The 448,021-nt window shown below is 70.7% G+C and carries 445 protein-coding genes, 1 tRNA gene and 3 pseudogenes (2 of these 449 cut by a window edge); 218 read left to right on the forward strand and 231 right to left on the reverse strand.

Features of this window, described 5'->3' with window-relative positions:
* Together AS850_RS13195 and AS850_RS13200 are read left to right on the forward strand one after the other, a co-directional pair.
* Nucleotides 1-400: the end of a DUF58 domain-containing protein gene (locus AS850_RS13195; protein ID WP_119869531.1), read on the forward strand. Its footprint begins 953 nt before the window's first position; the window shows 400 of its 1,353 coding nt (coding positions 954-1,353); the start codon falls outside the window, past its left edge; it ends in the stop codon at nt 398-400.
* Complete coding sequence (locus tag AS850_RS13200; protein WP_119869532.1) at nt 397-921, forward strand: hypothetical protein; 525 nt, start codon at nt 397-399, stop codon at nt 919-921. The genes AS850_RS13195 and AS850_RS13200 overlap by 4 nt, the downstream gene beginning before the upstream one ends.
* Before the next feature lie 94 nt (nt 922-1,015).
* Here AS850_RS13200 and AS850_RS13205 read toward each other — a convergent pair whose 3' ends face one another.
* Both AS850_RS13205 and AS850_RS13210 read right to left on the reverse strand, forming a co-directional pair.
* Nucleotides 1,016-1,900: an amidase domain-containing protein gene (locus AS850_RS13205; RefSeq protein ID WP_164088460.1), complete on the reverse strand. Its 885-nt coding sequence runs from the start codon at nt 1,898-1,900 to the stop codon at nt 1,016-1,018.
* Between the two features lie 161 nt (nt 1,901-2,061).
* The gene (locus AS850_RS13210) at nt 2,062-2,829 is read right to left on the reverse strand and encodes an SDR family NAD(P)-dependent oxidoreductase (RefSeq protein WP_119869534.1); all 768 of its coding nucleotides are present in this window, start codon (nt 2,827-2,829) and stop codon (nt 2,062-2,064) included.
* Nucleotides 2,830-3,110: 281 nt separating this feature from the next.
* On the opposite strand from AS850_RS13210, the gene AS850_RS13215 reads away from it, so the two are divergent.
* Both AS850_RS13215 and AS850_RS13220 read left to right on the forward strand, forming a co-directional pair.
* Nucleotides 3,111-4,988 carry an MDR family MFS transporter gene (locus tag AS850_RS13215; protein WP_119869535.1) on the forward strand — a complete coding sequence of 626 codons (1,878 nt, stop codon included), beginning with the start codon at nt 3,111-3,113 and terminating at the stop codon, nt 4,986-4,988.
* Between the two features lie 202 nt (nt 4,989-5,190).
* The gene (locus AS850_RS13220; protein ID WP_119869536.1) at nt 5,191-5,694 is read left to right on the forward strand and encodes a flavin reductase family protein; all 504 of its coding nucleotides are present in this window, start codon (nt 5,191-5,193) and stop codon (nt 5,692-5,694) included.
* A 148-nt stretch (nt 5,695-5,842) separates the two neighbouring features.
* Here the strand turns inward: AS850_RS13220 and AS850_RS13225 are convergent, their stop codons facing one another.
* Complete coding sequence (locus tag AS850_RS13225; RefSeq protein WP_119869537.1) at nt 5,843-6,691, reverse strand: DNA-methyltransferase; 849 nt, start codon at nt 6,689-6,691, stop codon at nt 5,843-5,845.
* A 59-nt stretch (nt 6,692-6,750) separates the two neighbouring features.
* On the opposite strand from AS850_RS13225, the gene AS850_RS13230 reads away from it, so the two are divergent.
* Nucleotides 6,751-7,035 carry a GNAT family N-acetyltransferase gene (locus AS850_RS13230; protein WP_119869538.1) on the forward strand — a complete coding sequence of 95 codons (285 nt, stop codon included), beginning with the start codon at nt 6,751-6,753 and terminating at the stop codon, nt 7,033-7,035.
* A 13-nt stretch (nt 7,036-7,048) separates the two neighbouring features.
* On the opposite strand, the gene AS850_RS13235 is transcribed toward AS850_RS13230, so the two are convergent.
* From AS850_RS13235 to AS850_RS13260, 6 genes are all read right to left on the reverse strand, one after another.
* Nucleotides 7,049-8,098: a lipoate--protein ligase family protein gene (locus tag AS850_RS13235; RefSeq protein WP_119869539.1), complete on the reverse strand. Its 1,050-nt coding sequence runs from the start codon at nt 8,096-8,098 to the stop codon at nt 7,049-7,051.
* A 31-nt stretch (nt 8,099-8,129) separates the two neighbouring features.
* A complete protein-coding gene (locus tag AS850_RS13240) occupies nt 8,130-9,002 on the reverse strand; it encodes an alpha/beta fold hydrolase (protein WP_236940721.1) in 873 nt (290 codons plus the stop codon).
* A gap of 236 nt (nt 9,003-9,238) precedes the next feature.
* Nucleotides 9,239-9,910 carry a hypothetical protein gene (locus AS850_RS13245; protein ID WP_119869540.1) on the reverse strand — a complete coding sequence of 224 codons (672 nt, stop codon included), beginning with the start codon at nt 9,908-9,910 and terminating at the stop codon, nt 9,239-9,241.
* Between the two features lie 75 nt (nt 9,911-9,985).
* A complete protein-coding gene (locus AS850_RS16835) occupies nt 9,986-11,812 on the reverse strand; it encodes a sensor histidine kinase (RefSeq protein ID WP_236940722.1) in 1,827 nt (608 codons plus the stop codon).
* Nucleotides 11,805-12,482 (reverse strand): response regulator transcription factor, encoded by a 678-nt coding sequence (locus AS850_RS13255; protein ID WP_119869541.1) that lies wholly within the window; start codon nt 12,480-12,482, stop codon nt 11,805-11,807. The genes AS850_RS16835 and AS850_RS13255 overlap by 8 nt, the downstream gene beginning before the upstream one ends.
* A gap of 116 nt (nt 12,483-12,598) precedes the next feature.
* On the reverse strand, nt 12,599-13,348 hold the full coding sequence (locus AS850_RS13260) for an SDR family NAD(P)-dependent oxidoreductase (RefSeq protein WP_119869542.1): 750 nt from the start codon (nt 13,346-13,348) through the stop codon (nt 12,599-12,601).
* A 105-nt stretch (nt 13,349-13,453) separates the two neighbouring features.
* Between AS850_RS13260 and AS850_RS13265 the strand changes: the two genes are divergently transcribed.
* The 4 genes from AS850_RS13265 to AS850_RS13280 all read left to right on the forward strand — a co-directional run bounded on the left by AS850_RS13265 (nt 13,454) and on the right by AS850_RS13280 (nt 16,612).
* A complete protein-coding gene (locus AS850_RS13265; protein ID WP_119869543.1) occupies nt 13,454-13,912 on the forward strand; it encodes a MarR family winged helix-turn-helix transcriptional regulator in 459 nt (152 codons plus the stop codon).
* Complete coding sequence (locus AS850_RS13270; RefSeq protein ID WP_119869544.1) at nt 13,909-15,219, forward strand: MFS transporter; 1,311 nt, start codon at nt 13,909-13,911, stop codon at nt 15,217-15,219. Before AS850_RS13265 ends, AS850_RS13270 begins: the two co-directional genes overlap by 4 nt.
* Before the next feature lie 65 nt (nt 15,220-15,284).
* The gene (locus tag AS850_RS13275) at nt 15,285-16,121 is read left to right on the forward strand and encodes an endo alpha-1,4 polygalactosaminidase (protein WP_119869545.1); all 837 of its coding nucleotides are present in this window, start codon (nt 15,285-15,287) and stop codon (nt 16,119-16,121) included.
* Nucleotides 16,122-16,183: 62 nt separating this feature from the next.
* Entirely contained in the window at nt 16,184-16,612 is a 429-nt protein-coding gene (locus AS850_RS13280) for a hypothetical protein (RefSeq protein WP_119869546.1), read from the forward strand.
* A 27-nt stretch (nt 16,613-16,639) separates the two neighbouring features.
* Here the strand turns inward: AS850_RS13280 and AS850_RS13285 are convergent, their stop codons facing one another.
* Genes AS850_RS13285 through AS850_RS13295 form a run of 3 tightly spaced genes read right to left on the reverse strand, consistent with a single transcriptional unit; the run spans nt 16,640 to nt 20,153 of the window.
* Nucleotides 16,640-17,485: a transglutaminase family protein gene (locus AS850_RS13285; protein WP_119869547.1), complete on the reverse strand. Its 846-nt coding sequence runs from the start codon at nt 17,483-17,485 to the stop codon at nt 16,640-16,642.
* Nucleotides 17,482-18,411 (reverse strand): alpha-E domain-containing protein, encoded by a 930-nt coding sequence (locus tag AS850_RS13290; RefSeq protein ID WP_119869548.1) that lies wholly within the window; start codon nt 18,409-18,411, stop codon nt 17,482-17,484. Before AS850_RS13290 ends, AS850_RS13285 begins: the two co-directional genes overlap by 4 nt.
* The gene (locus tag AS850_RS13295) at nt 18,405-20,153 is read right to left on the reverse strand and encodes a circularly permuted type 2 ATP-grasp protein (RefSeq protein WP_119869549.1); all 1,749 of its coding nucleotides are present in this window, start codon (nt 20,151-20,153) and stop codon (nt 18,405-18,407) included. The genes AS850_RS13290 and AS850_RS13295 overlap by 7 nt, the downstream gene beginning before the upstream one ends.
* 187 nt (nt 20,154-20,340) lie before the next feature.
* On the opposite strand from AS850_RS13295, the gene AS850_RS13300 reads away from it, so the two are divergent.
* Nucleotides 20,341-20,553, forward strand: coding sequence for a hypothetical protein (locus AS850_RS13300; RefSeq protein ID WP_119869550.1), 213 nt, complete (start codon nt 20,341-20,343; stop codon nt 20,551-20,553).
* Between the two features lie 50 nt (nt 20,554-20,603).
* Entirely contained in the window at nt 20,604-20,867 is a 264-nt protein-coding gene (locus tag AS850_RS13305) for a GlsB/YeaQ/YmgE family stress response membrane protein (RefSeq protein WP_119869551.1), read from the forward strand.
* A 102-nt stretch (nt 20,868-20,969) separates the two neighbouring features.
* On the opposite strand, the gene AS850_RS13310 is transcribed toward AS850_RS13305, so the two are convergent.
* From AS850_RS13310 to AS850_RS13335, 6 genes are read right to left on the reverse strand one after another with little or no spacing between them, the layout of a single operon-like run.
* On the reverse strand, nt 20,970-21,911 hold the full coding sequence (locus AS850_RS13310) for an SDR family NAD(P)-dependent oxidoreductase (RefSeq protein ID WP_119869552.1): 942 nt from the start codon (nt 21,909-21,911) through the stop codon (nt 20,970-20,972).
* A gap of 35 nt (nt 21,912-21,946) precedes the next feature.
* Nucleotides 21,947-22,213 carry a ferredoxin gene (locus tag AS850_RS13315; RefSeq protein ID WP_119869553.1) on the reverse strand — a complete coding sequence of 89 codons (267 nt, stop codon included), beginning with the start codon at nt 22,211-22,213 and terminating at the stop codon, nt 21,947-21,949.
* Nucleotides 22,210-23,478: an NADH-ubiquinone oxidoreductase-F iron-sulfur binding region domain-containing protein gene (locus AS850_RS13320; RefSeq protein ID WP_216819764.1), complete on the reverse strand. Its 1,269-nt coding sequence runs from the start codon at nt 23,476-23,478 to the stop codon at nt 22,210-22,212. Before AS850_RS13320 ends, AS850_RS13315 begins: the two co-directional genes overlap by 4 nt.
* Nucleotides 23,475-24,032 carry a ferric reductase-like transmembrane domain-containing protein gene (locus AS850_RS13325; RefSeq protein WP_119869555.1) on the reverse strand — a complete coding sequence of 186 codons (558 nt, stop codon included), beginning with the start codon at nt 24,030-24,032 and terminating at the stop codon, nt 23,475-23,477. Before AS850_RS13325 ends, AS850_RS13320 begins: the two co-directional genes overlap by 4 nt.
* Complete coding sequence (locus AS850_RS13330; protein ID WP_119869556.1) at nt 24,032-25,048, reverse strand: FAD:protein FMN transferase; 1,017 nt, start codon at nt 25,046-25,048, stop codon at nt 24,032-24,034. The genes AS850_RS13325 and AS850_RS13330 overlap by 1 nt, the downstream gene beginning before the upstream one ends.
* 36 nt (nt 25,049-25,084) lie before the next feature.
* A complete protein-coding gene (locus tag AS850_RS13335; protein ID WP_119869557.1) occupies nt 25,085-25,420 on the reverse strand; it encodes a hypothetical protein in 336 nt (111 codons plus the stop codon).
* A 209-nt stretch (nt 25,421-25,629) separates the two neighbouring features.
* Between AS850_RS13335 and AS850_RS13340 the strand changes: the two genes are divergently transcribed.
* Nucleotides 25,630-26,034: a tautomerase family protein gene (locus tag AS850_RS13340; RefSeq protein ID WP_119869558.1), complete on the forward strand. Its 405-nt coding sequence runs from the start codon at nt 25,630-25,632 to the stop codon at nt 26,032-26,034.
* A gap of 20 nt (nt 26,035-26,054) precedes the next feature.
* Here AS850_RS13340 and AS850_RS13345 read toward each other — a convergent pair whose 3' ends face one another.
* Nucleotides 26,055-27,317 carry a CDP-alcohol phosphatidyltransferase family protein gene (locus AS850_RS13345; RefSeq protein ID WP_164088461.1) on the reverse strand — a complete coding sequence of 421 codons (1,263 nt, stop codon included), beginning with the start codon at nt 27,315-27,317 and terminating at the stop codon, nt 26,055-26,057.
* Nucleotides 27,318-27,466: 149 nt separating this feature from the next.
* Here AS850_RS13345 and AS850_RS13350 point away from each other — a divergent pair, with 149 nt between their 5' ends.
* Nucleotides 27,467-28,564, forward strand: a complete 1,098-nt coding sequence (locus tag AS850_RS13350) for an FAD-dependent oxidoreductase (RefSeq protein WP_236940933.1) — start codon at nt 27,467-27,469, stop codon at nt 28,562-28,564.
* An 83-nt stretch (nt 28,565-28,647) separates the two neighbouring features.
* Here the strand turns inward: AS850_RS13350 and AS850_RS13355 are convergent, their stop codons facing one another.
* The 7 genes from AS850_RS13355 to AS850_RS13385 form a co-directional block, all read right to left on the reverse strand.
* The gene (locus AS850_RS13355; RefSeq protein WP_236940723.1) at nt 28,648-29,439 is read right to left on the reverse strand and encodes a pyrimidine reductase family protein; all 792 of its coding nucleotides are present in this window, start codon (nt 29,437-29,439) and stop codon (nt 28,648-28,650) included.
* Nucleotides 29,440-29,447: 8 nt separating this feature from the next.
* Nucleotides 29,448-30,365, reverse strand: coding sequence for a dihydropteroate synthase (folP, locus tag AS850_RS13360; RefSeq protein WP_236940724.1), 918 nt, complete (start codon nt 30,363-30,365; stop codon nt 29,448-29,450).
* Nucleotides 30,358-31,014: a GTP cyclohydrolase I gene (gene folE, locus AS850_RS13365; protein ID WP_119869560.1), complete on the reverse strand. Its 657-nt coding sequence runs from the start codon at nt 31,012-31,014 to the stop codon at nt 30,358-30,360. The genes folP and folE overlap by 8 nt, the downstream gene beginning before the upstream one ends.
* A gap of 368 nt (nt 31,015-31,382) precedes the next feature.
* Nucleotides 31,383-32,651 carry an FAD-binding protein gene (locus AS850_RS13370; protein WP_119869561.1) on the reverse strand — a complete coding sequence of 423 codons (1,269 nt, stop codon included), beginning with the start codon at nt 32,649-32,651 and terminating at the stop codon, nt 31,383-31,385.
* Nucleotides 32,652-32,812: 161 nt separating this feature from the next.
* Nucleotides 32,813-33,505, reverse strand: a complete 693-nt coding sequence (locus AS850_RS13375) for a PhzF family phenazine biosynthesis protein (RefSeq protein WP_119869562.1) — start codon at nt 33,503-33,505, stop codon at nt 32,813-32,815.
* Nucleotides 33,506-33,570: 65 nt separating this feature from the next.
* A complete protein-coding gene (locus AS850_RS13380; RefSeq protein ID WP_119869563.1) occupies nt 33,571-34,434 on the reverse strand; it encodes an NAD(P)-dependent oxidoreductase in 864 nt (287 codons plus the stop codon).
* Nucleotides 34,435-34,501: 67 nt separating this feature from the next.
* A complete protein-coding gene (locus tag AS850_RS13385) occupies nt 34,502-34,840 on the reverse strand; it encodes a hypothetical protein (RefSeq protein ID WP_119869564.1) in 339 nt (112 codons plus the stop codon).
* Between the two features lie 91 nt (nt 34,841-34,931).
* Between AS850_RS13385 and AS850_RS13390 the strand changes: the two genes are divergently transcribed.
* The 4 genes from AS850_RS13390 (at nt 34,932) to AS850_RS13405 (ending at nt 38,453) form a co-directional block, all read left to right on the forward strand.
* Entirely contained in the window at nt 34,932-35,741 is an 810-nt protein-coding gene (locus tag AS850_RS13390; RefSeq protein ID WP_119869565.1) for an SDR family NAD(P)-dependent oxidoreductase, read from the forward strand.
* 85 nt (nt 35,742-35,826) lie between these two features.
* Entirely contained in the window at nt 35,827-36,714 is an 888-nt protein-coding gene (locus tag AS850_RS13395; protein ID WP_119869566.1) for an SDR family oxidoreductase, read from the forward strand.
* 60 nt (nt 36,715-36,774) lie between these two features.
* Nucleotides 36,775-37,149: a tRNA-dihydrouridine synthase gene (locus AS850_RS13400; protein ID WP_119869567.1), complete on the forward strand. Its 375-nt coding sequence runs from the start codon at nt 36,775-36,777 to the stop codon at nt 37,147-37,149.
* Complete coding sequence (locus tag AS850_RS13405) at nt 37,149-38,453, forward strand: glutathionylspermidine synthase family protein (protein WP_119869568.1); 1,305 nt, start codon at nt 37,149-37,151, stop codon at nt 38,451-38,453. Before AS850_RS13400 ends, AS850_RS13405 begins: the two co-directional genes overlap by 1 nt.
* Nucleotides 38,454-38,483: 30 nt before the next feature.
* Here AS850_RS13405 and AS850_RS13410 read toward each other — a convergent pair whose 3' ends face one another.
* The 10 genes from AS850_RS13410 to AS850_RS13455 form a co-directional block, all read right to left on the reverse strand.
* Nucleotides 38,484-39,122: a LysE family translocator gene (locus AS850_RS13410; protein WP_119869569.1), complete on the reverse strand. Its 639-nt coding sequence runs from the start codon at nt 39,120-39,122 to the stop codon at nt 38,484-38,486.
* A gap of 31 nt (nt 39,123-39,153) precedes the next feature.
* Nucleotides 39,154-39,399, reverse strand: a complete 246-nt coding sequence (locus AS850_RS13415; RefSeq protein ID WP_119869570.1) for a PLD nuclease N-terminal domain-containing protein — start codon at nt 39,397-39,399, stop codon at nt 39,154-39,156.
* Nucleotides 39,400-39,455: 56 nt separating this feature from the next.
* Nucleotides 39,456-40,226: a class I SAM-dependent methyltransferase gene (locus AS850_RS13420; RefSeq protein ID WP_119869571.1), complete on the reverse strand. Its 771-nt coding sequence runs from the start codon at nt 40,224-40,226 to the stop codon at nt 39,456-39,458.
* 64 nt (nt 40,227-40,290) lie between these two features.
* Nucleotides 40,291-40,797 (reverse strand): GNAT family N-acetyltransferase, encoded by a 507-nt coding sequence (locus tag AS850_RS13425; protein ID WP_119869572.1) that lies wholly within the window; start codon nt 40,795-40,797, stop codon nt 40,291-40,293.
* An 11-nt stretch (nt 40,798-40,808) separates the two neighbouring features.
* A complete protein-coding gene (recQ, locus tag AS850_RS13430; protein ID WP_119869573.1) occupies nt 40,809-42,902 on the reverse strand; it encodes a DNA helicase RecQ in 2,094 nt (697 codons plus the stop codon).
* A gap of 9 nt (nt 42,903-42,911) precedes the next feature.
* Nucleotides 42,912-43,889, reverse strand: a complete 978-nt coding sequence (locus AS850_RS13435) for a CPBP family intramembrane glutamic endopeptidase (RefSeq protein WP_119869574.1) — start codon at nt 43,887-43,889, stop codon at nt 42,912-42,914.
* Between the two features lie 79 nt (nt 43,890-43,968).
* Nucleotides 43,969-48,291, reverse strand: coding sequence for an ExeM/NucH family extracellular endonuclease (locus AS850_RS13440; RefSeq protein WP_119869575.1), 4,323 nt, complete (start codon nt 48,289-48,291; stop codon nt 43,969-43,971).
* Between the two features lie 176 nt (nt 48,292-48,467).
* A complete protein-coding gene (locus AS850_RS13445) occupies nt 48,468-48,893 on the reverse strand; it encodes a GNAT family acetyltransferase (protein ID WP_119869576.1) in 426 nt (141 codons plus the stop codon).
* 34 nt (nt 48,894-48,927) lie between these two features.
* Nucleotides 48,928-51,915 carry an AAA family ATPase gene (locus tag AS850_RS13450; protein WP_119869577.1) on the reverse strand — a complete coding sequence of 996 codons (2,988 nt, stop codon included), beginning with the start codon at nt 51,913-51,915 and terminating at the stop codon, nt 48,928-48,930.
* Nucleotides 51,915-53,072 (reverse strand): exonuclease SbcCD subunit D, encoded by a 1,158-nt coding sequence (locus AS850_RS13455; protein WP_119869578.1) that lies wholly within the window; start codon nt 53,070-53,072, stop codon nt 51,915-51,917. Before AS850_RS13455 ends, AS850_RS13450 begins: the two co-directional genes overlap by 1 nt.
* Nucleotides 53,073-53,205: 133 nt before the next feature.
* On the opposite strand from AS850_RS13455, the gene AS850_RS13460 reads away from it, so the two are divergent.
* Complete coding sequence (locus AS850_RS13460; protein WP_119869579.1) at nt 53,206-53,958, forward strand: copper homeostasis protein CutC; 753 nt, start codon at nt 53,206-53,208, stop codon at nt 53,956-53,958.
* Between the two features lie 103 nt (nt 53,959-54,061).
* The gene (locus AS850_RS13465) at nt 54,062-54,568 is read left to right on the forward strand and encodes a mycothiol transferase (RefSeq protein WP_119869580.1); all 507 of its coding nucleotides are present in this window, start codon (nt 54,062-54,064) and stop codon (nt 54,566-54,568) included.
* Between the two features lie 65 nt (nt 54,569-54,633).
* On the opposite strand, the gene AS850_RS13470 is transcribed toward AS850_RS13465, so the two are convergent.
* The 4 genes from AS850_RS13470 to AS850_RS13485 all read right to left on the reverse strand — a co-directional run bounded on the left by AS850_RS13470 (nt 54,634) and on the right by AS850_RS13485 (nt 62,551).
* Complete coding sequence (locus AS850_RS13470; protein WP_119869581.1) at nt 54,634-56,805, reverse strand: DEAD/DEAH box helicase; 2,172 nt, start codon at nt 56,803-56,805, stop codon at nt 54,634-54,636.
* Nucleotides 56,806-57,007: 202 nt separating this feature from the next.
* Complete coding sequence (locus AS850_RS13475) at nt 57,008-60,160, reverse strand: efflux RND transporter permease subunit (RefSeq protein ID WP_119869582.1); 3,153 nt, start codon at nt 60,158-60,160, stop codon at nt 57,008-57,010.
* Between the two features lie 46 nt (nt 60,161-60,206).
* Nucleotides 60,207-61,556 (reverse strand): hypothetical protein, encoded by a 1,350-nt coding sequence (locus AS850_RS13480; RefSeq protein WP_119869583.1) that lies wholly within the window; start codon nt 61,554-61,556, stop codon nt 60,207-60,209.
* A gap of 266 nt (nt 61,557-61,822) precedes the next feature.
* Nucleotides 61,823-62,551: an SGNH/GDSL hydrolase family protein gene (locus tag AS850_RS13485; protein ID WP_119869584.1), complete on the reverse strand. Its 729-nt coding sequence runs from the start codon at nt 62,549-62,551 to the stop codon at nt 61,823-61,825.
* Nucleotides 62,552-62,760: 209 nt separating this feature from the next.
* Between AS850_RS13485 and AS850_RS13490 the strand changes: the two genes are divergently transcribed.
* From AS850_RS13490 to AS850_RS13505, 3 genes and pseudogenes are all read left to right on the forward strand, one after another.
* Nucleotides 62,761-64,131: an alpha/beta hydrolase gene (locus AS850_RS13490; protein ID WP_119869585.1), complete on the forward strand. Its 1,371-nt coding sequence runs from the start codon at nt 62,761-62,763 to the stop codon at nt 64,129-64,131.
* 448 nt (nt 64,132-64,579) lie between these two features.
* Nucleotides 64,580-66,658, forward strand: a pseudogene (locus AS850_RS16945) (bifunctional lysylphosphatidylglycerol flippase/synthetase MprF).
* A gap of 104 nt (nt 66,659-66,762) precedes the next feature.
* Complete coding sequence (locus tag AS850_RS13505; protein WP_236940725.1) at nt 66,763-69,015, forward strand: APC family permease; 2,253 nt, start codon at nt 66,763-66,765, stop codon at nt 69,013-69,015.
* Nucleotides 69,016-69,495: 480 nt separating this feature from the next.
* On the opposite strand, the gene AS850_RS13510 is transcribed toward AS850_RS13505, so the two are convergent.
* A complete protein-coding gene (locus AS850_RS13510; RefSeq protein ID WP_119869588.1) occupies nt 69,496-70,521 on the reverse strand; it encodes a LacI family DNA-binding transcriptional regulator in 1,026 nt (341 codons plus the stop codon).
* A gap of 240 nt (nt 70,522-70,761) precedes the next feature.
* On the opposite strand from AS850_RS13510, the gene AS850_RS13515 reads away from it, so the two are divergent.
* Genes AS850_RS13515 through AS850_RS13530 form a run of 4 tightly spaced genes read left to right on the forward strand, consistent with a single transcriptional unit; the run spans nt 70,762 to nt 76,095 of the window.
* Nucleotides 70,762-72,033: a sugar ABC transporter substrate-binding protein gene (locus tag AS850_RS13515; protein ID WP_119869589.1), complete on the forward strand. Its 1,272-nt coding sequence runs from the start codon at nt 70,762-70,764 to the stop codon at nt 72,031-72,033.
* Between the two features lie 30 nt (nt 72,034-72,063).
* Nucleotides 72,064-73,203 carry a carbohydrate ABC transporter permease gene (locus tag AS850_RS13520; RefSeq protein ID WP_119869590.1) on the forward strand — a complete coding sequence of 380 codons (1,140 nt, stop codon included), beginning with the start codon at nt 72,064-72,066 and terminating at the stop codon, nt 73,201-73,203.
* Nucleotides 73,200-74,123, forward strand: coding sequence for a carbohydrate ABC transporter permease (locus AS850_RS13525; RefSeq protein ID WP_119869591.1), 924 nt, complete (start codon nt 73,200-73,202; stop codon nt 74,121-74,123). The genes AS850_RS13520 and AS850_RS13525 overlap by 4 nt, the downstream gene beginning before the upstream one ends.
* Before the next feature lie 55 nt (nt 74,124-74,178).
* Entirely contained in the window at nt 74,179-76,095 is a 1,917-nt protein-coding gene (locus AS850_RS13530; protein WP_119869592.1) for a glycogen debranching N-terminal domain-containing protein, read from the forward strand.
* Nucleotides 76,096-76,155: 60 nt separating this feature from the next.
* Here AS850_RS13530 and AS850_RS13535 read toward each other — a convergent pair whose 3' ends face one another.
* Nucleotides 76,156-76,683 (reverse strand): DUF4188 domain-containing protein, encoded by a 528-nt coding sequence (locus AS850_RS13535; protein WP_119869593.1) that lies wholly within the window; start codon nt 76,681-76,683, stop codon nt 76,156-76,158.
* An 83-nt stretch (nt 76,684-76,766) separates the two neighbouring features.
* On the opposite strand from AS850_RS13535, the gene AS850_RS13540 reads away from it, so the two are divergent.
* Nucleotides 76,767-77,429 carry a MerR family transcriptional regulator gene (locus tag AS850_RS13540; RefSeq protein ID WP_119869594.1) on the forward strand — a complete coding sequence of 221 codons (663 nt, stop codon included), beginning with the start codon at nt 76,767-76,769 and terminating at the stop codon, nt 77,427-77,429.
* On the opposite strand, the gene AS850_RS13545 is transcribed toward AS850_RS13540, so the two are convergent.
* Nucleotides 77,426-77,818 carry a hypothetical protein gene (locus AS850_RS13545; protein ID WP_119869595.1) on the reverse strand — a complete coding sequence of 131 codons (393 nt, stop codon included), beginning with the start codon at nt 77,816-77,818 and terminating at the stop codon, nt 77,426-77,428. The two genes, AS850_RS13540 and AS850_RS13545, sit on opposite strands and share 4 nt — an antisense overlap.
* A 69-nt stretch (nt 77,819-77,887) precedes the next feature.
* On the opposite strand from AS850_RS13545, the gene AS850_RS13550 reads away from it, so the two are divergent.
* The 6 genes from AS850_RS13550 to AS850_RS13575 are packed head-to-tail and all read left to right on the forward strand — an operon-like array spanning nt 77,888 to nt 83,305.
* Complete coding sequence (locus AS850_RS13550) at nt 77,888-78,196, forward strand: hypothetical protein (RefSeq protein WP_119869596.1); 309 nt, start codon at nt 77,888-77,890, stop codon at nt 78,194-78,196.
* Nucleotides 78,193-78,825 carry a NeuD/PglB/VioB family sugar acetyltransferase gene (locus tag AS850_RS13555; RefSeq protein ID WP_119869597.1) on the forward strand — a complete coding sequence of 211 codons (633 nt, stop codon included), beginning with the start codon at nt 78,193-78,195 and terminating at the stop codon, nt 78,823-78,825. The genes AS850_RS13550 and AS850_RS13555 overlap by 4 nt, the downstream gene beginning before the upstream one ends.
* A gap of 10 nt (nt 78,826-78,835) precedes the next feature.
* A complete protein-coding gene (locus AS850_RS13560; protein ID WP_119869598.1) occupies nt 78,836-79,939 on the forward strand; it encodes a DegT/DnrJ/EryC1/StrS family aminotransferase in 1,104 nt (367 codons plus the stop codon).
* 5 nt (nt 79,940-79,944) lie between these two features.
* Nucleotides 79,945-80,985 carry a glycosyltransferase family 4 protein gene (locus AS850_RS13565; protein WP_119869599.1) on the forward strand — a complete coding sequence of 347 codons (1,041 nt, stop codon included), beginning with the start codon at nt 79,945-79,947 and terminating at the stop codon, nt 80,983-80,985.
* Nucleotides 80,982-82,019 (forward strand): glycosyltransferase family 4 protein, encoded by a 1,038-nt coding sequence (locus tag AS850_RS13570; RefSeq protein WP_119869600.1) that lies wholly within the window; start codon nt 80,982-80,984, stop codon nt 82,017-82,019. The genes AS850_RS13565 and AS850_RS13570 overlap by 4 nt, the downstream gene beginning before the upstream one ends.
* Nucleotides 82,016-83,305, forward strand: coding sequence for a glycosyltransferase (locus AS850_RS13575; RefSeq protein WP_119869601.1), 1,290 nt, complete (start codon nt 82,016-82,018; stop codon nt 83,303-83,305). The genes AS850_RS13570 and AS850_RS13575 overlap by 4 nt, the downstream gene beginning before the upstream one ends.
* Here AS850_RS13575 and AS850_RS13580 read toward each other — a convergent pair.
* Complete coding sequence (locus AS850_RS13580; RefSeq protein ID WP_119869602.1) at nt 83,302-84,444, reverse strand: FAD-dependent oxidoreductase; 1,143 nt, start codon at nt 84,442-84,444, stop codon at nt 83,302-83,304. The two genes, AS850_RS13575 and AS850_RS13580, sit on opposite strands and share 4 nt — an antisense overlap.
* 201 nt (nt 84,445-84,645) lie before the next feature.
* Here AS850_RS13580 and AS850_RS13585 point away from each other — a divergent pair, with 201 nt between their 5' ends.
* On the forward strand, nt 84,646-84,876 hold the full coding sequence (locus tag AS850_RS13585; protein WP_119869603.1) for a DUF3073 domain-containing protein: 231 nt from the start codon (nt 84,646-84,648) through the stop codon (nt 84,874-84,876).
* 116 nt (nt 84,877-84,992) lie between these two features.
* Here AS850_RS13585 and AS850_RS13590 read toward each other — a convergent pair whose 3' ends face one another.
* Nucleotides 84,993-85,187, reverse strand: coding sequence for a hypothetical protein (locus AS850_RS13590; RefSeq protein ID WP_119869604.1), 195 nt, complete (start codon nt 85,185-85,187; stop codon nt 84,993-84,995).
* A 197-nt stretch (nt 85,188-85,384) separates the two neighbouring features.
* Complete coding sequence (gene purM, locus AS850_RS13595) at nt 85,385-86,512, reverse strand: phosphoribosylformylglycinamidine cyclo-ligase (RefSeq protein ID WP_119869605.1); 1,128 nt, start codon at nt 86,510-86,512, stop codon at nt 85,385-85,387.
* 71 nt (nt 86,513-86,583) lie between these two features.
* Between purM and purF the strand changes: the two genes are divergently transcribed.
* Nucleotides 86,584-88,047 (forward strand): amidophosphoribosyltransferase, encoded by a 1,464-nt coding sequence (gene purF / locus AS850_RS13600; protein WP_119869606.1) that lies wholly within the window; start codon nt 86,584-86,586, stop codon nt 88,045-88,047.
* A 43-nt stretch (nt 88,048-88,090) separates the two neighbouring features.
* On the opposite strand, the gene AS850_RS13605 is transcribed toward purF, so the two are convergent.
* Nucleotides 88,091-88,864, reverse strand: coding sequence for an IclR family transcriptional regulator (locus AS850_RS13605; protein WP_119869607.1), 774 nt, complete (start codon nt 88,862-88,864; stop codon nt 88,091-88,093).
* Nucleotides 88,865-88,977: 113 nt separating this feature from the next.
* Here AS850_RS13605 and hutH point away from each other — a divergent pair, with 113 nt between their 5' ends.
* The 3 genes from hutH to AS850_RS13620 are packed head-to-tail and all read left to right on the forward strand — an operon-like array spanning nt 88,978 to nt 93,003.
* Nucleotides 88,978-90,582, forward strand: a complete 1,605-nt coding sequence (gene hutH, locus AS850_RS13610) for a histidine ammonia-lyase (protein ID WP_119869608.1) — start codon at nt 88,978-88,980, stop codon at nt 90,580-90,582.
* A 22-nt stretch (nt 90,583-90,604) separates the two neighbouring features.
* The gene (locus tag AS850_RS13615) at nt 90,605-91,450 is read left to right on the forward strand and encodes an ABC transporter ATP-binding protein (protein ID WP_119870331.1); all 846 of its coding nucleotides are present in this window, start codon (nt 90,605-90,607) and stop codon (nt 91,448-91,450) included.
* The gene (locus tag AS850_RS13620; protein ID WP_119869609.1) at nt 91,432-93,003 is read left to right on the forward strand and encodes a transporter; all 1,572 of its coding nucleotides are present in this window, start codon (nt 91,432-91,434) and stop codon (nt 93,001-93,003) included. Before AS850_RS13615 ends, AS850_RS13620 begins: the two co-directional genes overlap by 19 nt.
* An 18-nt stretch (nt 93,004-93,021) precedes the next feature.
* Here the strand turns inward: AS850_RS13620 and AS850_RS13625 are convergent, their stop codons facing one another.
* Both AS850_RS13625 and AS850_RS13630 read right to left on the reverse strand, forming a co-directional pair.
* Entirely contained in the window at nt 93,022-93,378 is a 357-nt protein-coding gene (locus AS850_RS13625) for a hypothetical protein (RefSeq protein WP_123955518.1), read from the reverse strand.
* Between the two features lie 109 nt (nt 93,379-93,487).
* Nucleotides 93,488-93,868: a sterol carrier family protein gene (locus tag AS850_RS13630; RefSeq protein WP_119870332.1), complete on the reverse strand. Its 381-nt coding sequence runs from the start codon at nt 93,866-93,868 to the stop codon at nt 93,488-93,490.
* A 50-nt stretch (nt 93,869-93,918) separates the two neighbouring features.
* Here AS850_RS13630 and purD point away from each other — a divergent pair, with 50 nt between their 5' ends.
* The 4 genes from purD to AS850_RS13650 all read left to right on the forward strand — a co-directional run bounded on the left by purD (nt 93,919) and on the right by AS850_RS13650 (nt 97,307).
* Complete coding sequence (purD, locus tag AS850_RS13635) at nt 93,919-95,187, forward strand: phosphoribosylamine--glycine ligase (protein WP_119869611.1); 1,269 nt, start codon at nt 93,919-93,921, stop codon at nt 95,185-95,187.
* Complete coding sequence (locus AS850_RS13640; RefSeq protein WP_119869612.1) at nt 95,184-96,074, forward strand: phosphoribosylaminoimidazolesuccinocarboxamide synthase; 891 nt, start codon at nt 95,184-95,186, stop codon at nt 96,072-96,074. The genes purD and AS850_RS13640 overlap by 4 nt, the downstream gene beginning before the upstream one ends.
* A gap of 86 nt (nt 96,075-96,160) precedes the next feature.
* Nucleotides 96,161-96,652 (forward strand): GNAT family N-acetyltransferase, encoded by a 492-nt coding sequence (locus AS850_RS13645; RefSeq protein WP_236940726.1) that lies wholly within the window; start codon nt 96,161-96,163, stop codon nt 96,650-96,652.
* A gap of 73 nt (nt 96,653-96,725) precedes the next feature.
* On the forward strand, nt 96,726-97,307 hold the full coding sequence (locus AS850_RS13650) for a GNAT family N-acetyltransferase (protein WP_119870334.1): 582 nt from the start codon (nt 96,726-96,728) through the stop codon (nt 97,305-97,307).
* A 74-nt stretch (nt 97,308-97,381) separates the two neighbouring features.
* Here the strand turns inward: AS850_RS13650 and AS850_RS13655 are convergent, their stop codons facing one another.
* The gene (locus AS850_RS13655) at nt 97,382-98,881 is read right to left on the reverse strand and encodes a catalase (protein WP_119869613.1); all 1,500 of its coding nucleotides are present in this window, start codon (nt 98,879-98,881) and stop codon (nt 97,382-97,384) included.
* A 69-nt stretch (nt 98,882-98,950) separates the two neighbouring features.
* Complete coding sequence (locus AS850_RS13660; protein ID WP_119869614.1) at nt 98,951-99,397, reverse strand: Fur family transcriptional regulator; 447 nt, start codon at nt 99,395-99,397, stop codon at nt 98,951-98,953.
* Nucleotides 99,398-99,624: 227 nt separating this feature from the next.
* Here AS850_RS13660 and AS850_RS13665 point away from each other — a divergent pair, with 227 nt between their 5' ends.
* From AS850_RS13665 to AS850_RS13685, 5 genes are all read left to right on the forward strand, one after another.
* Nucleotides 99,625-100,407: a cytochrome c oxidase assembly protein gene (locus tag AS850_RS13665; protein ID WP_236940727.1), complete on the forward strand. Its 783-nt coding sequence runs from the start codon at nt 99,625-99,627 to the stop codon at nt 100,405-100,407.
* 312 nt (nt 100,408-100,719) lie between these two features.
* Nucleotides 100,720-100,962 carry a phosphoribosylformylglycinamidine synthase subunit PurS gene (purS, locus tag AS850_RS13670; protein ID WP_119870335.1) on the forward strand — a complete coding sequence of 81 codons (243 nt, stop codon included), beginning with the start codon at nt 100,720-100,722 and terminating at the stop codon, nt 100,960-100,962.
* The gene (purQ, locus tag AS850_RS13675; protein ID WP_119869616.1) at nt 100,962-101,657 is read left to right on the forward strand and encodes a phosphoribosylformylglycinamidine synthase subunit PurQ; all 696 of its coding nucleotides are present in this window, start codon (nt 100,962-100,964) and stop codon (nt 101,655-101,657) included. Before purS ends, purQ begins: the two co-directional genes overlap by 1 nt.
* 23 nt (nt 101,658-101,680) lie before the next feature.
* Nucleotides 101,681-104,014 carry a phosphoribosylformylglycinamidine synthase subunit PurL gene (gene purL, locus AS850_RS13680; RefSeq protein WP_119870336.1) on the forward strand — a complete coding sequence of 778 codons (2,334 nt, stop codon included), beginning with the start codon at nt 101,681-101,683 and terminating at the stop codon, nt 104,012-104,014.
* Nucleotides 104,015-104,191: 177 nt separating this feature from the next.
* Nucleotides 104,192-105,097, forward strand: coding sequence for an endonuclease domain-containing protein (locus AS850_RS13685; RefSeq protein WP_119869617.1), 906 nt, complete (start codon nt 104,192-104,194; stop codon nt 105,095-105,097).
* A 285-nt stretch (nt 105,098-105,382) separates the two neighbouring features.
* Here the strand turns inward: AS850_RS13685 and AS850_RS13690 are convergent, their stop codons facing one another.
* Complete coding sequence (locus AS850_RS13690) at nt 105,383-106,408, reverse strand: lactonase family protein (RefSeq protein WP_119869618.1); 1,026 nt, start codon at nt 106,406-106,408, stop codon at nt 105,383-105,385.
* Entirely contained in the window at nt 106,405-106,752 is a 348-nt protein-coding gene (locus AS850_RS13695) for a chorismate mutase (protein ID WP_119869619.1), read from the reverse strand. The genes AS850_RS13690 and AS850_RS13695 overlap by 4 nt, the downstream gene beginning before the upstream one ends.
* Before the next feature lie 168 nt (nt 106,753-106,920).
* On the opposite strand from AS850_RS13695, the gene AS850_RS13700 reads away from it, so the two are divergent.
* The gene (locus AS850_RS13700; RefSeq protein WP_119869620.1) at nt 106,921-108,015 is read left to right on the forward strand and encodes a hypothetical protein; all 1,095 of its coding nucleotides are present in this window, start codon (nt 106,921-106,923) and stop codon (nt 108,013-108,015) included.
* A 76-nt stretch (nt 108,016-108,091) separates the two neighbouring features.
* On the opposite strand, the gene AS850_RS13705 is transcribed toward AS850_RS13700, so the two are convergent.
* Complete coding sequence (locus AS850_RS13705) at nt 108,092-108,511, reverse strand: organic hydroperoxide resistance protein (RefSeq protein ID WP_119870337.1); 420 nt, start codon at nt 108,509-108,511, stop codon at nt 108,092-108,094.
* Nucleotides 108,512-108,633: 122 nt separating this feature from the next.
* On the opposite strand from AS850_RS13705, the gene AS850_RS13710 reads away from it, so the two are divergent.
* Nucleotides 108,634-109,239: a maleylpyruvate isomerase family mycothiol-dependent enzyme gene (locus AS850_RS13710; protein ID WP_119869621.1), complete on the forward strand. Its 606-nt coding sequence runs from the start codon at nt 108,634-108,636 to the stop codon at nt 109,237-109,239.
* Nucleotides 109,240-109,341: 102 nt separating this feature from the next.
* Here AS850_RS13710 and AS850_RS13715 read toward each other — a convergent pair whose 3' ends face one another.
* From AS850_RS13715 to AS850_RS13745, 7 genes are all read right to left on the reverse strand, one after another.
* Nucleotides 109,342-110,628 carry an adenylosuccinate synthase gene (locus AS850_RS13715; RefSeq protein ID WP_119869622.1) on the reverse strand — a complete coding sequence of 429 codons (1,287 nt, stop codon included), beginning with the start codon at nt 110,626-110,628 and terminating at the stop codon, nt 109,342-109,344.
* Between the two features lie 112 nt (nt 110,629-110,740).
* Nucleotides 110,741-111,973, reverse strand: a complete 1,233-nt coding sequence (locus tag AS850_RS13720) for an ROK family protein (protein ID WP_119869623.1) — start codon at nt 111,971-111,973, stop codon at nt 110,741-110,743.
* 119 nt (nt 111,974-112,092) lie between these two features.
* Entirely contained in the window at nt 112,093-113,226 is a 1,134-nt protein-coding gene (locus AS850_RS13725) for a Gfo/Idh/MocA family protein (RefSeq protein WP_119869624.1), read from the reverse strand.
* On the reverse strand, nt 113,223-114,029 hold the full coding sequence (locus tag AS850_RS13730; protein ID WP_119869625.1) for a ThuA domain-containing protein: 807 nt from the start codon (nt 114,027-114,029) through the stop codon (nt 113,223-113,225). Before AS850_RS13730 ends, AS850_RS13725 begins: the two co-directional genes overlap by 4 nt.
* A gap of 74 nt (nt 114,030-114,103) precedes the next feature.
* Nucleotides 114,104-114,997 carry a carbohydrate ABC transporter permease gene (locus AS850_RS13735; protein ID WP_119869626.1) on the reverse strand — a complete coding sequence of 298 codons (894 nt, stop codon included), beginning with the start codon at nt 114,995-114,997 and terminating at the stop codon, nt 114,104-114,106.
* On the reverse strand, nt 114,994-115,944 hold the full coding sequence (locus AS850_RS13740) for a carbohydrate ABC transporter permease (protein ID WP_119869627.1): 951 nt from the start codon (nt 115,942-115,944) through the stop codon (nt 114,994-114,996). The genes AS850_RS13735 and AS850_RS13740 overlap by 4 nt, the downstream gene beginning before the upstream one ends.
* Before the next feature lie 60 nt (nt 115,945-116,004).
* Nucleotides 116,005-117,243 carry a sugar ABC transporter substrate-binding protein gene (locus AS850_RS13745; protein WP_119869628.1) on the reverse strand — a complete coding sequence of 413 codons (1,239 nt, stop codon included), beginning with the start codon at nt 117,241-117,243 and terminating at the stop codon, nt 116,005-116,007.
* Nucleotides 117,244-117,438: 195 nt separating this feature from the next.
* Here AS850_RS13745 and AS850_RS13750 point away from each other — a divergent pair, with 195 nt between their 5' ends.
* Nucleotides 117,439-118,464 (forward strand): LacI family DNA-binding transcriptional regulator, encoded by a 1,026-nt coding sequence (locus tag AS850_RS13750; RefSeq protein ID WP_236940728.1) that lies wholly within the window; start codon nt 117,439-117,441, stop codon nt 118,462-118,464.
* 10 nt (nt 118,465-118,474) lie between these two features.
* On the opposite strand, the gene AS850_RS13755 is transcribed toward AS850_RS13750, so the two are convergent.
* Together AS850_RS13755 and AS850_RS13760 are read right to left on the reverse strand one after the other, a co-directional pair.
* Nucleotides 118,475-119,479 (reverse strand): sugar phosphate isomerase/epimerase family protein, encoded by a 1,005-nt coding sequence (locus tag AS850_RS13755; RefSeq protein ID WP_119870339.1) that lies wholly within the window; start codon nt 119,477-119,479, stop codon nt 118,475-118,477.
* A gap of 5 nt (nt 119,480-119,484) precedes the next feature.
* Nucleotides 119,485-120,720 (reverse strand): Gfo/Idh/MocA family protein, encoded by a 1,236-nt coding sequence (locus AS850_RS13760; RefSeq protein ID WP_236940729.1) that lies wholly within the window; start codon nt 120,718-120,720, stop codon nt 119,485-119,487.
* A 134-nt stretch (nt 120,721-120,854) separates the two neighbouring features.
* Between AS850_RS13760 and xylA the strand changes: the two genes are divergently transcribed.
* Together xylA and AS850_RS13770 are read left to right on the forward strand one after the other, a co-directional pair.
* Nucleotides 120,855-122,048, forward strand: a complete 1,194-nt coding sequence (gene xylA, locus AS850_RS13765) for a xylose isomerase (RefSeq protein ID WP_119869629.1) — start codon at nt 120,855-120,857, stop codon at nt 122,046-122,048.
* A gap of 25 nt (nt 122,049-122,073) precedes the next feature.
* Nucleotides 122,074-123,558 (forward strand): xylulokinase, encoded by a 1,485-nt coding sequence (locus AS850_RS13770; protein ID WP_119869630.1) that lies wholly within the window; start codon nt 122,074-122,076, stop codon nt 123,556-123,558.
* A 124-nt stretch (nt 123,559-123,682) separates the two neighbouring features.
* Here AS850_RS13770 and AS850_RS13775 read toward each other — a convergent pair whose 3' ends face one another.
* From AS850_RS13775 to AS850_RS13790, 4 genes are all read right to left on the reverse strand, one after another.
* Nucleotides 123,683-124,396, reverse strand: coding sequence for a copper resistance CopC family protein (locus AS850_RS13775; protein WP_236940730.1), 714 nt, complete (start codon nt 124,394-124,396; stop codon nt 123,683-123,685).
* Nucleotides 124,397-124,399: 3 nt separating this feature from the next.
* Entirely contained in the window at nt 124,400-125,146 is a 747-nt protein-coding gene (locus AS850_RS13780; RefSeq protein WP_119869631.1) for a YcnI family copper-binding membrane protein, read from the reverse strand.
* A gap of 93 nt (nt 125,147-125,239) precedes the next feature.
* The gene (locus AS850_RS13785) at nt 125,240-125,896 is read right to left on the reverse strand and encodes a hypothetical protein (RefSeq protein ID WP_119869632.1); all 657 of its coding nucleotides are present in this window, start codon (nt 125,894-125,896) and stop codon (nt 125,240-125,242) included.
* A 7-nt stretch (nt 125,897-125,903) separates the two neighbouring features.
* Nucleotides 125,904-128,009 carry a cytochrome c oxidase assembly protein gene (locus AS850_RS13790; protein WP_123955519.1) on the reverse strand — a complete coding sequence of 702 codons (2,106 nt, stop codon included), beginning with the start codon at nt 128,007-128,009 and terminating at the stop codon, nt 125,904-125,906.
* Between the two features lie 102 nt (nt 128,010-128,111).
* Here AS850_RS13790 and AS850_RS13795 point away from each other — a divergent pair, with 102 nt between their 5' ends.
* The 4 genes from AS850_RS13795 to AS850_RS13810 all read left to right on the forward strand — a co-directional run bounded on the left by AS850_RS13795 (nt 128,112) and on the right by AS850_RS13810 (nt 132,447).
* Nucleotides 128,112-128,954, forward strand: coding sequence for an alkaline phosphatase family protein (locus AS850_RS13795; RefSeq protein WP_119869634.1), 843 nt, complete (start codon nt 128,112-128,114; stop codon nt 128,952-128,954).
* A gap of 79 nt (nt 128,955-129,033) precedes the next feature.
* The gene (locus AS850_RS13800) at nt 129,034-131,049 is read left to right on the forward strand and encodes a glycosyltransferase family 39 protein (protein ID WP_119869635.1); all 2,016 of its coding nucleotides are present in this window, start codon (nt 129,034-129,036) and stop codon (nt 131,047-131,049) included.
* Nucleotides 131,050-131,127: 78 nt separating this feature from the next.
* Nucleotides 131,128-131,616: a DUF1003 domain-containing protein gene (locus AS850_RS16845; RefSeq protein ID WP_236940731.1), complete on the forward strand. Its 489-nt coding sequence runs from the start codon at nt 131,128-131,130 to the stop codon at nt 131,614-131,616.
* Between the two features lie 72 nt (nt 131,617-131,688).
* The gene (locus AS850_RS13810; protein WP_236940732.1) at nt 131,689-132,447 is read left to right on the forward strand and encodes an endonuclease/exonuclease/phosphatase family protein; all 759 of its coding nucleotides are present in this window, start codon (nt 131,689-131,691) and stop codon (nt 132,445-132,447) included.
* On the opposite strand, the gene AS850_RS13815 is transcribed toward AS850_RS13810, so the two are convergent.
* On the reverse strand, nt 132,428-133,594 hold the full coding sequence (locus AS850_RS13815; RefSeq protein ID WP_119869636.1) for an RtcB family protein: 1,167 nt from the start codon (nt 133,592-133,594) through the stop codon (nt 132,428-132,430). The two genes, AS850_RS13810 and AS850_RS13815, sit on opposite strands and share 20 nt — an antisense overlap.
* Nucleotides 133,595-134,473: 879 nt before the next feature.
* Between AS850_RS13815 and AS850_RS16315 the strand changes: the two genes are divergently transcribed.
* Complete coding sequence (locus AS850_RS16315; protein WP_123955520.1) at nt 134,474-134,866, forward strand: hypothetical protein; 393 nt, start codon at nt 134,474-134,476, stop codon at nt 134,864-134,866.
* Nucleotides 134,867-135,118: 252 nt separating this feature from the next.
* Here the strand turns inward: AS850_RS16315 and AS850_RS16565 are convergent, their stop codons facing one another.
* The gene (locus tag AS850_RS16565) at nt 135,119-135,268 is read right to left on the reverse strand and encodes a hypothetical protein (RefSeq protein ID WP_164088462.1); all 150 of its coding nucleotides are present in this window, start codon (nt 135,266-135,268) and stop codon (nt 135,119-135,121) included.
* 80 nt (nt 135,269-135,348) lie between these two features.
* On the opposite strand from AS850_RS16565, the gene AS850_RS13820 reads away from it, so the two are divergent.
* Together AS850_RS13820 and AS850_RS13825 are read left to right on the forward strand one after the other, a co-directional pair.
* Complete coding sequence (locus AS850_RS13820; protein WP_119869637.1) at nt 135,349-136,782, forward strand: 3' terminal RNA ribose 2'-O-methyltransferase Hen1; 1,434 nt, start codon at nt 135,349-135,351, stop codon at nt 136,780-136,782.
* The gene (locus AS850_RS13825; RefSeq protein ID WP_119869638.1) at nt 136,779-139,334 is read left to right on the forward strand and encodes a polynucleotide kinase-phosphatase; all 2,556 of its coding nucleotides are present in this window, start codon (nt 136,779-136,781) and stop codon (nt 139,332-139,334) included. Before AS850_RS13820 ends, AS850_RS13825 begins: the two co-directional genes overlap by 4 nt.
* Nucleotides 139,335-139,363: 29 nt before the next feature.
* Here AS850_RS13825 and AS850_RS13830 read toward each other — a convergent pair whose 3' ends face one another.
* The 5 genes from AS850_RS13830 to AS850_RS13850 form a co-directional block, all read right to left on the reverse strand.
* Nucleotides 139,364-140,374: a LacI family DNA-binding transcriptional regulator gene (locus AS850_RS13830; RefSeq protein WP_236940733.1), complete on the reverse strand. Its 1,011-nt coding sequence runs from the start codon at nt 140,372-140,374 to the stop codon at nt 139,364-139,366.
* 28 nt (nt 140,375-140,402) lie between these two features.
* On the reverse strand, nt 140,403-141,254 hold the full coding sequence (locus AS850_RS13835) for a carbohydrate ABC transporter permease (protein WP_236940734.1): 852 nt from the start codon (nt 141,252-141,254) through the stop codon (nt 140,403-140,405).
* Complete coding sequence (locus AS850_RS13840) at nt 141,251-142,186, reverse strand: carbohydrate ABC transporter permease (protein WP_173795202.1); 936 nt, start codon at nt 142,184-142,186, stop codon at nt 141,251-141,253. The genes AS850_RS13835 and AS850_RS13840 overlap by 4 nt, the downstream gene beginning before the upstream one ends.
* Before the next feature lie 63 nt (nt 142,187-142,249).
* Nucleotides 142,250-143,566: an ABC transporter substrate-binding protein gene (locus AS850_RS13845; protein WP_119869640.1), complete on the reverse strand. Its 1,317-nt coding sequence runs from the start codon at nt 143,564-143,566 to the stop codon at nt 142,250-142,252.
* Between the two features lie 41 nt (nt 143,567-143,607).
* Nucleotides 143,608-145,734, reverse strand: coding sequence for a glycoside hydrolase family 36 protein (locus tag AS850_RS13850; protein ID WP_119869641.1), 2,127 nt, complete (start codon nt 145,732-145,734; stop codon nt 143,608-143,610).
* Nucleotides 145,735-145,949: 215 nt separating this feature from the next.
* Here AS850_RS13850 and AS850_RS13855 point away from each other — a divergent pair, with 215 nt between their 5' ends.
* The 3 genes from AS850_RS13855 to AS850_RS13865 all read left to right on the forward strand — a co-directional run bounded on the left by AS850_RS13855 (nt 145,950) and on the right by AS850_RS13865 (nt 149,987).
* Nucleotides 145,950-148,568: a CBM35 domain-containing protein gene (locus AS850_RS13855; protein ID WP_119869642.1), complete on the forward strand. Its 2,619-nt coding sequence runs from the start codon at nt 145,950-145,952 to the stop codon at nt 148,566-148,568.
* Between the two features lie 162 nt (nt 148,569-148,730).
* Entirely contained in the window at nt 148,731-149,255 is a 525-nt protein-coding gene (locus AS850_RS13860; RefSeq protein ID WP_119869643.1) for a hypothetical protein, read from the forward strand.
* A 168-nt stretch (nt 149,256-149,423) separates the two neighbouring features.
* Nucleotides 149,424-149,987 (forward strand): hypothetical protein, encoded by a 564-nt coding sequence (locus AS850_RS13865; protein WP_119869644.1) that lies wholly within the window; start codon nt 149,424-149,426, stop codon nt 149,985-149,987.
* Between the two features lie 42 nt (nt 149,988-150,029).
* Here AS850_RS13865 and AS850_RS13870 read toward each other — a convergent pair whose 3' ends face one another.
* From AS850_RS13870 to AS850_RS13885, 4 genes are all read right to left on the reverse strand, one after another.
* Nucleotides 150,030-150,479 carry an RNA polymerase sigma factor gene (locus AS850_RS13870; RefSeq protein ID WP_236940735.1) on the reverse strand — a complete coding sequence of 150 codons (450 nt, stop codon included), beginning with the start codon at nt 150,477-150,479 and terminating at the stop codon, nt 150,030-150,032.
* 122 nt (nt 150,480-150,601) lie between these two features.
* Entirely contained in the window at nt 150,602-151,234 is a 633-nt protein-coding gene (locus AS850_RS13875; protein WP_119869646.1) for a hypothetical protein, read from the reverse strand.
* 166 nt (nt 151,235-151,400) lie between these two features.
* Nucleotides 151,401-151,949, reverse strand: a complete 549-nt coding sequence (locus AS850_RS13880) for a hypothetical protein (RefSeq protein ID WP_123955521.1) — start codon at nt 151,947-151,949, stop codon at nt 151,401-151,403.
* Nucleotides 151,950-152,156: 207 nt separating this feature from the next.
* The gene (locus AS850_RS13885) at nt 152,157-153,032 is read right to left on the reverse strand and encodes an Imm8 family immunity protein (protein WP_216819765.1); all 876 of its coding nucleotides are present in this window, start codon (nt 153,030-153,032) and stop codon (nt 152,157-152,159) included.
* 183 nt (nt 153,033-153,215) lie between these two features.
* Here AS850_RS13885 and AS850_RS13890 point away from each other — a divergent pair, with 183 nt between their 5' ends.
* Both AS850_RS13890 and AS850_RS13895 read left to right on the forward strand, forming a co-directional pair.
* Nucleotides 153,216-153,803, forward strand: a complete 588-nt coding sequence (locus tag AS850_RS13890; protein WP_119869649.1) for a GNAT family N-acetyltransferase — start codon at nt 153,216-153,218, stop codon at nt 153,801-153,803.
* A gap of 48 nt (nt 153,804-153,851) precedes the next feature.
* Complete coding sequence (locus tag AS850_RS13895) at nt 153,852-154,172, forward strand: hypothetical protein (protein WP_119869650.1); 321 nt, start codon at nt 153,852-153,854, stop codon at nt 154,170-154,172.
* Nucleotides 154,173-154,243: 71 nt separating this feature from the next.
* Here AS850_RS13895 and AS850_RS13900 read toward each other — a convergent pair whose 3' ends face one another.
* Both AS850_RS13900 and AS850_RS13905 read right to left on the reverse strand, forming a co-directional pair.
* The gene (locus tag AS850_RS13900; RefSeq protein WP_119869651.1) at nt 154,244-155,266 is read right to left on the reverse strand and encodes an LLM class flavin-dependent oxidoreductase; all 1,023 of its coding nucleotides are present in this window, start codon (nt 155,264-155,266) and stop codon (nt 154,244-154,246) included.
* Nucleotides 155,267-155,381: 115 nt separating this feature from the next.
* Nucleotides 155,382-155,969: a DUF1349 domain-containing protein gene (locus AS850_RS13905; protein WP_119869652.1), complete on the reverse strand. Its 588-nt coding sequence runs from the start codon at nt 155,967-155,969 to the stop codon at nt 155,382-155,384.
* 250 nt (nt 155,970-156,219) lie between these two features.
* On the opposite strand from AS850_RS13905, the gene AS850_RS13910 reads away from it, so the two are divergent.
* Nucleotides 156,220-156,411, forward strand: coding sequence for a hypothetical protein (locus AS850_RS13910; RefSeq protein ID WP_123955522.1), 192 nt, complete (start codon nt 156,220-156,222; stop codon nt 156,409-156,411).
* Nucleotides 156,412-156,585: 174 nt separating this feature from the next.
* A complete protein-coding gene (locus tag AS850_RS13915) occupies nt 156,586-157,071 on the forward strand; it encodes a hypothetical protein (RefSeq protein WP_119869654.1) in 486 nt (161 codons plus the stop codon).
* Between the two features lie 50 nt (nt 157,072-157,121).
* On the opposite strand, the gene AS850_RS13920 is transcribed toward AS850_RS13915, so the two are convergent.
* The gene (locus AS850_RS13920) at nt 157,122-158,147 is read right to left on the reverse strand and encodes a helix-turn-helix transcriptional regulator (RefSeq protein WP_119869655.1); all 1,026 of its coding nucleotides are present in this window, start codon (nt 158,145-158,147) and stop codon (nt 157,122-157,124) included.
* A 99-nt stretch (nt 158,148-158,246) separates the two neighbouring features.
* Here AS850_RS13920 and AS850_RS13925 point away from each other — a divergent pair, with 99 nt between their 5' ends.
* The gene (locus AS850_RS13925) at nt 158,247-158,699 is read left to right on the forward strand and encodes a VOC family protein (RefSeq protein ID WP_119869656.1); all 453 of its coding nucleotides are present in this window, start codon (nt 158,247-158,249) and stop codon (nt 158,697-158,699) included.
* A gap of 311 nt (nt 158,700-159,010) precedes the next feature.
* Here AS850_RS13925 and AS850_RS13930 read toward each other — a convergent pair whose 3' ends face one another.
* On the reverse strand, nt 159,011-159,580 hold the full coding sequence (locus AS850_RS13930) for a hypothetical protein (RefSeq protein ID WP_119869657.1): 570 nt from the start codon (nt 159,578-159,580) through the stop codon (nt 159,011-159,013).
* Nucleotides 159,581-159,709: 129 nt separating this feature from the next.
* On the opposite strand from AS850_RS13930, the gene AS850_RS13935 reads away from it, so the two are divergent.
* From AS850_RS13935 to AS850_RS13960, 7 genes are all read left to right on the forward strand, one after another.
* Entirely contained in the window at nt 159,710-160,084 is a 375-nt protein-coding gene (locus AS850_RS13935; protein WP_123955523.1) for a hypothetical protein, read from the forward strand.
* 429 nt (nt 160,085-160,513) lie between these two features.
* A complete protein-coding gene (locus tag AS850_RS16320) occupies nt 160,514-161,005 on the forward strand; it encodes a hypothetical protein (RefSeq protein ID WP_123955524.1) in 492 nt (163 codons plus the stop codon).
* A gap of 234 nt (nt 161,006-161,239) precedes the next feature.
* On the forward strand, nt 161,240-161,956 hold the full coding sequence (locus AS850_RS13940; protein WP_119869659.1) for a TetR/AcrR family transcriptional regulator: 717 nt from the start codon (nt 161,240-161,242) through the stop codon (nt 161,954-161,956).
* A complete protein-coding gene (locus AS850_RS13945; protein ID WP_123955525.1) occupies nt 161,953-162,621 on the forward strand; it encodes a hypothetical protein in 669 nt (222 codons plus the stop codon). The genes AS850_RS13940 and AS850_RS13945 overlap by 4 nt, the downstream gene beginning before the upstream one ends.
* The gene (locus AS850_RS13950; RefSeq protein WP_119869661.1) at nt 162,618-164,768 is read left to right on the forward strand and encodes a YhgE/Pip domain-containing protein; all 2,151 of its coding nucleotides are present in this window, start codon (nt 162,618-162,620) and stop codon (nt 164,766-164,768) included. Before AS850_RS13945 ends, AS850_RS13950 begins: the two co-directional genes overlap by 4 nt.
* A gap of 71 nt (nt 164,769-164,839) precedes the next feature.
* Nucleotides 164,840-166,342, forward strand: coding sequence for a hypothetical protein (locus AS850_RS13955; protein ID WP_123955526.1), 1,503 nt, complete (start codon nt 164,840-164,842; stop codon nt 166,340-166,342).
* Between the two features lie 89 nt (nt 166,343-166,431).
* A complete protein-coding gene (locus tag AS850_RS13960; protein ID WP_119869663.1) occupies nt 166,432-167,883 on the forward strand; it encodes a polysaccharide biosynthesis tyrosine autokinase in 1,452 nt (483 codons plus the stop codon).
* A 66-nt stretch (nt 167,884-167,949) separates the two neighbouring features.
* On the opposite strand, the gene AS850_RS13965 is transcribed toward AS850_RS13960, so the two are convergent.
* Nucleotides 167,950-169,104: a glycosyltransferase gene (locus AS850_RS13965; RefSeq protein WP_119869664.1), complete on the reverse strand. Its 1,155-nt coding sequence runs from the start codon at nt 169,102-169,104 to the stop codon at nt 167,950-167,952.
* A 256-nt stretch (nt 169,105-169,360) separates the two neighbouring features.
* On the opposite strand from AS850_RS13965, the gene AS850_RS13970 reads away from it, so the two are divergent.
* Entirely contained in the window at nt 169,361-170,086 is a 726-nt protein-coding gene (locus AS850_RS13970) for a hypothetical protein (RefSeq protein WP_123955527.1), read from the forward strand.
* A 23-nt stretch (nt 170,087-170,109) separates the two neighbouring features.
* Here the strand turns inward: AS850_RS13970 and AS850_RS13975 are convergent, their stop codons facing one another.
* Genes AS850_RS13975 through AS850_RS13985 form a run of 3 tightly spaced genes read right to left on the reverse strand, consistent with a single transcriptional unit; the run spans nt 170,110 to nt 173,515 of the window.
* On the reverse strand, nt 170,110-171,183 hold the full coding sequence (locus tag AS850_RS13975) for a glycosyltransferase (protein ID WP_119869666.1): 1,074 nt from the start codon (nt 171,181-171,183) through the stop codon (nt 170,110-170,112).
* Entirely contained in the window at nt 171,180-172,340 is a 1,161-nt protein-coding gene (locus AS850_RS13980; RefSeq protein ID WP_119869667.1) for a glycosyltransferase, read from the reverse strand. Before AS850_RS13980 ends, AS850_RS13975 begins: the two co-directional genes overlap by 4 nt.
* A 32-nt stretch (nt 172,341-172,372) precedes the next feature.
* Nucleotides 172,373-173,515, reverse strand: coding sequence for a glycosyltransferase family 4 protein (locus AS850_RS13985; RefSeq protein WP_164088463.1), 1,143 nt, complete (start codon nt 173,513-173,515; stop codon nt 172,373-172,375).
* Between the two features lie 94 nt (nt 173,516-173,609).
* Here AS850_RS13985 and AS850_RS13990 point away from each other — a divergent pair, with 94 nt between their 5' ends.
* Nucleotides 173,610-174,176: an arsenate reductase/protein-tyrosine-phosphatase family protein gene (locus AS850_RS13990; RefSeq protein WP_216819767.1), complete on the forward strand. Its 567-nt coding sequence runs from the start codon at nt 173,610-173,612 to the stop codon at nt 174,174-174,176.
* 22 nt (nt 174,177-174,198) lie between these two features.
* On the opposite strand, the gene AS850_RS13995 is transcribed toward AS850_RS13990, so the two are convergent.
* Nucleotides 174,199-174,612 carry a DUF3151 domain-containing protein gene (locus AS850_RS13995; RefSeq protein ID WP_119869670.1) on the reverse strand — a complete coding sequence of 138 codons (414 nt, stop codon included), beginning with the start codon at nt 174,610-174,612 and terminating at the stop codon, nt 174,199-174,201.
* 32 nt (nt 174,613-174,644) lie between these two features.
* On the reverse strand, nt 174,645-175,298 hold the full coding sequence (locus AS850_RS14000) for a TrmH family RNA methyltransferase (RefSeq protein ID WP_119869671.1): 654 nt from the start codon (nt 175,296-175,298) through the stop codon (nt 174,645-174,647).
* A 58-nt stretch (nt 175,299-175,356) separates the two neighbouring features.
* Here AS850_RS14000 and AS850_RS14005 point away from each other — a divergent pair, with 58 nt between their 5' ends.
* The gene (locus AS850_RS14005) at nt 175,357-176,175 is read left to right on the forward strand and encodes an HAD-IIA family hydrolase (RefSeq protein ID WP_119869672.1); all 819 of its coding nucleotides are present in this window, start codon (nt 175,357-175,359) and stop codon (nt 176,173-176,175) included.
* A 46-nt stretch (nt 176,176-176,221) separates the two neighbouring features.
* On the opposite strand, the gene AS850_RS14010 is transcribed toward AS850_RS14005, so the two are convergent.
* Both AS850_RS14010 and pyrE read right to left on the reverse strand, forming a co-directional pair.
* Nucleotides 176,222-178,819, reverse strand: coding sequence for a septum formation family protein (locus AS850_RS14010; RefSeq protein ID WP_119869673.1), 2,598 nt, complete (start codon nt 178,817-178,819; stop codon nt 176,222-176,224).
* Nucleotides 178,816-179,376 carry an orotate phosphoribosyltransferase gene (gene pyrE, locus AS850_RS14015; RefSeq protein ID WP_119869674.1) on the reverse strand — a complete coding sequence of 187 codons (561 nt, stop codon included), beginning with the start codon at nt 179,374-179,376 and terminating at the stop codon, nt 178,816-178,818. Before pyrE ends, AS850_RS14010 begins: the two co-directional genes overlap by 4 nt.
* Nucleotides 179,377-179,463: 87 nt before the next feature.
* On the opposite strand from pyrE, the gene AS850_RS14020 reads away from it, so the two are divergent.
* The gene (locus AS850_RS14020; protein WP_119869675.1) at nt 179,464-180,300 is read left to right on the forward strand and encodes an exodeoxyribonuclease III; all 837 of its coding nucleotides are present in this window, start codon (nt 179,464-179,466) and stop codon (nt 180,298-180,300) included.
* A gap of 18 nt (nt 180,301-180,318) precedes the next feature.
* Here AS850_RS14020 and AS850_RS14025 read toward each other — a convergent pair whose 3' ends face one another.
* Nucleotides 180,319-181,245, reverse strand: coding sequence for an AEC family transporter (locus AS850_RS14025; RefSeq protein ID WP_119869676.1), 927 nt, complete (start codon nt 181,243-181,245; stop codon nt 180,319-180,321).
* 74 nt (nt 181,246-181,319) lie between these two features.
* On the opposite strand from AS850_RS14025, the gene AS850_RS14030 reads away from it, so the two are divergent.
* The 4 genes from AS850_RS14030 to AS850_RS14045 all read left to right on the forward strand — a co-directional run bounded on the left by AS850_RS14030 (nt 181,320) and on the right by AS850_RS14045 (nt 186,014).
* Nucleotides 181,320-182,135, forward strand: a complete 816-nt coding sequence (locus AS850_RS14030) for an alpha/beta fold hydrolase (protein WP_119869677.1) — start codon at nt 181,320-181,322, stop codon at nt 182,133-182,135.
* A 134-nt stretch (nt 182,136-182,269) separates the two neighbouring features.
* On the forward strand, nt 182,270-184,492 hold the full coding sequence (locus tag AS850_RS14035) for a transglycosylase domain-containing protein (RefSeq protein ID WP_119869678.1): 2,223 nt from the start codon (nt 182,270-182,272) through the stop codon (nt 184,490-184,492).
* 61 nt (nt 184,493-184,553) lie between these two features.
* Complete coding sequence (locus AS850_RS14040) at nt 184,554-185,204, forward strand: hypothetical protein (protein WP_123955528.1); 651 nt, start codon at nt 184,554-184,556, stop codon at nt 185,202-185,204.
* A 210-nt stretch (nt 185,205-185,414) separates the two neighbouring features.
* Entirely contained in the window at nt 185,415-186,014 is a 600-nt protein-coding gene (locus AS850_RS14045; RefSeq protein WP_119869680.1) for a nitroreductase family protein, read from the forward strand.
* Between the two features lie 95 nt (nt 186,015-186,109).
* Here AS850_RS14045 and AS850_RS14050 read toward each other — a convergent pair whose 3' ends face one another.
* The gene (locus AS850_RS14050) at nt 186,110-186,730 is read right to left on the reverse strand and encodes a phosphoribosylanthranilate isomerase (protein WP_119869681.1); all 621 of its coding nucleotides are present in this window, start codon (nt 186,728-186,730) and stop codon (nt 186,110-186,112) included.
* A gap of 100 nt (nt 186,731-186,830) precedes the next feature.
* Between AS850_RS14050 and AS850_RS14055 the strand changes: the two genes are divergently transcribed.
* Nucleotides 186,831-188,081 (forward strand): hypothetical protein, encoded by a 1,251-nt coding sequence (locus AS850_RS14055; protein WP_119869682.1) that lies wholly within the window; start codon nt 186,831-186,833, stop codon nt 188,079-188,081.
* A gap of 24 nt (nt 188,082-188,105) precedes the next feature.
* On the opposite strand, the gene AS850_RS14060 is transcribed toward AS850_RS14055, so the two are convergent.
* Nucleotides 188,106-190,271, reverse strand: coding sequence for an ATP-dependent Clp protease ATP-binding subunit (locus AS850_RS14060; protein WP_119869683.1), 2,166 nt, complete (start codon nt 190,269-190,271; stop codon nt 188,106-188,108).
* A 176-nt stretch (nt 190,272-190,447) separates the two neighbouring features.
* On the opposite strand from AS850_RS14060, the gene AS850_RS14065 reads away from it, so the two are divergent.
* From AS850_RS14065 to AS850_RS14080, 4 genes are all read left to right on the forward strand, one after another.
* Entirely contained in the window at nt 190,448-192,373 is a 1,926-nt protein-coding gene (locus AS850_RS14065) for an Ig-like domain-containing protein (RefSeq protein WP_123955529.1), read from the forward strand.
* Between the two features lie 90 nt (nt 192,374-192,463).
* Entirely contained in the window at nt 192,464-192,913 is a 450-nt protein-coding gene (locus AS850_RS16325) for a DUF3060 domain-containing protein (protein ID WP_123955530.1), read from the forward strand.
* A gap of 89 nt (nt 192,914-193,002) precedes the next feature.
* On the forward strand, nt 193,003-193,434 hold the full coding sequence (locus AS850_RS14075; protein ID WP_119869686.1) for a pilus assembly protein CpaE: 432 nt from the start codon (nt 193,003-193,005) through the stop codon (nt 193,432-193,434).
* A gap of 79 nt (nt 193,435-193,513) precedes the next feature.
* Nucleotides 193,514-193,717, forward strand: coding sequence for a hypothetical protein (locus AS850_RS14080; RefSeq protein WP_119869687.1), 204 nt, complete (start codon nt 193,514-193,516; stop codon nt 193,715-193,717).
* Between the two features lie 145 nt (nt 193,718-193,862).
* On the opposite strand, the gene AS850_RS14085 is transcribed toward AS850_RS14080, so the two are convergent.
* The 6 genes from AS850_RS14085 to dnaK form a co-directional block, all read right to left on the reverse strand.
* Complete coding sequence (locus AS850_RS14085; RefSeq protein ID WP_123955531.1) at nt 193,863-195,101, reverse strand: Ig-like domain repeat protein; 1,239 nt, start codon at nt 195,099-195,101, stop codon at nt 193,863-193,865.
* Between the two features lie 498 nt (nt 195,102-195,599).
* Nucleotides 195,600-196,784, reverse strand: a complete 1,185-nt coding sequence (locus AS850_RS14090) for a class I SAM-dependent methyltransferase (protein WP_119869689.1) — start codon at nt 196,782-196,784, stop codon at nt 195,600-195,602.
* Nucleotides 196,785-196,844: 60 nt separating this feature from the next.
* On the reverse strand, nt 196,845-197,261 hold the full coding sequence (locus AS850_RS14095; protein WP_119869690.1) for a heat shock protein transcriptional repressor HspR: 417 nt from the start codon (nt 197,259-197,261) through the stop codon (nt 196,845-196,847).
* Between the two features lie 50 nt (nt 197,262-197,311).
* Complete coding sequence (locus AS850_RS14100) at nt 197,312-198,304, reverse strand: DnaJ C-terminal domain-containing protein (protein WP_119869691.1); 993 nt, start codon at nt 198,302-198,304, stop codon at nt 197,312-197,314.
* A gap of 101 nt (nt 198,305-198,405) precedes the next feature.
* Nucleotides 198,406-199,008 carry a nucleotide exchange factor GrpE gene (locus tag AS850_RS14105; RefSeq protein ID WP_236940737.1) on the reverse strand — a complete coding sequence of 201 codons (603 nt, stop codon included), beginning with the start codon at nt 199,006-199,008 and terminating at the stop codon, nt 198,406-198,408.
* A gap of 3 nt (nt 199,009-199,011) precedes the next feature.
* Nucleotides 199,012-200,883: a molecular chaperone DnaK gene (gene dnaK / locus AS850_RS14110; RefSeq protein WP_119869692.1), complete on the reverse strand. Its 1,872-nt coding sequence runs from the start codon at nt 200,881-200,883 to the stop codon at nt 199,012-199,014.
* Between the two features lie 476 nt (nt 200,884-201,359).
* On the opposite strand from dnaK, the gene AS850_RS14115 reads away from it, so the two are divergent.
* The 4 genes from AS850_RS14115 to AS850_RS14130 are packed head-to-tail and all read left to right on the forward strand — an operon-like array spanning nt 201,360 to nt 205,616.
* Nucleotides 201,360-202,025: a response regulator transcription factor gene (locus AS850_RS14115; protein WP_119869693.1), complete on the forward strand. Its 666-nt coding sequence runs from the start codon at nt 201,360-201,362 to the stop codon at nt 202,023-202,025.
* Nucleotides 202,022-203,224: a sensor histidine kinase gene (locus AS850_RS14120; protein ID WP_119869694.1), complete on the forward strand. Its 1,203-nt coding sequence runs from the start codon at nt 202,022-202,024 to the stop codon at nt 203,222-203,224. Before AS850_RS14115 ends, AS850_RS14120 begins: the two co-directional genes overlap by 4 nt.
* Nucleotides 203,221-204,237 carry a hypothetical protein gene (locus AS850_RS14125; protein ID WP_119869695.1) on the forward strand — a complete coding sequence of 339 codons (1,017 nt, stop codon included), beginning with the start codon at nt 203,221-203,223 and terminating at the stop codon, nt 204,235-204,237. The genes AS850_RS14120 and AS850_RS14125 overlap by 4 nt, the downstream gene beginning before the upstream one ends.
* Nucleotides 204,234-205,616 carry an MFS transporter gene (locus AS850_RS14130; RefSeq protein WP_119869696.1) on the forward strand — a complete coding sequence of 461 codons (1,383 nt, stop codon included), beginning with the start codon at nt 204,234-204,236 and terminating at the stop codon, nt 205,614-205,616. The genes AS850_RS14125 and AS850_RS14130 overlap by 4 nt, the downstream gene beginning before the upstream one ends.
* A gap of 18 nt (nt 205,617-205,634) precedes the next feature.
* Here the strand turns inward: AS850_RS14130 and AS850_RS14135 are convergent, their stop codons facing one another.
* Entirely contained in the window at nt 205,635-206,477 is an 843-nt protein-coding gene (locus AS850_RS14135; RefSeq protein WP_123955532.1) for a hypothetical protein, read from the reverse strand.
* A 26-nt stretch (nt 206,478-206,503) separates the two neighbouring features.
* The gene (locus AS850_RS14140) at nt 206,504-207,877 is read right to left on the reverse strand and encodes an oligosaccharide flippase family protein (protein WP_164088464.1); all 1,374 of its coding nucleotides are present in this window, start codon (nt 207,875-207,877) and stop codon (nt 206,504-206,506) included.
* 136 nt (nt 207,878-208,013) lie between these two features.
* Between AS850_RS14140 and AS850_RS14145 the strand changes: the two genes are divergently transcribed.
* The 3 genes from AS850_RS14145 (at nt 208,014) to AS850_RS14155 (ending at nt 211,060) form a co-directional block, all read left to right on the forward strand.
* Complete coding sequence (locus AS850_RS14145; protein ID WP_119869699.1) at nt 208,014-209,312, forward strand: GNAT family N-acetyltransferase; 1,299 nt, start codon at nt 208,014-208,016, stop codon at nt 209,310-209,312.
* A 109-nt stretch (nt 209,313-209,421) separates the two neighbouring features.
* Nucleotides 209,422-210,219, forward strand: coding sequence for an isocitrate lyase/PEP mutase family protein (locus tag AS850_RS14150; protein WP_119869700.1), 798 nt, complete (start codon nt 209,422-209,424; stop codon nt 210,217-210,219).
* 76 nt (nt 210,220-210,295) lie between these two features.
* Nucleotides 210,296-211,060, forward strand: coding sequence for a VOC family protein (locus tag AS850_RS14155; protein WP_119869701.1), 765 nt, complete (start codon nt 210,296-210,298; stop codon nt 211,058-211,060).
* A gap of 25 nt (nt 211,061-211,085) precedes the next feature.
* Here the strand turns inward: AS850_RS14155 and AS850_RS14160 are convergent, their stop codons facing one another.
* The 10 genes from AS850_RS14160 to AS850_RS14205 form a co-directional block, all read right to left on the reverse strand.
* Nucleotides 211,086-212,201 (reverse strand): YihY/virulence factor BrkB family protein, encoded by a 1,116-nt coding sequence (locus AS850_RS14160; RefSeq protein ID WP_216819770.1) that lies wholly within the window; start codon nt 212,199-212,201, stop codon nt 211,086-211,088.
* Nucleotides 212,202-212,214: 13 nt separating this feature from the next.
* Complete coding sequence (locus AS850_RS14165; RefSeq protein ID WP_119869702.1) at nt 212,215-212,460, reverse strand: DUF3618 domain-containing protein; 246 nt, start codon at nt 212,458-212,460, stop codon at nt 212,215-212,217.
* On the reverse strand, nt 212,441-212,875 hold the full coding sequence (locus AS850_RS14170; protein ID WP_119869703.1) for a phage holin family protein: 435 nt from the start codon (nt 212,873-212,875) through the stop codon (nt 212,441-212,443). The genes AS850_RS14165 and AS850_RS14170 overlap by 20 nt, the downstream gene beginning before the upstream one ends.
* A 19-nt stretch (nt 212,876-212,894) precedes the next feature.
* Nucleotides 212,895-213,176 carry a hypothetical protein gene (locus AS850_RS14175; RefSeq protein WP_119869704.1) on the reverse strand — a complete coding sequence of 94 codons (282 nt, stop codon included), beginning with the start codon at nt 213,174-213,176 and terminating at the stop codon, nt 212,895-212,897.
* 119 nt (nt 213,177-213,295) lie between these two features.
* The gene (locus AS850_RS14180) at nt 213,296-214,309 is read right to left on the reverse strand and encodes a prenyltransferase (RefSeq protein WP_236940738.1); all 1,014 of its coding nucleotides are present in this window, start codon (nt 214,307-214,309) and stop codon (nt 213,296-213,298) included.
* Nucleotides 214,309-214,635 (reverse strand): lycopene cyclase domain-containing protein, encoded by a 327-nt coding sequence (locus AS850_RS14190; RefSeq protein ID WP_119869705.1) that lies wholly within the window; start codon nt 214,633-214,635, stop codon nt 214,309-214,311. The genes AS850_RS14180 and AS850_RS14190 overlap by 1 nt, the downstream gene beginning before the upstream one ends.
* Nucleotides 214,632-214,973: a lycopene cyclase domain-containing protein gene (locus AS850_RS14195; protein ID WP_119869706.1), complete on the reverse strand. Its 342-nt coding sequence runs from the start codon at nt 214,971-214,973 to the stop codon at nt 214,632-214,634. The genes AS850_RS14190 and AS850_RS14195 overlap by 4 nt, the downstream gene beginning before the upstream one ends.
* Before the next feature lie 10 nt (nt 214,974-214,983).
* Nucleotides 214,984-216,591: a phytoene desaturase family protein gene (gene crtI, locus AS850_RS16570; protein WP_164088465.1), complete on the reverse strand. Its 1,608-nt coding sequence runs from the start codon at nt 216,589-216,591 to the stop codon at nt 214,984-214,986.
* Nucleotides 216,588-217,481, reverse strand: coding sequence for a phytoene/squalene synthase family protein (locus AS850_RS16575; protein ID WP_164088466.1), 894 nt, complete (start codon nt 217,479-217,481; stop codon nt 216,588-216,590). The genes crtI and AS850_RS16575 overlap by 4 nt, the downstream gene beginning before the upstream one ends.
* The gene (locus AS850_RS14205) at nt 217,478-218,707 is read right to left on the reverse strand and encodes a polyprenyl synthetase family protein (protein ID WP_236940739.1); all 1,230 of its coding nucleotides are present in this window, start codon (nt 218,705-218,707) and stop codon (nt 217,478-217,480) included. The genes AS850_RS16575 and AS850_RS14205 overlap by 4 nt, the downstream gene beginning before the upstream one ends.
* A 19-nt stretch (nt 218,708-218,726) precedes the next feature.
* Here AS850_RS14205 and idi point away from each other — a divergent pair, with 19 nt between their 5' ends.
* Nucleotides 218,727-219,296, forward strand: a complete 570-nt coding sequence (gene idi, locus AS850_RS14210; protein ID WP_119869707.1) for an isopentenyl-diphosphate Delta-isomerase — start codon at nt 218,727-218,729, stop codon at nt 219,294-219,296.
* A gap of 54 nt (nt 219,297-219,350) precedes the next feature.
* Here idi and dcd read toward each other — a convergent pair whose 3' ends face one another.
* Both dcd and AS850_RS14220 read right to left on the reverse strand, forming a co-directional pair.
* Nucleotides 219,351-219,962, reverse strand: a complete 612-nt coding sequence (gene dcd / locus AS850_RS14215) for a dCTP deaminase (protein ID WP_119869708.1) — start codon at nt 219,960-219,962, stop codon at nt 219,351-219,353.
* 62 nt (nt 219,963-220,024) lie between these two features.
* On the reverse strand, nt 220,025-220,441 hold the full coding sequence (locus AS850_RS14220; protein WP_164088467.1) for a DMP19 family protein: 417 nt from the start codon (nt 220,439-220,441) through the stop codon (nt 220,025-220,027).
* A 102-nt stretch (nt 220,442-220,543) separates the two neighbouring features.
* On the opposite strand from AS850_RS14220, the gene AS850_RS14225 reads away from it, so the two are divergent.
* Complete coding sequence (locus tag AS850_RS14225) at nt 220,544-221,611, forward strand: NAD(P)H-quinone oxidoreductase (protein ID WP_119869710.1); 1,068 nt, start codon at nt 220,544-220,546, stop codon at nt 221,609-221,611.
* An 81-nt stretch (nt 221,612-221,692) separates the two neighbouring features.
* Here AS850_RS14225 and AS850_RS14230 read toward each other — a convergent pair whose 3' ends face one another.
* The 5 genes from AS850_RS14230 to AS850_RS14250 are packed head-to-tail and all read right to left on the reverse strand — an operon-like array spanning nt 221,693 to nt 223,959.
* The gene (locus AS850_RS14230; RefSeq protein ID WP_119869711.1) at nt 221,693-222,301 is read right to left on the reverse strand and encodes a hypothetical protein; all 609 of its coding nucleotides are present in this window, start codon (nt 222,299-222,301) and stop codon (nt 221,693-221,695) included.
* On the reverse strand, nt 222,298-222,939 hold the full coding sequence (locus AS850_RS14235) for a DUF6286 domain-containing protein (RefSeq protein WP_119869712.1): 642 nt from the start codon (nt 222,937-222,939) through the stop codon (nt 222,298-222,300). Before AS850_RS14235 ends, AS850_RS14230 begins: the two co-directional genes overlap by 4 nt.
* Nucleotides 222,936-223,292, reverse strand: a complete 357-nt coding sequence (locus AS850_RS14240; RefSeq protein WP_119869713.1) for a hypothetical protein — start codon at nt 223,290-223,292, stop codon at nt 222,936-222,938. The genes AS850_RS14235 and AS850_RS14240 overlap by 4 nt, the downstream gene beginning before the upstream one ends.
* Nucleotides 223,289-223,480, reverse strand: coding sequence for a DUF2273 domain-containing protein (locus AS850_RS14245; RefSeq protein WP_119869714.1), 192 nt, complete (start codon nt 223,478-223,480; stop codon nt 223,289-223,291). The genes AS850_RS14240 and AS850_RS14245 overlap by 4 nt, the downstream gene beginning before the upstream one ends.
* Nucleotides 223,477-223,959 (reverse strand): Asp23/Gls24 family envelope stress response protein, encoded by a 483-nt coding sequence (locus AS850_RS14250; RefSeq protein ID WP_119869715.1) that lies wholly within the window; start codon nt 223,957-223,959, stop codon nt 223,477-223,479. The genes AS850_RS14245 and AS850_RS14250 overlap by 4 nt, the downstream gene beginning before the upstream one ends.
* 151 nt (nt 223,960-224,110) lie before the next feature.
* Between AS850_RS14250 and AS850_RS14255 the strand changes: the two genes are divergently transcribed.
* The 7 genes from AS850_RS14255 to AS850_RS14280 all read left to right on the forward strand — a co-directional run bounded on the left by AS850_RS14255 (nt 224,111) and on the right by AS850_RS14280 (nt 231,097).
* Nucleotides 224,111-224,722, forward strand: coding sequence for an RNA polymerase sigma factor (locus AS850_RS14255; protein WP_236940741.1), 612 nt, complete (start codon nt 224,111-224,113; stop codon nt 224,720-224,722).
* Nucleotides 224,719-225,288 carry an Asp23/Gls24 family envelope stress response protein gene (locus AS850_RS14260; RefSeq protein ID WP_119869717.1) on the forward strand — a complete coding sequence of 190 codons (570 nt, stop codon included), beginning with the start codon at nt 224,719-224,721 and terminating at the stop codon, nt 225,286-225,288. The genes AS850_RS14255 and AS850_RS14260 overlap by 4 nt, the downstream gene beginning before the upstream one ends.
* Complete coding sequence (locus AS850_RS14265) at nt 225,285-225,680, forward strand: hypothetical protein (RefSeq protein WP_119869718.1); 396 nt, start codon at nt 225,285-225,287, stop codon at nt 225,678-225,680. Before AS850_RS14260 ends, AS850_RS14265 begins: the two co-directional genes overlap by 4 nt.
* Before the next feature lie 42 nt (nt 225,681-225,722).
* A tRNA-Gly gene (locus AS850_RS14270) sits at nt 225,723-225,796 on the forward strand.
* Nucleotides 225,797-226,972: 1,176 nt separating this feature from the next.
* Nucleotides 226,973-227,413 (forward strand): toll/interleukin-1 receptor domain-containing protein, encoded by a 441-nt coding sequence (locus tag AS850_RS16850; protein WP_236940742.1) that lies wholly within the window; start codon nt 226,973-226,975, stop codon nt 227,411-227,413.
* 1,060 nt (nt 227,414-228,473) lie between these two features.
* Entirely contained in the window at nt 228,474-229,688 is a 1,215-nt protein-coding gene (locus tag AS850_RS16330; RefSeq protein ID WP_123955533.1) for a hypothetical protein, read from the forward strand.
* A gap of 44 nt (nt 229,689-229,732) precedes the next feature.
* Entirely contained in the window at nt 229,733-231,097 is a 1,365-nt protein-coding gene (locus AS850_RS14280; RefSeq protein ID WP_123955534.1) for a hypothetical protein, read from the forward strand.
* Between the two features lie 97 nt (nt 231,098-231,194).
* Here AS850_RS14280 and AS850_RS16855 read toward each other — a convergent pair whose 3' ends face one another.
* The 4 genes and pseudogenes from AS850_RS16855 to AS850_RS14295 all read right to left on the reverse strand — a co-directional run bounded on the left by AS850_RS16855 (nt 231,195) and on the right by AS850_RS14295 (nt 233,473).
* Nucleotides 231,195-231,785 (reverse strand): hypothetical protein, encoded by a 591-nt coding sequence (locus AS850_RS16855; RefSeq protein WP_236940743.1) that lies wholly within the window; start codon nt 231,783-231,785, stop codon nt 231,195-231,197.
* A gap of 310 nt (nt 231,786-232,095) precedes the next feature.
* Nucleotides 232,096-232,212: pseudogene (locus AS850_RS17075) on the reverse strand (ImmA/IrrE family metallo-endopeptidase); the annotation flags it as partial.
* Nucleotides 232,169-232,762: an ArdC family protein gene (locus AS850_RS17080; protein WP_442856890.1), complete on the reverse strand. Its 594-nt coding sequence runs from the start codon at nt 232,760-232,762 to the stop codon at nt 232,169-232,171. The pseudogene AS850_RS17075 and the gene AS850_RS17080, both read right to left, overlap by 44 nt.
* A gap of 522 nt (nt 232,763-233,284) precedes the next feature.
* Complete coding sequence (locus AS850_RS14295; RefSeq protein WP_123955536.1) at nt 233,285-233,473, reverse strand: hypothetical protein; 189 nt, start codon at nt 233,471-233,473, stop codon at nt 233,285-233,287.
* Between the two features lie 846 nt (nt 233,474-234,319).
* On the opposite strand from AS850_RS14295, the gene AS850_RS16335 reads away from it, so the two are divergent.
* Nucleotides 234,320-234,520, forward strand: a complete 201-nt coding sequence (locus AS850_RS16335) for a hypothetical protein (protein ID WP_123955537.1) — start codon at nt 234,320-234,322, stop codon at nt 234,518-234,520.
* On the opposite strand, the gene AS850_RS14300 is transcribed toward AS850_RS16335, so the two are convergent.
* Nucleotides 234,517-234,846, reverse strand: coding sequence for a hypothetical protein (locus AS850_RS14300; RefSeq protein ID WP_123955538.1), 330 nt, complete (start codon nt 234,844-234,846; stop codon nt 234,517-234,519). The genes AS850_RS16335 and AS850_RS14300 overlap by 4 nt on opposite strands.
* 724 nt (nt 234,847-235,570) lie before the next feature.
* Between AS850_RS14300 and AS850_RS16340 the strand changes: the two genes are divergently transcribed.
* From AS850_RS16340 to AS850_RS14310, 3 genes and pseudogenes are all read left to right on the forward strand, one after another.
* Nucleotides 235,571-236,704 (forward strand): hypothetical protein, encoded by a 1,134-nt coding sequence (locus AS850_RS16340; protein ID WP_123955539.1) that lies wholly within the window; start codon nt 235,571-235,573, stop codon nt 236,702-236,704.
* Nucleotides 236,705-237,113: 409 nt separating this feature from the next.
* Nucleotides 237,114-237,441: pseudogene (locus tag AS850_RS14305) on the forward strand (recombinase family protein); the annotation flags it as partial.
* A 468-nt stretch (nt 237,442-237,909) separates the two neighbouring features.
* Nucleotides 237,910-238,275 (forward strand): hypothetical protein, encoded by a 366-nt coding sequence (locus AS850_RS14310; RefSeq protein WP_123955540.1) that lies wholly within the window; start codon nt 237,910-237,912, stop codon nt 238,273-238,275.
* On the opposite strand, the gene AS850_RS17085 is transcribed toward AS850_RS14310, so the two are convergent.
* From AS850_RS17085 to AS850_RS14350, 8 genes are all read right to left on the reverse strand, one after another.
* Nucleotides 238,239-238,619 carry a helix-turn-helix domain-containing protein gene (locus AS850_RS17085; protein WP_119869725.1) on the reverse strand — a complete coding sequence of 127 codons (381 nt, stop codon included), beginning with the start codon at nt 238,617-238,619 and terminating at the stop codon, nt 238,239-238,241. The genes AS850_RS14310 and AS850_RS17085 overlap by 37 nt on opposite strands.
* Nucleotides 238,558-238,785: a hypothetical protein gene (locus AS850_RS14320; protein WP_119869726.1), complete on the reverse strand. Its 228-nt coding sequence runs from the start codon at nt 238,783-238,785 to the stop codon at nt 238,558-238,560. Before AS850_RS14320 ends, AS850_RS17085 begins: the two co-directional genes overlap by 62 nt.
* Nucleotides 238,786-238,823: 38 nt before the next feature.
* Nucleotides 238,824-239,207, reverse strand: a complete 384-nt coding sequence (gene rbsD / locus AS850_RS14325; protein ID WP_119869727.1) for a D-ribose pyranase — start codon at nt 239,205-239,207, stop codon at nt 238,824-238,826.
* Nucleotides 239,204-240,199 carry a ribokinase gene (locus AS850_RS14330; protein ID WP_119869728.1) on the reverse strand — a complete coding sequence of 332 codons (996 nt, stop codon included), beginning with the start codon at nt 240,197-240,199 and terminating at the stop codon, nt 239,204-239,206. The genes rbsD (AS850_RS14325) and AS850_RS14330 overlap by 4 nt, the downstream gene beginning before the upstream one ends.
* Nucleotides 240,196-241,140 (reverse strand): substrate-binding domain-containing protein, encoded by a 945-nt coding sequence (locus tag AS850_RS14335; protein ID WP_119869729.1) that lies wholly within the window; start codon nt 241,138-241,140, stop codon nt 240,196-240,198. The genes AS850_RS14330 and AS850_RS14335 overlap by 4 nt, the downstream gene beginning before the upstream one ends.
* Before the next feature lie 59 nt (nt 241,141-241,199).
* The gene (locus tag AS850_RS14340) at nt 241,200-242,171 is read right to left on the reverse strand and encodes an ABC transporter permease (protein WP_119869730.1); all 972 of its coding nucleotides are present in this window, start codon (nt 242,169-242,171) and stop codon (nt 241,200-241,202) included.
* Between the two features lie 65 nt (nt 242,172-242,236).
* Nucleotides 242,237-243,748, reverse strand: a complete 1,512-nt coding sequence (locus tag AS850_RS14345) for a sugar ABC transporter ATP-binding protein (protein WP_119869731.1) — start codon at nt 243,746-243,748, stop codon at nt 242,237-242,239.
* On the reverse strand, nt 243,745-244,815 hold the full coding sequence (locus AS850_RS14350; protein WP_119869732.1) for a LacI family DNA-binding transcriptional regulator: 1,071 nt from the start codon (nt 244,813-244,815) through the stop codon (nt 243,745-243,747). The genes AS850_RS14345 and AS850_RS14350 overlap by 4 nt, the downstream gene beginning before the upstream one ends.
* 154 nt (nt 244,816-244,969) lie before the next feature.
* Here AS850_RS14350 and AS850_RS14355 point away from each other — a divergent pair, with 154 nt between their 5' ends.
* The 5 genes from AS850_RS14355 (at nt 244,970) to AS850_RS14370 (ending at nt 248,589) form a co-directional block, all read left to right on the forward strand.
* Nucleotides 244,970-246,043, forward strand: a complete 1,074-nt coding sequence (locus AS850_RS14355) for a DUF559 domain-containing protein (RefSeq protein WP_164088469.1) — start codon at nt 244,970-244,972, stop codon at nt 246,041-246,043.
* A 122-nt stretch (nt 246,044-246,165) separates the two neighbouring features.
* On the forward strand, nt 246,166-246,810 hold the full coding sequence (locus AS850_RS16865) for a hypothetical protein (protein WP_236940745.1): 645 nt from the start codon (nt 246,166-246,168) through the stop codon (nt 246,808-246,810).
* A 53-nt stretch (nt 246,811-246,863) separates the two neighbouring features.
* On the forward strand, nt 246,864-247,286 hold the full coding sequence (gene arr / locus AS850_RS16870; protein ID WP_236940746.1) for an NAD(+)--rifampin ADP-ribosyltransferase: 423 nt from the start codon (nt 246,864-246,866) through the stop codon (nt 247,284-247,286).
* An 86-nt stretch (nt 247,287-247,372) separates the two neighbouring features.
* Nucleotides 247,373-247,999, forward strand: a complete 627-nt coding sequence (locus AS850_RS14365; protein ID WP_164088470.1) for an acyltransferase family protein — start codon at nt 247,373-247,375, stop codon at nt 247,997-247,999.
* A complete protein-coding gene (locus AS850_RS14370; protein ID WP_216819772.1) occupies nt 247,948-248,589 on the forward strand; it encodes an acyltransferase family protein in 642 nt (213 codons plus the stop codon). Before AS850_RS14365 ends, AS850_RS14370 begins: the two co-directional genes overlap by 52 nt.
* A gap of 40 nt (nt 248,590-248,629) precedes the next feature.
* Here the strand turns inward: AS850_RS14370 and AS850_RS14375 are convergent, their stop codons facing one another.
* Nucleotides 248,630-249,952 (reverse strand): L-lactate MFS transporter, encoded by a 1,323-nt coding sequence (locus AS850_RS14375; protein WP_119869736.1) that lies wholly within the window; start codon nt 249,950-249,952, stop codon nt 248,630-248,632.
* A gap of 163 nt (nt 249,953-250,115) precedes the next feature.
* Between AS850_RS14375 and AS850_RS14380 the strand changes: the two genes are divergently transcribed.
* Together AS850_RS14380 and AS850_RS14385 are read left to right on the forward strand one after the other, a co-directional pair.
* Complete coding sequence (locus tag AS850_RS14380) at nt 250,116-251,075, forward strand: sugar phosphate isomerase/epimerase family protein (RefSeq protein WP_236940747.1); 960 nt, start codon at nt 250,116-250,118, stop codon at nt 251,073-251,075.
* A gap of 22 nt (nt 251,076-251,097) precedes the next feature.
* Nucleotides 251,098-252,051, forward strand: coding sequence for a 3-hydroxyacyl-CoA dehydrogenase family protein (locus AS850_RS14385; RefSeq protein WP_119869738.1), 954 nt, complete (start codon nt 251,098-251,100; stop codon nt 252,049-252,051).
* A gap of 17 nt (nt 252,052-252,068) precedes the next feature.
* Here AS850_RS14385 and AS850_RS14390 read toward each other — a convergent pair whose 3' ends face one another.
* From AS850_RS14390 to AS850_RS14440, 11 genes are all read right to left on the reverse strand, one after another.
* Nucleotides 252,069-252,782, reverse strand: coding sequence for a GntR family transcriptional regulator (locus tag AS850_RS14390; protein WP_119869739.1), 714 nt, complete (start codon nt 252,780-252,782; stop codon nt 252,069-252,071).
* Nucleotides 252,779-253,540: a triose-phosphate isomerase family protein gene (locus tag AS850_RS14395; protein ID WP_119869740.1), complete on the reverse strand. Its 762-nt coding sequence runs from the start codon at nt 253,538-253,540 to the stop codon at nt 252,779-252,781. Before AS850_RS14395 ends, AS850_RS14390 begins: the two co-directional genes overlap by 4 nt.
* Before the next feature lie 10 nt (nt 253,541-253,550).
* Complete coding sequence (locus tag AS850_RS14400; RefSeq protein ID WP_119869741.1) at nt 253,551-254,009, reverse strand: ribose-5-phosphate isomerase; 459 nt, start codon at nt 254,007-254,009, stop codon at nt 253,551-253,553.
* Nucleotides 254,006-255,763, reverse strand: a complete 1,758-nt coding sequence (locus AS850_RS14405) for a dihydroxyacetone kinase family protein (RefSeq protein WP_119869742.1) — start codon at nt 255,761-255,763, stop codon at nt 254,006-254,008. Before AS850_RS14405 ends, AS850_RS14400 begins: the two co-directional genes overlap by 4 nt.
* 287 nt (nt 255,764-256,050) lie before the next feature.
* Nucleotides 256,051-256,398 carry a sigma factor gene (locus AS850_RS14410; protein WP_119870350.1) on the reverse strand — a complete coding sequence of 116 codons (348 nt, stop codon included), beginning with the start codon at nt 256,396-256,398 and terminating at the stop codon, nt 256,051-256,053.
* A gap of 84 nt (nt 256,399-256,482) precedes the next feature.
* A complete protein-coding gene (locus AS850_RS14415; protein WP_119870351.1) occupies nt 256,483-257,364 on the reverse strand; it encodes a carbon-nitrogen hydrolase family protein in 882 nt (293 codons plus the stop codon).
* 10 nt (nt 257,365-257,374) lie between these two features.
* Nucleotides 257,375-258,832, reverse strand: coding sequence for an AMP-binding protein (locus tag AS850_RS14420; RefSeq protein ID WP_119869743.1), 1,458 nt, complete (start codon nt 258,830-258,832; stop codon nt 257,375-257,377).
* Nucleotides 258,789-259,892, reverse strand: a complete 1,104-nt coding sequence (locus AS850_RS14425; RefSeq protein WP_119869744.1) for an MSMEG_0565 family glycosyltransferase — start codon at nt 259,890-259,892, stop codon at nt 258,789-258,791. The genes AS850_RS14420 and AS850_RS14425 overlap by 44 nt, the downstream gene beginning before the upstream one ends.
* 8 nt (nt 259,893-259,900) lie before the next feature.
* On the reverse strand, nt 259,901-261,214 hold the full coding sequence (locus AS850_RS14430; protein WP_119869745.1) for an MSMEG_0569 family flavin-dependent oxidoreductase: 1,314 nt from the start codon (nt 261,212-261,214) through the stop codon (nt 259,901-259,903).
* The gene (locus AS850_RS14435; RefSeq protein ID WP_119869746.1) at nt 261,211-261,501 is read right to left on the reverse strand and encodes an MSMEG_0570 family nitrogen starvation response protein; all 291 of its coding nucleotides are present in this window, start codon (nt 261,499-261,501) and stop codon (nt 261,211-261,213) included. Before AS850_RS14435 ends, AS850_RS14430 begins: the two co-directional genes overlap by 4 nt.
* Nucleotides 261,494-262,399, reverse strand: a complete 906-nt coding sequence (locus AS850_RS14440; RefSeq protein ID WP_119869747.1) for a carbon-nitrogen hydrolase family protein — start codon at nt 262,397-262,399, stop codon at nt 261,494-261,496. Before AS850_RS14440 ends, AS850_RS14435 begins: the two co-directional genes overlap by 8 nt.
* A gap of 220 nt (nt 262,400-262,619) precedes the next feature.
* Here AS850_RS14440 and AS850_RS14445 point away from each other — a divergent pair, with 220 nt between their 5' ends.
* The 16 genes from AS850_RS14445 (at nt 262,620) to AS850_RS14520 (ending at nt 281,423) form a co-directional block, all read left to right on the forward strand.
* Nucleotides 262,620-263,150: an MSMEG_0572/Sll0783 family nitrogen starvation response protein gene (locus tag AS850_RS14445; RefSeq protein ID WP_119869748.1), complete on the forward strand. Its 531-nt coding sequence runs from the start codon at nt 262,620-262,622 to the stop codon at nt 263,148-263,150.
* A gap of 13 nt (nt 263,151-263,163) precedes the next feature.
* Nucleotides 263,164-264,237: an MSMEG_0568 family radical SAM protein gene (locus tag AS850_RS14450; protein ID WP_119869749.1), complete on the forward strand. Its 1,074-nt coding sequence runs from the start codon at nt 263,164-263,166 to the stop codon at nt 264,235-264,237.
* A gap of 1 nt (nt 264,238) precedes the next feature.
* Nucleotides 264,239-265,672, forward strand: coding sequence for an MSMEG_0567/sll0787 family protein (locus AS850_RS14455; protein ID WP_216819774.1), 1,434 nt, complete (start codon nt 264,239-264,241; stop codon nt 265,670-265,672).
* Between the two features lie 93 nt (nt 265,673-265,765).
* A complete protein-coding gene (lgt, locus tag AS850_RS14460; protein WP_119869750.1) occupies nt 265,766-266,623 on the forward strand; it encodes a prolipoprotein diacylglyceryl transferase in 858 nt (285 codons plus the stop codon).
* Nucleotides 266,620-267,525, forward strand: coding sequence for a LysR family transcriptional regulator (locus tag AS850_RS16345; RefSeq protein WP_164088471.1), 906 nt, complete (start codon nt 266,620-266,622; stop codon nt 267,523-267,525). Before lgt ends, AS850_RS16345 begins: the two co-directional genes overlap by 4 nt.
* 87 nt (nt 267,526-267,612) lie before the next feature.
* Complete coding sequence (locus AS850_RS14470) at nt 267,613-268,689, forward strand: YeiH family protein (protein ID WP_119869751.1); 1,077 nt, start codon at nt 267,613-267,615, stop codon at nt 268,687-268,689.
* Between the two features lie 76 nt (nt 268,690-268,765).
* The gene (locus AS850_RS14475) at nt 268,766-269,995 is read left to right on the forward strand and encodes a glycoside hydrolase family 27 protein (protein ID WP_119869752.1); all 1,230 of its coding nucleotides are present in this window, start codon (nt 268,766-268,768) and stop codon (nt 269,993-269,995) included.
* A gap of 695 nt (nt 269,996-270,690) precedes the next feature.
* On the forward strand, nt 270,691-272,163 hold the full coding sequence (locus tag AS850_RS14480) for a sugar porter family MFS transporter (protein ID WP_164088472.1): 1,473 nt from the start codon (nt 270,691-270,693) through the stop codon (nt 272,161-272,163).
* Nucleotides 272,160-273,128, forward strand: coding sequence for a 5-dehydro-2-deoxygluconokinase (gene iolC / locus AS850_RS14485; protein WP_119869754.1), 969 nt, complete (start codon nt 272,160-272,162; stop codon nt 273,126-273,128). Before AS850_RS14480 ends, iolC begins: the two co-directional genes overlap by 4 nt.
* The gene (locus tag AS850_RS14490; protein ID WP_119869755.1) at nt 273,121-274,032 is read left to right on the forward strand and encodes a Cgl0159 family (beta/alpha)8-fold protein; all 912 of its coding nucleotides are present in this window, start codon (nt 273,121-273,123) and stop codon (nt 274,030-274,032) included. Before iolC ends, AS850_RS14490 begins: the two co-directional genes overlap by 8 nt.
* A 71-nt stretch (nt 274,033-274,103) precedes the next feature.
* Entirely contained in the window at nt 274,104-275,633 is a 1,530-nt protein-coding gene (locus tag AS850_RS14495) for a CoA-acylating methylmalonate-semialdehyde dehydrogenase (protein ID WP_119869756.1), read from the forward strand.
* A gap of 11 nt (nt 275,634-275,644) precedes the next feature.
* Entirely contained in the window at nt 275,645-276,571 is a 927-nt protein-coding gene (gene iolB / locus AS850_RS14500) for a 5-deoxy-glucuronate isomerase (RefSeq protein WP_119869757.1), read from the forward strand.
* A complete protein-coding gene (iolD, locus tag AS850_RS14505; protein WP_119869758.1) occupies nt 276,568-278,466 on the forward strand; it encodes a 3D-(3,5/4)-trihydroxycyclohexane-1,2-dione acylhydrolase (decyclizing) in 1,899 nt (632 codons plus the stop codon). The genes iolB and iolD overlap by 4 nt, the downstream gene beginning before the upstream one ends.
* A gap of 36 nt (nt 278,467-278,502) precedes the next feature.
* Nucleotides 278,503-279,438: a sugar phosphate isomerase/epimerase family protein gene (locus AS850_RS14510; RefSeq protein ID WP_119869759.1), complete on the forward strand. Its 936-nt coding sequence runs from the start codon at nt 278,503-278,505 to the stop codon at nt 279,436-279,438.
* A gap of 36 nt (nt 279,439-279,474) precedes the next feature.
* On the forward strand, nt 279,475-280,539 hold the full coding sequence (locus tag AS850_RS14515) for a Gfo/Idh/MocA family protein (RefSeq protein WP_119869760.1): 1,065 nt from the start codon (nt 279,475-279,477) through the stop codon (nt 280,537-280,539).
* Between the two features lie 2 nt (nt 280,540-280,541).
* Entirely contained in the window at nt 280,542-281,423 is an 882-nt protein-coding gene (locus AS850_RS14520) for a sugar phosphate isomerase/epimerase family protein (protein ID WP_119869761.1), read from the forward strand.
* A 15-nt stretch (nt 281,424-281,438) separates the two neighbouring features.
* On the opposite strand, the gene AS850_RS14525 is transcribed toward AS850_RS14520, so the two are convergent.
* Nucleotides 281,439-282,194, reverse strand: a complete 756-nt coding sequence (locus AS850_RS14525; RefSeq protein ID WP_119869762.1) for a GntR family transcriptional regulator — start codon at nt 282,192-282,194, stop codon at nt 281,439-281,441.
* Between the two features lie 109 nt (nt 282,195-282,303).
* On the opposite strand from AS850_RS14525, the gene AS850_RS14530 reads away from it, so the two are divergent.
* Complete coding sequence (locus AS850_RS14530; protein WP_119869763.1) at nt 282,304-282,768, forward strand: heme-binding protein; 465 nt, start codon at nt 282,304-282,306, stop codon at nt 282,766-282,768.
* Between the two features lie 79 nt (nt 282,769-282,847).
* Nucleotides 282,848-283,168, forward strand: coding sequence for a hypothetical protein (locus AS850_RS14535; protein WP_123955543.1), 321 nt, complete (start codon nt 282,848-282,850; stop codon nt 283,166-283,168).
* On the opposite strand, the gene AS850_RS14540 is transcribed toward AS850_RS14535, so the two are convergent.
* Nucleotides 283,165-284,166 (reverse strand): alcohol dehydrogenase, encoded by a 1,002-nt coding sequence (locus AS850_RS14540; protein WP_119869765.1) that lies wholly within the window; start codon nt 284,164-284,166, stop codon nt 283,165-283,167. The two genes, AS850_RS14535 and AS850_RS14540, sit on opposite strands and share 4 nt — an antisense overlap.
* Before the next feature lie 172 nt (nt 284,167-284,338).
* Between AS850_RS14540 and pcp the strand changes: the two genes are divergently transcribed.
* A complete protein-coding gene (pcp, locus tag AS850_RS14545) occupies nt 284,339-284,992 on the forward strand; it encodes a pyroglutamyl-peptidase I (protein ID WP_119869766.1) in 654 nt (217 codons plus the stop codon).
* A gap of 214 nt (nt 284,993-285,206) precedes the next feature.
* Nucleotides 285,207-287,054 carry a dienelactone hydrolase family protein gene (locus AS850_RS14550; protein WP_236940748.1) on the forward strand — a complete coding sequence of 616 codons (1,848 nt, stop codon included), beginning with the start codon at nt 285,207-285,209 and terminating at the stop codon, nt 287,052-287,054.
* Nucleotides 287,055-287,142: 88 nt separating this feature from the next.
* On the opposite strand, the gene AS850_RS14555 is transcribed toward AS850_RS14550, so the two are convergent.
* The gene (locus AS850_RS14555) at nt 287,143-287,793 is read right to left on the reverse strand and encodes an NAD(P)-dependent oxidoreductase (RefSeq protein WP_119869767.1); all 651 of its coding nucleotides are present in this window, start codon (nt 287,791-287,793) and stop codon (nt 287,143-287,145) included.
* 84 nt (nt 287,794-287,877) lie between these two features.
* Here AS850_RS14555 and AS850_RS14560 point away from each other — a divergent pair, with 84 nt between their 5' ends.
* The gene (locus AS850_RS14560; RefSeq protein ID WP_119870355.1) at nt 287,878-288,285 is read left to right on the forward strand and encodes a winged helix-turn-helix transcriptional regulator; all 408 of its coding nucleotides are present in this window, start codon (nt 287,878-287,880) and stop codon (nt 288,283-288,285) included.
* An 82-nt stretch (nt 288,286-288,367) separates the two neighbouring features.
* Here AS850_RS14560 and AS850_RS14565 read toward each other — a convergent pair whose 3' ends face one another.
* Complete coding sequence (locus AS850_RS14565; protein WP_119869768.1) at nt 288,368-289,204, reverse strand: alpha/beta fold hydrolase; 837 nt, start codon at nt 289,202-289,204, stop codon at nt 288,368-288,370.
* Between the two features lie 204 nt (nt 289,205-289,408).
* Here AS850_RS14565 and AS850_RS14570 point away from each other — a divergent pair, with 204 nt between their 5' ends.
* Nucleotides 289,409-290,941 carry an MFS transporter gene (locus AS850_RS14570; RefSeq protein ID WP_216819775.1) on the forward strand — a complete coding sequence of 511 codons (1,533 nt, stop codon included), beginning with the start codon at nt 289,409-289,411 and terminating at the stop codon, nt 290,939-290,941.
* Nucleotides 290,942-290,947: 6 nt separating this feature from the next.
* Here AS850_RS14570 and AS850_RS14575 read toward each other — a convergent pair whose 3' ends face one another.
* Complete coding sequence (locus tag AS850_RS14575; protein ID WP_164088473.1) at nt 290,948-291,718, reverse strand: SGNH/GDSL hydrolase family protein; 771 nt, start codon at nt 291,716-291,718, stop codon at nt 290,948-290,950.
* Nucleotides 291,719-291,859: 141 nt separating this feature from the next.
* Between AS850_RS14575 and AS850_RS16585 the strand changes: the two genes are divergently transcribed.
* From AS850_RS16585 to AS850_RS14590, 6 genes are all read left to right on the forward strand, one after another.
* Nucleotides 291,860-292,111, forward strand: a complete 252-nt coding sequence (locus AS850_RS16585) for a hypothetical protein (protein ID WP_164088474.1) — start codon at nt 291,860-291,862, stop codon at nt 292,109-292,111.
* Between the two features lie 87 nt (nt 292,112-292,198).
* Nucleotides 292,199-292,705, forward strand: a complete 507-nt coding sequence (locus AS850_RS14580; protein WP_164088475.1) for a MarR family winged helix-turn-helix transcriptional regulator — start codon at nt 292,199-292,201, stop codon at nt 292,703-292,705.
* Between the two features lie 207 nt (nt 292,706-292,912).
* Nucleotides 292,913-293,101 carry a hypothetical protein gene (locus tag AS850_RS14585; protein ID WP_119869771.1) on the forward strand — a complete coding sequence of 63 codons (189 nt, stop codon included), beginning with the start codon at nt 292,913-292,915 and terminating at the stop codon, nt 293,099-293,101.
* The gene (locus AS850_RS16950) at nt 293,098-293,223 is read left to right on the forward strand and encodes a hypothetical protein (protein ID WP_257788664.1); all 126 of its coding nucleotides are present in this window, start codon (nt 293,098-293,100) and stop codon (nt 293,221-293,223) included. The genes AS850_RS14585 and AS850_RS16950 overlap by 4 nt, the downstream gene beginning before the upstream one ends.
* Nucleotides 293,224-293,411: 188 nt before the next feature.
* Nucleotides 293,412-293,573, forward strand: a complete 162-nt coding sequence (locus tag AS850_RS16590) for a hypothetical protein (RefSeq protein ID WP_164088476.1) — start codon at nt 293,412-293,414, stop codon at nt 293,571-293,573.
* On the forward strand, nt 293,570-293,770 hold the full coding sequence (locus AS850_RS14590; protein WP_119869772.1) for a hypothetical protein: 201 nt from the start codon (nt 293,570-293,572) through the stop codon (nt 293,768-293,770). Before AS850_RS16590 ends, AS850_RS14590 begins: the two co-directional genes overlap by 4 nt.
* 42 nt (nt 293,771-293,812) lie before the next feature.
* Here AS850_RS14590 and AS850_RS14595 read toward each other — a convergent pair whose 3' ends face one another.
* Nucleotides 293,813-294,352: a MarR family winged helix-turn-helix transcriptional regulator gene (locus AS850_RS14595; protein WP_119869773.1), complete on the reverse strand. Its 540-nt coding sequence runs from the start codon at nt 294,350-294,352 to the stop codon at nt 293,813-293,815.
* Between the two features lie 499 nt (nt 294,353-294,851).
* On the opposite strand from AS850_RS14595, the gene AS850_RS14600 reads away from it, so the two are divergent.
* The gene (locus tag AS850_RS14600; protein WP_119869774.1) at nt 294,852-296,135 is read left to right on the forward strand and encodes an ATP-binding protein; all 1,284 of its coding nucleotides are present in this window, start codon (nt 294,852-294,854) and stop codon (nt 296,133-296,135) included.
* 30 nt (nt 296,136-296,165) lie between these two features.
* Here the strand turns inward: AS850_RS14600 and AS850_RS14605 are convergent, their stop codons facing one another.
* Nucleotides 296,166-297,728 carry a SulP family inorganic anion transporter gene (locus AS850_RS14605; RefSeq protein WP_119869775.1) on the reverse strand — a complete coding sequence of 521 codons (1,563 nt, stop codon included), beginning with the start codon at nt 297,726-297,728 and terminating at the stop codon, nt 296,166-296,168.
* Between AS850_RS14605 and AS850_RS14610 the strand changes: the two genes are divergently transcribed.
* On the forward strand, nt 297,727-298,128 hold the full coding sequence (locus AS850_RS14610) for a MerR family transcriptional regulator (protein WP_119869776.1): 402 nt from the start codon (nt 297,727-297,729) through the stop codon (nt 298,126-298,128). The genes AS850_RS14605 and AS850_RS14610 overlap by 2 nt on opposite strands.
* A gap of 51 nt (nt 298,129-298,179) precedes the next feature.
* On the opposite strand, the gene AS850_RS14615 is transcribed toward AS850_RS14610, so the two are convergent.
* The 9 genes from AS850_RS14615 to AS850_RS14655 form a co-directional block, all read right to left on the reverse strand.
* Nucleotides 298,180-298,581 carry a hypothetical protein gene (locus tag AS850_RS14615; protein WP_119870357.1) on the reverse strand — a complete coding sequence of 134 codons (402 nt, stop codon included), beginning with the start codon at nt 298,579-298,581 and terminating at the stop codon, nt 298,180-298,182.
* A 17-nt stretch (nt 298,582-298,598) separates the two neighbouring features.
* Nucleotides 298,599-299,648 carry an Asp23/Gls24 family envelope stress response protein gene (locus AS850_RS14620; protein ID WP_119869777.1) on the reverse strand — a complete coding sequence of 350 codons (1,050 nt, stop codon included), beginning with the start codon at nt 299,646-299,648 and terminating at the stop codon, nt 298,599-298,601.
* Nucleotides 299,649-299,680: 32 nt separating this feature from the next.
* A complete protein-coding gene (gene aqpZ / locus AS850_RS14625) occupies nt 299,681-300,463 on the reverse strand; it encodes an aquaporin Z (protein WP_236940750.1) in 783 nt (260 codons plus the stop codon).
* Nucleotides 300,464-300,587: 124 nt separating this feature from the next.
* Complete coding sequence (locus AS850_RS14630) at nt 300,588-301,193, reverse strand: hypothetical protein (RefSeq protein ID WP_119869779.1); 606 nt, start codon at nt 301,191-301,193, stop codon at nt 300,588-300,590.
* The gene (locus tag AS850_RS14635; RefSeq protein ID WP_119869780.1) at nt 301,193-301,768 is read right to left on the reverse strand and encodes a DUF6286 domain-containing protein; all 576 of its coding nucleotides are present in this window, start codon (nt 301,766-301,768) and stop codon (nt 301,193-301,195) included. Before AS850_RS14635 ends, AS850_RS14630 begins: the two co-directional genes overlap by 1 nt.
* Nucleotides 301,765-302,136, reverse strand: coding sequence for a hypothetical protein (locus tag AS850_RS14640; protein ID WP_119869781.1), 372 nt, complete (start codon nt 302,134-302,136; stop codon nt 301,765-301,767). The genes AS850_RS14635 and AS850_RS14640 overlap by 4 nt, the downstream gene beginning before the upstream one ends.
* Nucleotides 302,133-302,321 (reverse strand): DUF2273 domain-containing protein, encoded by a 189-nt coding sequence (locus AS850_RS14645; RefSeq protein ID WP_119869782.1) that lies wholly within the window; start codon nt 302,319-302,321, stop codon nt 302,133-302,135. The genes AS850_RS14640 and AS850_RS14645 overlap by 4 nt, the downstream gene beginning before the upstream one ends.
* Entirely contained in the window at nt 302,318-302,761 is a 444-nt protein-coding gene (locus AS850_RS14650; RefSeq protein WP_119869783.1) for an Asp23/Gls24 family envelope stress response protein, read from the reverse strand. Before AS850_RS14650 ends, AS850_RS14645 begins: the two co-directional genes overlap by 4 nt.
* A gap of 182 nt (nt 302,762-302,943) precedes the next feature.
* Nucleotides 302,944-303,906, reverse strand: a complete 963-nt coding sequence (locus tag AS850_RS14655) for a helix-turn-helix transcriptional regulator (protein ID WP_119869784.1) — start codon at nt 303,904-303,906, stop codon at nt 302,944-302,946.
* Between the two features lie 321 nt (nt 303,907-304,227).
* On the opposite strand from AS850_RS14655, the gene AS850_RS14660 reads away from it, so the two are divergent.
* From AS850_RS14660 to AS850_RS14675, 4 genes are read left to right on the forward strand one after another with little or no spacing between them, the layout of a single operon-like run.
* On the forward strand, nt 304,228-304,674 hold the full coding sequence (locus AS850_RS14660; RefSeq protein WP_442856891.1) for an RNA polymerase sigma factor: 447 nt from the start codon (nt 304,228-304,230) through the stop codon (nt 304,672-304,674).
* The gene (locus tag AS850_RS14665; protein WP_119869786.1) at nt 304,665-305,267 is read left to right on the forward strand and encodes an Asp23/Gls24 family envelope stress response protein; all 603 of its coding nucleotides are present in this window, start codon (nt 304,665-304,667) and stop codon (nt 305,265-305,267) included. Before AS850_RS14660 ends, AS850_RS14665 begins: the two co-directional genes overlap by 10 nt.
* A complete protein-coding gene (locus AS850_RS14670; protein WP_119869787.1) occupies nt 305,260-305,622 on the forward strand; it encodes a hypothetical protein in 363 nt (120 codons plus the stop codon). Before AS850_RS14665 ends, AS850_RS14670 begins: the two co-directional genes overlap by 8 nt.
* Nucleotides 305,623-305,654: 32 nt before the next feature.
* Nucleotides 305,655-306,806 (forward strand): cation:proton antiporter, encoded by a 1,152-nt coding sequence (locus AS850_RS14675; RefSeq protein WP_119869788.1) that lies wholly within the window; start codon nt 305,655-305,657, stop codon nt 306,804-306,806.
* A 44-nt stretch (nt 306,807-306,850) separates the two neighbouring features.
* Here AS850_RS14675 and AS850_RS14680 read toward each other — a convergent pair whose 3' ends face one another.
* Nucleotides 306,851-307,831, reverse strand: coding sequence for an HD domain-containing protein (locus AS850_RS14680; RefSeq protein WP_164088477.1), 981 nt, complete (start codon nt 307,829-307,831; stop codon nt 306,851-306,853).
* 247 nt (nt 307,832-308,078) lie between these two features.
* Between AS850_RS14680 and AS850_RS14685 the strand changes: the two genes are divergently transcribed.
* The 10 genes from AS850_RS14685 (at nt 308,079) to AS850_RS14730 (ending at nt 317,148) form a co-directional block, all read left to right on the forward strand.
* Nucleotides 308,079-308,756 (forward strand): hypothetical protein, encoded by a 678-nt coding sequence (locus tag AS850_RS14685; protein WP_119869790.1) that lies wholly within the window; start codon nt 308,079-308,081, stop codon nt 308,754-308,756.
* Between the two features lie 284 nt (nt 308,757-309,040).
* On the forward strand, nt 309,041-309,391 hold the full coding sequence (locus AS850_RS14690; RefSeq protein ID WP_119869791.1) for a hypothetical protein: 351 nt from the start codon (nt 309,041-309,043) through the stop codon (nt 309,389-309,391).
* Nucleotides 309,392-309,452: 61 nt separating this feature from the next.
* Nucleotides 309,453-310,409 carry an AraC family transcriptional regulator gene (locus AS850_RS16875; protein ID WP_119869792.1) on the forward strand — a complete coding sequence of 319 codons (957 nt, stop codon included), beginning with the start codon at nt 309,453-309,455 and terminating at the stop codon, nt 310,407-310,409.
* An 87-nt stretch (nt 310,410-310,496) separates the two neighbouring features.
* A complete protein-coding gene (locus tag AS850_RS14700) occupies nt 310,497-311,576 on the forward strand; it encodes a septum formation family protein (protein ID WP_119869793.1) in 1,080 nt (359 codons plus the stop codon).
* A gap of 43 nt (nt 311,577-311,619) precedes the next feature.
* On the forward strand, nt 311,620-312,672 hold the full coding sequence (locus tag AS850_RS14705) for an MBL fold metallo-hydrolase (protein WP_236940751.1): 1,053 nt from the start codon (nt 311,620-311,622) through the stop codon (nt 312,670-312,672).
* Between the two features lie 215 nt (nt 312,673-312,887).
* Nucleotides 312,888-313,601, forward strand: a complete 714-nt coding sequence (locus tag AS850_RS14710; protein ID WP_123955544.1) for a phosphatase PAP2 family protein — start codon at nt 312,888-312,890, stop codon at nt 313,599-313,601.
* A gap of 203 nt (nt 313,602-313,804) precedes the next feature.
* The gene (locus AS850_RS14715) at nt 313,805-314,470 is read left to right on the forward strand and encodes a L,D-transpeptidase (RefSeq protein ID WP_164088478.1); all 666 of its coding nucleotides are present in this window, start codon (nt 313,805-313,807) and stop codon (nt 314,468-314,470) included.
* Between the two features lie 81 nt (nt 314,471-314,551).
* Complete coding sequence (locus AS850_RS16705) at nt 314,552-315,505, forward strand: helix-turn-helix transcriptional regulator (RefSeq protein ID WP_216819780.1); 954 nt, start codon at nt 314,552-314,554, stop codon at nt 315,503-315,505.
* Nucleotides 315,506-315,670: 165 nt separating this feature from the next.
* Nucleotides 315,671-316,099 (forward strand): Asp23/Gls24 family envelope stress response protein, encoded by a 429-nt coding sequence (locus AS850_RS14725; RefSeq protein WP_119869796.1) that lies wholly within the window; start codon nt 315,671-315,673, stop codon nt 316,097-316,099.
* Nucleotides 316,100-316,206: 107 nt separating this feature from the next.
* Nucleotides 316,207-317,148 (forward strand): hypothetical protein, encoded by a 942-nt coding sequence (locus AS850_RS14730; protein WP_119869797.1) that lies wholly within the window; start codon nt 316,207-316,209, stop codon nt 317,146-317,148.
* Nucleotides 317,149-317,217: 69 nt separating this feature from the next.
* On the opposite strand, the gene AS850_RS14735 is transcribed toward AS850_RS14730, so the two are convergent.
* Nucleotides 317,218-317,802 (reverse strand): GIY-YIG nuclease family protein, encoded by a 585-nt coding sequence (locus tag AS850_RS14735; protein WP_442856892.1) that lies wholly within the window; start codon nt 317,800-317,802, stop codon nt 317,218-317,220.
* A 48-nt stretch (nt 317,803-317,850) separates the two neighbouring features.
* On the reverse strand, nt 317,851-319,512 hold the full coding sequence (locus AS850_RS14740; RefSeq protein WP_119869799.1) for a glycoside hydrolase family 13 protein: 1,662 nt from the start codon (nt 319,510-319,512) through the stop codon (nt 317,851-317,853).
* 195 nt (nt 319,513-319,707) lie between these two features.
* On the opposite strand from AS850_RS14740, the gene AS850_RS14745 reads away from it, so the two are divergent.
* From AS850_RS14745 to AS850_RS14765, 5 genes are all read left to right on the forward strand, one after another.
* Nucleotides 319,708-321,117 (forward strand): outer membrane protein assembly factor BamB family protein, encoded by a 1,410-nt coding sequence (locus tag AS850_RS14745; protein ID WP_119869800.1) that lies wholly within the window; start codon nt 319,708-319,710, stop codon nt 321,115-321,117.
* A 136-nt stretch (nt 321,118-321,253) separates the two neighbouring features.
* Nucleotides 321,254-322,291, forward strand: a complete 1,038-nt coding sequence (locus AS850_RS14750) for an iron ABC transporter substrate-binding protein (RefSeq protein ID WP_119869801.1) — start codon at nt 321,254-321,256, stop codon at nt 322,289-322,291.
* Nucleotides 322,292-322,293: 2 nt separating this feature from the next.
* A complete protein-coding gene (locus AS850_RS14755) occupies nt 322,294-323,829 on the forward strand; it encodes an ABC transporter permease (RefSeq protein ID WP_119869802.1) in 1,536 nt (511 codons plus the stop codon).
* On the forward strand, nt 323,826-324,899 hold the full coding sequence (locus AS850_RS14760; RefSeq protein WP_119869803.1) for an ABC transporter ATP-binding protein: 1,074 nt from the start codon (nt 323,826-323,828) through the stop codon (nt 324,897-324,899). Before AS850_RS14755 ends, AS850_RS14760 begins: the two co-directional genes overlap by 4 nt.
* Nucleotides 324,900-324,984: 85 nt before the next feature.
* The gene (locus AS850_RS14765) at nt 324,985-325,704 is read left to right on the forward strand and encodes a hypothetical protein (protein ID WP_119869804.1); all 720 of its coding nucleotides are present in this window, start codon (nt 324,985-324,987) and stop codon (nt 325,702-325,704) included.
* 51 nt (nt 325,705-325,755) lie between these two features.
* Here AS850_RS14765 and AS850_RS14770 read toward each other — a convergent pair whose 3' ends face one another.
* The 9 genes from AS850_RS14770 to AS850_RS14805 form a co-directional block, all read right to left on the reverse strand.
* A complete protein-coding gene (locus tag AS850_RS14770; RefSeq protein ID WP_119869805.1) occupies nt 325,756-325,989 on the reverse strand; it encodes a hypothetical protein in 234 nt (77 codons plus the stop codon).
* A gap of 451 nt (nt 325,990-326,440) precedes the next feature.
* Nucleotides 326,441-326,950, reverse strand: coding sequence for a Pycsar system effector family protein (locus tag AS850_RS14775; protein ID WP_119869806.1), 510 nt, complete (start codon nt 326,948-326,950; stop codon nt 326,441-326,443).
* 6 nt (nt 326,951-326,956) lie between these two features.
* The gene (locus AS850_RS14780; RefSeq protein ID WP_119869807.1) at nt 326,957-327,676 is read right to left on the reverse strand and encodes an adenylate/guanylate cyclase domain-containing protein; all 720 of its coding nucleotides are present in this window, start codon (nt 327,674-327,676) and stop codon (nt 326,957-326,959) included.
* Nucleotides 327,673-328,437, reverse strand: a complete 765-nt coding sequence (locus AS850_RS14785) for an adenylate/guanylate cyclase domain-containing protein (RefSeq protein WP_123955545.1) — start codon at nt 328,435-328,437, stop codon at nt 327,673-327,675. The genes AS850_RS14780 and AS850_RS14785 overlap by 4 nt, the downstream gene beginning before the upstream one ends.
* Nucleotides 328,438-328,596: 159 nt before the next feature.
* The gene (locus AS850_RS14790) at nt 328,597-329,220 is read right to left on the reverse strand and encodes a recombinase family protein (protein WP_119869809.1); all 624 of its coding nucleotides are present in this window, start codon (nt 329,218-329,220) and stop codon (nt 328,597-328,599) included.
* Between the two features lie 886 nt (nt 329,221-330,106).
* On the reverse strand, nt 330,107-330,394 hold the full coding sequence (locus AS850_RS14795) for a transposase (RefSeq protein ID WP_164088479.1): 288 nt from the start codon (nt 330,392-330,394) through the stop codon (nt 330,107-330,109).
* A gap of 125 nt (nt 330,395-330,519) precedes the next feature.
* Nucleotides 330,520-330,711, reverse strand: coding sequence for a hypothetical protein (locus tag AS850_RS16350; RefSeq protein ID WP_123955546.1), 192 nt, complete (start codon nt 330,709-330,711; stop codon nt 330,520-330,522).
* 14 nt (nt 330,712-330,725) lie between these two features.
* Nucleotides 330,726-335,258, reverse strand: a complete 4,533-nt coding sequence (locus tag AS850_RS14800; RefSeq protein WP_123955547.1) for an RHS repeat-associated core domain-containing protein — start codon at nt 335,256-335,258, stop codon at nt 330,726-330,728.
* A gap of 405 nt (nt 335,259-335,663) precedes the next feature.
* On the reverse strand, nt 335,664-336,110 hold the full coding sequence (locus tag AS850_RS14805; protein WP_119869812.1) for a hypothetical protein: 447 nt from the start codon (nt 336,108-336,110) through the stop codon (nt 335,664-335,666).
* A 347-nt stretch (nt 336,111-336,457) separates the two neighbouring features.
* On the opposite strand from AS850_RS14805, the gene AS850_RS16355 reads away from it, so the two are divergent.
* Entirely contained in the window at nt 336,458-336,877 is a 420-nt protein-coding gene (locus tag AS850_RS16355) for a hypothetical protein (RefSeq protein ID WP_123955548.1), read from the forward strand.
* A 320-nt stretch (nt 336,878-337,197) separates the two neighbouring features.
* On the opposite strand, the gene rbsD (AS850_RS14815) is transcribed toward AS850_RS16355, so the two are convergent.
* From rbsD (AS850_RS14815) to AS850_RS14850, 8 genes are all read right to left on the reverse strand, one after another.
* Nucleotides 337,198-337,602: a D-ribose pyranase gene (gene rbsD / locus AS850_RS14815; protein WP_119869814.1), complete on the reverse strand. Its 405-nt coding sequence runs from the start codon at nt 337,600-337,602 to the stop codon at nt 337,198-337,200.
* Entirely contained in the window at nt 337,599-338,477 is an 879-nt protein-coding gene (locus AS850_RS14820; protein WP_119869815.1) for an NAD-dependent epimerase/dehydratase family protein, read from the reverse strand. Before AS850_RS14820 ends, rbsD (AS850_RS14815) begins: the two co-directional genes overlap by 4 nt.
* A 52-nt stretch (nt 338,478-338,529) precedes the next feature.
* On the reverse strand, nt 338,530-339,603 hold the full coding sequence (locus tag AS850_RS14825; protein WP_119869816.1) for an ABC transporter permease: 1,074 nt from the start codon (nt 339,601-339,603) through the stop codon (nt 338,530-338,532).
* Complete coding sequence (locus AS850_RS14830; RefSeq protein ID WP_119869817.1) at nt 339,600-341,114, reverse strand: sugar ABC transporter ATP-binding protein; 1,515 nt, start codon at nt 341,112-341,114, stop codon at nt 339,600-339,602. Before AS850_RS14830 ends, AS850_RS14825 begins: the two co-directional genes overlap by 4 nt.
* 60 nt (nt 341,115-341,174) lie before the next feature.
* The gene (locus AS850_RS14835) at nt 341,175-342,143 is read right to left on the reverse strand and encodes a sugar-binding protein (RefSeq protein ID WP_119869818.1); all 969 of its coding nucleotides are present in this window, start codon (nt 342,141-342,143) and stop codon (nt 341,175-341,177) included.
* Between the two features lie 84 nt (nt 342,144-342,227).
* Nucleotides 342,228-343,691 carry a four-carbon acid sugar kinase family protein gene (locus AS850_RS14840; protein WP_216819783.1) on the reverse strand — a complete coding sequence of 488 codons (1,464 nt, stop codon included), beginning with the start codon at nt 343,689-343,691 and terminating at the stop codon, nt 342,228-342,230.
* A gap of 7 nt (nt 343,692-343,698) precedes the next feature.
* Nucleotides 343,699-344,376, reverse strand: a complete 678-nt coding sequence (locus AS850_RS14845) for an aspartate/glutamate racemase family protein (RefSeq protein ID WP_119869819.1) — start codon at nt 344,374-344,376, stop codon at nt 343,699-343,701.
* A gap of 101 nt (nt 344,377-344,477) precedes the next feature.
* On the reverse strand, nt 344,478-345,431 hold the full coding sequence (locus AS850_RS14850; protein WP_119869820.1) for an NAD(P)-dependent oxidoreductase: 954 nt from the start codon (nt 345,429-345,431) through the stop codon (nt 344,478-344,480).
* A 119-nt stretch (nt 345,432-345,550) separates the two neighbouring features.
* Here AS850_RS14850 and AS850_RS14855 point away from each other — a divergent pair, with 119 nt between their 5' ends.
* The 10 genes from AS850_RS14855 to AS850_RS14900 all read left to right on the forward strand — a co-directional run bounded on the left by AS850_RS14855 (nt 345,551) and on the right by AS850_RS14900 (nt 354,657).
* Nucleotides 345,551-346,252, forward strand: a complete 702-nt coding sequence (locus AS850_RS14855; protein WP_119869821.1) for a FadR/GntR family transcriptional regulator — start codon at nt 345,551-345,553, stop codon at nt 346,250-346,252.
* 4 nt (nt 346,253-346,256) lie between these two features.
* The gene (gene mobA, locus AS850_RS14860) at nt 346,257-346,913 is read left to right on the forward strand and encodes a molybdenum cofactor guanylyltransferase (RefSeq protein ID WP_119869822.1); all 657 of its coding nucleotides are present in this window, start codon (nt 346,257-346,259) and stop codon (nt 346,911-346,913) included.
* Between the two features lie 4 nt (nt 346,914-346,917).
* Nucleotides 346,918-347,220, forward strand: a complete 303-nt coding sequence (locus AS850_RS16710; RefSeq protein WP_236940753.1) for a DUF6457 domain-containing protein — start codon at nt 346,918-346,920, stop codon at nt 347,218-347,220.
* On the forward strand, nt 347,217-348,395 hold the full coding sequence (locus AS850_RS14870) for a molybdopterin molybdotransferase MoeA (protein WP_119869823.1): 1,179 nt from the start codon (nt 347,217-347,219) through the stop codon (nt 348,393-348,395). The genes AS850_RS16710 and AS850_RS14870 overlap by 4 nt, the downstream gene beginning before the upstream one ends.
* Before the next feature lie 10 nt (nt 348,396-348,405).
* The gene (gene fdhD / locus AS850_RS14875; protein ID WP_119869824.1) at nt 348,406-349,275 is read left to right on the forward strand and encodes a formate dehydrogenase accessory sulfurtransferase FdhD; all 870 of its coding nucleotides are present in this window, start codon (nt 348,406-348,408) and stop codon (nt 349,273-349,275) included.
* Entirely contained in the window at nt 349,272-351,578 is a 2,307-nt protein-coding gene (locus AS850_RS14880; RefSeq protein WP_119869825.1) for an FdhF/YdeP family oxidoreductase, read from the forward strand. Before fdhD ends, AS850_RS14880 begins: the two co-directional genes overlap by 4 nt.
* Before the next feature lie 94 nt (nt 351,579-351,672).
* Nucleotides 351,673-352,368 carry an AzlC family ABC transporter permease gene (locus AS850_RS14885; protein ID WP_119870361.1) on the forward strand — a complete coding sequence of 232 codons (696 nt, stop codon included), beginning with the start codon at nt 351,673-351,675 and terminating at the stop codon, nt 352,366-352,368.
* Nucleotides 352,365-352,676, forward strand: coding sequence for an AzlD domain-containing protein (locus AS850_RS14890; protein ID WP_119869826.1), 312 nt, complete (start codon nt 352,365-352,367; stop codon nt 352,674-352,676). The genes AS850_RS14885 and AS850_RS14890 overlap by 4 nt, the downstream gene beginning before the upstream one ends.
* A gap of 49 nt (nt 352,677-352,725) precedes the next feature.
* Nucleotides 352,726-353,475, forward strand: a complete 750-nt coding sequence (locus tag AS850_RS14895) for an MBL fold metallo-hydrolase (protein ID WP_119869827.1) — start codon at nt 352,726-352,728, stop codon at nt 353,473-353,475.
* Between the two features lie 87 nt (nt 353,476-353,562).
* Nucleotides 353,563-354,657: a calcium:proton antiporter gene (locus AS850_RS14900; protein ID WP_119869828.1), complete on the forward strand. Its 1,095-nt coding sequence runs from the start codon at nt 353,563-353,565 to the stop codon at nt 354,655-354,657.
* Nucleotides 354,658-354,681: 24 nt separating this feature from the next.
* On the opposite strand, the gene AS850_RS14905 is transcribed toward AS850_RS14900, so the two are convergent.
* Nucleotides 354,682-355,017 carry a DUF1294 domain-containing protein gene (locus AS850_RS14905; RefSeq protein WP_119869829.1) on the reverse strand — a complete coding sequence of 112 codons (336 nt, stop codon included), beginning with the start codon at nt 355,015-355,017 and terminating at the stop codon, nt 354,682-354,684.
* Nucleotides 355,018-355,067: 50 nt separating this feature from the next.
* On the opposite strand from AS850_RS14905, the gene AS850_RS14910 reads away from it, so the two are divergent.
* Nucleotides 355,068-356,087 (forward strand): ketopantoate reductase family protein, encoded by a 1,020-nt coding sequence (locus tag AS850_RS14910; RefSeq protein ID WP_119869830.1) that lies wholly within the window; start codon nt 355,068-355,070, stop codon nt 356,085-356,087.
* A gap of 371 nt (nt 356,088-356,458) precedes the next feature.
* On the opposite strand, the gene AS850_RS14915 is transcribed toward AS850_RS14910, so the two are convergent.
* Complete coding sequence (locus tag AS850_RS14915; RefSeq protein ID WP_119869831.1) at nt 356,459-357,250, reverse strand: oxygenase MpaB family protein; 792 nt, start codon at nt 357,248-357,250, stop codon at nt 356,459-356,461.
* Between the two features lie 254 nt (nt 357,251-357,504).
* A complete protein-coding gene (locus AS850_RS14920; RefSeq protein WP_119869832.1) occupies nt 357,505-357,984 on the reverse strand; it encodes a hypothetical protein in 480 nt (159 codons plus the stop codon).
* 688 nt (nt 357,985-358,672) lie between these two features.
* Here AS850_RS14920 and AS850_RS14925 point away from each other — a divergent pair.
* The 3 genes from AS850_RS14925 to AS850_RS14935 all read left to right on the forward strand — a co-directional run bounded on the left by AS850_RS14925 (nt 358,673) and on the right by AS850_RS14935 (nt 361,217).
* The gene (locus tag AS850_RS14925) at nt 358,673-359,923 is read left to right on the forward strand and encodes a chloride channel protein (protein ID WP_236940754.1); all 1,251 of its coding nucleotides are present in this window, start codon (nt 358,673-358,675) and stop codon (nt 359,921-359,923) included.
* Between the two features lie 74 nt (nt 359,924-359,997).
* The gene (locus AS850_RS14930) at nt 359,998-360,426 is read left to right on the forward strand and encodes a DUF4383 domain-containing protein (protein WP_119869833.1); all 429 of its coding nucleotides are present in this window, start codon (nt 359,998-360,000) and stop codon (nt 360,424-360,426) included.
* 134 nt (nt 360,427-360,560) lie between these two features.
* Entirely contained in the window at nt 360,561-361,217 is a 657-nt protein-coding gene (locus AS850_RS14935; protein WP_119869834.1) for a biliverdin-producing heme oxygenase, read from the forward strand.
* A 61-nt stretch (nt 361,218-361,278) separates the two neighbouring features.
* Here the strand turns inward: AS850_RS14935 and AS850_RS14940 are convergent, their stop codons facing one another.
* Nucleotides 361,279-362,583: an ATP-dependent DNA helicase gene (locus AS850_RS14940; RefSeq protein ID WP_119869835.1), complete on the reverse strand. Its 1,305-nt coding sequence runs from the start codon at nt 362,581-362,583 to the stop codon at nt 361,279-361,281.
* Between the two features lie 90 nt (nt 362,584-362,673).
* Between AS850_RS14940 and AS850_RS14945 the strand changes: the two genes are divergently transcribed.
* The 4 genes from AS850_RS14945 (at nt 362,674) to AS850_RS14960 (ending at nt 366,418) form a co-directional block, all read left to right on the forward strand.
* Entirely contained in the window at nt 362,674-363,663 is a 990-nt protein-coding gene (locus AS850_RS14945; RefSeq protein ID WP_119869836.1) for a hypothetical protein, read from the forward strand.
* Nucleotides 363,664-363,745: 82 nt separating this feature from the next.
* Nucleotides 363,746-364,684, forward strand: coding sequence for an ABC transporter ATP-binding protein (locus tag AS850_RS14950; RefSeq protein WP_236940755.1), 939 nt, complete (start codon nt 363,746-363,748; stop codon nt 364,682-364,684).
* A gap of 1 nt (nt 364,685) precedes the next feature.
* Complete coding sequence (locus AS850_RS14955; RefSeq protein WP_119869837.1) at nt 364,686-365,930, forward strand: ABC transporter permease; 1,245 nt, start codon at nt 364,686-364,688, stop codon at nt 365,928-365,930.
* A gap of 44 nt (nt 365,931-365,974) precedes the next feature.
* On the forward strand, nt 365,975-366,418 hold the full coding sequence (locus tag AS850_RS14960; RefSeq protein WP_119869838.1) for a DUF6314 family protein: 444 nt from the start codon (nt 365,975-365,977) through the stop codon (nt 366,416-366,418).
* 153 nt (nt 366,419-366,571) lie between these two features.
* Here the strand turns inward: AS850_RS14960 and AS850_RS14965 are convergent, their stop codons facing one another.
* Nucleotides 366,572-367,798 (reverse strand): saccharopine dehydrogenase family protein, encoded by a 1,227-nt coding sequence (locus AS850_RS14965; protein WP_119869839.1) that lies wholly within the window; start codon nt 367,796-367,798, stop codon nt 366,572-366,574.
* A gap of 7 nt (nt 367,799-367,805) precedes the next feature.
* Nucleotides 367,806-369,572, reverse strand: coding sequence for an APC family permease (locus AS850_RS14970; RefSeq protein ID WP_119869840.1), 1,767 nt, complete (start codon nt 369,570-369,572; stop codon nt 367,806-367,808).
* Nucleotides 369,573-369,741: 169 nt separating this feature from the next.
* Here AS850_RS14970 and AS850_RS14975 point away from each other — a divergent pair, with 169 nt between their 5' ends.
* Complete coding sequence (locus AS850_RS14975) at nt 369,742-370,770, forward strand: hypothetical protein (protein WP_123955549.1); 1,029 nt, start codon at nt 369,742-369,744, stop codon at nt 370,768-370,770.
* A 51-nt stretch (nt 370,771-370,821) separates the two neighbouring features.
* The gene (locus AS850_RS14980) at nt 370,822-371,919 is read left to right on the forward strand and encodes an LLM class flavin-dependent oxidoreductase (protein ID WP_119869842.1); all 1,098 of its coding nucleotides are present in this window, start codon (nt 370,822-370,824) and stop codon (nt 371,917-371,919) included.
* Here AS850_RS14980 and AS850_RS14985 read toward each other — a convergent pair.
* The 9 genes from AS850_RS14985 to AS850_RS15025 form a co-directional block, all read right to left on the reverse strand.
* Complete coding sequence (locus AS850_RS14985) at nt 371,909-373,831, reverse strand: cytochrome c oxidase assembly protein (RefSeq protein WP_119869843.1); 1,923 nt, start codon at nt 373,829-373,831, stop codon at nt 371,909-371,911. The two genes, AS850_RS14980 and AS850_RS14985, sit on opposite strands and share 11 nt — an antisense overlap.
* Before the next feature lie 90 nt (nt 373,832-373,921).
* Nucleotides 373,922-374,209 (reverse strand): HU family DNA-binding protein, encoded by a 288-nt coding sequence (locus AS850_RS14990; protein WP_119869844.1) that lies wholly within the window; start codon nt 374,207-374,209, stop codon nt 373,922-373,924.
* 191 nt (nt 374,210-374,400) lie between these two features.
* On the reverse strand, nt 374,401-374,706 hold the full coding sequence (gene rpsN, locus AS850_RS14995; RefSeq protein ID WP_119869845.1) for a 30S ribosomal protein S14: 306 nt from the start codon (nt 374,704-374,706) through the stop codon (nt 374,401-374,403).
* A 2-nt stretch (nt 374,707-374,708) separates the two neighbouring features.
* Nucleotides 374,709-374,876 carry a 50S ribosomal protein L33 gene (gene rpmG / locus AS850_RS15000; protein WP_119869846.1) on the reverse strand — a complete coding sequence of 56 codons (168 nt, stop codon included), beginning with the start codon at nt 374,874-374,876 and terminating at the stop codon, nt 374,709-374,711.
* Nucleotides 374,876-375,112 (reverse strand): 50S ribosomal protein L28, encoded by a 237-nt coding sequence (rpmB, locus tag AS850_RS15005; protein ID WP_119869847.1) that lies wholly within the window; start codon nt 375,110-375,112, stop codon nt 374,876-374,878. Before rpmB ends, rpmG begins: the two co-directional genes overlap by 1 nt.
* Nucleotides 375,113-375,374: 262 nt before the next feature.
* Nucleotides 375,375-375,764 carry a Fur family transcriptional regulator gene (locus AS850_RS15010; RefSeq protein ID WP_119869848.1) on the reverse strand — a complete coding sequence of 130 codons (390 nt, stop codon included), beginning with the start codon at nt 375,762-375,764 and terminating at the stop codon, nt 375,375-375,377.
* Nucleotides 375,761-376,699, reverse strand: a complete 939-nt coding sequence (locus tag AS850_RS15015) for a metal ABC transporter permease (RefSeq protein WP_119869849.1) — start codon at nt 376,697-376,699, stop codon at nt 375,761-375,763. The genes AS850_RS15010 and AS850_RS15015 overlap by 4 nt, the downstream gene beginning before the upstream one ends.
* On the reverse strand, nt 376,696-377,559 hold the full coding sequence (locus AS850_RS15020; protein ID WP_119869850.1) for a metal ABC transporter ATP-binding protein: 864 nt from the start codon (nt 377,557-377,559) through the stop codon (nt 376,696-376,698). Before AS850_RS15020 ends, AS850_RS15015 begins: the two co-directional genes overlap by 4 nt.
* On the reverse strand, nt 377,556-378,467 hold the full coding sequence (locus tag AS850_RS15025; protein ID WP_119869851.1) for a metal ABC transporter solute-binding protein, Zn/Mn family: 912 nt from the start codon (nt 378,465-378,467) through the stop codon (nt 377,556-377,558). Before AS850_RS15025 ends, AS850_RS15020 begins: the two co-directional genes overlap by 4 nt.
* 169 nt (nt 378,468-378,636) lie before the next feature.
* On the opposite strand from AS850_RS15025, the gene AS850_RS15030 reads away from it, so the two are divergent.
* Together AS850_RS15030 and AS850_RS15035 are read left to right on the forward strand one after the other, a co-directional pair.
* Entirely contained in the window at nt 378,637-379,911 is a 1,275-nt protein-coding gene (locus AS850_RS15030) for a sensor histidine kinase (RefSeq protein WP_164088480.1), read from the forward strand.
* Nucleotides 379,908-380,558: a response regulator gene (locus AS850_RS15035; RefSeq protein ID WP_119869853.1), complete on the forward strand. Its 651-nt coding sequence runs from the start codon at nt 379,908-379,910 to the stop codon at nt 380,556-380,558. The genes AS850_RS15030 and AS850_RS15035 overlap by 4 nt, the downstream gene beginning before the upstream one ends.
* Nucleotides 380,559-380,868: 310 nt before the next feature.
* On the opposite strand, the gene AS850_RS15040 is transcribed toward AS850_RS15035, so the two are convergent.
* The 4 genes from AS850_RS15040 to AS850_RS15055 are packed head-to-tail and all read right to left on the reverse strand — an operon-like array spanning nt 380,869 to nt 385,536.
* Complete coding sequence (locus AS850_RS15040; protein ID WP_119869854.1) at nt 380,869-382,203, reverse strand: dihydrolipoamide acetyltransferase family protein; 1,335 nt, start codon at nt 382,201-382,203, stop codon at nt 380,869-380,871.
* An 8-nt stretch (nt 382,204-382,211) separates the two neighbouring features.
* Nucleotides 382,212-383,237 (reverse strand): alpha-ketoacid dehydrogenase subunit beta, encoded by a 1,026-nt coding sequence (locus AS850_RS15045; protein ID WP_119869855.1) that lies wholly within the window; start codon nt 383,235-383,237, stop codon nt 382,212-382,214.
* Complete coding sequence (locus tag AS850_RS15050) at nt 383,234-384,436, reverse strand: thiamine pyrophosphate-dependent dehydrogenase E1 component subunit alpha (protein WP_119869856.1); 1,203 nt, start codon at nt 384,434-384,436, stop codon at nt 383,234-383,236. The genes AS850_RS15045 and AS850_RS15050 overlap by 4 nt, the downstream gene beginning before the upstream one ends.
* A gap of 20 nt (nt 384,437-384,456) precedes the next feature.
* The gene (locus AS850_RS15055; protein WP_236940758.1) at nt 384,457-385,536 is read right to left on the reverse strand and encodes a histidinol-phosphate transaminase; all 1,080 of its coding nucleotides are present in this window, start codon (nt 385,534-385,536) and stop codon (nt 384,457-384,459) included.
* 53 nt (nt 385,537-385,589) lie between these two features.
* Here AS850_RS15055 and AS850_RS15060 point away from each other — a divergent pair, with 53 nt between their 5' ends.
* Genes AS850_RS15060 through purB form a run of 3 tightly spaced genes read left to right on the forward strand, consistent with a single transcriptional unit; the run spans nt 385,590 to nt 387,987 of the window.
* Entirely contained in the window at nt 385,590-385,994 is a 405-nt protein-coding gene (locus AS850_RS15060; RefSeq protein ID WP_119870365.1) for a phage holin family protein, read from the forward strand.
* A gap of 53 nt (nt 385,995-386,047) precedes the next feature.
* Nucleotides 386,048-386,605 (forward strand): low molecular weight protein-tyrosine-phosphatase, encoded by a 558-nt coding sequence (locus AS850_RS15065; RefSeq protein ID WP_119869857.1) that lies wholly within the window; start codon nt 386,048-386,050, stop codon nt 386,603-386,605.
* Complete coding sequence (purB, locus tag AS850_RS15070; protein ID WP_119869858.1) at nt 386,602-387,987, forward strand: adenylosuccinate lyase; 1,386 nt, start codon at nt 386,602-386,604, stop codon at nt 387,985-387,987. The genes AS850_RS15065 and purB overlap by 4 nt, the downstream gene beginning before the upstream one ends.
* 39 nt (nt 387,988-388,026) lie before the next feature.
* Here purB and AS850_RS15075 read toward each other — a convergent pair whose 3' ends face one another.
* The 7 genes from AS850_RS15075 to AS850_RS15110 all read right to left on the reverse strand — a co-directional run bounded on the left by AS850_RS15075 (nt 388,027) and on the right by AS850_RS15110 (nt 395,709).
* Complete coding sequence (locus AS850_RS15075) at nt 388,027-388,308, reverse strand: hypothetical protein (RefSeq protein WP_216819785.1); 282 nt, start codon at nt 388,306-388,308, stop codon at nt 388,027-388,029.
* Nucleotides 388,305-388,964: a hypothetical protein gene (locus AS850_RS15080; RefSeq protein ID WP_119869859.1), complete on the reverse strand. Its 660-nt coding sequence runs from the start codon at nt 388,962-388,964 to the stop codon at nt 388,305-388,307. The genes AS850_RS15075 and AS850_RS15080 overlap by 4 nt, the downstream gene beginning before the upstream one ends.
* A gap of 107 nt (nt 388,965-389,071) precedes the next feature.
* Nucleotides 389,072-389,713 carry a hypothetical protein gene (locus AS850_RS15085; protein ID WP_123955550.1) on the reverse strand — a complete coding sequence of 214 codons (642 nt, stop codon included), beginning with the start codon at nt 389,711-389,713 and terminating at the stop codon, nt 389,072-389,074.
* Entirely contained in the window at nt 389,710-390,726 is a 1,017-nt protein-coding gene (locus tag AS850_RS15090; RefSeq protein WP_119869861.1) for an alpha/beta hydrolase, read from the reverse strand. The genes AS850_RS15085 and AS850_RS15090 overlap by 4 nt, the downstream gene beginning before the upstream one ends.
* Nucleotides 390,723-392,483, reverse strand: a complete 1,761-nt coding sequence (locus AS850_RS15095) for a GMC oxidoreductase (RefSeq protein WP_119869862.1) — start codon at nt 392,481-392,483, stop codon at nt 390,723-390,725. Before AS850_RS15095 ends, AS850_RS15090 begins: the two co-directional genes overlap by 4 nt.
* A complete protein-coding gene (locus AS850_RS16595; RefSeq protein ID WP_164088481.1) occupies nt 392,480-394,531 on the reverse strand; it encodes a GMC family oxidoreductase in 2,052 nt (683 codons plus the stop codon). Before AS850_RS16595 ends, AS850_RS15095 begins: the two co-directional genes overlap by 4 nt.
* A complete protein-coding gene (locus AS850_RS15110; protein ID WP_119869864.1) occupies nt 394,528-395,709 on the reverse strand; it encodes a hypothetical protein in 1,182 nt (393 codons plus the stop codon). Before AS850_RS15110 ends, AS850_RS16595 begins: the two co-directional genes overlap by 4 nt.
* 178 nt (nt 395,710-395,887) lie before the next feature.
* Between AS850_RS15110 and AS850_RS15115 the strand changes: the two genes are divergently transcribed.
* The 5 genes from AS850_RS15115 (at nt 395,888) to AS850_RS15135 (ending at nt 401,116) form a co-directional block, all read left to right on the forward strand.
* Complete coding sequence (locus tag AS850_RS15115; RefSeq protein WP_442856893.1) at nt 395,888-397,033, forward strand: fatty acid desaturase family protein; 1,146 nt, start codon at nt 395,888-395,890, stop codon at nt 397,031-397,033.
* A gap of 72 nt (nt 397,034-397,105) precedes the next feature.
* Nucleotides 397,106-397,495, forward strand: coding sequence for a hypothetical protein (locus AS850_RS15120; RefSeq protein WP_119869865.1), 390 nt, complete (start codon nt 397,106-397,108; stop codon nt 397,493-397,495).
* 99 nt (nt 397,496-397,594) lie between these two features.
* Nucleotides 397,595-398,626, forward strand: coding sequence for an aldo/keto reductase (locus AS850_RS15125; RefSeq protein WP_119869866.1), 1,032 nt, complete (start codon nt 397,595-397,597; stop codon nt 398,624-398,626).
* A gap of 103 nt (nt 398,627-398,729) precedes the next feature.
* Complete coding sequence (locus AS850_RS15130) at nt 398,730-399,971, forward strand: mannosyltransferase family protein (RefSeq protein ID WP_119869867.1); 1,242 nt, start codon at nt 398,730-398,732, stop codon at nt 399,969-399,971.
* A 137-nt stretch (nt 399,972-400,108) separates the two neighbouring features.
* On the forward strand, nt 400,109-401,116 hold the full coding sequence (locus tag AS850_RS15135) for a glycoside hydrolase family 6 protein (protein ID WP_119869868.1): 1,008 nt from the start codon (nt 400,109-400,111) through the stop codon (nt 401,114-401,116).
* A 24-nt stretch (nt 401,117-401,140) separates the two neighbouring features.
* Here AS850_RS15135 and AS850_RS15140 read toward each other — a convergent pair whose 3' ends face one another.
* The gene (locus AS850_RS15140) at nt 401,141-402,628 is read right to left on the reverse strand and encodes a cryptochrome/photolyase family protein (protein ID WP_119869869.1); all 1,488 of its coding nucleotides are present in this window, start codon (nt 402,626-402,628) and stop codon (nt 401,141-401,143) included.
* Nucleotides 402,629-402,697: 69 nt separating this feature from the next.
* Between AS850_RS15140 and AS850_RS15145 the strand changes: the two genes are divergently transcribed.
* The 3 genes from AS850_RS15145 to AS850_RS15155 all read left to right on the forward strand — a co-directional run bounded on the left by AS850_RS15145 (nt 402,698) and on the right by AS850_RS15155 (nt 405,501).
* Complete coding sequence (locus AS850_RS15145; RefSeq protein WP_119869870.1) at nt 402,698-403,027, forward strand: SdpI family protein; 330 nt, start codon at nt 402,698-402,700, stop codon at nt 403,025-403,027.
* 79 nt (nt 403,028-403,106) lie between these two features.
* Nucleotides 403,107-403,670: a PadR family transcriptional regulator gene (locus AS850_RS15150; protein WP_119869871.1), complete on the forward strand. Its 564-nt coding sequence runs from the start codon at nt 403,107-403,109 to the stop codon at nt 403,668-403,670.
* A 58-nt stretch (nt 403,671-403,728) separates the two neighbouring features.
* Nucleotides 403,729-405,501, forward strand: coding sequence for a DHA2 family efflux MFS transporter permease subunit (locus AS850_RS15155; protein WP_119869872.1), 1,773 nt, complete (start codon nt 403,729-403,731; stop codon nt 405,499-405,501).
* Between the two features lie 437 nt (nt 405,502-405,938).
* Here AS850_RS15155 and AS850_RS15160 read toward each other — a convergent pair whose 3' ends face one another.
* Together AS850_RS15160 and AS850_RS15165 are read right to left on the reverse strand one after the other, a co-directional pair.
* Nucleotides 405,939-407,195 carry a C40 family peptidase gene (locus tag AS850_RS15160; protein ID WP_119869873.1) on the reverse strand — a complete coding sequence of 419 codons (1,257 nt, stop codon included), beginning with the start codon at nt 407,193-407,195 and terminating at the stop codon, nt 405,939-405,941.
* A 93-nt stretch (nt 407,196-407,288) separates the two neighbouring features.
* Entirely contained in the window at nt 407,289-407,636 is a 348-nt protein-coding gene (locus tag AS850_RS15165; RefSeq protein ID WP_119869874.1) for a LysR family transcriptional regulator, read from the reverse strand.
* Nucleotides 407,637-407,713: 77 nt separating this feature from the next.
* Here AS850_RS15165 and AS850_RS15170 point away from each other — a divergent pair, with 77 nt between their 5' ends.
* The gene (locus AS850_RS15170; protein WP_119869875.1) at nt 407,714-408,061 is read left to right on the forward strand and encodes an MmcQ/YjbR family DNA-binding protein; all 348 of its coding nucleotides are present in this window, start codon (nt 407,714-407,716) and stop codon (nt 408,059-408,061) included.
* 40 nt (nt 408,062-408,101) lie between these two features.
* Here AS850_RS15170 and AS850_RS15175 read toward each other — a convergent pair whose 3' ends face one another.
* Entirely contained in the window at nt 408,102-408,965 is an 864-nt protein-coding gene (locus AS850_RS15175) for a DUF3105 domain-containing protein (protein WP_119869876.1), read from the reverse strand.
* Between the two features lie 167 nt (nt 408,966-409,132).
* Between AS850_RS15175 and AS850_RS15180 the strand changes: the two genes are divergently transcribed.
* The 4 genes from AS850_RS15180 (at nt 409,133) to AS850_RS15195 (ending at nt 411,380) form a co-directional block, all read left to right on the forward strand.
* Nucleotides 409,133-409,558, forward strand: a complete 426-nt coding sequence (locus tag AS850_RS15180; protein WP_119869877.1) for a fluoride efflux transporter FluC — start codon at nt 409,133-409,135, stop codon at nt 409,556-409,558.
* Nucleotides 409,555-409,935: a fluoride efflux transporter CrcB gene (gene crcB / locus AS850_RS15185; RefSeq protein WP_119869878.1), complete on the forward strand. Its 381-nt coding sequence runs from the start codon at nt 409,555-409,557 to the stop codon at nt 409,933-409,935. Before AS850_RS15180 ends, crcB begins: the two co-directional genes overlap by 4 nt.
* A gap of 75 nt (nt 409,936-410,010) precedes the next feature.
* Nucleotides 410,011-410,904, forward strand: coding sequence for a factor-independent urate hydroxylase (gene pucL / locus AS850_RS15190; protein ID WP_119869879.1), 894 nt, complete (start codon nt 410,011-410,013; stop codon nt 410,902-410,904).
* Nucleotides 410,905-410,912: 8 nt separating this feature from the next.
* Complete coding sequence (locus tag AS850_RS15195) at nt 410,913-411,380, forward strand: nucleoside deaminase (RefSeq protein WP_164088482.1); 468 nt, start codon at nt 410,913-410,915, stop codon at nt 411,378-411,380.
* 147 nt (nt 411,381-411,527) lie between these two features.
* On the opposite strand, the gene uraH is transcribed toward AS850_RS15195, so the two are convergent.
* Both uraH and uraD read right to left on the reverse strand, forming a co-directional pair.
* On the reverse strand, nt 411,528-411,854 hold the full coding sequence (uraH, locus tag AS850_RS15200; RefSeq protein ID WP_119869880.1) for a hydroxyisourate hydrolase: 327 nt from the start codon (nt 411,852-411,854) through the stop codon (nt 411,528-411,530).
* Complete coding sequence (gene uraD / locus AS850_RS15205; protein ID WP_216819791.1) at nt 411,851-412,339, reverse strand: 2-oxo-4-hydroxy-4-carboxy-5-ureidoimidazoline decarboxylase; 489 nt, start codon at nt 412,337-412,339, stop codon at nt 411,851-411,853. Before uraD ends, uraH begins: the two co-directional genes overlap by 4 nt.
* 19 nt (nt 412,340-412,358) lie before the next feature.
* On the opposite strand from uraD, the gene AS850_RS15210 reads away from it, so the two are divergent.
* On the forward strand, nt 412,359-412,940 hold the full coding sequence (locus AS850_RS15210) for a nucleotidyltransferase family protein (RefSeq protein WP_119869882.1): 582 nt from the start codon (nt 412,359-412,361) through the stop codon (nt 412,938-412,940).
* Between the two features lie 91 nt (nt 412,941-413,031).
* Here AS850_RS15210 and AS850_RS15215 read toward each other — a convergent pair whose 3' ends face one another.
* From AS850_RS15215 to AS850_RS15230, 4 genes are read right to left on the reverse strand one after another with little or no spacing between them, the layout of a single operon-like run.
* Nucleotides 413,032-414,417 carry a serine hydrolase domain-containing protein gene (locus AS850_RS15215; RefSeq protein ID WP_119869883.1) on the reverse strand — a complete coding sequence of 462 codons (1,386 nt, stop codon included), beginning with the start codon at nt 414,415-414,417 and terminating at the stop codon, nt 413,032-413,034.
* Between the two features lie 34 nt (nt 414,418-414,451).
* Nucleotides 414,452-415,336: a patatin-like phospholipase family protein gene (locus AS850_RS15220; protein ID WP_119869884.1), complete on the reverse strand. Its 885-nt coding sequence runs from the start codon at nt 415,334-415,336 to the stop codon at nt 414,452-414,454.
* A 54-nt stretch (nt 415,337-415,390) separates the two neighbouring features.
* Nucleotides 415,391-415,948, reverse strand: a complete 558-nt coding sequence (locus AS850_RS15225; RefSeq protein ID WP_119869885.1) for a hypothetical protein — start codon at nt 415,946-415,948, stop codon at nt 415,391-415,393.
* Between the two features lie 10 nt (nt 415,949-415,958).
* Nucleotides 415,959-416,531 carry a TetR/AcrR family transcriptional regulator gene (locus AS850_RS15230; RefSeq protein WP_119869886.1) on the reverse strand — a complete coding sequence of 191 codons (573 nt, stop codon included), beginning with the start codon at nt 416,529-416,531 and terminating at the stop codon, nt 415,959-415,961.
* Between the two features lie 113 nt (nt 416,532-416,644).
* On the opposite strand from AS850_RS15230, the gene AS850_RS15235 reads away from it, so the two are divergent.
* The gene (locus tag AS850_RS15235) at nt 416,645-417,565 is read left to right on the forward strand and encodes an SDR family oxidoreductase (RefSeq protein WP_164088483.1); all 921 of its coding nucleotides are present in this window, start codon (nt 416,645-416,647) and stop codon (nt 417,563-417,565) included.
* A gap of 77 nt (nt 417,566-417,642) precedes the next feature.
* Nucleotides 417,643-418,692, forward strand: a complete 1,050-nt coding sequence (locus tag AS850_RS15240; RefSeq protein WP_164088484.1) for a zinc-binding alcohol dehydrogenase family protein — start codon at nt 417,643-417,645, stop codon at nt 418,690-418,692.
* Here the strand turns inward: AS850_RS15240 and AS850_RS15245 are convergent.
* Nucleotides 418,682-418,939: a hypothetical protein gene (locus AS850_RS15245; RefSeq protein ID WP_119869889.1), complete on the reverse strand. Its 258-nt coding sequence runs from the start codon at nt 418,937-418,939 to the stop codon at nt 418,682-418,684. The two genes, AS850_RS15240 and AS850_RS15245, sit on opposite strands and share 11 nt — an antisense overlap.
* A gap of 31 nt (nt 418,940-418,970) precedes the next feature.
* Here AS850_RS15245 and AS850_RS15250 point away from each other — a divergent pair, with 31 nt between their 5' ends.
* The 3 genes from AS850_RS15250 (at nt 418,971) to AS850_RS15260 (ending at nt 423,206) form a co-directional block, all read left to right on the forward strand.
* Nucleotides 418,971-419,411: a MarR family winged helix-turn-helix transcriptional regulator gene (locus AS850_RS15250; RefSeq protein WP_119869890.1), complete on the forward strand. Its 441-nt coding sequence runs from the start codon at nt 418,971-418,973 to the stop codon at nt 419,409-419,411.
* Between the two features lie 208 nt (nt 419,412-419,619).
* Nucleotides 419,620-420,420 (forward strand): FAD binding domain-containing protein, encoded by an 801-nt coding sequence (locus AS850_RS15255; RefSeq protein ID WP_119869891.1) that lies wholly within the window; start codon nt 419,620-419,622, stop codon nt 420,418-420,420.
* Nucleotides 420,417-423,206, forward strand: a complete 2,790-nt coding sequence (locus AS850_RS15260; RefSeq protein WP_119869892.1) for a molybdopterin-dependent oxidoreductase — start codon at nt 420,417-420,419, stop codon at nt 423,204-423,206. The genes AS850_RS15255 and AS850_RS15260 overlap by 4 nt, the downstream gene beginning before the upstream one ends.
* 36 nt (nt 423,207-423,242) lie before the next feature.
* Here the strand turns inward: AS850_RS15260 and AS850_RS15265 are convergent, their stop codons facing one another.
* Both AS850_RS15265 and AS850_RS15270 read right to left on the reverse strand, forming a co-directional pair.
* Nucleotides 423,243-424,628, reverse strand: coding sequence for an aldehyde dehydrogenase family protein (locus AS850_RS15265; RefSeq protein ID WP_119869893.1), 1,386 nt, complete (start codon nt 424,626-424,628; stop codon nt 423,243-423,245).
* Between the two features lie 32 nt (nt 424,629-424,660).
* Entirely contained in the window at nt 424,661-425,716 is a 1,056-nt protein-coding gene (locus AS850_RS15270) for an XdhC family protein (protein WP_119870369.1), read from the reverse strand.
* An 89-nt stretch (nt 425,717-425,805) separates the two neighbouring features.
* Between AS850_RS15270 and allB the strand changes: the two genes are divergently transcribed.
* From allB to AS850_RS15290, 4 genes are all read left to right on the forward strand, one after another.
* A complete protein-coding gene (allB, locus tag AS850_RS15275; RefSeq protein WP_119869894.1) occupies nt 425,806-427,143 on the forward strand; it encodes an allantoinase AllB in 1,338 nt (445 codons plus the stop codon).
* Between the two features lie 180 nt (nt 427,144-427,323).
* Nucleotides 427,324-427,545 carry a hypothetical protein gene (locus AS850_RS15280; protein WP_119869895.1) on the forward strand — a complete coding sequence of 74 codons (222 nt, stop codon included), beginning with the start codon at nt 427,324-427,326 and terminating at the stop codon, nt 427,543-427,545.
* Nucleotides 427,546-427,577: 32 nt separating this feature from the next.
* Nucleotides 427,578-427,985 carry a hypothetical protein gene (locus AS850_RS15285; protein ID WP_119869896.1) on the forward strand — a complete coding sequence of 136 codons (408 nt, stop codon included), beginning with the start codon at nt 427,578-427,580 and terminating at the stop codon, nt 427,983-427,985.
* A gap of 74 nt (nt 427,986-428,059) precedes the next feature.
* The gene (locus tag AS850_RS15290) at nt 428,060-428,221 is read left to right on the forward strand and encodes a YqaE/Pmp3 family membrane protein (protein WP_119869897.1); all 162 of its coding nucleotides are present in this window, start codon (nt 428,060-428,062) and stop codon (nt 428,219-428,221) included.
* Nucleotides 428,222-428,233: 12 nt separating this feature from the next.
* Here the strand turns inward: AS850_RS15290 and AS850_RS15295 are convergent, their stop codons facing one another.
* From AS850_RS15295 to AS850_RS15315, 5 genes are all read right to left on the reverse strand, one after another.
* Complete coding sequence (locus AS850_RS15295) at nt 428,234-429,076, reverse strand: MurR/RpiR family transcriptional regulator (protein WP_236940759.1); 843 nt, start codon at nt 429,074-429,076, stop codon at nt 428,234-428,236.
* Nucleotides 429,073-430,311, reverse strand: coding sequence for an allantoate amidohydrolase (locus AS850_RS15300; RefSeq protein ID WP_119869898.1), 1,239 nt, complete (start codon nt 430,309-430,311; stop codon nt 429,073-429,075). Before AS850_RS15300 ends, AS850_RS15295 begins: the two co-directional genes overlap by 4 nt.
* Nucleotides 430,308-431,498 carry a pyridoxal-phosphate-dependent aminotransferase family protein gene (locus AS850_RS15305; RefSeq protein WP_119870371.1) on the reverse strand — a complete coding sequence of 397 codons (1,191 nt, stop codon included), beginning with the start codon at nt 431,496-431,498 and terminating at the stop codon, nt 430,308-430,310. The genes AS850_RS15300 and AS850_RS15305 overlap by 4 nt, the downstream gene beginning before the upstream one ends.
* A 111-nt stretch (nt 431,499-431,609) precedes the next feature.
* Nucleotides 431,610-433,232 (reverse strand): AtzH-like domain-containing protein, encoded by a 1,623-nt coding sequence (locus AS850_RS15310; protein ID WP_119869899.1) that lies wholly within the window; start codon nt 433,230-433,232, stop codon nt 431,610-431,612.
* Entirely contained in the window at nt 433,225-434,319 is a 1,095-nt protein-coding gene (locus AS850_RS15315) for an acetamidase/formamidase family protein (protein ID WP_119869900.1), read from the reverse strand. Before AS850_RS15315 ends, AS850_RS15310 begins: the two co-directional genes overlap by 8 nt.
* Before the next feature lie 132 nt (nt 434,320-434,451).
* Between AS850_RS15315 and AS850_RS15320 the strand changes: the two genes are divergently transcribed.
* Both AS850_RS15320 and AS850_RS15325 read left to right on the forward strand, forming a co-directional pair.
* The gene (locus AS850_RS15320; protein WP_119869901.1) at nt 434,452-435,615 is read left to right on the forward strand and encodes an AI-2E family transporter; all 1,164 of its coding nucleotides are present in this window, start codon (nt 434,452-434,454) and stop codon (nt 435,613-435,615) included.
* A gap of 137 nt (nt 435,616-435,752) precedes the next feature.
* On the forward strand, nt 435,753-436,844 hold the full coding sequence (locus AS850_RS15325; protein WP_164088485.1) for an NADP-dependent oxidoreductase: 1,092 nt from the start codon (nt 435,753-435,755) through the stop codon (nt 436,842-436,844).
* Here the strand turns inward: AS850_RS15325 and AS850_RS15330 are convergent.
* The 4 genes from AS850_RS15330 to AS850_RS15345 all read right to left on the reverse strand — a co-directional run bounded on the left by AS850_RS15330 (nt 436,841) and on the right by AS850_RS15345 (nt 440,522).
* Nucleotides 436,841-437,491 (reverse strand): J-domain-containing protein, encoded by a 651-nt coding sequence (locus tag AS850_RS15330; protein ID WP_236940760.1) that lies wholly within the window; start codon nt 437,489-437,491, stop codon nt 436,841-436,843. The genes AS850_RS15325 and AS850_RS15330 overlap by 4 nt on opposite strands.
* A gap of 63 nt (nt 437,492-437,554) precedes the next feature.
* Nucleotides 437,555-438,070 carry a methylated-DNA--[protein]-cysteine S-methyltransferase gene (locus tag AS850_RS15335; RefSeq protein WP_119869904.1) on the reverse strand — a complete coding sequence of 172 codons (516 nt, stop codon included), beginning with the start codon at nt 438,068-438,070 and terminating at the stop codon, nt 437,555-437,557.
* Nucleotides 438,067-439,629 carry an AlkA N-terminal domain-containing protein gene (locus tag AS850_RS15340; protein WP_119869905.1) on the reverse strand — a complete coding sequence of 521 codons (1,563 nt, stop codon included), beginning with the start codon at nt 439,627-439,629 and terminating at the stop codon, nt 438,067-438,069. Before AS850_RS15340 ends, AS850_RS15335 begins: the two co-directional genes overlap by 4 nt.
* 32 nt (nt 439,630-439,661) lie before the next feature.
* Nucleotides 439,662-440,522: an alpha/beta fold hydrolase gene (locus AS850_RS15345; protein WP_119869906.1), complete on the reverse strand. Its 861-nt coding sequence runs from the start codon at nt 440,520-440,522 to the stop codon at nt 439,662-439,664.
* Nucleotides 440,523-440,580: 58 nt separating this feature from the next.
* Between AS850_RS15345 and AS850_RS15350 the strand changes: the two genes are divergently transcribed.
* Nucleotides 440,581-441,093 (forward strand): PaaI family thioesterase, encoded by a 513-nt coding sequence (locus AS850_RS15350; RefSeq protein ID WP_119869907.1) that lies wholly within the window; start codon nt 440,581-440,583, stop codon nt 441,091-441,093.
* A gap of 59 nt (nt 441,094-441,152) precedes the next feature.
* On the opposite strand, the gene AS850_RS15355 is transcribed toward AS850_RS15350, so the two are convergent.
* Nucleotides 441,153-442,637, reverse strand: coding sequence for an MFS transporter (locus AS850_RS15355; RefSeq protein WP_119869908.1), 1,485 nt, complete (start codon nt 442,635-442,637; stop codon nt 441,153-441,155).
* A 306-nt stretch (nt 442,638-442,943) separates the two neighbouring features.
* On the opposite strand from AS850_RS15355, the gene AS850_RS15360 reads away from it, so the two are divergent.
* From AS850_RS15360 to AS850_RS15370, 3 genes are all read left to right on the forward strand, one after another.
* Nucleotides 442,944-443,411 (forward strand): S-ribosylhomocysteine lyase, encoded by a 468-nt coding sequence (locus AS850_RS15360; RefSeq protein ID WP_119869909.1) that lies wholly within the window; start codon nt 442,944-442,946, stop codon nt 443,409-443,411.
* The gene (gene mtnN, locus AS850_RS15365; protein ID WP_236940761.1) at nt 443,408-444,121 is read left to right on the forward strand and encodes a 5'-methylthioadenosine/S-adenosylhomocysteine nucleosidase; all 714 of its coding nucleotides are present in this window, start codon (nt 443,408-443,410) and stop codon (nt 444,119-444,121) included. Before AS850_RS15360 ends, mtnN begins: the two co-directional genes overlap by 4 nt.
* A gap of 251 nt (nt 444,122-444,372) precedes the next feature.
* Nucleotides 444,373-445,551, forward strand: a complete 1,179-nt coding sequence (locus tag AS850_RS15370; RefSeq protein WP_119869910.1) for a toxic anion resistance protein — start codon at nt 444,373-444,375, stop codon at nt 445,549-445,551.
* Nucleotides 445,552-445,726: 175 nt separating this feature from the next.
* Here the strand turns inward: AS850_RS15370 and AS850_RS15375 are convergent, their stop codons facing one another.
* The 3 genes in view from AS850_RS15375 to AS850_RS15385 are tightly spaced (each overlapping or abutting the next) and all read right to left on the reverse strand, a layout consistent with a single transcriptional unit that may run on beyond the window.
* Entirely contained in the window at nt 445,727-446,644 is a 918-nt protein-coding gene (locus AS850_RS15375; protein WP_119869911.1) for a hypothetical protein, read from the reverse strand.
* Entirely contained in the window at nt 446,641-447,480 is an 840-nt protein-coding gene (locus AS850_RS15380; protein WP_119869912.1) for a heavy metal-binding domain-containing protein, read from the reverse strand. The genes AS850_RS15375 and AS850_RS15380 overlap by 4 nt, the downstream gene beginning before the upstream one ends.
* A protein-coding gene (locus AS850_RS15385) for a heavy metal-binding domain-containing protein (RefSeq protein WP_119869913.1) crosses the window boundary here: on the reverse strand, nt 447,477-448,021 show its 3' portion. The gene runs 526 nt beyond the window's last position; 545 of the gene's 1,071 nt are visible here — the last part of the coding sequence; its start codon lies beyond the right edge, outside the window; its stop codon occupies nt 447,477-447,479. Before AS850_RS15385 ends, AS850_RS15380 begins: the two co-directional genes overlap by 4 nt.

The following is a 448,021-nucleotide window of genomic DNA, read 5'->3' on the forward strand; positions in this document are numbered from 1 at the left end:
GGGCGGGGGGACACGGCACCTGGAGCGGCTGCAGTCGACGATCGCGACGGCCGCCCCGAGCGGCGAGCCGGTGACCTCGGTCCGCACCCCGATCCTGCCGTCGTCCTCGCTCGTCGTCGTGCTCTCGACCTTCCTCGACGACCAGGCCGCCACGATGGCGATCACCTGGGCCGCGACGGGGCACCGCGTCGTCGCCGTCGACGTCCTGCCGGAGCCCGCGACCGACAAGACGTCGCGCGAGCAGAAGGCCGCCTTCCGCCTGCTGATGCTCGAGCGCAACCAGCGTCTCGACGGGATGACCGCCGCAGGAGTCGAGCGGGTGCGCTGGCAGGCCGCCGACGGCGAGAACGTGCCCGCCGTCCAGCTCCGCCTGCTGAGCCGCCCCCGGAGGATGCGATGAGCAGAGCCGGCTTCCCCGACATCGGCCGGACCCTCCCGTCGGAGGCGGTGACGGCGCTCGGCGTCGTCGCGGGCGGCCTCGCCATCTGGCTCGTCGTCGGGATCAGCGGCTGGCTGGCGATCGCGCTCGCGCTCCTCGTCGCCGCGGCTGCCGTGCCGCGCGGGCCCTTCGCGGCGCTCCTCGTGCTGCAGCTCGCCGTGGCCCAGACGCTGACCGGCCTGCCCGGATACTCCGGGCGGCTGGCGCTCGTGCTCCTCGCCACGCACCTCGTGTTCGCCACGGGGCTGCTGTCGGCGTGGCTGCCCCGGCGCTCGCGCGTGCAGCTGGCGGTGCTGCGCCGGCCGCTCCTGCGCTTCGTCGCGATCCAGGTCGTCGCGCAGGCGGCCGCCTTCGTGGTCCTGGGGCTGCTGCGCCGCCCCGAGGCCGTGTCGATCGCCTGGCTCGGCATCGTGGGCGCGGGAGCGGCGCTCGTCGTCGCGCTCGCGTTCGTCGTGCCCGCGCTCCTGCGCCCCACGCGGTAGCCGCCCGGCGCCTGACGCCTGACGCCTGACGCCTGCCGCTGGCCGCTGGCCGCTGGCCGCTGGCCGCTAGCCGCTGGCCGCTGGCCGCTGGCCGCTAGCGCAGCGAAGCGGGCAGCGTGTAGAACCACACGGTGGAACCCGGGTGGTCCTTCGTGATGGCGACGTCGAGATCGCGGTAGTCGGCGTCGAGGTTGTGCCCGACGAGTTTCACGGTCGTCTTCCCGTCGACCGTGGAGACGCCCGAGACGATCATGACGTGGTCGGGGACGCCGTTGTGATTCCAGTCGAAGTAGGCGAGGTCGCCGATGCGGAGCTGGGATCGCTGGGCGTCGGTCCGCTTCGTGAAGCCGAGCGAGGGGGTGTCCTCCAGGTGGTCGTCGAACGTGGGCGCGTAACCCCACGACTCGCTGTGCGCACTCTGCGACCGATAGAACCAGTCGTCGGTCTGAGGCAGGCCCGCGGCCGCGAGCGACTGGCTCACGAAGTTCTGGCAGTCGCCGCCGACCGCGTTGAAGTCGTAATAGGCGGGGTTGTAGCTCGCGGTCCTCCAGTGCGCGAAGGCGTACTGCATCTCGCGATCGACCCCGGTCGTCACCGTCCACCCGTAGGAGAGACCGTCGGCCGACGCAGCCCGGACCTCGGTCGAGCCCCGGAACACCTTGACGACCGCCGTCGCCGGCTGGAAGTCGACCGCCTGCGGCACGACCGCCGTGACCCGCGTGCTCCCGGCGACCGTCACCCGCGAGGCGGCGACCCCGTCGAACGTGACCCGGTCGACACCGGTCAACCCGGTCCCGGTCAGCGTGACGCTCTGCCCCCCGACGACGGAGCCCGACGCCGGGGCGATGGCGACGACGCCGCTCGTCGCGGCGGAGGGCCGGGGCGTGCCCTGCCCGATGCTGGTCTCGCCGAGCGAGCCCGTCCCCGATCCGCCGGCCGAGCATCCTGCCACGAGGGTCATCGCCGCGAGCGTCGCCACGACCACCCCGACCCGCTTGCTTCCGCCACGCCGCATCCGGCCACACCCCTGTCGTCCGCCGACGGCCCGGCAGTCGGCCGGGCCGATTCCGGCGGGCGTCAGACTAACATTCGAGCCTTCACACGATTCTCACGAACCCCCGAGCGAGCAGGAGACGCGGGTCAGAAGACGCTGTACCCGCCGTCGATCGTCAGCACCGACCCCGTCATGAAGCTCGACGCGTCGCTCGCCAGGAAGACCATGGCCGGGCCGAGCTCGCGCGGTTCGCCGGCGCGCTGCTGCGGGGCGTCCTCGATCCAGTGGCGCTGGAAGCGCTCCTCGTGGATGGGTGCCATGTCGGTGTGCATGTAGCCCGGCGCGATCGCGTTCACGCGGACGTTCAGCGGCGCCCACTCGGCGGCGAGGCTCCTGGTCAGGTGGTGGACGGCTGCCTTCGACGCGTTGTAGGCGGGCTGCCACTGGGGGCGGTTGACGATCGCCCCCGACATGGATCCGACGTTCACGATCGTCCCGCCGCCGGCGTCGATCATGTGCCGGCCGAAGACCTGGCTGGCGATGAAGAGGCCGTCGAGGTTCACCCCCATGACGCTGCGCCACTCCTCGTCGGTGACCTCGAGGGTCGGCTTGTGGATGCACGCGCCGGCGTTGTTCACGAGGATGTCGACCCGCCCGAACGCCTCGACCGACTCGCGCAGGAGCCGCTCCACGTCCGCTCGCACCGTCACGTCGGCCGGCACCACGGCGACCCGGGCTCCCAGGGCGGTGAGTTCCGCCTCGACCTCGCTCGCCGCCTCCCGGTCGCGACCGACGATCACGACGGCGGCGCCCGCCTCGGCGAGGGCACGGGCGAAGGCCCTCCCGAGGCCTCGGGTGGACCCGGTGACGACGGCGGTCTTGCCGGTGAGGACGAACGAGTCGAGGACGGTCACGGATCTCCCTTGATCACTGCGGACGGACGTCCGATCATGGTCCCACACCGCTTCGAGATCCGAGGTCGCGAAAATCGTGGCAGTCGTGTAAATTTGCACCGCACGCAACTTTGGTGTGCGCTTTCCAGCCACCGCTCCCAGGCCACGACGGCCGAGCACGGTGGCTCGCTCTTTTTCGGCCGCAGCCGCACGAGCTCTTCCATCCACAGACGAGAGAGAACCAGATGTCCCGGGTTGCTACCGCCGCTCCCACAGCGGCTCCCGCCGAGAGGCAGGGCCTCATGACGCACAGGCAGATCCTGTTCGTCATCTTCGGCCTGATGGCGGGCATGTTCCTGTCCGCCCTCGACCAGACGATCGTCGGCACGGCGATCCGCACGATCGGCGACGACCTGAAGGGCCTCGACCAGCAGGCCTGGGTCACGACCGCCTACCTGATCTGCTCCACGATCGCGACGCCGATCTACGGGAAGCTCTCCGACCTCTTCGGCCGGCGTCCGCTCTTCCTCATCGCGATCGTCATCTTCCTCGTCGGCTCCGCGGCCGCGTCGTTCTCGACCTCGATGTACATGCTGGCGGCCTTCCGCGGCCTCCAGGGCCTCGGTGCCGGTGGCCTGATGGCCCTGCCGCTGACGATCATGGGCGACATCCTCGCCCCCCGCGAGCGCGCGAAGTACCAGGGCTACTTCCTGGCCGTGTTCGGCGTCTCGAGCGTCATCGGCCCGCTGATCGGCGGACTGTTCGCCGGTGCGAACCAGATCCTCTTCATCACCGGCTGGCGCTGGGTGTTCCTCCTCAACGTCCCGATCGGCGTCATCGCCCTCGTCATCGTCGCGGCGTTCCTCCACATCCCCGGGCAGACCCGCAAGGCCAACGTCGTCATCGACTGGTGGGGCGCGATCTTCGTCATCGTCTCCGCCGCTCCGCTGCTCCTCGTGGCCGAGCAGGGCCGCACCTGGGGCTGGGGTTCGTTCAACGCGTGGCTCTGCTACGTCATCGGCGGACTCGGCATCGTCGCGTTCATCGTGACCGAGCGCATGATGGGCGACGCCGCTCTCATCCCCCTCAAGCTGTTCCGCTCGCGCACCTTCTCGATGGCGACCGTCCTGGGCGTCCTCGTCGGCTTCGGCATGTTCGGCGCGCTCCTCACCGTGCCGCTCTACCTGCAGCTCGTGAACGGCTCCACGCCGACGCAGTCGGGCTTCCAGATGCTGCCGATGATCCTCGGCCTGATGATCTCCTCGATCGTCTCGGGTCAGATCATCTCCCGAACCGGCAAGTACAAGATGTTCCCGCCGATCGGGACCGCGTTCATGATCGCCGGCTTCGCCTGGTTCACGACCCTCACCTACGACAAGCCGTGGTGGTACCTCTCCGTCGGCATGATCCTCGTCGGCCTCGGCCTCGGCCAGCTCATGCAGACGCTGACCCTCGCCTCGCAGAATGCCGTCGGACCCCGCGACATCGGTGTGGCCACGTCGTCCTCGACGTTCTTCCGCCAGATCGGTGGCACGCTGGGCACCGCGGTGCTCTTCTCGGTGCTGTTCTCGCGCCTCGGCACCACCATCCCGAACGCCTTCAAGGACCCGACGCTGGCCGCGGCGCAGCAGAAGGCCCTCGCCGATCAGTCCGTCCTGCAGGATCCGAACAACGCCACCCTCCTGGGCTACCTCAAGCAGGCGGCGGGCGGCGACTTCAGCGCCCTGGGCAACGCCCTCAACGGCAACACGTCGTTCCTGAACAACGCCACCGAGGCCCTCAAGGCCCCGTTCCTCGCCGGCTTCGCGAACGCGAGCGTCACCGTCTTCACGATCGCCCTCGCGGTCGTCGCGGTGGCCTTCGTCCTGAGCTTCTTCCTCCGTCCCGCTCCGCTCCGCACGCGGTCCGCGATGGACGAGGCCGCGCACCAGGACGCCACGGCGGCAGCGGCGAAGGCCGACGCCGAGGCCGACAGCGCCCTGGTCGGTGCCGTGGCAGCGACCGGGACGACCTCCCCGCAGATCACGGGATCGCCCGTCTCGCCCGTGACCCCGGAACCGACCCACCACGCGGCCGACGCGCCGGTCGACGCGGTTCCCGACGCGAAGCACCACCGCCACGCCGCCGACGGACCGGAGCACGGTCGGCACGCCGCCGGCGACTCCCCCGTCACCGACTGACGATGCCCCGGCCGATGGCCCGGCTCTCCCCCGCGGGAGGGAGCCGGGCCATCGGCGTCCCGGCACGGGGCAGCCCCGACACCGGGCACCGCCGAGCGGCCGCGGGTCGGCCGCAACAGAGAGTCATCTGGCGCCTCCCTGGGAGCCCTCATCGGGCCCGGAGTGGAACGATGGACGTGACACCCCGATGAAGGAACCCCCCATGGCCCTGACCCCCTACTCGCCCGACCCGCAGCTCCTGCGCACGACGTTCTCGTACTTCCCGTCGGGCGTCGTCGCGCTGGCGGCTGAGGTCGACGGCGCTCCCGAGGGGCTCATCGCGTCGTCGTTCACCGTGGGCGTCTCCCTGGAGCCTCCCCTGGTCGTGTTCTCCGTGCAGAACACGTCGACCACGTGGCCCGTGCTCAAACGGGCTGAGCGCATCGGGATCTCGGTGCTCGGCGAGACGCACGGCCAGACGGCGCGGCAGATCGCCGCCAAAGACAAGTCGACCCGCTTCGAGAACCTCGATCTCGAGACGACCGCGTCGGGGGCCCTCTTCGTGCACGGCTCCCCCGTGTGGCTGGAGACGAAGGCGTACGCCGAGTACCCGGCCGGAGACCATACCCTCATCCTGCTCGAGGTGACGGCGCTCTACGCCGACGACGCGATCGCGCCGCTCGTCTTCCACGGCTCGGCGTTCAAGCAGCTGCTCAAGTCCGCCTAGCGGGCCTCCCCTCCCCCTCCCCCCTCCCAGCCCAGCCCGGGCCGCGAGTGGACAGTTGGCGACGCGTTTCCGCGCGAAACCGTCGAGGAGCGTCCACTCGGCGCCGGAGGCGGGGGGGGCTCGGGCGCGGGGCGCTCGAGCGCGGGCGTCAGACGAAGGTGGCCGCGGGGAGGCGCTTGCGCATGACGGCGACGGCGTCGGGGTTGCTGTCGACGAGCACGAAGCGTCGACCGAGAGCCGAGGCGACCGCCCCCGTGGTGCCGCTGCCCGCGAAGAAGTCGAGGATCCAGTCGCCCTCGCGGCTCGACGCCTGGACGATGCGGCGCAGGATGCCCTCCGGCTTCTGCGTCGGATAACCGGTCTTCTCCCGCCCGGTCGGCGACACGATCGTGTGCCACCAGACGTCGGTCGGCAGCTTGCCGCGCTCCGCTTTCTCGGGCGTGACGAGCCCGGGCGCCATGTACGGCTCGCGGTCGACGGCGGACGAATCGAAGTGGTACCCCTGCGGGTTCTTCACGTAGACCAGGATCGTGTCGTGCTTCGTCGGCCAGTGGCTCCTGCTCTTCGCCCCGTAGTCGTAGGCCCAGATGATCTCGTTCAGGAACGACGCCCGCCCGAAGAGCGCGTCGAGCAGGACCTTCGCGTAGTGCGCCTCGCGGTAGTCGAGGTGGAGGTAGAGCGTGCCGTCGTCGGCCAGGAGCCGCCACGCCTCGGCGAGACGCGGCTCGAGGAACGACCAGTAGTCGTCGAACCGGTCGTCGTACTTCATCAGATCACCGCGGATCCGCTCGTACTGGACGCCCTTGAACCCCGTGACCGCACCCGCGCGGGAGCCTCGGACGGAGGTCGTCTCGTGGCGGGTCTGACTCCGACCCGTGTTGAACGGCGGATCGAGGTACACCACCGTGAACGCGCCGTCGGGCAGCGTCGCGACGACCTCGAGGTTCTCCCCCAGGGCGACGATGTCGCCGGAGTCGGGGGTCCAGTCGAGGGGCATCCCCCTATTCTGTCGGTCGTTCAGGTTTCTCCCGACCAGGCCCGGCGTAGGGTGCTGGGATGACCGTCGAAGTCCGCAATGACGAAGCCCAGGCCCAGTACACGATCCTCGACGACGGGGCCACCGTCGGGTTCGCCGCCTACGAGATCACAGGCGACAGCATCGCCTTCACGCACACCGAGGTCGACCCGTCGCGACAGGGCAAGGGGTACGCGGGCACGCTCGTCCAGCACGCGCTCGACGACGTCCGCGCCTCGTCCACCCGGAGGGTGATCCCGGCCTGCTCGTACGTCGCCACCTGGATCGAGCGGCACCCCGACTACCAGGAGCTCACGCAACGCTGACGCGCCGGCCCGCTCAGGGGACGCGCGCCAGCCACTCCGGCGTCGCGAACTTCGTGCGGACGAGCTCTTCGGCCTGGGCCATCTCCTCGGGTGTCACGTGCCCGACCGTCGCCCCGTAGAGCCCGGTGAAGGTCTGCTTGAGCCGCTCGATCACCTCGGCCCTCGGGAGTCCCGTCTGCGACCGCAGCGGATCGACGCGCTTGGCGGCGCTCGTCGTGCCCTTGTCGCTCATCTTCTCGCGGCCGATCCGGAGCACCTGCACCATCTTCTCGCCGTCCATGTCGTAGCTCATGGTCGCGTGGTGGAGGAGCGCGCCGTTGCCGAGGCGCTTCTGCGCCGCCCCGCCGATCTTGCCCTTGGCGCTCGTGATGTCGTTGAGCGGCTGATAGAACGCGTCGATCCCCATGGCCTTGAGCCCGGTGATCACCCACTCGTCCAGGTAGGCGTACGAGTCGGCGAAGCTCATCCCCTGCACCAGGTCTCCGGGTGCGTAGAGCGAGTAGGTGACGATCGACTCGGCGTCCATGAACATGGCACCGCCGCCCGAGATCCGGCGCACCACCTGGAAGCCGAACTTCTCGGCGTTCTCCGGGTCGACCTCGTTCTTGAGCGACTGGAAGCTGCCGATGACGACGGCGGGCTCCTTCCACTCCCAGAAGCGGAGGGTGGGCCCGCGCCGACCGGCGCCGACCTCCTCGGTGAGCACCTGGTCGAGGGCGAGGTGGAGGTTCGGCGAGACCGGGGCGTCGTGGATGATCTCCCACGGGTAATCGCGCCAGTCGGTCGCTCGGCTCAGGGAGCGGCGGATCGCGACGGCGATGGCCTCCGGCGTGACGCCGAGCATCGTGGTGCCCTCGGGCAGCCCCGCCCGGATCGCGGCGACGATGGCGGCGGAGTCGGAGGCCGCGTCGAGGCCGTTGATCGAGCGATCGATGGCCTCCAGGGCGTCGTCGGGCTCCAGGAAGAAGTCGCCCGCCAGGCGGAACGACGCGATGCGGCCGTCTCGGACGTCGAGGTCGACCACGACGAGCTTGCCGCCGGGGACCTTGTATTCACCGTGCATGGGGCGAGCCTACGCCGCGCCGGCGCCGAGCCTAAGCCGCGCCGAAACGGGCATCGAGCCAGCCGACGAGGTCGCTCATGACCTCGTCGCGGTTGGTCTCGTTGAAGACCTCGTGACGGGCGCCGTCGTAGACGATCAGCTCGACGTCGCTCAGGTGGCTGCGGTTGAGATAGGCGTGGGCTAGCTTCTCGGCGCTGGCCGTGCCACCCAGGGTGTCGTCGCTGCCCACCTGGATGAGGAGCGGGAGGTCGCGGGCGAGGTGCTTCGCGGGGCGGCCGAAGAGCTTCAGGGCATCCTGCAGGCCGAAGAGCTTGAGGACGGTCGCCTCCACGGCCCGCGGGTCGGAGGCCATCGCCTCGGCCACGGCCGGGTCGCGGCTGAGCCACTCGAACCCGGTCGTACCGAGGTGCGCGTGGCGCTTGTTGAGGTCGCCGCCGTTCATGGAGCGCGGGGTCCGGTACGCGGTTCCGGTCAGGACCGCGGCGTCGAAGTCGTCGGCGTGGTCGTTGATGGCGATCTGCATCATCAGCGAGCCGAGCGAGTGCCCGAGCCCGATGACGGGCACGCCGGGGTTCTCGTCGCGCAGGATGCCCGTCAGCTGCCGCACCGCCGCCATCGCCGCGTCGAACCCGCCCTCCCCCAGGCGCCCGAGCCGACCGCTGCCCTCGCCCCACTGGCCGATACCGGTGCGCCCGTGCCCGCGGTGGTCGTTCGCGTACACGGAGTAGCCCGCGTTGACGAGGACCTGCGCGAGCGGTTCGTAGCGGAGAGCCCACTCGCCCACACCGTGGACGATCTGGACGACGCCGCGGGGCTTGCCGACCTTCCAGGCGTAGTAGGCGATCGTGACGCCGAAGGAATCGACGAACTCGTAGTCGCCGCGGGCTGCTTCGAAGGTGGGCACGGCGTCATCTTCCCACCTGCGTCGGCCTCCGCTCCACTTCCGCTCCGCTGCGTCGCCCGCCTGCGAAGCGGTCGCGTCGACGCCGACGCCCATCCGGCCGCCGGTCGCGTCGACGAGCCGGACCCGATGGTTCACGCGCATCGAACGCGTGCACGACGGACGCGCGCACGACGACGCCGCCGGTGGGAGCCGGCGGCGTCGTCTTCGTGGAGCAGGTGCACGGGGAGGGGCGACGGCTAGTCGTCGGAGCCGTGGCCGCCGGAACCGTTGTCGTCGACACCGGTGTCGTCGCCGCCGTGGCGCCCGGAGCCGGAGTGGGCGGCGGTGTCGTCGCTGCCGTGACCGCTCGATGTCGACGCGCCGGAATCGCCGTGGTGACCGCTGTCGTCGGCTGCGGGAGCCGACGTCGGGCCTGCCGAGGGAGCCGCGACGGGCGCGGGAGCCGCGACGGCCGTGCCGTCGTCGCCGTGGTCGTCGGTGCCGGTCGTGTGAACACCGTGGTCGTCGGTGCCCGGTGCGTCGACACTGTGGTCGTCGGTGCCTGGCGCGTCGACACCGTGGTCGTCGACCGTGGCGGCCGCGTCGTCGCCCGAGGGAGCGACGGTCGCGGCGGCCACGCCTGCGGAGCGGTGCGAGCGATCGTCGGCCGATCGCGACCCGGACCCACCGCGGCGCCCGCCGTGGTCGTCGGTGCCGGTCGTGTGAACACCGTGGTCGTCGACGCGGGGAGCGGCGGAAGCGGACGGCGTCGCCGAGGACGAGACGTGCGGGACGACGTCGTCAGCGCCCTGCGAGGCGAATGCGACGCCCGTCCCGCCGAGGACGAGGGCGGCGACGGCGGTGCCACCGATGATCCACGTCGAAGGACGGGAGAGGGTCGGACGGGTGAAGCTGCGGAGCTTGTTCATGGTGACCTCCTGGTTGGGTGAGGTCAGAGTCACAGGGTGGCGCTGAAGCGATCCTGAAGCGTTCTGAAGATCTGTTCAGGTGGCGTCGACGGGCGCGTCGGGCTCCGCGGCGCGAGGGAGCACCACCTCGAAGCGGGCGCCTCCGAGCTCGCCGGAGGTGACGCGCACCGACCCTCCTTGCCCTGCGACGATGCCGCGGACGATGGCGAGGCCGAGGCCGCTGCCGCCGGATTCGCGAGCCCGCGCCTCATCGAGCCGGACGAAGCGTTCGAACACGCGCTCGCGCTCGTCGGGTTCGATGCCGGACCCGTCGTCTTCCACGGCCAGCCGGACCGAACCGCCGTCGTCGTCGAGAAGCTCGAGCCGCACGGTGCCGGCCGCGTGTCGAGCAGCGTTGTCGGCGAGGTTGCGCACCACCTGCGAGAGAAGCCCCGCGTCGCCCTGCAATCGGGCGGCCTGCACGCGCGACGAGTCGACGACGAGTCGGCCCGTGGCTCGCAGACGGGACGCTTCGGCCAGGACGACGTCGTCGAGATCGACGGTGTGCACCGTTCGCGCCAGCGCCCCCTCGTCGGCACGCGCCAGCAGGAGCATCGCGCTGACGAGATCGGCGAGGCGGTCTCCCTCGGCGAGGACGGTCTCGGCGAGCTGGCCGGGCGGCAGCGATTCGGGGTACGACTTCGCCACCTCCGCGTGCTGCCGCATGACCGCGAGCGGCGAACGCAGTTCGTGCGACGCGTCGGACACGAAACGACGTTGAGCCGCGGCCGCCGAATCGAGGCGGTCGAGCATGTCGTTCAGGGTGGAGGCGAGGCGAGAGATCTCGTCGGCACCGCCGGGATCGGGGAGTCGCCTCGACAGCTGGGACGCCGTGATGCCGGCGACCTCGCGGCGCATCCTCTCGACGGGCCGCAGCGCGCGGCCGACGACGAACCACGTGGTCGCGGCCATGACGAGCAGCAGGATCGGGATCAGCACCGCCAGGGTCGACACCGTCGCGCGCTCGGTCGCCTCCGCCGCCGCGGTGGACCGCGCCGCCAGCACGAGGTACTGCGCCGCAGGGCCGCTGCCCGCGGCCGTCGAACCCGCGGCGGACGGGCCCGCGGCCGACGAGGACGCCGCCGTCCCCGACGACGAGAGCCAGCCGGGCGTCAGCGCCGAGAGCGCGTCGTCGGCGCCGCCGCCCGTGCTCGAGCCACCGGACGACCCGGAGCCGCCGGACCCGGAGCCTCCGGACCCGGAGCCGCCCGAGCTCCCGGACCCGCCCGAACCGGAGCCCCCGGATGTCGAACCGCTCGAACCACCCGAGCTCCCCGAGCCGCCCGAAGACCGGCCGGACCCGCCGCTCGATCCCGAGGTCGAGTCGTCCGGCACCGCCGACGCGGCGCCCGTCGACGCGCCATCCGACCCGGACCTGCCCCCGCGGTCGTCGGCCGGCGGCGTGATCGTCACCGTCGGCGCGGGCGTCGACCGATCGGTGGCGTCGGTCGACGAGACGAGATACCGCTGCCCGCCGAGCACGAGGGTGCCGCTCTGGACGGCGGGCGCCGACTCCCGGTAGAGCCGCATCGAGTCGGGATCGCCACCCGTCGCGAGGACGACCCCGGACGAGGCGGAGGCCACGGCCACGAAGCCGCTCTCGACCGACGAGTCGACCTCCACCGCGGCGTCGGGAGTCGCCCCGGTCTCGAGTCGAGCGAGCACGCGCTCCGCGTCGGCGGTCGCCGACGAACGGATGCCCTGCTCGAGGACGGCTCGCTGGACCACGGCGAAGACCGCCGAAGCGCCGACCAGCGTGACACCGACGATCGCGATGGCCGCGAGCGTGATCCGCAGCCGCAGGGAACCGCGGCGCGGCCTGGACCCGCCGGACCGCCCCGACGGGCCGCCGGGCTCACCCACCGTCTGCCGCCAACCGGTAGCCGGCGCCCCGGACCGTCTCGATGGCATCGCGCCCGAACGGTCGGTCGAGCTTGTTGCGGAGGTGCCGGACGTAGACCTCCACGATGTTGGGGTCACCCTCGAAATCGTCGTTCCAGATGTCGTCGAGCATCTGCCGCTTGGTCACGACGACGCCGGCGTTGCGCAGCAGGAACTCGAGGACCGTGTACTCGCGCGTGGTCAGCTCGATCGGCGACTCGCCCCGCCAGACCTTCCGAGACGCGGGATCGAGTCGCAGGTCGCCCGCGGTCAGCACCGTGGGCCGCTCGCGCGCACCCCTCCGCACCAGCGCGCGAAGCCGAGCGAGCAGCACCGCGAACGAGAACGGCTTCGTCAGGTAGTCGTCGGCGCCGGTGTCGAGCCCCTCGACTTCGTCCCACTCGCCGTCCTTGGCCGTGAGCATGACGACCGGGGTCCAGTTGCCGGCCTCGCGCATCGACCGGCAGACGCTGTAGCCCGAGAGTTCGGGCAGCATGATGTCGAGGATGACGGCGTCGTAGGCGACCTCCTGCGTGCGCCAGAGCCCGTCGGTCCCGGTGGCGGCGTGGTCGACGGCGATGCCCTCGGCCTCGAGACCGAGCCGGAGCCCTTCCGCGAACGCGGCGTTGTCTTCGACCACCAGTACTCGCACGCCGCCCCTCCTCCGCTGTCGTGAGCCCATCCTGGCGGCTCCGCGCTGAAGCTGGGCTGAAGCGCCTGAAAATGGTCTCGCGGCGTCGCGGACACGGCGGCCGGACGGCGACGACGTCAGTGCGCCGTGTAGCCCCCGTCGACGAGGTGGTACGACCCGGAGATGAACGACGCCTCGTCGCTCAGGAGGTAGAGGACCAGGCTCGCGACCTCGACGTCGGTGCCGAGCCGCTTCGCCGCGTGCTCGTTCTCGAGGGCCTCACGCTGCTCCGCCGGAAGGGATCGCAGGAGCGGCGTATCGATGTACCCGGGACCGACGGCGTTCGTCCGCACCCCCTGGGCCGTGTACTCGAGGGCCGCGACCTTGGTGAGGCCGACGAGCGCGTGCTTCGAGGCCACATAGGCCGCGTTGTTGGCCGCGCCGACCGAGCCGAGGATGCTGCTGACGTTCACGATCGCGCCGCCCCCGGAGGCGAGGAGGGCCGGGATCTGGTGGCGGAGGCCGTAGAAGACGCCGTCGAGGTCGACCGCTCGGACGCGATCCCACGCCTCGATGTCGTACTCGCCGATCGGGGCGGGGGCGGCGGCGATGCCGGCGTTGTTGACGGCGAGGTGCAGCCCACCGAACGTCTCCGTGGCGAACGCGACGGCCGCCTCCGACTGCCCGGCGATCGCGGTGTTCTGCTCGAACGCCGCGGCTCGACCGGAGGCGTCCCGGATGGCCGCGGCCACGCGCTCGGCCTGGTCGAGTCGGATGTCGGTGACGACGACCGCCGCCCCCTCGCCGGCCAGCCGCTTCGCGATCGCCTCGCCGATGCCGCTGCCGGCCCCGGTCACCAGTGCCACTCGTCCGTCGAACCTCGCCACGGGGATCCTGCCTCTCGTCGTTCTCGTCTGTCGTCGCCCCGGATGCTACGCCCGACCGGACGAAGTGGTTTAGTTAGCATGACTAATTTGTTAGGCTAAGGATCGATGACAGACTCGACCACCACGACCGGCCCGGTGCGGACGGTCCCCCACGCCCAGCTCGCCACCGACGTCCGCCAGGGCGTCCTCCGTCTCTCGCGGCGGCTCCGTCAGCAGAAGGCCGACACGGGCGTGAGCGACACCCAGATGGCGGCGCTCGGCTTCCTCCTCCAGAACGAACCGCTCACGATCGGCGTGCTCAGCGAGCACGAGGGCGTCACGCCCCCGTCGATGAACCGCACCATCAACGCCCTCGTCGACCTGGGCTACGTCGAGCGCGGCACCGACGCCGACGACCGCCGCAAGGTGATCCTCCGCACGACGACCGAGGGCGCGAGCTTCGTGCTCGAGACGCGGCGCCGCCGGGACGAGTGGCTCGTCCCGCGGCTGGCCCGGCTGACGGCCGACGAGAGGCGCACGCTCGCCGAGGCGACGCGGATCCTGCGAGAGCTGGCGCGCTCGTGAGCGCGACGTTCCGCAGCCTCGGCGTCTTCAACTACCGGCTCTGGTTCGGCGGCGCGCTCGTCTCGAACACCGGCACCTGGATGCAGTCGACGGCTCAGGACTGGGTCGTGCTGACCCAGCTGACCGACCACGACGCCACCGCCCTCGGCATCACGATGGCGCTGCAGTTCCTGCCGCCGATCCTGATGATCCCAATCACGGGCCTCATCGCCGATCGCTACGACCGGCGGAAGATGCTGATGCTGACGCAGGGCGCCCTCGGCACCCTCGGCCTCGCGCTGGGCATCCTGGTCGTCACGGGACTCGTGCAGCTCTGGATGGTGTGGGGCTTCGCGCTCCTTCTCGGGATCGTCCAGGCGATCGACGCCCCCATCCGGCAGAGCTTCGTCTCGGAGCTCGTCACCCCCGAGAACCTCTCCAATGCGGTCTCGCTCAACTCGGCGTCGTTCAACGGGGCCCGACTGATCGGGCCCGCCGTGGCCGGCGTGCTCATCGCGACGGTCGGTTCGGGCTGGGTGTTCCTCATCAACGCGGCGTCGTTCGGCGCCGTCCTCGCGTCGCTCCGCTTCATCCGGGTCGACCAGCTCCAGTTCAAGCCCACCGTGAAGCGTGCCAAGGGGCAGATCAAGGAGGGCTTCCGCTACGTGCGCGGGCGCCCCGACCTCGTCGTGGTGTTCGTGATGATCTTCATCATCGGCACGTTCGGCATGAACTTCCCCATCTTCACGTCGACGATGGCGACGCAGGAGTTCGGCGTCGGTGCCAGCGGCTTCGGCCTCCTCACCTCGGCGGTGGCGGTCGGCTCCCTCTCCGGCGCGCTGCTCTCGGCCCGGCGCGAGCGACCGCGGATGCGCGTGCTCGTGCTGGCCTCGATCTCGTTCGGGGTGACCTGCGCGATCGCCGCCGTGATGCCGACGTACTGGACCTTCGCCCTCGTGCTCGTCGCGGTCGGCCTGTCGTCGATCACCCTCATGACGACCGCCAACGGCACCGTCCAGCTCGGCGCCGCCCCGCAGATGCGCGGCCGGGTGATGGCCCTGTACATGGCGATCTTCACCGGCGGCACCCCGATCGGCGCCCCCATCGTCGGCTGGATCGCCAACACGTTCGGCCCGCGTGCGGCCATGGGCGTGGGCGCAGGAGCCGGCTTCGCGGCCGCCGCCGTCGCGATCGTCTGGCTCGTGCGCGCTCAGCACCTGCGGCTCCGCCACCGCGACGGTCTGCACTTCGCCGTGCGGCACGACGGCGACGGGCTCCCGGCGACGGAGTCGATCCGGCTGCCCGCCCCGCAGTCGACGTCGCGCTAGAAGCCGCCGAGCGCGAGCGGAGCAGGCCGGTCGAGCGGAGCGGGCAGGGCGCCTAGGCTGACCGGATGGGGACGAGACACTGGTCGGCAGCGGTCGCCGCGGTCGTCGCGCTGACGCTGGCGGCCGCAGGATGCACGGCCACCGCCGCCACGACGACGACGCCCAGCACGCCCTCCGCCCGCGCCGTCACCCTGCCCCCGACCACCGGCGCCGCCGACTACCAGCTCGGGGGCGCCTACGCACCGCCGTCCGGCGTCACCGTGGTCACCCGCGACAGCACCGAGAAGCCCGCCCGCGGCATCTACTCGATCTGCTACGTGAACGGCTTCCAGACGCAGCCCGGTGCCTCCTGGCCGGACGACCTCATCCTGCACACGCCGTCCGGCGCCCCGCTGGTCGACCCCGGCTGGCCCGACGAGCACCTCCTCGACATCTCGACGGCGGCCAAGCGGTCGACGATCGCGGCCCGGCTCGCTCCGACCATCGACTCCTGCGCCCGCGCCGGGTTCCGGGGCGTGGAGTTCGACAACCTCGACTCCTACTCGCGGTCGAAGGGGGCCCTGACCCTCGACGACGCCGTCGCCTTCGCCGGCCTCCTCACGACCCGGGCCCACCGCGACCACCTCGCCGCCGGCCAGAAGAACACCGCGGAACTCGGACGCCGCGGGCGCGACGCGGCGCGGTTCGACTTCGCCGTGACGGAGGAGTGCGACCGGTTCTCCGAGTGCCGAGCGTTCACGGGCGTGTACGGCGCGCACGTCCTGGACATCGAGTACACCGACGACCTCCGCGGCACGTTCGCCGAGGTCTGCGCGCGCAAGGCGACGCCGCGCCTGACGATCCTGCGCGACCGCGACCTGGTCGCGCGCGGGCAGTCCGGGTACGTCTACCGTCGCTGCTGAAAAGGTGCGCCCCGTGCAGGATTAGGCTGGTCCTTTCTGCCCGTCTCCATCGCGAAGGTTCCATGTTCCACCTCAGCAAAACCTCGTCCGTGTCCCTCGGCGTCATCGCCCTCCTCTCCGCCGGAGTCTTGACCGGCTGCTCCGCCGGCTCGGGCGGCGCTTCGGCTCCGGCCTCGTCGTCGGCAACCGCCTCCGCCTCGAGCGAGGCGTCGAGCGCCTCCGTCGCCCTCCCCACCGACTTCCCGAAGTCGGTCCCGCTGGTCGACGGCGACGTCGCCGCAGCCAACGGCGACGCCAACGACGGCTGGACCGCGACCGTCTCCCCGAAGGCCTCGAACGGGTTCGCCGGAGCCGTCGCCGCCCTGAAGAAGGCCGGCTTCACCGAGCAGCCGGGCGCGACCGAGCGTCAGGCGACCTTCCAGGACGCCGACTACTCCGTCAGCGTGAGCACGCCCGGCCAGTCGGTCACGTACATCGTCTCCACCCGCTGAGGGGCGGCGCCGCCGTGACCGGCGGCGCTACGCCTCGCGCGTGATCTCGACGGTCACGAACAGCTTCGACGTCCGGCTGCCGCCGTAGACACCGCGCAGCGGCGGCACGTCGTTGTAGTCGCGACCGTGACCGACGACGACGTGCCGCTCACCGATGTCGATGAGGTTCGTCGGGTCGAAACCGGTCCAGTTCCCGCAGAAGTACTCCACCCACGCGTGCGACTCTCCGACGATCGTCTCGCGCAGTTCCGCGGAGGGTTTCGGGTGGAGGTAGCCGGAGACGTACCGGGCGGGGATCCCCGCCGACCGCAGCGCTCCGAGGGTGATGTGGGCGATGTCCTGGCAGACGCCGGCCTTCGCCTCCCACGCCTCGGACGCCGTCGACTTCACGTTGGTGACGCCTCGGAGGTACTGCACGCGGTCGCCGATGACCTCGCAGATGGCGAGGGCGGCGTCGCACGGCCTGGAGGTCGCGGCCACGGCATCCTGCGCGATCGCCCTGACCTCGGCCGGGGGTTCCGTGAGCGGCGTCTGCTCGAGCTGCTCGACGAACTCGGCTCGGCGCGACGCCGCGTCGGCGAGCTGGTCCCAGGTCAGATCGTGGGCGGGATGCCCGACCGACCGCACCTCGATGAGCGACGTCGCCGTCAGCGAGAGCTGCCGATGCGGCTGGAGCACCTCGAACGACGACACCCGCGTGCCCCAGTAGTCGAGGTAGTCGTGGGCGCCGGAGTTCGGCTCGATTCGGAGGTTCGACGACAGCACGAACTGGTTCTCGGTCGAGGCGGGCAGCATGCGGGCCTCGTTGTAGCTCGCCTTCGCCTCGCCCTCGTACTGGAAGCCCGTGACGTGCCGGATCCGGAGACGGCTCACGAGCGTTCCCCCACCCAGGTCGGGGCGGCGGAGGTCGGGAAGTAGCGCTGGCGGATCGCCTCCGACGCGGCGGAGGTGGCCGACTGGACCGCGTCCATGTGGCCGGGCAGGTCGTCGAGGATCTCGGTGATCGGCTTGTACTCCAGCTCGCTCCGCATCTGGCCGAGGATACGCACCCCGGCGTCGCTCGACGCGGTCCGCGCCGTGTTCGGGTCGACCTCGCGGAGGCAGGTCTCCGCCCGCGAGATCGCGAAGAGCACGCTCCGCGGGAAGAGCCGGTCGAGCAGGAGGAACTCGGCGGCGTTGCGGGCGCTCGGCACCCCGCGGTAGGTGCGGAGGTACGCCTCGTACGCGCCGACGGACCGCAGAATCGTCGTCCACGACGGCCCCGACGCCTCCGTCAGCGTCCTGGTCGCGAGCAGCCTCGCGGTCATGTCGGCCCGCTCGATGCTGCGGCCCAGGGTGAAGAACTGCCAGACCTCGTCGCGGCTCGTCGCCGACTCGATGATCCCGACGGCGAGCGCGCTCCGCTCCCGGACCCAGGCGAAGAACTCGTGGACCTTGTCGCTCGACACCTTCCTGGGCATCCGGGCCCGCGTGGTGTTGAGGCACTCCCAGAGCTCGGTCGAGACGATCTCGCGGGCCCGCCGGGCGTTCTCCCGCGCGGCTCCGAGCGAGAACGCGATGGAGGCCGAGTTGTGGCGGTCGACGGCGAGCATCGAGAGGACGTCGCTCCGGGTGATCTCCACCCCCTCGGGGGCGTCGGAGCCCATGACGCTGAGGAGGCTCCGACAGGCGGCGTCCTCCTCGACCCACGGGTCCTCGAGGAGGAGCTGGAGGTGGACGTCGAGGATGCGGGCGGTCCCGTCGGCGCGCTCGATGTAGCGGCCGATCCAGAACAGGCTCTCGGCGATGCGGCTCAGCATGATTCCCTCTCCCCGTGCGAGATCGACGCGCTCGGGCTCTCCTCCGGCCCCTCGGGGCCCCGTCGCTGGTGCTGCTGTTGTTGCTGTTCCTGTTCGCTCCGCCACTGGTGCGGCCCCGGGAGCTGCGCCTGCTGCTGCTGCGACTGCTGATCCTGCTGGGGGTCGTCCTGCGGGGACTGGTCGGGCACGTGGTCCGCGGCGATGATCGGGATGGACGCGGTCGGAGTCGCCTGCTCGCCCACGAGCATCCCGACCCCCTGCGTCGCGACCCAGGTGCCGGCGTCGACGCCGACGACCCAGGTGTCCTTCGATCCGCCGCCCTGGCTGGAGTTGACGACGAGCTGCCCCTCGGGAAGCGCCACGCGGGTGAGACCGCCGGGCAGCACCCAGATGTCGTCGCCGTCGTTCACGGCGAAGGGGCGGAGATCGGCGTGCCGAGGGCGGAGCCCGTCGTCGACGAGGGTCGGGATCGTGGAGAGCTGGACCACGGGCTGCGCGATCCAGCCGCGCGGGTCCTCCCGGAGGCGGCTGCGCAGGTCGTCGAGCTCCCGCTTCGAGGCGGCCGGTCCGACGACCAGCCCCTTGCCCCCGGAGCCGTCGACGGGCTTCACGACGAGCTCGTCGAGGCGGTCGAGCACCTCCTCGAGCGCGCCCGGATCCTCGAGCCGCCAGGTGTCGACGTTGGGCAGGAGCGCCTCCTCCCCGAGGTAGTAGCGGATCAGGTCGGGGAGATACGTGTAGACGAGCTTGTCGTCGGCGACGCCGTTCCCGACCGCATTCGCGATCGTGACCGTGCCGAGCCGGGCGGCCATCAGGAGCCCCGGGGAGCCGAGCACGGAGTCGGCGCGGAACTGCAGCGGGTCGAGGAACTCGTCGTCGACGCGCCGGTAGATGACGTCGACCCGCTGGGGTCCCGCCGTGGTGCGCATCCAGACGCGGCCGCCCGAGCAGTAGAGGTCGCGGCCTTCGACGAGCTCCACGCCCATCAGGCGCGCCAGCAGCGTGTGCTCGTAGTAGGCGGAGTTGAACACGCCCGGGGTGAGGACGACGACGGTGGGATCCTCGACGCCGACGGGTGCGCTCTTGCGGAGCGCGTGCAGGAGCCGGTTCGGGTAGTCGCCCACCGGCCGCACCCGCATCGAGACGAAGAGCTCGGGTAGCGTCTGGGCCATGACGCGCCGGTTCGAGATCACGTAGCTGACGCCGCTCGGCACGCGCACGTTGTCCTCGAGCACGCGCCACGCGCCGACCTCGTCCCGGATGAGGTCGATGCCGGACACCTGGATCCGGACCCCGTTGGCCGGGTCGATGCCCGCGGCCTGACGGTGGAAGTGGTTCGACGAGGTGATGAGGGACGCGGGGATCACCCCGTCGGCGACGGCCCGCTGCGGACCGTAGATGTCGGCGAGGAACGCCTCCAGCGCCCGGACCCGCTGCTTGACGCCGGCCTCGACGTCGACCCACTCGGCCTGCGCGATCACGCGCGGCACGGCGTCGAGGGGGAACGGGCGCTCCTCGCCGGCGAAGTCGAACGTCACCCCCTGCGCCAGGTAGGAGTTGGCCAGCGCCTCGGTCCGGCCCCGGAGCTCGTCCTGGGTCATCGTGTCGAGTGCGGCGTGGATCTCGCGGTACATGTCGCGCGGTCGGCCCTGGGCCTGGAACATCTCGTCCCACGCCTCCGGCCCGCGCCGCCGGACACTGCTGTTCGAGACGCCCGCGTATCCGTCGAAGAGGTCACCCATGTGACGAACCTAGGCCCGCGGTGTTGCGGCGGTGTTTCGGGCGGTGGGCCGGGATGTGACGGAGTGCGCTGCGCGACCGCAGGATGCCCGGCCTCTGTACCCCGAATGGCGTCCCCCTGGGAGACTCCCGCCCGCCTGTGGGTACTGTTCCCTGAGTATTAGCCGCAGTCCGACTGGGAGGACCTCAATGCGACCGAAATTCTTCATCATCCTGCTGATCGCCTTCATCGCCTATCTTCTGGGCGCGAAGGCCGGCACCTCTCGCTACAAGGAGATCACGAGCGCGTTCTCGTCGGTCTGGAACGACCCCAAGGTCAAGAAGGCCCGCAAGCAGGCCAAGAAGGACGTGGCCAAGGGCCGCAAGCTCGCCGCCAAGCAGGCCAAGCGCCGCTTCTCCTGACCATCCATCGCTCCATCACCACTTACTAACACTTCAGAACGGAACTCATCATGGGCATCATCTCCTTCCTCATCTTCGGCCTCATCGCCGGCGTCGTCGCCAAGCTCATCCTCCCCGGCAAGCAGGTCGGCGGCTGGTTCCTGACGCTGATCTTCGGCGTCATCGGCGCCTTCCTCGGCGGCTTCATCGGCAGCCTGATCTTCAAGCAGGACTTCGCCACGTGGAGCATCGCGAACTTCCTGCTCAGCGTCGTCGGCGCCATCATCGTCCTGCTCATCGTCGGCGCCCTCACGCGCCGCGGGAGCCGCGCGTAGCACCAGCGCCTCGCGCGACGGAGAGGCCCCGCACACCGATCGGTGTGCGGGGCCTCTCCGTCTGCTGCGGGCCGGGCGCCCGTCGGAGCCCGGTGGAACCCGTCAGACGAGCAGGTCGAGCGAGACCTGCCAGAGCCGCTCGGCCGACTCCTGGTCGAGCGCGTACTCCTTCACACCGCGCATCGGCGTCTCGGGGTCGAAGGGCAGTGCTTCGTTCGCGTCCTCGAAGTAGCGACCCGTGACTCCTGCGGTCAGCGGCGAGGCCGCCACGACGACCGATGTCGACGCGCCCTGCTCCGGCGTCTTGAACGCCGGGTTGGGCTTGCCCTCGGCGTCGACCCAGCCCCGGTCGCGGATCTCCTGCTCGGGCATGTGCCGCTGCAGGTTGGTCATGATGCCGCCCGGGTGGACGGCGTTGGCCGTGATGCCGTCCGCCGCCCAGAGCCGTGCCGCCTCGACCGCGAACAGGACGTTGGCGGTCTTCGACTGGCCGTAGGCCACCCACGGGTCGTACTCGCGCCGCTCGAACATCAGGTCGTCGTAGTCGACGTCGGAGCGGAGGTGCCCGGTCGACGAGAGCGCCACGATGCGAGCCCCGTCGGCCGCCGCGAGCGCGTCGTGCAGGGCGATGGCGAGGGCGAGGTGGCCGAGGTGGTTGTTGGCGAACTGGAGCTCGTAGCCCCCGGGCGTCCTGGTGAGCGGCGTCGCCATGATCCCGGCGTTGTTGATCAGCATGTCGAGCGGACCCGACCAGCGCTCCCCGAAGGCCCTCAGGGTCGGCCGGTCGGAGAGGTCGAGGTAGGAGACGAGGACCCGGTCGGAGCCCGTGGTCGCGCGGATGTCCGCCGCGGCCCGCTCGCCCTGCTCGAGGGTGCGGACGCCCAGCGTGACCTCGGCTCCGGCCCCGGCGAGCGCCCGGGCCGTCTCGAGGCCGATGCCGGAGGCGCCGCCCGTGACGACGGCGCGCTTGCCCGTCAGGTCGACGCCCTCGAGAACCTCTCGGGCGGTGGTGGTCGCCCCGAAGGGCGTGGTCAGACGTGTCATGCAGCCGAGGTTAGCCCTCGGCGGGGCGTCAGGGGTCAGGAGCCGCCCCGGAGGCGGAGCGCCGCCCGGGGGCAGAGCGCCACGGCGTCGCGGGCGGCTTCCGTCAGGCGCGCCGGGACGGCGACGTCGGACCGCGAGGACGCGTCGCCGCGCCGCGCCAGCGGGTACCCCCACTCGTCCCGCTCGAGGAGTTCCGGGAGGAGTTCGGTGCAGAGCCCTCGCCCGTCGCAGAGGGTCCAGTCGATGTGGAGGGTCGCGGTGCCCGTCTCCGCAGCGCGGCGGCCGGCGCTCGGGGCGCTCATCGTCCCGACCCGATCCGTCGACCCGGGTGGGCCTCGCAGCGGCCGGCGAGGTGCGCCTGCACGTCGGAGGAGAAGACGGTGAGCGAGCTGAGCACGAGTCTCGCCGTCCCGTCGGGATGGTGGCAGGAGCCGCGGCCGGCGACGAGCGCCGCCAGCCGCCGCACCTCCCCCGGAAGCCAGGTCGATCGGTCGCCGGCGGCGAGGCGCGTGAGCACGTCCGCGAGCCGCGGGAGGCCGTTGGCGCAGGGTCCGCACTGGCGGGCCGACTGCGAGGCGAGGTACGTCGCGATCTCCGCTGACGCCTCCAGCCCGCACCGATCCGAGCCCAGTGCCATCAGGATGCCCGCACCGGGCGCCGCACCGAACGGGGCGAGTCCCTCGACCGACAGCGCCGTGTCGAGGCGCTCGGCCGGGAGCCAGGCGCCGTGGTAGCCGCCGACGAGCACGGCGCGGAGGCTGCGCGGAGGGGCTCCGGCCGCCGCGAGCGCCGACCCGACGCTCGCTCCGCCCGGGACCTCGAAGACCTGCGGGGTGGCGACGTCGCCGCTGACGGAGACGAGACGGGTCCCCGCCTCGTCGTCGGTGCCCTGCGAGCGGAACCAGGCCGCTCCGAAGCGGACGATGAGGGCGATGTGGGCCAGCGTCTCGACGTTCTGGACGAGGGTGGGACGCCCGCCGAGGCCGCTCTCCGCCATCCGGCGCACGTGGTCGCGCGGGATGGCCGGACCGCCTCCGACGGCGTTGACGACGGCCGTGGCCTCACCGGACAGGAAGGTCTCGGGGGCCTCGACGAGGCGGACGCCCCGGGCATCCTGCCGTTCGTCGACGGCACGGGCCACGGCGGCCAGCGAGGTCGAGGGCGCGTAGAGGACGGCGTCCTTCGTGCCGATCGACGCGGCGACGAGGAGGAGACCGTCGAGGATCAGGTGCGGGGCGGCACGGAGGAGGGTCTCGTCCTTGCGGCTCAGGGGCTCGCCCTCGGCGCCGTTGGCGATGACGACCGCTCTCCTGCGGAGTCGGCGCGCCGGGTCGTGCGCCGCCGACTCGGTGGCCGCGAGCTTCCGCCAGGTCGGGAACCCGGCGCCGCCCCGTCCGGCGAGGCCGGAGCGCTCGAGCTCGGCGAGGAGCACGGGCGTGTCGACGGAGCGCGGCGCCGGACCGAAGGCCGCGAGATGGGAGCCGAGGTGCGGGCCGTCGGCCGCGAAGAGGCGGCGGACGCCCTCGGGGCCGGCGACGACCGGGGGGACGGACTGGGTCATGGTCATGTGATCTCTCCGAGTCGGACGGTGCGGTACTCGATGAAGCGGGCGGACAGGCGCCAGCCGACAGCGGCGACCACCGCGACGACGCTCGCGGCGGCCAGGAGGAGGAACCAGCCCTCGCGCCCGTTGGTGCCGTTGCCGATGGCGTGGGCCAGGGCGATGGGCCAGAGCGCGTAGGTCGCCCAGTGGACGGCGCGGAACACCCGCGTCCCGATCCGGTTGCGCAGGAGGCTCGTGGCCACGATTACGAGGATCAGGTCGAACCCGAGCGTCCCGAGCCCCTGCCAGAACGGCTTGAACGCGCCGAAGAAGGGCACGACCGCGTCGAGGAGCGTGAGCTGCGCGTAGGGATCGAAGAGCAGGCTGACGATGTGGACGACGAGGAACAGCGTCGCCACGAGCGTGACGTTCCGGTGCACCAGGGTGACCGAGAACCGCGGCAGCCCGGGGAGGGGCCGGCCGGAGCGCGTGATGATGCCGAGAACGATCGACGCCGTGAAGAGCACGAGCGACGCGATGCCGGTGCCGCGGCCGAGGGCCCAGAGCGCCTCCTGCATCAACTCGCCTCTCGGAGGGACGACGCGGTCGCGTCGGAGTGCTGTCGACCGCGCGGTCTCTCGTCCGGCACGTCATCGGGCCAGCCGTTCAGGTGGATCACGTTGCCCCGGGCGTCGACGAGCCGGGCGGGCTCGCCCTGGCGGGTGAGCCAGTCGACCGCCCGGCGCCCCCGGACGACGGCCGCGGTCGAGAGGGTGTTCGCGCGGAAGCAGCTCGACGCCGCGACCGTGACGCTCCGCCAGACCGCCGGGGCCGCGAGGCCGAGGCGAGGGTCGAGGATGTGGTGCACCTGGCGGCCGTCGTGGATCCACCGGCGCTTCTGCGTGCTCGACGTCGCGACGGCGAAACCATCGGCCAGGGTGATGTCGGTCCGCGGATCCTGCGGGAGGTCCTGGACCGCGATCGACCAGCCCCCGTCGGGCGAGGTCCCGGCGGTCGCGATGTCCCCGCCCAGACTCATCAGGACGCCGCAGTGCAGCTCGTCGGCGATCGCCGTCGCGCAGAGGTCCGCGGCCACGGCCTTGGCCGTGGCGCCGAGGTCGAGCCGGATATCGTCGGGGACGGTCAGGATGCGGTCGCGGAGGGCGATGCGCGTCCAGCCCGGCTCGCGCGGGGTCGCGACCGACACCGAGAAGCCCGCCTCGTCGCCATGCTGCGCGCGCGGCAGCATCGTCAGGTCGCGGTCGTAGCCGAGTCCGTCGAGGACCGCCCCGAGCGTCGGGTCGACGTCGCCGTCCGTCTCGCGCGCGGCGACGAGAGAGCGCTCCACGAGGGTCGCCATCATCTCGCCGACCTCGACGCCGTGCGCGGCACGGCCGGCGAGGCGCCGGACCTCGGAGTCGTCGCGGAAACGGCTGGCGGCGAGTTCGACGTCGCGCAGGATGCGGTCGGCGATCCGGCGCGCACGGTCGATGCCGGCCGCGTCGGTGACGACGAGTCGGGCCGTCGTGCTCCACAGCGACCACTCCCGGGTGGCGCCTCGGGTCGTCGCACGGGTGGGGCGGGGGGAGGTCATGGGGTCTCCGGTCGGGTGCTGGATCGGTGCTGCTGGTCAGGAACCGGTGGTGGTCGCCTGCGACCCGCCGGAGGAGGAGCCGCCCGTGACGGGGCTCGTGGAGGTGCCGGAGTTCGTGCTCGAGCCGGTGCTGCCGGTGCTGCTCGACCCGTCGTCGCCGCTCGTACCGGTGCCGCTCGACCCGTCGTCTCCCGAGGTGCTGCTCGTCCCCGTCGAGGACGACGTCCCACCCGTGGTGGACGCGTTCGCCTTGTCGACGACCGACTCGTGCCAGACGACGACGCCGCTCACCGAGGCGATGGCCACGCCGAGGGCGCCGATGGCCGTGGTGACGGCCCGCGCCCTCTTCTTGCCGGTCTCTCTGATGTCCATGGGGTCCGCCTCTCGATTGCGATGGGTTCACTCTCCGTTCGCTCCCTTTCGGCCTCCTGTGCCCTTCCTATGCGCCCCATGACAGTTCGTTCGAGAACGTCCATGGGGCACAGGAAGTGCTCGGGAGGGAGGCGGGTGCCAAGGCGACCCGAGTAGGAATGGTGTGCGCCGCGACTCCTGCGCGCCCTCCCCCATCAGCGAAGGACCCCATGCCTCTCATCCGAATCGACCTCGTCGAGGGTCGCTCCGAAGACCAGATCACCGCCATCGGCGACACCCTCCAGAAGACGCTCGTCGAGGTCTACGGCCTGCCCGAGCGCGACCGGTTCCAGATCATCACCGAGCACCCGGCGAACCGCATCAACGCCCTCGACGTGGGTCTCGGGATCGAGCGCTCCGAGCACGTCGTCATCATCCAGATCTTCACGCAGGCCGGTCGCAGCGTCGACGAGAAGCAGGCGTTCTTCAAGGCCCTCGCCGACGGGCTCGAGACAGTCGGCGTCGCGGGGAGCGACCTCGTCATCGGTTTCGTGGAGAACACCGCGAACGACTGGTCGTTCGGCTACGGCCGCGCCCAGTACGTCACCGGCGAGCTGGCCAAGCCCGGAAGCTGAGCCCTAGCCGGCACGACGCGTCAGGCCCGCTGCCAGAGCGTGATCAGGCCACGGGCGTTGCGCGTCATGGCGAGGTAGTGCCCCACCACTCCGAGCACGAAGAGCGCGAAGCCGACTCCGACGAGCCCGGCCCGGAACGGCGGCACCGCCTCGCCGAACAGGATCATGAAGAGGCCGACGAAGGTCAGCGCGGTGCGGACCTTGCCCACCTTCGAGACCTTGACGTCGGGCGCCCCGTGGAAGGCCGCCACCGCCCAGGCGCCCGACAGCAAGTCGGGGATGAGCAGGATCACGACGAGCTGCCACGGCACGATCCCCGAGGCGGCGAACGCGGCCACGACGAAGACCACGGTCAGCCGGTCGGCGATCGGGTCGAGCCAGGCGCCGAGCGCCGACATCTGGTCGAAGCGGCGGGCGATGAACCCGTCGACGAAGTCGGTGAGGAACACCACGAGGAGCACGACGATCGCGGTCCGGTAATGCTCGACGACCAGCAGGATCCCGAACACCGGCAGCAGGAGGATGCGCACGGCCGACACGAGGTTCGGGATCGTCCGCCAGTCGTCCTCCTCGAACAGCCGGTGGCGGAGGCTGGTCGACGCCCCCTCCTGCTGCGGGGTCATCCCGGCGCGGGAGGTGTCGCCCAGCACGCGGCGCGGGCTTCCCGCGGGGAGCCGGAAGAGGAGCGCGCGACCGACGAGGTACACGATGCCGAGGGCCACGAGCAGGGCGACGACGGCCGCCCCCGTGATGCCCAGGTAGAGCGGCGCGACGTGGAACGAGGCGCGCGTCAGCACGCCGACCGCGACCCACAGCGCCGACCACGCGACGGCGGCGACGGCGCTGCCACGGAGGAAGGCGGAGAGAGGTGCGCCCGAGGCTCCTGCGGCCCACGGCGAGAGCTGCCGGGCCGTCGGGACGAGGCGGGTCAGCAGCACGGGGCCGCTGCCCCGGCGCGCGAGGACGTCGACGACGGCGTCCCAGTTGCCGGTGCCGAGACGGGCGACCGCCGCCGACGAGCGGAGGTGGGCGCCGCGAGTGCGGCCCGCCCGGTAGGCGAGACCGTCGCCCGCGAACCGCCCGACCGCGGCCGCGACGAAGAGCAGCAGGATGCCCGGGACCGTGTCGAGCGACGCCGCCCCGACGAGCACGACCGGCCCCGCGGGCACGAACACCGCCAGACCCAGCACCGTCTCGAGGAGCGCCACGACCAGCCCGATCACGACGACCAGCGCCACGGGGAGGGTCGCGGAGCCGTCACTCAGCCACTCGACGATGCTCACCCGACCATTCTCCCTGTGTCGGAGCGCGACCGGCGCCACCGCCCCGGACCGGGGCCAGCGTGTCGGTCACCGGTTCGGTACCGTGGGAGGGTCGAACCGGGAGGCGCATCATCGAGAACGTCGGCATCCTCGTCGTCGGGGGCGGGGCCATGGGCTCGGCCGCGACCTGGGCGCTCGCCCGCCGCGGGCGCGACGTCACCCTGGTCGAGCGCTTCGAGCCGGGCCACGTGCAGGGCGCCTCGCACGGCGAGTACCGCAACTTCAACGTCGCCTACGCCGAATCCGACTACGTCGACCTCCTCGTGGAGTCCCGGCGTCTCTGGGGCGAGCTCGAGGACGAGTCGGGATCGCGGCTCCTCGAGCTGGTGGGGCTCGTCAACCACGGACTGCCCTCGACGGCGCAGGGCCGCTTCCGGGCGGTCCACGCGGAGCTGGCGTCGCGGGGCATCCGGAGCGAGTTCCTCTCGGCCGCGGACGCCGCGGACCGCTGGCCCGGGTTCCGTTTCGACACCCCCGTCCTGTTCTCCCCCGAGTCGGGTCGCGTGAAGGCCGACGACTCGGTCGCCGCGCTCCAGCGCGCCGCCGTCGCGCGCGGAGCCGTCGTCCGGCACTCCACGCGGGCGCTGGGCCTCCGCACCCGCGACGACGACCTGGTCGAGGTCGACCTCGAGACGAGCGAGGGCCGCATCGAGACGGTCAGGGCGACGGGCGTCGTCGTCACCGTCGGCGCCTGGACCGAGAAGTTCGTCGGCCGGAGAGTCAGCCTGCCCCGGCTGGTCGTCACGCAGGAGCAGCCCGCCCACTTCGCACCGGCCGACTGGTCGGAGGCGGTCTGGCCGTCGTTCAACCACCTCCGACGCCCGTTCCCCTCGGACGACTACTGGTACAGCGACGTCTACGGCATGCTGACTCCCGGCGTCGGCATCAAGGTCGGCTGGCACGGCACCGGAGTGCCGATCGACCCCGACTCGCGCACCTTCCGCTCGGAGCCCGTGCAGCTGGCGGCGCTCCGCCGGTACGCCTCGGAGTGGCTCCCCGGAGTCGACGCCGACCGCTTCGACGAGATCAGCTGCACCTACACGTCGACCGACACGACCGACTTCGTCCTCGACCGCGTCGGGCCGATCACGGTGGGGGCAGGATTCTCGGGGCACGGGTTCAAGTTCACGCCGGCCGTCGGGCGGATCCTCGCCGACCTGGCCACGTCCGGTCAGCGGCCCGCGGCGCGCTTCGCGCTGGCACGGTAGCGCCGCTAGGCTGCCCCCGCTAGACCCTCGCGCTCGGCTGCCGCGGTGGTCCTAGGCGGGGTGCGGTGGCCGTGCGCGCGGGTTTAGCGGGCGTGCGGCCGCGAGTACTGCGTCAGGAGCATGTCGCCCGCGAGGAGCACGTGGTCGAGGCGGAGCTCCTGCAGGTCGACCGGGGGCACCCCCTCGGGGGCACGGTCGATCCGGGGACCCGCCCCGCCCTCGAGCGCCGGGCTGATCGTCAGGCAGAGCGCGTCGACGAGGTCGGCGGCCACGAGCGCCCCGAGGAGTCCCGGCCCGCCCTCGCAGTGGATCTGCGGCAGGCCGCGCGCGACCAGGGCGGCGACCAGCGACTCCTGATCGATCGTCGTCGCCCCGCAGGAGACGACGTCCGCGACCTCGGAGAGCGCGGCGCGACGCGCCGGATCGGCCGCGTCGTGGGTCAGCACGATCGGCCGCACCGGTGCCTTCGCGAACACGTCGCTCGCAGGATCGAGATCGAGACTCCCCGAGACGACGGCGAAGACGGGGTGCGGCGGGAGACCCCGCTCGACCCGCCACCGGGCGGCCTCGTCGGGCAGGCGCATCGCCCCGTAGCCCTCGGAGCGGACGGTGCCGGCGGCCACGAGCACGACGTCCGCGAGTCGGCGCAGCAGATCGAAGACGCGGAGGTCGGCCGGGCCGCCGAGCGCCGCCGTCAGCCCCTCGGCCGTGGCGGAGCCGTCGACGCTCGCCACGAAGTTGACGCGCAGGAACGGGGTGCGGCGGTCGGGACGGGCGTACAGGTCGAGGAGGTCGGCGTCGGTCAGGGCATCCTGCGGGCCGGAAGCCCCGCCGTCGCCGACCGGGCGCGCAGGATGCAGCTGCGCGATCGGCACCGGGGCGCTCACAGGTTGTGCACCGGGTCGACGGGCTCCCGCCAGCCGAGGATCGCCTCCACCATGCGCATCGCGTCGACCGCCTCCCGGACCTGGTGCATGCGGACGATCCGAGCCCCCAGCATCGCGCTGACGGTGGCCGCCGCGAGGGATCCGGCGAGGCGCTCGGGCTTGTCGCGCTGGAGGGACTCGCCGATGAAGTCCTTGTTCGACACGGCCGCGAGCGTCGGCAGGCCGATCGACGTGATCTCGTCCAGGCGCCGGGTGAGCTCCAGCGTCTGCACCGTGTTCTTGTTGAGGTCATGGCCCGGGTCGATGACGAGTCGCTCCTCCGGGATGCCGCGCGACAGGGCGAAGTCGACGCGCTCGCGCAGGAACGCCGCGATCTCCCCCGCGACGTCGTCGTAGTGCGGCCGCGGCGCGACCTGGCGGGGGGCGGCGAGGGAGTGCGTGATCACGAGGGTCGCGTCGCTCGCCGCCACGACGTCGGCGAGCCGGGGATCGTGGATTCCGGTGGTGTCGTTGATGACGGAGGCGCCCGCCTCGATGGCGGCCTCGGCCACCTCCGGGCGGAACGTGTCGACGGAGATCACGACGTCGGACTCCGCGGCGAGGGCCGCGACGACGGGCACCACGCGGTCGGCCTCCTCCGCAGCCGGCACCTCGGGGCCGGGCGCGAACTTCACGCCGCCGATGTCCACCCAGTCGGCGCCCTCGGCCGCGGCACGGACGGCCGCCTCGACGGCGCGGTCGAGCGCGAAGGTGGCGCCCTGGTCGAAGAACGAGTCGGGGGTGCGGTTGATGATCGCCATGACGGCGATCCGACGGTCGAAGTCGAAGGTCCGGCGTCCGATCGTGCGCACGGGGCTGCGGAGCTCCGGCAGGAGGAAGCCCGAGGGCCGCGACCCGACGGCGCCGTCAGCCACGCTCGGCTCCGGTCTCGGCGCGGGCTGCGTCGCCGCCTCGGGAGGCGGCGCCTCGCCCCGCACCGATGAGGGCGATCGCCTCGGCGCGGCCCGCCGGTTCGGCGAGGGATCCGCGGCTGGCGACCGTGACGGTGGTGCTGTGCGACTGGCGGGATCCCCGGGACGTCACGCAGCCGTGGGCGGCGTCCAGCACGACGAGCACGCCGCGCGGTTCGACGCCCTGCTGGAGGGCGTCGGCGATCTCCTCGCCGAGGCGCTCCTGCAGCTGGGGACGCGAGGCGAGCGCATCGACGAGGCCCGGGATGCGCCCGAGGCCGACGATCTTCTCCCCCGGGACGTAGGCCACGTGCGCGACGCCGAGGAACGGCAGGAGGTGGTGCTCGCAGACGGAGCGGAACTCGACGTCGCGGACGATCACGAGCTCCCCGAGCTCGCCGGGCTCGGCCGGAACGACCGCTCCGCGCAGGAGATCGAGGGGGTCGGTCGCCAGGCCGCCGAAGAACTCCGCGTAGGCGTCGGCGACGCGGCGGGGCGTGTCGACCAGACCCGACCGCGACGGATCGTCGCCGATGGCTCGCAGGATCTCGGCCACGGCCGCCTCGACACGGGGCCGATCGAACGCGGCTGGCTTCTCGACTGGGTCTGACATGGTCTCGCGTGTACCCTTTCGTGTACCCCGGGAGGGCGGGGCACTCGTCGGGAAGGGTACCCCCCGGAGCCGACCGTGGTCGTGGCGGTCGCTCGGTTCCGTGCCACTCGGCCCCGCCGGCGTCGCCGGCTCGCGCTCCACCGGGCGAGACTCCACAACACGCCGCTCACCTTCCGCGAAACGCGCCAAACGTGGAGTCTCGCGCCCACGCCGCACGCAGGCCTCGCGCTCCACCGGGCGAGACTCCACAACACGCCGCTCACCTTCGCCACAGGTGGCAAAACGTGGAGTCTCGCGCGCCGGGCGGCCCCGGGCCGAGCCGGGCGGCAGCGAACGCGCGGCGACGCCGGCCCGGGGCTCCTGCGCTGCTAGCGCCCCAGGACGAGGCGGTCGACGAACCCGCCGCCGAACTTGCCGTCGGGGTCGTGCTTCGCCACGAGGGCGCGGAAGTCACCGAGTCGCGGGTAGCGCGCCTCGACGTCGGCCGCCGAGATCGCGGAGACCTTGCCCCAGTGCGGCCGCGGTGTGAAGGGACGGAGCGCCTCCTCGATGTCGGGCAGGAGCGCGGTCACCTCCTCGACGTGCTTGGCCCAGGTGAAGTGGATCGCGAGCGAGTCGCGCCCCTGCGTCTCGCTGAGCCAGAAGTCGTCGGCCGCGATGGCGCGCAGCTCCGTCACCAGGAGGTGCGGCTGGATGCGGTCGCTCAGCGCGCGCACGGCGGCCAGCGCCTCCGACCCCTCGTCGAGCGAGACGAAGTACTCCGTCTGGATCTCGTCGCCGTTCGACGGCGTCCGATCGAGCCGGAAGTGCGGCAGGCGCTCGGCCCAGGATCCGACCGAGCCGTCCATGGGGGTCGTGTTGTCGTCTTCGCTGACGAAGGCGACGCGGTTCGCGTGCCGCTTGGCGCCACGGATCTCGTCGGGCACGTCGATGTCGGCCTGCCCCTCGGGGATCCGCGACTTCACCCACATCTGCGTGATGTCGTCGCCGTAGACCGTGAAGAGGCTGGTGCTGTAGCCGAGGCTCATCAGCTCGCGGACGCCGGCGCCCTCGAGGGCCGACCACGGGACGCCGAGGTAGACGTCCTGGCGGACGCGGTAGCTGGGCTGCACGTCGAGCGTGACCCGGGTCACGACGCCGAGGGCACCGAGGTGGACGACGCTGCCGGCGAACTCGGCGTCGCCCCGGGAGACCGTGCGCAGGGAGCCGTCCGCTCCGACGAACTCGAGGGCGCGGATCGCCGTCGAGAGCGAGCCGTTCGCGGCGCCCGAGCCGTGGGTGCCCGTCGCCGTCGCGCCTCCCACCGAGATGTGCGGGAGCGAGCCCATGTTGTGGAGGGCGAGGCCCTCCTCCTCGAGCGCCAGGGCGAGGATGCCATAGCGCGTGCCGGCCCCGACGGTGACGGAGCTGCGGTCGGGCGCGATGACGATGTCGGCGGGGATCTCGGTGGTGCTCACGAGCACCCCGGGGCCGTCGGCCACGTCGTTGAAGGAGTGCCGGGTGCCGAGGGCGCGGATCTTCGGCTCGGTGGCCACCGCCTCCTGCAGTTCGGAAACGGATCGGGGCTGCAGGATGCGCGTGGCGCCGTACACGTGCGTGCCGGCCCAGTTCTGCTCGCGCTCAGCGGTGAACGTCATGACTCCACTGTGCCACGCACCACCGTCAGCGCGAAAGGGTAATTGTTGATTTGTCCAACAAATTAGGCCGGCAGGATGCTCGGGGCCGGGAGACTCCACGATTGGCCACGTTCCGCGAAAGTGAGCGGCGTGTCGTGGAGTCTCGCGCGGGCGCGGGCGCGTCAGAGCGCGACGAACACCGGCCCGGGCTCCTGCGCGACGCGCCCACCGACCTCGATGAAGCCCCCGTCGAGCACGCGGGTGCGGATCCGCGACCCTCGCCCCTGCTCGATGTCGAGGTCGCGCCCGAGCCTGTCGGTCAGGCGGACGGCCGCGGCTCCGGTCGCCTCGTCCTCGGCGATGCCGAACGCGGGCGCGAACATCCGCGAGCGCAGGATGCCCCGCCCCTCGTCCATCCACGCCCAGGCGTAGTGGTGCCCCGACGTGAAGTCGGCGGGCTCGAGCGCTTCGACGTCGACCGCCGATGCGAGGTCGTGCCACTCGAACTCCGGCGTCCAGGACGCCCGTCCCGTGACCCACGCCACGTCGCCGTCGAACCGCACCGCGACGTCGCCGGCCGGAACCCGCAGAACCTCGACGGGTGTCCCGCGTTGACGCAGCCACCAGGCCGTACCGACCGTCGGATGCCCGGCGAACGGCAGCTCGGCCGCGGGCGTGAAGATGCGGATGCGCGCGGCTCCGGTCCCGACCTCGTCGAGGAACACCGTCTCGCTGAACCCGAGCCGCGCGGCGATCTCCTGCTCGTGCCCGCGCGTCGCCCCCTCGGACTCGACGAGGCCGAGTTCGTTGCCGAGACGGCCGTCGTCGGTGGTGAAGACGCGGACGACGTGGACGGGGATGCTCGCTGCGGTCATCCCCTCAGCGTGGCACACGGCCCTCCCACCGAGGGGAGTCCCATGCCCTCCCGAGGCGTCACGACTCAGCTCGACGCCGGCCGGAACCCCTCGTAGACCGCGGCGATGTCGTCGCCGCCGAAGCCGTTCGACGACGCCCGCGCGTACACGGTGCGGAGAGCCTCGAGCACGGTCGCGTCGACGCCGGAGGAGTGCGCGGCCTCGGCGATCAGCCCGACGTCCTTCCGCAGGCCGTCGAGGGCGAACGAGGTCGGGTACTCGCGGGCCAGCATCGCCGCCCCCTTGACGTGGGCGTAGGGGGTGTCGGACGCACCGCCCTCGATGGCGTCGAGGAAGAGCGAGGCGTCGAGCCCGAGCGCGCCCGCGAGGGCGAGGGACTGCGCGGTCGCCGCGGTCACGCTCGCGACCCAGGCGTTGGCGGCGAGCTTCAGCGCCGTGGCGTTCCCGACCCGGTCGCCGGCGACGACCGTCTTGGAGCCCATCGCGTCGAGGACCGGCCGGGCCTTCTCGACGAGCGACGCGTCGCCGGAGACGAGCATCACGAGAGCGCCGGTCTCGGCGGGCTTCTTCGTGCCGAGCATCATGGCGTCGACGAGCCCGACACCCTGCGACTCGGCCAGATGGGCGACGCGCGCCGTCCCGTCGAGGCCGATCGTGCTGGCCTGCAGCCAGACGGCACCGCCCGCGACGCTGCCTGCGGCTTCGCCCAGCACACTGAGCACGGAGTCCGCGTCGAAGAGGATCGACAGCACGACCTCGGCACCGTCGACGGCCTCGCCGGGTGTCGAGGCGACGGTCGCCCCCTCGGCTGCCAGTGCGTCGGCCTTGCCCGAGGAGCGGTTCCAGACGGCGACCTCGAAGCCCTCGCGCAGGAGCACCCCCGCCACGCCCTGTCCCATGATTCCGAGTCCGAGGACTGCCACCTTCATCTGCGGTCTCCTTCCGCGGCCGGAGCCGCACGTCCGGGCCGGGAGAACTCGCCGGCCGTCCCCGACGCTACGCCCGCCGACCGGGACGCCGCCCGGGACGCCGCACCCCGCGACGAAGCCCCAGGGCGAGACCGACGGCGGCTCCGAGAAGCGGCACCAGGAGTGTCCCGACACCGACCTCGACGGAGAGCCCGTCGGCCAGCGACCAGGCGCCCCGCAGGATGCCCGGAACCTGCACCACCTCGGCCTCCCGCCCCCGGAGCAGCGCCGCGAGCACCCCGGCGAGGAGCACGTCGAGGCCGACCAGCAGCCCTGCCACCGCCCAGGCGGCCGCGGAGAGGATCGCGCGGAGCCGACCCGCGCTCATCGGCGAATGGGAGGTGGGAGCGGGAGGGAAGACGGTCATGGGATGCCTGTCGGTCGTGGAGGAGTCGTCGATATTTTACATTGTTCATTCGAGCATGGCCAGGGTCCGACCGACCGTCTAGGGTGAGCGCGTGACCCTCTCGCCATCGTCCGGAACCCGCCGAACCGCCCTCGTCACGGGAGCGGGGAGCCCCACCGGGATCGGCTTCGCCGCGGCCCGAGCACTGGGCGAGGCGGGACTGGCCGTGATCCTGACCTCCACGACCTCGCGGATCCAGGACCGCGTCGACGAGCTCCGAGCCGCGGGCATCACGGCCGAGGGGCACGTCGCTCGTCTCGACACCGAGACCGGCGTCGACGGGCTGTTCGCAGCCCTGACGTCCACGGACACCCCGAGCGCCGACCGCCCGATGCCGACCGTGCTCGTCAACAACGCCGGCATGGTCACCGTCGGCGACCCCGAGATGGAGAGCGGCGACATCCTCATCGATCCCGATCAGTGGAACCGCTCGCTCGCCTCCAACCTCACGAGCGCGTTCCTGGTGTCTCGCGCCGTCGTGCCCGCCATGCGGCGGGCGTCGTGGGGTCGCATCGTCACCGTCTCGAGCGTCACGGGGCCGGCCATGGCCTCCCGTTCGGACGTCGCCTACGCCGCCGCGAAGGCGGGGATGGTCGGGCTCACGCGCGCCCTCGCCGTCGACGAGGCCCCGCACGGGATCACGGCGAACGCCGTCGCGCCCGGCTGGATCGCCACCGGCTCGCAGACTCCCGGCGAGGCCGAGGAGGGACTCCTCGTCCCGGTCGGCCGGAGCGGCACCGCCGACGAGATCGCCTCCGCCATCGCCTGGCTGGCCTCCCCCGGCGCGTCGTACATCACCGGACAGGTGCTCGTCGTCGACGGCGGCAATAGCGTGGCCGAGGAGCGACGCTTCCGTCCCTGATCCTGCGGGCCCCGTCGCGGTGCCGCTTTGTCAACCCCGCGCGCCACTCTGCGCGGGGTCGCCGAGGGTGGCGCACGGTGGAGCGATGAGCCAATACGACAAGAAGGATCCGATCAGCCTCTACCCGGCGCCGCCGTTCCCGAAGCAGGAGCAGTCGCTCCCCGGTGCGGCCTGGAAGATGGACCCCAAGCCCGACCACGGGGAGACGAGCTACGTCGGTCTCGGGCGCCTCGAGGGCTTCCGCGGCGTGGTGACCGGCGCCGACTCCGGGATCGGCCGCGCCGCGGCGATCGCCCTGGCGCGCGAGGGCGCCGACCTCGTCCTCTCCTACCTCCCCGACGAGCAGACCGACGCCGAGGAGGTCCGCGATCTGCTCGTCTCAGAGGGCCGCAAAGCGGTCCTGGTCCCCGGCGACATCTCCGACGAGGCGTACTGCCGCGATCTCATCAGGAGGGCCGTCGAGGAGCTCGGCGGCCTCGACACGCTCGTGATGGTGGCGGGCAGGATGGAGAGCAACGACGACATCCTCACCCTGACCACCGAGGCGGTCGACTCCACCATCAAGACCAACGTCTACTCGCTCTTCTGGCTCTGCCAGGCCGCGATCCCGCACCTGGAACCCGGCTCCAGCATCGTGACGACGGGCTCGATCCAGGGCGCGCAGCCCTCCCCCGACAAGATCGACTACGCGCTGACGAAGGGCGCCATCGGCGTCTTCACCGCCGCTCTCGCGCAGCAGCTCGCCCCCAAGGGCATCCGCGTGAACTCGGTGGCTCCCGGACCGGTGTGGACGCCGCTCCAGCCGGGCTCCGACGACGCGGAGACGGTGTCGACCTTCGGCGAGCAGGCGCCGTTCAAGCGCCCGGGTCAGCCCGCGGAGCTCGCGGCCGCCTACGTGCACCTCGTCAGCCCCGAGTCGAGCTACACCTCGGGATCGACGATCACCATCGCCGGGGCCACCCCGGCCTTCTGATCGTCCGGGGGGCGGCGCCGCGTCAGCGTCGCCGCCCCCGTCATCTAGGCTTCTCTCTTCGTGAGCACTCGTCAACGTCGCGCCTCCACGGCCGTGTCCATCGGAGTCGTCGCCGCCCTGGCCGCGACCCTCACCGGCTGCGGGGAGGGCAGCGGCGTCAACTCCGACTACGCGCAGATCTGCCGCGACAACTCGACGGCGAAGAGGCTGCCCGACGACGACTGCAACAACCACGCCGGTGGCGCCGGCTGGTACTTCCTGCCCCTGGCGAACCGCGGGAACACCGCCGTCCCCGCCGTCGGCGAGCGGGCCTCCGGAGGCGTCACGAGTTTGCCCGCGGGGAAGACCGGAGCCACGGGAGTGTCCTCGAAGGGCGGGGCGGTCTCACGCGGAGGATTCGGCGGCTCCGGCTCCGAGGGCGGATTCGGCGGCTGATGCGACGTCTCGAACTGGCACCGCGCGTCGACTGGGAGCGGAAGATCCAGCAGACCGGCCTGATCTATTCGCGCTCGACCCGCGACGATGGCACGGTCAGCGACTACTGGAACGACGGAGCCGCCTACACGTTCACGCTCGCCGAGGTCGAGTCGCTGGAGCGGCAGACCGAGCGGCTGCACGGCATGTGCCTCGAGGCGGCTCGCTACCTGGCGTCCGGCGACCTCGGCACCCTGGGTCTCCGGCGCGAGGCCTTCGAACTCGCCGCGTGGTCGCTCCGGCGGGACGAGCCCGACCTCTACGGCCGGTTCGACCTCGCCTACGCCGGCGACGGCTCCCCCGCGAAGATGCTCGAGTACAACGGCGACACCCCCACCGGCCTGATCGAGGCGTCCGTCACGCAGTGGCACTGGCTCCGCGAGCGGGTGGCCGCGGGCGACCTCGACGAGGGGACCGACCAGTGGAACGGGATCCACGAGGCGCTCGTGCGGCGCTGGCGGGTGCTCCTGCACCGCTCGCTGTCCGAGGGGCAGGGCGGCAGGATCTTCGTGGCCCACTCCGACCTCGACACCCACGGAGAGGACTGGGACACCGTCGCGTATCTGCGCGACCTCGCCGGGGAGGCCGGCTGGGAGCACACCGGCATCGAGATGAAGGACATCGGCTGGCACGCCGGCGAGAGGTCGTTCGTCGGCATGCCGGAGCCGGTCGGCTCGTCGCGCAGCCTCTTCGCGGTCGCCGGCGACGAACCGGAAACGCAGTACCCGCTCATCCGCAGCATCTTCAAGCTCTATCCGTGGGAGGACCTCGTCGGGGGTGACGACCGCGCGTCCGGGGATCAGGAGTTCGGCGACTTCCTCGTCCGGGACCGCGATCGGGTCGGGCGCTGGTACGAGCCGGCGTGGAAGATGTTCCTGTCGAACAAGCTCCTCCTCGTCGCCCTGTGGCGCCTGTACCCGGGGCACGAGAACCTGCTGCCGTCGTTCGCGGACGGACCGAACGGCATGACCGACTACGTGGTGAAACCGGTCTTCGGCCGCGAGGGCGACGGGATCAGCGTCCACCGCGCGGACGGCAGCGTCGTCGCGAGCCCGCACGAGTACCGGCGGGCGGGGACCTCCGGCGAGCGCGTCTGGCAGCGGTACCACGAGCTTCCCGACTTCCCGGGCGGCGCGGGGAGCAACCACCCCGTCCTCGGCAGCTGGGTCGTCGACGGGACGGCGTTCGGGGTGGGTATCCGGGAGTCGGACGGCCCGATCACCGACTACTACTGCCGCTTCGTGCCGAACGTCATCGAGGGCTAGGGCGGCTCGCTCTCCGGCGTCCGGTCGGTGTCAGCTCTTGTGTCCGGTGAGAGCGAGCGCCCCGCCGAGCCCGATCATCACCACGCCGCCGCCCGCGGACATCCGCGAGAGGCGCTTCGGGCTGCGGGCGAACCACCCGCGGGCCGTCCCGGCGACGAGCGCCCAGGTGCCGTCGCTGAGGAGGGCGATGACGAAGAAGATCGCGCCGAGGGTCGCGAGCTGGAGCGGGATTGAGCCGGCGTCGTACCGGACGAACTGCGGCAGGACGGCCACGAAGAACACGATGGTCTTCGGGTTCGAGACGCCCACGAAGAACCCCTGGCGCAGGAGCCGCAGGGTCGACGGGCTCGCACCGCGCTCGGTCACGACCTCGGTGCGATCGGACCGGTGCTGGATGGTCTGCACCCCCAGGTAGACGAGGTACACGGCCCCGATGATCTTCACGACGGTGAAGACGACGAGCGACTCCGCCACGATCGCACCGACCCCGAGAGAGACCGCCGCGATCGCCGGGACCATGCCGAGCGCGTTCCCGAAGACGCTGAGGACACCTCCGCGGCGCCCGAGCGAGAGCGACCGGCCGATGACGAAGAGGACGCTCGGCCCGGGCAGGATGATGAGGGCGAAGGCCGCGAGCGCGAAGGCACCGGCGTTGGTCAGCGGTAGCACGAGGGCCTCCCCGCTCCGGGCGGCGTCGTCATCACGGGCGGAACGTCCGGAGTCGGTTCTCGATCGCCGACGTCCTGTCGCCGACGAGGTACCACGCGAGCGGCCCCAGGAAGGGCATCAGCACAATCCCGACGAGCCACACGAGCCGGGCCGTCTCGCTGATCCCCCGGTCTCGATAGGCACGCACGAACGCGATCACGACGAAGAGCGCGTAGGCGATCAGGACGATCGCGGTGACGACGACGGCCGCCACGGGGCCCCATATATCTGCGTTCACGGTCCGGCTCCTCCCTCGCGCCGTGCGGCCGTCGTGGCCGGGCGTGGCCCATCATTTCACATTCGACCGCTGGGTGGCGAGGTGAGACGGTAGACCGACACGTGGCTCCTGGAGTCCGCCGTGAAAGGGCTGCGGTCCCAATCCGCCCAGCGCGACTCCCGCTCGAAGCCGGCGAGACGAGCCATGAGGTCGAGCTCGCTCGGCCAGACGTAGCGGTGCGGCGTGCGCTCGATCCGGGCCTCGCGGCCGTCGGCCAGGTCGGGGCCGAATAGGACGTGGTGCGAGACGACGTGCTGATTCAGGGTGTCGTAGCTGTCGACCAGCAGGTAACCGGGCTCGGCGACCTCGACGGTGCCGCCGTGCCCCGGTGGGAGCGAACGCAGCTGAGGCACCCAGAGCTCGACCACGAAGCTCCCGCCGGGTCGGAGGTGGCGCGCTGCATTCTGGAAGCAGCGGACCTGGGCATCCTGGTCGAGGAGGTTCGCGATCGTGTTGAAGACGAGGACGACGAGGGCGAAGCCGGTGCCCGCGTCGGCGGTCGTCATGTCGCCCTGGACCACCGGCAGCCGGTCGGCGTCGACCTTGGTGCGGAGGCGGGCGATCATCGCGTGCGAGAGCTCGATTCCGGACACCGGGACGCCGGCATCGAGGAGGGGCACGGCGACGCGTCCCGTCCCGACGGCGAACTCCAGGGCCTGGCCTCCCGCGGCGAGGTCGGCCAGGACCTCCACCGTCGGCCCGAGGACCTCGGGAGAGAACATGCCGACGCCGGGGGTGTCGTAGTGCGCGGCCGCGTCGTCGTCCCAGAGCTGCTGTTGATCGACCATGCCAGCATCCTCTCGGAGCCGCTCGGTCGGCGCAACGCTCCGCTGGCCGGCGCACCCGCAGCCCTCAGGCCAGCGGCTTGGCGAATCTCAGGTAGCTGATCTCCTCCAGGTCGCCGTCGAGATCGAAGAGGGGCTCGTAGCCGAGGGCGAGGTAGAGGCCGAGGGCCTCGGGCTGCCGCGCCCCGGTGGTGAGGCGGGCCGTGCGGTAGCCGCGGCTCCGGGCCTCGGCCTCGAGTTCGTCCATGACGCGGCGCGCGAGGCCGCGACGGCGGTGGTCGGGGTGGGTCCAGACGCGCTTCATCTCGGCGGTGTCGGCGTCGAGCCGGAGGAACGCCCCGCCCGCCACGGCGCGGCCCGAGGCCCGCAGGATGAGGAAGGCCCCTCCGCTCGCGGGCGCGAACAGCTCGGCGGGGTAGCGGCCGAGCTCGGCCGACGAGGGGACGCCGTCGGTGGGTTCGTAGCGCTCGTCGTAATCGCGGGCGAGGTCGTCGACGAGGGGTCGGGCGAGAGCGGAGTCGGGAGTGGTCCAGACCGACTCGGGGTCGGCCCACGGCTCCGGAACGGCGGACACGGCGCGACCTCTCAGCGCCAGTCGTCGGGCGGCACCGACTCGTCGAAGGGATCGTCGGACGGCGCATCCGGCCACGCGAAGTCGTCGTCGCCCGGCTCGGGCACGAAGCTCCCCACGGGGCTCCCCGATGAGGATGCCGCGGCAGCGCCGTCGGACCTGCCCCGCGACGTGAACCGCGGACTGCTCGACGAGGCAGCAGGAGCAGCGGAGGCCGCACCGCCGCCCGCACCGGCCGAGGCCGCCACCTCCTCGGGCGAGACGCCCGCGACGAGATCGAGGAGCTGCTGACCGTAGGTGTCGAGCTTCTTCTGGCCGACGCCCGAGATGCCCGCGAGCTCGTCGAACGAGCCGGGACGGGACGCGGCGACGCCGCGCAGGGTGACGTCGCCGAACACGACGTAGGCGGGGACGCCCGCGGCCCGCGCCGTGAGCGCCCGCCACGACCGCAGGGTCTCGAAGAGCGGCTGCGCCTCGGCGGGGAGGTCGACGGGCGCCGCACCGGAGCGCCGCGACGAGCGCGCCGCCCGCTCGGGCCGCGCCTGCTCCTTGCGGAGGCGGACGGGTCGCGAACCGGCGAGGACGGCCGCGCTGCCCTCGGTTAGCAGCAGGGTGCCGTAGCCGTCGGGCGACACCGCGAGGAGGTCCTGCGCGAGGAGCTGCCGGACGACGCCGCGCCACTCGACGTCGCCGAGCTCCTTGCCGATGCCGAAGGTCGAGAGGCCCTCGTGGCGGTTCTGCGTCATCCGCGGGGTCTGCTTGCCGAGCAGGATGTCGATGAGGTGGCCGGCGCCGAACTGCTGGTTGCGCTCGCGCTTGAGGCGCACGATCGTCGACAGGAGCTTCTGCGCCGCGACGGTGCCGTCGATCGACACGGGCGGGGTGAGGCAGGTGTCGCAGTTGCCGCACGCCGTCGAGGTCTGGCCGAAATAGGCGAGGAGCTGAACACGTCGGCACTCGACGGTCTCGCACAGGGCGAGCATCGCGTCGAGGTGCGCCGTCAGCTTGCGGCGGTGGGCGGCGTCGCCCTCGGACTGGTCGATCATCCGCCGCTGCTGCATGACGTCCTGGAGGCCGTAGGCCAACCACGCGGTCGCCGGGAGGCCGTCGCGGCCCGCACGACCCGTCTCCTGGTAATAACCCTCGACCGACTTCGGGAGGTCGAGGTGGGCGACGAAGCGGACGTCGGGCTTGTCGATTCCCATGCCGAAGGCGACGGTGGCCACCATGACGATGCCGTCTTCGCGCAGGAACCGGGACTGGTTGCGCTGGCGCGTCGAGGCGTCGAGACCCGCGTGGTAGGGCAGGGCGGAGATGCCGTGGTCGACCAGCGACTGGGCCGTCTTCTCGACCGAGGCGCGGGAGAGGCAGTAGACGATGCCGGCGTCGCCCGGGTGCTCGGTCTGGATGAGGCGGAGCACCTGCTGGAGCGGGGCGTTCTTGGCCTCGATGCGGTACTGGATGTTGGGCCGGTCGAAGTCGGCGACGAAGTGCGCGGCCTGATCGAGCTCGAGGCGCGAGGAGATCTCGCGGTGCGTCGTCTCGGTGGCCGTGGCCGTCAGCGCCACCCGGGGGACGGCGGGCCAGCGCTCGTGGAGCACCGACAGCTCGAGGTAGTCGGGCCGGAAGTCGTGCCCCCACTGGGCGACGCAGTGCGCCTCGTCGATCGCGAAGAGCGAGATCGTGCCCTGGTCGAGGAGCTGCTTGGTCGACTCGAGCTTGAGTCGCTCGGGCGCGAGGTAGAGCATGTCGAGCTCGCCCGACCGGAACGCGGCCTCGACCTGCCGGCGCTGATCGGGATCCTGCGTGGAGTTGAGGAAGGCCGCTCGGACGCCGACCGCCTCGAGGGCGTCGACCTGGTCTTGCATCAGCGCGATGAGCGGGGAGACGACGATGCCGACGCCGTCGCGGACGAGCGCCGGGATCTGGTAGCAGAGGGACTTGCCGCCACCCGTGGGCATGAGCACGAGCGCGTCGCCGCCGGACACGATCTGGTCGATGATGGCGGCCTGGTTACCGCGGAACGCCTCGTAGCCGAAGACGCTGTGGAGGACGTCGAGGGCGCGACGATCGTCGGGGAGGACGGAGGCCTGCGGAGCGGAAGTCACCCGGGAAGTCTACGAGGCCCCACCGACGCCCGAAGCGGGAGGCCCGGACCTGTGGACAACTCCGAGCGGCTCGTCGACGACCGAGGCGGGAGCCACCCGCTCGGGCCTGTGTCGGCGTGCCAGCCCCACGACCATCAGCACGTACGCCCCCGACGCCACGAGCGTGATGGCGGCTCCGATCGGCGAGCCGTCCGACTGCGTCGAGGTCACGAAGGGCGCCGCCAGCACGAAGACGACGACGTTGTTGACGACGTGGGCCACGACCCCGGCCTCGAGCCCGCCGGTGCGCCAGGTGAGGTAGGCGAAGGCGACGCCGAGGACGGCGACGTCGAGCTTGCCCCAGGGGTTGTACGCGTGCGCGAACGCGAAACCGACGGTCGGCACCAGGATCGCGACGACCGGCCAGCGGACCCACGACCCGAGGGCCTGCATCCCGAACCCGCGGAACGCGAACTCCTCGCCCGCGGCCTGGAACGGCACGAGCAGCACGATGATCACGATCGACGCCGCGAGCGCCAGCGGCGGCGTGGACGCGGCCTGCTCCGACGAGGCGGCGCCCTGCCACGAGGCCGGCACGAGCGCTCCGAGACCGATCTGCAGGACCATGTAGACGACGCCGGGCAGGATGCAGCGCGCCAGCCACCGCCAGCGGACCCGGCCGCGCACGCTCATCAGTCGGCCGAACGAGCCGAGCCCCGTGATGCGCACGGCCAGCACGACGGCGGGCAGCATGGTGGCGAGCGACCCCAGCGTGTAGAGCATCACGAGCGGGTTGGAGGCGTTCTGCTGGTCTTTCGACACCGCTTTGGCCAGGTCGGTGGCGGCCGCGTTCCCGCCGATCGCGCGAACCGTCTCGAGGAGGCCGAGCTGCCAGATGAAGACCGACATGACGAGGTAGAGGACCAAGCCGAGCAGAGCCGCCAGGAGCGGCTTCCACCACCGATACGTCGGCAGGATGCGGAACATCCGGTGGTAGGCGTACGTCACGCCCTCGAGGTTACGGCAGAGAGCCGGGCCGCACCTGGGGCGTGCGGCCCGGCTCCGTGTCACCGGCTCCTGCGCGAGGTCAGAGGACCAGCAGGATGCCCGGCCACGTCTGCGACGACCCGGCGACGTGCGCGTCGCCCGAGTAGCCGGCCGTCAGGAGGTGCAGCCCACGCGAGAGGCGCGGCAGCGCGAGGGTCGCCGTCCCCGACTCGGAGAGGGTGGCGGTGCCGACGGCGCGGCCGTTGTCGTAGACGGTCACCGTGCCGGTCGGCCGGACGCCCTGGGATCCTGTGACCCGGACCGTGTACGTCACGGCCTGCTTGCCGAGGACGACCCAGCGGTCGGCCGAGCCCTGGACGGTCGAGGCGACCTTCGCCACCGTGACCGCCGCGGAGGTGGCCGTCGCCGCCGTGTAGCCGGTCTTCGTCGCCGTGACCGCCACGGTGACCGACGTGCCGGCGTCGGCGCCCGTCAGCGTGTACCGGGCCGACGTGGCGCCCGGGACGGCGACACCGTCGCGGAGCCACTGGAACGACTGGGTCGTCCCGGCCACGCTCCAGGTGCCCTCGGTCGCGGTGATCGTGCGGCCGACGGCCGCCCGACCCGAGATGGTCGGGGCGGTCACGGACGCGATCGGCTTCGCCGTCTCGGCGATCGTGATCGGCACCGGGATCGACGTGGCGGTCCCCGAGACGGTGACCACCAGCTCCTGCGAGCCCGCCGCAGCGGAGGCCGGGATCGTCACCGGGACGGTGGCGCGGCCCTGCTCGTCGGTGCCGTCGACGACGGTCGCGTCGATCGGCGCGCTGCCGAGGACCTTCCCTCCGAGCGAGACCGAGACGGTGCCGGAGGCCGGCCCGCCGCGGCTGAAGATCAGCGACGAGAGACCGAGCGAGACCGTGTCTCCGGCCCTGTAGCCGCCCTGCGGAGCGGTCGGAAGCGAGACGCCCACGGCGCGCTGCGCGAGGTCGGGAGCGGCGGCCTCCGGGTGGGCCGTGAAGTAGTCCACCTGGCTCTGCAGGTCGACCTTCCCGGTGTCGGCGCGGGTGGCCCCCTGGGCGAAGGCGGTGAAGTTGTCGCCGCCCGAGGCGAGGAACGAGTTGACCGTGACCTTGTAGGTCGCCGCGTCGTCGAGCGGCGTGCCGTCGAGCGTCACCCGCCCGATCCGCGATCCTGCCGCCTTCGAGGGGTCGTAGTCGTAGAGCAGACCCTTCGAGACGCCGAGCTTGAGGAACGGTCGTGACGACCCGGTGGGCTGCCACTGCTGCTCGAGCACGGAGCGGATCTGCGCCCCGGTCAGCCCGACCTGGACCAGCGTGTTGGCGAACGGCTGGACCGCCGCCGCCTCCTGGTAGGTCACGTTGCCGTCGGCGTCGCCCGACCCGCTGGAGGCGTATTTGAGGTCGGCGCGCAGGCCGCCCGGGTTCATGAACGCGATCTGTGAACCGATGCCCTTCGTCGCGTCGAGCTGCACGTCGGCGACGAAGTTGCCGAGCGTCGACTCCCCGCCGCGGTTCTCGGTGGTCCCGTCGGCCTGGCGCGCGCGGTCGAAGTCGCCCGTGATGGTCCCGACCGAGACCGAGCCCTTCACCTTCGCGACGGCCTCGGCGTCGGTGACGATCGTCGCGACCGCAGGATCGGGCGCGAACGCCCGGTAGAGCGGCTTCACCTCTCCCGTGGCCGTGATCAGCTCGTGCGTGACCGGGTCGATCTGGAGCGAGAGGTGGCTGAAGTTCTCCCCGTAGGAGCCCGTCTGGATGACTGGTCGAGGCGTCGTGCCGCCGGTCGGGACGATCGAGTGGGCGTACTTCTGGTGCGTGTGGGCCGAGAGGATGGCCTCGACCTTGGGCGAGACGTTCTTCGCGATCGTGCCGAAGTCGGAGTCGTCGGTGCTGTCCGTCAGGTCGCCCGACGCGGCCCCCTCGTGCACGAGGAGCACGAGGACGTCGGCCTCGCCGTTCGACGCGTCTCCGTCGGTGAGGTCGTCGGCCACGGTGTTCACGGAGTCGACGACCGAGCGGAAGTCGAGCCCCTGGATTCCCGACGGGCTGACGAGCTCGGGCATGTGCTCCGTGACGGCGCCGATGAAGCCCACCTTGACGCCGTCGACGGTCTTCACCGAGAAGGCGTCGTAGGCGTGCTCGTTCGTGCCGGATCGGAACACGTTGGCGGCCAGGTACGGGAAGGACGCGCTCGGGATGACCCGGTCGTTCAGGTCGGACTGCCCCTTGTCGAACTCGTGGTTGCCGAGGGCGGAGACGTCGAGCTTCATGGCGTTCAGCGCATCGAGCGTCGGCTTGTCGTCCTGGATGAACGACGTGAAGGTCGAGGCGCCGATGTTGTCGCCGGACGACACGAACAGCGTGTCGGGGTTCGCCTTCCGGTAGGAGTCGACCATCCCGCCGAGCACGGCGGCGCCGGCAGCGGGGCTCGACTCGGAGAGGCGGCCGTGGAAGTCGTTGATGCCGACCACGTCGATGCCGATCGGCTTCGGCGTCGTGTCGAATCCGACGACGACCGGGTCGTGGTCGCTCGAGCGGAACGGGCTGGTCGGGTCGGTCGCGGGGTACGCGTAGCCGCGGTCGCTCCACTCCGGCGAGTTGATGTTCCACACCGCGGCCTTGGTCAGCTTGGCGGCGAGCGACGGCGTCGCGATCGAGTGGTCGAGGGAGCCGAGCTCGCCGTCGAACGAGTAGGTGTATCCGGAGCCCTCGGAGGCGACGAGGTCGCGGTAACCCGCGTCCTGGAACACCTGGATCGGATCCTCCTGCGAGTAGGCGTTGAAGTCGCCCATGAGCAGGACGTCGTCGCTGCCCGAAGCCTGCTGGAGCTGCTTCGTGAAGGTCACGAGCGACTTCGCCTGGGCGACGCGGTCGGCGGTGAAGAGGCCCTGGCCGTCGGCGGGAGCCGGACCGGTGCCGCTCTTCGACTTGAGGTGGTTCGCGACGACGGTGAGGGTCTCGGGGCCCTTGGTGAACGTCTGCGCGATGGGCTCGCGGGCGTTGCCCCACACCGTCTCGTCGATCTGGGTGCGGCTGTCGCCCTTCGGCGTCACGCGGTCGGTGCGGTAGATCAGCGCGGTCGTGATCGCGTCGGTCGGCGTCGAGCCGTCGGTGAGCGCCGACGGGGTCCGGACACCGGCCCAGACCGTCGCGCCCTCCTTCGCGTTGAGACCGGCGACGAGGTCGGCGAGCGACGTGTCGGCGGGCTTGCCGAAGTTCACGTCGTTCTGGATCTCCATCAGGGCCACGACGTCCGCGTGGAGCCCGGTGATGGCCGAGACGATCTTGCTCCGCTGGACGGCGAACTGCTCGGCCGTCGAGGCGCCGCGCGCGTTCGCGTTCGCGCTCGTCAGGGTCGTGAAGTAGTTGTAGACGTTGAAGCTCGCGACCTCGATGTCGCCGCCCACGGCGGGAACCGTCGCGGGGCGCGGATTCGTCTGCTCGTACGTCGGGACGGTGGTCGCGGCGCCGGAGCCGGCGTTCGTCGTGCTGACGGGCACCGTCGGCTGGAGGCGCCAGTCGGCGAAGCCGTAGCCGAGGATGTAGGACGCGTGGAAGTCGACGACGTCGCCGTTCCGGACGACGGAGTCCTTCGTGAAGTACGGCTGATCGCCCGGGTGGGCGGCAGCGGTGACCTGGGCGTTGTAGCCGTCGTCGAGCAGGATGCGGCGCGCGACGTTGTCGGCCTGGCGCGCGGTCGACTCGGGCGTGCCCGGTCGGAACGCCTCCGTGTTCTTGACGGCAGGGGTGGCGCCGGCGGTCAGCCAGAGCGAGCCGTAGTTGGAGAGCTGGTGGCTCGACGCCACCTGGTAGGTGCCGGACGGGGCGACCAGCATGCCCTCGTACGCCTCGCGGGCGGACCCGGTGACGGTCGCGGGAAGCGGGACGGGGGCGGGGGTGCCGACGCCCGGGGTGGTGACCGTCAGTGCTCCTGCGGTCGTCGCGGAGATCTGGGTGAGACCGCTGTACTCGCTGACGGCCCCCGTGGCCGTGACGAGATCGCCGATCGCCAGGGCCGGCTTCTGGCTGCCGAGGTAGACGAAGACGGCGTCGGATTCGCCCGGCGTCGGGTCGGTCGTGCCGCCCACGCCCTGCTGCTGCACGTAGACGCCGTTGTAGCCGCCGGTGCGGTAGTCGGCGGTGACGACCCCCTGGACGGTGACGGTGGTGCCCGCGAGCGGGCTGACGTCGGTCGTGCCCTGAACGCCGGAGATGGGCGTGAGGGTCGCGGTGGCGGCGAACGCCGGAGTCGCGGTGAGGGTCCCGAAGCCGAGCGCCGCGATGGCGAGCGAGGCGAGGGCTCCCGTCCGCGCGCGACGGTGAAGGCCTGTCGCGGCGGGGTCGGGTCGTGAGGGGGCGGGTCGGTCGATCGGAGTGCGATCGTGCTGGCGTGTGCGCATCGTCGTGCGGGTCTCCCTGAGTGGCGGCCGTTCTACCCCCGGTTGAGGGGCAGCCCTCCTAACCTAAGAAACGTCTGGGATTCCGGCAAGAGACTCGTTCGAATCGTCACACGGCGTTAACCCCGTGGTCGGCCGCCCGTCGCGGGCGCGCGCCCCCTTCGCGTCGCCGCGGCGGATCAGTCCGCGATGAGGCGCTTGCCGAGCCCGACGGCTCCGTCGCGGGAGTATCCGTGACGCTCGTAGAACGCTTCGACGGCGGAGTTGCCCTCGCGCACCTGCAGGTTCACCTTGGGGCAGCCGAGAGCGAGCAGGAGCTCCTCCACGCGCGCCACGAGGAGGCTGCCCAGGCGCTCGCCCTGGCGCGACGGCGTCACCGCGACGTAGTAGATCCAGCCGCGGTGGCCGTCGTATCCGGCCATCGCCGTGGCGATCGGGGCGTCGTCGTCACCCTCGTCGACGGCGACGAGGAAGAGCTCGGGCTGCACGCCGAGCTTCCGCGCGATGTCCTTGCGCGGGTCGTTCCAGGGGCGCGTGAGGCCGCAGGCCTCCCAGAGGGCGACGACGGGCTCGGTGTCGGCAGGGCGGAAAGGGCGGATCGGCATGAGTCCATCGTGGCGCAGGAGCCCCGGCCCCGCGCTACACGGTCGTGGACAGCGTCGACGACCCGTCGGGCAGCCGCCGCACCTCTATCCGGTCGGCGATGCGCTGCTTGAGCTCCTCGACGTGGCTGACGATGCCGACGACACGGCCGTGCTCGGACAGCCTCCCGAGTTCGCTCATCACCGCGTCGAGCGTCTCCGGGTCGAGTGTGCCGAAGCCCTCGTCGACGAACAGGGTGCCGAGGTCGAGCCCGCCGGCCTCCGCCTGCACGACGTCCGCCAGGCCGAGGGCGAGGCTGAGCGACGCGTAGAAGGTCTCGCCACCCGAGAAGCTCTTCGGATCGCGCGTCGTGTCGGTCGTGTCGTCGCGGATCGCGAGGGCGAGCCCGGTCTTACGCGCCCGGGACGACGTCTCCCGTGCCTCCGACGCCTCCAACCGGTAGCGGCCGCTGGACATCACGGCGAGGCGGACGTTCGCGGCCGCGACGACGTCCTCGAAGCGACGCAGCAGAACGTAGGTGCCGAGGGTGACCCCGCGCGTGTTCGCCGAGCCCGACGCGCTGGCGACGTCGGCCATGCGGACGACGGCGCGCGCCTCCTCGGCGACGGACGCCCCCGCGGCGATCGCGTCCGCGAGTCCGGACGCCGCGGAGCGGGTACGGCGCAGACGGTCGTCGACCCGCGCGAAGGCCTCCTGCGCCTCGGCGAGGAGAGCCTCGGCCGCCGAGGCAGCCGCCTCGGCACCGTCGACGTCGACGCTCTCGTCGCCCGTCAGCCCCGCGATCCGGTCGTCGGCCAGGCCCGCCTCGACGACGGCGCGGTCGCGCTCGTCCCGGCCGACCGACTCGGCAAGTCCGTCGAGGGCCTTCCGGTCGAGGACGGCCCCCTCCGCGTCGTCCGCGGTCCGGAATCCGCTCTCGGCGACCGCGGCCGACAGGGCCTCCAGACGCTCCGTCTCGCGGGTGCGCGCCGCCTCCAGCGCGTCGGCGGCGGTGAGCAGGCCCTCGAGAGCGCCTCGTCTCTCGCGCAGCCGCTCGACGAGGTCGGCCACGGTCGAGGCCCGGGAGTCGAGAGCGTCGGCGACCTCCCGCTCGTTGCGCTCGATCTCGACCCGGGACGCCTCGAGCGTCGACGCTTCCCCGGCCCGGGCGACGCGCATCGCTTCGAGGTCGCGCCGGAACCGCTCGGTGTCGGCGTCGAACCCGGCGAGCGCGTCGGCGGCGGCCGACGCCGCGGCAGCCGTCGCGGTCGACGTCGCCACGGAGTCGCGCGCCTGAGCGACACGGGCCTCCGCCTGCGCGGCGTCGAGGCCGTCGAGCGCTTCGGCAGCGGCAGCGTGGCGGGCGGAGGCCGTGGCCGCCGCGGTCGCCGCCTCGGCGAGCGATGCCTCGGCGTCGGCGCGCCGGGTAGCGGCGGTCTCGACGGCCTCGTCGTCGGGGTGCTCCGCGGTGAGGACGGCGAGGGCAGGATGCTCGCGCGAACCGCACACCGGACACGCCTCTCCCTCCCCGAGCCCGCGCGCCAGCTCCCCGGCCATCCCCGCGATGCGTCGGCGACGCAGCCCCGCCTCGACGTCCACGGCCTGCGCGGCCCGGGCGGCCGCCCGGTCGCGCTCCCGCGCGGCGGCGTCGGCCGCCGCGGCCAGCTCGGCGGCTCGGGACACGGCCGCGCGCGCGGCCTCGGCGAGCTCGAGGCCCCGCTCGGCGTCCGCGACGTCGCGGACGGCCTCCGCGGTGGCGACCGCGCGCGCGGCGAGCGGCTCGCGCTCCGCGGGACGCGCGGCGAGCGCCTCCGCCGCGACCACGATGCGCTCGTCGACCTCGTCGAGGCGGGTCGCGTCGCGGACCAGCGCCGCTCGACGCCCGGGCAGGGCCGCCTCCACGGCGGCCGCCCCGGCCAGGGAGGCGAGTTCGGAGACGATCCCGTCGCGGGCGGAACGCAGGGCGTCGGGCGCGACGTCGGCGGCATCGGCGGCGTCGGCGTCGGCGTCGGCGCCGCTGACGGAAGGGGCGGCGGCGGCGACAGCCCAGGCCTCCTCGGCGGCCCGGAGCGCCGTCAGGGCGGTGCGATGCGCCGCGAGGGGACCTGCGACCGCGGCCGCGCGACGGCCGAGATCGAGCCGTGCCCGGTCGTGCGCCGCCTCGTCGGCCCGCGCCGCGAGCGCGTCGCGCCGGAGGAGCAGCGCGGATCGACTCGCGAGAGCGTCCCGCAGGGAGCGCTGGGCGGTGACGAGCGCTCGGTTCGCGACGGCCGCTGCGGAGGCGACGTCGCGGCTCCTGCGGGCCTCGTCGACCACGGGCTCGAACGCGGCGACGAGCGCCGGGACGGCCGCCGCCTCGACCTCCTCGTCGCCCGCGGCCTCGCGCACCCGGGCCAGGGCCAGGTCGACCGCGTGGTCGGCCGCCGAGACGCTCGCGTTCGCCTCCCGACGCAGGTCGACGAGCCGGGCCGTCGTCCGCTCGTAGACCTCGGTGCCGAAGAGCGACTGGAGCACGAGCCTCCGGTCTTCGCCGCTCGACGCGAGGAAGCGGGCGAACTCGCCCTGCGGCAACACCACGGTCTGCACGAACTGCTGGCGCGTGAGGCCGACGATGCGGGCGATCTCGCCCCCCACCTCCTGCGCGCTCGTCGAGAGGACCTCGCCGGCGGACGCGTCGGGCGTCGCCAGCCGGGTCAGCGTGGCGCTCGCGTTGGCCCGCGTGACGCCGGTGCCGCGCGCCTTCGGCCGCCACCACTGCGGGGTGCGGCGGACGCGGTGGATGCCGGCGGAGGTCTCGAAGACCAGCTCGACGAAGGGCTCGGTGGCCGGGTCGGCGTGATGGCTGTGCAGGCGGTCGACGCTGGACGACTCGGACGCGAGCGACCCGTAGAGCGCGAAGACGAGCGCGTCGATGATGGTCGACTTGCCGCTGCCGGTCGGCCCCTCGAGGAGGAACAGTCCGGACTGGCCGAGCGCCGCGAAATCGACGGTGTGCTCGCGCGCATAGGGGCCGATGGCGCGCAGGGTGAGGCGGTGGAGGTCCATCAGGCGCTCGTCTCGAGAGTCGCACGCGCGGCCTCGTAGGCGTCGGCGAGCACCCGCAGCTCGGCCTCGGACGCCGGGCCGCCCGTCGCGAACGCCACGAAGTCGGCGACGACCTCGAGCGGGTCGGTCTCGGCGGTGATGACCCGTCGCTCCCGCTCGACCACGGCGCCGACCGGCGTGTGCTGCAGCGAGAGCACGTGCGGGAACCGCTCGCTCACGCGCGCGTGGAGGTGCTCGGGGTGCACGGGGTCGGTGACGAAGACGCGCAGCCAGGCGTCGCGCCACTCGTCGAAGCGCCCGCTCAGGAGCTCGTCGAGCGTGCCGGTCAGCTCGCCGAGGCGGCGTGGCACCGGCGCGGCGATCAGCTGGACCTCGACCCCGCCCGTCGCGTCGAGGTCGACGAGCGCCGTGGACTTCCTCTGACGCTGCTCGCCGAACGAGAACGCCAGGGGCGACCCCGAGTAGCGGATCGCAGGATGCCCGGACCCCACCGCCTGCGCACCGTGGAGGTGCCCCAGAGCGACGTAGTCGAACCCCGCGAAGACCTCCGAGGGGACGGCGTCGACGCCTCCCACCCGGATGTCGCGCTCGCTCTCGCTGGCGGCCCCGCCGACGACGAAGGCGTGCGCGACGACGACGGATCGCGTGCCGGGGCGCCCGGCGAGGTCGGCCCGGACACGTGCGACCGCCGCGCCGACGACCGCCTCGTGCGAGCGGGCGAGCGGCTCCCCCTCCTCGCCGAGCGACCAGCGCACCGTGTCGGGGTCGAGGTAGGGCAGGCCGTAGAAGGCGACGGGCCCGTCGACGTCGTCGACGACGACCGGCTCCGAGAGGCGGTCGACGGACGCGAGGACGTGCAACCCGGGCCGCAGGAGCCGGGCCGCGAACCCGAGGCGGACCGCGGAGTCGTGGTTGCCCGGCGTCACGATGACCGTGGCGACGTCGCTGAGCCGCTCGAACGCCTCGGAGAGCAGGGTGACGGTCGGCACCGACGGCACGGCGCGGTCGTACACGTCGCCCGCGACGACGACCACGTCGACCTCGCGCTCCCGCACCGTCTCGACGAGGTGGTCGAGGAACGCGCGCTGGTGCTCCAGCAGGTCGACACCGTGCAGGGTGCGGCCCAGGTGCCAGTCGCTCGTGTGCAGGATGCGCACGCCTCCCCCTCTCCGCTGTCGATGCCCGCCGGTTTCCGCCACCCTACCGACGGCCGCCGACGCTCCCGAATCGGGTGGCGTCGCCCCGGGCATCCTGCGGGCGGAGGGGGTGTCGCCCTAGGCTTCCGACACCATGACTCCGCCCACTCCAGCCCTCGAGATCGCCGTCACCTCGCCCGCGGGCGCCCTCGTCGCGGCCCGCGGCGGCGCCGACCGGATCGAGCTGTGCACCGCGCTCGAGCTCGGCGGGGTGACGCCGTCGCAGGGCCTCGTCGAGGCGTGCACGGCCCTTCCCCTGCCCGTGCACGTCCTCGTGCGCCCGAGGCCGGGCGACTTCGTCTACGACGAGACCGAGGTGGCCCTCATGGAGCGAGAGGTGCGCGCGGTCGTCGCGTCGGGGGCCGCCGGAGTGGTCGTCGGCGCCCTCGACGCCCGGGGCGGGCTCGACCGCGAGACGGTGGCGCGGCTCGTGGCCGCTGCCCGCTCCGTGCGGTCGGACACCCGGGTCACGTTCCACCGGGCGATCGATCGGGCGCAGGATCCCCTGGCGGTGGTGGCGGGCCTCGGGGCGTTGGGCGTCGACCGGGTGCTGACGTCGGGCGGGGCATCCTGCGCTCTCGACGGGGTGGAGACGCTCGCGCGCCTCGTCGACGCGGCCGCCGACGTCGAGGTGATGGCCGGCGGCGGTGTCGCCCCGGAGCACATCGGGACGCTCGTCGACGCCGGGGTCGCCGCCGTGCATCTCTCCGCGAAGCGCCGCGTCGAGCCCCTGCCCGGCGAAGAAGTGCGCCTCGGAACGGCGGACGCGTCGTCGCACTCCGTGACCGACCCGCACGTGGTGGCCGCCGCGCGCGCCGCACTCCGCTCGGCCCCACCAGCCCGCTAGACCCTCGCGCTCGGCTGCCGCACCCCGCCTAGGACCACCGCCGCAGCCGAGCGCGAGGGTTCAGCGGGGGCGCGGCGGTGGAACGGCGGCGTAGCGTGGGCCCATGACCCCGGCCGAGCTGCTCATCGACTCCTTCCTCCGCGTCCCCCCGATCATCGCCCGAGCCGTCGACGACCTGAGCGCGCAGCAGCTCGCCTTCCGTCCGGCCCCGGGCACGAACACGATCGCCTGGCTCGCCTGGCACACCGGCCGCGGGCAGGACGTCCAGATCGCCGCCCTCGAGGGCCGCGAGGAGGTGTGGACGGCTTCGGGCTGGTACGACCGGTTCGCGCTGCCGTTCGGCCCGGGGGAGATGGGCTTCGGCATGAGCGCCGGAGACGTCACCCGCGTCGTCGCCACAGCCGAGCTCCTGACGGGTTACCTCGACGAGGTCACCGAGCGGTCGCGCGCCTACCTCGCGGGGCTCTCCTCCGACTCCCTCGACGACGTTGTCGACGAGAACTGGGACCCGCCCGTCACGCGCGGGGCGCGCCTCGTGAGCATCGTCAACGACTGCCTGCAGCACGCGGGCCAGGCCTCGTACGTCCGGGGCATCCTCGAGCGCGCCTGACCCGGAGACGCCGGACGGGCGCCCACCCCGAGGAGTGAGCGCCCGCCTGCGGTGCGTCGGTCCGACTAGCGGTTGGCGCCCGCGAGCTGGTCGATCAGCGCGTCGCCGGGGCGGGCGTCGATCATCTCGGCCTCGATCTCGGCGCGCTCGAGCAGCTCGGACATGCGGCGGCGGCGGGCGCGGGTGATCAGCGTCACGACGGTGCCCTCCTTGCCGGCGCGACCGGTGCGGCCGGAGCGGTGCATGTACGTCTTGTACTCGTCCGGGGCGTCGGCCTGGATGACGAGCTCGATGTCATCGACGTGGATGCCGCGCGCCGCGACGTCCGTGGCGACGAGCACGTTGACGCGGCCCGAGGTCAGGAGCTGCAGGTTGCGCGTGCGGCGCGCCTGGTTGAGGTCGCCGTGGAGGCTGGTGGTGGCGATGCCGGCGTCCTCGAGCTGGTCGGCGAGCTGCTCCGCGAAGGCGCGGGTGCGGGCGAAGACGAGGGTCTTGCCGCCGCCCTGCGCGAGCTGCTCGATGACGGCGCCCTTGTCGCGCTGCTCGATGAGGAGCACGCGGTGGTCGATCGTCGAGGAGGCCTGGTCCTCGCCGGCGACCTCGTGGACCGCAGGATCCACGAGGAACTCGTCCACGAGCTTGGCGACGCCCTTGTCCAGCGTGGCGCTGAAGAGGAGCTTCTGCGCGCGGGCCCCGGTCGGGGTGACGTCCGCGGTCTCACGGATGATGCGCTGCACCGGCTCGAGGAAGCCGAGGTCGCACATGTGGTCGGCCTCGTCGAGGACGGTGATGACGACCTCGCTGAGGTCGAGGCGTCCCTGGTCGATGAGGTCCTCGATCCGGCCGGGGGTGCCGATCACGATGTCGACGCCGCGGTTGAGCGCGCCCACCTGTCGCTGCTGGGGCACGCCGCCGTAGATCTGCGTGGTGAAGAGGCCGACGGAGCGGGCGATCGGCTGGACCGTCCTGTCGATCTGCATCGCGAGCTCGCGCGTCGGGGCCAGGATGAGGGCGCGGGGCTTGCGACCCATCTTGCGGTTCTTGCCGCCGCCGTTCTCCATCAGCTTCTCCACGAGGGGGGCGCCGAAGGCGATCGTCTTGCCGGATCCGGTGCGGCCGCGACCGAGGACGTCCTTGCCCGCGAGCACGTCGGGGATCGTCGCCGCCTGGATCGGGAACGGGCTCGGAGCGCCGAGCTCGGCGAGCTGACGGATGATGTTGGAGCCGAGACCGAGGTCCTCGAAGCTCATGCCGACGACCTCGGCCGCGGTCACGACCTCCGCCTTCAGCTTCTCGAGCTTGACGTCGTCCTCGGGAGAGAAGTGCTGGCCCTCGGCGCGGTCGCGCTTGGGGTAGAAGTCGCTGCCGCGTTCGTCGCGGTCGCGGCGGGGGGCGCGGTCGTCGCGGTCGAAGGAGCGGGCCGGACGGTCGCTGCGGTCGAACGAGCGAGCCGGACGGTCGCTGCGGTCGAACGAACGCGGGGCGCGGTCATCACGAGCCGGACGGTCGCTGCGGTCGAACGAGCGGGGTGCGCGGTCGTCGCGGGCCGGACGGTCGCTGCGGTCGAAGGAGCGAGGTGCGCGGTCGTCACGAGCCGGACGGTCGCTGCGGTCGTACGAGCGGGGTGCGCGGTCGTCACGAGCCGGGCGGTCGCTGCGGTCGTACGAGCGCGGCGCGCGGTCGTCGCGAGCCGGACGGTCCGAGCGGTCGTACGAACGCGGGGCGCGCTCGTCGCGAGCCGGACGGTCGCTGCGGTCGTAGGAGCGAGGTGCACGGTCGCTGCGGTCGTACGAACGCGGCGCCCGGTCGTCGCGAGCCGGACGATCCGAGCGGTCCCAGGTGCGGGGGCCGCGGTCGTCGCGCTGCGGGCGATCCCCGTAGGAGCGGTCGCCGGACGGACGCGACGAGCGGTCGTCGCGGTCGTAGGAGCGGCCGGGGCGCTGCTCGGCCCCGCGCGCGCCGTTGCGGGCGTCGCGGTCCTCGCGAGCGCCGCCGAAGCGCGGGTTGCTGCCGGCGGTCTTGCGGGGCTCCCAGTTCGGGCGACCACCGGTCGAGTCGGGGCGTCCGCCGGTGCGGGCGCTGCGCTCGGCGGCGTCCCAGCGCTGCTTCTTGGCAGGGCCGGCATCGGCGTCGGGGCGGTAGCCGCGGTGCTTCGGGCTCTTGGAGCCCTGCTTGCTTCCGTAGTTGGGGCGGTCGGCTTTGGCGCGCGAAGAGGCGCCCTTGTCGTAAGGGGACATGGTTCTTCCTGGGTTTTCAGATGACGCGAAGAATTCACCCGGGCAGTCATTGGCCAGGGACCGTTCACATTCGTGATTACGTCACAGCGCCATTCGCTGCGACTCCGGCCCCGGAGACATACAAACCCAACCGCAGCATCCTGCGGTGTCTCGAGCCGACCTACCTACGCTACTCGACGCGCGCCCGGAACACCAGCCCCGCTCAGGCGGCCGCCCTCTCGGCGCGGCGGTCGGCTCGACGCTCCCGCGCCCGCTCCACCAGGTAGTAGAGGACCGGGAGGACGAGGAGCGTCAGCACCGTGGACGACACCAGGCCGCCGATCACGACGAGGGCCAGCGGCTGCGAGATGAAGCTCCCGTGGCCGGTCAGGCCGACGGCGAGGGGCGTCAGCGCGAAGATCGTCGCGAGAGCCGTCATCAGGATGGGCCGGAGCCGCCGGGAGGTGCCCTCGATCAGTGCCTCCCGCACGCGGAGCCCGCGCCTCCGGTACTGGTTGACCAGGTCGACGAGCACGATCGCGTTGGTCACAACGATGCCGACGAGCATCACGAGGCCGATGATCGAGGGCACGCCGAGGGGGACGTTCGCGATGAGCTGGAGCGCGATGGCTCCCGTCGCCGCGAACGGGATCGAGAGCAGCAGGAGGAACGGCTGCAGGAGGCTCCGGAACGTCGCCACCATGACGATGTAGACGATCAGGATGGCGATGACGAGGGCGATGAACAGGTCGGTGAACGCCGTCCCCTGCTGGGCGGTGACACCGCCCAGGGCCGCACTGGACCCCTTCGGGAGGTCGACCTTCGCGAGCGCGCTCGTGACGGACGCGTTGGCGGCCGAGAGGTTGTCGGAGGCCGGCGTGACGGTGATGGTCGCGCTGCGGACGGCGTTGCTGGTCGTGATCGTCGTCGGCCCGTCGGCCTGGGTCACGGTGGCGACCGTCGACAGCGGGACGGAGCCCTGGTTGGTCGGGATCGAGACGTCCTTCAGGCCGTCGAGGGTCGTCGGAGCCTTCGTCGGCACGGTGTAGATGTTCACGGTCGAGCCGGAGATCTCGAGGGATCCCACCTGGAACGGCTGGACAGCCTGCGACACGAGACCGCCGACCTGGATCTCGGAGAGGCCGTAGGAGGCCGCCTTCGCGCGGTCGACGCTCACGCTGATGAGCGGTTGCGCGGCGGAGAGGTTGGTCGTGGCTCCTGCGGTCCCGGAGAGCCCCGTCATGGCCTTGAGCACGCGGTCGGACGCGGTCTGGAGGGTGGCCGCGTCGTTGGAGGTGACGTTGACCTCGATGTTGCTGCTGCCTCCGAACCCGGAGGAGGCCTCGACGGTGACGTCGCCCGCGTCTCGCAGCGCGTCGAGCTTCGTGCGGATGGTCTTGGTCAGGGCGTCCTGGTCGGCGTTGCCGTCGGTGGTGATCTGGTAGGTGACGGTGCTGCCGCTCGTCCCGCCGAAGAAGGAGGCCAGCGAGTTGCCGCTGGACCCGATGGTGAGCTGGACGGTCTTGACGGCCGGGATGCCCTGGAGCGCCTGCTCCACCTTCTTGGCCTGCTCGGACTGCACCGCGAGGCTCGACGCCGCCGGCAGCACCTGGCTCACCGTCAGCGTGTTCTGCCCGCTGGAGCCGAGGAAGTTCGTCTGCAGGAGCGGAATGGCCGCGGCCGAGCCCGCCAGGATGAGCAGCGCCGCGACGATGGTGAGGACGGGGTGGCGGAGCGTCGTCATGAGCACGGGCAGGTAGCCGCGGCGGAGGCGGTCCAGCTTCTCGTGGTGACCGCCGTCGACGTAGGCGACCGCGTGCGTCGGCAGCTCGAGTCCGTCGAGCTCGGCCTGGCTGACCTCCTCCTGCCCGTCGTGCTTGTGCGTCTTCGGGGGGCGCATGAACCAGTAGCCGAGGACGGGCACGATCGTGAGCGAGACGAACAGCGACGCGAGAAGGGCGATGACGACGGTGAGGGCGAAGGGGCGGAACAGCTCGCCCGTGACGTCCTGCACGAACGCGAGGGGCAGGAAGACGGCGACCGTGGTGATCGTCGACGCCGTCACGGCCCCGGAGACCTCGCGGACGGCCGCCGTGATGGCGCGCACGCGATCGGCGCCGGGCAGGAGATGGCGCTTGATGTTCTCCGTGACGACGATGGAGTCGTCGACCACGCGTCCGATAGCGATCGTCAGCGCGCCCAGGGTCAGGATGTTCAGCGTGTAGTTGCTCGCCAGCAGACCGATGAAGGTGATCAGGACGCTGGTGGGGATGCTGATCGCGGTGACGAGGGTCGACCGGATCGACAGCAGGAAGATCAGGATCACGATCACCGCGAACACGAGGCCGAGGAGGCCCTCGGTCGACAGGCTCTCGATGGACTGCTGGATGAAGGGGGCCTGGTCGAACACGACCGTCATGGAGACGCCGTCGCCGAGGTTCGCGACGAGCGACGGGATCTGGTCGCGCACGCTGGTGGAGACGTCGACCGTGTTGGAGTCGAGCGTCTTCGTGATCGCGATCGTCAGGGCGTCCTTACCGTCGACGCGCGAGATGGAGGTGATCGGGGCGCTCGTCAGCGTCACCGTGGCGACGTCGGCGATCCTGGTGGCCTGCGGCTGACCGGTCAGGGCGTTCTTCGCGCCGACGAGCGGGAGGTTCTGGATCTGGGCGACGCTCGTGAGCCGCTGCCCGGACTGGATCGAGAGCGTCTTGCCGTTCTGGGTGATCTGGCCGCCCGGCACGAGGGTGCCGTTGTCGTCGAGGGCCGTCTTGATCGCCGACGACGACAGGCCGACCTGAGCGAGTTTCGTCTGATCGGGCTCGATGGTGACGCGCTGACCGGCGTCGCCGTAGACCGACGCCTGGCGGACCCCGCTGATCTTCTGGAGCGCAGGGACGGTGATGTTGGTGAGGTCGTCGACGAGCTTCTGCTTGTTGGCCGTGCCGCCCGTGACCGCGAGCTGGATGACGGGCAGGTCGTTCAGGCTCCCGCTGATGACCTGGGTGTTGACCCCGTCGGGCAGGGAGACGGTGTTGATGGCCTGCTGGATCTTGTTCTCGGTCGAGGCCAGGTCGGTGCCGTAGTCGAACTCGGCGGCGATGTTGCTGGTGGAGGTCTGCGACGTCGCCGTCGTCGACTTCAGGCCCGGGATCACCTGGATCGCCTTCTCGATCGGTCCGGAGACGGAGTCGTTGACCACCTGCGGCGAGGCGCCCGGGTAGGTGCTGACGACGGCGATCTGCGGGAACGTGATGTCGGGGATCAGCTCCTGCTTGAGTGCCGTCAGCGCGTAGCCGCCGAAGATCGCCACGACGATGGTGACGAGGGCGATGAGAGCCCGGTTGCGAAGGCTGAAGACCGAGAGGAGGTGCACGGATGCTCCGAGACGACGAGGGAGGGACAGGTTTTCTCATGGAACCCTAAGCCGGCTGACAACAGGCTGAAGCGGTGTGGAGGCGAGGCCCCTTCCTGTCGATGTGAAGCGTTCCGCCCGCTGCGCTGAGCGTCCGTCCGCCCCGGAGGATATAGAGCTCGACGCCGTCGACGTCGACGTGGACGAGCCGGGCGGCATCTGCCCTGACGAATCGCGCGACGTCGTCTCGCTCCATCGGGAGCACCGCGATGGCGCCGAAGACGCCGCCGGCCGCCGCGTAGGAGAGATACAGCGGCGTGTGCCGGGTGATGACCCGACCGCCGAGGTAGGGCAGGAACTGCCAGCCCGGATAGCCGTCGTTCAGCACGCGCCGGGCCCCCTCGCCGTGCTGGCGGAGCACGCTCGCCACCAGCGCGAATCCGGTGGGCCGCTCGTCGCGGATGGCGCGCGTCGTCTGGAGACCCGAGACCGCGAGCGCCACCAGGGCGACGAGGACGAGACCGCGCGCGAGGACGCCCCTCCCCCTCCTGTCGCCCGGCCGGGAGCGCGTGCGAGCTCGCGACGCGAGTCGCCAGAGCGAGCTGAGGCCGATCGCGGCGAGGACGTAGACGGCCCAGGTCCAGGCGTAGTAGTAGTGCGGCAGGGCGTTTCCCGCGACGAGGCAGTAGAAGACGAGCAGGAGGGCGGTGCAGACCGCGACGTAGGCGGCGAGCGCCGTCGTGCGCGGGACGAACGCGAAGACGGCGGCGGCCAGCAGGAGCACCAGCAGCCACGGCCCGAATCCCTCCAGCGTGAAGTAGAGGTTGGCCCACCACGGCGGATGGGCCACCCGCGCCCCGAGGATCGTGACCGGATGGCCCTGGGCCCGCTGCGCGGCCTGGAACGCGACCATGTACCGGATGCCCGAGACCATGCCCGCGGGCAGGTAGACGGCGACGAACACCAGGGCGAAGGCGGCGACGTACGCGGCGGCCGCCACGAGACCCCGGGCGACCTCCCGTCGCAGGACGATCAGGAAGACGAACGAGAACGCGAGGAACGCGATCGACACCTTCGACGTGACCGACAGCGCCATGAAGGCGCCGGCGAGGGCCGCGAGCCACCAGTGCCCGCGCCGATACCACCACCAGCCGAGCGCGACGGCGGCCACCCCGAAGGTGACCATGCCGGGCTCGAGGTACACGAAGCGGTCGACCCGGATGCCCGCTCCTTCGACCGCGCGCGGCAGGACCCACCACATGCCGGCCGCGACGACCGCCCAGATCAGGCCGATCTCCCGGCGCAGCCAGAAGAAGAGGATCCAGCCCGTGGCGAAGACGAGCGGGGCGTTCGCCAGCCGCCCCGACAGCTTGCCGGGCCCGAGGACCGTCTCGCCCAGGCCCACGAGGAGCTTCACGAGCGGAGGGTGCTCGCGGTTGGACGTGAAGTCGCCGTGCGCGTAGGCCAGGCCCGCCCGGAGATACAGCGGCTCGTCGGCCGAGTAGTTGGCGCCGCCGAGGTTCGCGAACGCCTGGTAGGCGCCCCAGGCGGCCAGGATGGCGAGGAGCGCGTAGGCGCCGACCCGGAGCAGCTTCTGGGCTCGGATGAGCGGGTCCTCTGATCGATGCGGACGTGCGGTGGAGGCGAGGGGCAGACGAGATCGAGGACGAGGTCCCTCGGCGGTCAGTCGGCTCGCGGGGCGGCCTTGAGGTCGTCAGGCAGGCGATCGCCGATCGACGCCGCCAGGAGTCGCTGGCCCTCGGCGGTCGGATGGACGTCGTCGCTCTGCATGAGGTCCGGCCGCCCCGCCAGGGGCTGCCCGACGTCGAGGTAGGTGCCGGAGGAGCCGGAGACGGCCTGCTCGACGACCGCGTCGAAGTCGGCGAGCTGTGCGGGTGGGGCCGTGTCGCCCCAGAACGTGTTCACGGCGACGATGCGCGCGTTCGGCAGCTTCGTCGAGATCGTCCGGACGAGCGTCGACTCGGCCTTCTGCACGGCGGCGGTGTCCTCGCCGAGGTCGTTGCTGCTCCCGGCCACGATGACGATGTCGGGGTCGAGGGAGACCGCTTTCTCGGCCTGCGCCTGGAAGGTGTCGTCCTCGGCCCCGACCTGGACGTATCCCGTCCCGTCGCTCGCGAGGTCGGTGAGGTCCCAGCCCTGCTCGTCGGCGAGGACGCTCGGCCAGCTCTGGGCCTCGGTGAGACCGTGGCCGTCCATGATCGAGTCGCCGATCGCGACCGCGGTGAGCGGAGCCATGCGGGCGGTGGGCGCGGCGGGCGCCGTGGGGACGGTCGCTCGGGGGGAGGCGGCCGTCCGCGACGACGCCGCGTGAGCCACGGCTCCTGCCATCGCCGACGCGACGAGGAACGCGCCGACGACCCCGAGGATCCGGAGTGTTCGAGAAAAGGACATGCTCTCCAGGGTAGGCACGGACCTATGGACGGGCCGAGAGCCGGCGGGCCGGAGTCGTCCTCGAGGACCTCCCGAAGATCAACCCTTCGGCTGATCTTCTCGGCACCGTTCCTGCCGTACCGTGGTGGTGCACGGGGGATGCTCCTATCGGGGGGCCTTGTCGAGTTCGATTTCTTGAATCCTCCACGATCGACAGGAAGCAGCACGACATGGTCACGGCGGGCTCCGGTCTCCCCTCGGCCTTCGAGCACCTCCCCCTCATGGCGCTCCACGTCGTGGCACCGGTCTACGTCCTGGCGAGCGTGCTCGCCCTCGCCCTCCTCCTCCGGCCCCGTCGCGTCGTCCCCAGCCGGTGGTGGCCGCTCGTCGCCGTCGTCGCCTCGATCGGAGCCGCCATCGGAGGCCTCGCCGCCTGGTACGTCGGCGACGTCCAGAACGCCTTCGGTGTCTCCCCGACCTGGGTCGATCGCCTCTGGGCGGGCGGCGTGGTGGCCGGGCTCGGCGTGGTGGTGCTCAACCTCGTCCTGGGGCGAGCCGGCCGACGCGTCGTCGCCGGGGTCGCCGTCGTCGGCTTCGTCCTCGCCGGGGCGCTGGCGATCAACCAGGACGCCGGGGAGTTCGTGACCCCGGGGCAGCTCCTCGGCACCGACACCATCCCCCGCCTCGTGATCCCGGCCGCGTCGCCCTCCGCGGCCTCGCCGGGGTCCGCCCCCGCCGGAACCGTCGGCGGTCTCGCCTCGGCGTGGCGCACACCGCCCGGCCTCCCCGGCGCCGGTCGCCTCGGCACGGTCCACATCCCCGGGCTGGCCTCCCACTTCGCCGCGCGGGACGCCATCGTCTACCTGCCTCCGGCCGCCCTCGTGCCGAACGCGCCCGCCCTGCCGGTGGTCATCCTGCTCTCGGGCCAGCCGGCGTCGCCGACGACGGTCGTGACCTCGGGCCACCTGCCGGAGACCCTGGACGCCCTGGCGGCGAAGCACGGCGGTCTCGCGCCGATCGTCGTCGTCCCCGACCAGCTCGGCCCGCACTCGGCCAACCCGATGTGCGTCGACGGGCCGCTCGGGAACAGCGCGACCTACATCCTCGGCGACGTGACCACGTGGATCGGCACGCACCTCCACGTCGAGCGCGACCGCCGCGACTGGGCGATCGGGGGCTTCTCGCAGGGCGGCACCTGCGCCCTCCAGTTCGCGACGGCGCACCCGGAGACGTTCGGCTCGTTCATCGACGTCTCCGGCGAGCGCTACCCCACTCTCGCCAACGACCGGCTCGCCATCGAGAAGGGCTTCGGCGGGAGCACGGCCGCCTTCGACCGCGCCAAGCCCGCGGCGATCATGGCGGCGCACGGCCCCTACGACGACCTCTTCGGCTTCTTCGCGGTGGGAGCCGACGACGCGAAGTACACGCGCAACACCGAGATCATGACGAGGCTGTCCGTCGACGCCGGCATCACGGTGGAGCGATTCGCCGTCCCGCACGCCGGGCACGACTGGACCACCGCTACCCAGGGGTTCGCCCACGGGCTCGCGGCGATCTACCCGAGGCTCGGGCTGGGCGGAAAGGCGGCGACCGGTGAGTGACGCCGCCGCGGGCATCCTGCGGGCCGAGACCCGGCTCGCGCGAACCGCCGAGTGGGCGCGGGGCGTCGTCGCCCGGCAGCCCGCGAGCGTCGGGATCGCCGCCGTCCTCGTCGCGACGACGGTGATCATCGACCTCGCCGTGCCCGCGGGCTCTCCCCTGAGGCACGGGCACGGGAGGGCCGGCGCTCGAGCGACCCCGTCGCTCCTGCTCGCCCACCAGCCGATCGAGCTCCTTCTCGGCATCGTGGCGACCCTCCTCCTCCTGGGCTTCGCGGAGCGCAGGATCGGGACCCGCCGCGCCCTCGTCGCCTACGTCGCCACGGCCGCGGTCTCGTTCGGCGCCGCCGCCCTGATCCGCTTCGCCGTCATGGACGTCTTCGGCTCGGGGGCTCCCGCGGGCTACCGTGCGGCCACGATCCCCCTCTACGCGCCGGCCGTCGGCGCCCTGATGGCCGCGAGCGCTTTCACGGGACCGCTCTGGCGGCGCAGGATCCGGGTGCTCGGCTTCGCGGCGGCCGCCACCTTCGTCCTCTTCGAGGGCAGCTTCTCCGGCGTCGTGACCCTCGTCGCCGCTCTCGCCGGCTTCGCCGTCGGCATCGCCCTCCGCTCGGGCTCGGGCCGGCGGCAGACACGCCTCACCTGGGCCAGGAGCTCGCATCACGAGGCGCGCGTCCTCCTGTCGTCGCTCGTCACGATCTCCGCGGTCGGGCCCCTCCTCGCCGCGCTCAGCCCGACCCCGGTCGGGCCGCTCGCCCCGCTCGGCGCCCTCTTCCGCGACACGCTGCCGACGACCTCGCTGTCGATGGCCTGCCGCGTGACGAGCCAGGCGGTGGGCACCGACTTCGTCCTCAACCCCTACGGCGAGTGCACGCGCGCACTCGCCCTCGACGGTCTCCACACGCCGGGCACCGTGGCGCTCGGATTCCTGCCGCTCGTCGTCCTGTTCGTCACGGCCTTCTTCATCCGGCGCGGTCGCCGCCTCGCGGTCGTGGTGGCGATCGCCGTCAACACCCTGCTCGGGGCCGTGTCGGCCTCGACGTTTCTCGCGACGCCGGTGCCGGCGGGCGGTCCGGGAGCGCGCTTCGGCGCCCTTCACGCCCTCCTCTCCGGCATCTCGGCGCTCGTGCCCTGGGCGATCGCGGTCGTGCTCGTGCTGCTCCTGCCGCACTTCACCGTCCGCGCCGAGGCCCGCACGGTCCGCCGCCTCCTCGTCGCCGTCGCGGCGACCGCGGTCGGCCTCGGGGCCGCGTACGTCCTCGCGGGGTCCCTCGAGTCCGACGTGTTCGTCCCCTCGGTCTCCGGCGCCGGCCTCGTCGTCTCCGCCGTCGAGCGACTCGTGCCCGTCGGCTTCATCGGTCTCGACCGGCTCGGCCCGGTGCCGACGGGCGGCGTCTCCCGGGTGCTCTTCGAGAACATCGGCTGGCTCTTCTGGGCCGTCGTCGTGGTGGCGACGGGTCTCGCCTGCACCCACCGGGGCACCGCACCGGGGAGCCGTCAGCGGAGGGCGGCACTCGACCGGATCCTGCGGCGCGGCGTCGCGGGCAATCTCGCCTTCATGTCGACGTGGGAGGGCATGTCGCTCTGGTTCACCGCCGACGAGCGTGCCGCCGTCGCCTACCGCCAGGTCGGCACGATCGTCCTGACGACGGGCGATCCGCTCTGCTCCGACGAGGACGCCCCCGAGGTCGTCGCGGGATTCGCCCGCTGGTGCGACGACCAGGGGCTCGTCCCCGTCTTCTACAGCGTCCGGAGCGCACTCCGACCTCTCTTCCGGTCCCTGTCGTGGTACGACCTGCCCGTCGGCGAGGAGACGGTGCTCCGACCCCGCACGTTCTCCCTCCAGGGCAAGAAGTGGCAGGACGTCCGCTCGAGCATGAACCGCGCCGCCAAGGAGGGCGTCCGCGCCTAGTGGACCACCCACGCGTCGCTCACGCCGCACCTCGCCCGCCAGATCCAGGACATCTCCGAGCAGTGGGTCGCCGACAAGGGCCTGCCCGAGATGGGCTTCACCCTCGGCGGCCTCGAGGAGCTGACGGATCGCGAGGTCGCGCTCATGCTCGCGCTCGACGAGCAGGATCGGGTGCTCGCCGTCACGAGCTGGCTCCCGTCCTACCGCGACGGCGCCGTCGTCGGATGGACACTCGACTTCATGCGACGCCGCCCCGACTCCATGAACGGCGTCATGGAGTTCGTCATCGCGTCGACGGCGCTCCGCGCCCAGGAGGACGACCTGGAGTTCCTCAGCCTGTCGGCCGCGCCGCTCGCCTCCTCCGGGGCTCCCGACCCGGAGAGCAGGGCGGCTGCGACCGACCGCGTGCTCGGCTTCCTCGGCCGGACCCTCGAGCCGGCCTACGGCTTCCGCTCGCTCCTGGCCTTCAAGAAGAAGTTCCAGCCCGAATACGAGCAGCTGATCATGGCCTACGCCGACCCCCTCGACCTGCCCCGGATCGGGGCCGCGCTCGGGCGGGCGTACCTGCCGGACGTCCGGGCCGGTCAGATCCCGCGGCTCCTGCGGACCATGCGGTGACCACGGCATCGTGACGACGCCCGACACGCCCGGGTCACGGGCAGGGAATACACCGCCGACGTCCAGTGTTGACAGGCACTCCCCACGGAGTAGGCTCGCCGCTCGTGACTAACGACCTACGGTCTCCGAAGCGATGGCTGATCGGAGAGCCGCTGTCCTCCGAGAAGCTCGAAGGTCAGCTCCTCCCGAAGCACCTCGCCCTCCCCATCTTCGCCAGCGACCCCCTCAGCTCCGTGGCCTACGCGCCGCAGGAGCTGCTGATGATCCTGCTGATCGGCGGACTCGGATTCCTCACCCTCGCGCCGTGGGTCGCGACGGCCGTCGTCGTCCTCCTCATCGTGGTCGTGCTGTCGTACCGGCAGCTGATCAAGGCCTACCCGTCCGGCGGCGGCGACTACGAGGTCGCGCGCACCAACCTCGGCGAGAAGGCGGGCCTCGTCGTCGCCTCCGCGCTGCTCGTCGACTACGTCATGACGGTCGCCGTGTCGGTCGCGTCGGGCGTCGACAACATCATCTCGGCCGTGCCGGAGCTGAACGGCATCCGGGTCGAGATGGCGATCTTCTTCGTCGTCCTCCTCGCCGCCGTCAACCTCCGCGGCGTGCGGGAGTCGGGCAAGGCGTTCGCCGTGCCCACGTACCTCTTCATCACCAGCGTGTTCATCATGATCGTGACCGCGCTCGTCCGCACCGCGCTCGGCAACCCGCCCGTCGCCGAGAGCGCGAGCTTCACCGTGCAGGGCGACAACGTGGCTCACGCGGCGTTCGTGCTCCTGCTCCTGCGCGCCTTCGCCAGCGGCTGCTCGGCCCTCACCGGCGTCGAGGCGATCGCGAACGGCGTGCCGGCGTTCCGCTTCCCGAAGGTCAAGAACGCGCAGAAGACGCTGGTCCTCATGGGCGGCATCGCCATCGTGCTGTTCGCCGGGCTCGTCTCCGTGGCGCTCATCGCCCGGGTCCACTACGCCGAGAACTCCTGCGACCTCATCGGCCTCGCCAACTGCGCGAACACCCCGCAGCCGAGCCTGATCTCGCAGGTCGCGACGAGCGTGTTCGGCGCGGCGACGATCCCGTTCTACGTCATCCAGGCGGTGACGGCGGCCGTCCTGCTGCTCGCCGCGAACACGGCTTTCAACGGGTTCCCGCTGCTCGGCTCGATCCTCGCCCGCGACACCTACGCGCCCAAGGCCCTCAACAGCCGGGGCGACCGCCTCATCTACTCGAACGGCGTGATCGTCCTCGCGGTCATCGCCAGCGTGATCCTGCTCGTGTTCCGCGCCAATGTGACGCAGCTGATCCAGCTGTACATCATCGGCGTGTTCGTCTCGTTCACCCTGGGGCAGACGGGCATGGTGCGGCACTGGATCCGGCTCCTGCGCGAGGGCACGCCCGACCGCGGCCAGGTGAAGCGCTCGCTCGCCATCAACCTGGTCGGAGCGGTCATGACCGCCACCGTCCTCATCGTCGTGACGATCACGAAGTTCACGCACGGCGCGTGGATCGTGTTCGTGGTCATGCCGATCCTCTTCCTGCTGATGCTCGGCGTGAACCGCTACTACCGCGACGTCGACGCCGAGGTGGAGGTCGACGCGACCACGACGTTCGGGGCCACCGGCGACCACGCGATCGTCCTCGTCGGCAAGATGCAGAAGCCCGTGCTGAAGGCCCTCGACTACGCCATCGCGGCGCGGCACGACACCCTCGAGGCGATCCACGTGTCGGTCGACCAGGAGTCGACCGCGCTCCTGCAGCAGAAGTGGGACGAGCAGAACATCCAGGTGCCGCTCATCATCATCCCGTCGCCGTACCGCGACGTGGCGGTGCCCGTCATCAAGTACATCAAGGCGCACCGCGAGGAGTTCGGTGCCGAGGTCGTCACCGTCTACACGCCGATCTACATCGTCGGGCACTGGTGGGAGGGCCTCCTCCACAACCACCGGTCGCGCCGGATCCGCCAGCGCCTCATGCTCGCGCACGGCGTCACCGTCGCCCTGGTGCCGTGGCTCCTCGACTCGTCCGAGCTCCTCTACGGGCGGCGCTCGCGGGTGCTCCCCGGCCAGGACCGCCGCGGCGAGCCGATCCGCCCCCTGCCGCGCATGACGCACAAGAACGCCGCCGCCGCGGTGGCGCAGGAGGAAGCGAACGCGCAGGCCGTCGGCGCCCGCGACCAGGCGATGGCCGGGGTCGACGCCGGGCGCGGCTCGGGGGCCGGTGCGGGCAGCGGTACCGGTCCCGGTTCCGGCGGCGGCGGCGTGTCGGCGTCGAAGGCGCGGCGCAAGGCCGTTCAGGCGCGGTCCACGGCGCGTAACAGCGCGAGCGCTCCGACCCGGAAGCCGGACGACGGCGGGTCCGCGGGTCGCTGACACTCCGCGAAGTGCGCTTTTCGGCGAACGTGAGCGGCGTGTCGTGGAGTCTCGCCGAGTCACACGGGGTCGACCCTGCGGCAGCCCGCCGACACTCCACGAAGTGCGCGTTTCGGCGAACGTGAGCGGCGTGTCGTGGAGTCTCGCCGAGTCACACGGGGTCGACCCTGCGGCAGCCCGCCGACACTCCACGAAGCGCGCGTTTCCGCGAACGTGAGCGGCGTGTCGTGGAGTCTCGCCGAGTCACACGGGATCGACCCTGCGGCAGTCCGCCGACACTCCACGAAGTGCGCGTTTCGGCGAACGTGAGCGGCGTGTCGTGGAGTCTCGCCGGGCCGCACGGGGGCGACCCTGCGGCATCCCGCCGACACTCCACGAAGTGCGCGCTTCCGCGAACATGAGCGGCGAGTCGTGGAGTCTCGCCGGGCCACACGGCGGCGGGGCGATGGGGCGGCCGCGCCGTGCGCAGCCGCACCGGCGCTAGCGCCAGACGGTACGGGGGCGCAGGAGCCGGTGGCGCGGGTCGAGCGAGGACGCCGGCTCGCCGAGCACCACGTCCCCGGGCTCGTCGCCGAGCAGCAGGTCGAGGGCCGCCGCAGCGACCTCCTCGAGGGGCTGCTCCACACTCGACAGCCCGACGGCGGCCGAGACGGGCGTGTTGTCGTAGCCGACGATCGGCACGCTCGACCCGAGCACCATGAGCGCTCCGAGCGCCAGCGTGTCACTCGCGCAGACGATCCCGTCGACCGGTGTCCCGCTCGCCAGCAGCCCGCGCACGGCCTCCGAGGCGAGCCCCACGTCGTCCTCGCAGACGAGCTCCAGCGCCGCGATCTCGTCCCGCGAGAGCCCGGGGACGGCGGAGGTCATCGTCTGGAACCAGCCGCGGCGGCGCTCGTCGCCGGCGCCCGACGAGGGCGGCCAGCCGAGGTAGGCGATCCGCGTCGAGCCGAGCTCGAGCAGCGTGCGGGTGGCCTCGGCCAGGCCGTGCCGGCCGTCGACATCGACCCAGCGGTGACGCGGGTCGAGCATGTCGTCGATCCCCCACGGGCGCCCAAAGGTCACGAAGGGCGCCTCGTGGGCGATGAGCCACTCGGTGCGCGGGTCGTCGTAAATCGTGGAGGTGAGCACGAAGGCGTCGACGTCGGCCCCGTCGAGGAGGCGCTGGAACTGCGCGATCTCGTCGAGGGGATCGGCGGCCGTGAACAGCAGGATCCGCAGCCCCCGCGCATCCGCCCGCTCCGTCAGCGCGTGGAGGAACCGGTCGAGCACCGCCCCCGAGATCCCGTTGAGCACCGGGTCGAGCCGGACCCCGAGGGTCGAGCTCTTGCGCGTGCGGAGGCGCCTCGCGGAGGCGTGCGGCCGGTATCCGAGCTCGGCGATCGCCTTCTCGACGCGTTCCCGCGTCGCCCCCTTCACGATGTCGGGCGCGTTGAGGACGTTCGAGACGGTCTGCCGCGACACCCCCGCCGCTTCGGCCACGTCGTACACGGTCGGTTGTCGCGACATGGCACCTCCTCGTGTGTCGGACTCGTGCCCCGTACGTTACCGGAGCGCAGGATGCCCGCCACCGACGCCGCGAACCGACCCCGCTTGACAGGTGCCCGGCCCCCGACCTACAGTCTCACCCAGAAAGTTTGATCGTTCAAATTACCGGTCGCGGCTCGAGAGAGCGCCTCCCGACCGCAGCCCGATCCCGGACGATCGTTCGCAGAGCCGCGACAGCAGCACCTCACAAGGAGAACCCCCATGCAACGACGCAGAGTCCCCGCGCGGAAGTCCGCCCGCCTCCTCGCCTTCGGCGCCATCGCCGCCGCGACCGCCCTCGGCCTGACCGCCTGCGGTTCCGGCTTCTCGAGCTCCCCCTCGGGCAGCGGCTCGAGCGACGCGCCCCTCACCTCGAGCAACGACGCGCTCAGCGTGCTCATCGGATCCAGCAGCTCGGCGGAGAAGAACGCCGTCGACGGCGCCGTCGCCGACTGGTCGAAGTCGAGCGGCACCAAGGCCACCGTCAGCGTGGCCAGCGACCTCCCGCAGCAGCTCAGCCAGGGCTTCGCCTCGGGCAAGCCCGCCGACGTGTTCTACCTGTCGACCGACCAGCTCGCGGGCTACGCCAAGAACGGCAGCATCCTGGCCTACGGCGACCGTCTCAAGAACAAGGGCGACTTCTTCCCGACCCTCGTGCAGAGCTTCACCGTCGACAAGACCTTCTACTGCGCTCCGAAGGACTTCTCGACCCTCGGCCTCATCATCAACACCGACCAGTGGAAGCAGGCCGGTCTCACGGACGCCGACGTGCCGACGACCTGGGACCAGCTGGCCACCGTCGCGAAGAAGCTGACGACGAACGGCCACGTGGGCCTCGCCCTCAGCCCGCAGTACGCCCGCGTCGGAGCCTTCATGGCGGAGGCCGGCGGTTCGCTGACCAACGCCGCGGGCACCACCGCGACCGTCGACTCGAAGGAGAACGCGGCCGGCCTCACCTACCTCCAGTCGCTCCTGAAGAGCGGCGACGCGAAGTTCTCGACCGACCTCGGCACCGGCTGGGGCGGCGAGTCGTTCGGCAAGGGCCAGGCGGCCATGACCATCGAGGGCAACTGGATCACCGGTGCGCTGACGACCGACTACCCCTCGATCAAGTACACGGTCGCCGAGATGCCCGCCGGCAAGGGCACCCTGCAGTTCACCAACTGCTGGGGCATCGCCAAGGACAGCCCCAACCAGAAGGCCGCCCTCGCCCTGGTCGAGAAGCTGACCAGCACCTCCGACCAGCTCTCGTTCGCGAAGCAGTTCGGCGTCATGCCGTCCGTCAAGTCGGCGGCCGACACCTGGAAGAGCGACAACCCGAACCTCGCCGCGTTCCTCGACTCGGCGGACTTCGCCAAGGGCGTCCCGAACCAGGACGGCACCGCCCCCGTGATCGCCGACTTCGACTCGAAGATGGCCGGCCTGAAGACCGCCGACCCGGAGACGATCCTGCAGGCGACGCAGAAGAACCTCCAGGCCGTCCTCACCAAGTAGCCCGGCCGGAACGAGAAGGGAGAGCGCGACATGACCGCAGCGACAACGACGACGCCCACGCCGTCCCGCCCCGGCGGGGCACCCCGACCCCGCTCGGGGAGCCCCCGCCGACAGGGCCTGGCCGGCTGGCTGTTCGTCTCGCCGACGATCGTGATCCTCGGGCTCTTCCTTCTCGTCCCCGTGCTGATGGCCCTCTGGGTCAGCTTCTCCGACTGGTCCGGGGTCGGCTCGCCGTTCTCCGCGGGGGTCGCCTTCGTCGGCACGAAGAACTACCAGCAGATCCTGACGGGCGGCGGCCTGGCGGAGTCGAACTTCGGCACCTCGCTCCGCAACAACGCCTGGTACGTGCTCTTCGTCGTGCCGATCCAGACGGCGGTGTCGCTCTTCCTCGCAGTGCTCGTCAACCGCTCGATCCTCCGCGGACGCGGCTTCTTCCGCACTGCGTTCTACTTCCCGTCGGTGACGAGCTCGGTCGCGATCACGGTCCTCTGGCTCTTCCTCTTCTCCACGACCGGCGCGGTGAACAAGCTGCTCGGCTACATCGGCGTGAACGGCCCGAACTGGTTCAACGACCCCGACGGCATCGTCCACCTGCTCCTGCGCGTCGTCGGCGTGCAGAACGGGCCCGCCGCCCTCACGCAGCACACCGCCCTCGGGGTGTCGTGGTGGGACTGGTTCGCCGGCCCGTCCGTGGCGATGTCCGCCTTCATCCTGATGGCCGTCTTCACCACCAGCGGCACCTTCATGCTCCTCTTCATCGCGGCGCTCCAGAACCTCGGCGGCGACGTCCAGGAGGCGGCGATGATGGACGGCGCGAACGGCTGGCAGCGCTTCTGGCGGATCACCCTGCCCCAGCTCCGGCCCACCCTCTTCACCGTCCTGACCCTCGGCCTCATCGGCTGCTGGCAGGTCTTCGACCAGATCTACACCGGCACGAAGGGCGGCCCGGCGAGCACGACCACGACGCCGTCGTACCTCTCCTACACGACGGCCTTCCAGGACCAGCAGTGGGGCCAGGGCGCGGCCATCGCCTTCATCCTGTTCGTCATCATCGTCGTGCTGACGCTCGTCCAGCGCGCGATCCTCCGCGAACGGGCCGTCTCGAAGCGCAGGATGCGCCTCTACGACCCGTCGCTCCGTCCCGTCCCCGAGAATGGCGCCACCCGATGACCGCCACCGCCCCCGTCGCCGACAAGCTCGGCACCGGCGCCCCCCAGGGCCCCGCACCCCGCCCCGCGACTCCTGCCCGCCCCGGCCGGAGCGGCCGCCTGATCGCGGGCGGCGTCGTCCTCTACGCGGTGCTGATCGTGATCGCCGCGATCTACATCTTCCCGTTCCTCGTCAACGTCGCCACGGCGTTCAAGACCGACCCGGAGGCGACGGCGAACCCGCTCTCGCTCGTGCCCCAGACGTGGACGACGGCCGCGTTCCAGACCCTGTTCGGCAACAGCGACTTCCCGACCTGGTTGAAGAACTCGTTCATCGTGGCGCTCTTCGTCACGGCGGGGCGCGTCTTCTTCGACTCGCTCGCCGGCTACGCGTTGGCGCGGTTGCAGTTCCGCGGGCGGAACGTGATCTTCGCCCTGCTCATCGCCGTCATGGCCGTGCCCGGCGTCGTGCTGATGATCCCGAAGTTCCTGGTGCTCAACCAGCTCGGGATGTACGACTCCTACGCGGGCATGATCGTGCCGCTACTCGTCGACGCCGCGGGCGTCTTCATCATGCGGAACTTCTTCGAGTCGATCCCGAAGAGCGTCGAGGAGCAGGCCTCCATCGACGGCGCGGGCACCTTCCGCGTGTTCTGGTCGATCGTCCTGCCGATGGCGCGCCCGGCGCTCATCACGATCGTCATCCTGTCGTTCCAGGGCTCGTGGAACGAGCTCTCCCACTTCATCATCTCGACCCAGTCCCCCGGACTGACGACCCTGACCAAGGGCGTCGCCGGCCTCGCCGCCGGCGGACTCTCCGCCGGCAACCAGTTCCCGATCAAGCTCGCGGCCGCGGCCGTGATGACGATTCCCGTCGCGATCATGTTCTTCGTCTTCCAGAAGAAGATCATGAACACGAGCGACGGGGCCGTGAAGGAATGACCCGGCCGGAAAGCACCGGGACACCCCACCACCGACTCGAAGACGGAGCCGCCCCATGACCGACACCCTCCCCTACACCGCCCTCCAGCCGTTCCTCGATCAGCAGACCGTCGTGCTCCGGGCCCCCGCCCAGGCCTGGTCGGCCGACGACGGGGAGATGGGCGGAGCCGCCATCCACGGCATCTACCTCGGCGACGTCCGCCTCGTGTCCGCGCTCCGCCTCACGGTCGGCGGGGCCGAACCCGAGCACATCCAGACGGTCCCGCTCAGCGCGTCCTCGGTGCGCTTCGAGTCGCTCCTGCGCCGCCTCGACGCCCCCGGCGCCGACCCGGACGTGCGCGCGAGCCTCGTCCGCACCGTCGCGACGACCGGTGTCCACGAGCGCCTGACGCTCCGGTCGCGCCTCGATCGCGATGTCACGACCGAGGTGCGGATCGACCTGTATCCGGACGCCACGATCATGGAGACGGTCAAGGCCGGCCTCTCGAGCGGCAGTCTCCCGGAGACCGTCGTCACCCCGGACGGCGCCCGCTGGTCGGGCGAGAACGCCCTCGCGACCCTCGACGGGCGCGGAGCGGCCGTCGTCGGCGACGCGGGCGGGATCCGGCTCGCGTGGTCGGTCACCATCCCCGCGCGAGGAAGCGTCACCGTGGGGTTCGACGTGACCGCGGACGTCGCGACGGCCGTCGTGGCCGGGGTCGCGGATCCTGCGCGGTGGGCACCCCTCGACCCGCCGGCGAGCGACGACCGCCTCGCGCGCTGGCTCGACCGCGCCCTCGACGACCTCGAGGCCCTGCGCCTGACGACCGTCGAGAGCCCCGACGACGTCTTCCTGGCCGCAGGAGCACCGTGGTTCTTCACGCTCTTCGGCCGCGACTCGGTCTGGGCCGCGCGCTTCCTCCTCCCGGTCGACGACGGCCTCCGGCTCGCGCGCGGCACCCTCCGTGTCCTGGCCGGCCTGCAGGGGACCGAGCGCGTCGCCGAGACCGCGGAGCAGCCCGGCAAGATCATGCACGAGCTCCGCTCGCAGACGCTCACCATCCCGGGTGAGAACGTCAGCCTCCCTCCGCTCTACTTCGGGACCGTCGACGCGACGGCGCTCTGGGTCTGCCTCCTGCACGACGCGTGGCGGAACGGCCTGTCCGACGACGAGGTCCGCGCGCTGCTACCGCACCTCGAGGCGGCGCTCGCCTGGATGCGCGACTTCGGCGACAGCGACGGAGACGGGCTCCTCGAGTACGTCGACGAGACCGGGCACGGGCTCTCGAACCAGGGCTGGAAGGACTCCGGCGACAGCGTCCAGTGGAAGACCGGCGAGCTCGCCGAGGGGCCCATCGCCCTGGTCGAGGTGCAGGCCTACGCCTACGAGGCCGCCACGCACGGCGCCGACCTGCTCGAGCACTTCGGCTCGGGGGATCCTGCCGCCTGGCGCGCCTGGGCCGCGCGGCTCCGGTCCCGCGTGGCGGAGTCGTTCTGGATCGACGACCCGCAGGGCGCCTACCCGGCGATCGCGCTGGATGCGCGCAAGCGGCCGGTCGACACCGTCACCAGCAACATCGGCCACCTCCTCGGCACCGGGCTCCTGACCCCGGCCGAGGCGAGCCTCGTCGCCGATCGGCTCGTCTCCCCCGAGATGTCCTCGGGCTTCGGCCTCCGGACCATGTCGACCGACGCGACCGGGTACTGGCCGCTCAGCTACCACGGGGGCAGCGTCTGGACCCACGACACCGCCATCGCGGTGCTCGGCCTCGCTCGGGACGGCTTCGCGCAAGAGGCGGCGGTCCTGGCCGAGGGGCTGCTCGCGGCCGCGCCCGGCTTCGACTACCGGATGCCCGAGCTCCACTCCGGCGACGACGCCCGCGAGATCCCCCGCCCGGTGCCGTATCCCGCGGCCTGCCGCCCGCAGGCGTGGTCGGCGGCGGCGGCGGTCGCGGTGTGGTCGGCGCTGCACGCGCCTCTCCTCCCCCGCTAGACCCTCGCGCTCGGTCGTCGCGGTGGTCCTAGGACCACCGCCGCGGCCGACCGCGAGGGTCTAGGAGCCGCTCGGCGCGCCGCTCGGGGGCGCGCTCGGCGCAGCGCCCTGCGTGCGGCCCGCGTCGGAGCGGTCGCTGGCCCGGTCGGAGCGACGGGTCACGGCTACGGCCTCGGTCGCCTTGGCCAGGCCGGAGACCGGCACCCCGACGTACATCGTCTCCGCGCGATCGACGAGGTAGGTCTCGTGCCAGATGCCCACGGCTCCGGGCGCCGAGCGGGCACGCCGGTTGAACGCCGACCACGCGGGCCGATGGGTCGACTGCGGCTCGGACGCGTAGCGGTAGAGCTTCTCCTGCGAACTCCAGTACTGGACCAGCAGCGGGCCGCCGCCGGTGAGCGTGAACCGGTAGCCGAGGAGGCCCGAGTCGCGATCGCGGAAGAGCTCCGTCAGCATCGGCGTCATGGCCAGGAAGACCGGGAACCACTGGTCGACGCGCCAGGGCTTGTTGATGCGCATCCCGATGAGGAAGACGACGAGTTCACCGGAATACCGGTGCGTCATCCGGGCGGATTCGACGCGGGCCATGATCACTCCTTAGATTGGATACCTACACTCGCCAATATTGGAGAGTGGAACTATCCTTGTCAAGGGTCGAGAGGGAGAATCCCATGCGCCTCGCAGAACTGGCCCGCACCACGGGCGTCTCCGCCGCGACGATCAAGTACTACCTCCGCGAGGGGCTCCTGCACGACGGCGCGCTGACGAGCGCCACGCAGGCCGAGTACGACGTGTCGCACGCCACCCGCCTCCGACTGATCCGAGCCCTCGTCGGCACGGCCGGGCTCAGCCTGGCGCAGGCGCGGAACGTCCTCCACGCCGTCGACTCGCCACCGGAGTCGCTGCACGACCTCCTGGGGCGGGCCCACGAGGTCGTCACGCCGCCCGGCCACGCCGACGTCGACACCGGCGAGGCGGAGGCCCTCCTCGACCGCTGGGGCTGGCCGCTCGACCAGTGCGACCCGCGCGTCCTCGGAGGCTTGGCGGCCGCTCTCGACGGGGCGCGCTCGGCGGGCTTCGTCTTCCCCGAGACGGTCCTCGACGCCTACGGCGACGCGGCGCGCAGGATGGCCGGGGCCGAGCTCTCGAAGGTCCCCCTCGACTCCCTCGAGGCCGCCATCCGCTACGTCACCCTGGGGACGCTCCTCGCGGAGCCGGTCATCCTCGCCCTCCGCCGCATCGCCCAGCAGATCGCGTCGCAGGAGCGCTTCGAGGCGACCCGGGCGGGCGGGTCGTCCGCGGAGCCGGCGGGCGCGTCACCGCCCCCGAGCTAGCCGAGGTTCAGGGCCGAGGCCGCGATGCCGACCACCACGACGGCGGCGCAGCCGGCGAGCGGGACCCACCAGATGCGCTTCTCGCGACGGCTCCGCACGACGAGGCCGAAGACGGTGGCGGCGGCCGCCACCACGAGGCCGCCGTAGAGGAGGCCCTGCGACAGCGAGAAGTTCCAGGAGTCGCAGCGGAGCCGACCGGGGCCCTGACCGCAGGTCTCGTAGGCCATCGTCGAGATCACCCAGGCGAGGAACGCCGCGGCCGACAGGGCGAGCTGAAGCGCGCAGAGGAGCAGGACGGCCACGCGCTCGACGAAGAGCAGCAGGTCGCCCGACTGCCGTCCGCGCGGAGATCTGCGCGCCGGCGACTCGCTGGGATCGTGCCAGGTCATCCGCCGAAACTAGCAGCGGGACGGCGGCGCTCGACGGCCGACGCGGGAGTTCCGGTTATCGTCGAGACCATGAACCCCTTGCGCGGAGCCGCCTGGCGAACCCGGACCTTCCTGTCGCAGCCCGTCCACGACCTCGAGCGCAGCGCCTCCGAGCGCGAGCAGCGCGCGGCCGAGCGGGAGTCGACGGCGGCGCAGGAGACGCGCGCCCGCCTCGACACCGTCGTGGGCCTCCTGCGGGAGGCCCGGGAGCAGGCCGACCGCGCCGCCGCCGAGAACCGCCGCCTCATCGTGGCCCTCCGCACCCAGCTGGACGAGCAGTCGGCCGCCGTCGCGGAGCTCCGCGCCGAGGTCGACCGGCTCCGGCGCGACGACTCGTGACGCACGACGTCTTCCTCTTCGGCGCCGGCGGCCACGCGAAGGTCGTCGTCGACGTCCTCCGCCGCCAGGGCATCGGCGTCGTCGCCTGCCTGGAGCCGCACCCCGGGATCGACTTCCTCGACGGCATCCCCGTCCTGCCGGAGGAGGAGGGCCTCGCCCGGCTCCGCGAGCAGGGTCACGACCGGGCGTTCGTCGCCATCGGCGACAACGCCCTCCGACGCAGGATCGCGGTGCGGGCGCGCGCGGACGGCCTCACCCTGGTGAACGCCATCAGCCCGACGGCGATCGTGGCGCCCGACGTCGACCTGGGCTCGGGCATCCTGCTGGTGCACGGGGCCATCGTGAACGCCGCGAGCCGCCTCGGCGACGACGTGATCGTCAACACGGGCGCGACGGTCGACCACGACAACGTCGTCGGCGACGGCGCGCACGTCGCTCCCGGATGTCACCTCGCGGGCACCGTCACCGTAGGATCGAGGACGATGCTCGGGGTCGGGACCATCGTGATCCCGGGGATCGCCATCGGCGACGACGTCGTCGTCGGAGCCGGCTCCGTGGTCGTCCGCGATCTCCCGGCCGGCGTCAGGGCGTGGGGCAACCCGGCACGCGTCCGCGAAGAACGAGAGTGAGATCCACCCCATGACCGACAGCCCGATCGCACTCGCGCAGCCCGACCTCGGCGGCAACGAGCTGGCTTACGTCCAGGAGTGCCTCGAGACAGGCTGGATCTCCAGCATCGGCCACTTCATCACCGACTTCGAGAAGGCGTTCACCGCCATCTCCGGAACGCAGCACGCGGTCGCCTCCAACAACGGCACGACCGCCCTGCACCTCGCCCTCCTCGCCCTGGGCGTCGGCCCGGGCGACGAGGTGATCCTGCCGACCGTCACCTACGTCGCCACGGCCAACGCGGTGAAGTACTGCGGCGCGACGCCCGTGCTCGCCGACTCCCTGCCGGGCACCCTCAACATCGACCCGGCCGAGCTCGAGCGTCTCCGCACGCCGCGCACCAAGGGCGTCATCTCGGTCCACCTCTACGGCATCCCCGCCGACGTCCACGCCATCGGCGCGTTCTGCGAGGCGAACGGGCTCTTCCACCTCGAGGACGCCGCCGAGTCGCACGGCGCCACCGTGGGCGGCAAGCCCGTCGGCTCGTTCGGCGACGCCGCGATCTTCAGCTTCTTCGGCAACAAGATCGTCACCACGGGCGAGGGCGGGATGGTCGTCACCGACGACGCGGCGCTTGAGAAGCACCTGCGGCTCCTGCGCGGCCAGGGCATGGACCCGGAGCGTCGCTACTGGTTCCCCGAGGTCGGCTACAACTACCGCATGACCAACATCCAGGCGGCCATCGGCGTCGCGCAGCTGGAGCGCTTCGACGCCCTCCTCGCGAAGCGGCAGGAGCTGGCGCACCGGTACGTCTCGCACCTCGCGACCTTCGACGACGTCGACCTCGCGGTGGTCCCCGAGGGCACCGTCGCCGTGCCGTGGCTGCAGAACGTCTACCTGAGGGGCGCCGACGGCGAGCGCCGCGACGCGGTCATGGCGGCTCTCAAGGAGGAGGGCGTCGACAGCCGCCCCGTCTTCTACCCCATGCACGTGCTCCCGGCGTTCGAGAGCGCGCGGCCGTTCCCCGTGGCCGACGACTGGAGCGCGCGCGGCATCAGCCTGCCGCTCCACACCGGGCTCTCGCTCGACGACGTCGACCGGGTCTGCGAGACGCTCGCCCGCGTCACGGCCTGACCGCGATGAGGATCGCGCTGGTCACGTCGAGCGCCCCGTTCGTCCTCGGCGGCGCCCGGAACATCGTCGCGTGGCTCGACGAGGCTCTCCGGGCGGCGGGCCACGAGACCGAGACCGTCTCCGTGCCGTTCGACGAGGCGCCCGATGACCTCCTGGCGCAGACCGCGCTCTTCCGCATGATCGACCTGACCGACACGGCCGACCTCGTCGTCTGTTTCCGGCCTCCGTCGTTCTACGTGCGCCACCCGCGGAAGGTCGTCTGGTTCATCCACCACCTCCGTACCTACTACGACCTCTGGGACACCCCGCTGCGGGGCTTCCCCGACACCGCGGTGACGCGCGCCCGTCGCGACGTCCTCCGTCGGGCCGACGCGCGGGCGCTCGGTGAGGCGACGCGGCTGTTCACGAACTCCGGTGTCATGTCCGAGCGCCTGCGGCACTTCAACGACCTCGACAGCGAGGTGCTCTACCCGCCGCTCAGCGACACCGAGGGCTTCGTGAACCTCGGCTACGGCGACGAGGTCGTCGCGGTCTCGCGCCTCGAGAACCACAAGCGGCAGCGGCTCCTGGTCGAAGCGCTCGGCCTGACGACGACCGACGTCCGCCTCCGCCTCATCGGGCGCGGCAGCACGCCCGACGTCGCCGAGGGTCTCCGCACCCTGGCACGCGAGCTCGGCGTCGGCGACCGCCTCCACCTCGACGACTCGTGGATGGAGGAGGACGAGAAGCGCGAGCACATCGGCCGGTCGCTGGCCTGCGCCTACCTCCCCGTCGACGAGGACTCGTACGGCTATCCGACTCTGGAGGCCGCCCACTCGGCCAAGGCGATCCTGACGACCCGCGACTCCGGCGGCGTGCTCGAATTCGTGCAGGACGCCCGCAACGGCTTCGTCACGGAGCCCACCGCCCGGGCCCTCGCCGAGGCGATGGACCGCCTGTTCGCCGACCGGTCGCTCGCGGCCGAGCTCGGAGCGGCCGCCGAGCGGCGCGTGGCCGACCTCGACATCTCCTGGCAGCACGTCGTCGAGAGGATCGTCTCCGCATGAAGGTCGCCGTCCTCAACAACATGGTGCCCTTCGTGCACGGCGGGGCCGAGGAGCTGACCGCGCATCTCGCCCGTCACCTCGAGGAGAGCGGGCACCTGGTCGACCTCGTCCGGATCCCCTTCCGCTGGGATCCCCTGAGCACCCTCCCCGCTCAGATCGCCCGGGCCGAGCAGATGCGCCTCGACGCCGCCGACCGGGTCATCGCCCTGAAGTTCCCGGCGTACCTGGTGCCCCACGAGCACAAGACCCTGTGGCTCCTGCACCAGTTCCGCCAGGCCTACGACCTCCTCGACACCGAGCACTCGCACGTCACGGCGGGCGCCGACGACCTGGCGATCCGCGACCGCATCATCGAGGCCGACAACCGGGCCTTCGCCGGATCGCGCCGCATCTACACGAACGCGCAGACCGTCTCCGATCGACTCCTCGCCTCGAACGGCTTCGCCTCCGAGGTGCTCCAGCCCCCGATGTTCGACGCCGAGCTCTTCCGAGGGCAGGAGGCCCGGCCCTACGTCTTCGCCGGCGGACGCATCAACTCCATGAAGCGACAGTCCCTGCTGATCGAGGCCCTTGCGAAGACTCCCCCGTCGGTGCGCCTCGTCGTGATGGGCCCGCCCGACGACGAGGCCGCCGCCGACCGGATGCGCGCCCTCGCCACCTCCCTCGGCGTCGGGGACCGCCTCGAGCTCGACCAGCGCCTGACCTCCCGCGAGGAGATCGCCGAGCGCGTGAACCACGCCACGGCCTGCGCCTACATCCCCTTCGACGAGGACTCCATGGGCTACGTCACCCTCGAGGCCGCCGAGGCCGGCAAGCCCGTCATCACGACGACCGACAGCGGCGGCGTGCAGCGGATGGTCACGGACGGCGAGACGGGCTGGGTCGTCGAGCCCACCGCCGACGCCCTCGCCGAGGCCCTGACGGCCGCTCTCGCGCGCCCCGCCGTGAGCGCCGCGCGCGGCGCGGCCCTCCACGCCCAGTGGCGCGCGATGGACGCCACCTGGCCCACCACGATCGAACGGCTCCTCGCATGAAGATCGCGCTCTTCACCCCCGTCACCGCGACGTCCGCCATCGCCCGCGTCTCCGCGCTCGTCCGCGGCGCTCTCGAGGCGGAGTCGCACGAGGTCGTCGTCGTCGCGACCGAAGACGTGCGCGTGGCGGCAGGAGCCGCGCGCGACGACCTCGCCGACGCTCTCGACTGGCGCGACCAGACCGCCGTCCGCGATCTTCTCTGGACCGCCGACACCGTCGTGCACCAGGTCGGAAACCACTTCGGGTTCCACTCCGGCAGCGTGTTCTGGATCCCGCTGATCGGCGGCACCGTCGTGCTGCACGACTTCTTCCTCGGCGATCTGTTCCTCCTCTGGGCCGAGGAGAACTCGGACGCGGCCGACCGGATCCTGCGCCGTCTCCGCGGCACGACCATCGCCGACTTCCGCGCGATCGCGCACAGCGGCCGCTTCGCCGAGCTCGGCTGGCCCGATCTCGCCATGACCGACTGGCTGACCGAGAGCGCCGACGCGGTGGTGGCGCACTCCGACTTCGGCCTGGCGCCGGTCACGCGGGTGACGGACGCACCGGTGCGCGTCCTGCCGCTGCCCTACGCCCTGGCATCGGCGACGGCACCCGCGTCCGTCTCGGCAGGGGCCGCGGCGCCCGAGACGGGCGACCGCCTCCGGCTCCTCACCTTCGGCCACATCATCCCCAACAAGCTCTGCGAGGACGTCATCGCGGCCGTGTCGGCCAGCCCGCTCCTGCGCGGCCGGGTCGACTACCGGATCTGCGGCGAGATCTCCGACGACTACCGCGGGCGGCTCCAGTCGTTCGCCGACGACATCGGCGTGTCCGTGGCCATCACCGGGGCACTCAGCGACGCCGATCTGGCCGACGAGCTGCGCCTCGCGGACGTCATCGCCTGCGTCCGTCGGCCGACGCTCGAGTCGGGCTCCGCCACGGCCGTCGAATCGCTTCTGTCGGGCACCCCGCTGGTGGTGCTCGCCGAGGGCTTCTACGCGTCGCTCCCGGGCGACGTCGTGTTCTCCCTTCCGCCGGACGACTTCCAGGCGGCGCTCACCCGGACCCTCCGGAGCATCGTCCTCGGCGAGGTCAATCTGCCCGCCCGGGCCGAGGCCGGTCGGCGGTACGCCGAGCGGACGTTCCGCGCCGACGGCTACGCGACCGAGCTGGTCGCCCTCGCGCCTCTCGCGGCCGAGCACCGGATCCTGCGCGAGATGGACGCGACCTTCGTCGACCTGCGCACCGGGCCGCCGGCGGTGGCGGCCGAGTACGAGCGCGACACCGCGATCTTCCGCGCCTAGGCGCTCCCGGAGCCCGCTCCTCCCGGCCGGGTCGACGGCGCCAGGAGCACCTGGCGGGCGATGACGCGCCCCGCCCGGTTCGCTCCGATCGTGGACGCCTGCGGCCCGTAGCCGGCGAAGAAGAGCCTCGGGTCGGTCTGCGACGCCCCGCGGGCGACGACGACGCCGCCGTCCTTGGAGCGGAGCCCCAGCGAGGCGAGGTGCCGGAGCTCCGGCCGGAACCCGGTGGCCCACACGATGGCGTCGGCGGGCTCGAAGGATCCGTCGGCCCAGCGCACGCCGTCGGGCTCGATCGACGAGAACATCGGTCGCTCGACGAGCAGACCCCGCTCGATGCCGCCGCGGTGGCGTCGGGTGAGCGGGACACCCGTCCCGCTCACGATGCTGGGGAGGGCGCGGCCGAGGCGGGCCGCCTCGTCCTGTTCGGCGACCGCGGCGCGACCCATCTCGACCCCGAGCTCCTTCTGGTCGAACCACTCCACGGGTCGGCGGGTGACCCAGACGGTGCTCGCCGCGACGTGATCGAGCTCGAGGAGGAATCCGATGGCGCTCGTGCCGCCGCCGACGACCACGACCCGCTGACCCGCGAAGTCCTCGGCCGCCGTGTAGTCGGCGGTGGTGAGCTGGCGCCCACGGAACGTGTCGCTGCCGGCGTACCAGGGGCGGAACGGCGACCCCCAGGTGCCGGTGGCGTTGACGAGCAGCTCGGTCTCGAGCGAGCGCTCCTCGCCCGACGCGCCGACATAGCGCACCCGCAGCGGGCCGCCGAGGTCGTCGACCCCGCGGACGTCCGCGGGACGGCGCACCTTCAGCCCGAAGTAGCGCTCGTAGCGGTCGTAGTAGTCGGAGACGACGTCGCGGGCAGGAGCGGTCTTGTCGGCGGTGGCGAAACTCAGGCCGAGATCGCTCATCCCGGGCAGGTCGTTGACCTGGTGCGCCGTGCCCAGGCGCAGGGCCCGCCAGCGGAACTGCCAGGCTCCCCCGGTCGAGGGTCCGCGGTCGAGCACCACGACGTCGGCGCCCGGGACGAGGCCCAGCCGCTGCAGGTAGTAGGCCACCGAAAGTCCGGCCTGACCGGCTCCGATGACGACGACCCTGGTCTGCTCGGCCGGCGACTGCGGTCCCGGAGCGGTCGTCATGGATCCATTCTGGCGGGTGGGCGGCGTCAGGTCCGACCGCGGAGGCACATGCTAAGGTTGCGCGTAGTTTTGAACCACTTACCTGTCGGTAGTCCCCGATCGCACGACGGAGAGTCCACCTCGTAGAAGCTGTCTTCCAGACACCCTCTCGAAGGCGCTCACCGGGCGACGAGTCGGGCCAGAATCACGAGGGGGTCTCGCATGGGGCGCGGCCGTCAAAAAGCGAAGCACACCAAGGTTGCCCGCGAGCTGAAGTACTTCAGCCCGGACACCAATTACGGAGCGCTCGAAAAAGAGCTGTCCACTCCTCACGATGGCGACCAGTACGTCGACAAGTGGGCTGACGACGACGACGAGACCGACGACGAGTACGTCGACACGTACGCCGACGACTATGTCGAGCACGAGCACGAGCAGAACAAGTCGGCCTAGGCCGACCGGCCGGCACACGCTGACAGCGTGAGGCCGCGGGTGCACGAGAAGGGCGCAGGAGTCGCGACTCCTGCGCCCTTCTCAGCGTCTGCGTGTGCGGGGCCGCCGGGTCCGGCTCAGTGGAACAGCGCGGTCAGCGCTGGCATGAGTGCGACGGCCACGACGAGAGCACCGACGGCGACGGTCCAGGCCGCGGTGCGTCGCCCGCCGGTGATGGCGGTGTAGGGGGCGGCCTTCGGCTCGTCCGGCACCACGACGGTGCGGACGGAGACCTCGTGGTCGTGGACGGTGATGGTTCGGGTCGTCGTCATGCGGGCGTTCTCCCGGTAGGCCGGCGTCGTCGCCGGTGGCCGCTCCTCGTTGAGCAGCGGCTCGATCCTACGACCGGGAGACCTCGGAAGTCTCGTCTTTCCGGCAAAATTGTCCGCGCATGTGCGGACACGGCTGTCACCGCCGTGTGCCCCGGGTGTCCCCCTCCCGGCGGCGGATGCCCCGCGGGGCTGCGACGCTAGTCGCGGTACGAGCCGACGAGGCGGACGGCCCCGCCGTCGACGCCCTTGGCGCCCTGCTCGAAGCCGGTGAGGTCGCGCAAGGCGCTCGACACGGTGCCGACCTGCCAGGTGTCGATCCCGGCCGCCTCGAGGAGGGCCTCGACCCGCTCCGCCACACCCTCGTCGACGACGGCGATCATGCCGATGCCGAGGTTCCAGGTACCCTCGCTCGACTCGAGCGTGGATCCGGCGATGTCGCTCAGAACTCGGAAGACCGGCTGCGGCGACCACGACGACCGGTCGACCTCGGTCCAGGACCCGACGGGCAGGACGCGGGCGAGGTTGGCCGCGATGCCGCCGCCCGTGACGTGACTGAGGGCGTGCACGCCGCCCGCGACGGCCGGGTCGTCGAGCACCGTGAGGAGGGGGCTCGTGTAGAGGCGGGTGGGCTCCAGCAGCGCCTCGCCGAGGGGCCCGAGGTCGCCGTTGACGTCGGTGTAGCCCAGGTCGGCGGAGCGCAGGATGTGGCGCACCAGCGAGAACCCGTTCGAGTGCAGCCCGGAGGACGCGAGCGCGAGCACCACGTCGCCGTCGCGCACCAGGTGCGGGCCGAGCTGCGAGCCGGCCTCGACCGCGCCCACCGCGGCTCCGGCGACGTCGTAGTCGTCGGGCCCGAGGAGGCCCGGGTGCTCCGCGGTCTCGCCGCCGACGAGCGCCGTGCCCGTGGCGGAGCAGGCCAGGGCGATGCCCTTGACGATGTCGGCGATCCGGCTGGGGACGACCCGGCCGCAGGCGATGTAGTCGGTCATGAACAGCGGGCGCGCTCCGACCACGACGATGTCGTCGACGACCATGCCCACGAGGTCCTGACCGATGGTGTCGTGCTTGTCGAGGGCCTGGGCGATGGCGACCTTCGTGCCGACGCCGTCGGTCGAGGTCGCCAGGAGCGGCCGGTCGAACGACTTGAGGAACGACACGTCGAACAGCCCCGCGAAACCGCCGACCCCACCGAGGACGTTCGCCGTGTGCGTCGCCGAGACGGCCGAATTCATCAGCTCGACGGCGAGATCGCCCGCCGCCGTGTCGACGCCGGCCTCCGCGTAGGAGCGGGAGGCGTCGGTCGCGGCGCTCGAGGGGTTCGTCAATTCTTCATCCAATCGCAGGCGTGGCAGACTGTGTGGGTAAGCCCAACTCTACGGTCTGGAGCCAGCTGCGCATGTGCGGCATCGTCGGTCTCGTCGCGCACGAGCCAGCCAATCAACTCGTCTACGACTCGCTCCTCCTCCTGCAGCACCGGGGCCAGGACTCGACCGGAATCGCCACCGCCGAGGGCAGTGTCTTCCACATCCACAAGACCCGCGGTCAGGTCCGCGAGGCGTTCCGCACGCGCGACATGCGTGCCCTGCTCGGCAACATGGGCCTCGGCCACGTGCGCTACGCCACCAAGGGCGCCGCGTCGAACGAGCAGGAGGCGCAACCCTTCTACGTCAACGCGCCGTACGGCATCGTGCTCATCCACAACGGCAACCTGACCAACACGCGCGAGCTGACCAGCGAGCTCTTCCACATCGACCGCCGTCACCTCAACACGAACAGCGACACCGAGCTGCTCGTCAACGTGCTCGCGCACGAGCTGCAGGAACAGGTCAACGGTCACGACCTCGATCCCGAGCAGATCTTCGCCGCCGTGTCGCGCGTCCACGACCGCGTCCAGGGCTCCTACGCCGCGATCGCCATGATCGCCGGGCACGGGCTCCTCGCTTTCCGCGACCCGTTCGGCATCCGGCCGCTCGTCCTCGGCCGCCGGCTCGCCGAGAACGGCAGCGGCAAGCACGAGTGGATCGTCGCCTCGGAGAGCCTCGTGCTCGAGTCGGGCGGCTACGAGATCATCCGCGACGTCGCCCCCGGCGAGGCGGTCTTCATCGCGCTCGACGGCGAGATGGTGTCGAAGCAGTGCCACCCGAATCCGCGCCTCGTGCCGTGCTCCTTCGAGTACGTCTACCTCGCCCGCCCCGACTCCGTCATGAACGGCATCTCGGTCTACGACGCGCGCCTCCGCCTCGGCGACCGCCTCGCCGACACCATCGCGAAGTACGCGCCCGCCGGCGACATCGACGTCGTCATGCCGATCCCCGACTCCTCGCGCCCCGCCGCGTCTCAGGTGGCCCAGAAGCTCGGGATCGAGTACCGCGAGGGGTTCTACAAGAACCGCTACATCGGCCGGACCTTCATCATGCCCGGCCAGGCCGAGCGCAAGCGCTCCGTGCGCCAGAAGCTCAACGCCATGGGGTCGGAGTTCAAGGGCAAGAACATCCTCATCGTCGACGACTCCATCGTGCGCGGCACCACCTCGCGCGAGATCGTCGAGATGGCGAGGGCGGCCGGCGCCAACAAGGTCACCTTCACCTCCGCGGCCCCGCCCGTGCGCTTCCCCCACGTCTACGGCATCAACATGCCGACGCGGCAGGAGCTCATCGCCCACAACCGGAAGATCCCCGAGATCGCCCAGGTCCTCGGCGCCGATCACCTCATCTACCAGGAGGTCGAGGACATGCGCTCGGCCATCACCGAGGGGTCGAACGTCACCGACCTCGAGATGAGTTGCTTCACCGGCGACTACGTCACCGGCAGCGTCACGCCCGAGTACCTCGCCTGGGTCGAGGCCAACCAGCTGAGCTGACCCGTCCCAGTGCGGCCGGTGCACCGTCCGAGGGCGATCGACGTCAGCGGAGGGGCGCGCCGCGGATGCGGCGCGACAGCTCGGCGGCGTGCAGCTGCACCTCCGCGACGAGGCCGGTCAGGGCATCCTGCGTCGGGCCGTCGCTCGGGAAGGTGACCGCGACGCCCGCCGCCGGCCACCCGGAGGCGTCGCGCACCGCGACCGCCACGGAGGCGAGCCCGGTCGACACGTCGCCGTCCTCCGCCGCGTAGCCCCGCGCGCGCACCTCGGCGAGGAGCGTCCGGAGCTCCCGGAGCGACCTCGGACCGCGGGCGAGTCCGTGCACGAAGGCCGACCGGTCGGGGAACAGCGCCCTGACCTGGCTGTCGGGCAGCGTCGCCAGGAGCGCGCGCCCGCTCGCCGTCACGTGGCTCGGCAGCCGCACGCCGACGTCGGTCACGAGGGCGGGCCGCCTCGGGGCGCGCTCGTCGACGAGGTAGATCACGTCGCGCCCGTGCAGCACGGCCAGGTGCGCGCTCTCGCCGACGCGGTCGACGAGCGAGGCGAGGACGGGCGCCCCGAGCCGGGTCAGCGGCTCCTGCCGGGAGAATCCCGAGCTCATCTCGAAGGCGGCGAGCCCGATCCCGTAGCGGCGTGCCTCGGGGTAGTGGATGACGAAGCCGTGCTCGACGAGAACGCCGAGGAGGCGGTAGACCGTCGACCGGGGCAGCCCGAGCGCCGCGGCGACGGTCGCGGCGGCGACCGGCCCGCGCTGCGTCGACAGGTGGGTCAGGATGCGCAGCGTCTGGTGCGCGGCGGGCGACGCCTCGTCGGGCACGGCACTCCCCTCCGCCGCCCGTCCGGGCGGCCACGGACCCACTGTCTCACGGGTGGGACACCACTCGCCTCCCCGGCCCTCGTCGCGGGCCCGGAGTGCGGTCTCCTGGGAGCATGACCACCGCAGGAGCCACCACCGCCCCGTCCCCGAGCACCGACGCCGCGAACGCCGAGGCCGCCGCCGCACCCGTGACGCTGTCCGCGGCGGCGCCGACCCCGGACGAGGTCGTGGCGATCGCCCGACGCGAGGCCCGGATCCTGCTCGACCCCGCCTCGCTGCGCCGGGTCGCCGCGAGCCGCGCGATCATCACGGACCTCGCCGACGACAGCGAGCCGCACTACGGCATCAGCACCGGCTTCGGCGCGCTCGCGACGACCTTCATCGACCCGGAGCGGCGGGCGCAGCTCCAGCGGAGCCTGGTGCGATCGCACGCGGCCGGGTCCGGCCCCGAGGTCGAGCGGGAGGTGGTGCGGGCGCTTATGACACTGCGGCTGTCGACGCTGATGACGGGGCGGACGGGCATCCGGCCGGTCGTCGTCGAGACCTACGCCGACGTCCTGAACGCGGGGATCACGCCGATCGTGCACGAGTACGGCTCGCTCGGCTGCTCCGGCGACCTCGCGCCGCTGGCTCACTGCGCGCTGGCCGTCATGGGTGAAGGGCCGGTGCGACTCCGCGACGGCTCCCTCGTCGACGCGGCGACGGCGCTGGCCGACGCCGGCATCGAACCGGTCCGCCTCCAGGAGAAGGAGGGCCTCGCCCTCATCAACGGAACCGACGGGATGCTCGGGCAGCTGGCCCTCGCCGTCGACGACCTGCGACTCCTGCTCTCGACGGTCGACATCTCGGCCGCGATGAGCGTCGAGGCGCTCCTCGGCACCGACGCCGTCTTCGCCGCCGACCTGCAGGCGCTCCGCCCGCAGGCCGGCCAGGCGGTGTCGGCGGCGAACCTCCGAGCGATCCTCGACGGCTCGCCGATCATGGCCAGCCACCGCACGGCCGACTGCACCCGCGTGCAGGACGCCTACTCGCTCCGGTGCGCCCCGCAGGTGCACGGAGGCGCCCGCGACACCCTCGACCACGCGCTGCTCGTCGCCTCGCGCGAGCTCGCCTCCGCCGTCGACAACCCCGTCGTCACCCTCGACGGCCGCGTCGAGTCGAACGGGAACTTCCACGGGGCCCCCGTCGCCTACGTCCTCGACTTCCTCGCCATCGTCGTGGCCGACGTCGCCAGCATGTCGGAGCGGAGGATCGACCGGATGCTCGACCCGTCGCGCAACCACGGGCTCCCGCCGTTCCTGGCGCACGAGGTCGGCGTCGACTCCGGACTCATGATCGCGCAGTACACCGCCGCCGGCATCGTGAGCGAGCTGAAGCGCCTCGCCGCCCCCGCGAGCGTCGACTCGATCCCGTCGTCGGCCATGCAGGAGGACCACGTCTCGATGGGCTGGGCCTCGGCGCGGAAGCTGCGGCGGGCGATCGACGGGCTCACCCGCGTCGTGGCCGTCGAGGTGATGACGGCCGCGCGCGCCCTCGACCTCCGGGCGCCGCTCACGCCGGCGGAGGCGACGGGCGCCGTCGTCTCACTCCTGCGCGAGAGCGTCGAGGGCCCGGGGCCGGACCGCTTCCTCGCTCCGGAGATCGAGGCCGCGACGGAGGCCGTGCGGAGCGGCGCGGTCCTCCGTGCCGTGGAGAACGTGACCGGGCGGCTCCGCTAGCCGAGCACGTATGCTCGACGCCATGTTCGACGACAGGCCACCCGACCCTGCCAGCCGCCTCGTCGAGCCCGATCCGACGTCGCGCGCGCCGAAGAGCCGTGGGCTCACGGACCGCGAGCCGGCGCTCGACATTCACGGCCTCTGGAAGCACTTCGGCGACAAGGTCGCCGTGCAGGGCATCGACCTCGCCGTGCCCGCGGGCTCGTTCTACGGGCTGGTCGGGCCGAACGGCGCGGGCAAGACGACGACGCTGTCGATGGCCACGGGGCTCCTGCGGCCGGATGCCGGGACGCTGCGCATCCTGGGCACCGACGTCTGGGCCGACCCGAGCGCGGCCAAGCGCCTCGTCGGCGTGCTCAGCGACGGCGTGGCGCTCTTCGACCGCCTGAGCGGAGAGCAGCTGGTCACGTACCACGGGCTCCTCCACGGCATGGACCGCGCGACGGTCGCCGACCGCACCCGCGACCTGCTCGAACTGCTCGACATGACCGACGCCGCGGGCAAGCTCGTCGTCGACTACTCGGCGGGCATGACGAAGAAGATCGCGCTGGCCACGGCGCTGATCCACGCCCCGCGCCTGCTCGTGCTCGACGAGCCGTTCGAGTCGGTCGACCCCGTCTCGGCGGCGAACATCCGGGACATCCTGCACGGCTACGTCGACTCCGGCGGCACCGTCATCGTCTCCAGCCACGCGATGGACCTCGTGCAGCGCATGTGCGACCACGTCGCCGTGATCGCGGGGGGCCGCGTCCTCGCGGCGGGCACGATCGACGAGGTGCGGGCCGGGCAGGACCTCGAGGACCGCTTCGTCGACCTCGTCGGAGGCCGCCACCACTCGAGGGGGCCGGAGTGGTTGCGAACCTCCTGAAACTCCGCTTCCTGGTCCTCCGCAACACGCTCGCGCGGAACCCCTGGCAGCTCGTCGCCGTCATCTTCGGCGCCCTCTACGGCCTCGGCGTCCTCGGGCTGCTCTTCGCGGGCCTGTTCGCGCTCTCGTTCGCGCCCGCCGACCTCACGCGGACCATCCTCGTCCTCGCCGGATCCGCGACCGTGCTCGGCTGGATCGTCGTCCCCCTCCTCGCCGCCGGCATCGACCAGACGCTGAGCGTCGCCCGCCTCAAGATCTTCCCCCTGCCCCCGGGGCGGCTCGTCGTCGCCCTCGCCGCCTGCGGCCTGGCCGGGGTTCCCGGGGGCGTGACCCTGATCGCCGGACTGTTCACCGCCCTGCCCTTCATCCGGCAGCCGCTCGTCGCCGCGGTCGCCCTCGTCACCGCCGTGATCGCCGCCCTGACCTGCGTCTGCGGATCGCGGATGATCGAGTCGCTCAACTCGGGGCTCAGCTCGAGGCGCCGCTACCGGGAGATCTCGGGGGTGATCCTGCTGGTGCCGCTGCTCCTGCTCGGCCCGATCATCACCATCCTCAGCGACGGCCTGGCGAACGCCGCCGACTCCCTCCCGGCTCTCGCCGACGGTCTCTCGTGGTCGCCGCTCGGGGCCGCGTGGGCCGTCCCGGCCGACCTCGCCACGGGGCGACCGGTCCAGGCAGCGCTCAAGGCCCTCATCGCGCTCGCGACCCTCGCGGTCGTCGTCCTGGTCTGGCGCCGGAGCCTCGCCGTGGCCCTCGTGACGACGTCCCAGCCCGTGACGAAGGCCGCCGGGCGCGGCGACGTCGGCCTGTTCGCGCGCTTCCCCGCGACACCGACCGGAGCCGTGGCCGCCCGCGCGCTCACCTACTGGCTGCGCGACCCCCGCTACAGCCGGCAGCTCATCCTGATCCCGATCTTCCCGATCCTGCTCTTCGTCAACAGCCGCACGCTCGACAGCCCGTGGCTGGTCTCGGCCTCCGGGCCGATCGTCGCCGTGCTGCTGTCGCTGACGATCTTCACCGACCTGTCGTACGAGTCGACGGCGTTCGCCGCGCACGTCTCCGCAGGAGTCGCGGGTCGCGCCGACCGCGCGGGTCGCGTCCTCGCCGTGGCCCTCTTCGCGGTGCCGATCGTCGTCGCGATCACGGTGGCGTCGGCGGCCTTCGCGGGGGCCTGGCAGGAGCTACCCGCGCTGCTGGGGCTCGGCCTGGGCATCCTGCTCACCGGATTCGGGCTGTCGAGCGTGACGTCGGCGCGCATCATCCTGCCGGTGCCCGCGCCCGGCGACAGCCCGTTCGCCGCCAAGTCGGGCGCCTCGTTCACGACGGCGCTCACGACGTTCGCCACCTGGGGCGTCCTCGCGCTGGCGACGCTGCCGGAGGCGGTCCTCGCGATCGTCGCGTCGGCCACGCGGAGCACTCCGCTCGCCTGGGCGACGCTCGTCGTCGGCGTGGGCCTCGGTTCGTTCCTTCTGAGGATCGGGATCCGGACGGGCGGCCGGGAACTGGAGCAGCGCGCGCCCGAGCTGCTCACGCGCCTGCGCGCCGGACGCTGACCCGGTGGGGCGGAGCGGCTACTCGACCTCGCCGTCGAGGACGTCGTCGGCCTCGGGGGTCTCATAGGTCGTCTTCTCGGTCTCGACGCTGCGAGCGCGCCGCGACGACACGGCGTCGAGGACGACCGCGACCACCGAACCGACGGCCGCGCCGATCGCGATGCCGTAGAGCACGAAGTAGCCGAACGCCTGCGCGAAGGGCGTCGCGTCGCGCCCCGGGGCCACGAGGACGGCGATCAGCGTGACCACGACGCCGACGACGACACCGCCCAGGATGAAGACCGGGTACTTGGGCGCCCGCCGCACCCGCACCTCGTCGCGCGTCGTCGCCACCTGCGGCTCGGGCTGCTGGGGACTCTGGGGTGCGGAACTCACGACTCCATTGTCGCAGGAACGCCGGGATCGCCCCGCCGCACCGCCTCGACACCGAGAGAGGCTCGTTTCCGGGGCCGTCCGGCGCCGGCGTCCGACCGTCGGTGGGCCGTCAGGCTCCGGCTCGCGGCTCCCACCGGATGGGCAGGTAGTCGCTGATGTCGGCGCGGCTGCCGGACGCCGACAGCCGTGCGGCGTCGTGCGCCTCGGCGAACGTCAGGGTGCCGGTCGCGAGCTGCACGAAGGTCTGCGGGTCGGTCTCGACGACGTTCGGCGGCGTGCCGCGGGTGTGACTCAGACCCTCGCGGAACTGCACGGCGCCGAACGGGGGGACGCGCACCTCGACCGTGGCGCCGGGCTCGCGGTCGCCCAGGAGCTGCAGCAGGTAGCGCACGGCGGTCGCCGTCGTCGTCCGCGGGGCCTCGGCACCGAGCTCGACGGCGCCGCGCACGGCGGCGGCTCCCACGACGGGGTCGATCCTCACCTTGGCCATGAGCACACGCTACCCGGGCCCGGGAGGCGTCTCTCGATAGGCTGAGGCCCGTGCGCATTCTCGTCCTCGGCTCCGGTGCTCGCGAGCACGCCATCGTCACGGCCCTCCTCCGCGAAGACGCGGGCCACCACATCATCGCCGCTCCCGGCAACGCGGGCCTCGCCCACGACGTCGAGGTGGTGAGCCTCGACGCCACGAACGGCAAGGTCGTCACGGAGTACGCGCTCGAGAACGACATCGAGCTCGTCGTCGTCGGACCCGAGGCGCCCCTCGTGGCCGGCGTCGCCGACGTGCTGCGCAGCCACAGCATCCCGGTGTTCGGCCCTGGCAAGCGCGCCGCCGCGCTCGAGGGCAGCAAGACCTTCGCAAAGCGCATCATGGACGAGGCGCGCGTCCCCACGGGCCGCGCCGTGCGCGCGGGCACGCTGCAGGAGGCGACGGCCTCCCTCGACGAGTTCGGAGCCCCCTACGTCGTCAAGGCCGACGGTCTCGCCGCCGGCAAGGGCGTCCTCGTCACCGACTCCCGCGACGCCGCCCTCGAGCACGCGACCTACTGGCTCCAGCACGGCTCGGTCCTCATCGAGGAGTTCCTCGAGGGCCAGGAGGTCTCGCTCTTCCTCCTCTCCGACGGGCACACGGTGATGCCGCTCAGCCCGGCCCAGGACTTCAAGCGCCTCGGCGACGGCGACACGGGGCCCAACACCGGAGGCATGGGCGCCTACTCGCCGCTCCCGTGGCTGGCCGATCGCTTCGGCAGCGAGGCGGACTTCGTCGAAGAGGTCATCGAGACCATCGCGCTGCCGACCGTGCGGCAGCTCGCCAAGGAGGACACCCCGTTCATCGGGCTGCTCTACGCCGGCCTCATCCTGACCGAGCAGGGCATCCGGGTCATCGAGTTCAACGCCCGCTTCGGCGATCCCGAGACGCAGGTCGTCCTCCCCCGCCTCCGCACCCCCCTCAGCGAGCTGCTGCTCGCGAGCGCGAACGGGTCGCTCTCGAGTCACGCCGCCCCGGAGTTCTCCCCCGAGGTCGCCGTCACCGTCGTGCTGGCGAGCGAGGGCTACCCGGAGGCGCCGCTCACCGGCCGCGAGATCACCGGCCTCGACGAGGCGCTGAGCGTGCCCGGCGTCACCATCGCCCACGCCGCCACCGCCCGCCTCGACGGCCGATTGGTCGCGACGGGCGGCCGCGTCCTCAGCGTCGTCGCCACGGGCGACTCCTTCGCCGAGGCCCGGAGCCGCGCCTACGAGGCTCTCGGGGCCATCGAGCTCGAGGGCGCCCGGTACCGCCACGACATCGCCGAGAAGGTCGCCCGATGAGCGGGTCGCCCGTCCTCGACGGCTGGACGCACCTCTACTCCGGCAAGGTCCGCGACCTCTACGTCCCGAGCTCGTCGGAGGGTCTCGACGACGCCCCCGCCGTCCTCGTCGTGGCCAGCGACCGCGTCAGCGCCTTCGACCACGTCCTCGAACCCGGCATCACCGACAAGGGCTCCCTCCTCACGAGCCTCAGCCTGTGGTGGTTCGCCCGCCTCGACGGCGTGCCCAACCACCTCCTCGACCCCGCCGCGGCTCCCGCCGATCTGCCCGCCGTCCCGGCCTCGGTCGCCGACCGCGCGATGCTCGTGAAGCCGCTCGACATGTTCCCGATCGAGTGCGTGGTCCGCGGCTACCTCGTCGGAAGCGGCTGGCTCGAATACCAGGAGTCGCAGACGGTGTGCGGCCTGGCCCTCCCCTCGGGCCTGTCGTCGGGCGACCGCCTGCCCGAGCCGATCTACACCCCGGCGTTCAAGGCCGAGCTCGGCGAGCACGACGAGAACATCACGTTCGAGCGCACCGTCGAACTGGTGGGCACCGAGACGGCGACCGCGCTGCGCGACCTCTCCCTCGAGATCTACTCCCGCGCGGCCGCCGTCGCCGCGGAGCGCGGCGTCATCCTCGCCGACACGAAGTTCGAGTTCGGCGCGGACCGCGCGACCGGGGAGATCACCCTCGCCGACGAGGTCCTGACGAGCGACTCCAGCCGGTACTGGGACGCCGAGGTCTACGCCTCCGGCAACCGCACCGACAGCTTCGACAAGCAGATCGTCCGCAACTGGCTGGCCGCGCACTGGGACAGGACCGGCGCTCCCCCCGTCCTGCCGCCCGAGGTCGTCGAGCAGACGGCGGCGCGCTACCGGGAGCTCCTCGGCCGACTGACCGCCTAGGAGGCGCGCGGGAGCCCTCGCTCCCCGCCGGGAATCACCCCGACGGACGATTCTCGGATCGCCCGGGAATCGTGCACAATGTCGTGGTGACTGACGTGCAGGTTCTCGAGAAGCAGTGGGCGGACACCGACGGTGCCCAGCTGCGCTGCGAACAGCAGGCGGAGATCGCCATCCGCTACGGCACCGACGACTCCGAGCCGGGCGTGAAGCCGTCGGCGAACGACGTCGCCGTCTTCGTCGTGGCCTACGCCGACGGGAAGCCGATCGGCTGCGGTGCGCTCCGGCAGTTGCAGGTCGACCCCGACGACGCCGAGGCTCCGGCGGGCGACGCCGAGATCAAGCGGATGTTCGTGCGCTCCTCGAAGCGCGGCAGCGGTGCGGCGACGGCGATCCTGCGGGCCCTCGAGGCGAAGGCCCTCGAGAACGGCTGGACCAGGCTCGTCCTCGAGACGGGTCCCCAGCAGCCCGACGCCATCCGCTTCTACGAGCGCGAGGGCTACGCGCGCATCCCCAACTACGGCAGCTACCGCGGCCACAAGCTCTCCTGGTGCTTCGGCCGCACGCTCGTCGCGGCCTAGGCTGCCGCGCACTAGCCCCCGACGTCGGTCGGACGCCCGGGTTCCCCGCCGAACCGGCGGGTACGGTGAGATGATGACCGACCAGCAAGCCGCGCCCTACGAGCCGCTCTTCACCACCGTGGCCGAGGGCGACCTCTCCCTCGACGACCACGAGGGCATCGCCGCCATGCTCGCCCGCGCCTTCCCGAGCTACTCGCACTGGTATCAGGGCGCCCGCAGCTGGGCGGGCATGCAGCCGGAGCGACGGGTCGTCGCCCGCTCGGGCGACGTCGTCGTGGCGCACGCCGGCATCCGCAGGATGTTCGTGACCGTCGGCGAGACCGACCTGCCCGTGGCGGCGGTCGGCATGGTCGCCGTGTCGCCGATCCTGCAGGGCACCGGTCTCGGCGGCCGCCTCCTGGGCCTCGTGGACGAGGCCCTCCGCGACCTCGACGTCGGCTTCGGCGTGCTCGAGACGGGCGAGGAGACGAAGCCCTTCTACAGCAGGCACGGCTGGATCCCGCTCGACTCCGTCACGGGCCACTACAACGACTTCACCGCCGACGGCGCGTCGACCCTGGTCTCCTCCGACGGCGCGTGGCTGATCCGCCCGATCCGCGCCGCCCTTGACGAGTGGCCGGTCGGCGACATCCGCTGGAACGGCCAGATGGTCTGACGCGCCGCACGACGGACGAGCGCGCCGCCCACCCCGGAGGGCGGACGGCGCGCTCGTGCGTCAGGCGTGTCGGGTCAGGACTCGACGCCCACCGACTCCGGCTTCTCGTTCGCACCCGGGGCCGAGGTGGTGACACCCTGCTCGACGAGGCGGCCGAGCTCGGCGTCGACGTTCGACCAGTACCGGTAGATCCGGGGCAGGAGCTCCGGCACCGTCACCTTGGACACGTGGCCCACGATGTTCTGGACGAGGCGGTCACGCTGCTCCTGGTCCATCGTCTCGCGGTAGAGCGTGCCGGCCTGCCCGAAGTCGTCGTCCTCCGGGTGGAGGGTCGCGGCGGAGCGGACGAGCGAGCCGTCGCTCTCCCACCCGGAAGTGTCGCCCGCGCGCTCGGGGTCGGCGTGCGCGCCGCCGAACGAGTTGGGCGCGTAGACCGGCACGTCGGGCGCGTGGAACGAGTAGCGCGAGGCGCCGTCCTTCGAGTAGCTGTGCGTCGGCGACTTGGGCGCGTTGACGGGCAGCTGGTCGTGGTTCGTGCCCACCCGGTAGCGCGCGGCGTCCGCGTAGCTGAAGATGCGCGCGAGGAGCATCCTGTCCGGGCTCGTCGCGATGCCGGGAACGAAGTTCGACGGGGCGAACGAGGCCTGCTCGATCTGCGCGAAGTAGTTCTCCGGGTTGCGGTTCAGCGTCATGGTGCCGACCTCGATGAGCGGGTAGTCGCTGTGCGGCCACACCTTCGTGAGGTCGAACGGGTTGAAGCGGTACGACTCCGCGTCGGCGTAGGGCATGATCTGGACCGACAGGCTCCACGACGGGAAGTCGCCCCGGTCGATGGCCGAGGAGAGGTCGCGGAGGTGATAGTCGGCGTCCTCGCCCGCGATGCGGTCGGCGTCCTCCTGCTTGAGGATGTCGATGCCCTGGTCGGTCTTGAAGTGGTACTTGACCCAGAAGCGCTCGCCGGCGGCGTTGATCCACTGGTAGGTGTGCGATCCGAAGCCGTCCATGTGGCGCCAGCTGGCGGGGAGACCGCGGTCGCCCATCAGCCAGGTGACCTGGTGGGCCGACTCGGGCGAGAGGGTCCAGAAGTCCCACTGCATGTTGTGGTCGCGGAGGTGCGAGCCGGGGAGGCGCTTCTGCGAGCGGATGAAGTCGGGGAACTTGATGCCGTCGCGGATGAAGAACACCGGGGTGTTGTTGCCCACGAGGTCGTAGTTGCCCTCGGATGTGTAGAACTTCAGCGAGAACCCGCGGGGGTCGCGCCACGTGTCGGGGCTGCCCTGCTCACCGGCGACGGTGGAGAACCGCGCGAGCAGCTCGGTCTCGACGCCCGGCTGGAACAGCGCCGCGCGGGTGTACTGCGAGACGTCGCCGGTCGTGACGAAGGTGCCGAACGCTCCGCCGCCCTTCGCGTGGACGACGCGCTCCGGGATCCGCTCGCGGTTGAACTGCGCGAGCTTCTCGACCAGGTAGTGATCGTGGAGCACGACGGGACCGTCGGCCCCCACGGTCTGCGAGTGCTCGTCGCTGGCGACGGGTGCCCCCGACGTGGTGGTGGTGAATTTCTGGTCTGTCACTTGTTGTCTCCTTCGATTACGTGGCCGCACCGCCTGTCGGGCGTCCACCTCGGATGTGGCTCGGGTTGTCTAGGGGGCCGCGTCGACCTCGGCGGCGCGGCAGTCGGGGCACAGGCCCCAGAAGGTGACCTCGGCGCTCTGCACGAGGAAGCCGGACCCGGGGGACGGCACGAGGCACGGCGCCTCGCCGACCACGCAGTCGACGTCGTCAACGGCGCCGCAGAGGGTGCACACGACGTGGTGGTGGTTGTCGCCGATGCGGAGCTCGTAGCGTGCGGCCGAGCGGGCCGGCTCGATCCTGCGCAGGATGCCCGCCCCGGTCAGCGCCGAGAGGACGACGTACATCGCCTGCAGCGACGTGTCGGGGAGCGACGGTGAGACCCGCGCGAAGACCTCGTCGGCGGTGGCGTGGGACCGCTGGCGGAGCGCCTCGATGACCGCGATCCGCTGGGCCGTGACACGGAGACCCGCGGCGCGGAGGGTCTCCGCCGGGTCGGTCGTGGCGTGGAGGTCCATGCCCACCAGTCAAGCAGTTGTTTTGAATGATTCATAATTGACGGGAGGATCGGGCGGAAAGCGGATAATGGCGAGGCGGGCGAAAATCGTCCGCGCAGCCCCCGATCCTGTGAGAGGACACGGCCACGCCTCCCGTCTCCACCCTCCTGACGACCTTCCGGTTCGACCCCGTCGCGTTCGGCGCCATCGTCGTCGCCCTCGGCCTCTACCTCGCCGGCGTCCTCCTCGTGACGAGGGCGGGAGGCACGTGGCCCCGTCGCCGGACCGCGGCGTTCGTCCTGCTCGGCCTTGGCTCCTACTCCGTGATCTCGTTCGGATTCCTCGGCGCGTACAGCCACGATCTCCGATTCGCCTTCACGACGCGGATCGCGCTCCTCCTCTTCGCGGTGCCGGCGCTCCTGGCGCTCGGTCGCCCGGTCCGGCTCGCCCGTGCGGCCCTGCCGGCCGGGCCGCTCCGGTCCCTCGAGAACTTCCTCGCGTCGCGGTTCATGAGGGTCGTCGGCAGCGCCATCTTCTCGCCGCTATTCGCCCTGGCCGCGTTCGCGATCTTCCTCACGCCGCTCGCGTTCGCGCTCCGGGAGAGCGGGTGGGCGGAGTCGCTCCTGACGCTGGCCGTCCCGCTCGCCGGCCTCCTCATGATCCTGCCGGTGTTCGAGGGCTCGGAGATGCGGACGAGCCTCTTCATCACCGCGGAGTTCCTGCTCGCGTTCGTCGAGCTCATCCTCGACGCGATCCCCGGCATCGTGCTGCGGATCACGGGGCACGTGCTCGACGGCGGCCACGCGCTGGCGACCGTCGCACCGGGCTGGTTCCCGTCGCAGCTCCGCGACCAGCAGCTCTCCGGCGACCTGCTCTGGTTCATCGCCGAGGTGGCGGACATCCCCGTGCTGATCTTCCTGTTCGTCCGCTGGTCGCGGACCGATCGTCGCGAGGCGAACGAGCTCGACGAACTGAGCGACGACGAGATGGAGCGTCTGACGCGGGAGCACCTGCGCGGGGCGCGGGACTGAGTCGGGCATCCTGCCGCGGAATGAGGAGACGCCCGGCCGTCGGGGGAAACGGCCGGGCGTCTGCGAGCCCCAGGGAGGATCAGATACCCCGGGGCGCGGGCCGAAGCGTGGGCCAGACCCGGGATCCGATCACAAGATCCGTGCGCTTCAACACGGTCTACTCTGAAGCGCCTTCCGAAGAACGGGCTGAGAGCTTGCTTGGCGGGAGCCGGTAAACGCGGAACTTGTAGACTTGCCGCGTCTGCTCGCCCCCCACTCTTTTGGAGCTCACCGGTGCCGAACTCCCCGCGCAAGACCATCGTCGTCGAGGTCATGCCCAAGGCCGAACTACTCGACCCGCAGGGCAAGGCCGTCACGGGCGCCCTCGCCCGTCTCGGCAAGGTCGCCTATTCCGAGGTGCGCATCGGCAAGCGCTTCGAGCTCACCGTCGAGGGCGAGGTCACCGACGCCCTCCTCGACGACGTCCGGCAGCTCGCCGACGACGTGTTCTCCAACTCGGTCATCGAAGACGTCGTGTCGATCACGGTCGTCGACGCCGCTCCGGTCTCCGCCTGATGCGCATCGGCGTCGTCACCTTCCCCGGCTCGCTCGACGACCGCGACGCCCAGCGCGCGGTCCGTCTCGCAGGAGCCGAGCCCGTCGCCCTGTGGCACGGCACGCACGATCTCGACGGTGTCGAGGCGATCATCCTGCCGGGCGGATTCAGCTACGGCGACTACCTGCGCGCCGGCGCCATCGCCAGCCTCTCGCCGATCATGCGCGAGGTCGTCGACGCGGCGAACCGCGGGATGCCCGTGCTCGGCATCTGCAACGGCTTCCAGATGCTCGCCGAGGCACGGCTCATCCCCGGCGCTCACACGCGCAACGCGCACCAGCAGTTCATCCGGCGCGACCAGCGGCTCCGGGTCGAGAACGCCGGGACGGCGTGGACGAGCGGCTACACCGCCGGCCAGGAGATCACGATCCCGCTGAAGAACGCCGACGGCCGCTTCATCGCCGACGCCGAGACCATCAAGCGCATCGAGGGCGAGGGGCAGGTCGCCTTCCGCTACGTCGACGTCAACCCGAACGGCTCCGTCGACGACATCGCCGGGGTCAGCAACGTGCAGGGCAACGTCGTCGGCCTCATGCCGCACCCGGAGCACGCCGTCGAAGAGGGCTTCGGCCCCGACACCCCGCTCGCCATGTCGAGCGGCACCGACGGCCTCACCTTCTTCACCTCCGTCATCGAAAGGGCTCTGGTCAAGTGAGCACCGCACCCGCCGACAACCCGATCGAGCTCACGAAGGCCCCGGGGCCCGACGCCGCCGACGGCCACCGCCCCGACACGGTCACGAACGCCGCCGCCACCCCCGATCGCGAGCAGCCCTTCGCCGCCCTCGGCCTCAAGGAGGACGAGTACCTGAAGATCCGCGAGATCCTCGGCCGTCGCCCCACGAGCGGCGAGCTCGCCATGTACTCCGTCATGTGGAGCGAGCACTGCTCCTACAAGTCGAGCAAGATCTACCTCCGCCAGTTCGGCGAGAAGGTCTCGCCCACCATGAAGAAGAACCTCATGGTCGGCATGGGCGAGAACGCCGGAGTCGTCGACATCGGCGGCGGCTGGGCCGTCACCTTCAAGGGCGAGAGCCACAACCACCCGAGCTACATCGAGCCCTTCCAGGGCGCGGCGACCGGAGTCGGCGGCATCGTCCGCGACATCATCTCGATGGGTGCACGCCCCGTCGCCGTCATGGACCAGCTGCGCTTCGGCGACATCGACGCCCCCGACACCCGTCGCGTCGTCGACGGCGTCGTGGGCGGCATCAGCTTCTACGCGAACTGCCTCGGCCTGCCCAACATCGGCGGCGAGACCGTGTTCGACAAGGTCTACCAGGGCAACCCCCTCGTCAACGTGCTGAGCGTCGGCGTCCTGCGCCACGAAGACCTCCACCTGGCGAACGCCAAGGGCGCCGGCAACAAGGTCGTCCTCTTCGGTGCCCGCACCGGCGGCGACGGAATCGGCGGGGCCTCGATCCTGGCGTCCGACACCTTCTCGGCCGGCGGCCCGACCAAGCGCCCCGCCGTGCAGGTCGGCGACCCGTTCGCCGAGAAGGTCCTCATCGAGTGCTGCCTGGAGCTCTTCCGCGAGGAGCTCGTCGAGGGCATCCAAGACCTGGGGGCGGCCGGTATCAGCTGCGCGACGTCGGAGCTCGCCTCGAACGGCGACGGCGGCATGTTCATCGAGCTCGACAAGGTGCTGCTGCGCGACCCCTCGCTCACCGCCGAGGAGATCCTGATGAGCGAGAGCCAGGAGCGGATGATGGCGGTCGTCCAGCCGTCGAAGCTCGACGCGTTCCTCGCGGTCGTCGCGAAGTGGGACGTCGAGACGAGCGTCCTCGGGGAGGTCACCGACACCGGTCGCCTCGTCATCAACTGGCACGGCGAGGAGATCGTCAACGTCGAGCCGCGCACGGTCGCCGTCGACGGCCCCGTCTACGAGCGCCCCGTCGCCTACCCCGCCTGGATCGACGACCTCCAGGCCGACACGGCCGCGGGTCTCGACCGTCCGGCGACACCCGACGAGATCCGGGCGCAGTTCCTCCAGCTGCTCGGCTCGGCGAACCTGGCCGACCCGAGCTGGATCACCAACCAGTACGACACCTACGTCCTCGGCAACACGGCGCTCTCCTTCCCCGACGACGGCGGCATGATCCGCGTCGACGAGGAGAGCGGCCTCGGCTTCGCGATCGCGACCGACGCCAACGGGCGCTACTGCCAGCTCGATCCCGCCCAGGGCGCCCGCCTCGCCCTCGCCGAGGCCTACCGCAACGTCGCCGTCACGGGCGCGACCCCGGTCGCGATCACCGACTGCCTCAACTTCGGCAGCCCGGAGAATCCCGAGGTCATGTGGCAGTTCTCGCAGACCGTCTCGGCGCTGTCCGACGCGTGCCTCGAGATGGAGATCCCCGTCACGGGCGGCAACGTGTCGTTCTACAACCAGACCGGCACCGCGCCGATCCACCCGACGCCCGTCATCGGCGTGCTCGGCGTGATCGACGACGTCGCGAAGCGGATCCCCTCCGGCTGGCAGGACGACGGCGACAACATCTACCTCCTCGGCACGACCCGCCTGGAGCTCGACGGCTCGGCCTGGGCCGGCGTCGTGCACGACCACCTCGGCGGTCGCCCTCCCGGGGTGTCGCTCCAGGGCGAGCGTCAGCTCGCCGCGCTGCTGCGCGCCGGTGGCGACCAGTCGCTCATCGGATCCGCGCACGACCTCTCCGACGGCGGCCTCGGCCAGGCGCTGGCCGAGTGCGTGCTGCGCTTCGGCGTCGGTGCGCGCGTCTGGCTCGACGAGATCGTGGAGCGCGACGGCGTCGACGCCGCCACGGCGCTCTTCTCCGAGTCGACCGGCCGCGTGATCGTGTCGGTCCCGCGCGAGGACGACGTGAAGTTCCGCGGCCTCTGCGAGGGGCGCCGCTACCCCGTGGCCCGGATCGGCGTCACCGACAAGACGTCGTCGGCGCTCGAGGTCCAAGACCTCTTCACCGTGCCGGTCGAGGAGCTCCGGGCGACGCACCGCGCGACGCTGCCGGCGCGCTTCGGCGCGACGATCGGCGCGTAGCGGCGGCGCGCTCGCGCGCCGCGAGACTCCACAACACGCCACTCACTTTCGCCCAGCGACGTAAATCGTGGAGCCTCGCTCGCCCACCACTCCCCCACAGCGGAACGATCGCGAGGGCTCTCCACAGGTCGCCCGAACGTCGCCCCCGCGGCGCAGGATGCCCGGGGACGATGCCGTATGCGCGAAATCCTGCCGACCCGTCTCTCCTGCCGGCCGTTCACCGTCGCCGAGGCGCTCGACGCGGGCGTCACCCGCCAGCGGCTGCGGCGGTCCGACCTGCGCGCACCGTTCCACGGGGCGCGCGTGGCGGCGACGCCCGCGACGCTCCACGACCGGTGCCGGGCTCTCGCTCCTCTGCTCGAGACCGACCAGTTCGTCAGCCACATCACCAGCGCCGCGCTCTGGGGCCTCCCGCTCCCCCCTCGCTACGCGAGCACCGACGTGCCGCTCCACGTCACGTCGATCCGGCGGCGCGAGCCACGTCGCTCGGGAGTGACGGGGCACCGCGATCCCCGGGCCCCGGATCCTGCGCGCCTCGGCTCGATCCCCGTGAGCACACCCGTTCGCGCGTGGACCGAGTGCCGGACCCTCCTCGACCTCGACGATCTCGTCATCGTGGGCGATGCCCTAGTCGGCCGATGGTCGGAGACCGCAGGAGCCTCGGGCCTCCCTTTGCGAGACCTCGAGGCCGCCTCCGCCGCCTGCCTCGGGAAGGGCACGCGACGGCTGCAGGAGTCGCTGGCACTCGTCCGCGTCGGGTCGCGATCTCCGGCGGAGACTCGGCTGCGGCTCCTGCTGGCCCGGGGCGGCATCCCCGAGCCGGAGTTGAACTTCGAGGCGCGGACCCCGAGCGGGACGTGGCTCGGCATCGTCGACTTCGCCTTCCCCGACCAGCGGCTCGGCCTCGAGTACGAGGGCGAGCACCACTTCAGCGACATCGCCACGTTCCACGCCGACATCGAGCGCCGGGAACGGTTCGCCGAGGCCGGGTGGCGGACGATCCGGGTGACGTCCGAGCATCTCCGGCAGCCGGATGCGCTCGTCGCGCGGGTGCGTCGGCACCTGCTGCGGCTGTCGTCGTGACGTGTCTCGGCTGGCCCGGCGAGACTCCATGAATTGCCACGTTCCACGAAGGTGAGCGGCGAGTCGTGGAGTCTCGCCGCGCGGGCGACGCTCCCCGGCCGGCGAGACTCCATGAATTGCCACGTTCCACGAAGGTGAGCGGCGAGTCGTGGAGTCTCGCCGCGCGGGCGACGCTCCCCGGCCGGCGACACTCCCCGATTTGCCACGTTCCACGAAGGTGAGCGGCGAGTCGTGGAGTCTCGCGGCAGCGGAGGGAGCGGAAGCGGGAGGGGAGCGGCAGCGCCGCTACACCAGCACCACGCAGGCGGGGCTCCCCGACTCGATCTGCAGCGTCGCGGCTCCGGGCACGCCCGTCTCGGGCTCGAGCGGCAGCACCGACACGGTGCCGGACTCCTGGTTCGCGACGTAGATCGCGCCCGGCGTCAACGCGAAGTGCCGCGGCCAACGCCCACCCGAGGGGACCTCCGCCACGAGCGACAGACGCCCGGGAGCGGCGGCCGACTCCTCCAGCACCGAGATCGTGTCGCGCCCGCGGACCGCGACGTAGACCCGCGACCCCTGGACCTCCACGTGCGACAGCAGCGCGTCGGCCCCGGGGGTGGTCGTGTCGTACGCCGCGACGGAGTGGTCGACCCGGAACCCACGCTCCCCGTGCGTCATCACGTGCAGCCGCCCGTCGAGCTCGCCGGTGACGAGGAGGCGGTCGCCGAGCCAGGCGACGTGGCGCGGCCCGGAGCCGGACGGCATCGGGTGGGCGCCCAGGAGCTCCGGGTCGAGGGTGACCGGGTCGATCCGGTATTCGAGGAGGCGGTCCGTCCCGAGGTCGCTGATCAGCACGGTTCCCCACGGGGTCGGCGTGACCTGGTGCGCGTGCGGGCGCTCCTGCCGGTCGACCACGGGGCCGCGCCCGACGGGCAGCGCCACGACGCGGGCGACTCGCCCTGGGTCGGAGGCGTCGGCGGAGAGGACGGCGATCGTTCCGGCCGTGTAGTTCGCCACCACGAGGGCGCCGGACGCCGGATCGACGACCACGTGGCACGGAGCCGCGCCGCCCGATGCCGCCTGCGAGGCGGCGACGAGGGTTCCCGCGGACACCGTGAACGACAGCAGCCGACCCTCGTTCGTCTCGGAGACGGCGTGGAGCGCGCCGTCGGTCACGGCGAGGAACGACGGATCGTCGACCTCGACGATCTGGACGGCTCGCCACGGCGTCTCGACCGTGTCGCGGTCGAACACGGTGATGCCGGGGCCTGTTCCGCCGCTGGACGCGGTGTAGCCGCCGATGTAGAGGCGCGTCGCCGAGCCGCTCACAGGTCGTCGGCGTCGCCCGAGGCGATGCGCTCGTGGTGGTGGATGACCTCGGCGACGATGAAGTTCAAGAACTTCTCGGCGAACGCAGGATCGAGGTGCGACTCGGCCGCGAGAGCACGCAGGCGCTGGATCTGCACCTGCTCCCGATCGGGGTCGCTCGCGGGCATGCCCGACTCGGCCTTCAGATACCCCACCGTCTGCGTGAACTTGAACCGCTCGGCCAGGAGGTGGACGAGCGCCGCGTCAATGTTGTCGATGCTCTGACGGAGGCGCGTCAGCCGGTCGTAGGCCTTCTGCGCGTCCGCGGAGGTCGCGGCGTCGGCGGGGGTCGAGGAATCTGCCATGACACGACTGTATCGGCAGCCCCGCGAACGGGGAGTGGCCGACGGTGCCGGGCGCGCCTAGCCTTCGAAGACGGGGGAAGAGGCATCAGGGCCGACGCCGCCGTCGATCACCGGCTGGACCACCAGCCCTTCACCGCGCGCCGACGCCTTCACGAAGTCACGAGTCCCATGGATCACTCCCTCCCCGTCACGCCGCCCGTTCCCACGAGCGCGCCGGCGACTCCCCTCCCCCTCCGCTTCAACCTGCCGCAGGGCTGGCCCGCGCCGAGCGTCGACTGGTTGGCCGCCAACCAGGGCTGGGACCCGCCGTTCGGCTGGACTCCGGCGCCGGGCGTGGCTCCCGCTCCCGCCGGCTGGGTCTGGTGGTCGCGGGATCCGGTGGGCTGGAAGGCCATGGCCGGTCCGGTCACCGACTCGTTCCGCAACGGCATCGTGCTCGGCGCCGTCTTCTTCATCGTCGGCCTGGCGCTCACGGTCCTGCCGCTGACGCTGCACACGAGCTTCGGCTTCATCTTCTGGGGCGCCATCGTGTTCGGGCCCATCAACGTCGCGCGCAACATCGGCGCACTGCGTAAGTCGAACGCCGCGTTCGTGACGTTCATCCGCGCGAAGGCGGCCGAGATCCGGCAGACGCTCGACACGTCGAGCTACAGCGACTACCTCGCGACGTCTCCCGCGGATCCTGCCCCCTTCGACCGCTTCCTCGCCCGACGGGCCGACGAGGCCTGGTCGTCCACGGGGCTCTGGCCGGTCACGCAGAACCACCTCGGAGTCACCGAGCAGTTCCGCATCCCGGCTCCGGCGGGGGTCCGCGGGCGTCGGATCGGCACCCTCGTCTTCGCGGGCCTCGCGGCCGTCGCGCTCATCGCCGTGGTGGCCAGCAGCCTCAGCGCTCCGAGCGGAAGCGGCGCCCAGGGCCTCGTCGGCGCCGGAAGCTCGACGGGCTCGACCGGGACCTCCGGCACCTCGACCTCGTCGAAGTACGACGTCGCGTGGAGCTTCGTCCACGACGGCGCCGCGACGACGGCCACGTGCAGCACCGGCGACGACTGCTGGGTGGTGCGCCTTAGGGCCGATCCGTCGTGCACCAACGCCGCGCTGATGGTCGACTTCTTCACCACGGAGGCCGCGCAGGACCCCGAGCGCTCGAAGGACTTCTCGGTGACCCTGGTCGACGGGAAAGCCGACGTCGCCGTCCCCGCCACGAACTCGTCGGAGCAGTACGCCGACGTCTACCAGGCCCACTGCGTCCTCCGGAAGTGACCGCATCCGGACGACGGACGGCCCCGAGCCTGCGCTCGGGGCCGTCCGCGATCCGGTGGAGAACCGGGCGGGATCGTCAGTCGACGATGGTGATGGTCACCTCGACGTTGCCCCGCGTGGCGTTGGAGTACGGGCAGACGGTGTGCGCGGTGTCGGCGAGCTCCTGCCGGCGGTCGGCCGGGACGTTGGGCGTGTAGACGTCGAGCTCGACCGCGAGACCGAAGCCGCCCTCGCCGTTGCCGCCGATCGAGACGCTGGCCGAGACGGAGGCGTCTTTCGTGTCGACGCCGAGGCGCTTGCCGACGCCGTGCATGGCGCTGAGGAAGCACGCCGCGTAGCCCGCCGCGAAGAGCTGCTCCGGGTTCGTGCCCTCGCCGGAGCCGCCCATCTCCTTCGGCGGACGCGTGTCGAAGTCGAGGCGGTCGTCCTCGCTGCGGACGTGACCGTCGCGCCCTCCACCGGTGGCGTGGGCGATGGCGGTGTAAGCGATTTCCAGAGTCATGCTGGCAAGCAGACACCCTCGGTCTGAATGAATCCTGATGCATTCGTGAACACCGGGCGGACGCGTCTGGTAGGGCAGGATCCCCGCCGCACGTCCGCCCGTGCCACGATGTCCCCATGCCCAGCGCGATGTTCAGCCAAGCCGCCGAGACGTTCGTCACGCTCGTGCAGGCGATCCGTCCCGAGCAGTGGGACGATGAGGCGCTCGGCTCCTGGACGGTGCGCGATCTCACCGGTCACACGACGCGCGCGATCCTCACCGTCGTCACGTATCTGGGGCAGGACGAGCCCGGCGACGTCACCATCCCCACGGCCGAGCACTACTACACGGTCGCGCTGACGCAGTTCGGCGACGATGCCTCCGTCGCCAAGCGCGGCGTCGAAGCCGGAGTCTGGCTAGGGCAGGATCCGGTCGGCCGGATCAAGGAGTCCCTCGCCCGAGCGCGCGAGCTCCTGGCGGCGCAGCCCCGCAACCGCCTCGTCTCGATCGGCGGCATGGGCATCCCCCTGGCGGAGTACCTGCGCACCCGCACGTTCGAGCTCACGGTCCACACGATGGACCTCGCCCGGGCCACCGGGATCCCGCACGGGTTGTCGCCCGCCGTGCTGACGGGCGCCGCGAGGCTCGCGGCCAGCACCGCGGTGGCGCGGGGGCACGGCGAGGAGCTGCTGCTGGCGATGACGGGACGCGCGCCCCTCCCCGAGGCGTTCACGATCGTCTGACGCGCGCCGTCCCGCGGCTGTCGCTCGAGATCGCACCGGGCGTCGCCTCCGCGCCTCGCACCCGACCTGGATCGCGACCTCGCGCCGGCGGGCCCGGGCGGCTCAGCCGAGCAGGTCGTGCCGCGTGACGATCTCCTCGCGGCCCGGGCCGACGCCGATGGCCGAGATGCGCGCGCCGCTCATCGCCTCGATCGCGAGGACGTAGTTCTGGGCGTTGACGGGCAGGTCGTCGAAGGTGCGGGCGCCGGTGATGTCCTCGGTCCAGCCGGGGAATTCCTCGTAGATCGGCACGGCGTGGTGGAAGTCGCTCTGCGACACCGGCACCTCGTCGACGCGGACGCCGTCGACGTCGTAGGCGACGCAGGCGGGGATCTTCTGGAGGCCCGTGAGGACGTCGAGCTTCGTGAGGACGAAGTCGGTCACGCCGTTGATGCGGGCCGAGTAGCGGGCGATGGGCGCGTCGTACCAGCCGCAGCGACGGGGACGCCCCGTCGTGGTGCCGAACTCGAAGCCGTTCGCCCGCAGGAATTCGCCCCACTGGTCGAAGAGCTCCGTCGGGAACGGCCCCGCGCCCACGCGAGTCGTGTACGCCTTGACGATGCCGATGACGCGCTCGAGGCGCGCCGGGGCGATACCGGACCCGGTGGCCGCGCCTCCTGCGGTCGACGACGACGAGGTGACGAAGGGGTAGGTGCCGTGGTCGACGTCGAGCATGGTCGCCTGACCCGCCTCGAAGAGGACGGTCTTGCCGTCCTCGAGCGCGCGGTGCAGCTCGAGGGCGGTGTCGGTGACCATGGGGCGCAGCCGCTCGGAGTACGACAGCAGCGTCTCGACGACCTCGTCGACGCTGATGGCGCGGCGGTTGTAGATCTTGACCAGGAGGTGGTTCTTCTGGTCGAGGGCCGCCTCGACCTTCTGGCGCAGGATGTTCTCGTCGAAGAGGTCCTGCACGCGGATGCCCACGCGGTTGATCTTGTCGGCGTAGGTCGGGCCGATCCCCCGGCCGGTGGTGCCGATGGAGCGGCTGCCGAGGAAGCGCTCGGTGACCTTGTCGAGGGTGCGGTGGTAATGCGTGATCAGGTGCGCGTTGGCGGACACCTTGAGCTTCGAGACGTCCACGCCGCGGGCGATGAGCGCGTCGAGCTCGTCGAACAGCACCTCGATGTCGATGACGACGCCGTTGCCGATGACCGGCGTCACGCCCTCCGTGAGGATTCCCGACGGGAGCAGGTGGAGCGCGTACTTCTGGTTGCCGATCACGACCGTGTGGCCGGCGTTGTTGCCGCCGTTGAACTTCACGACGTAGTCGATGCGACTTCCGAGGAGGTCGGTGGCCTTGCCTTTGCCCTCGTCGCCCCACTGGGCTCCGATGATGACTACTGCGGGCATGGGTCGTCTCCTTTTCGAGTGCTGTCCCTCGCGAGCGCCGCGGGGCAGCGGGAGGAATGGACCCTGGGGGCGTCGACGCCGATGGTCCACCCGATTGTACCGGAGGCGCCGATCAGCGGGCCGCGAGCGACGACGGGTCGGCGAGGAGCTCCTCGAACGCGAGCTCCGCCGCGCCGATCATGAGCCGGCGCGGCCCGAGGGCCGCTCGCACGATCGAGACGTCCTGGCCCGGACCGCGGAGGGCGCTCTCGGTCGTGAGCGCCCGGATCCGGTCGCCGGCGACGCCGTGCAGCGCCCCGAGGAAGCCGCCCAGCACGATCACCTGCGGATTGAAGACGTTCACGGTGGTGCGGAGGGTCACCGACAGCCAGCCGACCTGCCGTTCGACCTCCGCCAGCACGCGCGGGTCGTCGCTCCCGGCGAGCAGCGCGTCGAGGTCGTCGTCGCTCCCGCGCTCGCGCCCGAGGGCGTGCAGGAGCTCCGCCTGCCCGACCTCCGTCTCCAGGCAGCCGACGGCGCCGCAGTGGCAGACGACGCCGCTCGAGTTGACGAGGGTGTGGCCGAGCTCGCCCGCGTAGCCCTCCACTCCGCCGAGCGGTCGCCCGTCGACGATCACGCCGCCGCCCACGCCGGAGGCGCCGCCGTTGAGGAAGACCATCGTCCCGACCCCGCGCCCCGAGCCGAAGATGCTCTCCGCCACCGCTCCGAGCCGTGCGTCGTTGGCCGCCCTCGTGACGAGTCCCGTCTCGGCGCGCAGCATCTCGGAGAACGGCTCGTCGATCCAGCCCAGGTGGGGGGCGAGGCGCACGACGCCGTCGCTCCGGCGCACGAGGCCGGGCACGGCGACGCCGATCCCCGTGGCGCGGACGTCGCCGGGGAGCTCGTCGAGCACGTCGCGGATGGTCGCGGCCGCCAGGTGGGCCGCCTCGGAGGCGCTGGGGACCGAGTCGGTCTCCCGCCGGATCCTGCGGTGCACGGTTCCGTCGAGGCCCACGATCCCGACCGTCACCGCGTCGATCTCGGGGTTGACGGCGATCGCCACGACCCGCGGGTCGGCGGTGACGACCGGACTCGGGCGGCCGACGCGGTTGCTCGCCGCGGGGACGGCCTCGCGGACGACGCCGATCTCGGCGAGCTCGCCGACGAGGGCGGCGATCGTCGAGCGGTTGAGGCCCGTCGACTGCGTGAGCTCGGAGCGCGAGGAGCCCTGGGCCCGGTGCACGAGGCGAAGGACGGTCGCGAGATTGCGCTGCCGGACACGATCGGGATTGGTGCCGCGCGCGCTCGCTGCGTTCTCGGCCGCCTGCTCGCCCGGCGGGGCGTCGGCGGGACGGGCTGGTTTCACGGCGCGACTCCCTCTCTCTCGAGACTAGCGGTGTCCCGCCCCGGCCCGACACGGGCGAGACTCCACGACTCGCCACTCACGTTTGTGAAACGGCGCACATCGTGGAGTCTCGACCCGGGTCAGACGGCCTGCCGCACCTCGCCGAGGGCGCGGCGCACGCTGCCCCAGTTGGCGAGCCGGTCCCGCACGTCGTCGCGGGCCTCGGCGGCGAGCGCCTCGGCGAGCGCGCGCTCCAGGACGTCGTCGAGCAGGATCCTGCGCCCCGCGTCCTTCGACTCGATGGCCGCCTCGACCATGGCCAGGCTCATGACGTTCCCGTGCACCTCGCCGTCGGGCGTCTCGCCCGTGCGGAGAGCGCGGACGAACGACGCGAGCGAGCCCGTGATGTCGGAGCCGACCGACTCGAACGCGCCGGCCTCCGCGGCGGGACCGTCCGGCACGTCGATCGTGGGGGCGTCGTCGCCGCTCCAGAGCGCCGTGCCCGCGGCACCGGACACGCGCCAGGAGCCGTTCCACGAGGTCTCGTGCCCGGGGGCGCACCAGCTGCCCGTGTAGACGTAGCGGGCTCCCCCGGTGAACTCGAACACGGCCGTCGCCGCCGCGTCGCCGCGGTACCACGACCAGCTCGGGTTGAACGACTCGCAGTAGACGGAGAGGGGCTCCCGGTCGAGGAGGTAGCGCACGGAGTCGAACGGGTGGATCGCCATGTCGAGCAGGAGCACGTTGTCCATCTGCTCCCGGAATCCGCCGAAGTGCGGCGCCTTCGCGAACTCGGTCGTGACGAGCCCGACGTCGCCGAGCTGCCCGGCCTGCTGCTTGAGGGCGACGAGCTGGTCGTTGTAGCGCCGCGACTGCGACACCATGAACAGCTCGCCGGTGACCTCCGCGGCCGCGGCGAGGGAGAGCGCCTCGGCCACCGTCTGCGCGGCCGGCTTCTCACCGAGCACGGGCAGGCCGCGGAAGAGCGCGTCCGTCGTCACCGGGTGGTGGGCGACCGGCACGGTGATGTCGAGGATCGCGTCGGCCTCGACCCGGGAGAGCAGCTCGCCCAGGTCGGTCGACGTGGGGATCGCAGGATCCCCGGCCACCGCGGCCCCGGCCTCGGCCGCCGCCGGGCTGAGGTCGACGATGCCGACCAGCTCGACGTCCGGGTTCTCGGCGACGTTCCGGAGCCAGGCCTGGCCCATGCCGCCGGCCCCCACCTGGACCACGCGCAGCGGCCGGTCGGGGTTCGCCACCCGTCGGAAGGTCATGACCCGACCGCCGCGGGAGCCTCGAGCGGGTGGTCGAACGGTCCGGCGTAGTGCTGGCCGTCGACGTACTCCCCCAGGTCGTAGCGACGGAGCGTCGGCATCTCGCGGGGCCGCTCCGGGCGGGCCCACTCGACGCCGTTCGCGAGGACGCGGCGGATGTCGGGGTGGTGGTAGACGGGGAAGTCCTGGTCGCCGGGGCTGAAGAAGAAGATCTTGCCGAAGCCGCGGCGGTAGGTCATGCCCGAGCGGAAGACCTCGCCGCCGGTGAAGCCGGAGATGAAGATCAGCTCGTCGGGGGTCGGCACGTCGAAGTACTCGCCGTACATCTCCTGCTCGGGGATGACGATCGGGTTCGGCACGCCGCGGGTGATGGGGTGCTGCGGGTTCACCGTCCAGACCAGTTCCTGGTCGTGCTCGCTCCGCCAGCGCAGGGTGCACGTGGTGCCCATGAGCTTGCCGAAGATCTTCGACCAGTGGCCGGAGTGGAGCACGAGCAGCCCCATGCCGGAGAGGACGTGGCGGTGCACGCGGTCGACCACGAGGTCGTCGACGTCGCCGTGCGCGGCGTGACCCCACCAGGTGAGGACGTCGGTCGCGGCGAGGACCTCCTCGGTGAGGCCGTGCTCGGGCTGGTCCATCGTCGCGATGCGCACCTCGGCGCCGGGCAGGTTCTCGCGGATCCCTGCCGCGATCGCGCCGTGCATTCCGTCGGGGTAGCGCTCGGCGACGTGCGCCTCGACCTTCTCGTGGACGTTCTCACCCCAGACGGTGACGCGGAGCGGGGTGTTGGGGGTGTCTGTCATGTCGTTCCTTCTTCTTTGCGTGTTCGAGTCGGTGGCTCCGGTCATGACCGGAGTCGGGCTTCAGGCGCCCGGCGTCACTTGACGGCCCCGCCGAGGGCGCCGGCCGCGATGTATTTCTGGGCGAAGATCAACAGGAGGGCGGCGGGAAGCGAGGCCAGGACCGAGGTCGCCATCACCGGGCCCCAGTTGGTCACGTTCGATCCGATGTAGTTGTAGATTCCCAGCGTGATCGGCCGGACGGCATCTGTCGAGGTGAGGGTCAGGGCGATCAGGAAGTCGCCCCACGCCCCGAGGAAGGTGAACAGGGCTGCCGTCACGATCGCGTTGCGGCTGATCGGGATCACGATGGAGATGAACGCCCGGAAGTCGCCGGCGCCATCCACCAGAGCCGCTTCGACCAGGCTCGGCGGCAGCGACTCCATGAACGCCCGCATCAAGAGGATGGCGAACGGGATCTGAACGGCGCTGTCGGCGAGGATCAGGCCCACGTAGGAGTTGAGCAGGCCGCTGTCGTTGAAGAGCGTGTACAGCGCGTTCGCGACGACGATGGTCGGAACCATCTGGGTGACGAGCAGGACGAGCAGGAGCACGCGAGTGCCCTTCATCCGGAACCGGGCGAGTCCGTAGGCCGCCGGAGTCGACACGAGCAGCGTCACGAGGACGGTGCCGAGACCGATCACGAGGCTCGTCAGGAAGTTCTGACTCTGGTCGGCGAGCGCCGCCCGGTAGGCGTCCAACGTCGGCGCGAGGGGGAACCAGGTGGCGGTCGCCGCCCCCGACGTGTTCTGAAGGCTCGTGTTGATCATCCAGTACACGGGGAAGATCATGATCGCGAGGAAGATGCACCCCAGGATCGTCATCGGGATGGTGCGACGCCGATTGTTCTTCGGCGAACGGGCTTGCTTGGCCACGACGCCGGAGGTCGCGCGACGGCGATCCTCGGCGCGGCCGACGACTCCGACGCTCATTCGTCGACCGCCTTCCTGGTGATTGCGAGGTAGACCATCGCGAAGACGAACGACACGACGATGAGGACGTTGCTGACGGCGGCTCCGACGCCGAACTGGAAGTTGACGAACGACTGGTGATAGGCGTTGGTGGCGAGCGTCTGGGTGGAGTTCGCCGGCCCGCCGCCGGTCAGGCCGAGGATGAGGTCGACGACCTTAAGGGTGTAGACCACCCCGAGCACGATGACCACGCTCACCACGGAGCGGATGCTCGGCCACGTGATGTTCCAGAACGCCTTCCACCCGGTGGCGCCGTCGAGCGACGCCGCCTCGTAGAGCTCCTCCGGCACGGCCTGGATCCCGCTGTAGAGGATGGTGGTGTTGAAGGGGATGCCCAGCCAGATGTTGACGCCGATCACGGCCACCAGCGCGAGGCTCGGGCTCACCAGCCACGGCACCGCGGGGATTCCGAAGAGACCGAGGAACTGGTTGAGCGCACCGCTCTCCTGGTCGAGCATCCATTTCCAGACCGCGCTCGAGGCGATGATCGGGAGGAGCCAGGGCAGCAGCAGCAACCCGCGCAGGAAGCCGGAGAGGGGGAAGTTGCGCTTGAAGAACAGCGCGAGACCCAGGCCGATGGCGAACTGCATCACGATCGAGCCGACCGTGAAGAGTCCGGTGTTGATGAGGCTCGTCGCGAAGATCGAGCTGCCGAAGACGTTGACGTAGTTGGCGAAACCGACCCAGGGGGCCTCACCCGTGAAGAAGGTCTTCGTCGAGTAGTCCTGGAACGACATGATGACGTTCTTGACGATCGGATAGCCGAAGAAGATCGCCACGAAGACCACGGCCGGGGTCACGAAGAGCCACCGGCTGGTCCCGGCCAGCATCCTCGCTCTCCGCTGTCCGGGGCGGACGGGCCTCACGGGCACGCCGGTCCGGATCCTTGCTTGTGCTGACACGCTCATATCTCTTCCTTCCCTGGCAGGAGCAGGGGAGCCGGCCCGCGGGGCCGGCTCCCCGCTCGCTTACTGGTTCTGCGACTGAGCCTGCTGGAGAGCGGCTTCGGGGCTGGCCTTGCCGGTGAGGGCGAGCTGGACGGCGGTGTAGATCTTGGTCGCCGCCTTGGGCCAGTCGGGTCCGAGCTCACCGGTGCGAGCGCGGGCCGTCTTGACGGTCGTGACGAACGAGGCGACCTGCGGGTGGGTCGTGGCCCAGGCGTCGGCAGCCGTGATGTTCGTCGGGACGTTCCCCGTGACTCCGGCGATCGTCGACTGCATCTTCTCGGCGTTCAGGCAGCCGACGAACTTGCCGGCGAGCTTCATCTTCGCCGTGTCCTTCGTCACCGGGACCGTGAAGGCCTCGCCGCCGAGCGGGGCGACGGTCGCTTCGCCGGCGCGGGTCGGGATCGGCACGCTGTCGAACTCGAGACCCTTCGCGGCGTTGAGCAGCGGCAGCTGCCACGGACCGTTGATCATCATGGCGGCCTTGCCGGCGATGAACTGGTTGTTCACGTCGGCCTGGGCCCAGTTGATCGAGCTCTTCGACATCGAGCCGTCGTTCTGCAGGTCGAGGTCGAACTGGAGCGCCTGCGTGGCACCGGTGGTGGCGATGTTCTTCTCGTCGCCGCCGTTCGACCAGAAGTAGGGCAGGAACTGCCAGGTGCCCTCGTAGGTGTTGATGTTGCTCATGGCGAAGCCGTAGGTCTTGCCCGTGGTCAGCTTCTTCGCCGCCGCGCGGAGCTCGTCCCAGGTCTTCGGCGGCGTCACGCCCGCCGCGGAGAGGAGCTTCTTGTTGTAGTAGAGGGCGATGGAGTTGGTGACCGGCTGGAGGCCGTAGAGGTCGCCCTTGTAGGTGTTGGCCGCCTCGACCGCGGGGACGAGGCCCTTGGCGCTGAGGCCGTAGTCGGACAGCGGCGAGAGCGCGCCCGAGGCGGCGATCTGCTGGACGTCGGGGTTGTCGAGCATCAGGACGTCGGGGAGGGTGCGCGAGGAGGCCTGCTGCAGCACCTTCGCGATGAGGCCGGCTCCCGCGACGTGGTTGATGGTGACCGTGGCGCCGACCTGGGTGGCGCAGGTCTTGTAGATGGGGTCGTAGCTCGCCTGGTAGTAGTCCTCGATGGTGAGGTTCTTCGCGGAGCCGGACGACGACGACCCGCCGCCGCCGGAGCAGCCGGTGAGGATCAGCGGGACGGTGGCCATCATCGCGACGGCACCGAGGAGGCCGCCGAACCGCGTGCGGCGCTGGATGGGGGATCTAGGCTTCATTGCTTAGCTCTTCTCTCGATGGGTGCAGGGGGTGGGCACGCATCGACGACTTCACGGACGTCATCGTCTCTGTGTTCCCGAGTTCGGAAAACGTAGCAGTAAAGCGCTTATCCGGTAAAGCGCTTTAAGCGAATTTTTCCGGACGACTTCCCGTTACTCTGATCCAGAGGAATCCCTAGTCGGCAGGAGGCGCGCATGGCGACCATGCAGGAGGTCGCCACCCACGCCGGCGTCTCCATCGCGACCGTCTCGTTCGTCGTCAACGGCACGAAGAAGGTCTCCCCCGCGACCCGGGAGCGCGTGCAGGCGTCGATGACCGCCCTCGGCTTCCGCAACAACGCCATCGCGAGGGCCCTCGCCTCGAAGCGCACCCGGATCATCGCGCTCCTCATCCCGGCGCTCGAGCACCGGATGGGCGCGACCACGCTCGAGTTCTTCACGAGCGCGGCGGCGCGAGCCTCCGAGCTCGGCTACCACCTCGTCCTCTGGCCCGACGAGCCGACGGGCGACGAGCTGACCGAGCTGCTCTCGAGCGGCCTCGTCGACGGCGTCATCCTCATGGAGGTCCGGATGGAGGACCCCCGCATCGAGAGGCTGACCGAGCTCCGGGTGCCGTTCACGTCGATCGGACGCACGCGCGATCCCTCCGGCCTCCCGTTCGTCGACATCGACTTCGAGACGACGGTGCGCAGGAGCCTCGACTACCTCGAGTCGCTCGGCCACCGCCGCTTCGGGCTCGTCATCGAGGATCTCACCGGCACCCCGATGGAGGGCTACGCACCCCTTCCGCGCACGGAGGAGACCTTCCGGTCCGAGTGCGCGGCCCGCGGCCTCGTCGGGACGGTCGTCAACTGCGGCTCCTCGGCTCCGGGTGGTCGCAAGGCCGCGAGCGACCTCCTGGCCGCGGATCCCGACGTGACCGCGGTCATGATCATGAAGGACGACTCGACCTTCGGCCTCGTGTCGGGCCTGACCTCCGCCGGGCGACGCGTGCCGGAGGACGTCTCCGTCCTGTCGGTCGCCTCGTCGACGGCCGCGGGGGCGCAGCACGATCCGCCCCTCACGACCATGAACTCCCCCGGTCGCGAACTGGGCCGTCTCGCGGCGGAGGAGCTGATCAACCAGCTCGACGGCCCCGTCGGAGACCTCCCGCACGTGCTGCTGCCGTGCGTGCTGCACGAGGCCGGATCGACCGGCCCCGCGCCGCACGCACACCCCTAGACCCTCGGCGCTAGCGCTCCTGCGCGAAGGCGGCGTCGAACGCGGCCGTCGGCTGCGGGAACGACAGCCCCTTGACGAACTGGAGCGCCTCGGGCGCCCCGACGAGACGGTCCATGCCGGCGTCCTCCCACTCGACCGAGAGCGGGCCCGTGTAGCCGATCGCGTTCAGCATGCGGATCGCGTTCTCCCACGGCACGTCGCCGTGGCCCGTCGAGATGAAGTCCCAGCCGCGGCGCGGGTCCGCCCAGGGCAGGTGCGACGACAGGCGTCCGTTGCGGCCGTTGAGCCGGAGCTTGGTGTCCTTGCAGTGGACGTTGAAGATGACGTCCTGGAAGTCCCAGAGGAAGCCGACCGCGTCGAGATCCTGCCAGACGAAGTGGCTCGGGTCCCAGTTGATGCCGAAGGACTTCCGGTGGCCGATGGCCTCGAGGGTCTTCTTGGTGGTCCAGTAGTCGTAGGCGATCTCGGAGGGGTGCGGCTCGAGCGCGAAGCGCACGCCGACCTCCTCGAAGACGTCGAGGATCGGGTTCCAGCGGTCGGCGAAGTCCTGGTAGCCGGCCTCGACGAGCTCGTCGCGGACGGGCGGGAACATCGCCACGTACTTCCAGATCGACGAGCCGGTGAATCCGGTCACCGTCGCGGCGCCGAGGCGCGCGGCCGTGCGCGCGGTGTTCTTGAGCTCCTCGGCGGCGCGCCGACGGACACCCTCGGGGTCGCCGTCGCCCCAGACGCTGTCGGGGAGCATGTCGCGGTGGCGCTGGTCGATCGGGTCGTCGCAGACGGCCTGGCCCTTGAGGTGGTTGGAGATCGCGAAGACCTTCAGGCCGTTCTTCTCGAGGATCGCCCTGCGGTCGGCGATGTAGGCGTCGTCCGTGGCGCCGCGGTTCGCGTCGAGGTGGTCGCCCCAGCACGCGATCTCGAGGCCGTCGTAGCCCCACTCGCCCGCGAGACGGCAGACCTCCTCGAAGGGCAGGTCGGCCCACTGGCCGGTGAACAGGGTGACTGGGCGCTGGATGCTGGTCATGCGGTCGCTCCTTCGTGGGTGGCTGAGGTGGTGGTGGCTGCGGTGGTGGCTGCGGTGGTGATCCAGGCGCTGCCGGCGTTGCTCGACCGCTCCACGGCGTCGAGGACGCGCTGCACCTGGAGACCTTCGGCGAACGACGGGGTCGGCTGGGTTCCGGCGGCGATCGCCCCGACGAGGTCGACGAGCTGGTGCGAGAAGCCGTGCTCGTAACCGATGGTGTGGCCGGTGGGCCACCAGGCGGCGAAGTAGGGGTGCTCGGGCTCGGTCACGAGGATCCGCTTGAAGCCGAGCTCGGTGGCCGGCGCCGTCGCGTCGTAGAACTCCAGCTCGTTCTCGCGCTCCAGGTCGAAGGCGAGGGCGCCCTCGGAGCCCGAGATCTCGATCCGGAAGGCGTTCTTCCGCCCCGTGGCGAACCGCGTCGCCTCGAACGAACCGAGAGCGCCGCCGGAGAGCTTCGCGGTGAAGAGTGCGGCGTCGTCGACCGTCACCTGCCCGCGCTCGGAGCTCGCGGCACCGCCGAGGCTGGTCTGCGCGACCGACTCGTCGAGCAGGGGCCGCTCCGTGACGAAGGTGTGCAGGATGCCCGACACGGCGTCGAGCGTCTGCCCGGTGATGAACTGCACCGCGTCGATGGCGTGCGCGCCGATGTCGCCGAGGGCGCCCGATCCTGCCTTCGCCTTGTCGAGGCGCCACGTCATCGGGCCCTCCTCGTCGACGAGCCAGTCCTGGAGGTACTGGGCCCGGACCTGGCGGATCTCGCCGAGGCGGCCGCTCGCGACGAGGTCGCGGGCGAAGGTGATGGCGGGGACGCGGCGGTAGGTGAACCCGACCATCGCGAAGACGCCGCGTTCAGCGGCGGCCGCCGCGGCTCTCGCCATGGTCTCGGCCTCCTCGACGGTGTTGCCGAGCGGCTTCTCGCAGAGGACGTGCTTGCCCGCCTCGAGGGCGGCGACCGCGATCTCGACGTGCGTCGATCCGGGCGAGCAGATGTCGACGAGGTCGATGTCGGGATCGGCGATCACGTCGCGCCAGTCGCTCGCCGTGGAGGCCCAGCCCCACTTCTCGGCGGCGGCCGTCGTGGCCTCGACGTTCCGCCCGACGATGGTCGACATGACCGGCTCGAACGGCAGGTCGAAGAACCTCGGAGCCACGCGGAAGGCCTGCGAGTGCGCGGCCCCCATGAAACCGTGGCCGACCATGGCGACACGGAGGGTGGGACGGGCTTCGGACATCGGCGACTCCTTCGTCGTGGTCTGCGCGGTCGTGGTCTGCGCGGTCGTGCTGGGCGCGTGTGCCCTTGCACTCTAGCGAGGGACCTAATATGTTCTTCGCAACAACAAATAACCATAGACGCTGAGGAAGAGCCATGGCAACGACGCCCACCCCCGAAGACAAGTTCTCGTTCGGTCTCTGGACCATCGGATACAACGGCAACGACCCGTTCGGCGGCCCGACGCGGCCTCAGCTAGACGTGGTCGAGGCCGTCACCAAGCTCAAGGAGCTGGGCGCCTACGGCCTCACCTTCCACGACGACGACCTCTTCGCGTTCGGCTCGACCGACGCCGAGCGTCAGAACCAGATCGACCGCCTCAAGGGCGCCCTGTCCGACACCGGCGTCATCGTGCCGATGATCACGACGAACCTCTTCTCCGCCCCCGTCTTCAAGGACGGCGGCTTCACCTCCAACGACCGCGACGTCCGCCGCTTCGCGCTCCGCAAGGTCCTCCGCAACCTCGACCTCGCCGCCGAGCTCGGTGCGAAGACGTTCGTCATGTGGGGTGGCCGCGAGGGCGCCGAGTACGACTCCGCGAAGGACATCCAGCAGGCGCTCCACCGCTACCGCGAGGCCGTGAACCTGCTCGGCGACTACGTCACCGACAAGGGCTACGACATCCGCTTCGCCATCGAGCCGAAGCCGAACGAGCCCCGCGGCGACATCCTGCTGCCGACCCTCGGCCACGCGCTGGCCTTCATCAACTCGCTCGAGCGCCCCGAGCTCGTCGGCGTCAACCCCGAGGTCGGGCACGAGCAGATGGCCGGCCTGAACTTCGCCGCCGGCATCGCCCAGGCGCTCTACCACGGGAAGCTCTACCACATCGATCTCAACGGCCAGCGGGGCATCAAGTACGACCAGGACCTCGTCTTCGGCCACGGCGACCTCCAGAACGCCTTCGCCCTCGTCGACCTGCTCGAGAACGGCGGCCCGCAGGGCGGCCCCTCGTACGACGGCCCGCGCCACTTCGACTACAAGCCCTCGCGCACCGACGGGATCGACGGCGTGTGGTCGTCGGCCGCCGCCAACATGCGCATGTACCTCCTCCTCAAGGAGCGCGCCGCGGCCTTCCGCGCCGACCCCGAGGTCCAGGAGGCTCTCGCGGCGTCGAAGGTCGCCGAGCTCGCGCAGCCGACCCTCAACCCGGGCGAGACCTACGACGACCTGCTCGCCGACCGCTCGGCCTACGAGGACTTCGACCCGGAGCCCTACTTCGGTGGCAAGTCGTTCGGGTTCGTCCGCCTGCAGCAGCTCGCCGTCGAGCACCTGATGGGCGCCCGGGGCTGATCCCCGGCCGCGAAGGAAGCCATCGATGACGCTGGTCGCAGGAGTCGACTCCTCCACTCAGAGCTGCAAGGTCGTGATCCGAGACGCCTCGACGGGCGAGCTGATCCGATCGGGCAGCGCCAGGCACCCGGACGGGACCTCGGTCGATCCCAACGCCTGGTGGTCCGCCCTCCTCGAGGCGATCGAGGCGGCGGGCGGACTCGACGACTGCGCCGCGATCTCGGTCGCCGGCCAGCAGCACGGCATGGTGGCACTCGATCCAGCGGGGCGCGTCGTCCGCGACGCGCTCCTCTGGAACGACACCCGCAGCGCGCAGGCCGCCGCGGACCTCCTCGCCGAGCTCGGCCCGGAGGCCATGGCGGAGCGGACGGGCTCCCTGCCCGTGGCCTCCTTCACGGCGACGAAGGTGCGCTGGCTGCGCCACGCCGAGCCCGAGAACGCCGAGCGGGTGGCGGCGGTCGCGCTGCCGCACGACTGGCTGACCTGGCGGCTCCTGGGGTACGGCCCCTCGGCGCCTCGCGGTGCCGATCTCGACGCCCTCGTCACCGATCGCTCGGATGCCAGCGGCACCTCCTACTGGACGCCCGCTCGGGGCGAATACGACCTCGACCTGTTCGAGACCGCGTTCGGCCGGGCCGCCCGCGAGGCGACCGGGGCGGGCGCGGGAGCGGCATCCGCCGGCGACTCGCGCGTGGTCCTGCCGCGGGTGCTCGGGCCGGCCGACACGGCGGGGACCACCGTCGCCGTCGAGTCGATCCCCGCGGGCCTCGTCGTCGGCGCCGGGATGGGCGACAACGCCGGGGCGGGCCTCGGCCTCGACGCCACCGTCGGCGACGTCGTCATCTCCATCGGCACGAGCGGCACGGCCTTCGCCGTGACCGATCACCCGACCACCGATCCCTCGGGAACGGTCGCGGGCTTCGCGGACGCCACGGGAGCCTTCCTCCCGCTCGTCGCGACGCTCAACGCCGCCCGCATCCTGACGGCCGTCGAGACACTGCTCGGGGTCGACCACGACGAGTTCGCCCGCCTCGCGCTCGCCGCGGAGCCCGGCTCCGGCGGGGTGGCGCTCGTGCCCTACTTCGAGGGCGAACGGACTCCCAACCTCCCCGACGCCACGGCGACCTTCGCGGGTCTGACCCTCGCGGCCAGCACCCGGGAGAACCTCGCGCGCGCCGCGGTCGAGGGGCTCGCCTGCTCGCTGGCCGACGGGGTCGACGCCGTGCGCGCCCTCGGGGTCACGGCCACGCGCATCCTGCTGGTCGGCGGCGCCGCCCTCAACCCCGCCGTCCAGGCGGTCGCGGCTCAGGTCTTCGACGTGCCCGTGGCCGTCCCCGTGCCGGGCGAGTACGTCGCCGACGGCGCCGCCCGGCAGGCGGCGTGGGTGCTCACGGGGGCTCGGCCCGCTTGGGAGCTGTCGCTCGAGGCGATCCTCGCCGTCGACGTGCGCCCCGAGATCCGCTCTCGCTACCGCGAGGCGCAGGCACTCGGCTCGGTCTCCCGCCCCTAGCCCGTCCAGCCCCGCGCCAGCTCGGCCCGTCCGGGCCGGCTAAACCCTCGCGCTCGGCTGCCGCGGTGGTCCTAGGACCACCGCCGCGACCGAGCGCGAGGGTTTAGCGGGGGTGGGGTGGGGGCTACTCCTCGCGAGCGGGAGCAGCGCCCTTCGGGCGACTGCGGACCAGCACGACGACGACCGCGACCAGGGCGAGGCCGACGATGCCGCCGCCGACGCCGAGCGCGATGCCGAGACCGCTGCCGGACGACGGCGCCGACGCCGACCCGGTCGCCTCGAGCGTCGACGTCACGGCAGGAGCCTCGGACGCCGCACCCGCCGACGCGGACGCGGACGGCACCGCCACCGGGGCCGACGACGCCGCAGGAGCCTGGTCGCCGCAGGTGGGGCGCGTCGCCGCCCCCGTCGCCACGGGAGCGCTCTGCGGCCGGTCGTACCGGAACCGGATCGAGTTCGCCACGGTGTGGCCGTCCGCCGACACGATCTGCCACTGGACCGTGTACCGCCCGGAGTCGCCGAGCGCCACCGGCACGGAGACGTCGGTGTCGGCGATCGTCGAGCAGGCCGTCTCGAAGTGCTTTCCGGCCGCGTCCGTCACGATGACGACGTTCGACGAACCGTCGCCCGACAGGTCGAGCACCCGGTCGTCGAAGGTCAGGACGACCTTCGACAGGGCCGTCGTCTGCGTCGAGTCGGCGGCCGGAGTCGACGACACGAGGTAGTCGTGAGCGCTCGCGCCGGTCGCGGGCAGCAGCGCGAGAGCACCGGCCAGGACCAGGAGCCCCGTGCCGACGGCGACGGATCGCAGACGCCCCGCTCGGATCGTTCTCGCCACGCTCTACTCCTTCACGGCCGGGACGGCCGCCGATCGACGACCCCGAGTGTAGGCGAGGAGGGCGACGACGAGGGCGATCGCGCCGAGCCCGAGCCCCCCGATCCCGAAGCCGAGTCCGAGAGCGGACGAGGTGCCCGAGGCTCCTGCGCTCGCATCCGTCGCGGCCGCCGCGGTCGTCGCGGAGATGCCCTGGTCGGCGTCCGCCGGAGGCGCCTCGTTGACGTAGAGGACGGGCGCAGGATGCTCGGGCTCCTCCACCGAGGCGGGCGTGGCCTCGTTCCACTTCACGACGCTGCCGTCGCTGTAGGTCTGGATCACGGGCAGCTCGACCTTGTCGACGTCGGGCACGGCTCCGGCCGAGACCGTGAACAGCTGGAACGCTCCGGGCTTGATGCCGGCGCCCTCCGAGGCAGTCCAGACGACCTTGGTCACGCCCTTGGTGATCGTGCCGTCGCTCGTGGTGACGGGCTTCGGGAGGGTCGAGGTGACGACCTCGGCCGTCCAGCCGACGAGCGGCTGGTAGGAGACCGACGTGAAGGGGTGATCGGTCGGGAAGTCGACCTCCAGCTTCACGGTCGACGCCGTCGCCGACTCGGTCGGCGCCTTGAACTGCAGCGTGGCGTAGTCGCCGGCGGGGGCGCTCTCGGGGACGACGTGGACGTGGGCGGATGCCGCCAACGGCGCGGCGAGGGCGAGGCCGACGGCGACCGGGAGGGTCGCCGCGGCGCGGACGATGGTGCTCTTCTTCATGGGGATTCTCATCTCGTCGTGGCACGCACGAAGGGCGCCCGACGCTGTCGTCGGTGCGCGCGTGGGTGCGGCCGGAAAGGGGTTGGCTCGGAGTCAGGCGACTCGGGGCGGCCCGCGACGGGGGCGAGAGGCGAGGAGGACGTCGGTGGGGGCTCGGAGGCCGCGGCGATCGGCCAGGGCCAGCCGCAGGAGGCGACGCCCGGGACGAAGGGCGCTCGGGAGGGCGAGCACGACGACGGCGAGGCGCACGAGCCGGGCGGACGCCAGGCGAACGAGGCTCCAGAACGACCGCTCGCCATGACGCAGGATCAGGATGGTCACCAGGGCCGCCACCGCGTGCCCGAGCCACATCCGCGAGTCGTCCATGCCCATGGAGTGCCCGCCGGAAACGGTCGCCACGTCGGGCAGCACGGAGTGCGCACCCCCGGACATGACCATGCCGAGCATGCCCACGGGTTCGGAACCGCTCGCGGCCGCCGAGGGCGTCGCGCCGAGGCTGAAGAGCACGTGGAAGACCACCTGGCTCAGGACGACCGAGACGACGAGCCGAGGGGTCGACAGCGTGCGACCCGCGAGGGCGACGCTGACCAGGACGGCGAAGGTCAGGGCGAGCGTCGTGCCGAGCAGACCGGGCGCCATGCCGCCGCCCGCCACGTGCGAGAAGGCCGCGACCACGACGGAGAGGACGGCGACGGCGAGGCCCCGGACCACGCGGACCCCGCGCGACCGGATCGCCTCGTCGGCCCCCATCAGCGACTCACTCCTGCGGACCGCGCTTCTCGTGCGACGCCATCGCCGTGAGCTGCTCGTTGTAGGCGCGCAGCTCCGCGTCGTCGTCGTTCTGGGCCTTGCGGTCGTAGCGCTTGGCGATGCGCTCCTCCGAGCGCACCCACTGCCGGACCACCATGAGCGCGACGAGCACCGTCGGGAACTCCCCCGCGCCCCAGGCGATCGCCCCGCCGGTGTGCTGGTCGTCGAGGAGCTGCTGGTAGTTCGTCTTGCCGAGCGCGTGCCACCAGTCGGCGGCGAGGATGTCGGTGCCCGACATGATCGCGAGGCCGAAGAAGGCGTGGAAGGCCAGGGTCGCGAGCAGGAGGATGATCCGCAGCGGGTAGGCAGGCCGCTTGGGCCCCGGGTCGACCCCGATGAGGACGAAGAAGAACACGTAGCCCGAGAGCAGGAAGTGGATCTCCATGATCAGGTGGCCCGGGTGGGTCTGGAGCGAGGCCTCGAACCAGCCCGTGTAGTAGAAGGCCACGAGGCTGCCCGAGAAGATGACGGCCGCGACGGCCGGCTTCGTGATGACGGTCGCGTACCGCGAGTGCGTGATGATCATGATCCACTCGCGAGCGCCGCGGCTGTTGTCGTGACGCTTCGGCAGGGTGCGCAGGGCGAGCAGGATGGGGGCGCCCAGCACGAGGAGCGGCGGCACGTACATCATCAGCACCATGTGCTGGATCATGTGCGTCGAGAAGTTGACGGCTCCGTAGACGCTCGGCCCGCCGCTCGTGGCGAACGCGACGCCGAAGCAGCCGACCAGCCACGGGATGGTGCGACCCCACGACCAGGCATCTCCGCGACGACGGAGCTTGGCGACGCCGACGAGGTAGAGCGCGGCCATGATCGCGGCCACGGCCAGGAAGGCCCAGTCGGGGTGGAAGCCGAAGAGGAAGCGCGGGAGCGTGATGGGCGCCGGGTACGGGAAGCCGATCAGCCCGGAGCGGGTGTCGCCCGGGGCCACCTGCGGAACCGGCGGGGCGCTCTTGGAGAGGGCGACGGACAGTCCCATGGCCACGGCCATGAAGACGACCTCGGCGACGGCGAGACGGACGAAGGCGCGCGTCCGTGTCGGCTCGCGCACGAGGCGCGGGATCACGTGACGCCGGTGCAGGAACCCCGCGACGCCCAGCCCGATGAGGATGAGCGACTTCGCGGTGATGAGGAGGCCGTAGGGCGTCGTGACGAGGTCGGCCGGGGAGCCGAGCCGGAGGCTCGCGTTGATGACGCCCGAGAAGGCGACGAACGCGAAGGCCCAGAGGGCCAGCGTCGAGTAGCGCGCCACGACGGTGGGGAGATGCTTGCCGACCTTGGAACGGAGCAGGACGACCGCGATCAGGCCGCCCATCCAGACCGTCACGCCGATGAGGTGCAGGGCCAGGCTGTTGACGGCGTTGACGTGCTCGTTCGAGCCGGACGCGTGCCCCGAGAGAGCGAGGGGCATCAGGGCGAAGAGGGCCAGGACCGTGGCCGTGGCGATCCAGGAGACGTTCTTCGTCGTGACGAGGATGACGAGCGAGACGAGGATCGCGCCGATCGTCACCAGCCAGGTCTGACCGATCGGGAGCTGGAATGCGACGAAGGCGAATTGCGACCGGAAGGTCGGTGAGGTGAACGGCACCTGCAGCACGTTCGCCACCGTGAACAGGAGGGTCGCGACGGCCGACAGGAGCCAGACGAGACCGGCCCAGGCCGCCCACTTCGTCGCGAACCAGACGCTGTAGCTCGCCGACAGCGGGTCTTTGCGCTGCCCCGGAAGCGCGAGCGTCGCCACGACGAGGAGGCCGATGGTTACGGCCGAGGCGCCGTCGAAGACGCCCGTCGCGAGGGGGAGGCCGTTGAGGACGAACTGGCCCGGGTCGACGAGGAGCGTGCCCCCGATCGCGCCGGTGAAGTACATGGCGCCGAGCGCCAGCGCGAGCCCGAGGGGGATGCAGAGACCCAGCACCAGCGGAACGCCGCGGGGAAGTCGGAGGGAGCCCGTCGGGACGGTCAACGACCGGGTCTCGAACGCGAGGTCGTCGATGACGGCTCCGGCACGCTCGCCGGAAGCCGCTCGCTCCTCGGTCGCGCGCTGGTCGGTCACGGGCCCCATGATACGGAAGGCGACGCGGCGGCTCCTGCGGTTGTCCACAACCCCGAGAGACCCGTTCACGCTCCGGCAACCCTCGCCGGGCATCCTGCGGCCGTGACCTCGCGCAAACTCCTCCTCGTCGGCATCGACGGCCTCCGCCTCGACGACGCCCTCCGCCCCGGCGTCGCACCCCGCTTCGCGTCCTTCGTCCACAACGGCACGCTGCACCCGATGACCATGGAGGTGCCGACGATCTCCGGCCCCGGCTGGTCGTCGATCCTCACCGGCTCGACGCACGCCGACCACTCCGTCGTCGACAACTCCTTCCACGGCCACACGCTCCACTGCAACGCGGACATCCTCAGCCGCGCCTTCTACGCCGACCAGTCGCGCACGACCTTCGCCGCGACCGGGTGGCCGCCGATCGCGGATCCCGCGGGCCCCGGACCGATCGTCTCGACCCGCCTCGACCAGCAGCGCGCCGGCCGCCACCGCCTCGTCGTCCGCGACGGCGAGACCTACGGCTATCGGTGGGCGGACGGCGAGATCGCCGCGTTCTCGAGGCTCGCGCTCCGCGAGGCGGGCCCGGACGCGTCGTTCGTGTACCTGGGCGAGGTCGACGAGGCGGGACACCTCCACGGGGGCGCGTCGCGCGAGTACGAGGAGGCCATCGCGCGGGTCGACGCGCACCTGGGCATCCTGCTCGATGCCGTCGGAGCGCGCGCGTCGCTCCACGACGAGGACTGGCTCGTCGGCATCACGACCGACCACGGGCACCTCGACGAGGGCGGCCACGGCGGTGGAGACGCGGTGCTGACGCGATCGTTCCTGGCGCTCTCCCGCTTCGGCGGTGCGCAGGAGGCGCAGCGATCGGGCCCGCAGGAGCCGCCGGCCCCGGCTCCGCGCGAGATCCGCCCCGACGAGGTGGCCGGCCTCCTCCTGGCGCACCTCGGCTGAGTGCCGCGCCGCGATTCTCAGCGGTTTCTGGGAGCGCCGTCGGGACCGTGAGGATCCCGTCGCGAAAGGAGTCGGCCGTTTGACCAGCCCGGGTGAGCTTCTCGTCGACGCCGATCGACGCCGCGAGCCCACCCGTCCCCTCGGGTCGACGCCGCACTTCGAGCGGGTCTCACGCCGGACCGCGCTGTCCGTCCTGACCGGCATCCTCATCCTCTTCGGAGCCCTCGCCTCCTGGAACGCCGCGACGACCGGCTACTCCGACTACTACGCGACGGCCGCGAGGAGCATGTCGTCGAACTGGCGGGCCTTCGCCTTCGGCGCCTTCGACCCGAACTCCACGATCACCCTCGACAAGCTGTCGGGCTTCCTCGTGCCGCAGGCTCTCGCGGCCCGCGTCTTCGGCTTCCACGCCTGGAGCCTGGCGCTCCCGCAGGTCGTCTTCGGCCTGGTGACGATCGCCGTCACGTACGCCATCGTCACGCGCCTGCTCGGCCGGTTCGGCGGCCTCGTCGCCGCTCTCGTGACCGCCGTCCTGCCGGTCAGCGTCACGACGTTCTCGCACCCGATGGAGGACGCCATGCTGACGGCCTTCGTCACGCTGGCCGTCTGGGCCTGGCTCCGGGCCCTCGACACCGGCCTGCGCCGCTACCTCCTCCTGGCCGCGCTGTTCGTCGGGATCGCGTTCCAGGCGAAGATGATGCAGGCCTGGCTCGTGGTGCCCGTCCTCGTCGGTCTCCTCCTCTGGCAGCACCGTCGGCGGCTTCGTCTCGGCGTCGCGAACGTCGCCCTGGCCATCGGCACGATCGCGGTGACCTCGCTGGCGTGGGCCGCGACGATCCAGCTGATCCCCGCCGCCGACCGGCCGTACATCGACGGCACGACCGACGACAGCCCGCTCACCATGGTGCTCGGCTACAACGGGCTCGACCGGTTCGTCGGCGGCGCCTACCCCGGGGCCCTCGGCGCCGGGGCGTCGCTGCCCGGATACGGCAACGTCGGCCTCGTCCCCCCGGGCTGGGCCCACCTCCCGGTCAAACTCCTCCTGCCGGTCTACGCGACGCAGGTGGGTTGGCTCTATCCCCTGGCCGCCGCGGGGATCGTGCTCGGGGTGGTCGCGCTGCGTCGTCGCCCCGAGTGGGTGCTGCGCGGCGGCTCCCTGCCCGGCCTCGCGCGCGCGACGGCGCTCGGGACGGGGCTCCTGCTGGTCCTCGGAGTCGTGCTCGGACTCATGGCGCTGCCGCACACGGCCTACCTCGAGGCGCTCGTCCTCCCCCTGAGCATCCTCTGCGCCGTCGGGGCGATCCTCCTGGGCAGGCTCGCCGCAGGATCCGTCGGCCGGCGGCGCCTGGCCGTCCCGATCGTCCTCACCGTCCAGACCACCTGGTCGCTCGTGCTCCTCGGCCACTACCCCGCCCTCGCCGGCCCGCTCCTCGTCCCGGTCGCCGTCGCGGGCTACGGCGCCGCCCTGTGGTTCCGAGCGGCAGGCAGGATGCCCGTGGCCGACTCCCTCCGGATCGCCGTCGCCGCGGTGGCCGCCGTCGCCTGCCTGACCGGCCCCGCGCTCTGGTCGCTGTCGACGCTCGACCCCGGCTACGCCGGCTCCGCCGACGACGCCTACGCGGGCCCGCCCGTCGCCGGCGTGCAGGCGCTCATCACGGCCCACGAGCAGACCCGCGGGATCGGGCTCGACTCCGACGCGGTGGCACCCGCGACGGCCGCCCGCGAGCGCGCGATGTACGCCTTCGCTCTCCGCGAGGCACCCGGATCCCGCTTCGCCCTGGCGACCGACTCGTGGCGGAGCGCCGGTCCGCTGCTCGCCGACGGAGCCCGGCGCATCCTGCCCATCGGAGGGTTCACGGGCAGGGTCGGCAGCCCCGACGTCGCCGAGCTGCGCCGCCTCGTCGATTCGGGGCAGCTCCGCTTCGTCCTGCTCACCCGGAACACGGCCGCGGTCGAGCCCGTCGGCCCCGCCGAGCGCCGGCTGGACGACTGGGTGACCGGGCGATGCGCCCTGGTGCCGGCGTACGACCACGAGACCGCGCCGCGACTCCCGGGCGTGGTCACGGCCGACGAGCTCTACCGGTGCGCGCGGTGACCCGAACGAGCCCGACCGCCCGCACTACGCTCGCGACAGCGGGCGAGAGGGTCCCGCCCCATTCGAAGGAGCACCGCCGTGCCTGACCCGTTCACCGTCTCCCGCCACCACCTACCGCACCTGACGCCCCGCAAGCTCCTCGCCCTGGCCCGCCGGGAGGAGCTGCACCCCGTCGTCCTGGCCGAGGCGGAGCACCGGGCCGCGAGCGTGCAGCTGCGCGTCGCGGACGCCATCACCGCATTCGCCGGATCGATGAGATTCGTGTACCTTCACGTGCTGCTGTTCGTCGTGTGGATGCTCGTGTTCGAGAGGACCCCCTGGCCCACTCTGACGCTGATCGTGTCGCTGGAGGCGATTTTCCTCTCCACCTTCGTCATGATCGGGCAGAATCGTCAGGCCGCCTTCCAGCAGGCCAAAGCGGACCGCGACTACACCTCCTCCGAGAAACTCCTCGAGGAGAACACCGACCTCACCCGCGTCATCCACGAGCTGTCGCAGCAGATCCACGAGATGGTCAAAGCCGAGGTCCAGGCGCAGGCTGCAGCGAAGACCGTGAAGGAGCCCTGAGCGACGCGATCCACGTCGATCCGGCCCGGGGCTCCGAACACCTCCCAGAACGAATCCGAAACGGAGTCCCACGTGAACCACCCCAGCGCCCCCGGCGCTTTCACGGTCATGAGCTACAACCTCTGGAAGAACCACGCCGTGAGCGAGCTCTCCCGCCTGGAGAGCGACCACCCGATCGACTTCCTCTGCCTGCAGGAGGCCCACACGAAGACTCTGCCCGAGACGCTCGGCGATCTGCGCCTCGCCGCGTCGACCGGCAACGACCGTCTCGGCCTCGCGGTCTACGCCCGGGCCGACCGGTTCCGCGTCGAGGAGACGAGGTCGTTCACGCTCGACCGATCGGTGCACGACATCGTCCTCGCCCCGACCCCGGAGCGCCTCGTGGGCGCGCGCCTCGTCGACGAGACGACCGGCGAGCGACTCGTCGTGGCGTCGTTCCACGCCGCGCCGCTGAGCGCCCTCAACCTGGTCCGCCGCCGGCAGATCCACGCGGCGCACGGGCTCCTGCGGTCCCTCGCCGGCGACGCCCCCGTCGTCATGATCGGCGACTTCAACTACCCGTTCTTCACCGAGAGCCTCCGCAGGCGACTCGCCGCGACGGACTTCGCCCTCACGCGCGGCACCGCCAAGACGTACCGGAAGTTCCCGATGTACCGCGGGACCTTCGACCTCGTGACCGCGGCCGGCTTCGACGTCTCGCCGATCACGACGCTGCCGCAGGGCCTCTCGGACCACTTCCCGATCCTCGCGACCGCCACGCCCACCGGCGGCGACGCGCGGGCGGACCTGCGCGTCTCCGCCGCCGGACGGGTCAGTCGCCCTTCACGTTGACGATCTGCCGGAGAGTGTGCCGGATCGACACGAGCTCCGACGCGTCGGCCATCACCTGGTCGATGGGCTTGTAGGCCTGCGGGATCTCGTCGAGGAACGCGTCCGTGTCGCGGAACTCGATCCCGGCCATCGCCTCTCGGAGCTGGTCGTGCGTGAACGTCTTCCGCGCCTTCGACCGTGAGAAGAGGCGCCCGGCGCCGTGCGGCGACGACTCCAGCGCCACGGGGTTCCCGAGCCCCTCGACGACGTAGGAGGCGGTGCCCATCGAGCCGGGGATCAACCCGTGCTCACCCTTCCGCGCGCTGATCGCGCCCTTCCGCGAGAGCCACACGCTCTTGCCGAAGTGCGTCTCCCGCTGCGTGAAGTTGTGGTGGCAGTTGATCCGCTCCTGCTCGGCGACGGGCTCGCCCACCCACTCCGAGACCTGACGGACCACGCGGTCCATCATCTCCTCGCGGTTGAGCAGGGCGAAGTGCTGCGCCCACCGGAGCTCGCCGATGTAGCGGTCGAACTCCCGCGTGCCCTCCACGAGGTAGGCGAGGTCGGGGTCGGGGAGGTCGATCCACCAACGCTTCATCTCGGCCTTGGCCACCGCGATGTGCCTCTGGGCGATCTTGTTGCCGACCCCGCGGCTCCCCGAGTGGAGGAACAGCCAGACCGCGTCCTGCTCGTCGACGCTGATCTCGATGAAGTGGTTGCCCGAGCCGAGCGTGCCGAGCTGCTCGCGCCACGAGCCGGTGTACGACGAGGGGTCGAACGACGCTTCGTCGGCGAGCTCCTCGAGCTGCAGGATCCGCGGCGCCGCCGTGGCGACGATCGTCCGGTTGGCAGCGCCCGCCGACAAGGGGATCGCCCGCTCGATCGCCTCGCGCACGGGCCGGCGCTCGGCGGGGAGGTCGGCCAGTGCGAACTGGGTCCTGACGGCGATCATGCCGCAGCCGATGTCGACCCCGACGGCCGCCGGCATGACCGCGCCGAGGGTCGGGATCACCGACCCGACGGTCGCGCCGAGGCCCAGGTGGGCGTCGGGCATGAGCGCCAGGTGCGGGTAGATGAAAGGCATCGTCGAGGTGGTGCGCGCCTGCGACTCCGTGGAGTCCTCCAGGAGGGTCGCCCAGCTGAGGAGCCGGTTGGTGATCTTCTTCATTGTCCTTTCGATTCTGAGTGGGGAGCGGATCGCACCCGGGGAGGCGCATCCTGCTCGACCCTGCAGAGGACGAGAAAGACGAGAAGCCCCGGGCCTCATCACGGGCCGGGGCTTCGACGGATCGAAAGCCCTAGCCCGAAACGGGTTCGCGGAAGGAGCGCTGGACGAGCTCGAGCTCGTAGAGCGGCATGCGATGCGTCGTGAGGGACACGGCATGACTCCTTCCGGGGGCGCGTGCCGGTTTCGGCACGGAACAGTCACCGTACCGGCAGGCCTCCCCGCCCACAAGAGTGTCTTCAGGCCGAGCGAACTCAGGGGCCGTTCCTGTCCCCCACACAGGAGCGAACAGGTACGTTCTTCCTCGGGGATCTTCTCCATCGGGTCGAGCTTGACCCGCGGCTCTGCAACACGGGCTGCGGATGATCACTCACCCGGCGGCAGGCCTGCTGGTGCAGCGCTGCACGAGCAGGCCTGTTCCCCGAAACCCGCCGAGTCCCGTCACCGAACGGGCCCGGCGGCCCTTCGCTTCCGGTCTGTCGTCGCCACGGGCGGCGACCTGTCTCGTACCCCGTTGGTGTCGGAATCTCTCTCGTGATGGTGTCTCGTCATTCGGTCGTGAACGAGCAGATCGCGAGCACCTCCGGTCCGCAGACAGCCTGGGGGTCGGCCGCCAGGAGGCGCCCCTCGACGGCCCAGGCGAGCCGCTCGAGGTGGGGGATCCCGATATTGCCCGTGCCCGTCTCGCCGTCGTGCTCATCGTGGACGAGCGAAACGGACCACGACTCCTACTCGCCGTTCCAAGCCCGGAGTCGCTCCCCGAGGGCAGTGTCGACGGGGATTCCCGTGGATTCGACGAGCCCAGACCACCCCTCCGGGACGATGGCCATTGACATCCGCGAACACTTCCGAAATCGGCCATCCGATATTCGAAAACAACTTCTGGGTGGGAGCGCCGTGGCCACTCCCTCTCCTGCTCAAGCTGCATCAAGTGACGTCGTCTACGCCTGCTACGGCGGCGGCAGCGCCCCGACGATCTATTCCTCGACCACCAGCCCGTCGCGGTGCAACGGCATCTACCGGATCCAGAAAAATGGTGTCACCGTGGTGCAGATTGACCGGCGACGCGTCAAGGACTGGAATGGTTTCGTGAAGAGCGTGAGAGCCCTTCACGGTGACGCCAACAGATGGTGCAGCACGCATGCCCTCGACTGCACGGTTCTCGCAGGAATCGGGATCACCCTGCTGGCACCCCTACTCGTCGCCAATAGCTGATGGAGAGAGCCGTGAAATCCCTTACCAAGAAAGACATCATCGGGGCCGGTGCCTACGTTCTCGTGGGGGCGATCCTGCTCGTGTGGGGTCTCGCTGAGAACCAGGTGCTCGTCCGTACGCTAGGCGCCGGATTCCTCATTGGCGCGGTCCCGGGATGGATAATGCTTCGCCCGGCACTCCGTTCACGTCGCCGCCGCTCTGGCCGCGTCTGACCGGCTCCGCGCGGGCCGAGCGGGACGCGTTCGCGGACCCCTAGAACCACTGCAGAACCCACCCGACCAGGTTGGCAGCGGGGACGACCACCCATCTGTAGAGCCAGCGCCACGGCTGGGTCGCCGGGAAGTCCTTCGTCGGTGGGCGCAGCGACCTCCGCGGGGCATCGACGGGGCGGCTGTCGGTCATCGTCAGAGGCTAGCGCCGCACCGGTCGACGGCGGCGGCCTTAGACTGATCGGCTACCGTCCGCCGGCCCGAAGGAGCTCAGTGCTCGTCACCCTCACCTCGACAGCGCCCTCCGCCTCCGACCTGAGCCACCTCCTCCGCAAGCACCCCGACCGCGCGCAGGCGTTCTCGCTGAGCGTGGGGACCGCGCACGTCTTCTACCCCGAGGTCTCCGACGACCGGTGCACCGTTGCGCTCCTGCTGGAGATCGACCCCGTCGGGCTCGTGCGCGACAAGCGCCTCCGCGGGGGCGACTCCGCCGCCCTCTCCCGGTACGTCAACGATCGGCCCTACGCCTCCTCGTCGATGGTCGCGGTCGCTCTTGGACAGGTCTTCCGCACGGCGATGACCGGGCGGAGCGAATCCTTCCCCGTTCTCGCCGCCGCCCCGCTTCCGCTCGAGATCACCGTCGCGGCGGTGCCCGCGCGCGGGCGCGACACCGAGGGCCTCGCCACGCGCCTCTTCGAGCCGCTCGGCTGGCAGGTGGAAGAGACCCCGATCCCCCTCGACCCGCAGTTCCCCGAGTGGGGCGACTCCCCCTACGTCGATCTCGTCCTCCGCGGGAATGTCCGCCTGAGCAACGCGCTCCGCCACCTCTACGTCCTCCTGCCCGCGCTCGACGACGCCAAGCACTACTGGGTGTCCGACGACGAGGTCGGGAAGCTCCTCCGCGCCGGTGAGGGCTGGTTGCCCGACCACCCGGAGCGTGACGTCATCACCCGCCGGTACCTCGCCCACCAGCGCTCCCTGGTCGCGGAGGCGACGGAGCTCCTCTCCGCCGAGTCGCATGTCCGCGCCCTCGACGACGAGCCCGGCGCCGCCGACGCGGAACGAGGCGGGCAGGAGGAGGCCCAGTCGCGGCCTGCGCCGCTCGCCCCGCAGCGCGCCGAGGCCGTTCTGACCGCGCTGCGCGACGTCGGCGCCCGATCGGTGGCGGACGTCGGCTGCGGAGAGGGCGCCCTCCTGACGAGGCTGCTCGCGGATCCTGCGTTCTCGACCATCGTCGGCACGGATGTCTCAGCGAGCGTTCTGACACGGGCGGAGAGAGCGCTCGATCTGCGCGAGGCGAGCGATCGCAAGCGTGAGCGCATCCGGCTGGTGCAGTCGTCCGTGACGTATCAGGACGACCGGCTCGCCGGGTTGGACGCGATCGTGCTCATGGAGGTGATCGAGCACGTCGACGAGGAGCGTCTGCCGGCGCTCGAGTCGTCGATCTTCGACGCCGCGGCGCCCGGTGCCGTCGTCGTGACCACACCGAACGCCGACTTCAACGGCCTGTTTGACACGCTCCCGGCCGGCGTCTTCCGGCACGCCGATCACCGATTCGAGTGGACGCGGGCCGAGTTCGCCGCGTGGGCGGACGCCGTCGCCGCTCGACATGCCTACTCGGTCGAGTACCGCACGGTCGGCGACGTCGACCGCGATCTCGGGTCGCCGACGCAGCTTGCCCTGTTCCGGAAGGGCACCGCGCGATGACCCGTCTCGCCCTCCCCGACATGTCCCTCGTCGTGCTCGTCGGCGCCTCCGGGTCGGGAAAGTCGACCTTCGCGGCCCGCCACTTCTCCCGCTTCGAGACCCTTTCCAGCGACTTCTTCCGCGGTCTCGTCTCCAATGACGAGAACGATCAGGCGGCTACCGCGGCGGCGTTCGAGGCACTCCGCTTCGTCGCGGCGAAGCGCCTCGACGCCGGGCTCCTGACCGTGATCGACGCGACCAACGTCCAGCCGGACGCCCGCCGGTCATTCGTCGCCCTGGCGCGGGAGCACGACGTCCTGCCGGTCGCCGTCGTCCTCGACGTACCGATGAGCGTCTGCGTCGAGCGCAACGCCGGCCGCTCGGATCGCACCTTCGGCGCGTCCGTCGTCAAGCGTCAGCACGACCAGCTCCGACGCTCGCTCCGCCACCTCGGCAAGGAGGGGTTTCGCCGCGTGCACGTTCTCTCCGGGCTCGAGGCCGTGGAGGAGGTGGAGTTCTACCGAGAGCCGCTTCTCAACGACCGCCGCGAGGAGACCGGTCCGTTCGACGCGATCGGCGACGTGCACGGCTGCCGCTCGGAGCTCGAGTCCCTGCTCGTGAAGCTCGGCTACGTGATCGCCCGCGACGACCTGGGGCGTCCCGTCGACGCTGCGCACCCGGAGGGGCGCCGTGCGGTCTTCCTCGGCGACCTCGTCGACCGCGGACCCGACGCCCCCGGCGTCCTCCGCCTGGCGATGGGGATGGTCGCGGCCGGCCACGCGCTGGCCGTACCGGGCAACCACGAGGCGAAGCTCGTCCGGGCACTCGAGGGCAAGAAGGTGCAGACGAGCCACGGACTCGCGGAGACCCTCGCGCAGCTCGCCGGAGAGAGCGACGAGTTCCGGGCGCAGGTGCTGGCGTTCTGCCGCGACCTCGTCTCCCACCTCGTCCTCGACGGCGGCCGCCTCGTCGTCGCCCACGCCGGCCTGATCGAGAAGTACCACGGCCGGGCCTCGGGTCGCGTGCGCGCGTTCTCCCTGTTCGGGGACACGACGGGCGAGACCGACGAGTTCGGCCTGCCCGTCCGACTGCCGTGGGCGGAGGACTACCGCGGCTCCGCGACAGTCCTCTACGGCCACGTCCCGACGCTCGAGACGGAGTGGGTCAACGGCACCATGTGCCTCGACACCGGCTGCGTGTTCGGCGGCAAGCTCAGCGCGCTGCGCTATCCGGAGAAGGAGGTCGTCGACGTCCCTGCCGAGCGCGTCTGGTACGAGCCGGCCGCACCCCTGGGGGGCGCAGGATCCGCGTCCACGGCGCCCGGCTCGACCTCCCGGCGCGATCCGAGCCTCCTGCGCATCGACGACGTCCTCGGCAAGCAGGTCGTCGAGACGCGGGCGTTCGGCAAGGTCGGGATCCGGGAGGACAACGCCGCCGGAGCCCTCGAGGTGATGAGCCGGTACGCCACCGACCCGCGCCGCCTCGTCTACCTCCCGCCGACCATGAGCCCGCCGTCCGTGGCGAGCCGTCCGGGTCTCCTCGAGCACCCGGCCGAGGCGTTCGCCGCCTACCGGAAGGAGGGCGTCGACCGGCTCATCTGCGAGGAGAAGCACATGGGCTCGCGAGCCGTGGTGCTGCTCACCCGCGACGCGGAGCGGTTCGGGGCTCCTACGGGCTGGCGCGGCACGATCCACACGCGCACCGGCCGGCCGTTCTTCGACGACGCCACCACCGACACGTTCCTCGCGCGCCTCGACCGCGCAGCCGCGGACGCCGGGCTCTGGGACGAGCTCGACACGTCGTGGCTCCTCTTCGACGCCGAGCTGCTGCCCTGGTCGCTCAAGGCCGGACCGTTGATCCGCGAGCAGTACGCGAGCGTCGCAGCGGCGGCGACTTCGGCGCTGCCCGCTGCGGCCGGGATCCTGCGGACCGCCGCCGACCGCGGTGTCGACGTCGCCGACCTGCTTGACCGCACGACGCGCCGCTCTGCGAACGCGGAGGCCTACCGCGATGCCTACCGTCGCTACGGCGCCCCGGTGTCGGGGTTGAACGGGGTGCAGCTCGCGCCGTTCCAGTTGCTCGCGTCCGAGGGGGCCAGCCACCTCGGCCAGGAGCACCTGTGGCACCTCGCCATCGCCGACCGCCTCGCCGATGCCGACGAGACTCTCATCCGGCGCACTCGGCGGATCGAGGTGGACCTCGCCGCGGCCGACTCGGAAGCCGCAGCGACGGCGTGGTGGGAAGAGTTGACGGCCGCCGGAGGCGAGGGGATGGTCGTCAAGCCGTCGGCCGGTCTCCTGCGCGGCACCCGGTCGCTCGCGCAGCCCGGCATCAAGGTGCGCGGGGCCGAGTACCTCCGGATCATCTACGGCCCCGACTACCTCGACCCGTCCCAGCTGGAGCGCCTCCGCGACCGCGACGTCGGGCACAAGCGTTCGATGGCGCTCCGCGAGTACGCGCTCGGGGTCGAGGCGGTCGAGCGCTTCGTCGCCGGCGAGCCCCTGTGGCGGGTGCATCAGGCGGTCTTCGGCGTGCTCGCGATGGAGTCGGAGCCGGTCGACCCTCGGTTGTGAGGCGGGAGGGTGCTCGACGTCTCGCCGGATCAGCCGCGCCGAGGCCGGTCGACGCTGTCCCGGACGACGAGCCGGGGAACGGTCGACGAGAACGCGGGAGCGCTCTCCCCGTTGATCTGCGTCAGGAGCAGGGCGAAGGCGCGCGTTCCGAGGCCCGCGAAATCCTGCCGGACCGTCGTCAGCGGTGGGTTCCAGAGTCGCGCGAGCGGGTGGTCGTCGAATCCCGCCACGCTCACGTCGCCCGGCACGGACTTGCCGCCGTCGACGAGGCCCTTCACGACACCCATGGCGATCTCGTCGTTTCCGCAGAAGACCGCGGTGACGTCGGGACTGTCCGCGAGCGCTCGGCCCAGGGGCTCCCCGCTCTCGGGGTCCCACGTCGCGTCGAGGATCCCGGGAACGCGACGACCGCGGGCAACGAGTGCGTCTCTCCACCCCGACGTGCGACCGTCCTCCTCCCGCGAGGGCGGGACGCGGACGTGGTGGACCGTCTCGTGGCCCAGATCCAGGAGATGGTCGACGAGCTCTCGGGCGGCGGCCCTCTCGTCGAGCACCGCTTGAGGAGGGCCGACCTCCTGGATGCCCGAGATGGACACCGCCGGGACCCCCGGGGGCAGACGGTGGACGACCTGGACCCCGCACGGGTCGAACTTCAGGACGACGATCCCCGCGATCGGCTGACTCAGGACGGTGCCGACGGCACCGTCGACTGTCTCAGGATCGGACGTCTCCACCACGGTGATGGAGACGAGGAACCCCGCCTCCCGCGCGGCCTGTTCGACCCCGCGGATGGTCTCGGCGTAGCCGAATCGCGAGGTGTTCCCGGCGATGATCGCGACCATCGTCGGCTGGCCCGCCACGAGGGCCCGAGCGGTGGCGGACGGGCGGTACTTGAGTTCGTCGATCGCGCGGAGCACGCGCTCGCGCTTGTCCTCGCTGACCTTGGCCGCCCCTGTGAGGACGCGCGACACGGTGGGGATCGAGACGCCGGCAGCGCGCGCGACGTCGCTGATCACCGGCCTCGACGTTGCATTCGACACGATGCTCCCCTCTCGTCCTGATCCTGCCCTACTTGACCGCGCCGCTCGTGATTCCCGAGATGATCTTCCGCTGCATCACCATGAACGTGATCAGCAGCGGCAGGCTCATGAGGATCACGTAGGCGAAGATGAGGTGCCAGTTGTTGAGGTACAGACTCGCGCTGGCGACCTGGTACAGGTTGAGGGGCAGTGTGTCGAGCCGTCCGCCGAGCACGAAGAGCGCGTAGAAGACGTCGTTCCAGATGTACAGGCAGATCAGGATCGTCGCCGTGGCCAGAGTCGGTCCGAGCAGGGGCAGGATGATCGTGACGAACACCCGGACCGGTCCCGCGCCGTCCATGCGCGCCGCCTCTTCCAGCTCGACGGGAATGGTGCGGACGAATCCGGTGACGAAGAAGATCACGGTGGACAGGTACATCCCCATGTAGACCCCGACCATGCCCACGACGGATCCGTCGAGGCCGATGTACCGCAGCGTGAGCACGATGGTCACGACCGCCGGTGGGAGGACGATACCGCTGATGGCGAGCGCGTAGATGAACGCGGTACCACGGCTCTTGCGCCGCGCCAGCACCCACGAGGCCATCGAACCGAGAACCAGCACGCCGACGACGGACGGCACCATGATCAGGAGACTGCCGAAGAAGGCGGGCACCATCCGGCCCTGGTCGAACACGGTCGCGAAGTTCTGGAAGAGCTGCCAGTGCGACGGGGCCGAGAGGTTGGGGCTCAGGGCTTCCGCCCTGGTCTTCCCCGCCGTGGCCACGACGAGCCAGAACGGGATCCCCAGGAGGACCACGGCCATGCCGATGGCCAGGATCGGCTGAGCGAGCCGGCGGCGGCGCTTCGGATTCGTGCGGTGTGCGGTGAGTGCGGTCACAGGACACGCTCCCTGCGTCGAAGGATGATGATGACCGGGAAGGCCAGGACGGTGACCATGATGAAGAGGGCGAGGCTCATTGTCGTCGCCTGAGCGAAGAGCCCCTGGCCGAACGTGCGGAAGATGAAGATGTTGAGCAGCTCCGTCGACCCTCCGGGTCCGCCCGCGGTCGTCGCCTGGACGATGTCGAACCCGTTCATCGATCCGAGGAGCGACGTGGCCACGTTGAAGGTGACGGCGGGTGCCAGGAGCGGGAAGCGGATCTGTCGGAACGTCTGCCACCAGGAGGCGCCGTCGATGCGGGCCGCCTCGAGGACATCGGTGCTGATCGTCTTCAGACCGGCCAGATAGATCAGCATGGCCAATCCCATCCACTTCCACGCGTGGATGAGGGTGACGAGCAGGAGCGTCCAGGTGGTGTTCCCCAGCCAGGCGATCGTGACCGGGTGACCCGTGATGAAACCCAGGATCTCGTTGAGCCCACCGGCCGGCTTGAGCAGGGCCTGGAAGATGTAGCCGACGGCGAGCGCCGACATGACGACGGGCACGAAGAACGCGACTCGGACGATCCGGTTGACTCGGGTGTCCCGCTCCAGGACGAGAGCGAGGACGAGCCCGAAGAGATTCTGGAAGAGCGCCACCAGGATGCCGTAGACCAGCGTGATGCGGAGGTCGCTCACGAGGCTGCCGCTGGTGAAGACGGTGGCGAAATTCTCGAAACCCACGAAGTTGATGGCCGACTTGAAGCTCGACCAGTCCGTCAGCGCGTACACGAAGTTGAAGAGCGTCGGGATGAAGAAGAACACGACGAGAACCACGAGGGCCGGCAGGAGGAACCAGAGCGGGTGGTTCCGTCGCGCGGCCGCCTGCCGGGCCTTGCTCAGAGGGGGGCGGGTCTCGGTGTCCGCCGACCGTTCGAGAGTTGCTGTCATGGGGTGCTTTCGGTTCGGAGGGGACGGGGCGGTCGCCATCGGCGACCGCCCCGTCGGAAGAGGTTAGAACCCTGACGCGCCCTGGGCCTTGGCCAGCTGGGCGAACTGGGTCTGCGTGGACTCGGTCACCTGCTTGGCCGTCATGGTTCCCTGGATCATGTTGTCGAGGTACAGGTAGAGGTCCGGGTTCGCGATCGCGAGGGCCTGCATGGAGCCGACCGACGTGTTCAGCGACGCGGCGACCTGCTTCAGGGCCTCCGGCACCGTGGAGGGCGTCTCGACGCCTTTCTCGAGCGAGACGGTGGACTGGTCCTTGACGAAGTCGGCGTAGCCGTCGCCCATCCAGTAGGACAGGAACTGCTTGGCGGCCGACTCCTTCTTGCTGTCGCCGGTCTTGAAGGCGACGAGCGCGTTGGACTGGTCGGGGATGAACGTGCCGACGTTGCCGGACGGGCTGACCGGGACGAAGCCGATCTTCTCGTCGAGCTCCTTCGTGGTCGACGTCGCCTGCATGGTCGTGAAGAAGGAGTTCACCTGGAGTGCCATCGCCGCTTTACCGGAGAGGATCGCGGCGGCCTGGTCCTGCAGGGTGCCGGTCTTGATGTCCGAGTTGAACAGCCCCTCGTCGATGTACGACTTGTAGTTGTCCACGGCGGTCTGGACCGTCGAGTCGGTGAAGGCGGTCTCGTTCTTGTTGATCTTGGTCCACAGGCCGTCCTTGGCCGCGTCGGCGAGCTGAGCCTGCACCCACCACTGCGTGGCCCACTTGTCTCCGCCCATCTCGTAGAACGGGTCGATCCCCTTGGCCTTCAGGGTCTTGGCGTCGGCGATCAGCTCCGACCAGTTCTTCGGAGTGTCCGTGATGCCACCCTTCGCGAGCGTCTGCTTGTTGTAGAAGACGCCGATGACGGCGGGGCTGGTGACGAGAGCGGCGTAGCGGGTCCCGTCGAGCTTGCCGGTGAAGTCGGCGAGATTGCCGGTGTACTTCGACAGCCAGGGTGCGCCCGTCAGGGGCAGGAGGTTGGTCTTGGCGTTGAGGGACGTCAGCTCCGACGCGGTCGGCTGCCAGAAGGCCAGGTCGGGCTTGTTGCCCGTGGCGACCTTGGTCTGGACGCCCTGCTCGTAGGGGTCGGGGATCGTCTGGACGGTGACCGTGGCTCCGGTGAGCTTCTCGAACCCCTTGATGACGCTGTCCGCCGTCTTGTTGGAGTTCGTGGCCGCCCAGATCGTGATGGTCGTCCCCTTGAGGCTCGCATCCTGCTTCGCCCATCCGCTGTCGGACGAACTCGTCCCGCCCGCGCCGGGGGCGCTGCAACCGGCGAGGACGAGAGCCGCCGAGACGCCGACGGCGACGACGGCCCCTTTCAAAGCTTTCTTCATTGAACTGCTCCTTGTGTGGTGGTGCTTCGTGGTGGTGGTGGTCAGGGGAGTCGGGTGATGCGGAACAGACGGGCACCGGGCTCCGTCGTTCCCTTCTCGACGTGGAGGACGCCGGTGTCGGCGTCCCAGGTCGTCGGCCAGTCCGGAAGATGCTTCGGGAAAAGGGTGACGACGTCGATTTCGTGTCCGACGAATTGAGGGAGGGAGACGCGAGCCGCGGTTGCGGCGTCCGTCCGGTTCCAGAGGGTGACGTGCGCGACGCCGTCGGCGAGGAGCCCCATGGCGACCCACTCCGCGTCCCAGCTCGGGAGCCCGAGGGGCCAGAAGGGCGTCGACGTGGAGACGGGGGCACGAAGTGTCCGGGCGATCGTGATCGCCTCGGAGACGATCCCTCGTTGCGCGTCCGTCATGTGGTCGAGGTGCCCGGAGAGGTAGAACCGCCCCAGGAGGCTCGTCGTCAGGGTCAGGGCACTGGTCTCCGGCGACATCTCCGGCTGCGGGTACGCCCAGTTCGCTGCCTGTTCCGGCAGCATCGCGACCGGGGCCGCCGCCGCGATGGGCGGGTAGAGCAGGGGATCCTGCTGGTCCGACGTCGACTGGAGATCCATCCGCGAGAGCATCGCGAAGTCCATCCGCATGGCGCCCGAGGCGCAGTTCTCCAGGACGATCTCGGGGTGCCGACGGTAGAGGCCGTCGATCCAGGCCAGGTGCGCCCGGTTGTGATCGAGCATCCCGGAGCCCGGGCTGACCGCGTCGCGGTCGGTGCCGACCCCGGGGTTGATGTTGTAGTCGAGTTTGAAGTAACCGATGCCGAACTCGTCGACGAGCCGGTCGACGACGGAGTCGAGGTGAGCGACGGCGGCCGGATGACGCAGATCCAGGTGGTAGCGCTCCTGCTCGATCACACGGACGCCGTGCCGACTGAAGAACGCCTCCTCCGGCAGATCGTCGGCCATGCGGCTCCTGACGCCGACGACCTCCGGTTCGAGCCACAGTCCCGGCACCATTCCGCGGTCGCGGATCCGCCTGATGATCGCGCCGAGTCCGTCTCGGAATCGCGTCGTCGAGGGCTGCCATTCGCCGACGGAATCCCACCAGTCGCTGGTGTCGTCGTACCAACCGGCATCGATGCAGAACACGTCGGCACCGACCGCCGCGGCAGCGTCGATCAGGGGCTCCAGCTTGTCCGAGGTCGGATCGCCGTTGAGCGTGTTCATGTAGTCGTTGAAGACGATGGGCATCGCTTCGCTGTCGGCGCTCCGACGCCGCGCGGATCGGCGGAACGAGGTGAGAGCGGCGATGGCGATGGTCGTGTCCGCCCCGACGGCGATCGTCGCCGGGACCGACGTGAAGGACTCGCCCGCTTCCAGGATCACGTTCCAGTGGTGATTGCTGTCGGTCGGACCGCTGACCGCGAAGTAGACGTCGGCGATGTCCCGACCGACCTCGAACCTCCAGCCGCCGTTGTGCTGGACCTCCCAGGCCCACGCGAAACCGTGGGATGCCGACGAGAGGATCGCGACGGGGATGTGTTTCCCGGTCGACCACGACCCCTCCGACGCGAAGACCTCGGCACCGCGCCCGTTGTGACCCGTGAGCCACGAGGCCGTGTCCGGCATCCGCAGCGCGTCGAGCGCTTCTCCCGTCCACCGCCCTTCGGCGAGCCAGTCGCTGTAGCCGCGAGTCAAGACCCAATCGCTCGCCTCGGAACCGCGCTCGGGCGAGCGGCCGGCGTACGCCGCCCAGGTCGCCACCTGCTGGAGGACGACGGACTTCTCGGAGCCCGTGTTCTCCACCCGGACGCGGGACGTGAACGCGGGAGCGCCCCAGGGGCTCGTGAGGGTCATCGTGACCCGGAGGTGCCGCGACGGATCGTCCGCGATGATCGCCAGCGTGACCCCTGACTCGTCGTCGCGGGTGTCGTGGGAGACGTAGACGAGGTCCTCGCCGACCGCCGTGTGGACGAGGCGGGTGTTGGCGAGCGCGTGACCGGCGTCGACGACGAGAACGTCCATCAGAGGCAGGCCGGCGGCGATCTCGTGGAGACCTGTGCTCTCCGACCACACGCTCGTGAGAGTCGGGGCCGCTCCGGCCCGGAGGTCGAAGGTCAGCGTGAGCCCCGGGTGGCCCCAGGTGGTGGTGGTCGTGGTTGCCAGCAGTTCAGACATGCGTTCCTCGCTCGATTCAGCGGGAGGGTCACACCGCTGTGATAGCGATATCAAAGCATAGCGCTTGGAAAATTGAAAGCGATTTCTTCTGAAACTTTTTTCACGGCCGATCGCCTTGTATTCGGCTTTGAAATCGGTATCGTCGGGCTTGCGGCAGTTCCGGTCCCAGGGGGTCGGCAGCCGCTTTCGCGTGTCAATCCTCAAAGGAGTGGATCATGATCTTCGCCCATCACCATCGTGCGCGGCGGTTCGGCGCCGGCATACTCGGGGTGGCCCTCGTGGCCGGACTGAGCGTCGTCGCGGCGCCCCCGGCGCAGGCGGCCACCGACGCCGTCTCCGTGAACTTCGCCTCGTCGACCGGCAGCTACCACGGCGGCGCGGCCGGTGCCCTCTACGGACTCAGCGACGACGGCGTTACCCCGTCCGCCGTGACAGCGGGGGCCAACCCGGTCACGCTCAGCCAGAAGGATCCGGGCGGCGCTCAGCACCCCAACGGCGACGCCCTCAAGGTCTCGAACGAGTTCTTCTCGACCGGTGGCAAATACCTGTTCATCTACACCCAGGACACCTACCCGGACTTCCCCTACAACGGCGGTGCGCGGCCCACCGACTTCTCGACCTACGTCACGGCCGTCACCGACGCGGTGAAGGCCGTGAAAGCGACCGATCCGAATCACTTCGCCCAGTACGTCTTCCTCCCCTTCAACGAGCCGGAGCAGGAGTGGTACGGCAACTACTCCGCCGCCAACTCTCAGCGACTCGTCTCGGACTGGGCCACGGTCTACGCCGCGATCAAGGGTGTCGACTCGCGCGCCCTGGTCGGCGGACCCGCCTTCGCCAACTATCAGCACGGCTTCGAGAGCGATCTCCTGACCTACGGCAAGGCGCACGGCTCCCTGCCGGACTTCACGCTGTGGCACGAGCTGAACCGCGGCTCCCTCGCCAACTACGCCGGGAACTACGCCGACTACCGCGCCCTCGAGACGTCGGTCGGCGTGAGCCCCATCCCGATCAACATCAACGAGTGGGGCGACCGGAGCGACCTCTCCGTCCCCGGTCAGATGATCCAGTGGTTGGCCATGTTCGAGAAGACCAAGGTCTACGCCGACACGGCCTACTGGTCGTATGCCGGCAACCTGAACGACAACTCCGCCGGCCCCAACAGCGCGAACGGCGGCTGGTGGATGGAGAAGTGGTACGCCGATCTCTCCGGCAACACGGTCGCCGTCACCCCACCCCAGGCTAATACGCCGCAGACCGTGCAGGGCATCGCGACGGTCGACGCCGGCAAGAAACAGGCAACCGTCCTCCTCGGGGGGAACGGCAACGCCGTCTCCGTCAGCCTGGCGGGACTCGACCAGAGCGTGTTCGGCACGACCGTGGACGTCACCGTCGCCCGTGACACCTGGTCGGGATACGAGGGCAGCGCCCTCCAGCCGAAACCGTTCCAGACGCAGCGGCTTTCGCTGACGAACGGCACGCCGTCGATCACGATCCCGAACTCCGATCGGATGAGCGCCTACCGAATCATTGTCACGCCGGCGGCCACCACGGCACCGGCGGTGGACACGACCTGGTCGACGAGCGTCGAAGCGGAGAACACCACCCTCACCGACGTCACCGCCTACGCGCAGGACACCGACGCGGACCCGATGACCTTCGCCACGAGCAACAAGAAGGACGTGGGGGACCTCAGCCACGTCGATTCCGCGCTCACCTGGAACGTCACCGTCCCGGCCACCGGCACCTATCGGCTCGGGATCTACGACGGGACCCAGGCGGCACCCGGCCAGAACGCCCTCTTCGTCGACAACGGGTTCAGTCAGATCGTCCAGTACACCGCGGACCTCAGCTACACGTACCGGAACCGCACGGACGTGCTCGTGAACCTCGCGGCGGGCACCCACGCCCTGTCGATCCGCACGAGTCGAGACGGGTCGACGCTCCTGCCCGGCAGCAACCTCGCCATCGACAAGTTCGACCTGACCCAGGTGGTCGGCGCCGAGAGCGCCTCCTACCCGGCGCGGTTCGGACGCGTGGCGGGAACGACACCGTTCGTCTCGGGCCAGGGACGCAACGGCGCACTGGTGTCCGTCACCGGCTCCGCGAGCGACACCTTCTTCATCGCCGCGGGTGACGACGGGTACTACGACCTGGCACTGGATTACCGGACGCCGAACGCGGCCGCGACGCTGGCCGTCACGGTCAACGGCCGGCCGCTCAGCGGGTTCGCGTCGACGTCGGCGGGTGGTTGGACCTCGACCGCACGCGTGCACCTCGCTGCGGGGATCTCGCAGGTCCAGGTCTCCGCCGCGTCGGGGACGGCGCAGCTCGACACCCTCCGCACCGTGCGGGCGACCGGCGGCGACAGCTCGACCAAGACGATCGAGGCCGAGAGCGGCACGATCTCCGGTGCGTCGCGGGTGTCGACCCTCGCCGCTGGCACCAACGCCTCGGGCGGGAAGGCCGTCACCTACGTCGGCAACGGTTCGGGGAACACCCTCACGATCGCGCGACCGACGGGCACACCCGCCGGCCTCTACGACCTGGGCGTCCACTACGCGAACGCCGAGCAGAACACGGCCAACCACTACAACACGGATGTCGTCAGTCGCACGATGACCATCGCCGAGAACGGTGGGGCGACTACGCAGGGGATCTTCCGTCACAACTACAGCTACGCCAGCTTCTGGTGGAAGACCGTCCCGCTCCAGCTGACCACGGCGAACGGTGCGCTCGTCCTCGGAAACCCGAGTTCGTACGCCCCCGACCTCGACCAGGTGACGCTCTCTCCGCTGCAGCTGTCGTCGTCCACTTCGACGTACACCGGATGACCGCTGGGCCGCCCGGGAGCCGCGACGTTCATCCGTCGGCGACTCCCGGACGGCCTTCCTGCTTCGCGTGGCGCCCCCGGGCTGACGCCGTCGACCGCGCGTGTCGTCGGGGTCGTTCGCCAGAGGGATGCCGCGAGCCCGCGCTGCCGGATACCGTGACCCATGGCCTTGTCGAGGATCATCCTCCGCGCCACCGCGATCGTCGCCGGTGTGCTCGGGGCGCTGCTCCTGCTGTCGTGGGTGGCGGTGACGTGGTTCTTCGGCGGGTTCCACATCAACATCGCGAAGCAGGCCCTCGCTCCCACCGCGCGGGCCCTCGACGAACTCGGCGTGCAGAAGATCTGCGACGACGGGGACGCGGGCTACGGCGCCAACAACGAGCCCTGGTACACGGTCTACTACCGGGTCGAGAAGGATGAGCCCGCTGCTCGCAAGGCGGTCTTCGAGAGTGCTGCCCAGGGCGGCTTTCTCCTCCACGAGATCGTTCCTTACGCCGGAGACACGGAATACATCAGCGCCGCCATGTCCAGGGCGGGCCAGACGAATGCGCCCGGTGCCTACCGCATCACCATCAACACCCGCGCCGAGACGGCGTTGCAGTGCAGGGGGTCCGCGGACTTGGTGAAGGCGCCCGCCGGCGGGGCCATCTACGAGATCCGGTTCAGTAGCTCGATGCACACGTCCTAGCGCGAGGGCGGTTCAGGGAGAGCGCGACGCCTCGCACTTGAGCCCCTCGCACGTGCGCTGGGCGGTAGCCCCGGGGCCGACGCTCACGACGGCCCTGCTCGCCGGATCCGCGGGGCTCGGATTTCGCCACGTCGATCAGGGCGCATCCGCTCGATCGTGGGGCCGATTGTGTCCATCGGGTGGCTGTGGTCGGCGCGGGTGCTGGTGGCGGTCGTCGCGGCCATGATCCTGCTCTGCCGGCTGACGGGAGCGTCGATCGACGATCTCACTGCCGATGGCGGCGGCCCGTTTCTCTCCCAGTTCGCCCTTGCCATCTCCCTGATCTTCGGCATCCTGTCGCCGACGATCCTTCTTCCCTTCAGCTACGCGGGGACGACCCGAAAAATCGGGTCCGTCATCACGGGGCAGACGGTTTTCGGCCCGCGAAGGATGGACATTCGCACCTCGCGATGCTTCACGTGGTCCCTCCCCGGCCTGAGCGGTGTCTCGGAATTCGTCAGCCTGATCGGTCGCTCCTCCGGGCTCTTGATCGTCTCCTCGACCGGCGACATCACAGGCGCGTCGGACCTCGCGCAAGGCGTCGACCGTGGCGCGGCGTCTGACAACAGCAGGACCAGTCCTCCACGTGAGTTCGTCAGGACGCTCGCCTCCTCGGCGATTCACGCCATCCTCTTCTTCTCCTTCGCCTGCGTCGTCACGGTTGCGACCGCGGGCGCTGCACTGGGAGGCTGACGCCGTACCCATTCGGCGTGCGCTCCGAGACGATCCTCGACGTCAGTCCTGGATCGGATGCAGGGCCGCCTTCAGCTTCATGCGTGCCCGGTGGTAGCGGCTTCGGACCGTGGCCGGTCGCTGACGCAGAAGCACCGCCGCCTCGACGAGAGAGAACCCGTCACTGTGCCCGAGGTGAATGATGTCGCGCTCGGCCGGTTTCAATTCGTCGATGGCCGTCGACAGCGATTCGGACAGGGAGCCGACGGCCGCGTTGTCGCGCGAACCGTCCGCGACCGTCACGTTCGGCTGCGAGGCCATCTCCTCACGAAGGCGATCCGCCAGAGCGATCCGCCGGGACAGGCCGCGATGATGCGTGGACAGGACTTTCCGAGCGACACCGTAGAGCCACATGCGGGCTTCGACGCCGTCTACGGGGATCGCCTCGCGGCGGCGCCAGGCCACCAGCATCGTGCCGCCGAGCAGGTCCGCTGCGTCCTCGGTCGGTGTCACCCGGCGAGCGAAGAACGACAGGAGACGCGGAGCCTCCGCCTGCAGCAGCTCTTCGAGTGACCCGGTCGGGGCTCCTGCGGAGGGCGACGTCCGGGATGCTTCGGGAACGGTCGACCTGCTCATCAGAAGTCGTTCTGCGGGCTGCAGGACATGCTGGATCCCGCCCAGAGGATGCTCGACGTCGAGGCGAGGTCGCCGTCCTTGAGAACTGCCGACGCTCGGGTCAACTGAGGCACCACGCTCTTCGCCTGTGCGAACAGGGCGTCGTCGATGTCACGAACGAATCGTGTCGCGATCGCGGCCTGTCCACCCCCGGTCCCGTGCGCATCGTTGTAGGCCTCTTGCCCGACTTTCACCCAGTCGTGACGCAGGATGCTGTCCATGAGACTCGACTCCGTCGCGTTGTCGACATTCCTCAATTCCATGAACGCCTTGCAGGTGACCTGCGTACCGGTCGACTCCGTGTAGGTGATGGGGACGGCCGTGGCTATCCTCACCGTGCCTGGGTCGGTCGTCTGGAAAGGGGGGATGCCGAGTTCCGCGGCGGTCACCCCGGCTCCGGCCGTGGCAAGGAGCCCACCGGCGAGCGCGACTCCGACGATCAGTTTGCGGCGGCGGGCGGGTCGGCTCTTCGTCTCGGCCGCGTCGACGTTGTCTTTCGTCGCGCGGACGAGTGCCGCCAGTGCCGTCGTGACGCCGGTGTCCCAGACGTGCTCGTCATGGTCGAGCACTTCGTCGAGTTGTTCGTCGTTCATGTTCTCTCCTGAGGTCTCGCGTACTCAGAACATGGCCGGTCGGGCCCGAAACGTTGCAGGCCCTCGGATCTCGTATCGCTGAGATCTGTTGCTCGCGGAACGCTCCACGATGGCCGCCCGCTCGATGCGTGCCCTGCAGGCCGGCAAGGCCGTGTCCGGCGCGCGATCACCGGTCGCAGTCGGCCGCGCTCTCACCGGTCCCGGAAGAGAAACCCATGACCAGTGCGGACGGATAAGCGTGCTCGACCCCGCTGCCACCGGTCAGGTGCAGGGTGAAGCCGCGGACGTATCCTGCCTCTCTCGAGGAGGCGAGACGGGGAACGACCGCGATCGTGAGGCGGGAATGCGCCGGAATGAGGGTCCCGGCGACTGGCCTGCGAGAGGACCAATCAGGGACGTCGTCGAGCGTCGCCGTCCCCAACAAGGGAGTTTCGTCGTCGAGGCGCCGAGGAGGCAGCGCTGCGTAGTCGATCGACGCGAGTCCGGACGTCGTGTTCGCCTCGATGGATCCGAGCGTCACGGGACCGTCACCGCGGTTCTCGACGCCCAGGCCGAACGCGACCGAACCGCTCGTGGCGCTCGGCATGCAGATGGTGCCACCACCGTCGACACGGAGGTCAGGTCGATTCGTCACAACCACCCCGAATCCGACGGCGGCGACGACGACGGCGAGCACTGCGGAGGAGGCGACGACGATGCGTCCGACATCGGGCATGGCCATACGGTATTGGACTCCGGCTCACGGTGGGAATCATGCGCGAATGTCGTTCATGCTCCGGCGCTCGTCTACGCCGATTCGAGAAGCCTCGGGCTCTCCCCGCACCGCGAGGGGCAGCACGTTCGAAGGCTGAGGAGCGCGCGGGAAGTCGCCCCTGCGCCACCGTCGAGTCGCACTCGCGAGACACTTCCGACAGCCGGCCAGCTATCCCCCGTGCAACCGCTTCGACCTTCCGGCCACCACGTCCCGGATCGGGCCTTCCAAGGATGCTGCGACGAGGACGGGGTGGACCCACCCACCGGAGCGAGCTACGCCTCCGCCCATGCCACCTGGGATCGATCCGCCCTCCTCGTGAGCCTCGAAAGCAAGGCGAGCCATCGTCTCGTCAGCCCAGAACAGAGCATCGATATCGGCCAGGAGCTGGCTCAGGTCACCTTCGGAACATTCGATGTCGCGGACTCGAAAGACTGCATAGATCTGACCACCGTCATCACCCTCGAACACGACCCAGCTCGAAGGCGTCTGCTCCGCGTCGGCAAGGCTGGCGAAGGAGCGGTAGGGCGTGTCCGTCGCGCGAGCCACCAGTTTGCGCAGGGGACTTCCGCCGGGTTCGTCACCGAGAGAATCCATGCTTCTCCATTCGCTGGTCGACGGGGTCAGATCATCGCGCGTGTCAACAAGAGCCCTTATGAGTCGTCTGAAAAGGCCACCGGGACCCCCCGAAGAACCATTCCCTTGGTCCTCGAACTGTCGGTAATCCTCGAACTCCCAGTGGCCGAGTCGGCCGAGTCGGGGGCCCAGATCCTGCCAATCGTCCGCCTCCTCGCCGGTGAAGAGATCGGTGACGACCGCTCTGACGCGAGCGGCGTCCCATCTCTCGATGATCAGATGGTGCCGCCCTACGATCGCCGGGCCACGCGAAAGTTCTTGGGCCAGCCAGGAGGGCGTGCAGACCAGCAGATCGAAGCTCTCCTCGCCGGGGCCGTCATCGGGCCCCGCCAGAACACGTATCCACTGGGCGATGTGGGTGAGCTGCTCCGGCGCGATCGAGTCGAGATCGTCGCCTTCGATCGTCCACACACTCACCCGCGCCCGCATGGCATCAACCTATCCGTAACGACGAGTCCCTCCCGCGGCCGTCCCGCGCACGGGTTCGGGACCGAGCAGCCGATCCGCCCTGCACTTCGGAGCGTGTGATCGTCTATCTGGACCCGATCCTGCGGCAGGATCCACGGCTCCGTCGTGCCATGCCAGGATCAAGGCGTGAGCGAACCGATCATCCTGCCCGCCCAGGCACCCGAGCGACAGGAGCTGCAACGGCAGGGCTGGGCCGTGGTCGCTCGCTCGTTCGGCGCTCAGCTCGATGCCGATGGCGCGGACCAGCAGCTATTGAGCGAGCTGATCGCCCGCATCGCCGACACCGGTCGGATCCGCGAACTTCGGACCAGCGATGTCGAGGCCGTGTTGGCCCTCGATGCGGCCACCGCAGGGGATTACCCCGGCAGCATCGCGACGCAGCACCAGCCACTCGACGCGTCCCGTGCCACGCCTTCGCCCTCGCGACGCGCCTTCGGCGCTCTGACGCCCGACGGAGACCTGGTCGCCATGACGTTCGTGGACATCGACGGAACCGACGCCGAGACGGACTTCACGGTCGTGCGTCGAGAATGGCGTGGACGCGGCCTCGGCACCGCCGTCAAGGCAGCCTCCCTGCTCGCTCTCCTCTCGGAGGGCGTCGGGCGATTCCGCACGGGCGGGTCCGCGGACAACGAGGCGATCCTCGCCTCGAACAGCGCCCTCGGCTACGTCCGCGACGAAGAGTGGGTGACGCTCGAACGCGTCGCTCCGTGACCGCTCCGGTCCGCGTCGAGCGGTGGCGATCATGAGTATGGTCTGACCATGCAGATCGAGGGGGAAGAACCGCGCCGGAGCGTCCGGATGTCACCCGGACCGTGGTGGGGCTTCAACGGCGTGGACAGGCTGGAGTTGCGCCCAGGCCTGCTCGTCCACTCGCACTTCATCCTCTTCCACGGATATCTCAGCCGAGTCCATGAGCTCGAACAGGTGGAAATCGTGTCGGTCGGCGAGGTACGGAGAGGCAGCAAGCGCGTCCTGAAGCTGCGCCTCCGCCTGAACGGCCGAGTGCGCCTCTTCACCGGCTGGGCTCACGACGCCGCACCATTCGTCGAGGCGCTGGTGACTCAGCTTCGACGGGTCTGACGCTGCTCACGCTCGGAACCGGTGCCGCACTGGGAGGTCAGCGCCAGCGGCGGCCAGCCGGCGCGGCGGCGCTACGCGGCGGCCGGTGCCCAGCCGAGCTCGGGACCGAGATGTTCGGCGAGGTCGGTGAGGATCTGCGCGTAGTCGTCGGGCTCGAACGAGAAGGGCAGCGCGAACGCGACCTCGTCGACGGCCTGGTAGGCGGGGTCGGCGTGCAGTGCGTCGGCGATCTCGGCGGAGGTGCCGACGAGGTCCGCCGCGAACAGCAGTTTGCCGGGCCCCTGGGGCACTCCGACGCGACCGGCCCGCGACTCGGCGTACGCGGTGTAGCGGGCCCGCTGCTCCGGCGTCGCCGTATCTGTCGGCACGACGACGAGGCCCTGTGAGACGCGGGCGGACGCGCCGTCCCGGTAAGCGTCGCGGTACGCGTCGATCTGGGCCCGCTGGTTGACGGCGAAGTCGGTGCCGGCGTCGGCCCGGGTCACGCTCGAGGCGAGCAGGTGGAATCCGTTCTCGCCCGCCCACACCGCCGAACGCAGGCTCCCCACGCCGCACCAGAGCCGGTCGGCGAGGCCGGGGCTGTGGGGCTGCACGATGTCGCTGAACTCCTCGATGCCGCGTCGGCCCGGGGACGCGCTGACGACGTCGCCCCGCACCAGGTCGCGCAGGCGCAGGAGGCGGTCGTAGCCGAGATCTTCCTGCTCGGCCGTGTCCGGGTAGATCGCGTCTCGATACAGGTCGAAATTCATCGGCGTTCCCGCCGAGAAGCCGGGATTGAGGCGTCCTCCGAGGAGCACGTCGACCGTGCCGAGGTCTTCGGCGAGGCGGAACGGGTTCTCCGCTCCGATCGGCGTGACGGCGGTGCCGAGCTCGATCCGGCTCGTCCGCTGCGACGCGGCCGCCATGATCGCGACGGGCGACGAGATGCCGGGCTGCAGGTGCCGGTGGCGCAGCCAGGCGCTGTCGAGGCCGAGCTGCTCGCCGCGCTCGATCACCCGCAGGGTGTCCTCGTGGCCGGCGGCCGGGGATGCGGGATCGAACGTCCCGATCGTGAGGAAACCGAGGCGCTGCAGCGGGGAACCGTAGACGGGCATGCCCCAAGTCTCGCAGGCACGCCCGCAGACCCGCACGCGCGGCCCGCCGTGTGCGACGAGGCATCCTCGTCGTCGTGCCCGCCGGATCCTGCCGCCCCTCCCGACCGTCGAGGAGTCAGTGGTCAGGATGCAGGCTCGCATCCGCCTCGCCGGTCCGCCAGGCCGTGAAGTGGACCGTGAGGCCGGCCCGCGAGGGGGCGCAGCACATCGGCCCCGCGGTGACGGCGGCAGCAGGATCCAGGGGTGCCACCCGCACGAGACGCCACGGTTCGTCGTCCACCCGGGCTCGGATGGTCAGGGCGTCGCCGGAACGGCTGGCACGGATGGTGACGATCCTGCCGTGCCAGCCCGGGACGGGCGACAGCGACCAGTCGGAGACGCCGCGGGTGACGACGGCGCCGAGGCTGTCCTCGCCGTCGCTGCGCTCCACTCCGGCCATGATCCAGGTGCTCTCGTCGACCTTGACGAAGATCCCGGCCTGATCGAACTGGGCCGAGAAATCGAGGTGGAACGACACCTCCATCGCGGTGCCCGGCGCGAGCGTCGCGAGCAGGCCGTGCTCCGTGTCGTGCACGAAGCCGTAGGACGTGATTCGCCAGGCATCGCTCCCCTCGACGGCGGTGACACGCATCCCGTCGTCGGCCAGCTCCACGCTGACGGGCTCGTTCGTCCAGGTCCCGGAGGCCCACTCGATGTCGGTCATGGCCTCGACTCTAGGGCGTGCCCGATCCTGGAGGCTCCGCTTCGAATGCGGGCCGAGACGCACGGTGAGGGTCCGGCCGGTGCGACATGATGGCGATGTGGATCACATCGTCGACCTTGATGAGCTGGCTATTCGACTGCGTCAGGACTCGGATGCATGAAGGGCGGTCGGCACCGTCACGGAGTTCACCTGGCGAGACGAACTCGGCACGTGGCCACACACGCTCACTTCGGATCGGACGATGGTGTCGGTGCCCGAGTCGCTCGGCTTCACGATCCTCCGCGACCCGTTCCTCGAGTTTCACTTCGTTGCCTGGGTCGGCGGCTGGGCCGACGTCAGCTACTTCAAGGGAGCCCACATCATCTCGGCAGCACCGACGTTCTCGAGCGTGGAAGAAGCGGCCGCCGTCACCCAACGCGAAATCGATCTCTTCGCCGAATAGGTCGTTCGCGCGTTCACCGTAAGCCCCTGTCGGCGGCGCCATGACACATTCCGCACCCAAGATGTCCTCGGCGGTCGACCGTTGGCAGGTTCGCCGGGTGTTCCCTCGTGGGGGCTGCCGGGCAGCGCGAGCCGATGCCAAGCTCGTCTCAAGACCACGACGGGAGGGCCAGCTGTGGCAACGCGCCGCCAATTCGTGGACGTCGTTCGTGGTGTCACCTCATCGTTCTGCAGTCGCAACAACGACTACCGGGGCGTATGGCTCCCCGGCGTCCTCTGCGCCCAGACGCTCCCCGACGATCGCGTCCTCATCGACCTCCTCGACACACGTGACGCGGGCCCACTGACGGCGACCGTCCAAGAGCGCTATCGCGAGCTCGCGTACTCGATCATGTACCGGTCAGGCCTTCCTGCGGCGATGCTGACCCACGCCACGATCGAGGTGAGATTCACCTCACGCCTGCCGAGCTGGACCCGAGAGGACTGGAAGAGTCCTCGGGAGCTCCTCCCACGGCCCACCTGGTGGTTCACAGCCACAGCGACCATCACGGATGACCGAGGGCGAAGCTACACGGCAGACGACACCGATTGGTGCTGGCCCGAGAGTCGAACGCTGCCGACCGTCTCCCTGTACGACCCGGCCGGGACGCTCCTCCTCTAGCCCTCTGATCACAGAGAGACACATCTTCGAAGGCGCACGCCATTGGTCCGTCACACGTGCTGCTCCTGCCAGGGGTGACTGGTAGCGGCATATCGCTCGGAGAGAGTGGCGAACGCTTCTGCGAGTTCCGGTGGGCTGAGGACTTCCATCGTCACGTCGAAGTGGCCGAATGCTGCTGCGAGTGATCCCCACGACCAGGATCCCGCCTCGAGTGTGCATCGGTGTTCGTCCAGGGCGGTCACTGTTCCGTCGCCGGCGAAGGGGAGGACTCGGCTCGCGGGGAGGTGGAGGATGACCGTTCCGCGGCAGGGCCACTCGTTCACCTCCGATCCCTTGAAGCGTCCGGAGACGAACTCGTCGACGTTCCCTCCCGGAACGGTCCTCGGGGTGAACTGCGGCCCGTTCGGCGTTCGCGGGCGAACGCGGTCGACGTTGTAAATTCGCCAGTCGTCCCGGTCGAGGTCCCATCCGACGAGATACCAGCGGCCATGGGATGTCACGAGATGATGCGGCTCGACCCGGCGAGGCGCGCGAAGCTCCCGACCCTCACCGCTCCCGGCGTCGGCATCGGCGTCGGCGTCCGCAGCGTTCCGGGCGAGGTAGTCGAAGCGAAGAGTCGCGTGGTCCCTGATGGCATTCGAGACTGCGACCAGCACGTCGAAGGAGATGGGCTTCAGGGGTGCGTCACCGGGGCGCCCGACGGTCGTGATGTGCAAAGCATCGAGGCGGTGGCGCAGCCGAGAGGGCATCACCTGCCGGATCGTCGCGAGAGCACGGATGGCAGCTTCTTCGATACCGACTCCGATCCCGGGCGCGGCCTGCAGAGCAACAGCCAGGGCGAGGGCCTGATCGTCATCGAACAGCAACGGGGGCAGTTCGCTGCCCGCGTCCAGTCGGTAGCCACCGTCGACGCCCATCGTGGTGTGGATGCTGTAGCCCAGCTCACGGAGCCGGTCGATGTCCCGACGCACCGTCCGGTCGCTGATGTCGAGCCGTTCCGCGAGCAGCGACCCCTTCCAGTCCCGGCGGGCCTGCAGGAGGGACAGCAGATTCAGCAGTCGGGAAGTCGTCGTCATGTTTCCGACTCTATGCGGGGTCTAGGCCAGATCCTGACCTAGATGCCCTGGAGGCTTGACCCATCGAGCCGCTCCGGCCCGATCGATCAAGGAGCAGAGATGACCATCCAGACGACCACCCACCTCAACTTCCGAGGCGACGCCCGCCAGGCGCTGGAGTTCTACCAGTCCGTGTTCGGCGGCCACACCGTCATCAACACCTACGCCGACTTCGGAATGCCGGCCGACGTACCCGGCTCCGACAAGGTCGTGTTCGGCCTCGTCGCCGCTGAGAACGGCTTCCGCGTCATGGGCTACGACATCCCCGGCGAGACCGAGGGAGCGATCGCCGGCGGCGGCTCGACCCGCCGAGAGAACGGCGTCACCATCACCGACCAGGCCCTGTTCGTCTCGCTCGGCTCGGACACCCTGGAGGAACTCCGGGGCTACTGGGACGCCCTCGCGGTCGACGCCGTCATCGTCGAGCCGTTGGCAGCGTCAGCGTGGAGCACAGGCTTCGGCATGCTGACGGATCGGTTCGGCGTGACCTGGAGCATCAGCGTCACTGCCTGACGCCTTCTCCTCAGCTTCACAGTTCGCGGCACGGGTGCTGCCGGCCCGTGCCGCGGAAGAAAGTCCGCGTCCGGGATGAGGCCGCGCAGCAACTCGTGGAAGGCCATGTCCACGCGGGTGGTGTCCCCGGTCGCGTCGAGATTGGCCTCCCCCGCGAGCGCTCCGAGCAATGGCGACAAGCCATCTCGGAGTAGCAGAGGCGACACGCCTCGTAGTGACATTTGATCAATCGAAGCCCTGAGCGTGAGGCCAGATTGCCACGTGGCGAAAACCCGACTCGATGGCAGAACGTGGTGCCGAGGCTGGGGAAATCAGGTCGTCGGTGCCAGTGCGCCGAGCGCGTCGAGGAGGGCCTTGCCATCGGAAACGTCGTAGAAGGCCACCGGAACTGCGGAACCGAATCCTTCCAGTCCCGAGTTGCCCGGCATGCCTCTTCGAGAATTGCCGAACATGCTCGTGCGGGTGTCGGTCCCGCCGCTCCATTGAACCGTCACATGCCGCCGGTCGCGGGACCACGTGATGGTCCTGTCTCCCTCTGACAACGGCCTCTCCCTGGTGCTGCGCCCGTTGGTGACGAAGACTCGACGGTCTGTCACGGCGTATGCGGTCGTCCGCTTCCGGTGCGCCTTCACGAAGAAGCGCCCGACGATGAAATAGAGGCCGACCAGGACGAACACGCTGCCGAACAGAGCCAAGAAAGGCCCGGCACCTGACGTGATGGCGTTCACCTCCCAGAAGATGGCAAAACCGCCCCACAGCAGGCTGAATGGGATGAGCCAGACGTCGGAGGAGGAGAACACAACCGAGGGGTCGCCCTGCCCAGACCAGCGGATGGTCTCGCCGGGCTGCAGTTCCTGCGTCACCAGGCCGGATGGAGTCATGAGCCGAGAATACCGCCACGCTTTCCAGAGCCTGCGACGTCGGAGGCTCCTGAGCGCGCGAATGACTGGCGGCCTGAGCAACCCGCCGCTGACTAGCGGGATGATCCCTGCGCGCGTAGCTTTCGATTCGTGGAACGCATCGGCGCCTGGCGGAGACGCCTTGTGGGGTTAGCCGTCGTCTTCGCCATCCCAGGGCTCCTGTTGGCGGTGGCTGCGTTCCGCTACGAGGTCTCGCCCTACGACCAGACCAGAGCCGACGTCGTGGGGCCCTTCGAAAACCTCCTGATCTTCTCAGGACCTCTCTTTCTGTCGATAGCTCTCTGTGCTCTGTCGCTCAGACGCGCGATTCCGCGGTTGGCTTCCGGAAGCCCGAGTAGCCGCCCGGCTGTCGTGACGGCACTGAGCATCTATCTGCTGGTGGCCGGGACGTGCAGTTTCGTTGCGTTGTCGGTTCTTCTCATCGTCTCCTACGTGATCGTGGGTTGCAGTACTCAAGGCTGCTGACGTCCTCGACCAGTAGGCCGAGTCGAAAACGTACAGACGGCGAGTTTCAGCGGCCGCTCCCGTTGGGTTTGCCGGGTTCGCTCTCGTGGCGGTCGGCTTCGTCCTTTCGGCCCGGGCCGTCCGGCTTGGGGCAGCTTTCGCACGGCCTGCCCTTGGGATATGCGTCGCAGCGAAAACCGCGGAGGTTCTCGGCTTCCCGATCGCGCTGTTCTCGTCCCACGACTGACCGACGAGGAGAACACGCGGTCGACTTCCCACGCCTGATCTGGCGCGCAGAGTTTCGTCTGAATGCGTGCTGACACTCGAAGAATCTTGGACCGGCCGCCCTGGTGCAATCGGTGCTCTGAGACGTTGCGTAGGGTCCGGCTGCAAACGGCCGCCGGTTCTGCGGATCACCGGTAGACGGCCCGAATCATGCAAAGATCTGCCATGCGTTGGGACGAAGGCGTACTCCCCACTCCCGTCGAGACGGTCGTTCTCCATGACTTTCTACTGATTCTGTCTGACGCCCTGCCGGACCTGGCAGCACGTTGGCTCGCGGCTGACGTAGCCGACTCCCCGGCAGTGCGAGCTCTGGCAGGTGCAGACCCGCGCGACCCTTGGAATGTCGAAGAACTGCTCTCGACATCCATCGACGAGCTTCACGCGACGGTTCCGGCCTCGATGGGTGAGCGAAGAGCGATCGCTGTCGAGTGGGTCGCCCGTACTTGGCTGCGGAGCCGCGATACACGGCAGGCGGTCAGCACCCTTTCGCGATTGGCCCTCACGAACCTCGATCTGCCTTTGCGGCTCGACGACTTCATCGGCCTTGACGATGAATGGACAGATCTCGGAACGTGGGGCCGAACGCGCGCTGAACTCGAAGCCCGTGCGACGCAGCTCCTGACCGGATTCCTTCGAGAGTTACCCACCGACCGTTAGAGGTTCCCTGATCGTCCTTCCGAGGAAACTGCCCTGACTAACGCCGAAGCCATGAGGACGAGCTCCTGACCAATTCCAGAGGCCTTTGGCGACCCGTCGACCGACCCCACCATAAAGTCGGGTGAAACGATTACAAAGTGCGGTGAGAACTCACAACAGACCGCGCACGAGATAGCGCGAAGAACCCCGCACTAAAGTGCACACACCCGTGCAACTTAGGCGTACACTCGACGCATGCCCACTTCCTCGCCGCAGCCGCCCGCCCCCGCGCGCACCCGCGGCCCGCGCCGCGACGCCGCTGAGAACCGTGCCGCGCTGATCCAGGCCGCGGCGACGCTCCTCAACCGCGACCCGAGCGCCTCGCTCGAGGCGATCGCCGCCGAGGCGGGCCTGTCCCGACGCTCCGTCTACGGGCACTTCGCCACGCGCGACGCCCTCCTCGGCGAACTCGCCGCCAGCGGGGCCGCCCGCGTCAACGCCGCCATGCTGAGCGTCGCCGCGACACTTGAGTCCCCCGATCCTGCGGTCCAGCTCGCCGCGGTCGGCGCCCGCCTTTGGCAGGAGGTCGACCCCATCCGCGTCATGGCCCTGCACACCCTCCGCGGCCCGCAGTCGCGCGTCGCGGGTGGGGCCCTCGAGCCGCTGCGGTCTCACGTCCGCGCGATCGTCGAGCGCGGCGTCGCTTCCGGCCGGTTCCGCTCCGACGTCGAGCCGGCTCGCCTCTCCCGCCTCATCGAGAGCGCGGCCATCTCGGTCCTCGACGAGGCGAACCGCCACGATCTCCCGAGCGACGAGGGGAGGCGCCTCGTCGTCCTCTCGGTCCTGGGCCTCGCGGGCTTCGGCCATGCGGACGCCGCGGCGCTCCTCGACGACCTCACCACGGCAGACGCCGCGAACACGGCAATCACCTCAGACACCGCACACCACACCCCCACGGAGGCCTCCCGATGAGACTCACCCTCGACGAGATCTGCATCGGCGACGGCCCGGGTGCCTCGCTGCCCCCCACCTCGGCGGTCGCGACTCCTGCGGCCCCCGGCGTCGCCGCGGTCGAGACCGAGGGCGCGCCGACCCTGGCCTCGCTGATCGCGGGCGGCCGGATGGCACCGGAGCACGGCCGCGTCCTGCTCGACGGCGTCGACGACCCGGCCGCGATCCGCGCCGCGTTCGCCCTCGTCGACACCCCCACGGTCGCCGAGCCGTTCGCCGATCTCAGCGTCCTCACCGTCGTCCGCGAAGACCTCGCCCTGGCCGGGCACCGCGGCAGCCGCGAGAACGCCCGCCGCTTCCTCGACGCCGTGGGGCTCGCAGACTTCGAGGACACCAGGATGAAGGCGCTCACCACCCGCGAGCGCGTGCGACTCCTCAGCGAGCTCGCCGTCCTCCGCCCGGGCATCCGGGGCCTCGTCATCACCTCGCCGGAGCGACACGGCGGCCACACCGACGACTGGTTCGACGTGGTGCGCGACCTCGGTGCCCGCGGCTACACCGTCCTCCTCGTCACCGGCGTCGCCGCCGGCCTCCACCTGCGGTCGCTTCTCCCCGCTTCCCTCCCTGTCGACGACGGCGTCGACGACTCCCCCTCCGCCCCCGCCGTCGAAAGCCGCGAATCGTGAAGATCATCGCCCTCATCCGCTCCGAGCTGAAGCGCCTCACCGCCACCTCGCTGGCACGGCTCGCCCTCGTCGCCCTCATGACCGTGCCGCTCCTGTACGGCGGCATGTACCTCTGGGCCAACCAGAACCCGTACGCCAAGCTCGACCACATCCCGGCGGCCATCGTCAACACCGATACCGGGGCGAAAGACGCCCAGGGCCACACCGTCAACTACGGCGACCGCGTCACGAAGCAGCTCGTCGACGGGAAGGACTTCGACTGGCACGTCGTCAGCGCCGCCCAGGCCTCCAAGGGGATCACCGACGAGACGTACAACTTCGTCTTCACGATCCCGTCCGGCTTCTCTGAAGACCTCACCTCGGCGTCGACGAACGACCCGTCCGCGGCCAAGATCGACCTGACCACCAACGACACGACGAGCTACCTCTCGTCGACCATCGCCGACCAGGCCGGAAAGACCATCCGGGCCACGGTGACGCAGGAGGTCAGCAAGCAGGCCGCGTCGACGCTCCTGGTCGGCCTCAGCACCGTCCGCGACGACCTCGGCACGGCCGCGATGGGTTCGCAGCAGCTCGTCGACGGCTCGACGAAGCTCGCCTCGGGGCTCGACACCGCGAAGGCAGGAGCCACGTCCCTCTTGTCCGGGGCCTCGCAGGTCTCCACGGGCGCCTCGACCCTCAACACGGGCCTCCAGACCCTGAAGTCGCAGACGTCCGCTCTCCCGTCGCAGACACGGGCCCTCGCCGACGGCGCCGACCAGCTCCGCTCGCAGACGACCGCCCTGCCCGGCCAGACGAAGGCTCTCGCGACGGGGCTCGACACCCTGCGCTCCGGAACGGCCACGCTGCCCGCCGATGCGCAGAGACTGTCCACGGGTGCGAACGACCTCGCCACGGGCACCGGCGCGTACGCGGCGGCCGTCCACAAGGCCGCCGTCGCGGCGGCCGCCACGCAGGCGACCCTGCCGCAGGATGCAGCGGCCCGCCTCACCGCCGCCGGCTTCACCCCCGCGCAGATCACCCTGTTCCTCGGCGGAAGCCCCACCCTCACCGCGCTCGACGGCCAGACCGGCAAGCTCGTCGCCGGTTCCGCCCAGGTGGCGGCCGGAGCCGCGACCCTGAACTCCAGCGCCCCGACACTCGCGGCCGGCATCTCGCAGGCTGCCGGCGGCGCCGACCAGCTCGCCGCGAAGACCCCCGCCCTCACCAGCGGCATCGCCCAGGTGGCGGCCGGGAACGACCTGCTCGCGGCGAAGACGCCAGCCCTCGCGAGCGGCATCGCCCAGGCCGCGGCGGGATCCGCGGCGCTCTCCTCGGGGGCGGCGCAGACCGCATCCGGCGCCTCGACCCTCGCGAGCGGCGTCTCGCAGCTCGACTCGGGCGCCCGGCAGCTCGTCACGGGCAGCACGAAGCTCACCACCGGCCTGAAGGACGGCGTGACGAAGATCCCAGCCACCACGTCCGCGACCCGCGACAAGCAGGCCGCCGCGATCGCCGACCCGGTGACCATCACGGATTCGTCCGTCGCGAGCGCCGGCTCCTACGGGGCGGGCCTGGCGCCCTTCTTCATCAGCCTCGCCGCCTGGATCGGCATGTACGCGCTCTTCCTCATCATCAAGCCGATCTCGAAGCGCGCCCTCACCGCCGTGCGGGCGCCCGGCAGGATCACGATGGCCGGCTGGCTGACACCGGCCGCCCTCGGCCTCGTCCAGATGCTCGCCCTGTTCGCCATCGTGAAGTTCGTCCTCGGATTCGACGTCGTCCACCCGGGCCCCATGATCGCCCTGATGGTCCTCGCCTCGATCACCTTCGCGGCCATCATCATGACGCTCAACGTGTGGCTCGGCAGCGTCGGGCAGTTCCTCGGCCTCGTGCTCATGCTGATCCAGCTCGTGACCGCCGGCGGCACCTTCCCCTGGCAGACGCTCCCCGGCCCGCTGGCAGCGCTCCACTTCGCGCTCCCCATGAGCTACGCCGTGGACGGGCTGCGTCAGCTCATGTACGGCGGCAGCCTCGGAGCGGCCTGGCAGGATGCGGGGATCCTGGCTCTCTGGCTGCTGGGTGCCCTCCTGCTGTCGTTCGTGGCTGCTGCTCGCATGACCCGTCGTCGCACCCTGCGCGACCTGAGGCCGTCGCTGATCGGCTGAGTCTCCTGAGTCTGGATGGAGAAATCAGAGTGTGATATTCTGAGTTCTACACAGACATTAAGGTGCTCCCGATGCATTCTGTCCCGATCCCACGCTCCGCACCGCTCGACCCGACGCCGATCCTCCTGCTGGCCGTCTTCGTCGGCGTGATCCTCACGTCGACGAACCTGCCGTCGAGTGTTCAGATCGCCGTCGTCGCAGGCGCGATGCTCTGCACCCTCGTCGTCCCGATCCTGCATCGCCTCGATGGAGGCGGCGACCTCAGTGTCTTCCTCCTCCTCCCCACGGTCCTGTCAGCGACGCAGAACGTCTACCTGCTTCTCGTCACCGGCTCACTCGACTCGGCGAATCTCCAGTTCCTCCTCATCGTGAACGTCCTCTTCACGCTCGTCCTCCTCGTCCTGCTGTCCGTCACCCGGCCGCAACCAACTCGGGAGGTTCGAGATCTCGCGTCGCGTCCGAGGCGCCGGCACGCGGGCGACGTCACCCTTCGCCGAACGGCTCTGGTCGGACTCGTCTTGACGGTTTACGGGTTCGCGACGATGGTCCTCTTCTCGGCCAACACGACGTCCGCGCTCGCGTCGTTCCGCAACCTGGCCACTCCCATCCTCTTCACGCTCGTCGGGCTCCTCGCGGCGAGGAGAGCCTCCCTCGGCACCTACCTCCGCGGCCTCTGCGCCCTGGCGGTGGCCGTGATCGCCTTCGGGTTCTTCGAGCTCTTCACGCCCGGATTCTGGCAGGCGGCGAATCTCTCGGCCCTCTGGGACGCCAAGGGGATCGGGACGGCCCAGGCGACGGGCCTTCCCGGCAACTTCTATTCGTCCGAGACGGTGGATGGCGACCAGCTCCGCCGCATGGTCTCCTCGTTCGCCGACCCGGTCAACTTCGGGACGTTCCTCTTCATCGCGTTCATGGGAGCGTGGTTCCTGAAGAGGCCGGTGGTCATGGCTCTCGTCGTCGTCGCGGCCTCGTTCGCGGTCAGCAAGGGAGCCCTCCTCGGATTTCTGATCTTCGCCATCCTCTGGACGCGCTACTACACGAATCGCGTCGTCCACGTCATCGCCATCGTCGTCACGGCGATCGTCGGCCTGCTCTTCTACGGATTCACTCAGTCGAGTTCGACGGGAAGCACCGCCGCTCACATCGGCGGCCTGCTCTCGTCCTTCTCGGAACTCCCCCAACACCCCCTCGGTCGCGGGATGGGCAACCTCGGAGTCCTCGCCGGGCTCTTCAGCGAGGGCTCGGAGACAGGCATCAACGAGACCGGTTTCGGGATGATCCTGGGCCAGCTGGGCATCGTCGGCTTGGGACTCTTCACGGTCCTCTTCGTCACACTGCTCGGCCGATCCAGACGTCTCCCCCTGCCCCGCGAACGCTTGTTCGCCCTCGGCACCCTGCTCGGATTCATGTCGAACGCCGCCTTCAACGAGGTCGCGATGAGCCCCAACTCCGCCGGCCCGTATTTCATCGCCCTCGGCCTCCTGCTGGCCCCCGTCCGACGTGGAGACGAAACCGCGTCGATCAGCGCGCAGCGAGCAAAAGGACCAAATATCTCTGCTTCGCTTAGTATTTAATATGCTAATCTGAGTTCGGCTGCCACAACCCCAAGTCTGCGAGCCAGCGCGTCACGCCCGTGCGCATCATCACCGAGTCAGGGAGAGTCATGGAAATCAGCGAGGTTCTCAGGGTCCTTCGAAAGGGCGTGTGGCTGATCGTCGCGCTGTCCATCGTCGGGCTCGCCGCCGGATACGCGGTCACCGCCAACACCCCGAAGTCGTACTCCTCGAAAGTCCGGCTCTTCGTGTCCGTCCAGACCTCCGGGGCGCAGAGCGCGTACGACGTCGGCCAGGGCAGCACGGCCGCTCAGTCCAAAGTGAAGTCCTACCTCGACCTCGTCACGAGCAGCAACGTCCTCGTCCCCGTCATCGAAGAACTCCATCTCCGCACGACACCGCGCGTGCTCGCTCAGTCCGTCAAGGCCACGACGCCCGCCAACTCGGTGTCCATCGAGATCTCCGTCACGAACACCAGCCCGCGCTTAGCGGCCGAAACGGCCAACGCCATCGGCAAGAGCTTCAGCAACTATGTGGTGAAGGACATCGAGACCCCGGACGACGGCAGTGCCACTCCGGTCAAGATCGTGCCGATCGAAGCTGCGATTCCGGCGACGACTCCCACCTCACCGGATCTCAAGATCGATCTCGCCTTCGGCCTGCTCGCCGGCCTGGCCGTGAGCATCGCGCTCGTCTTCCTCCGCGCGACTCTCGACACGCGACTCCAGTCCACCCAGGACCTCGCCTCGATCACCGAGGCCCCCGTCATCGGCGGGATCGGTTTCGACGCGACGGCGCGGAGCGCACCTCTCGTGGTGCACCTCGAGCCGCGGAGCCCGCGAGCGGAGGCCTTTCGCGACCTTCGCACGAACCTCCAGTTCCTCGATGTCGAGTCGACCCGACGCAGCTTCGTCGTCACGTCCGCGATGCCCTCCGAGGGGAAGACGACGACCACCGCGAATCTCGCCATCGCCCTGGCCGAAGGCGGAACCCGCGTCGCCGTCGTCGACGCCGATCTCCGCCGGCCTCGACTGGCCGCCACGTTCGGCATCGAGGGAGCCGTCGGCCTCACCGAGGCTCTCGTCGGCCGGGCAAGCGTGAGCGACGTGCTCCAGTCGTGGGGCCCGTCGGGGAATCTCGTGGTCCTGCCCGCCGGGCAGATTCCCCCGAACCCGAGCGAGCTCCTGGGATCCCGAACGATGCGGGAGCTCGTCGAGGCCCTCACGAACGATTTCGACGTCGTTCTCATCGACGCACCGCCGCTGCTGCCCGTCACGGACGCTGCTGTCGTCAGCAAGATGTGCAACGGAGTCGTCCTGGTAGCCGCCGCGAAGCGCAGCCGTCGTCCCCTCGTCAAGTCGGCCATCGCCCGGCTGGAGAAGATCGACAGCCGCCTTCTTGGCGTCATCGTCACCATGCTGCCTACGAAGGGCGGCAACGCCTACGCGTACGGCGCCTACGGCGACTACTACGGCTCGGATGCCGCGAGTCAGCCTGATCCGACGATGGCCGGTACACGGCGCGCCCACCTTCGCCGCACCGCGCGGCGAGCCCGCGCCTGATCGCCCAGACGAGTGCGAGCGGTGGCGCGCCCACGATCTGCAGTGCGCGACCGTCCGTCGAGAGCGTCAGTCGCGGACGAGTCCGGCGAGGTTCGCAAGCTCCCGCTCGTAGCTGGAGCAGACCGACGCCCAGGAGTAGTCGCTCTCGGCACGGGCGCGCGCCGCTCGGCCCAGGCGTTCCTGCTCCGCACGGTCACCCAGAAGTCGCTCGACCGCTGAGGCGATGAGCTGGGGTTCGGGCTCCACGAAAGCCGCCGCGTCGGCCAGCACCTCGCGACTGTAGGCGGTGTCGCGGGCGACGATGGGTGCGGAACACCACATCGCCTGAACGAGGGCGGGATTCGTGCCCCCGACGCTGTGCCCGTGGAAGTAGGCGCCTGCGTTCTGCCAGAGCGAGTACAGGCGACGATCGTCGCTCACGTGACCGAGCCAGGTCACGTTCGGCTCGCTCTCGGCGAGCCGACGGACGGCCTGGTCGAGAGGCCCCTCGTAACCGCTGGAGCCGACGATCACGACGTCGTGCCGGCGTGCGATGATCCGTGCGGCGTCCACGAACTCGGGAATCGTGTTCTCGGGGACGAACCGCGCGACGACCAGGGCGTAGCCTCCGCGGCTGAGCCCGGGCTCCACAGGCTCGAGCGGAGCGTCTTCGCCTCCGTAGGGGATGAAGACACCGCCCTTCCTGAAGGTGTTCGACCAGTAGCGGCCGATCTCATGAGCATCGAACACGAGCCGGGTGCCGAACCGAGCCGTCAGTTTCGCTCCGGTCTTGAAGACCGTCTTCGCAAGACGCCCCCACTTGGCGCGCTCCCACTCGATCCCGTCCACGTTGACCAGGGTGGGGATCCCGCGCAGGCGAAGCAGCGGCAGCCAGAACCCGTTCGCCACGTTCATGATCAGGACGACATCGGGGCGGCGAACCAGCGCGTCGATGACCGCGCTGAGACCGTACGTGAGCGTGCTCAGCGATTTCGTCTCCAGCCCTCGCGTCACCCTGACCCGAACTCGCGGATCACGCGTCGGATCGTCGACCTTGCTGGCACCGTCACGCCCGTAGACGGTGACATCCCATCCCGCGTCGGCGAGGAAGGGCGCGAGTTTGCGGACAGCAGTCTCGAAGCCGCCGTAATAGCTGGGATAACCGCGGGTTCCGATGATGCTGACGGTCGGCCTCGTGCCTGTCTGCCCGTTCGCGGGAGCCCTGAAGAGTCGTGACGGCATGGATTCTCTTTTCTCTCACCGGGCGGAATCTCGTCAGTATACTGAATACGAGCCTGACGCATCCGTGTCGGGCACATCGGAGGGGTACCACGTGTCGTCAGCTCTCAAGGCCTACTGGTGGTCGCCGCGTCGATCACCTCGCGTTCTGGCTGTGGAGATGAGAGATCGGGGCCGCGGCTGGGTTCACCTCCTCCGGCCGGCTTCGCGAGCTTTCACCAATCACGGTGACGAACTGAACGAATACGTCCTCCCGAACGTGCTCGAGAGAGAGGTGACCTGGGCGCCGATCGGGCAAGAGGACGTCCTGGCCATCGGCTCCGTCGTGGGCCTGTATGCCACGCAAGGGGGACGAGGGCTGATCTGGGGCAGCGGGGCCGCCGCCACGCAGATCGATCCCGCGCTGATGACGCCGATCCGGGATCGATTCCTCGCCATCCGAGGGCCGAACGCCAGGCGGGATCTCGGCCTACCTGCAGATCTCCCGCTGGGAGATCCTGGGCTCACCGTGCGAGCCTTCCATCCGGCCGCCCGTCGACGATCAGGAACCCTGGTCGTCCCCCATTTCAACGTCTACGCGTCAGCAACGGGGCGTCGGAAGCTCGCCGAGCTCCGGACGATGGGCTACACCATCATGAGCCCGACCACGGCTCCCCGCGAGATGGTTACCGCGATAGCCGGTGCCGAGCGGGTCATCAGTTCGGGCATGCACGGCATCATCCTCTCCCACGCTCTCCGGACTCCCGTGAGCGCCATCACGTTCTCGGACGGCGCTCCGACAGCGCTGCCCTACAAATACAGCGACTACAACGCCTCGGTGGGCCTGGACGATCGGCTCCACAGCTGGACCGTCGGGTTGTCGGAGACGGAGATGGCCGGGCTCACCGAGACCGCCGTCACGGAGAACGACGCCGTCGACGCCCGAATCGACGAGCTCGTGTCGGGTCTCTACAAGTCTGCCGCCCCTCTGCGATCCCGCTCGTAGTTCCGGTCGCGGTGACTTCCGGGCTAAGCCGCAGCGCTGGAGCAGCCCGTCTCACTGAGCCAGGCATTCCACGATGCCGACGACTGCCGTTGCGCGGATCGCGCCAAACCACTGAGTCGCTCAGGAGCGGAAACGACCGCTTCGAGAACTGCCTCCGCCCAGAGATCCAGTCGCGCGTCACGAGTCATGCCCTCGCAGTCTCCGACAAGGAGCGGCGACTCCACGCTGTAGAGAGAGGCCAAGCTGCTGTCGCGTGGCCCGACGAAAGGGGTGCCCGCTTCGAGGCTCCGCACGGCGATCCCGCTCTGGTAGAAGCGGGTATAGGGGATCACGACCGCGGCACTCGTGGCGATGAGCTCTGCGAGAGTCGCTTCGTCGACGAACCCCTCTCGAACGCTCCACCCTGAAATCGACGGCCATCCACGTCCGACGATCTCCAGCCGGACCCGCGACGACAGCCTTTCGGCGAGACCCGCGAGGAGGTCGAGATCTCTGTCCGCCTTGTACTGGCCGAGGACCCTGACCACCGGCCTCACGTCTCCCGCCATTCCACTCGCGCTCTGATCGATGTCTGGGAGGACCGGGTGCGGCAGGATCGGCGGGTTCCACGGGAGACCCTGTCGACGGACCTCCCGAAGCGCCGCACCGCAATGGAGAACGAACCCGTGCCTTCCGCGGACGAGGTTCCCCAGCGATCGGGAGAGTCGGGAGTAGCCGCGAGCGCTGACGAGCGGTCGCGGATCGTGCAGGATCACGTGCGCGGTCGCGTGGGCTCCGAGGAGGACACGGCAGAGGAGGAGATCCAGATGACCCAGGACGGGCCAGGTGATCAGGATCCGACTCGCGCTGGAGCCGCGCGCACGGTTGCGCGCGGATCGGAGGGCGCGAGCGTAGTCGACCACCCATCGCCAGGAAGACCGCCCGGACCGGGACGGTTCCAGGAACGACAGCGTCTCGGTCGCCCGCCCCGCCTCGCGGAGATTCGACTCGAGCGCCGACGTGTAGTGGGCCAGAGCGGCTCCGAGTGGATTGATGATCAGGACCAGTGAGGAGTCCGCCGGACCGGAGATGCTGCGGCCGCGTTCCGCGGCGATCACAGCGTTCGCCCAAGGGTGAAGTCGGCGTGGAGCCAGGAGTTGGCGCGCTTCCACCCTCCGACCTCCGGCAGGCTCGCCAGGATCGTCCCCGGGTCGAGTGGTGCTCTGAGAGCCTGGATGAGCGCCACCGTGAGCTGGCCCGTGAAGTGACGGTGGTCCGCCCTCGCATTCACGACGAGGTGTCCGTTCGCCGCCAGCCAGCCGGCGAGGCCGGTCTCTGCGGTCGAGACGACGGTGACTCCGTGGGCAAGAGCCTCCTGGACGGGAAGGCACACCTGCTCGCGAAAACGCCCGACGGGAACGGACGGCGACACGAGAACCCTGGTGGTCGATAACAGTTGCGCGGATTCCTCGTGCGACAGGTGACCCAGCGACACTCGAGACGACGGCCTCTGTGTGCACCAGGACTCGACCATCGGACCGAGTGGCCCAGGCCCCGCAACCCGCAGGGTGGCGTCCGGCACCCATCGTTCGACTTCTTCCCAGGCTTCCAGGAGAGCGGGAATCCCCTTGCGCTCCTCCAGGACACCGAGGAATGTGACCGACATCGACGAGGGAGTCTCTCGTGCGCGGACAGCGGGTGCCGGGAGGTCGATCAGCTCGTTCTGCGGGATCCGGTCGACGAACGGCATCGACCGGTAGGTCGCTGCGGAGCCCGGCGTGGCGAAACACAGGCGATCGATCGTCAGCAGGGACGCGAGCCCTACGCACCAGGCGAAGGTGCGCTCGACCCAGCCGGGCACACGCCTCGAACCACCGATGAGTCGGGCAACCGAATTGTTCTCCATGGCGTAGACAACGAGCCGGTGAGGCTCGTGACGGAGAATCCCGGAGAGCTTCCACCAGAACGCGAGGACGAGCCACTTCGGCAGGAATCGGACCCAGAGCGGTTCGGTGAGCTCCAGCACCGTCGCCGGCGTGCCCCAGAGTTCGCGCAGAAGGGAGACGAGAGTAACGCGTCTGACACCGTCGGGTTTGTCCGCGCCCCGGACGTCGTAGTTCTCCTCGAAGTAGAAGAAGTCCGCGGGCAGGAAATGATCTCGCTGCTCGAGATGAGTCGCCCTCAGCTCAGGAAGCACTCTGAGCGCCGACGGGTTGGCACCACGCGTGAGGGGCGACTCGGACGCAACAGAACGGGAACTGCACGGGCTCGGCATATTCCATAGTGTATTTTAGTGGAATATTTATTTCAAGAGTCGTCTCCTGAATGCAGCCAGGCGTCCGCCGCCTGCCACGCGTCGATCAGCGGCAGGGCGGCTCTCACGAGCTCCCGCGGAACCGGCTCCTTCAGCGCGCGGACCAGCGCGCGTCCGAGATCGGTCACGAACTCGGCCCCGAGATCTCCGGGGTCGACGACCTGATGACCGTGATTCTCGAGCCAGTCCGCCAGACCGGTCTGGCGCGTCGTCACGACGGTCACCCCCGCCGCGAGCGCCTCCTTGATCGGCAGGCAGACCTGCTCACGCGATCGCCCCCAGGGGATCGACGGAGATACGAGCACGCGAGCCTCCTCCATCGCCTCGTGGACGCGTTCGTGCGGAATCTGCCCCCGGCACTCGCGGGAGGCGGGGGAAAGAGCCACCCATTCGTCGATCCGTCTCCGGAGAGAGCCCGGACCGACGATGGTCAATCGTGCAGTCGGCAGCTCGGCTTCGACGGACCTCCAGGCATCCAACAGGAGGAGGAGGCCCTTTCTCTCCTCGAGGACACCGACGAACAGGACACTCAGTTCCTCAACGTGGACCGTCTTGACGTCCTGTCTCGATGCAGGAAGCTCGAGTTGAGTTCGACTGCACACCGCCGATGCGAAGAACAACCGCCCGTAAGCGGCCGCGGCGGCCGGCGTGGCGAAGCAGATCCGATCCACGAAGAGCCTCACGCTCGCCCCGACGACGAGCCGGAAGATGAAGACCAGCCACGCCGGAACTCCTGAGGCACCACCGATGAGGGTGGCGAGGTCGTTGTGCTCCATGGCGTAGAAGACCGCTCGACGCCGCCTGCGCCTGAGGAGGCCCGAGACCTTCCAGACGCCTGCGAGCAGGACCCACCTCGGCAGAAAGCGCACCCAGAGGGCTTCGGGCAGTTCGAGGAACGCCGCCTTGCTCGTCGCGAGTATCCGGACGGCGTCGACGAAACCGACACGGTCGATACCGGCCGGCACTGCCGTCATCGCGACGTCGTAGTTGCACGCGAAGTAAAGGATCCGCGCGGGTGCGAATACTTCGGCCTGCTCGACATGAATCGCGCGAAGCTCCGGCAAGAGCCTGATGGGTAGCGCATCCGTCGATGCCCGGCTTCCGGACATTCGACCGCGCTTGAAAAACGGAGGCATGAAGACATGATATGTCAAATACGAATGTCCGTCAATCGCTGACCGGTACGCTCTGGTCATGCAAGACGGAAACCGCCCCTTCGTCATCCTGACCGTGTGCACGGGCAATATCTGCCGCTCACCACTGGCCGAATTCGCGCTCCGCCAGCGCCTCGAGGAGCCGGAGACCGTGGTGGTGAAGAGCCGCGGCACTCACGCCATCTCCGGGACGGTTCCGCCACGGCTCGCGATCGAGTCCGGGGCCCACCTCGGGATCGACCTGTCCGCTCATCGTGCCGAACCTCTGACCGAAAGCGACATCACCGACGCGGATCTCGTCCTCGCACTGTCCGCCGAGCACCGAGCGGCTGTCGCACGCCTTGCACCGAAGGCCGTTCGAAAGACCCTGTCACTCGTGGAATTCGGGCACCTCTCGGAAGCCGTCAGCGACGACGACTATTCCGAGTTGGCTCTGCTCACCGCGAATCCGACGACACGACTCCGCGAGGTCGTCGCCCTCGTCATGTCCAAGCGTGGAACGCTCACGCCGAGCGTCGGGAACGACGATGTGGTCGATCCTTACGGCCACGGCGCCGCTACTTATCGCGCGAGCGCCGACCAGATCATGCCCGCGGTCGACGCCGTGGCGAGATGCATCAGCCGAGTACTCAGTCTACGGTGAGCGACTCCACGTCGGGCCCTCGTCAGGCGGACTCGATGGCCGCGACGGCCGCGGGATCTGCATCCTGCAGGAACGTCGTCAGCCGCTCGACCTCGGCGGTCTCGCCGATGGCGGCAGCACCGCGGCGCAGCGCGTAGAGGGAGCGCAGGACACCGCGATTGGGCTCGTGGGCCCACGGCACCGGACCCTGCCCGCGCCAACCGGCCTTGCGCAGCGAATCGAGCCCTCGGTGGTATCCCACCCGCGCGTAGGCGTACGCCTCGAGCTCGCGGCCGGGCTGCGCCGCGGCCTCGTCGGACAGGAGCGCCCAGGCGAGGGAGGACGTCGGATGCGCGGTCACGACGGCCACGAGCGGCTGCGTCTGGAGCGCGGACAGGACGCCGGGCTCAGCCGGGAGGTGCGTCTCGGGGACGCCGAGGAGGTTCGAGGAGGTCATGCAGCAACGGTAGCCGCATCCTGCGCTCCGCCTCAGACGCCTGTGGATAAGTCGGCGCGACGGACGACCCAGGAGTGCATCACGACGGCGGCGGCCGCCGACGCGTTGATGCTTCGCGTGGAGCCGAACTGGACGATCTCGAGGACGGCGTCGGCGGCAGTGATCGCCTCGTCCGACAGACCGGGACCCTCCTGCCCGAACAGGAACACGCAGCGCTCGGGGAGGTCGAACGTCTCGATGGGGACGGAGCCCTCCACGTTGTCGATCGCGAGGACGGGGATCCCGGCCTCCCGCGCCCAGGCCAGAAAGGCGGCCACGTCGGGATGATGGACGACGCGCTGGTACCGGTCCGTGACCATGGCCCCGCGCTTGTTCCAGCGTCGGCGACCGATGATGTGGACGGTGTCGGCGGCGAAGGCATTGGCGCTTCGCACGATGGATCCGATGTTGAGGTCGTGCTGCCAGTTCTCGATGGCGACGTGGAAGCCGTGGCGGTGGGAGTCGATGTCGGCCACGATCGCCTGCATCGTCCAGTAGCGGTAGCGATCGATCACGTTCCGGGTGTCGCCGTCGCGCAGGAGCTCCGCGTCGAACCGCTCGTCGTCGGGCCACGCGCTCTCGCCGCCCGGCCAGGGCCCGACGCCGTGGGTCGTCCACTCGGGCGTGGGCGACGTCTCCTCGGGCATCCTGCAAGGGTATCGACCGGGACGGGGATTCGCGGGTCGCGCCGCTAGGGTTCCTTCCATGGCCCCTCGCGACGAAGTCGAATGCTGGTTGACCGACATGGACGGCGTGCTCGTGCACGAGAACCAGGCGCTGCCCGGCGCCGCCGCCCTCATCGAGCAGTGGCAGGACGCGGGGACCCCCTACCTGGTCCTGACGAACAACTCGATCTTCACGCCGCGCGATCTCGCGGCCCGGCTCAAGGCGTCGGGTCTCAACGTCCCTGAGGAGCGGATCTGGACCTCCGCTCTGGCGACGGCCGACTTCTGCCGCTCGCAGATGCCCGGCGGATCCGCGTTCGTCATCGGCGAGGCCGGTATGACGACGGCTCTGCACGAGGCCGGCTTCATCATGACGGAGACCGCGCCCGACTACGTGGTCGTCGGCGAGACGCGCAACTACTCGTTCGAGGCCATCACCAAGGCGGCGCGCCTCATCATGGGCGGAGCCCGCTTCATCGTGACGAACCCGGACGCGACGGGGCCCAGTGCGGAGGGCATCCTGCCGGCGACCGGAGCGATCGCCGCCATGATCACGAAGGTCACCGGCAAGGAGCCGTACGTCGTCGGCAAGCCGAACCCGATGATGTTCCGGTCGGCCATGAACCGCATCGGCGCGCACTCCGAGAACACGGCGATGATCGGCGACCGGATGGACACCGACATCATCGCCGGGATCGAGGCGGGGCTGCACACGATCCTGGTGCTCACGGGGATCAGCGACCAGGCCGAGATCGACCGGTACCCGTTCCGACCGACCGAGGTGCTGAGCGGGGTCCACGAACTCGTGACGGCCGCGCCGGAGGCGTACGACCTCGGCGACGCGGACGGCAGGATCTGAGAGGCTCTGCCCGAGGAGACCGAAACCGGTCCGCAGCGGAGACGGCTCAGGCCGGCGCCGCCGCGAGGCTGGTCGTCATCGTCTGTCCGCCACCTCTGCTGACGAAGCAGTAGGCGGTGCGGTCGCCGGACGACCACTGCGTCGCCGTCGGGAAGCTCCCCGAGACCCGCACGTCGGTGTACGCCTTGGCCGCGTTGAGATTGACGACGGCCGCCGAGGAGCAGGCGAAGGCGATCTGGTTCTGGAGGGCCGCGTCGCCCGGGTACGCCGCGCCCGCCGCCCCGTCGAGGGTCTTCGTCGCGACCATCTGAGCGGGATGCGCGGTCGCGCAGTCGACCACGTCGTACGTCGTCTGCCACGCGTTCGGGAAGGACGACAGGCACTCGCCCCCGCGGAGGACGTTCCACGCGCGCGTGCCGGGGGCGGCGGGGCCCGAGGCCGTCGTCGGCGCCGCCGAGGCGGGAGCGCTCGGGGTGGGACTCGTACTCGGTCGAGCCGACGCCGACGTCGACGCGGATGCGGACGTCGTCGGCACGGTGGCCGGGGGCGTCTCGGCGGACGCCGTGCTCCCCCGGACGATGGCCTGCGCCGCGAAGAACAGCCCGAGCAGCACCACGACGAAGGCGACGCCGATGGCGACGATGAGCAGGATCCGGCGCTCACGCGGCCACGAGGCGAACCCGCCACCGCCCGCCCCGGGCCCGTCTCCGCTCGAGCGCGACGGGACGCGCTCGCTGTCTGCCCCTGCTGCGGCCGGCGCAGCCGACGCCCACGCCGCGGGCGCCGCCGCGGGATCGATCGGTCCGACGTCGGCACGAGGAGCAGCGAGGTTCCAGGAGGCGGAAGCGGGCGCCCCCGCGGCGTCGCCGAGCGCCCTCTCGGGGCGGGCGTCCTGGATGGGAAGTCGCGAGGTCGCCACCTCCGGGCGCTCGATCGCCTCGGTACGGGCAGGATCCGCGTCACGGGGCGGCGAGGCGGGCGCATCGACCGTCGGTTCGACGACAGGCAGGATGCTCGTGGCCGCGGGTTCCCGGTCGTCGACGGGGTCGCCGGACGGTCGTGAGTCGGCAGGATGCTCGACCGGGGTCAGCGCGGGCGGGATGGGATCGCGTGGGGCGTCCGCCCACGACGGATCGCGGTCGAGGGTGTCGTCGACGGTGGACTCCGGCTCGGCCGGGACGAAGGCCGACTCGGGCGCCGGCTCCGCCTCGGGCTCGGACTCAGTCCGCGGTGAGGCGTCGGCTGCCGCCTCGGCGTCGCGATCGGCGGCCTCCGCCTCGTGGCCGACGGTGGGCGTCTCGTGGTCGGCGGCCAACGTCTCGTCGGCGACCGGCGTCTCGTCGGCGACCGGCGTCTCGTCGGCGGCTGGCAGTTCGTCGGCCATCATCGCTTCGTAGAGCCTGTCCTCGTAGGACACCCCCGACATCGGCGGCGAGTCCGACGGAGGCACGGCTGCGGCATCGGCGGGCGCCGACGCGATGTCGATGAGCGGCGCCCCGAGAGGCGGCTCCGGCAGCACGACGGGCTCCGCTGCGACGCTCGGCGCCGGCAGGTCGTTCCAGTCGAATCGCGCTGGCTCGGCAGAGGGGTGAGAAGTGTCGCTCGGGACGGAGATGAGCTCCGTGAAGGAGACGTCTCGCGAGGGCTCTTCCGGCTCGAGGGGGCTGTCGTCGTGCGGGTCAGAGGCACCGACGCTCGGCCGTTCGTCGGAGGCGGGTGCCTCGCTCGACCCGGCGGTCGACTCGCTCGACCCGGCGGGCGACTCCGTCTCCGGCTGGTCGCCGAAGACGGCGCCGAAGGCCGCGGTCGGCGTCTCGCCGGGGCCGTCATGACGGGGAAGGTATTCAGTGTCGAGCACCGTCGGATCGGCCTCGACGACGGTCGCGGACTCGACGGCGGTCGTGGGCGCGGGGTCGGGCTCGACGTCGGGCGCAGTCGCAGGCGCAGGGTCGTGCACCTCCGACCGCAGAGCGGACAGGTCGAGGGCCATGGGGTGAGGAACCGCGCTCGGCAGCGCCGAGGCGGGCACGTCGGATGCCTGCGGCTCGTCCCCGGCAGGATCGGGCCCTTCCGGCTGGCCTGCAGCGGGTTCCCCCGCCACGGAGTCGGACGCGGCGCGATCGGGATCGATGACCTCGTCATCGGCCGGCGAACCGGAGGCCGTCGCGGCTTCGCCGGCCTGCTCCTCGGTCGTCTCGACCTTCGCCGAGTGACGGGGAGCCCGCGGTTCACCGAAGAACGAGGCCGCGCTGGGAAGCCGCCGCGGCACGATGGGTGCGGTCTCGCCGAGCGAGGTGTCCGGGACGCTCTCGTCGCGGGCATCATGGAGCTCCGGCGCCTGCGTCTCCAGGTCGGCGGAGGACACGGCCGAGCCGGAGGCCTCGCCGGCGGGCCGGGAGACCTCGTCGTCAGCCGACGTGGGCTCGGGGTCGGCGCGAGGCGCGACCGGCAGGAGCGAGGTGGGCTGCGCGTCGTCGACGTCGGTCTCGGTGCGGGGGGTGGGCGGCGTCACCGGTGCGGCAGGCGGCTCCTGCGCGACATCGTCGTCGGCGAACTGCGAGGCGAACCACGCCGCGGCGTCGTCGACCGTCTCGTCGGCGCTGCTCGGCTCGTCGTGGCTCGCCGGAGGACGCCCGTCGCTCACGGCTCCAGCCCGAGGTCCGTGAGATCGATCGCGGCGAAGTAGGGGTAGCCCGCCTCCTCGATCACTTCGCGCGCCCCCGTTGCGCGGTCCACGACGACGGCGACGCCGACGACTGTGGCTCCGACCTTCTCGAGCGCCTCGATGGCCTTGAGCGGCGACCCCCCGGTCGTGGATGTGTCTTCGAGCACGATGACGCGCTTGCCGTCGAGCTCCGGACCCTCGACCTGGCGACCACGGCCGTGGTCTTTGGGCTCCTTGCGCACCACGAAGGCGTCGTAGGTCTTGCCGAGAGCGACGCCCTGGTGCAGGACGGCGGCGGCGATCGGGTCGGCACCCATGGTGAGACCGCCCACGGCGAAGACGTCGGGCACACCTGCGATGAGGTCGACCATGACCTGTCCGATGAGCGGAGCGACCCGGTGGTCGAGGCTCACCTTCCGCAGGTCGACGTAGTACGTCGCCTTCTTGCCGCTGGTCAGCGTGAAGTCGCCGTGGAACACGGCGAGGTCGCTGATGTAGTCGATGAGCTGCTGGCGTGCGTCGGTCACAGCCCACATGGTACCCGGAGCCCCGCCGAGGGCCCCCGGTTGTCCACAGGGCGAGTGGCAACGGCCGACGTCGGGGGCGCCCGCTAGCGTTGTGCCATGCGTGTAGCGACCTGGAACGTCAACTCCATCCGTGCCCGAGCCGGCCGCGTCGTCGACTGGCTCGTGCGCGAGGACGTCGACGTGCTCGGCATGCAGGAGATCAAGTGCAAGCCCGAGCAGTTCCCCTTCGACGTCTTCCAGGAGGCGGGCTACGACATCGAGCTCCACGGTCTGAGCCAGTGGAACGGCGTCGCCTTCGCGAGCCGCCTCACGATGGAGGAGGTCGAGATCACCTTCCCGAGCCAGCCCGGCTTCGCCAAGGGCGTCGACCCGCAGGATGCCCCGAAGGAGGCCCGCGCGATCGGCGTGACGGTCGACGGGGTCCGCCTCTGGAGCCTCTACGTCCCGAACGGCCGCGAGCTCGACGACCCGCACTACGCCTACAAGCTCGACTGGCTGGCCCGCCTCCGCGACGAGACGGCGCAGTGGCTGAGAGATCGCCCCGACCAGCCCCTCGCCCTGATGGGCGACTGGAACGTCGCGCCCCTCGACACGGACGTCTGGGATCCTGCGGTGTTCGAGGGGCACACGCACACGAGCACGCCCGAGCGCGAGGCCTTCGCCGCCTTCGAGTCGGCGGGGCTGACGGACGTCGTCCGGCCCCGGATCCCCGAGGGCTACACCTACTGGGACTACAAGCAGCTGCGGTTCCCGCGGAACGAGGGGATGCGGATCGACTTCATCCTGGGCAGCGGGCCGTTCGCCGACCTGGTCACGAGCGCTCGGATCGACCGCGATGAGCGCAAGGGCGACGCCCCCAGCGATCACGTGCCCGTCGTGGTCGATCTGGCCCTCGAGGTCTCCGACGACGACGACAGACCGATGATCTTCTGACGCCGCCGCCAGGCGCCGTCAGGCCAGGAGCGCGGCGACCGCGACCAGCACGGGAACGGCCGCGATCGTCGTGACGAGCACGGTGTCGCGGGCGACGACCACGCCGGTTCCGTAGCGCTGGGCGTAGTTGAAGACGTTCTGCGCGCTCGGCAGGCCGGCGAGGACGACCGCGACGAACAGCTCCTGCCGTCCGAAATGGAAGACGAACTCACCCAGGAGCCAGGCCACGAGGGGCATCACCACGAGCTTGAGCACCGTCGCCAGGGCGACGTCGACGCGGCCCGTCCCCGCCTGCAGCGGCCGCTGCCCGTGGAGCGACATCCCGAACGAGATGAGCACGACCGGCACCGCCGCCGCTCCGACGATCTCGAACGGCTGGAGGACGGCGTCCGGCAGGCGGATCCCCAGCACCGAGCAGATCACTCCCAGCAGCGAGGCGATGAGGAGCGGGTTCCGGAACGGCGTCGTGACGGTGCGCCAGCGACTCCTGCCCCCCTCGCGATTCGTCGTCACGTCCATCACCGTCAGGATGATCGGGGTGGCGATCACGAGCTGGAAGAGCAGAACGGGCGCGACGAAGGTGGCGCTCCCGAGCACGTAGACGGCCACGGGGATGCCGATGTTGTTGGCGTTGACGTAGGCGCCGCCCATCGTCCCGATGGTGGTCTCGGGCACGGATCGGTGGAGCACGAAGCGCAGCACCACCACCGAGATCGCGGCCGCCACGAGAGCGGCTGCGCCCGAGACCAGCAGGATGCGCGAGAAGAGCACGTGCACATCGGCCCTCGAGATCGTCACGAACAGGAGGCACGGCGTCAGGACGAAGAAGACGAGCTGGCTGAGAGGGCGGTGTCCCTGATCGCCCAGCAGGTCGATCCGGCCGACCACGTAGCCGATCAGGATGATCGCGCCGATGATCCCGAACCCCACCAGCACTCCGCCCATCGCCCCAGTCTCGCAGCCGGAGCCGCGGAGACCGGCCGTGGTGGTCGGAGGGTCATCCCGGCTAGCCTCGGGTCATGGCTGAGGTGAAGTTCAAGGGCGCCGCTCTCCACTACGAACTGGAGGGCTCGCCCGCGGGCCCGCCGCTCGTGCTCATCCACGCGGGAGTGGCCACGCTGCGGATGTGGGATGCCGTCGTGCCCGCGCTGGGAGCCGACCACCGGATCCTGCGGTACGACACCCGCGGATTCGGCCTCACCTCGACGGAGGACGTCTCGTTCTCGGACGTCGACGACCTCCTCGCCGTGATGGACGCGGCGGGGATCGAGCGCGCGACGCTCATCGGGGCGTCGCGCGGCGGTCGGATCGCGATCGACGCCGCCGTCGAGCACCCCGATCGCGTCGCGGGGCTCGTGACCGTCGGCTCGAATCCCAGCGGGTTCCCCGACGTGGAGTTGACGGAGCGCGAGAACGACCTCTTCGACGTCCTCGACGACCTTCTGGCCGCGGGCGACCTCGAGCGGTTGAACCGCCTCGAGGCGGAGCTGTGGGCCGCCGGGCCGACGCGCGACGTCCTCGAGCTCGACCCCGCCTTCCTCGAGACGGCCTACGCGCTCAACGCGGCCAACGTCCGTCACGCCGGAGACGCTCCGAGGGCGGTGCCCATCGAGCCGCCGGCCTTCGAGCGGACCGTCGACATCGAGGTGCCGTCGCTCTTCATCGTGGGCGAGCACGATCTCTCGACGGAGCTCGCGGCCACGGAGTACCTCCTCTCGACCGTTCCCGACTCCTCGGGTGCGACCTTCCCCGACACGGCCCACCTGCCCAGCGTCGAGCGGCCCGCGGAGTTCGTGCGCGTCCTCGGCGGCTGGCTCGGAGCGCACGGCCTCTGACGTCCGGGCGACGATGTCGTCCGACAGGCCGATGTCGTCCGTCCGGCGTGGGAATCATCCCCTGGGGCGATCCCCGTCATCCACAGGGTGTAACTCTTTCGGAAACCATCCCACACGTAACATACGCTGGAGCCATGCGCTCCCCTCGTAAGACCCCGGCCGTCCTCGGCTTCCTCGCACTCAGCGTCGTGTCGGGGCTCCTCGTCGCCGCAGGAGTCACGCCGGTCGTCGCCGCCGTCGGCCTGGGCAGCCGAGCCGGCCTGCAGGCCCTCGACGAGATGCCGGAATTCCTCGAGGTCGGGAAGCTCTCGCAGCGCAACGTCCTCTACGCCAACCGAGGCGGCAAGCCCGTCCCGTTCGCGACGCTCTACGACCAGAACCGCGTCTCCCTGGCGAGCGGCAGGATCTCGCCGACCCTGAAAGACGCCGTCGTCGCCGGGGAGGACCGCCGGTTCTTCGATCACGGCGGCGTCGATGCCACGTCGCTGGTCCGCGCCGGGATCGGCAGCCTCCGCAAGAGCGAGCTCGGAGCCGCAGGCGGCGCTTCCACTCTCACCATGCAGCTCGTCCGCAACATCCTCGTGGCTCGCGCGGAAGCCCTCGACGACCCGAAGGCGCGCAAGCTGGCGTTCGCCAAGGCGACCGACCGGGGTCCGGCCCGGAAGATCGCCGAGATGAAGTACGCCCTGGGGCTCGAGAAGCAGTTCTCCAAAGACGAGATCCTGGCGGCCTACCTGAACATCGCCTACTTCGGCGACCAGGCCTACGGCGTCGAGGCGGCCGCTCAGCACTACTACGGCAAGAGCGCCGAGCGCCTGAGCGCCGCCGAGGCTGCGAGCCTCATCGCGATCGTCCAGTACCCCGACGAGCGCAATCTGGGTGCACCGTCACGCCACGCGGCCAACACCGCCCGCCGCGACGTCATCCTCGACAGCATGCTCTCCGAGAAGAAGATCGACGCCGCGGCCCACCGCGCCGCGAAGGCCAGCCGCGTCGCCGATTACGTGAGACTCACGCCCGCCACCCAGGGCTGCATGGCCGTGACCGAGCGAGGAGCCCAGCAGTGGTGCGACCTCATCCGCCGTTCCGTCACCTCGCTGCCCGCCCTGGGCAAGACGGCGGAGGAGCGGGCGCGCAACTGGCGGATCGGCGGCTACGACATCTACACGACCCTCGACCTCGACCTGACCGCGAACGCGAAGGAGCAGGTGACCCGCTTCGCCCCCAACGACGAGACGCGCTACAACCTCGGCGGCGTCGCCGTGTCGGTCGAGGCCAAGACCGGGCGCGTCATCGTGCTGACGCAGAACAAGGACTTCGACGACACCCGCGACGGCGGCGGCCCCACGACCTCGGCCGTCAACTACGCCGTCGACAAGAGCCTCGGCGAGTCGGGCGGCTTCCAACCGGGGTCGACCTACAAGCCCTTCACCCTCATCGACTGGCTGTCGAAGGGGCACCGCCTGACCGAGTGGGTCGACGCGAAGCCCCGGAACTTCAGCCCCATGACGGTGTGCGGCCGTCCCGAGTACACGAAGTTCACCCCGCAGAACGACAACGGTGGCAATCCCGGCCACGTGACGACACGTCAGGCGACCGCCTCCTCCATCAACACCGCCTTCGTCGCGATGGCGCAGCAGCTCGATCTCTGCGACATCCGCGACGTCGCTGAGTCCCTGGGCGTGCATCCTGCGGAGGGCGGCGAGCTCGCGGCGTATCCGTCATCGGTGATCGGCGCCGCCAACACCGTCGCGCCGCTGACGATGGCGTCCGCCTTCGCCGCCATCGGCAACGACGGCGTCTACTGCGCCCCCGTCTTCATCGACTCGGTCACCGACTCCGACGGCGTCAAGCTGCCCGGACAGGAGCGGAAGTGCTCGCAGGCGATCGATCCCGCGGTCGCCGCCCTCACCGTCTCGGCCATGCAGGGCGTCTTCACCGGCGGTACGGCGACGAGCGCTCGACCGGGCGACGGCGTCCCGGTGTTCGGCAAGACGGGAACGACCGACCGGGCCGAACAGACGTGGCTCGTGGGAGGCACGACCGAGGTCGTCACGGCCTCCTGGGTCGGCAACATCGACGGCCATCAGAACCAGTACCGCATCTACGGCGCGAACGGCGCCATGAACACCCAGCGGCTGACGATCTGGAAGAACGTGCAGACGGCGATCAACTCCGTCTACGGCGGGAGCGCCTTCGCGACACCGGTCTACACGGCACCCGAACCCGATCCGGCGGCGCCGAAGCCGAAACCGGCTCCCGACACCGACGCGGGCGGGGCCGACGCGGGCGGGGCGCCGGCCGGACCGGGTGCCGCCGTGCCGCCGACGACGGGCAGCGCGCGGGAGGACGACTGAGCGGGGCCGCGCGCCTCCCCACCCGCATCGGCCCATCAGGAGGATGGACGACACTGGACGTGTGAGCACTCCCCTCGATCCGCGAAATCAGCAGCCCGCCCCGAGGCCCGATCGTGCGGACGACGACGCTCCCGTGGTCTACGCCCCGGTCGTGCCGCGCAAGCCGCGGCGCGGTGCTGCCGCGAAAGCCGCGTCCGGCGTGAAGCAGAGTGCGCCCGCGGCTCCTGCGATCCCCCCGCCCCCACGCGGCGCAACGGCCAGCGGCCGAAGCCGCACCGCCGGTGTCGACGACGACCCGGCGGCGCGCATCCTCGCCGACGACGACGACGCGCGACCCGGCCTGCCCGACGACGCTTACAGGCCTCCCGCCAAGCACGTCCGGTACCCCGGACGGACCAACCCGAGGCGCGGCGACCTGGTGATGACGGCCCTGTTCACCCTCGCGCTCTACGTCATCGCGGTCGTCTACGTGGTCGACGCCGTGCAGCGCGACGCGAGCGCCGCACGTGTCCTCGAGGGGGTGCAGCTGTCGAGCATCCTGGCGATCGGGGCGCCCATCGTGCTGGCCGTCTTCTCGACGGTGTTCTCGGCCCTCTTCATCCTGCGGAGGGTCCCGGCCTTCTGGCTCCCCGTGATCGCGAGCCTCCTGATCGTCGCGCTGTACTCGGTCACGCAGCAGATGCTCGACACGGCCGTGATCCACAGCTTCTGAGAGCAGGATGCGAACGGAAGCGGTCCGGCGTACGCTATTCGGTGACGCGTCACCAACAGGGCCGTGTCACCAGGGTGCGACACCGTTGCCGATCCCGGCGCTCGCGGCTGGCCGTGTGCGCTCCGAGCCGCTCTCCTCGCTGCCCACCCCGTTCACCCGCTCTGGCGCGGCGTTTCGACGCCCCGCGCCGACACTCACGAAAAGGCAGTCATGACCACGACGAACCAGCACCCCTCGACCGTCCGGAACGCGGACACCAGCGTTCCCCTGGTCGACCTCCTCGACGAGCGCTGGAGCCCCCGCTCGTTCGACCCGCAGGCCACCATCTCCGACGAGCAGCTCGCGGCCCTTCTCGAGGCCGCCCGCTGGGCTCCGTCCGCGTCGAACATGCAGCCTCGGCGCTTCGTCGTCGGCCGACGCGGTACTGCGACGTTCGACACGATCCTCGCGAACCTCATGGGATTCAACACGGCCTGGGCCGGCTCGGCCGCTGCGCTCGTCGTCGCCATCGCCGAGACCGCCACCGAGGAGGGCGAGGCCCGCACCTGGGCGCAGTACGACCTGGGCCTCGCCGTGTCGGCGCTTACCGTTCAGGCTCACGCCGAGGGCCTCCACACCCACCAGATGGCCGGCATCGAAGTCGACGGCCTGCGCGCCGCGTTCGAGCTCCCCGAGCGATTCCTGCCCGTGACCGTGACCGCGATCGGTGTCGTGGCCGAGGCTCACCTCCTGCCCGAGCCGCTCGCGGAGCGCGAGACGCTCCCCCGCACCCGCCTGCCCCTCGACGAGCTCGTCCTCGCGCGCGACTGACCCGTCACCGCTCCGATCCGTTCCGCCGTCGACGGCGTCGCTCCTGCCGGGAGCGGCGCCGTTCGTCGTTCGCGGGACCCATCGATCGAGGAACGTCAGCCCCGCGCGGCCGCCACGAACCGCCGGATTGCGTCGACGTCTTTGACACCGCGCGACGACTCCACTCCGCTCGACACATCGACCCCCGCCGGCCGCAGCATCGCGACCAGCCGGGCCACGTTGTCGGGTCGCAGGCCGCCGGCCAGAACCCAGGGCCCGCGCGGTGGGGTCTCGAGCAGACCTGCGGAGTCGAACGTGGCTCCTGCCCCCGGATCGGGCGCGTCGAGCAGCAGGCGATGCGCACCGAACTCGTCGTGCTCGGCGTCGCTCTCACCGAGCCACCGCTCCGCCGTCGTCGCCCGGATCACTCCGAAGCCGGCCGCGCGGGCGCGCTCGAAGTCCGCAGGATGCTCGTGCCCGTGGAACTGGACGGTCGAGACCCCCGCGGCCGACGCCGTCCGCAGCACGACATCGACGGGCTGGTCGCGGAAGACCCCCACCGCCCCCACCCCGGCCGGCACCCGCTCGACGAGGGATCGTGCCACCTCCGGCGTGACCTCGCGGGGGCTTCCGGAGGCGAAGACGAAGCCGACAGCATCGGCACCGGCATCGACCGCAGCGTCGACGGATGCAGGCGTCGAGAGGCCGCAGATCTTGATCCAGAGTGGAGAAGGCACGCTCCATCATTCAGACATAACGACAGTGTTGTCAATCCCGACGAGATATGTCACATTGTTCGGACCGGCCGACGGAACCGTCGGTCGAGGAAGGAACCCTGTGAAGAAGAAGACTCTCGTGACCGCGGGTGCGCTGGCCCTGCTCGCGGCCCTGCCGGCGGCCGCGCTGCCATCCCGAGTCGCTGCGGATGCCGACCCCTTGTCCGCCTCCGTCTCCGCCGCCGATGCCGGCGACGCGGCCCGGGAGAACGTCCGCATCAGCGGGCACCTCGTCCTCGCCACGTCCTCGGCGACCACGTGGGTCGCCGTCCCGCTGCCGCTCGCCGACGGAACCGTCGCGCCGTCCTCGTGGCCCACGAAGGACGAGGCCGACGCCCGCGCGGCGACCTGGGCGGTGCCCGCCCCCGGCTCCACCGGCCCCGTCTCCCGGAGCATCTACTGCCTCAACGCCGGGCTTCCGGGAACGCGGGTCTTCGCCTCCTCCTGCACCGGCGCCCCGGAGCAACAGTTCCGGCTGGCCGAGGTGAGCACGGGCTGGGGCCTCCGTTCGCAGGCGTCCGACTCGTCGTTCGTCGCCTACGACGCCGCGACACGGACCCTCGTCACCCGCGGAGCCGAGTCCGCCGGCGGCGTGCAGCTCGACCTCCTCAAGCTCGCCGGCGAGAAATCCCTCAGCGTCGAGAACGTGACGCCCGGCGCCGTCGGCGAGGCGACCGTCTCGGGCCTCGCCACTCGAGGCGCCTCCGTGACGGTCGACGGGAGGGCGGGCATCGAGGAGGCGGATGCGGACGGACGCTGGACCACGACCCTCCGCGACCTCCCGCGCGCCGGCGAGACCATCACTGTGCGACAGACGATCGACGGCCTCGACAGGGGCTCGGTCGAGGCCGTGATCCCACCGTGGCCCGGACCGGACGCTCCGATGGCCACAGTCGTCTTCGACGACGACGTGCACCGGAACGCGCTGATCCAGGGCACGGCGGAGGACGGCGCCACCATCGTCATCCGTTCGGGCGACGAGGTCGTCGCCGAGACGCAGGCCACCGCAGGAGCCTGGTCGACCGAACTCCCGCCCCTCGGAGTCGGCGAGCACCCCGTGCTCGTGACGCAGGAGATCGACGGACTCGTCTCTCCCGCCACGACCGTCCCGATCGACTTCGGTGACGCCGTGAGCATCACGTCACCCGACGACGGGAGCGATGTCCCGAGCGACGGCCGTGTCGACGTCACCGGCCGGGGTGACCCCGGCTCGATCATCGAGCTGCGCGATAACGGAGAGGTGGTCGCGACGACGACCGTCGGCCCGGACGGCACCTGGTCGGTCCCCGCTGTCGAACTCGAAGGGCGCTGAGCCGGCTCAGGGCGCTGGCGCCCCTCAGGGCTCCGTCGTCAGGTCGGACTTCGAGACCGCGAGCTCCTGCCCGTCGGGCGCCACCTCCACGAGCACCGTGTCGCCGTCGACGATCTCGCCACCGAGGAGCGCTCGGGCGAGGTTGTCGTCGATCTGGCGCTGCATGAGCCGGCGGAGCGGACGCGCCCCGTAGATCGGGTCGTAGCCGCGTTCGGCGAGCCAGGCCCGGGCATCGGGCGTGACCGCGAGCTCGAGGCGACGATCGCTGAGCCGTCGGGCGAGGCGATCGACGTAGAGCGAGACGATCTGGCCGAGGTCGTCTTCGGTCAGAGAGGTGAAGAGGACGATGTCGTCGAGCCGGTTGATGAACTCGGGCTTGAAGGCCTGGCGGATCATCGTGTCGACCGCCTCCTGCTTCTGCGCCCTGGTGAGCGACCCATCGGTCAGGAACTGGCTGCCGAGATTCGACGTCAGGACGAGGATCGTGTTGCGGAAGTCGACCGTGCGGCCCTGACCGTCGGTCAGCCGGCCGTCGTCGAGAACCTGCAGCAGGATGTCGAAGACCTCCGGGTGCGCCTTCTCGACCTCGTCGAGCAGGACGACGCTGTAGGGCCGGCGCCGGACCGCCTCGGTCAGCTGGCCGCCGGACTCGTAGCCGACGTACCCGGGAGGCGCCCCGACGAGCCGCGAGACGGTGTGCTTCTCGCCGTACTCGGACATGTCGATCCGGATCATCGCCTTCTCGTCGTCGAAGAGGAAGTCGGCGAGGGCCTTGGCGAGCTCGGTCTTGCCGACGCCGGTCGGGCCGAGGAAGAGGAAGGAGCCGGTGGGCCGGTCGGGGTCGGAGATGCCCGCGCGGGTGCGGCGCACGGCCTCGCTCACGGCGGTGACCGCCTCGCGCTGGCCGATGATGCGCTTGCCGAGCTCCGCCTCCAGGTGCAGGAGCTTCTCCGTCTCCCCGGCCAGGAGCCGCCCGACGGGGATGCCCGTCCACGCCGCGACGACCTCGGCGATGTCGGCGTCGGTGACCTGGTCGTTGACCAGCCGGTCGCCCGACTCCTCGATGCGCTCGGCGTCGGCCAGGCTCTTCTCGATCTGCGGGATCGTCTCGTAGTTGATCTTCGAGGCGTCCTGGTAGCGGCCCTCGCGCATCGCGCGGTCGAGGTCGATGCGCGCCTGGTTCAGTTGCGACTTCAACTCGCCGACGCCCTGAAGCGCCGCCTTCTCGGCCTGCCAGCGAGCGTTCAGCGAATCGTAGGCGGCCTGCCGCTGGTCGATCTCCTCGCGGAGCTTCTCGAGGCGTGTCTGCGACGCGGCGTCCTTCTCGCGCTTGAGGGCGAGCTCCTCCACCTGCATGCGGACGAGGCCTCGATAGAGCTGATCGAGTTCGACGGGCGAGGAGTCGATCTCCATCTTGAGACGCGAGCCGGCCTCGTCGACGAGGTCGATAGCCTTGTCGGGCAGCTGCCGCCCCGTGATGTAGCGGTTGGACAGGGATGCGGCGGCCACGAGGGCGCTGTCCGCGATCGTGATCCCGTGATGCGCTTCGTACCGCTCCTTGAGCCCGCGCAGGATGGCCACGGTGTCCTCCACCGTCGGCTCACCCACGTAGACCTGCTGGAACCGACGCTCGAGCGCGGCGTCCTTCTCGATGAACTGGCGGTACTCGTCGAGGGTGGTGGCTCCGATGAGCCGGAGCTCGCCCCGCGCCAGCATCGGCTTGAGCATGTTGGCGGCGGCGACCGACCCCTCCCCGCCGCCCGCACCCATGAGCGTGTGCAGCTCGTCGATGAACGTGATGACCTGCCCCTCGGACTCGGTGATCTCCTTGAGGACCGCCTTGAGCCGCTCCTCGAACTGTCCGCGATACATGGCACCGGCCACGAGGGCGGAGATGTCGAGGCTGATGAGCCTCTTCCCCTTGAGGGAGTCGGCGACGTCGCCGGCCACGATCCGCTGGGCAAGACCCTCGACGACGGCCGTCTTCCCGACACCGGGCTCTCCGATGAGCACCGGGTTGTTCTTCGTGCGCCGCGTCAGCACCTGGCTGACCCGCCGGATCTCGGTGTCGCGACCGATGACCGGGTCGAGCTTGCCGCTCGCGGCGATCGCCGTCAGGTCGACCCCGTACTGCTCGAGAGCGCTCTTCTGCTTCTCATCGGTGGCGGGAGCGCCCTGCATGTTGGCCATGAGCCGGTCCTTTCGAAAAAACTTGAGTGGATCAGGCTCAAGTTTACGCCGAGGTCTCAAGAAGCGCCAGATGCGGGGCAGCAGCCAACTCTTGCTCATTTCGAATGTAGTCTGTAGTATTTCAGTATCAATGTGTTGCCCGCACCCGTCGGGCCCGTACAGGAAGAACCCACCACATGTCCAAGAAACGTTCCCTGAGCGCGCTCGGCGCGACTCTCCTCGCCGGCGTCACGCTGGCCACCATGGTCGCCCCGGCTGCCAACGCAGCTCCCGCGTCAACTCCCGCCGCATCGACGAGCGCGGCGCAACTCATCAAGCTGTACTCGAAAGTCGGCGATTTTCAGTGGGCGACCGGAACCCAGCAGCCGATTGGTGGAGCGAACAACCTCGAACTCACCACCGTCACTCTTCAGGCCGATGCAGAGAAGCGCGCAGCTCTTTTGGAGGTCGTTCCCCGCGAGGGAAACTTCTTCAACCTGAAGGTCGTGAAGGGTAGCCAGGAAGAATGTCTCGCCGCATACAGCCCTCCTGCCGCGGTGACCTACCTCGGCCAAGACAAATGCGACAAGACTTCAGCCCTCTGGTCGCAGCCCAGCAGCGGAGTCTTTCGCTCGGCCGACGGCTGGTATCTGACGAATCAGAGTGTCGTCTACGGCTCCAGTACTCGATTCAACATGTCGAAGGACTCTGCGGATGCCGCTGAGTTTATCGACGCCAATGTTGGAGAGTCTCTGTCCGCGACCGGATCGTTTGACGGGGACAACGCCCAGCGGGCGACGATCAAGGGGACGGGCGCCGCGAATGCGCCCATCACGATCAAGAACACCGCCGGTGAGGTCGTCGCGTCCGGCACCGCCGACGACAACGGCGCCTTCTCGATCCCCATCACGGCTCCGAACAAGGGCGGCGTCTATGCGCTGAACGTGACGCAGACCGTCGACGGCACCGAGTCTGCTGCCGTCAAGGTCGACCTCGACTACGGCAAGGCAGTCGCCATCTCCACCCCCGCGAACAACGCCGACCACACCGCCGGCGAGGTCGCCATGACCGGCACCGGCACCCCCGGCGGCACGATCACCGTGTTCGACAACGCCGGCAGCACGCCTATCGGTAACGCGACCGTCAACGCTTCCGGTGCCTGGGCTCTGAACACGTCCGCGCTGAACGCCGCCGAGCACAAGCTGGAGGTGAAGCAGCTGTCCAAGGGCAACAACACCACCACGTCGACGATCACCCTGAACCCCGGCGGCACCGTCACCCCGCCCGCACCCGGCATCGGATTCGAGGTCACCACCCCGAAGAACGACTCGACCATCGAAACCTCCGACAAGCAGGTCACCTTCACCGGCCGCGGCAACCCCGGCAGCAAGGTGACCATCATGAACGGCGCCCGCACCATCGGAAGCGTCGCCAGCGTCCCCGCCTCCGGAAACTGGTCGTTCACCGCGACGATGAACTACGCCGACTACAACCTCACCGCCTACAACAAGAAGGTCCCCACCGGCGCCGTCACCAGCCAGCAGCCGCTCCACATCACCGTCATCGACGCCACGGCCGCTCGCCCGTTCGTGATCTCCACCCCCGCCAACAACTCCACCGTGGAAACGACCGACAAGTCGGTCCGCTTCTCCGGCACCGGCAACGCGGGCGGCAAGGTCACCATCATGAACAGCTCCCGCAACATCGGCACGGCTGACGTCGACCAGAACGGCCAGTGGTCGTTCACCGCGACGATGAACTACGCCGACTACGATCTCACCGCCTACTACAAGAAGGTCCCCGCCGGCGCCGTCACCAGCCAGCAGGCACTCAAGATCACGGTCACCCCCGGCCAGCTCGGCTTCGCCATCGGCAGCCCTGCTACAGGCACCACGGTCGACAAGGGCAACATCAGCTTCACCGGTACCGGGAAGGCGGGTAGCACCGTCACCATCTTCCTTAATAGCTCCAAGCGCGGCTCCGCGATCACGGCTGCCGACGGAACCTGGACCGTGCCCGTGACCGTGAACACTCCCGGCCAGTACGACTTCACCGTCTACTACAAGGCCAACCCCACCGACGCCTCAGCACCCAGCGTCGAGCACTCCCTCACGGTCCGCTAACCCGGGCACCACGGCGACACCAGCACCACAACCGGTGGCGGGGAGTCACACCCCCGCCACCCCCTCACTTCAACCCACCCGGAGAACACCGTGCACAAGACCCCGATCCTGACCATCGCCCTCGGCGCATCTCTCATAGCAGCCCTGGCCGGATGCACCACCGCAGCGACCACGTCGAACCCGACGTCCCCCGCTAGCACCTCGACTCAGAGCCCGACCGCCGGCCCCACGATCACGAGCACGCCTGATGCCGACTACAAGGCACCATCCGGCATGTGCGAGAACGGGGAGGCGACCATCATTCAGGATGTCTCGGACATCGCACTCCCCGAAGGCTGCGACATCGTCAACGTCCTCACGAACGGCAGCACCGTCGACCTGGGCCCCGTGAAGCAGCTCAACATCGAGGGCGAGAACAACACCATCACCGTCGAGAAGGTCGAGCACATCGGGATCTTCGGAACCGGCAACGACATCACCCACGGTGGTGAAGCAGCCGTCGACGACCAGGGCAGCAGCAATAAGACGACTCAGAAGTAACGATCGCAGATACAGGAAGGGCGCCTCCACCAGGAGGCGCCCTTTCGTCGGCCTGGGCATCCTGCGGTCGCGAGAGCAATACTGGACCGATGATCGACGTCGCTCTCGCCCGCTCCCTCGCCGAAGCCGGACTCCGCTGGCACCCCGCCACAGGAGACCGGTTCCTCATCGACACTGACGCCTTCGACGCGGAGGTCTTCACGATCAGCGAAATGACGATCGAGGCTCACACCTATCCGACCGGCACCGAACTCGGGTTCAACGGGACGACCGAGTGGGCCCTCGACTCCGTCTCGACCGACGACTCCCTCTGGCTCCCCCGCGAGGATCAGATGCGCGAGCTCCTCGGCCCCATCTTCCACGCCCTGATCCGCGGCGAGAGCGGCGACTACGAGGTGACGGTCACGATCGACGACGAGATCCAGACGTTCGCTTCACCGGATGCGGAAAACGCCTACGGCAATGCGCTCCTGGCCTACATCGATGCCTCGCTCCGGATCGAGAACGTGGAGCGGAGCTGACAGCAGGACGAACCGTCCTCTTGCGCGGCGACCTGACCGGGGGCACACTGACTCCACCTCGACGAAGAGGCCGAGGCACGTGAAGACGAAACGCTATCGGGAGGCGTCCATGTCGAAATCCAGCCACGAGACCAAGCGCGACGAACTGCGACAGGCGCAGGACGAACAGGAAGTTCGAGACGCCCTGCTGGGCGACGGAACCGAGCGCAACACCGCCTGGCTCTTCGAGCAGATCGACGGCGGCCCGGCCACTACGAAGGCGAGCAAGCTCACCGACGTGTGAGGAGACGGCCACCGCTGGCGATGCCCTGAACGTCTGCCCGTGAGGGCGTCGCTGGTTCGAGGTCGTCCCCCGGCGTAATCGACGAAGGTGGCGGGGATGTGTCCCCGCCACCTCTGGTGGTGCTGGTGTTGCCGTCGAGTCCCGTCTAACGGACGGTGAGGGCGTGCTTGACGCTGGGAGCCGCGGCGTCGGCGGGGTTGGCCTTGTAGTAGACGGTGAAGTCGTACCGGCCGGGAGTGTTCACGGTCACGGGCACGGTCCAGGTCCCGTCAGCAGCCGTCGTGGCCGTGCCACGCTTGGAACTGCCGAGGAAGACCGTGACCGTGCTGCCCGCCTTGCCGGTGCCGGTGAAGGCGAAGGTGCCCCTGTCGACCGTGGTGCCGGCGGCGGGGCTACCGACCGCGAAACCGACCTGACCGGGCGCGACGGTGATGTGGAGCGGCTGCTGGCTGGTGACGGCGCCGGTTGGGACCTTCTTGTTGTAGGCGGTGAGGTTGTAGTCGGCGTAGTTCATCGTCGCGGTGAACGACCAGTTTCCGGAGGCGGGGACGCTGGCGACGCTTCCGATGGTGCGGGCGCCGTTCATGATGGTCACCTTGCTGCCGGGGTTGCCGCGGCCGGTGAAGGTGACCTGCTTGTCGGAGGTTTCGATGGTCGAGTCGTTCTTCGGGGTCGTGACCTCGAATCCGATGCCGGGTGCCGGCGGGGTGACGGTGCCGCCCGGGTTCAGGGTGACCGTCGACGTGGTGGTGTTGTTGCCCTTCGACAGCTGCTTCACCTCCAGCTTGTGCTCGGCACCGTCGAGGACCACGCCACGCGCCGTCCACGCACCCGTGGCGAGGACATCCGCGGTCGCGATGGCGGCGGGCTTGCCCGCCTCGCGGATCGTCACACGCCCCCCGGGCTCCCCACGACCCGAGAAGTCGAGGGCTCCGCCGGAATGCGCCGAGCCGTCGACAGGAGACGTGATGGTCACCTGGGCTCCGTAGTCGATGAAGACCCGAACCGGATCTGACACGGTTCCGCCCTGACCGAGGGTCTGAGTCACGTCGACGATGTACGGCTGAGCCCGATGAGGAGCCGGGACCGACACCTCGAAGGAGCCGTCGGAGGCGGCCTCCGTCGACGCGACCACGTCGCCCGCGCTATTCCGCAGGATAACCTCCTCGAACGGCGATCCGCTGCCGAGGACCTTGGCGTCGACACCCAGGTCGTCGTCGAAGATGACGACGGCGTTGAGACCGTCCGCCGCTCGAACGTCGGCGTACGAGAAGAGCGCGGCATCGTCGGCGCTCCTGGAGAGAGCCAGGACGCCGAAACTCGCGGAGTTCCCCGTCGACGGAGACACCACGTCAGCGGTGAGCCACCACCCTGCACTACTCACGAAGAACCCGTCGTCCGTCTGAGTCCACCGGGCAGCCGCGTCGCTGCAGGAGCCGAACCCCAGAAAGGCACTTCCGCTCGCTGTCGAGGGGACGAGGCACGAAGTCCAGTTCCGCGACTGCATCGTGAAAGCACCGCCGCCGACCGGCTTCACCGTGATTCGAGTCGCGAGGCGGACAGCCGTCTCAGCATCGCTGGGAACATGGCTGCTGAACGGTCCGTCGTACACCCGATCGGTCACGATCGTGTGATCGTTCAGGCTGTTCTCGTGAACGAGTTTGATCGTCTTCTGGACGGGAGCGCGAAGCTTCGGTGCGGCATCGAGTGCCGATGCCGGAGAGGCGGCAGCGCCGGCCACGAGAGTGAGCCCGGCGAGGGCGGCCACGCCGAGGGCGAGGCCGCGAGGGAGATGTGACACGGAGGGGTCCTTTCGAACGAAGCCGCGGTTCGGCTTACGACCCTCGAGTTTACATCTGAAATACTACGTGCTGGCTACGGCTCAGGTGTCGGCGTCGCGCCGGACCGACGCCGTGACCACGAACTTCGGCGACCGGGCCACCTGACGGGTCGGCCCGACCACGCGCTCGAGCACGGGTCGGTGGTGCAGGTGCGAGTTGAAGACCGTCCAGAGCTCCCCGCCCGGCTTGAGCACGCGCGCCGCCGCCTCGAAGAGCGCGGTCGCGATCTCAGGCTGGACGGCCGCATCGGCGTGGAACGGCGGGTTGAGCAGGACCAGGTCCACCGTCCCGGCCTGAATCGTCGACAGCGCGTCGTCCCGGACGACCGCCACGCGCTCCGAGAGGTCGTTCGCCTCGACAGTCGCGCGGGCGGACCGCACCGCCGCCTCCGAACGATCCGACGCGATCACCGCGGCCGACGGCCGGGTGCGTGCCGCCACGGCAGCCACGATGCCCGTGCCGCAGCCCAGGTCGACGATGGTCGCGGCCGTGGGAGCCGCTTCGGGCAGGTGCTCCAGGAGCATCCGCGTTCCGATGTCGAGGCGGGTGGAGGCGAAGGCACCTCCGTGCGCCTTCACCACGAGGTGGCCGCCGAGCACGGGGTCGTCGAGCGCCTCCGTGAGCGGGTAGGCGCGGGCATCCTGCGCCTCGTTCGGCTCGGAGGCGGTCAGCACGCGCGACTTCTGGCGGGAGAGACCGGCGTAGACCACGTCGAAGTGGTCGGCCAGGACCTCGTTCTGCGTGAGGGTCATGTGCTTGAGGCGACCGCCGGCGAAGATCACGACCTCCGGATGCGCGTGGCGGGCGACGAGGCTCGCGATCTCGTCGAGCGCGTCGAGGCTCCGGGGAAGCTGCAGGAGCACGACGCGCGCACCCGCGACCAGCGACTCGTCGAGCGCGTGCAGAGCGAAGGAGTCGGTGAGGCCGAGCGCGTCGGCGTTGAGCGCGATGGCCTTCTCCCCGGTCAGGGCGTCCTGGTGGGTGCGGATGCCCGTCAGCCCGAACAGGGTCGCCGCGGCGAGGGTCAGCGCGCCGTAATGGTCGCCGATGACGACCACGTCACCGGAGGCCGCCGTGCGCAGACTCGGCGCGGCCTCGTCGAGGATGAGCCGATCGGCGGCGTCGACGGCCACGAGGTTCGGCGCCTCGAGATCGGGACGACGCCGCAGGGCCGAGAAGTCGAAGGCGTCGGACGGGTTGTCGGCAGGAGCAGCGGGGGAGGACACCCGGCAAGCCTAGGCGGTGCGCTCCTCGCGGCGACCCGCCAGAGGGCGCGCGAGCGACTGCTAGCGGGTCGGCCGCCAGAGGACCACGGCGGTCTGCCGCTGCGGCCGGGTGCCGTGCCGGAGCGGCACGACGCCGCTCCCGGCCGACGACGACGCCGCGAAGACCCGCGACCCGGGGCGGTTGAGGAGCTCGTCGGCCAACGCCGACTCGAGCTCCCGCACGCGTTTGGAGAGGGACGCGACGGTGTTCTCCAGGTCGAGGATGCGCCGGATGCCCTCGAGGCTGACGCCCTCGCCGCTGAGTCGGGCGATCTCCCGCAGCTGATTCACGTCGCGCATCGAGTAACGCCGCGACTTCCCGGCGGTGCGCGTCGGCACGACGAGGTCGAGCCGGTCGTACTGGCGGAGGGTCTGCGGGTGCATGCCCGCGAGCTCGGCCGCGACCGCGATCGCGAAGATCGGTGAGAACTCGTCCATGTCGGCCTCCCAACCGGCTCGGTGTCGACGCGGGGACGCGCCGGGCGGTGCTACTGGCGGGCTCGGTCGAGGAGCTCCGCGCGCGGATTCTCGTTCGGCAGGGCCTCCTGCAGGGCCTCGACCGCGGCTCGGGCCTTGTCGCTGAGGTGGGACGGGACGGCGACCTGGACGGTGGCGAGCAGGTCGCCCTTGCCCTCCTTGGCGTCGACGCCGCGACCCTTGACGCGCAGGACGCGACCCGAGGGGGTGCCGGGAGCGACGCGGAGCCGCACCGGCTCGCCGGCGAGGGTCGGCACCTCGATGGTGGCCCCGAGGGTCGCCTCGGCGAAGGTCACGGGGACGTCGAGCCGGAGGTTCAGGCCGTCGCGCTCGAACACGGGGTGCGGACGGACCGCGACCGTGAGGACGATGTCTCCGGCCTCCCCGCCGTCCTGGCTGGGCTCGCCGCGTCCGCGGAGGCGGATCTTCTGGCCGTCCTGCACGCCGGCGGGGATGCGGACCTTGATCGGCTTGCCCTGCGACTGCGTGAGGGTGATGGTCTCGCCGGTGACGGCGGTCTGGAAGTCGAGCGTGGTGGAGGCGACGATGTCGCGCCCCTTGCTCGGCCCACCGTAGCCGCGGTAGCCGCCGGAGGTCTGGCCGAAGCCGCCACCGCCGAACATCCCGCTGAAGATGTCCTCGAAGCCGCCGCCCGACTGGTAGCCGGACCGGCGCTGACCGCCCTGGCCGAACATGCCGCCGAAGACGTCCTCGAAGCCGCCGCCGCCCTGGCCGGGGGCACCGGCGCCGGCGGTGAAGCGGGCTCCGGAGCCCATGGCGCGGATCTGGTCGTACTCCTTGCGCTGCTCCGGGTCGGCGAGGACCGAGTGAGCCTCGCTGATCTCTTTGAAGCGGGCCTCGGAGGAGGCGTCACCCGGGTTCGAGTCGGGGTGGTACTTCCGCGCGAGCTTGCGGTAGACCTTCTTGAGTTCGGCGGGCGTGACGTCTTTCGAGACGCCGAGCACGGCGTAGAAGTCTTTGTCGAACCAGTCCTGGCTTGCCAAGAGACCCGCCTTCCTTAGTGGTGCTGATGCTGAATCTTACGGGGGCGGCGGGCTCCCGAGGGAGCCCGCCGCCGGTACTGCCGATCGTGCTGGTGGTGTCGTTACGCGGGGACCGAGACGGCGACCTTGGCCGCTCGGAGAACGCGCTCGCCGAGCACGTAGCCCGGTTCGATGACGTCGGCCACGGTGTTGACGGTGACGTCGGGCGTCGGCAGCTGCACGATCGCGTCGTGGATCTTCGGGTCGAAGACGTCGCCCTTGGCACCCACCTGCGTCAGCCCGAACCGGTCGAAACCGCCGCGGAGCTTCTGCGCGATGACCACCATCGGGCCCTCAGCGAGGTCGCCGTGCGCCTCGGCGCGGCTGAGGTCGTCGAGTGCCGGCAGGACGGCCCGGATCACCTCGGCGATGACCGCGTCGCGGTTGGCCTCCCGGTCGCGCTCCACGCGCTTCCGGAAGTTGACGAGCTCGGCCTGCGCCCGGAGCATGTCCTGGCGCATCTCGGCGACGAGGTCGGTCGAGGCCTGGTCGAGCAGCGCCTCGTCCTCCGCGCTCAGCTCGACATCGGGACCTTCGGCCTGGATCAGGTCGTCGGCACCGTCGATGTCGGCCGTGCCGCCGTCCTCGGAGCCCGGCTCCGGCGAGGTGCGACCCTCGCCGGGGACGGTCGGCTCTTCTTCGGGGTTCTTCGCGTCGTCGCTCATCGACTACTTCTTGTCGTCTTCGTCGTCCACGACCTCGGCGTCGACGATGTCCTCGTCGTCCGCCTTGGCGTCGCCCTCGGCGGGGCCGTCCGCAGGAGCACCGGGGCCGGCGGCAGCATCGGCCTGGCTCGACGCGTAGAGCGCCTGCCCGATCTTCTGCTGGCTCTCGGTGAGCTTGTCGACGGCCGGCTTGATGGCCGCCTCGTCGTCACCCGCGAGTGCGGACTTGAGCGAGTCGACGTCCGCCTGGACCTCGCTCTTGACGTCGGCCGGGAGCTTCTCGTCGTTCTCCTTGAGGAGCTTCTCGATCGAGTAGACGAGCTGGTCGCCCGTGTTGCGGAGCTCCTGGGCCTCGCGGCGCGCCTTGTCTTCGGCGGCGTGCTCCTCGGCCTCGCGCACCATGCGCTCGATGTCCTCCTTCGCGAGCGAGGATCCGCCCGTGATGGTCATCGACTGCTCCTTGCCCGTCCCCTTGTCCTTCGCGGAGACGTGCACGATGCCGTTGGCGTCGATGTCGAACGTGACCTCGATCTGCGGGATGCCGCGGGGGGCCGGCGCGATGCCGGTCAGCTCGAAGGTGCCGAGGTTCTTGTTGTCTCGGGTGAACTCGCGCTCGCCCTGGAAGACCTGGATGGCGACCGACGGCTGGTTGTCGTCGGCGGTCGTGAAGGTCTCGCTGCGCTTGGTCGGGATCGCGGTGTTGCGCTCGATGAGCTTCGTCATCGCGCCACCCTTGGTCTCGATGCCGAGCGACAGCGGCGTGACGTCGATGAGGAGGACGTCCTTCCGCTCGCCCTTGAGGACACCGGCCTGCAGGGCGGCGCCGACGGCGACGACCTCGTCCGGGTTGACGCCCTTGTTGGGCTCCTTGCCACCAGTCAGCGAGCGCACGACGTCGGAGACGGCGGGCATGCGGGTCGAGCCGCCGACGAGCACCACGTGGGCGATGTCGCCGACCTTGACGCCGGCCTCGGCGATGACGTCGTTGAACGGCTTCTTGGTCCGGTCGAGGAGGTCGGAGGTCCACTGCTCGAACTGCGAGCGCGAGATCGTCTCGTCGAGGTTGAGCGGGCCCTCGGAGGTGAGGGTGAGGTAGGGCAGCTGGATGCTCGTGCTGCTGGAGGAGGAGAGCTCCTTCTTGGCCTGCTCCGCCGCCTCCTTCAGGCGCTGCTTCGCGATCTTGTCGCCGGAGAGGTCGACGCCGTGGTCGTCCTTGAACTTCTTGATGAGGTGCTCGACGATCCGGTTGTCCCAGTCGTCGCCGCCGAGGCGGTTGTCACCGGAGGTCGCGCGGACCTGGATCGTGGAGAAGTCGTCGTCCTTGCCCACTTCGAGCAGCGAGACGTCGAACGTGCCGCCACCGAGGTCGAAGACGAGGATGAGCTCGTCCTCCTTGCCCTTGTCGAGGCCGTACGCGAGGGCGGCGGCGGTGGGCTCGTTGATGATGCGGAGCACATTGAGGCCGGCGATCTCGCCGGCGTCCTTCGTGGCCTGACGCTCGGAGTCGTTGAAGTAGGCCGGGACCGTGATGACGGCGTCGGTCACGTCCTCGCCGAGGTACTGCTCGGCGTCGCGCTTGAGCTTGCCGAGGATGCGGGCCGAGATCTCCTGCGGGGTGTACTTCTTGTCGTCCACGCCCACGGTCCAGTCGGTGCCGATGTGGCGCTTGACGCTGGAGATGGTGCGGTCGACGTTCGTGACGGCCTGGCGCTTCGCGGTCTCACCGACGAGCACCTCGCCGTCCTTCGTGAACGCGACGACCGACGGGGTGGTGCGGAGGCCCTCCGCGTTGGCGATGACGGTGGGCTCGCCGCCCTCGAGGACCGCGACCACCGAGTTGGTGGTACCGAGGTCGATTCCTACTGCACGTGCCATGGGGCTTTTCTCCTTCGTCGTGCTTGGTGTTGCGAAGTCTGATCGCCGGGGTTGAGTCCGACAGGCTCAAGTTTAGCCATCGCTCGCGGAGAGTCAAGCGGGAAGCCTGAAAGTTGAGTGTGGTCGACTCAAGGAGAGGCCGTGGGGGCGGCGGGCGCGACGTGACCTCGGCCGGGCATCCTGCGGTGACGTCACGCGGATGCGGCGGAGGAGAGAGAAGAGAGGGGCGCCCGCAAGGGGTTCTGCCGCGCTGGAGCCGACCTGACCGTGGCCCCCCACCGGTCATGGCCTTCCCCCGCTCCGGCGCGGCAGTCCCTCTGGCACACTCGATGATTCGGGCATCGAGGTCGGATCTGGTCCAACGGAACCACCCTGGCAGCCGCCCGGGCCCGCCGACAGTAGTAGATGTGATGGCACCCGAACGGGGGGTACGGTGGCCGAACCTGCGCAACCCTAGACTTTCCTCGGGAGGATCGATGAGCGACCAGACGCCGCTGCCGGTTTTACGCGTGGCTCTGGTCGAGGACCACGAAATCGTGGCGGTCGGTTTCGCCCAGCTCCTCCGCGAGTTCGCGGACATCCAGGTGGTCGCCGTGACCCCGACCGTCCGCGATCTCGACCTCGACGCGACCCCGGTCGACCTCGTCGTCCTCGACCTCCGACTCGGCGACGGGTCGAGCGCGACCGACAACATCGGCACGCTCGTCGCGGCGGGGGCCGACGTCCTGATCCTGACCGCGGCGGAGGACCCGCAGGCGATCCGGGCCGCGGCGAAGGCGGGCGCCCTCGGCATCGTCCGCAAGTCGCAGCCGGTCGAGGAGCTCGTCGACGCCATCCGCGACGCCGCGAGGGGCACCACCGTCGCCGGGCTCGACTGGGCCGCGGCCATCGACGGCGACGAGGCCCTGGCCGACGCCGGCCTCAGCGCCCGCGAGCGCGAGATCCTGGCGCTCTACGCGTCCGGCGAGAAGGCCCAGTCGGTCGCGTACCTCACGAACCTCTCCAAGGCGACGGTGGCCAACTACGTCAGCAGGATCCGGGCCAAGTACGCCAACGCCGGCCGCCCCGCCCACACCAAGGTCGACCTCCACCGGCGCGCGGCCGAGGACGGCCTGCTCACCGACGACCGGCGGCTCGGGTGACCACGCGCCCGGCCCGGACGCCGGGCGACGCCGAGCTCCGCATCACGCGGATCCTGTACCTCTCCATCGGGGTCGGCGGCGTCGTCTACACGATCGTCGGCTCGCAGAAGGCCCTCGGCCAGTTCGCCGCCCTGACCCCGTGGTGGGCGCTGACGACCTGGCTGATCGCCGGGATCGGGCCCGCCGTCCTCGCCGTGCTGGCGATGTGGGCGCCGCTGCGCCTCCTGCGGGCCATCGCGACGACCTACGCCGGGATCTTCCTCGTGACGATGGCGACGTTCCCCCTCGCGATGACGGCCTCGTCCCTGCCGGACAGCGGCTCCCCCTGGACGAACGACCTCATGGCCGTGCCGGCGATCGTCGTGGCCATCAGCTGGCGGCGGCGCTGGGTCTGGACCTACGTGATCGTGACGGCCGTCCTCTCGGGCATCATCCGCTCTCTCGCGGATCCCGAGGTGGGGGCCTCGGTCGCCGTCCTCGACTTCGCCTACAACCTCCTCTTCGACTGCGTCTTCGTCGCCATCACGCTGATCAGCCGCTGGAGCACGCAGCGTCTCGACGATGCGGCGGCCGCCGCCCGGGCCAAGACGGCTCGCGAGGCGCAGGCGTCGGCGCGGGTGCAGCAGCGCGTCCGGGTCGACGCGCTCGTCCACGACCACGTCCTGTCGTCGCTCCTGATCGCCTCGCGCGCCGAAGGAGTCCCCACGGACGCCCTCCGCGAGCTGGCGGCCTCGACGCTCGCCACCCTGCGCGACGACACCCTCCTGTCCGCCGAACCGCTGGCACAGGAGGACTTCGTCAACCGCCTGCGCTCGTCGGTCACGACACAGAGCGACGGGATCGGCTTCGAGGCGCACCTCGACGGCGACGCGCCCGTTCCCGCCGACATCGCGCTGGCCCTCCTCGAGGCGACGGCCGAGGCCGTGCGGAACTCGCTCCGGCACGCCGACCAGGAGGTGGAGCAGTCACCGTGGCGGCTCGTGACGGTGACGACGTCGCCCGAGGCGATCGAGATCCGCGTGAGCGACAACGGCTGCGGCTTCAACAGCCGCCGCATCCCGCCCGAGCGCCTGGGCGTCCGCGTCAGCATCCTCAACCGGATGGCGACCCTCGAGGGCGGCTTCGCCTCCGTCGACAGCGCCCTCGGGATCGGGACGCGCGTCACGATGGGCTGGGCGCGGACCGGGGCCGCCGCATGACCTCGCCGACGACGACCCCGAGCTTCCTCCAGCTGACCGGCCGGGGCACGACGGCCCTCTTCCTGCTCTTCGCCGTCGTCCACGTGGCCCTGATGATCTACGGGCTGCCGTTCTACAAGGTCCCGGTCGTGTCCATCGGGGCTCTCGCGGCCGTCCTCGTCGCGGGTTACCTGGTGACCCTGCCGCGGATGGACCCGTTCCCCCTCCGCCTCACCCTGGTCGTCATCGCCCTGACGACCCTCGCCTCCTGCAGCGTCTGGGACCTCCCCGACCGGGGCTGGCCCGGCTGGGCGACCTGGATCTGGGGTGCCGTCACCTTCGTGCTCTTCCTGCTGACCCTGCGCGGACGGGCCACCTGGTCGTGGGTGGGCTTCCTCCTGATGTCGGCGCTGACCATCGCCTGGAGCGTCCAGGTCGGCCGGGGCGCCCCCGCCGGGATCGGGTTCGTCATCCGCTCGGCGGCGCTGATGGTCGTGGTGTCGCTGTTCGCGCTGCTGCTCGCGCGGACGCGGACGTCGATCCGGCGGCTCCAGCGGACCGAGCTCGCGAGCGTGCGGGCCCAGGCGACCGCCACCGCCGCGCTCGACGAGCAGAACACGCGCCTCGACCAGCTCCGCGCGGTGGCGACGCCCGCGCTGGAGCGCATCCTGACCGCCACCGAGATCACCGACGACGACCGCCGCGACTTCACGCTCGTCGAGGCCGCTCTTCGCGACCAGCTCCGGGCGAGCGACCTCGCCACCGTCCAGGTGGCGCAGGCGGCCACCCGGGCGCGCTCGCGCGGGGTCGACGTGTCGCTCCTCGATGATCGCGCCGGTGCCGACATGCCGACGGTCGTTCGCGACCGGATCGAGACGACCCTGGTCGAGCAGCTCGACGCGGCGACGAGCGGGCGCGTCGTGGCGCGGCTCCTGCCGGACGGCCGCGAGTCCATCGCGACGGTCCTCGCCTCGGACGGCCGCGAGACGACGCGCGTCACCATCGCCGACGACGACGGAGAGCAGGAGCCATGACCGAGGCGACACTGGCCGACACGACCCCGATCCCACGCCGCCGGGTGGTCTCCTGGGCGTTGTGGGACTGGGGATCCGCCGCGTTCAACGCCGTCGTGACGACCTTCGTCTTCAGCACCTACCTCGCGAGCTCGTCGTTCGTCGACCCGGCCATCGTGCAGGCCGCCGGCGACGACACGAAGAATCCCGCGCTCGTGCTCGCGAAGGCCGGGAACGCCACCGTCATCTCCACCGCGCTGACGATCGCCGGGATCCTGGTCGCGCTCCTGGCACCCGTCCTCGGCCAGCGATCCGACGGCTCCGGCCGCCGCAAGTTCTGGCTCGGCGTCAACTCCGGGATCCTCGTGCTGGTCATGGCCGCCATGGTGTTCGTGGCGCCCGTCCCGTCGTCGCTGCTGCTCGGCGCGACGCTCCTGGCGGTGGGCAACCTCGTCTTCGAGTTCGCGAGCGTCAACTACAACGCGATGCTCGTGCAGGTGTCGACGCCGAAGACGATCGGCCGGGTCTCGAGCTGGGGCTGGGGCGCCGGCTACATCGGCGGGATCGTGCTGCTGGTGATCCTGCTCGTCCTCTTCCTGCAGAGCTTCGGCGTCGAGGGGCGGACCGGCCTGCTCGGAGTCGCGTCGACCCCCGCGGGAGGCGTCTGGAGCGTGCGGCTGGCGATCCTGGTGGCGGCGGTCTGGTTCGGGGTCTTCGCGATCCCGCTCCTCGTCGACGTCCCCGAGATCCCGGCCCACGACGGCCCCCGCGAGCGCGTGGGCATCATCGGCTCTTACCGGAAGCTCGGCCGGACCATCGCGGCGCTCTACCGGAAGAACCCGCAGATCCTGCTCTTCCTGGCCGCGAGCGCGGTCTTCCGCGACGGGCTCGCCGCCGTCTTCACCTTCGGGGCCATCATCGCGTCGCAGGTGTTCGGCTTCTCGTCGAGCGAGGTCATCTACTTCGCCGTCGCCGCGAACCTCGTGGCCGGCCTGGGCAGCTTCGCGGCGGGGAGCCTCGACGACCGGCTCGGCGCCAAGCGGATCATCGTCGGGTCGCTCGTCGGGCTCGTGATCGCCGCTCTGGTCGTGCTGTTCGTGGGGACGGCGCAGCTCGGCTTCTGGATCTGCGGGCTCTTCCTCTGCCTCTTCGTCGGCCCCGTCCAGTCGGCGAGCCGCTCGTTCCTGGCGCGCGTGACGCCTCCCGGCCGCGAGGGCGAGGTGTTCGGCCTCTACGCGACGACCGGGCGGGCGGTGAGCTTCCTGGCTCCGGCCCTCTTCACGCTCTTCGTGGCCGTGACCGGCGACACCCGGTTCGGCATCATCGGTATCGCCCTCGTGCTGCTGCTGGGACTCCTGCTGATGCTGCGGGTGAACGCGGTGCAGCGCGCGCTCGACTGAGCGGCGGCACCGCGGCGTTCACAGGCAGTCGTAGTCGTCGCGAAGAACCGCCTGACGCTCCGCCTCGGTGAAGAGGACGTCGCGCAGGCGATCGTTGCGGCCCCTGACGACGTTGGACTCCATGAGCGACTCGCCGAGGTCGACTCCCCGCATCGGGACGATGGCCCGGATCGGCAGACCCTCCACAGGGACGACGGGGCGACGATGACGCAGGGCCACGAGGTTGAACCAGATGTCGGCGGACCTGGGGGCCGTCTCGACGAAGGAGTTGCCCGCATCGCGGAGTTCGTCGAGCGCACCGGGAGGATAGAGCACCCCCTTCACCCCGACGGCGAAGTTCCGCGGACTGGGTGCGGGGTCGTGAGCGCGTCCCCAGGAGGCGTAGGGAGCGATGACGCCGTCGGCGACGGCAGCGCGATCGACACGGTGCGCGAGGATCGCCTCAGGCTGCTGAATCGAGGCGTTCGCTAGAAAAGCCAGCCATTGCCGCGGATACAGAACGTCGTCGTCGGCCGAGACGAGGGTGTCGCAGTGTTCCTCGCGCGTCAGGGCGAAGGGGAAGTACTTCTTGTGGGGCCCGTAGTCCGGGCAGGCGAGGATCTCGAGGCCACGCCCGAGGAGGCGCTGAAGCGAGCGCGGAGGGGCCTCGACGAGGCCCGGATCATCGAGCCAGAGCAGGATGCGGGACGGACGCTTCCGCCCGCGCCCGATCGACTCGATGGCGAGGTGGACCACCCTGACGCGCTGACCGTAGCTCGTGAGGCTGACGACCGGGCCGTCCGGCTCGACGAGCGATCGTCGGCCGAAGGACGAGAGAAGTCCGTAGAGGGCCATCAGCACGCGGGCTCGGACGAACGTCACCGTTCGCATGGTCAACGAGCGGCTCGTCATTCGGCCACCTCCCGCGAAGCGGATACGCCCCGACCGCTCATCCGACGAGCGGCATCCGCGAGCGGCTGCAGGTCACCAGGGCGGAGCGCCAGGAAGGAGAGCGGGGAGACGCCGTGGAGGCGGGAGAAGGTGAGGATGGTGATGGACCCGGCCACGGCGTTGGCGACGAGCGTCGCGACGGCCGCACCGAGAGCACCCGCACTCGGGGCCAGCATCGCGACGAGAGCGATGTTGACCAGGCATGCCACTGCCAGGGCTCCGCTCCGCAGGCCAGGGCGTCCACGAGCGCTGAGGGCGATCCCGGCGAGCGAATTGCCGACCACCGTGGCGAGCAGGAGGACCAGACAGACGGGCAGGGCGGATTCGAATTCGGGCCCGAAGAGACGTGGCAGCGCGAACGGTGCCGCACCGGCGACGACGAGGGCTGCCACGCCCGTCAGACTCGTCGTCAGCCGTGATGCCCGTAGGAGGCGGGCGTCGTCGCTTCGAGCCGAGTCGGCGGAGAAGACGACGTCGCGCACCGCGTTCGTGATGATCAGCGGGACCTCCGCCATGCTCGCGGCAACGACGTAGAGACCCAGCTGCTCGACGCCGGAGAGCGGGGTGAGGAGGGTCTGGTCCAGCCGGAGGAGGATCATGCCGGCGATGGAGCCGATCCAGACACGCATGCCGTACGACCCCAGAGCGAGCAGACCGGGCGGAGCGTCGGTGGGCTCCAAGCGGATGACGCCGCCCTTCCGCGCGAGCGAGAGATAGGCGATCCCGCCCGCCACAGGGGCCGCCGCGAGCACCAGGACCGCCGACGTGACGTCGAGACGACCCGTCGACCAGAGGACGGTGAGCGCCCCCAGCCGGACGAAGGCCGTGATCGCCTGAGCTGCGGAGATGCAGCGCCAGGCGTGCCTCCCCGCCGCGACGGCGCGGAGCAGACCGACCATCAGGGTCGGCACGAGGGCGAGGAGCGCGAGCAGGAGGAGTCCGCGGAGCCGTTCCTCTCCATCCGCCAGCACGGCGCTGACGGCGAAGACCCCGAGCGATGTCACGACGCCCGTGAGGAGGAGCAGGACGGAACCACCGCGGACGAGGGAACGTTCGATCGCCGGATGACGAGCGACGAAGTGCGTCACGGCCGCCGGCACTCCGAAGGTCGCGACCGCCGTCGCGAGCAGGAGGGGTGCCGTCGCGGCCGCCACCTGTCCGCGCGCATCGACCCCCAGAGCCTGCGCGAGGATCGGGGCGCTCGCCAGGGAGGCGAGGGGTGGCAAGCCGTTGGCCAGGAGCGAGAAGAGGACACTCGAGCGGAGCGGACGCGTGGGTCGGTGCGAGTCGCGCGAGGCGATGGTTCGGGTGAGAACGGCAGGGGAGGACACGAGCTTCTCTTTCGGAAGGCGGCACCCGGATCGTGAGCGCCTCAGTCAATATTAGACATTGATATACACAACCGCAAGTGCTGGTAGGAACGACTGCCCTTTCCGGCGCGTTCGGGCGCACCCCTAGGCTGGGAGCATGAGCTCCTTCGACGAGACGTACGACCTCCGCACCTTCGACCCCGTCCTCGTCGACGGGGCGCCCGACGCCGCGACGGCCGCGTGGATCGGCGCGACGCGGATCGCGTTCCACCAGTCGAGCGGTGAACAGGGCGTCCTGCAGGCCGCCCTCGGGGCCGTCGACGACGGTCGGGTCTTCACGGGCGTCTACGCGAAGCAGCCGCCGGCCTCGTCGCTCGACGCCGACTGGCCCGTCGGCACCTACGCCGGCTTCACCAAGACGATCAACGTCGGCGGCTCGTCGCTCGTGCCGTCGTACCTCATCTCCGACGTCACCGTGCGCCCCACCCACAAGCGCCGCGGCATGCTGCGCCACCTGATGACCGACCGCCTCGCCCACGCGAGCGCCACCGGTCACGCGCTGGCCGCGCTCACCGCCAGCGAGTCGACCATCTACCGACGGTTCGGGTTCGGCCCGTCCGTGAGGCAGCGCTCGATCGTGGTGCGCCGCGACCGGCCGTTCGGTCTCCACGCGCATCCTGCGGGCCGCGTCGAACTGGCCTCGGCCCACGACCTCGCCGCGGTTGCGCGCGAGGTGTTCGCCGCGTTCCACGCGCGCACCCCCGGCTCCGTCGACCGCCACCTGCAGCTCTGGAACGGGCTGCTCGGCCTCGCCACCGACGAGGGCAAGCCCGACGAGAGCGTCCGGGCCGCCGTGCACTACGCCGAAGGGTCCGAGAGGGTCGACGGCTACGTCGTCTATCGCATCATCGACGCCGACCGTGTCACGACCCTGCAGGTCGTCGACCTCGTCGCCGGCGACGCGAACGCGCACCTGGCCCTCTGGGAGTTCCTCGGCCGCGTCGACCTCGTCGACCGGATCACGCACCGCACCTCCGCCGTCGACAACGCCGTGCTCCACGCGCTCGTCGACAGCCGGTCGCTCGAGACCCTGCGCGAGTCCGACCACATCTGGCTGCGCGTCCTCGACCCGGTGGCCGCCCTCGAGGCGCGCCCCTACCCCGTCGACGGCAGCCTGACCCTCCGCCTGCACGACGCGCTCGGCTACGCCGACGGCGTCTTCACGATCGACGCCGCAGGAGGCTCGGGGCGGGTGAGCCGCGCCGCCGAGCCCGCGACCGCGGTCGCCGACCTCGAACTCGACGTCGCGACGCTCGCCTCGCTCTACCTGGGCGGCGTCTCCGTGGGGCTGCTCGCCGAGGCCGGCCTCGTGACGGCCCGCGACGACCGGGCCGTCGCCCGCGCGACGGCGTTCTTCGCGGCCGAGCGGCCGGTGTACTGCATCACCGACTTCTAGATCACCGACTCCGAGACGGTCGGCGGCGTGCGCTCGGTCGGCGCGGGACGACGCTCCCGGGCGGAGCGGCCCCTGGCGTCACGCGCCGCAGCCTGGTTGGCTTGAGGCCATGTCGACCCAGTCCACGGCCGAGAAGGCCGAACTCCTCCGCTCCCTGCACATCCCCGGCGACCCGCTGATCGTCACGAACGTGTGGGACAGCATCACCGCCCGCATCGTCGCCGGCGTCCCCGGCGTCAAGGCCCTCGCCACCGCCAGCCACTCGATCAGCGAGGCCCACGGCGTCGAGGACGGCGAGGGTCTCGACGTCGACGAGGCGCTCGCCGCGGCGCAGCTCGTGATCCGCTCCGTCGATCTCCCCGTCTCCGTCGACTTCGAGAAGGCCTACGCGAAGGACGCCGCCGGCACCCTCGACAACGTCTGGCGCCTCATCGAGGCAGGAGCCGCGGGGCTCAACATCGAGGACAGCCTCGGCCAGGCCAAGGCCCCCCTCTACGAGATCGACACCCAGGTGTCGAAGATCGCCGCCGCGCGCGCCGCGGGCGACCGCGCCGGCGTGCCCATCGTCATCAACGCGCGCGTGGACGGCCTCGCCGCGGACCCCTCGACCTTCGACGACAGCGTCACCCGGGCCAACGCCTACCTCGACGCCGGCGCCGACGTCGCGTTCGTCCTCGGTCTCTCGACGGAGGACCTCGTCAAGCGCGCCCTCGACGAGATCCACGGCAAGGTCTCCGTCATCTCGGGCCCGTCGTCCGTGCCACTGGCGCGCCTGGCCGAGCTCGGGGTGTCGCGGGTCAGCTTCGGTCCGGGCATCCTGGGGCTCACGCTCTCGCACCTCCGCGACGCCGCCGAGCAGCTCACCGCCCGCGGCGACTACCCCGCGGAGCTCGGCTTCTCGTTCTGAGCCGGGAGACACTTCTGCCGGGAGGCGGATCGGCGTAGCCTCGGCCGCAACGATCCGCCGTCCCGAGGAGTGCACCATGCCCACCGTTCCCGTCTTCCCCACCGGTGCACCGATCTGGATCGATCTGTCTTCGAGCGATCCCGACGCGTCGAGGGCCTTCTACGAGGCGCTCTTCGGCTGGTCGTCGGTCGACACCGGCCCCGATTTCGGCGACTACGTGAACTTCTCCCTGGGCGACGCCCAGGTCGCGGGGATGGCGCAGAACCCCGAGCCCGAGAAGTCGCCCGACGCCTGGGTCACCTACCTCCAGGCGAGCGACGCGGAGACGACGGCCTCGGCGGTGACGGGTGCGGGCGGCATGGTGGTCGGCGGTCCGCACGTCGTCGGCCCGCTGGGGACCATGCTCGTCGCTGTCGACGCCGATCGCGCCGTCGTCGGCGCCTGGCAGCCGGAGCAGCACCGCGGCTTCGGAGTGCTCGACACCGTCGGAGCGCCGTCGTGGTTCGAGCTCCACACCACGAACTTCCACGACGAGGTGCAGTTCTATCAGCAGGCCTTCGGCTGGCAGACCGCGAGCATGGGCGACACGGACGAGTTCCGCTACGAGCAGCTGATGGTCGACGAGAAGCCCTACGCGGGCGTCATGGACGCGACCGCCTACTGGCCTGCGGGCGATCCTGCGGCCTGGAGGGTCTACTTCCGCGTGGCCGACGTGGACGCGGCCGTCTCGCGAGTCGTCGAGCTCGGCGGTCGCGTGCTCGACCCGGCCGTCGACACGCCCTACGGGCGCCTGGCCGAGCTGGCCGACGTCACCGGGGCGATCTTCAAGCTCATCGCCTGAGCAGCCGGTCCGGCCGCGGGCCCGCTCAGACGAAGTAGGTCGGGTCGTCGCTCGGGTTCTTCGGGCGAGCGGCCTCGGCGGCCTCCTCGCGTCGACGGTCCTCCACGGCCTTCTCGCGGACGGTGACGGCCTGCTGCACGTCCTCCGCGTGCTTGGCGGCCTTCTTGTCGATCTGGCGCGTGTCGCGCGGGGGCAGCAGGATGCTCTCCTCCGCCTCGAGTCCCGCCTGCAGCTCGCGCCCGCGCTCGGTCTCCGCGTCGAACTCGGCTCCGAAGAGCAGGGCGATGTTCGTGATCCAGAGCCAGAGCAGGAAGACGATGACACCGCCCAGGGCGCCGTAGGTCTTGTTGTAGCTCGAGAAGTTCGCGACGTAGAAGGCGAAGCCCACGGACGCCAGGAGCCAGACGCCGATCGCCAGGAGCGCGCCTCGGCTCAGCCAGCGGAACTTCGGCTGCTGGACGTTCGGCGCGAAGTAGTAGAGGACCGCGACGACGACCACGATGATGACCGCGAGGACCGGCCACTTGGCGATGTCCCACACGAGGACCACGGTCGGACCGAGCCCGATGAACGAGCCGATCGTCTGGGCCACCCCACCGCTCAGCACGAGGATCAGCGCCGCGACAACGACGAGGATCACGGTGATGACGGTGACCAGGAGGTTGACGGGACGGAGCTTCCAGACCGGACGCCCCTCCTCCTGCGCGTAGATCCGGTTGAGGGCGCGGCCGAAGGCGCCGACGTAGCCGGAGGCCGACCACAGCGCTCCGACGACGCCCACGACGAACGCCACGCCCGCGGCGTTCGACTTCGTGAGCTCCTCGATGGGGCCGCTGATCGTCTTGAGCATGTCGGCCGAGACGAATCGCCCGAGCAGGTCGAGGACGGTCGTCGTCGTCGAGCCGGCCTGGCCGAAGAGCCCGAGGAGCGACACCACCGCGAGCAGGCCGGGGAACAGCGCCTGCACCGCGTAGTAGGTCAGGGCCGCGGCGAGGTCGGTGCACTGGTCGCTCGAGAACTCCCGCAGGGTCTTCTTGAACGTGTAGATCCAGGTCCGCTTGGTGAGGTCGGACGGACTCTCCGGCTTCCGCGGGTCGTCCGGATCGACGTCGGTCTCCGAGCGGGTCTTCACGAGAGCCATGGGTTTCTCCGGGTCACTCCTTGGAGCGCGACACGATCTTCGAGATCGCCCCGCGGGCCCTTCGGAACTGGGTCTTGGGGTTGAGCTTGTCTTCGATGGCGTCGAGGGTGGCCGCGAACTCGTCGCGCGTCGCCGCCACATCGGCCTGCAGAGCGGCCAGGTCGGACTTCGAGCGCTTGGAGCCCTTCTCCGGGCCTCCTGCGGTCTCGTCGGTGCCGTTCGGGTCGGTGCTCTTCGGCTCAGTGCTCTTCGGACTCACGGCGGCCCTCCCCTTTCAAAGCGCGGACGTCGCTCTTGACGCTCTCGACGGTCTCGGTCGGAACCGGCGGCACGCCCTTCTTGAGGGCCCGCACGCCGACCAGGGCGAGGATCGCGGTGACGACCAGGAGCCCCGCGCCGACGAGCAGCGCGGCGAGCCAGGCCGGGAACACCGTCGCCGTCCCCAGGACCGCGGCCGCCACGAGCACCTCGAGCAGCAGGAAGCCGAAGAGGGCCGCGGCCACGAGGAGGCCGATGCCGACGCCCGCCGCCTTGAGCTTGGCCACGAGCTCGCCCTTGGCCAGGGCGATCTCGCCCCTGATGAGACGGGAGATGAGGTCGGGAAGGGAGGAGAGGAGGCCGCCGAGGGAGCGTCTGCTCCCGGCGGCCCGCTCGTCCGTCGTCGCGTCGGTCATGCGCTGAGCCTAAGGGGTGTCAGAGTTTCGGGGTCTCGGGGTCGGACTTGGACGTCGCGGACCGGACCTTCTCGGTGGCTGCGTGAGCGGCGTCCTGCGCCGTCTCCTGGATCTTGCGGCCCACGATGGGAGCCTTCTCGGCCACGAAGTCCTCGGCCTTGGTGACGCCGCGCTGGACGTTGGGGTCGTGCCACACCTTGTCGGCGCGCAGCTTGATCTTCTCGTACGACTGGCGACCCGCACGGGCGCCCACCACGTATCCGGCCGCTAGTCCGGCCACGAACAGGATCTTGCCTTTCATGGGGTTCTCCTCAAATCGGGGGATGGTCTTGGTCAACGGTGGCACAGGCCCGGCCCGGGCGACCAGATCGACGGGCTTCACTCGGCAACCGGGGGACGCCCGACGTCGTCGCGGAGCGATCAGCGGGAGAGGACGACCCACCAGATGAGCAGCATCGTCGTGAAGAATCCGCAGACGAAGTTGATGAGCAGGAACCGCCGCCAGCCCCGGTTGGCCGTCGCGGCGTCCGCGTCGGAGACGTTCCAGAACGGCGCGACCGTGGCGAGGTACGGCAGGACGAGGAGCGCCGCCAGCGGCCCCGGCCAGGTCGTCAGGAGGAGCAGCACGCCGGCGAGCGCGTACGCGGCGAACGCGAAGCGCACCGTCGCGCGGGCACCGATGACGGTCGCGATGGACGCGATGCCACCCTCGCGGTCGGCCACCACATCCTGCACGGCCCCGAACGCGTGGCTCGCCATGCCCCAGAGGAAGAAGGCGGCGAGGAGCGCCCACAGCTGCGGCGTGAAGGCGACGCCCGCCAGCACGAGACCGTAGACGGCGGGGCTGGTGAAGTGCGTGCTCGACGTGATCGAGTCGAGGAAGGGGCGCTCCTTGAAGCGGAGCCCCTTAAGCGAGTAGGCGATCACGGCGAAGACGCTGACGGCGAGGACGAGCCAGCTCTGCGGACTCCCGACCAGCACGAGGAAGACCAGGAACGGCACGTTCGCGACGACCACGGCCCGGAGGATGGTGCGGTGGAAGCTGCGGTCGAGCATCGCTCCCTCGACGCCGCCCTTGCGGGGGTTGCGGAGGTCGCTCTCGTAGTCGAAGACGTCGTTGATGCCGTACATCGCGAGGTTGTAGGGGATGAGGAAGAAGAGGATCCCGACGACCGCCACGAGCCAGTCGACCTGGCCGAACTGGAACGCGTCGCGGGTGATCGTGAGCACGGACCACATGGCGCTGTCAGTGGGCGACTGGGGCTGGTAGACCGTGTCCTGCCTCGACATCGTCGAGAAGAGGTCGTTCGTCGAGGGCGTCCCGGCCCGGCCGAGGATGTACGCCGCCGCGAACGGGAACGCCGTGTTGACCCAGCTCAGCGGCCGCGAGACCACGAACAGCGCGCGCAGGTTGTCGGTCGTCGACGTGGTCATCAGCGTCTTCCCCTCCCGGCGCCGAGCAGCACCCACAGCGACGGCAGCAGGACGAGTGCCGCCACCGAATACGAGAAGTCTTCCAGAGGCGCGATGCCGATGAAGACGCCGCTGATCTTCGCGGCGTCGTAGCCGACGAGCCCGATGCCGATCATGACGTTGTCGAAGACGGCCGTCATGACGAGCAGGATGCCCGCGCCGACAATGCAGGCCAGAGCGCGCCTCCTGCCGAGCGTCGCACCCCGGCGCCGGAGCGTCACGAAGGCGGCGATCCCCGCCGCGGCGGCTATCGCGAGGAACACGGCGTTGAGACCCCAGTACGTCACGAGGATCGCTCGTCTCGCCCAACCTGCATTCTCGACAGGAGCAGCGGGACCCCGGCCAGCAGGTTCATCGTGAGGTAGCAGAGCAGGGTGAGGAAGAAGAGCTCCTCGACGGGCAGCTCGGGTGCCACCTGGAGGCCGGTCATGAACGACGTCTCGCCGCGGAAGAAGATGCCGAGGTGGATGCCGAGGACGTCCCAGACGAGGAAGAACACCACGCCGACGGGAAGCACCACGCGGGCCCGCCGGGCATCGCGCCAGAAGAACAGCCGGAAGCGCCGGTCGAGCACGACCATGCCCGTGAGGGCGACGAGGAGGCCGAGCAGGTAGAGGAGTCCCACGGTCGAGGACTCAGGCCGGAGTGCGGCCGGCGCGGACGGGCGCGGGCTCCCGCAGCGGCTCCGTGCTCGTGTCGCCCCGGAGGTTCTTCAGCAGCACCTCGGCGCTGATGAGGCACATCGGCAGGCCGATGCCGGGCCGCACGGACCCGCCCACGTAGAACAGGCCGCGCACCTTCTTCGACACGTTGCCGGCGCGGAACATCGCGCTCTGGGCGAGCGTGTGCGCCGGGCCGAGCATGCTGCCGGACCACGAGTTGTAGTCGTCCACGAAGTCCTGCGGGCCGCGGGTGCGGCGGAGCACGATTCGAGAACTCAGGTCGGGGATGCCCGCCCACTCGCCGATCTGCTCGATCACGGCGTCGCCCAAGGCCTCGATCGTCGCCGAGCCTGAGTTGTCGACGCCGCCGGAACCCAGCTCGGGCTGAGCGGGGAGCGGCACGAGGACGAAGAGGTTCGTGCGGCCCGCCGGCGCGGTCGAGGGGTCGACGGTCGACGGCTTGCAGACGTAGAGCGACGGCGGCTCGGGGATCGACTTGTCGCGGCCGAAGATCCGCCCGAAGTTGTCGCTCCAGTCGCGGGCGAAGAGCAGCGTGTGGTGCTCGAGCTCGGGCAGCTCGCCCTCGACGCCGAGGTACATCAGCATCGCGCTCGGCCCGGGGTTGCGGTCGCGCCAGTAGCCCTCGCCGTACGACTGCAGCTCGGTCGGGAGCAGGGCCGTCTCGGTGTGGTGCAGGTCGGCGGCCGACACGACGAAATCGGTGAAGTCGGAGCGGGTGACCCCTGCGGCGTCGCGCCACTCGACGCCCGTGGCGTGGGCGCGCCCGCCGGAGGTCCGGATGCGGGTGACGGTCGCGTCGGTCACGATCGTGACCCCGGCCGCCTCGGCCAGCGCGGCGATCCGCTGGATCACGGTGGTGAGACCGCCCTGCGGGTACAGCACGCCGTCGTCGAGGTCGAGCGTCGACATGAGGTGGTACATGCTCGGCGCCTGGAACGGCGACGACCCGAGGAACACCGCCGGGTACCCGAGGATCTGCCGGAGCCGCGGGTCGCGCACCGTCTTGCCGACGAAGCCGTCGAGGCTCTCGAGCAGGAGCCGCGCCAGCGTCGGCAGGCGCGTCAGGACGTCGCGGCGCAGCAGCGGCAGGAGCGACGGGAACGACGTGTAGAGGAAGCGCTTCTTGGCGATGTCGTAGGTGTCGCGCGACGAGGCGAGGTACTCCCGGATCCGGCTGCCCGCCCCCGGCTCGATGCGATCGAAGAGCGCGACGTTCTCCTCGAGCCCCTGCGGGATGTCGATCGGCTCGGTCTGCCCCTCGAAGTAGACGCGGTAGCCGGGGTCGAGCGGCACGAGGTCGAGCTGCTCGCTGGCCGTCGTGCCCATCAGGCGGAAGAAGTGGTCGAAGACCTCGGGCATGAGGTACCAGCTCGGGCCGAGGTCGAAGCGGAAGCCCTCGGACTCCCACGACGCCGCGCGCCCGCCGACCTGGGACGACTTCTCGTAGAGCGTGACGTCGTGGCCCTCCTTGGCGAGGAGGGCGGCGGAGGCGAGGCCGGAGATCCCGCCGCCGATGATGGCGACGCGTTTGCCGTGGCGGGCGACGGAGGGTGAGGTCATGAGGCGCCTCCCAGCGCGGTCGTGCGGGCAGGAGTCACGCGGCCGGCGGCCGAGGCGGCCGCGATCCGCAGTTTGACGGGGTTGGGCACGCGGATGCGCGTGTGCATGAGCTCGGCGGCGGGCGTCTCGCCGAGGCGGCGGTTGAGCTCGGCGAAGAGCCCGTGAGCGAGGGCGACGGCGCGGCGGGAGCTGCGCGGAAGGTGCGGGATGACGGCTCCGGACACGCGGAGGTCGTCGTCGATGTCGGCGACGAGCCGATCGCGCTCGGCGTCGGTGAAGGACGTCGGGTCGATTCCGGGGAAGTAGCTGCGGCCGAGCGTCTGGAAGTCGTCGGCGAGGTCGCGCAGGAAGTTGACCTTCTGGAAGGCCGCGCCGAGCGCGCAGGCGCCGGCCTCGAAGCGGGCGAGCGTCGCCGCGTCGTAGGGCTTGCCCTGCAGGAACGCGCGCAGGCACATCAGGCCGACGACCTCGGCGGAGCCGTAGACGTAGCGGTCGAACGACTCCTGGTCGTGGTGGCTGGCGCTCAGGTCGGCGCGCATCGAGGCGAAGAACGGGGCGCTGAGGTCGCTGCCGAAGCCGGTGGCGCGGGCCGTGCGGGCGAACGCGTGGACCACGAGGTTGGCACTGAAGCCCAGCTCGACGGCCTGCTCCGTCTCGCGCTCGAACTCGTCGAGCAGGCGGGCGGCGGTGGCCGGGTCGGCTCCCGCCTCGGCGGCGGGCCCGTCGACGATCTCGTCGGCGACACGGACCAGCGCGTAGATGTTCTCGACGTGCTGGCGGACGTCGGCCCCCAGGAGCCGCGACGCCAGCCCGAACGACGTCGAGTAGCGGTGGATGACGCCGCTCGAGGTCTCCTCTGCCACGCGGTCGTACAGCGCGAGACGCGTCATCGGACGCGCTCGAGCACGGTGTCGACCACGGGCTGGAGGACCCTGCGGAGGTCGGCGGGCATGCCGTCGCGCTCGAGGACGGCGAGCGCGCGGGCGGCGTGCTCCTTCACGAGGATCTCGGCGCGAGCGCGCGAGCCGCAGGAGGTGAGGCGGGCGCGGACGTGCTCCGCCTCCTCCTCGGTGAGATCGGCCTTGCCGACGAACGGCCGGATCGAGAACCAGTCGTCGGTCGTCGCGGCGTGCGCGATCAGGACGGTCCGCTTGCCCTCGCGGAGGTCGCCCGTGGTGGTCTTGCCCGTCGTGCGCTCCTCGCCGAACACTCCGAGGAGGTCGTCGACGATCTGGTAGGCGATGCCCACCTCGCGGCCGAACTCACCGAGGGCCTCGACGATCTCCTCCGGTGCGTCGGCCAGGACGGCTCCCGCCATCAGCGGCGCCTCGAACGAGTAGACCGCCGTCTTGGCGCGCTCCATCTCGAGCACCTCGTCGACGGTCGGCACGTCGGGCGCGAGCGACAGCTCGACGTCGAGCAGCTCGCCGCCGGCGCTGACGAAGATGGCCTCGTCGAGGATCTCCAGGAGCCGCGACCGCGAGGCGTCCGCGCAGGTCACGCCCAGCAGGAGCCGGCTCGCACCCGTGAGGGCGAGGTCGCCCGCGATGACGGCGGCCGACATGCCCCGGTGCTCGGCCGCGGGGGTGGAGATGCCGGCCGTGGTCGCGGTGTCGCGGTAGCTGCCGGAGACGTTCGGGATGCCGCGACGGGAGAAGTCGCGGTCGATCACGTCGTCGTGGACGATCAGGGCGGTGTGCAGGAGTTCGAACGCGGCGCCGACGAGAGCCGACGCCTCCGTGTCGGAACCGCCGAGGGCCTCGTAGGCGGCCACGACCATGCGCGGGCGGAAGCGCTTGCCTCCGACGGAGTTGCGCTCCAGGACGTCCCACAGCTCGACGTAGCGGGCCCCGACGACGCTCGCGCGGGCCTTGGCCTCGCGGAAGAAGGTGTCGAGCACGGCGTCGACGCGCTCGGTGTGGTCTCTGCCCTCACGGGCGCTGCCCTCGCGGGCGCCGCCCTCACGGATGCCGGCCTCGCCGGGACCGGCGTCGTGCGAGCCGGTGAGCTCGGCCTCGGCGGAGACGGAGTCGACGCGGACGGGACTGTCCAGGGAGGCGCGCTCACCTCCGGCGACCCGAGCCCGGGCCTTCTCGAGCAGGTGATCACTGTCCACTCTGGCAGACTACAACGCAATGAACCCCGAACCTGAGGCACTTCTCCAGCCCGAGACACCCGCAGCGACGACTTCGACGGTCGAACTCGTGGTATTGGTCGACGATGCAGGCACCCCCGTCGGAACGACGCCGAAGTCGACCGTCCACACGGCGACGACGCCGCTGCACCTCGCGTTCAGCTGCCACGTCACGAACGCCGAGGGCGACATCCTCGTCACCCGGCGCGCCCTGACGAAGGCCACCTGGCCCGGCGTCTGGACGAACTCGTTCTGCGGCCACCCGGGGCCGGGCGAGACGCCCGCCGAGGCCGTGGCGCGCCGGGCCTTCCAGGAGCTCGGGATGGAGGTCGAGGGCGTGACCCCGATCCTGCCGGATTTCCGCTACCGCGCCGTCGACGCCTCCGGCATCGTCGAGAACGAGATCTGCCCCGTGTTCACCGCGCGGGCCGTGGGCGAGCCGAACCCGTCGGCCGACGAGGTCGCCGAGTGGGCGTGGATCGCCCCCGACGCGCTCCGGGCGTCCGTCGAGGCGACGCCGTTCGCGTGGAGCCCGTGGCTCGGGTGGCAGCTCCAGGCCTGGCCCGCGTAGAACCGCGTCGACCTGGCGCCGGCAGAGGCGTGGCGGCAGGAGCCGCGGTGCGGGTCAGCCCCGGGCCTCCTGCGCGGAGGACGGAGCCGCCCCCGTGTCGGTGCGCACGAAATTCTGGAACGAGCGCGACGCCGTCGGCCCGCGCTGCCCCTGGTAGCGCGACCCGTAGATCGATGATCCGTAGGGGTTCTCGGCCGGCGACGAGAGCCGGAAGTAGCAGAGCTGCCCGATCTTCATGCCCGGCCAGAGCTTGATCGGAAGCGTCGCGACGTTGCTCAGCTCGAGGGTGACGTGGCCGGAGAAGCCGGGGTCGATGAATCCGGCCGTCGAGTGCGTGAGGAGACCCAGGCGCCCGAGCGAGCTCTTGCCCTCGAGGCGGGCGGCGATGTCGTCCGGGAGGCTGACGAGCTCGTAGGTCGAGCCGAGCACGAACTCGCCGGGGTGCAGGATGAACGGCTCATCGGGCCTGGACTCGACGAGGTGCGTCAGCTCGGGCTGGTCTTCGGCGGGGTCGATGAACGGGTACTTGTGGTTGTCGAACAGGCGGAAGAACCGGTCGAGCCGGACGTCGATGCTCGACGGCTGGATGAGGCTCGGGTCGTACGGGTCGAGCCCGATGCGGCCGAGCTCGAGTTCGGCCTTGATGTCGCGGTCGGAGAGCAGCACGCCGCCAGCCTAGTGACCTCGGGCGGGAGGTCGGCCGCGCGGGCGGGGTCAGCCGGTGGGGATCAGCCGACGGGCGCGAAGTCGTCGGGGTGGTCGCGGTAGCGCGTGGCGACGAGCGCCGTGAGCGCCGACTCCGACGGGACGAGCTCGGCGTAGCGGTCGTCGAGGGCGTCCAGGCGTTCGTCGACCTCGTCGGCCGTGGGCGCGTCGTCGTCTTCATCGTCGGGCACCACGTCCAGGTCGCTCGCCTCCAGGACGAGATCGCGGACGGCGAGCGCGCCGAAGAACTCGAAGCCCTCCGCGCCCTCCTCGAGGTCGCTGCGCGTGAGGGTCTTGAGGGCGTCCTCGAAGCCGCTGCTGGACACCTCGGCGTGCACCCGCAGGAGCGCGGAGAGGGCCTGGTCGCCCGCCTCCGGGGCGTCGCCGCCCGCTCGCAGCTCGGCGCGGTCCCAGATGGCTTCTTCGATGTCGGTGCTCACCCGAGCATCCTGGCACCGACCGGCGCCCGCGGCCAGCGCGCGGGGGCGGCCGGGCGCGCCGCACGCTGGGGCCGTCACCGGCGGCGGGTGCACTATCGAGGGATGCGCGCAATCACCATCCCCCAGCCCGGCGGCCCCGAGGCCCTCGTCCTCGCCGACATCGCGGAGCCCGTCGTGGGCCCGAACGACGTCCTCATCGAGATCGCGGCGGCGGGTGTGAACCGGGCCGACATCGGCCAGCGGCAGGGCAGCTACCCGTCGCCCCCCGGATCGCCGGCGGGGCCGGGCATGGAGGTGTCCGGCACGATCGTGGGCCTCGGTTCGGCGCTGGTGGCTGCCGCTGCTGCTGCCGCGCCCGCGGACGCAGCCGACAACTCAGGCCGGGCGGGCTCCTCCCCCGCTGACGCACCCGCGTCCGACAACTCAGGCTGGGCGATCGGCGACCGCGTCTGCGCGCTGCTCGGCGGCGGCGGCTACGCGGAACGCGTCGCGGTCGACGCCGGGCTGGTCCTCCCCCAACCTGCAATGACGACACTGGTCGACGCCGCGGGCCTCCCCGAGGTCGCCGCGACCGTGTGGTCGAACGTCTTCGAGAACGGCGGCCTCCGCGAGGGGCAGACGCTGCTCGTCCACGGCGGCACGAGCGGCATCGGCACGATGGCCATCCAGCTCGGCATCGCCGTCGGAGCCCGCGTCGTCGCGACGGCCGGCTCCGCCGAGAAGGTGGCCTTCTGCGAGAGCCTCGGCGCGATCGGCGTCAACTACCGCGAGGACGACTTCGTCGCCGCGGCGAAGGCGGCGACCGACGGTCGCGGCGTCGACGTGATCCTCGACCTCGTCGGCGGCGACTACCTGGCCCGCAACATCGACGCCCTCGCCACGGCGGGCACCATCGCGGTGATCGCGAACCAAAGCGGCTCGGCGAGCACGTTCCAGCTCGGCGCGCTGATGGGCAAGCGGGGTCGGATCTGGGCGACGACGCTCCGGGCCCGCCCCCTCGCCGAGAAGGTCGCGATCATCGCCGGCGTGCGCGAGCACGTCTGGCCGCTCATCGCCGCGGGATCGGTGAGGCCGATCATCGACCGCGTGTTCCCCCTGGCCGACGCCGCCGACGCCCACCGCCGGATGGAGGGCGGCGACCACATCGGCAAGCTGCTCCTCACTCCGTAGAGCTCTGCGACGAGCAGCAGACGACGAACGCCCCCGCGATCACAGCGGGGGCGTTCATCGATCCGGTCGACGGAGAACCGGTCAGGAGACGCGGGAGTCCGCTCCGGGACGCACCGGCGACGCACCCACGACCTCGATCAAGACGGGCAGCGGCCGCTCCTCCCCAAGCAGCCGATCGAGACCGCGGACGACGCCCGAGGCGGCTTCGACGGCCGGCTGGGGCGAGGATCCTGCGGTGATGCGCAGCCGCACCTTGAGGGCGGGCGCGCGCTTGAACCGGTAGGCGGCGACGCTGACCGACGCGACGTCGCGGCGCGCGGAGAGCGCGTCGACGAGGGCGGTCTCGGCGAAGCGGGACGACACGACGATGCGGCCGGCGGGCTCGTCGGCCTCGAGGACGCGGTCGATCCGGCCGCGTCCGCGGGTGGCGGCGGCAGCGATCGCGACGATCACGACGACGAGGCAGAGGACGGCCAGCGCCCAGACGAGCCAGCTGGAGGTGACGCCGCCCACGGCGAGGGGCGTGTTCTTCAGAGCGGTCGCCTGCGCGTCGCGGGCGTTCTTCACGGCGTCGCGGACGACCGCCGTGCCGGGCAGTGCCGCGACGACCAGGCCGGCGCCGACGAGCAGCGTGATCAGCCCGGCGACGAGCAGGAAGAGGCGGTTGAGGAAGCGGTTCGAGGTGGTCATGCGCCGAGCCTTCCGGAGTTGCTGACGCGCACCTGCGGCGTCACAGCGGGACGGTACCCGATCGTGTCGAGGTCGTCGCGCGCCGCTTCGAGCACGGCGCTCTCGTCGGTGGAGGCGCCGGATGCGGGGGTGATCGTGACCTGAGCGCTGCGGCGCGAGACCCAGGCGCTGACCTGGCCGGAGGCGAGGCCTCCCGCGAGGCGGGCGCGCCGGCTGAGCGAGGCGGCGATCACCTGGTCGTCGACGACGACGGCGACCCGGGGGTCGTCGATCGTGTGGCGTCCACGACGGCCGGGGGCCAGCGCGATCACGATGAGGACGATGCCGAGCAGTGCCGCGACGACGCCCGCTCCGATCACGATCCCGGCCTGCGAGGTCGACGCGGAGACGAGCGTCGCGAGGACGTCGGTCGGCGAGAAGAGCAGGGGCTTGAGCCCGAGCCCGGCGTAGACGGCTTCGACGCCGAGGTAGGCGGCGACGAGCGCGAGCAGGACGAGGACGACGATCGTCGCGCCCGAGCGCGACGAGTGCGTCTCGCGGCGCAGGATGCGGCGGTAGGCCGAGGCGGGGACGGGCGAGGTCGCGGCGCCGGGCCGGGGATCCTGCCGGCTGTCACCCGCGGGGGCTGTGGTGGTCATCGCACGGGGCCTGTCTTCTCGAGGCGGCTGCCGGTCACGGTCACGTCGACGCGCGAGACGGCGCGGCCGGTGATCTCGGTGACGCGGGTGGTCACGGTCTCCTGGAGGGAGCGGACGGTTCCGAGGACGCCGCCCGCGGGGACGACGACGTCGGCGGTCAACGCGGGGATGCTGAGCGGCGTCTCGACGCTGAGGGCGAGGCGGCCGTCGTCGTCACGGGCCTCGACGCGCACGTCGCGGCGCTCGACGACGAGGGTCTCCGCCACGACCGCCCCGCCGACCTTCTGGAGGACCCGCGGGGCGATGCTGACGTGACCGGGGATGACGGGGCCGGTCGTGGCGGCGGTGGTCACGAGGAGGAGCGCCGTCCGCGGAGGACGTCGGTCAGGCTGGCGACGTCGAGCTTGCCGGAGGCGATGCGCCCCACGAGGGCGCCGAGGGCGATGAAGACGGCGACGAGGATGAAGGCCCAGAAGCCGAAGGCCACCGCGACGACGCCGAGGACGGCGCCGACGGCGATGCCGGTCGTGGTGGCGGTCACTGGACGCGGCTCTCGGTGACGGCCTCGTCGCTGTCGTCCTCGCCGGGGATGTGGACGTCGTTGATGGCGACGTTGACCTCGGCGACCTCCATGCCCACGAGCTGCGTGATGGCCTGCGAGACGGCCGTGCGGACCTGCTCGGCGACGGCGTGCATCGGGGTCGGGTACTCGACGACGATGGTGACGTCGGCGGCGACCTGGGTCTCGCCCACCTCGACGCGGACGCCCTGGGTGAGGTCGGTGTTGCCGATCACGTCGCGGATCGCGCCGAACGCGCGAGCGGCTCCGCCACCGAGGGCGTAGACGCCGGGGACCTCGCGGGCAGCAATGCCGGCGACCTTGGAGACGACGCTGTCGGCGATGACGGTCTTGCCGGGAGCGGCGGCGGTCGTGGGCGTCGTCACGGTGGTGACGGGTGTCACGACCTTGTCGACGCGGCCGGCCGAGGCCGGCTTCGGGGTGCTCTTGCTGTCGGCCATGGGCTGCTCCTTCTCGTGCTGCGGGGTCGAGACGCCGGATGCTCGGCGCGCTCTGGGGATGGGACGGATCGAGTCGCCGAAACGTCACGCGGTTCGGGAAACTATTTTGGGGGGCACGCGAAATCCTGCGGAACAGGGTTCAATCGGAGTCGTGAACGTCACGGAACGACCCCTCGAAGACGAAGCGGCCCCCGGCCCCGCTCCTTCGCGGCTCGACACGGCGTCCGACGGCCTGCTCGCGAGACGGGCGGCGGACGGCGACGAGTACGCGTTCGAGGTCCTGCTGCGCCGGCACCTGTCGCTCATGACGGCGTACGCGACGCGCCTGACGTCGTCGCGGGCCGACGCCTACGACGCCGTGCAGGAGGCGTCGATCGCCATCTGGCGCGAGCTGCCGACCCTCACCACGCCGGATGCGGTGCGCGGCTGGATGATGCGCATCGTCTCCCGGAAGGCGTTCGACCTGATCCGCTCGCGCAAGCCGTCGTCCGACATCGACGACGAGGCGGTCGCCGCGGTGCTCCCCGTCTCCGACGTCGACGACCCGGCGCGCCTCGCGGGCACCTCCGACGCGATGGTCGGGCTGCGGGCCGCGCTCGACCGGTTGCCGGTGATGCAGCGGCAGGCCTGGATCCTGCGCGAGATCGGCGGGGAGTCGTACGCCCGCATCGCCGAGAACCTCGGCATCACGACCACCGCGGCCCGCGGGCAACTCGCCCGGGCCCGAGAAACCCTGACCAGAGAGATGGAGGCCTGGCGATGAGCGACCAGAGCGTGACGCTCGAGCGCCTCTCCGACTACCTCGACCGAGGCCGCTCCCCCTACGATCCGCGGATCGAGGACGACCCCGAGGTGTCCAGCCAGCTCGCGACCCTGGAGCGCCTGCGGGTGCTGTCGGGGCAGCTCGTGTCCGACGAAGCTGCCGCGATTCCCGCTCCCGACCCGGGCTGGCTGAGCGGTGTGATGGACAGGGTCCGGCAGGAGGCCCGGTCCGGCCGGGACATCCCCCTGGGGTCCGGCGACCTGCGCTACCGGCTGCACATGACCGAGGGTGCCGTGCGCGGGCTGATCCGCGAGGCCGGCGACTCGGTGCCCGGCTCCGTCGTCATCTCGTGCGCGCTGACCGGCGACGTGGAGCAGCCCGGCTCGACCGTGCGCGTCGAGGTGACGATCAGCGCCCTCCGCGGCGAGTTCGTGCCGGCGATGGCCGACGAGGTGCGCGAGGCGGTGACGCGGCGGCTCCTCGAGCAGACGGAGCTCGTCGTCGAGGCCGTCGACATCGTCGTCGGCGACATCCACCTCTTCGAGACCGAGGGAGGGGCGTCATGACCCTGCAGGATCCGGAAGAGCGCCTCGAGCGCATCGGCTCGCTCGACGCCGCGGGGCTCCGCCACCTCGCCGACGGTCTCGGCGACCTGGCGGCGTCCGTGCCCGGCGTGCTGCGCGTGCAGCCGCGCCCCGGAGTCGCCAGACTCGCCCGCCGCGTCATGGGTGGCCTCGCGGTCGCCGTGACCACCGGGGCCGGAATGCCGAGCCTCCCCGACGTCGACATCGTCGTCTCGAAGACGGAGACGCTCGTCGAGCTCGACGTCGTCGTGGACGGCGAGCACCCGGGGCCCGTCGTCGCCCGGACCGTCGCCGCGGCCCTCATCGACCGGCTGGCGCTGGAGGCGCTGCCCGCCGCCTCCGTCGACGTGCGCATCGTGTCGGTGGTGTCGTAGCGGTTCGGTATGCTGGTCTGACTGCGCCCTCGGGCGCGGTTCGCGAGTGTAGTTCAATGGTAGAACTCCAGCTTCCCAAGCTGGTAGCGCGGGTTCGATTCCCGTCACTCGCTCCACTCTTCGTCGGGGCTGGCTGTCGTTTCTCAAGGTAAGTGAGACTCGTCTCGCCGTACTTGAAACTTTTGACTGGATGGCGCGGCATTTGCCGCTATTCGGGAGCATATGGCGAAGGCCCTTGGGATGATCGCCGCTCACAATGTCGATCTCCCAAAGATGCGGCAGCCGTGCTGTAGGCCTGGGCTCGTCCGATCAATCGGGACTGTCGGATTTCTTGTCTTCGATGTCTTCCACACGCTGATCTAAAGGATCGGCAAGGCGTCCCCACTTCAGTGACGCCCCTCTGTTCCAAGCGGGAGAACGTTCGTGATTTGGGCCCACGAAAATCGAGCTGACACCGGACCTGTAACTTTCTCGCCTGAAAGGCTCATCGATCGTTGGCGGCCGTTAGAGCCACCGGCCGAAAAGCCATAAAGCCCCTACGCATAGGGGCTTTACGTGCTTCAAGCGCACCGAATGTCTCTGCAAAACCCTTCGATGCACACCAACGGAGGCGCTTTTCACGATAGACGACCCTCGGCCTCAAATCCATAGGCGCTGGCGGTGACGCCCGCCGCGGCCGAATGTACGTTTGCGGACCCACGATGCACAGACCGGTCTGAAATTTCGGAACGCAGACAGGGTGTGCATAACTCACGCTTCCACCCGGCAACACGCCCTGGGGCTGTTCATAACCTGTGTAAGGGTATGTGGATAACTACACCGGTGTAACACCACATCTAGTTATGCCTTCCGATGTCGGCCCCTAAATGTAGTATCGGGCTGCAATAGGTGACTACCTGTCGCTTCCATCCGAGAGCTGGCTGTCTCTGCAAAAGACCCACCCGCCACCTCCACCAATAGGCAAGGAAATACAGAATGAATGCACGCATGCGTCCTCTTCACCAGCTGAGGATCTACTCATGAGCGGGTGCACGGCTCCCCGTCGAGGGCATCACACGGCAAGCGGGCGCGCGAACTGCCCCGTTCATGGTGGAGGCGGCTACGGGTACCCCTCTCGCTCCTTCTACCAGCAGCCTGCCTACCGGAGTTCCTCGTCGGGCTCGAGTAGGCCTGCCGCCAGCGGTGGCGCAGGCGCCCGCGCCGCGAGGCCGTCGTGGTCGCCTTCCACGTCGACCCTGAGTTATACGCCCGACCAGGTAAAAGCACTCACGCCCTACCGCCGCCAGATCGAGATGCGCGCTGGTCAGGATTCCGTCATCCGAGACGTCTTCCTCTGCCACGCTTGGGACGACCGCCGGGGCGCCGCTACCGAGCTCAATGACCTTCTTGAAAACAAAGATGTGTCCGTCTGGTTCAGCGAGCGAGACATCATTCTGGGTCAGCCATTCATGCGGGAAATCGACAAGGGGCTGGCCAAGTCTCGGACGGGCCTCGTTCTCGTGACGCCTGCGTTCTTAAAGCGCATCGAGAACGGTGGCGTCTCCGACAAGGAGCTGTCGGCCTTGCTCGCGCGCGATCTTCTCATCCCCGTCGTCCACGGCACGACCTACGAGGAGTTGAGGGCCGTTAGCCCTCTCCTGGGATCCCGCCATGGATTCGACACGTCAGAAGATTCCTTCGAGGTGATCGCCGGAAAGGTGGCAGAAATGGTTTCCGTCGAGCTGCTGGTTTAGAGAGCCAATCTGCCAGGCAGTGGGTGCGCTGCCGGCTCTTCCAGAGTCGGCGGCACGCCCGCGGCGGTCAACGCGACAACCCGCCCGCTCCAGCTGGAGATCTCCTTCCGTACGCGCCGCCGCCAGCCCTGTACCTGGACGTCCGCAACGTCCCCGACTCAGAAGACCCACTCCTCGCCGGACCGGGACAGCGGAGCAACAGCACGCCGGAGGTGTGCCAGGATCGGCTCTCCCGGCGTCGCCGAGGCACCACGCAACAACGCCGCCCTTTGGGGCGGCGTTGTTGCGTTCGTCTAGCTATGCGGTCGCAGACAGCCGTTGAGCCACCAGGGCGAAAGATCCTTCAATCTCTTGGCGGATACGACTCTTTTGAGACTTCGTCTGTGACGACGCAGCACTCTGCCCGTTGGGGTTCACTCGCCATAGGCCGGAGTCGGCCCCATAGGGCCAGACGACTGCGACATGCTTCCGTGAGACCTGCACCACGACGTTGAAGGTCTCATATGGGTCATCAGACTCATGCCGGTAACTGACCGGCACGACCCACACGATTCGGCGCTTAAAAAAAGACCACTTATGATTCGCCTTGCGCACAAGGTCCTCGGCCAGAGCCGCGAGTATCAGGTCCCAATCTCCTTCGTAGTCGGTGCTCAACGGCCGCGCTTTCCACGCTCCCGCTGCGCGCCGACGGATTGCGTCGACGCCTTCCGGGCTTTTGCTGGTGCCCGTCCTGGCGTGACGGCTCGTCGTGGGTGCTTGGCGTTGGACACGTCCGCACCGTACTGAGCCTGAACGGCGTCGGGCTCGATGCCCTGAGCTGCCATCTGCTCCGCGTGCGCGTCGCGGCGCTCTGCGCTGTCCCAGGCTGACTCTCCGGCCGAAGGGTCCTCGTCCGGCTTACGTGCTCCAACGGACTCCTCAGAACGACTTTTGTCGGTTGGAAGCTACCGGTAGGCATCGCAGTTGGTTACGGTATCGATGCGGCGCCAGCCGCGTCACCTCACGCCGGACCCTGCACGCCGGTTGGACAGCGCACCCAACGCTCGTCAAGTGCAAACCGATGACCAACGACATGGCGGACACTGACTCGCCCTCGAATTCCCTACTCATCGTTTTTCGTATTTCTGGCCAGGGGTGGTTCACGGCTGACCTTCGCCTTCACGATCTCACCGCGAGCATCACCGCTTCTTACTTGATGGACACGTTGCCCGCCCTGCTGGCTGCCGTCCGGTCACTTTTGCGCGGCGCTTCTTCTGCAACGGCGGAATGGGCCGATGAGCCCGGCGAATTCATCTGGGCCTTCGAGCGGCAGGCCGAGCAAGTCCAGATGACCCTCCTGCACGAGAAGGAGAACGGTCAGGAACCTGATGCATTACTCAAGGTTGAGGTGACCCTGATGGAGATCGTCAGTTCGGTCACCTCGGCATGCGAAAGACTTCTGCGAGGCCTAGGTGAGGTTCAGTACTTCCGGCAATGGGGGTACCGGTTCCCGTTGGGAGATCTACGCGACACTCAACAAGTCGCAGGACTGCCAGTTCTGGAGCAGCTGCCTTCAGATCCTGAGACAACGCCCCTCGACCCGCTCCGAGCGCTCATCGCGCAGCACTGGCAAGCACTTCTCGAACGAACCGAACCGCCGGAGCAGGTGACCGCCTGGGTTGAATCTCAGGGCAGGATCGCCGAGCGAGGTAAGTCGATTCAAACGGGCCTGGGCATGCTGAACGACGTCTCCCGAACCGGCCTCGAGACAGCCGAAGCTTTCTACACGGCGTGGCAGTCGTTCTCAACCTGGGCGAAATACAAAGCCCTACGCCACGACGACGACCCACAGCTCTGGGGCTTGTTTGTTGACCGCATGTGGCTCACCTGGTTGACCCGCGAAGTGGATGAGTTCACTGCGCGCAGGGTTATCGAGTCACGTCGCCCCGGACTTTCGAAGGCTGACCTCGCCCGCATATTGCATGATCGTTCCCTGCCGGACTACGCCTTCGAATCGAGAGAGATGAAAGTGCTGAGGCCAGAAGTTGAGCGGAGGCTTTTGCCGAATACGCCATTCCCTGAGGCCCACGACTTGGGTGGGCCCCTTTTCAACTTCGGCTCGATACGGACGGAAAGGGTTGGTTACCGTGCGCGGACTCCGACACTCAGCGATCAAAGACCACCGCCATCAAGCGATCAACTCCACACAGGGCTCTCCGCGAGGCCGTCAGGACACGGCAGAAACGATCGTTTTGGAACAGCACCGGACGAAGTGCGAGCCATGACCGACAGATGATCCAACCTGCCCCTAGCCTGAGATGACCAACAAGGGGGTACCCGGTGGGGAACGAAGAAGTGGAGTCCGTCGAGATTCGAGCCGTGTCCGAGCAGCGGTTCAGAGCTCATGTGGTTTGGGCGCGCGGACCAGGATGGTTACCGCCGATCAAAGAGGTTGAGTGGCTGGAGATCGAGCCCGCACGGGTCTTCGGGACGATCTTCCTGGACCTCACCGACAAGGACCTACACAGCGCCGTCTTGGCCCCGGACCTCGCTGGGCGGTATCGCGGCGTGGACATCATCCAAGACCACGCGAGCATTCGCGAGGCCGTAGAGCGGACTGCGGTGAGCATGGCTCGTGTTCACAACGACTACGACAACGAGCGAGCACAGGGCGACCAGAAGCCTTTGGTGGACTTCTTCGCGAAGGTGGCGAAGGAGAACAAGCTGCACGAACGTTTCAAGTACCTTCGTGACAGCCTGAGTGCCATCGCAGCAAAGCGGCTGATCGAGGTCGCTATGCGCTGGTACGAGAACCAGGATGGCTCCTACATCGAGCAGTTTCAGACGACCGGCTTCGATGCGCGGGTCTGGGAACTCTATTTATGGGCCGTGCTGAGAGAGGCGGGCCACCGGGTAGAGCAGCCCAAGCCTGCGCCTGACTTCTTGGCACGAGGCATCGTTGGCGACTTCTATGTGGAAGCAACCACCTCGAACCCTCCGCCTGCCAATCAGGTGGTGCCGCTCCCCACGACCGAGGAAGACATCTTCGAGTACGTGCACAACTACCTGCCGACTCGGTTCTCGGGTCGGCTGTGGGAGAAGCTGAACAAGAAGGGGTACTGGACCCGCGAAGGCTTGGATCTGACTATCCCGTTCGTCATCGCGATCCAGGACTTCCACTATCCCCTCTCTATGACTTGGAGCCAATCGGCCCTCTACGAGTACCTCTACGGTGTGCGCATCGAAGACGTGGAGATCGAGGGCAAGATGCAACGGGTCGAAGTGCCGGTTGCTCAGATCAAGTGGGGTACGAAGGAGTTCCCTTCGGGCTTCTTCAAGCTGCCCGAATCGGAGCACGTCAGCGCTGTCGCATTCAACGCGGCTGGAACGCTGACCAAGTTCAACCGCATGGGAGTCGCGGCCGGCATGGGTGATCCGCGTGTGGCCGTGAAGCACGAGGGACGACGCTTCTCGGAAGAGAACACGGGTGTTGAGGAAGCCTTCTCGCAGATGGTTACTCTCGGCTACGAGGAGGACTGGATCGACGGCTTTACCGTCTTCCACAATCCCAATGCGCTCAATCCGCTTCCCTTCGAAGCGTTCCCAGGAGCCGCACACGTCTTTGAAGAGGACGGGCTACGAAAGCAGGTCTTCCCCGCCGGTCACCTCGTGTCGAGCACGACGGAGATCGTGTCGCACCACTAACGGCATCCGCAAACCATCGTTTTCGCCGACCCCCGTTCGTCCCGGGGTGCGCGAGGGGCTGGCCCCTCGCCCCGGCCGGGCGGCCGGGGCGGTCCTGTCAGCTCTGGGGAATGTGGCGGGTCACCTCGGCGGTGAGCTGCTGTACGGCGTGCCAGCGGGTGCGGGCCGCGTCGACGTCGGCCGCCGTGTAGTCGCCGTATCCGGCTTGGTGCTTGAAGTCCTCTTGTCCACGCTGGGCAAGGTCAACTAGCTCGGCCACCGCTTCGCGGGTGTGGGCGGTGGAGGCGACGAGCTGCACGTCGTCGGCGTCACCTTCCCAGAACAGGTCAAGGACCGCGCACCGGATCTTCTCGAGGTCAACGCCGCCCGCCCGGTCGGGGAATGACACCGTGACGGTGATGCTGTGCACGGGGGCGGCTTCGTCGAGGTCTCCCCCGGTGTCCTTGCCGAGGCTGTATTGGTACTCCCATTCGAGCCCGACGACGGGCGCGTCCTGGCAGGGGAGGGCGCGTGCGCCCTGGTGCCGGTCGTCGCCGGGGTGCGGGGCGCGGGTGCAGCTCCACGAGAACCCGTCGACGTCGTACGTCGACCCGCTGCACGTGGTTCCGGTGCTGCTGAGGTCGAGGGTGAGCGCTTCGGGGTCGAGGTCCTGGCCGAGGGTGTCGGGGCGGCTGTAGGTGAGGATCATGGTTCGTTCCCTTCTCGGGGTGGGAGGGGCGGTACGGCCGCCCTCCCTGTGCTGGTGGCTTAGGCGACGTCTTCGGCGTCGTCGGTGGCCTCGTCCTTGGGCGTAAGATTCCGGCGACCCGGTGCGCGGTGCGCAGCACCTGCGCGGCCGTGGATTTGATCAGGTCGGTATACCCGTCTGCCCACCCGGCGATGTAGCCGACGCTGTACGCGCTGGTGTCGAAACCGACGAGCCCGGCGACGACGTAGGCGACGCTCTCTGCCTCGGTCTTCATGAGCCCGCGGTGTTCGGCGTATTCAGCCATGTCCTCGGTGTGCTCCAAGAGCACGTGCGCGAGCTCGTGAATGGTCGTTTTCGCGGCCTGCTCGGGCGAGAGGTCCTTGTCAATGACGACGGTCATCGTCTCGGGGCGCGTCACGCCGTTCATGGTGCCGGGGAGACTGGAACGCTCGACGGTCCAGCCTCCCTCGGTGAGGTAGGCGCTGAGGGCGTCCGCGATGCCGTGGTCGTCGGCGCCGGTGGGCTGGGCGGTGATGGTACCGGGGTCGCCCTGCTCGGGGTCCATCAGTTCCGTCTGGCCGATATCGAACACCGACAGGATCGGGAACCGCGCGATCTTCTTTTCGACCTCGTCGCCGTTTTCGTTTTCCTCGGTCACCTTCTTGGTCGAGTACCCGAAAAATGCGGATGCCCTTCTCCCCCTTACGAACCTGACGATTAAGGCCCTGCCAGGTGCGGAACCCGGCGACGCGGGAGGCGTCTTCTCGCTGGCTGAGGATCAACAAAAGGTTGTTGATCGAGTACGCGTGGAACGCCTGCGCGAAGTCGAGAAACGCGGTCCACCGCTCGGAATCACGCAGCTGCTCGACCTGGTGTGTGATCGACTCGTGGAGGGCTTCTGCGTGCGCTTTCTTCTCCTCGATCGACTTGGCGGGCTTGCGGGCGGTGGTCTTCTTGGTGCGGGTGGTGGTGGTCATGTGCTCTTCCTCTCCCTTTCGTTTTTATGCCTGAAGGCACGAAGTGTCGAGAAGGACGGCAGGGTGGAGTGCAACCACGGAAGGGGCGGGGAGGAGAGAAGTTCGGCATGAAACAAGGGAGCGCAGCTGCCGCGGGCCGAAGTTGTCGGAGGACCGGCCGCGAAGCGGCTTGCGCGCAGCCCGGACGGACGTACGCTGCCGCAGGCTTCCGGCAAAACAACGACGGCCCGCAGGGCCAGACAGGGCAGCACCACTTCGCCACTGGGCAGCGCAGCGACCTGCCGGCGGGCCGGCCTGCTCTGAATGTCCGTCCCGAGGACGCGCAAGGCGCCGCCGATGGGCGGGCATGGAGAAGCCCCCGGGTGGGTCAAAATCCGAATCTGGGACGGTCCCGACGCCCGAGGGCTGGTGCGACCGATTGGAGGAACCAGCCGCTATCGAAACCGTACGCGGACCACGGTCGAGCGGCATCGTGCCGAGCCAATTCACCGGCCGACTTCTCCCCAACGAGTTCGGCCGCGTTTAGGCCGGCCACTCCTCCGGCTCGTCATCGTGCCGGTCGTTGAACTCTCGGATCTTCCCCTCGTGCTGGATCATCCAGGCGACGGCGGAGTTGAGGGTGTCGAAGGTGCGTAACCAGGGGCGACCACCGTTGTCGTCGCGGCAGTGTGCGTAGGCATCGAAAACGTGTCGGCCCTCGAGAGAACGCATGTTCACGTAGCCGACCGGGGTGGCCCGGTCACGGCGCACTTGCCAGGTGCCCCATGTTCCTGGAATCGGCGGGACCGCGAGCGGATGCATAGGTATCGGGCGGCGCAAGATTCTCGCGATCGCTTCACCCGACCCCTGGACACCCATGACCCGCACCGTACGGGCGACCACGGACACCCTCCGATGCCTCAAGGTCAGGTTCGACCTTGTATTGGGCACTCAGACAGGTACAAGACCCGGAAGCTATGACCATCGCCGCATCTGAGCAGGTGTCCACATTTGAGGAGCACCAAGGAGACTCAATGCTTTTCACGACGACCGACGCCGTCGATTTTGCCTGGCGGGACGTCGTAGACCGCACGAGGCAGGTTCGCCGCATCTGAACAGGTGACCGGCGAGGCCGCGTTGGCATATCACCCAGAGCCCAACGAGAGCAGCTTCGAGGATATGTCGGATGCATGGTGTATCCTATTTTGCGAAGCGGCACCGCTCAGAATGAGTAGCTGCCCGGGTAAAAGGCCAATTCGGTCAGATAACCGGGAGTCCTCCTCTCTAGCGAGTGACAGCTTTGGCAAAGGGTCGACGCCCAACGTCGACACCTCGTCGCCCGTGGATAGCTTCACGGGCAAAAGAAAAAAACGTTGATTCCGGCGCCGGCACCATCGGCTCTGGTCCAACACGGCAGTTCCGCTCCCGCTCACCGATTGCCCGGCCTCCCCACAGGCCGGATTCGACATTCGGTGAAGGGACGGAACAGCAGAGCCATCTGTGCCGATACCTGGTCGACCCGTCATCTAAGGACCGGCGTTGAACGGTGGGGAGCTCGCGCCAGTTGTTGGAGACACCTTGTCTGACCTTGCTTTCTACCTGGCGATCCTTGCACCCGTCGCGAACATGGCTACGGTGCTCGGCTTCGCGTACTTCGCCCTCGTCGCCACGGTCGCCATGGTGGCTTCGTTTTCGCGCGGCGAGCGGAGCGACAATGCATATCGCGTTTTGAAACTTCTCACCAAACGCAAACCCGAGCCGCCTGGGCCTCGTACCTAGTGTCGGTCGAAGTCCGAGATCTCCGCGATGGCGGCGCAGATGTGGCTCAGGAAGCCGACGGCCGACACCATCGAGTAGGTGACCGCGCCTCGCGGGTGCCCGACCCAGCTGTTTCGCAGATGCAGCACGTCGCGAAGGAGTTCGTCGAGCTCGGGCCGGAGGGCGTAGTCCTTCCGAAGTGTCCCGATGAGACGACTCATGCCGGCCTTGGCCGACTGGTCGACTTTAAGGCGGATCGTGAGCTCGAGAGCCTGGAGGGCTTTGTCGACCGCCAGCGCAGCGAACTCGTAGTGGATGACGGAGACCTCCATCAAGTCGGCGCTCACGTCAAGGAGGGCGACGACGTCGCTCTGGGTCGAAGACGAACGCGCGAAGTTGGAAAGCGCGTTGCGGATTGCGGGTGGAGTTGCGGGTACCGGTGGCTGCGTAGGGCTCGTTGAGACGAGCGACATGTGAGTGGTCCGCTCGTCCAGGTTGAACGTCCACGTCGTCGGATAGCGGGCCTCGTGCATCTGTTCCCTTTCGCGGTCTGTGTTTAAAGAATTTATGCCGCGACGGCGACGCAGGTCGGGCAACGTTTGACATTGCTAGTGCAGCGTCCGGCGACTGCCCAGGATTGAGATATGTTCTGGAAAACTAAAAGTTTTTCAGACGCCGCGGGCGTCTCTTCGGAGGCGACCGGCGTAGACCGCCAATGAGCGGAGGCCCTTCTTTTTTCAAATCGATCATGGCGCCGGCACCAACCCGGTCGAGGTGACTCGCAGAATCGTGCCCTACCTCAACGGGCCTGACGTGCGACACCCTGCAAACGTCTGACCCGTCGCCCTGAAACACGGCGACTTCCCTGTTGTCGTTGCCGAGCAGCGAGGAACCTGTCGCGTCAAGCCCGCGGCTAAAGCCGCTCATAATGCACAACAACGCTTCGTATGGCGCCATGAGGATGCCTCGCTAAATGCTCGCTTCAGCGTCACAGGAGTTATCCAACGTGTAGCCTGACGTGATCGCACCAGTCCATCTCCGCAGCGGCAGCAGGTGAACGTAAAGGGGCCCGTGAACCATCGGCAGCGCCAGCAACGAGCGGCACCGACAATTTCCGCTCGTCACGCAGAGCCGCTTCCGACGCGGACCAAAATACATCGCACCATCGCTGGCTTTCTTTTCCTTGCAGTCGTAGCGGTCATCGTGGCGTCAGGCATGGTGAGCTTGCGCTCATGGGCGGAAAAGCCGCCTTCGGACACGCCTTCGTTTGCTGTTTTGGCGAATGACCATGCGCCATTATTCAATAAAGAGTCAGCCCCCTCGACTCCGTTCATGCCGGCGGACGATCCCTCTATTGACTTGTATCCCAACTTTGATTCCCCAGGGCACCCGTCCCTGTCAGGACTGTTCCGCGTAAACCCGATCTATTTGCCCGACAACGATGGAAAAGCAGAAGTTGGCCTACTCCTACCCGTCAAGTCGATTCTTTCAGTCGGTAGCCCCGGACCCAACCACTCCAACTCCGCGCAGGTCACGCTACGACGCGGCGTGACTTCTGGCCTTTCGCGCGGATTGACGTGTGACAAGAGTTTGCTGAAGTTGCCGGGAGGCGTGCTCGACGTCCGCGAGACCACGAGCATCAAGTCAAGTGACTACACCTGGGACATCGATTGCAAGTCATTCGGCACTCTCATTTGGGTTCATCTGCCTAGTTCAACCCCCGGAACGCGCGGCAACATCGAGAGTGGTAACCAGCACGTCGAATCAGGCACTGCCGCTCAGGTCGGTTTTGAGCTGCCGGACTTTCCGGGGCTCACGAGGTCGCGCTTCGATTCGTGGATGTTCCAGGTGGCCGTCGCATCCGGAGCAGCGATTCCTGGAGAGCGAACAACAACCATCGAGCATCTTTTCGGCTCCTCGGCCAGCCCCGTTGTCGCGCTTCATACGAGCTCGGTCGGTACCGTTTCATCCGCGTTCCCATCTACCTACGACGTTCGCAATGTCACCTTCCTCGGGCAGCTCGCAAACATCTGGCCGGTAAAGCTTTCCGGCGAGGTCGATGATTTCACGGCGACCATCACAGTCAGTCGCTACGAGCGCTGGGGTGAAATCCTCGGTTTTTTAGGACCACTTCTTGTCGGTGCCGGCGTGACCGCTGTTCTTTCTTGGGCCTACCGTCGTCTCAGAAATCAAAGCAACTCCTAGGGGACCGGGGTCAATTGATCGACCGTGTCTAGCGCCGAAAATGGGACGGTGACCACTCGTTGAGGGCGTAAACAGCGCTTACAGCATGGAGACGCGAGCCTGCACGCCGTACTGTCGCGGTGCTTGCCGAGCGGAGGTACCGCCGGCGCCATTCTCTGTTCCACGTGCCGAAAGAGAGCCAGGTGACATTGACTGACGGCTGGGTCGAAATGCTCTCGCGTAAGACCGCGTCTCGAAAAACTAAGGATTTACGAGACGTCTCACGCGCCCACCAATGGTCAGTGACGATCGAGGCCACTCCCCCACATCTGATGCAAATCGTCGAACGGCATTGATGTCTCGGAATGTTGTCTCACAAGTTTTCGTCGTGTCGGCCTGTTTCTAGGGGTTTCTGAGACGTGACGATTGGATGAGGCTTCTCGGCTTCACCCACATCAGCGCCACCAACCAAGACCCCCAAGTTCAGATCGATTCACTCTTCTCTCAGGGGTCCAAAAACGCGACATTTTCTCCGACGTCACCTCGGGCAGGAAAAACGCCGCCGACCGGCCCGGGATGCGGCACCTGCTCGAGCACGCCACCGACGGAGACACCCTCGTCGTGAGGCGCATCGACCGACTGGCCGCTCCCTCCTCGACGTCCTGAACACGGTGTCGGGACTTTGTGACCGAGGCATCCAGGTGCGCCCCATTTCTGACGGCATCGACCCGGCCACCGCGACCTGGCGACTGATGTTGTAGAGCTCTACGAGGAGGCACGACGTGTCGTGGAGGTGTCGCGACGAGCTGGGGCAGGGCTTGCTCGTGCCACGCTTGAATTGCTCGTCAAGGACGTCGATCCCGATGCATCCAAGAACCTTCGCTTGGACCAATGGATGGGGAGACTCATCCCGAGTGTCTCCACGTAGTTGGGCGGCATGCTTTCGGTCATCCGCCACGTCGGGAATCAGTCGCTGCACGTGGGCGCAGAGGCTGACCCAGCGACGCTTCCGATGACACGCGACCCAGATACCGCTCCTTCCAGGTAGTGGTTGTGCAGCATCAGAGTCTTCAGCAAGATGGCGGATCGCTGCGACGATGGACATGCCCTCGGCGCGGCGAGATGCGACGACTCGCCGCCGTAAGTCAGCCTTGCGGCGGAGGCCAGCGGCTGCCCGCTGCGTCAGACTGACGCCAAGCCCTTACACGGCGCTGAGGGGAGTCCAAGTGACCGAGGTTGACAATGTCACCGATGGGAACGCGACGGAAAAACCTCGGTGGACGTGGAGGCGGGTCGCTGGGGTAGCTGCCGTCGTACTGGGCGTGCTCGCTGTGCTGGAGTCGGTCGTGCTTGCGTGGTCGTTGCAGGGCATTTCCGAGCCAATGGATCGCCCGCTACATTTCTTGACGGAGGCGGGAGGAGTGACCATCGTTGCTCTTCCACTGACCATCGTGATCGTCGTCGGAGTTGCGCTCGTCGCTGGCACGGAGCCTGGTCGCGCCAGACGGCTCGGGATCATCGCAGGCCTTGTGGCGGTAGCTACGTTCCCCGTGTTCTACGTCGCCGCCGCGCTATTCCCCGTCCGAAACTGACAGCGCGGGAAGACCACCAGCGCGTCGCCTGCGGCCCTCATCGCCGACAAGACGCCGCGAGGTACCTGTAGAGGGTGGGTACGGGAGAGGCCGAGCGTCTTGGCAATGTCTACGGCCTTTTCGCCCTCGTCGCTGAGCTTGACTGCTAAGGCGGCCTTCTCGCTATCCATAGCCCGTGGGCGGCCCCCTAAGTACCCCTGAGTCTTCGCCTCGGCCAGACCGGAGCGCGTGCGGCGCTGAATAAAACGGCGCTCCATCTGGGCGGCGCGGCACGCGAGCCGATCAGGCCGGCGTCCCCGGCGGCAGCTCCTCCACCGTGATCTCGCTGAAATCCTCGTGGCCATTGATGCGCCACCAGAGCGGCTCGTTCTTGTACGTGCCCTTCGCGCCGAGCTCGACCCAGGCGCCCTCTCTGAGCCTGTACTGCGTGGCGCCGGTCACGCGGTAGTACTCCGGCTCGTAGCCGGGCACACCCTCGTGACGGTTCATCAGGTAGTACTCGGTGGTCATCGCTCCAGGCTAGCCACCGTCGCACTTCCAGCCACGGGTCAGAACGGGACGCCGCAGTACAGCAGCGCGTTCGCGAACGGGGTCGCCTCGCCGGTCCGGATGAACAGCCGCGCGTCCGACGAACGCTCCTTGAGGGCCTCGTGGCCGATGTGGTCGACGCGGTCGAAGCGCGCCGTGAGCCACTCGTCCGCGACGGTGCCCTGCGCCTCCGTCGCAGCGACGCAGGTCTCGAACACAGCGTCCCCGAGCAGGGCGTCGAGGACGTCCTCGAAGCGCGGCACCCCGTGCACGAGAGCGAGATCGACGAACGGCACCCCCGGAGGGACGGGCAGCCCGCAGTCGGCGACGACGACCAGGTCGCCGTGCCCGAGCCGGCTCAGCCCGGCGTTCAGCGACGCGTTGAGGATCCCCGCGCGCTTCACGTCGGCACCGCCATCGAGTCGGTCCCTGCGCCGCGCGAGGCATCCGGAGAACCCGCCCCGGAGTCCTCGCCCTCGGACACACTCGGCAGCTCGTCCGCGAGCGTCGGATACGACGCCTGCGTCCCCGCCCGCTGCACGGTGAACGCACCTACGCGCACCGCCTGCCGGGCAGCCTCGAGCAGAGTCGACCCCGCTGCCAGCGCTGCGCCGAGCGCACCGACGAAGGCGTCGCCCGCTCCCGACGAATCCACGGCGACGACCCGGGGCGACGGCACGGCGTGCACGTCGTCGCCATCGGCGACGAGCGCGCCGCGGGCCCCGAGCGTGATGACCACGCTGGGGACACCCGCATCCTGCAGGCCCGCCACCAGTTCGGCTTCGGTCTCGGGCACGGTCTGCCCGGGCCGCAGGTGCCCGAGCACGAGGGCCGCTTCGTGCTCGTTGACGACGAGCGGGTCGGCACGGCGGACGACGTCCGGGCCCAGCTCGATCACGGGTGCCAGGTTCAGCAGCAGCCGACCGGTCGCGAGCTGTGCGGCCCGTGCGATGCCGTCGGCCGGGATCTCGCCCTGCAGGATCACGACCGCCGCACCCCCGATGACGGAGGCGGACCGCTCGACCACGTCCGCCGTCATCCTGCCGTTCGCGCCGGGAACGACGACGATCGTGTTCTCCCCCGCCGCGTCGACGGTGACCGTCGCGAGACCGGTCGGCCCCTCCACGGTGCCGACGCCGGCGATGTCCACGCCGCTCTCCGCGAGGAGGCTGGTCGCGATCTCGGCGTCCCCGTCGTCGCCGACGAGGCCGATCATGGTGGTCGCGGCACCGCGACGCGCGGCGGCGACGGCCTGGTTGGCGCCCTTGCCGCCGGGAAGGAACGTCAGCGATCTCGCGATGACGGTCTCGCCCGGCAGCGGGTGCCGTTCGACGGTGACCACGTGATCGACGTTGAGCGAACCCACGACGACGACGGATCCTGCTTCTTCTCTCACTTGCTGAAGTCACCCACGTTGGTCTTCGTGACCGACACGACGGGAACGGAGACCGTCTTCGTGGCCTTGCCGTCGATCGCCAGGAGAGCCTGGTCGACGGCGAGGGCGCCGAGCTTGGCAGGCTGCTGCGCGATGGTGCTGCTCAGCGTGCCGTCCTTGATCGCGGAGAGGCCGTCGTCCTCGCCGTCGAAGCTGGCGACCTTGACGCTCGTGCCCGCCTTGGAACCGAGGGCCTTGATCGCCCCGAGGGCCATCTCGTCGTTCTCGGCGAAGATGCCGACGATGCCGGGGTGGGCCTGGAGGAGGTTGGTGGTGACGTCGAGGGCGGTGGCGCGGTCGAAGTTCGCGGTCTGCTCCCCGACGACCTTGATGTTCGGGTACTTCTTGATGCCCTCGGCGAAGCCCTTGCCGCGGTCGCGGCTGGCCGAGGTGCCGGCCTGTCCCTGGAGGACGAGGATGTCGCCCTTCTCGCCGATCGCCTTCGCGAGGTCCTCGGCAGCCTGCTCGCCGCCGGCGACGTTGTCGCTGGCGATGAAGGAGGCGGTGGTCGCGCCGTTGACGGTCCGGTCGACCGCGACGACGGGGATGTCGCCCTTGTTGAGAGCGGAGACCGAGGAACCCACGGCATCCGAGTCCACCGGGTTCACGATGACGGCCTTGGCGCTGCCGGATGCGGCCGTCTGGAGCTGGTTCGACTGCTGGGCGGAGTCGTTCTGCGCGTCGACGATCTCGAGGTCGACGCCCTTCTTCGCGGCTTCCGCCTTGGCGCCGTCGCGGACCTCGATGAAGAACGGGTTGTTGAGGGTGGAGAGGGAGAGCACGACCTTGGGGTTCGCACCGGCTCCCGAGCTCGCGCGATTGCAGCCGGCGGTGCCGACGAGGACGAGTGCGGCGACGGCGCCGATGGTCGCGGCCTTGCGGGTGGTGGAGGAGAACTTCATCGTCGGATCCTTGCTGCGTGGTGGGTGATGGTGGTGATGGAGGGAGAAAGGGAGGAGGGTCAGCTGCTGCGGGTCTTGCGACGGAGCACGTCGAACCCGACGGCGATCGCGATGACGAGGCCGATGACGACCTGCTGCCAGAACGAGCTGACGTTCAGCAGGTTGAGTCCGTTGCGGATCACGACGAGCACGAGCGCGCCGATGAAGGTGCCCGAGATCCGGCCGACGCCGCCCGCCAGGGAGGCGCCGCCGATGACGACCGAGGCGATGGCGTCGAGCTCGTAGCCGCTGGCGGCCTGCGGCTGGGCCGAGTCGAGGCGGCCCGCGAGGAGCAGACCGGCGAGGGCGGCGAACAGCCCGGAGAGGGCGAACACGACGACCACGATGCGCTTGACGGGCAGGCCGGAGAGCCGGGCGGCCTCGGCGTTGCCGCCGACCGCGAACATCGACCGGCCGAGGACGGTGCGGTTCAGCAGGAAGGAGGCCACGACGGCCGCGATGACGAGCACGATGATCGGCACGGGGACGGGCCCGATGTCGCTGCCGAGGAACGACACCTGGGGTGAGGTCGGCAGCGGTCGGCCGTCCGAGATGACGAGGGTCAGGCCGCGCGCGACGCTCAGCATGGCGAGCGTGGCGATGAAGGAGGGCAGCTTGCCGTAGGCGCTCGCCAGGCCGTTGACGGCTCCGGCGATGATGCCGACGGCGAGGCCCGCGATCAGGGCGAGCCACCCGGGCAGCCCGGACGTGCTGAAGAAGTAGCCGGAGCTCATGGACGCGAGCGCGGCGACCGACCCGACCGACAGGTCGATGCCTCCGGCGACGATGACGAACGTCACTCCGAAGGCGAGCACCGCGACGGTGGACACCTGGATGCCGATGTTGAGGATGTTGCGGCCCGTGAGGAAGTCGGGCGTCGCGATGAACAGCGCGATGCAGAGCACGACGAGCCCGACGAGGGCGCCGTTGTTCGCGAGGAATTTCGTGAAGGAGAAGGACCGGGTGGGGGCCTTCGCAGCGATCGATGACATGCGGGTGCTTTCTGTGGGTACTGCGCTGTACGCGGAAGAGGGGGAAGCGGGTGGGGTGACGGCGCTCAGGCGACGTCGACGTCGGCGACGTCTCGGGCGGCGAGGGTCATGACGGCGTCCTCGGTGGCGTCGGCGCCGGAGAGCTCGCCGGCGATACGGCCGTCCCGCATCACCAGGATCCGGTCGCTCATGCCGAGGACCTCGGGCAGTTCGCTCGAGACCATGACGACGGCTCCGCCGGCCTCGGTGATGCGGTTGATGAGCTCGTAGATCTCGACCTTGGCGCCGACGTCGACGCCGCGGGTGGGCTCGTCGAGCAGCAGGACGGTGGACCGGGCCAGGATCCAGCGGCCGAAGACCGCCTTCTGCTGGTTGCCGCCGGAGAGCGAGCCGATGGGCTGATCGATGTCGTTCATCCGGATGCGGAGCGTCGTCGCGACCTCCTCCGCCCGTCGCTTCTGCCCGGCGAAGTCGACGAGGCCGCCTCGCGCGGTGGAGGCGAGGGTGGCGAAGCCGAGGTTGTCGTTGACGGAGGCGCCGAGCACGAGGCCCTGGCCCTTGCGGTCCTCGGGCACGTGCCCGATGCCCGCCTGGATCGCCGCCTTGACGCTCCCGGCCGCGAGGCGCTTTCCGCGCACGGTGACGGTCCCCGAGTCGTACCCGTCGGCTCCTGCGATCGCGCGGACGAGTTCCGTCCGGCCCGCGCCGACGAGGCCGGAGATACCGAGGATCTCCCCCGCGTGGACCGTGAGCGACACGTCCTGGAAGCGACCGGCGGAGGTGAGGTGTTCGACGCGCAGCACCTCGTTCGACGAGTCGACGACGGCGTCGCCTGTCGGGTACTGCTCCTCGATGCTGCGGCCGACCATGAGACGGACGAGCTCGTCCTCGGGCGTCGACGCGGGGACCTCGGCGACGAAGTGTCCGTCCCGGAGGACGGCCACCGTGTCGCCGATCTCGGCGATCTCGTCGAGGTGGTGACTGATGAAGAGCATGCCGACGCCGCGAGCGCGGAGGTCGCCGACGACGCGGAAGAGGTTCTCGGTCTCGTGACGGGTGAGGGCGGCCGTCGGCTCGTCGAGGATCAGGATCCTGGCGTCCACGCTGAGCGCCTTGGCGATCTCGACGAGCTGCTGCCGGGCGATCCCGAGCTCCCCGACGGGGGTGTCGACGTCGACGTCGAGCCCGATCGTGGCGAGCGCCTCCTCGGCCCGACGGCGCAGCGTCTTGCGGTCGAGCAGGCCGAAGCGCTTGGGCAGGCGGCCCATCATGACGTTCTCCGCGACGCTCAGGGAGTCGACGAGGTTGAGTTCCTGGTGGATGGTGGCGATGCCGAGGCGCTCGGCGGCGCTGACGTTCGGGAGGGACACGGGCTCGCCGTCGACGAGGATCCGGCCGCCGTCGGGCTGGTAGATGCCGGACATCATCTTGATGAGCGTCGACTTGCCCGCCCCGTTCTCGCCGAGGAGCACCTGCACCTGCCCGGCATGGACGTCGACGGTGACGTCCGAGATGACCTGGACGGGGCCGAACGATTTGCTCACCTTGTCCAGGGTGAGGAGGGGTCGTGTCGTCATGCGGATTCCTTGGGGTGGAGAGGAGAGGTGTCGGAGGAGCGCGACCGTGCGCTCGCGCGACGTCCGTCGAAGGGGGTGGAGGAGGACGCGCGGACGATCAGCTCGCTCGGCAGTCGGACCGACGCGGGGGTCCTGCCCGCGATGACCTCGAGCAGGAGTTCCATCGCGACCCGCCCCATGTCCTCGACGCTGTGGGCGACGACGCTGAGGGCGGGCTCCAGCAGCGAGAACCACTCGATGTCGTCGAACGCCACGAGCGCGATGTCCGAGCCGATGCGGAAGCCGAGGCGGTGGAGGATCGCGATCGCGCCGACGGCCATCAGGCTGTCGGCGGCGAAGATCGCGGTCGGGGGTTCGTCGAGGGCCAGGAGGCTGCTGACGCCGGCCGATCCGCTCGCGGCCTGGAAGTCGCCGAAGACGATGAGCGCAGGATCCTGGCTGAGACCCGCTTCCGCGATCGCCTCCTGGTAGGCGGTGAACCGCTCGCGCCCCGTCGACACGCTCTGCGGACCGGCGATGTAGCCGATCCTCGTGTGCCCGTTGGCCTTCAGATGGGCGACGGTCTGACGGATGCCCGTGGAGCTGTCGGTCGTCACCGTGGGCACGTCGATGCCCGGGATCACGCGGTCGACGAAGACGGTCGGGATGTCGCGGGCGACGAGCTGCTGCACGGTGCCGGTGTCGTCGCCCTGGGGGGCCACGATGACCCCGTCGACGCGCCGGGCGATGAGCGTGTCGAGGTAGCGGTTCTGCTGGTCGGCCCGCTCGTTGGCGTTGCCGAGGAGCGTCACGTAGCCGACCTCGAGCGCGGCCTGCTCGATGGTGTGGGCGAGGTCGGCGAAGAAGGGGTTGCGGACGTCCGAGACGAGGAGGCCGATGGTGTCGGTGCGCGTCACCCGCAGCGCGCGTGCCTGGAGGTTCGGGCGGAAGTCGAGCTCCCGAGCGGCCTGCTCGACGAGCCGTCGCGAATCCACGGAGGTGGCCGAGCTGCCGGAGAGCACCCGCGACGCGGTCGCCACGGAGACGCCGGCGCGCGCGGCGACGTCCTTGATCGTGACGTTGTTCATCGAGGCACTCCGTTGTGGGTCGCTGTCAGCCGAGGCTGTGGAATCGTTTCCATGGGAACGATTCCATGACTATAGACAGCGCTCGTCGACGCTGTCAACACGGTCGAGCCCGAAGCCGAAGGGGCCTGTCAGCGAACCAGGGCAGCATGCGGGGGTGACACCACCTCCGCCGCGTCTCGCTCCGAACGGTGCGGTGCCGGGCCCCGAGCATCCTGCCGGGACCGTCGTCGCCTCGCACAACCCGGTGACGTCCAAGACGGAGCAGGACCTCCGGCAGCGCCTGATCCATGCCGGCCTGCCGCTGCACCCCGGACGGAGCGCCCTGCAGTGCGGGTTCGACGAAGTGAGCGGCACCTGGCCCGTCCTCACCCCCGACTTCCTCGTCACGGGCAGCAGGGTCTGCGTCGAGTTCGACTCCGGGTACACCCACGCGGGCGAGGAGAACACCGACCGCCGCCGGAACCACCTCCTCGCCGGCATCGGATGGACGGTGGTGCGCCTCCGCACCGGCGGCCTGCCCGCGCTGGGCCCGTACGACGTCACGACCGAGACGACGTCCTTCACCGTCGCCGCCGTGGCGGCACTGGTCGAGTCCGTCCGCGACGCGGTCGAAGGCCGACCGGGACGCGTGCGGCACGTCCCGAAGGCGGCGCCCACGAAGCGGAAGACGAGCCGGCTCGGGTCGATCGCGCGGCACAAACGCCTCGAGAACGCTTTCTACGCCTCCTGGGCTCTCGACTCGGGAGAGACGGCGCGGCTGGTGATCATGGCCGACGGTCACTTCCTGGGCGGCACCGGTGCCGGATGGGGGACTCCTGCGTTCATCGTCCGCCTGGGTCTCGACCGGCTCGACCGGACCAAGTGGCGGGGCAACCTCGAGGAGCTCCTCTCCGACCTGCCCGACGAGGCCCTGCGGCCGACGAGCTGGTTCCCGTGGGGGGACGAGCTCTTCACCGGGGTCCACGCCGACGACGTGCACGTGGATCGGACCTTCAACGTCGGCGCGCAGGCGCACATCGGCACCCTGAACCTGCCCTCCGTCACGACCTGGACGGCGGAGTCCGTCGCGTGCGCCGACGGCGGGACGCTCGAGCTGCACCCGGAGGCGGTCGATGCGGGCTGGCGGTTCGCCGATCTCCGGCAGCACACCGGCCGCGACGGCGTCTTCCAGAAGTACCTGCTGATGCGGGACGGCCCCCGGCGGGGCCTCCAGGCAGCCGGGTCCTAGCCTCCCGCTCTGTCGGCGTGCCGCCCGATGGCGGTTCGTGCGTCCCAGAGATCGCGAGAACGTGCTTTTCTGTCGGTGCCCATGATTTCGCCTCCCACCACCTGGATCTGCCGAGACCGCTGATGAACAGACCCGAACTCCCAGAGATCCGACTCGTCGACGGGGTTCCGGTCGTCGAGAGCTGGTCGCCGTCCCTCCTGGCCGATCTCCTCGTGACCTACGAGGTGGAGATGATCTCGGCCGGCTTCGACGCCCGGCAGTACTTGGGCCCGGGCCTGTCAGAGGAGGCGGTGCGCTCTCAATTGGCGGCGTTGCAGATGACCCCGACGAGCGAATTGATCTCCTGGTTCGCCTGGGCGAATGGCGCCAGTGTTCCCTTGCCGGGGATTCACCCAGCCAGCCTCGAGAAAGCCATCGAGATGTACGTCCTGGTCCACCTCCCGATGTACGAAGAGCCTGAGCCCGGACTAGAGGACATCACCTGGGGTGTAGGAAAAGGATGGCTTCGCCTCGAACTCGACAACTACAGCAAAGCCGTCGACTGCAATCCAGGACCGAGGAATCCGCCAGAAGTTCACCAGACGACGCCCGAATTCGGTCAATTCAACGACACGTGGGGGCGCTGCCGATCGCTTTGCACACTCGTCACCTGGTGGATCGAGGGGCTGCGAGGCGGAGCCTACGAGTGGAATGCCTCTCTTCGGACCTGGTTCGTCGGGGACTTCTCGGCGATCCCCGAGCTGCAGAAACGGTACGGGCTCGCTTAGCGAAGGACACCTTCAGGACGGTCTCGCCTCGACGGCGGTCGTACAATCCCGGCGTGACCGCATCCCAGGGAACGGGGCCGTTCTATCACGGCACCACCGCCGAGCTCCGCGCCGGAGACCACCTCTCGCCCGGCTTCCCGTCGAACTACCGGCCCGACGTGATCATGAACCACGTCTACTTCACAGCCCTCCGCGACGGCGCCGGCCTCGCGGCGGAGATCGCCGCCGAGCTCGCCTCCGAGCAGCGCACTCCGCGGGTCTACCTCGTCGAACCCACCGGCGCGTTCGAGGACGACCCCAACGTCACGGACAAGAAGTTCCCCGGCAACCCGACCCGGTCGTACCGGAGCGCGGAGCCGCTTCGCGTCCTCGCCGAGATCACCGACTGGATCCGGCTCACGCCCGAAGCCCTCCAGCAGTGGCGCGAGCGCATCGTCGACGTACCGCCCGAGCGGCGAGGCGAGATCCTCAACTGACGAACGGCGCCGGATGCCGGCCCAGCAGCACCCGACCCCGTTCGGGAGGCTTGTCCTCCGAACGGAGGACCCGTAGCTTCAGGCGGGTGACCTCACCCGCGGCCCGAACCGCTGACACCGAGGGCCCGGCCTCGCCCGCGCCCGCCGAAGCCACGGCTCCCGCCGCACCCACGACTCCTGCCGCCCCGCGCCGCTTCGAGAACCTCGACGGACTCCGCGGAGTCGCCGCCGCCACCGTGCTGCTCTACCACGCCGTCATGGTCGTGCCGCAGTTCTCCGACCCGGAGTTCACGGGCCGCGGCGCCGGCTCCTGGGCCTGGTTCGACTACTCGCCGCTACGCATCGTCCTCTCGGGGACGGAGGGCGTGCTGGTCTTCTTCATCCTGAGCGGCTTCGTGCTGACGCTGCCGGTGCTGAGGGCGGCGAGGTTCCCGTGGCGGGCCTACTACCCGTCCCGGATCCTGCGGCTCTACCTGCCCGTCCTCGCGGCGATCGCCTGGTGCCTGCTCATCATCGCCGTGTTGCCGCGCGAGTCGCTGGCCCAGGCCCCGGGGGCGTACCTGCAGGATCACGCGGAACCCGTCACGCTCCTCAAGATCGCCCGCGACGCCGTGCTCCTCGACGGTGCCAACACCCTGAACGGGCCGCTGTGGTCGCTGCAGTGGGAGGTCTGTTCTCGCTCCTGCTGCCGCTCTTCGTGTTCCTCGCCGTGAAGCTCGAACGGGTCTGGCTGCAGCTGGTGTTCGTGCTCGCCGCCGTCAGCGCGGTCGGCACCGTCGCGCTCAGCACGCACCCGAGCCTCGAGTACCTGCCGGCTTTCGGCATCGGCGCCCTGTTCGCCGCGGCACTCCCCCGGCTCACCGCGCTCCTCGAGCGCGTCAACCGCTCGGCGCGTCCCGGCAACGCCTGGGTGGCGCTCACGGTGGTCGCGTCGCTCCTGCTCACGGCGCGGTGGACGCTCGCCCCCGTGCTGCCTCCGCGGCTCCTGGGCGTCACCGCCTTTCCGGTCCTGCTCGGCGCGGCCCTCTTCGTCGTCATCGCGATGGGGAGCGAGGGAGCCCGCCGCTTCCTCACGACGAGGGTCGTCCGCTGGCTCGGCATGATCTCGTTCAGCCTCTACCTGACGCACGAACCCGTCGTCGTGGGAGTCGCCCAGCTCCTGCCGCAGCCCCTGCAGAACTGGAGCGGACTCGTGTCGGTGCCCCTGTCGCTCCTGGTCGGCTGGCTGTTCTACAAGGCCGTCGAGAGGCCGGCGCACCGGCTCTCGCAGGTCGTCAAGAAACGACTGACGCCCGCGGCCTGACTCGAGGTCGGCCACGGGCGTCGCGTCCGGCATCCGAGGCTCAGGCGGTCGTGCTCGTCGCCGTCGTGGCCTTCGCAGCCGTGCCCTTCGCGTCGGCGTCCTTCGAGCGGGGCATCCGCGTGATCACCGTCAGGACGATGGAGACCAGGGCGATGATGCCCATGACCGTGTAGCCGATCGTGTAGGCCTTGTCGGCACCGACGAGCGACGCGATGATGGGCGGGCCGATGACACCGCCGAGGCTCCAGCCGATGATCATGAGGCCGTAGATCGCTCCCGCGTGCTTGACGCCGAAGAAGTCGCCGGCCGTGGCGGGCATCGTCCCGAAGCCGCCGCCGTAGCAGAGGTAGACGATCGCGGCGAGGGCGACGAAGAACGCGGGGTTGCCCGCGTGCGGGATCAGCAGGAGGCAGACGCCCTGGAGGCCGAGCATCAGGCCGAAGGCGGGCATTCTGCCGGTCCGGTTGGAGATCCAGGCCCAGAAGATGCGACCGCCGCCGTTGAAGAGCGCCAGGACGCCGACGACTCCCGCGGCTCCGGTCAGGGTGTACCCGGCGATGTCGACGGCGCTGGAGTTGGCCTGGGAGATGAGCGAGATGCCGACCGTGGTGTTCAGGGTCAGGATCGCCGTCAGCAGGTACCACTGCGGTGCGCGGAGGGCCTCGCGGCCGGTGTACTCGCGGAGGCTGTCACGGACGCGGCCGCTGGTGGACGGCACCCAGCCCGGGACCTCGTAGCCCTCCGGCGGGTTCCGGAAGAACGCGGCCCCGACGACGGAGAGCACGAGGTAGGCGAGACCGAGCGGCAGGAACGCCCACGTCGGGTTGTCCGGGTGCACGGCGATCAGCGACTGGGCCACCGGGGCCGTGAGCACGGCGCCGAAGCCGAACCCGGCGACGGCCAGACCGGTGATGAGTCCGCGCTTGTCGGGGAACCACTTCTGCAGCATGGCGATCGGGACGATGTAGGCGAGTCCGAGGCCGAAGCCGCCGATGACGCCGTAGCCGAGGATCAGCAGCCAGAACTGGCTGTGGTCGTGGGCGAGCGACGCGAGGAGCGAGCCCAGGGCGTAGATGATGCCACCGGTGATGGCGACGGGTCGCGGGCCGCGCTTGTCCTGGATCCGGCCGCCGATGTAGGTGCCGATGAAGATCATGCCGATCGTCACCTCGAACGGCAGCGACGCCTCGGGGTTCGAGAGGCCCATCGCCTTCGGGCTCTTCAGCGCCGTGCTGAAGACGCTCCAGGCGTAGACGGCGCCGATCGAGAACTGCAGCAGGAGGGCCGCGACGACGATCCACCATCGTCCCCTCGTCGGTGAGGCAGGAGCGGCGGGGCGGGTGGACTTGGCGGTATCAGTCATGCTTCTTCCGGTTCTCGCGGACGCAGCGGTCGACTGGTCGCCGAGCTGCACTGGTGGTGACGCGAGAGTGAACCTACGCCGATCCAGACAGGTTCGTCCGCGGGCGTTCCGCCATTTTTCCTATAGGATCTATGTTCAGAGCACCCCGAGCCGATGGAGGATCGTGAGCCCGACGCCGAACGACCAGAACTGGGACCCCGCGACCTGGACGGCCGAGACCTGGCCGATCGCGACGTGCCTCCACGCCTTCCCGCCCGTCGACAGGCACGGCGTCGCCCTCCACGACGCCCCCGCGGAGGTCTGGGACGACATGTTCGCCCAGATCGAGTCGGTCGGATTCCGGCTGGCCGAGCTCGCGGACAGCCACGTGCGCCCGGCCGACCTCGAGCCGGGTCGACGCGACGAATTCCTCGACATCGCCCGGTCGCACGGGGTGGGCATCCCCTCCGTGCACCTCCAGAGGCGCAGCGTCATCATGCCGGGCAGAGAGGCGGAGAACCTCGAGTACGCCCACCGGACGATCGACGGAGCCGCCGAGTGGGGGATGAAGGTCTTCTCGACGGGGCTGCATCAGCCCTTCAGCGACGCCCAGCGGCGCGCGCTCTGGTTCTGGACGGCGGAGGGCCCGAAGGACCCCGACGATCCCGACGTCTGGCAGCGGGCCGTCCGCTCCATGCGCGAGCTCGGGAAGCACGCGGCCGACGTGGGGCTGCCTCTGGCGCTGGAGATGTACGAGGACACCTACCTCGGCACGGCGGAGAGCGCCGTCCGGTTCGTCGAGGACGTGGGCCTCGACAACGTCGGCCTGAATCCGGACGTGGCGAACCTGATCCGGCTGCACCGACCGGTCGAGGACTGGCGCGACGTCTTCACCGCCACCCTGCCGTACGCGAACTACCTGCACGTGAAGAACTACTCGCGCGACGAGGCCGGCGACGGATCGTGGGCGACGTCCGCGCCGTCGACGATGGAGGCCGGCCTCATCAACTACCGGCAGGTCTTCCGGGAGGCCGTCGACGTCGGATTCCGCGGGATCATCCTCGCCGAGCAGTACGGCGGCGACAGCCTGGGCGTCTGCGCGACGAATCAGGCGTACATCCGAACGCTCTTGCCCCAGAAGTGATCACGAGAAGGAGAACCCGACGATGAGTTCCATGACAGCAGCCGTAGTCGGTTCCGGCTACATGGGGGGCGGGATCGCCCAGATGCTCGCCCTTTCGGGAGTGCCGGTGTCCCTCGCCGACGTGACGGCCGAGATCGCCGCCGCCAACCACGAACGCCTCCTCGAGGAGGCCCGCCAGTTCGTGGCCGACGGCCTCTTCCCGGCCGACGCGGTGGAGCGGATCCGGGCGCTCGTCACGCCGGCGGCGTCCGTGGAGGACGCCGTCGCCGGGGCCGACTTCATCGAGGAGGCCGTCCCGGAGAAGATCGAGATCAAGCACGCGACCCTCCGCAGGATCAGCGAGGCCGCTCGGCCGGACGCGGTCATCGGCTCGAACACGTCCACCATCCAGATCGGCGCACTGGCGACAGCGGTCGTCGGCCCCGAGCGCTTCCTCGGAGTTCACTTCTCCAACCCGGCGCCGTTCATCCCGGGTGTGGAGCTCATCCCCCACGCGACCACCACGGCGGAGGCCGTCGATCTCGCCGAGAGCGTCGTGCGCGCGACGGGCAAGCAGACCGCCCGCATCTCGGACAGCGTCGGCTTCGTCCTCAACCGCCTGCAGTACGCCCTGTTCACCGAGGCGAGCGAGATCGTCGAGGAGGGGATCGCGACGGCGGAGGACGTCGACACCATCGTCCGCACCACCTTCGGCTTCCGCCTCCCGTTCTTCGGCCCGTTCGCGATCGCGGACATGGCCGGGCTCGACGTCTACGCGTTCTGCTACGAGTCGCTCCAGACCCGGTGGCCCGAGCGGTTCGCAACTCCCCGGTCGCTGGCCGACCACGTGGCGGCCGGACACCTCGGGACCAAGTCGGGTGCGGGCTATCTCGACGTCCCGGCCGAGCGCACCGCCGAGCTCGTCGCGTACCGCAACCGCGCCTACGTCGCCATGTCGAAGCTCCTCGACGAGCTCGGTCCCCCGCCTCTCGGCTGAGGGCAGGAGCCGCGGGCTCAGACCTCCGAGTCGTGACGGGAGCGCTCCCGCACCCGTTCGATGTGATCGCGCATGGCCTGCCCGGCCGTCTGAGGTCCGACCGCGAACGCGCGCATGATGGCGCGATGCTCGGTGACGGCGTCGCCGGCGTCGGTGGCCCCGGTGTGGACCGTCTGCCGCATCCGGTGGACCCGGGTCGAGATCGAGTCGGACATGTCGAGGAGGAACGGGTTGCCCGTGCTCTCGAAGATGACGTGGTGGAAGTTCCAGTCGTCGGCGAAGTACTCGCGGATGAGCTCGAGGGGGAGCTCCCCCGTGCGTGCCGCCTCCTTGACCCGCTCGGCCGTCCGGGTGTGGCGTTCGAGGGCCTCCTCCAGGAGGGGGAGCAGCGAGTCGGCGTGACGGGCCGCGAGCTCCGCGGCTCCCCCCTCGAGCACCGCGCGGGCGTCGAAAAGGGCGTCCAGGTGCTCGGCGACGAGGGGCGGCGCCACCCGGTAGCCCTTGTTCGCGACGCGAGTGACGAGGCCCGTCCGCTCCAGCTGGACGAGCGCTTCGCGGACCGGGGTCGGCGAGACTCCGAGTTCTCGCGCGACGGCGTCGATGGACAGCCGAGTGCCCGGCTCGACCGACGGGCCGAGCAGGACGTCGAGCACCCGGTCGTAGACGTGGTCGCGGAGGCCGCGCCGCTCGAGCGACTGGACGGCCGCGACGGGGAAGAGGGGGTCGGTCATGACAGCGACAGTTTAGGGACTTCGTCGAGGATGCTCCGGACGGCCTCCGGATCGTGAGCGAATCGCCCGAGGAAGAGCCCGTCGACGGCGTCGCCGACCTCCGTGAGGAGGCCCGGGCCCGCGCTGCCGCCGTAGAGGACGCGCGAGCCCTGGCGCCCGGGGAGGCCGCGGAGGTGGGCGCCGAGGGCGAGGCCGACGTCCCGGACGTGAGCCACGGGGGCCGCCGTCGGCTGCCCGATCGCCCACACCGGCTCGTAGGCGACGACGAGCGGCCCCGTCAGGCTGAGCCGATCGGACCCCGCGAGCGCGGCGCCGAGTTGCTGCAAGCACTCGGCGACCGCCGCCTCGGCACCCCCCTGCTCGACCTCTCCGAGGCAGACGAGCGGGGTGAGGCCGTTGCGGAAGGCGGCCGCGACCTTCCGGCCGATCTGCTCGTCGGTCTCGGCGAAGAGTCTCCGGCGCTCCGCGTGCCCGATCTCCGCGAGGGTGCAGCCGAGCTCGGCCAGGACGCTGCCGCTGACCTCGCCGGTGAACGCACCGGCGTCGTCCGTGGCGATGTCTTGCGCTCCGACCCCGACCACGGGGGCGAGAATCTCCCGGGTGGCGGGGATGGACGGGAACGTGGGCAGGACGAAGAGTTCGGCCGCCCCGCTGGCGATCGCCTCGTGGTCGTCCGCGATCGCCCGGACCGCACGGCACCACTCGATCGTCTGCGCGTGGCCGAAGTACATCTTGAGGCTCACGCCGATGAGCGTCATGCCGGCCGAGTCATCGCGCCTCGTAGGCGTCGATCTCCCGCACCTTGTCGTTCGAGGCGCTGGAGGCGTCGAACTCGTAGGTGAGCCACTCGCGCACGTTCCTCCGAGCGAGCTCCAGGCCGACGACGCGCTGCCCCTGGCAGAGGACCTGGGCGTCGTTCGACAGGACGCTGCGTTCGACGCTGTAGCTGTCGTGCGCGGTGACGGCCCGGACGCCGCGGACCTTGTTGGCGGCGATGGCGACACCGAGACCGGTCCCGCAGAACAGGATCGCGCGGTCGACCTCCCCGCTCGCGACGAGCTCCGCCGCCGCCGTCGCGACCGTCGGATAGTTGGTCCCGCCCGACGCGTCCACGCCCACGTCGACGACCGACACCACCCGCTCGCTGGTCTCGAGATCCCGCTTGACGGCCTCCTTGTAGTCGAAGCCCGCGTCATCGGAACCGATGGCCACTCTCCACGTCTTCATCGTTCTCCTGCCGCTTCGTCTTCCGGTCGGTGGTCGAGGTGCTCGGAGACGGCCCGGGCGATGGCCGCGAACGACACCGCGCCGGGATCCTGCGAGCCGACGGCCTTGTCGCCGTGCGTCCGCGCGCGCCCCAGCCGGGGAGTGAGGGCCGCCGTCGACTCCGCGCCGCGTGTAGCCGCTTCCGCCGCGATCCGCCACGCGGCGGCGACGTCGGAGCCCGAGTCGACCTCCGCGGCCAGAGCGTCGGCGAAGGGGACCAGGGCGTCGACCATGGTCTTGTCGCCCACGGCCGCCTTCCCGACGGTCATGACGGCCTCCCGCCCCCGCGAGACGCCCTCCGCGATCTGCGAGGCGAGCGGCGAGGCCGCGTCGGACAGCTCGCCGGCGAGGCTCCGGAGGAGGACTCCCCACAGCGCCCCCGACGTCCCGCCGGCGCGGTCGGCCCAGGCCTCGGCCGCGGCGGTGAGGACCGTGCGGGCCCCTGCTCCTGCGGTCGTGGCCGTCTCCGCCGCGGCGAGTGCCGCCCGGGCGCCGCGCTGCATACCGATCCCGTGGTCGCCGTCGCCGGCGATCGAGTCGAGGTGGCCCCATTCCACGGTGTCGCGATCGGCGGTGGCGACGATCGTCTCGAGGATCGAGGTGATTTGACGGGCCGCGTCGCGCGACTCGGGGGACGACTCCGGCACGACCTCCGGACCGGACGCCGTCGAATCGGGCGAGTCCACGAGGGCGGAGTCGTCGGCGACGGAGCCGCGGGTCAGGGCGGGGGTGTCGGCGGGCGCGGTCCAGAGGCGTTCGAGTTCGTCGTCGAGCCAGAGAAGGGTCAGGGAGGCACCCGCCATGTCGAAGCTGGTGCAGAACTCGCCCACCTGAGGGTCGACGATGGTGAGCCCCCGCTCCTCGAGGAGGGCCGCGACGCGGCGGTAGACGATGAAGAGCTCTTCGGTCTTGACGGACCCGAGACCATTCAGGAGAGGCACGACTCGAGCACCGTCCAGATCGACACCGTCGGGGATCTCGGCCTCCGCGAGGAGCGTGTCGACGAACAGCGCCGCGAGGCCGTCGGCCGTGGGGATGTCCGTCTCGTCGATCCCCGGTTCGCCGTGGATCCCGAGCCCGACGGCCATGCGACCCTCCGGGACGGAGAAGAGCGGCTCGTCGGCGCCCGGCAGCGTGCAGCCGGTGAAGGCGACACCCATCGACCGGGTCCGGTCGTTGGCCGAGATCGCGACGCGCTCGACGTCGTCGAGGTCCAGCCCCTCGGCAGCGGCGGCGCCGGCCACCTTGAACACCGTCAGGTCGCCCGCGATGCCCCGGCGGCTGGAGCGCTCCTCGGGGCGAGCGCTGAAGACGTCGTCGGTGACGAGGACGGTGCGGCACTCGATCCCGTCCGCGGCCACGGCCTCCTGCGCCGCGGTGAAGTTGAGGACGTCGCCCGCGTAGTTGCCGTAGCTGAGGAGGACTCCTCCCCCGCGCTCGCTGGCGCGGATGACGGATTCGACCTGCACCGACGACGGCGACGAGAAGAGGTTGCCCATGGCCGCTCCGTGGGCGAGGCCCGGGCCGACGAGGCCTCCGAAGGCGGGGTAGTGGCCGGATCCGCCGCCGATCACCAGGGCGACGCCGGGCTCCGACGAGCGAGTCGCCCGCGTCACTCCCCCGCGGACCTGCTTGACGTAGGTGCGATTGGCGAGGACGAAACCCTCGATCATCTCGTCGACGAAATCGCCGGGTTCATTCCACAGTCGCGTCACGTGTGCTCCTCCATTGGACCAGGTGTGAATGCGCAAGATCCTACAGGATCGAGGAAAGAGGCGCGAGAGCGCAGTTGCGTCGCGACGACCCGGCTCCGGAAACAGGCAGGCCCTCCGGCTCCGAAGAGCCGAAGGGCCGCGGCCATCCCAGAAGAGGAAACCGGATCAGGAGAATCCCCTCGCGACGTGCCAGCCGGTTACCATCCGGCAGGGTCAGGTTAGAGCGTTTCCATCGGAAGCGTGCTGACAATTCTCGATGCCGAGTCGCCGTGCCGCCGCGCCGACGGTCAGAGCGCTTCGACGGCGCGGATCCGCTCGACGGCACGGCGCTGCGCGATGGCGAGCATCCAGCTCAGGGCGTCGCCCCGACCGGCGTCGTAGCGAGGGGCGTGCCGCCAGAGCTCGAGGTACGCCTCCTGGGCGACCTCCTCGGACTGCGCGGGGTCGCGGACGGAGCGCGTCACGAGGCCGAGCACGCGCGCGGCCGTCCGATCGTAGAGGGCGGCGAAGGCGCGGCGATCACCGCGTCCGGCCAGGGCGAGGAGATCGTCGACGGTGATGACCGTCGAGGATCCGGTGCCGCTGCCGGGTGAGGCGGAAGCGGTGCTGCCTGAAGAAGCTGCGCGAGAGGTCATGCGTCCCTGGGTCGTCGACTGCACCGGAAGGGGCAGGGCCTCGAAATGGATCCGCGGGGGGAGAACCCCTCGCTTCCTCGGACCCTACGCACGCCCCGGGGATCGTGTCGCCCCCACAACGGGGGTGTCCGACCCGTATGCGGCCTCCACCCGGTCGCGGAGGTGGTTCATCGTGCGCCGGGCCCGTGCCACCCCCGCCTCCACGTCGACCGTCGCCTCGGCCAGGCCGCCCTTCGCCCAGGTCTTCGACACGATCTCGCCCGCCGGGTCGACGATCTTCGCCTGACCCAGGAAGCGCAGCCCGCCCAGCACGCCGGTCTGGTTGGACGAGACGAGGTAGACCTGGTTCTCGGCCGCTCGGGCGCAGTCGTAGAGGTCGAACAGGTGGGCCTGGCGGTCGTTGCGGAGGCGGTCCGAGCGGTCGGTGATGCTCGCCGGCCACGCGCTCAGGCAGGCGAGGATGGTCGCGCCGTCCAGGGCCAGGGTGCGCGCCGACTCCGGGTAGGTCTTGTCGAAGTCGATCAGCATGCCCAGACGCCCAACGGGGGTGTCGAAGGCCGCGAAGGAGCGTCCGGCCCGGTAGACCTCCGACTCGCCGAGGGGCAGGTGCACCTTGCGGTGGGTGCCGAGGACGCCGCCGCCCTGCACGCACACGGCCGTGTTGTAGTGGACCTCGGCGCCGCCCTCGAGCGCGCGCTCGGCGACGCCGAAGCAGACCACCATGTCGCCGGCCAGCTCGGCGACCGCCTGGATCTCGGGGCCGTCCAGCTCGACGGCCGGGGGGAGCTCGCCGGTACCCGGATGCACGAGGTCGGAGAGGTAGCCGCCGAGCGTCGCATCCGGCAGGACGAAGAGGTCGGTGCCGCGATCGCGCGCCTGCTCGATCATGCCGGAGAGCTTGACCAGGGTCCTGTCGATGTCGCGGCCGAAGTGCGCGGCCACGGCGCCCATCGTGATCGATCCCATGGCGGTCACCTTAGCCGGAGGCGCGGAAGCGCCCGGCCTCCACGAGGGCGCGGAACGTACGACGGCTCGTCTTGCCCGCGTCGCTGCGAACGGGCTCCCGCGTGAGGTGGACGGCGGCGGGTCGACGCTCCCGGTCGATCCGCTCCTGCACCCAGGCCAGGAGCTCCGCCGCCTCGACGTCCGACTCGGCCACGTCGGCGACCACCTCGATCCGCTGCCCGAGGTCGTCGTCGGCGATCCCGACCGCGACGGCGGACCGCACGGCCGGGTGCTCCTCCATCACGCGCTCGACCTCGACCGGGTGGACGGTCACGCCGCCGCGATTGATGGTGTCGTCGGCGCGATCCTCGACGTGGAGGTAGCCGTCGGCGTCGACGTGACCGAGGTCGCCCAGGGTGTCCCAGCCGTCGTCGGTGCGTCGCCCCGCGGCTCCGACGTAGCGGTAAGTGGGCCCGCCCTCGCGGTGCATCCAGATGGTCCCCGATTCCCCCGTGGCGACCGGCTGCCCCGACGGCGAGCGGATCGACAGCGTCGTGCCGCCGATCGGGCGGCCGACGCTCCCGGGGTGCGCCGCCCACTCGTCCCCGCGCATCATGACGAGCCCGTTCGACTCGCTCCCCGCGTAGACCTCGACGAGGGTCGACGCGCCGACCCAGTCGGCGAAGGCCCGCTTCACCGACGGCGCGCACGGGGCACCCAGGTGCAGCACCGTCCCCAGCGACGACAGGTCGGCGCCGGCCCGTTCGGCCTCCGGCAGCCGGAGGAGACGACTCATCATCGTCGGCACGAGGAGCGCCCACGTCACCCGGTGCTCGGCGATCGCCCGGAGCACGCGCCTCTCCTCGAACCGCGGCAGGATCACGAGGGTCGCCCCGGTCATCAGCGCCCGGAACGAGTAGGTGAACGTCGCGGAGTGGACCAGCGGCCCGGAGACGAGGTGGACGCCGCCGACGGGGAGGAACTCGGCGACCGGGCGCGACGGATCCTGCAGCGCCGGGGCCGTCGCCAGGACGATCTTCGGCGGCCCCGTGCTGCCGGAGGAGGTGGGCGCCTTCCACGACGCGGCCCAGGCGTCCGCGAGCGGACCGTCCGACAGCGCAGGATCGGGCGCGAAGCCGGGCGGGATGCAAGGGCCCGCGACCTCGAAGCCGACGACCAGGGCAGGGCGGGCCAGCTCGACCAGCGCCTCCCGCTCGCGCGTGTCGAGGCCGGTCGAGACCGGCTGCGGCGTCGCCCCCAGCTTCCAGATCGCGCACACCGCGACGACGAGCTCGACGGAGTTGGGCAGGGAGACCGTCACGAGGTCGTCCCGACCGACGCCGAGGGCCGCGTAGGCGCGGGCGAGCCGGTTCGAGCGGAGGTCGAGGTCGCGGGCCGTCAACCGGGTGTCGTCGTCGATCGCGACGACGCGGGCCGGATCCTGCTCAGCCAGCGAGGTGATGATCCGCGAGATCGAGAGCCTGGCCATGGTCGCCTCCCCCGGCGAGCCGTCGGTAGAAGCTCTCGTGTCGGGACGCGACGTCGTCCCAGTCGTGCGAGCGGGCGAGCCGCATCCCGAGGGCGGGAGCAGGGGCGTCACCTGACAGGACCCGCTCCAGGGCGGCGGTGATCGCCGGCACGTCGGCGGCGTAGGTCACCGCGTCGCCGAAGACCTCGCGGAGGACGGGGAGGTCCCGCGCCACGACCGGCACGCCGGCGGCGAGCGCCTCCATGGCGGCCAGCCCGAAGCCCTCCTTCGTCGACACGAACGCGAGCGCCGAGGCTCCGGCGACGAGCGGGGCGACGTCCGCCTCGTCGAGGACGCCGAGGATCTCGACGGGTAGGCCCAGCTCGGCGAGGCGCCGGTCGAACGCCTCGCGGTAGGGGCGGTAGTCGAAGAGGGTCTCGCCGCCGCCGAAGACCAGTCGCGCGCCGGAGACCCCGGCCATCGCCTCCAGCAGGTCGAGACTGCCCTTCCGCGGCTCGATGCCGCCCAGCGCAAGGACGTAGGGGCCGAACCGCTCCCGGAAGGGCGAGCCGTCGGCCTCCGCGAAGCGCGCGGCGTCGACCCCGTTCGGGATGACCGTCGGCACGAGGCCCCAGCCCGCCTCGACCTCGGCGGCGACCGCCGCGGAGACGCAGAGGCGGGCGATCGGCTCCCGGATCGCGCGGTCGTGGCAGGCCACGAGCTCGGGGGTCGTGAACTCGTCGAGGTGGTGGATGGTCCGGATGCAGCGGCCGACCGCGTTCGCCGAGATGCAGTCCTGCGCGTGCACGACGTCGTGGTCGTCGGGCTCGAAGGCGTCCCGCATCGTCTCGATGGACCGCCGGATGCGCGCACCGACGTCCTCGCCCGTCCGCTCGGGGAACGGCACGACCCGGATCGACACCGCGGGGTCGACGTCGCGGAAGAACACGTCGTCGCCGCCGCGCCCGAGCGTCCACACGGTGACCTCGTGTCCGCGGCGAGCGAGCGCCTCGGCGAGGGCCAACGTGTGGACGACGCCGCCGCGGGGCTTCGTGGAGTAGGTCACCTGAGCGATGCGCATGCCCTCAGTCAACCCGAGACGGGCTCGCGCTCGAACAGGGCGGGCGCCTCGTGCGTCAGGATGCGCGACGCCAGGTGCTCGGCGTCGCGCGCGACGGCGGCGAACCGGCCCGAGCCCCAGGTGTGGAGCCACGGCAGTCCGAGGAAGTAGAGGCCCGGCGCCGACGTCACCCCGCGACGATGGGTCGGGTGCCCGGCGCCGTCGAAGACGCCGACCTGGATCCACTCGTAGTCGGAGCGGAAGCCGACCGCCCAGACGATGCTCGCGATGCCTGCCGCGTCGAGGTCGAGCGCCTCGACCTCCCGCTCCGGCCGCCAGACCGGCGAGTAGCGGGCCTCGGTGGGCGCGTCGATCCCGGCCCGCTCGATGTACTCGTCGATGTTGGTCTTGATCGACTCCATGACGGAGTCGGCGTGGTCGAGCGAGGCCTCCGCCGTCGGCGTGAAGCCGAGGGCGGTGCCCTCGACCGTCGTCATCCGGCCGTAGAGAGCCATGCCGTCCCTGGCGAACGCGCGGAGGTCGATGTCGCGGCCGCCGTCGCGCCCCGTCATGTAGTGGTTCGTCGACTCCCGCTTCGTGAGCCCGCCGACCTGCGCCTCGACGGGGATGTCGTAGACGCCCATCTCGTCGAGCCAGTCGATGCAGTCGCGCCCGCGGTAGAAACGGGCGCACCGGGGCGCGGAGCCGAGGGCGAGGTGGACCCGCTTGCCGGCGAGGAAGAGGTCCTCGGCGATCTGCGCGCCGGACTGCCCGGAGCCGACGACGAGCACGCCGCCCTCGGGGAGCGCCTCGGGCGAGCGGTAGTCGGCCGAGTGCACCTGCACGATGTGGGGGGCGACGCGGCCGGCCGCGGCGGGCAGGACCGGGCGGTGGTAGCCGCCGGTCGCGACGACCACCTGGTCGGCGGTCAGGGTGCCCTGGTCGGTGACCACCTCGTATCCTGCCCGCCCCTCGCGCAGCCGGGTCACGAGGACCCCCTCGACGACGGGCGCCGCGAAGCTCCGGGCGTAGCGCCGGATCCAGGCGTGCACCTCGTCGCGCTTCATGAAGCCCGTCGGATCGTCGCCGTCGTAGGGGTAGCCGGGCAGCCGGCACTGCCAGTTGGGGGTCACCAGGGTGAAGGCGTTCCAGCGCCGATCGATCCAGTCGTGGGCGATCGTGTCGCGCTCGAGCACGACGTGGTCGGTGCCCGCGCGGGTCAGGTGCCAGCTCAGCGAGAGGCCGGCCTGGCCGCCGCCGATGATCGCGACGTCGACGTGGGAGCCGTCGACCACGCGGCGGCGGGGTGCGCCTTCGGTGTCGGTGCGGGCGTCCGGGATCATGCGGGGAGCCCTGGTTCCATCCGGAGGATCTCCACCGATCCGACCGCGAAGGCCGAGGCGGCGGAGCGGATCTCGTCGGCCTGCGCGAGAGCCGAGGTGCAGGCGAAGCCGTAGCGCTCGGCGACGCGGACGCTGGCGACCCCGAGCGCCTCCGTCGAGCGCGAGACGAACTCGTCGACCGGATAGACGCCGCCGGTCGTCAGGTAGTCGTGCATCACGAGGCTCGGCGAGTAGCACGACGCCTCAGTGCCGTCGGGCCAGCGCACCAGGAAGGTCATCTCAGGCATGAGCAAGCTCCTCCTCGACCTCGAGGCGGGTCGAGCGGGCCTCGAACTCGCCGGTGCGGTACGCATCCGGCCGTCGATCGCGCAGGTGGTACATCCCGCCCCGCATGGCCGCGAAGGTCCCTTCGACGTCGATCTCGGCGACGGCCATGCCGGAGTCGAGGAGCGTCGTCGCGAGGATGTTCCCGCCCGGGTCGACCACCTTGGCGTTGCCGACGTAGCGGAGCGAGCCGAAGGTGCCGGCCTGGTTCGACGCCAGCCAGAACACCTGGTTGTCGAGGGCTCGGGAGACGTCGAAGAGGTTGAAGCGGTAGGTCCAGCGGTCGTCCTGGAGGTTCTCCGCGGTCGCGGTCCGCGCGGCGGGCCACGCGGACATGCTGACGATGATCTCGGCCCCGTCGAGGGCGAGCGACCTGGCCGCCTCCGGGAACGCCTTGTCGTAGCAGATCTGCATCCCCACGCGGCCGACGGGGGTGTCGAACGCCTCGTAGACGTCCCCGGCCGAGTAGGACATGTTCTCGCCGAGGGGCTGGTGGACCTTCCGGTAGGAGCCGTAGATCCGCGAGCCGTCGAGACACACCGCGGCGTTGTACCGGGTCGCGCCGTCGTCGGCCAGCTCGCAGAAGCCGATGCACACGACCAGGTCGCCCACCAGCTCCTGCAGCCGCCGGATCTCGGGACCGTCGAGCGAGATGGCCGGTGGGAGCGAGCGGGTCGTGTTCTTGATCGTGTCGCCGTGGTTGCCGAGCGACGAGAGGTAGCCGCCGATCGCGGCCTCGGGGAGGACGAGGAACTGCACGCCCCGGCCGCGCGCCTCGGCGACGAGCTCGGCGATCAGGTCGTAGTTCTGGTCGAGGTCTCGCGTGAAGTTCGCGGAGACGGCGGCGACGGTGATGGCCATCGGGGCTCCTTGCGGTCGGGGACGGACGGGCGCCGCAGGGCCTGCGGTGCCTCCAGTGAACGTCAGGACGTGTTTCCGATTGGTTACAGCGGGAATAAGAGATGGTTTCGGCGGGAAGCTGCAACGAGACCGAAACGAGACAGCAACAAACGCGACCAAGACTCGAATCACCAGCGAGACCTCAGAGCACCTCACGACCTTCCCTCCAAGGAGCACCCTCATGAGCGACATCGACATCGACCAGCAGATCATCGACAACAGCGAGAAATCGCGCGCGGAGATCGCCCACCCCTCGATGCCCAAGGGCTCGAACATGTACGGCTCGACCAAGATCTTCCCCGACTACACGGCCACGAAGGACGAGTACTACTTCCAACTCGTGCACGGCATCGCCCACGAGTCGTCGGTCTCGTTCGTCGCCACGCTCCAGGCCATCCGCGCCCTCCGCAAGGGCTTCACCTCGGTGCTCTACTTCTACGGCCCCGGCTCGATGAACTGCATCGCCAACCGCGGCTTCCCGACGACGGGTGCCGACGGGTTCCCCGGCGAGAACAACATCAACAACGCGCTCGAGACCTTCATCAAGGAGGGCGGCACGGTGTTCTGCTGCCGCTTCGGCCTCGCTCTCCACGGCAACCGCGAGGAGGACCTCATCGAGGGCGTGATCCCCGCGCACCCGCTCGACGTGCAGGACGCCGTCATCCACTACGCGCGCAAGGGCGCGATCATCAACAGCACCTACATGGTCTGAGACCGGGGCGCTGATGACGATCACGAACGGCGGGGCCCTCTCGACCCGGGTCGACATCGCGATCCGCGGGATCCGGGTGGCGGCTCCGGTGCACCGGGAGGGCGGGGCGGGGCCGAGCGACGACGGCCACGTCCTGTTCCAGGGCATGCAGTCGGCGATCCCCGTCGACCAGAACAGTCCGTACCTCGTCGACGACGGGAAGCTCCTGCTCGACGGCGAGGACACCGGCCTCGAGGTGTCGCCGGTCGACCGGCCCCGCTTCTACGACCTGGCCACTGCCGACGGCGTCTCCTACGAGAAGATCGCGCGGCTCCACGGCGCCAAGGTGCTGGCGACCACGGTCGTCCAGACCTGCATCCGGTACGACCCCGCTGAACGGTGCCGCTTCTGCTCGATCGAGGAGTCGCTGCGCTCGGGAGCCACCGTCGCGGTCAAGACACCCACGATGATCGCCGAGGTCGCGGAGGCCGCCTGGCGCCTCGACGGCGTCGAGCAGATGGTCATGACCACGGGGACGTCCAACGGACGGGATCGGGGCGCCACCCACCTCGCCCGGTGCGTCCGCGCCGTCAAGCGGGCGGTGCCGGACCTCATGATCCAGGTGCAGTGCGAACCGCCCGCCGACCTCCGCACCATCACGGACCTGTACGAGGCGGGCGCCCGCTCGATCGGCATCCACGTCGAGTCGATGGACGACCGCGTCCGGCGCCGCTGGATGCCGGGTAAGTCCCGGGTCCCGCTCGATGAGTACCGGGCCGCCTGGCGCGAGGCCGTGCGCGTCTTCGGACGCAACCAGGTGTCGACCTACCTGCTCGTCGGGCTGGGCGAGGACCCCGACGAGATGGTCGACTCCGCCCGCGAGCTGATCGAGATGGGCGTCTACCCGTTCGTCGTGCCGTTCCGCCCGCTCCAGGGGACGCTCGCGACCGACGTGGACGGCGCCACCGCCCCCGGGCGGTCCGTGCTGCACGACATCACGGTGCGCGTCTCGGAAGCGCTCGTCGCCGCCGGCATGCGCGGCTCCGACCAGAAGGCAGGATGCGCGGCCTGCGGCGCCTGCTCCGCTCTCCAGACGGCCGGGGGCTGACGTGACCCTGATCGACGTGCCGGCGCTCATGGGGCAGGCACCCGCCCGCCCGGCCCCCGCCCTCGAGTTCCTGGTCGTGCGGGCCGACGCCGCCGACGTCGCGGCCTATCGCCGCCTCCGGCACGACGCCTTCGTCGACGAGCAGGGCCTCTTCGCGGGCACCGACCGCGATGGGCTGGACGACGATCCGCGCACCGTGGTGCTCGTCGCCCGGGCATCCGGCGGGACCGTCGTCGGGGGCGTGCGGATCGCTCCCGCGACCCCGCGGGACATCGGCTGGTGGACCGGCAGCCGACTCGTCGTCGCCCCCTCCGCCCGGAGCGCGGCCGGCATCGGGTCGGCCCTGGTCAGCGCCGCCAGCGCCCTCGCGGAGCAGCTCGGCGTGATCCGGTTCGACGCGACGGTGCAGACGCGGTCGTCGGTCCTGTTCCGGCGCCTCGGCTGGCAGGAGACGGGGTCCACCGTCGTCGGAGGCGTCGACCACCTCACCATGCGCTGGCCGATCGACCGCTACCAGCGCCTCGTCGACGCAACCAAGGCGCACCTCGCGGTGCTCCTCGAACCGCACTCGGCCTGTGGCGACGCGGCCGACGCGTCGCTCGGCGGCCCCGGCTGGGTCGGCGACGACGGGGCTCCCGTACCCGGGACGGACGTCATCGCCGCGTGCGACGCGATCCTGCCCTCCATGGTCGAGCGCGACCCGGAGTGGGCCGGCTGGTGCGGCGTGCTCGTCAACGTCAACGACCTCACCGCCATGGGCGCCACGGCCACCGGACTCCTCGACGCCGTCGCGGGTCGCGACGCGGCGTTCGTGCGCCGCGTGATGTCGGGTCTCCGGAAGGCGTCCGCCGCCTGGGGCATCCCGATCCTCGGCGGCCACACGCAGGTCGGAGTCCCCGCGTCGCTCACGGTCACCGCCCTCGGGCGCACGTCGCACCCCGTCCCCGGCGGCGGCGGACGCTTCGGCGATCGGCTCTCGCTCACCGCGGACCTCGCGGGCGACTGGCGCGTCGGACACCACGGCTCCCAGTGGAACTCCACCGAGATCCGCCGATCCTCCGAGCTGCAGGAGCTCGCGGCCACCGTCGCGAGAGCCCGCCCCGCCGCCGCCAAGGACGTCAGCATGGCCGGCCTCGTCGGTACGGCCGGGATGCTCGCCGAGGCCAGCGGCTACGGCGCGGTGATCGACGTCGACGCGGTCCCGGCTCCGGCGTCGGCGGCCCTGGGCGACTGGCTCTCCTGCTTCCCCGGCTTCGCGATGCTCACCGCGGACCGTCCCGGGCGGTCGCGCATGGCGTCGGAGCTGGCGGCCACGGCCGAGATGGGGTCTCTGACCCTGGAGCGGGGCGTCCGCCTGCGGTGGCCCGACGGCGTCGAGACGGCGGCCGTCGAGGGGACCGTGACCGGGCTCGGGGTGGCGGGGGTCGCGCGCTAGACGGAGCTGGCGGGCACCGGGCCCTTGGCGGGCGGTCGTAGGATTCGTCCGCACCGTTCGTCGGACGGGACGCCCCCAAGAGAGAGGTCGAGAGTGCTGGCTGCCGCAGGAATCCCTTCTCCACCCATCAGCTTCGTCCAGGTCGGCCCGCTGACGGTCCACTTCTACGCTCTCTGCCTCCTCGTCGGGATGATCATCGCCGTCGCGGTCACCAACCGGCGGCTCGTCCGGCGAGGCGTCGAATCCGGCAAGGTCATCGACATCGCCCTCTGGACGATCCCGATCGGCCTCGTGGGCGGCCGGCTCTACCACGTCGTCACGCACCCGACCGATTACTTCGCCGCCGGCGACAACCTCTGGAACATCTTCGCGATCTGGGAGGGCGGACTCGCCATCTTCGGGTCGATCCTCTTCGGGACCATCGGCACCTACATCGGCTGCCGCCGGGCCGGGGTCCGCTTCCTGACCTTCGCCGACGCCCTGGCCCCCGGGCTGCTCCTCGCGCAGGCCTTCGGCCGGCTCGGCAACTACTTCAACCAGGAGCTCTACGGCAGCCCGACGACGCTGCCGTGGGGGCTCCAGATCAGTTCGAGCAGCCCCGCCTACCCGCCGAACACCCCGCCCGGGACCCTGTTCCAGCCGCTGTTCCTCTACGAGATGATCTGGAACATCGGCGGCGCGCTCCTGCTGATCTTCCTCCTCGAGCGCCGTTTCGCGTTCCACCGCGGACAGGCGATCGGCTTCTACTTCCTCTGGTACGGAGCCGCCCGGGCCGTCCTCGAGTCGATGCGCGACGACCCCACGGAGTTCTACTTCGCCGGCCTCAAGATCAACGAGGACGTCGCCATCCTGGCCGCCGTGGTCGGCCTCGTCCTGATCCTCGTCTGCCGTCGACGGCAGCCCGTCGCGCTTCCGGAGCCCGTGACGGCAGCGCGCGCGGGGGTGTCGTGACCGAAGCCGTCCCCGATCTCGTCACGCTGCGCATCCTGGCGGCCATCGGAGCGACGGGCACATTCGGACGCGCCGCGGAGAGCGTCGGCCTGTCGCAGCAGGCCGCGTCGTCGCGGATCCGGGCTGCCGAGAGCCTGCTCGGCTTCACCCTCGTCGACCGGACACCGCAGGGGTCGGCGCTCACTCCTCGGGGCCGGCTCGTGGCGGAGTGGGCCGCGCCCGTCCTCGAGGCCGCCGACCACCTGGCCCTCTCGCTCCGGTCCCTGCGACCGTCGGCGAGCGCCGTGCTCACCGTCGCGGCGAGCCAGACGATCGCGGAGCACTTCCTGCCGCGCTGGATGGCCGCTTTCCAGGAGCGTGCCGGAGCCGGTGCCACGCTCCGACTCGCCTCCGGCAACTCCGCGTTCGTCATCGACCAGGTGCGTCGGGGCGAGGCCGCCATCGGCCTCATCGAGACGCCGGAGATCCCGAACGACCTGGCCTCGGCGACGATCCGCGAGGACTCCCTGGTCGTGGTGGTCTCGCCGCAGCACCCCTGGGCCGCCCGCGCGGAGCCCCTCGCCGCCGCGGAGCTCGCCGCCACTCCGCTGATCGTGAGGGAGGCCGGATCGGGAACGAGGCGGACCCTCGAACTCGCGCTGAACGCCCTGGGGCAGGAGCAGCCGATGCCCGAGCCCCGCGCCGTCCTCTCGACGACCAGCGCGATCCGGGCCGCCGTCGCAGCCGGTGTCGCCCCGGCGGTCGTGAGTCTCGCCACCGTCGAGGACGACCTTGCCCGGGGCATCCTGCGCCGTGTCCCCGTCACCGGTCTCGCGCTCACCCGACCGCTGACGGCCCTCTGGCGACGCTCGCTACCGCTGCCTCCCCTCGCCGAGGATCTCTTCGCGACCCTCCGGGCCTGACCGAGGGTCGGCGGTCACAACGGCCCGTTGTGACGCCACAGCGGGGTGACCGTTCCGCCCGCGGACGCGCGCGACGACCATGGGGGCATGACCGAGCGCACCTCCTCCACCGCGACCGCGAGCCCCGCCCCGGGCACCGGTTTCTCCGCCAGACTCCCCGGCCTGGGCCTCGCCCTCGGGATCGCGATCGTCGCGACCGTCGTCGGCCGCTTCGTCCCGCTCGTCGGCGCCCCGGTGACGGCGATCGTCCTCGGCGTGGCACTGGCGACGATCCGACGCCCCGGCGCCCGGTTCGCGCCCGGGATCACGACGGCGAGCAAGTTCATCCTGCAGCTCTCCGTCGTGGTGCTCGGCTCTCAACTCTCCCTCGCGGAGATCGGCCGCGTCGGCCTGGAATCGCTTCCGGTGATGCTCGGCACGCTGCTCGTCTGCGGGATAGCCGCCTACCTCCTGGGGCGGGCCCTGGGCATCATCGGAGACCTCCGGACCCTGATCGGCGTCGGCACGGGGATCTGCGGCGCTTCGGCGATCGCGGCCGTGACGCCGGTGATCGGCGCGGTCAGCATCGACGTCGCCTACGCGATCTCGACGATCTTCCTCTTCAACGTCGCGGCGGTCCTGCTCTTCCCCGTCCTCGGCCACGCCCTGGGACTCAGCCAGCACGCCTTCGGTCTCTTCGCGGGCACCGCGGTCAACGACATGTCCTCCGTCGTCGCCACCGCCACCACCTACGGGCCGGCCGCGACGCAGTTCGCCGTCGTCGTCAAGCTCGTCCGGACCCTCATGATCATCCCGATCGCCCTGCTTCTCTCGGCGTGGGCGGGACGCCGGATCAGCGGTCGCGAGGGCGGTGACCAGGTCGCCCTCGGAGGCGCCCCTCAGCGACGGAGGCCCAACGTCTTCCGCCTCGTCCCCTGGTTCCTGATCGGATTCGTCGTCGTGGCCGCAGCCAACTCCATTGGGCTCATCCCGCAGTCGACGCACGCCCCTCTCAGCGCGGTGTCGATCTTCCTCATCACCGTCGCCCTCGCCGCGATCGGGCTGTCGACCGATCTCGCGGGGTTCCGGCGGGCAGGAGCACGACCCCTGCTCCTCGGCGGGCTGCTCTGGGTCGTCGTCTCGGTCACGAGCCTCGGCCTGCAGCTCGGCTTCGGTCTGACCTGATCGCTCTCGCGCGGGGGACACACCCGATGGACAATGGACGGACACGACGACGACGAGTGGGAAGGGCGGGCACCGCATGACCCGCGCACGACTGACCACGCCCCCGCGCGGCTGGAACAGCTGGGACGCCTTCGGCACGACCGTGACCGAGGAGGAGGTCCTCGACAACGCCCGCTGGATGCACGACCACCTGCTCCCCGCCGACTGGGACACGATCGTGGTCGACATCCAGTGGGCCGAAGCGGTCACCGGGAGCCACGGCTACCGCCCCGTGTCCGAGCCGACCCTCGACCATCACGGACGCCCGCAGCCCGCCGTGAACCGCTTCCCGTCGGCGGCCGACGGACGAGGATTCGGCCCGCTCGCCGGAGCCGTGCACGACCTGGGCCTCCGCTTCGGCGTGCACATGATGCGGGGCATCCCGCGGTCCGCCGTCGACGCGGGGCTCCCCGTCGCGGGCACCGACGTGACCGCCGATCGGATTGCCGACCGCGACGCCTTCTGCACCTGGAACCCCGACAACTACGGGGTGGACCTCGATCATCCGGCCGGTCAGGCCTGGTACGACGGCCTCGTGGCGATGCTGGCCGGCTGGGGCGTCGACCTCATCAAGCTCGACGACGTCCTCTTCCCCTACCGCGAGCGCGACATCGAGGCGTACGCGCTGGCCATCGAGCGGTCGGGACGCGACATCGCCCTGAGCCTGTCGCCGGGGCGGCAGCTGTCGCTGGAGCGCGCGGAACACCTCGGTGCCCACGCCGACCTCTGGCGCGTGAGCGACGACCTCTGGGACACCTGGGACGACCTCCGCGAGCAGTTCCAGCGCGCGGCACGCTGGGCCCCCTTCGCCGGCGACGGGCGCTGGCCCGACCTCGACATGCTGCCGCTCGGGCGCATCGGCATCCGGGCCGAGCGCGGCGACGACCGCCAGTCGCGGCTGACGCCGGACGAGCAGCGGAGCATGCTGACCCTCTGGGCGATCGCCCGGTCGCCGCTCTTCCTCGGCGGGCATCTGCCGGACACCCGACCGGAGCTGCTCGCCCTCCTGGCCGACCCGCTCCTGCAGCGCCTCAGCCAGGAGGGGTCAGGTCAGCGGGAGATCGTGCGCGACAGCGACTTCGTCGTCTGGCGAAGCAGGATCGGGTCGGAGACGGCCGTCGCTGTCTTCTCCCTCGCGGGGCCGCAGCGACTGACCTTCTCCCGCGGCGACCTCGGCCTCCCGACGTCCGACGGGACGGCACCGGTGACCGTCGACGTCGCGGAGCACGGCGTCGAGCTGCTGCTCTTCGGGCCGGGCGCGGAGTAGAGGCGCAGGAGCGCGCGCGGCGACCCGTGGCCGGGCGACGCGTCGCCGTGACGTCGGCGTGCGTCCCCGACGACGATGTGCAGGGTCGTGAGGACGGCGACGACGTAGACGTGCGGAAGCAGCGCCCATGAACCCCCGGTGTCCCGGAGGCACTCGAACGCCGACGGCGGCAGCGCAGCGGTCAACCGGTCGACGAAGAACCGCAGCGACGGGGACGGCTGTTCGACGAACGCGAGGACGACACTGTTGCCGCTCGCGAGCGCGGCGCCGACGTGGTCCGCGACGAGCGCCGTGCTGCAGCCGTCACCGCAGACGAGCAGGATGCGTCCGAGCGGCGGTCGCCGCGACTCCTCCGCCTCCGCCTGGAACCGCCCGAGGCGCTCGGCGACACGGGACATGAGTCGGCCGCTGCTCGGTGCGAGCAGGGAGCCGATGGCCGGCGCGAGGGTGATGGTCATGGGGAGAGCGTCGCGGGTGACCCGCCGTCGTCCCAGTGCCCAAAGTCCCGCGCCGTGGCTCCTGCGCGGCCGAGTCGGGAAGAATGGCACTCGACGACAGCACCCTCGTGCCGACAGCTCGAGGTGACGTAGTCGTATTGACAGGACATAGTCACAAAGTTAGTCTCGTCCTGTCGTCGAAATCGGGCGGGGTCTCGCAGCGACGCGGGGCCAGGAGCCACAACCAACGGAGGAATCGTGGTCACCCACACGTCAGGAGGCGCCCAGCGGGTCGCCCTCCCCGCACTCGTCTCGGGGCCGCACACGAAGCGACTCGGCACGGTCGCGGTCATCGCCACCTTCGGCGGCCTCCTCTTCGGCTACGACACCGGCGTGATCAACGGCGCGCTCACGTCGATGGAGAAGAGCCTCGGCCTGACGCCGACCAGCGAGGGCATCATGGTCGCCGCCATCCTCGTCGGCGCGGCCGTCGGTGCCTTCTTCATCGGCCGCATCTCCGACGCGTTCGGCCGCAAGCCGACGATCAACACGCTCGCGGTCCTCTTCTTCTTCGCGGCGCTCGCCTGCGTCCTCGCGCCGACCTGGGAGTTCCTGACCGGGGCGCGCTTCTTCCTCGGCATCGCGGTCGGCGGTGCGTCGGTCACGGTGCCCGTCTTCCTCGCCGAGCTCGCCCCCACCGAGCAGCGCGGCGGCCTCGTGAGCCGCAACGAGCTGATGATCGTCTCGGGGCAGCTCGCCGCCTTCGCCATCAACGCCGTCATCGGCAGCGTCTGGGGTGAACACGACAACGTCTGGCGCTCCATGCTGTCGGTCGCGGTCCTCCCGGCCATCGCCCTGTTCATCGGCATGATGCGGGTGCCCGAGAGCCCGCGCTGGCTCATCGCCAAGGGCCGCGACGACGACGCCCTGAACGTCCTCGAGCAGATCCGCAGCCACGACCGCGCCGTCGCCGAGATGGCCGAGGTGCGCGAGCTGGCCGAGGAGGAGAAGGAGGCGAAGAGCGCCCGCATCGCCGACCTCCTCGCCGAGCCGTGGCTCCGGAAGATCCTCTTCATCGGCATCGGCCTCGCCATCGCCCAGCAGCTCACCGGGATCAACTCGATCATGTACTACGGCACGAAGGTGCTGGAGGAGTCCGGCTTCTCGCAGCAGGGCGCCCTGATCGCGAACGTCGGGGCCGGAGTCATCGCCGTCGTCGCGATGCTGGTCGCGCTCCGCATCATCAATCGGGTCGGCCGCCGCACGATGCTCATCTTCGGGTTCGCCGGCGTCGCCCTCTTCCACCTCCTGATCGGTCTCTCGTCGCTCCTGCTGCCGCAGGGCACGGTCCGAGCGGTCGTCGTGCTCGTCTTCGTCATCTGCTTCGTCGGCACGATGCAGGGCACGATCGGTCCGCTGGTCTGGCTGATGCTCTCCGAGATCTTCCCGCTGAGACTCCGCGGCGTCGGCATGGGGCTCACGGTGCTGATCCTCTGGCTGACCAACTTCCTCGTGAGCCTCCTCTTCCCGATCCTGGTCGCCGGAATCGGCATCTCGACCACCTTCTTCGTCTTCGCCGTGCTCAACGCCGCCTCGCTCGTGTTCGCCGTGACGCGGGTTCCCGAGACGAACGGCCGCTCGCTCGAGCAGCTCGAGGAGGACTTCAGCACCGGCGCCATCTACACGGTGAAGTCCGGCACGCCCGCCCCGAAGGGAACGACGACCGCATGACGACGACCACCGACACGACGCCCGACGACGTCCTCACCATCGGTCGCATCGGCGTCGACCTCTACCCGCAGCAGTCCGGCGTGCCGCTGGAGCGGGTCGAGACGTTCAGCAAGTCCGTGGGCGGAAGCGCCACCAACGTCGCGATCGCGGCCGCCCGGCACGGTCGGCGGTCGGGAGTCATCACGCGGACGGGCGCCGACCCGTTCGGCCGCTACATCGTCGAGGAGCTCGGCCGTCTGGGCGTCTCCACGCGCTTCATCTCGACCGTCGCCGGGCTCAACACCCCGGTCACCTTCTGCGAGATCTTCCCGCCCGACGACTTCCCCCTCTACTTCTACCGTCAGCCGACGGCTCCCGATCTCGTGATCGACCCCTCCGAGCTCGACCTCGGCGCCGTCGAGCGGGCCGGCGTCTACTGGGCCACCGTCACGGGCCTCAGCGCCGAGCCGAGCCGCGAGGCTCATCACGTCGCCTGGCGGGCCCGCGCCCGTCGGCCTCTCACCGTCCTCGACCTCGACTACCGGCCGATGTTCTGGAGCTCCCCCGAGGCCGCGACGACCGAGGTCGCCCGGGCCCTGGAGCACGTGACCGTCGCCGTCGGCAACCGCGAGGAGTGCGAGATCGCCGTCGGCGAGACCGACCCGGAGCGGGCCGCCGACGCGCTGCTCGAGCGGGGTGTCGAGCTCGCGATCGTCAAGCAGGGGCCGAAGGGGGTCCTCGCCAAGACGCGCGAGGAGCGCGTCGAGGTCCCCGCCCACCTGGTCGAGGTCATCAACGGGCTCGGCTCGGGCGACGGCTTCGGCGGCGCCCTCTGCCACGGGCTCCTCGAGGGCTGGTCGCTCGACCGCACCCTCCGCTTCGCCAACGCAGCCGGTGGGATCGTCGCCACGCGCTTCGAATGCTCGACCGCGATGCCCACGACCGCCGAGGTCGAGGCCGTGCTGAAGGAGTCCCTCCATGTCTGACCGGGTCGTCTCCGACGCCGACTTCGAGCGGCTCCGCTCCGTGCGCGCCTCCGCGCCGCACCGCATCGCCGAGATCCTGGCCGGCAGGAACCGCCCCGCCCCCCTCGGCGAGAACGGTCGCCTCCTCATCGTCGCGGCCGACCACCCGGCCCGCGGCGCGCTCGGAGTGCGCGGCGACTCCGGCGCCATGGCCGACCGCTACGACCTCCTCCGCCGCCTCGTCACGGCTCTCGGCCGCCCCGGTGTCGACGGCGTGCTGGGCACCCCCGACATCCTCGACGACCTGGCGCTCCTCGGAGCCCTCGACGGCAAGGTCGTCGTCGGCAGCATGAACCGTGGCGGCCTCCAGGGCGCCTCGTTCGAGATGGACGACCGCTTCACCGCCTACTCGGCCGAGAGCATCGCCGCCTCGCGGTTCGACTTCGCCAAGCTGCTCGTGCGCGTCAACCTGTCGGACGCGGGCACGGCGGCGACCCTCGAGGCGACCGCGCGCGCCGTCACCGAGTCGGCGGCCCTGCGGCTCCCGATCATGCTGGAGCCCTTCCTGAGCTCGTGGGTCGACGGCCGGATCGTGAACGATCTCACGACGGACGCCGTCATCCGGTCCGTGGCGATCGCCTCGGGGCTCGGCGAGTCGTCGGCCTACAGCTGGCTCAAGCTCCCCGTCGTCGACGGGATGGAGAGGGTGATGGCCTCGACCACGCTCCCGACGCTCCTGCTCGGCGGCGACCCCGCGGGCGCTCCCGTCGAGACCTATGCCCGCTGGTCCGATGCCCTGGCCCTGCCCGGGGTCCGCGGCCTCGTCGTGGGTCGCACCCTGCTCTACCCGGAGGACGGCGACGTCGCCCGCGCCGTCGACATCGCGGCCGGCCTCGTCCACGCGCCCGTCGCCGCGGGCACCTGACCGCGACTCCCCCACTCGTCGACAGGCGGCCCGCGAGGCCGCACCCCCACCCCGATCGGACAGAGAGAACGATGACCACCGAAAGCCCCACCGAGCAGTCGAGCCAGGCCGACCTGCCCCTCGTCGCCCACTGGATCGACGGAACGCAGCGACCGGGCCGGAGCGGCCGCACCGCTCCCGTCTACGACCCGGCGCTCGGCGTCGTCACGAAGACCGTGTCGCTCGCCGACCGCGCCGAGGTCGACGAGGCCGTCGCCTCGGCCGCGAAGGCGTTCCCGGCCTGGCGCGACATGTCGATCACGAAGCGCCAGCAGATCATGTTCCGTTTCCGCGAGCTCCTCAACGAGCGGAAGGGCGACCTCGCCGAGATCCTCACGAGCGAGCACGGCAAGGTCCTCTCCGACGCGCTGGGCGAGATCACGCGCGGCCTGGAGGTCGTCGAACTCGCCACCGGGTTCCCGCACCTCATCAAGGGCGAGTTCTCCCAGCAGGTGTCGACCGGGGTCGACGTCTACTCGACGAAGTCGCCGCTCGGCGTCGTCGGGATCATCAGCCCGTTCAACTTCCCGGCGATGGTCCCGATGTGGTTCTTCCCCATCGCCCTCGCCGTCGGCAACACCGTCGTGCTGAAGCCGTCCGAGAAAGATCCGTCGAGCGCCATGTTCCTCGCCGACCTGCTCCGCGAGGCGGGCCTCCCCGACGGCGTCTTCACCGTCCTCCACGGCGACAAGGAGGCCGTCGACGGCCTGCTCGAGCACCCCGACGTCAAGAGCATCTCGTTCGTCGGATCGACACCCATCGCGCAGTACATCTACGAGACGGCGGCCCGGCACGGCAAGCGCGTCCAGGCCCTCGGCGGGGCCAAGAACCACATGCTCGTCCTTCCCGACGCCGACCTCGACCTCGTCGCCGACAGCGCCATCAACGCGGGGTTCGGCTCGGCCGGCGAGCGCTGCATGGCGATCAGCGTGGTCGTCGCGGTCGAGCCCGTGGCCGACGAGCTGATCGACAAGATCCGGAGCCGCATGGCCGGCCTCACGATCGGCGACGGCCGGCGCAGCTGCGACATGGGCCCCCTCGTCACGAGGCAGCACCGCGACAAGGTCGCCTCCTACATCGACGTCGCCCTCGAGGACGGCGCCGACGTCGTCGTCGACGGCCGCGGCATCGAGGTCGACGGGGACGCCTCCGGCTTCTGGCTCGGCCCGACCCTGATCGACCGGGTGCCGCTCACGAGCCGCGTCTACACCGAGGAGATCTTCGGCCCGGTCCTCTCCGTCGTGCGCGTCGCCTCCTACGAGGAGGGCGTGGCCCTCATCAACGCCGGCGCGTTCGGCAACGGGACCGCCATCTTCACGAACGACGGCGGCGCCGCGCGCCGATTCCAGAATGAGATCGAGGTCGGCATGATCGGCATCAACGTGCCGATCCCGGTGCCCGTCGCCTACTACTCGTTCGGCGGCTTCAAAGACAGCATCTTCGGTTCGAGCAAGGCGTACGGGCTGCAGGGCTTCGACTTCTTCACGCGCGAGAAGGCGATCACCTCCCGCTGGCTCGACCCGAGCCACGGCGGCATCAACCTGGGCTTCCCCCAGAACTGAGCCGGCCCGTCATGAGCACCGATCCCTCCTGGTTCCACCCCCGCGGCTCGCTGGCGCGCGACGGGTGGGAGTCCGTCGTCGACACCCGGCTCGCCGGCTGGCAGCACACGGGCCTCCGCGTCGCCGACCTGCGCGCAGAAGCCCCGCTGACGCTGCCGTCAGGCGACGTCGAGCGGATGGTCGTGCCGCTCACGGGCGACGTCGTCGTCGAGTGGGCCGACGCCCGCGGCGGCTCCGGCACGGAGCGCCTCGCGGGGCGCGCCTCCGTGTTCGACGGGCCCGCGGACCTCGTCTACCTCGGCGTCGGGACGAGCGCGACGGTGAGCGGCGCCGGGCGGGTCGCGGTGGCCGAGGCTCCTGCCGACCAGGTGCTCGACGTGCAGGTGCTCCGCGCGGCGGACATCCCCGTGGAGATCCGCGGGGCGGGCCGCTCGACCCGCCAGGTCCACAACTTCGGGACCCCGGCGGGCCTCCACGCGCAGAAGCTCCTCGTCTGCGAGGTGGTCACCCCCGCCGAGAACTGGTCGTCGTACCCGCCGCACAAGCACGACGAGCAGGTCGCCGGCGTCGAGTCGCGGCTGGAGGAGATCTACTACTTCGAGTCGGAGGTGACCCGCGGCGCCTCGGCCCCCGAGGCATCCGACCCGTTCGGCCTCTTCTCGACCTACAGCTCGCCCGCCGGCCGGATCGACGTGAACCGCCTCGTCCGGACGGGCGACGTCGCACTCGTCCCGTTCGGCTACCACGGCCCCGCGGCCGCCGCCCCCGGGTACGACCTCTACTACCTGAACGTCATGGCCGGTCCCGACCCGGAACGGGTGTGGAACATCACCGACGACCCGAACCACGCCTGGGTCCGCTCGCAGTGGACCGAGCAGGAGCCGGACCCCCGCCTCCCCTACCTCCCCACCGCAGCACCGAAAGGACGACGTCGATGACGACGAAGCGCATGACCGTCGGCCAGGCCCTGGTCGAGTTCCTGGCCAACCAGTGGACCGTCGACGGCGACGTCCGGGAGCGCACGATCCCCGGCGTCTTCGGGATCTTCGGCCACGGCAACGTCGCCGGCGTCGGCCAGGCGCTCAAGCAGCTGCACGTGGAGCGTCCCGGGCTCCTGCCCTACCACCAGGCCCGGAACGAGCAGGCGATGGTCCACCAGGCCGTCGGCTTCGCCCGAATGCACCGCCGCCGCGCCACCTTCGCGAGCACCGCCTCGGTCGGGCCCGGAGCCGCGAACATGCTCACGGCGGCCGCCCTCGCCACGACGAACCGGCTGCCGGCGCTGCTCCTGCCGAGCGACACCTTCGCGACGCGGGTGAGCGACCCCGTGCTGCAGCAGCTCGAGCTGCCGCACGACACTTCGATCCAGGTGACCGACGCGTTCCGGCCGCTGTCGCGCTTCTTCGACCGGGTCGACCTTCCCGAGCAGCTGTTCTCCATCGCGCTGTCCGCCCTGAGGGTCCTCACCGATCCCGCCGAGACGGGCGCCGTCACGATCGCCCTCCCGGAGGACGTCCAGGCGGAGGCGCTCGACGTGCCCGAGGAGTTCCTGCGACCGCGCGAGTGGCACCTCCGGCGCCCTGTACCCGAACGCGGCCCCCTCGACCGCGCCGTCGCGGCGATCCGAGCGGCGAAGCGCCCCGTGATCGTCGCGGGTGGCGGGGTGCTCTACGCGGGCGCCGAGGGGCGGCTCGACGAGTTCGCCCGCCTCACGGGCATCCCCGTCGGCACGACGCAGGCCGGAGGCGGCTCGCTCGTCTGGGACCACCCGCAGTACCTGGGCGGGATCGGCGCCACCGGCACCGCCGCCGCCAACGCGATCGCGGCCGAGGCCGACGTGGTGATCGGCATCGGCACCCGCTACAGCGACTTCACGACGGCCTCGCGCACGGCGTTCCAAGATCCCCGCGTGACCTTCGTCAACGTGAACATCGCGTCGTTCGACGCCTACAAGCACGGGTCGCAGCTCCCCGTCGTGGCCGACGCCCGGGAGGCGCTCGAGGCGCTGACGGCGGCGCTCTCCGGCCACTCCGTCAAGTCCGCCTACGCCGAGCGCATCGCGACCGAGAAGGCGCGCTGGGACGCCCTCGTCGACGAGACGTTCGCCCCGTCCGGCCTCGCCCTGCCGGGCCAGCCGGAGATCATCGGAACGGTCCAGAGGGCCAGCGACCCCACCGACGTGGTCGTCCAGGCCGCGGGGTCGCTGCCGGGCGACCTCCACAAGCTCTGGCGGGTCCGCGACCCCCTCGGCTACCACGTCGAGTACGCGTTCTCGTGCATGGGCTACGAGATCGCGGGCGGCCTCGGCGTCAAGCGCGCCGCCCCCGACCGCGACGTGATCGTGATGGTGGGCGACGGCTCCTACCTGATGCTCCACACGGAGCTGGTGACCGCCGTCGCCGAGGGCATCAAGATCATCGTCGTCCTCATCCAGAACCACGGCTTCGCCTCCATCGGCCACCTGTCCGAGACGGTCGGGGCCGACCGCTTCGGCACGCTGTACCGCCGACTCGACCGCGACGCCCTCGACTTCCAGGGCGACGAGATCCTGCCGGTCGATCTGGCCATGAACGCGAGGAGCTACGGCATCGACGTCATCGAGATCGACCCGACCGCCGACGCGATCCCCGCTCTGGCCCGTGCCGTGGCGACCGCGAAGGCCTCGACGACGAGCACGTTCATCCACGTCAACAGCGACCCGCTGATCTACGGTCCCGAGGGCGACGGCTGGTGGGACGTCCCCGTGGCCCAGGTCTCGACCCTCGACAGCACCCGCGCCGCGCTCGATAGCTACCGCGAGCAGCGGGCCCGTCAGCGCCCGCTCCTCGGCTGACCGCACCTCCCCTCCCGTTCGAAAGGCACCGCCGCCATGACCGACTCCGTCACCGCCTCCGCCAACCCCGGCCTCCGCATCGGCACCGCGCCCGACTCGTGGGGCGTGTGGATCGCCGAGCACCCGAGCCAGATCCCGTGGCAGCGGTTCCTCGACGAGGTGCAGCAGGCCGGCTACCGCTACCTCGAGCTGGGCCCCTACGGCTACCTGCCGACCGACCCCCACCAGCTCGAGGACGAGCTCGGCAGGCGTGACCTCCGCCTCTCGGCGGGCACCGTCTTCACGGGGTTCCACAAGGGCGACGACCAGTGGCAGCGCGCGTGGGACCAAGCTCTCGCCGTCGCAGGGCTCGCCTCGAAGCTCGGCGCCGAGCACCTCGTGGTCATCCCGGACCTCTGGCGGAGCGACGCCACGAGCGAGGTCCTCGAGGCCCGGACCCTCACGGACGACCAGTGGTCGAAGCTCGGCGCGGGCCACGACAAGCTCGGCAAGGCGCTGTTCGAGGAGTTCGGCGTGCATCAGCAGTTCCACACGCACGCCGACAGTCACGTGGGCACCTACCAGGAGACGGAGCGCTTCCTCCGCGAGACCGACGAGCGCTACACGAACCTCTGCCTCGACACGGGCCACTTCGCCTACTACGGCGGCGACGCCCTCCGACTCGTGGCCGAGCACCCGAGCAGGATCGGCTACCTCCACCTCAAGCAGGTCGACTCCGACCTCCGCTTCACCGTGCTCAAGAACGACGTCCCGTTCGGCGACGCCGTCGCCCAGGGCGTGATGGTGGAGCCGCCGAAGGGCGTCCCCGAGCTGGCCCCGATCATCGAGGCCGTCAGCGAGATCGACCCCGACATCTTCGCGATCGTCGAGCAGGACATGTTCCCGGTCGCCTCGATCGACCTCCCGCTCGGCATCGCCACGCGGACCCGCCAGCACCTCTTCAGCTGCTCGCCCCGCACCCGTCTCGTCTGACCCGATCGCCGCCCCGCCCTCCGAAGGAGAACCCCCATGACCGCCTCCCCGTCCGAGAACCTCCGCGTCGCCGTCGTCGGCGCCGGCATGATGGGCGCCGACCACGTTGCGCGCATCACCTCGACCATCAGCGGGGCGGAGGTCGTCGCCGTCGTCGATCCCGACACCGCGCGGGCCACCGCTGCGGCCGCCACAGCACCCGGAGCGATCACCGCGGTCGACTTCGAGGAGGCGCTCGGCACCACCGAGATCGACGCCGTCATCGTCGCGACCCCGGGCTTCCTCCACGAGGCCGTGCTCCTGCCCGCCCTCGACCGCGGTCTCGCGATCCTCTGCGAGAAGCCCCTGACCACCGACGAGGCGGCCTCGCTCCGCGTCCTCGAGGCGGAGCAGCGACTCGGCCGGCCGCACATCCAGGTCGGCTTCATGCGCCGCTTCGACCGGGGCTACCAAGACCTCCGCGCCCTCGTCGCTTCCGGCGAGCACGGCGCGCTCCTCGCCCTCCACTGCGCGCACCGCAACGCGACGACGCCGCCGAGCTACTCGGAGGAGATGCTGATCCTCGACTCCGTGATCCACGAGATCGACGTCGTGCCCTTCGTCGTCGGCGAGCCGATCGTCGCCGTCGAGGTGAAGAAACCGCGCCGCAACTCCCTCGCCCCGGAGGGCCTCCCGGAGCCCCAGATCGTGATCCTCGAGACCGTGTCGGGCACGATGGCCATCGTCGAGATCAACGTCAACGTCCAGTTCGGCTACCAGGTCACCACCGACGCCGTGTTCGAGAGCGGCGTCGCCTCCATCGGCCGCGAGTCCGGCATCGACGTCACCACCGGCGGCCGCACCGGCCGAGCGGTCCCACCGACGTTCAAGGAGCGCTTCGGGGCCGCCTACGACACGCAGGTGCAGCGCTGGGTCGACGCGGCCCGCCGCGGCACGATCGACGGTCCCAGCGCCTGGGACGGCTACCTGGCCAGCGTCGTCGCGACGGCGGGCGTCGCGGCGCAGAAGACCGGACGCCGCGTGGAGGTGGAGTACGCGCTCGCGAAGCCGGCCTTCTACGACCTGCCCGGCGCCGTGGCTCCTGCGCTCGAACGGGCCTGACCGTGGTCAGGATCGCGCTGGACCCGACGCCGCTGCACCACAGCCACGCGCTTCTCGACCTGCCCGCCAAGGTGGCGGAGCTCGGCTACGACCACCTTCAGCTCACGCCGCACCGGGACTTCCTGCCGTTCTTCCGGCACCCGAGGGCCGACGACGACCTCGTCGACGCGTTCGCCGCCGCCTGCCGGGCCGCCTCGGTCGAGATCGCCTCGGTGCTGCCCGTGCTGCGCTGGTCCGGCCCCGACGAGGAGGCGCGTCGCGCAGCCGTGAAGCAGTGGAAGCGCGTGATCGAGATCACCGCGCGCCTCGGCGTCGGCGTCATCAACACCGAGTTCAGCGGCCGCCCCGAGCTCTCGGAGGAGTCCGAGCGGCAGTTCTACTGGTCGATGGAGGAGCTGCTCCCGCTGATCGAGCGCGAGGGGATCCAGGTCTACATCGACCCGCACCCCGACGACTTCGTCGAGGACGGCCACGAAGCGCTCCGCATCATCCGCGGGCTGAACTCGTCCCACGTCGGCCTGGCCTACGTCGCCTGCCACACCTTCCACTACGGCGGCGACCTGGCGGGCATCATGGCCCGGGCCGGTCGGACACTCGGGCTCGTGCACGTCGCCGACACGTTCGACCACCGGCGGTCGCACGGCCTCCGCTACATCACCAACCCGCCCGGCACCGCCGCGCGCGTCCACCAGCACCTCAAGATCGGCGACGGCGACGTCGACTGGGACGCCTTCTTCGGAGGGCTCGCCGCGCTCGACTTCTTCGACCGGCCCGACACGGTCGTCGTCTCGAGCGTCTTCGCCGAGGACGAGGACGTCGACGCCGTCAGCCGCTACCAGCTCGAGCAGATCCGATCGCGGATCGCGGCGGCCACCGGCTCCTGAGGCGGGAGCCCGGCCCTACTTGTCGACGAGGGTGACCGAGAACGAGTAGAGGTCGGGCCGGTAGCAGTGCTGACCGACCTCGACCGCCCGGCCGGAGCCGTCGTAGGCGGTGCGCGTCATCGTGAGGAGGGCGCCGCCCGGCTCGATCTCGAGCAGTTCGGCCTCGTCGTCGTGTGCGGCCCGCGCCCCGATGCGCTGCTTCGCCACCCGCATGGTGATGCCGCGGAGGCGGAGCAGCTGGTAGAGGCCGTGGTCGGCGAGGTCGGCGGCGGTGAACTCGGCGACGTCGACGGGGAGGAAGTTCTCGAGGACGGCGACGGGCACGTCGTCGGCGAGGCGGAGCCGCCGGATGCGGTTGACGGGCGCACCCCGATCGACGCCGAGCGCCGTGGCCGTCTTCTCGTCGGCCTCGGCGATCTCGTGCAGCAGGAGCCGCGTGGTCGGTTTCTGCCCGGTCGCCTCGAGATCCTCGTAGAGGCTGGTGAGCTCGACGTTGCGCGTGACCGGACCGTGGACGACCTGCGTGCCGATCCCCCGGCGCCGCACGACGAGCCCCTTGTCGACGAGCTCCTGGATCGCCCGGCGGATGGTCGGCCGCGACAGGCCCAGCCGCTCGCCGAGCCCGACCTCGTTCTCGAGGCGCGCGCCGGCGGGAAGCCGACCGCTGAGGATCGAGGCCTCGAGCCGGCTGGAGATCTGGTACCAGAGCGGCACCGGCCCGGTGCGGTCGAGGTCGGCGAAGAGGTCGGAGGGGAGCCCGGTCTCGGTCATCGTGCTCCCGCCGTCGTGAGGGACCTTTGTGAGGACAATCATACGTGTCGAGCCGCGACGCGACACCCTGACCGCGCGGTCCGGAGCCGTCCGGCGCCAGAATGAGGGCATGACCCAGGACGACGACCTCCCGACCTTCACCGCCGAGCAGATCGAGCAGCAGCTGGCCGAGCTCACCTTCGACAGCTTCGACCAGGAGGCGGCCTACGCCCTCGGGACCCTCGCGGCGGAGATCGTCCGCGAGCGCGGCTTCGCCCTGGCGGTGCAGATCGTGATCGGCGACCACATCGTCTACAAGGCCGCGCTCGGCGACGTCGAGGAGGGCACGACGGAGTGGCTTCGCCGCAAATCGAACGTGGCCCGTCGCGACGGCGTCCCCTCGCTGCTCGTCCGCCGGCGCGCGGAGGCGCTGGGCGAGAAGGCGGCCGAGGACGCCGATCACGCCCCGCACGGCGGCGCGTTCCCGATCGTCGTCGACGGCACGCTCGTCGGGACGATCACCGGCTCGGGCCAGCCCGACGTGGTCGACCACGACGTCGTCGTCTCGGCTCTCCGGAGCTACCTGGCGAACTGACCCGTCGATGCGTCTCTCCGTCCCGCATACTTGTATCTCATACGGGATGGGGTTCTGCGGGCCCCGGGGAGGGAGACGCATGAGAGCGAGCGAACTGCGGGTGTACTTCGGCGTGGTCGCCGGCATCGCGATCGTCCAGGCCGTCACTGCGGCGCTGCGGCCCGACGGCGACCCGGTGATGGGCATCGTTATGACGTCGGGGCTGGTGACGCTACTGCTCCTGGGGCTTCGCCCCGAGCATCCTGCGGGCCGGGGCGATCGGGACGGACACGGTGTCGGGGCCGACGGCACGGCGTGGAAGCCGCCGACGACCCGACCGCTGGACGCGTCGGGGCCGCGGGAGAGGGCCGATCCGGCTCCAGGCCGACGATCGGCACCCACCCGCGACGAGCCTCGCTAGGCGGTGGTCAGGACGACGCGGAAGCGCGCCTTGCCCGACATCATGCGGTCGAAGCCCTCGGCGGCGTCCTCGAGCGGGAACGTCTCGATCATCGGCCGGACGCCCGTGCGCGCGGCGAAGCGGAGGGTGTCCTCAGAGTCCTTGGCCGTGCCCGACGCGTGTCCCGCGACGACGCGGCTGCCGAGGACGAGGTCGACGGCCGAGACGTTCAGGGCGTCCTCCGGGACCCCCAGCACGATCAGTCGACCGCGCGGCGACAGCCCCGGGACGACGGCCGACATCGCGGCCGCGTCGGTGACCGTGGCGATGACGAGATCGGCGCCGCCCAGGTCGTTCAGGGCCGCGGCCACGTCCGTGCTCGTGCTGTCGATGTAGTGGTCGGCCCCGAGCTGGTGGGCGAAGTCGGCCTTGTCGGTTCCGCGCGCGATCGCGATCGTCTCGAAGCCCAGCTTGGCGGCGAACTGCACGCCGAGGTGGCCGAGACCGCCGAGACCGAGCACGGCGACGCGGTCGCCGGGACGCACGCCGCTGGTGCGGATCGCGTTGAACGTCGTCACGCCGGCGCAGAGCAGCGGAGCCGCCTCCTCGAAGCTGAGGGCGTCCGGGATGGCCGCGAGGGCGTCCGCAGGAGCCACGAGGTACTCGGCGTACCCGCCGTCGGACGACAGGCCGGTCACCTTGCCGACCCGGCAGGAGACGAAGTCGCCGCGGCGGCACGACTCGCACTCGAAGCAGGCACCGCCGAACCAGCCGACGCCGACACGCTGCCCCGGCGTCCAGACGGTGACGCCCTCGCCGACGGTCTCGACCGTGCCCGCGACCTCGTGGCCGGGCACGCGGGGGTAGGACGACGCCATGCCGGCGCCGGGCATGGTGTCGCTGTGGCAGACGCCGTTCGCCGCGACCTTGACGAGGACGTGGCCTCGCGGGACCTCGGGGATGTCGCGCTCGACGAGTTCGAGCGAGGCGCCGGGAGCGCTGATCTGGATGGCTTTCATGGGGGTGTCCTCACTCTCGGGGTCGCCCGGGCGCACGCGTGGCGGGGCTCTCGGGCGGAGCGGTCGCCGACGCCGGAAGGGGGCGGCGTCTCGGGACGACGGCTCGCGCTTCACCGTAGTCGCCGGGCCCGGGGCCGTCCCGGCCGGGCCGCCGTGTGGCAGGGTGAGGGACATGGCCGAGACACCGCGCATCCTGCTGACGGGATTCGAGCCGTTCGGCGGCGAGACGACGAACCCGTCGTGGACGACGGTCCAGGCGGTCCGGGACGCGTGGACGGGCGACGCCGAGGTGCACGTCCGGCAGCTCCCCGTCGACTTCTCCCGGGTCGACGACGCGCTGCAGCGGGCCGTCGACGAGACGCGGCCCGACGTGGTGATCTGCGTCGGCCAGGCGGGCGGGGCCACCGCCGTCCAGGTCGAACGGGTCGCGATCAACGTCGAGGACGCGCGGATCCCCGACAACACCGGGTTCCAGCCGATCGACGAGCCCGTCGTGCCCGGGGCTCCGGCGGCCTATTTCAGCACGCTGCCGATCAAGGCGTCCGTCGCGGCGATCAGCGCCCTCGGCATCCCGGCGGTGATCTCGCAGACCGCCGGCACCTACACCTGCAACCACGTCTTCTACCGGCTCATGCACACCCTGTCGGGCACGCAGGATGCGGTGCGCGGCGGCTTCGTCCACGTCCCGTACAGCCCCGAGCAGACCGCCGGCACCGACCGGCCGTCGCTCCCCCTCGCCGACATGGCGGCCGCGATCACGGCGGTCGTCGAGACGGCGCTCACGACGCGCGTCGACGCCCGCATCGGTGGCGGCGCCCTCGACTGAGGGAAACCGGCGGACCTTGGGAACGTGCACGGATGTGCACGGGCGGAAGCTTGCGAGCGCACCTATCGACGACGGCGAGCTCATCGGGCCGCACAGATGTGCGGATTCCTTGCACGGTGCCGAACGGTCTTGTTTGATTCAAAGCTGATCCAGAGAAAGATCCCGGGCGTCATTCAGGGGGGCCCGGGCGGATCCCGACAAAGAAGTAGGGAAAGTGAACGCACAGAAACACCGAAGGCCGCTCTTCTGGCTCGTCCTCTCGCTCGTGCTCATGCTCGTCTCGTCGATCGGAGCCTCGATCGTCCAGACGTCCGGCGGAGCGGTGAAGATCCGCGACATGAGCTGGGTCACCGGGTCCGGCAAGACCATGAGCGCTCTGCTCCTCGTGCCCGACGGGGCAAGCGCCACCGACAAGCGCCCCGCCATCGTCCTCGCTCACGGCTGGTGGAACAACAAGGAGATGCAAGACTCCAACTACGTCGAGCTGGCCCGCCGCGGCTACGTCGTGTTGTCCATCGACATGTACGGGCACGCCTCGTCCGACCCGCTGCAGGAGGGCCACGAGATGGACGCGGCGACGGGCATGTACGACGGCGTGAAGGAGATCGCGAGCCTCCCCTTCGTCGACACCGCCAAGATCGGCATCAGCGGCCACTCCAACGGAGCCCGGGCCGCCAACTTCGCGATCCCGATCGACGACCAGGCGGCGACCCCGCTCATCCGGTCCGTCTATCTCGTCGACAACGACCCGATCTACACGGACACCGCCGGGAAGTACGTCGACTACTACGGCAACCGCGACGTCGGAGTCCAGGCCGACCAGTACGACGAGTTCTTCTTCCGCTCCTACGACAAGGACGGCGCCGAGCTGACACCGCCGCGCGAGTACATCGGGACGCCGAACGCGCAGTCCTTCCTCCACTTCGGCGCCGACCCCCAGGGCACGTCGATGCGGAAGCCGTACACGACGTACACGCAGGAGGTCGACGGCCGGAAGGTCATGCGCGAGATCGACAACCCGGCGCAGACGCACCCGTGGGGTCCGTTCTCCAAGCAGGAGGTGACGTCGGTCGTCACGTTCTTCGACAAGTCGCTGGGCGCCCCGAACCCGATCCCGGCCGGATCGCAGATCTGGCAGTTCAAGGAGGGGTTCAACGCGCTCGGCCTCGTCGGGTTCGGCATCTTCCTCGTCGCGTTCGCCACGGCGCTCCTCGAGACTCGGGCGTTCGCGGGGCTCCGCTCCGCGCCGAAGGTCGTCCCGCCGCTCCGAGGACGAGACGGACTGCTCTGGTTCTGGGGCGGCCTCGTCGTCTCGGCGATCATCTCCGGCGTGAGCTACTGGATCATCAGCGCGAACACGGCGGTGGGGACGGTCAGCTTCCTCGGCGACCCGCCGGTCAACCCCCAGGGAGCCGTGTGGATCATCGGCCTCTGGGCCGCGCTCAACGGCGTCGTGTCCATCGTGATCATGGTGGTGTCGTACCGGCTCTTCGGCCGGCGGAACGGCATGGACCTCCGCGAGGCGGGGGTCCTGCCCGGGTGGAGGAAGTTCGGCCAGGGCATCCTGCTCGGCCTGATCGTGGTCGTCTCGGCGTTCCTGATCGTCTTCGTGCTGGCGTACTTCTTCACGACCGACTTCCGCCTCTGGGTGCTGGCCGTGCCGACCTTCACCCCGAACAAACTGGCGATCGCCCTGATCTACCTGCCGTTCTTCCTCGTCTACTTCTTCGCGAACTCGGTGGCGATCAACGCCTTCAACCGGTTCACGATCCGGGGACGCGAGTGGGGGAACACCGCCGTGCTGGCCCTGGCGAACGGCATCGCGCCGATCATCCTGGTGATCGCGCAGTACTCGCACTTCTTCGTCACGGGCGACCTGATCCCGGGCTTCGGGGGGATCAACAGCATCTGGCTGTTCCCCGTCGTCGTGATCCTGCCGGTCGCCGCCGTGGTGACGCGGAAGATCTACCGCCAGACGGGCAACCCCTACATCGGCGGCTTCATCATGGCGACGGTGGTCACGGTGGTGTCGGTCTCCAACACGCTGACCTACACGCGCTGACCCGGTCTCCGCGACCGCTCCCCTGAGCAGACACGGCGAGGGCCCCACCGGAATCCGCGGGGCCCTCGCTGCGTCAGGAGGCGACGCGTCAGTACGCGACGCCGAACTGGGCGCGGCGGTGCGCGGGGGTCTCGATCTCGTCGACGACGGCGAGGGCGAAGTCGGCGCCGCTGACGGCCGAGACGCCCGCCTCGTCGAAGAGGGCGACCTCGCCGCCGACGCGATAGCGACCGAGGGCCTCGCCGGGGGCGTAGGAGCCGAACTGCATCGCGGGCGAGACGAAGAACCAGTCCAGGGCATCCTGCGAGCCGAGGAGGTGCGTGAGGACCTCGTTCATCTGGAGCGCCTCGCTCGCGAACTCGGGCGGGAGGTCGCCGGTCTCGGCGAACCGCGGTGCACCCTCGGCTCCGCGGAGGGAGCTGAAGCCGCCCACGACACCGAGGCGCACGCCGCGCTCGAGGGCGAGGGCCGCGAGCGCGTCGTCGGCCTCCACGATGCGACCGTCGAGCTCGCCGCGGGGAGCGAGCGCGGAGACGACGACGTCGCTGCCCGTGACCGCACGGTCGCGCGCCTCGGCGTCGAGCATGGAGCCCGTCTCGTAGCGGACACCGTCGATGCGCGCGTCGCCCTCCGGGACGGTGCGGCTGAACGAGACGACGGTGTGGCCGCGGCGGGCCGCCTCGCGGGCGATGGAGCCTCCGGCGTATCCGGTTCCTCCGACGACGGTGATGGTGGCCATGGTGCTACTCCTTCTCGTGGGGACGATTCATCGCTACGCTATGTCCATTGGTCACTTTTCGGAAGTAGGCACTTTGTGGTAACCATCACAGGCTCGGGCTCCGCTCAGAAGCCCGGTTCGCAGGAGCCGCCGGCCCTCGACCCCTACCTGGAGGGCTGCCCGACGAGGCGCGTCCTCGACCGGATCGGCGACCGCTGGACCGTCCTGATCGTCGGTGCCCTGGCGGAAGGCCCTCGCCGCTTCACGGAGATCCGCCGCCAGGTCGCGGGGATCTCCCAGAAGATGCTGACCCAGACGCTCCGCGGGCTGGAGCAGGACGGGCTCGTCACGCGCACCGTCTACGCGGAGGTGCCGCCGCGGGTCGAGTACGAGCTGACCGAGGCCGGCTCGACCCTGCGCGAACCACTCAAGGCGCTCGAGCAGTGGTCGATCGACCACTTCGGCGACATCGAGCGCTCCTGGGCGGCGTTCGACGAGCGCGGGAGCGCCTGAGCCGCACCGTCGACCCCCGCCGACCGCGAACGACGACGGCGCCCCGGCTCGTGCCGGGGCGCCGTCGTCGTGACAGAACGGGTCAGCGCTTGAGGAACTCCAGCACCACGCGGTTGAACTCGTCGGGGTCGCTCACGTTGGCGCCGTGCGGGGCACCCTCGATGACGTGCAGCTCCGAACCCGCGATCGCCTTGTGCGTGCGCGCACCCGAGCCCTCGAAGGGAACGGTGGCGTCGCCATTGCCGTGGATGACCAGCGTCGGCACCGTCACCTTGGTGAGGTCGTCGCGGAAGTCCGTGTTGGCGAAGGAGGCCATGGCCTCGAGCGCGGCGGTCTTGTCGGCCTGCTTGGCGAGCCGCAGGGCATCCTGCCGGTCCGCTTCGGAGACCTTGAGGACACCGTCGACCGAGAAGAACCCGGTCGTGAACTCGTCGTAGAAGGCGTCCTCGTCCTTGGTGAGGCCGGCGGCCATCCCGGCGGCCGCGTCCTTCGTCAGGGGGCCCTCCGGGTTGTCGTCGGTGTGCATCAGGTACGGGGGCACGGCGGAGGCGAACACGACGCTGTGGAGGCGCTCGGTGCCGTACTTCGTGAAGTAGCGGGCGACCTCGCCGCCACCCATCGAGAAGCCGACGAGCGTGACGTCGTTCAGGTCGAGCTCGGTGAGGACAGTGTGGAGGTCCTCGGTGAGGTGGTCGTAGTCGTAGCCGGTCTTCGGCTTGTCGCTGCGACCGAAGCCGCGGCGGTCGTAGGTGACGACCCGGTAGCCGGCGTCGACGAACGCGGGGACTTGCTTGCTCCAGGACTCGCCGGAGAGGGGCCAGCCGTGGATGAGGACGACGGTGCGACCCGAACCGCCGGTGTCGTCGACGTGGAGGTTCGTGTCCTTGAAGAGCCCGTGGTGGGCGGTGATCTCGGTCATGATGTCTGCCTTCCCGGCCGCTCGTGCGACCTGCTCCCTCGTTCCTACGCGCCTCGTCTCCGAGTTCGGTCGACGTCGTCCCCCTGACGACGTCCAGGGTGCGGAAATCGGACATCGCGCCGTCCGGGCCGCGGAGGCCTATCGTCGGTTCGTGCGCACCGATTCCCGGCGCGGGCCCCGCGGGGCCCGCCGAACCCGACCGTCGTGAGTTCCCCCGCCTCCTCCGCGTCCTCCGCGCCCGAGCTGGACCCGCGTCGGTGGCGCGCCCTCTTCGTCATGCTCATGGGTCAGTTCAGCGCCCTGCTCGACGTCAGCGTCACCAACGTCGCGCTCCCGTCCATCGGCCGGTCGACGGGCGCAGGAGCCGCGGAGCTGCAGTGGATCGTCAGCGGCTACATCCTCGCGTTCGGCCTCATGCCCGTCATCGGCGGCCGCCTCGGCGACACGCGGGGTCGCCGCCGCATGTTCCTGATCGGCGTCACGGGATTCGTCCTCGCCAGCGCCTGCGTCGGCCTCGCCCCGAACCCGGGCGTCCTGATCGCCGCGCGGGTCGTGCAGGGTCTCTTCGGCGGCGTCCTCGGCCCCCAGGTCTCCGGCTACATCCAGAACGCCTTCCCGAAGTCGGAGCGCGGCCGGGCGTTCGGCGGTCTCGGCGTGACGGTCGGCGTCGGGACGGCGCTCGGCCCCGTCGTCGGCGGGCTCCTCATCGCCGCGGGCGGACCCGAGTTCGGCTGGCGCCTCGTCTTCTTCATCAACGTGCCGATCGGGATCGCCGCCGTCATCCTCGCGCTCCTGTGGGTCCCCAAGGCGCAGCCGACCGGCTCGGCCTCCTCGAAGCGCCTCGACATCGGCGGCGCTCTCCTGCTCGGCGGTGCGCTGCTCTGCATCCTGTTCCCGATCGTGGAGGTGAACGAGCTGCGGAGCGGGTGGATCTTCCTCCTGTTCGCGCCGGCCGCGCTCCTGCTCGGGCTGTTCGTGCGGCGGGAATCGCGGCTCACCCGGGAGGACGCCTCACCCCTGCTCGACCTCCGCCTGTTCCGCGTGCCGACGTTCGTCACCGGCGTCGCGTTCGCCGTGGTCTTCTTCTGCAGCAACACCGGGATCCCGCTCGTGCTGTCGCTGTACTACCAGAACGGCCTCGGGTTCAGCGCGCTCGCGTCCGGCCTCGGCGTCTCCGCGCTGGCCCTCGGGTCGGTGCTCGGCGCTCCCGTCGCGGGACGCCTGGTCCCGCGGATCGGGCGCCCCCTGGTCGTCGGCGCCGTCACGGCGTTCTTCGTCGCGACGGTCGCCACGGGGCTCGTCGTGGGCGGCGAACCCGATCTGACCGACCCGGCCACCGTGATCCTGCGCCTCGCCCTGCCCCTGTTCGTGCTCGGCGTCGCCGGCGGGTCGATCGTGACGCCCAACCAGACGCTGACGCTCGCCGACGTCGATCCGCGGATCGGCGGGGCCGCGGGAGGCGTCCTCCAGACCGCGCAGCGCGTGGGATCCGCGACCGGTCAGACCGTGCTGGGGACCGTCTTCTTCGCCCTGGTCGGATCCGCGGCCGTCTCGACCGCCGTCGGCAGCCCCTCCCGCGACGTGACGCACTTCGCCGACTCGCTGAGCCTCGCGCTCCTCGTGTCGCTGGTGTTCTCGGGGGCCGCGCTCGTGCTGGGGCTCACCGACCTCCGACGCAAGCGCCGCCGGGCCGGCGAGGAGGAGCGGGACCGCGAGCAGGAGCGACAGGGCGCCTGACGCGGGTCAGGCGGCGAGCTCGTGGCCCTCGCGGAGGCGCGCGGCCCGCTCGACGTGGAGCGCGAGCTCCTGCGCCCAGATGCGGTGCATGGCCCGGAACGAGAACGCGTCCTTCATGAACATGCTGTCGAGCCGGAGGTCCGGGAACGCGGCGAAGGAGACTCCGTCGATCTCGGCGGCCAGCTCCTCCATCACCCGGTCGAGCCGACGCAGCTGCGCCGTGATGGCGCGCCCCGCGACGGTCGGCAGCGGCTGGAAGCGGTGCATGGGCGGCGGTCCGGCCAGCAGGATACGGGTCCCGGGGTCGCTCTCGGTCCGGATGACGTCGATCAGCCGCCGGAGGTTGCGACGCCAGACCCGGCTGCTCGTGACGAGGAGGACGTCGGGGATCCCGAGGGCGACGACGGCCACGTCCACTCCGGAGGCGTGCCCCCGCACGGCGCGCACGGCCGTGCGGGCGCTGAAGTCGAAGCCGCCGACGTTCTCCCAGTCGACCCCGCGGCGATTGGCCTGCGAGACGTGGAGGGCGGTCTGCGCCGGAAGCGCCATCCCCTCGCGGAGCACGCCGTAGCCGGCGACGGCGACGTCCCCCACGAAGAGGAGGCGCACGGGGTCCGCGCCGGGATGCGAGCGCTCGGCGAGGTCCCGGGGGAACGCCGAGTGCTGCACCGTGTGGCTGTACACGACGAAGTGGAGGAGCAGGAGCGGCCGGACGACGACGAGCAGGATGCGGATGGCGAAGGGACGAACACGGGCGAGCAGAGCGGGGAAGGGCACCGGATGAGCCTTCCACGCACTCACCTCGGACGCGACGTCCAGAAGGGGGGACAGACAGACGGTTCGGAACCCGACCGGGCAGGATCTCGCTAGATTGGCTAGCCTTGCCTCACGAGCGACAACGGTTCCAGGAGGCGACACGTGCGGGGTTACGCGCTGTTCCGCGACGAAGACGGTGTCACTCAGCGCCTGGAACGTGACTACGCCACCCGGCGGGGGCTCGTGTCCCGCCTCGAGGACGGCGTTCCCGAGGGCGGGGAGTTCATCGGGATCGTCCTGACCGACACCACCCACTCGTTCGGCGTCATCGAGGGTGGTCGGATCTCCGCGCCGGACTCCACCGAGGCCGCGGCACCGCGCCGAGGACGACTCCGGATGGCCGCCGGCCGCTAGTTCTCGGCCGCGCGTGGTTCGATGGACACCTGCGGATGTTCACCGTCTCCTTCAGCGGATGCTCGCGGGCCGTCTGAAAGGCACGCCATGAGCCCCTATTCCACCTCCATCCCGACCGGGTCCCGGGTCGTCTACGACGCCGACACCCCGGCCGGCTCCGTGATCGAGGCGCTGTACTCGCTCCAGGACGCCGAGGCGCTCTTCCGGTGCCGGATGCGCGAGATCCTCGACCTCGGCGCGAACGACCTCGGTGCCCTGCAGTACCTCGCGCGGCTCGAGAGCGCCGGACGCAGCGTGCGGCCCCGCGACATCTCGAAGAACCTCGGCGTGACGAGCGCGGCGACGACGATCCTCCTCGGACGCCTCGTCGCACGCGGCCTCGTCACCCGGCACGCCGACCCGCTGGACGGTCGCGGGCAGCTGCTCCGACTGACCGACGACGCTCACTCCCGCCTGTCCGGAGCCCTGGGGGAGAGCAGGAACGGACTCGCGGGACGCCTGGCGGCGTTGACCCCGCGCGAGGCGAAACGGGTCGTCGTCCTCCTGTCCGCCGTGACCGATTCCCTCGACCGGGCGGCGCCCCTCCCCGTCTGAGTTCTGTCGGGCGGAATCGCTAAGCCGATTAACGAAGTCGGATAGCGGAATGTCGGTGGCGTGCCCTACCCTTCGAGAGATCGGGACGACACATCCCTTCTCTCTGCATCGATCTCTCTCCGCACCGAATACGCGGGGTCCAGGTGCGCGGAGCGGTGTCCCGGACGAGACGAGGTCTTACGCGGCCTCAGTGAATCGCAGGTCTCCATGACCCAGTTCGACACGACGACGAGAGCGCGCCACGGTGTATCCACCGGGGCCTCCTCCACCGGCCCCGTCACCGAGGCCTCGATCACCTTCGGCTCGCAGGAGTCCGAACCCACCTACGCCGACTTCATCGGCGAACCGGCGACGCTCGCGTCGCCCCGCCTCTCCGAGCGCGCCCAGGCTTCGTGAGCGCGAACGCCCCCGAGACCGACGCCACCGCGCCCCGGCCCTCGTCGTCCCGCGACCTCGCGCGACTGCCCCACGAGAAGCTCGTGGCGACCGTCGCCATGCGTCTCGGCATCTCTCTCTGAAGCACGTTTCGAGAGGCTTATCCGCAAAGCGCAGCCTCTCGAATCATGGTTAGACAAACTAGGTAACGCGATCCATACTCCTACATAGACACCGATTCACGGCGGTGTCGGAAGCCCCGGTTCACGGCGGTGCTTCCTGGAAAGCGTTCCCCTCAGGCGGTGCAGGCCGCCAGAAACGAGTTGAACTGATGAATGTTCTGCGCGCCGAAAAGGCCACCGATCGCAGCCCCTTCACCGAGATCCGGCAGTCCGAGCGCGAGAAGACCCTCGCCATCGTGGCCGTCTCGACCCTCTCCGCGACGAGCTGCCTCATCGCGGCCGTCATGGTCACGCTGGGGGTCCTCGCGTGAGCACGTACATCCGCCAGGCCGGCGTCTCCGCCGTCCGCATCGGCACCTACCCGAAGCGGAGCCGTCGCTCCTACGCCACCCTCGAGCGCCGGCCGGAGGCGCGCTCGCGTCGCATCGCACCCCCGGCAGCGGCTGTGGCCGAGCCCTCGTACGCCGACTTCTTCCAGGCCCCCTCGGCCGTGTCGCACGTCGCCTGAGCCCCGCTGACGTCACGGCCCCCGAGCGATCGGGGGCCTTCGTCATGCCGTGGGAGAGTGCGGCTCGGCGTCGGGCTCGAGCGCCGTCGCCATCGCGCGGAGGAACGTCGTGACGACCCGAGCCTCCTCCGGCGAGAGGGCCTCGGCGGCCGTGATCATCCGCGCGTGCATGCCCGCCATCGTCGCGCGCACCTCGTCGTCGGAGCCCTCGGTGGCCGTCAGCAGCACTCCGCGCCTGTCGGTCGGGTGCGCGCGGCGCTCCAGATGGCCGCTGGAGACGAGCCGTTTGATGAGGACCGACGTGGAGGGGGTCGTGATCCCGAGATGGTCCGCGAGCTCACGGGCATTCACCGTCTCGCCGCGTCGCTGAGCAGCCAGGAGGAACCGGATGGCCTTGAGGTCGGTGTCGCCCATGCCCATCGAGTCGCGGGTCCGCTGACGCATGGCCGTCTCGGAGGTGCGGTAGTCGCGCAGGGCGTTGAGGACGGCGACGGATCGCTCCTCCGCCGAGGCGTCGAACCAGTAGCCCGAGGCGGCGTGGGCCTCCGAGGCGGGGGTGCCGTTCGCGAGTCGGGGTGACATCCGATCAGTGTAGTCGCTAGAGAGACTAGCGAGACAGACTCTCTAAAAGACTTTCTGACCTGGGAAAAATGTACCGCGCGGCGTCCTCCTTGGGAAGGGGTAGAAAACACGGACCGACCTCTCGTAGGTTGAGGGAGTCCGCCCGTCTAGGTCGGCGAGCGGCGACCCACGGGTCAGCGTCTGGCTTCACGGCAGGGGACGTCGATCCGTGGGTCGTCATGACACATCCGCTGGTCGGATCGAGAAGGGCCGCACCTCTCAACACGAGGTACGGCCCTGACGATCCGGGCGGGACGCTAGCTTCACGGGCAGGGGCGCCCCGGCAGACCGCCGCGAAGACGTGTGACGCCTTCGATCCCAGAAGACTACGCCGAAGCCCGTCGATTATCGAGGCCGCGCACAGCCGCCGGTCAGGCGGGTGACCCCCGGGCTCGAGAAGGCACGGGCCATCGCGGCGGTTTCCGTGCGAGACTCGGCGTCTCGACTCGAAGGTGATGCGATGACCCCGTTCCGCGCGCGCGACTTCCATCCCGACGACGTCGATGCCATCCTGCGGCTCTGGGAGGAGATGCGCGCGTCCGGCTACGACCCCGTCTACGGCCTCTCCGAGGTCCTGTCGTCGTGCCAGGAGGATCACGCCGTCGTCGCCGTGCACGACGACGAGGTCATCGGGGCCGCCGTCGGCCGCGCCGCGCACGCTCAGGGCTGGATCGTGTTCCTCTCGACGCGGTCGGACTGGCAGGGACGAGGCGTCGGCCGGACGATGCTCGCCGCCCTGGAGCGCGACATGGCCCCGCTCGGCCTCTCCAAGCTGTCGGTCCTGCTGCCCGACACCGCCGGCCGCGTGGACGCGTTCAGCGACCAGGGCTTCGAGGCGAAACGCAACCTCCGCTACTTCGAACGCCAGCTCCCCGTCCAGCGCAAGGAGCTCGACACGCTCGCGGAGGTCGGCGGGCGGCTCCTGCCCCGGGGCCTCTGGAACGAGATCGGCGGGATGCAGACCGAGAAGGACCTCCTCGAGAGACGCCTCGTCATGCCGCTCGCCAACGCCGACCTCGCCGCGGCGTTCGGCGTCGTCCCGCCGAGCGCGGTGGTGCTGTTCGGTCCGCCCGGCACCGGGAAGACCACGTTCGCCCGCGCCATCGCCTCTCGGCTCGAGTGGTCGTTCGTCGAGGTGTTCCCCTCGCGTCTCGCCGCCGACCCGGCGGGGCTCGCGGGCGCCCTGCGCCAGATCTTCGAGCGGATCGACGAGCTCGAACACGCAGTCGTGTTCATCGACGAGGTCGAGGAGATCGCGGTGCAGCGCGGGGGCGAGCCGCCGTCGACCATGCAGGGGGTGACGAACGAGCTGCTGAAGATCATCCCGGCGTTCCGCGACCGGCCGAACCGGCTCCTCGTCTGCGCCACCAACTTCATCCGCGCCCTCGACCAGGCGTTCCTCCGGCACGGGCGGTTCGACTACGTCATCCCGATCGGGCTGCCCGACGATCAGGCGCGCGCCTCCATCTGGTCGCGGTACATCCCCGAGGCGGTCGCCGAGCGCATCGACGTCGACGCCCTGGTCGCCCCGACGGCCGGGTTCTCGCCCGCCGACATCGAATACGCCGCCCGGCGCGCCTCGCAGTCGGCGCTCGAACACGCCCTCGACACGGGCGCAGGAGCCGACTCCCCCGGTCCGCAGCTCGACGACTACCTCCGCGCGATCGCCGACACGAGGGCCACCGTCTCGGAGGAGGTCGCCCGGCAGTTCACGGAGGACATCGACCGGATCGCGCGGCTCTGACTCCTCTGGCGTCGCCCACGCGTCGCCCCGTCAGGCCCCGAAGCGGCCGGTCAGCCGGCGGTGGAACCCGGTGCTCCGCTCGTCGAGCCCCTCGATCGTGACCCGCGCGCCGTGGTCGCGGTACTTCGTCTCGACGGCGTCGAGGGCCGCGACGGTCGAGGCGTCCCAGATCTGGGCGTGCCGCAGGTCGATCGTGACCTCGGCGGGGTCCTCGGCGTAGGAGAAGCGCTCGACCAGGTCGTTGCTGCTGCCGAAGAAGAGCGGGCCCCGGACGTCGTAGCGGACGGCCCCGACCGTGTCGGCGACGCGCTCGACGCTGATGACGTGGGCCACGCGCCGGGCGAAGAGGACCATCGCGAGCACGACCCCCACGACGACCCCGTAGGCGAGGTTGTCGGTGGCGACGACGACCGCGACGGTGACCCCCATCACGAGCGTCTCCGGGATCGGCATGCGCTTGAGGGTCGAGGGCTTGACGCTGTGCCAGTCGACCGTCGTCACGGCGACCACCATCATCACCGCGGCGAGCGCGACCATCGGGATCCGCCCCATGATGCCGCTGAGCCCCGTGACGAGCGCCAGGAGGAACAGCCCCGCGACGATCGTCGAGATGCGGGTGCGAGCGCGCCCCGTCTTCACGTTCAGGACCGTCTGACCGATCATCGCGCATCCGGCGATCCCGCCGTAGAACCCGGCGAGGATGTTCGACACGCCGAGCCCCCACGACTCGCGCCCCTTGTGCGAAGGGGTGTCGGTCATCTCGTCGACGAGCTTGGCCGTCAGCAGGCTCTCCATCAGCCCGACGAACGCGACGCTGAGCGCGGTCGGCCAGATGATCTGCAGGGTGCCGAGGTCGAGCGGCACGGTCAGGGGCGTGAGGCCCGGCAGGATGCCCGTGAGCGGCCCCTCGTCGGCGACGTTCGGCACCGTCAGCCCGGCGACGATCACGACCGCCGTCACCACGACGATGGCGACCAGCGGCGACGGCACCGCCTTCGTGAACCGGGGCAGGATCACGATGATCGCCAGCGTCACGGCGAAGAGGAGGTAGGCGAGCCACGGGACGCCGATCACGTGCGGCACCTGCGCCACGAAGATCAGGACGCCGAGGGCGTTGACGAAGCCCGTCATGACGGACCGGGGGATGAAGCGCATGAGGCGGGCGAGGCCGGCGAAGCCGAAGGCGATCTGCACGACCCCGGCGAGGACGACCGTCGGCAGGACGTACTCCACGCCGTGCTCGCGGACGAGCGGGGCGATGACGAGGGCGACGGATCCGGCCGCGGCGGTGATGACGCCGGGGCGTCCGCCGAGGATCGACATGCTGATCGCGAGGACGATGGACGCCACGAGGCTGACCATCGGATCGACGCCGGCGACGATCGAGAACGAGATGACCTCGGGCACGAGGGCCAGAGTGGTGACGAGGCCCGCGAGCACCTCGCGGGAGAGCTGGCGCGGCTGGCGCAGCGCGCTGAGGACGGTCGTGGACACGAGCGGCTCCGGAGGTCGGGGGACGGGATCGGGAGGCTCACCGTTGCGCCGCGCCAACTCTACCCTGACGTAAGGGTTGGTTTGAGAGGATGGACCCATGGCAGACGAGATGACGGCCGAGGAACTCCTCGCGACGATGCACATCGGCGAGCTCGCCGAGCGCTCGCGCCTGTCGCTCCGGACGATCAGGCACTACGACGAGGTGGGGCTGCTCAAGCCCTCCGGGCGCACCGAGGGCGGCTTCCGGCTGTACACGGAGGGCGACTTCCGGCGGCTCCTGCTGATCCGCCGGATGAAGCCGCTGGGCTTCAGCCTCGAGGCCATGGCCGACCTTCTGCGCATCATCGACGCGCTCGACGCGGCCGACGGCGGCCCGGCGACCGCGGAGCTCCGGGAGGAGCTCGACGCGTTCGTCGTCGACGCGGCCGAACGCCGCGCGAAGCTCGAGGAGCAGCTCGCGATGGCCGACGAGTTCATCGACCTGCTGCGCGCCCAGTAGCGAGCGCTCGGTCGCCGACGGGAGCGCTGTTCCCCGCGCCGGCGGCCGCGCTCAGTGCAGCCCGGTGACCTGGCCGATGAGCTTCTGGATGAACGGGATGGTGTCCTGCACCTGGGTCACGCTCGCGAGCGCCGTGGCGACGAGCGGCCAGACGGAGCCGACCAGCGTCGCGATCACGGCCGCGACGGCGGTGATCCACGAGACGGCCCCGATGCGCGACGCGTACGTCAGCGCGAGGAACACCAGCGCCACGAGGTAGCTGATCACGATCGATGCCGTGACGGCCCCGACCGGGACGTCGAGGGCCCCGATCGTCGTCGCGTCCGCCGCTCCGATCAGGCCGAGGACGGGCAGCAGGATCCCGGCGACGATCGCCACGCAGAGGACCGTCCCGGTGATGAGCGCCGCCCAGACCGAGCGGGGCCGACGTCGTCGGACCCCGCGCGATCGCACGGCCGAACCGCGGCCCCTCACGAGTCGGAGGCGGCCCGGTCGGCCGCGGTGGCTGCGTCGTGGGCGGCGTCGGAGGCGTCGTGAGCCGCGTCCGCGGCGTCGTCCGCCGCATCGGCCGCGCGGTCGGCGGCGTGATCGGCCTTGTCGGCGGCGACCTCGGCGGCATCGCCGGCCTTGTCGGCGGCGACCTCGGCGGCGTCGCCGGCCCTGTTGGCGGCATCGTCGAGCGTGTCGGCGGCGCGGTCCGCGACGTCGGCGGTCCGGCTCCGCGCCGAATCCGTCGCGTCGGCGGTCTTCGCGGCGGCCGCGTCGACCACGTCGGCGTGCGCGTCCGAGGCGTCGGCGGCCTTGTCCCGAGCCGTGTCGACCAGAGCGCCGACGGTGTCGGTGACCCGGTCGGTCGCCTCCCGCGTGGCGTCGGAGGCCCGACCCGCGGCGTCCTGCGTGGCCTCGGAGGCTCGACCGGCTGCCTCCTGCGTGGCTGCGGCGGCGCGACCCGCCGCGTCGAGAGCGGCATCGGAGGCGCGACCCGCCGCCTCCTGCGCCCGGCCCGCGGCGTCGCGGGCGACGTCGGCGGCCTTGCCGGCGGTCTCCTTGACCGAGTCGGTGGCGGCGGTGGTCGCGGCCGAGACGGACGCGACCGCGTCGTCGAGGACCTCGACGGGGTCGGTGTCGAACGGACCGTGGACGTCGGTCACGGTGATGTTGACCTCGACGGGCTCGGAGGAGAGCTGCGAGGCGGCGCGGATCACCTGGCGCCGCGTCTCCTCGACGACGGCGACGACGGGGTGCGGGTACTCGACCACGAGGTCGAGGTCGACGGTCGTCACGCCGTCGGCGCTGGCCACGGTGACCCCGGGGCTCGTGCTCGTCCCGAGGACGGCACGGCGCGCGCGGTCGAGGGTGCGTGCCGCGACGCCGCCCAGGTGGTGGACGCCCGTCACGGCGGTGGCGGTCTCGGCGACGGTCGTCCCGACGAGGTGGAGCGTGCTCTCCCCACCGGGGTGCGACCGGTCGATCCCGCCGAGGTCGATGGTGGCTGGTTGCGGACGCGTGGCGTCGGTCATGAGTGGCTCCTAGGGATTGTGGTGGGGCTCGGTCAGTCGCCGAGGGTGAGCGCTCGCGTCCGCGAGAGCTGGCGGTGCAGGAGGCCCGCGACGGCCGCGCCCACGAGCGGGGCGACGATGAAGACCCAGACCTGCGCGAGCGCCGTGGGGCCGCCGTAGACCGCGGCGGCGATCGAGCGCGCCGGGTTCACCGAGGTGTTGCTGACGGGGATGCTGATCAGGTGGATCAGCGTGAGGGTGAGGCCGATGCCGAGGGGGGCGATCGCCTTGTATTCCGGCTTGGCGGTGATCGACAGGATCACGGTCACGAAGACGCCGGTGAGGATGATCTCGGTCAGGAGGACGGCCCCGAGGCCGAACCCGCCCGGCGACGAGGCGCCGAAGCCGTTCGACGCGAAGCCCTTGGCCTGGGCGGCGGCGAGGTAGCCGCTCGGCCCGTTGGCGGCGATCGCGGCGAGGGCGCTCGAGGCGACGACGCCGCCGACGAGCTGCGCCACGATGTAGCCGGGCACGTGCCGCCACTCGGTGCGGCCCGCGATGGCGAGACCGACGGTGACGGCGGGGTTGAAGTGGCCGCCGGAGATGTGTCCGACGGCGTAGACGCCGGCCATGACGGTCAGGCCGAAGGCGAGGGCCACACCGAGGAAGCCCACGCCCGTGGCGTTCTGCGCGTCCGGGAACGCCGATGCGTAGAGGGCGGTCCCCACCCCGCCGAAGACGAGGAGGAAGGTTCCGAACACCTCGGCCAGGAGGCGCGAGGTCGTCGGGTAGGTCTGGGCCTGCTGAGCACGCTGCTCGGCGGTGGATCGGCTCACGGGCCGTTTGTTGCTCACGATGTTCTCCATCCGTGTCGGAGCGCGCCCCGCCGCGGCCGGTCGCCGCCCGGTTGAGGGCGGCGACCGGCGACCGGCGAGCAGGCGCTGTGCTGGGTCGGACGCGTCAGGCGACGCGGGCCGTGGAACTGAGGTTCGCGCGGAGACCGCCGACGATCTGGACGACGACCGGGGTCTCGGCGCCGAGCAGCTCGTCCCACTCGCGGACCGCCCTGTCGACCGACGCGCGGATGGCGACGGGCGAGACGCCGCGGCGCGTGTGCGCCGTGACCCTCAGGACGTTCTGCTTGCGGATCTCGAAGGCGACCACGTCGACGGAGACGATCGCGGGATCCCGGGAGAGGGCCTCCTCGAGGACCTCCTGGGCGACCTTGGCGTCGACGGTGAGAGTTCCGCCCGTGGGGCTTCCCGCTCCTGCCGCCTGGTCGACCCGGAGGAGGGTGGAGGTGCGTCCGTGACCCTGGCGGAACACGAACCAGAGGAGCAGGACGATCAGGACGAGCGCCACGGCGGCGGACACCCAGAGGATCCAGGGCTGGCCGCCCGAGAGCGCGTCACCGGTCGGACCGGAGGCGTCCTTCGCCCCGTTCGAGACGGACTTCTGCACGCTGGGGATGAGGGCTCCCGCCGCAACGGCACCGCCGGCCACGAGGAGCACGAGCCCCACGAGGAAGACGAGGCCACGGTTGAGGAACCGGTTCGTGCTGTTCATCAGTTGACCTTCGCTTTCTCGGAGAGTCGGACCCGGGCCCGGAGCTTCGGGCTGAAGTCGTAGGACGCCAGCTCGGAGTCCACCGCTTCCTGGATGCTCCGGGAGTCGACGGCACGGCCGGAGGTGCGCTGCAGCTCGACCTCGACGGTCCGGTGACCGACGGTCACGTGCACCTGGTCGGGGTCGACGTCACCGGCGTAGCTGGCCGTCTGAGCGACGCTCTGCGCGATGACGCGATCGTCGACGACGGCCGCCGTGCGGTCGATGGAGCCCCCGCGGCGACCGCGGCGACCGGGAGCGAACGACACGACGATCAGGATGATCCCGACGACGGCCACGACGGCTCCTGCCGCGGTGACGGCAGCGACGGGCGCGGAGGCCGCACCGAGCACCGCCGTTGCGGCGTCCTTCGGCGAGACGAGGAGCGCGGGCTGCCCGAGGGCGGCGAGCACCGCCTCGGTGCCGAGCCACGCGAAGACCAGCATCAGCAGGACGGCGAGGACGATGGCCACGCCAGAGCGGGACGAGTGCGTCTCGCGGCGGACCACGCGACGGTAGATGGCGGGGTTCGTCATGACACCCTCTTTCTCTCGCGGAGATCGACACCGGTGATCCGGAGGTCGACGCGTCCGATCGTGGAACCGGTGAGCTGGAGGCAGCGGTCCCGGATGGTGGTCTGGGCCGCACCGAGACGCTCGAGGAGCGTGCCGGAGGAGCGCCGACCGACGTCGCCCAGGGGGCGGACGTGGATGGGCGACTTCGCGATCACGGTCAGGGAGCCGCGGTCGTCGACGAGCTCGACGCTCACGTCCGACGCGTCGACGCTCAGCGCCTCCGCGGTGACGGCCGACACGACGCGGCGCACGGCGCGCGAAGTGATCTTCGTGCGGCCGTGGAGGCCAGGGCCGGCCGTCACAGCGCCGGCCGTCACCGCCGCGGTCACGAGGACCGCCGCCCGCGGAGGGTGTCGGAGAGCGAGTGGAGGTCGAGTTTGCCCTCCACGACACGTCCGACGCCGTACCCGATCGCGATGGCGATCGCGACGAGGATCATGGCCCAGAAGCCGAAAGCGACGGCCGTCAGCGCCAGGACGGCGCCGATCAGCATGCCCTTGGTGGTCGGGGTCACTTGACTCGGCTCTCGGTGTCGTCGTCCTCGTCCTTGTCGTCCGACGGGATGTAGACATCGGAGACGGTGACGTTGACCTCGGTGACCTCCATGCCGACGACCGTGGAGATGGCCTCGGTCACGGCGGAGCGGACGCTGTCGGCGAGCTTCTGGAGCTCGACCGGGTACTCGGCGACGACGATGATGTCGGCGGCGACCTGCTTCTCGCCGACCTCGACCGAGATGCCCTGGCCGCGGTCCTGCTGGTTGATGGCGTTGCGGATGGCGCCGATCGCGCGGGCCGCACCGTTGCCGAGGTCGTGGACGCCGGGCACCTCGCGGGCGGCGATGCCGGCGACCTTCTCGACGACGCCGTCGGCGATCGTGTTCTTGCCGGAAGCGCTGCTGTGAGCGGGGGTGCTCTTGGCGACGGAGGTGCTGGTGGGGGTGACGTTGCTCATTGCGTTCTCCTTGACAACAAACGTGAAGCGCTGCCCCCGGGGCGGGAGCTGCGGTGACCGGCACTCGCTGGTCACATCATTGAGTCGTGCCCCGGGCCCCTGACGTCACGACCCCTCAGGTTTCTGTCAGGAAACCATCGTGCAGGACTCGCTTTTCGGCCAGACGGAGGAAAATCGAGCGGCTATCTCCGGAGCGTCTGGTTCGGTTTCTCGGCGAATCTCGCCTGGTAGGCGGCGGCGAACCGACCGAGGTTCCCGAACCCCCACTCCCGCGCGACGGCACCCACGGTCGTCCGACCGGGATCCCCTCGCAGGAGCTCCGTACGGGCCCGGTCGAGGCGGACGTTCCGCAGATACGTCGACGGCGACACCCCCAGGTGGCGCTGGGTGGCGAGCTGCAGGGAGCGGGTGTGGAGCCCCGCGGCCCGCGCAGCGTCCGCCGGCGTCACCGGCTCGTGCGCGTGGTGCTGCAGGAAGTCGAGGGCCAGCCTCGTCTTGGCCATGGACGGCTTCCGGAGGACCAGCGGCACGTCCCACGCCCGCCAGGGGAAGAGAGCGAGGAGGGCGCGCGCGAGGTTGAGCTCGACGCCGAACCGCAGGAGCGGCGCCGTCGCGGCCTCGAGGAACGCCGCGGTCGCGTCCGAGACGGCGGTCCGCCAGCGGCCGAGGAGGCCGGAGTCCGGATCCGCCTCGTGGTCGAACGACACCGGCTGCGGAGGACCCGCATGGAACTCGGTGGCCACGTCCTCGAGGAACGCCGGGCCGAAGTGCACGAGATTCTGGCGGTGCGGGGTGAAGTCGACGGAGAAGCGGCGCTCCGCGGGGAGCAGGAAGGGGAGCGTCGACCCGCGCCGACGGAAGCGGTCGAGATCGAGGAGGCCTGCTCCTGCGCGGAACCAGGCCACGACGTAGTCGCGCAGGTGGTGCACGTCTCCCGCGAGCGACCCGGCGCAGTCGGAGGTGCGGAGGGCGACGCGGTCGTTGCCGAGCGAGGCGTACCGGAAGGTGAACTCCTCCGACACGGGCGTCACGCGCAGGTCGGCACCGCCGAGGGCCTCGGCGTAGACCGCGGACGCCACCCGGGGGTCCGTTCCGACGGTCTCGAAGGAGCGCCCCTCGGCGGGCGTGAGGTGGGAATGCTGCATGGACGTCCTTCGCGATCTCGGCCGCCGGAGCACGTCCTCCCGGGGAGGAGCGCAGCGAGCCACCGTTAGGACGATCCCGCGAGGACGAATGTCACAAATCCGCTCGGCACTCGCTTTCCGGCCAGCCGGATTGGCGGCGGACGCCGGGACTGGTAGGCACGGGGGGACGGTGCGCGCGCGGCGGACCTCGAGACGCCGGAGGAGGCGATCATCAGCGACGACGACCCGCTGCTCGGCGCCTCGGACGCGACCCTCGCCTCCCGCGCCGTCGACGGCGACATCCTGGCGTTCGAGCGTCTCGCCCGGCGGCACGGCCCCCTGATGCGCGTGTTCGCGGCGAAGCTCCTCGGCTCCGACATCGAGTCGGACGACGTCGTGCAGGAGGCGTTCCTCACCGGGTGGCGTCACCTCGGCGACCTCGACAGCCCGGCGCACATCCGCAACTGGCTGATGCGGATCGTCAGCCGCAAGGCCATCGATCGGATGCGGGTCCGCCGGACCCACGACGACATCGACGACTGGGACCCGCCCGCCCCGCCGGAACGCTCTCCCGAGCGGATCGTCGAGGCGCGGCTCCAGCTCGACGCCGCCTGGGAGGCCCTCGACCGGTTACCGGAGGATCAGCGACGGTGTTGGCTACTCCGTGAGACCGCCGGCTTCAGCTACCAGGAGATCGCCGACGCGCTCGACCTTCCCGTCTCCACCGTCCGCGGCCTCCTGGCCCGGGCCCGCTCGTACCTGCTCCGCGAAATGGAGGCATGGCGATGACCCCCGACGCGAACGCCCTGCCCGACGACGGCCTCGACGGCCACACCATGGACGAGCTCGCCGACTACCTCGACCGCGGCCGGACCCCCTACGACGCCTCCATCGAGGGCTCGGCCGCGTGCCGGCTCGCCCTGAGCGGGATGACACGGCTCTCCGAGCTCACCGCCGACGCCCTCGCGAACCAGGCCACGCGGGATCCGGCGCGCGACGAGCCGTGGATCGCCCGACTTCTCGAGGCGATCCGCGACGAGATCCGACCCGGTCGCGACGTCCCGATCAGCCACCCGGATCCTGCCCTCCGCCTCACCCTGACCGAGGCGGCGGTCCGCGGGCTCGTCCGTCGAACGGGCGACGCCACGGGCGGCGTCATCGTGGGCCGCTGCTCCCTCGACGGCGAGGTCGCGACCCCGGGCGAGGTCGTCCGGGTCGACGTCACCTGCGCCATCGAGTTCGGGCTCCCCCTCGACGCCACCGTGGACCTCCTGCGCGACCGGATCCGCGAGGCGCTCGTCCAGCACACCGAACTCGTCGTCGGCGACATCGACATCACCGTCGACGACATCTACCCCCGCCGGGATCACCACCATGACTGACAGCAGGATCGACGACGCCACCCTCTCCCGGAGGCTCACCGAGGCGGTCCGCGCCGTCGACGGCGTCGCCGGGGTCTACCCGGCGCGCCCTCCCCTCGAGGCGGCGGCCGAGGTCGTCGCCGTGTCGCTCGACCTCCGCCGCCCCGACGCGCTGGTCGACATCGACCGGGCCGACGGCTTCACCACCGTCACGGCGCACATCGCCACCGTCTCGTCGTCGCCGGCGCCCGCCACGGCGCGGGCCGTGGGCGAGCTCCTGCGCAGGATGCTGGGGGCCGATGCCTCCGACCCCGACGCCGGGATCGCCGTCAACGTGAAGATCCGCCTGATCGAGGACGCCGCGCCTCGAGCCTGACCCCGCCCTCGGGGCTCACTACTGTGAGCCCTGTGAGCTTCTCGCTGCTGGCGCTCGTCGTCCTGGTCGGACTCCTCGGGCCCCTCCTCGCGGCCCGCGCCTCCTGGCGCGTGCCCGTGGTCGTCGGTGAGCTCGCGGGCGGCCTCCTGATCGGCACCACGGGGCTCCGGCTGGTCGATCCGACCGTCGACGACTTCCGGCTGCTCGCGAACATCGGCTTCGGACTGACCATGGTCGTGGTGGGATCGCACATCCCGGTCAAGGACCCCGCGGTGCGGGGGGCGATCGGCCGTGGCGCGCTCGGGGCGGTCGCCGTCGGGGTCGTGTCGGCCGTCGCCGGGATCGGTATCGCGGCCCTGTTCGACACGGGGCACGCCGCCGTGTACGGGGTGCTCCTGGCCTCGTCCTCCGGCGCCCTCGTGCTGCCGATGCTCCGCTCGCTCGGGGTGAGGTCGGCATCGGTCGCGCAGCTCGTGGCCCAGATCGCCCTCGCCGACATCGCCTGCGTCGTCGCCCTGCCGCTCGTGGTCGCCCCGGAGCGGGCGCTCGGCGCGGCCGTCGGAGCCGTCGCCATCGCCCTCGTCGCGACCGTCCTCGGCGTGGCCCTGACCCGGCCGGGACGGGAGCGCAGCCGCCGCGCCCTGCACCGTTTCTCGGAGCGGCACCGCTTCGCGATGGAGCTGCGCCTCAGCCTCCTCGTCCTGTTCGTGCTGGCGGCCATCGCGCAGGCGGCGAGCCTCTCGATCATGCTGGCCGGATTCGCCCTCGGGCTCGTCCTCGCCGCCGTCGGGGAACCGCACCGACTGGCCCGGCAGCTCTTCGGCATCACCGAGGGGTTCTTCGGGCCGCTGTTCTTCGTGTGGCTGGGGGCATCGCTCGACCTGCGCAGCGTCGTCGCGCATCCGGCGATGATCGCGCTCGGGGTGACGCTCGGGGTCGGAGCGGTGGTGGTGCACGGGGCGGCGCGCGCTGCGGGTCTCCCCTGGCCTCAGGCCGTGGCCGCGGCCGGACAGCTCGGGGTCCCGGTGGCCGCCGTGACGCTGGGGATCCAGGCGGGCACGCTGCGGCCGGGCGAGGGCGCCGCGATCCTGCTGGGTGCGCTCGTGACGGTCGGCGTCTCCGCGGCCGCGACGGGAGCCGTCGCGCGACGGAGACGGTCGGAAACCGCGGTCGTTCCCGCGTGATGCGGGCGGTTCCGCGCTGAATCGACCGGAATGACCGCGTTCTCCTAATGTTCGCCGCGAGACAGCAGGTAGGAGAGCCGCGCGTCGGGCGCTTCGCCCGGCGGGAACGGCCGGCCGTCGACGAGCGGCAGGTCGAGGTAGAGGCGCCGGATGGTGAACGGGATCTCACCCGCGGCAGGGCTCACGCCGGGGCCGCCGGGCCGGACCCGCCACGCGGCGGGGTCCCGCCGGAGGCTCGTGGCGACCTCCGCGGTCCGCGGGTCCGCCAGCAGGAGGGTCCAGAACTCGTCGTCGGTCATCGCCGCGACGACCCGGCGCGACGCGTCGTCGAGGTCTTCGAGGAGCGTCTCGGCCAGGTGCCGCATGACCCCCGTGGCCACCACGTTGGCCGGCGAGCAGTGCGCGCGGGCCTCCGCCTCGACGAGGTCGCGCAGGTAGGCCGCGGTTCCGGCGTCGGTGTCGACGACTCCGTCGAGCAGCCGGAGCCGCGTCAACGTCTCCGGGGGCGACTCCCGCGTGCGGCCGTGCGACCGGCCGCTCCGCACGAACGAGTCGAGGTGGTCGAGCCGGAGCGGCCCCACCAGCCCGTGGAGGGCCGACGGCACGCGACCCCGCTCGACCGCGTCGACCTCCTCCGCGTCGACGCCGTGCCGCGCGAAGACGTCGCCCAGGGCGAGCAGCCGCTCGGTCCCGAGGACGTGGTGGTCGAGCCCGTGCACGCCCTCGAAGGTGTGGCTGAAGGGCGGGTGGCCGATGTCGTGCACGAGGGCCGCGGCCCGGGCGACCTCGTCGTCCTCGGCGAAGTGCGCCACGAGCGACAGCAGCCCGAGGGAGTGGGTGAGCCGCGAGTAGGACTGCGTCGTGGTCACGGTCGCGGCTCCTGCGTGGGCGACGAAGCCCAGGCGACGGACCCACCACGTCCGCAGGAGGTCGCGTTCGAGCGGCGTCAGGCGCACCGTGATGCGCCACAGGGGATCGACGTAGAGGCCATCGATGCCGAGCGTGTCCGCCGCGTCCTTCTGCACGTGTCCCTCTTCCTCCGGCCGTCCTCCCACCATCATGGCGCGGGCCCGCAGGATGCCCGGCTCACGACTCCCCGGGGCCCGTTCGGTCACGAATCGGTAACGGGGCCACCCCGGACCAAACCCTCCCCCGCCCCGCGGCGAACACATCACATCGGGTCAACACCCCGGAAACACCGGCCCCACACACCGGAAACACCGGGGCAACACCCACACAACCGTCACGTTCCACACAACGTAAGGACACACCATGCGCAAGACCACCAAGACCGGACTCAGCTTCGCCGCCGCCGGGATCCTCGTCGCCGGCATCACCGGCGCCAGCCTCACCGCCGCCCAGGCCGCCCCCACCGTGCACCTCGCCGCGTCGTCGTCGTCCTCCATCCCCGCCCCGGCCGCAGCCGTCCCCGCCCTCCTCGGCGGCGACACCTCCGTCGCCCTCGACTCCGGCTTCCTCGGCGCCCTGAAGACCCTCGGCCTCACCCCCTCCACCGCCGGCACCGCGAAGCTCGCCGGCAGCGACATCTCCTTCCCCATCACCGGCGGAAGCGTCGTCTACTGGAACCCGAAGGACAACTACCGCCCCTACGTCCAGGGCATCGTCGAGCACGACGGATCCGGCCTGAACCTCACCGCCGGCAGCACCACCGTCACCCTCTCCAACTTCACCATCAACCCCGGCAACTCGATCCTCTACGGCGACGTCTCCGTCAACGGCAAGGTCGCCGTCGTCCAGGCCGACCTCTTCAACCTCTACGGAGGCACCCTCAAGCCCCTCCAGGTCGAAGGCAACAACGCCGTCCTCACCGGCACCACCGTCCACGTCTCCGCCGACGCCGCCAAGCTCCTGAACACCACGTTCAAGACCGACGCCGTCAAGAGCCAGCTCCTCGTCGGCGTCGCCACCATCACCGCCCAGATCAAGTAACAACACCACACCACCCGCACCACAGCACCACCCGAGGGCCCGCCGCACACCGCGACGGGCCCTCGGCCATACCCCCGATGACTCGACCCGCTCGCCGCGCCAGTGCGCAAAGCGGCCGGGAAGCACCCGATTCCCCGTGAGCGGACCACATCGTTCGGCAAAGCGTGTTAACTGTGGATAGCCGTCGACGGATCAGGTTCGACGGCACGAAAACAGGGTCGAGACTGCCGCAGATGCGTGCGTTCCGGGCCGTTTTCACCCAGGATCAGGATCGGACACCGGCTGTGGACAGGACGCCCGAGAGAACCGACGACGTCGTCGACCCGTTCTGGGGCGACCTCGGCGACGGCTTCGACCCGGAGACGCTCTTCGCCTGCCGCGGGAGCATCGACGGCCACAGCTGCGGCATCAGCCTGTTCCGCGACCGGATCGTGCTCGATGGCGATCGGGATCACTCCGCGCCGTGCATCCTGCGGGTCGACGAGGTCGAGGAGTGGGGCACGCGCGCCGACGAGGCCTCGATGCTGGTCGGGATCCGCAGCGACGACTGCCACAGCGGACGCCTGCCGAAAGCGTTCGAGCGGCCCCTCCGAATCGCGATGACGACGCTGCTCGGCCCCTCCGGCCACCGCTGATCTAGCCGGAAAACGAACTCCCCGGTGGTCGGGCCCCCTGGGCCGTGCGACGATTCACCCGATGACGACCGAGCCCACCCCGCTGATCCGGTCCGAGATCGCCGGCCGAGACCTCGACCAGGCGCGGGCCATGTACGAGGACGGCTACAACGGCGCCGGATTCCGCGCCGAGCAGTCCGAGTCGGAGTTCAGCTACCGCTACACGGTCCAGGGCGACGCCGACATGTCGCTCCGGTCGTCGATGTTCCTGGGCGAGATCGACGGCACGATCCAGCCCGAGAACGAGTACATCGTGGGCTGGCTCACCAGCGGAGCCGGATCCCTGAGCGCGGACGGACAGGACTCGGCGATCGTCGTGGGCCGCCCCTTCATGTTCCCCAGCGGCAAGCCCTTCTCCTTCGAGCTGGTCGACTACCGACAGAACCTCATCCACTTCTCGGCGCCGTATCTCGAGAGCGTCGCCGCCGAGCACGAGGGGCTGCTCGCCGGGCCCCTCGACTTCGCCCACGCCGTCGTGCCCGAGGTCGAGGCGCTGCGGCGGTGGCGCAGCACCGTCACGATGGTCGCGCGGACCGTGATCGGGCAGGAGCCGACACCGCTGCTGCTCTCGGAGGCCAAACGGCTCGCGGCCACGACCCTGCTCGACACGTTCGCGCACGGCGGCACGCCGATCCCGCCGGCCGTGCTCCTGCCGCGGAACGGACGCCTCCGGGTGGCCGTCGAGTACATCCACGCCCACGCGCACCTGCCGATCTCGAGCGGCACCGTCGCGGAGGCGGCCGGACTCAGCGTCCGCGGGCTCCAGAGCGCCTTCGCGTCGCAGCTCGACACGACGCCCAACGCCTACCTGCGCGACGTGCGGCTCGACCACGTCCACGCGGATCTCCTCGCCCTCGAGAGCCGCGAGGCGACCGTGACCGATGTCGCCGCCCGCTGGGGCTTCGCGCACCTCGGCCGCTTCGCCGCCGCCTACGCCGCCCGCTTCGGGGAGCGCCCCGCGGAGACGCTGCGGCGCTGAGGTCCGCCCTGCGGCTCGTCGCCGCGCGCCGCGGCCAGTACTCTCGGGGACGACGGCGCGAGCCGCCCGGACCGACAGGAACACCGCATGACCGACGACGCCCCGCCGACCACCGCCCGCGAGGTCGACACCGCCCTGAAGCGCCTGCTCCCCGGGGCCGGCACGGTCGTGGATGACGGGGCCGGGCCGCTGGGCGCCGGCGTCCTTCGGCTCCGCATCGGGCAGCGGCGCGACGTGACCGTGGCGCGGGCGTCCGGCGAGGCCCCGGCCGATTCGACGGCGGGGCCGGCTGCGGCGCCGGGATCGGGGTGGTCCATCGGCGGTGTCGACAAGGCATCCGACGAGGGCGCCGGGCAAGGCATCCTGCAGCCCCTCGACGTGACCGCGGAAGCCACGGCCGCCGAGGTCGCCGCCTCTCTCGTCTCCCTGCTCCGCTCGTGGGTGCCGACGCTCGCGCCCGGCGACGCCGACCCGGGGCTCCTGCGTGCGCTCTCGGCGTGGACGCCTCCCGCCGTGCCGCAGATCCCGTCGATCACACCCGCCTCGGCATCGCCGTTCGCCGGGCACGCTTACACCGCGTCACCGTTCTCGACGCCGCCGCTCCCGGAGCAGGCCTGGACCGCGACCGCCCGGTCGACCCCGACGAAGCCACCGATGTCGTTCGCGAAACGGGCCGTGATCACCGGGGCCGTGGTGGTCGGCGGCCTCCTCGTGCTCGGTGGCGGTGCGGCGGGAATAGCTCTCGCGGCCACGAGCCTCGCCGGATCGTCGGGATCGAGCGCGACGAGCGGACCGGTCGGTGCCGTGGGCACCACCCCGGTGACCGACCTCCGGACGGGCGACTGCTTCGACCTCGGCGACGCGTCCGACACGGACGGCGACGTCGAGACCGTGCCGTGCACCTCGTCCCACGACAGCGAGCTCTTCGGCATCGTCACCGTGCCGGAGACCGACGACGAGAGCGGCCGGGTCGCCTACGACCTCGCCGACGCCGCGTGCACGGCCAAGTTCTCGGACTACGTCGGCACGGCTTACAGCGACTCGGACCTCGACTTCGACGTCCTGACCCCCTCCGGCGACGCCTGGTCCGCCGGCGACCGCGCCGCCTCCTGCTACCTCACGTTCGACTCGCCCAGGTCGAGTTCCGCGCGCGACACCGGCGAATAGCGGGCGCAGGAGCCCCGGGGCGACCGTGACTAGGGTCGAGAGCATGCAGGCGACGAGTGCGAGCCAGGCCGAGGCGTCCTACCGCGGCACCGTCCCCCCGCTGGAGCAGGTCCGCGACGACGTCTGGGCGCTCGGGCAGGCGATGCCCGGCGACCACCTCCCCTACTCGCTGCTCTATCTGCTCCGCGACCGCGACGGCGCGCTCCACGTCGTCGACCCCGGTTGGGACTCCGACGAGAACTGGTCGTCGTTCACCGCGGCCCTCCGCTCCCTCGGGCACGGCCCGGCCGACGTCGCGACGGTCACGGCGACCCACCTGCACCCCGACCACCTGGGCATGGCGGAGAGGATCCGGGAGGCGTCGGGCGCGGTCCTCCAGCTGCACGAGGCGGAAGCGGCCGCACTGCCACGGCTCGCGAGCGAGGGTCGTTCGACCACCGAGCTGACGAGGCTGATCGACGAGTGGGGCGTCCCCGCCGAGCGACGGCGCGAGCTTCTCGACCTGGCCGACGACGCAGCGCTGTCCGACGACGCAGCGGGCGGGGCGGCCGGCCGCGCGACACCTGAAGTGCCGCTGGCGGACGTGCGCGTGGACCGCATCCTGCGCGACGGCGACCTGCTCGACGTGCCCGGGTTCGCCCTGACGGTCGTGTCGACACCCGGTCACACGCCGGGGCACCTCTGCCTGCGCGACGACGCGCGAGGCCTGCTGTTCTCGGGGGACCACATCCTGCCGACCCTGTTCGCCGGGCTCGGCCTGGGCGGGCCGAGCACCACGAACCCGCTGGCCGACTATCTGGAGAGCTGCGAGCGCGTCGCGGAGAATCCCGACGACGAGGTGCTGCCGGGGCACGGCTACCGCTTCTCGGGGCTCGGCGAGCGCGCCCGCGAATCGGCCGCGCACCATCTCGTGCGGGCGGGCGAGGTCGAGGGGATCCTGGCCCGGGATCCGCGGGCGACGGTCTGGCGCATCGCCTCGCAGCTCACCTGGACCCTCGGCTGGGAGGCGCTCCGGGGTTTCTACGCCTTCAGCGCGCTCTCGCAGACCGCGATGCACCGCGACTACGTGCGGTCGCGGCGCTCGGGTCAGGACTGACGCGAACCCTTTCGGGCGGCCTTCGCAGCGGACGCACGGCGGTTCTTGCGGATCACACCGATGACGGTGAGGACGACGGGCACGTAACGGAGGAGGCGGATCATCTGGTTCGCTTTCTGTTGCCCGGAGAGACCGGGGTCTCCTGTAGGACGCATCTCGACGGCGAAACGTCACGCTCTTAGACGCTTCTGAGAGCGCCGTCGCTACCGTCAGGCGTGCAGACGACCCGACATGCCCTCCGAACGCCGCCCACCACCGCCCCGACCGGCATGCTCGCCTTCGGCACGCAGCAGTCGAAGGGCATCGTCGCAGGCGTCGTCGCCGTCGTCCTCGTCGCCGCCTTCGGGTTCGCCGTGGTGCGCGGCGCCGCCTTCACCCGGGGCGACCTCGCGATCGACCAGGCGCTGAGCCGAGCTCACAACCCCGTGCTCGTGGCCCTGGCGACGGGCGCACACTGGATCTTCGACCCGGCGCAGGCCATCGTCCTCACCCTGCTCATCGTGATCGCGATCATCGCCGTCACCCGCAAAATCCGGCTCGGCGTGACGTTCGGCGCCGTCGTGGCCATCAGCTGGGTGCCGAGCGACATCGTGAAGATCCTCGTGCACCGCCCTCGGCCGGATGCGGCACAGCTCCTCCACCCGTTCGTCCCCGCGCAGACCGACCCGTCGTACCCCAGCGGGCACACCGTCTTCGTGGCGTCGCTCGCGATCGCCCTCATCCTGCTGGCCCGCGGGAAGTCGTACCAGCCGGTCGTCGCCGTCGTCGCGATCGTCGTGGCACTCGTCGTCACGTCGGCGTTCCCGTACCTCGGCGTGCACTACGTCTCCGACGTGGTGGCGTCGCTCGTGTGGTCGGCCGGCATGGTGCCGCTGGCGCTGAGCCTGTGGAACCGGATCGTGCTGCCGCGAACCCACCGGCGGCGGTAGCCGCGGCCCCTGCCCGCTGCACCCTCGTGTTCGGCTGCGGCGGTGGTCCTAGGACCACCGCGACGGCCGAACACGAGGGTGCAGCGTCGCCCGGGGATTCGAATCCGCACATGAAGCGCCTCCGGCGTGCGGCCGCATCCGTGCGACGACGTAGCGTCGTAGGGCGTGCGTCCCAACGGGGCGCAGACGACCGAAGGGGAGCCATGAGCCACCGCCGCCGACTCGCAGCGATCGCAGGAGCCACGGCCGCGGTCGCCCTGATCGCAGGATGCAGCGCGGTCGCGACCGCCCCCGCGGCCGAGGCACCGCAGCCGAGCGCTCACCGCAGCTCCGCGCCCCTGTCCGCCCCGGTGCAGAGGACGACGCCGCCAGCGGCTCCGGCTGCGACGAAGGTCGCGGCTCCTGCGAGTCAGAGCCCGGCACCGACCCCGGCCGCGCCCGCTGCCGCCGCCGCCTGCGTCGGGACCCCCGCCGGGGCGAAGCACGTCTACGTCAGCATCTCCGAGCAGCACCTCTGGGCCTGCACCGGCACGACGCTCCTCACGGAGGCCCCGGTGACGACGGGCGCCTCGGCTCTCACGAACGTCCACGACGCGACGCCGACGGGCACGTTCGCCATCACGGGCAAGATCCGCAACACGGTTCTCGCGGGCAGCGACGTCAACGGCCCGTGGAACGACCCGGTGCAGTACTGGATGCCGTTCGTCGGAGGCGACGGGTTCCACGACGCCTCGTGGCAGACGTTCCCGCTCGGGAGTCCGCTCTACACGACCCAGGGCTCGCACGGCTGCATCCACCTCTCCCTGGCCACGATCGCGACGGTCTTCGGCTGGGCCGACGTCGGGACCCCGGTGACGATCCGCGCCTGATCTCACGATCTGCGTGACGAAACGGCTCCTCGAACCGTCCTAGAGAGGCACCCCGACCGGGGCTGCCAGAACGGAGGACCGGTGGCGACCGCGCCCCAGCGACGATTCGAGGTGTCCGGGCACGATCTCGAGGAGGCCCAGGACCGCTACGAGGCGATCTACGAGGGTCGGCACTTCGAGTTCGGGCCGAGCGAACGACGTTTCGCCTACCGCTACGCGTTCGCCGGTGACGACGACGTGACCCTCCGCGTGTCGACGTTCGAGGGCTACCGGTCCGGCGAGATCCCCGACCTGCACGAGTACGTCGCCGGCTGGATCGAGGGCGGCCAGGGCGTCATCGGATCCGGGCGGAGCGCCGTCACCACGAACGGCACGCAGCCGATCCTGCTGCCGCACCGCGTCCCTTTCGAGTTCCACTTCGGCCCGAGCCGCCTCCACCTCGCCCACGTCAGCGCGCATCTGCTCGAGGAGATCGCGGCCGAACAGCACGGCTCTCCGGCCCGCCCCGTCTCCTTCGACCCGAGATCCCGCCCGACCCCGCAGGCGCTCGAACGGTGGCGGCGAGCGATCGCAGGAGCCGGCCCCACGATCACCGGAGGAGCCGCCCCGCCGCTCCTGCGCCACGCCGCCAACCGCTCGGTGGCCATCGCCATGCTCGGCCTCGCGCCGTGGCACGCCCCCGAGCTCCCCGAGGCCCTGCTCGGCCCGAGGCTGCACCGGATCCGCGCCGCCGTCGATCTCGTTCAGCACGGCGCCGAGCGTCCCCTCACACCCGCCGACATGGCCGAGGCCGCCGGGATGAGCCCTCGCAGCCTCCAGCTGGCCTTCCGCAAGCACCTCGGCGTCACGCCGATCGCCTACCTGCGTCAGGTCCGTCTCGACCGGGTCCGGCAGGAGCTGCGGGCCGGCGATCCCGACACGACCACCGTCGCCGACATCGCGCGCCACTGGGGCTTCGGCCACCTCGGCCGGTTCTCGTCGGCGTACGCGATGCGCTTCGGCGAGCATCCCCACGAGACGCTGCGACGCCGGTGACGGCGGCGTCGACGGAGGTGTCGACGAGACCTGCGGGCGTTTCCTGGGAGTCGTCTGAAATGCCGTGACGGTCTCCGTCGCCGCTGCGTCCCATTCCCGTGACCGAGTGATCGGCACCGCATCCCGAACCGGATGCGCCCCCGAACCAGAGAAAGAGACGATCTCATGACCGACGTCACCCGCACCGCCACCCCCACCACGACCGTCTCCACGTCGTCCAGCGGCACGAACACGATCGCCGAGGGCGTCGTCGAGAAGGTCGTCGGCATCGCCGCCCGCGAGGTCCCCGGCGTGCACGACCTGGGAAAGGGCGCCACGCGCGCCATCGGCGCCCTCCGCACGGCGATCAACCAGCAGGACCGCGGTCAGGGCGTGAGCGTCGAGGTCGGCGAGAAGCAGGTCGCCGCCGACATCGTGATCGTCGCCGAGTACCCCGTCGCCCTCCAGACGCTGTCCGACGAGGTCCGTCGCGCCGTCGCCGAGGCCATCACCACGGTCGTCGGACTCCAGGCCACCGAGATCAACGTCCGCGTCGACGACGTGTTCATCCCGTCGGACGACACCGACGAGGAGCCCGAGGCCCGCGTCCTCTAGTCCCACCCTTCGTTCCGCCCGACCGGGGCCGCACGCCTTCCGAGGCGGCGGCCCCGTTCCGCGTCCCGGGCGGCTACCGTGTCGGTGGCTCGTCGTAGCCTGCCCGCGTGCCGGAGCCGATCGGGATGTGGTGGGCGCGACGACGGATGTCGCGTGGCACCGCCGTGCCCTACGCCGTGGGGCGATACCGCGAGGCGTGGTTGTCATTCCCCGTCCTCGTGCGCCAGTACCACCCCGAGTTCAACGGCGGCATCGTCCTCAGTCAGATCCCGCCCGCGGCCGACGTCTTCCTCACCTGGCAGTGCGACGTCGGCCACGTCTTCGTGGCCACTCCGGGTGAGCAGCGGTCCCGGCCCGGGCGCGAGCGACGGCGTTCCTCCTGGTGCCCCGACTGCGCCGAGCTCGCGAAGCCGCGCACGCCTCGGCTCGTCTCTCCCCCGCTCATCACCGACACACCCCGCGACGTGCCCGCTGGCCCGCAGCTCATGCCGGCACCGCCGCTCCCGCCACCCCCGTCGCCACCCGCGTCCGCAGCCGCCGCGCGGGCACCGCAGAAGCCCCGGGCACGCAGGATCCCCAAGCCCCTCTGCCCCGTCACCCCGCAGCTCCCCGCCGGCACCCCCTTCGCCAGCGCCTGCGCGCCGCCGCCGGCCTCCGCGGTCGAGGCCGACCTCCGGGCGCGTCTCGTCGAGACGCTCGAGTTCACGACGGGCTTCACGGCCGTCCGCCTCGCCCGGCCGTTCTTCGACCACCTCGAGGCGTGGCCCGACATCCTGCTGCCCGAGCTGCGCGTCGCCCTCGAGTACGACTCCACCGGCCGTCACGGGCTCGAGCACGTCGGCCGGCGCGAGGAGGCCGACCGGCGCAAAGACCGTGCGCTCCGCAACGCCGGCTGGGAGGTGGTGCGCATCCGCACCGGACGCCTCCCCGCGCTCGGTCCGCACGACCTCCAGGTCTCCGGCGTGACGAAGACGACGATGGCGAAGATCGTCGACGAGCTGCGGGTGATCAGGGGTCCGCTCTTCGTCGACGCGTACCTGCGGGGCTGAGTCGGGGCTCCTGCGGTGGCGGCTACCGGTGCTCACTGCGGCCGCCGCGGCAGACCACCGTCGCGACCGTCACCCGCGCAGGGCCAGCGCCTCGCTCCGCCAGCGCGCGTACTCGGCCCAGGGGTCGACGCGGCCGGCCCCCAGGGCGCGCGCGTGCGCGTCGAGCTCGGGGCAGGTGCCGAACCACTCGCTGGTGCCGAGGCGGTGCTCGGCGAACTCCAGGTGCCGACGCTGTTCGACCTCGCGCCCTCCCCGCTCGAACGCCAGGACCTCGTCGTGCCAGAGGCGCGCCAATCGCTGTCGGGGGTTCGACGACGTGCCGATCTTGAGCCGGTCGCCGAGGCGGATGTAGTAGACGACGTCGACCCGGGGCGGCGGGAGCTCGCCGTCGGGGGCGTCGCCGAAGCGCCACTCGCAGGTCGCGCAGAGCCACCCCGACGGGTAATGCACGCCGAGCCGCGAGCCGCACGCCACGCATGGCGCCGGCAGAAGGTCGACCACGCCGTGCTCCCGCCCGGACCACTCCGCGGCCACGGCCAGATGCTGGTCGCAGAGCCGCACCGGCGCACCCGGCACCGCGGCCCGCGTGCAGGCACGCTCGGTGCACGTCGCCTCCGAGGAGGCGGACATCGCAGGAGACTCGTGCCCGGTCATGCCGCCACCGTAGCGGCGACCCCCGACACGAGCCTCCCGCGCGAGGTGTCAGTCGGCGTCGACCACGATCCAGGCCGTCGTGTCGGCCGGCAGACGGTCGCCGTCGAGGGCGCCGCTGGCGATGACCACGCGACCGGCGGGCAGCTCCACCGACTCGACACCGAAGTTCGTCACGGAGACCCAGCCGCCGGGGCGGCGAAAGGCGACGACCGACTCCGGCGCATCGATCCAGGAGAGCTCCTCGGCGGTCTGGAGTTCGTGTCGGAGAGCGAGCGCGCGACGGTAGAAGTGGAGGGTGGAGCTGTCGTCGGCCTCCTCCGTCTCGACCGAGTAGTCGCCCCACCAGACCGGCTGGGGAAGGTGGGAGTCGCCCGAGCCGAAGCCGAACGACGATCCCTCCGTCGTCCAGGGCAGGGGCACGCGGCACCCGTCGCGGCCGATCTCGACGCCGCGGTTGCGGAAGAACGCGGGATCCTGCCGCTCCGACTCGGGGATGTCGACGACCTCGGGCAGACCGAGCTCCTCGCCCTGGTAGAGGTAGGCGCTGCCGGGCAGCGCGAAGGCGAGCAGGCTGACGGCGCGGGCCCGGGCGACGCCGAGGTCGCGGTCCTCCACCTCGGAGGTGCCTCCGGAGAGCAGCCACTCCCTGCCCTCGCCGCCGCTCGGCAGGCCGTAGCGGGAGGCGTGGCGCACCACGTCGTGGTTGGAGAAGACCCACGTGCTGCTCGCCCCCGACTGTCCGGCCAGGGCGAGGTTGTCGCGGATGATCGTGCGGAACTCCTCGGGATTCCAGGTGGCGCGGAGCAGGTCGAAGTTGAAGGCCTGGCCCAGGCTGTCGCGGCTCGCGTAGCGGACGCGCCGATCGGCGGGCACCCACGCCTCGGCGACGGCGGTCAGCGGCGGCGAGTAGCGGTTGAAGAGCTCGCGCCATTCGGCGTAGACCTCCTGCACGTCGTCGCGGTCGCTCAGGGGGTGGTCGCCGACCGGGAAGAGCGTCGGGTCGGCCAGCTCGGCAGCGGTCGGCAGGGGCTCGGGGAGGCGCTTCGTCAGCGCGTGGGCGACGTCGATGCGGAAGCCGTCGACGCCGCGGTCGGCCCAGAACGCGAGGGTCTTCAGGAAGTCGTCGCGGATCTCGCGGTTGGCCCAGTTCCAGTCCGGCTGCTCCTTGGCGAACATGTGGAAGTACCACTGACCGTCGGCCACGCGGGTCCACGCCGGACCGCCGAAGGTGCTGGTCCAGTCGGCCGGGGGCAGCTCGCCGTTCTCGCCGAGGCCGTCGCGGAAGATGTAGCGGTCGCGCTCGGGCGATCCGGGCCCCGCGGCCAGCGCCTCCTGGAACCAGACGTGACGGTCGGAGCTGTGGTTCGGCACGATGTCGACGATGAGCTTGAGCGATCGGGCGTGGAGGGCCGCGACGAGCTCGTCGAACTCGGCGAGCGTGCCGATGCGCGGATCGACGTCGCGGTAGTCGTCGACGTCGTATCCGCCGTCCGCGAGGGCCGACGGATAGAAGGGGCTCATCCACACGGCGTCGATGCCGAGGCCCTTGAGGTAGTCGACGCGCGACAGGATGCCGCGGAGGTCGCCGACGCCGTCGCCGTTCGCGTCGGCGAAGCTGCGCGGGTAGATCTGGTATACGGCGGCCTGGCGCCACCAGTCCGCATCGGGACCGAGGAGAGCGTCGGAGGGGGAGAGAGTGGTGTTCGTCATGACTTTCTTCTTCGGTCGTCAGCGGTGAGCGGCGCTTCGGGAGTGGCGCGGCTCAATAAATTTAGACTGTAAATCTAAGTTCGGGTCCATTATCGGCGCGCGATTCCGACGCGGTCAAGTGCGCGGCGCGCAGTTGTTGCCTTGGTCGCGAAATTCGTGCGGACAGTGCAACGAGTTCCGGCCTAGGGTGACGCCATGACCGGTGATCGGATCCACTGGAACACACGTCGACGTGTCGCCGCGGGGCTCACCACCCTCGCCGCGACCGCCCTCCTCGCCACCGTCGGGGCGCTCCCCGCCACGGGCGCGAGTTCCCCGCCCATCCAGGACGTGACCACCTGGGCCGGCTATCACGCCGACCAGGCGCGGACCGGCGCGATCCCCGCGAACTCGGGGATCTACCCGTCGCACACGGTCTGGAACGCGAATCTCGGCGGGGCGGTCTACGGCCAGCCGGTCGTCGCCTCGGGTCGGGTCTACGCCGCGACCGAGAACGATCGCGTCGTGGCCCTCGATCCCGCCTCCGGAAAGATCATCTGGTCGCGCTCGGTCGGCACACCGCTGACGAACGTCGCGGCGACGGCGGGATGCGGCAATGTCGACCCGCTCGGAATCACGAGCACCCCGGTCGTCGACACCAGGACCGGCACGCTGTACGTCGTGGCGGAGCGCGCCACCCACGACGCGAACATCGTCCAGCACCGCCTCGTCGGCATGAGTCTGGCGACCGGCGCGGTCACGCTGCAGCGCGACGTCGACCCGACAATGCCCGCCGGCGAGAAGCAGGTCAACCTGCTCCAGCGCACGGGGCTCGCCCTCGCGAACGGACGCGTCTACGTCGGCTTCGGCGGCAACAACGGCGACTGCGGCAGCTACCACGGCTGGGTCGTCAGCGCGGCGACCTCCGGCGACCCCGCCCTCAAGACCTTCGAGGTCGCCTCCGACGGCGAGGGCGGCGCGATCTGGATGGCAGGAGGCGCTCCCGCGGTCGACGCGGCCGGGAACGTCTACGTGACGACCGGCAACGCCAACCCCGATCCGCCCCAGGGCGGTCCCGACCCGAAGCTGTACACGGAGAGCGTCGTCAAGCTCTCACCCGACCTCCGGGTCCTCGCGTCGTACAAGGATCGGATCGCAGGGGGCGACGCCGACCTCTCCACCGGCAACCCGGTGCTCCTCTCGGGCGGCCGCGTCTTCTCGGTCGGGAAGACCGACGTCGCCTACGTGCTCCGCCAATCCGACCTGACCCAGGTGGAGTCGATCTCCGGGGTCTGCGGCAGCGACCCCGACGGTGGCCCGGCCTACGACCAGGCGACCGACACGGTGTTCGTCCCGTGCCGGGGCGGCGGCATCCAGCCGGTCGATCTCAAGACGAAGACCGTGCGCCCGAAGCTCACCGGCGTCAACGGCGCCCCGATCCTGGTCGGCACGCAGATCTGGGCGGCTCAGTACCCGCAGGGCACGCTCTCGAGCATCAACTCGGTCTCGGGGAGCCACCACCTCACCATCACCATCGGCTCGACGCTGCCGCACTTCGCGACGCCCAGCGCCGGGCTGCGCCACCTCTTCATCGGCACGACGACGGGAGTGGCCGGGTTCCACTGAGCGACGGCGTCGGGCCGAGACGGCTCCGGATCGTTCGCGACCTCTCGGAATCGAACGACCGCCCAGGCGCCGCACGGGCCGCTTCATTAGTGTTAGGCAAGCCTTCCCTACACCGCCTGACACCCGAAACGGATCCATGAAGCTCTCGCGTCTCGCCGCCGTCCTCGCCCTCCCGACCGTCGCCGCGCTCGTCCTCGCCGGTTGCGCGGCGAGCCCGGCCGCCTCGACGGGCGGCTCCATCAAGGGCCAGACGATCACGGTCTACAACGCTCAGCACGAGGAGCTCACGCAGGCGTGGGCCGACGCGTTCGAGAAGGAGTCCGGCGTCAAGGTCGTCCTCCGCAACGGCTCGGACTCCGAGATGGCCAACCAGATCGTGCAGGAGGGGCAGGCGTCCCCCGCCGACGTCTTCCTGACCGAGAACTCGCCGGCGATGTCCCTCGTCGAGAAGGCCGGTCTCTTCGCCGACGTCGACGCGGCGACGCTCGACGCCGTGCCGTCCGAGTACCGACCGAGCACGGGCAAATGGACGGGGATCGCCGCCCGCTCGACCGTCTTCGTCTACAACACGAAGCTGCTCAGCGAGAGCCAGCTGCCGAAGTCGCTCGACGACCTCGCGACTCCTGCCTGGAAGGGCCGCTGGGCGGCGTCGCCGAGCGGTGCCGACTTCCAGGCGATCGTCTCCGCCTACCTCGACCTCAAGGGCAAGAGCGCGACGCTGGCGTGGCTCAAGGCCATGAAGACCAACTCCGTCGCCTACCAGGGCAACTCGACCGTCATGAAGGCCGTCAACGCGGGCGAGATCCCCGGCGGCGTGATCTATCACTACTACTGGTTCGGCGATCAGGCCGACGGCGCCCAGAACAGCGCGAACACGAAGCTGCACTACTTCAAGAACCAGGATCCGGGCGCTTTCGTCAGCGTCTCCGGCGGCGGCGTGCTGAAGTCCAGCAAGCACGCGGAGGCGGCGCAGGCGTTCCTGAAGTTCATCGTCGACAAGGGCGGCCAGGACATCCTGCAGACCGGCACCAGCTACGAGTACCCGGTCGCGTCCGACGTCGCCGCGAACAGCAAGCTCCCCTCCCTCGCGTCGCTCGAGGCCCCGAAGATCGACCCGTCGAAGCTCAACAGCACCGAGGTCACCGATCTGATGACGGAAGCCGGGTTGATCTAGCGGTGACCGCTCTCACGGCTGGTCGGCGCCGCGCGCCGACCGGCCTCCTCGTCACGGTCGGGGTCGTCGTGCTTGTCACGCTGATCCCGATCGGCTTCGTCGTGTCCACGGCGATCCAGACGGGGTGGGCGACCCTCGGGCCCCTGATCTTCCGGCCGCGCGTCGGCGAACTTCTGCTCAACTCCATCGGCCTGCTCCTCCTGGGCGTTCCGGCGTGCATCGCGATCGGCGTCGGCGGGGCGTTCCTCGTGGAGCGGACGACCCTGCCCGGGCGGCGCGTGTTCACGATCCTGCTGGCCGCACCGCTCGCCGTGCCCGCGTTCGTCTCCAGCTACGGCTGGGCCAGCGCCGTCCCGTCGATCAGCGGCCTCTCCGGCGGACTCCTCATCACGACGCTGGCGTACTACCCGCTCGTCTACCTGCCGGCCGTCGCGACGCTGCGGCGACTGGACCCGGCGCTGGAGGAGACCGCGAGGTCGCTCGGCCGCGGCTCCTGGTCGGTGTTCTTCTCGGTGATCCTGCCGCAGCTCCGTCTCGCGATCTGGGGCGGCGGCCTCGTGGTGGCGCTCCACCTCCTGGCGGAATACGGCGCCTTCGCGCTGATCCGCTTCGACACGTTCACGACGGCGATCGTCGTGCAGTTCCAGTCGACGTTCGCCGGGCCCGCGGCGAGCGCGCTGGGCGGGGTCCTGGCGACGCTGTGCCTCGTGCTGCTCGTCGGCGAGGCGGGGACGCGGGGGCGGGCGCGGTACTCGCGGGTCGGCTCCGGTTCCGCGCATCCTGCGACCCGGATCCGCCTCGGCTGGGCGGCGGTGCCGTCGGTGCTGCTCCTCGTGGGCCTCGGCGTGCTCGCCCTCGGGGTGCCGCTCGTGAGCCTCGGCCACTGGCTGTCGGTCGGTTCGCCGTGGTCCGACCCCGACCTGCTGACGACGTTCGGTCAGACGGCGTTCCTCGCCGTGGGCGGCGCCGTCCTCACCGTCGTGCTGGCACTCCCGCTGGCGTGGCTGAGCGTGAGGTTCCCGACGCGGATCTCGCGCGTGCTCGAGGGGTCGAGCTATCTCGCGAGCAGCCTGCCGGCGATCATCGTCGCGCTGGCGCTCGTCACCGTGACGATCCGGCTGGTGCCGTCGCTGTACCAGACGTACTTCACCGTGTTCCTCGCCTACTCGCTCGTCTTCCTGCCGCGAGCGCTCGTGACGCTCCGGTCGGGCATCGCCCAGGCCCCGGTGCTGCACGAGGAGATCGCACGCTCGCTCGGGAAGTCGCCGCTCGTCGCGCGGCTCCGGGTCACGGCTCCTGCGGTCTGGCCGTCGATCGCGGCGGCGGCCGCCCTGGTCGCCCTCGGCGCCGCGAACGAGCTGACGGCGACGCTCCTGCTGGCGCCGACCGGCACGCGCACCCTCTCGACGCAGTTCTGGTCGGACAGCACGAGCCTCAACTATTCGGGTGCGGCCCCGTACGCTCTTCTCTTGATCGCCCTGAGCATCCCGGCGGTCGCCATCCTCTTCACCCAGACCCGCCGAACGGCGAAAGCATGAGCACCCTCGAGATCTCCCACGTCGACATGTCGTTCGGCGGCGCCCCGATCCTGCGCGACGTGTCGCTGACCGTGCCCGACGGCACCCGCACCGCCCTGGTCGGCGCGAGCGGCAGCGGCAAGAGCACCCTGCTCCGCCTGATCGCAGGATTCGAGACCCCCGAGAGCGGGACCATCACGGTGGGTTCACGGCCGGTCGCCGGCCCCGGCACGTTCGTCCCCGCGCATCGGCGCGGCATCGCCTTCGTGGCGCAGGAGGGCGCGCTCTTCCCGCACCTCACCGTCGAGCAGAACATCCGCTTCGGCCTGCCGCGCGGAGCGTCCCGTCGCCTGCGGATCGACGAGATCGCCGACCTGGTCTCCCTCGACCGTGGTCTCCTCGAGCGGTTCCCGCACGAGCTCTCGGGCGGACAGCAGCAGCGCGTCGCCCTCGCCCGCGCTCTCGCCCCGTCTCCCGGGGCGCTCCTCCTCGACGAGCCGTTCAGCGCTCTCGACACCGGTCTCCGGGAATCCACCCGGGCGGCGGTGATCGACGTGCTGGAGGCCAGCGGCGTCACCACGGTGCTCGTCACCCACGACCAGGAGGAGGCGCTGTCGTTCGGCAGCCAGGTCGGCGTCCTCGAGGGCGGCCGGCTCGTGCAGGCAGGAGCCCCGGCCGACGTCTACTCGTCGCCCGTCGACCTCGCCACGGCGCGGTTCCTCGGCGAGGCCATCGTGCTCCGCGGCCACGTCGACACGACTCGCGCCTGCGTCTCGACGGCGCTCGGCGACCTGCCCGTGGAGCACGATCGGCGCACGACGTCGGGGGCGGGAGCGTCGGCCGTGCTCCTGCGCCCCACCCAGCTCAGCGTCTCGGAGCCGCGCGACGGGCTCGCCGCCGCGACCGTCGCGTCGCTCCGTGCCGCCGGGTCGATGGTCACCCTCGACCTCGACTGCGGTCGGGGCGCGCAGGAGCCGCGGGAGACTCTCCGGGTCGAGGTCACGCCGTTCGTCGCCCGCGGCCTCGTGCCCGGGCAGGCGGTCGGAGTGGCCGTGGCCGGTGGGGTGACGGCGTACGACGCGGTCGGTTGACCCCGTGATGGCGTGCGGCACTTGACCCGCTGGTGACTCCGGCTCAGAATCACGACATCGGGTGTCGTTTCTGAGGGGGAGTCGAATGAAGGCCAGAGCCGTTCGCACCGGCGTGTTCGCGGGGCTCGGGGCCGTCGCCCTCGTCGCAGGCTTCGCTGTCTCGACGCAGTCGGCGCAGGCCGACGCCGTGCCGCCGACGGCCGCCGAGCAGCACGCCATGAGCCTGCGCGCCGACTCCGGTTTCGAGCACGACCTCGCCTTCGTGCGGAAGCTGGAGCGCACGCCGGGCCTCGACGAGAACTGGCTGGGCATCCCGCTGACGGCGCAGGAGGCGGGGCAGATGGCGGCGCGCGAGGGGACGGCCCCCGTCGTCGCGGCCATGACGACGGAGCTCCGGTCGCGTGCGGACTTCGGCGGCGCGTGGATCGTCCAGGAGGGGAACGGCGGCGTCGCCGTGGCTCTGACCGCCCCGCCGTCGGACGCGGTGCGGGCCGAGGTCGCGCGGCTCGTGCCCCACCGGTACTTCACGCGGTTCGTGCTGGTGAAGCGGGACCTCGCGTCGCTGGAGGATCTGGCCGCCCGGATCTCCGCGTCCCCGACCCGCGATGCGAGCGGCGACCCGTACTGGACGTCGGTGGGCGTGCGAGAGATGTCGAACGTCGTCGAGGTGCGGGTGGTCGATCGGAGGCACGCGGACTGGATCCGCGCGCACTACGCCGACGACGGGCTGTCGGTCATGGTGGCGCCGGCGCCGGTGCCGCTCGCGGCACGGGTCGTCGCCCGCGGTGCGGACAGCGGCCGCTAGCGGATCACTCGGGTTCTGCCGGAACCGACATCGATCTCGACTCCTGGGAGATCACCCGAGTCGCGGTGTCGTCTCGATGAGAAAGACTCCACCGAGGATCATGAACGCGGCGCCGAGAAGACCCAGGAGGACGGGCGAGTAGAACGCCAGCGGGACCATGCCGTTGGGCCGGTCCGCCTCTGCCCACTCGATGGACCGGTAGATCCGGTTCCGCAGCAGGATCACCACGAGGCCCACGAGAAGCAGACTCGCCCCGAGCACGATCAGGAAGGGCCGGTCAGACACGCGAAACTCCCGAAGGAGGGCTGATCGAAGTTTGATTCATCCGAGCGACGCCCCTACATCGCGCGCGTCCAACACCTTTCGCGACTTTACGAAACTTCACGTCAGGATCGCCAAACCCTCGGTAGCCCCGTCAACTTGGAAGTCAGCTAGGAACGGGCCTAGGGTTCCAAGGCGAATGCTGTCGAATTGTTGACTATTCGTGCGCGCAGGCCGCACAACCAACGCTCGTTCCTCGTTGGGCGCGCGATCCGGATGCCCGCGATCATGGCGATGCCCGTTACCCCGTATGGTCACGATGCTCAGTGGGTGGGCGTGTCCTGCACCTGCCAAATTAGTGCCACAACGGATGCGATTCGGCACACCTAGGTTTTGGCACAGGTGGGTGCGCGAAATGGAGCTCTTGTGTCCTTCAAGCTAGGTTTCATCGGCAGCGCGGCTTTGGAGGAGCGCCTCAAGCGAACCGGCTGGAGACGAGGTACGCGGCGAATACAACCCCGCTCGCCATCGTGAATCTGATTGACCAGGTGACTGCTACGTGCTTCTTCCACGAGACGACGGCCGCTTGGATGATGTTCCGACTTAGCTGAGGAAGCAGATCTTCGTTGCGGAGCGATGCTTCAAGATTCGTCGCTTCCCAGTGGCAGGCGTGTCCAAAGTAAATGTGGTTCGACAGCGACTCGTGCTTTGCATCCTTTGCCCGAAGTCGTGGTGCCACGCCGATTGCTGAAGAGATCGATCCGGCCAGAATCAACACGCTGCCCAAGATGAACAGGACGATCAACCACCAGTGACTGAAATGGTGAAAAACCTTGTCCGCGGAGAATAAAGCGACGACTGCAGCGATCACTGCTGAATCGAGTCCGAAAGCGAAGGCCGCTTTAGCGTCAGCTTTCGCCGTCCAGTCAAGCTGGGCGTCGTGAATCTTCCACGCGTTGTCGATGGCGCGCTCCTGCTTACCCATGAAAATTTAGAGCTTCCATCGGTAGGAGGTGCGGTAGTAGTTCTTGTCTTCACCGCCGAGCTTCATGGAATAGGGACCCTCCCACATGTTCACGCCGCTTGAAAGTCGCGTGTCGTCGTTCAACAACGCGTGGGCTCCTGCGCCGATTCGGATGGTGTAGTTGCCGTGACGCTCATCGCTCAGCTTGGCCGCAAAATTTGCGTTCCGGCCAATTGACACGAGGTCGTCATTGTCGCGGATGCCAGCTCGAATAAGAAGCGCCTCGCCATTGGCGATACCGATGGCTCCTTGAAGCTTCCAGCCGCTGTCCTGGAGGGACTTGAACTGCGAGCGAAGGGCAGGCTGAACTAGGGCCTCCACGGACCACTTGATTTTCATGGCGGCTTTGACCGCCCGGATGGCCCTGTCGGGTCCGGCGAAGACTCCCATGACCCGATCTCCATCGAAGCTGCGAATGTAGCCGTCGTGAGCTCGAATGACTCGTACGGCGACTTGTAGGTAGGCCTTGAAAACTCGTGCCACTGTTTCAGGCGGATGATGCCTCACGAGTCCCGACGAGTCGATCATGTCGGCGTACAGATAGACGCTTTGCAGATAGACGCCACCTGAGTAACCGATTTCGGAAGATTTTGGCACTTTGTCGTTAGACAGTTGTTGCTTGCTCGTGCTGAGGGCAGTCTCCACCGTCGATTTGATCTCACGTTCGACATCGTCCTTAAGCGTCATTCGTCCTTCTCCGGTTCTCTTGCCACAGCGCTGCCTCGGAAAGAGGTGACATTGCCACCGATGTTCAAAAACTGGCTGTCCGTCCAAAGGCTTTTGCCCAGCTCGTCTTTCCACGTGTCCCCGAACGAGTGCATCCAGGTGTAGTCGTCGATAAACGTACTTTCAGCCCTGTCTCGGATCTCGCTCAACTTGGCAGCGACGTTGGGTGCAGCGCCAATGGAAACGAGGTCGTTGTCGTTCCGTACGCCGCCGCGAATAAAGAGAGCGTCGCCAGTCGCGATGCCGGTCGCATGCCTGATCGCCTTTTTCTCCTCCGGCCACTGAGAGAAATATCCGGCGAGTGGGCTGATCCAGCTTGCGACGGCCCAGATAATGGCGAAGGCAGCGCGGATCGCTCGCTCTTCTTTGTTTGCCCCGTAAAAGACACCCATCACCCGGTCGCCGTCGAAGCTCTTGATCTCACCTTCTTGCCACTTAATGGCAGCACTCGATGAGTACAGAAACGCCTTGACGATTCCGGCGGCGTCAGTCTGGGGGAGGTTCTGCCCTAAGAAAGACGACTCCGCGAGATCCGAATACAGGAATGTGGCCTGGATGCTTGTACCGTTCCTGGTGCCCAGGCCCAGGCTTTCGGTCGACGGGATCTTGCGCCCCTCCGTCACATTCCACGGCAAGATCAGGAAGCTCGACGTCTCGTTGATGATGTCTTCCCTAATTCCCAATCTCGCAGCCCCCTTAATTGTGTGGCCAAGCGTAGCCATGACCACCGACGCTTGCGCTTACAACCGGGTTCTTCGCCCCATAACCCTATGGTTCTAAACCGTCCCACCGGCTGACTTCCCGATTACGCGGTATCGGGCCTCCCGTGTCCCGCAACCATGTGCCGAAAGCTGTCGAGTGAATCTTGTCGCGGTCGACGGTTATGACACGGTCGCCGCAGGTGCAGGTGCAGGTGCACGTACCGTCCGGGCGGTATGCGCGTTCTGGTGTCGGTAGAGCGTCGGTCGGCTCCACCCCACGAGGCTGGCGGCTTTCTCGGCGGTTTTCCCTTCGGCTCGAGCTGCGGCCACGATTGCGAGTTTCTCGGCGACCACGGCCTGGTCGGTGTTCGGTAGGCCGAACTGGGTGCCCGCTTCTTGAGCGACGGCGACACCAGCGCGGACTCGTTGGACGATGAGTTCGCGTTCGTATTCGGCGAGGGTGGCGAGCATGTTGAGCATGAGCCGGCCGGTCGCTGTGGCTGGGTCGATCCCGTCGGAGATGGAGCGCACTTGGATGCCGCGGTCGCGAAGTCCCGAGACCGTGTTGAGGACGTCGAGTAGGGAGCGACCGAATCGGTCGATCCGCCACACGACGAGGGTGTCTCCGTCGGTGGCGTGTTCGAGGAGCTTCCGCACCCCGGGCCGGTCGGCGGCGTTTTTCCGTCCCGATGTAACGTCGGAGAAGTCGTCCCGCTTTTCGACCCCGATAGAGAAGAGTGAATCGATCTGAAGTTGCGGGTCTTGGTTGGTGGTGCTGATGCGGGTGTAGCCGAGAAGCCTCATCCGGCCAACATGTCTCAGAAACCCCTAGAAACAGGTCGACACGACGAAAAGCGGTGAGACAACATTGCGAGACAATGACGTGGTCCCACGATTCGGGTCAGACGCGGGGGAGTGGCGTCGACCGTGACTGATTATCAATGGGCGGGTGAGACGTCTCGAAAACCTTTAGTTATCCGAGACGCACCTGGCTGCTTCAATGCCCGAATGAGATACCGTCACCGGAATAGGCGTCGGACCACCTATCCGAGACAACTAGGTCCGCTTGGGCCCGGGGAGTGGTCGGAGCTGGCGAGCGTCCGGTCGACCATCGCCTAACGAACGGGGAGCGACTCAGATTCTCATCGAATGAGCGAGAGAGAGTCGCGAGACCTCGTAACGAGAGTGAATTAGTCGTCTGAGTCTGAGCGTCGCCGACCGGAGGACGCCTCAAATGTGAAACATAAACTCCAGGACACTACTGCCAAACACGCTGTGGCGATGGTTAAGCTAATCAGAATTCCGAGGTGCCAATGAGTCAGAGCGTTGATCGTGACCCCCATTATTGAGAGCGCAGCAGCGAATGTCGCCCATCGATCAAGCCGTGCGGCCAGAAGATTCCGTGGCTTCCATCGGATCATAAATCTTGTTTTGATTCCTGGCCTCCCTTCGGAGAAATTCGATTTAGCTTATTGATGCTGACTTGACAGCGAAAATGCGGCTGTCAATATGATCCGTATGGGATGCTACTCGGCAGCTCGTTGGGGAACGGGACGATCCCATGTCGACACGGGCGCGGCAAACCATTTGTAGTGTTCCTACGGCGTCGAGCAGAGGACCCTGCACGCCACCGCGACCGGCACCCTTATCGGGGCACCTGTCGCGGCCATCTCGCGGCTGAGCGGGAACACTAGTTTCCCGGCAGGTTCGCCTGCGATAAATACGGCGCCGCCCACCGCAACACCCCGTTCTCCTGCTCGAGCAACCGAATCCGCTTCTTCGCCTCTCGAAGCTCGGCACGATCCACGTCGGTCAGGCCGGACCGATGGTCGTCCTCAATATCGGCCTTCTTCGACCAGTTCGTCAGCGAGCCCGCGGAGATCCCGAAGTCCTTCGCGATCTGGGCCAACGGGGCCAGGCCTTTAAGGGCCACTGCGACGACGTCGTCACGGAACTCTCTCGGATAGGGCTTTGCCACGAGAGACATCCTTCCAGCGAGAACGAATCGTCACAGTTCAGACATCAACCAAACCCGGGCAGACGCGGTTGGGGCCAATCAGGCCCGGCTTCGTCCGGCCATGTCACATGGTCGCAGTCGGCATGTCAGGCCCCGTTGCCGCGGCCCAACGCCAGCGCCCCGGCAATGATGAAGGCCACCCCGGGGATAACAACAGCGCCGAGATACACCATCTTTACCGCTACCTCATTTGGGCTAAAGATCAGACCTGCGATACCGAAGAGAACAAAAAATACTCCTAAACCAATAGCTAGCTTGGGCCTTTTGACATTGAGCACTGGTTATTCCTCGATCAGATGAGCGGCGGGTCGAAGGGGTTTTCACCGACCGTAGCGTTACCGACAGCGCCGCCGAGGACGTTGCATGCCTCAGCAGCCCCGATAGCACCGACGCCGCCGGTTGCGGCTCCGGCAATACCCTCGCAAGCTATTCCGGTAAGCGTACCAACGACCGTACTTACTGCGAACTTTGCGATGGTCTGGGAATTTCCAGAGCTGATCGCCTGCCCCAGCCCGAAGAGGGTGTTGCCAAGACCAAGAGCAGCACGACCACTGATTGCTCCAGTCGGATCGGAACCGTTAATGGGGTCGCCACCCGCAAACTGATACCGGTTGGCATTTTGAGGGTCAAGGGGTGCGTCAAGGGTGTCCCTCTGGGTCCAGGTGCCGGTGAAGGCGTTGTACCAGCGTGCTCCGAACTTCACCAGCCCGGTTGCCCGGTCTGCCAGGCCGTTCTTGAAGAGGTACGGGTTCTGTGTGTACCCATTCCCGGTACCAGGGGTGAGTGTTCCGGCGCCGTAGGGGTCGTAGGATTCCCGGAATGCGGGTCCGGATCCGTCGGTGGTGAGGCCGGCGATGTTGCCGAGGCCGTCGTTGATGTAGAGCGCTGCGGTGCCGGTGGAGGTGGTCAGCATGACCGCCTGCCCCGTCGTCGGGTCGGCGTACAGGTGGGAAGTCGCGGACCCGTTCTGGTAGGTCGCGAGCCCGTTGGCGCCGTAGCTGTAGTTGACCGTGGTGCCGCCGGCGGTCGAGGACGACAGGAGCGCGTTCTGTGCGGATCCGGCGTAGGTGTAGGTGGTTTTGGTGCCGTTGATGGTCGCGGAGGTCATCTGGTTCGCCCCGTTGTAGGTGTACGTCGCCGTCCCCGTCCCGTCGGCAGTTTTGCCGGCGAGGAGGTTCCCGTTGGCGTCGTAGGTGAACCCGGCCACCGTGAGCTGGTTGGCCTCGTTGTAGGTCAACGTCTGGTTCTGGGTACCGTTGGTCGTCGTGGCCGTGCGGTTGCCGTTTTTGTCGTAGGAGTACTGCCAGTCGGTGTTCCCGGCGTTGCCACCGGTCTGCTTGACCCGGACGATCCGGCCGCTCGTGTCGTAGGAGTAGACGGTGGTCTGCTGCCCGAGGACATCGAACGCGGACTGGATTTTCTCGCGGTCGTAGAGCGGGTTGGTGCTGCAGTTGGTGGGGTCAGTGTTGCCGGTGACGGTCGAGTCCGCGTGGCAGTAGATGGTGTCGAACGTCGGGTGCGTCGGGTCAGCCGACGTCCACGACTTAATCTCCTTGACCCGCCCAGTGCTCTGGTCGTAGATCGTCTGGTAGCGCACCGACCACGTCGCCGGGACCGTTGCCGGGTCCGGGTTGGTTCCGGTGGTGTCGACGTTGGTGTCGGTGTAAGTGGCGGTCCCGCCGAGCCATTCGTCGATACGACGACCGTGGCTGTCGGTGGCGTAGTTGACGTAGGAGTAGCTGCCCGCCTTGGGGTACTTCGTCACCTCGAGGACGTTGGAGTCGTCATAGGTGTTCGTGTAGGTGCCGAACGAGTCCGACGAGGACACCTGGTTCGAAGCCTTGTCGTACGTGTACGTCTCCGTGTCACCGCCGGCGGAGTTCCGGGTGGTGAGAAGACGCCCGAGCTGGTCGTACGTGTTCGTCACCGTGCCCGTCGCGGACGCTTCGGTGAGCTTCCGGCCAGCGACGTCGTAGGTGTCGGTGACCGTCCCGGTGCCATCGGAGAACGACGTCGTCAGAAGCCGGTCGTCGTTGTCGTACGTGTACGAGGTGGTGACCCCGTTCCCATCCGACTGGGACGCAACCCGACCGAACGGGTCGTAAGTGAAGTGGTTCGCACCAAGACCCGCCGACCCGTTGGCCGTCGTGACCGTCACCGGGGTGATCGTGTCGAGCTGACGATTCGCGTCGTAGTGATACGAGGTCTTGTTCTGGGTGCCGGCCTGCATCGGAGCGGTGGCGGAGTACACCTGGCCGTCGTTGCTGCCGTCGCCGTTGGGGGTGCCGCCGCCAACCTTCGGGGTGTTGCGCACGATGCTCGCGGTCGACCCATCAGGTGCCGCGTTGGAGGACGAGTTTCCAAGCCCGTCATAGCCCAGGGTCGACTTGTTGCCAGCGTCATCAGTCGAACCAGTGACCGAGTACTGCGTGTTCGCGGCAGCCGAGCCATAAGTCGCGGACGACGACGAACCGCCCGGCGTCTGCGCCTTCGACAGCGACTGACCGGCGTTGGCGCCGTACGTGTTCGTCGACGTCGTCGACCCGGACCCGGAACCCTCCGTCGAGGTGGTGGGGGCGAACCCGTTGACGGAGTTCGTGTACGTCTTGCTGCGGGTGCGACCGACCGGGTCGACGGTCTTGGTGACGAGGTCGTTGGAGTCGATCGTGTACGTCGTGTGCGGCACCGACCCGACCGTCGCCGCGGTATCCGTGTTCGGCCCGGCAACAAGAGTCTGCGTGTCCGAGGTGTAGCTCAGGCGCGTCGTCGATGTGCCCGGGGATCCCGCGGTGGTGTTCTGCTGGTCGACCTGCGCGACCCGGTGGGTGGCCCCGTCGTAGGTGAACGATGTGACCGCGCCGGTCGGGCCGGTGATCGACGTCAGGTCGTGACCGGTGTACGCGAACGTGGTGGTGGCGCCTGCGGCGTCGACGAAGGTGGTGAGGTTGTTGGCGGAGTCCTTCGACCAGGTGACCTGACGGTTCGAGGACCCGGACGTCTGCGACACGGTCGTCGTCAAGGACCCCTGGTCGTACGCGACCGTCGCGGTCTTCGCACCGGCGGAACCGGCGCTCGAGACGACAGCGGTCGGCTGGTCGTTGGCGTAGGTGACGCTGACCTTGTTCTTGTTCCGGTCGACGATCGACCCGCCCTCACCGTTGCGGCTGAAAGTGATCGTGGAGTTGCTCGACCAGAAGTTCATCGAGTACGAACCCGCGTCCGCCGTCAGGGTCGCCTGGAGTCCCTGCGGCGACTGGTACGTCATCACACCGTTGACAAGGGCGGGCGTGAACTGCCAGGTGGAGCCGTCGGCGGCCGTGTAGACGATCCCGGCACCGTTCTGCGACAGGCTGCCGAGACTCGCAAGCCCCATCGTCCAGTTGTTCGCCGACAGGTCGTAGGGGTACCCGGTCTGCCAGCCGAGCGAGTTGTAGGTCTGCCCGATCGACGTCTTCGACCCGATCGCAGGCAAAGTGAGACCCCCGGTGGAGACCATCAGGTTCCCGGTGCCGACATCGACCTTCGCCGTCACCTGATCGCTCACCCCGAAGGTCAACGCCGTCTGCGACGGGCGGGAACCGGTCTGGTTGGTCTTCGTCGGCCCGTTATCGAGGAGCGAGTACCAACCCTCGACGTCGAGGATCACGTTGATCGTGCCGTTGGACACGTTCGTGATCTTCACCGCCCCGTCGGAACCGAGCTTCACCGTGGAGAACGCGGTCGTCGTCGTGGAGGCGTAGTACTGGATCGCATCCGTCCCCGCCGTGGAGTCGGAAGCGAACAGCGGTGCGTGGCCCTGGGCGCTGGTCCCGGAAATGACCGACAGGTTGACCGCGGCGTCGGTGATCCCGGTACCGGCGGCAGGGACCCCGTTGGTGCCGGCGACCTGGATCGTCCGGGTGGCGCCGGCAGCGATCGGCTGCGACGGCGACTGCGAGTTGTACACCCGAGCCGTCCCCGGCGTGAACGCACCCGCAACCGCGGGCCCGTTGTTCTTGACGAAGTACCCCTGCACGGCGGCGGACAAGCGCACCCCGGACGAGGAGCCCATCGACAGAGTGATCTGACCGTTCGCGGGAAGAGTGACCACGGTGGTCCACTCGATGTTCTTCCCCGCCGGCCAGTTCAGGCCCGTGCTGCGGACGCCGCCCGCCGGGTAGGCGTAGAGGTAACCGGGGTCGGTGCCCTGGTTGCTCTCGATGACACTCAGCACCACCGCGGACGCGTCCGAGGGGACCTGCGAGGTGCCGCCGACCTGGAACGTCGTCGACTGACCCGTCGTGTAAGAGGTGTTCCCCGAGTTGAAGACCGAGGTCGCGCTCGTCGCGACGAACCCACCCGCAGCCGGGTCACCGTCCGTGTAGTAGCCCTGCACGTTGATGACCAGGTCCGCAGCCGAGGTGACCTGCACCTGGATGTTCCCGTTCGCCCCCACCGGGAGGACCGCCGCGTTGGCGATCGAGTTCGAGCTGTCGTAGGTCATGTACGGGGTGGAGGTGTTGGGCGACGTCGCCGAACCCTGATCGGCGTGGATGAAACCCGCGGACGTCTGCCCGGAGATCGTGAACGTGATCTGGACCGCGGAGATGCCGTCGGTCGGCAGCGACCCGGCTCCCTCGATCGGGATCTGGTACCAGTGATTCGACGTCAGCCGGGAGTTCGGGAGGCCCCCGCTGCCGTTGGTCGACTGCGCGATGCGCTGCGTCGCTGGCACGTAAAGTCCGCCCGTCCCGGTCGCTGCACCAGCCGCGTGAGCGGGAGCGGGGACTGCGATCAGGAAGGCGGCGAGAAGAGCCAACCCGAGGCCCAGCGCGAGAGCGCGCATCGAAGCCAAGCGAACGAAAACCACCGAGTGACGCATCACGGAAACCCCAGAATCCCCTACGAAGATCCCGACGATCTCCCCGAGCAGAGACTATTCGTAGGGAGCAAAACTGCGACCCACGCAGAAATCCTTGGCAATCGAGACACTCTTGATCGCCGTACCCCGAATCGATCGTCGAGGCGAGAGAGCAGCACTGCACCTCAGGCAAGGCAAACTTATTTTCGTACCCCACCTCGTTGTGCTTATCCCCAGTCTTGACCCCCGAACTGGGGTCGACAGACTCGTGCGCTACCTAGTCGGAATAGCGCTTTTCGGATAGCAATTTGGCGGACCGAAGCCTCAGTTGTTTCATCAGCCCCTTCACGAGCGCTTAGGCGCAGCGTCCTTGGGCAGCTCTAGGCCGTACTACCGTGGCGCCCAGGAGTGGAGGATGTCGAGGATCTCAGACGAGTTCCACGTCGCGGGCGTCGTCATCAACCGGTGCCGACCGAGCGGCCGAGACAGGCTACCCGTGAGCGGGAGTGTCGTGATGTGGGTGAGCCCGCGTTCCCAGGCGTGAACGAGAGCTGGCTGGATCTCGGCGCGGATCGCGCACAGGGCCGAGTTTGCCGCGGCTTCTCGCCAGGCTTCGTAGGTGTCTGTCGCGAAGATCTCCGGGTATCGATCCGACCAGGCAACCGGGAGTGCGGACTGCGCTCTCTGCCAGGCGGCGAAGTAGGCGCCGACACCGAGTTTTTCGACATCGAAATCGTCGAAGTCTCCGACGTGAGCCTCTCGGCTCGCCCACGAGGCGAGCCACTCGGTGGCGACGCTCGCGAGATCGTCAGGGACAGGGACTGCTGCTGCCGGCACGGGGCGGTGAGTTCCCGCCTGATGCCCAGAGCGCCGGGGAGCTCCCACACAGCCGCTGAATAGAGGAGGGGGAAGAACTCGAAGTCGTAGTTCTCGAAATGGATCGCCATCCCCTTGGGCCACTCGCCATCGCTGGGCCCAACTGCATCTACGTGCACGGGGTTCCGTTCTTCAGGAGGCTGCGGTCTCACCAGGAGTTGATGACGACGGCCGGTGCGGGGGGCATGATCCCTGCCGTCACATTTACTTAGACATATCAATCACTAATTTGATATGTTTTAGCCTTACGATCAGGACATCACGGTGGAGTTCGGTCAGTTCGGAATCGAGGAAGATTTATGCGAAGAATGACGATGCTTGCGGCATCCTGCCTTGTCGTCGTTGCGGCTCTGGTCGGCGCGAATGCCGCAACAGCCGAGGCCACAACGACAATCTCGAGCAGCACGCCAGCAGCCCCAGCCGCGATTTCGATCCATCAGCGCGAGGCGGCCGGACAATATGTCTTCTCGTGCGTGCTGGAGAACGGTCGCGTCATCACTCTCGGAACATCGCAGCCGAAGAAGGGAGCGTGCAAGGGGTGGATCCAGGTGCACATCGGCGGCAAGCAGATCGCGAGTATCAACACGGGTGGCAAGCTGGGTCCCGGCGACACCGTGAGCTGCCTGGCTGGCACCGGAGTGTTCCTCGTGACGGCCTTCTCCGGGCCCGTCGGCTGGTCGACCGCAGCCGGGCTCATCCTCCTGGGCCTGGGATGTTCAGGCCATTGACCGAGCAGCCATTTCGGGCCGGTCCGCGATGAGACGCCCCACACCGCCCAACGTCCTACGGAGTGCTGCTTACGTCGCTCTTGCCGTGGTGTTCCTCACTTGGCAACCGTTCGACGGGCTCCGCCTTGGCGGCGGCGTCCTGTTCGGAGCGGCCGGGATCTGGGGAATCGCCTTCTCCCTGATGACCCGCGAGCGGCGGCGACGCAGCAGGAGGGAGCGGCCTCGCCACTGACACGGCCGACACCCAGAGCGGGCGGCGCCGCGAGCCGAAGCCCGCCGTGCCGCCCGCATCCTGCCCGCAGCGGAGCCGCGTCGTCAGCTCAGAACGGCGCCGCCGAGAACAGCATCACGTTCGAGTAGGGCGTGTACTCGCCGGTGCGCACGACGGCGCGGGCCGAGTGCGTGAGGGCCTTGAAATCGGTGTGGGGCACCAGTTCGAGCTCCACACCGGACTCCGCCAGCCGCGTCCGCAGGGTCTCGAGCTGCTCGGGGCTCTCGTCGGCCATCTCGGCCGACGCCACGGCACGTTCGACGACGAACTCGTCGAGGACGGCCGACAGCGTCCCAACGAAGCTCGGCTCCCCCGGACGCCAGGCCAGGTCGACGCGCTCGACCCCCGTCGGGATGGGCAGGCCGGCGTCCGCGACCACGAGGCCGTCGGTGTGACCGAACTCGCTGAGCACGCGCGAGAGCTGCGGGTGGATGATCCCGGCGGTGGTCCTCACTTCTTGTGGCCGTCGGCGTCGAGGTAGTCGCGCCACGAGCGCTTCGGCGTCCAGCCGAGGACGCGCTGCGCCTTCGCGGTCGAGATGCCGGAGGCGTCGACCCGGTCGAGCGGGCGCAGTTCGATCTTGTCGCCGTAGTACTGCTTGAGCACGGCGGCGAAGTCGTGGCCGCCGACGTTGTCGGGCGAGGCGATGTAGAAGACCTCGTGGCCGGGGAGGTCCGACTCGGCGGCGAGCACGATGGAGTCGGCGAGGTCGTAGACGTCGATGTAGCTCCAGAGGTTGGGGCTGAGGACGCTGGCGTCGCGGATCTGCGGGCCGAGGTTCTGCTCGTAGTTGTCCTCGTTCTGGACCCAGCTCGGGCGGATCGAGATGACCTTGATGTCGGACCTCTCGACAGCCGCGTTCATCAGCTGCTCGCCGAAGGTCTTCGACAGCGCGTACGGGTCCTGCGGGTGCACGGGGTGCTCCTCGTCGACCGGGGCGTAGTCGGGGAGGAAGGGGCGCTCGGGGAAGAAGAAGCCGGGCACCGTCTCGCTGGAGATGTTGACGAACCGCTTCACGCCGAAGCGGACGGCCGCCTCGAGCACGTTGAACGTGGCCATGAGGTTCGTCTGGAAGACGACCTGCGGCGGGTTCCCGGTGGGCTCCGGGATCGCGGCGACGTGCACGACGACGTCGGCCCCGCGGACGACCGCGTACGCCTGCCCGGCGTCGGTGAGGTCCGCCATCTGGTACGCGGCGGATCCCTCGGGCTTGCGCTCGAAGCCCGGGCGGGTCAGGTCGACGGCGAGGACGTCGTGCCCCGCGTCGAGGAGGGCCTGGGTCGCGGCGCGGCCGACTTTCCCGTGGGCTCCGGTGATGACGATCTTCATGATTCTTCCTTCGGTACGTGCCGCCCGGAGGGGCGACGAGGGGTGGTCGGGGTCAGCGGCGCTTTCGCCACATGTTCAGGGCGACGGCGGCGACGATGATGACGCCGGAGAAGACCTGCTGCCAGTAGGCGGAGATGCCGAGCAGGATGAGGGCGTTCTGGATCAGGAGGAGGAGCGTCGTGCCGAGCGCGGTGCCGAGGATGCCGCCGACTCCGCCGAAGAGGCTCGCGCCGCCGATGACGGCCGCGCCGATCGCGAGGAGTTCGTAGCCGGATCCTGCGGACGGCTGCCCGACGCTGAGTCGGGCGGTCTCGAGGATGCCCGAGATCGATGCCAGCGACGCCGAGATGACGAACACCGCGATCTTGACGCGGCGCACCCGGATGCCGGAGAGCTTCGCGGCCTCCTCGTTCGAGCCGAGGAAGAACACGTGCCGCCCGAAGGTGGTGCGGGTGAGGACCACGTGGGCGCCGAGCGCGATGACGACGGCGACCCACACCGGGATCGGCACCCCGAGCAGGTTGCCCTGGCCGAGGTTCAGGAAGCCGGCGGGGAAGCCGCTGATGGTGGATCCGCTGGTGATGCCGAGGGCGAGGCCGCGCGCGACGGCGAGCATGCCGAGCGTCACCACGAAGGACGGTATCCCGACGTAGGCGTTGATGAGGCCGTTGACGAGCCCGATCGCGGCTCCCGCGACGAGCGCGAGGACGACGGCGAGCACCGGCGGGAACCCGATCGTCACCATGAACTCGCCCGACAGGACGCTCACGAGGGCGACGACGGAGCCGACGGAGAGGTCGATGCCGCCGATGAGGATGACGAAGGTCATGCCCGTGCTGATGATGAGCGCGAGCGCGATCTGGCGGCCGATGACGGTGAGGTTGCCGACGGTGAGGAAGTACGGCGACGCGAACGTCAGGTAGATGACGAGCAGGATGACGACGGCGGCGAGCGTCGACTCCCGCGCCCGGACGACGCGCATCAGGCCGGCGCGGAGCCGCGACGACGTGGTCGGCTGCGCGGGGCCGGGCGGGGTGGACTTCGATCCTGCGGTCTTCGGTGCGGTGGCCGCGCCGGGGCTGACGACGGCGGTGTCGTTCTTCACGGTGACTCCTTCGATGCTCATGAAATCTGCTCCTCGACCCCGGTGGCGAGGGCCATGATCTTCTTCTCGGTGGCTTCCGACCCGCGGATCTCGCCGACGCCGTACCCCTCGCGGAGGACGACGACGCGGTCGGCGAGGCCGAGCACCTCGGAGAGCTCCGAGGAGATGACGAGGACGGCCACCCCCTCGGCGGCGATGGTGCGGATCAGGTGGTAGATCTCGGCCTTGGCACCGACGTCGACGCCGCGCGTCGGCTCGTCGAGGATCAGGACCCGGGGGTTCCTGGCGAGCCAGCGGGCCAGGACGACCTTCTGCTGGTTGCCGCCGCTCAGCGTGCCGGCCGCCACGTCGACCGCGCTGGCGCGCAGGTTGAGCTGCTTCGCGTGGTGGTAGGCGAGGCGGTGGTCCTTGCTGAGGGCGACGAACCCCATCCTGCTGATCGAGGCGAGCGAGGCCGACGAGATGTTCTCGCGGACCGGCAGCCCCAGGAACAGGCCCTGGCTCTTCCGGTCCTCGGGGACGAAGCCGATGCCCGCCGCGATGGCGTCGGACGGGGTGCGCAGGGCGACCTCGCGGCCACCCAGGTGCACGGTGCCGGCCTTCCGCGCCTGCGCGCCGAAGACGGCGAGGGCGGCGTCGCTGCGCCCGGCCCCGATCAGGCCCGCCAGCACGACGATCTCGCCCGGGTCGACGTGGAAGCTGACGTCGTGGAGCAGCGCTCCCGACCCGAGGTTCCGCACCTCGAGGGCAGGATGCTCGGAGATCGGCACCTGGACCTCGCGCGTCCCGTACAGGTCGTCGAGCTCGCGCCCGACCATCATCTGGACGATATCGCCGGGCGTCGTGTCGTGGGCGTCGCGGACGCCGACGACGGCGCCGTCGCGCATCACGGTGATGCGGTCGGCGATCTCGGCGATCTCGCGCATCCGATGCGACACGTAGATGACGCTCACGCCGGAGGCCCGGAGGCGACGGACCAGCGCGAGCAGGGTGTCCACCTCCTCCTCCGTGAGCGACGAGGTGGGCTCGTCCATGACGACGACGCGGGCCTGGACGAGCAGCGCCTTCGCGATCTCCACCATCTGCCGGAGGGCGATGTTGAGGTCGCCCACGATCGTCTTCGGCGACACGTCGATGCCGAGGCCGTCGAGGAGCTCCTTGGAGCCTCGCTCCATGGCGCGGAAGTCGACGGTCCCCCAGCGCGTCTTCGGCTCGCGGCCGACGTAGATGTTCTCGGCGACGCTGAGGTCGTCGGCGAGGTTCAGCTCCTGGTAGATGACGGCGATCCCGGCGTCCTGCGAGTCGCGGGGGCGCTGGATGTCGAGGGGGCGTCCGTCGACCTCGATGGTGCCCTCGTCGGCGCGCTGCGCACCGGCGAGGATCTTCAGGAGCGTGCTCTTGCCGGCTCCGTTCTCGCCCACCAGGGCCATCACCTCGCCGCGGCGGACCGCGAGGGAGACGTCCTTCAGGGCGGTCACGCCGGGGTAGCGCTTCGTGACGCCGCGCATGGCGACGAGTGGTGTGTCAGTCATTGCGTCCTCGTTCGTCGGGGAGGGGGTCGCGCGGCCGGTGGACCGCGCGACCCCGCCGTCCTAGTGGGCCGTCTTGAGGAAGGTGTCGAGGGTGTCGGGCGTGACCGTCACGACTCCGGTGTCGACGTTGAAGCCGTCCTTGAGCGACGACTTCTTGGCGTTCATGTCGCTCAGGATCTTGAGCGCCTGGGCGGTCATGCCGAACGGCTTCTGCGAGATGAGGGCCGACACGCAGCCGCCCTTCATGCCGGCGATGCCCTGGGGCACCACGTCGAAGCCGACCGACTTCACCGACGCGCACTTGCCGCCGGACTTGAGAGCGCCCGCGATGCCGGGGAGGTCGGAGCCGCCGATGCCGACGAAACCGGCGAGGTTCGGGTGGGCCTGCAGGATCGTCTCGGACGCGGACTGCGCCGTGGCGATCGACTCGTTCGACACCTCGGTGGCGACGATCTTCATGTTCGGGTACTTCGCGATGGCCTTCTTGACACCGGTCAGCCGCTGGTTCAGGTTGACGGCGCTGAGGCTGCCGATGACGACTGCCACGTCGCCCTTCTCGCCGACGGACTTCGCGAGGGCCTCGCCGGCCTGCTCGCCCGCGGCGACGTTGTCGGTGCCGATGTAGCCCTGGACCTGGCTGTTCGGCACGGGGCCGTCCCAGGCGATGACCGGGATGCCGGCGGCCCGGGCGGCCGCGATGTCGCTCGTGACGCTCGCGGGGTCGTTCGGGGATATCGCGATGCCGGCGGGGTGCGTGGCGAGGATGGAGTCGAAGATGGCGACCTGGGCGGCCGCGTCGTCGTTCTCCGGGCCGAGGAACTTGGCGGTGACGCCGAGCTTCTTGGCCTCGTCCTCCATGCCCTTGCGGGCGTCGACCCAGTACGGGTTGTTGAGCGACTTCGGCAGGAAGACGAACACGGGCTTGGCGGACGATCCGCCCGCCTGGGCTCCGCCTCCGCCCGCGCTGCAGCCGGTGAGTGCGACCAGGGCGACGGAGACCGTCACGGCGGCCAGAGTGATCTTGCGCATTGTTACTCCTTTGTAAGCGTGCTGATTTCAGGGTGACCTCAGGGGCGAGGTCGGTTGGTGGGGGTCGTGGGGTGGAGGTGCGGGTCAGTTCTCCTCCGGCGGGGTGCGCCGGAGGAGGGTGACGGCCTCGGCGAGGGAGGCCTCGTCGCCGACGTTGCCGGCGAAGACGATGTAGGGGAGGCCGAGCAGGGCGTCCTGGTCGTCGCTTCGGTTGAGCCAGACGGAGACGATGCCGTCGAAGAGCTGACCGGCGACGACGGCCCGCCGGATGCCCAGGCCCTCCGTGGCCGTGTCGCTCGACGTGATCCCGCCCTTCGCCAGCACCCAGCGGATCGGGCAGGAGGCGACGGCCGTCCGCGTCAGGCGCACCAGTGCGCGCGACACGGTCTGGGCGATGACGAGGCTGTCGTGTCCGCTGTCCGCGACGATCCGCTCGCGGCTGGACACCAGGAGGGCTTCGCCCGTTCCGAGGGCCGCGACGAGCTCGTGCTCGCAGCGCAGCAGCTCCGCCTCGGCCTGGTCCGGATCGAGCAGGCGCGGCACGGAGGCCTCGACGACCGCGAGGCCCTCGACGTCGGCGCGGAGCCGCGCGACCTGGCGCGTCGTCAGCTCGACGTGCGACCCGACCACGACGAGGCCGTGGCCCGGTCGATCGCCCTGGGGGAACACCTCCGAGCTGGTGAGCGGCTCCCGCTGCGCCATCCCGAGGCGGGAGGCGACGAACGACGGGCCGGTCCGGCAGAGGACGCGAGCGCCCTGCTCCTGCGCGAGCAGGAGCCCCAGGGTGACGACGTCGAGGTCGCTGTCGTCGAGCGCGTTCACGACCACGGGCACGGCGTCGCGGCAGTCGAGGAGGATGTCGCGGACGCGGGTCGGGCCGCCGACGCGGATGTCGTCGAGACCGATGCTGACGACGGCCGAGGCGGGGATCCCGCCGCGCGTCCGTTCCTCGACGTACTCGCGGATGTCGGAGCTGACGAACCCGAACGTCGCATCCTGCGCGTAGCTCGTCGATGCGACGGGGACGAACGTGTCGCCGTCCTGCACGTAGTGCACGTCGCCCGCGGTCACGCGGCCGGCCGCGATGTAGGCCGGGGCGAGCAGGAGCGCGCCGTACGGCTTGCCCGCGTCGCGGGCGCGGTCGACCAGGACGTCGGTCTCGAGCGGGTAGTGACCGCGCAGCGTGGAGTCGCTGCGGGCGATCAGCGTGTAGTCGACCGAGGCGCTTCCCGCGGCCTCGGCCACGGCCGCCTCGACGGCGCGGATGGTCTCGCGCGCCTCGTCGTCGTTGAGGCCGCGCGTGTTCGTCAGGATGAAGAAGCCCGCGCCCGGCTGCGCGAACGCCCAGTCGAGGTCGCTGCGCGACCACGCGGTCAGCACGGGCACGCCGTGGACGGACTGGCTTCCTGTGGGGTCGTCGTCGAGGACGACGACCCGAGTACCGGAAGTCAGGTTCGCCCGGCGGATCAGGGCCCGGGCGTCGGGGACCTCGAGCGGCGCGGGTGCGGCCGCCCGGAGGTCGCTCGTGGAGGTGGCGAGGAGGGTCACGGCGTCGCTACTTCTGCAGGGCGGCGACGCGCTCGGCCAGGTACTCGACGCCCATGCGGGGGCTGGAGAGCACCTCGAGTCCGGTGCGCTCCGCGAGGACGCCGGCGAGGCGCGACATGGAGGCCTGAGCGAGGACGATGATGTCGACCGACTCGGCGAGGGAGACGGCCTGCTCCGTGACGAGCGCGTCGTGCTTCTCCCGGTCGCCGCCCATGAGCACGTCGAACGCTCCGGCGGCGAGACGCTGCTCGACCTCCACGTCGCGCTCGAGCTCGCGGGCCTTGAGCAGGATGAGGTCGGAGGTCGGTCCGAGCGTCGTCGGCACGGTGGCCAGGACGCCGATCCGCTTCCCGCCGAGCGCGGCCCGGCGGGCCATCTCCTCGTCGACCTTGACGACCGGGGTGTCGACGGCCTGTGCGGCGACGTCGAGGGCCGGCCCGAGGGACGAGCAGGCGGAGAAGATGATGTCGGCTCCGGCGGCCTCGGCGGCCTGGGCCAGGTGGACCATGCGGTCCTCGCTCGACTTCGAGATGCCCTGCTCGCGCACCACCGTGGCGAGCACGTCGGAGTCGACGAAGTGCATGACCTCGGCGTCGGGGATGAGTTCGCCGATGAGGTCGTTGATGACCGGTTCGACCGAGACGAAGACGAAGCTGGTGTGCAGGACGGCGATCTTCTGGGCCATGGTTACTCTCCCTTGAGGTATGACAACAGACGTAAGATGTCTTATGATTGATCACGGAATCGACCGTGTCAAGGGTCAATCCTTCGAGATCTCGAACGTTCTCAGATCGAGGCGTGCGCACCCGTCGCCTCGGGCACCGGCTCGTTCCGGAGAGCGGGGGCGACGACGCGGACCACCGCGGAGTCGTCCGCCGCACCGAGCCCCTGTGCCTGGGCCAGGAGGAAGAGCTGCTCGGCCGCCATCGCGACCGGCGTGGCGAGGGCTGCGGAACGGGAGGCCTCGCCGACGATCCCGAGGTCCTTCACGAAGATGTCCAGGCGGCTGAGGACCTCGGCGCCGTCCTCGTCGTAGGCCTCGAGCATCCGGGGGCCGCGGTTCGAGAGCATGAAGGAGCCCGCGGCTCCTGCCCCCAGGGCCTCGAGCGTCGCGCTCCGGTCGAGCCCGAGCGCGTCGGCGAGCGCGAGCGCCTCCGCCGCCGCGGCGATGTGGACTCCGCAGAGGAGCTGGTTCACGGTCTTGAGAGCCTGCCCGTCACCGGGGGCGTCGCCGACGACGATGAGCGTCGAGGCGAGGTGCGAGAGGACGGGGTCGACGGCGGCGCGCGCCCCCGGCCGACCGCCGACCACGACGAGCAGGTCGCCCGCCCCCGCGCGGGCCGGCCCGCCGGAGAGCGGAGCGTCGACGAGCTCGAGCCCGCGCTCCAGGAGTCGGGCCGCCGTCGCGGGGATGGCCTTCACGCCCACGGTGCTGGTGAGGATGACGACGGCGCCGTCGGCCAAGGCGTCGGCGACCCCGGCCTCCCCGAAGAGCGCCTCGACGAGCTGCGCCTCGGTCCGGACGGCGATGAGGAGCACGTCGGCCCCGGCCGCGGCCTCCCGGGCGGTTCCGGCGACGGAGACGCCCCGGTCGGCCGCCAGCCGGCGTCGGGACTCGTTGAGGTCGAAGGCGTGGACGGCGAAGATCTCGGCCAGGCGCGTCGCCATCGGGAGACCCATCGCCCCCAGCCCCAGGACGGCGACGACGGGACGGGCGGAGGTGTCGGGGTTCGAGGGCATGGATCCTTCTCGGGTGGTCGACGCTGACAGGAAGTAAGACATCCTACCTCTGGCCGACCGACCCCCGGCTAGCCCTAGAATCCAGGAACGAAGTCGACACCGTCGTGTGAGGAGGGGCCGTGGCCCGACAGTCCCTGGTCGCGATGGTCTCCGACGACCTCCTCTCGCGGATCACCTCCGGCGAGTTCCCGCCCGAGTCGACCCTCCCCGGCGAGCAGGATCTCGTGGCGCAGCACGACGTGAGCCGCGTCACCGTCCGCGAGGCCGTCAAGACGCTCGAGGCGCTCGGTGTCGCGCGAGTCGAGCGCGGCCGCGGCACCTTCGTCAACCCGATCAGCCGCTGGACCTCGCTCGAGGCCGTCCTCCGGGCCACGTCCAACGGGCAGAACGACGCGGCGACCGCCGTGCAGCTCATCGAGCTCCGCAGGATGCTCGAGGTCGGAGCGACGGCCCTCGCGGCGCCGCGCATCACCGACGCCGAGCTCGCCGTCCTCGCCGGGCACGTCGAGACGATGCGCCGGACGCACGCGATCAACGACGTCGAGCGCTTCGTCGAGGCCGACCTCGGCTTCCACGACGTCATCCTGCACGCCTCCGGGAACGTCTTCGTCTCCGTCCTCCTGGAGCCGCTCTCGCGCATCCTGGCCACCGGTCGAGCCCAGACCTCGCGGGTCCCGGAGATCCAGGCCCACGCCATCGAGCACCACGCGCGGATCCTGACCGCCCTCGAGACCCGCGACCCCGAGCGCTCCAGCACCGCGATGGAGGACCACATCACGCAGACGCTCGAGGACCTCCGGGCCTACGTCCTCGGCGGCTGAGACGGTGGCGCACGACACGGTGGTGCACGACGCGGTGTCGGACGTGGTCGTGACGCACGACGCCGTCCTCCTCGCCGGCGGCCGGGCCACGCGTCTCGGCGGCATCGACAAGACCGCGCTGCGGGTGGGCGGGGAGACGCTGCTCGACCGGGCCGTCCGCGCCGCGACCGCCGCTCGCCGCCTCGTGATCGTGGGCCTCGACGACGACGCGGCCGCGCCTCCTGCGGCCCTGCGAGCGCGCGAGGAGCCCCGGTGGTCGGGCCCCGCGTCGGCCGTCGCGGCCGGACTCCGCGCCCTCGACGCCCCGGCCGCATGGACCCTCGTGCTCGCCTGCGACGTCCCCCGATCCCCGGAGGCCGTGTCGCTTCTGCTGGCCGCGGCGACGGCGGCCGTCGACGGGGGCGAGGCGCGCGACGGGCTCGTCGCCGTCGACGACGAGGGTCATCGCCAACCGCTCCTCGCCCTCTACCGATCGGCGCCGCTCCGGGCCTCGCTCGCGGAGCACGCCGCCGCGGGCACCCTCGAGAACCTCTCGATGCGCAGGATGCTCGCCCCGCTCGACCTCGTCGACACACCGCTCCCCACCGATCTGACGGCCGACGTCGACACGCCCGACGACGCCGCCCGCCTCGGCGCGTCCGGCCCGCCGCTGATTGACTGACGTCATGAGCACCGACAACGCGCAGCTGCAGCGGTGGGCCGACGAACTCGCCGCCGCCTACGACTTCCCCGAGGGCTTCGAGCTCGACGTCGACGCCGTCCTCGACCTCGCCCGCGACGCGGCGCACGGGGTCGCGAGGCCGGCGGCGCCTCTGACGACGTTCCTCGCCGGCTACGCCGCGGGGCTGCGGGGCGGGTCGGCGGCGGACGTCCGCGAGGCGATCGGCCGGGCCACGGGCATCCTGCAGTCGCGAGACTCCGCGCCCGACGAGACGGCCGACGGGGCCGACGACAGCACGCGGGCGTGACGCTCTCCGGCGGCTCCTGGCTCGACGCGCGCGCCGAGACGCACCGGCAGGCGCTCCTCCGGGCGACCCCGACCGTGATGCGCCCCCTCGTCGAAGCGGCGGGAGCCACCCTGACCCTCGACCTCCTCGCGCCGGGCGACGTGCCCGGCCACGATGGGTCCGCGATGGACGGCTGGGCCACGGCCGGCGCGCCCCCGTGGCTTCTCGGCGAGCCGCTCGTCGCGGGCGACGTCCCCGCCACCGCGGCCCTGGCGGACGGCCACGCCCGCCCCGTCACGACCGGTGCCCCCGTGCCGCCCGGGACGGACGCCGTGCTCCGCTCCGAGGACGGCCTGGTCGAGCCCGGCGACGACGGCGCGCCGCTCCTCCATCGCTCCGCCGAGTCGACCCGCCGGCACATCCGGCCCGCCGGGGAGGAGGTGCGCGCGGGCGACCTGCTCTTCGCGCGCGGCGTCGTGCTGACGCCGCCCCGGGCCGCGCTCGCCGCGGCGTCCGGCGTGGACGAGGTCCCCGTGGCGAGGCCGCCCCGGGCGGCGCTCGTGGTGCTCGGCGACGAGATCGTGCGGGTCGGGGTGCCCCGGGCCGGGCGGGTCCGCGACGTCTTCTCGGGGTCGGTCCCGGGCATCCTGCGGTCTGCCGGAGTCGCGGACATCGAGTCGGCGCACGCGGGCGACGACCCCGAGGCCACGCGACGTGCCCTCGACGTCGACGCCGACCTCGTCGTGTCGACCGGCGGCACCGGCCACAGCAGCGCCGACCACGTGCGCTCGGCCCTCGACGCGCTGGGGGCGGAGATCCTCGTCGAGCGGATCTCGATGCGACCGGGGCGGCCCCTCCTCCTCGCCCGCGTCGGCGATCGCCTCCACCTCTGCCTGCCCGGCAATCCGATGGCCGCGATGGTCGGCCTCGTGCTGGTCGGGCTGCCCCTGATCGACGGACTGCTGGGTCGCCCGCTGCGCCTGCCCGAGGTCGTCCGTCTCGCGGAGGACCTCCGTAACGACAGCCCGCAGGTCGTGGTGCTGGCCTACCGGTCGACCCCCGACGGCGCCGTGGCCGCCCGAAGGCAGACCGCCGCGATGCTCCGCGGCCTGGCCGACGCGGACGGCCTGCTGGTCGTGCCCCCGGGCGGCGCGCTCCGGGGCTCCGATGCGCCCGCTCTCGATCTTCCGTGGTAGGCCTGACCATATGAATCGAATCACGGCGCGGAAGCGCGTCACCCGGGTGACCGTCGGGACGAGTCGATCGGTGCGCGACGACATCCTCGCCGTCGAGGAGCCGCTCGAGATCCGCGTCGGCGGTACCGCCCTGGCCATCACGATGCGCACGCCCGGCAGCGACTTCGACCTCGCCGCCGGCTTCCTCGTCTCCGAGGGCGTCATCGCGCGCGGCGACGACTTCGCCACCGCCCGATACTGCGCGGGCGCCACGGTCGAGGGCCTCAACACCTACAACGTCCTCGACGTGACACTCGCCCCCGGCGTGCCCGCGCCCGATCCGAGCCTGGAGCGCGCGTTCTACACGACCAGCTCCTGCGGCCTCTGCGGCAAGGCGAGCATCGACGCCGTGCGCACGAAGTCGCAGCACGCCGTCCTCCACGACGACCTCGTCCTCGACCCGGCACTCCTGGCGACCTTCCCCGATCGGCTGCGCGAGGCGCAGGACGTCTTCGAGAAGACCGGCGGGCTCCACGCCGCCGCCCTCTTCGACGGGCGCACCGGCCGGATGCTCGTGCTCCGCGAGGACGTCGGCCGCCACAACGCGGTCGACAAGGTCATCGGCTGGGCCGTGAAGGAGAACCTCCTGCCCCTGTCGGGCATGGTGCTCATGGTCTCCGGTCGCGCCAGCTTCGAGCTGACGCAGAAGGCGTCGATGGCCGGGATCCCCGTGCTCTCCGCCGTCTCCGCCCCGTCCTCGCTCGCCGTCGACCTCGCCACCGAGCTGGGGATCACCATCGTCGGCTTCCTCCGCGGCCAGAGCATGGTCGTCTACTCCCGTCCTGACCGTATCCAGGAGCCCGTCGAGGCTCCCCTTCCCGAGATCGTGAGCGCACTGTGACCGAAAAGCCCCCCGTCGACGACGTGACCGATGCCGACATCACCGTCGGCGAACCGCGCTCCTGGGCCGCTGGCGTCCCCGGCGTCCTGCACTCCATGGAGCCGGCGATCAAGCAGCTCGGCCTCGCGCGCACCGTGAAGCTGATGACGTCGCTCAACCAGAAGGACGGCTTCGACTGCATGAGCTGCGCCTGGCCCGACCCGAACCACCGCAAGGTCGCGGAGTTCTGCGAGAACGGTGCCAAGGCCGTCACCTGGGAGGCGAACCCCGTGCTCGTCCCGCGCACGTTCTGGTCGCAGCACTCGATCGACGACCTGCTCGACAAGACGGAGTACTGGCTCGGGATGCAGGGTCGCATCACGGAGCCCGTCTACAAGCCCGCGGGAGCCGACCACTACGAGCCCGTCACGTGGGACCGCGCCTTCGAGATCATCGCCGCGAAGCTGAACTCCCTCGAGTCGCCCGACGAGGCCTCGTTCTACACCTCGGGCCGGACCTCCAACGAGGCCGCCTTCCTCTACCAGCTGTTCGTGCGCGCCTTCGGCACCAACAACCTGCCGGACTGCTCGAACATGTGCCACGAGTCGACCGGAACCGCGATGAGCGAGGTCGTCGGGATCGGCAAGTCGACGATCGCGTACGACGACTTCGAGCAGGCCGACCTCATCATCGTGATGGGCCAGAACCCGGGTACCAACCACCCGCGCATGCTGACCGCTCTCGAAGACGCGAAGAACAACGGGGCGAAGATCGTCGCGGTCAATCCGCTTCCCGAGGCGGGTCTGCGTCGCTACAAGAACCCGCAGCTCGTCAAGGGCATCATCGGCCGCGGCACCGAGATCGCCGACCAGTTCCTCCAGATCCGGCTCGGCGGCGACATGGCCCTGCTGCAGGCCGTCTCGAAGCGGGTCCTCGCCGCCGAGGCCGCCGCTCCGGGCACCGTCCTCGACCACGCCTTCCTCGAGGAGTACACGCTGGGCCTCGCCGAGCTGACCGCGCACCTCGCCGAGGTCGACGAAGACGAGGTGCTCCTCGCCACCGGCCTCACCACGGCGGAGATCGACGAGCTGGCCGATCGCTACATCCACTCCGAGCGCGTCATCATCACCTGGGCGATGGGCATCACGCAGCACAAGAAGTCCGTCGAGACCATCAAGGAGATCCTCAACCTGCTGCTGCTCCGCGGCAACATCGGCAAGCCTGGCGCCGGCGCCTCGCCGATCCGCGGCCACAGCAACGTGCAGGGCGACCGCACCATGGGCATCTGGGAGAAGATGTCCGACACGTTCCTCGACGCGCTCGAGAAGGAGTTCTCCTTCGAGCCGCCGCGCGAGCACGGCGTCGACGCCCTCAAGGGCATCAAGGCGATGCAGACCGGCGACATCAAGTTCTGGATGGGCATGGGCGGCAACCTCGTCGCCGCCATCTCCGACACCCAGGCCGCCGAGAAGGCGTTCCGCGGGACCGAGATGACCGTGCAGGTCTCGACGAAGCTGAACCGCTCGCACGCGGTCGTGGGCACGGAAGCCCTGATCCTGCCGACCATGGGCCGGACCGAGATCGACATCCAGGAGGCCGGACCCCAGTTCGTCAGCGTGGAAGATACGGTCTGCTCGGTGCACGGCAGCCACGGCCAGGTGCCTCCCGTCGCCCCGGGCCTCCTCTCCGAGGTCGCCATCATCTCGCGGCTCGCCCGGGCCACCCTCGGCGACCGCGTGCCCATCGATTGGAAGTCGATGGAGGACGACTACAGCGTCATCCGGAAGCACATCAGCCGCGTCGTCCCGGGCTTCGACGACTACGACCGCCGCGCCGCCTCGAAGGAGGGCTTCGTGCTGCCCAACGGGCCGCGGGACTCCCGGACCTTCACCACGAAGACCGGCAAGGCGATGCTGACCGTCAACGAGCTGGAGCACGTGGAGCGACCCGAGGGCACCCTGCTCCTGCAGACCATGCGCTCGCACGACCAGTACAACACCACGATCTACAGCCTCAACGACCGCTACCGCGGCATCAAGAAGGGGCGCGAGGTCGTCTTCGTGAACCCCCTCGACCTCGAGGAGCTGGGGATCGAGGACGGCCAGCACGTCGACATCGAGACCGTCTGGCACGACGGCGCGGAGCGGGCCCTCCGCGGCTACCGTGTCGTGGCGTACCCGAGCGCGCGCGGCTGCGCGGCGGCGTACTTCCCCGAGGCGAACGTCCTGGTCCCGCTCGACAGCGCCGCCGACCACAGCAACACGCCCGTGTCGAAGGCGATCCCCGTGCGGCTCACCCCGGTCAAGGTGGCGGTCGGCGTCTGACCCCGGGGCGGTGGCGGTCCGGTCGCGCCGGGTCGCCGCCGCCCTGCGGCGTCGCCGCCGCTCCTGCCGGGTCGCCGCCGCCTACGATCGTCAGGTGCCGACTCCTCTCCGCCGCTCCCCGGGCGCCCGCGTCGGCCTCTCGATCGCGATCGCGACCGGTCTCTACGGGGTCTCGTTCGGAGCCCTCTCCGTGGCGTCCGGCCTGACCGTCTGGCAGACCTGCGTCCTCAGCCTCGTCCTCTTCTCCGGCGGCTCGCAGTTCGCGTTCATCGGCGTCGTCGGCGGCGGCGGTGCCGCGTCGGCGGCGGCAGGAGCAGCGGCGCTCCTGGGCGTCCGGAACGCCGTCTACGGGATGCAGCTGAACGCTCTGCTCCACCCCCGCGGCTGGCGGCGCTTCGCCATGGCGCAGGTCACGATCGACGAGTCGTTCGCGACGAGCACCGGCCAGATCGACGACACCGAACGGCGCCGCGGCTTCTGGGTCGCCGGGCTCGGGGTCTTCGTCCTCTGGAACCTCTTCACCCTCGCGGGAGCCCTCGCCGGAGACGCCCTCGGCGACCCCAAGCGCTTCGGGCTCGACGGGGCGGCCGTCGCCGCCTTCCTGGCGCTGCTCTGGCCGCGGCTCCGGACCCGCGACGCCGGAGCCGTCGCCGTCGCCTGCGCGCTCGTCACCGCCGTCGCGATCCCGGCCTTGCCCCCGGGCCTCCCCATCCTCACCGCCGCCGTCGTCGCCGCTCTCGTCGGCTGGTTCGCACGACCGCGACTCGAGACGACGCAGGAGCCGACGTGACCACCTGGATCTGGATCGCCGTCGCCTGCGTGGTCGCCTACGTCACGAAGCTCCTGGGCTACCTCGTCCCGAAGAAGTGGCTGGCGGACAAGCGGGTCGCGCGCGTCGCGGCCACGCTGACCATCGGGCTCCTGGCGTCGCTCACCGTCACGAACACCCTCGCGACCGGGCAGCACCTCGTGCTCGACGCGCGGCTCGGGGCCCTCCTCGCGGCGCTGGTGGCCCTGCTCCTGCGAGCCCCCTTCCTCGTCGTTGTCGTCGTCGGAGCCGCTGCGGCCGCCGGACTCCGCCTTCTCGGGCTGCCGTGACCGGCCCGTCGTCCCGGCCGACGCTCCACGGCTGTCTACGATCGGCAGGATGAGGAAGCCCGCCCCCGCCTCCGTGACCGACCTCGGCGACGGGGTGTTCTTCGTCCGTGCCTCCGCCGTCAACTGGCTCGTGCTCGTCGACGGCGACTCCCTCACGCTCGTCGACACCGGCTATCCGGGCGACGCGGACGCCCTCGACGGGTCGCTGGCCGAGATCACCCGGCGGACCGGGGCCGGACACCTCGAGGCCGTGCTCGTCACACACGCCCACAGCGACCACATCGGATCGCTCGGGCGGCTCCACGCCGGGAGCGGCGGTCGGCTCGACGTCTTCGCGAGCGCCGAGGAGGTGCCGCACGTGAGGCGCGAGGTGCTGCACCAGGTGTCGGTGAAGGACCTCGTTCGACACGCCTACGACCCGCGCGTGCTGCGCTGGGCCCTGCACGCCACCGGGCCGGAGCGGGGCCTCGACGACGTCGCTTTCGGACCCGTGAAACCCCTCGTCACGGGCTCGGCCCTCGACGTCCCCGGCCGGCCCGTGGCGCTGCTCGCGCCGGGACACACGCCCGGCCACACCGTCTACCACCTGCCGCAGCACGGGCTGCTCGTCACGGGCGACGCGCTGGTCAGCGGCCACGCCACCGTCCGCCGCACCGGACCGCAGACGCTCCCCGGCTTCTTCAACCACGACGAGGAGCGGACGCGGGAGACCGCCGATCGGCTCGCCCTGTTCGACGCGGACCGCTTCGCACCCGGCCACGGGCCGGTGGCGGCCCTGCCGCACCGGGTGCTGGGGTAGGCCCGGGGTCGGCGCGTCGCGGCCGGGCCCGCCGCAGCTCTCCCAGCGGGCTTTCGGTAGGCTCGAAGCCCAGACGGAGGGACATCCATGGTCGACACCCTGAGAAAAGCCGGCCCGATCGTCGTCCCGATCCTGGCGCTCGTCGCCCTCGTGGCGACGTACCACCGCACGCTGCCCTTCGCGGTCGTGATCCTCGTCGGCGTGATCCTGATCGCGGCGGTGCTGGCGGCGGTCCACCACGCCGAGGTCGTGGCGCACAAAGTCGGCGAGCCGCTCGGCTCCATCGTTCTCGCGGTCGCGGTCACCGTGATCGAGGTGGGGCTGATCATCACGCTGATGATCGGCGGCGGCGACCACGGCACCGAGACGCTGGCCCGCGACACCGCCTTCGCCGCGGTGATGATCACCTGCAACGGGATCGTCGGGCTGTCGCTCCTGCTCGGCTCCCTGCGCCACGGCCTGCCCCGCTTCAACTCGGAGGGGACCGGAGCCGCCCTCGGCGTCGTCGCCACCCTCGCCGGCCTCACGCTCGTGCTGCCCACGTTCACGGTCGGCGCCTCCGGCGGGCGCTTCACGGGCATCCAGCTCGCCTTCATCGCCGTCGTCGCCCTCGCCCTCTACGTCGCCTTCATCTCGACGCAGACCGGGCGCCACCGCGACTTCTTCCTGCCCGTCGAGGTGCCGGGCAAGCCCGCCGACGAGGATCACCACGCCGACCCGCCGAGCACGCGCGCGACCGTGATCAGCCTCGTCCTGCTGGCCGTCTCGCTGCTCTCCGTGGTCGGACTCGGCCACGCCGTGTCACCCGCCATCGAGGGCGGGCTCGCCGCGGCCGGAATCCCGAGCACGTTCGTCGGCGTCGTGATCGCCTTCATCGTGCTGCTGCCCGAGGGCATCGCCGCCTCGCGCGCCGCCCTCAAGAACCGCCTGCAGACGAGTATCAACCTCGGCTACGGCTCCGCCATCGCCAGCATCGGCCTCACCGTGCCGGCCATCGCCGTCGCGAGCATCTGGCTGGAGGGCCCGCTCGTGCTGGGGCTCGGGCCGGTGCAGATCGTCCTGCTCGTGCTGACCATGATCGTGAGCACGCTCACGATCGCCCCCGGCCGGTCGACGCGGCTGCAGGGGATCATCCACCTCATCATCCTGGCGTCGTTCGTCTTCCTCGCGATCAGCCCGTAGAGCCGCTCGCTTCGTTCCGCCGCGTCAGACCAGCAGGAGCACCACCACGGCGTTCACGACGACGGTCGCCCAGAACGCGAGCTGGAACGACCTCTTGCGCGTCTTGTGCCGGAACACCTGCTGCGCGACGACACCTCCCGGCCAGCCGCCGAGGAGGCCGACCACCAGGAGATTCCGCTCCGAGACGCGCCAGCGACCGGCCCGGGCGGCGGACTTGTCGACCGCGTACACGACGGCGAGCAGCACGCTCAGTGCCACGTGGATCCAGAGCATCCCGGCCGGGAACGCACGCACGGCGTCGCGCCACACGAACAGGGCCGCGTAGACGGGGACGGACAGCAGGGGGACGACGGAGCGCATCCGGCAACGGTAGCGGGGCGCGTCCGGCGCGGGGGTGCCACGCTGGAGGTATGAGATACGTGATCGTGGGAGCCGGGGCCGTCGGGGGAACGCTCGGGGGGAGGCTCGCTCAGTACGGGCATCCTGCGGTGCTGATCGCCCGGGGCGAGCACGGGGCGGCGATCACCGCGGACGGGCTGCGGCTGCGGTCGCCGGACGAGGACGTGCGGATCCGCGTGCCCGTCGCAGCGACGCCGGATGAGGTCGAGTTGAGGGACGACGACGTCCTCGTCTTCGCCACGAAGACGCAGCAGGTCGAGGCGGCCGTGCGGGAATGGGTGGACCGGCCGGTGAGGGACGCGGGCGGATCCGTCGTGGGGACGGCCGGCGAGCTGTTGCCCGCCCTGACGGCGCTCAACGGCGTGGAGAGCGAGCGGATCGCGCTGCGGGCGTTCGCGCGGGTGTTCGGCGTGTGCGTGTGGCTACCCGGTGTGCACCTGACGGCCGGGGAGGTGGCCGTCCGGATCGGGCCGTCGAGTGGGACGTTCATCATGGGGCGGTTCGGCGGGCCGGCGGACGGCGCGTCGGATGCCGCCTTCCTGGAGCAGGTGGCGGCGGACTGGCGGGCGGCGACGTTCCGGGTGTTCGTCGTCGACGACGTGATGGCGTGGAAGCACCGGAAGCTGCTCGCCAACCTCGGGAACGCCGTCCAGGCGCTCATCGGGTCGGAGCGGAGCGGCGCCTCGCGGCGCCTCCGGGAGGAAGCGGCCTCCGTCTACGCCGCCGCCGGCATCGAGGTGCCGAGCGACGAGGCGGAGGAGGCGTGGCGGGGGAACGCGTTCGACATCCGCGACGTCCCCGGCCTCGAGGGGGAGCTCGGCGGGTCGTCCTGGCAGTCGCTCGCGCGGGGCGGATCCATCGAGACGGACTTCCTCAACGGCGAGATCGTACTGCTCGCGCGGTCGCTGGGGATGCGGGCGCCGCTCAACGCGGTGGTGCAGGGGCTGGCGCGGCGCGCCGGGGCGGCGCGGGCGGGTGCGGGGTCGATGTCGGCGGCGGAGCTCGACGCCGCGCTGGCGGCGGGCCGCTAGCGCCGCTGCGCCCTGCCGCCGGCGCGGACCCCTCCCGCGGCTCGCCGCCTGAACCCGGCCGCTGGCGCGGCCCGTCCCGCTGGCGGCGTCCCGCCGCTGGCGCGGCCTGCCGCGCTTCCGCGCGGGCAACTCAGGGTGGGCGCGGCCCCTGCGGGGCCCGCACCCTGCCGCGCCGCGCGGACGCGTCCGCCCAGCCTGAGATGCCGACCCGCGGCTCCTGCCCCACCGGCCGCCACGCGGGCCAACGCCGTGCGGGCAACTCAGGCTGGGCGCGGCCCCCGCGGGGCCCGCACCCCGCGACGCCGCGCGGACGCGTCCGCCCAGCCTGAGATGCCGACCCGCAGCTCCTGCCCCACCGGCCGCAGTCGCACTCAGCTGTCGTGCGGCGTTCCCGCCAGGGCCCGCAACCGCCGGAGGTAGTAGCGCTTCGGCGCGGTGCGCAGCCGCACCGGCAGCCTCGGGTACACGAAAGCGACGATCGACCACAGCCGATCGAATCGTCGCTGCCGGGCGGCGTTCCACGTCATCCCGTACATCTCCCGCACACGCGGCGGAAGGAAGCCCGCCGTCACGAACCGGTTCAGTGGCATGAGCGCCCGCACCCAGCGCGGGGCGGCCTCCGCTCTCCAGAGCGCATCCGCCTGGCCGCGGATCGTCTCGTCGACCCGCAGCGCCGCCACGGAGTCGCGCCAGTAGGCGGCGAACGCCGCGCGGTCCGGTGGCCACGCCCCCGGCGGCAGGTCGAGCTCCGTGCCGAGGGCCGCGTACCGGACGTACAGGTCGTCCGCGACGGCCTCGGGCGGGTTGCCCAGCGTGCGCGCGTAGACGCGGGTCCCGGTGTCGTAGAGGGTCGCCGCAACCCACAGCTGGAGGTCGGGGTCGCGCGCGTCGTAGGCCGGTGCGTAGCCGGAGGCCTCGGCGTGGACGGGGGCGTGCATCCTGCTCACGTAGCGAGCCGCGACGGCGCGATCGTCGGGCGTCCCGGCGGTCACCGCGTAGACGTAGGTCAGGGTGCCGTGGAGGCGGGCGAGTGGATTGCGAACGAAGTCGCTGTGCCTCGCGACTCCGTAACCGACCTCGGGACGGGCGAGCTGCAGGAGGATCGCGCAGCCGGCTCCGGCGAGGAGGACGGCCTCGAACGCGGGATCGACGGGGCGGGGCATGCTCGGAGCGTACCCGGCGGCGCGCGGGCCGCGGTGCCGGGCGGCCGGCAGGATCCGCGCGATCTCCGGCCGGGCGCCCCGGGCGGCAACTCAGGCTGGAACGGGCCCGCGGTCGCGGCGTTCCCGCAGCGAGCACGCCCGGAGGCGTCGTCCAGCCTGAGTTCTCGGCAGAAGCATCCGTCGCCACCTCTCCCCCACAGCACGGACTCGGCCCGGCGTTCTCCCCAGACGCCCACACGCGACCCCGGCGGAGCTCACCACGACACCACGCTGTCCGCATGCACTCTCTCGTCGATCTCGTGTCCCAGCTCGGCTCCGGCTTCCTCCACAAGCGCGACCTGGCGGCGGCCGGCGCCAGCGATCGCGAGCTGACGCGCGCCGTGCGAGACGGTCGCCTGCGCCGCCCGCGGCGGGGCTGGTACACGACGCTTCCCGCGTCCGATCCGCGGTTCGTAGCGGTGCGCGTCGGCGGGCGCCTCACCGGCGTCTCCGCGCTCGCCCAGCTCGGGGCGTGGCTCCGCGAGAGGGAACCGCCGATCGTCGTGTCCGTGGCGCCCAATGCGTCCAGGCTCCGACGCGTCGGCGGCGTGCGCGTGGTGTGGGACACCCGGGAGATCGTCCGACGCGGCACGGCCTGGTCCGTCGATCCGTGGGACGCCCTTCGGGAGGCCCTGCTGCAGGTCCCCTTCGAAGACGCGGTCGCGCTCGTCGACTGGGCGCTTCACGAGAACCACCTGCGCTTCGACGATCTCGGCGATCTCTGCCGGGGGCTACCGGGAGACATCGCGCTGATCGAGTCCTGGGTGGATCCGTCGTGCGAGAGCTACCTCGAGAGCATCACTCGCACACGGCTGAGGCTCGCGGGCCACCACGTGAGCAGCCAGCACCCGCTGCCGAACGGCCAGCGGGTCGACCTCCTGGTCGACGACGTCGTGGGGCTGGAGACGGACGGACGGGCGTTCCACGGGGCATCGTTCGAGGCGGACCGCCTCAAAGACCTGTCCATCGCGATCGACGGTCGCACACCCCTGCGGGTGAGCTACCGGATGGTGGAGCAGAGCTGGGGCAGGATCCTCGAGGCCGTGCAGGCAGCCGTCGTGCAGCATCGACGGGGCGGTCTCGTCTGCGCCGAGAATTCAGGCCGGGCGCGGGTGCGGCCCGGCAACAAGACCCGGGCGTGGCGGCTCGCCGCGGCGGGACGGCGCCGCCGGCCTGAGTTGCCGACGGCGGCAGCGGGAGCAGGAGGGGGAGCGGCAGCGGGAGGGGCAGGAGCGGCAGCGAGAGCGGGAGGGGAGCAGCAGCGGGAGGGGGAGCCGGAGCGGCAGCGAGAGGGGCGGGGGCAGGAGCAGCGGCACGCACACACCACGCGCACCGGCGCGCAGCGCGGCTGGCGCCGTTCCCGCGCCTCGCTACGATCGTGGGGTGACCTCAGCCCCCGCGCACGCCTCGTGGCTCGTCCGCCTCGTCTTCGTCACCCTCCTCGTGGGAGTCGGCGCGGGCATCGCGGGCATGGCCGCCAGCTTCGCCCTGCACGGCATCGAGCACCTGGTCTACGGATTCGGCGAGGGGACCTTCCTCGACGACCTGCCGACGCCGTCGAGCGGCCTCAAGGTGCTCGCCCTCGCGAGCGCGGGCGTCGTCGGCGGCATCGGCTGGTGGGCTCTCCGCCGCTGGGGCCGCCCGGTCGTCCCGGTCGAGCAAGCGGTCGAGGGGCGCAGGATGCCCGTCCTCGTCACCCTCGGAAACGTCGCGCTCCAGATCGTCATCGTGGGCCTGGGCGCCTCGATCGGCCGGGAGGTGGCGCCGCGCGAGCTGGCCGCGCTGGTCGCTCAGTGGATAACCCGCAAGACCGGTGTCACGGCCCGCGAGACGCGGATCCTCGTGGCGTGCGGTGCGGGAGCAGGACTCGCGGCCGTCTACGACGTCCCCCTGGCCGGTGCCGTCTTCGCCGTCGAGATCCTTCTCGCCGAGCTGAGCATCGCCACGATCATCCCGGCGCTGGCGACGTCCGCGATCGCCGCCCTCGTCGCCCGCCTCGTCACCTCCGCCGCGCCGCTGTACTCCGTGCCGCCGCTCGAGCTCAGCCCGTCGCTGATCGTCTGGTCGGTCCTCGTCGGTCCGGTGATCGGGTTCGCCGCTCTCGCGTTCGTCGTCCTGATCAAGTGGGCGGGAGCCCGTCGCCCCAAGAACTGGCTGATCCTCGTCGTCATGCCCGTCCTCTTCACGCTGGTCGGTGTCATCTCGATCTGGCTCCCCGACGTCCTCGGCAACGGTCGCGCGCTGGGTCAGCTGAGTTTCGCCGCGACGGCCTCGCTGGGTTTCATCGCGCTCACGGTCGTGGCCAAGCTGTTCACGACGACAGTCACGATCGGCGCGGGCGCGGCCGGCGGCACGCTCCAGCCGGCTCTCGCCCTGGGAGCCGGGATCGGCGCGGTCCTGGGCGGCCTGTGGCTCGTCGTCTGGCCCGGATCGGGCATCGCCGCCTTCGCGTTCGTCGCGGCCGCGGCTTTCCTCTCGGCCTCGATGAAGGCCCCGCTGACGGCCCTGGTCCTCGTGGTCGAGTTCACCGGACAGGGCCTCACGCTCCTCGTCCCCACCCTCCTCGCCATCGGCGGTTCGGTGGCGGTCAGCTACATGGTCGACCGGCGGAGACGTCTGATCGCGGTCGACTGACCGGGCCCCTCCCGGAGACCCAATAGTCTGGAGCCGGAAGCATTTCGCGCATCCTGCATCTGGAGGCCCCACCCATGAGCTCGTCCGTCAGCCTCAGCCAGTCCCCCAACCGACTGCTCGGCATCGTCGTCGGCATCGTCCTGCTGCTCGTCGGCCTCCTCGGCTTCTTCGTCGCCACGCCCTATCCCTTCGCCACTCCGCAGGGCGGTGTCGTGATCGGCCTGTTCGCCTCGAACGGGCTGCTGGCGTCGATCCACGTCGTCCTGGGTGCCGTGCTGCTCATCTGCGCCCTTTCGGCGGCCCTCGCCGCGAAGCTCGCGAACCTCCTCGTCGGCGTGATCACGCTCGTCCTGGGCGCGTTCGGCCTCTTCTTCGATCACACCGCGGCGAACATCTTCGCGCTCAACGGCGGCGACAACCTGCTGCACTTCATCGTGGCGGTGCTCCTGCTCATGGTCGGGTACGCCACCGACAAGCTCATCAAGCCGCGCGTCAAGCAGTAGCCCCGGGCATCCTGCGGTCTCGAGAGACGGGCAGGAGCCTCGTTCCCACCGTTCTCCCGGCGACACCCCTGGTCACGGCCACTCCGGAAAGCTAGAGTTAGGGTCACCTAACCAGCCGGCCGCGAGAGGGCAGCATGACCGTAGCGATCCCGTTCTCGGAGGTCCTCCGCGAGCGCACCGGTGCGATCCGGACCATCGCCGGGCCGAGCGCCTCGGAGCGATTCATGACCGACCTGATGACCGGTCGCCGCTCCCGGAGCGACTACGTCGGCCTCGTCGCGCAGAACCACTTCGTCTACCGGGCGCTTGAGAAGGCGGCCGAGGCTCGAGGCGACGACCCGGTCGCGCGCGCGTTCATCTCGCCGGCGCCGACGCGGTTGCCCGCGATCCGCGAAGACCTGAGGTTCCTGATCGGAGACGACTGGGAGGAGCGCATCCGGCCGCTCCCCACGACCGAACGCTACGTGCGCAGGATCGAGGCGGTCGCCGCCACCTCGACCGGCGGCTTCGTCGCCCACCACTACACCCGCTATCTCGGCGATCTCGCGGGCTGCCAGATCATCCGCACCCTGATGCAGCGGCAGTTCGGATTCGAGACGAACGGCGTCGGCTTCTACCTGTTCGCCGGTATCGCGCGGCCGCGCGAGTTCCGCTCGACGTACCGGGCGCAGCTCGACGCGGCGGGCTGGTCCGAGGAGGAGCGCGAGGCCGTCATCGCCGAGGTCGCCGTGGCGTACGGCCTGACGGAGGAGCTCTTCGACGACCTGGCGTCGTCCCGTCAGGCCGCGTGACGCGCATCCAGCGACAAGAGGCGCGGGACCACCCTGCCCCGCCCCACGGGAGCACGACCGCCTAGCCCGCGACGCTCCCCGCCTGGATCGCGGGCACCCGCGTGGCCTGCGACATGAAGCGCCGCACGTCGAGGTCGACGATGATGTCGCTGGGTCGCAGCGGCCGCGACAGGTAGAGCCCCTCGAGCGAGGTGATCCGGCTCAGCGCGACGTACGTCTGCCCGGCACTGAACACCCGCGACCCGAGGTCGACGATCGCGCTGTCGTAGGTCTTGCCCTGCGACTTGTGGATCGTCACGGCCCAGGCCAGCCGCAGCGGGAACTGCTGGAACTCGGCGACGATGTCTTTCTTCAGCTCTTTGGTCGTCTGCGAGTAGGAGTACTTGAACTTCTCCCACACGGCCGGCTGCACCTCGACCTCCTCGCCGTCGAGTTCGACGAACACCGTGTCGCGGATCTTCGTGACGACGCCGACGCTGCCGTTGACCCAGCGCTGATCGGAGTCGTTGCGGAGGAACATCACCTGCGCCCCCGGCTTGAGTTCGAGCGCCTCGTCGGCCGGGAAGGCCCGGCCGGTGAAGTCGCCCGTCACCTCGGCCTTGGCCGTCTTGACGCTGCCCGGCAGCCGCTCCAGCTGGAGCTTGTTGATGCGGTTGACCGTGTCGTTGCGGGTCGCGAGCGTGATGGTGCCGTCCTCCGGCACGGGACGGGCTCCCGCGGCGTTGAGGGCTCCGGCGATCTCGGCCGTGACGCGGCCGTGCCGGACGGCGTTGAGCATCTCCTTGAAGCCGGAGTCGCTCTGCCGGTGGATGAAGGCGAGCTCCAGGATGCGGAGCGTCGCCTCCTCCCACACGTGCGCGTCGAAGAACCACATCGACCGGTAGTGGTCGGTGAAGTAGGCCCGCTCGTCGCCGTCGCCCGGGACCGGCGCCAACTGGTAGGGGTCGCCGAAGAGCACGACCTGCACGCCGCCGAACGCCTCGTTCTTGCGCTGGCGGGCCTGCCGGAGCGACCGGTCGATGGCATCGAGCAGGTCGGCATTGACCATCGACACCTCGTCGATCACGAGCGTGTCGATGGTGTTGAGGAGTTTGCGGAGCTCGGCGTTCTGCTCGATGTCGTGGTCGGCGATGAGGCCGATGGGCAGCCGGAACAGCGAGTGGATCGTCTGCCCACCGACGTTGAGCGCGGCGACGCCCGTGGGGGCGCAGATGACGACCTGCTTGGAGGTGTTCCAGGACAGGTGGTTGAGCAGGGTCGACTTGCCGGTGCCCGCGCGACCCGTGACGAAGATGTGCTCGCGGGTGTTCTCGATCGCGTCGTAGACGGCCGCCTGCTCTGCCGACAGCGTGGGGATCGAACTCACCAGCAAACCCCTCTCGTCGATCGTCCCTCCAATCTACCGGCCCTCGCCGGGGGCGCCGGGCTCTGCACAGGTCGAAGTTAGGATGGGGGAATGGCCGCGCCGGTGGGGGAGAAGACGCGTGCCGCCCTCATCTGGGGTGGCCTCGCCGCCGCCGTCGCGATCGCCTTCGTGATCGCCGTGGCGGTCCTGAACGCGACGGTCTACAGTGCGGGCGGCTTCGTGCGCGGCTACGTCGACGCGCTCGACGCAGGCGACACCACGAGCGCCCTGGCGTTCGCGGGGATCCAGCCGACCGACACCCCGGGCGACGCGCTCCTGACCGTGTCGGAGAAGGGTCTCCTCGGAGACGTCGGGATCGTGTCCGACTCCGCGACCGCGGGGGGATCGCACGTCGTGACGACGTCGTTCCGGGATCCTGCGGGCCGCGCCCACCGGACCGACTTCACGGTCCGGCCCGAGGGCCGCTTCGGCGGGCTCTTCACCCGCTGGACCTTCGCGACCGCACCGACGGCCTCCCTCGACGTCACCCCGCTCCACGACGCGCGCTTCACCGCGAACGGCGTGCAGATCGCCTCCGAGAACGCGGGTCTCGCGACGCGCTACTCGGTCCTCGCTCCGGCGGTCGTCTCCCTGTCGCACGACTCCACGTACCTCACGGCGACGCCGCGGACCGTCGTGTCGGCGAGCGTCGGGGGCGTCGCGACGGCGTCCGTCACCGTCGCACCGCGTTCGACCTTCACCGAGAAGGTGCGCCAGGACGTCTCGAAGTACCTCCGCACCTCCTGCGTCCCGCAGCGGGTGCTCCTGCCCGCGGGATGCCCGTTCGGGCAGCAGGTCGACGACCGCCTGACCTCCTCCCCCACCTGGACGATGACGACCTTCCCGCCGGTGCGCCTCACCGCGACCACGACGTCGGGCGTGTGGCGGGTGGCCGAGGCGACCGGTCGGGCGCACCTCCGCGTCGGAGCGCAATCGCTCTACGACGGCCACGACTACACGATCGACGAGGACGTCGCGTTCACCGTCGGCTACGTGGTCTCCATCGGGGCGGACAACGGGCTCACCATCCGACCCGAGTAGCCGGGCATCCTGCCATGTGACATTTCGGCGACATGCCGCGGGGCCCTTCTGCCGAACGGGACCGTTCGCTAGGGTCGGGGGCATGGGGAGCACCGACGAAGAACCGATCGTCCACATCGAGAACTTCCGGATGGACTTCGGTCGAACGACCGTCATCCGCGATCTCTCCTTCGACATCCGGGCGGGCGAGACCTTTGGGTTCCTCGGCTCGAACGGGTCGGGGAAGACCACGACCATCCGCGCGCTGCTCGGCATCTACCAGCCGACCGCGGGCATCCTGCACATCGACGGCCGGCCATTCTCGCCCGAGCAGGGCAGCCGCCTCGGCTACCTGCCGGAGGAGCGCGGCCTCTACAAGAAGGAGTCGGTCATCGACGTGATGACCTACTTCGGCCGCCTCAAAGGCCTCGGCAAGCAGGATGCCCTGGCCTGGTCCCACCGCTACCTCGAGCGTGTCCAGCTCGACGACAAGGCAGGCACGCGCCTCGACAAGCTCTCGGGCGGGCAGCAGCAGAAGGTCCAGCTCGGCGTGACGATCATGAACGAGCCGGAGCTCCTCATCCTCGACGAGCCCACCAAGGGCTTCGACCCCGTCAACCGCCGCCTGCTGATGGACATCATCGGCGAGCAGAAGCGGAACGGGGCGACGGTGCTCATGGTGACGCACCAGATGGAGGAGGTGGAGCGGCTCTGCGACCGCGTCGTCCTGCTCAAGAACGGCGAGGCCGAGGCCTACGGCACCATCCCCGAGGTCCAGGACCAGTTCGGCGGCACCACCATCCGCCTCAAGTACTCCGGCGAGATCCCGGCCTCGGCGCACTACGACGTGAGCCTCCGGGAGCGGAACTACGCCGAGCTCACCGTGACCGACACGGTCGACGAGGCCCGGATCCTGCGCGACCTCGTCGACGCCGGCGTGCAGGTGCGCGGCTTCGAGACGAGCAAACTCAGCCTGGACGACATCTTCCTCCGGGTCTACGGCGACGAGAACGCGGCGGAACTCGCCGGGGCGGGGGTCTGACATGGCACGGCACAACCTGGGCACGGTGGTCTCCTTCGAGGTGACGCGCACCCTGACGAAGCGGCGATTCTGGATCGCGACCCTCATCGTCCCGGTGATCATCGGCATCGTCGTCGCCCTCGTCGCCGGGTCGAGCTCCTCGACCGACAACATCGTCAGCTCGCAGAAGAACGCCCGCTTCACGTTCTCGTACACGGACGCCAGCGGCGTGATCGACCCCGCCGTCGTCTCGGCCGTGGGCGGGACGAAGGCGGCCGACGCCGACGCCGCGATCGCCGCCGTGAAGAAGGGGACGCTCGACGCCTTCTTCGCCTACCCCGCGGATCCCGCCAAGCAGGCCACGAAGGTCTACGGCGTCGACAAGGGGATCTTCGACAACGGGAAGTACTCCTCGGTCGCCACGCAGATCCTCACTGCGAGCGCGGAGGCGAAGGTCGGCGACGCGCGCCTGACGACGCTCGTGAAGGGCGACGCGCCCGTCGACGCGGTCGCGTACGGAGCGGGAGGCCGCGTGTCGGGTGGGATCGGGAGCGTCATCCCGCCGCTGCTGTTCCTCGCGATCTTCTACGTCGTCATCCTGATGCTGGGCAACCAGATGCTCACCTCGACGCTGGAGGAGAAGGAGAACCGGGTCACGGAGATGATCCTCACCACCCTCAACCCCACGACGCTCATCCTCGGCAAGGTGATCTCGCTCTTCATCGTCGGCCTCGTGCAGATGATCGTCTTCGCGCTGCCCGTCGTGATCGGCTACCTGTTCTTCCGCAGCTCGCTCAACCTGCCGGCCCTCGACCTGGCCAACCTGCAGATCGACCCGTTCCAGATGGCCGTCGGAGCACTCCTGCTCATCGGCGGATTCACCCTCTTCACCGGCACCCTCGTCGCCGTCGGGGCGATCATGCCGACCGCCAAAGAGGCCGGCCAGATCTTCGGCGTCATGATGGCGCTCATCTTCATCCCGTTCTACACGGTGACCCTCATCGTCTCCGACCCGGGCTCGCTGATCGTGCAGGTCTTCACCTGGTTCCCCTACTCGGCGCCGGTCACCGCCATGCTGCGGAACGGCTTCGGCTCGCTGTCGGCGCCCGAGGCGATCGGGGTGATCGTGGAGCAGTTCGTGCTCGGGATCATCGTGCTGCAGATCGCCGTCCGGCTGTTCCGCTACGGGTCGATCGAGTACTCCAAGAAGGTGTCGCTGCGGACGATCCTGCCGTCGCGGCGCGTGGCCGAGGCGCCCGTCCGCTGAGGGGCTGCCCGGTCCCGGCGGCCTCCGCGGCTACACTCGCGCGGGTGGAACCCCTCGACCTCGACGACCCGGCCGCCCTCCTCGGCACATGGCGCCTCGAGCGACAGATCCTCGACGATCGCGCCGACGGCGAGGCCCGCAGGATGCTCGTCGACGGCCACGCCCGCTTCGTCGCGTACGTCCCCGGGCTCATCGAGTGGCGCGAGGAGGGCGTGCTGCACCACCCGGCCGGTGACCTCCCGGTCTCCGCGACCCGGTTCCTCCGCCGCGAGGGCTCCCTGTGGCACGTGGAGTTCGCCGACGGGCGACCCTTCCACGACTGGGTGCCGGGCACCGAGGTCGTGCACGGGTGCGAGCCGGACGTCTACGTCGGGCTCGTGTCGGCCGCGGACGACTCGGGCTGGGGAATGCGCTGGGCGGCCACGGGGCCGGCGAAGAGCGCCGTCATCGTGAGCCGGTACCGGCGGGGCGGTCCGGCTGCCGGCTAGGGCGCTGAGCGGCGGGCGGGACGCCCGCCCGCGCCGGCCGCGCCCGCCGTCGGCAATGCAGGCTGGGCGGAGCCCTGCCCGCCGCGGCGCCGGGCCGCGCCGCATGCGCGGCGCTCCCCAGCCTGCATTGCCGACGGCGCCGACACAGCGCCGCTAGAGCGCCTTCTCCTCCATGCCCCACGGCGAGCCGTACCCCGCGGGGGCGGCTCCGCCGAGCAGCGACAGGAACGGTCCGGCGGGGAACGCCTCCGGCCCCAGAACACCCTTGCCCGACCACACCCCGGTGGCGAGCAGCTCCAGCGCGATGACGGGGTTGATCGCGGTCTGCCAGACGACGGCCTGCGACTCGTACTCGGCCATCGTCTGCTCGTTGTCGACCACGTGGTAGAGGTACGTGGAGCGCGGCTGACCGTCCTTGCCCTTCCCGGTGACCCAGACGCCGGCGCAGGTCTTCCCGCTCATGCGGTCGCCCAGGGTGGCGGGGTCGGGCAGCGCGGCGGCGACCACGTCGCGGGGGGAGACCTGCTGCCCCTTCACGTTGATCGGCACGGTGCTGTCGAGGCCGAGCATGTGGAGCGTCTTCAGCACCTCGATGAACTCGTTGCCCAGGCCGTACTTGAAGGTGACGCGCTTGGCGGAGGTCCACCGCGGCATGAGGAGGACCTCCTCGTGCTCGACGTTGACGCACTCGACCGGGCCGATGCCCTCGGGGAAGTCGAACACCTCGGGCTCGGAGAACGGCGCGGTGGTGTACCAGCCGCGGTCCTTCTCGTAGACGACGGGCGGGTTGAGGCACTCCTCGATGGTCGTCCAGATGGAGAAGGACGGTGCGAAGTCGTAGCCCTCGACGACGAGGTTGGCGCCGTCGCGGACGCCGAGCTCGTCGATCTCGCTGAACAGCTCGTCCTCCGCGTAGCGGGCGAACACGTCGGAGAGACCGGGCTCGACTCCGATGCCGACGAGCGCCAGCGCTCCGGCCTCCTCCCACGCGGAGGCGGCGGCGAACTGCTCGTCGCCCAGCTTGACGCCGGTCTCCTCGTGGGGGGCGGTGGGGTGCGGTTTCGACAGGCTCATCGCCATGTCGAGGTAGGTGGCACCGGCCGCGAACGCGCCGTCGAAGATCGGCATCACGAATCGCGGGTCGACGGCGTTGAGCACGTGGGTGACCTCGTGCTCCCGGATGAGGGCGGCCACGGATTCCGCCGAGGACGCGTCGACCTGGGCCGCGACGAGCCGCGGGTCGCCCACTGCCGCGACGAGCGCGGTCGGCCTCGCCGGGTCGTAGTCGGCGACGACGAGGGCGTCGAAGAAGTCGCGTCGGACAGCGATGCGCACGGCGGCGGAGCCGACGCCGCCGGCGCCGATGATGAGGATCCTCATGGGGTGACTACTTGCTTTCGTCGGGGGTGGTGGGGGTCTCGGTGGTGTCCGCGGCGGGGCCCGTGTGGCGGTCGCCCCGGACGCGGCGCCCGGTCTTGGTGTTGATCGCGACGGCGCCCGTGGGCAGGTTCGACAGGTCGGGCGAGACCACGGTGGGGAAGTACCCGGAGTCGGGGAGTCCGAAGTTCGCGACGACGCCCTCGCCCGGTGCGAGCACGTAGTCGGCCCGCTTCACCAGGGTCCGGCCGCGGAAGAAGTCGGGCTTCACGATCCACCAGACGACCATGATCACGGCACCGATCAGCAGACCGCCGATCCCGACGACGAACTCCGCGCCGACGCCGAAGATCGTCACGTTGTTGCCCGCATCGTCCGTGAGCCAGTCCGGAGCCGCGAACTGCACGGCGCCGTAGACGAAGACCGCGAGGAGCATCACGCCGCCGACCAGCGGGAAGATCCCCCGCATGACGAGGTTGCGGGCCGAGGTGAAGAGCGTCTTGCGGTAGTACCAGACGCACGCGAAGCCGGTGAGGCCGTAGTAGAACGCGATCATGAGGCCGATGGAGCCGATGAGGGCGTTGAGCAGGTTGACGCTGATCGCCGTGAAGATCAGGAAGAACGCGACGGACACGATCCCCATGCCGATCGTCGACCAGGTCGGGGTGAGGTACTTCGGGTGGATCCGGGCGAACTTCGCGGGCAGCGCCTTGTAGACGGCCATCGAGAGCGAGGTCCGGGCGGTCGGCAGGATCGTCGTCTGCGTCGAGGCGGACGCCGACGTGAGGATCGAGAAGCCGAGCAGCGCCATCAGGACGGAGCCGACCGCGCCGCCGCCGAAGAGGGCCGGGCCGATGGCGGAGAACACGTCTCCGGCGTTGTCCGGGTTCGCCAGACCGATGCCCTTCTCGCCGACGCCGGCGAAGGCGATGGTGGCGACGGCGACCAGGGCGTACGTGACCAGCAGGAGCAGCGTGGAGATGACCGCGGCGCGGCCGGGGGTCTTCTCCGGGTCCTTGGTCTCCTCGTTGACCGAGACCGCGGTGTCCCAGCCCCAGTAGATAAAGATGGCGGTGAGCATGGCGGGCGCGATGGTCTTGGCCGGGTCGAGGCCGAAGGGGTTGAACCAGTCCCACGAGGGGATGAGGGAGTACGACTCCGCGTTGCCCGAGTAGACCTTCACCAGCGCGAAGACGGCGAAGGCGATGAGGATGACGACCTCGAACGCGAGCAGGAAGTACTGCAGGCGGGCCGAGATCTCGATGCCCCGGTAGCAGATCCAGGTCATGATGGCGATCCACGCGACTCCTGCGAGCGTCGTGGCGACCACGTTGGACGACAGCGCCGCGACGGCCGGGAGGCCGAAGCTCCCGACGAACGTGAACGAGTAGGACCCGGCGATCTGCGCCAGGTTCGCCATGACGATGACGTCGGCGACGATGATCCCCCAGCCGCCCATCCAGCCGGTGATCGGCCCGAAGGCCCGGCTCGCCCAGGTGAACGTGGTGCCGCAGTCGGGTTCGGCCTTGTTGAGCTCCTGGTACGCGACGGCGATGAGGTACATCGGGATGAACGCCAGCAGGATGATGCCGGGGGCGTGGACGCCCGCGAACGAGGCTCCGCCGATGACGATGAAGCCGAGGCTCGCGGCCAGGCTGTAGGCGGGGGCCGTGGAGGCGACACCCACGACGATGCTCGACACGAGCCCGAGGGAACCCCCCTTCAGTCCCTTGGTGTCGACAGACTGCGTCGTCGGGGTGGGCGTCGTTGCGGTCATCTGGACTCCAGCTCGGTCTGGTGGAACAGCGGGGGATCGGGGTTGTGCAACCCAATCGGATGCCGCGAGACGGCGTCAATGCCGTTCCGTCGCGTTATGCGGATAGTCGTTGCCGCTTCGGCATCTCAGCTCTCTTGATCTCGAGTGGTTTTTCGGATAGATATGTTGCATGACATCCGTGATGGACCGCCGCCTCCGGGCGTTCGCCGTGGCGTGCCTGTGGCTCCCCGTGCTCGTCTCCGGGGCCGGTGCCTGGGCCGTCGGGCCGGATCTCGGTCCCCGCCTGCCGACGCACTGGCCGGGTCTCGGAGAGCCCGACGCCGTCGGCGACACGCGGATCCTCATCGCCCAGGCGCTCGGCATGGCGGCGGTCGCGGCCGCCGTCGGAACGGCCGTCGCAGTGGCGGCGCGCGATCGGCGCACCCTCCGCGCGGGCACCGGCACGGCGGCCGGCCTCGCGGCGCTCGTCGCCCTCACCTGGGTCGTGTCCGCCTGGGCCGCGCAGGATGCAGGTGGTCCCGACGCCGCCGTGCTCGGCGGCCTCCTCGGCGTGATGCTCGCCGGCCTCCTCTGGGGCCTCGTCCCGATCGCGCTCCTCGGCCGGGCGGGTGCCCCGGCGGGGACACCGGCCGACGCCGCACCGGCAGCATCGGAAGGCGCCGCGCCAGCAGAGACCGCCGATCGTCTCGCGCCCACCGCGCCCCTCCCGTGGAGCACCACGGTCGGCTCGCTCCCGCTCCTCGCGGCGGGGGCCGCGGCGGGCGTCGCCGGCCTGGTGCTGCTGGCCATGGAGGCCCGCACCGAGCCGGGGGCAGAAGGCCCGGGCTGGTGGACCCCGGGGCTCCTGCTGGTCGGCGCCCTCGCCGTCGTGGCCACCTCACGCGCCCGCGTGGAGGTCGATGCCCGCGGACTCCGGGTCCGTTCCGCGGTCTTCCGATTCCTGCTCTTCCGGGTGTCCCGGAGTCGGATCGACACCGCGCGCGCGACGACGATCGAGCCGATGCGCTGGGGCGGCTGGGGGTTCCGCTACACCGGCGCCTCCGTCGCGCTCGTGGTGCGCCGCGGGCCGGGGCTCGTGGTCGAGACGCTGCGCGGTCCGTCGGCGGCGGTGACGATGACGGAGCAGGATGCGCGCGCTGCGGCGGCGGCGCTGGCTCCTGCGCCCACGGAGCGACCCGGGAGGACACTGGGGGAATAGTGCGCGCGCCGCTGTGTTGGTAGTATGCAAACGCATAGAGATGGGGATTCCATGACCGACCAGCCCGCAGTCCACCCGCCCTTCCCGATCGAGCTCGGCCTCGACACGTTCGGAGACGTCACCGAGCCGGTGAGCGGGACGCCGCTCGGCGTCGCGCCGCTCACGCACGCGCAGTCGATCCGGAACCTCGTCGACCAGGCCGTCCTCGCCGACGAGATCGGCCTCGACTTCATCGGCGTCGGCGAGCACCACCGCGTCGACTTCGCCGTCTCGGCCCCGGAGGTCGTGCTCGGCGCGATCGCCGCGCGCACGGAGAACATCCGGATGGGTTCGGCCGTGACGGTCCTCAGCTCCGACGACCCGGTCCGGGTCTACGAGCGATTCGCGACCGTCGACGCTCTCGCCAACGGGCGCGCCGAGGTCATCCTCGGCCGCGGCTCGTTCACCGAGTCGTTCCCGCTCTTCGGCCTCGACCTCGGCGACTACGAGGCCCTCTTCGAGGAGAAGATCGAGCTCTTCGCCGAACTCCTGAAGGACGCCCCCGTCACCTGGAAGGGCACGAAGCGCGGCTCGCTGACCGACCAGTGGGTCTACCCGCGGCCGGAGTCCGGCTCCCTGAAGACCTGGGTGGGCGTGGGCGGGTCGCCGCAGTCGGTCATCCGCGCGGCGCACTACGGATTCCCGCTCTTCCTCGCCATCATCGGCGGGCGCCCCGCGCAGTTCGAGCCGTACGCCGACCTGTACCGTCGGGCGCTGGGCGAGTTCGGCAACCCGCTCCAGCCGATCGCGATGCACTCCCCCGGTTTCGTCGCAGCCACCGACGAGGAGGCCCTGGAGATCCTGTACCCGTATCAGGAGGCGCAGACCAACCAGCTCGGTCGCGAGCGCGGCTGGCCGCCCTACTCGCGCGAGCAGTTCCTCGCCAGCGCCGGTCCCGAGGGCGCCCTCTACGCCGGCTCCCCCGAGACGGTGGCCCGGAAGATCGCCCGGAACCTCACCCTGCTCGGGGCGTCGCGCTTCGACATGCGCTACAGCATGGGTCTCCTGCCCCACGAGCACATGATGAAGAGCATCGGCCTCTATGGGCGCGAGGTCGCCCCGATGGTGCGTGAGCTGATGGCGGCCGAGACGGCCCCCGTCACCGTCTGACGCCGCGGCCCTCGCGGAGGACGCCGCGGCCCTCGCCGAGGCTGCTGGTGCCGCCCTCGCGCAGCACGCCGACCGCGAGGGCGGCGCAGACGACCAGACCGACCACGCCGAGCACGACCCCGCCGATCTGCTGGTCGACGAGTGGGGGCGGGCCCCACGTCCGGCCCAGCGCCCCGTACCAGGCGGCGAGTCGCAGGGCCGACGACGTCGCGAGGATGGTCGCCACGATCGCGGTGACCGCCGCGACGAGGCCCAGGAGGCCGAAGCGGACGCCTGTCCCCGCACGGAGGGGCACCGGGTCGCGACCCACCAGCGACGCCACGAAGAGCCAGCCCACGAGGACGCTCTCGAGCACGAACACCGTGTGCCCGGCGTAGCTCTCGACGGCCCAGCGCTGGAGGGGCGTCGAGGTCCAGGCCCAGACGGACAGGGCGACCAGGGCGGCTCCTGCCACCGGGTGCGAGAGCAGCGCGGCGAAGCGCGACTGCACGACCAGAAGTGCCCACTCCCGGGCGCCTCGGCTGCCGTCGGTGCGCTTCCCGACGGCGAGCAGGGCGAGAGTCCACGGAGCCGCCGGCACCAGGAGCAGGGGCACCACGAAGAGGACCAGCGCCAGCACGAGCAGGTGCGTGCTCATCAGGTAGCGCTCGTAGACGTCGGGCGCCCCGCTCGTCGCCCAGGCCAGCACGAGGACGCCGAGCACCCAGCTCACGACGCGGCGCGTGGGCCAGGCCTCACCGCGACGCCGCAGGCGGACGACCCCGACGACGTACACGCTCACGAGGAACGCCGACAGCAGGAGCCACGGCAGATCGACGTTCGCGGTCGAGAGCCACCGGACCGGCGTGAACTCGGGCGGGAGCTTCGCCGTCGTGAGGACCTCCGCCGGCGTCAGCGCCGCCGTGTCGCTCAGGACCGACTGCGCGACGGGCGTCTCCGTCCGCCCCAGGGCCGCCGCGACTCCCGACGCGACACCGAGGACGGCGAGCTCGGCGGCCACGAACCACCCGAACGGCGCCCGCTGCGCCTCCAGGCGGTTCTGGACGCGCGCGATGAGCACCCGCCGGTGGACGACCCCGAAGAGCCCCAGCAGGAGCAGCGCGACCGACTTCACGACGACGAGGAGTCCGTAGGGCGAGCCGAGCTCCGACCACGAGCCGATCCGGATCTGCGCGCTGACCACGCCCGACACCGCCACCGCCGTGAAACAGACGAGCGCGAGGGTCGAGTAGCGCGACAGGACGACGCCGACCCGACCCCGCTCGAGCGCGGGCCGGAGCAGGACGACGGCCAGCAGACCGCCGAGCCACACGGCAGCGGCCAGGATGTGCACGGCCAGAGCGGTGACGGCCTGCACGTGCGAACTCGCCCCGGCGGCGTGACCCTGCTGTGCGATCGGCACGAGGGCACCGCCCGCGAGGAGCGTCACCAGGAGGACGAGCGTGACGTTCCGGACCGCGAAACAGAGCACGGTGACCGCGGCGGCGATGAGCGTCGACACGAGCCAGGCCAGCCCGAGGTCGGTGCCGGTCAGGAAGAACGCCAGCGACTGGCCGAAGGTGTCGTCGAGCGTGACGCGGACGTTCGCCACGCTGAGGAAGGTGAAGAAGCCGGTCGCGCAGGAGGCGATGGTCCAGAACGCGGCCGCTCCCGACGCCAGATCGAGGGCTCGACCCCATTCGGGCCGATCGGGCGCCAGCGCGAACGAAGCGAGCGCGAGGGTCCCGATCGTGAGGGCCGCACCCAGGTCGACGAGGAGCGTCGCGATCGGGAGGCCGAAGCGCACGACGGCGCCGGGGTCGGCCAGGGGAAGCGGGGCCGCGGCCCCACCGAGCGCCAGGGCGGCCAGGAGGCTGAGGAACGCCGCGAGCACGAGGAGCGCCGGTCCGGCGAGGCGCGTGAGTCGGGGCACTCCGCAAGCCTACGAGACGGTGGTCGCGCGTTAACTGAGGGTGGGGACGGCGACCGGAGTCGTCGTCCCCACCCTCGAGGAGAAGCTGTACTACTTGACGGCAGCCTTGAGCTTGCTGCCGGCGCTGACCTTGACGCTGTCGCTGGCGGCGATCTCGAGCGCCTCACCCGTCTGCGGGTTGCGGCCGGTACGAGCGGCGCGGTGCGTCTTCTCGAACGCGATCCAGCCCGGGATGGTCACCTTGGTGCCGTCGGCGACCGACTTGGAGACGACGGAGAAGAGCGCGTCGACGACGCCGCTGACGGCGGCCTGGCTCTGGCCGGACTCGGAAGCGACAGCTGCGACGAGCTCGGTGCGGTTCAGTGACTTGTCAGCCATAAGTTGTCCTCCTCGGACACGATTTTTTGGAAGCACATGCTTAGTTGGACGCCCGTCGCGTTCGCGACGTTCGTGCGGTCCGGTGCCCGTCGGGCCGCTCCTGCAGAACCCCGCCTCGCGGCGGTGCGTCTCGGGTGCGACCTCTCAGGCACCGCCACGGGGTCGAAAACCCTGTGGAACCGCCTCAGAACCTACCAGGAAGACTTCGTGATGCCCGGCAATTCGCCACGGTGAGCCATGTCGCGGAAGCGGACACGGCTGACACCGAACTCGTTGAGGTAACCGCGGGGACGGCCGTCGATCGCGTCGCGACCGCGGACGCGGACCGGCGAGGCGTTGCGGGGGAGCTTCTGGAGGCCGACGCGGGCGGCCTCGCGGCTCTCGTCGGTCCCGTTCGGGTCGATGAGCGCCTTCTTGAGCTCGAGACGCTTCGCGGCGTAGCGCGCGACGATCTCCTTGCGCTGGTTGTTCTTGGCAACCATGCTCTTCTTTGCCATGTTTAGCGCTCCTCGCGGAATTCGACGTGCTTGCGGATGATCGGGTCGTACTTCTTGAGCACGAGACGGTCGGGGTTGTTACGACGGTTCTTCTTGGTCACGTACGTGAACCCGGTGCCCGCGGTCGAGCGGAGCTTGATGATCGGACGAACGTCCTGGCTCTTCGCCATTAGATTTTCTCCCCACGAGCAAGGATGTCCTTGACGACGCGCTCGATGCCGCGTGCGTCGATGACCTTGATGCCCTTGGCGCTGAGCGTCAGGGTCACGTTACGGCGCAGCGAAGGCACGTAGTAGGTCTTCTTCTGGACGTTCGGATCGAAACGACGCTTGGTGCGTCGGTGCGAGTGCGAGATGTTGTGTCCGAAGCCGGGAACGGCTCCGGTCACCTGGCAGGTTGCTGCCATGGTTTTCCTCCGTAGATACCGTAGGAGCGTCGCGTCCGCAGAGGACACTCAGCGCCTACCCAAGGTCACTTGTCGGCGCGCGTCACCCCTCACGGGAATCGTGAGATTCTCGACGAAGCCAGGGGTTCGGCGCACATGAGCGCAGATAGCACTCAACCAGCGGTCAAGACTACGCGACGCGCCCGGCTCCGGCAAGTCGCTCCTACGCTGCCCGGACAGCCCACCAGCCGCACGCCCAGCATCCTGCCGTCGGCACCAGCCGTCAGGCTGACGCCGCCGCACACGCGGCACAGGTGCCGAACACGTCGACCACGTGGTGCGCCTCCGTGAAGCCGTTCTCGGCGGCGACGCGCTGAGCCCACGACTCCACCGGATCGGCCGAGATCTCGACCGTCGTGCCGCAGGTCCGGCAGATGAGGTGGTGGTGGTGCGTCCCGGGGGTGCAGGCACGGTAGAGGCTCTCGCCGTCCTGCTGGAGGGTGTCCGCCTCCCCCTCCGATTCGAGCGACGACAGCGCCCGGTACACGGTCGCGAGGCCGATCGACGAGCCGGCGTCGCGCAGGTGCGAGTGCAGCACCTGCGCGCTGACGAACGCCTCGGACGACGACAGGGCCGTGCGGACCGCCTCCCGCTGCCAGGTGTTGCGCTTCACGACGAGACCTCCGATGCCGACGGCGCCAACCGTACCTCGCGGGCGCGGGCCCGGGCGAGGCCGCGCTTCTCGCGGCGTCCGCCGAGGATCCTGCAGACCAGCCAGATCGTGAACGAGATCGTTGTGACGTACGGCGAGATCGGCAGGCCGCCACCGAGGGCGAGCAGGATGCCCCCCACGACCGACACGAGGGCGAACGCGCAGCTCAGGACGGGCACCCAGAGCGGCGACACCGTGAGCCGGAGCGCGGCGGCGGCCGGCGTGACGAGCAGCGACAGCACGAGGAGGGCGCCGACGATCTGTACGCTCACCGCGACGGAGAGACCCAGGACGAGCATGAAGACGAGGGAGAGCGTCCGCACGGGGATGCCGGCCGCGGCCGCGACGTCCGGGTCGACGCTCGCGAAGGTCAGTGGACGCCAGACGACGAGCAGCGTCACGATGACGACGAGCGAGATGACGAGGAGGGCCCCGAGCTGCGGGTTGTCGACGGAGACGATCTGTCCGGTCAGCAGCCCGAACTTGTTGGCGGCGCGCCCCTGGTAGAGGGCGAGCGCCAGGATGCCCAGCCCGAGCCCGAAGGGCATCAGCACGGCGATGATCGAGTTGCGCTCGCGCGCCCGGTTGCCGAGCAGCCCGATGAGCAGCGCGGCGACGACGCTCCCCACGAGCGACCCCGTGACGACGTTCACTCCGATGAGCAGGGCGATCGAGGCTCCGGCGAACGAGAGCTCGCTGATGCCGTGCACGGCGAAGGGGAGGTTGCGCGTGATCACGAACGGCCCGATCAGCCCGCCGACGATGCCGAGCAGGGCGCCCGCGAAGATCGAGTTGCGCACGAGGACGACGAGCTCGCCGAAGTTCTGGAACGACAGGATGTGCGAGAACACGCTGCCGAGATCGGTCAGCGAGGTCGCGAGGGCGACGTCGATCATCGGATCGGTCCTTCCGGGTCGGGATCGAGGCCGTCGTCGCCGTGGTGGCCGTGCTCGAAGTGGTCGTGCGAGTGGCCGCTCTCGGTGCTGCCGACGATGACGATCCGGCCGAGGGTCCGGATCACGTCGACCTGGGTGCCGTAGAGCTCGGAGAGGACGTCCGCCTGGAGGACCTCGTCGGGGGTCCCGATGGTGAAGCGGCCGCCGGCGATGTAGACCACCCGGTCGACGACGTCGAGGATGGGATTGACGTCGTGGGTGACGAAGAGGACCGCGGCCCCGAGGCTCCTGCGCTGCCGGTCGATCAGGTCGGTGACACCGCGCTGGTGGCGGAGGTCGAGCGAGATGAGGGGCTCGTCGCAGAGCAGCAACGACGGGCCGGAGGCGACGGCCTGGCCGACGCGGGCGCGCTGCTGCTCGCCGCCCGACAGCGACGCGACGGGCGCCTTCGCGATGGCCGACGCACCGACCTCGGTCACCAGCGAGTCGATCAGCTCGCGCTCCCGGCGGGTCTCAGGGCGCAGTCCGTAGCGGTGGCCGGTCACCCCGAGGGCGATCATGTCGCGCGTGCGGAGCGGCGTGCCCGACTCCATGAGCCGCTGCTGGGGGATGTAGCCGATGTTGCGGTGACCGCGCCGGATCGGTCGGCCGAGGAACTCGATGGTGCCCGCGGAGAGCTCCTGCTGGCCGAGGATCGCCTTCAGGAGCGTCGTCTTGCCGACGCCGTTCGGCCCGAGGACGGCGACGAACTCTCCGGCGTGCACGTCGAGGTCGAGGCCGCTCCAGAGCTCCCGCTCGCCGAAGCGGAGCGCCGCGCCCCGCAGCCGGAGGACGACGTCGGCGTCACCCGCGATCGTCATCTCTTCGACAGCGCGGACGACACGGCGTCGATGTTCGCCTGCTGCCAGGAGACGTAGTCGTCACCCTGGGGAAGAGTCTCGGTCACGGGGACCACCGGGACGCCGGCCTTCTTCGCCGCGGCCTCGACCTGCGTGGTCTCCGGGCTCGAGGCCTGCTCGTTGTAGGCGAGGAGACGGACCGCACGGCCCTTCATCAGCGAGAGGGTGTCGTTGAGGGCGGCAGGAGGCACGTCCGACCCCTCCTCGACGGCCTTCGAGAACGCGGCCGGCGTTTCGTCGACCAGACCGATGGCGTCGAAGAGGTAGCCGGGCACCGGCTCCGTGTAGGCGACCTTCTCGCCCTCGTGGGCCGCCTTGAGGGCGATCGTCTCGTTCTGGAGCTTCGCGAGCGCCGTCTTGAAGGTCTGCGCGTTCGCGAAGAACGTCGCCGCCTTCGAGGGCTGGATCTTCGCCAGATCGGCCGCGACGGCGTTGGCCACCTTGATCATCGACGGGTAGTCGTAGAAGACGTGCTCGTTGAAGTCGCCGCCGGTCGGGAAGCCGGAGAGCTTCACGGCGTTGACGACGGTGGCCTTCGACGACGTCGACGCCAGCATCGTGTCGACGTAGTCGTCGTAGCCGCCGCCGTTCTCGACGACGATCTGCGCCTTCGAGATCGCGAGCTGCGTCCGGGCGTCGGCCTCGAAGCCGTGGGGATCCTGGTTGGGGTCGCTCAGGATGCTCGTCACCGTGACGGCACCGCCACCGATCGTCGACGCGATGTCGCCGTAGACGTTGGTGGAGGCGACCACGCGGATCGGGCCTCCGGACGAGGCGCCGGCGCCGGGCGTCGAGGCCGAGCAGCCGGTGAGTGCCAGAGCGGCCAGGACGGGGATCGCGAGGGCCGTGGCGGCGGAGCGGAGCTTCATGGGGTGTCCATCTAAGTCGGGTCGTGGAGACGTCTCGACGGTAGCCCTAAACGATAATGATTGTCAAAAGCACGCAGGAGCCCCGGCCCGTGGCACCCCGGTGCCGCCCGACTCCCCCGCCGGTACCGACCTGGCGGGGCGGGCGAGCGGACGAGGTACCGTCGACACCGTGACCGAGCAGCCCGTGGAGAGAGCGCGACCGGCGCTGTGGGCTCTGCCCGCGGATCCTGCTCTCGCGGACCTCGTCGGAGACGGCCTGCCCCGGCCGCCCGGCGTCGTGCGCCGCTTCTGGATGCGGCACGCCCGGCTCGCCGACGTGATCATCGCGATCGCGGCGCTGGTCGCCGGCTACGTCGAGTCCATCGACACCGGGGCCGGGCTTCCGGGCGCGGACTGGCTCGTGCACGGTTTCTTCGCCGTGCCGGTCGTGGCGGCGGGGATCCTGCTGTGGCGGAGGTCGCGGCCCCTGCTGACGCTCGGCGTCGTCATCGCGTGCGGTGTGGTCCTGACGCTCGCCGTGGGGACGACCCTCGGGGCGCCGACGGTCGCCGCCATCTACGCCGTGGCCGTCTACCGCAGCGCCATCGCGGCGTGGATCGGCGCGGCCGTCGCCTACGGGGCGTTCCTGCTCGCGGCGCTCCTCACGGGGCACCACCCGATCGGCGCCCCCGGCCTGCTGATCCTGCTGCTGTTCGCGCTGTTGTTCGGGATCAACATCGGAGCCAGGCGGCGCTACCTCGACGCCCTCATCCTGCGGGCGCAGCAGCTCGCCCGCGAGCGCGACCAGCAGGCTCAGCTCGCGACCGCCGCCGAGAGGGCACGGATCGCCCGCGAGATGCACGACGTCGTCGCGCACGGGCTCAGCGTGATGGTGCGGCTCTCCGACGGGGCGAACGCCGTGGCCGAGCAGGATCCGGACGCCGCACGCCGCGCCGTCTCCCAGATCGGCGAGGTGGGCCGCGACGCCCTGCGCGACATGAGGCGTCTGCTCGGTGTCCTCCGCGACGAGGACGCCCCCGCCGAGACCTCGCACCTCACGCCTCAGCCGACCCTCGCGGACCTCGCGCACCTCGTCGAGACGTACCGCTCCGCGGGGCTGCCGGTCGCGATCCGGACGACCGGCACTCCGCCCGACGACGACGGCGTGCAGCTGCTCGTCTACCGGTCCGTGCAGGAGGCTCTGACCAACGCCCTCCGCTACGCCAAGGAGCCCGCCCGCGTGCTCGTGCAGCTCGACTTCACGGCCGGTGCGGAGATCGTCGTGACCGACGACGGCTTCCTCCCCGGACCCCAGGCCTCCGTGGGATCGGGTCGCGGCCTGATCGGCCTGCGGGAGCGCGCCGCCCTCTACGGTGGGAGCGTCGAGGCCGGGCCCCTCGGGAGCGACGGCTCCGGCTGGCGCCTCCGCGTGACGCTTCCCCGAACCGCCGAAGGAGAACGATGAGCGACATCACCCTGCTCCTGGTCGACGACCAGGACCTCATCCGGGCCGGCATGGCCATGGTCCTGAACGCCACCCCGGGGCTGCGCGTCGTCGGCGAGGCGACGAACGGGGGCGACGCGGTGGCCAGGGCGGCGGAGCTCCGGCCCGAGGTGATCCTGATGGACGTGCGCATGCCCGGGCTCGACGGCATCGAGGCCACGCGCCTCATCACGCGCGACTCGCCCGAGACGCGCGTCATCATCCTGACCACCTTCGATCTCGACGAGTACGCCTTCGGCGGCCTGAACGCAGGAGCCAGCGGCTTCCTCCTCAAGGACGCCCCGCCCGCCGACCTCGTGCAGGCGATCCGCACCGTGGCGGGCGGCGAGGCCATCGTGTCGCCCCGCATCACGCAGAAGATGCTGGAGCTGTACCGGGGGCGCCTACCCGCGACGGCCGCGGCTCCCGCCGCCGCGACGCCGCTCTCGGACCGCGAGCAGGAGGTGCTCGTCGCCATGGGCCGCGGCCTCTCGAACACCGAGATCGCGGCGGAGCTGTTCCTGTCGGAGTCGACCGTGAAGACGCACGTCGGGCGCGTGCTCGCGAAGCTGGAGCTGCGCGACCGCGTGCAGGCCGTCATCTACGCGTACAAGCACGGCCTGGTGTAGCCGGCGCTGCGGCTCCTGCTGGTCGCCGCTCCCGCTCCTCGCTCCCGCGAGACTCCACAACACGCCGCTCACTTTCACGAAAAAGCGCCAATCGTGGAGTCTCGGCCGACTGGCCAACGCCGGGCTCCAGCGAGACTCCACGACACGCCGCGGCCCGGAGAACATGAGCAGCGCGTCGTGGAGTTACGGCCGGTGGGAGAACGGGCCGCTCCCGCGAGACTCCACGACACGCCGCGGCCCGGAGAACACGAGCAGCGCGTCGTGGAGTCTCGCGCGCACCGTGCGACCGGCGGCAGCGGCCCGAACCGGCTCAGTCGAGCAGCAGCGCCGGCTCCTCGAGAACGCTCGCGACGTCGGCCACGAAGCGGGACGCGACGTCGCCGTCGACGACGCGGTGGTCGAACGACGCGCCGATCGTGGTCACCATGCGGGGGCGCACCTCCCCGTCGACGACCCACGCCTTCGGCTTGATCGTTCCGAGGGCGACGATTCCGACCTCGCCGGGGTTGAGGATCGGGGTGCCGGTGTCCATCCCGAAGACGCCGATGTTGGTGATGGTGATGGTGCCGTCGGCCATGTCGGCGGGCTGCGTCTTGCCGTCGCGGGCGGTGAGCGTGAGGTCTTCCAGGGACTGGGCGAGCTGCAGGAGCGACATCGACTGGGCCTCCTTCACGTTCGGCACGATGAGGCCTCGGGGCGTCGCCGCGGCGATGCCGAGGTTGACGAAGTGGCGGACGAGGATCTCGTCGTCGGTCCACTCGGAGTTGACGGTGGGGTTCCGCTGCACGGCCCAGATGACGGCCTTCGCCATGATCAGGAGCGGCGACACCTTGACCCCGGCGAACTGCGCGGAGTTCTTGAGCCGCTTGACGAACTCCATCGTGCGGGTCGCATCGACGTCGACGAAGAGGCTGACGTGCGGGGCGGTGAAGGCGCTCCGGACCATGCCGGTGGCGATCGCCTTGCGGACGCCCTTGACGGGGATGCGCTCGATGCGCTCGTCGCCCCACTCGGGCGTCTCGATGTTGTGGAAGACGCTCGCCTGGCGGGCGGCGCGGATGACGTCGTCGCGGGTCGTCTCACCCGCGAGGCCGGTCGGCTCGACGGTGGCGAGGTCGACTCCGAGGTCTTTCGCGAGCTTGCGGATGGGCGGCTTGACCACGATCGGCTGGGCGGAGGCGGCGGGCACACTGGAGGGGCGCTGGCGCTTCTCGGCGGCGACCCGCTGGACCCGGGCGTCGGCCTCGCCCTTGCTCGGGCGGCGGCGGCGCGTGACCACGTGGCCACCGGTCGTCCCGTAGCCGACCAGGACGGCTCCGGCGCCGTCGTCGACGGGCGGCTCCTCGAACTCCTCCGACTCGAGGATCTCGTCTGCCGGGGTGCGGGGGATCTCACCGCCGGACACGCGGATGATCGGCGCTCCCACGTCGACCGTCTGGCCGGACTGCACGAGCAGCTCGTCGACGGTGCCGGCGAACGGCGAGGGGAGTTCGACGAGCGACTTGGCCGTCTCGATCTCGACGAGGACCTGGTTGACCTCGATGGTGTCGCCGGGCGCGACCTTCCACTCCACGATCTCGGCCTCGGTGAGGCCTTCGCCGACGTCGGGGAGGTGGAACTCGTTGCTGGTGCTGGTGGGCGACAAGGGGTCTCCTAGTAGGCGAGGGCGCGGTCGACGGCCTCGAGCACGCGGTCGGCGTCGGGCAGGTAGACGGCCTCGAGCTTGGCGGGCGGGAAGGGGGCGTCGAAGCCGCTGACGCGCAGCACGGGCGCTTCGAGGGAGTAGAACGCCTTCTCGGCGACTGTCGCGGCGATCTCGGAGCCGACGCTGACGTTGCCGGGTGCCTCCTGCGCGACGACGAGGCGGCCGGTCTTGCGGACGGACGCGAGGATGGGATCGAAGTCGAGGGGCGACAGCGAGCGGAGGTCGACGACCTCGATGCTGATGCCCTCCTCGGCGGCGATCTCGGCGGCCTGCAGGAGCACGCTCACCATCGCGCCGTGCCCCACGACGGTGACCTCGGTGCCGACGCGCACCACGCGGCTGGCGTGCAGGGGCACGCCGGGGCGGGCGAAGTCGACCGGGCCCTTGGGCCAGTAGCGGCTCTTGGGCTCGAAGAACATGACGGGATCGTCGGAGGCGATGGCCTCCTGGATCATCCAGTAGGCGTCGTGCGGGGTCGACGGGCTCACGCTGCGGAGCCCGGCGGTGTGCGCGAAGTACGCCTCGGGGCTCTCCTGGTGGTGCTCGACCGCGCCGATGTGCCCGCCGTAGGGCACCCGGATGACCACGGGCATCCGGAGCGAACCCTCGTGCCGGTTGGTGAGCTTCGCGAGCTGCGAGGTGATCTGGTCGAAGCCGGGGAAGATGAAGCCGTCGAACTGGATCTCGATCACCGGGCGGTAGCCGCGCATGGCGAGGCCGATCGCGGTGCCGACGATGCCGGACTCGGCGAGCGGCGTGTCGAGGACGCGCTTGGCGCCGAACTCCTGCTGCAGGCCCTCGGTGACGCGGAAGACGCCTCCGAGCGTGCCGATGTCCTCGCCCATGAGCATCACGCGGGGGTCGTCGGCCATGGCCTTGCGGAGGCCGGCGTTGATGGCGCGGCCGAGGGGCATCGTCTCGACGCCCGTGGTGGCGGGAGCCGCGGCGGGCGCGGTCGTGATCGTGTCGGTCATTCGCTGTCTCCGAAGGACGACTCGTAGTTGGCGAGCCACTCCTTCTGCTCGGTGATCCGGGGGTGCTCCTCGGAATAGACGTGATCGAACATGAGGTCGCTGGAGGGACGCTCCAGCGCCAGGGTGCGGCGGCGGACGTCGGCCGCGAGGTCGCGGGCCTCGGCCTCGACCTCCGCGAAGAACGCGTCGCCCGCGCCGCGGCTCCGGAGGTAGGCCTCGAAGCGCGTGATCGGGTCGCGCGCGATCCACGACTGCGTCTCGGCGTCGGTGCGGTACTTCGTCGGGTCGTCGGAGGTGGTGTGAGCTCCGATGCGGTAGGTGAGGGCCTCGATGAAACGGGGCCCTCCTCCTGCGCGCGCCGCGTCGAGGTCGCGCCGGGTCACGGCGTACGCGGCGAGCACGTCGTTGCCGTCGATCTGCGTGGACGGGATGCCGAAGCCCTCGCCGCGCTTGTAGAGCGGCGTGCGGGACTGCGTCGCGACGGGGACCGAGATGGCCCACTGGTTGTTCTGGAGGAAGAACACCTCGGGGGTCTGGTAGCTGGCCGCGAAGACGAGCGCCTCGCTGACGTCGCCCTGGCTCGTCGCACCGTCGCCGAAGTAGGCGACGACGGCCTGGTCGCGCTCGGGGTCGCCCGAGGCGTGGTCGCCGTCGAGGGCGATGCCCATGGCGTAGCCGGTGGCGTGGAGCGTCTGCGAGCCGATCACGAGCGTGTAGAGGTGGAAGTTGCCGCGCTCCGAGGGCTCCCAGCCGCCGTGGGTGGTGCCGCGCAGGAGCCGCACGACGTCGACCGGGTCGATGCCGCGGACGAGACCGACGGCGTGTTCGCGGTACGACGGGAAGAGGTGGTCCTGCGGGCGGGCGGCGTGGGCCGACCCGACCTGGGCGCCCTCCTGGCCGTGGCTCGGCACCCAGAGGGCGAGCTGGCCCTGACGCTGGAGGTTGCCGGCCTCGTCGTCGAAGCGCCGCGTGCGGACCATGTCGCGGTGGAACTGCCGGAGGGTGTCGTCGTCGAGGACCTCGACGACGGGGAGGAACTCGGCCGTCCGGTCGTTCTCGACGAGCGCTCCGGCGGCGTCGAGGAGCTGGACCGTCGCCTCGGTGGCCGCTCCCCAGGTGGGAGCCTGACCGGCGGGAGGAGCCTGACCCGCTGGCGGGGCCTGGACGGGGGCGGAGAGCCCCGGTGCGCTTTCAGACATGGGGTCGAGCCTATTACCCCTCAGGAGCCGGATTCCTGGAGGCTTCGGACAACCTCCTGCGCGGCTCCTAGGAGTTTGTCGACAGAAGCGGACTCGCCGATGCTGATCCGGATGCCCTCCGGAGCGAAGGCGCGCACGACGATGCCGGCCCGCTCGAAGACCGTCACGGCGCGGGCCGTGTCCTCGCCCGTGGGCAGCCAGATGAAGTTGCCCTGGGCGCGCGGCGGGTTCCAGCCCTGGTCGACGAGCGCCTGCCAGATCTGGTCGCGGAGCACGGCGATGCGGTGGACGCGCTCCAGCAGCTCGCCCTCGTGCTCGAGGGACGCCAGGGCGGCCTGCTGCCCCATCGCCGTGACGGAGAGCGGGATCGCGGTGGAGCGGGCGGCATCGAGCACGTAGGCGGGCCCGACGGCGTAGCCGACCCGGAGCCCCGCGAGGCCGTAGGCCTTCGAGAAGGTCCGCAGGACGACGAGGTTGGGGTGCCTCTCGGTCAGCGACAGCCCGTCGACGGCCGACTCGTCGGTCACGAACTCGGCGTACGCCTCGTCGAGCACCACGAGCACGGTCTCGGGCACGCGGGCGAGGAACGCCTCGACCTCGGCCGTCGTGACGATCTCGCCGGTCGGGTTGTTCGGCGAGCAGACCAGGACGATGCGGGTCCGGTCGGTGACCGCATCGGCCATGGCATCGAGGTCGTGCCGGCCGTCGGGCAGGAGCGGAACCTGCACGCTGGTCGCGCCGGTCACCGTCACGAGACCGGGGTAGGCCTCGAACGAGCGCCAGGCGTAGACGACCTCGTCGCCGACCTGGGCGGCGGCCAGCAGGAGCTGGGACAGGAGCGACACGGATCCGGCCCCCACGTGCACCTCGTCGACGTCGACCCCGATCCGCGCGGCGAGCGCCTCGCGGAGGGCCGTGGCTCCGGCGTCGGGGTAGCGGTTAAGGTCGACGGCACCGCGCAGTGCCTCGACGACCGCCGGGAGCGGATCGAAGGGGTTCTCGTTCGACGACAGCTTGAACGCGTCGGCGGCCGCCTGCCGACCCTGCCGATAGGGCGGGAGGGCGGCGATTTCGGGGCGGAGACGCACGGGAGAGGTCACCCGACAAGAGTACGGGCTACCACCCGGGCCGCCGAGTCGGCATAGTGGTCGCCATGCGCTTCTTCGTCCGGCTCGTCATCAACGCTCTCGCGCTCTGGCTCACGACCTACCTCGTCTCCGGCGTGCACGTGACGGCGTTCGGGGATCGCACCGTCGTGCCGACGGTCCTCACGTACCTCCTCGTCGCGTTCATCTTCGGTCTCGTGAACGGCATCGTCGGGACCGTCATCAGGATCGTGGCGTTCCCGCTCTACATCCTGACCCTCGGCCTCATCTCGTTCATCGTCAACGGCCTGCTGCTCGTGGTCGTGGCGGGGGTGTCGGGCATCATCGGCTTCGGCCTCACCGTCGACAACTTCGGCTGGGGCATCCTGGGGGCCCTCGTCCTCGCGATCCTCGCCTGGCTGATCGGCATCGTCCTGCGGCCCTTCTTCGGCACCGTCGCCACGCGCCGCTGACCACCCCGGCGGCGGAGCCGCCCTCCCGACCCGATGCTGCTGGAAGACGGACCATGGACCTCGACGACGACTCCTCGGTCTCCGGCGAACCACCGCTCTTCCGGATCGTCTTCGTCTGCACGGGCAACATCTGCCGCTCCCCCATGGCGGCGATCGTCTTCGGCTCGCTCGTCGAGCGCGCAGGCTACGGCGAGCGCGTCGCCGTCTCGTCGGCCGGCACGGGCGACTGGCACGTCGGCGAGCACGCCGACTCCCGCACGATCGAGGCCCTCGCGAACCGCGGCTACGATGGGTCGCGGCACCGGGCGAGGCAGTTCGAAGCCGCGGACTTCGCCCGCCACGACCTCGTGGTGGTCTTCGATCGCGGCCAGGAGCGCATTCTGAAGTCGTGGGCGCCCAGCGAGTCCGAGCGCATCAAGGTCCAGCTCCTGCGGAGCTTCGACAGGGGGCGCGAGGTCGACGCGGGTCCGCACGTCGGCGGAACGGACGTCCCCGATCCCTACTACTCGGATGCCGCCATGTTCGAGACCGTCCTCGACCTGGTCGAACGGGCCTCCACGGCGCTGTTCCGGCAGATCGAACCAGCACTACGACAGGGATCCCTCCAATGAGCCTTCCGCAGCAGCCCCTGAGCCCCCTCGACGGTCGGTATCTCCCCGCCGTCGCCGACCTCGGCGAGCACCTCAGCGAGGCGGGGCTCAACCGCGCCCGCGTGCACGTCGAGGTCGAATGGCTGATCGAGCAGACCGACCGCTCGTTCGCCGGATCCCGCCCGCTCGAAGACGACCAGAAGGCGGCCCTCCGCTGGGTCGTCGCCGACTTCGGCCAGAGCGACATCGACGAACTGGCCGCCCTCGAGGCGACCACCCGCCACGACGTCAAGGCCGTCGAGTACTACGTCCGTGCGCGCCTGGCCGACCTGGGCCTCGACGCGATCGCCGAGCTCACCCACTTCGCCTGCACGTCGGAGGACATCAACAACCTCAGCTACGCGCTCGTGGTGAAGTCGGCCGTCTTCGACGTGTGGCTCCCCCGCTTCGACAGCGTGATCGCCCTCTTCGCCGACCTCGCCCGCGAGCACGCCGAGACCCCGATGCTGTCGCACACCCACGGCCAGCCCGCCACCCCGACGACCGTCGGCAAGGAGTTCGCGGTCACCGCGCACCGCCTGGGCCGCGTGCGCGAGCAGATCGTCGGCACCGAGTTCCTCGGCAAGTTCTCCGGTGCCACCGGCACGTTCTCGGCGCACGTCGTCGCGGCCGGGGACCTCGACTGGCCGGCGATCTCGAGGGCCTTCGTCGAGGGTCTCGGTCTCTCCTGGAACCCGCTGACCACGCAGATCGAATCGCACGACTGGCAGGCCGAGCTGTACTCGCGGGTCGCCCACGCCAACCGCATCCTGCACAATGTCGCCACCGACATCTGGACCTACATCTCGATGGGCTACATCACGCAGATCCCGCAGGCGGGAGCGACCGGCTCGTCGACGATGCCGCACAAGATCAACCCGATCCGGTTCGAGAACGCCGAGGCGAACCTCGAGATCTCGTCGGCGCTGTTCTCCTCGCTCGCCGAGACCCTGGTGACGAGCAGGATGCAGCGCGACCTGACCGACTCGTCGTCCCAGCGCAACATCGGCGTCGCCTTCGGCCACTCGCTCCTGGCGCTCGACAACATTCGCCGCGGACTCGGCGAGATCGCCATCAACACGGAGGCGCTCGCCCGCGACCTCGACGGCAACTGGGAGGTCCTCGGCGAGGCCATCCAGACCGTCATCCGCGCCGAGATCACGGCCGGCCGCTCGTCGATCTCCGACCCGTACGCGATGCTCAAGGAGCTCACGCGCGGCCGCCGGGTCGGGCAGGAGGAGCTGGTCGCGTTCGTCGACGGGCTCGACATCGGCGACGAGGCCAAGGCCCGCCTCCGCACCCTGACCCCCGGTGACTACACGGGAGTCGCGGCGTCGCTGGTCGGGTACCTGCCAGGCGCCTAGCGGGCGCAGTGGCCGTGCGGGCGCAGGGGCCGTTCGGGCTCAGTGGCCGCGCGGCCCCTCGTCGTCGTCCTCGAGGATGCCCTTGACCCGGCCGTTCTCGTCGCGGATCTCGTGACGCTCCTCGGCGTTCGGCTTCGCGGCGAGCGTCAGCATGGCCAGGACGACCACGCTCACGATGAAGGCGATCAGCAGGAAGATCAGGGCCATACGGATCTCGCGCGTCGCGAGCATCACGATGAGGCCGGTGAACACGCTGAAGACGGCGGCGAGCCCGAGGAGCTCGGCCGGACGGATGCGCTCGTGTCTGCTGGGTGTCGTCATGGCCTGTGCGCTCCGTCGATCGTGGGTTCGCCCGCGGCGGGCCGTTCGTCGGCCGCACCGGTCTGCCACCGGAGGGAGAGCCCCTGGATGACGAGGAAGACCCCGACGAGGACGCCGTAGGCCCCGAGGAATCCGACGAGGATGGTGGACGACGTCAGCGTGCCCTGGATCTTCTCGATGCCGCCGAGCTCCTTGGCGTAACCGGAGGGCGTCAGCACGAAGCTCAGCACGAGCACGAGCGTGAGCGCGCCGACGACGATCCAGTCGCGCGCGAGCGAGCTGCGTCGACGGCGACGCAGCCCCATGACGATCTCGAGCGATCCCGTGAGGACGCCCCACGCGATGACGACGCCGACGAGGGCGGGGATGCCCCCGCTGCGCAGCGCGATGGCGACGACGCCGAGCACCAGAGACACGACGCCCTGGACGATCGACAGCGACCGCGAACCCGGATCGACGAGGTAGCGGCCCGAGAAAAAGGTCAGCAGGGCACCCGCGACGATGGCCGCGATCCCGAAGACCTGCAGGCCGATCGACGTCGAGTGGTCGTTGACGAAGGTGATGACGAGTCCCATCGCCACCAGCGGCACGGCCCGGAGGAGCGGGACCGGCCAGTAGCGCGCGTCGGCTGCCGCGTCGAGCTGAGGGGCCGTCACAGGACTTCTTTCGGGCAGGGGAGGGGGACGATCGAGTTTACCTCCGGGCATCCTGGATTCTCGCCCGCCCCGTCTCGACGTGAAGCATCGGTGACGGCAGCGACGCGTCAGTCGCGGCGCAGCCGGACGGCGAATCCGACGAGGAAGCGCGGGACACCGCCCCGCATGCTCGCGACCTGCCGCGCCAGATCGGCGGGACGGATCCGCAGGATGCCCGCCCTGACGGGCACGAGACCCTCCGCCGCCCGATCCGGCCTCCTCAGCAGCGCCGCCGACGCGTGCTCGTCCGCTCGCGACACCCGGGTGAAGAGCGTCGTGGTCTCGGACCAGGCCCGCGCGTAACCGCCCCGGACGACCTTCACCCCTTCGATCACGTGCCGAGCGGTGGCATCGGTGCCGCAGACGAGCCGGTAGTACATGCGACGCTCGGAGGGGCCGGTCCGCGGCAGGAGGTCCGCGAAGCCCGTGACCACGGGGCCGTCGATCCCGTGCCCGAGACCTCGTATGAGGCCCTCGGCGACGGTCGCCCGGTAGCCGTCGCGCGCATCCGGCAGGGCGTCGAGTCGCAGGAGGAGGCGGTCCAGGTCGAGGAGGGCCGGCGCGTCGTCGAACGGCGCCAGGGCAGCACCGCGGGCGAGCTCGACGATGTCGTCGCCGCGGACGTCGCCGCGCTCGGGCAGATCGACGGCGGGGGCCCCGAGGATGCGTGCGACGGGACCGACCATCCGCTCTCGGAATCGCGTGGTCATCGGCAGGCACCGCCTTCCCCGACGGACAGGGACTGCGCTCGCCCGGAGGCGACCGCCGTCACGAAGTCGACGACGTCGGAGCGCACGGCGTCGCCGACGGGGAAGGACTCGAAGTCGAGGCCGTGGCGCGCGCCGGGGCAGGCGCGGACCGTGATGCTCGCTCCCGCGGACGCGCCCACGCCGTCCGCCCACCGGGCGACGGCGCTCGGGTCGATGTAGAGGTCGTCGTCGGGGTCGCTCAGCTCGACGAGCGTCGGGAGCCCCGGTGGCAGTGGACGAGCCGACGCGATCTGGGCCTCGAGGAGCAGGCGCCCGGCGAACACGGGATCCTGGAGCGGCGACGGCGGACTCGGCGGCCCCGCGACCGGGGCTCGGAGGTCGTGGGTCAGCGCGCGGAGCCGCGAGACGCCGTCGCCACCGGCCGCGGCGCGGGGCGCCAGCGCGGGTGCCTCGAGCGCGAGCCCGGCGACGGGGCGGTCGAACAGGGCGAGGCGGCGCGGATCCTGCGCGATGCGCGTCGCGACGAGGCCGCCGAACGACCAGCCCGCGAGGATGAGCGGACGCGAGCCACCCGGTGCCGGCGCCGTCGCGCGGTCCACGCGGGAGGCGAGACGGGCGAGGTCGTCCACGCTCCAGAGATCGATGGCCCCGGCGTCGGTCAGCCCGTGGGAGGGCAGGTCGAACGAGACGACTCGCACCCCCGCGTCGCGGAGGGCCGAAAAGAGCGCGGGATGGTTGTCGAGCCGGTCGGCGTGGCCGTGCAGGAAGAGCACGTCGGCGACGGGCTCGTGGCGCGGCTCGACCACGCCGACGCGCACGCGGTGGGCGCCGGCTCCGAGATCGGGGACGGACAGGTCTCCGGTCAGGAGCCCGTCGACCACGGAGTCGGGCGCGGGCCGGAGGACGACGCCCCGCGCGTCGACGCCGCCCGGCGGGGCGATCGACGGCACGACCGGGACGATGACGGCCACCAGGGCGAGCAGCGCCAGCGCGGCGCTCCGTCGGCGGCTCATCGCTCGGCCCTGAGTCGCGCGAGATCGTCCCGGATCAGGTGATCGACGTTCCGTTCCGCGAGGGCGGCGATCGTGAGGGACGGATTCGCCCCGGTCGACGTCGGGCAGAGAGCCCCGTCCGTCACGTAGAGACCCGCGTGGACGCGCCCGTCGCCGGTGAACACCCGCCCGCGGGAGTCGCAGGCGCCCCGCTCCACCGAGTCGGCCGTCACGGCACCGCCGAGCGGGTGGACGGTGACCGGTGTGTACGAGGGACGGCCGCGCCCGAGGAGAGCGTGGCGCGGGTTGGCGACGAGCCGGGCCTCGGTGTTCTCGCTGAGGAGCGCGACGTCCCGGGCCTGCTCGGCGAAGATCCGCTGATGCCCCGAACCCCGCCAGGCCACGCGGGGGCGGCCGCGGCGGTCGAGGGTGATCCGCCCCCTCGCCCCGTCGGCACCCATGGCGAGCCAGACCTGCGAGTGCTCCAGGGCACCGCACCCGGGCGGGCAGCCGTTTCCTCGCAGGTCGCACCACACCTTCTCGTCGCGCTGGAGGGCGAACCGGGCGCCCAGGATCCGGCGGAGGGCCTCGGCCAGGCCGTAGGGCACCGCGCCGTCCTGGACCAGGTGGCCGCCCTCCGACGTGCGGAGATCGACCATGGCGGTGATGGTCGGCCCCGTCTCGAACTCGGGGGCGAAGGCGTCGCGGGCGCCGAGCCCGGTGCGCCGACCGCTCGAGTTGTAGGCGACCGCGAGCGAGTCGCCGTTGCCCGAGAAGTGGTCGCCCAGCGCCGCGGAGAGGTCGAGACCCCTGTCGCGGCTGCGCAGCAGGATGCCCGTCGTTCCGAGAGAGCCCGCGCCGAGCACGACGACGTCGCAGTGGAGTTCGAACCGACGCGGGACGACACGACCGCCCCGGACGACGTGGCGCGTCCCGGTGAGGCACCACCGGCGACCCGGGCGGGACGACGGCGTCACGGTCGTCACCTCCGCCCCCGTCACCAGGCGGGCCCCGTCGGCGTGCGCCCGGGGCAGGTAGCTGGCGCGCATCGTCGTCTTGGCGCCGACGTTGCAGCCGGTCATGCAGTTGCCGCAGAGGGTGCACCGCGGCTGGACGACACCGTGCTCGTTCGGCCCCTCCGGCCGGGTGAGGTTGATCGCCACGGGCACCTTCGTGGTGGTGGTCCCCCGAGCCGCGGCGAGCGCCTCCAACGCCTCCACCTTGGCGAAGCGGGGGCGGTGCTCGGCCGCGCGCCCGTGGACGTCGGCGGACGTCGCGGCGGGGTCGAAGCCGGAGCCGCGGAGCGAGCCGGGCACCGTGCGGGGGCCGCCCCGGGCATCCTGCTCGTCGACCGAGACCTCGGGACGCAGGATCTCGCGCACCCGGTCGAACCACGGCGCGAGCGACTCGGAGTCGATGCCGCCGGGCCACCCGGTGGCGAACACCTCGGGGCGCGGTTCGAGCAGCACGTTCGCGTAGATGAGGGAGCCGCCGCCGAGGCCGCTCGCCACGAGGCTGTCCATGTCGGCGCCGAGCGAGAGGTCGAACAGGCCCAGGGGGTTCCGCCTCGTGCGGACAGCGGACCGCACGGACACGAAGTCGGCCGGGAAGTCGCCGGGCACCCACTCCCGGCCGCGCTCGAGGACGACGAGCCCGCCGCGGTCGACGTGGGGTGCGAGGCGCGCGGCCGCGACGGCGGCACCGAAGCCGGATCCGACGACGGCCACCTCGCACTCGGTGGGCAGGTCGGTCTCGGCAAGGCGTTCGGGGGCCGTCATCGTTCTCCTCCTCGGGGATCGGCCGGCGCAGGATGCCCGGCGGGGGGTGTCGCGTCGCCGTGTCGGGCCCGACCGGCTCGCGTGCGGTCCACCCGCACCGCGTCGGCGATGATCTCGCTCGCCGCCCGCTCCGACGCCGCGAAGATCGTCATGAGCGGAAACAGGGCGGGGATGCGGGGGAACGCCGAGGCGTCGACGACCCTCAGACCGGCCACCCCGCGCACGCGGAACTTCGAGTCGAGGACCGCCATCCGATCGCCGTCGGCCCCCATCCGCGCCGTGCAGCTGGCGTGGTGTCCCCAGGCGTCGCGGGCGATGACCGCGTCGAGGTCCGCGTCGGAGACGACCTCCGGGCCGGGATACACCTCGCGATCGGTCGCGGCGTCGGCGAACCGGAGACTCCTGGCCCGCTGATTGATGTCGCGCGCGCGGGCCAAACCCTGCCGGACGGCGGCGAGGTCCCGCTCGCTCGCGGGCCCGCCCCGTCCGTCGTCGAAGTAGCCGAAGTCGATGGCCGGCGGGACCGTGGGATCGGCGGACACCAGCCGGACGCTCCCGCGCATGCTCGACTGGTAGCCGCGCACGACCGCCCAGGTGAAGTGGTCGCCGCCCGCGACACCCTGTTCGGCGAAACCGGGGCGATAGCCGGTGAAGCTCGACGGCGATCCGAACAGGAAGATCTCCGGGTGCTCCGTCCCGCCCGCGACCTTCTCCTTGACGCCGACGAGGATCCCGTTCGACCGGTAGAGCGCGTTCGGGTCCCCCGACCGCCACTGGGCCAGTCCCGGATCGCCGGGCGCCCCGTAGGTCTTGCCCTGGAGCACCGCGAACGGCCGGTCGAACTCGGTCACGACCGTCATCTCGTAGCGGTCCTGCAGATTCGACCCGACGCCGGGGAGGTCGACGACGGGTTCGACGCCGTGCCGTCGGAGCTGCCCCGCCGGGCCGATGCCGGACAGCATGAGGAGCTGCGGCGTGTTGAACGCACCCGCCGCCAGAATGATCTCGCGGCGAGCGCGGACGCGCCGACGGAGTCCCTCCCGGTCCGCAGGAGCCACGGGCCGATGCCGCGGGCTCGCGCCGTACGCGCGCGGCGCCACCAGCACGTCTAGCCCCACGGCCCGCGGTCGGCCGTCGTCGCCCTCGTCGAGGATCACCCGCTCGACCAGGGCGTCCGTCTGGAACGAGAGCGCCGTGCCGAGGCGCTGAGCCGCCTCCGTGAGGCGCTCCCGGATTCCGTAGCGGCGACCCGCCCTGGTCGACTGGGGCACGAGAGTGACGCCCTCGCGGAGGGATTCGACGCTCGCCTCGTCGTTGGGGTCGAGGAGGGTGCCCGAGACGCGACCGTGCACGAGGTCGACCGCCGTCGCGGGCGCCGAGAGGCCGCTGGTCGAGGCCGACGCGGCGACGACCAGGCGCGAGAGCACCGGGTCGGCCGCCAGCAGGGATGCCGGGGAGTCCTCGATCGACAACCACTCCCTCACCCGTCGCTGGAAGGGCAGCATCGCGAGGGCGTTCCAGGAGGGATCGCCGGTGATTCGGCCGATGGAGTCCCAGTCGTCGCTCTCCGGCGCGAGCATCAGCATCGCGTGGTGGGCCGTGCAGCCGCCGAGGGTCGAGGCGCGCGGATAGAGGACGCCGTCGCGCTCCCTGACGAAGGCCGAGCCGTGCTTCGAGGCATCGGAGTAGTGGCGGACGAAGAAGTCCCAGCTCATCTCGGGATCGCTCGACGCGAAGAGGTGGAAGGCCGGGACCTCGTAGACGTCGCGCGACGTCGACGCGGGCCCGGCCTCCACGACGAGCACGGAGTACCCGGCCTCGGCCAGGCGCACGGCCAGCGGCCCCCCGCCGGCACCCGCCCCGACCACCACGTAGTCGTACTCCGTCTCGCGCGCGAGGGCGTCCGTGTCGAGGGGTTCGCGTCGGGGGCCGGCCGCGACGGTGCGGGCGATGGGAGTGCGGGTCGCGGCGACCGCCGAGACGGCGGCCGCGGCTCCTGCGATCCCGGCACCTCCGGCGAGGAACTGGCGACGGGACGGAGCGCTCACGCCACACCCCCGGTCGTCGGGGCGGCGAGCGGGCGGACGATCGTCGGCTCGGTCGAGAGGCACCGGAGCCCGAGGGCGCAGGACGCCGCGGCCGTCGCCCCGAGGACGACCACCGACACGACGACGCCCGGATCGACCACGACGACGGCGGCCACCCCCACCGCGAGGAGGACCGCGACGCGGACGACGACGGCCGCTCCGGCGACGCGCCTCAGCAGCAGATCCACGACGATCGGCGCCGCGATCGCGAGGCAGGCGGCGCAGGATCCGACGACCGGCCCCGCGACGACGGTCACCGCCACCACGGCCCACAGCAGGCCCGCGTGCTCCAGCGCCCGGACGGCTCCGGATCGCAGACGCGAGAGCGCGGCGACGGCGACGGCCGCGCACACGGCCGAGGCGCCCACGAGGAGACCGGGCCACGGCGAAGCCGGGGTGAGCGCGACCGCCACGGCGGGGACGCCGCCGAGCACGATCATGGCGAGCGACGCGACCGAGGCCGTCGTCCGGACGGTCGGCCAGAGGCGGGGCGGGGCCGCCACGTCGGTGACGCGGCCCGCGAGGAGGAGGGCGAGTGCGGTGAAGCCGGCGACCGTCGCGACGTCGGCCCCGTCGACCGCGACGCCGGAGTGCGTGAGCGGGTGGACGAGCAGGGCCGCCGTGACCGGCAGGAGCACCGTGGTCGACACGACGACGACCCGGGAGAAACCGACGCGGCCCGTCCACCACAGCCCGGCGAGCGCCAGCACGAGGCCCGCCACCGGGGCGACGCCGGCCAGGTGGGCCAGGACGGCCCAGCCGAGACCGAGCCACTGCACGGCGGCGAAGTGAAGAGGTGAGCCGAACCAGAGCGCGAGGCCGGCGTTCACCACGATGACGCCGATCAGGAGCACGACGAGCCCGCCTCCGAGCGAGGCGAGACTCGCTCCGGTCGAGAGCGCGAGGGTCGAGGTGACACCGGCCCACCCGGCGAGGAGGCGGGCGCTCGCCGGGCTCGCCGCGGCCGCGAGCATCCTGCCGCGCACGAGCAGGACGGCGGTGGCGGCGGCGAGCACGGCCGGGAACACCCACCCCGCGATCAGCGGCAGGGCCGCCTGGACGAGCACCACCACGCCGGCGAGCCCGACGAGGGTGGCGAGCGTGATGACCAGCAAACGCCGGTGCTCGATGGTCGACACGATGGGAACCTCCGCAACTAGAATTTCAGATAGTGAATACCATCGGTGCTGGGAATCAGCCCGGGTCCTTCCGTTTCGCTTCGCCCTCCCAGCCCGCGCCCGTAGTGTCATGACATCTGCACGGAGCGATCGCTCACCCCCTCGCGACTGAGAAGTCGATCCCGACTCGGGAGATGACTTGTCAGTCCTCGATGCCCCCACCCTCGTGACCGTCCCCGCGCCGCAGCGCGTCCGCAACAGCGCCGAGCTCCCGGCCGGCTTCCGCGGCACCACCTCGGGCGCGACCTCGAAGCCCGTCAGCACCTACAACGTGCTCCTCGGGCGGGTCCGCGAGGCGGGTCTCCTCAAGCGTCGCCGCGGCTTCTACATCGCCATGTTCTCGATCGTGACCGCGTGCCTCGCGGGAGCCATCACCGGGTCGGTCTTCATCGGCGAGAGCTGGTTCCAGCTCCTGATCGCGGCCGGAATCGGCATCATCTTCACGCAGTACGCCTTCCTCGCCCACGAGACGGCGCACCGCCAGGTCTTCGAGTCCGGGCGCACGAGCGACAACGTCGGTCGCTTCCTCGCCTCGGGCGTCGTCGGCATGAGCTACGCGTGGTGGACCTCCAAGCACACGAAGCACCACGGCAACCCCAACACGATCGGTCGCGACACCGACATCGCGTTCGACACGGTCTCCTTCCTCGAGCAGGACGCGGTCAAACAGCGGGGCCTCATGCGCTGGTTCACGCAGCGTCAGGGCTACGCGTTCTTCCCGATCCTGCTGCTCGAGGGCGTCAACCTGCACCTCATGTCGTACCGCACGGTCTTCGGCCGCAAGAAGGTCGACAAGCGCTCGGTCGAGATCGCGATGATCACGATCCGCTTCGCCGTCTACCTCGGCCTCGTCTTCACGTTCCTGCCGCTCGGGATGGCCTTCGCCTTCGTCGGCGTCCAGCTCGCGATCTTCGGCCTCTACATGGGCTCGGCCTTCGCCCCGAACCACATCGGCATGCCGATCATCCCGGAGGACAGCCGCGTCGACTTCCTCTCCAAGCAGGTCCTCACGTCGCGCAACGTCACCGGCGGCCCGCTGATGACCATCGCCATGGGCGGCCTCGACTACCAGGTCGAGCACCACCTGTTCCCGAACATGGCCCGACCGAACCTCCGCGCCGCCCGCCGCATCGTCCGCGAGCACTGCGCCGAGCACCAGGTGCCCTACACCGAGACGACCCTCTGGTCGGCCTTCGGCACCGTCATCGCCTACCTCAACCGCGTGGGCCTCGCCGCACGACGCCCGTTCGACTGCCCGATGGCCGCGGAGTACCGCCCCCGCTGATCCGGGTCCGACCCCTGTCCGCACGGTGCCCTGTCCGCACCGTGCCCGGCCGGCGTCGTTAGGCTCGGCGACATGGGTGCGATCGACGAGATCCGGGTGACGGAAGCGCGCAGGATGCTCGGGCTCGAGCCCGGCGACGACCTGCCCGCCCGCGCCGCCGCCTGGGTCTCCGCGGGCGCCTCCTCCCCGAGCCTCGACGCCCTCGCGGCCGACGCGAGCCTGCCCGCCGCCCGGGCCCTGCGGCTCCTGCGCTCCACCGCCGTCGAGCTCGACCTCACCTTCGACTCGCTGCAGGAAGCCCGGGCCCACTACCTGCGCGCCACGCTGCCCGACCTGGTGCGGCCCGGCAACACGGCGGCGATCGCCGAGGCCTCGAACTCGCTGACCGATGAGATGACCGGACGGGCGCGTCGCGCCCTGTCGCGGTTCCTCGGTCGGAGCGAACGGCCGCCCGAGAACTGACGCCCGTCGCGCCGGGGCGCCGCTGCTCGATCTCCGCGCGAAACGACCAATCGCTAAACCGGTTGCGTGAGCGCTCACGAAGAGGACTAGCGTCGAGGCATGGACTACAGAAACCTCGGAAACTCGGGTGCCGTCGTGTCGGAGCTGACACTGGGCACCATGACCTTCGGCGCAGAAGCCGACGAAGCCACCTCCCACACCCTCATCGACACCTTCGTCGAGCACGGCGGCACGTTCCTCGACACGGCCGACGTCTACTCGGCCGGAGTCTCGGAGACGATCATCGGCCGCTGGCTGAAGGCGCACCCGACCGAAGCGCAGCAGATCGTCCTCGCGACGAAGGGGCGCTTCCCGATGGGCGACGGCCCGAACGACGTCGGCCTCTCGCGCCGGCACCTCCGCTCGGCCCTCGACGCGTCGCTGACGCGCCTCGGTGTCGACCACATCGACCTCTACCAGATGCACGCGTGGGACGCCCTCACGCCGATCGACGAGACCCTGCGCTTCCTCGACGACGCCGCGGCCGCCGGCAAGATCGGCTACTACGGCTTCTCGAACTACCTCGGCTGGCAGCTCACGAAGGCCGTGCACCGCGCGATCGCGCTCGGCCTCGTCCCGCCGGTCACGCTCCAGCCGCAGTACAGCCTCCTCGTGCGCGACATCGAGCACGAGGTCGTCCCCGCCTCGCTCGACGCGAACATCGGCCTGCTCCCCTGGTCGCCCCTCGGCGGCGGCTGGCTCACCGGCAAGTACGAGCGCGACGTGGCCCCGACCGGTGCCTCGCGCCTCGGCGAGAACCCGGAGCGCGGCATGGAGGCATGGGCGGCCCGCAACGCCGACGAGCGCACCTGGCGCATCCTCGACGCCGTGACCGCCGTGGCCGGAGAGACCGGCGCCACGAAGTCGCAGGTGGCGATCGCGTGGCTCCTGGCCCAGCCCGCCGTCACGAGCGTCATCCTGGGCGCGCGCACGGTCGAGCAGCTCGTCGACAACATCGGCGCCTCCGGCGTCGACCTCTCCGTCGAGCAGGTGTCGCGCCTCAGCGACGCGAGCGCTCCGACCATCGACGACTACCCCTACGGCACCGCAGGAGTCGCCCAGCGTCAGCGCAAGATCACCGGCGGCCGCTGAGAAGCGCCTCCTCCGACCGACGGACGCCCGGGCCCCCACGGCCCGGGCGTTCTCCGTCCCCCGGCTGATGCGGGCGCCCAGGCGCGCGTGAATACAATGACGAGTGCTGGACAGAGACCCGTCGTCGACCCGCGTCGCGACCCGCGAACCGGTCCCGTCGCCGTCCCGCCTCCTGACGCTCGCCTCGAGGGTCCCCACCTGGGCGGCCGTCCTCGGCATCTACGCCGCCTCGCGCGTCTTCTCCACCGTCCTGCTCTTCATCGTCTACCGGATCGCCGCCTCGCATCCCGGCCAGTACGCCGACGGCTACGTCGACGGGGGCCGCGGCACCGGGTTCTTCGGCTTCTCGAACGTCTGGGACGGCGCCTACTACACGTCGATCGCGCAGCACGGCTACCCGCACGTCCTGCCCATCAGCGCCTCGGGCGCGGTCGAGCCCAACTCGTGGGCGTTCCTGCCCTTCTTCCCCTGGACCGTGCGCATCCTGGCCCAGATCACGGGCTGGGACACCGGCGCCGTCGCGGCGGGGGTCGCCACGATCTTCGGCGCTCTCGCGGCGCTCATGCTCCACCGGTTCCTCCGCCTGCGGGTCGACGCCCTCGGCGCCCTCTGGGGCACCACGTTCTTCTGCTTCGGCGCGATGGCCTTCGTCCTGCAGGTCGGCTACGCCGAGAGCATGTTCCTCTTCTTCTGCTTCACCGGGATGTGGGCCCTGCTGACCCGGCGGTACGTGCTCCTGGCGTGGTCGGGCGTCATCGCGTCGTTCACGAAGCCGGGGGCCCTCGCCCTCGCCCTCGCGCTCGCAATCGTCGTCGTCCACCGCCTCTGGACGAAAGACCCCTTCCCCCGCGCCGAGCGGATCGCGGCCGTCGTCGCCGGGCTCGCGATCGCCGCGGCCGGGTTCACCTGGCCGCTCATCGCCGCGGCCGCCACCGGCGTGCCCGACGCCTACCTGAAGACCGAGACGGCGTGGTGGATCTCCTACATCGGCACCGACCACTTCGTGCCGCTGACGCCCTGGTTCCTCTTCGCGATCCGCTACCTCGGGATCCTCGGAGCCGTCGTCGTCCTGGCCATCGTCGCGCTGTGGTTCTGGGGGATGCGCAAGCCGTCGCTCCGGCGACTCGGCGTCGACATCCGCGCGTTCCTGACGGCGTACGCGCTCTACCTCTTCGCCGTCTTCCTGCCGCAGCAGAGCCTGCCCCGCCTGTTGATGCCCCTCGCACCCCTCGTCGCCGTCGACAGCATCACGCATCGCAAGCACCTCCGGCACCTGGTGCTCGGGTCGGGGATGGCGCTCCAGTTCGTCGCCATCGTCACCCTCTGGCTCACCGGCCCTCCGTAGCGGCGGCACCGCCGGAAGCCTCGCCGACGAGCACTCTCGAACGTCGGCGCCGTTGTGTTGGGGCGGCCGCGCGTGATGGACTGGCACTGCGTGCACTGGCGGACGCCCCACCGTCCCTCCTGCCGATCGGGGTCCGCATGACGCACAGACGACGCCGCAGCGTGCTGCTCGCCGTGGCCATCGTCGCCGCGGTCGGGCTCCTCGCCGCCTGCACCTCCGAGACTCCGACCCCGAGGCCGTCGAGCGGGTCGACGCTGCGCGACGAGTCGAACCGCGTGCTCTTCGAGGGCGGCCTCTACGTCCAGCGGGACAGCCTCGCCGCCCGGGCCGCCACCCGCCTCGAGCGCGCGGGCGACGCGACGGCCGCCGGCGCCGCGAGCGCCATCGCGAAGGAGTCCGTCGCGATCTGGCTGGGTGATCAGTACGACGTCGCGCAGGTGCGACGCGTCGTCCGCGAGAACGTGGCCGCCGCCGAGAAGAAGGGCGTCACCCCCGTCTTCGTGACGTACGCCATCCCGCACCGCGACTGCGGCGACTACTCGGCCGGCGGCTGGACCGCCGAGCGCTACCCGGCGTGGACGAAGGCGATCGCCGACACCCTGAAGGGCCACCGCGCCGTCGTCCTCGTCGAGCCCGACTCCCTGGCCATGCTGAGCAACTGTCCAGCCGAGACGGACGTCCGCGTCCCGCTCATCAAGCGGGCCGTCGAGCAGTTCGCCGCGGCCGGCGTCCCCGCCTACCTCGACGCCGGGAACTCCCACTGGGTACCGCCCGCGACGATGGCGGCGCGCCTCGAGGACGCCGGGATCGCCTCCGCCCGCGGGTTCTTCACGAACGTCGCCAGCTTCTACCGGGTCGACCAGGAGCGCGCCTACGCCGAGAAGGTCTCGGCCCTCACCGACTCCTCGCACTTCGTCATCGACGTCTCGCGGAACGGCCAGGGCTGGAAGGGCACCTGGTGCAACCCCTCCGGCACGGGTCTCGGACAGGATCCCCACGTGACCGGTGGCACGGGCGGCCTCGACGCGCTGCTGTGGATCAAGTCGCCCGGCATCAGCGACGGCTCCTGCAACGGCGGGCCCAAGGCCGGGGCCTGGTTCTCCTCCTACGCGCAGGACCTCGTGCGGCTCCGCGCCCGCGACTGACCGGGCTCGGGGCCGGAGCCGTCGTCAGGACAGGGGCTCGCGCTCCCGCTCCTGCGCGACAACGGCCTCCCGGTCGGCGAGGCGACGCAGCCCCGCGAGCGGCTGGGCCATCCGGTGGTTCCGCCGGAGGGCCCCCTCGGTGCGGTCGAGGAAGGCCCAGTAGCCGGCGGTGTAGGGGCAGGCGTCCGGGCCCAGGCGCTTCTTCGGCGAGAAGACGCACCCCGCGCAGTGGTCGGTCATGCGGTCGATGTAGGCCCCGCCGGAGGCGTACGGCTTCGTGGCGACGAGACCGCCGTCGGCGTGCTGCGACATGCCCACGACGTTCGCCGGCATCACCCAGGGCGTCCCGTCGACGAACATGTCGACGAACCAGGCGTTGAGCGCCACCGGGTCGTAGCCCCGCTGGAGCGCCCAGTTGCCGATCACCATGAGCCGCTGGATGTGATGGGCCCAGCCGTGCTCGCGGACGCCGTCGATCGCGTGGTGCAGGCAGTTCGCCTCGATGGCGTCGGGCGTGAGCGTGAGGAACGACTCGGGGAGCGGCTCCGTCGCGGCGAGCGCGTTGTGGCTGACGGTGTAGTCCTCGCCGAGGTGCCAGTAGAGGTGCCACACGTAGTCGCGCCAGCCGGCCACCTGGCGCACGAAGCCCTCGACGCTCGCGAGCGGTGCGCCCCGACCGTGCTCCGCAGCTACGCGCTCGACGACGCGTAGCGGATCGAGCAGGCCGAGGTTCAGCGGGGCGCTCAGGAGCGAGTGCGCCATCGTCCAGTCGCCGGTGAGCGTGGCGTCCTCGAACGGGCCGAAGTCGGCCAGGCGACTCTCGACGAAGTCGTCGAGGGCGCGCTCCGCCTCGCTCTCGGTCGCCGCGAAGCGCCGGGGCCCGTCGGCGCCGACGAGCTGCACCGCGCCCTCGGCCTGCCAGCGGTCGAGATCGTGCCGGACCTCGTCGTCGATGTCGTCCTCCTCGGGCCACCACGGCTCCGGCAGCCCGAGCGTCACGGCCCCCTTCGGCGGCGACGCCCGGTTGTCGTGGTCGTAGTTCCACCGGCCGCCGACGGGCTGGTCGCCCTCCATCAGCAGGCCCGTCCGCTCGCGGGTGGCTCGGTAGAAATCTTCGAGCAGGAGCCGCGACCCCCCGCGCGCGTCCGCCCACTCGCGGAACTGCTCCTCGCTCGTCACGAAGCCCCGACTCGGCAGGATCCGGCAGCCCACCTCGCGCACGAACCGCCGCGCGGCGTAGGACGGCGGGTCGATCACCTCGAGGTCGTCCCGCCCCGTCGATCCCCCCGTCGCCTCGAGCGCCTGCCGGTAGTCGTCGACCCGGTGGTACTCCACGCGGTCGCCGAGCTCGCGGACGCGGTGCCGGAGAGCGGACAGCAGGAGGTGCGCCTTGGCGCGGTGGATCGGGCGACCCGCCACCAGCGAGCGGGCCTCGACCACGAGGATCCTGCCGCCGTCGTCGAAGAGGGACCCGAGCTGACCCGAGAAGAGCCATCTGGTGCGAGCTTCCATGGGGTGCACGGTACCCGTGGCGGCGGTCCCCCGGCACGCGCGGGTCGGCGCGGTCGTTAGGCTTGCTCGGTGATCGTCGCCGCCATCGTCCTCTTCGTCGTCGCCGCAGCGATCGCGGGCACCGCGGGTGCCGCCGCCGCGGGAATCCTGGGGCCGAACCACGTCGCGGGGATCCGGATCCCGGCACTCCTCGCGTCGCCCGAGGCCTGGCGGATCGGCCACCGCCGCGCCCTCTTGCCCCTCGCCGTGGCCGCCGTGATCGCGGTCGCCGCAGGAATCGTCTGCCTCGTGCGGCCCGACTCGGTGGGGGTGCTCGTCGTGGCGATCCTGCTGATCGTGGCGCTGATCGCGTTCGCGGTCGTCCGTGCCGGGCGCGCGGCCCTCGACGTCGAGGGCTGAGACCGCCGCGCCCCGAGCGCGCCGTCCCGATCACTCAGGGCTGTTTGCCGAGGGTGACTACTTGTGCAAGAGTACTCCGGTGTCTTCCATCCGCCTCTTCCTCCTCGACGCCTTCGAGCGACGCGGCGAGATGCACGGGCACCAGATCCGACTGCTCGCCGACGAGGAGCACGTCCACCTCTGGACGGACATCTCCGTCGGCAGCCTCTACGGCGCCATCAAGCGCCTCGCCGCGGAGGGCCTCGTCGAGGTCGTGCGCTCGGAGCGAGCCGGCAACTTCCCGGAGCGCCACGTCTACGCGATCACCGAGGCGGGACGCCGGGCGCTCCACATCCTGCGTGACGACGGCCTCGCCGCCATCACCCTGCGGCCCGACCCCTTCGACCTGGCGCTGACCCGCCTCGACGTCGAACGCCTCGACGAACTCCGGCCTACAGTCGAGGCCAGACTCGCCCGGCTGCACGGGATGCTCGCCGAGACGATCGACCTGAACCAGAAAGCCCTGCCCTTCCTCTCGGTGGCCGAGACGCACGCCATGCGCCACCGGGAACACCGCCTCCGCTCCGAGATCTCCTGGCACGAGCAGCTGCTCGCGGATCTCCCCGCGGTGACGGACGACGAGCTCGTCCGCGCCGCCTCCTGACCCCACCCCCTTCCGTCATCACCCCCGCCGCGCCCGCGGTACGAAAGGCCTTGCTCCCATGACAGACGCGACCGCCACGGCCCAGCGCCAGGCACAGCCCATCCCGAAGGTCGCCTGGCGATCGCTCATCGTGCTCCTGCTGGGCATGTTCATCGCCCTGCTCGACACCACCATCGTCAACGTGGCGCTGCCCACGATCCGGACGTCGCTGAACGCCTCCGAGGCCACCGTCTCCTGGATCATCTCCGGCTACGCGCTCGCGTTCGGCCTCGCCCTCATCCCCGCCGGGCGCATCGGCGACCGCATCGGGCACAAGTGGGTCTTCTTCACCGGCATCGCGCTGTTCACGGCCGCGTCGTTCGCCTGCGGAATCGCGCAGACCGACACGCAGCTCGTCATCTTCCGCGTCGTGCAGGGGCTCGCGGGCGGCATCTACGTGCCCGCCGTCACCGCCTTCATCCAGCTGCTGTTCCCGCCGCAGGCGCGCGGCAAGGCGTTCGCCATCATGGGCAGCGTCATCGGCGTCTCCTCCGCCCTCGGCCCCATCGTCGGCGGACTCCTGATCCAGGCCTTCGGCGACACGGACGGCTGGCGCACCGTGTTCTACGTGAACCTTCCGATCGGTCTCGTCGCCCTCGTCGCGGCCGCCATCCTGCTGCCGAAGCGCGACCCGGCGGCGCAGCGTCCGCCGGCGGGCCTCGACTGGATCGGCGTCGTCCTCGTCTCCGGCGCCCTGGTGGCCCTTCTCGTCCCGCTCATCCAGGGGCAGGACGAGGGCTGGCCGCTCTGGACGTACCTCACCATCGCCGGCGGCGTCGTCCTGCTCGCCGTCTTCGGCGCCTGGGAGGTCTTCTACAGCCGCCGAGGACGCAGCCCGCTCGTTCCGCCGTCGCTGTTCAAGCACCCGCAGTTCACCGGCGGCGTGATCCTCGCGCTCGTCTACTTCGCCGCCTTCACCAGCATCTTCTTCACGATCTCCCTCCTCTGGCAGACCGGCCTCGGCCACAGCGCCCTCGCCTCCGGCGCCGTGACGATCCCGTTCGCGGTCGGCAGCATCCTCGGCTCGTCGCAGAGCAACCGGCTCTCGTCCAGGCTCGGACGCACCGTCCTCATCCTCGGCACGGCCCTCGTGGCCATCTCGCTGATCTCGCTGTGGCTGATCTTCCTGCTCGTCAAGGGCGCGGACCTCACCAGCTGGATGCTGCTCGTCCCCCTCCTCATCGGCGGGATCGGCAACGGGCTCTTCATCGCCCCGAACGCGCAGTTCATCGTCGCCACCGTCGACCGGAAGGACGCGGGCTCCGGCTCGGCCGTCATCGCCGCCATCCAGCGCATCGGCAGCGCGATCGGCATCGCCGTGATCGGCTCGGTCCTGTTCGGCGCGCTCGTCATCCCCAAGGCCGGGAAGCCGACCAGCAACACGCCGCAGGCGATCGCCGACGTCAAGCAGGCGTTCGCCGCCGAGTTCGCGACGAACTTCACCACGGCTGCGGCCCACGCGATGCTCGTCAGCGCGATCTTCGCGGTGGTGGCGTTCGCTCTCGTGTTCGCGCTGCCGAAGCGCGTCGGGGCTCCCGGGCGCGGGGCCGGGTCCGGGTCGTCGCCGAACGCTCGGGGTGGAAGCGCGCCGGTCAGCCCGGACGTCACCGGTGCCGGTGGCGGTGCTGGGTCCGAGGCCGCGGCTCCTGCCGGCGGGTCGCATGGTGCGCACGCCGCGGATCCTGCGCACCCGGCGGAGCCGGTCCACGCCGGACACGGCTCCCACGCCGCGGAGCCGTCGACGTCGCACGGCGCCCACGCTGCCGACGTGGAGCCCGACGCGCGCCCGTAGCCCGCGCCGCCCGTCCCGCCCCGCTCCGCGAGACTCCACAACACGCCGCTCACCTTCGTGAGAACGCGCCAATCGTGGAGTCTCGCGGCATCGGCGCGACCCCCGGGCGACGGCGGGCGCCCGCAGGAGCCGCGGAACCCTCCCGGGCGAGAGTCTCCGGCGGGCCAGATTCCGCCCCCGCGAGACTCCACAACACGCCGCTCACCTTCGCGAAAACGCGCCAATCGTGGAGTTTCACGCGCCGGGTCGCGACATCGCGCCCGCGAGACTCCACGACACGCCGCTCACCTTCGCGAGAACGCGCCAATCGTGGAGTCTCGCCCGCGCGGTCGCGACATCGCGCCCGCAACACTCCACAACACGCCGCTCACCTTCGCGGAAAGACGCCACCCGTGGAGCCGGACGCGTCAGCCGCGCGGCCCGCAGCGGAAGCGCCGCTAGTCGCCGAAGCGGACGAAGTGGTGGGGCTGGTCCCAGATGGGACGCACGCTGATGTGTCCGCCGGGCTTCGGGGCGTCCATGATCATGCCGTTGCCGGCGTAGAAGCCGTCGTGCGCACCGTTGTCGAAGATGACGACATCGCCCGGGACGGCTTCGCTCTCGGGGATGCGGGTGCCGAGGGCATCCTGCGAGGGGACGTAGTGCGGCAGCGAGATGCCGAACTGCGCGTAGACGAACATGATGAAGCCGGAGCAGTCGAACGCCGAGGGGTCGGCGCCACCGTGCACATAGGGAGTGCCGAGGTACTGCAGTGCCACCTGGAACACCTGCGCCCGATCGAGCGGGCTGTTCGAGAAGAGGGGGTGCGCGAGATAGTCGGCCGCCGTCGGACCGGTGTAGGTCGTGTTCGTCTCGGCGAGGCGGTTGGAGATGACCTGCTGCTCGTAGTCGAGCACGGAGGTGGCGCCGTATTCGTCGCGCGAGGCCACGGAGTTGGCGACTCCCGTGGAGACGTCGTATGCCTGGGCGCCGGCGGTCGTCGTGGTCGGCAGATCGGACCCGGACGCGTAGGCCGCACTGCCCCGCTGCTGCAGAACGGGCAGGACGCTGGTCGCCAGGATCCCGACGACGACCGTCGTCACGGCGACGCGCCGGACGGTGTCGACGGCGGTGCGCTTGCGGCGGACCGCAGGAGCCGCGGCCACGACCGCCGAACGACGAGCGACGGCAGGTCGGCGGCTAGGTGCCACGCCGGCCGCGATGCGGCGACGGGGACCGGACGCCGGAGCGGGCGCCGCGACGAAGGTGGAGCGACGCGTCGGCGCGGCCACAGTCTGGGCGGCCACGGTCGGCGCAGCCACGATCGGCATCTGTGCGGTCTGCACACCCGCGCCCACGATCGGCATCGGCGCCGTCTGTACACCGACGAGTTCGGTCGAGGGAGTCACAGCGACAGAAGCCACGACAGCCGCGGGAGCCACGACGGGCGACACCGGCACGAAAGGCGACACCGGCGCGGCAGCATCCGCCGACGACCCGGGGGCGGACAGCGCGGCCGCGGCGGCGGCCTCGCGGGCGGCGCGGGCCGCGCGACGCGGGCTCACGGTGGCGTCGAGCCGGGGTGCCCCGGACGACGGCGAGAAAGCAGCGGATCCGCCCGAGACGGCGACCGCGGCACGACGGCCGCGGCGACGGCCTGCGGGGTCACCGGCCCCGGACACGGAGGTGTCGGGAGTCTGGTCGGGCGAAAGCATCGTCCACCACCATACGGGGTCGACCCCGGCCGAGCCAAGCCTCCCGTCCGCGGGTCGTTGCCCACGGAACCGCTCGACCCGCAGATGCGTCGGTCAGCGCCCCTGACGCTTCGGGAACGGCTTCGGCTCGCCCTTCACCACGGGGGCGCGACCCTTCCCCTTGGAGGCTTTGGCCTTGCCTCCTGCGGGCCTCGGGGGCGGCGGGGGCGGCGTCGACGGCTTGGCCAGTTCCGCCCGGGCGTCCTCGAGCGCGCGCTCGCCGGCGCGGGTCAGGCGCGTCTCGGCGGCACCGCGATCGAACAGGTTCGCGCCGTACTCCGCCTCGACGGCGGCGATCGACGACGTGAGCTTCTGCCGGGAGATGTCGAGCCTCTGCGCCGCGCGCTGGAAGTGCAGCTCTTCGGCGGCGACCACGAAGTGGTGGAGCTGACTGGTCTTCACGGGTCCACGCTACCGCCGCGGCTCCTGCGGAGGGATCCGCCTTGCCCGCACCGGCCCGGGGAGCGCAGGATGCACGCATGGACGAAGACGCTGCCCGCGACGCCTGCGCGAACCTCCCGAGCGCCGAGCTGACCCACCCGTTCGGGTTCGAGACGGCGGTCTACAAGGTGAGGGGCCGGATGTTCGCCGTGGTCCCGCTCGACGGCGAGCGCCCCTCGATCACCCTGAAGAGCGATCCGCAGGATGCCCGGAGCCTCGTCCACGAGCATCCTGCGATCTCGCCCGGCTACCACATGAACAAGGACCACTGGATCACCGTCGACCTCGACGGCGACCTGCCGCAGGGCCTCGTCGACGACCTCATCGCCGAGTCGTACCGGCTCGTCATCGCGAAGCTGCCGAAGGCGCAGCGGCCGATCGCCTGAGTGCCGGTCGCCCGGGGCCGGCCGTGCACGGAGGGCCGCGCTACTCCTGCGCGGTCCCGCTCGGGTTCGCGACGGCGCTGCCGTCGAGCGCCGGCCGACCGCCGGTGAGGACGGGCACGCCGTCGACGGGCTCGCCGTACTCCGGGGAGTACTTCTGGCTGTGCCGGAAGGTGTCGACGAACTCCTGCAGGCGCGGATCGGTCGGGCTGTCGACCCGGAGCTGATGCCCCCACGAGCTGATGACGATCTTCGACGGCAGGCCGGTCGTCCCCCACGGGCTCAGGTCGATGTAGCGGTTCGACTGGCCGGCGGTCTGCTCCTGCTCAGGGATCATCGACTGCTTCGTGACGAAGGCGGTGAGCGCCCGCACGTCGGCCGACGGCAGGGAGGAGTCGTAGGTGATCCACACGGCGCCGTGCTCCAGGTTGTGGACGGCGCGCTCGGTCGGGACCGGCTTCGTGTACACGCCCGCGTTCATCCAGACCGCGTCGTGCGGGCCGCCCACCGGCGGGGTGATGCCGTAGTCGACGGGACCGGTGACGTGGTCGTGCTCGAGGGCCCCGGCGTGAGCTGCGCCGTCACCGGGCCACCCCTCGGTGTCCCACGCGAGGACCCCGGGGACGCCGGAGTCGTCGGTGACGGTCGTGACGCTCGCCTGCTTCGTGGTCGTCTGGCCGGTCGGCGCGGCGGGGACGATCTGCGTGCCGGAACGGATCGCCGGCCCGGGTCTCGACGTCGGCCCGCCCCCCAGTCCGCCGACGGCGATGATCGCGACGACCGCCGCCGTCGCCACGCCCCCGCCGACGATCGCCGCCAGACGCCGTCGCTGCCTCGTCTGCTCGGCGCGCTTCCGCGCCTCGATCTCGGCGCGTCGCCGAGCCACCTTCTCCGCCTTGGTCACCACGGGACGACGCTATTGCCTGCGGCTGAGCGTCGCCACCCGGCCGGGGTCCGGTAGCGTCGAGACGTCGTCGCGCCGGCCCGTCCCGTCTGTCCGTCCCGGCGGCTCGTCACCACCCGCCCGCCACCACCGGCCCGCCACAGCCCGCCCGCTACAGCCCCGAGGAAGAGATGCGCCCCGCCCACCGTCGACCACGCCTCATCCTCCTCGTCGCCCTGGGCGGCGCCCTGGGGACGGCCCTGCGAGAGGCGCTCGCCCTCACCTGGCCCGCTCCCGCGGGCGGCTTCCCGCTCACGATCTTCCTGATCAACGTCGTCGGCGCCTTCGCCCTCGGGTTCCTCCTCGAGGCCCTGTCGCACGGCGGCCCCGACGAGGGCAGGAGACGCGAGGTCCGCCTCTTCGTCGGCACCGGAGTCCTCGGCGGCTTCACCACGTACAGCGCCCTCGCCACCGACACGGCGACGCTGCTCGGCGGTCCCTCCGCCGTGGGCGTCGCCTACGGCGTCGTCTCCGTGGCGGCCGGCTTCCTCACCGCCCTCCTCGGCGTCGCCCTCGCCGCGCGCCTCGCGCACCGTCGCAACAGGGGTGCGCGATGATCGCGCCGCTCGTCTTCCTCGGCATCGCCGTCGCAGGAGGCGCGGGGTCCGTCCTCCGGTTCGTGGTCGACGGCGCCGTGAAGGCCCGTGTCGGCGGGCCGTACCCGCTCGCCACGACGATCATCAACGTGACGGGATCGTTCGGCCTGGGGCTCCTGACCGGCCTGGCCGCGGCCGCGGGGCTGCCCCACGAGTGGCTACTCATGCTCGGGGGCGGACTCATGGGCGGCTACACGACCTTCAGCACCGCCAGCATCGAGACCGTGCGGCTGGCGCAGCAGGGCCGCATCGGGTTGACCCTCCTGAACGGGCTCGGGATGCTCGTGCTGAGCGTCGCGGCGGCGGCGCTAGGGCTCCTGCTCGGCCACCTGGCCTGACCCCGGCCGGGGCGCGCGCACGCCCGGAACCGCACCGAAACACCCCGGTCACATTGGGTTGGCAGAATCGCGGACATGGCGATCATCCTCGGCGAACACCAGTACGGAAAGGCGGAGTCGCGGCTCGTCCGCATCTACCGCGACCAGCCCCGGCACGAGATCCGCGATCTCAACGTGAGCACCGCCCTGCGCGGACCGTGGGAGGCGGCGTACCTCACCGGCGACCAGTCGAACGTCCTGCCGACCGACACGCAGAAGAACACCGCCTACGCGTTCGCGAAGTCGAAGGGCATCGACTCGATCGAGGCGTTCGGCCTGGAGCTCGCCAACCACTTCGTCACCGACATCGACCCGGTGGAGGGCGCCCGGATCGAGATCGAGGAGTACGCCTGGGAGCGCGCGGTCGTCGACGGCGCCGAGCACGACCACACCTGGCTCCGGAAGGGGCAGGAGGTGCGCACCGCCGCCGTCACGGTCGACGCGACCGGCACCTACGTCATCGGCGGCCTCAAGGACCTCGTGCTGCTCAAGTCGACCGGCTCGGAGTTCGCGGGCTTCCTCAAGGACGAGTTCACGACGCTGCCGGAGACCCACGACCGCGTCATGGCGACCGCCCTCGAGGCGCGCTGGCGCTTCTCGACGACCGACGTGCCCTGGGACGAGGTCTACCCCGAGATCAAGCGCCTGATGGTCAAGGAGTTCGCCACGCTGCAGTCGCTGGCGCTCCAGCAGACCCTCTGGCACATGGGGACGGCCGTGATGGAGGCGTTCCCGTTCATCGCCGAGGTGCGCCTCAAGGCACCCAACAAGCACCACTTCGACTACGACCTCGACCGCTTCGGCCTCGAGAACCGCGGCGAGGTCTTCTGGGCGGCCGACCGCGCCTACGGGCTCATCGAGGCGACGCTCCTGCGCGACGACGCACCCCCGGCCCACGATGCGTGGAGGGCCTCGGCCGGCCTGGCATGATCGACAGCATGACCGACCAGGACTGGCTCGCCCAGACGATCGCCCTCGCCGTCGAGAACGTCGCCGAAGGCGGTGGGCCCTTCGGCGCCCTCATCGTGCGCGACGGCCGGATCGTGGCCACGGGCCAGAACCGGGTCACGCGCGACAACGACCCGACGGCCCACGCCGAGGTGGTCGCGATCCGTGCCGCGTGCCGCGAGGTCGGCGACTTCTCGCTCGCCGGCTGCGTCCTCTACACGTCGTGCGAGCCGTGTCCGCTCTGCCTGTCGGCGGCGCTGTGGTCACGCGTCGACCGGGTGGTCTTCGCGGCCGACCGGCACGATGCCGCGCGCGGCGGTTTCGACGACCTGGAGTTCTACGAGCTGTTCGCGCGCGACCGGGCCACCTGGGATCTCCCGGTCGACTCCGTGCGGCCCGCCGACGCGTCGGCGCCGTTCGACGCCTGGCTGAGCGCCGCGGAGCGCACCGACTACTGAGGCGGCGCCGCGCGGGCGCGGGCGGAGCCTGGCGCCGCTGCGCCGCGGCGTCGGAAAACGCCGGTCGTTCCGGTCGAGATCGTCCACGAGAGCCACGATCGGCCCGGGAAGACCGCCGTTTCCGACGGCTCGACGCGGGCGAGCGCCTCAGCTGCCGCGGTACGTGGAGTACGCGAACGGGCTCAGGAGCAGCGGCACGTGATAGTGCTCGGCGGCGTCCGCCACCGCGAAGTCGAGCGTGACGCGCGGGTAGAACGTGGGCGTCGACGTCGCGGCGAAGTAGGCGGCGGTGTCGAACACGAGCCGGTAGGCGCCCGGCTCGAGGGAGTCCGGCCCGAGGGTCGCGACGCGGCCGTCCGCGTCGGTGACGCCGGTGGCGAGGGCGCGGCCCCGAGCATCCTGCAGTTCGACGGCCACGCCCGCCGCGGGTCGACCGACGCTCGAGTCGAGGACGTGCGTGGTCACCTGGCTCACGCGGCGCCGCCGAACAGCTTCTCGAGCCGGAGCAGCGCGATGTCGCGGAGCTCCTCGCCGACGATGGCGAGCTCCGTCTCGTCGTCGAGGGTGAGCCGGCGCTGGAGCTCGTCGACGATCTCGGCGCGACTGCGCCCCGCGGCGCGGATGAGGAAGACGCGGCCGAACCGCTCCTCGTAGGTCGCGTTCCCCTCGAGGAGCGCCTTGTCGAGCTGGCCGTCCTCGCTGTCGACCGCCTCCTGCTCGGCCCGGCTGAACGCGGCGTCGCGGCCGTCGCCCGTGGGCCGCTCGCCGATGCGCGGGTGGGCCGCGACGGCCTCGTCGACCTCGGCGGGGCTGAGGGGCGTCGCCCGGTCGTGGGCGACGCGGTGGAGCGCGGCGAAGTCCGCGAACGGGGCCTCGGCGGCGACGTCGTCGACCCAGCGGCGCACGTGGAGGCTGGCAGCGAGACCCTCGCGCAGCTCGGACTCGGAGACGTCGATCATGGTGTGCTCAACTGTAGCCATGACCCGGCTCGCAGGACTCGTGCTCGCCGCGGGGGCGGGCCGCCGCTACGGCGGTCCGAAGGCGCTGGTGCGCGACGCGGAGGGCGCCCCGTGGCTCCTGCTGGCCCACGACCTGTTGGCGGGCGCAGGATGCACGGACGTCACCGTGGTCCTCGGCGCCGAGGCCGACCGCGCCCGGCATCTCGTCCCGGCCGGGGCGCACACCGTCGTCGCCGACGACTGGGACACGGGCATGGCGGCGAGCCTCCGCGCGGGGCTCGCGGCGGTCGCGTCAAGCGGTGCCGACGCGGAGGCCGTGCTGGTGACGCTCGTCGATCTCCCCGGGCTGCCCGTCGCCGTCGCCCGACGCGTGGCCGAGCGGGTGACGGGGCCGGATGCCCTGGCGCAGGCCGTCTTCGGCGCGAGGCCCGGGCATCCTGCCCTCATCGGACGCGACCACTGGCCGGCGCTCACCGCGTCGCTCGCCGGAGACCGGGGGGCGCGCGCGTACCTGGCGGCGCACGGGGCCGCCGAGGTGGAGTGCGGCGACCTCGCCTCGGGCGACGACGTGGACGTCGCTCCGCCGGAACGGCGCCGCTGAGATCGCTCTCGGCGTCGCCACCGCCGTCTCACGGCGACGCGGAAGGCGATCTCGTCGGCACGCAGCAGACGCCGCGTGCCGCGCCGACGCCTCAGGGCTTGCGCAGGTCGTGGAGCGTCGCGTGCAGCGGCTCGGTCTCCCAGCGCGGCTCGAAGGTCGAGGCCGCGGGGTCGAGGAGGAGGTGCAGCCGGTGCGGCGTCTCGATGAACGCGACGTCGATCGCCACGGACGTGCCCGCGCGCGCGGCACTGACGGCGAGCGGCCCGGTGACGGACCATGCTCCTGCGCCGATCTCGGCCTCGAGCACGTCGTCGCCGTCGACCAGGACCAGGGTCGCCGGCGCGTCGCCGGAGCCCCGCTCGACGCGGACCTCGCGGAACGTGGCGAACCCGACGGGCGCACCCGACGCCTTCGCGAACGTCTGCGCGTCGAGGTCGCCGAGCGGCTCACCCTCGACGGGCGAGAGGGCCGCGGACGCGAGTCGGCGGGCGAGGGCGTCGTCGGCGTCCGCGTCGGTCGGGGCGTCGATCGCGGGGAGCAGGTGCTCCCACGCCGCGTCGAGCACGGCCTGCATGTCGATGCTCTGGCTGGTGATGGCGAGGACCACGTCGTGCTCGGGGAGGACCACGCAGAACTGCCCGTAGGCGCCGTCGCCGCGGAAGCCGTGCCGCGCCATCCAGAACTGGAAGCCGTAGCCCTGCTGCCAGTCGGGGTTCTCCCACTGCGGGTTGTCGATGTGCTTGCGGGTGGCCTCCTCGACCCAGGCCTCGGTGAGGATCCGCTCGCCCTCCCAGACGCCGCGCTGCAGGTAGAGCTGGCCGAGCTTCGCGATCGACTCGGTCGTGGCGTGGAGGCCGCTGTAGCCGAGCTCTCCCCCGGACGCGTCGGTGACCCAGGCGGCCTGCTCGATCCCGAGCGGGTCGAGGAGGCGCGGGCGCAGGTAGTCGAGCAGGGAGCCGCCCGTCACCTTCCGCACGATGGCCCCGAGCGAGTAGGTGCACGGCTGGTTGTAGGCGAAGACGGTGCCCGGCTCCTCGTCGGGCCGCAGGAGCAGGAACCCTCGCACGAGGTTCTCCGGATCGAGGGCCTGAGCGCGCTCGATGGTCTCGTCGGCGTGGCCGCTCGCCATCGCGAGGACGTGACGGACCAGGATGCGCCGGCTCCGCTCGTCGGTGATGTCGGCCTCGAACTCGGGGAAGTAGCTCACGACGGGCGCATCGAGGTCGATCAGACCCTCCTCGACGGCCAGGCCCACCGCGGCGGCGGTGAAGCTCTTGCTGAGCGAGTAGAGCAGGTGCACGCGCTCGGGCTCGTAGGGGGCCCACCAGCCCTGGGCGGCGACACGGCCGTGGCGCAGCAGGAGGAGACTGTGCGGCTCCACGTCGGGAGCCGCGTCGAGCGCGTCGAGGAAGGCGGTCACACCCCCCGCAGCGATTCCGAGGGCGGACGGGGTGCTGAGAGGGAACGTCGTCGTCACCCCTCCACCCTACGGCTGTCCGGCCACGAGCGTCTCAGCTCCAGAACGCGTCGAGCTCCGCGGCGAGGCGGCGGCCCTGCTCGCGGCCGGCGCGGGCCGCGGGGACGCGGGTCGCAGGATCGAGGGGGTTGGCTCCCAGCGCCTCCTGCGAGGCGTCGTCGGCCCAGACGACCCGGACCCGGGCGGGGGCGAGAGCCTCGAGCTGCTCGTCGGGCACGGCCCTGCCGAGCGGCGACACCTCCGCGGAGGGGACGAGGACCAGCACGCGGCGGGCACCGGCGGCGAGGTCGGCGTTGGCGACGGTGCGGGTGCCGCCGTCCATGAAGAGGCGGTCGCCGATCGCGACGGGGGGCCACACCCCCGGCACGGCGCAGCTCGCGGCGACGGCATCGACGAGGTCGGCGCCCGACGAGCGGTCGAAGACGACGAACTCGCCGGTGACGGCATCGACGGCGGGGACGAGGAGCGGTCGCTCCGGCCACTCCCGGCGGGGGAGCCGCGCCTCGATCACGGCGCGGCGGACGGCGGGCGCGGGGGTCTCGGCCTCGCGGGCGACCACGCCCAGGCGCCTCCTGGCCTCCTCCGGCGACGACGCACCGGTGACCGCGTCGGCCATGATGCCGCCGAGGAGCTGCAGGTCGATCGTGGCGGCGAGCTCCGCCGACTCCTCGGCGACCTGCCGCTCGAACAGGTCGGCCACGGGGATGCCGGTGGCGAGCTGGGCGGCGACGGTCGAGCCCGCGGACGTGCCGATGAGGGTGGTCTCGAGCCCCAGAAGCCGCTCGACCAGACCCGGGGACTCGTCGCTCAGCCCGCGCAGGAACCCGGTCTCCCACGCGATGCCGGCGACACCGCCGCCCGCGAGGACGAGGGCGTTCTCGGTCGTGACGGCGGGGTGGTCGCTGCTCTGTCTCTCCATGGGTCGGACTCTACCGAGGGGGTCCGACAGCGGTGGTCGCCGTGGGTGCCGCCCTCACGAGGCGGTCGGGCCGACGCCACGCGCGGCGACGCGCCGCGCGTTCGCGAGCCAGCGGACCTGACGCGGCACTCCGAAGGCGAGCGCTCCGACCACGACGGCGATCTCCGCCGCGAAAGCCCAGTCGATCCAGCTCCCGTCCCACCGCACCAGCTGCGCGATCCCCTGCAGGAGACCGCCCGCCATGATGAGCAGGAGCGGGCTCATGGCCCGCGGCACCGAGGCGACGTAGGCATCCGCGAAGTCCGCGGCGACGATCCGGTCCGAGGCGTCGAGAACCGACAGGTCCCCCGAGACGACGGCGCGCCGGATGCCCTTCCTCCGCGCCTGGTCGAGTCCCTCCAGAGCCGCGGGGCGGTGGTCGGGTTCGAGGTTCGAGGTATAAGCGACGAAACCACCTGCGAGGGTCGCCAGGCCGAGCACCACGAAGAGGCCGCTGATCGTCCGTACCCCGCTGCCGTGTCGCAGAAGGACGAGGAGAGAGCCGGCGACGGCGATCACGACGAACGTGACCCAGACGCGACGGCGGCGGAGCGGGGCGAGGAGGACGCGCATCCTGCCAGTCTCACCCCCTTCCGCCGACGCGGGCGAACGCCGCCACCACGTCGTCGAGGATCGCGACGAGAGGCGCGGTGGCCTCCTCGTCGGCGAGCCAGCGCTCCAGGGTCGCGTCGAAGACGCTGACGGCCAGGCGTCCGGCGACGTCGGCGTCGAGCTCCGACAGACCGCGCCGCAGGAACGCCGAAGCGGCCGCCTCGTGCATGATCGCCGCCTTGCGGAGCTCGCGCTCGCGGAGACCCTCGTCGGACCGGACGATGCGTCGGCGCGCCAGGAAGTCGGGCCGGTACGACTCCAGCCGGGGCAGGACCACCGTGCCGAGCCCCCGGCGGATGACGGCGAGGGGCGAGAGGGCAGGATCCGCGCCGTCCACGACCTCCGCGACGATCGCCGGGAGGTCCTGCTCCTCGACGAAGAGGACCTCGCGCTTGTCGGTGTAGTGCCGGAAGAACGTGCGCGTCGTGAGCCCGGCCCGCTCGGCGATCTGCGGCACGGTCGTCGCGCCGAAGCCCTGCTCGAGGAACAGGTCGAGGGCCGCCTCGCGCAGTCGACCCGCGGATCCGGGTGCCCATCTCGTCATCCCGTCAACCTACGCGACAGCACGAAGTGTCATCAACTCGTTGACAGCACGGAGTGTCATCGGTCAGGATGACGACACTGAGTGTCATAGAGCTACCCGACCGAGGAGAAGACATGGCGAGCGACGACCGACCCGTTCTGGTGATCGGAGCGACCGGATTCGTGGGGCGCCGGATCGTGGCGGCCCTGGAGAGTCGCGGCGAGGCGGTCCGGTGTCTGGCGCGCACGCCCGTGAAGGCCGCCGACCTCGTCTCGGCGCGCGTCTCGGTGGTCCCGGGCGACATGCTCGATCCGGCCGCCGTCACCGCGGCCGCCGAGGGCGTCCGGGCCGTCGTCGTGTGCGTGCACACCATCTCGCGGCAGACGTCCCGCGGGGGCGGCGGCGACTTCATGGACGTCGAGGCCGAGGGCATCCGGAACGTCATCGCGGCGTGTGGGCGGGTCGGCGTCCGCCGGGTGATCTACGTCACGTCGATCGGGGTCGACGCCGCGGCGCCGAGCTCCTGGCTCCGGGGTCGCGCGGCCACGGAGCAGGCTCTCTTCTCCAGCGGACTCGACGCGACCGTGCTCCGACCGGGGATGGTCGTCGGTCGCGGCGGCGACGGCTTCGGCATCGTCACGCGCGCGGCGACGAAGCGCTTCGCCCTCGCGCTGGGGCGACCCGGTCAGCGGTTCCGGACCGTCGCCGTCGACGACGTCGCAGAGGACCTCGTCGACCTGCTCGACCACCCCGGAGCCGCGGGCCACGCGTTCGACCTCGGGTCCGACGACGTCCTCACGATGCGGGAGATGACCGCGGTCGTGGCCCGCCGGCTGGACCGCCGCCCGGGGGCCACCCTCATCGTGCCGGCCTCCCTCATCCGGCTGCTTGCCCCGATCGTAGAACGCGTCGGCAGGATCCCCCGGGGCGCGATCGCGGGCATCGCCGGCGAGGGCGCCGACGCGGACATGATCGGCGACCCCGGACCGCTGCGCGCACTCCTCGGCCGGAGCGACCGGCCGTTCGCCGACTCCCTCGACGGGCAGGTGCGGTGATGCCGACCGCAGCCTTCGAGAACTCCGCCCCCGAGAACCCCCTCCCCTCCATGACCACACGACCGGAAGACGAACCCGTGACAGATCGAGCCCTCTGGCTCCGCACCCCCGGCGGCCGACTCCACCTCGGCGACGCCGACACCCCCGCTCCCGGCCCGGGCGAGATCGTCGTGGCGGCGCGCGCCGTCGCGGTGAATCCGATCGACGCCATGGGAGGCCTGCTGCGCCGGGTGGCTCTGCCCTGGCTGCGCTACCCGGCCGTCCTCGGCTCGGACGTCGCGGGCGAGGTCGTCGCCGTCGGCTCCGGCGTCTCGTCCGTCGCGCTCGGCGACCGCGTGGTCGCCTACGCGGTCGGGGTCGAGCGCAGCCGCAACGCCCCGTCGGAGGGGGCGTTTCGCACGCGGGTGACGGTCCTCGCCTCCCTGACCGCTCCGATCCCGCCGAGCATGTCGTTCGAGGAGGCCTCGGTCCTCCCCCTCGCCCTGACGACCGCCGCCGCCGGACTCTTCGAACCCGACCAGCTCGCCCTCGCCCTCCCGAGCGCGACGCCGACCGACCGGAACGAGACGCTGCTCGTCCTCGGCGGCGCGACGAGCGTCGGGATGAACGCCGTCCAGCTCGCGCGCAACGCCGGCTACGCCGTCGTCGCCACCGCGTCGGCCCGCAACGGCGGCCTCCTCCGCGGCCTCGGCGCCGACACGGTCGTCGATTATCACGACGGCGACGTGGTGGAGCAGCTGGCCCGCATCCTGCGCGAACGATCGCTCGCGGGGACGATCGCGGTCGCGGCCGGCACGCTCCGGCAGGCCATCGCCGTGAACAGGGCCGCAGGAGTCTCGGGCTCGGGCCGCATCGCCTCGGCGCACCCCACGCCCGACACGACGATCCGGGGTGCACTCGCTCGGCGTCGGGGGCTCCACGTCTCCGCGATCTGGGGCGGAAGCCCGAAGGACACCGACCTGGGCGGCGCGATCTGGAACGGCTTCCTGCCCGCCGCGCTCGCGGACGGACGCTACCGGGCGGCTCCTGCCGCCACCGTCGTCGGCACCGGCCTCGAGGCGATCCCCGCGGCGCTCGATCGGCTGCGGGAGGGCGCGTCGGCGCAGAAGTTCGTGGTCACGCTCTGACGGCGGGGCACTCGAGCGCCGTCGAGCGGTTGCCGGTGCCGCGGCGGATCACGTGCTCGGCCATCGGGGCGCCGCAGATCGGGCAGACGGGATCGACGGGCGCCCGGTAGGGCTCCTCGGGGTGGCCGGCACCGATGGAGGCCGGCCCGGCGATCGGGTACATGAAGCGGTTGAGGCGGCCCCAGAAACCGGGGACGCCGTCGAAGGGGGTCTGCGCCGGCGGACGACGCGTCTTTTCTTTGCGCACAAATACTTAGGGTACTCGCTAAAATGATCCCATGGAAGACCCCCTCGCCCTCGACCGTCAGGTCTGCTTCGCCCTCGCGGCGACGAGCCGCAGCGTCATCGGGCTGTACCGGCCGATCCTCGAGCCGCTCGGCCTGACGCATCCGCAGTACCTCGTGATGCTCGCCCTCTGGGAACGGAGCCCGCTGCGGGTGCGCGACGTCGCCGACGCGCTGCTCGTCGACTCGGCCACGCTCAGCCCGCTGCTGAAGCGACTGGAGACCTCCGGCCTGATCAGCAGGAGCCGCAATGCCGACGACGAGCGCACCCTCGACATCGCCCTCACGGACGCCGGGGTCGCACTGCGCGCGCGTGCGCTCGAGGTGCCGGAGCAGGTCGTGTCACGACTGGGGGTGCCGCTGGAGCAGCTGGAGCGGATCCGCGACGAGCTGACCGGGCTGCTGGAGGCGAGCCGGGCGGCGCAGGAGCACTGAGCCGGCGTCCCGTGGTGCACCGGTGTCCGGCGAGACTCCCCGTTTGGCGCCTTTCCGCGAACATGATCGGCGTGTTGTGGAGTCTCGCCGGGCGGCGGGCGTGGGCGGGGGCGGGGCGGGCGCAGCACGCACCGAACGCACGACATCGAGCGACCCGGGGCGTGGGGCAACACCCCCGTAACACGGATGAGGTTGACTCGGCAGTCATATGGACCTCATCACCGTGCGCGAGATCCGCACCCCGCGCCTCCGCAGCGACATCGCCTTCGCCCCGGGCGAGCAGCCCCTCGGCGGCGGCACCTGGCTGTTCTCGGAGCCCCAGCCCGGCCTGACCGGCCTCGTCGACCTGACCGCGCTCGGCTGGGAGCCCGTCACGCGCACCGAGACGCACCTCGTGGTCGCCGCGACGTGCACGATCCGCGACCTGACACGCATCCCGCGCGACGACTCCTGGCCCGCCCACGCGCTCCTCCGCCAGTGCGCCGACTCCCTCCTCGCCTCGTTCAAGATCTGGAACGTCGCCACCGTCGGGGGCAACGTCGCCACCGCCCTCCCCGCCGGCGCGATGACGTCGCTCCTGACCAGCCTCGACGCCGTGGCCGTCCTCTGGGGCCCCGGCGATTCCGAGCGCAGGATGCCCGTGGCCGACCTCGTCACCGGCGTCCGCACCACGGCTCTCGCCCCGGCCGAGGTGATCCGGTCCTTCGAGATCCCGCTGACGAGCCTCACCTCCCGCGTCGCGTTCCGGCGCATCTCGCTGTCGAACCTGGGCCGCTCCGGCGCCCTCGTCCTCGGTCGCGTCGACCCGAGCGGCGAGCGCGTCCTGACGATCACGGCCGCGACGCCGCGCCCGGTGCAGTTGCGCTTCGACGAGGCGCCCACCGCGGGTGCTCTGCGCGACGCCGTCGACCGCGTCGACGACTGGTACGACGACCCGCACGGCGCCCCCGACTGGCGCCGCGCGATGACGAGCCTCTTCGCCGAGGAGATCAGGAGCGAGCTGGCATGAGATTCGACGTGAACGGCGAGCCGCTCGAGACCGAGGTGCTGCCCGGTCAGGTGCTGCGGACGGTCCTCCGGGAGAACGCCCACTTCGAGGTGAAGAAGGGCTGCGACGCGGGCGACTGCGGTGCGTGCTCGGTCCTCGTGGACGGCGAGCCCGTGCACTCGTGCATCTACCCGGCGCACCGCCTGGAGGGCCGCAGCGTCACGACCGTCTCGGGGCTCGGGACCCCGGAGCACCCGCACCCGCTCCAGCAGGCCTTCGTCGACGCTGCGGGGATGCAGTGCGGCTTCTGCACCGCGGGCATGATCGTGACGGCGTCGACGTTCACGGCCGACGACGTCGACGACCTGCCACGCCTGCTCAAGGGGAACCTCTGCCGGTGCACCGGGTACCGGTCGGTGCGCGACGCGATCTGCGGGGTGACGAACACCGTGACTCCTGCCGCCGGAGAGGCCGCCGGCCGCTCGGTCGGGGCGCCCGCCGCGATGCGGGTGGCGACCGGGCGCGAGGAGTACACGCTCGACTTCACGACGCCCACGAAGCTGCTGCACCTCGCCGTGCTCAAGAGCCCCCATGCGCACGCGCGCATCACGGCGATCGACACCGCGGAGGCCGAGGCCCTCGACGGCGTGCGCGTCGTGTTCACGCACCGCGACTCTCCGACGACGCTGTTCTCGACCGGGCGGCACGAGAGCCGCGACGACGACCCGGACGACACGCTCGTCCTCGACCCGGTTCTGCGGTTCCGGGGCCAGCGGGTCGCCGCCGTCGTGGCGGACTCGGTGCGCATCGCGGAGAACGCGCTCGCCCTGATCCGGGTCGAGTACGAGGTGCTCCCCGCCGTCTTCGACCCGGCCCTCGCCCGCGAGCCCGGCGCACCCCTCGTGCACGGCGAGAAGGGGCAGGAGTCCCGCATCTCCGAGCCGCACCGCAACGTCGTCGCCCAGATGCACGGCGAGACCGGAGACGTCGACGCCGCACTCGCGACGAGCGCCGCGACCGTCGAGGGCGTCTGGCAGACCCAGCGCGTCACGCACGCGGCCCTCGAGACGCACGCCGCCCGCGGCTGGCTCGACGACGCCGGGCGGCTCGTCCTCCGGACCTCGACGCAGGTGCCCTTCCTCGTCCGCGACGAGATCTGCCACATCTTCGGCCTGGAGACGGACCGCGTGCGCGTGGTCGCGGCGCGGGTCGGCGGCGGCTTCGGCGGCAAGCAGGAGCTCCTGACCGAAGACCTGGTGACCATGGCCGTCCTCGCGACGGGCTCCCCCGTGCAGTACGAGTTCACCCGCGACGACGAGTTCACGATCGCGCCGGTTCGCCACCCCATGCGCGTCGGCGTGCGGGTCGGCGCGGACGCCGACGGGACGCTCACCGCCCTCGCTGTGGACGAGCTGATGGACACCGGCGCCTACGGCAACCACGGGATCGGCGTCATGTTCCACAGCGTGCACGAGTCGGTCTCGGTCTACCGGGCGCCGAACAAGCGCGTGGACGCGGAGTCGGTGTACACGAACAATCCGCCGTCGGGCGCGTTCCGCGGCTACGGCCTCGGCCAGGTGATCTTCGCCGTCGAGTCCGCCCTGGACGAGCTCGCCCGCAAGCTCGGTATCGACCCGTTCGAGCTCCGGCGGCGCAACGTCGTCCGCCCCGGCGACCACATGACCGTCGTCGATCCCGACGAGGAGAGCGACCTCCTCTACGGCAGCTACGGCCTCGACCAGTGCCTCGACCTCGTCGAAGAGGCCCTCGCCTCTCCCGCGCCGGCGTCGACGGCCGGACCCCTCGGCGACCCGGTCGCTCCGACCGGCCCCACCTGGCGGGTGGGCACCGGCATGGCCATGGCCATGATCGCGACCATGCCGCCGCGCGGCCACTTCGCCGACACGACGGTCGAGCTGCTCCCGTCGGGCGACTACGCCATCGGGGTCGGCACGGCCGAGTTCGGCAACGGCACCACCACCGTGCACGGGCAGCTCGTCGCCACCGCTCTCGGGACGACGCCCGACCGGGTGATCATCCACCAGTCCGACACCGACGTCGCCCGCTACGACACGGGCGCCTTCGGCTCCGCCGGCGTCGTCGTCGCGGGGAAGGCGCTGCACGCGGCCTCGCTGAAACTGCGCGCCGCGATGGTGGCCCGGGCGAGCGCGATCGTGACCGGTGTCGGCGACGTGGCGCAGGATCCTGCGGTCCCGACCTCGACGGCGGTGGCCGTGGGCGAGGCGGTGCCGGGCGGTGTCCTCGTGCCGGCCGGGCCCTGGGGCGAGGAGCGCCTCGTCACCCCCGCGGAGCTGCTCAGCGGCGGACCGCTCGTGGCGGACGGCAGCCACGACGGGACACCGCGCTCCGTGGCGTTCAACGTGCACGGGTTCCGCGTCGCGGTCGACACGGCCACGGGCGAGGTGCGGATCCTGCGGTCCGTCCAGGCGGCCGATGCGGGCACGGTGCTGAACCCGGAGCAGCTGCGCGGCCAGGTCGAGGGCGGCACGGCCCAGGCGATCGGCACGGCCCTCTACGAGGAGGTCATGCTCGACGGCGCGGGGACGGTGACGACGCCCGCGTTCCGGAACTATCGGACGCCGAAGTTCTCCGACCTGCCGGTGACCGAGGTCCACTTCGCCGAGACGCACGACGCGCTCGGTCCGCTCGGCGCGAAGAGCATGAGCGAGGCCCCCTACAACCCCGTGGCTCCGGCCCTCGCGAACGCGATCCGCGACGCGATCGGCGTGCGCCAGCACGAGCTGCCGATGTCGCGCGACCGGGTCTGGCGGTCGCTGCAGGCCTGAGCCGCCCCGAGGTGCGACGACAGGGCCGACCGCGACCTACCTCAGTCGGGCGAGGAGGCCGCGGATCAAGCGGTACTTCCGGTCGCTGAACGGCGGATAGACGAGGGCGGCGGTGTCCGGCTTCAGCGGCTTGTCGAGCACGGCCTTCTCGTGGCTGAAGACGGCGACGCTGCGTTCGCCGTGGTAGGCCCCCGTGCCGCTCTCGCCGACGCCGCCGAACGGCAGACCGTCGACGAGCAGGTGCATCGAGGGAATCCCGAACGCGACGGCGCCCGACGACGTCTCCCGGAGGAGCTTCTGCCGTGCTCGCTTGGACGACGTGAAGGCGTAGAGGGCCAGCGGCTTGTCGCCGGCGTTGATGATGCGGATCGCCTCCTCCACTCCGGACACCGGGATCGTAGGGAGGATCGGGCCGAAGATCTCCTCCCGCATGGAGGGCGACCCGGTGGTGACTCCGACCAGGACCGTCGGGGCGATGTAGCGGTCGTCCCGGTCCGAGCCGCCGCCGACGGCCGCGTTCTCGTCGCGCAGGAGACCGACCAACCGGTCGAACTGCGCGTCGTTGACGATCCGGCCGTAGCTGCCGCTCTCGCGGGGATCCCGGCCGTAGAACTCCTCGACCGCCTCGCCGAGCAGCTCGACGAAGCGCGCGTGGACGGAGCTCTCGACGAGGAGGTAGTCGGGAGCCACGCAGGTCTGGCCGGCGTTCATGAACTTGCCCCAGGCCACCCGTCGGGCGGCGACCCGCAGGTCGACCGTCGAATCGACGTAGACGGGCGACTTCCCGCCGAGCTCCAGCGTCACGGGGGTCAGGTGGGCGACGGCGGCGCTCATCACGATCCGGCCGACCCTCCCGTTTCCCGTGTAGAAGATGTGGTCGAATCGCTCGGCCAGGAGCCGGGTCGTCTCGTCGACTCCCCCCTCGACCACGGCCACCACCCGCGGGTCGAGGTAGACGGGGATCAGCGTCGCGAGGAGCTCGGACGTCGCGGGTGCCAGCTCGCTGGGTTTCAGCACGACGGTGTTCCCGGCGGCCAGGGCGCCGATGAGGGGCACGAGGGTCAGTTGGATCGGGTAGTTCCACGGCGCGATGATGAGGACGACGCCGAGGGGCTCGCGGATGACCCTGCTCGACGCGGGGGCGACGATCAGCGGCGTCCGGACGGCGTGGGGCCGCAGCCACCGTCGCAGGTGGCGCACAGTGTGGTCGATCTCGGCGACGACCACCCCGATCTCCGTCAGCTGCGACTCGGCCGCGTTCTTGCCGAGGTCCTTCGCGAGAGCCGCCTCGACGACGGCGCCGTTGTCGACCAGAAGGGCCCGGAGCCGCGCGAGCTGCTCGAGCCGCTTCGCCACCGGGCGGTTGCTCCCCGAGCGAAAAGAATCGCGCAGGTCTCCGACGACGGTCTCGATGTCCACCATGGCGCGTCCTTCCGTGACGGTCAGTACAGAGGCTATGCCTCCACGGACGTCACGGCGACACCCTCCGCCGGTCGCCGATGGATGGCCCCGCGCGTCTCGGTGAGCGGTCGGCCGGTGGCCCCCGTGCGCGCCGCGACGACCTCGGCGAGGATCGCGATCGCCGTCTCCTCCGGCGTCGACGCCCCGAGGTCGAGGCCGATGGGCGACCGGAGCCGCGCGAGGTCCGGCTCCGGCACGCCCCGCTCCCGCAGGGAGGCCATCCGGCGATCGTGCGTCCGCCTCGACCCCATCGCCCCGACGAAGCACGCGGGCGAGGCCAGCGCCACGGCGATCGCCTCGGCGTCGAACCGCGCGTCGTGCGACAGCACCGCGACGACCGAGCGGGCGTCGAGGCCGAGGGCGGGCAGGATGCGCTGCGGCCACCCGACGACGACCGCCGCCCCCGGGAACCGCTCGGGAGTGGCGAACAGCGAGCGCGGGTCGACCACGGTCACGCGGTAGCCGAGCACGGCCGCGGCCGCGGCGAGCGCCGTCGAGAACTCCATGGCGCCGAGGATCACGAAGTGCGGCTTCGCCGCCAGCACCTCGAAGAAGACCTCCACCCGCTCGCCGTCGCAGTCGATCAGGGCGAGACCGGTCTCGCCGAGGGCGACGCGGGCGGCGAGTTCGGAGGCGACCCGCGGCTCCTGCGCGTCGGGCACGACCCCGTCGACGACCACGGCCACCCCGGCGGGTCGGCCGGACGCCGCCAGGCGCAGAGCGGGGATCGCAGGATGCCCGGCGGAGACCCGCTCGACCCGGATGCGGAGCTGACCACCGCAGGTGAGCCCCACGCCGAACGCGGTCTCGTCGTCGACGCCGTACTCGACGGTCTGCGGCTGCCCGTCGGCGAGGACCTCCTCGGCCACCGCCACGACCGCCGCCTCGACGCAGCCGCCGGCGATGCTGCCGATCACGGAGTCGCCGTCGTAGGCCATCGAGGTGCCGACGGTCCGCGGCGCGCTGCCGTCGATCGACACGGCGGTGGCGACCGCGAGGACCACTCCCGCGTCGAGCGCTGTGAGGAGTCGATCGGCGATCTCGAGCATGATCCCAGCGTCGCACATCCGCGTTTCGCGAGCGTTACGGTTCGTGCCACCGCGGTGTTCCGCGGCCGTGGAACCCGTAAAATCGGGGTGTGCCCCCGAGCCCCGAGCAAGTCCTCGACACCGTGTTCCGTGCCCGCCGAGTCCTTATCGACGGCGCCTTCCGGGAGGCCTCGGTGGCGGTGCGAGACGGGGTCGTCGTCCACCTCGGCACCTTCGACGAACCGCTCGACAGCGCCGACGAGGTCACCCTCGACGACGACAGCGTGCTCGTCCCCGGCATCGTCGACACGCACGTGCACGTCAACGAGCCCGGCCGGACCGACTGGGAGGGCTTCGCTTCCGCCACGCGGGCCGCGGCGCGCGGGGGCGTGACGACGCTCATCGACATGCCGCTCAACAGCATCCCGCCGACGACGACCGTCGAGGCGCTCGACCTCAAGCGGGCGGCGGCGGCCCCGCAGTCCGTCGTCGACGTCGGCTTCTGGGGCGGGGCGATCCCGTCGTCGCTCGGTCACCTGCGCGCCCTCCACGACGCCGGGGTCTTCGGATTCAAGGCGTTCCTCTCGCCCTCCGGCGTCGACGAGTTCCCGCACCTGTCGACCGAGCAGCTCCGGGCGGCCCTCGCCGAGGTCGCGGCCTTCGACGGCCTGCTGATCGTCCACGCCGAGGACCCCGACCGGCTCGACGAGGCACCCGAGGCCTCCGGCACCTCGTACGGCGCGTTCGTGCGCTCGCGGCCCGAGGCCGTCGAGCAGTCGGCGATCGAGCACGTGATCGACGGGATCCGCGAGACCGGCGCGCGCGCCCACATCCTGCACCTCTCGTCCGCGTCGGCGCTGCCCGCGATCCGCGCCGCCAAGGCCGAGGGGCTGCGCCTCACCGTCGAGACCTGCCCGCACTACCTCTCCTTCGACGAGGAGCACATCCCCGACGGCGCCACGCAGTACAAGTGCTGCCCGCCGATCCGCGACGCCCGCAACCGGGAGCTCCTCTGGGAGGCGCTCGTCGACGGCACCATCGACCTCGTCGCCTCCGACCACTCCCCCTCCACCGCCGCCCTGAAATTCGCGGGCGACGGCGACTTCGATCTCGCCTGGGGCGGTATCTCCGGACTCGAGCTCGCGTTCCGCGCCGTCTGGACCGGCGCCCGTCACCGCTCGATCCCGCTCGAGCGCGTCGTCGACTGGATGTCGCGCGCGACCGCCGACTTCATCGGGCTCCGCGACCGGGGCAGGATCGAGGTGGGTGCGCGGGCCGACCTCGTCGTCTTCCGCCCCGACGAGGCGTTCACCGTCGACGCGGGTCTCCTCGCGCACAAGAATCCGGTCAGCGCGTTCGACGGCTCGCAGCTCTTCGGCGCGGACGTCCGCACGTGGCTCCGCGGGCGTCCCGTGGGTGCGCCCGCGACGCTCCTCCGGCGCCCCTAGCGACGCGCCCGGTATCACGCCCGATACCGCGTCCGCACCGCTCCCCGCCAGCGCCGAATGGCCGCGGAGCGAGTCCGGAGTGGCGCTAGAGGCCGGATTCCGTGACGATCGGGCTTCGGATCGCGTCTCACGAGTGGGCACGGACGCACACGCATCCTGCCCCCACCGAAGGAGAACGCCATGCGCACCAAGATCATCGTCGTCGGCCTCGTCGCCGCCGTCATCTACTTCCGCGGGGCCCGTTCGCACCGCCCCGTCAAGGGCAAGCAGCCGGAGACGCTCCGTCACCAGGTCGAGCGCCTCTGGAACGACCCGAAGGCGGCGAAGAGCCGCAAGAAGCTGGCCAAGAAGGTCGCCGACTCGGCCGCCGACCGGCTCAAGCAGGCCCGCAAGGCCGTCTGACGCCGCCCACCCCACCGAACCAGGAGAACACCGTGAACGACAAATCCCCCCTCGACAAGATCAAGAGCACCCTGTCGGACGCCGCCGACACCGTCCGGGACACCGCCTCCGACGCCGCCGACACCGCGAAGGACGCCGCGCACGACGCGAAGCACTCGGCCCGCGACGCGAAGGGCACCGCTGCGGACGCCGTCGACGACGCGAAGGACACCCTCTCGGACGCCGCCCACGACGCGAAGAAGAAGGTCGAGAAGGGCGCCGATCGCGCCTCCGACCAGCTCGACGATCTCCGTCGCACGTCGCCCGCCGACGACCTCGAGAAGTCGGCGAAGGACGCCCGCTCGTTCCTCGCCAAGCAGCACGACAAGCACCCGGTGGCGGCCCTGATCCTGGTCGGCCTGATCGGCATTCTCATCGGCCGCGGTCTGAACCGCCGCTAGCCTCGCACCACCGCGGGCCCCGACCGGGACTCGCCCCAGCAACCTGTACCCGACCACTCTGAACGGAGTCCCCCGTGGGCAAGATCCTCCTCATCGTCCTGTGCTTCTTCCTCCCCTTCCTCGCCGTCCTGCTGAAGGAGGGCCCCAGCATCCGCGTCCTCTGGGCGTTCCTGCTACAGCTTCTCGGCCACGTTCCGGGCGTGATCTACGGCATCTACCGCGTCACCCGGAGCTAGAGCGGAGACGCGTCACTCCAACTCCTGGAGCGCCGCGTACACCGTGGTGATCTGCGCGATGCGCGATCGCGACGACGCTCCCGGAGTCGCGGCCAGCACGGCGCCGGCGAGCAGACTCGCGAGGCTCATCGCCGCCGCGTAGCTGTCGAAGGGCGTCACGCCGTCGACCGGGCAGACGAGCAGGGTGACCGCAGGAGGCACGGACCGCAGCGACGGGTCGGCCAGCACGATCACCGGCACACCCCGCTCGACGAGCGCCCCCACCATCCCGGGGAAGCCCGCGGGCCGACGCCGGAACCCGGCGACGACGACCACGTCGCGCGCGTCGAGTCCGACGAGTTCCTCCCCGACCGACTGACCCGGTTGCGGTGCGATCCGCACGCGCGGCCGCGCCTGCGCGAGCTGCTGCCGCAGGTGGAGCGCCACGGGGTAGCCGTTGCGGAACCCGACCACGACCACCTCCCGAGCCGAGGCGATCGCGGCGGCGGCCGCCTCCAGGCGTCCGCCGCCCAGTCCGTCGAGCAGGCGGTCGAGGTTCGCTCTCTCCTGGGCCGCGTGACGGGCGAGATCGCCGGAGCCGCGGTGCGGGCCGACCGGGACCCCGCGACTCCGGGAGGCGCGCGCCTGCTCCCGCACCTCGCTCGCGTCCGCGAAGCCGAGGCGGCGGAAGAGCCGGGACACCGTCGCCTTGGAGACGCCGCTGCTCTCGGCGATCTCGGTCGCCGAGTAGACCGCGAGATCGTCGAGGTGCTCCAGGATGAAGTCCGCGGCGGCCCGCTCCCGCGGCGTCAGCCCGGAGTAGTCGGCGTCGATCCTCTCGTGGATGCCCCGGGAGGCATCCGGGTCGTCGCTCACGCGGGATACGTCTCGGCCACCGCCAGGACGGCGGCTTCGAACGCGTCGAGCGCGGTCGCGACGTCCTCGACGGTGACGGTCTCGTCGGGGTGGTGACTGATGCCGCCGCGGCCGTTGCGCACGAAGAGCATCGCCCACGGCACCGACTCGGCGAGGGCCATCGCGTCGTGCCCGGCCTTCGAGAACAGGGTCATCGGTTCGGCGTCCCACGTCGCCCGGATTCCCGCTCGGACCGCCCGCTGCAGCGCGGCGTCGGCCACGACGGCGGGTGCGTTGTGCGTCTCCTCGACGGCGAAGGCCAGCCCGCGCCGTTCGCAGGTGTCCGCCGCGACGGCGAGGATGCCCGAGAACACGGCGTCGCGCGCCGCGTCGGTCTCGCCGCGCAGATCGAGGCTGAACTCGACCCGGCCGGGGATCACGTTCACCCCGCCGGGGAACGCCTGGAGGCGGCCGACGGTGGCGATGCATCCTGCGTCTCGGGCCAGCCTCTCGACGGCGAGGACGACCTCGGAGGCGCCGGCGAGGGCGTCGTGTCGGCGGTGGAACGGGACGCCCCCCGCGTGGCCGGCCTCCCCCGTGAGCGCCATGGCGAAGCGGCGCGCACCGGCGATCGACGAGACGACGGCGAGGGCCCGGTCGGCCTCCTCGAGGTAGGGGCCCTGCTCGATGTGGGCCTCGAGGTAGCCGATGGCGGCGCCCGCAGGATGCGCGGCCTCCCCCACGCGCTCGGGGTCGAGCCCGAAGGCGACGAACGCCTCCCGCAGGGTCGTCTCGGAGGCGTCGGCGAGCGTCCACCAGGCGTCGTCCCACGTGCCGGCGACGGCCCGCGAGCCGAGGAGCGCCGTCCCGAACCGGGTGCCCTCCTCGTCGCCGAACGCGAGCACCTCGAGGGCGAAGGGCAGCGTGCGGCCGGAGGCGCGGACACGGTCGACGACGGCGATGGCGAGCATCACGCCGAGGATCCCGTCGAACCGACCGGCATTCGGGACCGTGTCGAGGTGCGAGCCGAGGAGCAGCGCCGGGAGCCCGGGCGTCGAACCCTCTAACCGACCGCGCTGGTTACCGGCGGCGTCGGTCCAGGTCTCGAGGCCGACCTCGCTCATCCACCCCGCCGCGAGGCGGTTGACGGCGCTGTGCTCGGGCGACAGGTAGACCCGCTCGATGCCCTCCGCCGTGGAGCTCTCGCCGGCCAGCGTGTCGCAGCGGTCGAGGATCGCCTGCGCGTCGACGGTCATGAGAGGCCAGCCTCCTCGTAGACCTCGTACGCGGCTCCGACGCCCCCGCCTCCGGTGACCGTCCGGCCGCCGCGGCGCAGCACGGACTCGAGGGCCGCGAGCGTGGTGAGGACCGTGTCTTTGCGCGCGTTGTAGCCCATCGTCCCGACGCGCCAGACCTTGCCGTGGAGGGGGCCGAACGAGGTGCCGATCTCGATGCCGAAGTCGTTCAGCATCGCGGCCCGCGCGCCGTCGCCGTCGATGCCCTCGGGGATGAAGACGGCGGTGACGTTGTTCATCCTGTGCTCGACGTCGCCGAACACCTCGAGGCCGAGACCGCGGAGCCCGTGCAGCATCGCTCGACCGTGCAGCTCGTGGCGCGCGACGGCCTGATCGAGGCCCTCGTCGACCAGGATCCGGGCGCACTCGCGCGCGCAGTAGAGCATCGAGGTCGCCTCGGTGTGGTGGTTGAGGCGCTGCGGGCCCCAGTAGTCGAAGATCATCGCGAGGTCGAAGTAGTTGGAGCGGATCGGGTGCGCGTTGACCGCGTCGCCCTCGCTCCGGATACCCGCCTCGACCGACTTCCGCGACCGGATGACCTCCACGGCGCGCTCCGAGAACGTCGCCGGAGCCGAGCCCGACGGACCCGCCAGGCACTTCTGGAGGCCGGCCGTGACGGCGTCGAGGCCGAGCTCGTCGACCCGGAAGGTGTTGCCGCCGAGCGACGCGGTGACGTCGGTGTAGAAGAGGACGCCGTTGCGGGCGCAGATGTCGCCGATCCCCTCCAGCGGCTGGGCCATCGTCGTCGAGGTGTCGCCGTGCACGATCGTCAGCAGCTTCGGCTGGACGCGGACGACCGCCTCCTCGATCTGCTCGGGCGTAAACACCTGGCCCCACGGCACCTCGATGACGTGGACCTCGGCGCCGCAGCGCTCCGCGATCTCACGCAGGAGATGCCCGAACCGTCCGAAGATCGGCACGAGCACGCGGTCGCCGGGCTCGATCAGCGAGACGAGGGCCGCCTCGATGCCGGCGCGCGAGGTACCGTCGACGAGGAGCGTCTGCTCGTTCTGAGTGACGAAGACCTCGCGGTAGAGGGCCTGGGTCTCGTCCATCGTGCGGGTCATCCAGGGGTCGTACTGGCCCACGAGCTGGGCGGACATCGCGCGGAGCACGCGCGGGTCGGCGTTGATGGGCCCGGGGCCCATGAGGAGGCGCGACGGCGGGTCGATCGGCTGGAAGTCGTGTTTCACGACGCCAGTCTACGGAACACCTGTTTCAGCCGCGTTACGTCTTCGACACCGCCGGACGGCGTCGGCTCAGACGGCGAGGGCTTGCGCGAGACCCGCCGCCACCTCGACGAGCGCCAGGTCGGAGCCGCGCGGCCCTACGAGGCACAGGCCGACGGGGCCGCCGGAGACGCGCATCAGGGGCGCCGACACGGCCGGGAAGCCGCCGATCCCGGCGATGCAGGTGAGCCCGAGGGTCGCGGAGCGGACGGCGTCGAACTCCGCGGGGGTCGCCGACAGCGGCGGGGCCGCCGACGAAGCGGAGGGGAGCAGCAGGATCCGGTCGGCGAGGACGCGGTCGAGGTGCTGTCGCTGCTCGGCGAGTTCGACCCGGGCATCCTGCTCTCGCTCGGGGGTGACGCTGCGGCCGAAGGCGAAGCGCGACTCGACGTCCGGGGCGAGGGAGCCGGGGTTGGCGGTGATCCAGTCGCCGTGGGAGCGCCACGCCTCGGCGGACTGGATGGTGCGGAACAGCTCGTAGAGGTGGGCGATGTCGCCGAGGGCGACCTCGTCGGGACGGTCGACGGCACCCGAGGCGACGAGCGATCCGAGGAGGGAGCCGAAGGCGGCGCGGACCTCGGTCGAGACGGACGCGGTCAGCCGGGGGTCGACGACGAAGGCCGGGGCGACGGGGCGCTGCGCGAAGGCGGAGGTCGCCGTCAGCCCGACGAGCGTCGAGGCCGCCGCTCGGGCGAGCCGGTCGGCGTCGCGCGTCAGCCAGCCGACGGTGTCGAAGGTCGGAGCCAGCGGCACGAGATCGGTGCGGCGGACCGCGCCGTGCGTCGTGCGGAGGCCCCAGAGCCCCTGGTAGGAGGCGGGGACGCGGATCGACCCGCCGGTGTCGGTGCCGAGCCCGATGGTCGCGTGCCCGAGGGCGACCGCCGAGGCCGGCCCGCTCGACGACCCGCCGGAGATCGCTCCCGGCACGGCGCCGTTGGGCGGGGTCCCGTAGGCGGAGTTGCGCCCGGCGATGCTGTACGCGAACTCGTCCGTCTGGGCGATCCCGAGGAGCGCGGCTCCCGCGTCGAGGAGCGCCTGGACGGCGGGGGCGTGGAACTTACGGACCGGAGCCTCGGCCAGGTAGGCGGGGACGCCCGCGCCGATCGCGTGGCCGGCGACGGCGAAGAGGTCCTTCACGGCGACGGTCTCGCCGCGGAGCGAGTGCGCGTCGTCGGCGGGGTCCGACGACGAGGCGGGGTCGGCAGCGGGAGCCACGAGCGGCGCTCCCACGACCCGCCAGATGCGCGTGTCGAAGACGGGGGCGGGCGCCTGCACCTGGGCCACGGCGATCCGCCACACGCCGTCCGCCCCGCGGCGCCAGAGCTGCGTGACGAGGCCCTGGCCACCCGCGGCCGGGGCGTTCACGGAGACGACGAGCGCTGCATCCGGCCCCAGGGCGCGCACGTGCAGGTCGACGACGCTGCGGTCCGGAGCCGCCGACCGGCGCCCGCGGAACGCCGTGATGGCCTCGTGCCCGACGAGGAGCCCGGCGGTGTCGGCGCGCAGCGTCTCGTCACCCTCCTCGAAGGCTGCGGCGAGTGCGACCCGGTCGTTGTCCGCGAGCGCCCGCTCGTAGGCGTCGAACGCCTCCACGAGCCCGTCTGGCAGCTCCCCCTGGACGGTCGTCGGCGCGGTCTCCGTCACGTCACTCATCGAAGTCGCTCACCCGGATCCTGGCGTGCACGCCCTTGACCAGGTCGACGACCTGGGAGATGTCGAAGTCGGTCGCGGCCGACAGGTAGGCGTAGGCGAGCGCCTCGTCCATGCCGAATCGGGCGTGCAGGAGCGAGATGGCCGCGCGCACGCACTTCTGCACCGCCAGGTCGAGATCCTCGTCGAGGCCGGTGGGGACGAGGAACTCCGGCGTCTCGGCGAGCGGCCCGCTGATCTCGCCGAACGCCCGCAGTGCCTCCTCGCGGCGGATCAGATCGAACCGGATCGTCACGCGGAGGGACGCCTCCATCGCGGTGAGCGCGACCTCGCCGTCGCCCTGCGCGAAGTGCGGGTCCCCCACGTAGGCGAGGGCGCCGTCGACCTGGACCGGCAGGTGGAGCGAGGTCCCCTCGACGAGCAGGTTGATGTCGATGTTGCCGCCGTGGGCGCCGGGCGGGACCGAGTGCGCCCGCTCCGTCCCGCTGACGGCCACGCCCATGATGCCGAGGAACGGCCGGAGCGGGAACCGCACCGTGTGCGCGCCGCCGGGCACGCGCGGCAGCGTGCCGACGAGCTCGCCCGCGGCCGTCCGCTCCACCGCGGCGAAGACGCTGACGTTCTCGGCCGCGAGCGGGTACTCCCCGGCGAGCGCGCCGCGCCCGTGCCGGTTCGAGATGACGCCGTACGGCGCGCGGGGCACGGCGCGCAGGAGCGTCATGGTCACCACGTCGCCCGGGCGGGCCCCGCGGACGGCGATCGGGCCGGTGACCACGTGCGGGCCGTCGACCGCGGGGTCGCGCGGGTTCGGGGCTCCTGCGATCTCGACCGCGTCGTCGAGCACGTGCTCGCGCGGCACGCCGTGGCCGGCGAAGTACGCGGCGGGGTCGCGGCCCTGGTCGTCGAGGATCCCCTCGTGGCTGATCGTGTCGATCGTGACCTCGGTGCCCGGGTCGACCGTGAGCACGGCCGTGTCGGCGGCGCAGGGCAGCCGCCCCCAGAGGGTGGTCTCGAGGGTGGCGGCCAGATAGGTCGACGCGGGGATCTCGCCGACGCCCGGCTGGAGGATGTCTCCGGTCGGAAGGGTCATGGCAGAACTGTAGTGGCGGCTCCCGGGGCGCGTCGCGTGACATCTGCGGCACTCGCGACGTCTCAGGCGTGTATGACTTTCCTGTGGGCGCGCTTCGCCCCCGGTCATCAGAAAGAGCAGCAGACTCCGACCATGAGCTTCCTCCGCCCCAAGAACACCGCCCCCGGTGCCGCCCCCGCCCCGTTCCGCGGGGACGACACCGTCACGAACGGCATGCGCATCGCAGGAGCCTGGGGCTGGCGCATCCTCGTCGTCGCCGCCTGCCTGGCCCTCGTGGGGTGGCTCATCTCGACTCTCAGCGAGATCGTGGTGCCGTTCCTCATCGCCCTGCTCATCTCGGCGCTGCTGAAGCCCGCCGTCACGGCCCTCATCCGGCACCGCTGGCCGCGCTGGCTGGCGATCGTGGTGACGCTCCTGGCGGCGATCGTCGTGGTCGGCGGACTCGTGCTCCTCGTCGTGGAGCAGATCCGCTCCGGTCTGCCGACGCTCGAGAAGGAGTCGACGACCCGCTTCGACCAGATCAAGTCGCTGCTCGCGGGCCCGCCCTTCAACCTGACGACGAGCGACTACAACGGCTACCTCTCCAGCATCACGAAGGCCGTCCAGGACTCGAGCAAGTCGATCCTCTCCGGCGCCCTGTCGATCGGCACGACGGCCGGCCACCTCCTGACCGCCAGCCTGCTCGTCTTCTTCGCCACCATCTTCATGCTCATCGACGGCGAGAACGTCTGGAAGTGGGTGACGCGCCTCTTCCCGCGTCGGGCTCGCGAGGCCGTGGACGGAGCCGGTCAGGCCGGCTGGCACACCCTGACCACGTTCGTCCGGGTGCAGATCTTCGTCGCCGCGGTGAACGGCGTCGGCATCGCCCTGATCGCCTTCTTCCTCGGCCTGCCGCTGTCCATCCCGATCGGCGTCATCGTCTTCCTGGCGTCGTTCATCCCCGTGGTCGGAGCCATCGTCAGCGGTGCGTTCGCGGTCATCATCGCCCTGGTGTTCGTCGGCCCGCTGCAGGCGGTCATCATGCTCGGCGGCGTGCTCGGCGTGCACCTCCTCGAGGCGCACGTGCTCCAGCCGCTCGTGATGGGCAACGCCGTCCGGGTCCACCCCCTGGCCGTCGTGTTCGCGGTGGCCGGAGGCTCGTTCGTCGCCGGCGTGCCCGGGGCGCTCTTCGCGGTGCCGACCGTGGCCGTGCTCAACGTGATGATCACGTACGTCGGCCAGGGCAAGTGGCGCGGGCGGAACGATCGCGCCGCGGCCGAGGAGACCGCCGAGCAGGTCGTGCCGGAGACCGACTAGTCCAGGCGGCGTCGCCTCGGCGGCCCGCCGACGAACCGTTACCGCGCCTGCGGGAAATGGCTAGTCTCGGGACAAGCACACGCGGCCGGGAATCCCGGTCGCGGTCGGTGCGTGGCAGTGAAGCCGAAGGAGACTCCATGCGTGAAGGCAGAGCGGTTCAGTACGACCGGTACGGCGGTTTCGACGTGGTCGACGTCGTCCGCCAGGAGCGCCCCACGCCCGGCCCCGGCGACATCGTCGTCGAGGTCGTCAGCGCGGGACTGAACCACATCGAGAGGTTCCTCCGGGAGGGCAAGCTCCGCGACCACGTCGAGCTGACCTTCCCCGCCCACCAGGGCACGGACTTCTCCGGCATCGTCCGGGTGCGCGGATCCGAGGTCCGCGATCTGAAGGTCGGCGACGAGGTCATGGGCCGCGCTCCCGACGGCGGTGCCCACGCCACCTGGATCCGGGTGCCGCGCCGGGCCGTCATCAAGAAGCCCTCGCAGCTCCGCTGGGAGGAGGCCGGCGGTCTCTACCTCGCCGGGGCGACGGCGCTGTCCGTCGTCGACAGCCTCTCTCTCGGACGCGACGACACGGTCGTCATCGGCGCAGCCGCAGGAGGTGTCGGACACATCCAGTGCCAGCTCGCCCGCCGCGCCGGCGCTTTCGTCGTGGCTCTCGGAAGTCCCCGCAACCACGACTACCTCCGCCAGATCGGGACCGTCCCCGTCGCGTACGGCGAGGGCGAGGAGGAGCGGATCCGCCAGGCGGCCAACGGTCGACCGATCACGGCGTTCATCGACAACCACGGCGAGAGCGCCGCGGAGGAGCTCGCCGAGCGACTCGGGGTCCGGCCCGAGCGGTTCGTCTCGTCCGAGGAGCGGCGCGACATCGAGCTGCGGTTCCTCCGGGCCCCGGTGGAGGACGAGGAGGCCCGCCAGATGCTGGAGCGCCTCGCGAAGATCGTCCAGGACCGCACCGTGCAGGTGCTCATCTCCGGCTTCTACCCCTTCGAGTACATCGTCGACGCGTACGCCGATCTCGCGCAGATGAAGTCGCGCGGCAAGGTCGTCATCGGCATGCAGACGGTCGAGACGGGGTCGCGCCTCGGCTGGTACCGCTCCGAGAAGGCGCGCGACCTGCCCGAGAAGGAGGCCCCTGCGCGACCGCGACAGGCGGAGATCGCCGGGAACACCGAAGCCTCCGCCGACGAGACCGCTCAGGTCAGCGCGGGCGGGACCGACTAGGAGTCCGGCCGCCCGGAGCGTTCCGCCCGGGCGGCCCGCCGGGCCCTTCGGCGGTCACGCCAGGTCGGGGGCGTCGCGTCGCGCGCCTCGGCGGCGGCCGCGGCCGCCTCGGCCCGCCGCGCCTCGCGCCGTCCTAGCCACCGCGACACCTCGCGGTCGACGTCGCGCGTGGGCGTGACGACGGGCGGCCCTCCCGTGAGCTGCCGACGAGCGTCGACGATGCGGTCGTTGAACGACGCCACGGCCGCCCTCACCGACGCCTCGGTCGCCATCGCGTCGAGCTGGTCGTCGAGGCGCTCGTTCTCCGTCCGCAGAGACAGGGCGGGCGGCGCGACCCCGGTGAGGCCCTCCCGTTCGATGAGCCCCTTGATCCACCAGTCGGGGTCGTAGGTGCCCGAGGCGAGGCTCGGGATCGGCTTGCCGGCCAGCGGCAGGTCGTCGAAGTCGCCGCGGTCGATGGCGAGGTCGAGGGCGGTCTTGGCGATGGCGCGGAGCTCGGCCGCCGTCTCGGGGCGACGCTCCGGCTCGGCCGGGGCGTCGCGGCCCAGTCGGTAGCGGGCGGCGGCGAGGCCGGGGTCGACACGGGGGGACTCCGGGGTGTCGTCGACCCCGGGCATCCTGCGCTCGCGCCCGTCTCTCCGCTCCACCGACCCGCCTCCCGCTGCTCGATCGTCGGCACCACGGTACGCCCGGGCACCCTTCGGGGCCTCTCAGGCGAACAGCGCAGGATGCACGGCGGCACCGCCCTCGAGCGCCAGGAGGAACTCCTTCCGCTCGATCCCGCCGCCGAAGCCCGTCATGGCTCCGTTCGCCCCGATGACGCGGTGGCACGGGACGACGATGCTCAGCGGGTTCCGCCCGTTCGCGAGCCCCACGGCCCGGACCGCCTTCGGGTTGCCGATCTCCGCGGCGAGTTCGCCGTAGGTGCGCGTCTCGCCGTAGGGGATCGCCCGCAGGCGCTCCCAGACGGCGAGCTGGAACGGCGTGCCGGCGGGGGCCGTGGCGAGGTCGAAGGCGCGGCGACCGCCGGCGAAGTACTCGCCGAGCTGGTCGACGACCGGGCCGAACACCCGCCGCTCGTCGTCCCCGGCGAGGCGGTCGCCGAAGGTCGACGGGTCGGGGGCGTGCCGGTGGCCGACCATGTAGAGGGCGCGGAGGGCTCCGGACGCCTCCTCGGCGACCAGGGTGAGGGCGCCGAGCGGCGAGTCGACGACGGTGTGGCTCATACGGTGACTCCTTCGGGGATGCCGGCCGGGAGCGAGGTCTCGGGCAGCGAGTTGACGGCGTGCGGGCTGGTGGCCCACAGGTACTGCACGGCGTAGGCGCGCCAGGGCGACCAGGCGCGGGAGGCCCGCTCCAGCGCGGGCACCTTGTCGGGGAGGTCGAGGTCGCGGGCGGCCTTGAGGATGCCGAGGTCGCTCGGGAGGAAGGCGTCGGGGTCGCCGAGGGCGCGCATCGCGACCGTCTCGACGGTCCACGGCCCGATGCCCGGGAGCGCGAGGAGCCCCGCTCTGACGGCCTGCCAGTCCGCACCCGCACCGAGGTCGACGGTCCCGTCGGCGAGCGCGGTCGCCATCGTCAGGACGGTGCGACGCCGTGACTCCGGCATCCGGAGCGATCGATCGAGCACGGGCGCCGCCGCGACCACGTCGACCGGTCGCGGGAAGAGGTGGGTCAGGCCGCCGTCGGGATCGACGATCTCCTCGCCCAGGGCCGCGACGAGCCGCCCGGCGTGGGTGCGGGCGGCCGCGGTCGACACCTGCTGGCCGAGCACCGCGCGGAGGGCGAGCGCCTCGGGGTCGAGCGTGCGGGGGACGCGGCGACCCGGCGACTCCTGCACGAGGGCCCGGAGGTGCGGGTCGGCCCCGAGGGCCTCGCCGATCGCGACGGGGTCGGCGTCGAGGTCGAGCAGGCGTCGGCACCGGCTGACGGCGGCCGCGAGGTCGCGCACGTCGCTCAGGTGCAGGGTGACGGGGAACGCTCCCCCGGCCGGCGGATGCACCGCGACGACGCCCCAGCCGCGCGGGAGTCGCACGGTGGAGCGGTAGGCGCCCCCGCGGTACTCCTCGACACCGGGCACTGCGGTGGCGATGAGGTGGCCGAGGAGGTTGGACGGCTCGAGGGGTTCCCGGAACGGCAGCCGGAGCGAGACGACGCCCGACCGCGAGCCTCCTGCGGCCCCCGCTCCCGACTCGGGGCCGGCGCCGCCGCGCGCGTCCCGCTCGGCCGCCGCTCGACGCAGCTCGGTCGGCGTCGCCGCGTAGGTGGCGCGCACCACGTCGTTGAACGCCCGAACCGACGAGAATCCGGCGGCGAAGGCGACATCGGCGAAGGGCAGCTCGGTGGCCTCGACGAGGGTCCGGGCGGACTGCGCGCGCTGCGCCTGGGCGAGGGCCAGGGGGCCCGCTCCCAGCTCCTCCTGCAGGAGCCGCTCCACCTGCCGCACGCTGTACCCGAGCGCCTCGGCCAGTCGCGGCACCCCCTCGCGGTCGACGACGCCGTCGGCGATGAGTCGCATGGCCCGGGCCACGGTGTCGGAGCGGACGTTCCACTCGGGCGAGCCCGGGGTGGCGTCGGGCCGGCATCGCTTGCACGCGCGGAACCCGGCGGACTGCGCCGCGGCGGCGGAGGCGTAGAAGCGCATGTTCTCGGTCTTGGGGGTGCGCGCCGGGCAGCTCGGGCGGCAGTAGATACCGGTCGACGAGACCCCGAGGTAGAACATGCCGTCGAAGCGCGCATCGCGGCTCCGGACAGCACCGCGGCAGAGGGTCTCGTCGAGGGGCATGACTCCATCCTCCCCGGTGGGCCTGGTGTTCTCTAGCGAGAATGCGACATCGCTGTGGGGTGATCCCCGTGCGCCAGAAGCCAATCGAACGCGACGGGCAGGGCGGTCAGCACCGAGACGTGCCCGTCCCGCGGGCGCAGCCAGAGATCGGCCGTCGGTACCGCTCCGACGAGTCTCTCGCCGTGCGACCGCGGGATGACGCGGTCGAGGGCGCCCTGCACGACGAGCGCGGGCGACACGATGGCTCCGAGGTCGACGCCCCACGGGGTCGTGAACGCGACGTCGTCGTCGATCAGCCCCGCGGCTCCTGCGCGGTCCGCCTCGCCCGCGTCGGCGCCGAGAGGCCGCCAGGTGCCGTCGAGCTCCGCGTAGTCGGCCGGGACGAAGCTCGACGGGTCGAACTCGTCCGTCTCCGCGAAGAGCTCGCGGGCCTCGCGACCGTGGAGCGCCGCGCGCAGGCCCCCGGGAGCCGCCATGCCCTCGAACCAGTCGGGCTCGTCGTCGACCGGGGCCACGCCCGCGAAGGTGACGACGCCCGTCACCCGGTCGCCGAGGACGGCGGCGCAGGCGAGGGCGTGCGGACCGCCGCCGGAGGCCCCCAGGGTCGCGAAGCGGTCGACACCGAGCCGGTCGACGATCCGTTCGACGTCGGTGGCCGCGGAGGAGACGGCGCGGCCGGGCCGGGGAGTCGACCCGCCGTAGGACGGCCTGGCGTACGTGATGACCCGGATCCTGCGGTCGCGCGCCGGATCGACCACGGGCGGGAGCAGCGCCCCCGTGTGCGGCGAGCCGTTGTGCCAGACCACGGTGAGGACGGCCTCGGGATCCGCGCCCGAGTCGTGCACCCGGAGCACGTGTCCGTCGTCGACGGCGACGTCGAGCTGCTCTGCCATGCCCCGAGGATAATGGCGTCGGTGCGCCCGCGGGGGCGCCGACGACGAAGGGGTCGACATGACGGAAACCGCAGGAGCCACGGACGACGGCCGCACGAAGACGATCACGTGGGCCGATCCCCTCGTCTCCGCCGAGGCGGCGAAGACGATGTCCGGGCTGGCTTTCCTCGAGGCGCTGGTCGACGGCACGCTGCCGCCGCCCCCGATCCTCGCGGTCATGAACCTGCGCGCGGTGTCCGCCGAGACGGGGCGGGTCGAGTTCCGGTGCACGCCGGACGAGTCGCACTACAACCCGATCGGCACCGTGCACGGCGGCTTCGTCTGCACCGTGCTCGACTCGGTGCTCGGATGCGCCGTCCAGACGACCCTGCCGCAGGGCCAGGGCTACACGTCGCTGGAGATCAAGGTCAACTACCTCCGCCCGCTCTCGGCCGAGAGCGGCGAGCTCCGGGCCACGGGGCACGTGACGAAGCCGGGGACGCGCGCGGCCTTCGCCGAGGGCGAGGTCCGCGACGGCACCGGGCGTCTCATCGCGACGGCGTCGAGCACGCTGCTGGTGTTCGCGGTCTAGCGGAGCGGGCTGCGCCGGGTGAAGGCTCCGGCGGGCGCGGACTCCGCGAGCGGGCCGGCTCAGCCCCGCCGCGACCCGGGCACCCGCACCGAGCCGGTGGCGGTCCGGATCGAGCCGGTCACCGTGCGAAGCGAACCGGTGGCCGTGTGGACGGTGGCCGTCGCCCGGAGACGGGGCGCCGGCGGCGCGGCCGGTGCGGCGCTCGCGGCTCCTGCGGTCCGTCCCGTGGTCTGCGCGCCCGTCCCCGCACCGGGGACGGTGCGGATCGACGACGTGATCGCCGCCACGGAGGTGGTGATGACGCGGAGGGACGACGTGGTCAGCGTCTCCTGCGCGTGCCCGTGTCGAGGGAATCCGCGGCGGGCGAGGGCGATCACGACGAAGCTCGCCGCGACCACGACGGAGGCCGAGAAGGGCAGCGCGCCGAGGCCGGCCCCGCCGAAGACCTGCGCCCCGAGCGCGGCGCCGCCGGCGATGCCGACGTTGGAGCCGGCGTTGATCATGGCACCGGCGATGTCCGGGCTGACCCCGCCGGTGCGGATCGCGGCCGCCATGAACAGGGTTCCCGTCGTGCCGTTCGCGGCGACCCAGACGCCGGCGACGACGAAGGTGCCGACGAGGGAGCCGTGCACGAACGGGAGCGCCGCGAGCGCGAGCGCCATCACCCCGACCGCCGCCAGCAGCGTCTGCCGAGGCGCACGGTCGACGAAGGCGCCCGCGAGGAGCAGGCCGACGATCCCCGTCCCGCCGAGGACGAGGAGGGCGACGCCGATCGCGTCCGCCCCGAGACCCGCGGTGACGAGGTACGGCCCGATGTACGTGTAGACGACGTAGTGGCCGGCGAAAAGCAGCAGGTCGGCCGTGACGACGGCGATCAGGCCGGAGCGCGCCCAGCCCCGCGCGGACGACACGTGCGGGTGCGATTGCCCGTGCACGCTCGGCAGGAACGCGAGCGCCACGAGGGCGAGGACCGCCGTGGCGGCAGCGACCGCGCCGACCGCGAGCCTCCAGCCGAGCTGGTCGCCCACGGTGGTCGCGACGGGCACGCCGATGACGAAGCCGAGCGACGAGCCGGAGTAGACGAAGGCGATGGCGCGGCCCGCGAGCCGCGGCGGGACGATGCGCGTCGCGTACGCGGACGCCACGGAGAAGAAGAGGGCGTGCGCGACGCCGCCGATGACGCGACCCGCGCACACGACGGCGAAGCTGGGCGCGAGCGCCACCACGAGATTCGAGACCGTGTACCCGGCGAGCGTCGTGACGAGGATCGTCTTGCGCGGGAAGCGCGCCGTCGCCCAGGTCAGCGGCAGCGCGAGGAGGGCCACGGCGAGCGCGTAGACCGTGATGACGGCGCCCATCTGCGACTCGCTCACCCCCAGGTCGCCGCTCATGGTCGACAGGAGACCCACCGGCATCAGCTCGGTCGTGATCGCCAGGAAGGTGGCGAGTCCGAGCACGGCGATGCCGACCACTCCCTGCGCGGTGAGGGTGTGCGGCTGAGGGGTCGCGTCGGTCGGACGCGGTCGCTGGATCGTGTCTGTCATGAGACCTCGGGCCACGACGACAGCCGACGCCGGGGGCGTCGGTCACGCCGTTCGACGCTCGCAGGATGCGGCGGGGAACGACGAAGCGCAGTCGTCGCGGTCGGTGCTGCTGGTGGGCGGAAGGGGGAGATGCCACTCCACGACGAGTGCGCTCCCTCCAGTGTGCGGCAGCCCCGTGTGACGTCGCAAGAGGGGGAGGCGACTTCCAAGGTGCTCCCGACGGAGCCGCCGGGTACGATTCGCACGGACGGAATCGCACGCGCGCAGGCGGCGCCCCCGTCCGCGACGCACGCACGAAGGAGCGAAATGAACCAGCCCAAGATGAACGTCGAGTCGTTCAACCTCGACCACCGCACCGTCGAGGCCCCCTACGTGCGCCTGGCCGACCACAAGGAGCTCCCGCACGGCGACACGCTCTCGAAGTACGACGTCCGCTTCACGCAGCCCAACGAGGGCCACCTCGACATGAAGACGGTCCACTCGCTCGAGCACCTCTTCGCCGAGAAGTCCCGCTCGCGCACCGACAAGGTCGTCGACTTCTCGCCGATGGGCTGCCAGACCGGCTTCTACCTCCTGCTCCAGGGCACGCCCGACATCGAGGACGTCATGGACCTCATCGAGCAGACCATGAACGACATCCTCGAGGCCACCGAGGTGCCGGCCGCCAACGAGGTCCAGTGCGGCTGGGGCGCCAACCACTCGCTCGAGGGCGCGCAGGAGGCGGCGCGCACCTTCCTGAGCGCCCGCGCCGAGTGGTCGACCGTCACCGCGTGAGCAGCGCACCGGGCATCGTCGTCGTCGCGATGGAGGAGGAGGCGGAGCCGTTCCTCCAGCGCGCCTCCCGCGTGTCCGACGAGGTCGAGGTCGGCGGAGCCGTCCAGCGCACCCTCACCGTCGACGACGTCGAGCTCCTCCTCGTGCGGAGCGGCATCGGCCTCGTCAACGCGGCGGGTGCCGCGACGGCGGCCATCGTCCTCGCCGAGCGATCGGGTGCTCCGGCGCCCGTCGTCCTCAGCGCCGGGACCGCAGGAGGCACGGGCCCCCGCATCGAGGTCGGCGACGTCGTCGTCGGCGCCGAGTACGTGAACCTCGACGCCGACGCCCGCGTGTTCGGCTACGCGTACGGGCAGGTGCCCCGGATGCCGGCGTCCTACCTGGGCGACGACCGGCTCCTGCGCTCGTCGCTCGCCTTCTCACCCGAGGGCGGCGGCTGGCGGACCCACGCCGGCCTGATCGCGTCGAGCTACTCGTTCATGACGCCGGAGAAGGTCGAGCGGGGCATGGGGTTCTTCCCCGCGATCGTCGCCACCGACATGGAGTCGATCGCGCTGGCGCAGACGTGTCACGTGCACGGGGTGCCGTTCCTCTCCGTGCGGGGCATCTCCGACCTCGCCGGGCCCGACGGCGCGAACGACCACGACTCGAACGCGCTGCTGGCCTCGGAGCACTCCGCCGACGTGACGCTGCACCTGCTGCGGGCGTAGCCGCCGGCCCCCCGGGCGAGACTCCACGACTCGCCACTCACTTTCGGAAAAACGCGCCAATCGTGGAGTCTCGCTCCCGCGATCCCGGCCGACCCGCGGCTCCTGCCGCCGAGACTCCACGACTCGCCGCTCACTTTCGGGAAAACGTACCAATCGTGGAGTCTCGCGCAGCACCGGCACTGGGCACCGGCGGAGGCGCGCGTCCTAGGCTGAGGTCGACGCGCACCCGCGCGCGGTTGTGGAGGGGTTGGATGTCCGAACTCGATCTGGGCCAGAAGCTCACGCCGCCCGCCGCCGTCCCCGAGGTGACCGAAGACCAGGCCGTCGGCATGGTCGCCGTGCCGCCCGAGAAGCGCAGCGAGCTCGACGCCAAGGCGGAGGAGTTCGTCCGCGACCTCGCCGGCGAGCAGCCGAACAGCCCCGCGTTCGTCGCCCGGGTGGACGACATCGTCCGGATGGGCGAGCAGGAGCTCCGCGCCTCCGCCCAGGTCTCGAACCGCCTCCTCGAGAAGCCCTCCACCTCGCTCGCCGCCGCGCGGGGCCGCGGAGCCGCCGGAGACGCGCAGACCCGGGTGGCCAAGAGCCTGCAGGATCTCCGCGACGTCGTCACCGACCTCGACCCGGGGCACGCCGACCTCCACGGGGCCAGGAAGGTCCTGGGCATCCTGCCCGGCGGTCGGAAGATCGCCCGCTACTTCGAGCGGTACCAGTCGTCGCAGAAGCAGCTCGACGCCGTCATCGCGGCGCTGGTGTCCGGGCAGGACGAGCTCCGGAAGGACAACGCCGCCATCGACGAGGAGCGGGCGAACCTCTGGGCCACCATGGGCCGCCTCGCCGAGTACTCGACGCTCGCGACCGCGCTCGACCGTGCCACGGGCGCGAAGGCGGAGGAGCTCCGCGCGACCGACCCGCGAGCGGCCGACGCTCTCGTCGCCGACGCCCTGTTCCCGATCCGGCAGCGACGGCAGGATCTCGCGACCCAGATCGCCGTGTCGGTCCAGGGCTATCTGGCGCTCGACCTGGTCCGCAAGAACAACGTCGAGCTGATCAAGGGTGTCGAGCGGGCGCGGACCACGACGATCTCGGCGCTCCGCACCGCCGTGCTCGTGTCCGAGGCGCTCGGGACGCAGAAGCTCGTCCTCGACCAGATCGGCGCCCTCAACGACGCGACGAACGCGATGATCGGCCGGACCAGCGACCTCCTCCAGCAGCAGACGAGCACGGTCCACGAGCAGGCGACGACGTCGGGCGTCGGCGTCGAGACGCTCCAGAAGGCCTTCGACTCCGTGTTCGCCACGATGGACGCGATCGACGGCTATCGCGCGAAGGCGGTCGCGAGCATGCAGGAGACGGTGGTCGCCCTCGAGGGGCAGGTCGCGCGGTCGCAGGGGTACCTCGAGCGGTCGCGGGCCGCTGGTCCTCGCGGCTGACGCGGCACGGGCATCGCGGGGCGGCGTGGTCCGCTGGGCGCGAGACTCCACGATTGGGGCGTTTTTCTGAAGGTGAGCGGCGTGTTGTGGAGTTACGCGCGGAAGGGTAACGCGGCCGTTCCGCGAGACTCCACGATTGGGGCGTTTCCCCGAAGGTGAGCGGCGTGTTGTGGAGTCACGCCGGAGTGTGCGGCGGGGCGGGCGGGCCGGCGGGCGGCAGGTCGAGCGAGGAGACCGCGAAGCGGTCCGCCAGGAACCGACCGTTGACGAGGAGGCCGGTGGCGTCCTGCTCGACGGCGGCGTCGCGCATCCTGCGGGCCGCCAGTTCGAGCGCGTCGAGCTGCGCGAGAAGCGCCTCGGCGGCCGTCATGCCGTTCGAGAGCACGTGGCTCTCGGCCCAGTCGGCGGGGAGCGCCAGGTAGGCGCGGAGGGTGTCGGGCAGGTAGGCCGTGGCGGTCCGCCGGACCAGGATCTCCGGCTCGCCGCTCCCCGCCACCCGCGGCAGGGTCTCGCCGAGGAGCGAGGCGATCCGCGTCACGCGATCCGCCGCCTCGGCGGGAACGCGGCCCCCGAGGCGCGCGGGCAGGGCCACGAGCCCCCGCGCCACGTCGGAGTCGTCGACGACGACGTCGGTGCCGACGGGGCGCACGCCGAGCGCCGCCAGGGCCCGCGCGGCGTTCGCGGCGTCGCCGGCCGCGTCCGCTGCGATGGCCCCGACCTCGCCCGCGAAGAGCGAGAGCCAGTCGCCGAGGGAGAGGGTCCGGCGGGAGATGACGATGCCGCGCACGACCCGGGCGACCTCGCCGACGAGCGTGCCGTCGCGCTCCAGTCGCAGGGTCATCGACTCGTCGTCGCGGCGGATCCGGACGAGCGACACGGCTCCCGGCCGACCCGACAGACGGTCGCCGAGGGTGCGGGTGCGCTCGACCTCGAGCGTCCGACGCGCGACCCCTGCCGGCAGGGCACGCCCGACGCCGTCGACCAGGGCCGCGAGGAGCGCGCGCGGATCGTCGCCCGCGGACGCGCCGAGACCCGTGGCGCCCGGACCGGAGGTGCCGACACCGGATGCTCCCGGACCGGAGGCATCGCTCACCGGGACGGCCCGTCGGTGAGCGGGAGCACGAGGGTCGGCGTCGCGATGACGTGGTCGTCGCGCAGTGACCGCACGGCGGTGCCGATCGCGAAGAACTCCGTCGTGTGGCCGCCCCAGCGGTGCGGGAGGGAGAGCAGCTGCACGCCCACGATCCCCTCGGCCGCGAGGACCTCCGCCTCCGTCTGCATCCTGCCCATGGCCAGCTCGCGGGCGTCGTAGAGCGCCTCGGTGTACTGCGGGATCTCGACGTTCGCCCCGACCGTGTTGAGCGAGGCCAGCATGCCGCGGTGCGCGATGTGATAGACGCAGGTGCCCATGACGAGACCCTGGGGCGCGTAACCGGCCTGGATGAGGGTCCAGAAGTCCTGGCCCGAGAGGTCGGAGGTGAACGGCAGGCCGCGGTTGTTGCGCCAGGTCCCCGTCGGCGGCGCCTCGTCGGCGACGACGGCCGTGCCCACCGCCACGAACTCGGCGAGATCGTTGCCGTACTCCTTGAAGTCGATCTCGAGCCGGACGCCCACGATGCCGTCCGCCCCGAGCGCGTCGGCCTCCGCCTCCATCCGGGTCATGGCGAGATCGCGGGCGTGGTACATCGCCTCGCTGAGCTTGTCGAGCTCCATGTTCTTCGACCACTTCCCGAGCTGGATCCCGACGTGGTAGACGCTCGACCCGAGTACGAGCCCGACCGGGCGGAACCCGGCCTGCTTCACCAGCAGGAACTCGTTCACGGTCAGATCGGACGTGAAGAGCCGCTTCCGCCCGTCGGCGAGGCGGGCGCGGGCGTCCTTCGGCAGGGCGACCTTCGAGAGGTCGGGGCCGGTGGGGGTGTCGGTCATGGTCTTCCTCGGGTCGGGCGGTGGCGGTCGTCGAGCGGGAGGACGGTCAGCACGGCGCCCGTCCGGGGATCGTCGCGGGAGCGGAAGGCCGACATCGGGCCGGGCGCGAGCACGGTCCCGACGAAGAGCGCCTCGGCGTGGAGGTCCTTCTCCTCGCCGCAGGGCGTCTCGAACTCGCCGATCGACATCGTGTCGAGGACGAGGTCGGTACCGCCGATCGTCGAGGCGCGCGCCGTGAGCTGGGCACGGGCATCCTGCCGGGCCGCGGTCAGGAGCTGCGTCAACCCGTCGACCTCCGTATTCGACCAGCTGCGGCGCTGCTGCTGCATCAGGTAGTCCTCGTGCTTCGTCGAGATCGACAGGCCCATCACGATGCCGCGCGGCACCAGCGACGACAGGACGGCGGCGGCGGTGTCCTCGGCGCTGAGCGCCGACGCCCAGACGTGGCGCGCAGGATCGGGGCTCCGCCGGCTCTCCGCCGTGATCCCGGCTGTGCCGAGGCCGGTGCCGCGATCGGGGCGGCGCGCTCCGGCCCGGTCGG

Source organism: Frondihabitans sp. 762G35 (assembly GCF_002074055.1).
In the GTDB taxonomy this organism is placed as follows: domain Bacteria; phylum Actinomycetota; class Actinomycetes; order Actinomycetales; family Microbacteriaceae; genus Frondihabitans.

What these genes read in the sequence shown, in the direction of transcription:
- AS850_RS13200 (WP_119869532.1), top strand. Translation starts at nt 397, where the DNA reads ATGAGCAGAGCCGGCTTCCCCGACATCGGCCGGACCCTCCCGTCGGAG.
- AS850_RS13215 (WP_119869535.1), top strand. Translation starts at nt 3,111, where the DNA reads ATGACGCACAGGCAGATCCTGTTCGTCATCTTCGGCCTGATGGCGGGC.
- AS850_RS13220 (WP_119869536.1), top strand. Translation starts at nt 5,191, where the DNA reads ATGGCCCTGACCCCCTACTCGCCCGACCCGCAGCTCCTGCGCACGACG.
- AS850_RS13225 (WP_119869537.1), bottom strand. Translation starts at nt 6,691, where the DNA reads ATGCCCCTCGACTGGACCCCCGACTCCGGCGACATCGTCGCCCTGGGG.
- AS850_RS13230 (WP_119869538.1), top strand. Translation starts at nt 6,751, where the DNA reads ATGACCGTCGAAGTCCGCAATGACGAAGCCCAGGCCCAGTACACGATC.
- AS850_RS13235 (WP_119869539.1), bottom strand. Translation starts at nt 8,098, where the DNA reads ATGCACGGTGAATACAAGGTCCCCGGCGGCAAGCTCGTCGTGGTCGAC.
- AS850_RS13245 (WP_119869540.1), bottom strand. Translation starts at nt 9,910, where the DNA reads ATGAACAAGCTCCGCAGCTTCACCCGTCCGACCCTCTCCCGTCCTTCG.
- AS850_RS13265 (WP_119869543.1), top strand. Translation starts at nt 13,454, where the DNA reads ATGACAGACTCGACCACCACGACCGGCCCGGTGCGGACGGTCCCCCAC.
- AS850_RS13275 (WP_119869545.1), top strand. Translation starts at nt 15,285, where the DNA reads ATGGGGACGAGACACTGGTCGGCAGCGGTCGCCGCGGTCGTCGCGCTG.
- AS850_RS13280 (WP_119869546.1), top strand. Translation starts at nt 16,184, where the DNA reads ATGTTCCACCTCAGCAAAACCTCGTCCGTGTCCCTCGGCGTCATCGCC.
- AS850_RS13290 (WP_119869548.1), bottom strand. Translation starts at nt 18,411, where the DNA reads ATGCTGAGCCGCATCGCCGAGAGCCTGTTCTGGATCGGCCGCTACATC.
- AS850_RS13295 (WP_119869549.1), bottom strand. Translation starts at nt 20,153, where the DNA reads ATGGGTGACCTCTTCGACGGATACGCGGGCGTCTCGAACAGCAGTGTC.
- AS850_RS13300 (WP_119869550.1), top strand. Translation starts at nt 20,341, where the DNA reads ATGCGACCGAAATTCTTCATCATCCTGCTGATCGCCTTCATCGCCTAT.
- AS850_RS13305 (WP_119869551.1), top strand. Translation starts at nt 20,604, where the DNA reads ATGGGCATCATCTCCTTCCTCATCTTCGGCCTCATCGCCGGCGTCGTC.
- AS850_RS13310 (WP_119869552.1), bottom strand. Translation starts at nt 21,911, where the DNA reads ATGACACGTCTGACCACGCCCTTCGGGGCGACCACCACCGCCCGAGAG.
- AS850_RS13315 (WP_119869553.1), bottom strand. Translation starts at nt 22,213, where the DNA reads ATGAGCGCCCCGAGCGCCGGCCGCCGCGCTGCGGAGACGGGCACCGCG.
- AS850_RS13320 (WP_216819764.1), bottom strand. Translation starts at nt 23,478, where the DNA reads ATGACCATGACCCAGTCCGTCCCCCCGGTCGTCGCCGGCCCCGAGGGC.
- AS850_RS13325 (WP_119869555.1), bottom strand. Translation starts at nt 24,032, where the DNA reads ATGCAGGAGGCGCTCTGGGCCCTCGGCCGCGGCACCGGCATCGCGTCG.
- AS850_RS13330 (WP_119869556.1), bottom strand. Translation starts at nt 25,048, where the DNA reads ATGACCTCCCCCCGCCCCACCCGTGCGACGACCCGAGGCGCCACCCGG.
- AS850_RS13335 (WP_119869557.1), bottom strand. Translation starts at nt 25,420, where the DNA reads ATGGACATCAGAGAGACCGGCAAGAAGAGGGCGCGGGCCGTCACCACG.
- AS850_RS13340 (WP_119869558.1), top strand. Translation starts at nt 25,630, where the DNA reads ATGCCTCTCATCCGAATCGACCTCGTCGAGGGTCGCTCCGAAGACCAG.
- AS850_RS13350 (WP_236940933.1), top strand. Translation starts at nt 27,467, where the DNA reads ATGGGCTCGGCCGCGACCTGGGCGCTCGCCCGCCGCGGGCGCGACGTC.
- folE (WP_119869560.1), bottom strand. Translation starts at nt 31,014, where the DNA reads ATGTCAGACCCAGTCGAGAAGCCAGCCGCGTTCGATCGGCCCCGTGTC.
- AS850_RS13370 (WP_119869561.1), bottom strand. Translation starts at nt 32,651, where the DNA reads ATGACGTTCACCGCTGAGCGCGAGCAGAACTGGGCCGGCACGCACGTG.
- AS850_RS13375 (WP_119869562.1), bottom strand. Translation starts at nt 33,505, where the DNA reads ATGACCGCAGCGAGCATCCCCGTCCACGTCGTCCGCGTCTTCACCACC.
- AS850_RS13380 (WP_119869563.1), bottom strand. Translation starts at nt 34,434, where the DNA reads ATGAAGGTGGCAGTCCTCGGACTCGGAATCATGGGACAGGGCGTGGCG.
- AS850_RS13385 (WP_119869564.1), bottom strand. Translation starts at nt 34,840, where the DNA reads ATGACCGTCTTCCCTCCCGCTCCCACCTCCCATTCGCCGATGAGCGCG.
- AS850_RS13395 (WP_119869566.1), top strand. Translation starts at nt 35,827, where the DNA reads ATGAGCCAATACGACAAGAAGGATCCGATCAGCCTCTACCCGGCGCCG.
- AS850_RS13405 (WP_119869568.1), top strand. Translation starts at nt 37,149, where the DNA reads ATGCGACGTCTCGAACTGGCACCGCGCGTCGACTGGGAGCGGAAGATC.
- AS850_RS13420 (WP_119869571.1), bottom strand. Translation starts at nt 40,226, where the DNA reads ATGGTCGATCAACAGCAGCTCTGGGACGACGACGCGGCCGCGCACTAC.
- AS850_RS13440 (WP_119869575.1), bottom strand. Translation starts at nt 48,291, where the DNA reads ATGCGCACACGCCAGCACGATCGCACTCCGATCGACCGACCCGCCCCC.
- AS850_RS13445 (WP_119869576.1), bottom strand. Translation starts at nt 48,893, where the DNA reads ATGCCGATCCGCCCTTTCCGCCCTGCCGACACCGAGCCCGTCGTCGCC.
- AS850_RS13450 (WP_119869577.1), bottom strand. Translation starts at nt 51,915, where the DNA reads ATGGACCTCCACCGCCTCACCCTGCGCGCCATCGGCCCCTATGCGCGC.
- AS850_RS13460 (WP_119869579.1), top strand. Translation starts at nt 53,206, where the DNA reads ATGACTCCGCCCACTCCAGCCCTCGAGATCGCCGTCACCTCGCCCGCG.
- AS850_RS13465 (WP_119869580.1), top strand. Translation starts at nt 54,062, where the DNA reads ATGACCCCGGCCGAGCTGCTCATCGACTCCTTCCTCCGCGTCCCCCCG.
- AS850_RS13470 (WP_119869581.1), bottom strand. Translation starts at nt 56,805, where the DNA reads ATGTCCCCTTACGACAAGGGCGCCTCTTCGCGCGCCAAAGCCGACCGC.
- AS850_RS13485 (WP_119869584.1), bottom strand. Translation starts at nt 62,551, where the DNA reads ATGTCCTTTTCTCGAACACTCCGGATCCTCGGGGTCGTCGGCGCGTTC.
- AS850_RS13490 (WP_119869585.1), top strand. Translation starts at nt 62,761, where the DNA reads ATGGTCACGGCGGGCTCCGGTCTCCCCTCGGCCTTCGAGCACCTCCCC.
- AS850_RS13510 (WP_119869588.1), bottom strand. Translation starts at nt 70,521, where the DNA reads ATGTCGCGACAACCGACCGTGTACGACGTGGCCGAAGCGGCGGGGGTG.
- AS850_RS13515 (WP_119869589.1), top strand. Translation starts at nt 70,762, where the DNA reads ATGCAACGACGCAGAGTCCCCGCGCGGAAGTCCGCCCGCCTCCTCGCC.
- AS850_RS13520 (WP_119869590.1), top strand. Translation starts at nt 72,064, where the DNA reads ATGACCGCAGCGACAACGACGACGCCCACGCCGTCCCGCCCCGGCGGG.
- AS850_RS13525 (WP_119869591.1), top strand. Translation starts at nt 73,200, where the DNA reads ATGACCGCCACCGCCCCCGTCGCCGACAAGCTCGGCACCGGCGCCCCC.
- AS850_RS13530 (WP_119869592.1), top strand. Translation starts at nt 74,179, where the DNA reads ATGACCGACACCCTCCCCTACACCGCCCTCCAGCCGTTCCTCGATCAG.
- AS850_RS13535 (WP_119869593.1), bottom strand. Translation starts at nt 76,683, where the DNA reads ATGGCCCGCGTCGAATCCGCCCGGATGACGCACCGGTATTCCGGTGAA.
- AS850_RS13540 (WP_119869594.1), top strand. Translation starts at nt 76,767, where the DNA reads ATGCGCCTCGCAGAACTGGCCCGCACCACGGGCGTCTCCGCCGCGACG.
- AS850_RS13545 (WP_119869595.1), bottom strand. Translation starts at nt 77,818, where the DNA reads ATGACCTGGCACGATCCCAGCGAGTCGCCGGCGCGCAGATCTCCGCGC.
- AS850_RS13550 (WP_119869596.1), top strand. Translation starts at nt 77,888, where the DNA reads ATGAACCCCTTGCGCGGAGCCGCCTGGCGAACCCGGACCTTCCTGTCG.
- AS850_RS13560 (WP_119869598.1), top strand. Translation starts at nt 78,836, where the DNA reads ATGACCGACAGCCCGATCGCACTCGCGCAGCCCGACCTCGGCGGCAAC.
- AS850_RS13565 (WP_119869599.1), top strand. Translation starts at nt 79,945, where the DNA reads ATGAGGATCGCGCTGGTCACGTCGAGCGCCCCGTTCGTCCTCGGCGGC.
- AS850_RS13570 (WP_119869600.1), top strand. Translation starts at nt 80,982, where the DNA reads ATGAAGGTCGCCGTCCTCAACAACATGGTGCCCTTCGTGCACGGCGGG.
- AS850_RS13575 (WP_119869601.1), top strand. Translation starts at nt 82,016, where the DNA reads ATGAAGATCGCGCTCTTCACCCCCGTCACCGCGACGTCCGCCATCGCC.
- AS850_RS13580 (WP_119869602.1), bottom strand. Translation starts at nt 84,444, where the DNA reads ATGACGACCGCTCCGGGACCGCAGTCGCCGGCCGAGCAGACCAGGGTC.
- AS850_RS13585 (WP_119869603.1), top strand. Translation starts at nt 84,646, where the DNA reads ATGGGGCGCGGCCGTCAAAAAGCGAAGCACACCAAGGTTGCCCGCGAG.
- AS850_RS13590 (WP_119869604.1), bottom strand. Translation starts at nt 85,187, where the DNA reads ATGACGACGACCCGAACCATCACCGTCCACGACCACGAGGTCTCCGTC.
- purF (WP_119869606.1), top strand. Translation starts at nt 86,584, where the DNA reads ATGTGCGGCATCGTCGGTCTCGTCGCGCACGAGCCAGCCAATCAACTC.
- hutH (WP_119869608.1), top strand. Translation starts at nt 88,978, where the DNA reads ATGACCACCGCAGGAGCCACCACCGCCCCGTCCCCGAGCACCGACGCC.
- AS850_RS13615 (WP_119870331.1), top strand. Translation starts at nt 90,605, where the DNA reads ATGTTCGACGACAGGCCACCCGACCCTGCCAGCCGCCTCGTCGAGCCC.
- AS850_RS13630 (WP_119870332.1), bottom strand. Translation starts at nt 93,868, where the DNA reads ATGGCCAAGGTGAGGATCGACCCCGTCGTGGGAGCCGCCGCCGTGCGC.
- AS850_RS13640 (WP_119869612.1), top strand. Translation starts at nt 95,184, where the DNA reads ATGAGCGGGTCGCCCGTCCTCGACGGCTGGACGCACCTCTACTCCGGC.
- AS850_RS13650 (WP_119870334.1), top strand. Translation starts at nt 96,726, where the DNA reads ATGACCGACCAGCAAGCCGCGCCCTACGAGCCGCTCTTCACCACCGTG.
- AS850_RS13660 (WP_119869614.1), bottom strand. Translation starts at nt 99,397, where the DNA reads ATGGACCTCCACGCCACGACCGACCCGGCGGAGACCCTCCGCGCCGCG.
- purS (WP_119870335.1), top strand. Translation starts at nt 100,720, where the DNA reads ATGCCCAAGGCCGAACTACTCGACCCGCAGGGCAAGGCCGTCACGGGC.
- purQ (WP_119869616.1), top strand. Translation starts at nt 100,962, where the DNA reads ATGCGCATCGGCGTCGTCACCTTCCCCGGCTCGCTCGACGACCGCGAC.
- AS850_RS13685 (WP_119869617.1), top strand. Translation starts at nt 104,192, where the DNA reads ATGCGCGAAATCCTGCCGACCCGTCTCTCCTGCCGGCCGTTCACCGTC.
- AS850_RS13695 (WP_119869619.1), bottom strand. Translation starts at nt 106,752, where the DNA reads ATGGCAGATTCCTCGACCCCCGCCGACGCCGCGACCTCCGCGGACGCG.
- AS850_RS13700 (WP_119869620.1), top strand. Translation starts at nt 106,921, where the DNA reads ATGGATCACTCCCTCCCCGTCACGCCGCCCGTTCCCACGAGCGCGCCG.
- AS850_RS13710 (WP_119869621.1), top strand. Translation starts at nt 108,634, where the DNA reads ATGCCCAGCGCGATGTTCAGCCAAGCCGCCGAGACGTTCGTCACGCTC.
- AS850_RS13715 (WP_119869622.1), bottom strand. Translation starts at nt 110,628, where the DNA reads ATGCCCGCAGTAGTCATCATCGGAGCCCAGTGGGGCGACGAGGGCAAA.
- AS850_RS13725 (WP_119869624.1), bottom strand. Translation starts at nt 113,226, where the DNA reads ATGACCTTCCGACGGGTGGCGAACCCCGACCGGCCGCTGCGCGTGGTC.
- AS850_RS13730 (WP_119869625.1), bottom strand. Translation starts at nt 114,029, where the DNA reads ATGACAGACACCCCCAACACCCCGCTCCGCGTCACCGTCTGGGGTGAG.
- AS850_RS13735 (WP_119869626.1), bottom strand. Translation starts at nt 114,997, where the DNA reads ATGAGCGTCGGAGTCGTCGGCCGCGCCGAGGATCGCCGTCGCGCGACC.
- AS850_RS13740 (WP_119869627.1), bottom strand. Translation starts at nt 115,944, where the DNA reads ATGAGCGTGTCAGCACAAGCAAGGATCCGGACCGGCGTGCCCGTGAGG.
- AS850_RS13745 (WP_119869628.1), bottom strand. Translation starts at nt 117,243, where the DNA reads ATGAAGCCTAGATCCCCCATCCAGCGCCGCACGCGGTTCGGCGGCCTC.
- AS850_RS13750 (WP_236940728.1), top strand. Translation starts at nt 117,439, where the DNA reads ATGGCGACCATGCAGGAGGTCGCCACCCACGCCGGCGTCTCCATCGCG.
- AS850_RS13760 (WP_236940729.1), bottom strand. Translation starts at nt 120,720, where the DNA reads ATGTCCGAAGCCCGTCCCACCCTCCGTGTCGCCATGGTCGGCCACGGT.
- xylA (WP_119869629.1), top strand. Translation starts at nt 120,855, where the DNA reads ATGGCAACGACGCCCACCCCCGAAGACAAGTTCTCGTTCGGTCTCTGG.
- AS850_RS13770 (WP_119869630.1), top strand. Translation starts at nt 122,074, where the DNA reads ATGACGCTGGTCGCAGGAGTCGACTCCTCCACTCAGAGCTGCAAGGTC.
- AS850_RS13780 (WP_119869631.1), bottom strand. Translation starts at nt 125,146, where the DNA reads ATGAAGAAGAGCACCATCGTCCGCGCCGCGGCGACCCTCCCGGTCGCC.
- AS850_RS13785 (WP_119869632.1), bottom strand. Translation starts at nt 125,896, where the DNA reads ATGGGGGCCGACGAGGCGATCCGGTCGCGCGGGGTCCGCGTGGTCCGG.
- AS850_RS13815 (WP_119869636.1), bottom strand. Translation starts at nt 133,594, where the DNA reads ATGAAGAAGATCACCAACCGGCTCCTCAGCTGGGCGACCCTCCTGGAG.
- AS850_RS16315 (WP_123955520.1), top strand. Translation starts at nt 134,474, where the DNA reads ATGGCCATTGACATCCGCGAACACTTCCGAAATCGGCCATCCGATATT.
- AS850_RS16565 (WP_164088462.1), bottom strand. Translation starts at nt 135,268, where the DNA reads ATGACCGACAGCCGCCCCGTCGATGCCCCGCGGAGGTCGCTGCGCCCA.
- AS850_RS13825 (WP_119869638.1), top strand. Translation starts at nt 136,779, where the DNA reads ATGACCCGTCTCGCCCTCCCCGACATGTCCCTCGTCGTGCTCGTCGGC.
- AS850_RS13840 (WP_173795202.1), bottom strand. Translation starts at nt 142,186, where the DNA reads ATGACAGCAACTCTCGAACGGTCGGCGGACACCGAGACCCGCCCCCCT.
- AS850_RS13845 (WP_119869640.1), bottom strand. Translation starts at nt 143,566, where the DNA reads ATGAAGAAAGCTTTGAAAGGGGCCGTCGTCGCCGTCGGCGTCTCGGCG.
- AS850_RS13850 (WP_119869641.1), bottom strand. Translation starts at nt 145,734, where the DNA reads ATGTCTGAACTGCTGGCAACCACGACCACCACCACCTGGGGCCACCCG.
- AS850_RS13855 (WP_119869642.1), top strand. Translation starts at nt 145,950, where the DNA reads ATGATCTTCGCCCATCACCATCGTGCGCGGCGGTTCGGCGCCGGCATA.
- AS850_RS13860 (WP_119869643.1), top strand. Translation starts at nt 148,731, where the DNA reads ATGGCCTTGTCGAGGATCATCCTCCGCGCCACCGCGATCGTCGCCGGT.
- AS850_RS13875 (WP_119869646.1), bottom strand. Translation starts at nt 151,234, where the DNA reads ATGAACGACGAACAACTCGACGAAGTGCTCGACCATGACGAGCACGTC.
- AS850_RS13880 (WP_123955521.1), bottom strand. Translation starts at nt 151,949, where the DNA reads ATGCCCGATGTCGGACGCATCGTCGTCGCCTCCTCCGCAGTGCTCGCC.
- AS850_RS13895 (WP_119869650.1), top strand. Translation starts at nt 153,852, where the DNA reads ATGCAGATCGAGGGGGAAGAACCGCGCCGGAGCGTCCGGATGTCACCC.
- AS850_RS13900 (WP_119869651.1), bottom strand. Translation starts at nt 155,266, where the DNA reads ATGCCCGTCTACGGTTCCCCGCTGCAGCGCCTCGGTTTCCTCACGATC.
- AS850_RS13905 (WP_119869652.1), bottom strand. Translation starts at nt 155,969, where the DNA reads ATGACCGACATCGAGTGGGCCTCCGGGACCTGGACGAACGAGCCCGTC.
- AS850_RS13920 (WP_119869655.1), bottom strand. Translation starts at nt 158,147, where the DNA reads ATGACGACGACTTCCCGACTGCTGAATCTGCTGTCCCTCCTGCAGGCC.
- AS850_RS13925 (WP_119869656.1), top strand. Translation starts at nt 158,247, where the DNA reads ATGACCATCCAGACGACCACCCACCTCAACTTCCGAGGCGACGCCCGC.
- AS850_RS13930 (WP_119869657.1), bottom strand. Translation starts at nt 159,580, where the DNA reads ATGACTCCATCCGGCCTGGTGACGCAGGAACTGCAGCCCGGCGAGACC.
- AS850_RS16320 (WP_123955524.1), top strand. Translation starts at nt 160,514, where the DNA reads ATGCGTTGGGACGAAGGCGTACTCCCCACTCCCGTCGAGACGGTCGTT.
- AS850_RS13940 (WP_119869659.1), top strand. Translation starts at nt 161,240, where the DNA reads ATGCCCACTTCCTCGCCGCAGCCGCCCGCCCCCGCGCGCACCCGCGGC.
- AS850_RS13945 (WP_123955525.1), top strand. Translation starts at nt 161,953, where the DNA reads ATGAGACTCACCCTCGACGAGATCTGCATCGGCGACGGCCCGGGTGCC.
- AS850_RS13955 (WP_123955526.1), top strand. Translation starts at nt 164,840, where the DNA reads ATGCATTCTGTCCCGATCCCACGCTCCGCACCGCTCGACCCGACGCCG.
- AS850_RS13960 (WP_119869663.1), top strand. Translation starts at nt 166,432, where the DNA reads ATGGAAATCAGCGAGGTTCTCAGGGTCCTTCGAAAGGGCGTGTGGCTG.
- AS850_RS13965 (WP_119869664.1), bottom strand. Translation starts at nt 169,104, where the DNA reads ATGCCGTCACGACTCTTCAGGGCTCCCGCGAACGGGCAGACAGGCACG.
- AS850_RS13980 (WP_119869667.1), bottom strand. Translation starts at nt 172,340, where the DNA reads ATGCCGAGCCCGTGCAGTTCCCGTTCTGTTGCGTCCGAGTCGCCCCTC.
- AS850_RS13985 (WP_164088463.1), bottom strand. Translation starts at nt 173,515, where the DNA reads ATGCCTCCGTTTTTCAAGCGCGGTCGAATGTCCGGAAGCCGGGCATCG.
- AS850_RS13995 (WP_119869670.1), bottom strand. Translation starts at nt 174,612, where the DNA reads ATGACCTCCTCGAACCTCCTCGGCGTCCCCGAGACGCACCTCCCGGCT.
- AS850_RS14000 (WP_119869671.1), bottom strand. Translation starts at nt 175,298, where the DNA reads ATGCCCGAGGAGACGTCGCCCACGCCCGAGTGGACGACCCACGGCGTC.
- AS850_RS14005 (WP_119869672.1), top strand. Translation starts at nt 175,357, where the DNA reads ATGGCCCCTCGCGACGAAGTCGAATGCTGGTTGACCGACATGGACGGC.
- pyrE (WP_119869674.1), bottom strand. Translation starts at nt 179,376, where the DNA reads ATGTGGGCTGTGACCGACGCACGCCAGCAGCTCATCGACTACATCAGC.
- AS850_RS14020 (WP_119869675.1), top strand. Translation starts at nt 179,464, where the DNA reads ATGCGTGTAGCGACCTGGAACGTCAACTCCATCCGTGCCCGAGCCGGC.
- AS850_RS14025 (WP_119869676.1), bottom strand. Translation starts at nt 181,245, where the DNA reads ATGGGCGGAGTGCTGGTGGGGTTCGGGATCATCGGCGCGATCATCCTG.
- AS850_RS14030 (WP_119869677.1), top strand. Translation starts at nt 181,320, where the DNA reads ATGGCTGAGGTGAAGTTCAAGGGCGCCGCTCTCCACTACGAACTGGAG.
- AS850_RS14035 (WP_119869678.1), top strand. Translation starts at nt 182,270, where the DNA reads ATGCGCTCCCCTCGTAAGACCCCGGCCGTCCTCGGCTTCCTCGCACTC.
- AS850_RS14045 (WP_119869680.1), top strand. Translation starts at nt 185,415, where the DNA reads ATGACCACGACGAACCAGCACCCCTCGACCGTCCGGAACGCGGACACC.
- AS850_RS14060 (WP_119869683.1), bottom strand. Translation starts at nt 190,271, where the DNA reads ATGGCCAACATGCAGGGCGCTCCCGCCACCGATGAGAAGCAGAAGAGC.
- AS850_RS14065 (WP_123955529.1), top strand. Translation starts at nt 190,448, where the DNA reads ATGTCCAAGAAACGTTCCCTGAGCGCGCTCGGCGCGACTCTCCTCGCC.
- AS850_RS14075 (WP_119869686.1), top strand. Translation starts at nt 193,003, where the DNA reads ATGATCGACGTCGCTCTCGCCCGCTCCCTCGCCGAAGCCGGACTCCGC.
- AS850_RS14095 (WP_119869690.1), bottom strand. Translation starts at nt 197,261, where the DNA reads ATGGACGAGTTCTCACCGATCTTCGCGATCGCGGTCGCGGCCGAGCTC.
- AS850_RS14105 (WP_236940737.1), bottom strand. Translation starts at nt 199,008, where the DNA reads ATGAGCGACGACGCGAAGAACCCCGAAGAAGAGCCGACCGTCCCCGGC.
- dnaK (WP_119869692.1), bottom strand. Translation starts at nt 200,883, where the DNA reads ATGGCACGTGCAGTAGGAATCGACCTCGGTACCACCAACTCGGTGGTC.
- AS850_RS14115 (WP_119869693.1), top strand. Translation starts at nt 201,360, where the DNA reads ATGAGCGACCAGACGCCGCTGCCGGTTTTACGCGTGGCTCTGGTCGAG.
- AS850_RS14125 (WP_119869695.1), top strand. Translation starts at nt 203,221, where the DNA reads ATGACCTCGCCGACGACGACCCCGAGCTTCCTCCAGCTGACCGGCCGG.
- AS850_RS14130 (WP_119869696.1), top strand. Translation starts at nt 204,234, where the DNA reads ATGACCGAGGCGACACTGGCCGACACGACCCCGATCCCACGCCGCCGG.
- AS850_RS14145 (WP_119869699.1), top strand. Translation starts at nt 208,014, where the DNA reads ATGAGCTCCTTCGACGAGACGTACGACCTCCGCACCTTCGACCCCGTC.
- AS850_RS14150 (WP_119869700.1), top strand. Translation starts at nt 209,422, where the DNA reads ATGTCGACCCAGTCCACGGCCGAGAAGGCCGAACTCCTCCGCTCCCTG.
- AS850_RS14155 (WP_119869701.1), top strand. Translation starts at nt 210,296, where the DNA reads ATGCCCACCGTTCCCGTCTTCCCCACCGGTGCACCGATCTGGATCGAT.
- AS850_RS14160 (WP_216819770.1), bottom strand. Translation starts at nt 212,201, where the DNA reads ATGGCTCTCGTGAAGACCCGCTCGGAGACCGACGTCGATCCGGACGAC.
- AS850_RS14170 (WP_119869703.1), bottom strand. Translation starts at nt 212,875, where the DNA reads ATGACCGACGCGACGACGGACGAGCGGGCCGCCGGGAGCAGACGCTCC.
- AS850_RS14175 (WP_119869704.1), bottom strand. Translation starts at nt 213,176, where the DNA reads ATGAAAGGCAAGATCCTGTTCGTGGCCGGACTAGCGGCCGGATACGTG.
- AS850_RS14180 (WP_236940738.1), bottom strand. Translation starts at nt 214,309, where the DNA reads ATGACCACGTCGACGACCGACAACCTGCGCGCGCTGTTCGTGGTCTCG.
- crtI (WP_164088465.1), bottom strand. Translation starts at nt 216,591, where the DNA reads ATGACCTCACCCTCCGTCGCCCGCCACGGCAAACGCGTCGCCATCATC.
- AS850_RS16575 (WP_164088466.1), bottom strand. Translation starts at nt 217,481, where the DNA reads ATGACGCGTCTCGCGCTGTACGACCGCGTGGCAGAGGAGACCTCGAGC.
- idi (WP_119869707.1), top strand. Translation starts at nt 218,727, where the DNA reads ATGAACCCCGAACCTGAGGCACTTCTCCAGCCCGAGACACCCGCAGCG.
- AS850_RS14225 (WP_119869710.1), top strand. Translation starts at nt 220,544, where the DNA reads ATGCGCGCAATCACCATCCCCCAGCCCGGCGGCCCCGAGGCCCTCGTC.
- AS850_RS14230 (WP_119869711.1), bottom strand. Translation starts at nt 222,301, where the DNA reads ATGACCACCTCGAACCGCTTCCTCAACCGCCTCTTCCTGCTCGTCGCC.
- AS850_RS14235 (WP_119869712.1), bottom strand. Translation starts at nt 222,939, where the DNA reads ATGACCACCACAGCCCCCGCGGGTGACAGCCGGCAGGATCCCCGGCCC.
- AS850_RS14250 (WP_119869715.1), bottom strand. Translation starts at nt 223,959, where the DNA reads ATGGCCGACAGCAAGAGCACCCCGAAGCCGGCCTCGGCCGGCCGCGTC.
- AS850_RS14260 (WP_119869717.1), top strand. Translation starts at nt 224,719, where the DNA reads ATGAGCGACCAGAGCGTGACGCTCGAGCGCCTCTCCGACTACCTCGAC.
- AS850_RS14265 (WP_119869718.1), top strand. Translation starts at nt 225,285, where the DNA reads ATGACCCTGCAGGATCCGGAAGAGCGCCTCGAGCGCATCGGCTCGCTC.
- AS850_RS16850 (WP_236940742.1), top strand. Translation starts at nt 226,973, where the DNA reads ATGCGCGCTGGTCAGGATTCCGTCATCCGAGACGTCTTCCTCTGCCAC.
- AS850_RS16330 (WP_123955533.1), top strand. Translation starts at nt 228,474, where the DNA reads ATGACCAACGACATGGCGGACACTGACTCGCCCTCGAATTCCCTACTC.
- AS850_RS16855 (WP_236940743.1), bottom strand. Translation starts at nt 231,785, where the DNA reads ATGATCCTCACCTACAGCCGCCCCGACACCCTCGGCCAGGACCTCGAC.
- AS850_RS17080 (WP_442856890.1), bottom strand. Translation starts at nt 232,762, where the DNA reads ATGACCACCACCACCCGCACCAAGAAGACCACCGCCCGCAAGCCCGCC.
- AS850_RS14295 (WP_123955536.1), bottom strand. Translation starts at nt 233,473, where the DNA reads ATGCGTTCTCTCGAGGGCCGACACGTTTTCGATGCCTACGCACACTGC.
- AS850_RS17085 (WP_119869725.1), bottom strand. Translation starts at nt 238,619, where the DNA reads ATGGCCACGAGGATTTCAGCGAGATCACGGTGGAGGAGCTGCCGCCGG.
- AS850_RS14320 (WP_119869726.1), bottom strand. Translation starts at nt 238,785, where the DNA reads ATGACCACCGAGTACTACCTGATGAACCGTCACGAGGGTGTGCCCGGC.
- AS850_RS14335 (WP_119869729.1), bottom strand. Translation starts at nt 241,140, where the DNA reads ATGAAGTTCTCCTCCACCACCCGCAAGGCCGCGACCATCGGCGCCGTC.
- AS850_RS14340 (WP_119869730.1), bottom strand. Translation starts at nt 242,171, where the DNA reads ATGTCATCGATCGCTGCGAAGGCCCCCACCCGGTCCTTCTCCTTCACG.
- AS850_RS14345 (WP_119869731.1), bottom strand. Translation starts at nt 243,748, where the DNA reads ATGACGACACGACCCCTCCTCACCCTGGACAAGGTGAGCAAATCGTTC.
- AS850_RS14350 (WP_119869732.1), bottom strand. Translation starts at nt 244,815, where the DNA reads ATGAACAACGTCACGATCAAGGACGTCGCCGCGCGCGCCGGCGTCTCC.
- AS850_RS16865 (WP_236940745.1), top strand. Translation starts at nt 246,166, where the DNA reads ATGAACAGACCCGAACTCCCAGAGATCCGACTCGTCGACGGGGTTCCG.
- AS850_RS14375 (WP_119869736.1), bottom strand. Translation starts at nt 249,952, where the DNA reads ATGACTGATACCGCCAAGTCCACCCGCCCCGCCGCTCCTGCCTCACCG.
- AS850_RS14385 (WP_119869738.1), top strand. Translation starts at nt 251,098, where the DNA reads ATGAGTTCCATGACAGCAGCCGTAGTCGGTTCCGGCTACATGGGGGGC.
- AS850_RS14390 (WP_119869739.1), bottom strand. Translation starts at nt 252,782, where the DNA reads ATGACCGACCCCCTCTTCCCCGTCGCGGCCGTCCAGTCGCTCGAGCGG.
- AS850_RS14395 (WP_119869740.1), bottom strand. Translation starts at nt 253,540, where the DNA reads ATGACGCTCATCGGCGTGAGCCTCAAGATGTACTTCGGCCACGCGCAG.
- AS850_RS14400 (WP_119869741.1), bottom strand. Translation starts at nt 254,009, where the DNA reads ATGAAGACGTGGAGAGTGGCCATCGGTTCCGATGACGCGGGCTTCGAC.
- AS850_RS14410 (WP_119870350.1), bottom strand. Translation starts at nt 256,398, where the DNA reads ATGACCTCTCGCGCAGCTTCTTCAGGCAGCACCGCTTCCGCCTCACCC.
- AS850_RS14415 (WP_119870351.1), bottom strand. Translation starts at nt 257,364, where the DNA reads ATGGGATCGATCACGATGGGCGCCGTGGCCGCGCACTTCGGCCGCGAC.
- AS850_RS14420 (WP_119869743.1), bottom strand. Translation starts at nt 258,832, where the DNA reads ATGGCCAGGCTCTCGATCTCGCGGATCATCACCTCGCTGGCTGAGCAG.
- AS850_RS14425 (WP_119869744.1), bottom strand. Translation starts at nt 259,892, where the DNA reads ATGCGCATCGCTCAGGTGACCTACTCCACGAAGCCCCGCGGCGGCGTC.
- AS850_RS14430 (WP_119869745.1), bottom strand. Translation starts at nt 261,214, where the DNA reads ATGATCCCGGACGCCCGCACCGACACCGAAGGCGCACCCCGCCGCCGC.
- AS850_RS14435 (WP_119869746.1), bottom strand. Translation starts at nt 261,501, where the DNA reads ATGCCTGAGATGACCTTCCTGGTGCGCTGGCCCGACGGCACTGAGGCG.
- AS850_RS14440 (WP_119869747.1), bottom strand. Translation starts at nt 262,399, where the DNA reads ATGGCCATCACCGTCGCCGCCGTCTCCGCGAACTTCACGCGAGACCTC.
- AS850_RS14445 (WP_119869748.1), top strand. Translation starts at nt 262,620, where the DNA reads ATGAGCGACATCGACATCGACCAGCAGATCATCGACAACAGCGAGAAA.
- AS850_RS14450 (WP_119869749.1), top strand. Translation starts at nt 263,164, where the DNA reads ATGACGATCACGAACGGCGGGGCCCTCTCGACCCGGGTCGACATCGCG.
- AS850_RS14470 (WP_119869751.1), top strand. Translation starts at nt 267,613, where the DNA reads ATGACCGAGCGCACCTCCTCCACCGCGACCGCGAGCCCCGCCCCGGGC.
- AS850_RS14475 (WP_119869752.1), top strand. Translation starts at nt 268,766, where the DNA reads ATGACCCGCGCACGACTGACCACGCCCCCGCGCGGCTGGAACAGCTGG.
- iolC (WP_119869754.1), top strand. Translation starts at nt 272,160, where the DNA reads ATGACGACGACCACCGACACGACGCCCGACGACGTCCTCACCATCGGT.
- AS850_RS14490 (WP_119869755.1), top strand. Translation starts at nt 273,121, where the DNA reads ATGTCTGACCGGGTCGTCTCCGACGCCGACTTCGAGCGGCTCCGCTCC.
- AS850_RS14495 (WP_119869756.1), top strand. Translation starts at nt 274,104, where the DNA reads ATGACCACCGAAAGCCCCACCGAGCAGTCGAGCCAGGCCGACCTGCCC.
- iolB (WP_119869757.1), top strand. Translation starts at nt 275,645, where the DNA reads ATGAGCACCGATCCCTCCTGGTTCCACCCCCGCGGCTCGCTGGCGCGC.
- iolD (WP_119869758.1), top strand. Translation starts at nt 276,568, where the DNA reads ATGACGACGAAGCGCATGACCGTCGGCCAGGCCCTGGTCGAGTTCCTG.
- AS850_RS14510 (WP_119869759.1), top strand. Translation starts at nt 278,503, where the DNA reads ATGACCGACTCCGTCACCGCCTCCGCCAACCCCGGCCTCCGCATCGGC.
- AS850_RS14515 (WP_119869760.1), top strand. Translation starts at nt 279,475, where the DNA reads ATGACCGCCTCCCCGTCCGAGAACCTCCGCGTCGCCGTCGTCGGCGCC.
- AS850_RS14525 (WP_119869762.1), bottom strand. Translation starts at nt 282,194, where the DNA reads ATGACCGAGACCGGGCTCCCCTCCGACCTCTTCGCCGACCTCGACCGC.
- AS850_RS14530 (WP_119869763.1), top strand. Translation starts at nt 282,304, where the DNA reads ATGACCCAGGACGACGACCTCCCGACCTTCACCGCCGAGCAGATCGAG.
- AS850_RS14535 (WP_123955543.1), top strand. Translation starts at nt 282,848, where the DNA reads ATGAGAGCGAGCGAACTGCGGGTGTACTTCGGCGTGGTCGCCGGCATC.
- AS850_RS14540 (WP_119869765.1), bottom strand. Translation starts at nt 284,166, where the DNA reads ATGAAAGCCATCCAGATCAGCGCTCCCGGCGCCTCGCTCGAACTCGTC.
- pcp (WP_119869766.1), top strand. Translation starts at nt 284,339, where the DNA reads ATGGCCGAGACACCGCGCATCCTGCTGACGGGATTCGAGCCGTTCGGC.
- AS850_RS14555 (WP_119869767.1), bottom strand. Translation starts at nt 287,793, where the DNA reads ATGGCCACCATCACCGTCGTCGGAGGAACCGGATACGCCGGAGGCTCC.
- AS850_RS14565 (WP_119869768.1), bottom strand. Translation starts at nt 289,204, where the DNA reads ATGACCGAGATCACCGCCCACCACGGGCTCTTCAAGGACACGAACCTC.
- AS850_RS14580 (WP_164088475.1), top strand. Translation starts at nt 292,199, where the DNA reads ATGAGCCCCTATTCCACCTCCATCCCGACCGGGTCCCGGGTCGTCTAC.
- AS850_RS14585 (WP_119869771.1), top strand. Translation starts at nt 292,913, where the DNA reads ATGACCCAGTTCGACACGACGACGAGAGCGCGCCACGGTGTATCCACC.
- AS850_RS16590 (WP_164088476.1), top strand. Translation starts at nt 293,412, where the DNA reads ATGAATGTTCTGCGCGCCGAAAAGGCCACCGATCGCAGCCCCTTCACC.
- AS850_RS14595 (WP_119869773.1), bottom strand. Translation starts at nt 294,352, where the DNA reads ATGTCACCCCGACTCGCGAACGGCACCCCCGCCTCGGAGGCCCACGCC.
- AS850_RS14600 (WP_119869774.1), top strand. Translation starts at nt 294,852, where the DNA reads ATGACCCCGTTCCGCGCGCGCGACTTCCATCCCGACGACGTCGATGCC.
- AS850_RS14610 (WP_119869776.1), top strand. Translation starts at nt 297,727, where the DNA reads ATGGCAGACGAGATGACGGCCGAGGAACTCCTCGCGACGATGCACATC.
- AS850_RS14605 (WP_119869775.1), bottom strand. Translation starts at nt 297,728, where the DNA reads ATGGGTCCATCCTCTCAAACCAACCCTTACGTCAGGGTAGAGTTGGCG.
- AS850_RS14620 (WP_119869777.1), bottom strand. Translation starts at nt 299,648, where the DNA reads ATGACCGACGCCACGCGTCCGCAACCAGCCACCATCGACCTCGGCGGG.
- AS850_RS14630 (WP_119869779.1), bottom strand. Translation starts at nt 301,193, where the DNA reads ATGAACAGCACGAACCGGTTCCTCAACCGTGGCCTCGTCTTCCTCGTG.
- AS850_RS14635 (WP_119869780.1), bottom strand. Translation starts at nt 301,768, where the DNA reads ATGACGAACCCCGCCATCTACCGTCGCGTGGTCCGCCGCGAGACGCAC.
- AS850_RS14650 (WP_119869783.1), bottom strand. Translation starts at nt 302,761, where the DNA reads ATGAGCAACGTCACCCCCACCAGCACCTCCGTCGCCAAGAGCACCCCC.
- AS850_RS14655 (WP_119869784.1), bottom strand. Translation starts at nt 303,906, where the DNA reads ATGCAGCATTCCCACCTCACGCCCGCCGAGGGGCGCTCCTTCGAGACC.
- AS850_RS14660 (WP_442856891.1), top strand. Translation starts at nt 304,228, where the DNA reads ATGCGCGTGTTCGCGGCGAAGCTCCTCGGCTCCGACATCGAGTCGGAC.
- AS850_RS14665 (WP_119869786.1), top strand. Translation starts at nt 304,665, where the DNA reads ATGGCGATGACCCCCGACGCGAACGCCCTGCCCGACGACGGCCTCGAC.
- AS850_RS14670 (WP_119869787.1), top strand. Translation starts at nt 305,260, where the DNA reads ATGACTGACAGCAGGATCGACGACGCCACCCTCTCCCGGAGGCTCACC.
- AS850_RS14685 (WP_119869790.1), top strand. Translation starts at nt 308,079, where the DNA reads ATGCGCAAGACCACCAAGACCGGACTCAGCTTCGCCGCCGCCGGGATC.
- AS850_RS16875 (WP_119869792.1), top strand. Translation starts at nt 309,453, where the DNA reads ATGACGACCGAGCCCACCCCGCTGATCCGGTCCGAGATCGCCGGCCGA.
- AS850_RS14700 (WP_119869793.1), top strand. Translation starts at nt 310,497, where the DNA reads ATGACCGACGACGCCCCGCCGACCACCGCCCGCGAGGTCGACACCGCC.
- AS850_RS14705 (WP_236940751.1), top strand. Translation starts at nt 311,620, where the DNA reads ATGCAGGCGACGAGTGCGAGCCAGGCCGAGGCGTCCTACCGCGGCACC.
- AS850_RS14715 (WP_164088478.1), top strand. Translation starts at nt 313,805, where the DNA reads ATGAGCCACCGCCGCCGACTCGCAGCGATCGCAGGAGCCACGGCCGCG.
- AS850_RS14725 (WP_119869796.1), top strand. Translation starts at nt 315,671, where the DNA reads ATGACCGACGTCACCCGCACCGCCACCCCCACCACGACCGTCTCCACG.
- AS850_RS14735 (WP_442856892.1), bottom strand. Translation starts at nt 317,802, where the DNA reads ATGACCGGGCACGAGTCTCCTGCGATGTCCGCCTCCTCGGAGGCGACG.
- AS850_RS14740 (WP_119869799.1), bottom strand. Translation starts at nt 319,512, where the DNA reads ATGACGAACACCACTCTCTCCCCCTCCGACGCTCTCCTCGGTCCCGAT.
- AS850_RS14745 (WP_119869800.1), top strand. Translation starts at nt 319,708, where the DNA reads ATGACCGGTGATCGGATCCACTGGAACACACGTCGACGTGTCGCCGCG.
- AS850_RS14750 (WP_119869801.1), top strand. Translation starts at nt 321,254, where the DNA reads ATGAAGCTCTCGCGTCTCGCCGCCGTCCTCGCCCTCCCGACCGTCGCC.
- AS850_RS14760 (WP_119869803.1), top strand. Translation starts at nt 323,826, where the DNA reads ATGAGCACCCTCGAGATCTCCCACGTCGACATGTCGTTCGGCGGCGCC.
- AS850_RS14765 (WP_119869804.1), top strand. Translation starts at nt 324,985, where the DNA reads ATGAAGGCCAGAGCCGTTCGCACCGGCGTGTTCGCGGGGCTCGGGGCC.
- AS850_RS14775 (WP_119869806.1), bottom strand. Translation starts at nt 326,950, where the DNA reads ATGGGTAAGCAGGAGCGCGCCATCGACAACGCGTGGAAGATTCACGAC.
- AS850_RS14780 (WP_119869807.1), bottom strand. Translation starts at nt 327,676, where the DNA reads ATGACGCTTAAGGACGATGTCGAACGTGAGATCAAATCGACGGTGGAG.
- AS850_RS14785 (WP_123955545.1), bottom strand. Translation starts at nt 328,437, where the DNA reads ATGGCTACGCTTGGCCACACAATTAAGGGGGCTGCGAGATTGGGAATT.
- AS850_RS14790 (WP_119869809.1), bottom strand. Translation starts at nt 329,220, where the DNA reads ATGAGGCTTCTCGGCTACACCCGCATCAGCACCACCAACCAAGACCCG.
- AS850_RS14800 (WP_123955547.1), bottom strand. Translation starts at nt 335,258, where the DNA reads ATGCGCGCTCTCGCGCTGGGCCTCGGGTTGGCTCTTCTCGCCGCCTTC.
- AS850_RS16355 (WP_123955548.1), top strand. Translation starts at nt 336,458, where the DNA reads ATGACGATGCTTGCGGCATCCTGCCTTGTCGTCGTTGCGGCTCTGGTC.
- AS850_RS14820 (WP_119869815.1), bottom strand. Translation starts at nt 338,477, where the DNA reads ATGAAGATCGTCATCACCGGAGCCCACGGGAAAGTCGGCCGCGCCGCG.
- AS850_RS14825 (WP_119869816.1), bottom strand. Translation starts at nt 339,603, where the DNA reads ATGAGCATCGAAGGAGTCACCGTGAAGAACGACACCGCCGTCGTCAGC.
- AS850_RS14830 (WP_119869817.1), bottom strand. Translation starts at nt 341,114, where the DNA reads ATGACTGACACACCACTCGTCGCCATGCGCGGCGTCACGAAGCGCTAC.
- AS850_RS14835 (WP_119869818.1), bottom strand. Translation starts at nt 342,143, where the DNA reads ATGCGCAAGATCACTCTGGCCGCCGTGACGGTCTCCGTCGCCCTGGTC.
- AS850_RS14845 (WP_119869819.1), bottom strand. Translation starts at nt 344,376, where the DNA reads ATGGCCCAGAAGATCGCCGTCCTGCACACCAGCTTCGTCTTCGTCTCG.
- AS850_RS14850 (WP_119869820.1), bottom strand. Translation starts at nt 345,431, where the DNA reads ATGCCCTCGAACCCCGACACCTCCGCCCGTCCCGTCGTCGCCGTCCTG.
- AS850_RS16710 (WP_236940753.1), top strand. Translation starts at nt 346,918, where the DNA reads ATGAGCACCGACAACGCGCAGCTGCAGCGGTGGGCCGACGAACTCGCC.
- fdhD (WP_119869824.1), top strand. Translation starts at nt 348,406, where the DNA reads ATGAATCGAATCACGGCGCGGAAGCGCGTCACCCGGGTGACCGTCGGG.
- AS850_RS14895 (WP_119869827.1), top strand. Translation starts at nt 352,726, where the DNA reads ATGAGGAAGCCCGCCCCCGCCTCCGTGACCGACCTCGGCGACGGGGTG.
- AS850_RS14900 (WP_119869828.1), top strand. Translation starts at nt 353,563, where the DNA reads ATGGTCGACACCCTGAGAAAAGCCGGCCCGATCGTCGTCCCGATCCTG.
- AS850_RS14905 (WP_119869829.1), bottom strand. Translation starts at nt 355,017, where the DNA reads ATGCGCTCCGTCGTCCCCCTGCTGTCCGTCCCCGTCTACGCGGCCCTG.
- AS850_RS14910 (WP_119869830.1), top strand. Translation starts at nt 355,068, where the DNA reads ATGAGATACGTGATCGTGGGAGCCGGGGCCGTCGGGGGAACGCTCGGG.
- AS850_RS14915 (WP_119869831.1), bottom strand. Translation starts at nt 357,250, where the DNA reads ATGCCCCGCCCCGTCGATCCCGCGTTCGAGGCCGTCCTCCTCGCCGGA.
- AS850_RS14930 (WP_119869833.1), top strand. Translation starts at nt 359,998, where the DNA reads ATGAGCTCGTCCGTCAGCCTCAGCCAGTCCCCCAACCGACTGCTCGGC.
- AS850_RS14935 (WP_119869834.1), top strand. Translation starts at nt 360,561, where the DNA reads ATGACCGTAGCGATCCCGTTCTCGGAGGTCCTCCGCGAGCGCACCGGT.
- AS850_RS14945 (WP_119869836.1), top strand. Translation starts at nt 362,674, where the DNA reads ATGGCCGCGCCGGTGGGGGAGAAGACGCGTGCCGCCCTCATCTGGGGT.
- AS850_RS14950 (WP_236940755.1), top strand. Translation starts at nt 363,746, where the DNA reads ATGGGGAGCACCGACGAAGAACCGATCGTCCACATCGAGAACTTCCGG.
- AS850_RS14955 (WP_119869837.1), top strand. Translation starts at nt 364,686, where the DNA reads ATGGCACGGCACAACCTGGGCACGGTGGTCTCCTTCGAGGTGACGCGC.
- AS850_RS14965 (WP_119869839.1), bottom strand. Translation starts at nt 367,798, where the DNA reads ATGAGGATCCTCATCATCGGCGCCGGCGGCGTCGGCTCCGCCGCCGTG.
- AS850_RS14970 (WP_119869840.1), bottom strand. Translation starts at nt 369,572, where the DNA reads ATGACCGCAACGACGCCCACCCCGACGACGCAGTCTGTCGACACCAAG.
- AS850_RS14975 (WP_123955549.1), top strand. Translation starts at nt 369,742, where the DNA reads ATGACATCCGTGATGGACCGCCGCCTCCGGGCGTTCGCCGTGGCGTGC.
- AS850_RS14980 (WP_119869842.1), top strand. Translation starts at nt 370,822, where the DNA reads ATGACCGACCAGCCCGCAGTCCACCCGCCCTTCCCGATCGAGCTCGGC.
- AS850_RS14990 (WP_119869844.1), bottom strand. Translation starts at nt 374,209, where the DNA reads ATGGCTGACAAGTCACTGAACCGCACCGAGCTCGTCGCAGCTGTCGCT.
- rpsN (WP_119869845.1), bottom strand. Translation starts at nt 374,706, where the DNA reads ATGGCAAAGAAGAGCATGGTTGCCAAGAACAACCAGCGCAAGGAGATC.
- rpmG (WP_119869846.1), bottom strand. Translation starts at nt 374,876, where the DNA reads ATGGCGAAGAGCCAGGACGTTCGTCCGATCATCAAGCTCCGCTCGACC.
- rpmB (WP_119869847.1), bottom strand. Translation starts at nt 375,112, where the DNA reads ATGGCAGCAACCTGCCAGGTGACCGGAGCCGTTCCCGGCTTCGGACAC.
- AS850_RS15015 (WP_119869849.1), bottom strand. Translation starts at nt 376,699, where the DNA reads ATGATCGACGTCGCCCTCGCGACCTCGCTGACCGATCTCGGCAGCGTG.
- AS850_RS15020 (WP_119869850.1), bottom strand. Translation starts at nt 377,559, where the DNA reads ATGACGATCGCGGGTGACGCCGACGTCGTCCTCCGGCTGCGGGGCGCG.
- AS850_RS15025 (WP_119869851.1), bottom strand. Translation starts at nt 378,467, where the DNA reads ATGAAGCTCCGCTCCGCCGCCACGGCCCTCGCGATCCCCGTCCTGGCC.
- AS850_RS15035 (WP_119869853.1), top strand. Translation starts at nt 379,908, where the DNA reads ATGAGCGACATCACCCTGCTCCTGGTCGACGACCAGGACCTCATCCGG.
- AS850_RS15045 (WP_119869855.1), bottom strand. Translation starts at nt 383,237, where the DNA reads ATGACCGACACGATCACGACCGCGCCCGCCGCGGCTCCCGCCACCACG.
- AS850_RS15050 (WP_119869856.1), bottom strand. Translation starts at nt 384,436, where the DNA reads ATGTCTGAAAGCGCACCGGGGCTCTCCGCCCCCGTCCAGGCCCCGCCA.
- AS850_RS15060 (WP_119870365.1), top strand. Translation starts at nt 385,590, where the DNA reads ATGCGCTTCTTCGTCCGGCTCGTCATCAACGCTCTCGCGCTCTGGCTC.
- AS850_RS15065 (WP_119869857.1), top strand. Translation starts at nt 386,048, where the DNA reads ATGGACCTCGACGACGACTCCTCGGTCTCCGGCGAACCACCGCTCTTC.
- purB (WP_119869858.1), top strand. Translation starts at nt 386,602, where the DNA reads ATGAGCCTTCCGCAGCAGCCCCTGAGCCCCCTCGACGGTCGGTATCTC.
- AS850_RS15075 (WP_216819785.1), bottom strand. Translation starts at nt 388,308, where the DNA reads ATGACGACACCCAGCAGACACGAGCGCATCCGTCCGGCCGAGCTCCTC.
- AS850_RS15085 (WP_123955550.1), bottom strand. Translation starts at nt 389,713, where the DNA reads ATGACCACGCGATTCCGAGAGCGGATGGTCGGTCCCGTCGCACGCATC.
- AS850_RS15090 (WP_119869861.1), bottom strand. Translation starts at nt 390,726, where the DNA reads ATGAGCCGCCGACGGAGCGCCGCGCTGGCGCTGCTCGCCCTGGTGGCC.
- AS850_RS15095 (WP_119869862.1), bottom strand. Translation starts at nt 392,483, where the DNA reads ATGACGGCCCCCGAACGCCTTGCCGAGACCGACCTGCCCACCGAGTGC.
- AS850_RS15120 (WP_119869865.1), top strand. Translation starts at nt 397,106, where the DNA reads ATGGGTGCGATCGACGAGATCCGGGTGACGGAAGCGCGCAGGATGCTC.
- AS850_RS15125 (WP_119869866.1), top strand. Translation starts at nt 397,595, where the DNA reads ATGGACTACAGAAACCTCGGAAACTCGGGTGCCGTCGTGTCGGAGCTG.
- AS850_RS15135 (WP_119869868.1), top strand. Translation starts at nt 400,109, where the DNA reads ATGACGCACAGACGACGCCGCAGCGTGCTGCTCGCCGTGGCCATCGTC.
- AS850_RS15140 (WP_119869869.1), bottom strand. Translation starts at nt 402,628, where the DNA reads ATGGAAGCTCGCACCAGATGGCTCTTCTCGGGTCAGCTCGGGTCCCTC.
- AS850_RS15155 (WP_119869872.1), top strand. Translation starts at nt 403,729, where the DNA reads ATGACAGACGCGACCGCCACGGCCCAGCGCCAGGCACAGCCCATCCCG.
- AS850_RS15160 (WP_119869873.1), bottom strand. Translation starts at nt 407,195, where the DNA reads ATGCTTTCGCCCGACCAGACTCCCGACACCTCCGTGTCCGGGGCCGGT.
- AS850_RS15170 (WP_119869875.1), top strand. Translation starts at nt 407,714, where the DNA reads ATGGACGAAGACGCTGCCCGCGACGCCTGCGCGAACCTCCCGAGCGCC.
- AS850_RS15180 (WP_119869877.1), top strand. Translation starts at nt 409,133, where the DNA reads ATGCGCCCCGCCCACCGTCGACCACGCCTCATCCTCCTCGTCGCCCTG.
- crcB (WP_119869878.1), top strand. Translation starts at nt 409,555, where the DNA reads ATGATCGCGCCGCTCGTCTTCCTCGGCATCGCCGTCGCAGGAGGCGCG.
- pucL (WP_119869879.1), top strand. Translation starts at nt 410,011, where the DNA reads ATGGCGATCATCCTCGGCGAACACCAGTACGGAAAGGCGGAGTCGCGG.
- AS850_RS15195 (WP_164088482.1), top strand. Translation starts at nt 410,913, where the DNA reads ATGACCGACCAGGACTGGCTCGCCCAGACGATCGCCCTCGCCGTCGAG.
- uraD (WP_216819791.1), bottom strand. Translation starts at nt 412,339, where the DNA reads ATGATCGACGTCTCCGAGTCCGAGCTGCGCGAGGGTCTCGCTGCCAGC.
- AS850_RS15210 (WP_119869882.1), top strand. Translation starts at nt 412,359, where the DNA reads ATGACCCGGCTCGCAGGACTCGTGCTCGCCGCGGGGGCGGGCCGCCGC.
- AS850_RS15220 (WP_119869884.1), bottom strand. Translation starts at nt 415,336, where the DNA reads ATGGAGAGACAGAGCAGCGACCACCCCGCCGTCACGACCGAGAACGCC.
- AS850_RS15225 (WP_119869885.1), bottom strand. Translation starts at nt 415,948, where the DNA reads ATGCGCGTCCTCCTCGCCCCGCTCCGCCGCCGTCGCGTCTGGGTCACG.
- AS850_RS15230 (WP_119869886.1), bottom strand. Translation starts at nt 416,531, where the DNA reads ATGACGAGATGGGCACCCGGATCCGCGGGTCGACTGCGCGAGGCGGCC.
- AS850_RS15235 (WP_164088483.1), top strand. Translation starts at nt 416,645, where the DNA reads ATGGCGAGCGACGACCGACCCGTTCTGGTGATCGGAGCGACCGGATTC.
- AS850_RS15250 (WP_119869890.1), top strand. Translation starts at nt 418,971, where the DNA reads ATGGAAGACCCCCTCGCCCTCGACCGTCAGGTCTGCTTCGCCCTCGCG.
- AS850_RS15255 (WP_119869891.1), top strand. Translation starts at nt 419,620, where the DNA reads ATGGACCTCATCACCGTGCGCGAGATCCGCACCCCGCGCCTCCGCAGC.
- AS850_RS15260 (WP_119869892.1), top strand. Translation starts at nt 420,417, where the DNA reads ATGAGATTCGACGTGAACGGCGAGCCGCTCGAGACCGAGGTGCTGCCC.
- AS850_RS15265 (WP_119869893.1), bottom strand. Translation starts at nt 424,628, where the DNA reads ATGGTGGACATCGAGACCGTCGTCGGAGACCTGCGCGATTCTTTTCGC.
- AS850_RS15270 (WP_119870369.1), bottom strand. Translation starts at nt 425,716, where the DNA reads ATGCTCGAGATCGCCGATCGACTCCTCACAGCGCTCGACGCGGGAGTG.
- AS850_RS15280 (WP_119869895.1), top strand. Translation starts at nt 427,324, where the DNA reads ATGCGCACCAAGATCATCGTCGTCGGCCTCGTCGCCGCCGTCATCTAC.
- AS850_RS15300 (WP_119869898.1), bottom strand. Translation starts at nt 430,311, where the DNA reads ATGACCGTCGACGCGCAGGCGATCCTCGACCGCTGCGACACGCTGGCC.
- AS850_RS15305 (WP_119870371.1), bottom strand. Translation starts at nt 431,498, where the DNA reads ATGGGCCCCGGGCCCATCAACGCCGACCCGCGCGTGCTCCGCGCGATG.
- AS850_RS15310 (WP_119869899.1), bottom strand. Translation starts at nt 433,232, where the DNA reads ATGAGTGACGTGACGGAGACCGCGCCGACGACCGTCCAGGGGGAGCTG.
- AS850_RS15315 (WP_119869900.1), bottom strand. Translation starts at nt 434,319, where the DNA reads ATGACCCTTCCGACCGGAGACATCCTCCAGCCGGGCGTCGGCGAGATC.
- AS850_RS15320 (WP_119869901.1), top strand. Translation starts at nt 434,452, where the DNA reads ATGAGCTTCCTCCGCCCCAAGAACACCGCCCCCGGTGCCGCCCCCGCC.
- AS850_RS15325 (WP_164088485.1), top strand. Translation starts at nt 435,753, where the DNA reads ATGCGTGAAGGCAGAGCGGTTCAGTACGACCGGTACGGCGGTTTCGAC.
- AS850_RS15335 (WP_119869904.1), bottom strand. Translation starts at nt 438,070, where the DNA reads ATGAGCCACACCGTCGTCGACTCGCCGCTCGGCGCCCTCACCCTGGTC.
- AS850_RS15340 (WP_119869905.1), bottom strand. Translation starts at nt 439,629, where the DNA reads ATGCCCCTCGACGAGACCCTCTGCCGCGGTGCTGTCCGGAGCCGCGAT.
- AS850_RS15345 (WP_119869906.1), bottom strand. Translation starts at nt 440,522, where the DNA reads ATGGCAGAGCAGCTCGACGTCGCCGTCGACGACGGACACGTGCTCCGG.
- AS850_RS15350 (WP_119869907.1), top strand. Translation starts at nt 440,581, where the DNA reads ATGACGGAAACCGCAGGAGCCACGGACGACGGCCGCACGAAGACGATC.
- AS850_RS15355 (WP_119869908.1), bottom strand. Translation starts at nt 442,637, where the DNA reads ATGACAGACACGATCCAGCGACCGCGTCCGACCGACGCGACCCCTCAG.
- AS850_RS15360 (WP_119869909.1), top strand. Translation starts at nt 442,944, where the DNA reads ATGAACCAGCCCAAGATGAACGTCGAGTCGTTCAACCTCGACCACCGC.
- AS850_RS15370 (WP_119869910.1), top strand. Translation starts at nt 444,373, where the DNA reads ATGTCCGAACTCGATCTGGGCCAGAAGCTCACGCCGCCCGCCGCCGTC.
- AS850_RS15380 (WP_119869912.1), bottom strand. Translation starts at nt 447,480, where the DNA reads ATGACCGACACCCCCACCGGCCCCGACCTCTCGAAGGTCGCCCTGCCG.